Below are 461,373 nucleotides of genomic sequence, written 5' to 3' on the forward strand. Positions count from 1 at the left end.
ACGGTCCGGCGAGTTGCGCTGGCTGGCGAGGTTAAGCACCAAAGGTGTGGAGCCGAAGGGAAACCAAGTCTTAATAGGGCGAATGAGTCAGTCGGAGCAGACCCGAAACCGGGTGATCTATCCATGTCCAGGTTGAAGTTGCCGTAAAAGGCAATGGAGGACCGAACCCACATCCGTTGAAAAGGGTGGGGATGAGGTGTGGATAGGGGAGAAATTCCAATCGAACCCGGAGATAGCTGGTTCTCCTCGAAATAGCTTTAGGGCTAGCCTCATATAAGTCTTGCGGAGGTAGAGCACTGAATTTCCTAGGGGGCGTCAAAGCTTACCGAAGAATATCAAACTCCGAATGCCGTGTAGATGTTGTATGGGAGTCAGACTGTACGAGATAAGTTGGACAGTCAAAAGGGAAAGAGCCCAGACCTGCAGCTAAGGCCCCAAAATGTGTGTTAAGTGGAAAAGGATGTGGGATTTCAAAGACAACTAGGATGTTGGCTTAGAAGCAGCCATACATTCAAAGAGTGCGTAATAGCTCACTAGTCGAGAGGTCCTGCGCCGAAAATGTCCGGGGCTGAAACACACTGCCGAAGCTCAGGAATGTACCTAGTACATTGGTAGAGGAGCATTGTATACGGGACGAAGCAGTACCGATAAGGAGCTGTGGACTGTATAGAAGAGAGAATGCCGGAATGAGTAGCGAGAGGAAGGTGAGAATCCTTCCGGCCGAATATCTAAGGTTTCCAGAGTAAAGCTGATCTGCTCTGGGTAAGTCGGGGCCTAAGGCCAGGTCGAAAGACGTAACCGATGGACAACAGGTTGAAATTCCTGTACCTTAAGTAAACAGAACTGTGGGGACACGTGTGGAGAGCACAAGCCGGAAATGGAAAAGCCGGTGCAAGCGGGGTAGGAGTACAGTAGGCAAATCCGCTGTACAATCCGAAGACGTGATGCGGACCGAATTAAGAGTAGGGAAGTGTGTGAGCCATGCGTCAAGAAAAGCCGCTATTGTTTTACTTAAGCCCGTACCGTAAACCGACACAGGTGGATGAGGAGAGAATCCTAAGGCCGACGGGAGAAGCATTGTTAAGGAACTCGGCAAAATGACTCCGTAACTTCGGGAGAAGGAGTGCCAGCGAGAGCTGGCCGCAGAGAATTGGCCCAAGCAACTGTTTAGCAAAAACACAGGTCTATGCAAAACCGTAAGGTGAAGTATATGGGCTGACGCCTGCCCGGTGCTGGAAGGTTAAGAGGAGAGGTTAGCGGTAACGCGAAGCTTTGAATTTAAGCCCCAGTAAACGGCGGCCGTAACTATAACGGTCCTAAGGTAGCGAAATTCCTTGTCGGGTAAGTTCCGACCCGCACGAAAGGCGTAATGATTTGGGCACTGTCTCAACAATGCACCCGGTGAAATTGAAATACCAGTGAAGATGCTGGTTACCTGCGCCAGGACGGAAAGACCCCATGGAGCTTTACTCCAGCTTGATACTGGGATTCGGTATTGCATGTACAGGATAGGTGGGAGGCTAGGAAGTGATAACGCCAGTTGTCACGGAGCCGCTGTTGGGATACCACCCTTGCAGTATTGGATTTCTAACCAGCGACCATGAACTGGTCGGGGGACAATGTCAGGTGGGGAGTTTGACTGGGGCGGTCGCCTCCGAAAGGGTATCGGAGGCGCTCAAAGGTTCCCTCAGAATGGACGGAAACCATTCGAAGAGTGCAAAGGCAGAAGGGAGCTTGACTGCGACACCGACGGGTGGAGCAGGTACGAAAGTAGGACTTAGTGATCCGGTGGTATAAAGTGGGATTGCCATCGCTCAACGGATAAAAGCTACCCTGGGGATAACAGGCTTATCACTCCCAAGAGTTCACATCGACGGAGTGGTTTGGCACCTCGATGTCGGCTCATCGCATCCTGGGGCTGAAGTAGGTCCCAAGGGTTGGGCTGTTCGCCCATTAAAGCGGTACGCGAGCTGGGTTCAGAACGTCGTGAGACAGTTCGGTCCCTATCCGGCGTGGGCGTAGGATATTTGAGAGGAGCTGTCCTTAGTACGAGAGGACCGGGATGGACTGGCCGCTGGTGTATCTGTTGCATACCAAATGCATGGCAGAGTAGCCAAGCCGGGACGGGATAAACGCTGAAGGCATCTAAGCGTGAAGCCCCCCTCAAGATGAGATATCCCTACGTAAGTAGTAAGACCCCTTGAAGACGACGAGGTAGATAGGTCAGAGGTGGAAGTACAGTAATGTATGGAGCTGACTGATACTAATCGGTCGAGGGCATGACCAAGCAAGGTGATAGGTAGGATGAAAGAAAATATTTCTTGTATGCAGTTTTGAAGGTACATAGGTACAACAAAAGATGGCCCAGTGGCTCAGTTGGTTAGAGCGCCGCCCTGTCACGGCGGAGGTCGAGAGTTCGAGTCTCTTCTGGGTCGTTTGTATGGGATCATAGCTCAGCTGGGAGAGCATCTGCCTTACAAGCAGAGGGTCATAGGTTCGAGCCCTATTGGTCCCATCAAATAAAAAGAATATGGATGGATTCCCGAGTGGCCAAAGGGGACAGACTGTAAATCTGCTGCAAATTGCTTCGGTGGTTCGAATCCACCTCCATCCATTAGCCGTAAGGCACTCGCCGATGTGGCTCAATTGGCAGAGCAGCTGATTTGTAATCAGCAGGTTATCGGTTCGAGTCCGATCATCGGCTTTAAGTCACAAGACTTAATTTAATATCGCGGGGTGGAGCAGTCTGGAAGCTCGTCGGGCTCATAACCCGAAGGTCGTAGGTTCAAATCCTGCCCCCGCAACTCGCACAAAATATTGTGTGTATGCCCAGATAGCTCAGTCGGTAGAGCAGAGGATTGAAAATCCTCGTGTCACTGGTTCGATTCCGGTTCTGGGCATTTTCCTTGCGAAAGGAATAAGGGCGTGTAGCTCAGGTGGTAGAGCACTTGACTTTTAATCAAGTTGTCCGGGGTTCGAATCCCCGCACGCTCATGGAATGAGAGTGAAGTAGTATATAAGTACTACTTCTTTTTTTATTTAAAGAACTTGCCACCTACATGACCTGCCACTGGCAGCTCATTACGGATGCTTTGGCAACCGGTAGCTTTTCTTGCATACTTTGTTATTGAAATATATTGACATATTTTATTGAAGTGATTATATTATAATTAATAAGAGGGAGTAATCGGCATCTATATATTTCATAAAAGAGATATAAGAATGGAAGATATAGATGTTTACGATGACGTCAGTACGATGGCAAAAGAGCTATCCGTATCGTAATGAAATGATGAGACTTTTATTGCATAGTTTTTATGCAATAAAAGTCTCTTTTTTTATACCAAAGCAAAAGCATGTAATACAAGTTGACGGTGGCAGATTCTAGGTATACTTTCGATATATCAAAAATTAAAAAGGGTTATTGGCCAAAGAAAGAAAGGAGAACAAATATGCTGACAACAAAACAAGCAAGGGAGAATCAGGAAAAATATGGTTTCAATGAACTGGTAGAAGGGAAAAAGAAAAGTACCATGCAGATATTTCTGGAACAGTTTAAAGATTTTCTTGTTATCATATTGATCATATCTGCAGTGATTTCCGGTATCTTAGGAGATGCAGAAAGTGCGATTGTTATTTTTGTAGTAATTACGATGAATGCAATACTTGGAACGGTGCAGACCGTAAAGGCAGAACAATCGCTTAACAGTTTAAAACAGTTATCTGCTCCGGAAGCGAAAGTAGCAAGAGATGGAAATATTATTCAGATTCCGTCGAGAGAGGTGACGATTGGCGATGAAGTAATACTGGAGGCAGGGGATTGTATACCTGCAGATGGAAAACTTATAGAATGTGCAAGTCTGAAGGTAGATGAAAGTGCACTGACGGGAGAAAGCATAGCAGTTGAAAAGAATCTGGATGAAGTCGCAGTCGGAACAGCACTTGGCGATCAGACGAACAAAGTATTCTCCGGAAGTTTTGTTACGTATGGAAGAGGAAGATACGAAGTGACTGCAATCGGCATGAATACAGAAGTAGGAAAGATTGCAGATCTTATGAAGAATACATCAGAAAAGCGCACACCACTGCAGGTGAATCTTGATGACTTCGGAAAAAAATTGTCGATATTAATTCTGGTATTTTCAGGCATAATATTTGGGGTAAATGTATTTCAGGGAGAATCTATTGGTTCAGCGTTTATGTTTGCTGTTGCGCTGGCAGTTGCAGCGATACCGGAAGCTCTTAGTTCGATTGTGACGATTGTATTATCTTTTGGAACACAGAAGATGGCAAAAGAACATGCAATTATACGAAAACTGCAGGCGGTAGAAGGTCTTGGCAGTGTATCGATTGTCTGTTCGGATAAAACGGGGACACTGACGCAGAATAAGATGACAGTAGAGGATTATTATGTAAATGAAAAGAGAATACCGGCCGGAAAAATTAATCTGAAAAATGAAAATGAAAAACTGCTTTTGAGATTCAGTATCCTGTGTAATGATTCAACGAATACAGACGGACAGGAGATTGGTGATCCTACGGAAACGGCACTTATTAATCTCGGAAGTAATCTGGGAATCGAGATTATGCAGGTAAGGGAACGATATCCGAGATTGTCTGAGGTTCCATTTGACAGTGAGCGGAAATTGATGTCGACAGCTCATAGGATTCAGGATGATAAGATGTTAACGGCTGATCATATAATGATCGTAAAAGGTGCTGTAGATGTATTACTGGATCGTATGGACAGAATCAGAGTTGGAAATACTGTAAGAAGGATGACAGATTCTGACTGTAAGAATATTTCCATGCAGAATATGCAGTTTTCCAGAGAAGGGTTAAGAGTTCTTGCATTTGCATATAAACATCTGGAAGAGGAAAAAGAAATCGGTACAGAGGATGAAGAGCATCTGATATTTATCGGAATGATCGCAATGATGGATCCGCCGAGAGAAGAGTCGCAGGTTGCGGTAGCAGAGTGCCTGAATGCCGGAATCCGGCCGATTATGATTACGGGAGATCATAAAGTCACGGCTGCGGCAATTGCAAAGAGGATTGGAATATTAAAGGATGAGTCAGAAGCCTGTGAAGGTGCTGATATTGAAAATATGTCAGATGAAGATTTAAAAGACTTTGTAGAGGGAATCTCGGTCTACGCAAGAGTCTCTCCGGAGCACAAGATCAGGATTGTCCGTGCGTGGCAGGAAAAGGAAAATATTGTGGCAATGACAGGAGATGGTGTGAATGATGCGCCGGCTTTAAAACAGGCGGATATCGGTGTTGCAATGGGTGTGACCGGAAGCGAAGTTGCAAAGGATGCGGCGGCGATGGTTCTGACAGATGATAATTTTGCAACGATCGTGAAGGCAGTGGAAAATGGAAGAAATCTGTATCAGCATATTAAAAATGCAATTCAATTTCTATTATCCGGAAATTTCGGAGCAATTCTTGCGGTACTGTATGCAGCAACGGCCGGATTACCGGTGCCTTTTGCCCCGGTACATCTGTTGTTTATTAATCTTTTGACAGACAGCCTGCCGGCAATTGCGCTGGGTATGGAACCGCATTCTAAAGCGGTTATGGATCAGAAACCGAGACCTGTGAATGAGTCAATACTTACGAAAGCATATCTGGTGAATATCGGAACCGAAGGTCTGTGCATCGGGATTATGACAATGGCAGCATTCTTGATTGGATACAGAGGACAGGATGCAGTTCTGGCAAGTACGATGGCGTTTGGAACGTTGTGTATGAGCCGTCTGGTACATGGATTTAACTGCAAAGACGATAAGCCGGTAATATTCTCAAAGAGATTCTTTAATAATAAATATCTGATCGGAGCATTTGTCTTAGGTACTGTTCTGATCACGGGTGTTCTTACAATTCCGGGATTACATGCCATGTTTAAGGTTGTTACGTTAAATATGACGCAACTGATGACAGTATATGGTCTTGCATTTCTGAATCTTCCTGTGATTCAGGGATTGAAGTATTTGAAGGGAAAGACAAAATGGAATTAAAACAAGAGACAGTGAAGCAGATCAGGGGATTGATCATATTTACGGCAGTACTGATTGTCTGTCTGTGGAAATTTGATGTTGTGATAAGTGCGTTTCAATTTGTATTAAATATAGTATATCCGTTTTTGCTTGGCGGTGCGATTGCATTTGCCTTAAGTGTACCGATGAACTTTGTAGAACGGAAATTATTTACAGAGAGAAAAATTTCTGAAAAATATAAAAGAAAATATGCCAGGGGAATCAGTCTGATGCTTGTAATTGCCGGTGTAACCGGAATTCTGGCAATGATAATATTCGGGCTGCTTCCGCAATTGGCAGGAACATTTGCCAATCTGGGAAAGAGTATTCAGGAGTTTATCCCGCAGGTGCAGGGGTGGGCAGATCACTGGTTTCATAATAATAAAGAAATTATGAATGTCGTGAACAACCTGGAATTTGACTGGAATAAAATTATGGAAGCGGCGGCAGGCTTTCTGAAAAACGGAGCGGGAAGTGTGCTGGAGACTACCATTAATACGGCAAAAAATATTATTGGTGCAGTGGGAACGTTTTTTATTGCATTTGTATTCGCAGTTTATATTTTGCTGCAGAAAGAGAAACTGCGAATACAGGCGAAAAAAGTATTATTTGCGTTTGTCAGGAAGGGGAGAGCAGAAGCTGTATTGGAAGTGCTGGCTCTGACGTATAAGACATTTTCTGGTTTTTTGACGGGACAGTGCGTGGAGGCTTTGATCCTTGGAGCAATGTTTGTAATCACGATGACACTGTTTAGACTGCCATATGCACTGTTGACCGGAATTGTGATTGCATTTACGGCATTGGTACCGGTTTTTGGAGCATTTATCGGATGTGCGGTCGGGGCGTTTCTGATTTTTATGGTGAGTCCGTTTAAGGCGTTGATGTTCATTGTGTTGTTTCTGGTACTTCAGCAGATTGAGGGGAATCTGATTTATCCACATGTAGTGGGAAATTCGGTTGGACTTCCGTCAATCTGGGTGCTGGCAGCAGTGAGTGTTGGCGGAAGTCTGATGGGAATTGTCGGAATGCTGATATTTATTCCGTTGATGTCGGTGGTATATGCACTGTTCCGTGAAGTTGTCTACATTAAATTACGACAAAAGAATATTTATCCACAGGATATTTTATAAATGGGGATAACTTTGTGAATGTGATCATTTATTGTGGATGAAGAGGATATCAGTTTTGAAAACGTGATCGTTCTTTCAATTTACAGTAGATGACAGCAATGGCGGTACTGATCAGGGTTGATACAATACCGGCTCCGATAATAGAAGCAGGATTAACGCTTCCATACTGACTCCGATAAGCAATAACATTGATCGGAATAAGCTGAAGAGATGAAATGTTGATGATCAGGAATGTACACATTTCATTACTTGCTGTTCCGGCAGGGCGGGAGATACCGGGAGCCAGATGTTTGCGGCGCTGTTCTTCTAATTTCGATAATTCTTCCATTGCTTTTAATCCGGCAGGAGTGGCGGCCCAGCCAAGACCTAAGATATTGGCGATCATATTGGTGGTAATCGGTTCTTCGGCGGGGTGACCGGCGGGAAGATTTGGAAAAAGGAAACGAATGACCGGACGGATCTTTCTGGAAGCGGCCGGGATAGTTCCGGCTTTGGAAGCAATTTCCATCAGTCCTACCCAAAAAGACATGACACCGATCATGGTAATACAAAGTGAGATGGCTTCTTTGGATGAATCAAGTGCTGCATTGGTAATATCGGGCATCCGGCCTGTGAATGCGGCGTATACGATGCCTGTAAGAATCATAAAAGACCAGAGGTAGTTGAGCATAAGTGAGACTCCTGTATGTGGATATCTGAAGTATAATATGCAAACAGTGTGGAAAATATGACGGTATAAATCGCCATGCGTTTGTAAGGGGCTGCCGGAAATTGCACCAATCTCAGTTATATATTAATATATGACAAGCCAATAGAATAAACTGTAAGAGGATAATTTAAAGAAGGAATGTTAATATGCAAATATTGTTATATCTTACAGATTTCATAGTCCCGCTGGTAATCTTCGGGATTGTAGGTTATGGACTGTTAATGAAAGTTCCGGTATACGATACGTTTATTAAAGGTGCAAAGAAGGGGTTTCTGACAGTAATCAAGATTATGCCGACACTTGTCGGATTAATGGTGGCGGTGGGGATATTGAGAGCGTCCGGCTTCCTTGAACTGATTGCAAATGGAATCGGGAGATTTACGGACAGAATCGGTTTTCCGGGAGAGCTGGTTCCGCTTACAGTGGTAAAGATGTTCTCCTCATCGGCGGCGACGGGACTTTTGCTGGACATTTTTAAAGAATATGGAACAGATTCGTATATCGGACGGATTGCATCGATCAGTATGTCGTGTACAGAGACGATCTTTTATACCATGAGTGTATATTATATGACAGCCAGAGTCACGAAGACGCGCTATACATTGACGGGTGCGCTGCTTGCAACTCTGGCTGGTGTGACTGCCAGCGTAGTGCTGGCGGGTATGATGACATGATCGTGTGATGTGGTAAAATGTCACGGGAAAATGTAATTATTCCCAGGGTTTCTTATGATAATCTGAGGAATCTTTTTTGTCTCTGTGGTCTTTTCTGTTCTGGGATTTGCTCCATATGCGGAGAGCAGTGAGAATTCCGACCGTGTAAAGGATCGTGACTAATATTACCGGGTTATCCTTCAGAAAATAAATAACAAGGATAACGGATAACAGACAGATAAAGAGCTGGAATGTGGTCCAGAATCTTTTTTCGCGGACTTCTTTCGCCTGCTGAAGGAGTTCCATACGTTTCTGTTCCATACGGAGATATTCCATCAGATCTTCATCGCTGATGCGGGAAAGGATCTGCTCATCGCGGTTCATCTCAATCTTGCGTTTGGAACGGAAATTAGAGAAGAACTCACGGAACGGATGTTCATCTTTGGAGCGGGATTTTTCCTGTTGTTCGTAAAAGTCTTCTTCCAGGTCTTCGTCTTCTTCCGCATCTTTTTTCGAAAATTCTTTTGTATTCCGGGTGTCACTGAATTTGTCTGCGTTATCGGCAGCTTTACCGTCGGTAGTTTTGCTGTCGATAGTTGTTTGATTATCTGTGTTCTGGGGGTCGGTAATTTCCTTAGAAGCAGCCGTTTCAGTGTCTGTAGTTTCCTGCGCAGCAGATATATCAGCAACGGGATAAAGCACAACGTTGTCAGTGGCAGCAGGTGCGCTAGTTTCAGATTTCTTAGTCTTAGGTGATTCTTCTGTCGGTACTGCTTTTTCTATATTTTCGGACATGATTTTACCTCCGTATTCATTCTTATATTGTATGTTGTCTTTTATTTTATCTTTATTATCTTATCATATCAGCTATGAAGATAAAAAACAAATAAAGAGTGTATAAAACGGCGGAAAATAACTTGCAGTAGAAAAAAGCCCTTAAAAATGTTAAAATTGTAAGGAATCATTTGGAGGAAAACAAGATGCAGTTAATGAATGAAATCCCGGATACGTTCTGGAGTCTGTTCCGTTCGGTCAACCGGGATATTTATATTGAAGCACTTTTATGTATTAATGAAGAATACGAATATAATAACTATTTCCTGACGAAAGAGGTGTGCATCCAGATCTTAAGTGATATGAATGCGAAGAAACGGTTTGAGTTACAGCGGGAGGAAAATGATACGGATTTTGATATGCTGGAGACGCCGTCATCAAGGATATTAAACTGGCTTCTGCGGTCAGGATGGCTGAAGCGTATCGAGGATTATAATACACTGGTGACGAATATTGTCATTCCGGATTATGCGGCGGTGATGATCGATGCATTTGAAAAGCTGAATTCGGAAGATGCGTCGGAGACGGATATTTATATCCAGAATGTGTATGCGACGCTGTATGCATTTCGCAATGATCCGAGGGCGAGTATCGGGCTTTTGAGGACGGCACTGGTGAATACGAGGCGGCTGAATAAGGCACTGCAGGACATGCTTCATAACATGAACAAGTTTTTTGCAAAACTTTTACAGCAGGATTCGTACAGCGGGATTTTAAGAGAGCATCTGGACAGCTATGTGGAAGAGATCGTGTGGAAGAAGTATCATATTCTGAAGACGTCGGATAACTTTTACATTTATAAGATGGATATTAAGAAATGTCTGAGAGAGATCCGGGATGATGAGGCATTTATCATGAAGGTACAGGTGCGGTCGAAGATGCTTGGAGATAATCAGGATGATGTACTGGATCTGCTGGATCTAATCGAGCGGGGATTTGATGATATTGAGCACAGAATCGCTAATATGGATAAGGAACATACGAAGTACGTCCGTGCGACGGTAACGAGGATGAATTATCTGTTAAGCGGTGAGACTGATACGAAAGGTCTGGTGGTCCAGCTTCTGAATAAAATGTCGGAAGATCCGGATCAGATGGAAGAGATCATCACAGAGACCGGAAAGCGCATGAATCTGTCGCTGCTGGAAATTCTGTCGGAGAAATCTTTATATAAGAGAAGAAAATCCAGAAAAGACTTCATCAGCCAGCTTCTTCCGGATGAGACGACGGGAGATCTGGATAAGGATGATATCTTAAGACTGAACCGGATCCAGATGCGGTTCAGCAAGAAGCAGATTGAAGAATTCATCGAGAATAATATGGAAGATGAAGTGATGGATGCGTCGAAGATTAATATTGCTGACGAGGAAGAATTTGAAAAACTGATTCTTGCTTATGATTACAGTACGCGTAAGAACAGCAGATATATGGTGCTGGAAGAAGAACCGGAGATGGTGGAAAAGGACGGATACCGGTATCCGGCATTAAGATTCGTGAAGAGACGGGCGTAATAGTGTGTAATAATTTGTAATGCAAAACAGAAAGAAAAGTGATGAACAATAATATAAAGAAGTTCTGATAAAAGGAGTTCTAAGAATAATGATAGATTACTACGAACAGCTAACCCAGGAAGAAAAAGAAGAGGTCACAGAGGTCATCCAGACACTGTACCGTCAGACATTTCTCCTGGAAAGAAAATTTGATAAACGTGCGGGAAGGATGCAGTATACAAAAGAATACCGTACCTGTACGAAGCATCTGGAATTTTTTAAAGCATATTTTGAGGTGGCTGGGATCATACTGCGGGAAAATGTACATATGGGTGTGATCTATATCCAGGGAGAGCAGTTATGGGGTGAGAAGCTGCCGCGTCTGGCGACGATCTATTTACTGGTGCTGAAGCTTATCTATGACGAGCAGATGCAGACTGCATCGTCGAGCAGCCATGTGGTGACAACACTTGGTGCAGTAAACGGAAAAGCGGGAGAATTTCATGTATTGAAGAGTCTTCCGTCAATTACGGAAATGAGACGGACGATCGCACTTCTGAAGAAGTATCAGATCATCGAGCCGCTTGATGTTCTGGAAGAATTAAACGAGTCGACCCGCCTGGTCATCTACCCTTGTATCCATACGGTACTTTTAGGAGACGACATCAGGGAATTATTAGCGACATTCAGTGAGGAGGATCAAATTGGAGACGAAGCAGCCATTCAAAGCACTCTCGAAGATATGCCTGAATAACTGGCATTACATAGATAAAAAGATACTGACGCTCAATGAAGGAATCAACTTCTTCACCGGACATTCCGGAAGCGGTAAATCGACGGTTCTGGATGCGATCCAGATCGTGCTGTATGCTAATACGGACGGCCGTGGATTCTTCAACAAGGCGGCAGCAGATGATTCGGACCGTACACTGATCGAGTACTTAAGAGGTATGGTGAATATCAGTGAAAATAATGAATCACAGTATTTAAGAAATCGTAATTTTTCCAGTACGATCGTGCTGGAGCTGACACAGACGAATACCAGAGATAAACAGTGTGTCGGTGTTGTGTTTGACGTGGATACGTCGAATAATGACGTAAGCCGCCTGTTCTTCTGGCATACGGGAGAATTACTTCCGAATCATTACCGTTCGGAAGGCCGGTGCCTTACCACTGCGGAAATGCGTGAGTACCTGCAGCGTTCCTTTACGCCGGAACAGTTCTACTGCGGTCCGAGCAATGAAAGATTCCGGAGACAGCTATACGATATCTATCTTGGCGGTCTGGACATGGAAAAATTTCCAAAGCTATTCAAACGTGCGATCTCGTTCCGTATGAATATCAAACTGGAAGATTTCGTAAAGGAATATATCTGTATGGAGCAGGATATCCATATTGAGGATCTGCAGGAAAGTATCATGCAGTATGGACGCATGCGCAGTAAGATCGAGGAGACGATGGAGGAGATCAGAAGACTGAAGCTGATCTGCGGAAAATATGAGCAGTATGCAGAAAAATCCGATGAGGAGAAAGTGTGCTCTTATCAGATCGACCGTCTGGAGATTATGAACCATGAGGTGAAGAGTCAGGAAGCTAGAGACCGGATCAAGGTAAGGCAGGAAGCCATCGAAGATCTGAAGAAGCAGCAACAGGTGCTGGAGCAGGAAGAAAAGGACCTGCAGAAAGAGTATGAAGAGATCATTCTGCGGATCGCAGACAGTGGGTATGCAAGGCTGGAATCAGATCTGGATACATTAAATGAGACGCTGGAGCGTCTGAATAACGGAAAAGTCCGCTGGGAGCAGACTGCAGAGCATCTGAAGGCATGGACGGAGAAAGACATTACGCCAAATCAGGTGATCTGGGATATCGAAAAATTCGCAGACGGAAGCATTTCCGAAGAAGAGCTTGTGCGCCTGCAGGAAGGCTTAAAAGATCTGCAGGAGGAACTGGAAGACCAGAGACAGGAAGCGGATGCAGACCTTCGCCGGATCAAGAAAGAAGAGAAAGAGGCAAGAGCAGAATTAAAAGAACTGAAGCAGGGAAAGAAGGCTTATCCGAGAGAGCTGGAAGAGGCGAGATTCGAACTGCGTAACCGCCTGCATGAGCGCTGCGGCAAGTTCGTGAATGTGCATATTCTTGCGGATCTTCTGGATGTGAAGGACGAGAGATGGCACAATGCAGTGGAGGGTTATCTTGGAAATAATAAATTGCAGCTGATCGTGGAACCAAAGTATGCCAGGGCTGCGATGGACATTTACCAGGAGATGGATACAAAACGTTTCTTCCGGGCAGCAGTCCTGGATACGGAGAAGCTTACGAAGGATAAGCATCAGGTACAGCCGGGCGCGCTGGCAGAAGTAGTAAAAGCGAAAGAAGCGTATGTGCAGGAATACATTAATTTCTTCCTTGGAAATGTAAAGAAATGCGAATCACTGGATGAACTGCGTGAGTGCAGGATCGGTGTGACACCGGATTGTATGCTGTACCAGAGCTACAAACTGCAGCACATGAGTCCGGAGAATTACACCAGAAGAGCCTACATCGGTGAGACGAGTATGCGCCAGAGAATCCGCAAGCTGGAAGAAAAATGTGAGAAGTTAAATGGCGAGAGAATGCCGGTACAGGAGCTGTTAGAAGAGATCCGCCAGGCAATGCAGATGGAGATGTTGAAGCAGCCGGCAGAGGATTATCTCGGATGGCTGGCTGACAGCAAGGCAATCATTTCCAAAGAAAAGAAAAAGGCTCAGCTTCTGGAACAGATGCAGAAGTTAAAGGATGAATCCGTTGCTGCATGGGAAGGCAAGAAGAAAGAAGTGCAGGCGGCACAGGATGCGAAGAAAGAATCCGTATCCAAGGTGCAGGAAACAATCTGGGAGAACAAGAAAGAAATCGAACGTCTGAATGCAGAAGTTCTCGAATCGGAAGAACAGATGAAGGACGTGAAGAGAAAAGTAGCAGATAAGCGTTACGAGAAGGAGTTCCAGGAATATCTGGCGAGCAGAAAATCCGAGAATTATGAGTATCTGAGACGTCAGATGGTTTCGCGGGTATATACGCTCAGGGAAGAAGAGGAAGACGCTTACCGGAAGCTGGTGGAAGAGAGAAGCAGTTATATCAGAGAATATCCGAACCGTACATTCTCAACTTCTATCCGGGACAACGTGCCGTATGAGAAGCTTCTGAATTCACTGTCCTGCGATCATCTGGAGACTTACAGGGAGTCGGCGAAGACACAGGCGAAAGCGGCTGTGGAGCATTTCAAAGATGACTTCATCTTCAAGATCCGGAGTGCAATCCTGGAGGCTTATCAGAGAAGGGATGAGCTGAACCGGATCATCAGCAAACTGGACTTCGGTAAGGATAAGTATCAGTTCGTGATCACGAAGAACAAGGGTGCAGATGGAAAATATTATAAGATGTTCATGGATGATTCCCTGCAGATCCGTCCGTCTGACTTAGATGATACGATGGACAACCAGCTTGATATGTTCACGATGGAGCATGAGAACCAGTATGGGGAGATGATGAACGAGCTGATCAACATCTTCATCCCGCCGGAGAATGCGACGAAGGACGAGATGGATGAGGCGAAACGCAACATGGATAAGTATGCGGATTACCGAACCTATCTGTCATTCGATATGCAGCAGATCGTACATGGCGATAAGGAGATGACGATCGGACTGAGTAAGATGATCAAGAAGAACTCCGGCGGAGAGGGACAGAACCCGCTGTACGTGGCACTTCTGGCAAGCTTTGCGCAGCTTTATAAGATCAATCTGTCGCCGAAGATGCACCGGTCACCGACACTGCGTCTGGTTGTGTTGGACGAGGCGTTCTCCAAGATGGATGCCGAGAAGGTGGCAAGCTGTATCTCGCTGATCCGCGGACTTGGCTTCCAGGCGATCATCAGTGCGACGAACGATAAGATCCAGAACTATCTGGAGAATGTAGATAAGACTTTCGTGTATGCGAACCCGAATAAGAGACATATTTCCATTCAGGAATTTGAGAAGACGGAGTTTGGGGAGTTGGCGGAGGAATAAAGTCGAATGTTTGTGATGTAAATATTGTAAGAATCGATGAAGAGTGGTGATATGTGACTGGAAAAAGAAGATGTGCTTACGAAAGGATGTCAGTTTACCACTGACAGGTGATAATATGAATACAATAAAGAAAAGTCTGAAAGACAGGGTGTGGGATTATCTTATAAAAAATGAAAAATATATCGTGCCGGGAATCTTGATGATAGGTGGAAGCAGTTATTATCCAGCGAAAAGCAGAAGACGGTAGAGCTACATGCTATATCAGAGTTTGCGTTATATCTGGATGTTATGAATAGGTATTTTCTGCATAGCTATTGCGTGCCTGACGAGGTGTCATTCCGTAAATCTCTTTGAAAAGACGGTTAAAAATCGTCTGGTTAGTGAAACCACTCTCCTGCATTACCTCAGAAATGGACTTGTCTGTATTCATCAGAATACGTCCAGCATGAGAAATACGCACCTCATTCAAGTAACGAAGAAATGTGATACCCATATGCTGCTTGAAAAAACGGCAGAAATATTCTCGGCTGAATCCTACCTGATTAGCTACTTCTTCCAATGAGAGCTTTTCTGTATAATGTTCATTCACATAAGAGATGATCTTTCGCAGAATATCATTAGACTGACCTGTTCCAGTAGTCGTTCCCGGCAGGGAATATACGGAAAAATAACGAATCAAATCAGCAAGCATCAGCAATGCCGTGCCGTCTGAACGCATGGCGCTGGTGTTTTTATTTTCGACATTGGTTCGTGTCAGATCGTGTGCAAGCTGACAGAGGTGAATATACGGGGTGGATTTTGAATCATCCAGAGAAACCGGGCGGCATTTGATGTGATATAGTTCCAAATCCGGACAGTAAACAGAAAGCTGCTTTTTATCAACATGGATACATAAGAACATATATAGCTTAGAATCAGAATGAATAGAATGAACTTCTTTTGAATCAAAAACAATCAGTTGATTGCGCTGAAGGGTAAGATGTTCGTGCTCGATATGAATACGGACAGAACCATTCAGACAGAATAAAATCTCCATAGCCTCATGCCAGTGGGCCGGAATATGTGTGTTTTCAAGTGCTGCCATAGATACCTGTATTCCAAGATTGCCAAGTGGATGGAGTGCTTCGTGATATGCTTTTGCCATAATATCCTCCTTTATATGAATAGTAAATGTCAATATCGTTTTAAAATAAGATAATTATAGCACTGGTTTGAAATTGAAAACAAGGCTAAAATGCAAGATGTAAACGGAAAACAAAGAAAATAAATATATAGATAGTAAAAAAGGAGAGGTCAATATGAGTACAGTAGCAATTAAGAATACAATGGTAATGAATAACACAGAGAAAAAGGCTAGTTTAGTGGAGCGTTTCAAAAAATATGTCCTGGATAATGCAGAGTATTTTGCGGTGGCTTCTGCAGTGATGTCTGGAAATGGTTATGCAGCAGGACAGATCATGAGAGATGCAAGACGTGTTGCATCTGCTAACAGATAAGAAGGAATAAGAATGACTATTAAGGGTAAGACATCAGGTAAATAAGAAATGATAAATGATGGACTGCACCAGTTATAAACTGGAGGTAGTCCATTATTTTTTTAGGGCAAGGCCCTGTTTTCTATTGTGGAGTTTTGGGATGTTCCCCAAAACGAAACTTTAGGAAACAAATAAACCACCTGCTATGCGGGTGGTTGAAAGAGCTTTAGCGTTGTGTAGAAAACCTCCAATGATATAATAATAAAAGGTTCGCCAACCATATTATTAATCAAAGGAGGTCGTCCAAGATGGACAATAATAGTTTATCACATACAACGTGGAATTGTAAGTATCACATAGTTTTTGCACCGAAATATAGAAGGAAGATCTCTTTCCTTTCATTAGTACATTAAATATTTTACGAAAATAATCGAATTACAACCCAGACATATGTCTTACTACATATCTGATTTTCATATAATATGATAGACAGGAGATAGAGATATGAAGCAGATTAAAGACAAAGTTAAATGTGAAAGAGCAATTGAAAAGTTAGAGTTAGAGAAAGAGTTTGATACACAGAATCTGGAATTTCAGATATATCAGTACGAAAAAGGGGAATTGCTGTGTCAACCGTGCAATTCAGATGACAGGTTGCAGATTGTTATAGAAGGGACGGTAAATATTTATCATATACGGGACGATGGTTCTAAATATTTTATTGCTATGAATGAAGGAATTCATCTTCTGGGAGATATGGAATTTATGAATCCGGCACCATGTATTTATTTTGTAGAAGCAGTTAGCCCGGTAACTGTAGCGGTATTATCTCTGAAAAAATATCGCAATGTACTAAAACAGGATGTTAAATTTATGAATTTAATCGCATCTACTCTCGCTGCAAAACTTGGAATCGCTGCAAATGGCGAGTCGGTTAGTGCTTCTCTTAAAGATCGGATTCTCAATCATTTAGAGGATGAAAAAATTGTTGCTAAATGTGGGAAAGGGACTTATTGGTTAATGTGAGTTATGAAAGAACGTCAATATATCATTGACAGGTGATAATATGAATACAACAAAGAAAAGCTTAAAGGACAGAATCCGGGAGTATCTGATTAAAAACATAAATTATATTGTACCAGGAATCTTAATGCTGGGTGGAAGTATATATTATCCTGAAAATTATAGAAGACATTAATTTATAAAAGCATTACAAATCATTCCTCAACAGCCGTTTCCGGATCGGAGGCACTTCAATACGAATGCCTTCACAGTTTGGCAGCATAGCTTTACAAAGCCAAAGTTAATGGCAATATCAGAAACAGACAGTGAGCTGTCATCCATAAAGATGGCAGCTTTTTTGATGCAGTATCATGAAACAAAGAAGATCGGTGTGCATTGTGCATAAAAAACTGGTATAAGAAATAATAAAATTCCGACTTTAATATTCAGAATAATGTTACAAAATATAATAGAAAATATAAGAATAATGTTACAAAAATATTGAATAACACGAGAATAATGTTACAATACTAATATCAGGAGGGCGATTCAATGCTTAAAAGAGAGATTTCGGAAAAATTAAAATTATGGAGAACTCAGAAAAATAAAAAGGCACTTTGTATTATAGGCGCAAGACAGATTGGAAAAACAACAATTATCAGAGAGTTTGCAAAACAAGAATATGAAAATTTTATAGAAATCAATTTCATATTAGATAAAGGTGCCGAAAAAATTTTTGAAGATAAATTGGATGCAGATACTATTATTGAGAACCTGACTGCTTTCAAGATGCAGAAGATGGAGCCGGGAAAGACATTGGTATTCCTGGATGAGATACAGGAATGCCCCAATGCAAGATGTGCAATCAAGTTCCTGGTTGAAGATGGACGGTTTGATTATATTGAATCCGGTTCACTTCTTGGTGTCAGGTATAAAGAAGTTCCTTCTTATGCGGTTGGATTTGAAGAGATTGTTTCTATGTATCCTATGAATTTCAGGGAATTTCTCCGGGCGAATGGAGTGCAGGATACAACATTTACTACATTACAGTTCTGCTATGAAAATCATAACGAAGTTCCAACAGTAATGCATGAAACATTGTTGAAACTTTTTGCAACTTATATTGTTGTAGGTGGAATGCCGGATGTTGTCCAGACTTATGTAGATACGCATGATATCGGAAAGGTAGTTAGGCTTCAGAGAAATATTCTGGAATTATACAGACAGGATATATCGAAGTATTCCGAAGGTGCGGAAAAAGTGAGGATTAAAGCCATCTTTGATAGTATTGCATCTCAATTGGATGATAAGAACAGACGGTTTATTTTAAACAGGATTGATGAAAATGGAAGAATGAATCGTTATGAGAATTCATTTATGTGGCTAAGTGATGCAGGTGTTGCTTTGCCATCTTATAATGTTACAGAACCACAGGCTCCGTTACAGCTTAATGAAAAGAGAAATCTGTTCAAATTATTTATGGGAGACACAGGTCTGCTCTGTGCTTCCTGCATGGAGAACATTCAGTTTGAACTCTTACAGGGGAATATGGATGTGAATATGGGAAGTATATTGGAAAATGTATTTGCCCAGTCAATAAAAAGCGGTGGATTCTCATTGAATTATTTTGAGTCGAAAAAGTACGGAGAACTGGATTTTGTAATACAGAATGGATTGAAGATTGACCTTCTTGAGATAAAATCAGGAAATGATTATCAAAAGCATTCTGCTTTGAATAGAGTATCTGCAGTAGAAAACTGGAAGTTTGGAAGAAAAATTGTATTTTGCAAAGGGAATGTTGAGCAAAAAGAGGAAATTGAATATTTCCCGTGGTATATGGTGATGTTTTATCAGAGAGAAAAAGAGCCGGAACATTATATTTATGAGGTAGATCTGTCGGATTTATAGCCAATGGGGACGGGGAAAATGGAATTTTCCCCGTCCCTGCTGGCTCTTTTTTGTATCGCCATGCGTTCGTAAGGTGCTGCCAGTAACAAGTCTTGCAGATTATCGTGAAATTAGATTGCCAAAACTGCTGACAGCAGATGTTTTTATCCCAAACTGGTAATTCGCTGGAATATTTCAAATATACAAAATTTAGAGATAGAAGCTGCAATGGTTATGACGATCACCGAAATGAGAGAATTAAAAGAACAAAGCAGCAGAAGCGCTGGGAGCATATCAGGTAAAGAAGCAGGGGGAATATACATTAGAGGATTACTATGCCCTGCCCGATGACCAGAGATATGAATTGATCGATGGCGTTTTATATGACATGGCAGCACCTGCCGTTACACATCAGGAGGTTGCTTTCGAGATTGCGGATGTGAAAAATCAGAAGGTAATTGTGTATGATCTGGGAGATGATTTTGGAGAAAATATGCTATACTGCTGATAGAAGTACTACGAAAAAAGTGGTACAAAAACCAGAAATGAAATGGAGAAAAGCATATGAAATTAACAATATTAGGAACCGGAAATGCAACGGTAAGTGAATGTTATAATACTTGCTATGCAATCAGCGATGAAGGGAAACATTTCCTTGTAGATGCAGGCGGTGGCAACCGTATTCTGAAAGTATTAAAAGACACAGGAATCGACATGAATGATATCCACGATATCTTCGTTACACATGAGCATGTAGACCACGTGCTTGGAATTATCTGGCTGGTGCGTATGATCGGACAGAGAATGAACCAGGGAAAATATGAAGGTGATCTTCGCATTTACTGCCATGAGGAGCTGGCAGAGAAGATTCAGGCAATCGCAAATATGACGATCCAGCAGAAGGTCTGTAAGCATATGGGGGAGCGAATCCAGTTTGATGTCGTGAAAGACGGAGACAGCAGAACGATTCTCGGATGTCCTGTGACATTCTTCGACATTGGTTCGACAAAGGCGAAACAGTTCGGATTCACCATGCAGCTTAAGAGCGGTAAGAAATTCACCTGTGTTGGTGACGAGCCGTACAATGAGGTGGATTATAAATATGTGAAGGGCAGTGACTGGCTGCTTCATGAGGCATTCTGCCTGTTCGGTGAGGCGGATAAATTCAAGCCTTATGAGAAGCATCATAGTACAGTAAAAGAAGCATGCCAGCTTGCGGAAGAACTCGGTGTGCCGAATCTGTTGCTGTATCATACAGAAGAGACACATCTGGCGGAGAGAAAGAAGTTGTATACGGAGGAAGGACAGCAGTATTATCATGGCAATCTGTATGTGCCGGATGATCTGGAGACGTTTGAGATATAGAAAAGCAAAAGAAAATAAAAATAGATTAGAATGTAAGAAAACCTGCCGACGGGCAGGTTTTCTTGCGTTCATTTTTGATCCGGAAGGGACAATAAAAAAGTCAAAAACCCTGTCCCCATGGCTAAAAAAGATCGAGCATATTATCCAGATAAATCTCTTCCCTGACATGCAGTTGATATTCCGGCTTCGTCATATAATAAAGCAGAAATTCAAGAATCAGCGCACTTCCAAGCCCGCGTCCTTCAATCTTAAAATTAGAAAATCCCATTGGCATGTAAATATTCTGTATATCATCCACACTGATGAATCCGGGATTTTCCATTGCCTTGGAAAAGCGGTAACCGTTACCGCCATCCGGCGAAGCACAGTGAAACTCCGGGGCAGGATTTCCGAGATTCTTCCGGCTGACGGATTCATAACAAGTCTTTCTGTCCTTACAGCCGAACCAGCAGCATTCATTGCATAAGAATTCTACTTTATCTTTCTGGTGCTGCGACATCAGGTCTAATTTATCGAATACTTTGTTTAACCGGAAGTCCGGTACAATATAACGGAAATCTTCTCGGTTTATTTCAGTTAAAAAATCCTGAAAATCTGTCAGAACTTTTGTGGTTGAAGAGATAAGGTAGAGATCAGGATAATTTTTTTGTAAATAGTTTAATAAAAGCTCGGAGTGCACGATCACGCCATTCTGGAGTTGATCTGTATGTGGTGAATTATCAGCATCAGAGGCGTGTTCGAACATTTTACAAAGCTCGTTACATTTCTTATCTGTAAGATGTTCTTCCCGTAGCAACGAATTACTGAACGTCAGCCGGGCCGAGATGCCGTATTCCCGCACCAGATCAAGCACGTCTTCCGGATCAGAATATCCAAATGAAGTACGCCCGCCGCCCCAGATACAATCCGAAGGAGCGCCATAGATCGAGCCAATCTCACACCAGTCGTAAAAATATTCCCTGTGTTTCCGGAATAATGGAAGGAATATGCGGTACAATTCGTAAAATTCAAACAGGCCTGGGAGGTGGTAAAAGGCAGTAGGATTATTATTTTGAATATTTGCTGTAGTTGCTGTATTCATGTGGTTACCTCTGGAAAATTTTCTATGGTTAATGATAACACATTATCCCGGCAGTGAACACGTATATTTCCGCATATGATACACCACATATACTGCAATCACAAGTTCCGTAAGCGGCATTGCGGACCACAGACTTCCGGGCAGGCAATGTCCTTATAGCATATTTTTAATTTATGTCGAGGTTTTACATGCATTTCACTTGCATTATCCACATACACGTGTATAATGAATCTTGTTCGGTATTTTTGAAAAAAAAGTATAGTAATAGAAAACTTTTGAAAATGTGGAGGTGAAAGCGTGGATATCGGAAAGAAGCTGAGGGAGCTTAGAAAGCAGAACGATCTGACATTGGAAGATCTGGCTTCGCGCAGTGAGCTTACGAAAGGATTTCTGTCACAGGTGGAGCGTAACCTGACGGCACCGAGTATTGCGACACTGGAGGACATTCTGGAAGCACTTGGAAGTAACCTGTCGGAATTCTTTCATGAAGAGGAAGAAAAGCAGATCGTGTTCGGAACAGATGATTTCTTCGTTGATGAGAAAGAAGATTACCAGGTGGAATGGATCATTCCGAATGCGCAGAAGAACCAGATGGAGCCGATTCTTATGACACTCTATCCGCATAAAAAGAGCCATATCCAGACCTCGTATACGGGCGAGGAATTTGGCTATGTACTGAAGGGAAATATTACGATTATGCGCGGCGGTAAAAAATATAAAGTGAAGGCGCATGAGACGTTTTATATGGATGGTGCGAAGAGTCATTATCTTTATAATCACGGTAACAGCCCGGCAAAGATATTGTGGATCACGACACCGCCGATTTTTTAAAGAAAAGAGAAGTGCAGCTGCAAATGTAAGGAAGAATGAGGATTATGAAACGATACCTTGCGGCTTTAAAATCTGAGAAGGGAGAGGAAAAATGGAAGAGAAAAAACTAATTGAATTTCGCAACATTGTGAAAAGCTTTGACACCCAGGTTGTGTTAAAAGGAATCAATCTGGACATATATGAAAATGAATTCGTAACCCTGTTAGGACCAAGTGGATGTGGTAAGACTACACTGCTCCGAATCCTTGGAGGGTTCCTGGATGCGGACGAAGGAAAGGTGATCTTTGATAATGAAGATATCACCGACAAGCCGCCGTATGAACGAGAGCTGAATACCGTATTCCAGAAATATGCATTATTCCCGCATCTGAGCGTATATGAAAATATTGCATTTGGATTAAAGCTTAAGAAAATGAGTAAAGATATCATCGACCAGAAAGTAATGAAGATGCTGAAACTGATCGGTCTGGAAGGCTATGAGGATAAGAATACGACACTGCTTTCCGGCGGCCAGCAGCAGCGTGTGGCAATCGCGAGAGCGCTGGTCAATGAGCCGAAGGTACTGCTTCTGGATGAGCCGCTGGCGGCGCTGGATTTAAAGCTTCGTAAGGAAATGCAGTATGAGCTGAAGCGTATCCAGCAGGAGGTCGGTATTACATTTATCTTCGTAACGCATGATCAGGAAGAAGCACTTACGATGTCGGATAAGATCGTCGTCATGCAGAAAGGTGAGATCCTTCAGATCGGAACCCCACAGGAGATCTACAATGAGCCGACGAACCGTTTCGTAGCAAACTTTATCGGAGAGAGCAACATCATTTCCGGAAGGATGATTGAGGATTATAAGGTTCGTTTTGATGATATTACATTCGACTGCGTGGATCATGGATTCAAGGAGAATGAGCCGGTGGATGTCGTGATCCGTCCGGAGGATATTGATATCGTGGATGTAAAAGACGGAAAGATGACGGGAGAAGTCTTAAGTGTCCTGTTCAAGGGTGTGCACTATGAGATCATGGTAGAGACCGTTCCGGGAACGAGCGTTACGGTCAACATGCGTGTCATCCGCAATCATGACGTAACCAGTGAAGACGGAAGCGAGAAGATCAGTGCCAACAACTTCTATGTAGACGTAGAAGATGTAGAGAATCTGGATGATAAGGAAATCGTCGCACTGTCGAATGCACAGGCATGGGAGACAGAGACGGATGAGTACATTTCCATTGCAAATATTGAATATGAACTGGAAGCAAAAGAAGGACAGTATCCGGTTACATTCAGCACTTCAAACGGAACCAGCATCGAGAGAACCATTTTCGTAGTCAACCAGCCGTTCGTTAAGAATGAGAAGGCAAATGAAGGTGTTATGGCGTTCAACTTCTTCAAGACGGTAGACGAGATCACAGAATCTCAGGCACTGGATACAGATCTTAAGACCTGGGCAAATGCACAGGGATGGAAGCTGACGGATGAAGACCAGAGTGTGGACATCAGTGTAGACTATGATTTTGATCCGGAAGAAGTAACAGAAGGCGTGTATGAGATTACATTTTCCACTACGGGACGTGAGTTCAAGATCCATACAACGGATTATTCGGAGGAAGGACAGGAGGTCGGCCTGACATTCTTCCCGGAAGATATCCACGTTATGCCGAAGGTGGTATTCTAAGATGAAGAAATTTTCACAGTTAGCATTTCCGTATATCGTGTGGGCAATATTGATGTTAGTATTCCCGATGGTCCTGATCGCACTTTATTCCGTGACAGATCAGGGAAACAGCATCTTATCGTTCACATTTACACTGGAACATTATGCCAAATTTTTTACCGACCCGGATTTCTTATTGATCCTCTGGCGTTCCATTGTAATTGCGGTGAAGACAACGGTGATCTGTCTGTTGCTGGGCTATCCGATTGCATATTATATTGCGCGCAGTGAGCAGAAGAAGCAGAATGCGCTGATCCTTGTGATCACGATCCCGATGTGGATCAACATGCTGGTAAGAACGTATGCATGGATCGGACTCTTAAGCGACGGCGGTCTGATCCAGAGAATCCTACATATGGTGGGACTTGGAAAGGGATCACTTCTTTATACAGAAGGGGCAGTGCTTTTGGGAATGGTATATAACTTTCTGCCATTCATGATCCTGCAGATCCAGACGTCACTTAGTAAGATGGACAATTCCTTGCTGGAAGCGAGTGCAGACCTTGGGGCAAGCCCGGCGCAGACATTTAAGCGTGTGACACTGCCGCTTTCCGTGCCGGGAATCATCAACGGGATTACGCTGGTATTTCTTCCGGCAGTCAGTTCTTTCTTCATACCGAAGCTGCTCGGCGGCGGTCAGTATTTCCTCATCGGAAATATGATCGAGAACCAGTTCATTACGGTCGGCGAGTGGAACTTCGGAAGTGCCATTTCCATGATCATGGCGGTCATCATGATGGTACTTATGATGGTTGTCCGTAAGATCGAGATTCGTAACCAGGGCGGAAAGGGGGTATAATCGTTATGAATAAGGGAAAACGTCCAATTGGGAAGATCCTTATGATACTGTCGGTTGTATTCTTCTACCTTCCGATCCTGTACATGATTATATTCTCATTTAACGATGGAAAATCACTTACAAGCTTTACCGGATTTTCGCTGCGCTGGTATAAGCATATGCTGGAATCGGCAGATATGATGGATGCACTGTCGACGACATTCAGTATCGCGCTGCTTGCGACATTTATCTCAACAGTAGCGGGAACAATTGCAGCGATCGGAGTCAGCAAGTCGAAGAAACTGATACGTGACCTGATGGAGCAGGCGAATAACCTGCCGATCATGAACCCGGAGATCGTAACTGCGATCGGATTCATGTTATTATTCATCACATTCCATGTGGAAAAAGGATACGTTACCATGCTTCTGGCACATATTGCATTCTGTATACCGTATGTTATGTTATCGGTAATGCCGAAGATCAAGTCACTTGATCCGAACCTCGCAGATGCGGCGATGGACTTAGGTGCAACACCGTGGCAGGCACTGACAAAAGTTGTCGTGCCGCAGATCACGCCGGGAATCGTAGCCGGGGCGCTGATCGCATTTACCATGTCGGTGGATGATTTCATCATCTCTTACTTTGTAACCGGACGTGGTGTGAAGAACTTAAGTATCATGGTGTATACAATGAGTAAACGTGTCAACCCGAGTATCAATGCAATCTCGACACTGGTGGTTGTGATCATCACGATCGTACTTGTGATCATCAATGCTGCACCGGCACTTTTTGCAAAACGTGCGAAGAGAAACAGCATCGGCAGACGAAATGTACTGTTACCGGCAGTTGCGGTTGCGTGTGTACTGGCGATCGTAGCCGGAGTTGTGACATATAATAACAAGAAAGAGCCATTGCCATTCGAGGGGCAGACGCTTCGTATCTACAACTGGGGCGAGTATGTAGGTGAACATATTATCCAGGATTTCCAGAAAGAGACAGGGGCAACGGTACTTCTTGAAAATTTTGATTCGAATGAACAGATGTATATTAAGGTTGCAAATGGAGAAGCTTACGACATTCTTGTACCAAGTGATTATATGATCCAGAGACTCATTTCCGAAGGATATTTACAGAAATTGGATAAGTCGAAACTGAACTGTATGGATAAATTATATGATGCGGTCAAAGGACTTCCGTATGATCCGGAGAATGAATATTCTGTTCCGTATTTCTGGGGAACAGTCGGAATCGTGTACGATAAGACAAAAGTCGACATCAAAGACCTGGAAAAAGAAGGCTATAACATTTTCCTGGATCAGAAATATAAAGGGGACATCTATCTGTATGACTCAGAGAGAGATTCCTTTATGATGGCATTGAAGGCATTGGGATATTCGATGAATACGTCTGACGAAAGCCAGATCCAGGAAGCGTATAACTGGCTGGTTCAATGTGTACAGACCATGAAGCCGGAGATCGTTACCGATGAGATCATTGATAACATGGCACAGGGAAGGAAGGCACTTGGTCTGATCTATTCCGGAGATGCGACATATGTGATCAATGAGAATGAAAACATGGGATACTACCTACCGGAAGGCGGAACCAACCAGTGGTCCGACGCCATGGTCATTCCGAAGAATGCGAAGAATCCGGAACTTGCACATGCATTTATCAATTATGCAAGTGATTATGACGGAGCTTATGACAATTCAAGTTATGTAGGTTATACATCGGCGAATAAGAAGGTTATGAAAGATCTGTATGGCAAGGGCGGAGAGTTCGAAGGAATTGATGCATATATACCAAGAACAGATAATAAGAATGATGAAGTCTTTGAGTATAATGAGGAGACGAAGAAAGAGATCAGTAATCTTTGGAGTAAGGTGAAGATTGCGGCTAGTAATACGAATTAATAAAATGGGACGGGGGATTTTTAAAAATCCCCCGTCCCATTTTTAAAATAAATACGCTCGAATCACATCAAACGATGCCGGCCCAACATCCAGAACCGCTTTATGAAACTGCATCTGCGTAAAGTTATCTTCCCACTTATCCACAGCATCTTTCTTAAGTTCCAGAAATTCCAGATATCCAATATAGTATTTTAAGTAATTAGCCGGATCGGCAATGATCAGATCATAGATATCCTCAATGGTCGCGTCATCCGTTATCCCATAAGTGTGGAAAAATGCTGCCGCATCGGCAAGTTTCCAGCCGTCATAATGAATTCCCATATCGGCAAGTGCATATAGTCCCAGAATGACAGAAGAGTTGCGTTGAAATATTGTAGCCTGTTCTTTGGTCAGTGTGGAAAAGTAGTAACTCATCATCTCACTGTAAGTGGCCCATCCCTCTGTGTAGCCGCCGTAGTTCAGTACACAGCGGATTGGATTGGGATGAAGGCTTGCGTAATAGACATTCTGGTATAAATGTCCGGGGTAGCCTTCATGGGCGAAGGTGGTGAAGAGAGAAAGGTTGTCGGTGATGTGTCCCTTGTTAATGTAGATTACATTTTCGGAAGTATTGTCGATGGCCGGGATCATGTAGAAAGCCGGACTTAAGTATTCTTCCATGGATTTCTGGACGTATTTGATCTGTGTATGAATCTGTGGATATGGTGGAAAATCCTTTGTAATCTTGTTTGATAATGTGGATAAAATCTTTTCAGGATCAGATTCGGAGAGTAGAGTACCTTGTGAGCTGAAAATGTCGGAGGTTACGGAAGATGAGCCAGAGGAGGAGTCTTCTGTCAGCACTCGCTGCATAACTGTAAGATCCGAAAGAATCTGTGCATTCGTAAGGTTTTGCAGTTCTGCAATACTGCGTGGGGAACCAGTCTCACTTCTTACCAGATATTCGTAGTAAGTCCGGCCATTTGGAAGATAGCATAGTCCGTTATTATTCTTACCGGAATTGCGAAGCTCGGACAGGCCGGAGATAAGCTGTTCATAAGACGGGAAAATATATTTTTTTATGTAGGCGCTGTTCTGCCGGGTATAGGCTTTTCGTTGTTTTTCGGTGAGGCCGCTGTTTTTTGTGGAAGCAAGTTCATCCAGCCGTTCTACAAAAGAAGAATAGAGATAATTACTCTCTTTTAAATGAACGAAATCCCGGCATTCTTTGATGATGGAGTCGGCAGTATAGGATGCCATAAAAAGGCCGGATTCGGCTTTTGTGTGTTCAAAATTCAGGATAGATCGGAAATATTCCGGTGTTTTAGTAAGAAGTTGCAGATAGTTTTCAATATCGGAGATCTCATAAAAACGGTATTCTGATAAGATGACCGGAAGCTGTGACTGAGTTCCTGTGAGAGGTGCAAGTGGTTCGTCGTAGAGTGTATAAGGGGACAGATCGTAGGCAGAATTCAGATAGTCATTCAGCACATCATAAGTAAGACGGTTGTCTTTGGAAAGAGATGTTCTGTTATAGGAGCGAAGTCTGGTCCGTTCCGCATCGACACTAGACCGGACCAGTTCGGGATCGGTGGTACATTGTCCATAGGAAATGGGCGCATTTTTTATGCCATATTTTTCGGGATCTTTTAAGGTGTAGTGGAGAGTAATTGTATTTCCACTGATTTCCTGTCGGAAAAGTTCAGAAGTATATTTCGAAAATGCCTGATCCGCATCCTGTTGAGAATGAAAGAACAGAAGAAAAAGGAGTAGAAGTACGGATGCAGACGGAAGCAAAAAGAGTAATGGCTTCCGTTTAAATTTTTCGAGAAATTTTTGCATAAAAATCCCCATATAAATCATTTGTATCATTTATATGGGGATTTCCCGCAAATATGTATTCATTGTTTATAACCGGAAGCTAATATCATAAACTTCCGGTAACTTATATGACTTATAATCCGGTAATCAGCTCAACAATAAAGACGCCGAGACATGCGAACAAGGATACCTTCAGCAGGCTCTTGCCACGGTAGGCCAGAAATACGGCGATGATAAATCCGGCAAGTGCAGACCAGATATTCGCAGTGGCACTGAGAATTGCCGGGAATGTCATAGCAGCAAGCGTCACATAAGGGACATAGTATAAAAATGATTTGATATACGTGCTTTTAATCTCTTTGCGGATCAGCGTCAGCGGAAGCATACGGATCAGGTAAGTAACTGCCGCCATCACAAATATGTAAATGTAAATATTATGATTCATGGTGTGCCTCCTTTGTACTGTCACTCAATTCGCCAGATTCTTCCAGTTCATCGTACTCGTCCTCTTTCACCGGGAAGAAATAAGCCGCAATTCCTGCAATGATCAGAGTAATGATGATAATACGGAATCCGGATGAAATATTCCGAAGTCCCGGTGTCTTATCAAATAAAAAGCTGGCTGCCATGGAAATGACAACAACACCTGCGAGTACACGGTTGTTATGGGCCGGCGGAATGATGATCGCCAGAAACATACCATAAAGTGCGACACTTAATGCACTGACAACACGAGCCGGTAATATATTACCGGACAGGATTCCAAGAAATGTACCGAATACCCATCCGAATACAGAGATAAATATAACCCCGTAAGAATAAAACGGACTTAGTTTTCCACCCTTGCAAACTGTGACGCCGAAGATCTCATCGGTCACACCGTAAGCAATGAGAAAACGGTGGAACAGCGGCGCTTCCGGATCAATCTTCTGCGAAAGCGCACAGGACATCAGACAGTATCTTAAGTTGATGATAAGCTGTGTGATGGCCATCTCTATATAAGAAGCAGTCGATGCGATCAGCGACAGCCCTGCAAACTGCCCGGCGCTGGTCACATTGGTAAGAGAGATCAGAACCGCATCAAAGATCGAAATTCCGACTTTTTTTGCCATGATCCCAAATGTAAATGAAACCGCTATGTATCCAAGACAGATCGGTATTCCGTCCTTGAAACCGGCGGTGAAATATTGTCTTCTGGTCATAATAAATTCCCCAATCTTATGTATAGTTTCTGTAAATAACGAGAATATTATAAGCTTTCTGGGAAGAAGCGTCAATGATGTGAAAAGTGGAAGCATATATGAATGATGGGAAAATATAAGAAAAAATTAGAAGATGATATCCGGTGTCCGCTCGAATATGGCCTGGCTATATTTGGTGGAAAATAGAGCGGCACTTCAGATCTGTAATTGTGAAGAACACGAAATATAGGTGCCGTTAAAAAATATAAAATAATGTGATCAGTCTGACTTGCAGGACGAAAAACAGAGAAGTATACTAAACATGAAAATTTTAAATTCATTCATAGCACACCGGGGAATCATCTACGGTGCAAGGAGGGCAATATATGTATACACCTGCAAAAGAACGATACAACATCATGGAATATAACCGCTGTGGAAGAAGCGGATTACTGCTTCCCAAGATTTCGCTTGGCTTATGGCATAATTTCGGAGATGCTTCCGATTATGAAAATATGAGACAGCTTTGCTTCACAGCATTTGACAATGGCATCACGCAGTTTGATCTTGCCAATAATTACGGTCCGGCTTACGGAAGTGCGGAGAAAAATTTCGGCAGAATATTAAAAGAAGATCTGATGCCATATCGTGATGAACTGATCATTACGACAAAGGCCGGATTTGATATGTGGGAAGGCCCTTACGGCAACTGGGGCAGCCGCAAATATCTGCTGGCGAGCCTGGATCAGAGCCTGAAACGTATGGGTCTGGATTATGTGGATATTTTCTATCACCACAGAATAGATCCGGAGACACCGCTTGAGGAGACAATGGGAGCTCTGGCAACAGCTGTTTGTCAGGGAAAGGCACTCTATGTAGGACTTTCAAATTATGATGGAGAGACTTTGGAACAGGCAGCAGCGATCCTGAAAGATCTGAAATGCCCGTTTGTAATCAATCAGAACTGTTATTCTATATTTGACAGAACAGTAGAAAAGAATGGATTAAAGGATATGACCGGCAATCTGAAAAAAGGACTCATTACATTCAGTCCTCTGGCACAGGGACAGTTGACGGACCGTTATCTCAATGGGATCCCGGAAGACAGCCGTATTCGAAAGGACGGAAGATTTTTGAAAGAAAGTATTCTTACCGCAGAGCGTATGGAACAGATTCGTAAGTTAAATGAACTGGCGGCTCAGCGTGGTGAGAAGCTTGCGGATATGGCACTTGCCTGGCTTCTTCAGAAAAAAGAAGTTACCAGTGTCCTGATCGGTGCATCAAAAACGCAGCAGATCCTGGATAATATAAAAGCAATACACAGTGCGCCATTTACAGAGGAAGAATTGCAGAAGATTGATGAGTACAGTCTGTAGTCCTTGACATCCCGCCCGCTTATATGCTACGATTTAAATTACGAGTGGATATATGACAAACGCAGTGATGAAGAGAGTATGTAACAGGAAATCTTACAGAGAATCCCGTGAACTGCCGGTGAGGATGCCGCAGTGTGCTGCTGAGAGGGATAGGTGGAACGTTACAGAAGATGGCTTACTGAGCGGTGTGGATGAGCATTGATAAAGATAGATAAAGATGTAAGTTCACGAAGGGCTCCGCCCTTTACAGCGGTGAGGTGGAGTGAACAGCTTCACCCGCAGAGACTATCAGTTGCGAGACTGGCAGTGAATGGAAGTGGTAACACGGATTTTCGTCTTCCCTGAGATTTATGAATTGTAACAGAAGTTATGAGGAGTGAATTCAGGGAAGATTTTTTGTTTATATAGAAAAGAAATCTGTTGGCAGCCAAAGCTTGCAGGCAGCAGGTTATGTAGATATTCAGATTCTGCGAAGGAAATATATCCGGTAAACATAAAAGGAGAGAAAAAGACATGTGTGAAAAATGTAATAAAGGAAAATATTATATTACAACAGCAATCGCTTATGCATCAGGCAAACCGCACATCGGTAACACATACGAGATCGTGCTGGCAGATGCCATCGCAAGATATAAAAGAAGTCAGGGATACGATGTATTCTTCCAGACAGGAACAGACGAACATGGACAGAAGATTGAGCTGAAAGCAGACGAAGCAGGTGTTACACCAAAGGAATTCGTTGACAATGCATCAGGCGAGATCAAGAAGATCTGGGATCTGATGAACACTTCTTATGACAAATTCATCCGTACAACAGACGAAGATCATGAAGCACAGGTTAAGAAGATTTTCAAAAAATTGTACGATCAGGGAGATATTTACAAAGGAGCTTACGAAGGAATGTACTGTACTCCGTGTGAGTCTTTCTGGACAGAGTCTCAGTTAGTAGACGGCAAATGCCCGGACTGCGGACGTGAGTGTAAGCCTGCAAAAGAAGAAGCATATTTCTTCAAGATGAGCAAATACGCAGACAGACTGATCAACTACATCAATGAGCATCCAGAGTTCATTCAGCCTGTATCCCGTAAAAATGAGATGATGAACAACTTCCTGCTTCCGGGACTTCAGGATCTGTGTGTATCCAGAACATCCTTCAAGTGGGGAATCCCGGTAGACTTCGATCCAAAACACATCGTATACGTATGGCTTGATGCGCTGACCAACTATATCACAGGAATCGGATATGACTGTGACGGCAACAGCACAGAGCTGTTCAACAAGAACTGGCCTGCAGACCTTCATCTGATCGGAAAAGATATCATCCGTTTCCATACGATTTACTGGCCAATCTTCCTGATGGCACTGGATCTTCCACTTCCAAAACAGGTATTCGGACATCCATGGCTTCTGCAGGGCGACGGTAAGATGAGTAAGTCCAAAGGAAATGTACTTTACGCAGATGAGCTGGTTGATTTCTTCGGAGTAGATGCCGTACGTTACTTCGTACTTCACGAGATGCCATTTGAAAATGATGGCGTGATCTCATGGGAGCTGATGGTAGAGCGTATGAACTCTGACCTTGCAAATACACTTGGAAACCTGGTAAACAGAACTATTTCCATGACAAATAAATACTTCGGCGGTGTTGTAACAGATAAGGGTGTTGCCGAGACAGAAGAAGAAAAGGCTGTCGATGCAGATCTTAAGGCTGTCACAGAAGATACTCCGAAGAGAGTCGATGCGAAGATGGATGAACTGCGTGTCGCAGATGCAATCACAGAGATCTTCGTACTGTTCAAACGCTGCAACAAATACATCGACGAGACAATGCCGTGGGCACTTGCAAAAGATGAGGCAAAGAAAGATCGTCTGGAGACCGTTCTCTACAACCTGATCGAGAGCATCAAAGCAGGAGCAAAACTTCTGGAATCCTTCATGCCGGAGACTTCAGAGAAGATCCTTGCTCAGCTTGGAGACGGAAAAGTAACAGAAAAACCGGAGATCCTTTTCGCAAGACTGGATGTCAATGAAGTAATGAAAAAAGTAGAAGAACTTCACCCACATGTAGAAGAGAAGGAAGAGGCAAAAGAAGAAGCTGACGAAGAAGTGATCGACATCGAAGCAAAACCAGAGATCACATTCGATGACTTCGGAAAGATGCAGTTCCAGGTTGGTGAGATCATTGCCTGCGAAGAAGTGAAAAAATCTAAGAAACTTCTCTGTTCACAGGTTAAGATCGGAAGCGAAGTAAAACAGATCGTATCCGGAATTAAGAAACATTACTCTGCAGAAGAGATGGTAGGCAAGAAGGTTATGGCTCTTGTGAACTTAAAACCTGCAAAACTTGCCGGAGTATTATCTGAGGGTATGTTACTGTGCGCGGAAGACGCAGAAGGTAATCTGGCACTTATGACACCGGAGAAGAATATGCCGGCCGGTGCAGAGATCTGCTAATGTAAGTATAGTAAGTATAGAAAGAATAAAAATGAGGACGGAGGATTTGGAAAATCACCGTCCTTGTTTGATATAGAACTTCATTATCTTTCAATATCCGACATCTATATACAGTATCTGTCATGCAAGTTATCCACATGATGTGGATAAGTATGTGGAAAACCTTGGGATAAGGGTGGGATAACCGTGAAATTCCTTGGGATAACGTGTGGAAAAGATGGGATAAATATTGGGATACTAGGGACAGGACATTTTTGATTTGAAACGGAGGATATATGATATTTGATACACATGCACATTATGATGATGAGCAGTTTAATGAAGACAGAGTAGAATTACTGAATTCGATGGAAGAGCAGGGCGTTGGCACAATTGTAAATGTCAGTGCAGCATATAATTCCTGCAGGAAGGTTATTGCACTTGCAAAGGAATATCCATTTGTATATGCGGCAGTCGGGATTCATCCGGATGAGGTCGGAAGCCTGAATGAAGAGACCTTTGCACAGATGAAAGAGCTGTTTAAAGAGGAAAAAGTGGTTGCGGTAGGCGAGATCGGTCTGGATTATTACTGGGACAATGAGCCAAGAGAAGTGCAGAAAAAATGGTTCATACGGCAGCTGGAACTGGCAGGGGAGCTGGATCTTCCGGTTCTGATCCACAGCCGGGAGGCAGCGGCAGATACCATGGAGATTATGAAGGAGCATGCGAAAGGACTAAGCGGTGTGATCCATTGTTATTCGTATTCTAAAGAGATGGCACAGGAATATATCAAGATGGGATTCTATATCGGCGTTGGCGGAGTGGTAACGTTCAAGAATGCGAAGAAGCTGAAAGAAGTAGTGGAAAATATTCCACTGACGTCAATTGTACTCGAGACGGACTGCCCGTATATGGCACCGGAACCAAACCGTGGAAAACGCAATAATTCTGCTTATATCCGTTATGTGGCAGAGAAGATTGCGGAATTAAAAGGTATTACGTATGAAGAGGTAGTCGAACAGACGGAGAAAAATGCAAGAGAGATGTATCGGCTGTAGAATACAATGTTCTATTTATACATATTTCATTTTTTATCCCTGTCAATCCCGGTCAAATTATTGTATAATGAGAAATAATCAAGAAACCATATAACAGATACGGGAGGATCTATGAAGGAACCAACGTTAGGAAATCCGCAGAATACCATCGAGGTTTTGCAGAAATATAATTTTTCATTTCAGAAAAAATTCGGTCAGAATTTCCTGATCGATACACATGTATTAGATAAGATCATACAGTCGGCGAATATCACGGAGGATGATATGGTACTGGAGATCGGACCGGGAATCGGTACGATGACGCAATATCTGGCACAGGCGGCAGGAAAGGTGATCGCAGTTGAGATCGATAAGAATCTGATCCCGATCCTGGAGGATACATTAAGCGGATATGACAATGTACGTGTCATCAATGAAGATGTATTGAAGCTGGATCTTAAGAAGCTTGCAGACGAAGAGAACAACGGAAAGCCGGTCAAAGTGGTGGCGAACCTGCCATATTATATTACGACGCCGATCATCATGGGACTTTTTGAAAATGAGGTTCCGGTAGAGAGTATCACTGTCATGGTGCAGAAAGAAGTTGCGGACCGTATGCAGACCGGACCGGGTAATAAGGACTATGGCGCACTGTCATTAGCAGTACAGTATTATGCCGACCCGTATATTGTGGCAAATGTTCCGCCGAATTGTTTCATGCCGAGACCGAAGGTAGGATCAGCGGTTATACGCTTGACCTGTCATCAGGAGAAACCGGTACAGGTGCAGGATGAGAAGCTGATGTTCAACATCATCCGTGCATCTTTCAACCAGAGAAGGAAGACACTGGCGAACGGTCTGAAGAATGCGGCGACATTAGATTTTACAAAAGAAGAAGTGGAAGCAGCGATTGATGCACTTGGAAAGGGTGCAAGTGTGAGAGGTGAGACACTGACACTGGAAGAATTCGCAAGATTGAGTGATTTATTATCTCCATATAAGAAAGGATGATGACGATGGACAGAAAAGAAGGGCAGACACTATTTGAGGTAACACCGGAAATCAGCCATTTTGCAGAACTTTGCGAGAAGAACAATGCGATAGACAAAGAGCTGTATACGAAGTACGAAGTCAAACGGGGACTCCGTGACCTGAACGGAAAAGGTGTCCTTGCGGGACTTACGAATATTTCCGATGTATGTGCGAAGAAGATCGTGAACGGAGAGGAAGTGCCATGTGCAGGAAATCTTTACTATCGCGGCTACAATATCAAAGATCTGGTGCAGGGGTTTCTGAAAGATAAGCACTATGGATTTGAGGAAATCGCCTATCTGCTGTTATTCGGTGAACTTCCGGATAAGACGCAGCTGCAGACATTTCATGAGACACTGGTGGAAAGACGGACATTGCCGCCGACATTTGTCCGTGATGTGATCATGAAAGCGCCAAGCCGTGACATGATGAACAGCCTGTCGAGATCAATCTTAAGCCTGTACACGTATGATCCTCATGCAGACGATACGTCGATTCCAAATGTACTGCGTCAGTGTCTGAATCTGATCAGTCAGTTCCCGATGCTGATGATCTATGGCTATCATGCATATAATTACCGTATGGGAGAAGATCTCTTCATCTATGCACCGTCACCGGAATTATCAACAGCAGAGAATATACTGATGATGCTGCGTGAGAATAAGGAATATACGAAATTAGAGGCAAAGATCCTGGATATGGCACTTGTCCTTCATATGGATCACGGCGGCGGTAACAATTCTACATTTACAACGCATGTGGTAACATCATCCGGAACGGATACTTATTCGACGATCGTGGCTGCTATGGCATCCTTAAAAGGACCAAAGCACGGGGGAGCAAATGTCAAAGTAACCCAGATGTTTGACGATATGATGGAAAAAGTCAGTGACTGGGAAGATGATGATGAGGTACGCCGGTATCTGACCGATTTGTTGGATAAGAAGGCATTTGACCGGAAAGGACTGATCTACGGAATGGGGCATGCAATCTATTCCGTATCTGACCCGAGAGCCGATATTTTTAAGAAGTTCGTTAAGCAGCTTGCAAGAGAAAAGGGCTGTGAGAAGGAATATGCACTGTATGAAAAGGTAGAGCACATGGCACCGGAGGTCATCGCAGAAAAGCGTAAGATATACAAAGGTGTAAATGCGAATGTCGATTTCTACAGCGGACTTGTATATAGTATGCTGGATCTTCCACCGTCACTTTATACACCGATCTTTGCGGCAGCGCGTATCGTCGGATGGAGTGCACACCGTCTGGAAGAACTTAAGAATGTAGATAAGATCATTCGTCCGGCGTACAAACCGCTGGCCGAATATAAAGAGTATGTCAGAATGGATGATAGATGATGAAGCATGAATTTTATTATACATCCAGAGATTCCGTGACAAAGATCCATGCGATCGAATGGCTTCCGGATAGAGAGATAAAAGGTGTCTTACAGATATGTCATGGAATGGTGGAGTATATTGACCGTTATGATGAATTTGCCGAATTTATGTCGGAGCACGGATATTATGTAGTCGGACATGATCATCTGGGACATGGGAAATCCATACAGACAGAAGCTGATCTGGGATATTTTGATGAACGGAAAGGGAATCAGTATGTGATCGGAGATATTTATCAGCTGCAGGAGATGACACGGAAAAAATATCCGGATGTGCCGTATTTTATGCTGGGGCACAGTATGGGGTCATTCCTGTTGAGACAGTATCTGACGATGTATGCGGAAGGCCTTGCGGGAGTTGTCATTATGGGAACCGGTCATCAGGGAATGCTGACGCTTTGTGCGGGAAGGATGATCTGCAGGATCATCGCAGCGTTCAAAGGATGGAAATACAAAAGTACATTTGTGGATAGTCTGAGCTTTGGAGGTTTCAATAAGAAATTTGAACCTGGTGAGACATCGAAGGAATGGATCACATCCGATAAGAAAAAACGGGATGAATATGTGCGGGATCCGCTGTGTTCCTATACATTTACACTGGGAGCCTATTATCAGATGTTTACCGGTATGAAGGTTCTGGTACGGAAGGGAAGTATGAAACGGATTCCGAAGACGCTTCCGGTGCTCTTTACGGCAGGATCCGATGACCCGGTAGGGGCTTTCGGAAAGAATGTGATCAGAGTCTATGAGAAATATAAAGATGCCGGGATAAAAGATGTGTCGATCCATCTGTATAAGGGCGACCGTCATGAGATATTGAATGAAGTAGACCGTCAGAATGTGTATCAGGATATCCTGGCGTGGATCGAGGAAAAAAATCGCAGATAAAACTGTTAAATGAATAAAATGTGGAAGAAAAATCCGCACAAATTGAGGAAATGTTAAGATTTTCAGTGTCTGTGCGGATTTTTTATACCAAAGTATGCAAGATATGAAATCTGAAATTCCAATTTACCTCCAGCTCCGCAACCAGATCGTAAAGGGTATTGGAAAAGGAGAATTTGAAGAAGGCGAACTTCTTCCAACCGTCCGACAGATGGCAGCAGTTTTAAGATCACATCCGGTTACACCAATACGGAGAAAAAGAGGATATAAAATCCGTAAAATTATTAAAAAATGGGCTTCCGAAGGAACATTTTAGTAAAACCAATGGTTCGGCTGATGAAAAACAGTTGCTTGGAAAATTTGACGGAGCAGAATCGGGAAAATGCCGGATGTATGTGTGGCTGGAACAATCAGAAGTCATACAGATTAAGACAAAGAAATATACGGTATTCATGAATAATAAGGATAAAGACCAGACGACTGCCTGGTATGAACAATTAAAAAAAGCGGAGCCATAAAAGCATCCGCAGAAATTACCGGTAAAATGGACCGCCAGAAGTGACCTTCTGGTGGCCTTTACTTTATGAGGGGGGCGATAGTTGTTATCCAACTATCTTTTTCTATTATAATCAAAAAATGTGTACAAAGTATGTTCATTTTATAAAAATGTGATATTTGTTGTTAAAACCACATTTTAGAACGAAAAAAGTATTATAGTAAGAGACAAGGGAAAAATGTTATTGAGGAATACAATAACAAATAGGATAAAAGAAAGGACTAATAGATATGAGTATGATCAAAAATATCAGTAAAGCAGAAGTATTAGTATTAAAAGATCAGGTAGCTTACCAGGAAGGACAGGTAGTCAGCAAAACACTGGCGCAGAACGATGCATTAAGTGTTACATTATTCTCTTTTGACAAAGGAGAAGAGATCAGTACACATGAATCAGGCGGGGATGCATTTGTAACCTGTCTTGACGGAGTAGGTGAGATTACGATCAATGGCGAAAAATATGAGTTACATGAAGGGGAATCAATTATTATGCCGGCAAAGCATCCGCATGCAGTGCACGGAAAAGAGCAGTTTAAGATGTTGCTTGTCGTTGTATTTTAACAAGAATATGTTGTGATCTGTTTTATTAAAAAAGCGCAACAAAAAACTCTCCGGAACGGAGAGTTTTTTGTTGTTGTTATAATTACTAAAGGAATGAGAGTAAAGTGTACACCGAAGAGTGATTTCGGTGTGTTACTTTATGAGGGGGGTGATAGTTGTTGTTCATCAACTATCTGACATTTAGTATAAATGGAAAATATGTCTAAAATATGTTAAAAGCATAAAAGAATTCGAAAAAATCTTAAGTAAAAATGAAGCATATAAAAACAGAATCTAAACAGAAACAAGATCAGAGGCAGAAATGGCAGTTTTTCGTAAATGAGCAGTTATTATATCAAAAAATTCACTGGATGTCGGCTTAAGATGCAGTGGACGCAAAGCAATCTTTTCGAGGAGGGATTTATTGCCATGCTCCCAACAGACCTTTATAACGGTGCGGATATTCCGTTCAACGCTATAGCTGGTAGTATTATAATGACGTGCAATGTCTGGATAAAGATACTTACTGACGAAAAGGAGGTAATTTTCATCAGACAGACAAAGGCGTGTCCCATAAATTAAATATGCATATCCCCGATAAGTAGCGCCAATGCCAAGAGACCGGATAAGATATTCTATTTCTGGTTCATGCATAATACTTTCATCTTCTTTCTAAGTTAATTTTTAATATTTAAAATGTAACAGTTAAAAAAGAAATGTTTGCAGTATGAAAAAATATTAAAAAGATATCCATATCTATTATATAAAAAATCTGCTTAAGAAAAATATAGTTTATTATTTTTTGACGAAATATTAACACTCTGCATATCTCTGATAAAGTGGGCGGAAAGGAATAATTTCATAATATCTTAAGAAATTACAGAAACAGTACTTAAAAATTGGCTGGTATTCTTGTATATTATAAGGGAGGTGATGAATTATGTACAACATACTGGTATGTGATGATGATAAAGAAATCGTAGAGGCGATAGAAATCTATTTGTCGCAGGAAGGATATAAAGTATTAAAAGCTTACGACGGTGAGGAAGCATTGAAGCTTTTGGATAAGCATAAAGTGGATCTTCTGATCATTGATGTGATGATGCCAAGATTGGATGGAATCCGCGCAACGTTAAAAATCCGGGAAAAACAGAATATGCCGATCATTATTCTGTCTGCAAAGTCAGAGGATGCCGATAAGATCCTCGGACTGAATGTAGGAGCCGATGATTATATGACCAAGCCATTTAATCCACTGGAACTGACTGCAAGGGTAAAATCACAGCTTCGCAGATATACACAGCTTGGAAGTACAGTGGAAAAAGAGAATCAGGCAGTTTATACCGTGGGAGGACTTATGATCGATGACGATCAGAAAGAAATTACGGTTGACGGAGAGCCGGTGAAACTGACACCGATCGAATACAACATTTTATTGTTACTGGTAAAAAATCAGGGGAAAGTATTTTCTATTGACCAGATATACGAAAGTATCTGGAATGAAGATGCTATCGGAGTAGATAATACGGTAGCTGTACATATCCGTCATATCAGAGAGAAGATCGAGATTAATCCAAAGGAACCAAGGTATCTGAAGGTGGTCTGGGGTGTCGGATATAAGATAGAAAAGCTTTAGGAAGGGGTATATATGAAGAAATGGTACCGAATGCCCAAAGCAAAATTGTTTTTGATAGTGGGGGCACACGTACTGGCCGTTATCGGAGTATTATGTTTACTGTGGGTAACACGTTATCCGATACTGACACAGGAACTGTTCACTGTGGATGCGGCGAAGAGTTATGAAGAAAGCAATGCATTTGCCGATTCCGTGGCGAATGCAAATTATAATATACTGGATGAGATCCGGTATCAGACCTTATATGATACAGATGGCAAATATGATCCGGATAAGATCGTAGATGTGGCAAAATACGAAGATACCGGTGAGATAACAGGAAAAGATGAAACAGGCCTGTCGTTCCGTCTGGGAGATCTGTATTCCTGGGGAAAATTAATCTCGGAATCGATGACGGATTATGATGCGGCCAGGAGCAAATTAGATAAACAGGACGGTATTATCGTATGTAAACGTTCAGACGGAACTTATCATTATTTCCATTACAAAGATTTTAAACAGATGATCGATTACGGAGAGCTGTCATTTGTAATTACCGGAGACAGTTCTGCGGATGATATTTTGACAGAACTAAAGCAGGGAGAGTATCAGGAGAGCAACAGTGGGGAATCCAGATTCCGGGGACTTCAGGATATCGATGGAAAGATTGCCTATATCAATTGCTGGAATTATGATGGTGAAAGAGTTGTCGGGGATTATAAGACGGTAAATGGAGAGACGGTACTTCAGCTTGTGAACAATTCAAAAGAATGGAATGGCAAGCTGAATGAAGCGTACAGAATGATAAATAATTCAGCCGAAACGATCTATTCTGACGTTGATAATTATGCGGTAGCTCAGAATCAGTATCAGGAAGGCAATACGAACATAACGTATCTGTATGTTAATCTGGACAACAAGACGGTCATTACGAATAAGAAAAAATATCAGAACTTTGACAATTACAAAGAGAACCTGAAAAAAATGAAAAAATCAGGAAAATATGTAATCGTAAGACCAAAGCTTGCAGATTATGAAAGCAATATTGAAAAAGCCGGTAAAGGGGATTCGATGGCACAGAAGTGGCAGGAGACAGTGGCCGGTTATGTCGATGCGTCAGATTATATATATGCCTCTGTTGTAGATACGGATTATCCTGTAAAAGATAATTTTTATGAACAGGATGAGATCTTTACAAGGTACGGGGCCGGAGCCAAAGTGGCCGGAATACTGGGAATGGCGGCTGTAGCGGCATATCTTGTCATTCTTGTATTTCTTACAATCGGAGCCGGAAAAGTTAAAGAAGACGAAGAAGTGTATCTTATGAAATTTGATCACATTAAGACAGAACTGGCAGCTGCAAGTGTGCTGTTACTCTGGGCGGTGGTTGCGCTGGTAGGAGTAAAGGCCGGGGCATTTACATGGCAGAATGCAAGTGGAGAGACGATCTATATGGAGAATGTGGAGTCGTATCTGCCGGGAATAGTGGTTGGAAGTGTGGAGGCATTGTATACCTGCGCAATGTTTCTTTTCGGATATTTGAGTCTGGTGAGAAGAATCAAGGCGGGAACAGTATGGAAGAACAGTGTGCTCAGATGGCTTTTGATCTTCGTAAAAGAAATGTTCCAGAATATCCGTCATCTGTGGAAATCTATTATGGGATTTGCAATCTTCTTCATGATCCACTGGCTTACGTACGTATTTGGATCAGCGGGAAGTAGTATCTGGATCAGCAACCGGTTATGGGCGGTCATTCTGTTGATCATAGATGTTGCAGCATTTATCTGGATGGTACAGAAAGCGAAAGGAACCGGAAAGATCAAGACCGGGATCGAGAAGATCGCCGGCGGGGAAGTGGATTATCAGATCCCGGTAAATGGATTGCTGGCAGAGCATAAAGAAATTGCAGAAAAGGTGAATTCCATCGGCGAAGGTCTGGAAGCGGCGCTCGCAAAGAGCATGAAAAGTGAACGCCTGAAGACAGATCTTATCACGAATGTATCGCATGATATTAAGACGCCGCTTACATCTATCATTAATTATGTGGAATTGTTAAAGCAGGAGGACCTTAAGGATCCGAAGATCCAACGCTACATTGAAGTGCTGGAACAGAAATCACAGCGGCTTAAGACACTGACGGAAGATGTGGTGGAAGCTTCAAAAGTAAGCTCCGGCAATATCACACTGGAGTTCATGAATCTGAATCTGGTAGAAATGATCCAGCAGACGAGCGGAGAGTTTGAAGAAAAATTCAAGGCGCGTGATCTGGAGGAAGTGATGAACCTTCCGAATGAGGAGGTTGTAATCCGCGCAGACGGAAGACGGTTGTGGAGAGTGCTGTCTAATATATACAACAATGCGGCAAAATACGCAATGCAAGGAACAAGAGTCTATGCTGATCTTGAAAAGAAAGATGGTATGGCATATTTCAGCCTTAAGAATGTATCCGAGCAGCCGCTAAATATCTCAGCTGACGAACTGACGGAACGTTTCATACGCGGAGATGTATCAAGAAGTACGGAAGGCAGCGGACTTGGACTGTCTATCGCACAGTCGCTGACAGAAATGCAGGGCGGGACATTTGAATTGTATCTGGATGGAGATTTGTTTAAAGTAACGATAAAATTCCCGATTTCATAGTCTGGGCCGGAGGATTTTTTAAAATCCTCCGGCTCAAACTGTATTTACCGTTGTCCCTTTTTCGCAAATCCTACGGAACCATTAATAAAATTGCCATTTACGCTACTTGCGCTCCTGTCTAAAAAACAGTAGAATATAATATTATGAATGAATTAAGCAAATTATTACAGGAAAATTTAAATATAGAATTTATATCAGCAACGCTGAGTAACCCGAAGAATAAAGACAGTGTACAAAAAGTGAAAGTAAGACCGATCCTGAAAAAAGATGTCCTTTATTTTCAGCTCGAGTCATTCCGGAATAATCAGGCGTTTCACGAGAATGTGGAGGAGAAAAAAGCTTGTGAAATACTTCTTAAGTATATGGAAAATATGCGCCAGATGCAGATGGAGACACAAAGAGCAGCTTATACAATTCTTGTAAGCAAAAAGGGAAAAGTAACAATAAAAAGCAAGATGAAAAAAGGCGAAAAGAAGCAGATCAATATGAGCCACGACCGCAAGAAGAAGTATGTACTGGAAGAGGGAGTCCCGGTACCATTTCTTCAGGATCTTGGTGTTATGACACAGGATGGAAAGATCGTGCATGCGAAATTCGACAAATTCCGGCAGATCAACCGGTTCCTGGAATTTATCGAGGATATATTGCCGGAGCTTGATAAGGGAAGAGAACTTACAATCCTGGATTTTGGCTGTGGTAAATCTTATCTCACATTTGCCATGTATTATTATCTGCATGAATTGAAAGAATATGACATAAGAATCATAGGACTGGATCTGAAGAAAGATGTGATCCGTCATTGTAATGAATTAAGTGAAAAATATGGCTATGAAAAGCTGAGATTTCTGGAGGGTGACATTGCGGATTATACCGGTGTCAATAAGGTAGATATGGTGGTAACCCTGCATGCCTGCGATACCGCAACCGATTATGCGTTGGCAAAAGCCGTGGGATGGGATGCGAAAGTGATCTTATCGGTACCATGCTGCCAGCATGAACTGAACCGTCAGATAAAAAATGAGATATTAGAACCAATATTAAAATACGGGCTTCTGAAAGAACGTATGGCAGCACTTATCACAGATGGCTTAAGAGCACAGTATCTGGAGCGTGAGGGGTATGAAGCGCAGATACTGGAATTTATAGATATGGAGCATACACCAAAGAATATCCTGATACGTGCAGTAAAGAAGCGGCATGCCAAAGAAGACAATAATATAGAGGCTTCCATCAAGAGATGTGAAGCAGCACTCCGGGTATCACCGGCACTGGGACGTCTGTTGGACGGGTTCGCCACGGAGTTCGCAAATTCAGAGAAAGATCATCCGGAGAAAGAGGATAAAGAGGGAGTATAAATGACATTGACTTTAAAAAAAAGGTTAAAGAATGCAGGAATCCTGACTGCAGTATTTATCGTGGCTGTCATTATATTCAGCTACGTGACAAATAAGGGGAATGACAATATGACGGCCGATATGGGAGCCGCAACATTTCCACAGATATCATTTTCTTATGGAGAATATAAGATCAATACACTGACAGGTTATGCAAAACGCATGGATATATCCTCTATGCACAACACGATCACACCGGTAGCGAACCAGAGCCTGGATGTAAACGTAGAAGCATATGGGAATAAATTCACGGGAGCCAGCTACAAAGTCTATACGATGGACGGTACAAGCCAGCTGGAACATAAGAAGATTAAAAAGGTGGGAAAAGGATTTACCCTGGATCTGAGCGGGAAAAAAGTACTGGATGAAGAGCGGATCCTGGAAGTCCGCCTGAACAGAAATGGTGCGGATCCGGTATATTTCTATACCCGTATCGTCAGTGATGAAGATGCACATGTTACAGAATGCCTGAATTACATCAGCGATTATCATGAAAATGCACTTGGCAAGGTGGAAAATGCAGGCGTCGGAGCAGCGCTTGAACCGACTGATGATGCGGACAACACCACACTTCAGCACGTGACGATTAATTCGAATTATGAACAGGTCACATGGGGCAGTCTGAAACCACAGGTAGAACAGGGAGAACGCTGGAGCATCAAGGAACTGAACAGTACCTGTATGTCGGTACAGCTGCAATACCGGGTAAGCTGCAAAGGAGAAGAGAATGAGGCAGACCGCTATGCGGTCAAAGAGTTTTTCCGCGTAAGATATATTGCAGATGCCAAGAAAACCTATCTTCTGGATTACGATCGGACAATGGAACAGATCTTCGACGCGACACAGAAGGTTCTGAATGAGAAAGGAATCATCCTCGGCATCGCGCCTGCAAATCTGTCTTATAAGGTGAATAAAGATGGTACGATCGTATCATTTGTAGAGGCAAATGAACTCTGGAATTATAACAAAGATTCAGACGAGATTTCACTGGTATTTGGTTTCGCAGATGCGGAGAATACAGATGTGAGAAATATGGTGTCAGATCATAAGATCAAGCTTCTTAAGGTAGATGCCAAAGGCAATACAACCTTCCTGGTGTCCGGTTATATGGACCGCGGCGAGCACGAAGGAGAAGTGGGAGTAGCTGTCTATTATTATGATATAGAGAAGAATTCAGTGGAAGAGAAAGTATTTATTTCCACAAATAAATCATATGCACAGGCAGAAAGTGAACTCGGAGAGATGTCATATTACGATGCGAAAACGGATATGCTGTACACAATGGTAGACGGCACCCTTTATCAGTATAGCGTCGAAGATGCCGAGAAGAAAGCACTGGTCAAAGGACTGGATGCACAGCAGTATGTTGTGTCGGAAGACGGAAGTCTGATCGCATATCAGGCAAACGGAGATCTTGAGACCGCAACAAAAGTGACAATCCTGAATGTAGAGACAGGAAAGAAGCAGAAAGTAACCTGCGGAAAAGGAGAATGCATCCGCCCACTTGGATTTGTCAGAAGTGATTTTGTATATGGAGTTGCCAAGACAGAGGATATAGGAAATACCGTATCCGGAGAGGCAACCGTTCCAATGTACAAACTGGAGATCCGGAATCAAAAAGGAAAAGTGATCAAAAAATATCAGACAGACGGCATTTATATTCTGAGTGCATCATTCGATGAAGATATGATCACGCTGGAACGTGCATCGAAAGACGGAGATACTTATACAGCAACAGCACCGGATTATATTACGAATAATGAACAGAAGACCAAGAGCAATATTGCACTGGAAACTTATGCAACAGACCTGAAACAGACACAGGTAAGACTGACGTATAACGACGGAGTCGCAGACAAAGAACCAAAAGTGCTCAAGCCAAAACAGATTCTGTTCGAAAGACCACAGACAATCACATTTTCCGATAAAGACGCACCGGAGAAATATTATGTCTATGGACATGGTGATATACAGGGCGTATATACAAAGGCCGGAGACGCGATCAAGAAAGCAAATGATTACAATGGTGTGGTAGTCGATTCATCCCAGAATTATGTATGGGAGCGCGGTAACCGCAATCTGCAATATTCGATCACTGATAAAGATGATGTGTTAAATACAATCAAAGACCGCCTGAAGAATCAGGAAAAACCGATTGATATCTTAAAAGATGTCAATAACGGCGAGGCTTACGACCTGACAGGATGTACGACGGAAGAGATTCTGTACATCATCAACCAGGGCCGTCCGGTCATTGCAATGCTGGATTCGCAGAATGCCGTCATTCTGGTGGGATACAGCGATACGAATGTTGTGTATGAAGATCTGAATGACAGTACAAGACACAGCGTGAAGTATGAAGAGATGGATCAGATGACGTCCGGAAGCGGTAATACGTATATTGGATAATAGAGAATACAGAATGAATAATAAAAAAGGGCGTGTGAAAAAACTTTTGTTTTTTCACACGCCACTTTTTTAGGCTGTACGGAAAAGCGTACTCTTATATTTCTTCAATGCCCCATACACGATCAGACCAAGAACGGTGCAGGAAATCACCTCACCAATTCCGACTGTCAGCATCATAAACGGAATAGGAAGTGTTACACCATAACCGTAACGCAGTACGAACGGAACGATGATGATATTCGAAATGATTGGTGGAAATGTTGCGACAACTGGTTTCTGCTCACGCAGTTTCCATGTAAAAAATGCACCGATCAATGTTGCAATACTGCCAAATACAATATCCGGAAGGATCGCACCGCCCAGAATATTACCGATCAGACATCCGGCAAAGAGTCCCGGAATAGCAGCTGGTGTAAATATTGGTAAAATAGTGAGTGCCTCGGAGATACGAACCTGTACTTCTCCGAAAGAAAATGGTGCAAAAATGTAAGTCAACACCACGTAGATCGCAGCGATCATGGCTGCCTGGGTCATGAAACTAAGATTTTTGTTTTTCATTTTTCAATTCTCCTTTAGTTTTGTTTTACGTGTGGAAGGTCACGAACACACGCGCCGTAGCGGATCTTCATTTAACGCCGGAAAGCGGCGGTCAGCCCTGTTCGACCTTGGTTTTGTGGGCTTCGTGACGGGTGATAGTATAGCATGCGGAAGAGTAAAAATCAAGTGTGGGAATTTGCCGTGTAATTCATCATCGTGGCTTACCCCGCTCCATGATACTAAATTCAACAGCAACTTAATACAAATAAATATACTTCGGAATCCCATTCTCATACACCGTATTCATCTCTCCCTGAATCAACGGTGTCAGATAATCCACCATCTTTTCCGTTACATCATTTCCCGCATCATTAATATAATCTGCAGGCACACTCTTGATTGCATTCGCAATATCACATACCGGGAGTGCTTTAAATTCCGTAGCATAAGGCTTGTCAGAAGTGCGGATCACAGCAGCCATCATACCGCCTGCACCATCAAGTGCATACTGGCAGGCAGCCTTTCCGAGCATTCTGGATTCCTGAATGTCGGTTGCACTTGCAAGGTGTGCGGCGCAGCGCTGCATCAGGTTCAGCTCGATAGAACGTACCTTGCATCCGATCTTATTTCTTACAGCATCTTCCAGAACCTTTGCGGCACCGGCGATATAGCTGTGGCCGAAGGAATCGACAGCGGAGCTCTGTACTTCTTCGGAAATGTAGCGACCGTCTTTGTTCTTCACACCTTCGCTGACAGCGATGATCACGGCATCCTGTTCTTCCAGTTTTGCTTTCACATCTTTCAGGAATGTGTCAATGCTGAATGGTACTTCGCAGAGATAGATAAAGTCAGGTCCTTTCGCACCATTTGCACGGGCGAGGCAGGAAGCTGCAGTCAGCCATCCGGCGTCACGGCCCATCACTTCTACGATTGTTACGGCCTTGGTTGTGTATACGTGGCAGTCACGTTCCAGTTCGGCAAATGTGGTTCCGATATATTTTGCTGCAGATCCAAAACCTGGACAATGGTCCGTTCCGCAGAGGTCATTATCGATGGTTTTTGGTGCGCCGACCACGGTAATGTCTGTGATTCCTTTGTCGCTCAGATATTTGGAAAGCTTGTCTACTGTATCCATGGAATCATTTCCACCGATGTAGATGAAGCGGTCGATGCTGTATTTGCGCAGAACAGAGATGATTGTCTCGTATTCGTCTGCACATACGGCAGGATCTTTTAATTTCACACGGCAGGAGCCGAGTGCAGAAGCAGGGGTCTGACAAAGAAGGTTCAGTTCTGATACATTTGTGATCTTGGTTTTAAGATCTATCAGGTTCTCATTTAATACTCCCTGGATTCCATTGACTGATCCATAGATTTTGTCTACGGATGGGCTGGAAAGAGCGTTCTCAATTACTCCGGCAAGAGTTGCGTTGATCGCAGAAGTTGGTCCGCCGGACTGTGCAACTAGTAAGTTCTTCATATGATGATCTCCTAACTTTTGATATTTCTTCCATCTGACTTATTAACTGAAAAATTCGGATAAGTAAGATAGTAAATTCAGTAAATATAGTATAACATAAATCTGGCTGATATGGTATAATAGGAATATATGTGAGTTTTTAAAAAGGAGAATAATTGGCATGGAATTGACAACAATTAGAGAATTATATAAAAACAGTGATTCTTACATGGATCAGAAAGTAACCATCGGTGGATGGGTAAGAAGTATCCGCGGATCCAAAGCATTTGGATTCATCGTGGTAAATGACGGAACATTCTTTGAGCCTTTACAGGTTGTATATCACGACAAGATGGACAACTTTGCAGAGATCTCCAAGTTAAATGTAGGTGCAGCAGTAATCGTTACAGGTACACTGGTAGCAACACCTCAGGCAAAGCAGCCATTCGAGATCCAGGCAGATACTGTAGAAGTAGAAGGAGCATCCGCACCGGATTACCCACTTCAGAAGAAGCGTCACAGCTTTGAATATTTGAGAACAATTGCACATTTAAGACCTAGAACAAATACATTCCAGGCAGTATTCCGTGTACGTTCCCTGACAGCATATGCGATTCATAAGTTCTTCCAGGAGAGAGGTTTTGTATATGTGCATACACCACTGATCACAGGAAGTGATTGTGAGGGTGCAGGAGAGATGTTCCAGGTAACGACTATGGATCTGAATAACGTACCGAAGAATGAAGACGGAAGCGTAGATTATTCCAAAGATTTCTTCGGAAAAGAGACAAGCCTTACTGTAAGCGGACAGTTAAATGGTGAGACTTACGCACAGGCATTCCGCAATATTTATACATTCGGACCGACATTCCGTGCAGAGAACTCTAACACAACACGTCATGCGGCAGAGTTCTGGATGATCGAGCCTGAGATGGCATTTGCAGATCTGGATGACGATATGTTCGTTGCGGAAGCAATGTTAAAATACGTCATCAACTATGTGCTTGAGAATGCACCGGAAGAGATGAACTTCTTCAATTCATTCGTAGACAAGGGACTTCTGGAGAGATTGCACAACGTAGTATCTTCTGATTTCGCAAGAGTGACATATACAGAGGCTGTAGAACTTCTTGAGAAACACAATGATAAATTCGAATACAAAGTAACATGGGGAACAGACCTTCAGACAGAGCACGAAAGATACCTGACAGAAGAAGTCTTCAAACGTCCGGTATTCGTAACAGATTATCCGAAGGAGATCAAAGCATTCTACATGAAGCTGAACGACGATGGCAAGACCGTTGCGGCAGTAGACTGTCTGGTACCTGGAATCGGTGAGATCATCGGAGGAAGCCAGAGAGAGGATGACTACGATAAGCTGAAAGCAAGAATGGATGAACTGGGACTGAAAGAAGAAGACTACAAGTTCTACATGGATCTTCGTAAATATGGTTCTACAAGACATGCCGGATTCGGACTTGGATTCGAAAGATGCGTCATGTATCTGACAGGAATGGGCAATATCCGTGACGTAATTCCATTCCCAAGAACTGTCAACAACTGTGAACTGTAATAGAGGATCATGTGGATAACAACACGTGAAAAACGTATATAAAACGTATATGGGGACGGGGGATTTATAAAAATCCGCCGTCCCCATATAGAATGGAGGGCAGTATGAATATATTAGTAGTAGATGACGAGAAGGAAATCGCTGATGTAGTAGAGCTTTATCTCCAGAATGACCAATACAAAGTATTCAAATTTTACAACGGCCAGGATGCACTGGACTGTATTAACAGTACGAAGATCGATCTTGCGATCCTGGATATTATGCTTCCGGATATTGACGGATTCCAGATCCTCAAGCAGATTCGGCAGAAATATACATTTCCGGTGATCATGCTGACGGCGAAGACGGAATACATGGATAAGATCACCGGGCTTACGCTGGGAGCGGATGATTATATTCCGAAACCGTTCAACCCACTGGAGCTGGTGGCGAGAGTGAAAGCACAGCTTCGCCGGTGTACACAGTATAATGAAGGGACCAAAGAAGAAGGAGATGTCCTGGATTTTGGAGGGCTGCTTCTGAACCGGACTTCTCATGAGTGTGTATACAATGAAGTGCCGCTGACACTGACACCGATCGAATTCGACATCCTCTGGCTTCTGTGTGAGAACCGGGGAAAGGTCATAAGCTCAGAAGAATTGTTCGAGAAAGTATGGCATGAGAAATATTATAAGAACAGTAACAACACGGTGATGGTGCATATCCGTCATCTCCGCGAGAAGATGAGTGCACCGACAGGCAAGTCTGATTTTATCAAGACTGTGTGGGGAGTGGGCTATAAGGTTGAAGAATAATTATCGGAAATTAAAATTCAGTATCCTCTTGCAGACGGTGCTGGTCACAGCGCTTACCGTTCTGGTAGGGGGGGTACTGCTTAAATTTGTGATCGATGGAATTTATAATGACAGTTTTGCCAGAACTTTTGTAGATGTTCTGGTATTTCTGAATATAAATGAAAAGACGGCGGTCCATCTTTACTGGCAGCTGATCGGAGATAACAAGACATTTTTCATGATTGTTGGTTATCTGATTCTTTTTGCGCTGTTTTTTTATGTTGCGCTTTCTCAAATGACAAAATATCTGGATCAGATCGATCATGGAATTGAAAATATTATATCGGAATCTACAGATCCCATTCATCTGATCACAGAATTAAAACCAATAGAGATCCGTTTGAATGAGATTAAAGCAACATTAAAACGGCAGGAGCTGGAGGCATCGGAAGGCGAAAAGAAGAAAAACGACCTGGTGCTTTTTCTGGCGCATGATCTGAAGACGCCGCTGACTTCGATCGTGGCGTATCTTACGATGCTCGAAGATCATCCCGACATGCCGGAAGAAGAACGAAAAGCATATACTCACATCGCATTGGAAAAATCCATCCGATTAGGAGAGCTGATCAATGAATTTTTTGATATTACAAGATATAATCTTCAGAATATCGAACTGGAACCGGTAGAGATTGATCTTACGATGATGCTTGAACAGCTTGCAGATGAGCTGTACGGAGTCCTCCAGGAAAAGAAGCTGACCTGTGAAGTGGATGTAGAAGAAGATCTGATGATCTATGGAGATCCGGATAAGCTTGCAAGAGTATTCGATAATATCTTAAGAAATGCAATTGCTTACTGCTATGCAGATACGGAGATCCGGATTGAAGCGAAAATGAAGGATGGTGACATCGAGATCACATTTACCAATGCAGGTGATAAGATTCCGGGCGATATGCTTCAGACGATATTCGAGAAATTCTATCGCGTGGATGGTTCCAGATCGACAGGAACCGGCGGCGCAGGTCTGGGACTTGCAATCGCCAAACAGATCGTGGAGCTGCACGGAGGAAGAATCCTGGCAAAAAGTGATGACAACCGGACACAGTTTGTCGTAACACTGCCATCGAAAGAGAAGACAGAACAGAAAGAGGGAAGCGAGGATGAAGTTCATACACATCGCAGACTTGCATTTAGGGGCAAAGCCGGACGCGGGAAACGCGTACAGTCAAAATAGAGAACAGGAGCTCTGGGACAGCTTTCGTGATATTATAACAATCTGCAATCAGAAAAAGACAGATTTGTTGCTGATCGCGGGGGACCTGTTCCACAGGCAGCCACTTTTAAGAGAATTAAAAGAAATGAATTCCATACTGGAGATGCTGGAGCAGACAGAAGTTGTTATGATCGCCGGTAATCATGATCATATCAGGAAAAACTCTTATTACCGAACATTTACCTGGGCACCGCATGTGCACATGATCTGCTCGCAGGAAATGAGCTGTGTGGAACTTGACCGGATCCAGACGGCTGTCTATGGATGCAGTTATCATTCCAGAGAAATTCTGGAGCCGTTATATGATCATGCAGTTCCGGAAGGACGGCAGAAGTATGAGATTTTGCTTGCACACGGTGGGGATGAGAAACATATTCCGATCAAGAGTAATCAGATCATGACGCTTGGGTATGATTATGCTGCATTTGGACATATCCACAAGCCGCAGATGCTGGTGGAGAACCGGATGGCATATGCCGGATCGCTGGAGCCGACGGATGTAGGTGATACAGGAGCTCATGGTTATATCGAAGGAAAGATCACCGGAAATGGTTGTCAGATCCGTTTTGTGCCACATGCACTGCGTGAATACAGACACTGCGAGGTACAGGTGGATAAATCTGTGACCGGCCATGTACTGAGGCAAAAGATTGCAGATATGATCGAAGAGCAGGGAAAGCAGCACATGTATAAGATTACACTGACTGGTTATCGAGATCCAGATATCTGGTATGAGCTGGATCATATGGATCCATACGGTAATGTGGTGGAGATTACAGATCACACAAAGCCTGCATATGACTTTGAAAAATTAAAAAATGAAAATAAAGGAAACATTCTCGGACAATATATTGAAAGCCTGAGTGGCTATCCGGCCGACAGTCTGGAGTACCAGGCACTCTGTGAAGGAGTGCAGGCTTTGATGGAGACGAGAAGAGGATAGAACCGAAAGATGCAGATTAATGAATTATTGTTAAAAAACTTTGGAAAATTCCATGACCGGCAGATAGATCTGGATGAGGGGATCAACCTGATTCACGGGGAAAACGAATCAGGAAAGTCTACAATCCATACATTCATCAGGGGAATGCTTTTCGGAATAGAAAGAGGGAGAGGACGGGCCGCGCAAAATGATACTTTCAGTATATACGAACCGTGGGAAAATCCTAATTACTATTCTGGTATATTGAAGTTCAAAAGTGGAGAGAAACATTTCCGTATCGAAAGAAATTTTGATAAATATTCTAAAAAAGCGGAACTGATCTGTGAAGAGGACGGTGAAGTACTGTCTGTAGAAGACGGAGATCTTCAGATGCTGCTTGGGGAGATGGACGCAGAACGTTACGATAATACCGTTTCCATGAGCCAGAGGAATGCACAGATGGGGGAAAGTATTGTGGCAGAGCTGAAAAATTATGCGACAAACTATTACACCTCGGGAAACGGAGAAATCGACCTGGCCGGTGCATTGGAACAGTTAAGGGGCAGGAAGAAGATCCTGGAAAATGAGATCCGTATGGAAATGGCTCAAAAGCAGCAGAAACGTGAAAAACTTGAGCAGGAAGTATCTTTTGTCTGGCGTGATGTACATCATCTGGAAGAAGAACTGGAACGTGTAGAAGAAGAACTTACGTATCGGCTGGAAAAGGAAGAAGAAAAGAAAAAAGAGCGCCAGAGGGAAGAAGAACATGGAAAAGGTGTCATGGATGAGATTCGTCCGGAAAAATGGAGAATCCATCCAATGGAGCTTCTGGTGTTTGCACTGGTTATTGTGATTGCAGTCATCTTGTTCTCGAAACCGTGGAATTATCTGATCGCTATTGTGTTATTCCTTGCGTTCGGCTTATATATATGGAACCGGATGAAAGTTGGAAAAAAACAGGTAAAAACAGAGCCAGAGATTATCCTTGAAGAGATCACGCAGGAAGAGGAGAAAGTTCCGATAGAGAAGTTACGCTGGGAGAAATCGCATATTACAGCGGAATTAAAAGAGAAGAGAATTCAGTATGACAACCTGGGAGAACAGCTCGCGGAACTGGATGAAGTTAATGAGCGTTCCAGGGAATATGAGATGAAACGCCAGGCGGTCCAGATGGCGGCAGATCATCTGGAACAGTTGTCAGAGGAGATGCGGGGATATCTAAAAAGAGATCTGAATGAGAAAGCGTCATCATTCATCTGTGAGATCACAGGTGGAAAATATAAAAAGCTTGTGACAGATGAAAAACTTCATGTATCGCTTATGACAGATGAAAAGAGAGTAGAGATTGAACAGGTAAGTCGTGGAACGGTAGAACAGGTCTATCTGGCACTCCGTATGGCAGTGGGAGAGCTTTTATGTGAGGAAGAGATGCCGGTGATACTGGATGATGCATTTGCATATTATGATGAGGAGAGAATGCTTCAGACACTCAGATGGTTGAAAGAACATAAGAAACAAGTGATCATATTTACCTGTCAGACGAGAGAAGAACAGGTGATGAAAGAAGCCGGACTTGTTTATCACAAGATAGAACTTTAAAAAAATGCTGTCGGGAAATTCCCGGCAGCATTTTTTAATCACGTGCATTCGTAAGGAGCTGCCCGTGGCAGGTCCTGTAGATACTATTAAATCTCTTCACCATTTTTATACTTATTGACAACATTCTGAATTCTTTCGATAGGATTCAGGATACTGCTGATAGAACCATCGTGGTTAAGAGTGTCGATCACGAGGGCAATATATTTGCTCATATCACAGTTAATATAATATGGACGTTCCAGAAGTTCAGGTGTCTGGTAGATCAGGTTGGTAGTCAGAACAGCGTCTAAGATACCTTCTTCATATGCCTGGTCGAATTTCTCCAGACCGTTTGTGAACAGACCGAATGTAGCAGCGCAGAAGATACGTTTTGCTTTGCGCTGTTTTAACTGGCGGGCAACGTCTAACATACTGTCACCGGAAGAAATCATGTCATCAAGGATGATCACATCTTTTCCTTCTACGGAAGATCCAAGGAACTCATGAGCAACGATCGGGTTACGGCCGTCTACCACACGTGAGAAGTCACGGCGTTTGTAGAACATACCCATATCAAGGTTCAGTACGTTGGCAAGATAAATTGCACGTCCTGTAGCACCTTCATCCGGGCTGATTGCCATCATGTGATCACTGTCGATCTGAAGGTCTTTGAAGGTACGGAGAAGACCTTTGACGAACTGGTATGTCGGACGGATTGTTTCGAATCCGTTTAATGGAATCGCATTCTGTACACGAGGATCGTGAGCATCAAATGTGATGATATTGTCAACACCCATACGGACAAGCTCCTGAAGAGCGAGTGCGCAGTCCAGAGATTCACGACTGCTTCTCTTGTGCTGACGGCTTTCATATAAGAATGGCATAATGACGTTAATACGACGTCCTTTTCCACCTACTGCTGCAATAATACGTTTCAAGTTCTGATAATGATCGTCAGGGGACATATGGTTAATATTTCCTGTCAGGGAATATGTCAGGTTGTAGTTACATACATCGACCATAAGATAAAGATCTTTACCACGAACGGATTCATTAATAATACCTTTTGCTTCACCTGAACCAAAACGTGGAACTTTTGCATCGATTAAGTAAGTGTCTTTCTCATAGCCTATGAAAGCGACATCGTTCTTATGAATATGTCCATCTTCCTTTCTCCATTTTACGAGATAATCATTTACTTTTGCTCCCATCTCTGTACAACCGTCAAGAGCGATCAGTCCAAGTGCTCCTACCGGTATATTCTCAAGATTACGATCGTTACGGCGTAACATCATTAGTACCTCCCAGGTTTAATAATTTTTTTTGGATACGGATATCGTCACCGGTAATACGCAGAATTGTATAATTACTGCTGATTCGTGAGAATGTCCGTTCCGAGTAGATTGATTTTATATCCTCCAATGCAAGGTTGGTAGATATTATGGTTGATTTCTGCCTTAATATGCGTTCATTCAGACAAATGAACAACTGGGATACAGTAAATGAATTCGGCAGTTCTGTACCCAGATCATCAATGATCAGCAAGTCACAGTCATAGATGTGTTCAAATACATCAGAATCCTTGTCCTGTCTTTTACCAAATGTATTCTCTGCAAGGATATCAAAAAGTCCGGCTGCTGTAAAGTAAATAACGGAATAAGCGGAATCCATTAATTCTTTTGCGATGCAGTGAGAAAGAAAAGTCTTTCCGACACCGGTATCTCCATACAGTAGTATGTTATGAAATTCTTTAGAAAATGTATCTACGAAGTTGTGACAGACATTTAATGCAGTTTCCATTGATTCCAGAGAAGAACGTCCGGTAAGCGGATCGATATGATTCCTGGAATAATAGGACAGAGAACAGGTTGAAAAGTTCTCTTTGTCAAGGATATCTTTGAGATTAGATTGCGTATATAAATAATCCACAATCGCTTTTTTGAAACAGTGACATTTATGTGTGCCAATATAACCGGTATCTTTACAATCCGGACACTGATAGTGTAATTCAAGGTAATTGGCAGGAAGACCATGTGCTTTTAGTAAAGCCGGCTTTCTGGCGGAGAGTTCTTTGAGCTCTGATTTTAAAGAAGAAAGAGCAGTCTGATCTCCGTCCAGAAGCAGTCTTGCCTTTTTAACACTTAAAGAGGAGATGGAATGATCCACTTCCTCTAATTCGGGAATGAGGGCGTATGCCTTCTCATAGCGTTTTCTGAGTTGAAACTCATTATCCAGTTGTTTTTGTTCATAAGTACGCATTAAATGATCGTACTGAGAATTGGAAAGTGCCATGTTATGGAAAACTCCTCTGCATTCGCATAATAGAATCTAATATGTATACTTTATTGCTGAACCAGACGACGTTCCAGATCATTCATGTCATAAGAACGTCCGTCGAAATTGTTGAACTTATTGTTCTGGTTAATTGCAGGCTTCTGTGCCTGTTGCTGTCTTTTGCGTTCCTTTGCGAGCTCTTTCGCACGTTCCTTCTCTTTGCGATAATCAGCATCTACCGCATCGATATCTTTTAACTGACGGACATTCTTGTCCTTCCAGCGCTTCAGAATGGAATCGGTATAGTCAAAGCTTGGCTGATGAATGGCATTCATCGTACGGTCACATGCTTCAAGGATTACTTCCAGAGCAAAACCATATTCTTCTGACCATTTGCGGATATAGGCAATCTCAGAAGCGGCAGGACCGCGGCCCTTAATCCCATATGCATTCAGGACGCAATAACAGTTCTTATTATAAAGAAATGAACTTGTCTTGGCAAGATTCACAGTTGTTATGTTTTCTTCATGCCATGATAAGGCCACCTTATTAATATAATGCATACTCTTGTGACCATTTTCGACACAATATTCGATCAGATACTCAATAAGTTCAGCTGACATATTCAGTGTGTCATAAAAATAAGTAATCTGGTCAATATCAGTAGCGGAAAGTGTCTTGCCGAGATACTGTTCGGCAACAAAGAGTAATTCTTTGAATTCTGCACGTTCCTTACGGCTACGGTACTGCTGTATATTTGTTGTAGATGCCGGAACCGCAGAAACAGGGGCTTCGACAGAATCAACAGGGTAATCCATCTGATTTGTCATAGATGGAACGGACGCAGTCATATAGCCGGACTGTACATCGTGTAATTCGGAAGTTGGTACGGATGAACGGACCGTACTTTGCGGAGTCGGATCATCCGGAGTGTCATCCAGATAATCAAGGAGTCCTTCACTCTTCCAGTATCTTAATGCGCGGAGTACATCCTTCTCTGTGCACTCGAGCAGATCAGCCAGCTCGGAAACAGAAAGACATCCGGAGGACTGATTCATATGACGGAGAAGCAGGAGATATACTTTGACATATTCTCCATTGGCTCTGACCATATACTGGTCGATAAATTCATTGTCCAGTACAGTCGCGTTCGTCTGTACATACTTCGTAAGTTTTAATTCCTTCATAATAATTCCCCGTCCTCCCCAGAACTTTTTGTATCTTTCGTTTCATCGTAGACACATTATAGCACCGGGAAGACGGGGAAAAAAGAAATTTTTGAGTCAAAATCCGACTTTTTTGTGGATAAAATTGTGTGGATAATGTGGATAACTAGCGTTTAAGCAGGTTTTCCCCAATGTTTACAACGTTTCCGGCTCCCATAGTTATCAACACATCTCCCTTCTGGCACTTGTCCAGACAGAAGTTTTCAATCTCTTCAAAGCTTGGGAAATAGTAAGCATCGCATCCTTTTTTCTTTAATTCTTCTGCAATCATCTCAGAAGACATGCCCAGAGTATCTGTCTCACGGGCAGCGTAGATGTCTGCGAGGATCACATGATCGGCATGTGTCAGGGCATCTACAAATTCAGGGAATAATGCTTTGGTACGTGTATAAGTATGTGGCTGGAAGATGCACCATATTTCTTTGTGCGGGTATTCCTTGGCCGCTGTTAAAGTTGCATTGATCTCTGTTGGGTGATGAGCATAATCATCAATGACAGTAACTCCATTAACTTCACCTTTATATTCGAAACGACGGTCTGTGCCGTGGAACGATTTCAGTCCTTCTTTGATCTTGGTAAATGGAACTCCGAGAAGGTCTGCAACGGCAATGGCTGATAATGCATTGGATACATTATGATCTCCATTCACCGATAATGAGATACGGTCGATAAATTCACCGGATTTTACCAGATCGAAAGAGGCCTCTCCCTTCTTATCATGAAGGACATTGGTTGCACTGTAGTCAAGAGAGCTGTCATTACCGTAACGGATCACGCGGCAGTCAAGGTCAGCAGTGATCTCTTCAAGATTAGGAATGTTGTCGTTGATAACAAGTGTTCCATCCTTTGGAAGTAATTTCGCAAAGCGGTGGAAAGAATTACGGATATCAGCCAGGTCTTTGAAGAAATCCAGATGATCTTCGTCAATATTCAGGATTACGCCGATCTTCGGGAAGAAATGCAGGAAACTGTTCGTATATTCACAGGCTTCTGTGACAAAATATTCAGAATTACCTACACGGATGTTACCGCCGATAGCCTTTAAGATGCCGCCGACAGAGATGGTAGGATCCATTTCTCCGGCAAGTAAAATGTGTGACAGCATAGAAGTTGTCGTTGTCTTGCCGTGGGTACCGGAAATTGCGATCGGTACATCATAGTTGGTCATTAACTGTCCGAGCAGTTCTGCACGGGTCAGCATAGGAAGATTCTGTTTTACAGCTTCTGCGAATTCTTCGTTATCAGGATGAATTGCGGCAGTATATACAACAACATCGATGCCGGAAATAATATTAGAAGCTTTCTGTCCGTAGAATACTTTGGCCCCCAGCTTTTCCAGATGATCTGTGAGGGCGGATTCTTTATTATCAGATCCGGAAATAGTGAAACCTTCTTTTAAAAGTATCTCGGCAAGACCACTCATGCTGATACCGCCGATTCCGATAAAGTGTACGTGTACAGGTTTTTCAAAATTAATTTTATACATAATATACCATCCTTTTTAATAATATAGGTAAAAAGATCATCATAAAAACTACATGTTCTTCATATTATTATAAACATATATTAAAAAAAATCCAAGTCGTAAGTTTTTGTAATAATTTAACAAAAAGTTTGCGAAAATCGAAAAAAAACTGTAAAAATTGTTAGCTACGTAAGAAGAAGTATGGTATAATAGAAAAAGCAAGACTACTGAGAAGGGGTGATGACATGAGAAAGAAGGAAATGATAGCAATGCTGCTGGCAGGAGGACAGGGCAGCAGACTTGGAGTCCTCACAGCAAAAGTTGCAAAACCTGCCGTTGCATTTGGAGGTAAATATCGCATTATTGACTTTCCACTCAGCAACTGCATTAATTCAGGAATTGATACGGTGGGTGTATTGACCCAGTATCAGCCATTGAGATTGAATGCGCATATAGGAATCGGTATTCCTTGGGATCTTGACAGGAATTACGGAGGAGTAACGGTTCTTCCACCATATGAGAGAAGCGGAAGCAGTGAATGGTATTCCGGAACTGCGAACGCAATTTATCAGAATCTGGATTATATGGAGCAGTTTGATCCGGATTATGTACTGATCTTATCAGGGGATCACATTTATAAAATGGACTATGAAGTAATGCTGGATTATCATAAGGCGAATAACGCAGACGTGACGATTGCGGCAATGCCGGTGCCGATGGAAGAGGCAAGCCGTTTCGGTATTGTTATCGCAGATGAAGATGGAAGGATTCAGGAATTCCAGGAAAAACCTGCGGAACCAAAGAGTAATCTGGCATCTATGGGAATTTATATATTCTCATGGAAAGTCCTGAAGGAAGCGTTGGAGACATTGAAGGACGAGCCTGGTTGTGACTTCGGAAAGCATATCATTCCATATTGTCACAATAAAGGCGAGAGATTGTTCGCATATGAATATAACGGTTACTGGAAAGATGTCGGAACACTGGGATCTTACTGGGAAGCCAATATGGAACTGATCGATATCATACCGGAGTTCAATTTATATGAAGAATTCTGGAAGATATATACCAACAGTGAGATTCTGCCGCCACAGTATATTTCGGCACAGTCAGTGATTGAGAGAAGTATTATCTGTAACGGTGCGGAAGTATATGGTGAAGTACATAACAGTATTATCGGATCCGGAGTTGTTATAGGAGAAGGATCCGTGATCAGGGATTCTATTATCATGAAAGATACCAGGGTTGGTAAGAATTGTGTCATGGACAAGGCAATCATTGCAGAAAATTGCCTGGTTGGGGATAATACTACATTTGGCATCGGAAGTGATATACCGAACAAATTAAAACCGGCAATTTATTCATTTGGCCTGGTTGCCGTGGGTGAAAAATCTGTAATACCGGATGGGGTGCAGATTGGAAAGAACACTGCTATCAGTGGAGTAACATCCAAAGAAGATTACCCGAATGGAGTACTGGAAAGTGGAGAAACATTGATAAAGGCAGGTGAACGAGCATGAGAGCAGTAGGAATTATTTTAGCAGGTGGTAACAGCAATAAGATGCGTGAACTGACACATAAAAGAGCAGTGGCAGCAATGCCGATCGCCGGAAGTTACAGAGCGATTGACTTTGCACTCAGTAATATGTCAAACTCTCATATTCAGAAGGTGGCAGTTCTGACACAGTACAATGCCCGTTCGTTGAATGAACATCTGAATTCTTCAAAATGGTGGGATTTCGGAAGAAAGCAGGGGGGATTATATGTATTTACCCCGACGATCACCGCGGAGAACGGATACTGGTACCGCGGAACAGCAGACGCAATTTATCAGAATCTGGATTTCTTAAAGAGATGTCACGAACCTTATGTAATCATTACATCCGGTGATGCTGTATATAAGATGGATTATAACAAAGTACTGGAATATCACATTGCAAAGAAAGCGGATATTACAGTGGTATGCAAAGAACTTGGTCCGAACGAAGATGCAAGCCGTTTCGGAACGATCAAGATGAATGATTCGATGCGTATTGAAGAGTTCGAGGAAAAGCCGATGGTGGCACAGTCGCAGATTGTATCAACAGGTATCTATGTAATCAGAAGACGCCAGCTGATCGATCTGATCGAACATTGCGCAGAAGATGACAGACATGATTTTGTGACCGATATTCTTATCAGATATAAGAATCTGAAGAAAATCTACGGTTATAAAATAAAAGATTACTGGAGCAACATTTCAACAGTGGATGCATATTATCAGACGAATATGGATTTCCTGAAACCGGAAGTACGTGAGTATTTCTTCCGGACACAGCCGGGTATTTATTCCAAGGTCAGCGACTTGCCGCCGGCAAAATACAACCCGGGATCTATGGTTAAGAACAGCCTTGTGGCGAGTGGAAGTATCATTAATGGTACAGTCGAGAATTCGATTCTTTTCAAGAAGACATTCGTGGGGAACAACTGTGTCATTAAGAATTCCATTATTCTTAATGATGTCTATCTCGGAGACAATGCATATATTGAGAACTGTATTGTAGAAAGCAGGGATACGATCCGGGCAAACACACGCTATGTTGGTGAAAATGGTGTGAAGGTAGTCGTAGAAAAAAATGAGAGGTATGCACTTTAAGAAAAAGCAGTGCAAAGGCTAGAAGAAAGGGGCTAGAACAACATGCAGATTACAGATGTACGAGTACGTAAAGTAGCAAAGGAGGGCAAGCTGAAAGCTGTCGTTTCCATTACCATGGATGAGGAATTTGTGGTACACGATATTAAGGTGATTGAAGGAGAAAAAGGACTCTTTATCGCAATGCCAAGCAAGAAAGCATTGGATGGAGAGTATAGAGATATTGCGCATCCAATCAACTCAGGAACAAGAGAGCGCATTCAGAATATTATCCTTGAGAAATATGAAGAAGCTCTGACTGAGGATGTAGCAGAAGCATAGAGGGCATATGTATCGGCGAAAAAGAGGAGTGGGAATTTCCCGCTCCTCTTTTTAGGATAACTGAATTATGCCGGATCGGCCTCTAATTGAAAATGCATCGCCTTGTGTGTGACCGGATGTTTGAAATCGAGCTTATAAGCACACAATCGGATTGTCTGCCATCCTTTATTGCCGGTAAGCTCCGGGTTATATTTTGTATCTCCGACGATCGGGCATCCAATGGAGGCAAGCTGCACACGGATCTGGTGATGACGTCCGGTGTCCAGATGAATCTCAAGTTCGGTCTCGTGACATTCCTGACTTTGCGAAGACAGAGAGACATCAACAGAGGAAGAGCTGCCGGAAACAGTTGAAAACAACCGGCCATGGTCAGGAACCGTATCATAATGCAGCCGTGCAATCTTCGCTCCGTTTTCCTTTGCAGAACAGATTCGGGAAGTGTTCGTCCGGGCATCTTTGACCATATAATCCTCGAGTGTTCCTTCTTCCTCGGAAGGCGCATTGGTGACAAGCGCGCGGTAATATTTCCCGAATCCCTGATTCTGTAACTGCTTATTCAGATCTTTTGCAGCAGCCGGAGTCTTGGCAAAGACAAGGATTCCGGCAACGGGCTGGTCGAGTCTGTGGATGACGGCAAGGTAAGGCTCAGCAGAGCCAGGGGTTCTGGAACCAATGGATTTTGGTGCACCGGATTTTCCGGAAGTGCCGGAAGCTTTCGCCAGATGATTCTTGATCAGGCTGACCATGTCCGGGTAACGGATGCTTTTGCTCTGGGTTGCTATGCCATGTGGTTTGACACAGACGAGGATGTGTGGGTCTTCATATAATATATTTAAAGTAGCCATATACTTCTCCTTTGTTAAGACAAATGATATACTTATTAAATCATGGAGGGGAAAAAACTGCAAGCAGACATTGGCGGAAGCAGAGATAGAGATAATATCTTGACAAAACATATTTCATGGATTAAAATAATTGACAATTCAAAAAAAATTTTATGGCGATGAAGGGAATTAGTACATGAGAATCCAGCCGCAGAGAGGATATCATATGGTGTGAGATATCTGCTGTTCATCACATGGAACCGGTCCTGGAGCCACTGCATGAAAGTGCAGCGTGTCAGCCGGCGTTAACGGCCAATGAAGAGAGCTGCGAAAGGGTCGCAGTTAACTAGGGTGGTACCGCCGAGCTTTTCGGTCCCTTTTTCGGGGAGTCGAAAGGCCCGGCGTTTTTTGTGTCAGGTTGTGGAACTCCCGGCAAAAAAATAACGTGGAATAAGGATTTCACCAAAATTGAAAAGGAGAAGAGAAACATGGCAAAGGAAAAATTAGTCAAAAACATTACATCCCGTGACGAAGATTTCGCACAGTGGTACACAGACGTTGTACGTGAAGCAAATCTTTGTGATTATTCAAGCGTAAAAGGATGCATGAACTACTTACCGAACGGTTATGCGATCTGGGAACTGATCCAGGCAGATCTGGACAGACGTTTCAAAGAAACAGGAGTTGAGAATGTATACCTGCCAGTACTGATTCCGGAGTCACTTCTGGAAAAAGAAGCTGATCACGTAGAAGGATTCGCACCGGAAGTTGCATGGGTAACACACGGTGGAATGGAAAGACTGCAGGAAAGATTATGTGTACGCCCTACATCAGAGACACTGTTCTGTGACCTCTGGGCTAAAACAGTAAAATCATACAGAGATCTTCCAAAGGTATGGAACCAGTGGAACTCCGTTCTCCGTTGGGAGAAGACAACAAGACCATTCCTTCGTTCAAGAGAATTCTTATGGCAGGAAGGTCACACACTTCATGCAACATATGAAGAAGCAGAAGAAAGAACAATCCAGATGTGGGAAGTTTATAAGGATTGCTATAAAGAGACAATGGCTATCCCATTCGTAGCAGGAAGAAAGGCAGAACACGAGAAATTCGCCGGAGCAGAAGACACATACACGATCGAAGCACTGATGCATGACGGAAAAGCACTTCAGTCTGCGACAAGCCATTTCTTCGGAAACGGATTCCCGGATGCATTCGGAATCAAATATGTAGATAAGAACAACGAACTGCACAGTGCGTATGAGACATCATGGGGATGGTCAACAAGAAGTATCGGAGCCCTGATCATGGTTCACGGTGACGATGACGGACTGGTACTGCCACCACACGTAGCACCGGTTGAATGTAGAATCATCCCAATCGCTCAGCACAAAGAAGGTGTACTTGACAGATCTTATGCACTGCTTGACGAACTGAAAAAAGCAGGATACAGAGTGAAGATCGATGACTCTGATAAGAGTACAGGATGGAAATTCTCTGAGCAGGAGATCCTTGGTATTCCAACACGTATCGAGATCGGACCAAAGGATATCGAGAAGAACCAGGTTGTTGTTGTACGTCGTGATAACCGTGAAAAGATCGTTGTATCTCTCGATGAGATCGCAGTAAAACTGCGCGAGATCTTAGAGCAGGAGCAGCAGGATATGTACAACAGAGCAGAAGAATTCCTGAACAGCCACATTGATACAGCTACTACAATGGATGAAATGGTTGAGAAGTTCAAAGCCAACCGTGGATTTGTAAAAGCATGCTGGTGTGGAGATCCGGAATGTGAGGGCGAAGTAAAATATCAGACAGGCGGAGCTGCAACAAGATGTCTGATCGAAGATGAAGAGTTTATTTCCGATAAATGTATCTATTGCGGAAAACCTGCGAAACACATGGCTTACTGGGGAAAATCATACTAAGAATAAAGAGATTATAAGTACTGGACGGTGGATTTTAGGAATCTACCGTCCATTTTTTATCAACAGCCACCGGCAAAAATATGGTATGATATAGAATGTTGATAACGTGGATAAACGGAGGAAATATTTGTGAATAACTATAATATAAAATTACCGGATGATGTACAGTTTATCATTCATACCTTACAGTTGCATGGATTTGAAGCATACGCAGTCGGGGGATGTGTCAGAGATTCCATCCTTGGCAGAGAACCGGGCGACTGGGATATTACAACATCAGCAATGCCGGAAGAGACAAAGGCATTATTTGACAAAACATTTGATACGGGAATTGAGCATGGAACGATAACCGTACTTTTGAATCATGAGGGATACGAAGTTACGACGTACAGAATCGATGGAAAATACGAAGACAGCAGACATCCGAAAGAAGTCACATTTACAAGAAATCTGAAAGAAGACCTGCTCAGACGAGACTTTACGATCAATGCTATGGCATACAATGACAAGGATGGGATCGTAGATATCTTTGGAGGAATGCAGGATCTGGAAAAGCATATGATCCGCTGTGTGGGAAATGCCAGGGAACGTTTCTCGGAAGATGCGCTCCGGATTTTAAGAGGCGTCAGATTTGCGGCACAGCTTGGATTTGAGATTGATGAGGAGACGAAAGAAGGAATGAAGCTTCTTGCGCCGACACTGGAAAATATCAGTGCGGAGAGGATACAGGTAGAACTGGTGAAGATGCTGACATCTGACCGGCCGGAGCTTATAAGAACTGCTTATGAACTTGGGATTACGAAGGTATTTTTGCCGGAATTTGACCGTATGATGGAGACAAAGCAGGAAACACTGCATCATATGTACACAGTCGGGGAACATACCATTCATGCGATGATGAATGTCCGCAATGATAAGATCTTAAGATTAACAATGTTACTGCATGATACAGGTAAACCGGAATACAAGACGATGGATGAAGACGGTGTGGCGCATTTTAAAATGCATGCATTAGGAAGCGAGCGGATTGCCAAAGAAGTGCTTCGGAGATTAAAGTTCGATAATGATACGCTGCATAAGGTTACAAGACTTGTGCTGAATCATGATTACCGCATGCCGGCCGTGCCGAAAAATGTCAGAAGGGCAATGAATAAGATCGGCGAAGACATTTTCCCATACTATATGGAAGTAAGGAGAGCAGATGTTCTGGCACAAAGTGAGTACCAGAGAGCAGAAAAATTAAAAAACCTCGATGAAGTAGAACAGACATATGCAGAGATTATAGAAAAAGGCCAGTGTGTTTCATTAAAAGAATTAGCTGTGACAGGTAGAGATCTGATCCGGGCGGGAATGAAGCCGGGAAAAGAGATAGGGGAAAAGTTAAACGAATTATTGAACCTTGTGATCGAGAATCCGGAAATGAACACCAAAGAGATCCTGCTGAAATATAGTTTCCCGGATAAAGAAGTATAACAGCAGTGAATATTTTTTATATTTCCCACATACATTTAAAAAGAATATCAAGTGTAAAGCGCGGGGAATATAAATGCAGGAATTTGAACAAAAAATACTGGAACAATATGATATAGAAGTAAGCAGCACCCGCAAAGTCAGGGGTGCTGTTTTATGCGAAACAAATAAGGGATTATTCCTTTTAAAGGAGATTACAACATCTGAGAAGAGAATCCCTGCGTTATGTGAACTTTATACACGGCTTTATGAGCAGGGGTATCATAGGATCGATTATGTGGTCACGAACCGTAACGGCGAATATATATCTGCATTGGATAACGGAGACCGGTACATATTAAAGAAATGTTTTGCCGGACGTGAATGCGACATTAAGAAGACAAGGGAAATATTTGAAGCGGCGGGAAATCTGGCAAAACTACATATCATTATGCGTTATGAACTGGAACATGGGATACCGGAAGGAACCAAAACAGATGAAAAATACAGACGGCATAATCGTGAATTGAAAAAGGTCCGGCAGTTTACAAGAAAAGTTGTTCCCAAGGGTGAGTTTGAATTTGCCTTTTTGAAGCAGTTTGATCAGATGTATCAATGGGCAGAGGCAGCAGTGGAAGAACTGGAGCGGTCGGATTATGAGAAACTGTATGCCGAAGAGATGAAGAAGTCCGGTATGATACATGGAGAGTATAATTATCATAATATCATTATGACAAAAGAAGGAATCGCCACAACCAATTTTGAAAAATTCCGCAGGGACATTCAGGTGGAAGATCTGTATTATTTCCTCAGGAAGGTTCTGGAAAAAAGTGGATGGAAGATCCGCCTGGGTGATGGCATGCTGAATGCCTATTCGGCAATACATCCGCTTACGGAGGGCGAAATGGAATATCTGAAGATCCGTCTGATCTATCCGGAAAAATTCTGGAAAACGGCCAATTCGTATTATTGTACAAATAAAGCATGGATATCGGTAAAAAACATAGAAAAGCTTCAGACTGCGATAAGGCAGACAGAAGAGAAAAAAATGTTTTTAAAAGAAGTATTTGGATTTGAACTTTAAAGGTATGGTAAAATAGCGAAAAAGCTTGAAAATACAGGGGAAACGGGGGATTTACCTTGACATTCACAGTGAAAACAGGTATAACAGTACATAAAGGCATGCCATATGACGGGTATGGACGTTGACTTTGTATAAAAAGAATTGAAATCGTGAATTCTAAATGTAAATAAGAGGAGGAACAATCCATGAATAAGACAGAACTGATCGCAGCAATTGCTGACCAGGCAGAATTATCAAAGAAAGACTCTGAAAAAGCTTTAAAAGCTTTTATCGATGTTGTTACAGAAGAATTAAAGAAAGAACATAAAGTACAGGTTGTTGGATTTGGTACTTTCGAAGTAAGCATGAGAGCTGAAAGAGAAGGAAGAAATCCTCAGACAGGCGAGACTATGAAGATTGCTGCATGTAAAGCACCAAAATTCAAAGCTGGTAAAGCATTAAAGGATGCTATCAACGAGTAGTCTGAATTGTAATATTTATAAATGTATTTTATGCCGGAGAGTATCTTGATGCCCTCCGGTTTTTTCAATCGTTATGCGTTCGAAAGAAGCTGCAACCTACAGGCACTGTAGATACCAAAGTATGCAGGAGAATAAAGATATGAGATTAGATAAATTTTTAAAAGTTTCCAGACTGATCAAACGCCGGACCGTAGCTAACGAAGCCTGCGATGCCGGTCGTGTACTGGTGAATGACAAGCCGGCCAAGGCATCGGTAAAGGTAAAACCGGGAGATATCATAGAAATCCAGTTTGGAACAAGAACCGTAAAAGTAGAAGTACTTGATATCAAGGATACGACAAAAAAAGAAGAGGCAGGAGACCTGTTCAAATATTTATAAAATAAATAAAGAGCCTGCGAAAAATCAGCAGATCAGCACAACCTTTCTTAAGTGATCATATGAAAAGTCATAATTTGTGATTTCCGTTCATATGATTAGTAAGAAAGGTTGTGATAGGTTTGGAGACCACAGCAGTACAAAAAAGCCATAAACTGGTATTAAATAACCGGAAAACCGGACTGGTGACCGGAGTGTTGGATGTCCTGTCTTTTAATCTGAATGAGATATTGTTGGAGACGGAGCAGGGAATGCTCATGGTAAAGGGCACGGATCTGCATGTAAACCGGGTGAATCTGGAAAAGGGAGAGATTGATCTGTCCGGCAACATTGAAAGTATCTCTTATTCGGATATACAGTCTCCCGGAAAACAGGCGGAAAGTCTGTTTGGAAAATTGTTTCGCTGAAAAAGCGGAGAGAAATCCGGTGAAATTTATGAAACGGGATGGAAATATGAGATGGGAATAACAAAAGAATTATTTATATTTCTTTCTGCAATATTGTCCGGAGCAATTGTACGTCTTGTATACCGCTGCATAAGCTGTCTGCGAAATGTGATACATCATACGCACTGGATCATTGAGCTGGAAGACCTGGCATACTGGGTCGGAACCGCAATTTTTTTGTTTGTGCAGATTTACTACACAAGTAGTGGTAGTGTAAGGTGGTATTTTGTACTAGGTATTGGGCTTGGAGCATCAGCTATGTCGGTTTTTCTAGTGGCTGTCAGGAAGTGGTATCGAAAAATTGTATGTCCGGGGAGCGGGTTTTTGGATGAAACACTTGAAAAAGGCCGGAAAAAAAGATAGAATAAAGGCAATTAACAGGTGAGTGGAATGACAGAGATGTCAAACAAGGGTGAGTAAAATAAGATGAAAGATGTAAAACAGAGAAACCGCAGAAGACGGCAGTGCAGGCGTTCTCAGGATCATAAGAGAAGTGTGCTGGCGATTAGTGCTGTTGTTCTTTTGCTGACAGTTATGGTGTCTGCGAACAGTATGACGTTAAAGGCGAAGAACAGAGAATATCAGGCGCAGGAGACAGAACTGAAAGAGCAGATCCAGGCAGAAAAAGACCGGTCAAAAGAGATCAAAGAATTAGATAAATATGTCGGAACAGACAAATACGTAGAAGACGTGGCAAAAGAAAAGCTGGGTCTGGTACATAATAATGAGATAATTTTCAAAGCAAAATAAGAGTACTCGGAACAAATGATAAGCTTCAGGAAGAGATTCCTGAAGCTTTTTTCTGTTTATCGGGGAAATAAAAAGAAAAGGTCGAAAGGGGAGCAATAAAGTGGCACGGATAAAAGAACAGGAAATATTTGTGAATCCATATGTGGTGCAGATGGACAAATTTGCGGAGTCTCTGCAGCATCTATCAAAAACATTTTTAAATATGGAACATTATAAAGGAACATTGTCCAAAGAAGAAATTGATGAAATGTTTGACAAAGTAACGGGGAATGTCTGTGCCGGTTGTGAGCGAAAAGAAGTGTGTCTCGGCGAGAGGCGGGAGAAAACATATCAGATGATGTATGAAATCATGTGTGCAGCAGAAGAGTATGGTGCAGAACTGAATATGGAATTGAAAAAAAGACTGAAAAGGCAATGCATGCTTGCGCCGCGTTTCCTAAGGGAAAGTCTGGAAGTGTTTGAAAATGCCAAACAGATATTGATGTGGAATCACAGGATGCTGCAGACAAGAGAAGGATATGCCACACAGCTTACAAGCTTTGCAAAGATGATACAGTATACAACCAGAGAACTGGATGCGGGGATCTTTCAGGATGAATATCTGGAAAAACGTATAAAAACAGCCTTAAAAAAAGAGAATGTAAAGATGTTATCGATTGTATTTTATATGACCCAGCAGGGAAAATATGAGGTACATCTGACGGTAAAAGCGGTTAAGGGACGGGTAATCCTTGCAAAAGATATCGCATTTCTGGTGGGAAAATGTATAGGAAGAACCATGATCCCAAGACAGGGAGAACGACTTGTGATAGGAGGGGAATATGGCACCATTGCATGTGTGGAAGGTGCGAAATTCCAGACGCTTCAGGGGATTGCCCGGATCGGAAAAGGACTGGAGCAGATATCTGGGGATACTTTTCTTATGAAAGATCTGCCGGGAGGCCGCAAAGGAATCGCGCTTTCTGATGGAATGGGATCGGGAGAAGAAGCATTCCGGGACAGTACGATGGTGGTAGAAATGTTAGAAGAACTGTTAGAGGCAGGATTCCCGGTAGAGACGGCGGTGCAGATGATGAATACGGCGCTGGTGATCGGAAGGGAAGAAGTGAAATTCTGCACACTGGATGTATGTCTGTTTGATCTGTATCGTGGAAGCTGTGAATTTGTAAAGGCGGGCGCGGCCGCAACATTTATCAAAAAGAAGGATAAAGTTGAAAAAATTGTATCAACAACACTTCCGATCGGGGTTATACAGAATATTGAGATTGACCGGGAAGTGTGTGATCTGGAATCCGGGGATTATGTGGTCATGGTGACGGACGGAGTTCTGGATGCACTTCCGGCAAAAGAACAGGAAGAACAGATGATAGATATTATTCAAAACACGAATATTGTAAATCCGACAGAGTTTGCAAGAAGCATTCTAAGTGAGGTGTTGAAATATTCGGGAGAAATGCCACTGGATGATATGACGATCCTTGTGATCGGCCTGTGGGGCGTGAGCTGACTTTCCGATAAGTTGACTTTCTATAAGAAATTATATATATTTATCATGATATCGAAACAAATAAAAGAGTTATATATTTCGAAAAAACATGAAAACAAATCAGATAAAAAGGAAGACCGGAATGTATGAACGGGTGAGGGCATATGTGAAAAAATACCATATGCTGCAGGAAAAAGATCATGTAATTGCAGGCGTATCGGGAGGTGCAGACTCCGTATGCCTTCTTTTCATGCTTGTAAAACTTCAAAAGGAAATGCGGTTTGGGTTGACGGTAGTGCATATTCATCACGGACTTCGCGGAGAAAGTGCGGATGTAGATGAGAATTACGTCAGAGCCCTTTGTGAGAAGCTGGATGTTGAACTTCTGGCTTTTCATGAAGATGTCGGAAGATATGCGAAAGAACAGAAGCTGACGCTCGAAGAGGCAGGAAGGAATGTCAGAAGACATATATTCGAAGAAGTCTGTCACAGGAAAAACGGAACGAGGATCGCGCTGGCGCATCATCAGAATGACAATGCGGAGACACTTCTGTGGAATTTAAGCCGTGGATGTGGTCTTAAAGGGATCGGCGGGATCAGTCCGGTTGACGGAAAGTATATCCGGCCGCTTCTGGGGGTAAGAAGACAGGAAATCGAAGAATATTTAAAAGAAAATAATATAGACTATTGTACCGATGAGACGAATCTGGAAGACCATTATACAAGGAATCGTCTTAGAAATCATGTGATCCCATACCTGGAACGAGAGATTAATCCAAGAGCTGTTTCACATATGGCGGATACGATGGAGCAAATGCGGACAGTGTGGGCATTTATGGAAGAGGAAGTGGAAAAATGCAGAAAATACTGCGTAAAACCCAAACAAGATAAAGCAGATGGAGTAGTGATCCTGGAAGAGGGTTTCCGAAGTGTAAATGAGACTGTCCGGACGTTTCTGATCCATGAACTGTTGTGCGAAACGGCAGGACGCAAAAAAGATATTGAACAGATCCACGTAAAACTGGTGGAAGAACTGATGGAACATCAGACCGGACGGAAGATTATGCTGCCTTATGAGATGACCGGGGAAAGGTGTTACGAAGGAATCTGGCTTCATAAAGTGAAGGATAAAGAAAAATCCGGAGAAAATTCTAAGCCGCCGGTACAGATGCGCATACTGGAACGAACACCACAAACCAGTGTATTTCCTAAAAAAACCTACACGAAATGGTTTGACTATGATATAATTAAGAGCACTGTAAAAATAAGACATAAGCAGCCTGGAGACTATATTACGATTGACAAAAACGGCAGTACACAGAGCCTGAAAAAGTATTTTGTCAATGTGAAAGTCCCGAGAGAAGACAGGGAGAAGATCTGGCTGGCAGCAGACGGCAGCCACATCCTGTGGATCATCGGATACAGACAGAACCAGGCATATCAGGTTACAGATAAAACCAGAAGAATTCTGGAAATAGAATTTAACGGAGGAGAAGAAGATGGCAGAGAGAGTAAAAGTATTAGTTCCTGAAGAGGATGTTGCAAAGAGAATCAAAGAGCTTGGCGAACAGATCAGCAAAGATTATGCCGGAAAGCAGGTACATCTGATCTGTGTATTGAAGGGTGGCGTATTCTTCATGTGCGAACTGGCGAAGAGAATCACCGTTCCGGTATCAATGGACTTTATGAGTGTCAGCAGCTACGGTGACGGAACGAAGTCAAGCGGTGTTGTTAAGATCGCAAAAGACTTAGATGAGACACTGGAAGGAAAAAATGTACTGATCGTGGAGGATATTATTGACTCCGGAAGAACATTATATTATCTGATGGACATCTTATCTAAGAGAAATCCAAAGAGCATGAAGCTCTGTACGCTTCTGGATAAACCGGAAAGAAGAGTAAAAGATGTAAAAGTAGATTATGTCGGATTCAATATCCCGGACGAATTCGTTGTGGGATATGGACTGGATTACGCCCAGAGATACAGAAATCTTCCATTCATCGGAGTGGTAGAGGGCGTGGAATAAGGCGCGGCATAAGAAAGGAGCCTGAAAATTGAATAATAAGAAAGCGAGAGGGCTGAATGGTGTTGTATTCCTCGTGTTTGTCGTATTTTTGTTCGCAGCACTGTGGTTTACCAATCAGTTCGATCAACGAGAGAAAGAAATTTCCTGGAAGAAATTCCAACAGCTGGTTCAGAACGACAAGATCGAGTCTGTAGAAGTGAATCAGAACAAGAGCGTTCCGACGGGGCGCGTGGAGATTACGCTGAAGGGAGATGACAGTTCCGATAATGTCAGATATCTGTATGTCTCCGATGTAAATGAGATCCAGGATTACCTGAAAGAGCAGAATGTGGATTATACCATGCCGGATATTCCACAGGACAGCTGGGCAGCAACTACATTTCTGCCGGTTATCCTTACACTGGTCGGAGTGTTCCTGATCTTTGGTCTGATGAACCGTCAGGGCGGCGGGGCCAATTCGAAAGCAATGAATTTCGGAAAGAGCCGTGCAAAACTGAGCACAGACCGTGACAAGAAAGTGACATTTGCCCAGGTGGCAGGTCTGGAAGAAGAAAAAGAGGAACTGGAGGAGATCGTTGATTTCCTGAAGTCTCCGAAGAAATATATCCAGGTGGGAGCAAGAATCCCGAAAGGCGTGTTGCTGGTAGGCCCTCCGGGAACCGGTAAGACGCTGCTTGCCAAAGCAGTTGCCGGAGAAGCAGGAGTTCCGTTCTTTACGATCTCCGGTTCAGACTTTGTGGAAATGTTCGTTGGTGTCGGAGCTTCCCGTGTCAGAGACTTGTTCGAGGAAGCGAAGAAGAATGCACCGTGTATCATTTTCATCGATGAGATCGATGCAGTTGCAAGACGCCGTGGAACCGGAATGGGCGGCGGACACGATGAGCGTGAGCAGACACTGAACCAGTTGCTGGTAGAGATGGACGGATTCGGCGTCAATGAAGGCATCATTGTGATGGCGGCTACAAACCGTGTGGATATTCTTGACCCTGCAATCTTACGTCCGGGACGATTCGACCGTAAGGTTATGGTCGGAAGACCGGATATTAAGGGCCGTGAAGAGATCCTCAAGGTACATGCGAAGGGGAAACCGTTAAGCGAAGAGATCAATCTGCAGCAGATCGCGCAGACAACGGCAGGATTTACCGGAGCTGATCTGGAAAATCTCTTGAACGAAGCAGCAATTCTGGCTGCAAAGGATAACAGAGTATTCTTAAAACAGGAAGACATAAAAAAGGCATTTGTCAAAGTCGGAATCGGTGCGGAGAAGAAGAGCCGCGTTATTTCCGAAAAAGAGAAGAGAATCACAGCATTCCACGAAGCAGGGCATGCGATCTTGTTCCATGTGCTTCCGGATGTGGGACCTGTATACAGTGTTTCAATCATCCCGACGGGAAGTGCGGGCGGATATACGATGCCGCTTCCGGAAAAGGATGAGATGTTTAATACAAAAGGAAAGATGCTTCAGGATATTACGGTAGCACTTGGCGGACGTGTAGCCGAAGAAGAAGTATTTGATGATATTACAACCGGTGCATCTCAGGATATCAAGCAGGCAACGGGCCTGGCCAAATCCATGGTTACGAAGTTCGGTATGTCAGAGGCAGTCGGACTTATTAACTATGATGATGACAACAATGAGGTGTTCATCGGACGTGATCTGGCGCACACAGCAAGAGGCTACGGAGAGGGCGTGGCGACTGTGATCGACCAGGAAGTAAAGAGAATTATTGATGAATGTTATGACAGAGCAAGACATATCATTAGAAAATATGATGATGTTCTGCATGCATGCGCAGATCTTCTGTTGGAAAAAGAAAAGATTTCCCGGGAAGAATTTGAAGCGCTGTTCCCGGAAGATGTATCAGAAGACTAGAAGAAAGCGTGCTCCTTTCCGAGAGCAAAAAATGAGAGAGGTGTTAGTTATATGAATAAGACGGCTTTATTTTGTGATGGAACAGAAGGATATGTGTATCCCCCTGAACCGAAAGAAAGCGAACTGGTGACATTCCGGTTCCGTACGGCGAAGGATGATGTAGACAGAGTAGGGCTTGTGACATCGGCTGACACATATGTAATGGAAAAAGAATGCACACAGGGAGAGTTTGATTATTATACGTTCGAGACACGTCTGGGGGAAGAGCCGTTCAGATATTGTTTCGAAGTGCAGTCTGGGACAGAAAAATATTATTATGGACGATGTGGAATCTCTCGCGAGATCCTGGAGTACTATAATTTTGTTGTAGTACCCGGATTTTCCACACCGGACTGGGCAAAGGGAGCGGTTATGTATCAGATATTTACAGACCGCTTTTATAACGGAGATAAGTCAAATGATGTAGAGACGAATGAGTATTACTACATTGGGGATTATTCGCAGAGAGTAACGAACTGGGACAAATATCCGGCGAACATGGGTGTAAGAGAGTTCTACGGAGGAGACTTGCAGGGAGTCATGGATAAGCTTGATTATCTGCAGGACCTGGGCGTAGAAGTCGTATATTTTAATCCGTTATTTGTGTCACCGTCCAACCACAAATACGATATCCAGGATTATGATTATATCGATCCGCATTATGGAAAGATTGTAGATGACGGAGGCGAGGTGCTTCCGAATGGTGTGACGGACAATAGTCAGGCAACGAAGTATAAAAAACGCACGACAGGCCTTAAGAACCTGGAAGCAAGTAATGAGTTGTTCATTAAACTGGTGGAGGAATTACATCGCCGTGGAATGAAAGTGATTCTGGACGGCGTGTTCAACCACTGTGGTTCATTCAATAAATGGATGGACCGTGAGAGAATTTACGAAGGTGAAGAGGATTATGAACCGGGTGCTTATGTATCGGCAGACAGTCCGTACAGAAGCTACTTCCGTTTCTTCAAAGAAGGACCGGAGAATTGGCCGTATAATGGCAATTACGATGGCTGGTGGGGACATGATACTCTGCCGAAACTGAATTACGAAGATTCTGTAAAACTGGAAAATTATATCTTATATATCGGACGGAAATGGGTATCGCCGCCGTATAATGTAGATGGATGGCGTCTGGATGTGGCAGCAGACCTGGGACGCAGCAATGAATACAATCACGAGTTCTGGCAGAAATTCCGAAGAGCCGTGAAAGATGCAAATCCGAATGCACTGATCCTTGCCGAACATTACGGCGATCCGAGTGACTGGCTTAAGGGGGATGAGTGGGATACCGTTATGAACTATGATGCGTTCATGGAGCCGGTTACATGGTTCCTGACCGGACTGGAAAAGCATAGTGATGAGGCGAGAGAAGAGCTCCTTGGCAACATCGATAACTTTATCGGTTCGATGGCACATCACATGTCGAACATGCTGACTCCGTCACTTCAGGTGGCGATGAATGAGCTTTCCAACCATGATCATTCCAGATTCTTAACGAGAACGAATCACATGGTTGGCCGTGTGGAACATCTGGGACCGGAAGCTGCGAACGAGTATGTGAATAAAGCGGTTATGCGTGAAGCGGTTGTTATGCAGATGACCTGGGTCGGAGCTCCGACGGTATATTATGGTGATGAGGCTGGTGTCTGTGGATTTACAGATCCGGATAACAGAAGAACCTATCCGTGGGGACATGAAGATCAGGAACTGATCGCATTCCACAAAGAAGCGATCCGCATCCACAAAGAGCATCCGGCACTTAAGACCGGTTCGTTGAAGATCCTTGGCGGAGAGGAAAATATCCTGTCTTATGCGAGATTTAAAGGGCATGACCGGATCATTGTTGTAATCAACAACCGCAGCGAACGTGCAGAAGTAAAAGTTCCTGTATGGGAAGCAGAGATTCCGATAAAATGCCGCATGAAACGTCTGCTATATTCTTACAAAGATGGATATACAACAGAGTACGAAGAGTATCTGGTAGAAGACGGAGAAGTGGTTGCGAACATGGGACCACATTCGGCACTTGTACTGGGAATGAGAAATGAAGAGGATCATGACTGGCTGTATATTTTGTAGAATGGGTATGGACCGGCTAATAGTGAATTTTGTAAAGAAGATACAAACAGACTAATAGTGAAATAAAGAAAATAAAAAGATTACCGGAAAATGTAGTGCGTTTTCCGGTAATCTTTTTTTACGTTTTTATACAAACATAATAATGTGAGATCTGGTTTCGATAATGCAAAATTATATTATTTTGTAAGAACTTCTACACCATCTTCTTTAATAAGAACCATATATTCAATCTGAGCAGAAAGACCGTCGTCATCCGTATAAACGGTCCATCCGTTGTCTTCATCTACATAGAATTCCGGAGAACCCTGATTGATCATCGGCTCGATCGTGAACATCATACCAGGAACCAGAACCATCTCACTGCCCTTCGGAGTAACATAACTTACGAATGGCTCTTCGTGGAATTCCAGACCGATTCCATGGCCGCCGATCTCCTCTACGACAGAATATCCATTTTCCTGTGCATGTGAATTGATCGCATAAGCAATGTCTCCAAGATGTCCCCAAGGTTTTGCTGCTTTAAGTCCAAGCTCTACGCATTCTTTTGTAACACGGACAATACGTTCGGCTTCCGGTGATACGTCACCGATCGTGAACATACGGGATGCATCAGAGAAATATCCGTTTAAAATCGTAGACACATCTACGTTGATGATATCTCCATCGATTAGAATCTCATTTTCACTTGGGATACCGTGGCAGATGACGTTGTTGATGGAAGTACATACGCTCTTCGGGAATCCCTCATAATTCAGAGGCGCCGGGATTCCTCCGTGCTCTGTTGTGAAATCATATACAAGTTTGTCAATTTCGGCAGTGCTCATTCCTGCATGAATATGAGCTGCTACATGGTCGAGAACTGCGGTGTTCAGTTCTGCACTTTTTTTGATCATTTCAATCTGTTCCGGTGTCTTCAGTAATGAACGGTCAGGAACGATCTGGCCTTTGGACGCAAGTGTCCACAATTTTATATCTAACTTATCCACAATACTACCTGCTTTCTACACAAATTTTCCACATGTATTATAGCACGTTTTGGAAAAAGAGACAGGGGAATTTTTGTCAATAGGATTGCCGCAAATGAAAAATCCTTTGTCCCTTATTGTCTCCACCATAAAAATAAGTTATAATTTTACTGGTATTGTATACAGAATGTGGATAAACTATTATGGTTCATAGTAATGATAAAGTTATACACAGGCAACATAGAAAGGAGCAGACATATGTTAAGAATAGGAATGCTTACAAGCGGCGGCGACTGTCAGGCACTGAATGCAGCGATGAGAGGCGTCGTAAAGGGGCTTTTTTCAAAACGAGATGATGTAGAGATTTATGGATTTCAAGATGGATATAAAGGTTTGATCTATTCGAACTTTAAGATGCTTACGTCAAAAGACTTTTCGGGGATTCTGACACTTGGTGGAACGATTCTGGGAACATCCAGACAACCGTTCAAGTTAATGAGAGTACCGGATAAGGACGGAATTGACAAAGTAGAGGCAATGAAACATACTTACCACAAGCTGAATCTGGACTGCCTGGTAATCCTTGGGGGAAATGGAACACACAAATCAGCCAATATGCTGAGAGAAGAAGGACTTAATGTGGTAACACTTCCGAAGACGATTGATAACGATCTCTGGGGAACGGACATGACATTCGGATTCCAGAGTGCGGTAGACATTGCAACAGATACAATTGACAGGATCCATACAACAGCAACGTCTCACAGCCGTGTATTTATCGTGGAAGTAATGGGGCACAAAGTAGGATGGGTAACACTTCATGCAGGAATTGCCGGCGGTGCCGATATTATTCTGCTTCCGGAGATGCCATATGACATCAATTCAGTAGTTGAAGCAATTGAAAAGCGCGGCAAAGCAGGAAAGAGATTCACAATAATTGCTGTTGCAGAAGGTGCAATTTCAAAAGAAGATGCAGCACTTTCAAAGAAGGAATTAAAAGAGAAAAAAGCAAAGAAGAAATACCCTTCTGTTGCATATGAACTTGCTGAGAAGATTCAGGAAAAAACAGATAAAGAAGTAAGAATTACTGTGCCTGGACATACACAGCGAGGCGGCTCTCCGTGTGCATATGACCGTGTGCTTGCAACAAGACTTGGTGCAGAAGCTGCGAGAGCAATTCTGGAAGGTGATTTTGGATGTATGGTAGGAACAAAGAATCAGGAGATTATCCGTGTACCATTGTCAGAAGTTGCCGGAAAATTAAAATATGTAGATCCAAAGGCATCGATCATTAAAGAAGCAAAAACCATCGGTATCAGCTTCGGTGATGAATAAGATACACAGGTTAAGCAGGATCTGCATTTAGACAAGGAGTGTAAAGAATGTCATATACGGCATTATACCGTAAATTCCGTCCGGATGAATTCGAAGATGTAAAAGGACAGGATGCGATCGTCCGGACGCTTAAGAACCAGATCAATGCAGACCGTATCGGACATGCATATCTGTTCTGCGGGACAAGAGGAACCGGTAAGACGACGGTTGCAAAAATATTTGCGAAAGCAGTCAACTGCGAACATCCGGTAGACGGAAGTCCGTGCGGGGAGTGCGCAATGTGCAAGTCGATCGCAGCGGGTACATCGATGAACGTGATCGAGATCGATGCGGCATCGAATAATGGTGTGGATAATATCCGAGAGATCCGTGAAGAAGTCACATACCGTCCGACAGAAGGAAAATATAAAGTATATATCATCGACGAGGTGCATATGCTGTCGATCGGTGCGTTCAATGCATTGTTAAAAACATTGGAAGAACCGCCGGAATATGTTATATTTATTCTTGCGACAACGGAGGCACACAAGATCCCGATTACGATCTTAAGCCGTTGTCAGCGATATGATTTTAAGAGAATTTCCATTGAAACGATCGCAGCAAGACTGCGGGAACTGATTGATAAAGAAGGATGGGACGTAGAAGATAAGGCGGTTCGTTATATTGCGAAGATGGCGGACGGTTCCATGCGAGATTCATTAAGTCTTCTGGATCAGTGTGCCGCGTTCTATATGAATGAGACACTGACATATGATCATGTACTGGAAGTGCTGGGAGCGGTGGATACGGAAGTGTTCAGCCGGCTTTTAAGACAGCTGCTTGCGATGGATGTGCATCAGGTGATCGAAACGGTCGATGAGCTGGTGATGCAGGGAAGAGAACTGTCCCAGCTTGCGGCAGATTTCACATGGTATCTGCGAAATCTCCTTCTGGTGAAGAGTTCGGATAATATGGAAGATGTACTGGATGTGTCGTCTGAAAATCTTGCACTTTTAAAAGAAGAAGCACAGATGATCGACAGCGATACGCTGATCCGTTACATCCGAATTTTCTCAGATCTAACGAACCAGTTAAAATATGCGACCCAGAAGAGGGTACTTCTGGAAGTGACACTGATCAAATTGTGCCGTCCGGCGATGGATCAGAACAAAGATGCATTACTGGACCGCATCCGTGCGATCGAGAAGCAGCTCGAAGAGGGGGCGTGGGAAGCACCGGTCAGAGAACGCATCGTATATGCATCGGATGCAAAAGAGGCGGGAGAACCGAAGCCAAAGCCGGAACTTCCGCAGGCATTGAACGAAGATGTGAAAGCGGTGGCAAAAGATTTCCGGATGATCATCAATGAGGCTTCCCCGATGCTCAGAACCTATCTGAAAAAGGCAAGACTGAGTGCAGGAGAAGGCAACAGGCTTCTGATCGTACTGCCGGATGAACTGAGCGCAAGTGCGGTGGCAACACCGGAACATAAAGAAGAGATCCAGTCACTGATCGAGCAGAAGATTGGCAAAAAAGTAGAGATAGACGTCCGCCAGATGGAGGCGGGACGCAGATTCGAAGATAATTTTGTGGATCTGGAGAATCTGATTAATATGGAAATTACTGTAGAAGACGAATAGGAGGATATTATCATGGCAAAAAGAGGTGGATTCCCAGGCGGCGGAATGCCGGGAAATATGGCAAATCTGATGAAACAAGCACAGAAGATGCAGCGTCAGATGGAAGAACAGGCAAAGGAAATGGAGACAAAAGAATTCAGTGCAACTGCAGGCGGCGGTGCTGTTGAAGTTACTGTTTCCGGAAGCAAGAAGATCTTAAAAGTAAAACTGGATGAAGAAGTTGTAGATCCGGATGATGTAGAGATGCTGGAAGATCTGCTTGTGGCAGCAGTCAACGAAGCATTGGAGAAAGTAGACGCAGAGACAACTTCTGCAATGTCTAAGTTCACCGGCGGCATGGGCGGCGGAATGCCGGGATTATTCTAGGAGAAATTTAAGGAGAAGGTTCCGGGAGAATTATTCTTACAGGGAGTTAAAAACTATGGATTATTACAGTAATCAGATGAGCAAACTGATCGAGGAACTGTCATGTCTTCCGGGAATCGGAGCAAAATCTGCGGCAAGACTTGCATTTCATCTGATCCATATGCCGGTTGATGATGTAAAGAGACTGGCTTCTACAATGGTGGAAGCCAGAGAGAACATAAAATATTGCAAAGAATGTTATACACTGACGGATCAGGAACTGTGTCCGATCTGCAGCAACAGTAATCGTGATCACCAGACGATCATGGTAGTGGAGAATACGAGAGACCTTGCGGCATACGAAAAGACCGGAAAATATAACGGTGTATACCACGTGCTTCACGGAGCAATCTCTCCGATGCTTGGTATCGGTCCGGAAGATATTAAACTGAAGGAACTGATCGAACGTCTGCAGGGAGATGTGAAAGAAGTGATTATTGCCACGAACTCAAGCCTGGAAGGTGAGACGACAGCAATGTATATCAGTAAGCTGATCAAACCGACGGGAATTAAGGTGAGCAGGATTGCAAGTGGTGTTCCGGTTGGAGGAGATCTGGAGTATATCGATGAAGTGACACTTCTACGGGCACTTGAAGGAAGGACAGAGCTGTAGCCCTGTCCCCTTTTTTACTTATCATGCGTTTGAAAAAGCTGCCAGTTGCCAAAGCAATCGTAATGAGCTGTCAGGTTCAGCAGAGTTTTGACGGTCAGCATTGGAGGTGAGATAAATGAAGAAAAAGGTTACATCAACGGATATTGCACATGCTGCCGGGGTATCACAGTCCACAGTTTCCATGATCCTGAACAAAAAGTACGATGTATCATTTGCAAAAGATACTGTGGAAAGAGTGGAAAATGCGGCAAAAGAACTGGGATATGTCCCGCCGAAGCGGAAAACGAGAAAAGGAACAAAACGGGAGAAGCTTCTAGTTGTATTCTGCCCAAACCTGACGAATCCGTATTATGTTATGCTGCTTCAGGGGATTGAGGCACATGCGAAAGAAAAAGGTTTCGGCCTTTTTGTATGCAATACGCAGAGAGACCTCAGGATGGAAGAGCGCTATCTGAAAATGATGTGGCAGTTAAGACCGCTTGGAATTATCTATACCTGTAATCCGAGCCATTGCTTTATGGAACTTGTGGGAGAAATTGCAGAACAGATACCGGTTGCGATCGTCAATAACCAGAATGAAAAGATGAATGTAGATGCGGTGGAACTTGACAATTCCAAGCTTGGAAGAGTCATGGCGAAACATCTGCTGGAACTGGGACACAGGAAAGTTGCATATATAGCACCGCCGCTTACGGCAAGGCAGAAGCAGCGTTCGAAGCGGGTAGAGGGCTTCCTGAAAGAATATGAGAAAGTCGGACTGCGTGACCAGGTGATCATAAAAGCGGCAAAAGAAGAAATCGATCTGGATGTGGCGCATATTGATTCGGAGTACAAGATCGGGTATGAGCTGACGAAAGAATTGTTGAAGGAAACGACGGATGTGACAGCAATCGTCGGACTGAATGATATGATCGCATTTGGAATCATGGATGCACTTCATGAAGCAAAGATAAAGGTGCCGACCGATGTGTCCGTGATGGGGTGTGACAACACCTTGTTTGCAAGAATGCATAACATGAATCTGACGACCATCGAACATTTTGTGACTTTCAAAGGAAGAGATGCATGTGATATCATAATGAAGAAGATAGCCACACATCATTCGACGAATACAGGTGCGGTTCCGATCAGTACATATCATGTGGAGTATGAGCCGCAATTAATCGTCCGGGGGACGACAACGTATGCGAAAAATGCCCGAAAAAAGAAAAATTAATTCTTTTGTGAAAATTATTATTAATAAATTCGAGATTTTACAAAACAAAAATGCATGTTAAATTTAAATAATCCCATAAAATGCGTGAAAATCGTTAATGAAATGAAAAAATTAAAAAAATATCGTTAACATTTCTACAAAAAAATATGTGAAATTAATTAATAATTTTATAATATTAACAGAAAAAATTACTAATAAAAAATCAAAGCTATTGACCAGAGCTCCTTAAATAGAGTATAATTCAACCAAACGATAACAAGGGAATGGTGAACAGATTTCACCGGTTTTAAGGAGGAAGAATAACATGAAATTTTTCATTGACACAGCGAACGTAGAAGATATTAAGAAAGCAAATGACATGGGAGTTATCTGTGGAGTAACAACAAACCCATCTCTGATCGCAAAAGAAGGTAAAGTATTCGAAGAAGTTATTGCTGAGATCGCTTCTATCGTAGACGGACCAATCAGTGGAGAAGTAAAGGCAACAACAACAGATGCTGAAGGCATGATCGCTGAAGGAAGAGAGATCGCTAAGATCCATCCTAACATGGTAGTTAAGATCCCTATGACAGTAGAAGGATTAAAAGCAGTAAAAGTTCTTACAGCTGAGGGAATCAAGACAAACGTAACACTGATCTTCAATGCGAACCAGGCACTTCTTGCAGCAAGAGCCGGCGCTACATATGTATCACCATTCCTTGGACGTCTGGACGATATCTCTACAAGAGGAGTAGACTTAATCTCAGAGATCGCACAGATCTTCGAAGTTGCAGGAATCGATACAGAGATCATCGCAGCAAGCGTACGTAACCCAATCCACGTAACAGACTGTGCATTAGCAGGTGCTGATATCGCAACTGTACCTTACAAAGTAATCGAGCAGATGACACATCATCCATTAACAGATGCAGGAATCGAGAAATTCCAGGCTGATTACAAAGCAGTATTCGGAGAATAAGAATAAGTAAAGCTATCATATAAATGATTCAGGAGGAACAACATGAACAAATTAGAGCTTATGAAGACAGCCAACGAAGTCCGCAAGGGCATCGTTACTGCAGTTCACAGTGCAAAATCCGGACATCCGGGTGGATCACTGTCAGCAGCAGACATTTATACATATCTGTATTTTGAAGAGATGAATATTGATCCTAAGGATCCTAAGAAAGCAGACCGTGACCGTTTTGTATTATCAAAAGGACACACAGCACCAGGATATTATTCAACACTGGCACACAGAGGATTCTTCCCGGTTGAAGATCTGACAACTCTTCGTAAAGTTGGATCATACCTTCAGGGACATCCGGATATGAAACACATCCCAGGTGTTGATATGTCAAGTGGATCTCTTGGACAGGGCATCTCAGCTGCAGTAGGAATGGCTATTTCTGCTAAGCTTTCAAATGATGATTACAGAGTATACACACTTCTCGGAGACGGTGAGATCCAGGAAGGACAGGTATGGGAAGCTTCTATGTTAGCAGGACACAGAAAGCTGGACAACCTGGTAGTGATCGTTGACAATAACAACCTTCAGATCGATGGAAAGATTACAGACGTTAACTCTCCATATCCGATCGATAAGAAATTCGAGGCATTTAACTTCCATGTGATCAATATTGATGGAAATGACTTTGACCAGATCGAAGCAGCTTTCAAAGAGGCTCGCAAGACAAAGGGAATGCCAACTGCAATTATTGCAAAGACAATCAAAGGAAAAGGAGTTTCCTTCATGGAAGACCAGGCCGGATGGCATGGAAAAGCTCCTAACGATGAGCAGTATGCACAGGCAATGGAAGAATTAGAGAAAGCAGGTGAAGCATTATGTCAGAAGTAAAGAAAATCGCAACAAGAGAAAGCTACGGTAATGCTTTAGTAGAATTAGGAAAAGAACATGAAGATCTGGTAGTATTAGACGCTGACCTTGCAGAAGCTACCAAGACAGGAATGTTCAAGAAAGTTTTCCCGGAACGTCACATTGACTGTGGAATCGCTGAGTGTAACATGATTGGAGTTGCAGCAGGTATCGCTGCTACAGGAAAAGTTCCATTTGCAAGTTCATTTGCTATGTTTGCAGCAGGACGTGCATTTGAGCAGGTTCGTAACTCAGTTGGATATCCAAAATTAAATGTTAAGATCGGTGCTACACATGCCGGAATCTCTGTCGGAGAAGATGGAGCTACACATCAGTGTAACGAAGATATCGCTCTTATGAGAACAATCCCGGGAATGATCGTAATCAATCCTTCCGATGATGTAGAAGCAAAAGCAGCTGTAAAAGCAGCTTATGAGCATGTAGGACCTGTATATCTCCGTTTCGGAAGACTTGCAGTTCCGGTTATCAATGATAACGCAGATTACAAATTCGAGATTGGTAAAGCCATTACACTTCGTGAAGGTACAGATGTGACAATCATCGCAACAGGTCTTGAAGTATCTGAATCCCTCGCAGCAGCAGAGAAACTTGCAGCAGACGGAATCAGTGCAGAAGTAATCAACATGCACACAATCAAACCACTGGATGAAGCAGCAGTTGTTGCAGCAGCGGCTAAGACAGGAAAGATCGTAACAGTAGAAGAACATTCTGTTATCGGTGGACTTGGAAGTGCAGTATGCGACGTAGTTGCAGAGAAAGCACCAGCTAAGGTAATGAAGATTGGTGTAAATGACACATTTGGTGAGTCTGGTCCGGCTGTAGAACTGATTAAGAAATATGGTCTTGATGCAGACAGCATTTATGCAAAAGTAAAAGAATTCGTGAAATAATTAATAAAGAACGGATAGCCAGAGGCTGCCATTCTGACGAAAAAATTTCGTTGGATGGCAGCCTTTTTTGATTGCCATACGTTCGGAAGAAGCTGCCGGTGGCAGGTTCTGGAGATGACAAAATATACAGTAAAGCTGATATCTGCAAGGGGCAAACCCTGATTGATCGAGTTTGAATATATGATAGGAAAAAGTGAAAAAACATTTGAATCAGTCATAATTACACTTCTTTTGTGCATATTCAACCAAAAACAACCAGAATATTTGTGGAATAACATGATTGAAATTGACTGAGTTTGACGGTATAATGAATTCAACAAGTTGAAAGGGGTAAGAAATATGATTTATACAGTTACGTTTAATCCATCGCTGGATTACATCGTTTCGGTGGATGATTTTAAACTCGGACTTACAAACCGTACAAGCTCAGAACTCATGCTTCCAGGTGGAAAGGGAATCAACGTTTCTATCGTACTTAAGAATCTTGGAATTGAAAGTACAGCACTTGGGTTCATGGCAGGATTTACGGGAAAAGAAATAGCAAGAAGACTGGAAGAAGACGGAGTGACATCTGATTTCATCCAGATTGAAGAAGGAATATCAAGAATCAATTTAAAGCTGAAATCAATCGACGGAACAGAGATCAACGGAAGTGGTCCTGAGATTCCAAAAGACAAAGTAGAAGAACTGATGGACCGTCTGAATACGATGAAAGAAGGAGATATCTTATTCCTTGCGGGAAGTATCCCGGCGTCTATGCCGGATGACATCTACAGCCGGATCATGAAAGAGCTGAAAGATAAGGGAGTTATGATCGTCGTAGATGCGACAAGAGATCTCCTGATGAACGTTCTTAAGTATCATCCATTCCTGATCAAGCCAAATAATCACGAACTTGGTGAGATTTTCGGAGTGACTCTTAAGACAAGAGAAGAAGTCATTCCTTACGGAAGAAAGCTTCAGGAAAAAGGAGCGAGAAATGTACTGATCTCCATGGCGGGTGAAGGAGCGGTACTGATCGCAGAGAACGGAGAGGTCTACAGCTCACCGGCACCGAAAGGCACACTGGTCAATGGTGTAGGAGCCGGAGATTCCATGGTAGCAGGATTTATGGCAGGCTGGATGGAAAAGCAGGATTATGAGCATGCTTTCCATATGGGAGTCGCAACCGGAAGTGCGAGTGCATTTTCCGAATATCTGGCAACCAGACCGGAAGTAGAAGAAGTGTATAAGCAGCTGGTGTAAGGCATAAAAGAGAGAAGTGTTGCAAAGAAAATATATTTATCAACAGGAGGGAAAATCATATGAGAATCACAGATTTGCTGGATGCAAGAAGTATTCTTTTGGATGCATCGCCAAAGAGCAAGAGCGAAGCGCTCGACCAGATCGTTGATCTCATGGTAAAGAGCGAAAAGATCAATGACAAAGAAGCATATAGAAAGCAGGTATATGCAAGAGAAGAAGAAAGTACCACAGGAATCGGCGAGGGAATTGCAATTCCACACGGAAAATGCGATGCAGTAACCAAACCGGGACTGGCAGCAATGGTAGTAAAGGACGGTGTGGATTTTGATTCACTGGACGGCGAACCGGTAACATTAATGTTCCTGATCGCAGCACCGAATACAGAAGATAACATTCATCTGGACGTATTAAGTAAATTATCTGTTCTTCTGATGAATGAAGAATTTACAGAATCCTTAAGAAATGCAAAGACAGTTGAAGAGTTCATGAACATTATCAATGATGCGGATGAAAAAGAAGCAGGTATTGATGAGAGACTTGCAGGAGCAGATGAAGAAAGCACAGCAGAAGAGACAACCGGAAAAGTAAAGATTCTTGCAGTTACATCCTGCCCGACAGGAATTGCGCACACATATATGGCCGCAGAAGGAATTGAAAAAGCAGCCAAAGCAAAGGAATGTGCAGTCAAGGTAGAGACAAGAGGTTCCGGCGGAGCAAAAAATGTCCTGACGGCCAAAGAGATTGAAGAGGCAGACGGAATCATCGTAGCAGCCGATGCGCAGGTACCGTTGGACCGTTTTGATGGAAAGAAAGTAATTATCTGCCAGGTATCGGATGGTATCAGTAAAGCAGATGAACTGGTAGACCGTGTGATTAACGGAGATGTCCCTGTATATCATGCAGCAAACGGAGCAGAAGTAAAGGAAAGCAACAGCGGCAAATCAAGTGGAATCGGACATCGGATCTATACACAGCTTATGAATGGAGTATCACATATGCTTCCGTTCGTAGTAGGTGGAGGTATCCTGATCGCACTTGCATTCCTGATTGACGGACTCTGTGTAGATATGAATGCATTATCAGCAGCAGACAGAGGTAACTTCGGCACGATCACACCGGTAGCGGCACAGCTTAAGACAATTGGCAATCTTGCATTTGGACTGATGCTTCCGGTACTGGCTGGCTATATCGGCGAAGCGATCGGTGACAGACCGGCACTTGCAGTTGGTTTTGTAGGCGGACTTATGGCAGCAAATGGAAAATCAGGATTCCTTGGAGCACTGGTAGCAGGTTTTGTATCTGGATATCTGATTCTCCTTCTTAGAAAATTATGTGATAAACTTCCGGAAGCACTTGAGAAAATTGCACCGGTACTGATCTATCCGGTATTTGGAATCCTGGGAATCGGTCTCCTTATGAACTTTGCAGTAGAACCGATCATGGGTGCGATCAACACAGCACTGAACAATGGACTGACAGGAATGGGCGGCTCAAGTAAGATCGTGCTTGGACTGATCCTTGGCGGAATGATGGCAATCGATATGGGAGGCCCGTTCAACAAAGCAGCATATGTATTCGGTACAGCGGCAATCGCAGCAGGAAACTATGACATCATGGCAGCGGTTATGATCGGAGGAATGACGCCTCCATGTGCGATCGCCCTTGCAACATTATTATTTAAGAACAAATTTACAAAATCCGAAAGAGAAGCAGGACCGACCAACTTTGTTATGGGACTTGCATTTATCACAGAAGGAGCGATCCCATATGCGGCAGCTGATCCGCTTCATGTACTTCCATCCTGCATTGTAGGTTCTGCAGTAGCCGGAGCACTGTCTATGGCATTTGGATGTACACTGATGGCACCACACGGTGGAATCTTCGTGTTCCCTGTAGTAGGAAATGCGCTGATGTATCTGGTGGCACTGGTAGTAGGAACTGTAATCTCAGCAGTATTACTTGGAGTGCTGAAAAAGAAAGTCGCTTAGGAAATAAATGTTAAAGTACAGGTTTGCCAGTAGAAATATTGACAGACCTGTAAAAAATGAATAGAATGAAAATCACAAAATGTAATATTTATGGAGGTATGAAAATGAAAGAATTTAAGTATGTAATCACAGATAACGAAGGAATCCACGCTCGTCCGGCAGGAGAGTTAGTTAAACTTGCAAAATCTTTCGAAGCATCAGTAATGATCGAAAAAGAAGGAAAGAAAGCTGACTGCAAGAAGATCTTCGGTCTTATGGGTCTTGGAGCAAAGAAAGGTCATGAAGTAACATTCACATTTGAAGGTGCTGATGAAGAAGCAGCATGTGAAGCAGTAAGTAAATTCATGCAGGAGAACCTGTAGGAGGTCATATGCTTACAGAACAGCGTTATGAACAGATATTGAAGCTTCTTGAAAAAGAGGGCAGCATTACCGTAACGGAAGTAAAAGAACTTCTGAATATATCGGAATCGACCGTGCGAAGAGATATCACAGCGCTTCATAATGCAGGAAAACTGGTGAAAGTGTTTGGCGGTGCGGTTGCATCGGATCACGTAGTGACGCCACAGGAGCCTACAGTGGCACAGAAAATTACAGTTCATGTATCGGAAAAGCAGCGTATAGCAGAATATGCGGCTGGGTTGATTGGACAGGGAGAGTTCATATATCTGGATGCAGGAACGACAACCGGATATATGCTGGAGTTCTTCTGTGATAAGGATGTAACTGTTGTTACGAATGCTGTTGCGCACGCACAGCGGTTGGCCAAAGCAGGCGTAAAAGTCCGGCTGGTAGGAGGAGAACTGAAAAGTTCGACGGAAGCTGTTGTGGGAAGTGAAGCGATGCAGACGCTTAGAAAATACCATTTTACGAAAGGTTTCTTTGGAACCAATGGCGTGACTAAGAAAGCCGGATTTACGACACCGGATGCGAATGAAGCTATGGTGAAGAAAACCGCAATAGAACAATGCCAGAAAAAATATGTATTATGTGACCATTCTAAATTCGGAGAGGTCAGTTCAGTAACTTTCCTGGCATTTACAGGTGCAGATGTGATCACGGATCGTATCGCAGAAGGATATCAGGATTGCGGGAATATTGTGGTTATAGAATAAACGAATAAGACGATAGAGAGATAGGAATACTTTTGGGTATTTCTATCTTTTTTTACATTTATAACAGAGGTCTTTAGCTCCTTTTTACGAAGTATGTCGAGAAACAAAAAAGCGTATCGGATATTTTTTCGGACAAGTCCCATCAACTGATAAAATATGCATTCCCTATATGTTATCATATGCGAAAATAATTGCAGCATGGTTGTAAAACGCAGTGTTAATATAACCGGACCGCAATTTAAAATAGTTAAAATGAGGTGAATGTATCATGGAAAGACAACTTCCGAAAAATGTAAGACAGATAGGAAATGTAAGTGACAATCCAAAGATATACGTAGAAGATTACGTGGATACATATTTGAATCAGCTGCGGGAGAAAGCCAGAGAACAACCGGTCGGGGTGATACTTACGGGAGAACTGCTGAAACTTGAGGATGAAAATGCAGTATTTGTATCCGGTGCGGTTCAGATGAAAGAAGTAAAGACAAATGGAAATGATATAGAAATTACAGATGAGATAATGAAAGAGGCAAAAGAAGAAGCTGCCCGGTTTTTCCCGGAATGCCGGATCGTTGGATGGGGGATCATTGAAGATGGCAGCCCGATGAGTCGTAACAGAGAAGTTAAACGGATCCAGGAAAAAGAGTTCGCAGAAGAATGGAATCTGTTCTTGTGGAAAAATGCGAGGGAACAGGAAGAAGTCTTCTATGCATACAAATTCGGAGAAATTATGCAGATGGGCGGACATTATATTTATTATGAGAAAAATCCGGAGATGCAGAACTACATGATCAATACAAGAAGAGAGAACGGGGTGACTCCCAGTGAGGTGGTTGAGGATCGAGCTGCAAAGGATTTTCGTAGTGCAGTGAGAGAAAAAATGGAATATAAAGAACAGCATCAAAGTTCAAAATTTGCTTATATAACCAGTGCACTACTGGTGTTGATTGTGCTGGTGATCGGAATTACAACAGTAAATAATTTTGACAAAATGAAGTCGGTACAGACATCGCTGGAAAATCTTTCAAAAAGCATGGAAAACGGACAGACAGAAGAAGATACAAAAACAACAACAGCGGCCGAGGCTAAAGAGGGAGCAAAAGAAGTATCCGGTACAGTGAAAAAATCAGAAGAGGCAAAGGTCTCTAAGGAGGGAGAAAGCCAATTGACGGATAAGGATTATTATGTTGTGCAGAAAGGAGAAACACTGGCGGGGATCAGTAAGAAATTATATGGAGATACTTCGCATGTAAAGGCGATATGCAAAATGAATGGATTATCGGATGGCAACCTGATCTATATCGGACAAAAATTGTTACTCCCATAAATGGGAAATGTGTTATACTAAGGTACACAGTATCAGAAGAAACGTTGAAAGGATGACCGACGGATGAAACGCAGGAAGAATAGCAATCTCCATGTTGTGAGAGAGCCGGAAGATCCGACAGATAAGATTATCGAAGAGATTATGGATGAATTAAACAGCGAAGATGGAGTGACAGAAAAGGAGATTCAGGAAGAACTGGCCAGAAGGAAAAGAAAAAAACAAAAAAAAATAGGGATTGTGATTGCGGTCATAGCAATTGCTGCGATATTGGTGTATCTGCTGATTAATCTCCAGACATATACGAAAGTACGGGTCAGTGATACGTATGTAGGAGAAGGAGCAGCAGATAATAATTATGTTCAGTTCCTGGATGGTGTATTAAAATACAGTAAAGACGGAATCTCTTATCTGAATCAATCAGGGAAAGAAAAATGGAACCAGTCATATCAGATAAAGAATCCGATGATAGATGTCAGCGACAAGTCGGCAGCAGTAGCTGATAAAGAAGGAAATGACATTTTGATCCTGCAGGAGGATGGCCTGAAAGGTGAAGTGCATACGACAATGCCGATAGAAAAGGTAAGCGTATCAGAGCAGGGAATTGTCAGTGCCATATTGAAGAATGACACATCAATGAAAGTAATCTGCTATGACACTGCAGGAAATGTTCTGGTGGAACATAAGACATCTCTGGCTGGGACAGGTTATCCGGTGGACGTAGCATTATCTGCAAACGGTGAAGTGATGCAGGTTGTGTATCTTTACACGCAGAATGGACAGATGGTGTCAAGATTATATTATTATAACTTCGGGAAAGCCGGAAAGGATGAAGCCGATCATAAAGTATCCGGTAAGAATTATAAGAATACGATACTGGCCTCCGGATTTTTCATGGATGCAGATACATCCGTGGCAATCGGTGATGACTGTATGGCCATCTATAGCGGAAAAGAAGTTCCGAAACAGTCCGTAAAGATAAAGATGGACAAAGAGATCAAAAGTGTATTTCATAATGAAAAATATATTGGTATGATCTTGAAAAACCAGGGTAAAGGCGGATATGAACTGCGCCTTTATAATAAAAGCGGAAAAGTTGTTCTGTCAAAAGAATTTAAAGGCGATTACAGTCACGTAAAACTTTGTGGAAACCAGGTTATTATGTACGATGGAAAAAACTGCAGTATATTTATGAAGAATGGAATACAGAAATTTAAAGGCAGGATGGATAATAATATATTGGAAATGTTCCCGGTTGGCGGAGTGAATCAATATATTGTGTTAAGTGCAAATGGAATGGAAAAGGTCCGTCTTGTAAAATAAGGAGAAACTATGAATTGGTTAGAAATATCCATAGGGATTATTTTTCTTATATGTATCATAACGGGACTGATAAGAGGTGCAGTTCGTATCATAGTGTCGCTTGTAGCGACGATAGTGACACTTGTGATCGTATTCTTTGCGACGCCGTATGTATCGCAGACAATCGAAAAATATACCCCGCTGGATGATATGATAAGACAGAAAGTAGTAAGTACAATGGCAGATGCAGCGACATCGGCGGTCAGTGGTGGAGACTCTTATTCAGACAAGGGCGGTCTTACGGAAGAAGCAGTAAAAAAGGTACTTAAGGCAGCAGGAGTCAGTGAAGAAAAATTGGAAAGTTACGGTATCTCTATAGCAGATATTGTAAGTGGTAAAGTCAGCAGTGATGATCTTGCAAAGTATGGAATTTCGGCAAATGTACTGGATGGATTAAAAAATAGCGGGAATGAATCGGTGGAAAATGCAATTGAGAACGCAGATATACCGGAGAGTCTGCAGGAGACATTGATCAAGTCGGCTGATATACCGGCGGCATTTAAAAATCTGCTGTTAAAGAATAATAATGAAGCAACCTACCAGAAACTGGGGGTTACAACTTTTGCACAATATGTAGGTGCGTACATTGCAAAACAGGTGATCAATATTATTGCATTCATTTTAACATTTATAGTGGTCACGATTATTTTGAGAGCAGTTGTGTTTGCACTGGATATTGTAACAGAACTTCCGGGAGTCGGAGCGTTGAATCATCTGGCAGGAGGACTGTTCGGAATGGGGATTGCGTTAGTTATTGTCTGGATTATATTTATGGTGATCACATTAATGTATACAACAGATATCGGAAAAGAAATTTACAGAATGGTAGAGGATAATACATTGCTGAAATTAATATATGATGGAAATCCGATTATGAAACTGGCGACAGGAGTGAAATATTAAAAAATGTAAAAGGGTTCGGGAAGATTATTTCCGGACTCTTTTTTTAGTACCATACATTTGTAAGAAACTGCCAGTGACAGGTTCTTTTGTATGCTATGATATGTCATAAAGTATCATTTTGTGAAAATGTCCATAAGAGCACGATAAATTAAACTTGAATTGTCTAAATTGTCTGAATTGCAGAAAATATAAAAACAATGTTGACAATTCAAATCCTGTTGTGGTATATTAATCTAGCTGTCGCGTTAGACAAGGCCGTGAGGTAACAGAGTCGAAGCAAAAGATGGCACTAACTGATTAGAAAACAGAGATTGCTGTTGATTCATAATCAGAAATCTTCAGGAATTGCTCCTGAAAAAAAGAATAAAATAACAGTTGACAAACACAACTGATTATGATATTCTAAATAAGCTGTCGCTTGAGACAAACGAAAGTTTGGCGAAAGGATAGCGGTCGAACAGCTGAAAAGCTGGTCGAAAAAAGATTAAAAAAGTTCTTGACAAACGTCGATGAATGTGATAATCTAAATAAGCTGTTTCAAACAGCGAAGACAAAGAACCTTGATAATTAAACAATAGACAACAACCCTGAAAATTCTAAAGAGAATTATTCAGAACAGACATTTAATGTCGAACCTTAAAACAGTAAAGGGGATAAGAAAGCTAGTAGTTTTCTTGAACTGGAACGAACTTGATTTTAAGTCCGAGTCAAATCGGAATTAAAGATTTTTAACGAGAGTTTGATCCTGGCTCAGGATGAACGCTGGCGGCGTGCTTAACACATGCAAGTCGAGCGAAGCACTTAAGTTTGATTCTTCGGATGAAGATTTTTGTGACTGAGCGGCGGACGGGTGAGTAACGCGTGGGTAACCTGCCTCATACAGGGGGATAACAGTTAGAAATGACTGCTAATACCGCATAAGACCACGGTACCGCATGGTACAGTGGTAAAAACTCCGGTGGTATGAGATGGACCCGCGTCTGATTAGGTAGTTGGTGGGGTAACGGCCTACCAAGCCGACGATCAGTAGCCGACCTGAGAGGGTGACCGGCCACATTGGGACTGAGACACGGCCCAGACTCCTACGGGAGGCAGCAGTGGGGAATATTGCACAATGGAGGAAACTCTGATGCAGCGACGCCGCGTGAAGGATGAAGTATTTCGGTATGTAAACTTCTATCAGCAGGGAAGAAAATGACGGTACCTGACTAAGAAGCCCCGGCTAACTACGTGCCAGCAGCCGCGGTAATACGTAGGGGGCAAGCGTTATCCGGATTTACTGGGTGTAAAGGGAGCGTAGACGGCACGGCAAGCCAGATGTGAAAGCCCGGGGCTCAACCCCGGGACTGCATTTGGAACTGCTGAGCTAGAGTGTCGGAGAGGCAAGTGGAATTCCTAGTGTAGCGGTGAAATGCGTAGATATTAGGAGGAACACCAGTGGCGAAGGCGGCTTGCTGGACGATGACTGACGTTGAGGCTCGAAAGCGTGGGGAGCAAACAGGATTAGATACCCTGGTAGTCCACGCCGTAAACGATGACTGCTAGGTGTCGGGTGGCAAAGCCATTCGGTGCCGCAGCTAACGCAATAAGCAGTCCACCTGGGGAGTACGTTCGCAAGAATGAAACTCAAAGGAATTGACGGGGACCCGCACAAGCGGTGGAGCATGTGGTTTAATTCGAAGCAACGCGAAGAACCTTACCTGATCTTGACATCCCGATGACCGCTTCGTAATGGAAGTTTTTCTTCGGAACATCGGTGACAGGTGGTGCATGGTTGTCGTCAGCTCGTGTCGTGAGATGTTGGGTTAAGTCCCGCAACGAGCGCAACCCCTATCTTCAGTAGCCAGCAGGTTAAGCTGGGCACTCTGGAGAGACTGCCAGGGATAACCTGGAGGAAGGTGGGGATGACGTCAAATCATCATGCCCCTTATGACCAGGGCTACACACGTGCTACAATGGCGTAAACAAAGAGAAGCGAACTCGCGAGGGTAAGCAAATCTCAAAAATAACGTCTCAGTTCGGATTGTAGTCTGCAACTCGACTACATGAAGCTGGAATCGCTAGTAATCGCAGATCAGAATGCTGCGGTGAATACGTTCCCGGGTCTTGTACACACCGCCCGTCACACCATGGGAGTCAGTAACGCCCGAAGTCAGTGACCCAACCGTAAGGAGGGAGCTGCCGAAGGTGGGACCGATAACTGGGGTGAAGTCGTAACAAGGTAGCCGTATCGGAAGGTGCGGCTGGATCACCTCCTTTCTAAGGAATTGGAAAAGTAAGTCGTGAGAACGGCTGAATCAATCCAACTAAAACGGATAAAGTAAGGGTTGTGTCTATTGTTTAGTTATTAAGGCTGTCAAAAGCTTAATAATGATTACTGGTGGCGATGCGCCTGAGGGTAACACCCGTTCCCATCCCGAACACGATGGTTAAGACTCAAGCGGCCGATGGTACTTCACTGGAGACGGTGCGGGAGAGTAGGTGGCCGCCAGGCTATAAAAAATTGAAGAACACGAAGCAGATCCGCTGCAAATGTTCGGGAGATTCATATAGATACAGGCAAAAGATGAGCAACAACTTATCGGTGCCAACCTCATCAGCAAGGAAGTGCTGTTATGATAGCTGGTTTTACCAGTGATTAGAGAGTTGAAGTTGAGAATGAGATTTCAGTTTTCTAATGACTGATAAAGATTCAGTCAAAATTGAACAGATGTGGAAGCTCTAAGGAGTAAAAGCATCTCTATGTACCTTGAAAATTGCATATAAGAAATAGAAATGATAAGATTTTTAAATATCTTAATCAAGACATCCGAGGTAATTGTTATAAACAGAGTAATAATTACTGTCTGAAGAAAACAGACTTAAATAAAATTGACCTTAAGCCAACGCCGATAACGCTATATCGGTGTAGCGATCATTCATTCCCGTGAATGAAAGCAAGTTGGTCATGCTAGAAAGAGCGTATGGTGGATGCCTTGGCACTAAGAGCCGATGAAAGACGTGATAAGCTGCGAAAAGCTTCGGGGAGGAGCAAATATCCATTGATCCGGAGATCTCTGAATGGGGAAACCCACTTGAGCAAACCTCAAGTATCCTAACGCCAATACATAACGTTAGGAGGGGAACCCGGTGAACTGAAACATCTAAGTAGCCGGAGGAAGAGAAAACAACATGTGATTCTGTGAGTAGCGGCGAGCGAAAACGGAAGAGCCCAAACCGGGATGCGTGCATCCCGGGGTTCGGACCGCATAATTGATTCAACAAATTTAGCAGAACGGTTTTGGGAAAGCCGGCCAGAGAGGGTGAAAGCCCCGTAAGCGAAAGATGAGTTGACATGGCGGTATCCAGAGTAGGTCGAGACACGTGGAACCTTGACTGAACATGCGGGGACCACCCCGTAAGGCTAAATACTCCTTAGTGACCGATAGCGCATAGTACTGTGAAGGAACGGTGAAAAGGACCCCGGGAGGGGAGTGAAACAGAACCTGAAACCATATGTTTACAAGCTGTGGAACCACTTTATATGTGGAACCGCGTACTTTTTGTAGAACGGTCCGGCGAGTTGCGCTGGCTGGCGAGGTTAAGCACCAAAGGTGTGGAGCCGAAGGGAAACCAAGTCTTAATAGGGCGAATGAGTCAGTCGGAGCAGACCCGAAACCGGGTGATCTATCCATGTCCAGGTTGAAGTTGCCGTAAAAGGCAATGGAGGACCGAACCCACATCCGTTGAAAAGGGTGGGGATGAGGTGTGGATAGGGGAGAAATTCCAATCGAACCCGGAGATAGCTGGTTCTCCTCGAAATAGCTTTAGGGCTAGCCTCATATAAGTCTTGCGGAGGTAGAGCACTGAATTTCCTAGGGGGCGTCAAAGCTTACCGAAGAATATCAAACTCCGAATGCCGTGTAGATGTTGTATGGGAGTCAGACTGTACGAGATAAGTTGGACAGTCAAAAGGGAAAGAGCCCAGACCTGCAGCTAAGGCCCCAAAATGTGTGTTAAGTGGAAAAGGATGTGGGATTTCAAAGACAACTAGGATGTTGGCTTAGAAGCAGCCATACATTCAAAGAGTGCGTAATAGCTCACTAGTCGAGAGGTCCTGCGCCGAAAATGTCCGGGGCTGAAACACACTGCCGAAGCTCAGGAATGTACCTAGTACATTGGTAGAGGAGCATTGTATACGGGACGAAGCAGTACCGATAAGGAGCTGTGGACTGTATAGAAGAGAGAATGCCGGAATGAGTAGCGAGAGGAAGGTGAGAATCCTTCCGGCCGAATATCTAAGGTTTCCAGAGTAAAGCTGATCTGCTCTGGGTAAGTCGGGGCCTAAGGCCAGGTCGAAAGACGTAACCGATGGACAACAGGTTGAAATTCCTGTACCTTAAGTAAACAGAACTGTGGGGACACGTGTGGAGAGCACAAGCCGGAAATGGAAAAGCCGGTGCAAGCGGGGTAGGAGTACAGTAGGCAAATCCGCTGTACAATCCGAAGACGTGATGCGGACCGAATTAAGAGTAGGGAAGTGTGTGAGCCATGCGTCAAGAAAAGCCGCTATTGTTTTACTTAAGCCCGTACCGTAAACCGACACAGGTGGATGAGGAGAGAATCCTAAGGCCGACGGGAGAAGCATTGTTAAGGAACTCGGCAAAATGACTCCGTAACTTCGGGAGAAGGAGTGCCAGCGAGAGCTGGCCGCAGAGAATTGGCCCAAGCAACTGTTTAGCAAAAACACAGGTCTATGCAAAACCGTAAGGTGAAGTATATGGGCTGACGCCTGCCCGGTGCTGGAAGGTTAAGAGGAGAGGTTAGCGGTAACGCGAAGCTTTGAATTTAAGCCCCAGTAAACGGCGGCCGTAACTATAACGGTCCTAAGGTAGCGAAATTCCTTGTCGGGTAAGTTCCGACCCGCACGAAAGGCGTAATGATTTGGGCACTGTCTCAACAATGCACCCGGTGAAATTGAAATACCAGTGAAGATGCTGGTTACCTGCGCCAGGACGGAAAGACCCCATGGAGCTTTACTCCAGCTTGATACTGGGATTCGGTATTGCATGTACAGGATAGGTGGGAGGCTAGGAAGTGATAACGCCAGTTGTCACGGAGCCGCTGTTGGGATACCACCCTTGCAGTATTGGATTTCTAACCAGCGACCATGAACTGGTCGGGGGACAATGTCAGGTGGGGAGTTTGACTGGGGCGGTCGCCTCCGAAAGGGTATCGGAGGCGCTCAAAGGTTCCCTCAGAATGGACGGAAACCATTCGAAGAGTGCAAAGGCAGAAGGGAGCTTGACTGCGACACCGACGGGTGGAGCAGGTACGAAAGTAGGACTTAGTGATCCGGTGGTATAAAGTGGGATTGCCATCGCTCAACGGATAAAAGCTACCCTGGGGATAACAGGCTTATCACTCCCAAGAGTTCACATCGACGGAGTGGTTTGGCACCTCGATGTCGGCTCATCGCATCCTGGGGCTGAAGTAGGTCCCAAGGGTTGGGCTGTTCGCCCATTAAAGCGGTACGCGAGCTGGGTTCAGAACGTCGTGAGACAGTTCGGTCCCTATCCGGCGTGGGCGTAGGATATTTGAGAGGAGCTGTCCTTAGTACGAGAGGACCGGGATGGACTGGCCGCTGGTGTATCTGTTGCATACCAAATGCATGGCAGAGTAGCCAAGCCGGGACGGGATAAACGCTGAAGGCATCTAAGCGTGAAGCCCCCCTCAAGATGAGATATCCCTACGTAAGTAGTAAGACCCCTTGAAGACGACGAGGTAGATAGGTCAGAGGTGGAAGTACAGTAATGTATGGAGCTGACTGATACTAATCGGTCGAGGGCATGACCAAGCAAGGTGATAGGTAGGATGAAGAAAATATTTCTTGTATGCAGTTTTGAAGGTACATAAAATAAAAAAGCAAGTAAAAACCCTTGTCAAAAAAGACAAAAGGGTTTATACTATATAAGTATTCCTCGATAGCTCAGTGGTAGAGCATTCGGCTGTTAACCGAAGGGTCGTTGGTTCGAACCCAACTCGGGGAGTTAAAGACAGAAATCGATTTGGTTTCTGTCTTTTTTCAATATTTCAATATAAAAGCACAAGCCTTCTGCTTATTAAAAAGGAGGTTTGTGCTTTTTATAATACATTATTTCTGTAATTGAATCTTATCATTGTCAACCCGATATTCATATTCTGCGCAGGAATATCCTTTCTTAAAACACCATGAATTTGCAAACAGAACAATCTGATAAGTCGTATCAGCGGAAAGCTTGTTAATACGCCGGTGCTTCTGAATAATTTTTTTGCAATACTGATCCGGATGGATGACGAAGAAACGATTCGTTACTATATATAGCTCGATTTCTAGCGTATTATCATTAGTATAGACAGTAGAATGCCTGACAGAATAAGGTCTGGTTTGAATAAAGGAGAAAAAGAATGCAATGATCAATAATATAGCTAGGATTCGGATATTTCTTTTTTCCAAGGCAAACCTCCTAAACGGTAATTTCTTACAGTGTATATAAATACATCTATATAAATACAGTGTAAGTTATCACATCTATTTTTTCAACCGAAATCTTAGTATACTTCAGTTATAGGATGGTACGAAAGATGAGTAGAATTAAGATTGAACTGGAAAAGGTATTAAAAGAGAGGAAGATCAGCAAGAATCAGTTATGCTATGCATGTAAGCTGCAGCATACCCAGCTGAATAATTATTGTAAGAACAAAGTCGTGAGAGTTGATCTGGCCACGATCGCGAAGATCTGCGATTATGTGGGATGCAGTATTGCGGATATACTTGTGTTGGAGAAGGATGAAGAACCGGAGCAAGAGATAGCGGAAAAGTAAAAAAAGACTACAGATTTTAAACGTGCGATGATTAAAAAAGGAGATTATTATAACTTATTAATAAATGAGTGTAATAATCTCCTTTTTATTGACGAAAAATAGTATACATGATAGTATAAACTCACAGATGATGGTCTATCAGAGAGACTGTCATATATCTTCAAATTTTAAATGTTAATTTTCAATAATTTTTCAAAAATCAGAATCGACAATTCATGACAAATCAACCCTGAATAGGGGAACGTTTCTCATAGAAAAGAACTACAAAAAATAAGAAAATAAAAACGGAAAACCATTGTCTGTAGTATAAGTATTTGTTATTATGAAGTAAATAGAGGATATTTTACAAAGTAAAGCTTAATCTAGAGAATCTGCCAGTGGCAGGTCTCTGTAGATACCAAGGTATACAAAAGGAGAATGAAAAAATGAAAAAAGAAGACATGTCTTGTATCGACTGCGCAGTAAAAAACTGTAACAAAATGGATAAAACCTATCCGGATTTCTGTCTGACAACACACATGGATGAAGAAGTCTTAAATGAAGCAATGGAGTGCTACAACGAGGATGACAACCGTAAAGTAACGATCGCTGCAGCTGAAGTAGAGTATGAGAATTACTGCAAACATACCCGTGTTGAAGAAATCATGGATTTCGCAAAGAAGATTAATGCGAAAAAGATCGGGATCGCAACCTGTGTCGGATTGTTGAAAGAAAGCCGTATCCTGGCAGATATCCTGCGCAGACACGGCTTTGAGGTGTATGGTGTCGGCTGCAAGGCAGGGACACAGAAGAAAACATCGGTCGGCATCCCGGAATGCTGCGAAGGTATCGGTGTGAATATGTGTAATCCGATCCTGCAGGCAAAGCTTCTGAACAAGGCGAAGACGGACCTGAATGTTGTGGTCGGACTTTGTGTGGGGCATGACAGTCTGTTTTACAAATATTCCGAGGCACTGACTACGACAGCAGTGACGAAAGACCGTGTACTGGGGCATAATCCGGTGGCGGCGCTTTATACTGCGGATAGTTATTATTCGAAGTTGAAGAAGAGTGAAGAAGAGTAATATTTCTAATTTGGGCGTTTAAAGATACATGAAGATATAACAAAGCGAAAAATGAAACTAGAGCTTGTGTAAATGTTCTGTTATAATAAATTATTAAAATGAGAGGGGGTGTAAACATGGCAAGTATAAAAGATGTAGCACAAAAGGCAGGAGTCGGTGTTGGAACAGTATCAAGAGTACTGAATAACAGTGGATATGTATCGGATGAGACACGTGAAAAAATAGAAGAGGCTATGAAAAATCTTCAGTATACACCGAATGAACTTGCCAGAAATCTGTATCGTAAAAAGAGTGGGATCATTGCCGTTCTGGTGCCAACAGTAGAAATTCCTTTTTTTGCAGAACTTGTACATAATATTGAAGCAGAACTCTATAATGAAGGATTCAAGATCATGTTAGGTAATACAGATAAGGCACATAATGCAGAACTCGAATATCTGGATATGTTAAACAGGCATATCGTGGATGGTGTGATTACAGGTGTACATTCCTTAGATGTAGAAGAGTACAAAAAGATAAAAAAACCAATCGTTGCATTTGACCGTTATTTGGGAGAAAATATTCCTGTGGTTGCAGTCGATCATAAGGAGGGCGGACGACTGGCGGCGGAAATTCTGCTTAAGAATGGGTGTAAAAAAATAGTACATTTCAGAGGTTCAACTGCAGTAGAGTCGCCATATCACGAAAGACATTTTGAATTCGCAAGAATTATGAAGGAACAGGGAGTAGAGTGCTTTGATTATGAACTGGCATGGAATAAATTTGATCTGGAGTATTATAAGTATGCGGTAAAAGATTTGTTTGACAGACTGGATGAATGGGAATTTGATGGGATATTCGGAACAGATCTAGTTGCAATCGAGTGTATGAATGAGGTTATCCGAAGACATAAAAAGGTTCCGAAGGATGTAAAATGTGTGGCTTATGATGGAACATATATTACGCAGATAGTAGAACCAAGTGTGACTTCAATCGTTCAGCCGATAAAAGAACTGGCACAAGAGGCGGCCAGGTTAATTTGTGAATTGGTTAATGGGAAGACATATAAAAATGAAAAAGTAACATTAGGAGTATCTGTGAGAAAGGGGAGAACAACAATGAAATAGTAAAAATGCACAAAAACAGCACTCGAAATTTGATAAAATAAACGAAATGACGAAAAAATGTTGACATCTGAGCAGCTAAGAGTTATATATAGATTATACAAATCAGTCACGTGCACAGCTGAATTTATTTTTTTAACAAACATGGAACGGGTTCCATAAAAAAGAAAAGATGCGGAATTATTTTTTTTAGGAACATGGAACGGGTTCCACAAACAACCATCTACTCATTTAGGGAGGAAAAACTATGAAGAAAAAAAGCTTAAAAAAGGTTACATCTGCAGTATTAGTTGCAGCGATGTCGATGGGACTGCTTGCTGGATGCGGAGGAAGTAAGTCATCAGAAGAAGCAAAAACGGATGCGGACGGGGCAACCGTCATTAAATTTGGTATTCATGTGGCAAACCCAAAAAAACAGGAAACGGTTACTTACAATATTGTTCAGGGATTTAACAAAGAAAATAAAGGAAAATATAAAGTAGAATTCGTAGCAGCTGATACAGAAGCACATTCAAAAAATATGAAACTGGCAGCACAGGATGGAAGTCTTCCGGAAATTGTACATTTAGATTCAGCGGAGGCACCGGAATACAATGAGGCCGGATACTTATTAGATATGTCTGATTTTCTGAAAGAAAATAAAGACATTGATGATGCACTGGATGGTATGGAAGATGCATTCAATGATGGAAAAGTACAGTATGGACTTCCATATCAAAGTAATGTTCAGGGATTTTTCTATAATAAAGATTTGTTTGATAAAGCTGGGATTGCTTATCCAACAGATGATACAACTTATGACGAATTCCTTGATATGATCGCAAAACTGAAAGATTCAGGAGTTACACCAATCGCAATCGGAAGTAAGAACAGTGGATACTCAATGTGGGAGTTCAATGAATTCTTTTCAAGATATGGATGGGGAGATAATGAAAAATCCTATACTGGTGATAAGGCAAAATATTCAAACGATGATATGAATGCATGTTTTGAAAAAATAAAAGGACTTGCAGATGCCGGAGCATTTCCGGAAAATATGGCAACAATCGAATATTTTGACGCAAAACAGCTCTTTAATGAAGGAAAAGCAGCAATGTTCGGAACAGGTCAGTGGGACTGTGCAGAATTTGATAAAAATATCGGTGAACACATTGGATTCTGGTGGGGACCAAAATTTGAGGATTCTTCTTATGAACAGAATATTGCAATGAAAGTTCCGGCAGCTCCGCTGGTAGTAAGTTCAGCGGTAAAAGATAATGATAAAGCAAAAGAAGCTGTGTATGCATTTTTTAAATATTATTATGGAGAAGAAGCAGCAAAGATTTCTTATGAAGGATCTATTTTCCCGGCAACCAATTATGATGGTATTGCAGCAACAGATTCACAGTATGCAATGAATGCAATGATCACAGCACTTGGAAATGGATGGAAAACACCAAAAGCAGCTCCGGATCAGACAGTTACTCCGGCAGTTCAGGAAGCAATGTATGATGCAATATTTGGTGTTATGCAAGGAACATACAGTCCGAAAGATGCTTTAAAAAATATGGATTCGGCAGCAGCAAACTAGACAGACGTTAATATTGGCTGACACTGCATGGGACCGCCATGAAGATTTATCATGGTGGTCCCGGATATAAAGAGGATGAGCGTATGCATTGGTTAAGTAAAAAGAGATACAAGATAGGATTGGTAATTCCGACACTGGTTGTGTATATGGTATTTATTATTATTCCTATTGGAATGTCAATTGGATATAGTTTTTCAAAATATTCTGGAATTGGAAAGGCTACATTCAACGGATTGACAAATTATATGAGATTATTTAAAGACCGTTTGTTTTGGATATCCTTAAAGAACACAATGATTATGTTTATATTGGCATTTGTATTGTTATTGTCTTTATCTTTTCTCATTGCTTTGTTACTGAATAATAAATTAAAAGGAGTGGATTTTTCAAAGTCATTAATCTTTTCTCCTGCGATTATCGCACCGATCATTGTTGGAATTATCTGGGTTTATATATTAGATCCAAACATTGGTATTATCAATAATGTTTTGGATGCGATAGGGGCATCTGGTTTGAAACAAAAATGGATAGGCGGCAATACACTGTCTCCGTACAGTATCGCGATTATCTATTTCTGGCAGCAATTAGGATATCTGGTAACGGTATTTATTGCAGGTCTTAAAATGATACCGGGAGAGGTGTTGGAAGCAGTTGAAATAGATGGTGCAAGCTTTATACAGAAGACAATGTATGTCACAATTCCAATGATGAAATCAACGATTTCAACAGTAGCAGTTCTGATCATTACAGGAGTGTTTAAGATATTTGAAATTGTGCAGCAGACAACAGGAGGAGGTCCGAACCATCTGTCTGAGACGTTGGTTACATATAGTTACTCAATGACATTTAACAGTGGAGATTATGGTTATGGAATGTCTCTGGCTACATTTACATTCCTTCTTTCACTGGTGATCACAGGTATTTATTCAATACTTACAAGAGAAAGAGGTGAATAGGAATGGTACCGAAAAGAAAGAAAATTGCAATGTATGCTGCGATGATCATTATAACAGCGATTGTTGTATTTCCATTTTTATGGATGGTATTGCTTTCGTTCAAATCAAGTTCAGAGATCATGTCTAATCCATTGGCAATGCCGAAGGCATTTAATCTCGACAACTTCAAACATGCATTGGAAACATTAAACTTTCCACAATTATATGCGAACACTTTTGTTGTATGTATATTATCTGTTGTGTTGGAACTTATTATTACATTCTGCAGCTCTTTTGTAATTGCAAGAATGGAATTTAAGCATCCGAAGGCAAAGAGTTTATTGTATGGATTTTTGATTTTGGGATTATCTGTTTCACCATTTATTTTATTGTTCCCGGTATATAAGATTAATATCTTTTTCGGGTTGAAAGGAAAATGGGCATTGATTTTTCCATATGCAGCAAGTTCGATTTCATTCAATACGCTTCTTCTGACAGCATATTTGAAACAGCTTCCTACGGAAATTGACGAAGCGGCTGTAATAGATGGCTGTAACATCTGGCAGCTGATGGTGAAAGTTATTTTGCCAATGGCAAAGCCGGTTATTGCAACAATTGTCATTTTTAACGTGTTATACATATGGAATGAATATCCGTATGCATCTGTAATGCTGAAAGATGTATCTGATTATACACTTTCTATGGGAGCTTCATTCTTCAAAGGAAATTATACGGTAGATTATGGTGGAATTGTAGCATCCAGTCTTATGATTATTGTTCCGGAACTGATCTTCTATGGATTATTCCAGAAGAATATTGTAGAGGGTATGACAGCGGGAGCTGTGAAAGGATAATTATTAACAAAAAGAAAAGGAGACTTATATTATGAGCAATGTATCAGGATTATTTAAAGATTTGACAACTGTAAAAAAAGCCAGAAACGGAAGACTTGCCAGCTGGGATCAGAGAGGTAAGAATCAGGATTATTGGGAAATCCCGGCAGGTGAGACAATCTCTCTTGGAGAAGTGGAAGGACCTGGATGTATCACACATATCTGGATGACTTCTTCCTGCAGAAAAGTAGTAGCACCAAGTATTCTTGATCCGGTATTAAATGCTTCAGCAGCTCCGGTTATGGAGATTCATCCGGCACTTGGAGTTATCTGGGATGATTATGATCCATTCTATTATAGAAAAGTTCTGATCAAGATTACATGGGATGATCAGGATACACCAAGTGTACTTGCACCATTGGGAGATTTCTTCTGTATTGGTAACAGTTATCCGGGCAATTTTTCTTCGCTGCCATTTAATGTTTCGCTGAAACCAGAAGAAGCAGGAAGATATGGAGCTCCTTGTTCTGTGTCATGCTATTTCCCAATGCCTTTTAATAAAAAAGCAAAAATTGAGATTGTAAATGAAAACGAACTTCCATTTATTTTATATTTCAATATTGACTATGAAATGTATAAAGAGCCACTGGATGAGAATACAGCATATTTCCATGCAAGCTGGCACAGAGAAAATCCTTGTCAGGGCTGGGGACCAGACCTTCAGACAAACTGTCCGGAAGTTAATAATGTAACCAATTTTAAAGGTGAGAATAACTATACGGTGCTTGACGTAGAAGGAACGGGACATTATGTAGGATGTAACCTTACTGTAAAACACTACCAGGGAAGCTGGTGGGGAGAAGGAAATGATATGTTCTTCATTGATGGAGAGGAATACCCGTCATTAAATGGTACAGGAACAGAGGATTATTTCAACCATGCATGGGGAATGCAGAAAAATGCATATCCATTCTTTGGAACTATTGTACATGAAAGCGATACAGATGGATTCCAGGTATCTTACCGTTTTCACATTACAGATCCAGTAAGATTTGAGAAACATTTGAAAGTTACGATTGAACATGGACATGCGAACCATCTGTCAGATGACTGGAGTTCAACAGCATACTGGTATCAGACACTGCCAACAGCAAAACCAATTACGATTCTTCCTGTAGAAGAGAGAATTCCAAATGTACCGGTACTTCCAGAACGCAATCTTCAGATGCCGGAATTAACAGAAGAAATGAAAGCAGCGAGAGAATCATGGGCAAAACGCTGGGAAGAGTATAAGCCTGCAAGAGAAGAACAGTTCAGAATTAAAGAAAATAAGGCCCGCCGGGAATCAAAGCTTAATACTGAATTTGCAAAGAAGCTTCGTGAAGAATATAAGTAATAATATCGGAGGCACAATATGTCAAAAGAACTGATGATTGAAAGAATAGAAAAAGCCCAGAAAGAAATTGAAGCAAAAAGAGAAACCGTACAGCAGGGAAAATTTCGTCAGGACTATCATTTTATGGCAGAAACCGGATGGATCAATGACCCAAATGGGTTGATATATTTTAAAGGAAAGTATCACTTTTTCTATCAATATAATCCATATTCCGGATTTTGGGACTGTATGCACTGGGGACATGCTGTCAGTGAAGATATGATTCATTGGGAGTATCTGCCATTAGCGCTTGCACCAAGTGAAGTATATGATGATCATTTGAAGGGGGGATGCTTCTCCGGCAGTGCGATTGAACATGATGGAAAGTTATTCCTGATCTATACAGGAACCTGTAATAATGGAAAGGGGTTTGAACAGGCACAGTGTATCGCATATAGTGAAGACGGGATCCACTTTGAAAAATATGAAGGGAACCCGGTGATCACAGCACCGGAAGGTGTTCCAACAGATCTGTTCAGGGATCCGAAAGTATGGAAACATGATGATACCTATTATGTAGTCTGTGGAGCAAGCAAAAATGGATTTGCACAGGCAAGACTGTATAAATCGACAGATATGTTCCACTGGGAATTTGTCAATGTCCTTGCAGAGAGCAGAGGCGAATGGGGCTATATGTGGGAGTGCCCGGATTTTTATCCGGTAGGAGATAAATATGTGTTGATGTTCTCTCCGATGGGAGGAAAAGAGCGCACCAGTGTTTATCTGGTGGGAGATTTTGACTATGATACCGGAAAATTTTTCTATACAATTTCAGGGGAAATTGACTGGGGATTTGATTATTATGCACCACAGTCATTCCTGGCACCGGATGGCAGAAGGATTCTGGTAGGATGGGCGAATGCATGGGATTGGATGCCATTTTGGAAAGACTGGGGTCCGACATATCAAGAAGGCTGGTGCGGATTCTTTAACATTCCGAGAGAGGCGGTATTAGCAGAAGATAATACATTAAAGTTTATTCCTGTAAAAGAATTACAGGATCTCCGGAAGAATAAGCAGGAAGAAGCGGACATTCTGATAAAAGAAGACGAGAAAAAAGAACTTCGGAGTGGCTGTGTTTATGAAACGGAAATGCGGATAAATCTGAAAAAATCAACTGCAGACAAGATTAGGCTGAACTTAAGAATGTCTCAGGGAAAGAAGACAGAGATCCTATTTGATCTGAAGAGAGCGGAAGCATATTTTGACCGTAATAATTCCGATGGCTGGAGTAAAGGAGTCGCAAGATGTCCATTGAATTTAATGGGCAAAGAGCATCTGGATATTCATATTTATTCTGACAAAATTTCATTAGAAATATTCAGCAATGAGTATCAGAATAATTTTTCTTGTAATATATATAATGTGGATGATGATCAGAAAAATGAAATGAAAGCAATTGGTGGAGATCTGATGATTGAAAGCATTCGGTCATGGGAACTTGAAAAGACAATGAAATAATTATTCTCTCTCTGAAAAGGAATAACAAACCAGATTAGCAAAGGTTTGTTATTCCTTTTTGCATATTATTTATCTAACTTAAGTCCCGCCAGTGCCTGTGCAAATGCGTTATTCACCGGTTCGTCATTTTGCTGCTGCTGTTTCTTCAGATATTTCTGGACATCGCGCTTAGATACGCCGGCACCTTCTTTGGCACGACGGTTCTTGAATGCTTCCAGCTTCTCTTTGTAGCCGCAGGAGCATACAAATGTCTCACTGTCCCCCTTTTTGATCAGTTCCATCTTCTTGTGACAGTTCGGACATCTTGCATTGCTGGTGCGTGCGATCGTCTCGCGGTAGCCGCATTCACGGTCTTGGCAGACCAGCATACGGGAGTTCTTGCCTTTGACAGAGAGCATACGCTTGCCGCAGTGCGGGCATTTTGTATTAGTCAGGTTATCGTGACGGAAAGTTCCGTCGGAAGTCTTGATATCCTGAATTAATTCTTTGGTGTAGCTTTCGATATCTTTGATAAATACCTGTTCTTTGTGTGCTCCTTTGGCAATCTTGGCAAGTTCCATTTCCCAGGAAGCGGTAAGCTCCGGTTTTTTCAAATCTTCCGGGACTAATTCCAGAAGCTGTTTTCCTTTGGATGTCAGAAGAATCTCATTTCCCTTCTTTTCCAGCAGGAAAGAGTGGAACAATTTTTCAATGATATCGGCTCTTGTCGCTACGGTTCCGAGTCCGCCGGTTTCACCGAGAGTTTTTTTCATCTTATTATCATCAGAAGACATATAACGTACCGGATTCTCCATGGCGGACAGAAGTGTCGCTTCTGTAAAACGGGCGGGAGCTTTGGTCTTACCGCTTGTGATATTCGTGCGTGTGACAGTCAGGGTGTCGCCTTTGTGGAGAACAGGAAGTGCCTGCTCTGAAGCCTTTAAGTACATATCATTATTTTGGAAATCTTCTCCAAAATCTTCAGAATCTTCATAATCCCCGTAAGCATCATATTGTGAAGCAGAGGAACCGGAAGATGCAGCATCGGCATATACGGCCTTCCATCCGGCGGCTTTGATGACCTTTCCTTTTGCAGTAAATGTTTCACCTGCGGCTTCAGCTTTTAGTGTAGTCTGCTCATATTCAAATGCCGGATAGAGGACGCTGATAAAACGGCGTACGACCAGATCATAGATCTTGCGTTCATTGTTCGACATATGTTCCATCTGGACATATTCTTCCGTCGGGATGATCGCATGATGGTCGCTGACTTTTTTATCATCTACGAAGGCTTTGCTTGTCTTAAGCGGTTTCTTTAAGAGTTCCGGAATATATTTCTTATAAGGTCCGATATTGCAGGCTTTCAGGCGTTCTTTGATCGTTGGCACAATGTCCGTACCGATATAGCGGGAGTCTGTTCTTGGATAGGTGAGGACTTTGTGGTGTTCGTACAGACTCTGCATGATATTCAATGTCTCCTTTGCGGAGAAGCCAAAGCGCTTATTGGCATCGCGCTGTAATTCCGTCAGATCATAGAGGCCCGGGGAAGGTGTCCGCTTGGATGAGGTATGCACATCCGTCACGGTAAGTGTCTGGTTCTTTAATTTTTTATCAAGGCCGGTTATCAGGTCTTTGTTAAAGGAGCGCAGGGAACCGCTTTTCTTTTGCTGCCATGTCCATGTGACGATAGAAGCCATAGTGCCGACAGAACCACCGGTAACAGAAGTTGTACAACGCAGTCCATAATAATCTTCCGGTTTAAATGAACGGATCTGCTGTTCGCGGTGTGCGATCATGGCAAGTGTCGGTGTCTGTACACGTCCGCAGGAGAGCTGGGCGTTATACTTGCAGGTCAGTGCACGGGTGGCATTGATCCCGACCAGCCAGTCTGCCTCTGCGCGGCTTCTTGCGGCATGATATAAGTCGTTGTAGGCACGACCATCCTTCAAGTGGGCAAACCCTTCTTTGATCGCTTTATCGGTAACAGAGGAGATCCACAGACGGCGGATCGGCTTATGACAGCCGGATTTGTCCAGGATCCAGCGGGCAACCAGTTCTCCCTCACGTCCGGCATCGGTGGCAATGATGATCTCAGAGACATCTTTCCGGAAAAGCTGTGTCTTTACATTATGGTATTGTTTGGATGTCTGTTTGATCACGACGAGCTCCCATTTCTTTGGAACCATCGGGAGATAAGACATATCCCAGGCTTTGAACTTTTTATCATATTCTTCCGGGTCTGCTAAAGTGACCAGATGGCCGAGTGCCCAGGTGACGATATAATTGCTGCCTTCGATCGCACCGGAAATGTTCTTGTGACAGCCGAGAACACGGGCGATATCGCGGGCAACAGATGGCTTTTCAGCCAGTACGAGTGATTTCATATATATACTCCTTTCAGATATAGAAAAACCCCGAAAACATGATGTTTCCGAGGTTATATAAGAGGCGCCAACCAGATTTGAACTGGTGATAGAGGTGTTGCAGACCTTTGCCTTACCACTTGGCTATGGCGCCATGCCTTACGTACTGTTAAGTATAACAAATACGTAAGATGAAGTCAAGAAAATCTGTATGTTAAAATCCGAGATCTTCATTTACCAGAATGACTTTGATGCGCTGCGGTGTCTTGGAATATCTGGTGATCAGGATCTGACAGCAGATCGTATCCGGTGTTTTGCAGTCGAAACAGGCACCTGTTTTGCAACAAGGAGTGCTCAGGTTGAAACGCTGTGCGTTGATCGGAGCGGCTTCATTTCTTGCACGGGACATGGCAGAATCTACATCGCGTGTAACTTTATTCATTCCGATGATCATCAACACATTCCGTGGTCCGGCAGCGATAGAGGATACACGGTTGGAATGTCCGTCGATATTGATCATAATTCCATCTTCCGTGATCGCATTTGCACTGGTCAGGAAGTAATCACAATCATATGCCGCAAGCTCGATCTTGCGCTTATCTTCCGGTGTCGGTGCGGTATCGCGGTTGTATACATGATAATTTCCCTGACAGACAGCTTCTTTTAAGCCGATCTCATTGACAGACATGGAACCGCCCCAGGAGATGCTGCTTCCTTCCGGGATTAATTCCAATGCTTTCTTCAGAGCCTCTTCTTTGGAGTCTGTATAATAAGCTTCCATGTTGCGGGCTGTAAGTTCTTTTACAATCTTTGCGCCTAACATCTGGTTTCGTTTAATTCGATTCTGATCCATAATGAATTCCTCCCACGTTTATGTTGTTTAGATATTTCTACTTGAAATTATAACACAGATTCAGGTCTGCAGTCTTTGAAATAACGCAGAAGATGAGAAAATGAACATTTATATACTGCGCTTTTCCAGTCTTAAAATATAAAAAGAAAGCATGATGTTTGTCCGGTTCTCATTGGTCAGGATATCATAATCCAGAAGTTCTTTTATCTTATTCAGTTTATACGACAGCGTATTCTTATGACAATAAAGTGCATCTGCGGTATGGATGATACTACAGTCATGATCAAAGTAGACTTCCAGGATATGCAGATAATCGGTATGATGCACAGCGTCATAGTCAAGAATCGGGCCAAGTGTGGAGTTCAGGAAATCCGCTGTCAGCGATTGATTGTGGATATCGGCCAGAAGTTTGTATACACCAAGCTTATCGTACTCAAGGAAGTTCTTCGGGAGAGCAGTTTTGGTGAGCTGATAGGCGGTAAATGCGGTCTCGTAAGAGCGGTGAATGTCTGTAAGCTGCGAGACCGTAGTTCCGATCCCGACATAGACATCGGAGTTATTCTGACAGACATCGTAGAGCTTCTGAGATATATCGTTTACAGATTCACCGGCAAACAATACGATCAGATGCTTCCCTTCTTCATATACGATCCCTTTAGACATGAAATAACGGATCTTCTTTTCCAGCTGTTCCAGGTAAGAATTACCGGAATCACTGTCATAAGTGTGGCAGCTGATCATGAGGATGGTATAGTTCATGTCGCGGAAGAATCCATTGCTTTCCAGAGGATTCAGATAGGAGTCTTCATTCTCGGGGTAATAGATCGCATTTTTCAAAGCAGCGGCAAGACTGGTTTCACGGTGTTCGTTTTTTAACAGAATCTCAGAAAAGATCCGCATGATATCAATGAACGGAGTGTCCCAGGAAGTGGAGAACAGCGGAAGCTGTATTTCATTGCAATAGTCGATAATCTCCTGGGAAAATGCAGGACGCGATTTTACAGAGATGATCAGTCCGCTGGCGTGTGCATCTTTCAATGACTTTAAGAACTCTTTCAGCCAGTCCTGAGAGGTAAAATTCAGACCTGAGTTAAAGATCAGTTCATCACCGTGGAGCAGATGGGAGAATTCACCCTGTTCGACGGTATGGATCCAGGTTACTTCTTTATTGAAAAAACTATTGGTATGAAGGATGACATCGAATTGGTTGTTAATTGCTTCATACAGGGATTGTAATTTAATTGCCATAAGTGTGATCCTCCTGATATGTGTTGATCAGAATATAGATATATTTTATCATAATTGTGTGTGACGCACAATTTATAGAATAAAATCTGTCGATTAAAACTATATTCATAGTAAATTTTATGTGATATATTGTATGAGAAGTACAAAAGAATGAATATTCAACCCCGAAAAATGTGCTTCTAAAAAAATCCATTCTCTAGATTTTTAAAAGAAAAGGCTCTCTGGCAAATGCCAGAGAGCCTTTTCCTGTAATGCGTTTGATGATGTAGGTTCTAATGGATTAAAGTCCAAATCTACCAGGTAGTGAAAAAATCTGTACACATCAACTATTGATTGCTCATTTCACCAGAACGGTCTGGTGTTCACGTTTGTGACGGCTCTTTCGATATTCAGTAGGAGATATTCCATGATATTCTTTAAATATTTTTGAAAAGTAAGAAGGAGAATTGAATCCACAGATCTGACTGATATAGTCTACAGACCAGTCAGAGGTGAAAAGAAATTCTTCACTCTGGGTGATGCGAAAATCCAGTATATATTTTTTTAATGGAACACCCATCTGCTTTGAAAAAATCTCTGAGAGATAGGAGCGATTCAGGCCCAGTTTGTCTGCAATATATTGAACAGTCAGATCCCGTCCGTAGAAATCTTCTACAATGGAAATTGCCCGTTGGACATGACTTTCCGAATTTTGACGACTTTTTCTTTCTGGAAGTTCTTTGGAATCTTCGATAAATGTACCGACTTTTGAAAGAAGGAGAAGAAGGATTCCATTCGTATACAGATCATTTTTTGTATTGTTATTTTTTATGGAAATCAGAATATCGAGGAGATCTTTAATCTCTTCAAAGACTTCTGTAGAAAGTTCCTTGGTAAGTGAGGGGTAACCGAATCCAAGACGATGCATGAAATATGGTGCAAGTTTACCATTGAAACCGACCCACGAATATGTCCAGGGGTCTTCCTTATCGGCCTGATAGAAGACCATCTGATGTAGGACGGATTTTGCGGACATTCAAAATAAAAAAGAATGTGGAGGTAACAGACAATGGCAAAATCATTATTTGAGGAACTGGGCGGCAAATACGAAAGGCAAGGGGATTATTTGATACCGTGCTTAACTGTACCCGCCGAAGAAGAACAGGCAATAGGCATCTGGGGGCAACGGCATTTAGATTATCTAAAACAGTACCGTAAAGTTACATACACCAATCTTCTTACAAGCGGCAGGCTAAACGCCTACCTTGCCGACATCAACAGACAGGCACAGGAACGCTTTGAAAGGCTCATAGAGGGTATGAAACAGGCACAGGGCATAACGGAACAGCTAAAGGCAGAAAACGCCTTAGAATGGACAGGATGCCTCAATAACATAAGGGCTTGTGCGAGGGAGATTGTGGAAAAGGAAATTATTTTTGCATAAACAGATGATTAGTGGCAGGGGGAAATCCTGCCGCTTTTTCTGCTTTAGTTTGTCAGCTTGACAAATAAAGGGTTAAGGAATATAATTAGATTCAGTATTATACAAGGAGTTAATAAATATGCGGCAAGGTATTCTTAAATAAACTGTCAATTTGATAGTGGGAACAAAAAGTAGCAGTCCCGTTTCACTTTTATTTTAATATGGGGCTTAGTTTTTTGTACCCAGTTTAAGAATACTTTTATCATGTAATTTTATATGCCCGAAAACATATAAGTGTTTTGGGGCTATTGGAGTTATTTACCCAGTGATAGGAGTATTTATCACTGGGTATTTTTATGCCCTTTTTTGGGTGTTGATAGGAGGAAAATCACATGAAAATAATTAACTTAGGCATTCTGGCTCACGTTGACGCAGGAAAGACAACATTAACGGAAAGTTTATTGTATACCAGTGGTGCAATTGCAGAACTAGGGAGCGTAGATGAAGGCACAACAAGGACAGATACAATGAATTTGGAGCGTCAAAGGGGAATCACTATCCAGACAGCAGTGACATCTTTTCAGTGGGAGGATGTAAAAGTCAACATTATAGATACGCCAGGCCATATGGATTTTTTGGCGGAAGTATACCGTTCTTTATCCGTATTAGACGGAGCAGTATTATTAGTTTCTGCAAAGGATGGCATACAGGCACAGACCCGTATACTGTTTCATGCACTACAGATAATGAAGATTCCGACAATTTTTTTCATCAATAAAATTGACCAAGAGGGGATTGATTTGCCAATGGTATATCGGGAAATGAAAGCAAAGCTTTCTTCGGAAATTATAGTGAAGCAAAAGGTTGGGCAGCATCCCCATATAAATGTAACGGACAATGACGATATGGAACAGTGGGATGCGGTAATTATGGGAAACGATGAACTATTAGAGAAATATATGTCAGGGAAACCGTTTAAAATGTCAGAACTGGAACAGGAAGAAAACAGGAGATTCCAAAACGGAACGTTATTTCCCGTTTATCACGGAAGCGCTAAAAACAATCTGGGGATTCGGCAGCTTATAGAAGTAATTGCCAGTAAATTTTATTCATCAACGCCTGAAGGTCAATCTGAACTATGCGGGCAGGTTTTTAAGATTGAATATTCAGAGAAAAGGCGGCGTTTTGTTTATGTGCGTATATATAGCGGAACATTGCATTTGAGGGATGTTATTAGAATATCTGAAAAAGAGAAAATAAAAATCACAGAGATGTGTGTTCCGACAAACGGTGAAATCGTCCCGGCTGACCATGCCTGTCCGGGAGAAATTGTTATTTTAGCTGATGATACTTTGAAACTGAACGACATTCTGGGAAATGAAAAACTCCTGCCTCACAAAACATGGATTGATAATCCCATGCCATTACTTCGGACAACGGTAGAGCCGCAAAAGCCGGAGCAAAGGGAAGCCCTGTTAAATGCCCTCGCAGAGATTGCTGATACAGACCCTCTTTTGCATTTTGACATTGATACTGTTACACATGAGATTATGTTATCTTTTTTGGGGAATGTGCAGATGGAAGTCATTTGTGCCATCCTTGAGGAAAAATATCATGTGGAGGCAGAAATAAAAGAGCCTACTGTTATATATATGGAAAGACCGCTTAGAAAAGCAGAATATACCATCCACATAGAAGTCCCGCCAAATCCTTTCTGGGCTTCTGTCGGGTTGTCCATAGAGCCGCTCCCTATTGGAAGCGGAGTGCAGTATGAAAGCAGAGTTTCACTTGGATATTTAAATCAATCGTTCCAAAATGCGGTTATGGAGGGGGTTCTTTATGGCTGCGAGCAGGGGCTGTATGGATGGAAAGTGACAGACTGTAAAATCTGTTTTGAATATGGATTGTATTATAGTCCTGTAAGTACCCCCGCAGACTTTCGGCTGCTTTCCCCTATCGTATTGGAGCAGGCTTTAAAAAAAGCAGGGACAGAACTATTAGAGCCATATCTCCACTTTGAAATTTATGCACCGCAGGAATATCTCTCACGGGCGTATCATGATGCTCCAAGGTATTGTGCAGATATTGTAAGTACTCAGATAAAGAATGACGAGGTCATTCTGAAAGGAGAAATCCCTGCTAGATGTATTCAAGAATACAGGAACGATTTAACTTATTTCACAAATGGGCAGGGAGTCTGCTTGACAGAGTTAAAAGGATACCAGCCAGCTATTGGTAAATTTATTTGCCAACCCCGCCGCCCGAATAGCCGTATAGATAAGGTTCGGCATATGTTCCACAAGTTAGCTTAACAGCTTGCAAAAGTCATATAAAATGAGATTTGAAAGGATTAGAGACTAATTATGATGAAATGCGAATGGATATTGTGTCCTGTTTGTGGGAGCAAAACCCGTAATAAAATTAGGAAGGACACTGTTTTGGAGAATTATCCCCTTTATTGTCCAAAATGCAGACAAGAAAGATTGATTAAAGTTGACAACTTGAAGATAACTGTCATCAAAGAGCCAGACGCTTAAGACGCAGAGCCGATGAAATTGTGGAACAATTCACGAATCATCGGCTCTTTTTGTTTCGTATTTGAAAGAACAAACTCACCAAATAAAAAAACGATATTCGGGTGGGTTATTTTGTTATACCCTAAATTACCCTCTGAATTTGTTTTTAAATTTGGAGGGATTTTTTTATGTCCTTTTTTCGGGCAGTTATCTATCTGCTCATACGAAGCAAAATTTATCAATACATAGCATATCAGAGAACGGCAGGAAACCAGTTAAAAAAATTTCTGCCAGTGCAACGGTACTTCTCACCTTGAAAGTAGAAGTACAATCTCCATACAATAGAATTACTATTTCCTATAACCGTAAAGGTCACAGAGCCTTTGCGGTTTTTCTTTTGTCGATTTTTGTTGGAAAGTGCCGTAGGGCTGTTTCTGATATGCGGTGTCGTTCTCCGCCTCTCCATCTGGATTTTTTACATTTCAAAAATTCAGATGGGAGGTATTTATGGTGAAATATGCACCAAGAAAGGTATATATCAGAGAAAGTGGCGGCTATGTGGAATTATCCTACACGGAGTTCTGCCGTTGCAGGGAATCCGACCAGACCTATATGGACAAGCTGTTTATCCCCATTCAAGGCTGTCTGCTTGAAGTCGTGAGGGAGCAATACACAGACTTCTACCGTGACAAGGAACGGTGGCGTTATCTGCAAAAATTAGATACAAAGAATAGACTGCTATCTCTCGACGGATTTACGGACAGCGAGGGGAATCCTCTGGACTTTATCACTGATGAAGCGGTGGACATTGCAGAAACCGTTGTCAATGCGGTCATGGTGGACAGGCTGAAAGCCGCCCTGCCTTTGCTGTCGGATAGTGAACAGGAGCTGATACAGGCAATCTTTTTTGACGGACTTTCCGAGCGTGAAGTCGGGGCGAGGTTGGGCATAACCCAGAGCGTTGTAAACAAACGCAAAGCCAGAATCCTAATAAAACTAAGAAAGATAATAGAAAATTAAAATTTAAGGCGTTCAGCCCCCTTGTTTTTTCCTTTGGGAAGATGAGGGGGCTTTTCTCTGCCCTCTCAATCAATTCTGATTGGAGGAAGTAAGAATGGCATACAACCACGGACGGGAGGACAGGAAATGGCGTATCTGGAAAGAAGCGGAGGAAAAGCTGCTGCGTGAGTGCGGCGTTGATGAAGCGACCATTGAGCAGATACGCATGGCGGACAGGGCAGACTTCAATTCCAACAGGCGGTTTTACCGATGGACGAATGACGTTGCGGAATATCTTGAGGACATGGCAGGCAGGGAGCGGCAGGCGGAAGTGGGTACGGTTGCGGAGTTACTGGAAGAGATTGAGAGCGAAAATCTCTATCAAGTATTAGTCACGGTGGACGGGCGTACCTTGAAAATCGTCCTGCTGAAAATGCAGGGGTATTCCACAAAGGAGATTGCCCCGCTTGTGCATTTGACGACTGGTGCCATCTATGCGAGGTTAGACCATCTGCGGAAGAAGCTGCGGAAAATTTTATAGCTTCTAAAACAGCCTGCCATCCTGCGGGCTACTGGGTGAGGGATGGAAATCCCCTCACTCATTTTTTGCAGGAGGACAACAGGATGGCATACAGGGTTAAGGCATACACGCTTCGGGAGGAATCCACGGAAAGCGGCACAAGGTATTTTATCAGCTTTAAGGACGGGCAGGGCAAATCCCACGAGTTGGAAGTGTCGGAACAGTTCTTTATGGAGTTTCGGCAGATGGAGCGCAGGAACAGGAATCTTTTCTAATGGGACGAGCGGCACAGGGAGTTTAACGAGGTATGGGACGAAACCCTTTACAGACGGGCGTTGCGTGTGCCTAAGAGCCTTGATGAACGCATGGTTGAGGAAGAACGGAATGAAACGCTCTATAAGGCGGTTGGGAGCCTTCCAGAGATACAAAGGCGGCGTTTCCTGCTCTACTACGAGTATGAGTTCAATTTTTACCAAATCGCCGCTATGGAGCATTGCACCGCTTCGGCAATACAGAAATCTGTTGCGATTGCAAAGGAGAAAGTAAAGGCGGAAATTGAAGAAATATCTCCAACCGTGACCGACACCGCCCGAAAAAGAAATCTGTTTTTTATTTGTGTGGGATTGGCGGCATTACATACTCTCACTTTTTTCCGTGGGAGTAAATCTATTTTTAAGGAGGTCAACGCCTATGTGCAACGAAAACAAAGACACCGCCCGAAAGGAGGAAAGCCATGCAGAAGTTACAGACAGTCAACGCCGAAACGCTCCTTTATGAACCGCTTGAGAAACCATCCTTTGTGGTGGACAGCCTTATCCCGACAGGCTTATCGCTGTTCTGCGGCTCACAGAAGATAGGCAAAAGCTGGCTCATGCTGAAGCTATGCTTATGCGTGTCGCAGGGAATCCCTTTATGGGATATGCCGACAATGGAGGGCGATGTGCTTTACCTCTGCCTTGAGGACACGTTCTGCCGCATACAGGACAGGTTATTTCGTTTGACGGACGAAGCAAGCGGGCGGCTCCACTTTGCCGTGGCAAGCTGCAAGCTGTCAGACGGTCTTATCGTGCAGCTTGAAGATTATCTGAAAGATTACCCAGACAGCAGGCTCATTGTCATTGATACCTTGCAGAAAGTCCGTACAGCTTCAAAAGACAATGCCTATGCAAGCGACTATGGGGACATCTCCCTCATCAAAGACTTTGCCGACAGGCACTCTCTGGCGGTCATTGTCGTACACCACATCCGAAAGCAGAATGACAGCGACGTGTTCAACAAGGTGTCTGGGACGACAGGATTAACGGGGAGTGCGGACGCTACCTTTGTTCTGGAAAAGGAGAAACGTGCGTCTGACACCGCCAAGCTGTATGTGACGGGCAGGGACACGCCTTATCAGGAATACACGCTGCGTTTCCGTGATTGCCGTTGGGAGCTTGTGGAGCGGAAAACGCAGGAGCAGCTTGCGAAAGAAACGATACCAGATGTCCTTTTTCGGTTGGTGGATTTTATGAGGGATAAGGAAGAATGGATAGGCACGGCAACGGAACTGTTAGCCGCTATGGGGGAAACGGAAACCATACCCACGGTGATTACGAAATGGCTGAATGAATACCGCACCACATTTTTAAGCGAGAACCGTATCTGCTACCAGTACAGCCGCAGGAAAGACGGCAGGCGGATTGCCCTTGCAAGGAGGGCGGGTGACAGCGGTGATGGTGGTGACAGCGATATTAGGATACCCCCCTGTTACTGTCATTGACGCTTAAAGCCATGTAAAGCTGGCGGCTCTGCCCTGCGGGTGACAGCAGTGACGGTGGTGACAGTGATTTTAGGATACCCTGCCGCTGTCATCCCTACGGGAGAACACCCCGTAAACGCAAAATGCAGGCGTGAGATTTACTCGCCCTTTTCGGTCGTGTAAAACCACCCCTGCGGTCAGAAAAATCATTCCGATTTTTCCGACTGCGTTTACAGGGTGTAACACACTACACTTTGCCCTGCAAAGTCGTGTGCCAGACGTTCCCTCTGGACTCCCTTAAGGCAGGGCTGTGCCCTGCTATCCTACGCCTTACGGCTTCGGATAAAAGAATGGCGGCATGACGGTGACGGCTCTTGCGAGGGGGGTATCCCAAAAACACCGTCATCATCGACATGACCGTCATGCAGGGGGTGAGGGTGACAGTTGCGGCAGTCGGCAGGGGGTATCCCAAAACTGCTGTCACCACCGTCACCGCTGTCACCCCAAAGGACGGTCACCCGCCGAAAGAAAGGAGGAATCCGCCTATGCCTTATGCAATCCTGCGTTTCCAGAAACGAAAAGCGGGCGGCGTTGCGGCTTGTGAACGCCACAACGAGCGGAAGAAAGAAGCCTACAAAAGCAACCCAGATATAGATATGGAACGCTCTAAAAACAATTACCATCTCATAGCACCACCAAAGTACACCTACAAGAAAGAGATTAACCGCATGGTAGCCGAAGCGGGGTGCAGGACAAGGAAAGACAGCGTGATGATGGTGGAAACGCTCATCACAGCTTCACCAGAATTTATGAACCAGTTACCGCCCGAAGAACAAAAAGCGTATTTCCAGACGGCTCTTGACTTCATTTCGGAGCGTGTTGGAAAGCAGAATATCCTCTCCGCTGTCGTCCATATGGACGAGAGAACGCCCCATATGCACCTCTGCTTTGTGCCGATTACGCCAGACAATAAGCTGTCAGCGAAAGCTATCTTAGGCAACCAGAAATCATTATCCGAGTGGCAGACCGCCTACCATGAGCGGATGTCCTCACGGTGGAATCAGCTTGAACGGGGGCAGTCCTCAATGGAAACCAAGCGGAAACACGTCCCCACATGGCTCTATAAATTAGGCGGCAGGCTTGATAAACAGTATGAAGAAATCGTGTCTGCCCTATCCGACATCAACGCCTTTAACGCAGGGAAGAAAAGGGATAAAGCGTTAGATTTACTCTCTGCATGGCTGCCAGACGTGGAGAAATTCTCTAAGGAAATCGGGAAACAGCAGGCGTATATCGACAGTTTGAAAGAGAGAATTGGGCAGGAATCAGACTATGCGGGGCGTATGCGTGATGAAAAGTACGAGCAGGAACTAAAGGTGCAGAAAGCGAATCAGAAGATATTTGAATTGCAGAGAACCAACGAGCAGATGGGGCGGCTGCTGTCAAAAATACCGCCCGAAGTGTTGGAAGAATTGCAGAAAAATCATAGAAGCAGAGCGAAAGAAAGGTAGATATGTGAATGAAGAAACAGGATTTTAAGGTGTTAAAGACCAAAGACTTGTACCCGTTCCCCGACAATCCGTTTCATGTGGCAGAAGATGAAACACTGTCAGAGTTAGCGGAAAGCATCAAGGAATTTGGCATTGTCACGCCGATAATCACACGCCCGAAAGAGGACGGGGACGGTTATGAAGTGATTGCAGGACAGCGGCGTGTCCGTGCTTCTGAACTTGCAGGGATAAATACCGTGCCTGCGTTTGTCCTGCCCTTAGACCGTGACCGAGCCATCATCACCCTTGTAGACAGCAATTTGCAGCGTGAGAATATCCTGCCATCGGAGCGGGCGTTTGCTTACAAGATGAAATCCGAAGCCATGAAGCGGCAGGGTTTCCGCACAGACTTAACCTCGTCACAAGTTGTGACGAAGTTGCGGACGGACGACAAGGTGGCACAGGGCTTCGGCGTGGGCAGGATGACCGTGCAGCGTTTTATCCGCCTGACGGAACTGATACCGCCGATTTTGCAGATGGTGGACGAGGGGAAAATCGCCCTCACGCCTGCGGTGGAACTGTCCTTCTTGAAGAAAGACGAGCAGGAAAACCTCTTTGCCACGATGGAGAGCGAAGAAGCAACGCCCTCACTCTCACAGGCACAGCGGATGAAACAGTTAAGCCAGAGCGGGCGGCTTGACATGGATACGATATTTGCGATTATGACGGAGGAAAAGGGCAACCAGAAAGAAACCTTGAAAATCAACACAAGCAAGCTGAAAAAATACTTTCCGAAGAACACAACGCCGAAGCAGATGGAGGAAACCATCATCAAACTTTTGGAGCGTGAGTTGCAGAGGAAACGCAACCGTGACAGCCGCTAATCTTCTTTTTTCGGGAAGTAAATACAGAGAGTTGAGGTATGGAGAATGAGAGAAATCCAGTATGAAATCGTAAAGGAAATCGCAGTATTGTCTACGGGCGACAGTGGCTACACAAAGGAAATCAATCTCATTTCATGGAATGGGAAAGAGCCGAAGTATGACATCCGCAGCTTTTCCCCGAACCGTGAAAAGTGCGGCAAGGGAATCACGCTGAACGCTGATGAAGCGGCGGCACTCCTTAAAGCATTACAGAAAGAATTAAACAGCGAGGATTAATGGTATCTGATTGGCAGGGCGGGGACATTTCCAAACTCTTCCCTGCCCTGTCTGGAAAGGAAGATTTAAGTATGGGCGAGGATAAGAAAGCAGATAAAAAGAGAAAGCGTATCGTGCCAAAAGCACCAGTGCAGATGATAATCAGCCGTGAATATGTCGGCACACAGACCGTTACAGAAGCGTTTGTCCCGATTATCTCCGAGGATATTCGGAAGAAGATTGCCGAGGGCGACACCTTCGACAATGAGGGGCTGTCCGCTTAGAATGTACGCAATGGGACATGAAAACAGATAGGACAGATACGGAGGTTTTACAGTATGGCAGGAATCAAAGAAGAAAAGAAAATCTATTTAGTCGGCATTTATTGCCGCTTATCTAAAGACGATGGTACGGATAACGAGAGTGCGAGCATTGCGACACAGAAATCCATCCTCACGGATTATGTGAAAAAGCAGGGATGGCACATAGCAAAAACGTATGTGGACGATGGTTATTCTGGTACAAATTTCCAAAGACCAAGTTTCCAGAATATGATAAAAGACATTGAAAGCGGTCTGATAAACTGCGTGATTACGAAAGATTTATCCCGTCTGGGGAGAAACTATCTTGATTGTGGGTTATATCTGGAAGTTTTCTTCCCAGAGCATAACGTGAGGTATATAGCGGTCAATGACGGCGTAGATACCTTGAATAAATCTGCTATGGACATCACGCCTTTCCGCAACATTTTAAACGAAATGTATGCCGCTGACATATCTGTTAAGATAAAATCGGCATATCGGGCGAGGTTTCAACAGGGGAAATTCATGGGAACTACCGCCCCTTATGGCTATATCAAAGACCCTGCCGACCACAACCATCTGCTGATAGATGATAAAGTGGCACATGTTGTAAAAGAGATATTCGACCTTGCATTAAAAGGGAATGGAGTTGCCAAAATTTGCAGACATCTTAATAAACAGCATATCCTACGCCCTGCCGCTTATGCGGCGGAGCGTGGCGAAACAGGCTTTGAACGTCATTTTGAGGGGAACGAGGACAAACGCTATATTTGGAGTGGGAACAGCGTGAGGAGCATTTTAAGAAGCCCGATATATGCGGGAAATCTTGTAGGCTACAAACGGATTGCCGCCAATATGAAAAGCAAGAAACGCCCCTCTAAGCTGCCCGAAGAATGGGAAGTGATACCCAATACCCATGAGGGAATAGTCACGCAGGAGGAATTTGATATTGTCCAACAGCTTATTACAAGTCGTAGGCTTCCACAGAACAAGGGAGGATTTGTAAATATTTTTGCAGGCGTTATCAAGTGTGTGGACTGCGGATGTGCTCTGCGGGCAATGAACGTACACAGGAGGAAACGCCCAGAGATTATCGACTGTGTACAGTATTCATGTAATAATTATGCAAGAAACGGAAGAAGCGAGTGTAGTGCCCACAATATAGAAGCAAGGGATTTATTCAATGCCGTTCTTGCCGACATCAACTGTTTTGCGGATATGGCAGTGAATGATGAAAAGGCGGTCAGGGCCATAGAAAAGCGGCTCACGGAAACAGACCAGAGCAGGGCGAAAGCATTAGAGAAAGAACGTAAGAAGCTGAACAAACGCCTTGCGGAACTGGACAGGCTGTTTTCCTCTCTCTACGAGGATAAGGTCATGGAGCGTATTACCGAGCGGAATTTTGAGATGATGTCGGGGAAATACCAGAAAGAGCAGCTTGAAATTGAAGCAAGGCTGAAAGAGGTGACGGAAACTCTTAATGAAAGCTACGAGAAATCACGGGGAATCCGTGACTTCCTCGCCCTTATCCGAAATTATCAAGGCTTAAAAGAACTGGATGCAACAGTTATAAACGCACTCATAGACAAGATACTTGTTTCGGAGCGTGAGAAGATGGCAGACGGAACAGTGAAGCAGGAAATCAAGATTTACTATAAATTCATCGGCTTTGTCGATGAATTACATATCATACCTACAAAACGGTGGGCAGCAATGCCCGCTAAAAATTGTACGGTGTGCGGCGTTGAATATGTCCCGGGCTCTGGTGCATCAAGGTATTGTCCTGCTTGTGCCAAGAAGATACGGAGGGAGAAATCAAACGAGAGCAAACGCAGGAGCAGAGAACAGAAAAGGATAGCATGTATGAACTGTCCGCAAAAAATGACCGACTGATCTGGTTCGACCAAAAAGAGTTGATTTTCTGTAATCTGATATTCTGTTTTATTTACTACAAGGCGCCCTTTACCGGAAAGAACGAAATGCATAAGATAATAAGGTCTTGTTCCAGGGCCATAGGAATGAAGTGGAAGGCATTCTGAGTGACCACAGAAACGAAGTTTTATATCATTCCAGTTGGTGTCTCTGTATAGATTTAATTTTTCTATTTCCATATAAACTCCTTTCAGCGATGTGAATATCAGACAAAATTTATAAATTACCCAACAAAAGTGACTAACATGATAATAAGATTATAGTATATGATATCAATGTAGACAAGAGAAAGAAAAGACAAAAATAATCTAAAAAATCAGACACGAAACGAATCGATTCAAAATCACAGAAAAAGAAAAAGCTATAGTTATGAGAAAAAAAGTCAGTTTGCAAAAAGTGACCTGTATTTTGTGCACCCGAAAATAATATAGAAAGGTAAGGGAAAAGATATGTTAGAATTTGCAAAAACACCACCGAAAGGATGGAATAGTTGGGACGTGTATGGAGCGTCTGTCACAGAAGAGGAAGTAAAAAGAAATGCAGATATTATGGCAGAAAAGCTTAAAGTATATGGATGGGACTATGTTGTCGTAGATATTCAATGGTATGAGCCGGGGGCTGAGTCTGCAGCATATCGTAAATTCGCAGATTTGAAAATGGATGAATACAGTCGTGTACTTCCGGCCGAAAATCGCTTTCCAAGTTCGGCAGATGGGGCAGGATTTGCGCCACTTGCGGAGTATGTACATAAACTTGGCTTGAAATTCGGTATTCATATTTTGAGAGGAATACCAAGACAGGCTGTTCACGGAAGAATGCATATCAAAGGTACGGACAAAACAGCAGATCAGATTGCTGTTAACAGCATTTGTCCATGGAATTCAGATATGTATGGAGTGGATATGTCAATTCCGGAAGGACAGTTATATTATGATTCTCTTATGGAACTGTATGCTTCATGGGGAGTTGATTTCATTAAGGTAGATGACATTGCATATTCAACGATTTACAGAGATTCTCATAGAAAAGAGATTGAAGGTATTCGAAAGGCCATTGATAAAACGGGACGGGAGATTGTACTTTCCCTTTCACCGGGACCGGCAAGACTTCAGGATGGAAGCTTTCTCCAAAAGAATGCCAATATGTGGAGACTTACAGACGATTTCTGGGATGAGTGGGAATTGCTCTATGATATGTTCGATCGTTGTAATTATTGGTCGCCATTTATCCGTAAAGGAAACTGGCCTGATTGCGATATGCTTCCGCTTGGACATATTGGAATCCGTTCCGGTGAGCGTGGAAAGGCAGACCGTATGACTTGCTTTACGAAACCGGAACAAAAGACAATGATTACATTATGGTCTATCTTCCAGTCGCCACTAATGTATGGCGGGGAACTGGCTGATCTGGATGCCTGGACTCTTTCACTGCTGACGAATACAGAGGTAAATGAAATGCATCGCACGCTGGAAGGACAGAGACAGGAGTACAGAGATGATGAATGGATCGTCTGGTCCGGTGAAAATAAGGAAAGTACATATATTGCAATCTTTAACGTATCAGATGAAAAGAAAGAAATTCCAGGTAAATTGACAGAGCGATATCTTCGAAAAGATGCAAAAGAAATCTGGTCAGGAAAAAAGGTAACAGAAGGAACAGAAGAAGTAGAAAACCATGGCTGTGTACTGTATCAGATGAAAAGAATATGATGAACGTTAGATAGGAGGAATGAAGTGATGGACACAATAGGGAAGAAACTTGGTCTGAAAGAGAAGATGGCCTATGGCTGTGGTGATGCGGCAAGTAATATTATCTGGGCATCTACGGGAACATTCCTGATGTTCTATTATACAGACGTGGTAAATATCAATGCGGCAACGATTGGAGTCATTTTTCTCATTGCCAGGGTGATCAACGCAGTTGTTGCGTTACTTACAGGATGGTTGATTGACAATACACATTCTAAATATGGAAAGGCAAGGCCTTGGCTTTTATGGTTTGCAGTTCCATTTGGAATCGTAACATTTGCAATTTTTGCAGTTCCGGATGTAGCAAAGCTGTATCAGATTATCTATGTATTTATTGCATATAATGCGATGATGAGTGTTTATTCTCTGATTAATATTCCATATGGATCTATGGCTACAATGATGACCAAAGACCAGTATCAGAGAACATTGTTAAATATCTTTCGTCAGTTGTTTGCACAGATTGCAAGTCTCCTTGTTACAGCAGGAACACTCCCATTGATAAACTTTATGACAGAGTATGTGGGGGAAAAGAAAGCGTGGAGTATCGTATATGGAATATTTGGAGTTATTGCAGCAATTCTGTTCTTTTTATGTTTTGCAGGATGTAAAGAGAGAATTCATGAAAATGAAGAGACGAAGACAGAAAAGATTCGTGTTGTTGACGGAGTAAAAGCAGTGTTGAAAAACAAATACTGGCACATGCTGATGGTGATATCCATTTGTATCAATATCTTCTTTCAGGCCATCAGTACGGTAAACACATATTATAGTAAAGCGATTCTTCATAATAGCAGTATGATCAGCATATTGAATACGGCTTATATCGTTCCTGCAATTGCAACCTTTTTCTTTGTACATCTGGTTGTGAAGAAGTATGGAAAAGGAAAGACTACGATGTTTGGATGGATGATTATCTGTGTCAGCTATGTGATACTTTTACCATTTACAGAAAATACAACAGTACTGATAATCACAGCTGCTATGCGTGGCGTGGGATATTGCTTCCTGCTTGCAGTGTCTTCTGCAATGGTAAGTGATGCAGTTGAATATGGAGAATGGAAAACGAAAATTCGTGTCGAAGGTCTGACATTCAGTATGCAGGGATTTGTAGGAACAATTGCGGCAGGTATTGTTACGGCAGTCATCGGATGGGTACTCAACTTCAGTAAATATGATGGAACACTTTCATTTGCTGATACACAGGCAGGATCTGCAGTACTTGCAATTAAACTGTTGTTTATCGCAGTTCCGTTTGTTGTTGGAGTATTGAATATTATATTGTTAAAATTTTACAAACTTGATAAAATGTATCCGCAAATCATTGAGGATTTAAATAAGCGGAACGGAAAATAAGTGGGGAATGTATATGAAGACAAGCATATCAGAAAAAATAGCTTATGGTATGGGAGATGTTGCGTGTAATGTAGTATATGCACTCACATCTGGTCTTATCGTATATTTTTATACAAATGTAATCGGAGTATCAGCAGGAGTAGTAGGTACGATCCTGCTGGTATCTAGAGTGTTTGACGGTGTCTCAGATCTTTTGATTGCCCAATTGATGGATAAGATTAATTCCAGACATGGAAAAGCAAGAGCGTGGATTCTGTGGATGGCCGCGCCGTATGCGGTTTCAGCTACGGCACTATTTGCAGTCCCATCGCATGCGGGCAAAATGGTACAGGCAATCTATATCTTTGTTACTTATAATTTGTGTACGACAGTTGTCTACACGGCATTAAATCTTCCATATTCGGCAATGGCGCCGTTGATGACAAATGATGAAGAGGATCTGGCTAAATTAAATATTTTCAGAATGTCTATGTCGCCTGTCAGCAACATGATTGTAACCGCCTTATCACTGCCACTGATTAACTTTCTTGGTGGAGATCAGAGGGCATGGATTATAGTAACGGCGGTATATGGAATTATTGCGTTTGGAATGCTAATGTGGACCTTTTTAGGAACAAAGGAACGTTTTCACACGAAAGCGGCAGCAGAAGCGGAAAATCTTCCGTTCCTGGTTCGCCTGAAAGCAGCTTTACAGAATAAATATTTTATTATTATGTTCTTGATGGTAATGGCACTTGCTTTATATCAGAATGTCAATGGAACAGTATCTACTTATTATGCGCAGTATGTGCTTGGAAATGCGGAAATTATGGGAGTCATGCAGACGTGTGAGAAAATTCCGTGGATTCTTGGGATTATCTGTATGGCACCATTGATTAAGAAATTCGGAAAGCGTAATCTGGTCCTGGGAGGAGCTATCATATGTATTGCTGCTCAAGTTATTTTGATGATTAATCCGGAAAATATAAAATTAGTTTTAGTGGCTTCCATTCTGCGGGGACTCGGAGAAGCTCCGATTAACGGACTTACGTTCACCATGTTGGCGGATGTGATTAATTATGGCCATTGGAAAACAGGAATCCGTGTGCATGCGTTGATATTTTCAACCTTTACAGTCGGGCAAAAATTTGGTGGCGGTGTGGCCGGATGGGCAATCGGTCAACTGATGCAGCTATCCGGATTTACCGGAAGTGTTACAGAGACAGTGGAAGCTGTCGCAATGATTAAAAATTTGTATATTTACGGAGTGATATTGGCATGGGGATTAATTGCAATTTGTATGTTGGCATATCATCTGGACAAGGAATATGATCAGGTGCTGGCAGAATTGAAATGAAAAACCAGTTGGAATGGGGATTCGTCGAGAAAGCTGATCAGATGTAAAAAATCGTTAATATTTTAATTACTTTTGGACGTGTTGCATTTTATATCGTCCTATGTTACATTGACAACAGAGTACAAAAAGAATCAGAAAGAGCCAAAAAACAGTGCCCCTCTAACAACAGAGACCGGAACAGGATAACCGGCAGACAAGTATGTCTTATAGGAGGTAATTGTAACATGGCAATTTCAATCGGCATTAACGGATTTGGACGCATTGGACGTGTAGCACTCCGTATCGCCATTAATCAACCAGACACTTTTAAAGTATGCGGAATCAATGTACGGAATGCAGACCTGGGTTATATGAAGTATATGATCCGGTATGATTCTACATTTGGACGTTTTCAGGGAGAACTGGATACATATGAGAATGGACTGATCATTGAAGGACAGAAGATTCCTGTATTTTCAGAATCAGATGCGGCATTGATTCCATGGGGAGCATGTGGTGCAGAGTATATTATTGATGCAACAGGTGCATACTGTACAACGGAAAAGGCAAAAGCCCATTTAGAAGGCGGTGCGAAGAAAGTTATTATCTCAGCACCGGCAAAAGACGGGGATACACCGACATTTATCATGGGAATTAATCATGACAAATATACATCGGATATGCCGGTTGTATCGAATGCATCATGTACTACGAATTGTCTTGCACCAATCTGTAAAGTTCTGGAAGATAATTATGGAATCGAATATGGGTTGATGTCAACGATTCATGCTGCAACTGCAAAACAAAAGGTTGTGGACAGCCGTTCCCAGAAAGACTGGAGAACCGGACGTTCGGCATTTGGTAACCTGATTCCATCTACAACGGGAGCCGCAAAAGCAATCTCGCTTGTCATTCCGGCTTTAAAGGATAAGATGAGTGGTATTTCTTACAGGGTTCCAACTTCAGATGTATCAATTGTTGATCTGAATGTAGCGTTAAAGAAGCCGGCATCATATGATGAGATCTGCAAAAAGGTCCGGGAGGCCTCTGAGACATATTTGTCCGGTATCCTGGATTATGTAGAGGATGAAGTGGTATCTTCAGATTTTATCGGAGATTCACATGCATCGATCTTTGATGCAAGGCAGGGGATTCAAGTGAATTCTCACTTTTTCAAGGTCATCTGCTTCTATGACAATGAATGGGGATATACAAGTCAGATATTCCGGCTGATTGAGCATATGGACAGGATAGATCACAATCGCTAATAATTAAGATGACGACAGGGGCATATAAGATCTGATTCTGATGTAATACGTTTGATTTTATATCATACACTTCTGTAAGGGACATATGGATTCGTTATTACGATTATGAACCGGACGAGATGCGGACAGAAAAGCAGGTAAAGCTTTTGCTGTCCGCAAAAGATAAGAAAAAATCTGAAAAATAAAAATTTTTCAGAAAATTCAAAAAAACACTTGCCAAACAACCGAGTTTATGATATATTAAATCTCGGTCGTGTGAAAAACACAATGACAAATAAATATACGGCTCCATGGTCAAGCGGTTAAGACATCGCCCTTTCACGGCGGTAACACGGGTTCGATTCCCGTTGGAGTCATATGGCGCCATAGCCAAGTGGTAAGGCAAAGGTCTGCAACACCTCTATCACCAGTTCAAATCTGGTTGGCGCCTCTTATAAAAAACACCCGGAATATTTATTTCCGGGTGTTTTTATTAAAGAATACAAGAAAAGCTGCCGGTGGCAGCCTCTCGTATATTATTTCATTATAATTGAATCTTCTTTAACATATGATCGACGAATACTTTTGCATGCTCCACATCCAGATCATCCGGATGAGTAAGTGCAAGATCGAAATTCTGGATAAAACGGTCGATCTGGTCGTTATTCTCGTCAGTTCTCATGGATTCATACTTCATACGTACCTTCTGCGGCATCTTTCCCTGACAGATAAAATATCCAAGATAATCGTTGTCTGCTTCGATCCAGGCACTGACGCGTCCGGCAATATCCTTATAATATTCCGGGGAATCCCCCATTCCGCAAGTTCCGAATAAAGCGATCTGTTTGCCGCTTAAGTCACTTAAGAAGTCACTGACCTCCATACTGCAGCTTCCGCGGTGCACGCAGAATCCGATGAAGTAGACATTGGCTTCCGGAATTGTCTTATCTGTATCGATATCGATCAGATCTTTGGAATTGCCGGGAAGGCGCGAGAAGATAGATGCAGCAATTTTCTTTGTATTACCGGATTCACTCTGATATAAAACAAGATAATCTAACATAAGAATTCCTCCTTTTTGCGTTTGCTGATGGTCACAATTTATTGTACATCTGGATTACATTGAAATTTCATGAGTTACATATAATGGCCGCCGCTGTAACCGCCCGGGGCACCGCAGCACATTCCGCCGCTGCAGCATAAGTTGCAGACGATGTTAGCAATACACAATTTTACACACCAGTCGCTTCCGCCGCCGAAGGTGGTGGTATACGGATTCTGGCGTTGGCGGTACCAGCTTCCGCCGCTTTCAAACTGGTTAACTAACATCTGGTATTGATAGTTGGCTGGTTCCATGCGGAGCGCTTCTTTGGCATGCTGAATGGCCGTTGCATTGTTGCCGAGACCGGAATTGGCAATCGCACTGTAGTAATACCACTGGGCAGTATGCTCGTTGATTCCGTTTAATACGTTCATTGCTTCCTGATACCGGCCGTTGTTGATGAAGTTGGCAGCAGCTCTTAAGTGAAGATCCTGCTCACTTTCCTGACCTGCATTACCTGCATTACCGGCCTGTCGGTATTCTCCGTAGAAGCCGCGGAACGGACCATATCCGTTCTGGCTATATGGACCGTAATTCCCGGAAGAGCCGTATTCCCGCTCTTTCATGATCTGCTGATAGGCCTGCTGGACTTCTTTGAATTTCGCCTCTGCCTGATCCTTGTTCGGATTATTGATATTGGCATCCGGATGATATTTTCGGCTGAGGTTACGATATGCTTTTTTTATCTCGTCATCAGAAGCATCACGGGATACTCCTAAGACACTATATGGATCTGTCATTGTTCTTGATCTCCTGTTGTTGAATTATCTGTGTCAGGATGTGGATTATCATTCGTGGTTCTACCGGCAGTGGAATTGCCGTCAGCAGTATCTGCAGCGTTGTGTGTATTCTTGCCGGCGAGTCTTTCGGATGTTACGGCAGTGTATCTGTTCCATACTCCGGAATAGAGAACGTTCCGCAAGATCTCTGCATGCAGCAGTATCGGAAGCTGTTCGAATTCCCTGGAGCATTCCGACATCATAAGCGTCAGAAGGCTGCGGCAGTCATCTGCAAATGCAGGATCGTCCAGGTATGCCTTCTTGAATGGATTATAGCTGCCGGATTTGATGTCTTTTTCGACATCATCGTAGGCATCCATCAGATAGATGAATTTTCCGAGGAAGAATCCGATCTTACGAAGAGAGGATTCCCATTCATCGTGGCGGTATGCAAAAATCTCAGCCATGATATTGCCAAAAAGTCCGGACATAAGATCCAGATTCTGTTCATTTTCTGCCTCATATTTTGAGATTTGGGCGAGATTTTCTGAGATGACCTTACATTTTACGGGATATAATTTTTCAATCTTCTTTATCTTTGAATGCAAAAGTTTTGCGGCAACAAAAGCTTTCTTCCTGTGTTCGTCTGCCCAGTCATCTTCACACTTATAATAAGATAACAGCATGTTGATGGCTGCGGCATATTCAGTAAATTCATTGGTCTTTGCCGCATGCTTTTGCATGGGATGTGCAATACAACGGACCATCTCTGTCTTTGTGTCCGGTTCATAAAGACCGGTGAGCAGGATCATAAGAAATGTCATATCAAAGGATAAAGTCACCTGACCTCTTCTACCATAACATTCTTTTAAGACTTTGCATAGTCCACAGTAATAAGAATGATAGACATCATAATCTTTGAATTTCATCTCGGCTTTGTTGATAGAAATATAACCAAACATGGGAACTCCTTAGCTTCGTTTGATAAATCTGGTGTTACACTTCGGGCAGCGGATCTCAATCTTGCCTTTTCCTTTTGGAACACGGATCTTCTGTTTGCATGACGGACATTTGTAAATGTGGTGTGTCTTGCGCTGTGTTATCATGTTACGCTGCCTGTAGAAAAATGTCCGGATGCCGCGTGTCATCTGCAGATATTTCTGATTCTCGGCGGCTCGTTTGTAAGTATTTTTGGAAAACATCCGGAAATAAGAATAGATGATACCGGCCCATGCCAGCCAGGAAAGGATTCCCCGATGCGTCCATCCTGCGATCAGCATAAGGATCAGGGATCCCCAGATGGTAAATTTGCCAAAGGAATCAACACCATATCTTCCGTACATAAAACGTATAAATCTGTCTTTTAGTTTCAATTCATTCACCTCTTAAAATAGTACTTGCAATATACATTTAATCATACGCCGGGAATAGGAAAAATCAATAAACAGAGTATTAAAATTTCTAAAGATTTTAGATGAGAAAAGTGCAGAAACTGTGGTGGATGTGTTAAGATAAGAATGTTAATTTCGTAGAACAGGGTTGATAACGGGGAGGAGGCAGAATATGCAGAAACTGACGGAGCTGATCAGAGAAGATATGAAACCGGCACTTGGCGTGACCGAGCCGGGAGCTATCGCATTTGCCGTGGCAAGTGCGAAGAAATATACGGAAGGTAAGATTGTAAATGTACATGTGGCATTGAATTCCGGTATGTACAAGAATGCATTTACCTGTGGAATTCCTAATTCGGAGAGATTCGGCAACTATTATGCGGCGGCACTTGGGGCGGTAGCGGCAGATGCGGAAAAAGGACTGGAATCGCTGGCAGATATCACACCGGAAGATGATGAGAAAGCGGCGCAGATGGTGAGCGACGGTCTGGTGGAAGTGGTTATGGATCATGTCGGATCCGAGATCACGATCGATGCCGTGGTGACAACGGAGAATAACCGGTGTAAGGTGATGATCCGGGATGCACATACGAATATCGTAAAGATAGAAAAAGACGGCATTGTAATATTTGAGACAGAAGATAAGATGTACAGGGAGGAATCCCGGAAAAAGCAGGCACGTCCGGTAATTCACGGATATTCCCTGGCAGAGATCCTGCGGTATGTAAATACAGTTCCGCTTGAAGAGATTGCGTTTATAGAAAAAGCGTATACGATGAATCTGGAATTATTAAAAGAAGGACTGGCTTCGGACAGGGCAGTGTTCGCAAAGAAACTTTATCGTGAGAATGGCAACCGGATCATATCCCGGGATGCGCTTAAGACTGCGCAATTACTGTGTAACGGTGCGATAGAGGCCAGGGTTCTGGGCCTTTCCAGACCGGCTATGAGCATTACCGGGAGCGGTGCACACGGGATCATTGCGACGATGCCGTTGTATGCGTATCGGCATGCCAATGAAGATAAGACGGATGATGAGACCCTGTGGAGAGCAACTGCACTCAGCTATCTGATCACGATGTATATCAAAGAGTACTCAGGAAGATTATCGGCATTTTGCGGATGCGGGATTGCAGCCGGAACCGGGATGGCCTGTGGACTGGCATATCTGCAGGGAGCGGATGGAGAAAAACATACAAAAGTGATTCAGAATATGGCAAGCGGTCTGACCGGAATGATCTGTGACGGAGGCAATCACGGATGTACGATGAAAGGGATCGTGGCAGTAGATGCAGCATTCCGTGCAACAGATATGGCAATGGATGATATCTGCATAGAAAATATTCATGGAATCAACGGCAGGACCCCGGAAGCAACTATGAAGTACATGGGAATGATCGCATCCCCAGGAATGACAGGGACGGAAAAGACGATCGTAGAGATTATGGAATCGAAAAAGTAAAGAAAATAGAACAGCACAGGGAGGGATCGAATCCGGAATGAGAAATGAAAATGCAGACAATGAAAGAAAAAAACATCACCGCGGAAGAAAGCGGAAGAAAAAAGGGAATATAATCGCCAATGTGATTCTTGTGATCGCACTGATCGTATTCTGTGTGTCGGGCTTTCAACTGTTTAAGATCGGAAAAGGTTATCTGGATGGAAGAAGTGAGTATGATAAAGTGCGGAAACTTGCGGTGACGGATGATAAGAATAAAAATGATAAAGATAAAAATCATAGTGAAGACGGAGATGATACATTTTCTGTTGATTTTCAAAAACTGCTGGAGATCAATCCGGATACGATCGCATGGATCAGATTCCCGGATGAGCCGAGTCAGATCAATTATCCGGTTGTTCAGGGAACGGATAACAGTAAATATCTGAAGAAAACATTTTCGTCTAACGAAAATACGCTGGGAGCAATCTTCCTGAATGTTGACAATCAAAAGGATTTTTCGGATAAAAACTCTGTAATATATGGACATAGAATGCGGGACGGTTCGATGTTCCGTCACCTGCAGGATTATGATACCCTTGAATTCTGGAAGAATAATCCATATTTTTACATATATACCGTTGATGGAAGAATTCTGAAATATCATATTTATTCGGCAGGACAGGTAGTCGACACTTCGGAATCGTATCAGACAACATTTGAAACAGATGAAGAATATCAGGAATTTTTGAATATGACGCAGAGTACTTCTCTGTATAATACCGGTGTGGAAGTGACAACGGCAGATACGATCGTTACATTGTCGACCTGTACCAGTGCCAGTGATAATCACCGGTTTGTTGTAAGAGGGGTAAAAGAGGAGGAGACGAAACAGTGATGAAGAAAGAATATACCTATGAAATAGGAGATGTGGTAACAATGAAAAAGCCGCATCCATGTGGAAGTAAAGAATGGGAGATACTAAGGGTTGGAGCAGATTTCCGACTGAAATGTATGGGATGCGGACATCAGATCATGATCGCCCGTAAATTGGTAGAAAAAAATACAAAAGATTTGAAGAAAAAAGCTTGAAAAAATCGAGACTTTATGGTAACATAAGAACTCGTGATACAATAATTCTGTCCTAAAATAGAGACAGAAATCCTTGCTCCCACATAAGATGAGCGGGGGCCAAAAGACCAGAAGGAGGTGCAAGACGACATGAACAAATATGAATTAGCTGTTGTTGTCAGTGCAAAAATCGAAGACGACGAAAGAGCTCAGGTAATCGAAAAGGTGAAAGCATTAGTTGAACGTTTCGGTGGACAGATCTCTGACGTTGATGAATGGGGTAAGAAGAGATTAGCTTACGAGATTCAGAAGATGAAAGAAGCATACTACTATTTCATCCACTTCGAGTCTGATGCTGAGACTCCAAGCGAAATCGAGCAGAGAATTCGCATTATGGACAACGTTATCAGATTTTTATGCGTTAGACAGGATGCATAAGCAGGAAGTAGAGGTATAATATGAATAAAGTAATTTTGATGGGACGCTTGACAAGAGATCCTGAAGTAAGATATTCACAGGGTGAGAATTCTACAGCAATCGCAAGATATACATTAGCTGTAGACCGCAGATTCAGACGTAACAACGACGGAGAGCAGACAGCTGACTTTATCGGATGCGTTGCTTTCGGAAGAAGTGCAGAATTTGCTGAGAAATATTTCCGTCAGGGACTGAAGGTTATCGTAACCGGACGTATTCAGACAGGAAGCTATACCAATAAAGAAGGTCAGAAAGTTTACACAACAGATGTTGTTGTAGAGGATCAGGAATTTGCTGAAAGCAAGGCAGTAAGCGACGCCAATGCAGGAAGTTTCCGTGCGGCAGCTCCATCACCGGCTCCGGCACCAGCCACACCAGTATCTGATGCAGGTGACGGCTTCATGAACATTCCGGATGGAATTGATGAGGAATTACCTTTTAATTAGGCAATAGTACCGTGCTGTGGTACTTGCCGCATTTCATTTTGTTGAAAGGAGAAACCAAAATGGCTTACGATAAAGGAAATCGTCCAGAAGGCGGCTTCAAGAGAAGAGGCGGCGGACGCAGAAGAAAAAAAGTTTGCGTATTCTGTGGAAAAGAGAATAACGAGATCGATTACAAGGATACAGCAAAATTAAGAAAGTACATCTCTGAAAGAGGAAAAATTCTTCCTAGAAGAATTACTGGAAACTGCGCTAAGCACCAGAGAGCTCTTACAGTAGCAATCAAGAGAGCACGTCACATCGCTCTTATGCCATACGTACAGGACTAATATTGAATATTGAGAACCGTCAGTGCATTGCACTGGCGGTTTTTTGTCACCATTCACTTATTTTTTTGTACGTTTGTCTCTTTCGCTTTGCACAATCTTGCTTTTCGGATATATATTTGTTAGATTGAGAGAGCAAAGAATGACAGAGCAATGGGGAAAACATATGGAAGTTCAAGTGATAGAAAGTAAAGAATTATTAGAGACAGTAGAACCTTTTGAAATCAGACATCTGTTATGGGGAACGGAGAGGATTCCAAAAACATATGGCTATATTGGATTTGTAAAAGGAGAAGGATTTTATCTTAAACTGGTATGTCTAGAGAAAAATCCTCTCCGAATTTATATGGAAGATCAGGACCCGGTCTATAAAGACAGTGCGGTAGAAGCTTTTTTTAGATTTAACTTTGGAGATGGATCGCGGCAAGATATTTATCTGAATTTTGAGATGAATGCGAATGGTGCAATCCTGGCAGGTTATGGAAAGAATAAAACAGAGCGGACGCCGTTTGAGGCAGATATGCTTCAGAAGCTGAACTGCAAGGCAGAAGTTGAAGAAGAGCAGTGGAATGTAAGCTTGATGGTTCCAATAGAAATATTGGAATGTATATATGGAGAACTATATCTGAAAGAGGGAACAAAGTTCAACTGCAATTTTTATAAAATATGTGAGACAAAAGAAAATGAGCATTATGCATCATACGAATATGTAAAAAGTAAGAATCCGAATTTTCATCTGCCGGAATACTTTGCGGAGGCAGTTATTACAGCTGGGAATAAAAAGAAAATATAAAATGCTAATTCAAAAGATTATTGGGAGGTCAAAAGATTATGAAAATCTACAAAGCAAAAGATTACAAAGACATGAGCAGAAAGGCAGCTAACATCATCTCTGCACAGGTGATCATGAAACCAAATTGTGTACTGGGACTGGCAACAGGATCCACACCGATCGGAACCTATGATCAGCTGGTTGAGTGGTATAATAAAGGCGATCTGGACTTTTCGGAAGTAACTACGGTAAATCTGGACGAATACAAGGGACTGCCGTGTACAAATGATCAGAGTTATTATTACTTCATGCATCAGCATCTGTTCGATCGGGTTAATATTAATCCGGAGCAGACAAATGTACCAAATGGTATGGAACCAGATGCGGAAAAAGAATGTGGAAGATACGAAGGACTGATCCATTTACTTGGAGGAGTAGACCTTCAGTTACTCGGACTCGGACATAACGGCCATATCGGTTTCAATGAGCCGGGAGAAGCATTTGAAAAAGAAACACACTGCGTGGATCTGACAGAGAGCACGATCGAGGCAAATAAAAGATTCTTTGCATCGGCAGAAGATGTGCCAAAACAGGCATACACGATGGGAATCAAGACGATTATGCAGGCCAAGAAGATTCTGGTAGTTGTAAATGGAGAAGCCAAGGCCGACATTGTAGAACGAGCCTTCTTCGGCCCAGTTACACCGGAAGTTCCGGCATCTATCTTACAGATGCACAATGATGTGACGCTGGTAGGGGATGAAGCTGCATTGGCGAAGATTGTGGAATTACATGCGGAAGTATTAAAATAAATTGCTGTTTAATGCATGAAGCGGTCGTTACCCTTGTGATACCGAGAGGTTATAAAAAATAACCACAAAAACCTTGGAAAAGCAGTGGATTTACAATGCGTTTTGTTATTTTTTGTACAGTAGTGGATTTCGCTCTGTTACCGCCCCCGCTATTAAATTGATTAACTTCCGCAGCCAGTCACGACTTGAAGAACACAGTATAGGACACTTCTTCCTCATGGAATCTGAACAAGAAGTGTCCTATACTGTGTTCTTCAAGGACCGAAAGGCCAACTTCGTTAATCAATTAAACAGCAAAAATCTACTTAAATTCCCCCTCCGCCATCGCCTTAATCGAAGAAGCATATTCCGATGGTGTCATCCCCGCAACTTTCTTGAACTGTCTGGAGAAATAGTGAATGGAAGTATACCCCAGGTGCTCGGCAACCTGAGTGAAGTTCATCTGTTTGGTACGGATCAATTCCTTGGCTGCATTAATCTTTAACATGGAAAAATATTCGATAATCCCAAGATTACAATGCTCCTTGAAAATTTTCTGAAGCTGGGAGCGCCCGATGAGGTTGTCTTTACAGATCTGATCAATAGTCACATGTGTGGTCAGATGACTTTCCAGGTAGTCGGTAACACGGTTGAAAACCTCGGCATCGCTCTTGCTTTTGGTCGCTTTAGGTGCCTCGGTTTTCAAAAGCTTCTTTGGAAGAACGACAGGGTTGGAGTAACGGCGGATCAGATGGATCAGGAAATGCTGCAGATATAGTTTGATCATCTGCTGAGCGCCAAATACATCGGAGTCCTTTAAAGGCATATTCTGGAGATACGGATCATCAAGTCTGCAGTCAAAGCACCGTCTTGCTTCTATTATAATATCTGCGAGAAGATTCCGTTCTGTCTCATCAATGCGCAGTATTCTGTCGTTAAAAAAATACATGGCATCGTCATGACACTCAAAAGAAATGACGACCAGATTAGGTGCGATGTGTCCAGTCGCATTGACATTATGAAATTCATTTGGCTTGTGAAAAACAAGATCACCCTTTTTGAGAATTGTATGATTCTTTCCACGGGTCACATCGACCTCTCCTTTATCTACACAGACAAATTCCCAGAAATTATGAGATTCTCCCTCAAAACTGAAATCACTCATATATTCAAAATAGTGAATACTGAAGATTCTCCCTAATGTAATTGAATCGTGTAAGTTTACACCGTAGTATGCCATGTCTGTTCTCCTTTGTGCGAAATTAAAAATATGTTTTGTAAAATCTATACAATATCATACAATGAATTTGTTCAAAAATCAAAGAAAAAATGCAGATAGTACAAATTAAGAGACTTATAAGACAAAGATTTTTGTGCAAAATTGTATTAGAATAGATTTAACAACAAACGATACGAAATAGGAGGAAACGTGTTATGAAAAAGAAAATTGTGAGCGCACTTCTGTGCGTGGCAATGGCAGCTTCACTGGTTGTAGGATGTGGAAGCAAATCAGGTTCAGACAGTGGAAGCAGCAAAGGTGGGGACAAACTTGTATACTGGGCTATGTGGAGTGAGGATGAACCACAGGCAAAGGTTATCAAGGAAGCTATCAGTAAGTATGAAAAAGATACTGGTGTTAAGGTTGATGTACAGTTCAAGGGACGTACCGGACAGAGAGAGGGACTGGAGCCGGCTTTGAGCGCAAAACAGCAGATTGATTTGTTTGATGAAGATGTTAACCGTGTAAACGGAAGTTGGGGAAAATACTTATTAGATCTGGAAGATATGGCAAAAGATTATGAATCTGAGCATGGTAATGAGACACTGTTCAAGATCGCACGTAATGCATACGGACAGACACATGACGGAGACGATACTTTACACAGTATTCCTTATCAGCCATCTATCTTTGGATTCTTCTATAACAAGACATTATTTGCAAAAGCAGGAATCGAATCTACACCAACTACATGGGCAGAATTAGATGCAGCTTGTGCGAAGTTAAAAGATGCAGGAATCACACCTATCACAGCAGATGATGCTTACCTGACATCCTTCATCGGATATCACCTTGCAAGATATATCGGACAGGATGGAGTAAAATCTCTGGTAACAGGAGAAGAGTATAACGGCGAATCTGTAACATGGGATGATGAAAAAGTAAAAGCAGCAGCAGAAAGCTTTGCTGATTTCGCTAAGAAAGGTTACTTCTCAAAAAATATCGCAACAAACAAATATCCGGCAGGACAGAATCAGGAATTCGCTCCTGGTGATGCAGCAATCGTTATCTGTGGATCATGGCTTCCAAACGAAGCAAAAGATTCTGTAGCAGACGATCTTGAATGGGGTTACTTCAATTATCCATCAGTTCCAGACGGAAAGGATGATAACACAGCTAACAACATTGCAAACCAGGTACTTGCAATCAACAAAGATTCTAAGATGTCTGACGAGGCATTCAAACTTATCGAGTATATCACAACAGGCGAATTCGATAAGAAGATGACAGAAGAAGCTCTGTGTATCCCAACAGACAAAGCCAATGCAGATGCATGGCCGACAGAACTTTCAGGAGTAAAAGAAGCATTCGATGCAACAACAACATACTATGACTGGGCAGCAGGCGTAGAAAGCAACAACGATATTACACCTGTACTTCAGGAAAACACACAGAAACTTGCTTCTGGCAAACTTGATGCAGCAGGATTCATCAAAGCAATGAAAGAAGCAGCAGGACAGTAAAATCAGACAGTAATAAAAGAGACTAGTTAGTGATCAATATGGTGGCAGGGCGGTTACTACGCGGCCACCATATTTTAGTAAAAGGAGGCATATACGTGAAGAAGAATAAAAAAATGATCGTCGGTTTTCTTGCTCCGGCAGTAATTATCTTCCTCATAGTATTCCTGTATCCGATTATCAGAACTATTATGATGAGTATGTATAAGATCGAGTCAGTAACGGATACAATGGAATGGTGGACGTTTGTTGGATTAGGCAACTACCAGAAGTTGTTTACGACAGCGATCTTTAAAACAGCAATGATGAATATTTTGAAAATCTGGGCACTGGGCGGAATTATCGTATTATCCGTGTCTTTGCTATTCGGAGTAATTCTGACAAGCGGAATCCGTGGAAAGAAATTTTTCCGTGCGATCATTTATCTTCCGAATATTGTCAGTGCGGTAGCGCTTGCAACGATGTGGCTGCAGTATGTATACAGTTCCAAGTTCGGACTTTTGAAGTCGGTTTTGGATTCCCTGGGATTACATAAACTTGCAAAAACTCCGTGGCTGGACTCAGATCACAAATTCTGGGCATTGCTTTTTGCATATTGTTTTGGAATGATCGGATATCATATGCTGATCTGGATGAGCGGAATTGAAAGAATCAGCCCGGATCTGTTCGAGGCGGCAACGATCGACGGTGCAAACAAACCTCAGCAGTTCCGATATATGACAATGCCTCTTTTAAAAGGCGTATTTAAAACCAATATTACAATGTGGACGGTAAGTACGGCAGCATTCTTCGTATGGTCGCAGTTGTTCTCTACTGTTACTGCGGATAAAGCAACGATCGTTCCGGTACAGTATATGTACATGCATACATTTGGTGCAGGAAATGCGGTGACAGAGAGAAATGCAGGATATGGAGCCGCGATTGGCATCATCCTGTGTCTGTGCGTAGTAATCGTATTCTCAATCTGTAATAAACTGATCAAAGATGATGACCTTGAATTTTAGAAAGGAGGAGCAGTTATGGCCAAAGAAAAAGAGAAAAAAGTAAGACAGAAGATCAACTGGAAAAAAGAAATGAAACTGGCTCCCGGATACATTGTGATTATCTTGTGGGTTATCTTTACATTTATGCTGCTTGGATGGATTCTTGCGGCAAGTCTATCTACAACAACAGACATTTTTGCGGGAAAAGCATTGAAATTTCCAACCGGACTGCACTTTGAAAACTATGTGCAGGCATGGGGATCCGGTGGTGTGGCAACGTTCTTTATGAACTCTATGCTGTATTCACTGGTATCATGTTTCCTGCTGATCTTAATCTGCGCGCCGGCGGCATATGTACTGGCCAGATTTACATTTCTTGGTAACAAAATAATCCAGACAAGTTTTGTATCGGCAATGGGAATTCCTATCACAATGATTGTACTTCCACTGTTTAGTGTGGTTGCCAATCTCGGAATCCTGAACAGTGTATTTGCCAGCAAAGTAACTTTGATCTTCCTGTATATCGGAATCAATATTCCATATACCACGATCTTTCTGCTGACATTCTTCTCGAATCTGTCACGTACATATGAAGAGGCGGCAGCAATTGATGGGTGTCCTCCGACGAAGACATTCTGGAAGATTATGTTCCCGATGGCTCAGTCTGGAATTGTTACAGTTACGATTTTTAACTTTATCAACATCTGGAATGAATATTTCCTGTCGTTGATATTTGCAAACAATGATACATTACGACCGGTAGCGGTTGGACTGTATGGAATGCTTCAGTCAATGCAGTACACAGGCAACTGGGCAGGAATGTTTGCAGCGGTTGTCATTGTATTCCTTCCGACCTTTATTCTTTATCTGTTCTTATCAGAGAAGATTATCGGTGGAGTAACAGGAGGAATCAAGGGATAGAGGGATCCCGGGGACCGAACGTGATGAAGCTGCTATACCATGAATGGAGGTAGTCATGGTTGGCAGCTTTTTCTTGTATACTCAGAAAGGGGAAGAATATGTCAGAACTTCGATTTGAATATAAAAATATGCAGGCAGCTGATCTTGGCGAGGAATCCTGTGTGCCGGATCTTTTGGGAGAAAGGATTTTACAGAATTCACTGACATTTTATCTGGATGAAACAGATGAGATATATGAAAGATATGGACGCCTGGCGGATGCATATCCATACCGGCAGAGAAATAATTATTCGCGAATATTAAAAGAGAAGCAGATAAGAACGGCAGTATTGGAAAATGACCGGATCGAAGCAGTATTCCTGCCGGATTATGGTGGAAGATTATGGGAATTATGGGATAAGAAAGAGAACATGAACCTGCTTTATACAAATGATGTGCTGCAGTTCAGTAATCTTGCGGTCCGTAATGCATGGTTCTCCGGCGGAGTGGAATGGAATCTTGGAATAATCGGTCACCATCCATTTACAACAGAAAGCTTATATGTTGCAAGAACGCAGACAGAGCAGGGAGAGCCGGTGCTCCGTATGTATGAATATGAACGGATCAGGGGTGTTACCTGGCAGATGGACTTCTGGCTGGAAGAAGGATGTCCATATCTGAAATGCAGAATGCGTATCGTCAATGACAGCGCAGAAGTGATACCGATGTACTGGTGGAGTAATATGGCGGTACCCGAATATGATCAAGGGCATATTACCGTTCCGGCAGCAGAAGCATATTCTTCGGGAGGTGCCTATTGTTATAAGGTTCCGGTGCCGATGGTGGATGGCACGGATATCTCTGATTATCAGAAGATTCCAAGAAGTGTGGATTATTTCTTTCACATTCCGGAAGAGGAACCAAAATATATTGTAAATGTGAACAGAGATGGAAAGGGACTTCTTCAATTTTCAACGAAAAGATTGCAGGGAAGAAAATTATTCTCCTGGGGAAATAATACGGCATCTGATCATTGGCAGGAATTCCTGACGAAAGATGCGGGACGTTATGTAGAAATCCAGGCCGGACTTGGAAAGACACAGTATGGCTGTATTCCTATGGCACCGCATACCGCGTGGGAATGGATGGAATGTTACGGACCGGCACATTCGGAGGAATTATCGGCAGATGTTTTTGCACAGTCATTTGAAGAAAGAAGGGCATGTGTAACAGAATACCTGGCAGAACATGATCTGATCGGGAAGCTGGAAAAACAACTGAAAGAATCAAAAGCAATGGCACTTACAAAGGCAGAACTGGTGACACCGGGAAGTGAATATGGTGCATTTCGAAAAAGTTCCGAAAGAACAGCACATCTGGAATTCATAAGAAGAACACCGGCAATGGAACAGTGGGAACATTTCTTTACAACAGGGAATCTGCACTGTCCTGATCCAAAAGAGGAACCGGATGCATTCTGGACGGGGGAGGATTTCTTAACTTATCTGAAGAAGACAACACTTGGAACAGATGCGCCAAATCATAAGAACTGGTATGCATATTATCATATCGGAATCCTTGAATTCCGAAAAGGAAATGATACAGTTGCCAAAGAAATGTATGAGAGATCAGTAGCACTTTGTGAAAATCCATGGGCGTTGCACGGACTGGCATGTCTGTGTCTTGGAAAGGAGAATAAGAATCTGTCGGCGCTTTACATACAAAGAGGTATGGAGCTAAAAAAGAACAGTCTTTCTTATCAGAAAGAAGGACTTAAGATTTTAAGCCGCTGTGAAGCTTATCGTGCAATTCTAAAACAGTATGACGGACTGAATAAAGAACTGCAAAGAGTCGGACGGATAGAGTATTATCGTGTGCTGGCACTTGTGAAAACTGGACGGTTTGAAGAGGCAGACAGCTTATTGAACAGTGAGAAAGGTATAGTAGTGGATGATGTAAGAGAAGGAGAAGATAATCTGCAGGACCTGTGGATGATATTGAATCACGAACTGCATCAGGATAAAGAGAAGCTGCCGTATCGTTATGACTTTCATGCAAATTAATGGGGCATTAAGATTTACAGGGAAGGGATTGCCAGAAGAGAGAAAAAAGTACATAATAAGATGGCAAATGAACAACGTAAATCGTGCAAATTAAGGAAAATATAGGATAAAGATTTCTGGAAACAGTTGTAATACAATGAATCTGGAAACAAAAGATCCTAAAGACATGGAGGAAATTATAATGAATAAACCAGTATTAGTGATCATGGCAGCAGGAATGGGAAGCAGATATGGCGGACTGAAACAGTTAGATCCGGTCGATAACGACGGACATATCATCATGGACTTTTCTATGTATGATGCAAAGCGGGCAGGATTCGAAAAAGTTGTGTTTATTATCAAACACGAGATCGAAGACGAATTCAAAGAGCATGTAGGAAAGCGTATGGAGAAATACATGGATGTTGCATACGCATATCAAAATATTGATAATATTCCGGAAGGATATGAAGTACCGGAAGGACGTGTAAAACCTTGGGGAACGGCACATGCCGTATACAGCTGTATGGATGAGATCGATGGACCATTCGCAGTCATCAATGCAGATGACTATTATGGAGTAGAAGCATTCAAGCTGATCTACGATTATCTGTCTACACATGTAGATGATGACAAGTACAGATATACAATGGTGGGATATCATCTTGCCAATACTGTAACAGACAATGGCTATGTATCCAGAGGTATATGTGAGACAAATAAGAACGGAGAACTGGTATCTGTCACAGAGCGTACCAGAATTGAGAAATACAACGGCGGTGTTGCATACACAGAAGACGACGGTAACACATGGGTACAGGTACCGGATGATACAACAGTATCTATGAATATGTGGGGATTTACAAAGAGCATCTTAGAAGAGATCAAAGCAGGATTTCCGGCATTTCTTGACAAGGGACTGAAAGAGAATCCGATGAAATGCGAGTATTTCCTGCCGACTGTAGTCAGCAACCTTCTTGCAGAAGACAAGGCAACAGTATCTGTGCTGAAATCCGCAGACAAATGGTATGGAGTAACTTATAAAGAAGATAAACCGGTTGTGGTAGCAGCCATTCAGAGAATGAAGGACGAAGGACTGTATCCGCAGCATCTTTGGGAGGGAAAATAATGCATCCTGTAACACGGGAACAAAGAGATGAAGCAATTGCACATTTCAAATATGAAGGAACATTGATAAAAGACTGTCCATACGGAAGTGGGCATATTAATGATACGTATCTTCTGGTATTCGATATTGCGGATATGGGAAGAATCAAAGTTATTCTGCAGAGAATGAATTCAACAGCATTTCCAAAACCAGTAGAGGTGATGGAAAATATTATGGGAGTCACCTCATTTTTAAAAAAGAAAATTATTGAAAATGGTGGCGACCCGGAACGTGAAACATTGAATGTGATTCCGGCGGCCGACGGGAAACCGTATTATGTAGATTCTAAGGGTGACTATTGGAGATCTTATAAATTTATCACCGATGCGAGCAGTTATGATATCGTAGAAAAGCCGGAGCAGTTTTATGAAAGTGCAGTAGCATTCGGTAATTTTCAAAGTCTCCTGTCAGATTATCCTGCGGACACACTGCATGAGACGATCGAGAAATTCCATGATACCCGCAACAGATTCGCATTGTTTAAGAAAGCTGTGGAAGAAGACGTAATGAAAAGAGCTGCCGACGTTCAGAAAGAAATTCAGTTTGTTCTGGACAGAGAAGATGTGGCAGACTACTTCGCGGAAATGTTAGACAGACAAGAGCTTCCGCTTCGTGTTACACATAATGATACAAAACTTAACAATATAATGATAGATGATAAGACTGGTAAAGGAATCTGTGTGATCGATCTGGACACGGTTATGCCAGGGCTTGCCATGAATGATTTCGGGGATTCTATCCGTTTTGGTGCGAGTACTGCACTGGAAGATGAAAGGGATCTTTCGAAAGTATCCTGCAGTATGGAATTGTTTGAATTATATACGAAAGGATTCTTAAAAGGCTGTGACGGAAAACTTACGAAAAAAGAGATCGAGCTGATGCCGATGGGTGCTAAGGTTATGACATTTGAGTGTGGCATGCGTTTCCTGACGGATTATCTGCAGGGAGACAAATATTTTAAAATACACAGAGAAGGTCAGAATCTGGATCGCTGCCGTACCCAGTTCAAGCTTGTTGAAGACATGGAACAAAAGTGGTATACTATGAACGAAATCGTGAAAAAGTATAGTGACAACTAGGAGGTACTATTGTGGCCAAGAAAATATTAATTACCGGAGGAGCCGGTTATATCGGAAGTCATACGGCACTGGAACTTCTGAATGAAGGATATGAAGTGGTTGTATATGACAATCTTTGTAATTCATCTAAAGAATCTTTAAAAAGGGTAGAAGAGCTTACCGGAAAGACGATTACATTTTATGAAGGGGATGTAATGGATGAAGCTGCATTGAAGGCAATGCTGGAAAAAGAAGGCGTAGATGCGGTTATCCATTGTGCAGCACTGAAAGCAGTCGGAGAATCCGTACAGAAGCCATTAGAGTACTACCGTAATAATATAACAGGAACTCTGACGCTGATGGATGTTATGAAACAGACCGGTGTTAAGAATATTGTATTCAGCTCTTCTGCAACTGTATACGGAAGTCCGGAAGAGATGCCGATCACAGAGGAGTGCCCGAAGGGACAGTGTACGAATCCTTATGGATGGACAAAGTCTATGATGGAACAGATCATGACAGATGTACAGAAGGCAAATCCGGATATGAATGTCATCCTGCTTCGTTATTTCAACCCGGTCGGAGCGCATGAAAGCGGACGTATCGGAGAAGATCCAAAGGGAATCCCGAACAACCTGATGCCATATATTTCACAGGTGGCAGTAGGAAAGCTTGAAAAACTCGGCGTATTCGGAGATGACTATGACACACCGGACGGAACCGGAGTCCGTGACTACATTCATGTAGTAGATCTTGCAAAAGGACACGTAAAAGCAATTAACTATATCTTCAGCAATCCGGGACTTGATGTGATCAATCTTGGAACGGGTGTTGGATATTCCGTGCTTGATATGGTAAAAGCATTCGGCAAAGCATGTGGAAAAGAGATTCCATATGAGATCAAACCAAGAAGAGCCGGAGATATCGCGATGTGTTATGCAGATCCTGCCAAGGCAGCAAGAGTGCTTGGCTGGAAGGCTGAAAAAGGGCTGGATGAGATGTGTGCCGATACATGGAGATGGCAGTCACAGAATCCAAACGGATATGAATCATAAATCATAAAAATGAACACCGGATGATGGGAAATACTTAACAGAACGTTAAGGATTTCCCGTCTTTCTTTTTCAGGGGATAAATGGTATAATATCCACGTATGTAAAGAGCAGTGGATGATCAGATCACTGACAGGCACTGCAAAAGGAGTGAGAAATACTCACACACAGAGGCGAGAATCATGGAAAAGAAGAATGAAAAAGGAAAAGTGCAGCTCAAAGGACAACTCAAACTTTACATCCAGTGGCCGGCTATTATGTCCCTGCTTCTCATAGCAATGGATTTGTGGGTTTATAAGCTGGATCACAGAGCGGGAATCCTGATGGCCGTATTTGTAGTCGTATATATCATTATGGTGGGTGGACTGTATTTTTACAGTAAGAACATCATTATGAAAGACCTGGTAGAGTTTGCTGCACAGTATGGCATTGTTCAGAATACATTGCTGAGAGAACTGTCGATTCCTTATGCAATCCTGTTGGATGATGGAAAAGCGATCTGGATGAACGATGAATTTGAAGCAATCCTGGGAGGTAAACCCAAGGGAGAAGCTTATATCAGCAAATACATTCCTGAATTGAACCGGAGTATATTTCCAAAAGAGGACCAACAGACGGTCACAATGGAAGTGTATTATGATGACAAAGAGTATCAGGCAGAGATCCGGAGAGTATCAGTAGAAGGATTTAGTGATACAGAACAGCTTATGGAGCTGCCAAAGGAAAAAGAATATTTTATAGCTGTATATCTTCAGGATGTTACGGAATTTAACCGTATTATCCGAGAGAACGAAGAGCAGAGGATGGTTGCCGGGCTGGTTTACATTGATAACTATGATGAAGTGATCGACAGTGTGGAAGAAGTCAGACAGTCACTTCTGATGGCACTGGTAGACCGTAAGATCAACCAGTATATTGCGAAGGTTGACGGAATCGTTAAGAAACTGGAGAATGATAAATATTTTATCATCATCCGGAAATCTTACTTCAAACAGCTGGAAGAAGATAAGTTCTCCCTGCTGGACGATGTAAAATCCGTAAATATCGGAAATGGAATCCCGGCGACATTAAGTATCGGACTTGGACTGAGTTCTGATTCTTATGCGCAGAGTTACAACTATGCACGTGTTGCGATTGATCTTGCGCTTGCAAGAGGCGGCGATCAGGCAGTTATCAAGGACTGTAACGGTGTGACTTATTATGGTGGCAAACGTGAACAGACAGCAAAGAATACCCGTGTAAAGGCGCGTGTAAAAGCAGAGGCACTGCGTGAATTTATCACGGTCAAAGATAAGATCTTTGTTATGGGACATAAGCTGACAGACGTGGATGCGTTCGGTGCGGCAATGGGAATCTACCGTGCGGCACTGGCTTTGGAAAAACGTGCTTATATTGTAATTAATGAAGTATCTGCATCGCTCAGACCATTATATGAATTATTCGAACAGGATTCGAATTACCCGGACGATCTGTTCCTGACATCGTCACAGGCGATGAATATGGCGGATGAGAATTCGATGGTTGTAGTAGTAGATACGAACCGTCCGATGATGACAGAATGTGAGGAACTTCTGAAGACGACCAAGACGATCGTGGTTCTGGATCATCACAGACAGAGCAGTGATAATATCGACAATGCGCTGCTGTCTTATATTGAACCGTATGCATCATCGGCATGTGAGATGGTATCAGAAGTATTGCAGTATATCGTAGACGGAATCAAGATTCCAAAGATTGAGGCGAGCAGCCTGTATGCCGGTATCATGATCGATACCAACAACTTTGTGAATAGTACCGGAGTCCGTACTTTTGAAGCAGCGGCATTCTTAAGAAGATGCGGTGCAGATATCACATTGGTAAGAAAATTATTCCGTGATGACATGGAATCTTACAGAGCGAAAGCAGAGATCATCAGCAGCGCGGAGGTTTATCATAATAAATTTGCCATCGCAAGAGGTGTGGATCTTCACATCGAAAGCCCGACGATCATCGGGGCACAGGCAGCAAATGAACTGCTGGATATCAGTGAGATCAAGGCATCATTTGTATTAACCGAATATAATGGAAGAATATACGTCAGCGCACGTTCGATCGATGAGGTCAATGTACAGATCATCATGGAACGTCTGGGCGGAGGCGGTCACATGAACGCTTCGGGAGCGCAGTTCAACCATACGGATATGGATGAAGCGGTAGCTTGCTTAAAACAGGTGATTGACGAGATGATAGAAGGAGGAGACTTGTAATGAAAGTAATTTTGACAGAAGACGTAAAGTCACTTGGTAAAAAAGGAGAGATCGTAAACGTCAGCGACGGATACGCAAGAAACTTTATCTTAAAGAAAAATAAAGGTGTAGAAGCCAACGGAAAGAACTTAAATGACCTGAAGTTAAAGAAAGCCAACGACGATAAGATTGCACAGCAGCAGTATGAAGATGCGCAGGAACTTGGCAAGAAGATCGAAGCAGGTAAGATCGAAGTTGCGATCAAGATGGGAGAAGGCGGCAAAGCATTCGGTTCCGTATCTTCAAAAGAGATCGCAGAAGAGGTTAAAAAGCAGATGAATCTTACGATCGACAAGAAGAAAGTACAGTTAAAAGAAGCAATCAGAACACTGGGAACCCATAATGTACCGGTTAAGCTGCATCCAAAGGTAACAGCAGAGCTGAAAGTTGTTGTAAAAGAAGAAGCATAGGAGGAATTCAGGCGTGGAAGAAGCACTCATCAAACGAGTCATGCCACACAGCATCGAAGCAGAACAGTCTGTGGTCGGCGCCATGCTTATGGATAAAGATGCCATCACCACTGCAGGAGAAATCATCAGTGGTGATGATTTTTATCAGGCGTCATACGGAGTGATCTTTGATTCGATGATCGAACTGTTCAATGAAGGAAAACCGGTCGATCTGATCACCTTGCAGGAAAGACTGAAGGAAAAGGACGTACCGGCGGAGATTGCCAGTCTGGAATTTGTCAGAGACCTGGTGACAGCAGTGCCGACTTCTGCGAACGTGAAATATTACGCACAGATCGTGGCAGATAAGTCGTTAATGCGTAAGATGATTAAACTGAACGAATCAATTGAAAATATGTGCTATGCGGGAAAAGAGCCGGTAGAGTCGATTATGGAACAGACAGAGAAATCCATGTTTCAGTTATTACAGAGACGTACGACCGGTGATTACGTACCGATCAAACAGGTTGTTTTAAATGCATTAGATAAGATTGAGAAGGCGTCTAAGAGTAAAGGAACCGTTACGGGAATACCGACGGGATTCATTGATCTGGATTATAAACTTTCCGGATTTCAGCCGTCAGATTTTATTCTGATCGCAGCCCGTCCATCTATGGGAAAAACGGCGTTTGTATTAAACATTGCGCAGTATATGGCATTTAAGAAGAATAAAGCAGTAGCAATCTTCAGTCTGGAGATGTCAAAAGAACAGCTGGTGAATCGACTGTTTTCTCTGGAGTCCCAGGTAGATGCCCAGTCCCTGAGAACTGGTAATATGAAAGATTCCGACTGGGAGAAACTGATAGAAGGAGCTGGGATTATCGGTCAGTCGAAGCTGATCATTGATGATACTCCGGGTATCTCTATCTCAGAACTCAGATCGAAATGCAGAAAGTACAAACTGGAACACGGACTTGATATTATCATCATTGACTACCTGCAGTTGATGACCGGAAGTGTGGGAAGAAGTTCGGAGTCCAGACAGCAGGAAGTTTCAGACATTTCCCGACAGTTAAAGGGACTTGCCAGAGAGCTGAATGTGCCGGTAGTATCCCTGTCACAGTTAAGCCGTGCGGTAGAAAGCCGTCCGGATAAAAGACCGATGCTTTCGGACCTTCGTGAATCCGGAGCCATCGAGCAGGATGCGGACGTGGTAATGTTCATTTATCGAGACGAATACTACAATAAAGATTCAGAGTTCAAAAAACAGGCAGAAATAATTATCGCAAAACAAAGAAACGGCCCGGTAGGGACCGTTAATCTGGCTTGGCTTGGCGAATATACAAAGTTTGCCAACTTAAGCAGACAGGAAGATTCTTTTTAATTTCTTAACTGGACCGGTTTCGGCCGATGCTTTCCGGAAGGATTGCTGCTGGCGGATCAACTGATCCAGTTTTTTGAATTCTAATTCTTCATGGCGTTCTTTTGCATCCAGAAGAAAGGACATCTCCTGACTGAACATTGCCATGAGAACTTCGTTGTTATTCTGCAGCATGCGTTTTAACTGTAACTGTTCTCTGGTCCGTCTGATATCGGGAATCAGTGCTTTTAAATCAGAGAGAGAAACTCCCTGATCATAAAGATCCCGGATACAGGCATACAGTCTGGCATCATCTCTGGTCTCACGTTTTATCTGTTCTAAAGTATTCATATGATTTCCCATGTTAGATACCCCCTTATCTTATAATACTTGTCCCTTATGGGTAAATGTATCATAGCACAGGAAAGATCACCGAATTCGTCAGAATCCGTCGAGAGAAATAAATTTATTAAAAAAGAAATAATATACAAAATATCAAAACAAAAAAATGCACGATACAAAATGTACCGTGCATTCTTATCTTACTTATTCTGCGTTATTAACCTTCAGAAATTGCTCCTACTGGACACTGAGCAGCACAAGCGCCACAATCTACACAAGCGTCAGCATCGATCTCATAATGATCTGCTCCCTGAGCGATAGCTCCTACTGGACATTCAGCTTCGCAAGATCCGCAGCTTACACATTCATCACCAATTACGTGTGCCATAGTATGTACCCTCCTTTGAGATTAAATATTCTAGACATAATCCAATTCGTTGTCTCTGTTCTTATAATAATACAAAAAATAAAAATAAACAAGGGAATAGAATGTTTTTTTAGAAATACATAAAAGTTTAGTCATAGCTAACTTATGTTAGAAAAAGCTATCACAATAAAGGGGAAAAAAGTATTTCTACAGAAATATAAAAGTCATAGAGGAAAATTAAGAAAAATTTCAACAATTTTTCACTGTTTTGGTGTATAGTATATGGTGCTGAAAAAATATAAGAAAAAAATATAATCAAAAGTTAGAAGTATTAAGTATAAGTAGAAATGATACCAGATATAGGAGAGAGGAAAATGAAGAAAAAAAGAATCATTGCCATGCTGCTGGGTACAGCACTGCTTGTATGTGGATGTCAGCAGACATCAAAAGCAACCGATGAAGAGAAAAAGATTGAGTCAGAAAAGAATACAACTAAGACAGAAGAAAACGCATATCAGGGGAAATTAGATCTGATCACTCCGGCGGCATATAATAATACGGACGGATTAAAGCTGAAAAAAGGCGATTATATTTCCATTATCGGAAAAGCGAACGGAACACAGTACTGGGATGAAGTGAAAAAAGGTGTAGCGCAGGCTGCGGAAGATATTAATACAAATCTTGGGTATACAGGAAAAGATAAGGTGAAAGTAGCATTTAATGCACCGGATACAGCAGATAATGTCGATGACCAGGTAAATCTTCTGGATGAAGAACTGGACAGATATCCGGTCGCAGTGGGCATTTCGATCGTAGACCTGCAGGCATGCCAGGTGCAATTCGATCTTGCAACAGACAGTGAGATTCCGATCGTAACTTTTGATTCCGGATCAGATTATCAGGGTGTGGCTGCAGATGTATCCACAGACAATGTAGCTGCAGGAAAGGAAGCGGCACAGAGACTTGCGGAAGAGATGGGCGACAGCGGAGAAGCGGTGCTGTTCATTCAGGATTCCAAATCACAGGCAGCTCTTCAGAGAGAAAAAGCTGTAACAGAAGAATTGAAAGCAAATCATCCGAATATTTCAGTGGTCAATGTATACCACATGGATGAACTGAGCAATATGCAGAAGACAGTATCCGATGAGATCAATGCAGGAACCTACCGACCAAAAGACAGTGAACTTCCGGAGGGACAGCTCACAGGAGAAGATGTTGTAACAGCAGACAGTATCACTGAAGATCAGGTAGTTGATTATATCCTTGCAAAACATCCAAATATTACAGGCTGCTTTGCTGCAAACGGGGATTCCGTAAAACTTGCAGTCGATGGTCTGGAAAGAAATAAAATGGAGAAAAAAGTGAAAGTCATCGGCTTCGACGCCAACGATGATGAGATTCAGGGTCTGAAAGACGGTAAAGTTAACGGACTGATCGTACAGAACCCATTTGGCATGGGATATGCAACCGTTGTGGCTGCAGCAAGGGCTTCTCTGAATATGGGAAATGAGGCTGTGGTTAATACGGGATATACATGGGTGACGAAAAAGAATCTGAAGACGGATGAGGTGCAGAAGATTCTGTATAGTAAGTAGGAAAATTTAATGTATCATGGCGGCTTACCCCGGTCCTGAATAAAAGTATAGAAGGGATTGCTGTGCGGATTCAATCATGGGGAACATCTAAAGCAAAAAAATCGGCCTAAAAGCAGCCGGTCAAAAATCATAACTCGCTGATCGCTCAGACAAATGATTTTTAACCGGCTAACGGCCGATTTTTTTACTTAAGAAGTTCCAACTCTTTCTCATGGACTGAGAGGTCACAATGATAAATTAGCCAGCAACCTTCGGAAGTGAAAAGGAGAATTCGGTTCCGACTCCTTCCGTACTCACCACGGTAATATTCTCCCCATGTGCCTGAATTGCTTCTTTCACGATCGCAAGTCCAAGTCCGGTACCTTTCTTATCTTTTCCACGGGAGAGGTCACTCTTGTAAAAGCGTTCCCAGATTTTCCCAAGCGCTGATCTTGGAATACCCATACCGTTATCTTTTACAGAGGTATATACTTTTTCTCCGCGGTCTGTCGTCTCAATCGTGACGATGGAATTCGGATCACTGAATTTAATCGCATTGTCCAGCAGGTTGTATAAGACTTGCTGGATTTTTCGTTTGTCAGCGTTGACGTTCAGGTGTTTTGTTGCGAAGACCAATTCGATGGAAATCTTCTTCTGTGTGCAGACACCTTCGAAAGATGCCGCTACATGCTTGATCATCTCGTGAATATCGAATACTTCCCGGTTGAGAAGCAGGTGATTGGTGTCAAATTCATTTAACGTCAGAAGATCCTGTGTCAGATCTGTCAGGCGTTCTGTTTCGAATAAGATGATCTTCAGGTATTTTTCATGTAATTCTGGTGGGATGGTTCCGTCTGTCATGGCTTCCACATAACCTTTGATGGAGGTAAGTGGAGAACGAAAATCATGAGACACATTTGCCACAAATTTCTTCTGATAATCTTCCATATCCCTAAGCTGAGAGGACATGTAGTTCAGTGATGCGGACAGATAACCCATCTCATCTTCAGTTGTGACAGGAATCTCATATTCCAGGTTACCGGAAGCATATTGGGTTGCTGCTTCGGTAATCTTATGAAGCGGACGGTACACAAGGAAATGGAACGCCAGCAGGATAATGAACGAAAGCAGGAAGATTACGATGAATGTAATATATACACCACGCATCAGTGTGTCTGTCATGGTATCCACAACAGAGATATACTGGTGGATCATCAGATATCCTTTTGGAGAATACCCGTAAGTTACCGGTACAGTGACAGTGATCACATCATTGTCAAAATATCCGTGATAATCACCAGTCTGTGAACGATCGCTTCCGGATTCCGCCGGGTCGAAATCTTTAATGGAATCAGGCGCGGACGGGTAGTTCCCGGACTGTGCAGAAAGGATTACTTTTCCATCTTTTGAAACGAACCAGACTGCAGCGTCAAGCTGTGTCTCTATTCCGGATAAGATCATCTGTGCGTCAGATTCTGTTAATCCGCCGGAAAAATAACCGGGAAGATAGTCGTTGGCAACCATCGTAGCTTCCCGGTACATACTGTTACTTACGCGGTTAAAAATCGGCGTACTGACCAGGTTCTCTGTCAGTGTTGCGGCTGTAAAAAGGCTTAAGAATCCGAACACAATATAGATAAATATAAATTTTAAATATAATGTACTTTTCATGATATTAACCTGCTGTTATTTTACTTCAAATTTATAACCGATTCCCCATACAGTGCTGAGACTCCAGCCATTGTGATCCTTGATCTTCTCGCGGAGACGTTTGATGTGCACATCGACGGTACGGGTATCGCCGATATATTCATAGCCCCAGATCTGATCCAGTAACTGCTCTCTTGTGAATACCTGGTTCGGAGAGGATGCGAGGAAATAGAGAAGTTCCAGTTCCTTTGGCGGCATCTCGACCGTATGGCCGTCAACAATGACGGAGTAATTGGTAAGGTTGATCTCAATTCCCGGGTATTCGACACATTTTCCCTTATCTGCCTGAGGAGTCTCCGGTTTGGAGCCGACCTGATAGCGGCGTAAGACTGCTTTTACACGTGCAACCAGTTCTTTGGCATCAAATGGTTTCATAATGTAATCATCTGCACCGAGCTCCAGGCCAAGTACCTTGTCGAATACTTCACCCTTGGCGGACAGCATGATGATCGGAGTGTTAGATCTCGTACGGATCTCACGACAGACCTGATATCCGTCGATACCAGGCAGCATGAGATCTAAAAGAATCAGGTTCGGTTTGTAAGTGTCAAAGGCAACCAGTGCCCGTTCGCCATCGTGGACCATCATAGTGTCAAAGCATTCTTTTGTCAGATATAATGAGACCAGTTCAGCGATATTTTCATCGTCATCGACGATCAGTATTTTCTGTTTGTTCATAGATGTATACTCCTCCCGTATATAGATGCATTTATCTATACTGATTCACTTTAAAGTTTCCCCTTATACTATCCCTTATTTTAACTTTTATTTCAGCTCAGCGATCGTTACGCCGGCGTCACCTTCGCCAAATGCGCCAAGGCGGAATGATTTGACATGTTTCTGCCGTTTCAGATATTTATGGATACCGGCTCTTAAAGCTCCGGTTCCTTTACCGTGAACGATTCTTACAGAACTGAGGTGTGCAAGCGAGGCGTCGTCCAGATATTTATCCAGCTCGGCGATCGCTTCATCGACTGTTTTACCAAGAAGGTTGATCTCAGGACTGATCGCAAGAGATTTGCCCATCTTGACTTTGCCTTTACCGGTCTGACGGGTTCTTTTGGCAAATGAATATGCCGGCGCTTCATCGATGATCTCCAGATCGGAAATATTAACTGTGGAACGTAAGATTCCCATCTGTACGGTGACATTTCCCTTGGAATCCGGAAGTGAAGTGACAGATCCGGTCAGGTTCATACTCAGTACCTTGACAGATTCTCCAAGTTTGAAATCACTTGGTTTGTAAGCCTTTTTTGGTTTCTTGGTATCTGTCTTCATGGAATTCTGTGTCGCGTTCATCTTCTTGCGGAGACGCTCACGTTCCTTTTCCATCTCGGCAACGGAGATATTGGCTTTGCCGAATTTGTGGAAATTACGCATGGTCTCATCGGCTGTTTCCTTGGCATCGGCCAGGATCTCATGAGCCTTTTCATTGGCCTCGCGGATGATACGGTCACGCTGTTCTTCTAATTTATCACGTTTCTGACGGGTCTCTTCTTCGAGACGTGCCAGTTCACGTTTGTAGTGTTCGATCTCTTCCTGCTCTTTTCGGATGGTACGTTTACTTGTCTCCAGATCGGTTAACAGGTCTTCGAAGGATTCATCCTGTTCGGTCAGATGTGTCTTGGCATCTTCGATGATATAATCCGGAAGTCCGAGTTTTCCTGCGATGGCAAATGCATTACTCTTTCCCGGAATACCGATCAGAAGGCGGTAAGTCGGACTGAGCGTCTCTACATCGAATTCACAACAGGCATTTTCAACGCCCGGTGTGGAAAGTGCGAAGACTTTCAGTTCGCTGTAGTGTGTCGTTGCCATGGTACGGATGCCTCTCTGGTGCAGATAGCTTAAGATGGCGATCGCAAGAGCAGCACCTTCGGTAGGGTCGGTTCCTGCATTCAACTCATCGAACAGTACCAGAGAATGTTCGTCTACATGTTTTAAGAACGAAACGATATTCGTCATATGAGAAGAGAAGGTACTGAGGCTCTGCTCGATACTCTGCTCATCTCCGATATCGGCATATACATTTTCAAAAATTGCCAGTTCCGAACGGTCCAGCGCAGGAATATGAAGTCCTGCCTGACCCATCAGGGTAAATAATCCGACCGTCTTTAACGAAACGGTCTTACCGCCGGTGTTCGGTCCGGTTACGATCAGAAGGTCGAAGGTATCACCGAGTGTGACGGTGATCGGAACGACTTTCTTCTTATCTAACAGCGGATGGCGGCCCTCACGGATATGGATCCGGCCTTCCGTATTGAAGATTGGCTTGCTTGCGTTCATGTTGATTGCGAGATTTCCTCTTGCAAATATGAAATCCAGCTCCGTCATGACTTTGTAGTCGGTGCGGATGGAGTCGATATATTCTGCAACATCGGCGCTTAAGCGTGCAAGAATCACCTGGATCTCTTCCTGCTCTTTGCCGTAAAGCTCTTTTAAATCATTATTCAGTTTTACAACAGACATCGGTTCGATGAACAGGGTAGAACCTGTGGCAGACTGGTCATGGATCAGACCAGATACCTGGCTTCTGTATTCGGCTTTGACCGGGATACAGTAGCGGTCCCCGCGCATGGTGATGATCGCATCCTGCAGATAGGTACGGAGCGAACCGTTGACCAGAGAAGATAATGTAGAATGTACTTTATCATTGATCTGGTTCATGGAACGGCGGATCTGCTTTAATGTACTGCTGGCATCATCACTGATCTCATCTTCGTCAATAATGCATCGGCGGATCTCAGTGCTTACCAGTGTCAGTGGCTCGATCTGCTGGAAGAAAGCATCCAGACAGTCTTCTGCATCGTCCACAGCCTCGTGACGGCCGTAAGCTTTGATCTGCCCTGCATTTTCCAGAAGTTTACAGATACGCAAAAGCTCTCCGCTTCCGAGCGCGGCACCGACTTCCAGACGCTTTAAGGATTCCCCGACCGGATTACAGCTTCCGAAAGAAGGACGTCCCTTCTTAATGATACGGGTAAATGCGGCGGCAGTCTGTTCTTGTGCGGCTTCGATATCCGTGATGGATGTCATCGGTTTTAATCTCTTGCAGCGTTCCTTGCCGCCAAAAGAAGTTGCCTGTTCTATTAAGATGTCAATAATTTTATGATATTCTAATTTAGTTAATGTTTTTTTATTCATGTTTCTCACCTGAACTTATTCTATGTTACTGTTCATACAGTAGCTGTAGTCAGTACCTATTCTACCTTATTTGGACGATAAAGAAAAGGATAAATATTGAACATTCCCATTCCATACGGTATACTATAAAAAGGATTGCAAAGGAGACGAAAAAGCTGATGGATGAGCAGAAACCTCTGGAAAATAAGCAGGGAGAACCTGGGAAAAAAACAGAAAAATCAGAATATTCATTTATGCAGGAGACGATCAAAGACGAGAACAGCCGTGGAAAAAAGTGCCGTAAAGACCTGCTTCGTATGGCGGGGCTTGGAGTGGTATTCGGTGTGTGTGCCTGCATTAGTTTTTCTGCGCTCAAACCATGGCTTGATAAGAAGTTTCCCGGAGATTCACAAGAGGTAGTGATACCGAAAGAGAAAGAAGAAGATAATACAGAAGAAAAAAAAGCGGATACCAGTAACAATACGGAGCAGACGCTGGATATTGACAATTACAGAGAACTTCAGAAAGCAATGAACGACGTAGCCACAGAGGCCGGAAAATCCGTGGTAGAGATCATAGGTGTATCCGGAGAGCAGGACTGGACAGACGAGTCTTACGATAATAAAAACAGTGTGTCCGGACTGATCATCGCTGATAATGGGCAGGAGCTTCTGGTATACGGAAAGACTTCTATATTAAAAGATGCAAAAGAGATCCATATTAGATTCTCGGATGGCAATACAGAACAGGCATCTGTGAAGAAGAAAGATGAAAGTCTCGGATTTGCGATCTATGCTGTGTCGGGAAGCAGCATTGAACAGTCAACATGGACGCAGATCAGTAACGCCAAACTTGGCAGTTCCAATTCTGTACAGAAAGGGGACGCCGTGGCAGTGCTTGGAAAGCCATTTGGCTATGCTGGAGCGGTCGGATTTGGAACGATTGCGAACAGCAGAAATGAACTGGATGCAGATGACGGAAGTTATCAGCTCCTTTGCACTGATATTGGTGCGGCAGAAGACGGAACAGGCGTGATCGTTAATTTGTCGGGAGAAGTAGTCGGAATTATTGATCAGAGTATTTCTGATAATAGCAGTAAAAGGCTGGTAACCGGGTATGGAATTTCGGGCTTAAAATCAGAGATTGAATTGTTGTCTAACGGACAGGCGGTGCCGTATGTCGGTATTCGTGGACTGGATGTGACGGCAGAGATCGAAGCTCAGGGAATTCCAAATGGAGTATACGTCCAGACAGTAGAGCCGGATTCTCCGGCAATGGCAGCAGGAATCCAGAGCGGGGATATAATCACAGAGGCTGCAGGCAAGAAGATATCGTCGCTGGCGGTCTATCAGAGTGTGATGCGTGACCAGAAAAGCGGCAGCAAGATAAGACTCAAAGGACAGAGACAGGGATCCGGCGGTTATGTGGATATTTCATTTGACGTGACAGTCGGAAGCAAGGAGTAGGCTTGCCGGATGCTTCCGGGGAGATGTTTCGATCGTTGTAAAATATAGAATAATATTAATATAGAATATAGAAAGAGGAAATAAGATGAGATATATCAACACCCTTCACGAAGGAGAAACAATCAGAAATGTATATTTGTGCAAAGGAAAGCGTTCTGCGGAGACCAGAAACGGAAGACCATATGATAATCTGATCCTTCAGGATAAGACCGGGACACTTGACGGGAAAGTATGGGATCCGAATTCCGGCGGAATCGCAGATTATGATGAGATGGATTTTATTGAAGTATATGGTGAAATCATCAGCTATAATAACAATCTGCAGCTTAACATTAAGCAGATCCGTAAAGCACAGGAGGGTGAATATATCGCCGCCGATTATATGCCGACAACGGAGAAGAGTACAGATGGCATGTATGAGGAACTGCTTGGATATATTAAGAAAGTAGAGAACCAGTATCTGAGACAGGTGCTGGAGTATTATTTTGTAAAAGACGAGACATTTATCCGTAATTTCAAGGGACATTCCGCTGCGAAGACGGTTCATCATGGATTCGCCGGAGGACTTCTGGAACATACATTAAGTGTTGTGAAGTTCTGTGACTATATGGTGGGAGCATATCCGATCCTGAATAAGGACCTGCTTTTCACAGCAGCGATCTGCCACGATATCGGAAAGACGAAGGAATTATCTTCCTTCCCGGAAAATGATTACACAGATGAAGGACAGCTTCTGGGACATATTGTAATCGGTGTGGAGATGATCGGAGATGCAGCCCGCAATATCCCGGACTTCCCGGAGAAACTTGCGAATGAATTAAAACACTGTATTGTTGCACATCACGGAGAACTGGAATACGGTTCACCGAAGAAACCAGCACTTGCCGAGGCGATGGCACTGAATCTTGCAGACAATGCAGATGCCAAGATGCAGACACTGACAGAGTTATTCAAAGATAAAAAAGGAAATGACTGGCTGGGATATAACCGCCTGTTTGAATCAAATATCAGAAAGACAGTTATCTAATGATGCAGAAGAATGAAATAGTAAAGGTAAAAATAGAAGATATCGGAGTCGGAGGAGAAGGCATCGGCAAGGTGGATGGATACACGTTGTTTATCAAAGATGCCATCATCGGGGATGTTGTAGAGGCGAAAGTAATGAAAGCCAAGAAGAATTACGGCTATGCCCGCCTGATGAATGTCCTGACTCCATCAAAAGACCGTGTGGAAGAGCCGGTCTGTCCGATGGCAAGAAAATGCGGCGGCTGTCAGATCCAGGAGATGAAGTATCCGGCACAGCTTGCATTTAAAGAAGCAAAGGTACGCGGCAATCTGGAGCGGATCGGAGAAGTTCCGACAGAACTTCTGGATCAGATCATGCATCCGGCTGTCGGCATGGACGGAGAAGGAATGCAGCCGTTCCGCTACCGGAATAAGGCGCAGTTCCCGATCGGAACAGATAAAGACGGCAGAGTGATCGCCGGGTTCTATGCCGGAAGAACACACAGCATTATCGAGAATACAGACTGCGCGCTTGGTGTGGAAGTCAACGAAGAGATCCTGAACTGTATTCTGGACTTCATGGAAGAATTCAAAATTCCGGCATACGATGAAGTGAAGCATAAAGGGCTGGTACGCCATGTACTGCTCCGTTACGGATTCAAGACAGATGAAATCATGGTATGTCTGGTCATCAATGGAAAGACGATTCCGCACTGTCATGATCTGGTCGGACGGCTACGTCAGATTCCGGGTATGACAAGCATCACTCTCAGTACGAACACAGCGAAGACGAATGTGATCATGGGCGATACGATCCGCCTTCTGTGGGGACAGGAGTTCATCACAGACTATATCGGTGAGATCAAGTACCAGATATCTCCGCTGTCATTCTACCAGGTGAATCCGGTCCAGACAGAGAAATTATACGGACTGGCATTAGACTATGCAGGCCTGACCGGCAATGAGGCGGTGTGGGACCTGTACTGTGGAATCGGAACGATTTCCCTGTTCCTTGCAAAGAAAGCAAAGCAGGTATATGGCGTGGAGATCGTACCGCAGGCCATTGACGATGCGAAGAATAATGCAAAGATCAATGACATTACGAATGCGGAATTCTATGTAGGTAAGGCAGAAGAAGTCCTGCCGGAGTATTACAAAGAATATGAAAAGACACATAACGGAGAGACCGCACACGCAGATGTGATCGTGGTCGATCCGCCGAGAAAAGGCTGTGAGGAATCCCTGCTTCAGACGATCGTGGATATGCAGCCGGAGAAAGTTGTGTATGTAAGCTGCGACAGTGCGACACTTGCGCGGGATGTGAAGTTCTTAAGAGCGAATGGGTATGAGCTTAAGGATGTGACGCCTGTGGATCAGTTTCCGCATACGGTGCATGTGGAAGTCGTGTGTTGTCTACATCGGGTGAATTCGTAGAAGTCCTTAATTTCAGGCACTTTGCGAGGCATATGAGTTTCACACCAACAGGCAAACAGGGCAAGAAAAAGCAGATTATGAATGGCATCGAAGTGTCAGTAGTATTGCATCTGGTATGAGGAAATACATTCGGACAGAATTAACATTTTTTATTCAATAGCATAGAGAAAAGTCAAAAGGACGCTTGTTTTCAGAACTTCTGGAAGATGAGTGTCCTTTTCTTTTATCTCAAGGCAAAGGAGAAGATAAAAAATGGCAAGGAAGAAAGAAATTTGTGGTGGAAATCACGCCTTATTATTATGAACACGGCGTTTGCCTGGAAGACCATGATGGGACTTCTGCTCATCTTTATACAATCTTAATTTCAAAACAAACTTACTTACGCCCATTTAATACAAATAAAGATAGAATAAAGGCAATATAAAAAAGAAATTAAGATTATGGGGATATAGTTATGCAACAGACAAACAGATCAAGACATCGACATATAACATCATTTCAAGTGATTAGTTTAGGGTTTTTATCCGTGATTCTCTTAGGCAGTCTGCTTTTGATGCTGCCGATTGCTACAAAAAGCGGTCAGTGTACCTCCTTTTTGGATGCTTTGTTTACCGCAACTTCTGCGGTTTGTGTGACGGGACTGGTTGTTAATGATACGGCAACCTACTGGTCTTTATTTGGCCAAGGAGTTATTTTACTGCTGATTCAAATCGGAGGTATGGGAATTATTACGATTGCTATTGCGATTGCTGTTGTTTCCGGACGCAAAATCGGGTTGATGCAGCGAAGTACCATGCAAGAGGCAATTTCGGCTCCAACGGTGGGTGGTATTGTGCGGAGAACGCAATTTATTATTCGGACTACTATTCTTATCGAAATCATTGGTGCGGTTCTTTTAGCCCCTGTTTTTTGCAGGGACTTTGGGTTTTGGAAAGGAATATGGTATGCACTGTTCCATTCTATTTCTGCTTTTTGCAATGCAGGATTTGATCTAATCGGTATAAGAACCCCTTTTTCCTCGTTGACCTCTTATTCTGTACAGCCGATTGTAAATCTTGTAATTATGATGCTGATTATTGCAGGAGGTATTGGATTCCTTACCTGGGAGGATATAAAGAATCATAAATGGCATTTAAAAAAATACCGGATGCAAAGCAAGGTGATTTTTATGGTAACAGGAATATTGATATTCTTACCGGCTCTTTACTTTTTTTATTTTGAGTTTTCAAATGTGCCTCTTACAGAAAGAGTATGGGTTTCTTTGTTTCAATCCGTTACGCCGAGAACAGCAGGATTCAATACGGCAGATTTGACTTTACTCAGTGAAGTTGGGCAAATGCTTATCATTATGCTGATGCTCATCGGTGGCTCGCCTGGTTCCACTGCAGGTGGTATGAAAACGACAACTCTTGCAGTTCTCGTTTCATCGGCATTATCTGTATTTAGAAAAAAGGAACACACCAATTTTTTCGGCAGACAAATTCCGGATGACACTATCAGAAATGCAGCTACGATTTTTTTGATGTATATCGTTTTATTCCTTGTCGGAGGAATGGTAATTAGCAGAACAGAAGATATTCCACTTATGACCGCTTTGTTTGAGACGGCGTCGGCAATCGGGACGGTGGGGTTATCGTTGGGAATAACTCCTGACCTGGGGCTTGTTTCCCATATAATCTTGATTTGCCTGATGTTTTTTGGCAGAGTGGGAGGATTGACCTTGATTTTTGCTACCATTTCTGAAAAAAAGCCTAACGGTTCAAAATATCCTCAGGAAAAAATTACAGTAGGTTAAGGAGAATAAAAAAATGAAATCAATATTACTTATCGGTCTGGGAAGATTCGGACGGCACATTGCTATGAAATTAGATGAATTGCATCATCATGTGATGGCGGTAGATAAAGAAGATACTCGAGTTGATGCTGTACTTCCCTTTGTAACTAACGCTCAGATTGGGGATGCGACTAATGAGGATTTTTTAAGTTCGCTTGGTGTTGGGAACTTTGATGTTTGTATTGTGGCTATCGGAGATAACTTTCAGAATTCATTGGAAGTAACGTCCCTTTTGAAGGAACTCGGTGCAAAAATGGTGGTGTCTCGTGCCGCTCGTGATGTTCATGCAAAATTTCTTTTACGAAACGGCGCAGATGAAATTGTTTATCCCGAAAGGCAGCTTGCCGATTGGGTTGCGATCCGTTATAGTGCTGATCATATTTTCGATTACATAGAACTAGATGAAGAACATGCAATCTTTGAAATATCTATACCGGGAGAATGGATAGGAAAAACAATCGGTCAGTTGGATATACGAAAAAAATATAATGTCAATATTATGGCGCTGAAAACAAATGATATTATGAATTTGAAAATAAGTTCCGATACGCAGTTGTTAAAGGACAGTACCATGCTTGTTCTTGGGGAGACGAAACATATTCAAAAATGTTTTCATATTTAATTTTTGAAAGAAGTTGGTGATATGAAAGACTTTGTTTTACTTATAGTGGTATTGGCAGCATTTATTTATGGTTATTTTCTTATGGAAAAGCTGGATAAATTTCTCAAGGAAAATCAATCCCAAAAACTTATTTCAGATTCTAAGCTCAGGATTGGATTTGAAACACCTGCAATCATAGATTCTATTGCAGATCTATTAGAACAATTTTCAAGCGAATACCCAAACTATGAGCTGGACCTGTTCTACGGTTCTGTAAGTGAAATAATAAATGGGCTGGGAAATAATAAACTTGATTTTGGCTTTATCATAGAAAATTCTAACGATATTTTGAAAGATGAGTATTGTTCCTTATCCCTTCAAATAAAGCAAAGTGTCATTACTCCAGGCTCTATAGACATTGCGGTACATCCCATCAACACGATTGAGAAACCAGCGAGAGTGATATGGCAAAATGACATTAATTGTATGAAGGGTCTATTTGTCGAAAAATTGCGTGATTTTTCGGAGCGTTTTCTGCTTTCGGCTACACGCCCGAATGGAAAAAAAGAAGAAAAGGTGGTATAATCTTTATACGATTTTAATGTCAGTGCTAAAATGCTTTTCTGAAATTTACGTATTATTCTATATAATGTTTTTGTATAAGGAGATGACCGTATGAGTGAAAGCAGACACAATCCGGATCAGTTATTAAAGGAAATCCAAGCTGATGAAGAAAACCGTAATAAAGGACATTTGAAAATCTTTTTCGGATATGCAGCTGGTGTGGGTAAAACCTACGCCATGTTAGAAGCAGCTCATATGGAAAAACAGCAGGGAATTGACGTGGTAGCCGGTTATGTAGAACCCCACGCACGTCCCAAAACAGCAGCTCTTTTAAATGGCTTAGAAGTTCTTCCTACAAGAGAAGTTTTTTATAATGGTATGATACTGGACGAATTCGACATTGGCATGGCGTTGAAAAGAAAACCACAGCTTATCCTTGTAGATGAACTTGCGCATACGAATGCCGAAGGATGCCGTCATGCAAAACGGTATCAGGACATTAAGGAACTTTTGAATGCAGGGATTGACGTCTATACGACTGTCAATGTTCAGCATATTGAAAGCCTTTGTGATACAGTTGCATCCATTACGGAAATTGTTGTACGGGAACGCATCCCGGATTCTATTTTTGATAATGCAGATCAGGTTGAATTAATAGATATTGAACCACAGGATTTGATTAACCGTTTGAATACAGGAAATGTATACAGACAGACACAGGAAAAACAGGCAGTAGAAAATTTTTTTACAATAGAAAATTTGACAGCTCTCCGGGAGATTTCACTGCGGCGATGTGCGGACCGGGTGAATATCCTCACAGAAAATACCCGCATAAAAAATCATGGAGATTATCACACAGGCGAACATATTCTTGTATGTCTATCTTCTTCTCCATCCAATGCGAAAATTATCCGTACCGCCGCAAAAATGGCTTCTGCTTTTAAAGGGGAGTTTACGGCTCTATTTGTAGAAACCCCAGATTTTTCGGTGATGAGCGAGGAAAATGTAAAACGCCTGCGTTCAAATATTTGTCTTGCTGAGCAGCTTGGGGCAAAAATAGAAACAGTTTACGGAGAAGATGTTCCGTTTCAGATTGCGGAATTTACTCGTTTGTCCGGTGTGTCAAAGATTGTGATCGGACGTAGTTCTGCTACAAAACGGCATTTGCTCAGCAAACCGACCCTGACAGAAAAATTGATTGATTATGCCCCTAACCTGGATGTGCATATTATTCCGGATGCGGTTTCTAATGCGGCAGTGTATCAGTTAAGAGGGGGCAGGAAAAAGAATCATATCGTATTCTCTGTCACTGATACATTAAAATCTACTGCGATTCTGATTTTATCCAGTTTAGTCGGAATGATTTTCCGGAAATTTGGATTTGACGAAGCAAATATCATTACTGTTTTTGTTTTAGGTATTCTTGTCATCGCTGTCATCACGAAACATCAGATATACAGCCTAATTTTCTCGATTGTAAGTGTTTTGGTCTTTAATTTCCTGTTTACGGAACCTCAATTTACCTTGCAGGCGTATGATCAGGGTTATCCTGTTACCTTTATTATCATGTTTTTGGCGGCATTTTTAACCGGTTCTCTTGCTATACGGATTAAAAACCAAGCAAAACAGGCGGCACAATCTGCTTACCGTACCAAAGTGTTATTTGATACAAACCAGCTATTGCAACAGGCAAAAGATAAAAATGAAATTGTATCTGCAACTTCAAATCAGCTCATTAAACTCTTGGGAAAAGATATCGTTTTTTATTTAGCTGATGGAGAAGTGTTGGATACGCCGCATATTTTTTCTGTAACTGAAGAAAATTTGGAATCGTGTATTTCCGAAAATGAAAAGGCCGTTGCCGGCTGGGTATTGAAAAACAATAAACGTGCCGGAGCTACAACAGGAACGCTTTCCAATGCAAAATGCCTGTACCTTGCTGTTCGCAGCAGCAGTATGGTATATGGAGTTATTGGAATCGTGATGGGGGAAATACCTCTTGATCCATTTGAAAACAGTATTCTACTATCCATTCTCGGAGAATGTGCCCTGGCTTTGGAAAACGAGAAAAATGCCCGTGAGAAACAGGAGGCGGCCATTCTTGCAAAAAATGAACAGTTGCGAGCGAACCTGCTGCGTGCTATTTCACATGATTTGAGGACACCGCTGACATCCATTTCCGGTAATGCCAGCAATCTTTTGTCCAACAGCGATTCTTTTGATAATGATACAAAAAAGCAGCTGTACATGGATATTTATGATGATTCCATGTGGTTGATTAACCTTGTAGAAAACTTGCTGGCTGTAACCCGGATTGAAGAAGGACGGTTGAATCTCCGTATAACGGAAGATTTGATGGATGACGTGATCACAGAAGCGTTACATCATATTAATCGAAAGAGTGAAGAACATCATATTTCCGTTGAAAGCAAAGAAGAATTTCTTCTTGCAAAAATGGATGCAAAGCTTATTGTTCAGGTAATCATCAATATTGTTGATAATGCTATCAAATATACACCTAAAAACTCTCATATTGTTATTCGGACAGAAAAGCGGGGAAAACAAGCAATCGTATCTATATCGGATGACGGAAACGGAATTGCTGACGAAATAAAGCCACGGATATTCGACATGTTCTATAGCGGTGCAAATCAAATTGCAGACAGCCGCCGAAGTTTAGGACTCGGATTATCTTTGTGCAAGTCCATTATTAACGCCCACGGCGGAGAACTTACTGTTTCAGATAATCTGCCGCACGGAACAGTATTTACATTTACATTACCGGCAGGGGAGGTCAAAGTATATGAATAAGTCACTAATATTAGTTGTAGAAGATGACACATCTGTCAGAAATTTAATTACAACAACCTTAAAAGCACACGAATACCGATATCTGACGGCACCCGATGGTCAATCGGCAATTTTAGAAACATCTTCACACAATCCAGACATTGTTTTACTTGATTTAGGACTTCCTGATATAGATGGTGTTGAGATTATTAAAAAAATCCGTACTTGGTCAAACATGCCAATCATCGTAATCAGTGCTCGCAGTGAAGATACCGATAAAATTGATGCGTTGGATGCTGGCGCAGATGATTATTTAACAAAGCCATTTTCTGTTGAGGAACTGCTTGCCAGACTACGAGTCACGCAAAGAAGGTTATCGATGATGCAAAAAGTATCCCCTGCCGAAGCGGTTGTTTTTGTAAACGGAAAACTTCGTGTAGATTATGCTGCAGGTTGTGCTTATTTGAATGAAGAAGAATTGCATTTAACACCTATTGAATATAAGTTGCTTTGCCTGTTGACAAGAAATATAGGAAAAGTTCTGACCCATACTTTCCTTACGCAAAGCATTTGGGGAAGTAGTTGGGATAATGATATTGCCTCCCTTCGTGTGTTTATGGCAACACTTCGTAAAAAAATCGAGAAAGAACCGAACTCTCCACAATATATCCAAACACACATTGGTGTTGGGTATCGGATGCTGAAAGTTGATTGAACTTCACAACACCATAGTTAAAGTTGGAATATAAGCTGTAGATCTGTATAAGAGACCCGTACGCACGGTTCAATGGGAGGGATGAGAAAATATATTCTTCCTCTTCCTGTTAAATAACTAGACACAGACGGCAACTTTTAAATTTCCTCTAAGAGCGGGCTATTTAAGTATCGATAAGTCTCATTTATATAAGCTAATAGGTAAAATTTAATAGAATAACACGTAAAAAAGCACTGAAATCGTTTGCTGATCACGATTTATAGTGCTTTTTCTTTGACTACAAAGGAAAATACAACGAATTTAAGTTTCGCGCAGTTTTGCATTTGCAGATCGCCATTTCCTTTTAGGTTCATGTTTCCCACAATCGTCGCAGGTCTGTGGCCAGTTATCAGAATCATGGTAACGGACAGCGGTATCCTCGCTTGAATTACATTTCTCTCTTGGATATGAATGGAGAAATGCTTCTGACAATTTTAAGTTCACTGGCACAGGAAGAAGTGGAATCCCTTTCCAGTAATGTGAAAATGGGATTACAGATGAAAATGAAACGGGGAGAACTGGTTGGATTTAACGGTTGTTTTGGTTAAGATTATCATCAGGACACAAAGACAATCACTGTAAATGAAACAGAAGCAGAAACAGTCAGACTCATATGTGATATGTATTTGCAAGGAAATGGCTGTGGTACGATTGCCAAACGGCTGGTAGAACTTGGAATTAAAAATAAGCGTGGCATAGTGGAGTGGCATGATCATGGAGTTATGGGAATGATTAAAAATGAGAAGTATAAGGGGGACGTGCTTCTTGGAAAGACTTTTACAGTTGACTCGATTTCAAAGAGAAGACTTGCCAATATGGGAGAGGAAAATCAATATTATATCCGGGATCACCATGAAGCAATCGTATCAAGAGAAATCTGGGATAAAGCAGAAGAGATTCGATTGAAGCGTGCCAAACCCAAGCTGATGCAGACAACCGGAAACAGAGAACGTTATACAAGACAGTTCACATTCAGCAGTATGCTGGAATGTGGGTATTGTGGTCATAAATTATCCAGAAGGACAAGACATCAGACGACTACAACGAAAAAACCTGTCTGGCAGTGTATGAATGCTACAAAAAACGGAATTGATAATTGCCCGAACTGAAAAGAGTAAAACAGTTGGAGAAAGACATTTCCATTATTGAATCAAAAAAAAGCAGGTTAACAGATCTGCTGATTGATGGTAAAATAGAACAGAAAGATTATGATGAAAAGAAACTGAGTTTTCAGCGGAAACTTCATCAGATTACGGAAGAAAAGGCTTATCTGGAAGAGAATATCGGACAGCAGAAGAATATAAGCAAGCGCATGTCACAGCTTCGGCAGACACTGGAAAATGAAAATGCCTTGGATGAATTTGACAGAATCGTGTTTGAAAGCATTTCAGATGATTTAAAATCACAAAGAGGAGTGAATTACATGATGTATAATCCACAACTTGATACATTTATCTGCGTTGTAGAAGCTGGAAGTTTTAGTAAAGCGGCAGAAGAATTATATATAAGTGCACCTGCGGTTATTAAACAGATAAATTCTTTGGAAAACAGCTTAAATTTGCAATTATTTGAAAGAACACACAGAGGTCTTATTATTACGGAAGCTGGTAAATCGCTCTATCAGGATGCAAAATATCTGATTCAATATTCAAAAGAATCGTTGATACGGGCGCAGGAAGCAATGAATCATAATGAAGAAATTATTCGTGTTGGAATATCTCCGATGACACCACCGGAAGTTTTTGTGGAACTTTGGCCTAAGATACAGAAAATATATCCGGAGATGAAGTTTAAATTGATTACATTTGAAAATACACCAGAGAATGCAAGAGAGATACTGGCTAATATGGGAAAGAATATTGATGTGATAGCTGGAATCTTTGATGAAACAATGCTTGAACTCAGAGGCTGTGATGGCACTGAGATTTCAAGAGAACCATTTTGTGTGGCGGTATCAATTCATCACAGGCTGGCAAAAAAAGAAAAAATAACACTTGATGATCTGGCTGGAGAAAATCTTATGCTCATGCAAAGAGGATGGAGTTATTATGGCGATATGCTAAGGGATGATATGATGAAAAATCATCCTGAAATCAATATTGTAGACTTTAATCTGTACAATGTAGAAGCATTTAACCGATGCGAAAACAATAATGAGGTATTACTGGCATTCAAGAGCTGGGAAAGTGTTCATCCACTGATCAGAATCATTCCAGTAGAGTGGGATTATACTATGCCGTTTGGAATTCTTCATTCGAAAAAACCGTCCATTAAGGTTAAGCGGCTGATAAATGCTATTAACAAGGTAAAATAAAAATTGAATACATGCGAGTAGAAACCTAAAGGTTAATACTGAATAACAAAACGAGACTTCTAATGGAGTCTCGTTTTGTTATACTTTAGCTGAAGTGAAAATGGAGGATACTATATGCAGATAAAGAGGATAGCTCTTGGAGGAATCATCATGACTGTTATCCTGTTCAGTGGGTGTAGCACAACAGTCCAGAACCTGGAAATCGGGGAAGAAAAAACGCTGGAAACAGGAAAAACAGAGCAAGAGAGCGTGACAGAGAAGGATATCAATATGAATGAAAAAGAAAGTTTTAATGCAGAGAGTAATATAAAGAATGTTATTCACACCGGTCACTTATCAGCATGGCGGTGGCTATCTGTTTTGTCGTGACAAAGAAATTATGGGATGGCTGTTCAATCAGTAAGAACCAGAATAAACCGAAAGGTTAAGACTGAAAAACTTATCGAAACTTCTCAAAGGAATCTATCAGTATTATAGTATGAATGTAAGATGAATGAAAGAAAACAAGGAGGATACGACAATGGAATATATTTCATTAAATAATGGTGTAAAAATGCCAATACTGGGATATGGCGTATATCAGGTAACAAAAGAGGAATGTGAAAGATGTGTGCTTGATGCTTTAAAAGTTGGATACCGGGCGATTGATACAGCACAGAGTTATTTTAATGAGGAAGAGGTTGGGAATGCAATCCAAAAGTCAGGCATTCCAAGAGAAGAAATCTTCCTTACAACAAAGGTGTGGATTGAACATTATGGATATGAAGAAGCAAAGAAATCAGTTCTTGAATCCATGAAAAAGTTAAAGACAGATTATCTGGATCTGGTATTGCTTCACCAGCCATTTTCAGATGCTTACGGTGCTTACCATGCATTGGAAGATCTGTACGATGAGGGAAAAATCAGAGCAATCGGAATTTCCAACTTTTATGTAGACAGAATGGTTGATTTTGCATCCTTCAACCGCATTAAACCTATGGTAAATCAGGTGGAAACCCACATCTTCAATCAGCAGAAAGAGATGAAGGAATGGGCAGACAAATATGATATCCGGTTAGAAGCATGGGCACCATTCGGTGAGGGCAGAGGAGGCACCTTTGAGAATCCTGTCATCGCAGAGATTGCAGAAAAATATCAGAAGACTCCGGCACAGGTTATGCTTCGCTGGCATATTCAGAGAGGGGTAGTGGTTATTCCGAAATCAACACACATTGAGAGAATGGAAGAAAACTTTAATGTTTTTGATTTCACACTTTCTGATGAAGATATGAAGACTATTGCAGAACTGGACAAGAAGACAAGTTCCTTCTTCTCGCATCAGGATCCGAATATGGTGGAATGGTTCGTGAAGATGGTTGAGGAAAGAAAAAAGAATAATGACAGTTCAAAAGAAAAAAAGAACTGGTAAGCATAAGAGGAAAAATCAATGAAAGTATTACTTGTCAATGGCAGTCCACACAAAAATGGCTGTACTTATACAGCTCTTTGTGAAGTATCCAGTGCATTAAATGAAAATGGCATAAGTACAGATATTTTCTGGATTGGAAACAAGCCGATTTCAGGATGTATTGCCTGCAGAAAATGTCAGGAAAAAAATAAATGCATCCTGGATGATATCGTGAATGAATTTCTGGAAATAGCAGGGGATTATGACGGATTCGTATTTGGAACTCCGGTACACTGGGGTGGTGCAGGCGGTGCAATCACATCCTTTATGGACAGAGTCTTTTATGCCGATTTAAACGGTGGCGGCGATAGATTCCGCCTGAAACCTGCCGCTGTGGTAATTTCAGCAAGAAGGGCCGGAACAACGGCCACATGGGACCAGGTAAATAAATATTTTGGTCTGATGCAGATGCCGATCATTACATCGAGATATTGGAATATGGTACATGGGACGAATCCGGATGAAGTAAAACAGGATCTCGAAGGAATGCAGGTTATGCAGATCCTTGGAAACAATATGGCATATTTCATTAACTGTAAAAATGTTGCGACAAAAATGGGAATTGAAATGCCAAAGGCACCGGATTTTGTATTTACCAATTTCATCCGATAGAAATTAGCGTGACAAACATTTTATACGACAGGAGATAACCTTAGAATGAAAACAAAGAAAATAGCAGCAGTACTCTTAACATGCATCATGGCAATCGGTTTGATGGCAGGATGTGGAGCAAGCAATACAAACCAGTCTGCTTCTAATACAGAAAATACATCAACAGGAAATGGAAAAACATTGGTTGTATATTATTCAGCTTCAGGAAATACAAAAGATGTTGCTGAAAAGATAGCAAAAATTACAGAGGCAGATCTGTTTGAAATAGAGCCTGTGGAGCCATATACAGATGATGACCTTGACTGGACAGATGATGACAGCCGGGTGTCAAGAGAACATGATGATGAGAGCTTAAGAGATGTGGAACTGGTGTCTACAACAGTTGATAACTGGGATTCATATGATACGGTATACATTGGCTATCCTAAAATGGAGTACAGTTTATAGTAGTGTATAGCGTGTACCAAGTTATAATTATGGGGTTGAAAATAACAGTATACACAGATAATGTGGAAAAATGTGTATGACGTTTATATAGAAAATAACATTGAAAAAGAAATTCAAGAATGGGTAAATTCATTAAATTTAAAATAGAATAATAATTACATGAGTGACAGAAGATAAGAATCTGAATTCCCTGTCACTTTTATATTATTTGATAAGAAAAAAGAACTGGTTTATATCCGATAAGAATATAGACTGGTTCTTATTTTTAATATGCTATTATATACACAGGGAGTCGGGGAATGTCGAACTATAGCAAGCCGGAAAAGAAAGCATTGATATCGGTATGAAAGAGTTTTGCAAGTGCAACTAATTCAGATGCCTTAATGTTCATGCGATTTGTTTCCAGTTTGGCATAGGTACTTTTGGTGATGGAGATACCCATAAGATTTAATTTTGCAACTACTTGGTCTTGAGTCATATTGTTTTTATATCGAATTGCTTGGATATTTTTACCAATATCCATATCTGGTCTAATCTTTTGCATAATGATGAACTCCCCTTATAAAATAAAAAGTTTCGTAATACAGAAACATATATATTGATTCTAAAGAATTTAAATTTTATAATGTTTCGTAATAAGGAATTATTTTTAACAGGAAGAGGTAAAAGTATAATGGATGTGGAGATGGAAAAGAGAAAATTTTTAAATCTATGTGGCAAAAGAGATCGAGCATTATTGTCAGATGAAAAAAGAATGACATTGGGGGATATGGAACGATTGACATATCTGACAGAATTTTTTGAACTGGAGAACTATGGAATCGCCTTATGGAAAGAATTTGGTGATGATGTAAAAGAGCCATTTGAAGCGATGATGAAAATGTTAGATGAGCCGGAGTGCATAGAAGATCGATGGCTTGATGACGAAGCAAAAGGGGAAAAGTGGTTGTTAGAATTTCAGGAACTGGCATTAACGGAAGAATACAGGGAATGGATTCGAAATTATATCGATAAAAAATATGAAGAAAGAGGATTACCATATCCGACAGGAGCAGACTTCGATTAAGAGGTCTGCTTTTTTCTGGTCTTTTGGGAGGTGATAAGAGGTGGAAGTAAGTATTTATGAACTCTTGGCGGCAGCAAGAGAATCGGCTAAATCTGATTATATAAAAGGGGACAGCATTTTGTGTGAGAAGAGATTTCATCCAGATACCCATTACATGGTAGAAATAGAACTGCTGAAAAATGATAACAAGCTGGGAAAAAAGGGCAATTATATACGGAAGTTTTTGACAGAACCGGAGTATCTTCCCATTTTACAAAAGCAGGAAAAACATCTCATAAAAATAAAAAGACAGGCAATTGTTCAAAAAGGAAACTTGCGATATATCCCTCCCCCGGACAGGCTGGACCGCCGCCGGGAGAGGGATCTTTTATAACCGGCTGGGAAGGAACAGTAGTGTTCCTCTGGCGATAGTGGTATAAAAAAGCCAGATTTTCCGCAGGTTTTGGGACGCTGGAACATAGAAAAGTGTTCACGAATGGCACTTTTGCAACGATCCGTTGCAGCAGTGACAACATTTTTGACCTTACGTTAAACAGAAAAAATGAAAGGATGTGATTGCGATAATCATAGGAATTGATCATGGCTATTATGCCATTAAAACAAGACAAGTGTCTTTCCCAAGTGGAATTATTGGGTATGATTACGAGCCGTATACCATGCAGAATGTTCTGCAATATCAAGGAAAGTATTATGTCTGCGGTACGGGAAGACAGACGCTGGTAAAAAATAAAACGTCCAATGATAATTATTATCTGCTGACGTTGGCAGCCATTGCAGAAGAAATCAAGCATCGGAAAGCGGAACGAAAGACAGAGGTAATTCTGGCTGTTGGACTTCCGCTTTCAAGTTTTGGAAGAGAGAAACAGGGATTCAGGGAGTATCTGTTGCGGAAAGAGCAGCCAGTGCGATTTTTATATGAAAGTGAGTTATATGAGATAACAATAAAAGATGTGAAACTGTTCCCACAGGGATACTCTGCGCTTGCTCTGCATCCAGAGTATCTGAAGAATGAACCGTCTGTTCTGCTTGTTGATATTGGTGGCTGGACCGTTGACCTTATGAGGCTGGACAATGCTGTTCCGAATGCAGCAACGTGCAGAAGTCTGGAACTTGGAGTAATCCGATGTATTGATGAGACAGCAGAACAAGTGCGTAGAAATACCGGACTGTCTGTGACAGAAACTCAAATTGAGCGTGTGCTTCGGAGGGAATCTTGCAGTATGGCAGAGGAGGCCAGACGGATCATACAGGAAAACGGACGGAAATATATAGAAAGAATACTGTCTGCGGTGACAGAATCCGGGTTTGATCTCCGGGCAGTACCCACCGTATTTATGGGGGGAGGCTCCGCAATTTTAAAACGCCACGTGACCGCACAGGACGCGATTTGCCGCCCCGTTTTTATAGAGGACGTCCATGCCAACGCAACAGGGTATGAACGGATTGTAGAGCAGATGTGGACGAGATGACACGCCCGGTATATTCGTTCCGCCCGAACCTGAAAAATCCAGAACACCAGAGGGCATGGGAGAAATTTCAAAGTGTTCCAGAAGGGCAGAAAAGCCAGTATCTGGTTCAGGCAATTCTGGAAAAAGAGGATCGGAAATGGATGGAAGAAGTCATTCAAAAGACGATAAAAGAAAGTGTTCGGGAATTAGGAATATGTGGCACTACGGAACAATTGAAAACGAAACCATCATCGGAAGAAATACCAGATCAGATGATGGATTTTCTATCTCAAATGGAAAATTTGTAAAGGGGGTGAGGCCTATGATTGCACGATACATACATTGTTGGATCTGCTAGGGGTAAGGCAAGAAATGCATCGATATCTTTGGTGGGTATTGTGAATAGCTTTCCATGCGGCTTTGGAGTATGTTGTGTGTAGCAAAAGTGAAAGGAGAAAGGTTATGGCAGAGATGAAAAATATCTGCGGAAAGATCCCGATGGACTTACATGAGAAAGTAAGAGAAGAGATTGAACTCACAGAAAGCAGCACACAAAAATTTTTACAACAGGTCATTGAAGAACATTTCAACAGAGTGGAAGGAAAAGGAGAAATAAGCATGGGAGCAGTAAGAACAGTAGCAGTACAGGTATCAGAGGAATTATTCCAGAGATTAAAAGTAGTCATCGGAAAGAAACACATGAAACAGAAAGACTTCTTAATTCAGATTATAGAAGAAGCACTGGAAAAGGTAGAGGTCGAATGGCAAAGCAAAGAGCAGCCTGAAGAATCCGAACAGACAACTGGAGAATTGGGAACAGAAGAAACTCAACCGGAAGAAAGAACTGAGCCGGAAAGGGAAAGTGAACCAGAAGAGGAAGCCGAACCGGATGGAGAAAGTGAACCGAAAGAGGAAAACAAACCAGAAGGGGAAAGTGAACCGGAAGAGGAAACTGAACCAGAAGGAGAGACTGATCCGGAAGAATCCAAAGCAGAAGAACCAACAGAATGGTAACCAATTGATACAGAATAACGAAGGGCGGTATGAGAGATCATGCCGCCTGTTTTTATCAGCAAAAAGGAGGTTGATAGCCGCAACCATTCAATTTTTTGATCTCTTTAGCGGAATCGGGGGATTTCGTGAAGGCTTAAGACGGGCAGGAAACTTTGTCTGTGTCGGACATTGCGAGGTGGATACTTATGCGGATAAGAACTACCGATTGCTGTTTGATACGGAAGGGGAGTGGTATTGTAATGACACAAGAACAATCGAACCAGAACGAATGCCAGATTTTGATTTACTCTGTGCAGGATTTCCTTGCCAGGCATTCTCTATCGCCGGAAAGCGAGAAGGATTTGCAGATGCAAGAGGAACTCTCTTTTTTGAAATTGCCCGGATTCTTGAAGCTAAAAGACCCTCGTATTTTATCCTTGAAAATGTTCCCGGTTTGTTATCGCATGACAAAGGCCGGACGTTTTGCACCATCCTCAGTACGCTTTCTGAACTGGGGTACCATGTCGAATGGAAAGTGCTTAACAGCAAGGATTTCGGAGTCCCCCAAGCAAGAAAACGGGTGTATATTGTCGGATATTTTGATTTCCGATGTGCCGGAAAAGTATTACCTGAACCAGAAACAAATGGAGCAGCTCTTGTTCAAGTCCGGGCAGGAAGTCAGGGGAAAAGAGTCTACAGTCCCAAAGGACTAAGCTGTACCCTGACATCACAGGCAGGTGGAATGGGCGGCAAGACAGGATTATATGATGTAGGTGTTCCAATCAAAGAGAATACAAAGCTCGGCTACAAACTTGCAAGAGAAGGGGACAGCATCGATCTGGGTTATGCGAATCTCAACAGCAGGAGAGGAAGAGTCGGACACCAGATCGCACATACCCTGACAACAGGTGTTCAACAGGGAACGCTGCACTTTGTCGATCTTTCACCTCCGCCGGTGGTAACGGAAGAATGCAGAAGCCTGAATACCAGACAATGCGGTGTCCACAAATACAAAGGAGAATGTTCTGGTGTATTAGCAGAGGATGGAGCAAGAGCAGTCTTAACACCAGCAAAAGAGAATGTTCGTCAGAACGGCAGACGTATGAAAGAACCCGAAGAACCGATGTTTACAATTACTGCAACCGATCGTCATGGCATCTTGTATCACGGCAGAATAAGAAGGTTAGTTCCGAGGGAATGTCTGCGACTGCAGGGTTATTACGACTGGCAGATTGATAAGATCATAGACAGCACTTCTGACGCACAGCTTTATAAACAGGCTGGAAACGGAGTAACTGTCAATGTTATCGAGGCAATTGGCAGATTGTTACAAAAGGCAGACTCCGAACTTAACACACAGAAAGTGTCTGAGAAAGGAATCCATTAGGCATGATCGGAATAAAAGACCAATACTTTGGCACAGAAATCGAAATGACAGGGATTACCAGACAACGTGCTGCAGAAGTTGTTGCTGAAATGTTTGGAACAGAAGCATATTATGACGGCACTACTTATGGAGTCTGGTCAGTGATAGATCTGGAAGGAAAAAAGTGGAAATTTATGTCTGATGGGAGCATTTATACACAACGGAAAGTATACGGTCGAATTGTAGACGCAGGTGGAGAATATTCAACAGAAATGGTATCACCGAAATTATCCTATGATGAAATGGGAAAGTTACAGGAAGTAGTACGATGTCTGCGACAGCATGGAGGTTTTGTAAATGAGTCCTGTGGTCAGCATGTTCATGTAGATGCATCGAATCATACACCGCAGAGTCTGAAAAATGCACTGACAATTATGTATGCAAAGGAAGATATCCTGTTCAAAGCACTGAAAGTGCAGGAGAGAAGAGCAAATAGTTATTGTCAGAGGGTGCGACCGGAGGTATTGGAGAAAATCCGAAAAATACCAAATAAATCAATCACAATGGACCGAGTAAGAAATGTCTGGTATGGAGGCAGGGATGGAAGTCATACCCATTATGATCATACCCGTTATTATGCTCTGAATCTTCATGCTGTGTTTTCCAAGGGAACTTTGGAATGGCGTTGTTTTGAAAGCACACTACATGCAGGAAAGGTGAGAGCAAATATTACACTGGCATTAGCCATTTCCGCACAGGCAATCAATCAGAGATCGACACAGATGAAAAAGACACTGATATCAGAAAACCCGGCATTTACATTTCGTACATTTTTATTGAGACTTGGGTTAATTGGAGACGAATATAAAAATGTTCGAAAACATCTGCTGGCAAATCTGGATGGTGATCTTGCGTGGAGATATGATAAAAGCACGTATGAGTGTCTGAAGAAAAATCAAAGGACAGAAGGAGTCAGATAGAGGTGAGAAAAAATGAAAGATAGATATTACTTCGCTTATGGCAGCAACATGAATCTGGAGCAGATGAAGTACAGGTGTCCGGCTGCGGAAGTTGTGGAAAACGTCCGGCTTGAAAATTATCGGCTGGCATTTCGGGGAAGGGCTCCGGGCAATGGGGTAGCAACGGTTCTGCCGGAAAAAGGAAGCTATGTCGAAGGAGTCTTATGGAAAATCACAGAAGCGTGTGAGAAGAGTCTGGATTTTTATGAAGGATTCCCAAGTTTTTATGGGAAAGAATCGATTCGGGTAAAAAATCAGGATGGTGTGGAGAAAGAAGTGTTTGTATATATGATGAACGCTCCGCACAAAGATGTTCCGGCAAAGCCATCGAAATTTTATCTGGATGGAATTCTGGAAGGATGTAAGGATAACCAGATTCCAACGGAGTCTGTCATGGAAGCGGTAAAACGTACCAGACAGGAAGTAAAAAAAGAAAAAAATCGATATGCAAGATAAAACGTACCGCAGAGGAAACATCTTCTGCGGTATTTTACTGAAAAAATCTATTTATAATAGGAAGGAAAAGCACATGAAGGTTAGAAAATTAAAGACCAGAATTGCTGCTTTTGGACTGGCTGTCCTGATGGGCATCAGTACCTTGAGCAGTGCGAATGCGTTTGCGGCCGAACAGACAGGCTCGGAACAGCAGACGGAAGTACAGGCATCTGAACAGGCGGTAACAAGCCAGAAAGATACATCAGTTACAGCAGATGATATCACAAAAGCAGTTTCAGATGATACATTTGCAGTGGAAACCAGTATGGAAGGAATCCATTATGATGCAGAAAAAGAAGATGTTACGCTTGTAAGTATCAAAGATGAGAATGGTGGAGAGTATCATTCAGACAAAGCAGGAACATATATTGCCACTTATATGGTCGTTCCAAAAGATAAGAGTGACAGCTATACCATCACCCGTAAAGTGACTCTGACGGATACCGAAGGACAGGCACATTCCGAAGAAAATGGTGGAGAGAAACAGAAGTCAGATACAGAATCTGAAGATGATTCGGATTCGCCTGTGCAGAACTACACAGATGTAGAAATTGAAACATCCGAAGAAGATGCATCTGCACAGGCAATCAAAGAACTGAAAGAGGACATCGAAGAGGGAAATGTGATGGTATTGTCTGCGGCTGAAAGAGCTACAAGCAGCGGTTCCACAGTTACATTGACAAAGGGGAGAACTATTTATTATCCAAGTTATATTGGAAATTATCTTACTTGCCTGTTTACAGTCAATGGAAAAATTGCATACTGCCTTCAGTCCCAGAAAGCATCCCCACCGAGTGGAAGTTATGTAGCACAGGTACTGGACAGCAATAAAAATCTGCAGAAAGTCCTTTATTATGGTTATGGCGGGGCAGGAGATCTGACAGGAAGTTATCTGTCTGGAAAAACGGAAGATGAAAAGTATGTGTATACACACATTGCAGCCAGCTATGCTTATGCAGGAGAAGCCGGATTTACAGGGTGTAATTATAATGACCTTGTAAATGCAGGGGTTATCGCATATATCAATTATCTGTTTGGACAGGAAGAACCGCCAAAAGGTGAACTGAGCCTTTCAAGCACAAAGCTGAATGCAGTACGGGATGGAAACATCCAGAAAACACCAAATATCACACTGTCTGGAGATCACAGAAACTATGTGACACTGAGTGTACCAGAAAATGTGACAGCACATAATCTTTCCAAAGGAACAAGTGTTACAAATGGAAAAATCCAGATTTATGGTGGAGATACATTCTATCTGTCCGCAGATTTATTACTGACAGGCAGTTATGCTTCCGGCAACTTATATGGTTCTGTCGGAAAGACATGGAGAACACTGGTGTTGACAACCGGAGATTCCAAGCAGGATATCGGTGTATTTGAAAGCGAAACAGCAGCGCCGGTAAGCTTCAGTGTACAGTGGCTGAATATGACACGCATTGAGTTGACGAAGAAAGATGTCAATACACAGAATCCACTGTCAGGAGCAGTTTATGGTATTTATACTGATAAGAAGTGTGAAAATCTGCTGATGACAATGTCAGCAACCGGAACAGACGGAAAAGCAGTCAGCGATTATTTTGATTCTGCACTGAAAACAGTGTACGTGAAAGAGATCACTGCTCCGACAGGATACAAACTGAATACAGAAGTATATAAAGTGGCTGTTACTGCCGGAAAGACAATGACTGTAACAGCAACAGATGAGAGAGTCACCGGAAAGGTGAAAATCGCAAAGATCGATAAAGAAACACTTGCATTTAAAGCGCAGGGGGACAGTGTTCTTCGTGGTGCTGTGTATGGTCTGTATGCAAAAGAGGACATCGTGCATCCGGATGGCACAACAGGGGTTCTGTATAAACAGGACAGCCTGATTGCACAGGGAGTCATCGGAGATGACGGAACACTGGAATTTTCAGAATTATACCTTGGAGAAATGTATGTAAAAGAGATCACTCCACCGGAAGGATATACACTGGATACTACCAAATACGAGGTATCAGTAACTTATGAAGGTCAGGATGTTGCCGAAGTGACAAGAGACCTTACGGTAAAAGAGCAGGTAAAGAAACAGGCATTCCAGTTAATCAAAATCAGTGAAGATGGAGAGCAGACAGAAACAGACCTGGTTGCAGGAGCAGGATTTAAGGTATATCTGATCAGCGACCTGACACAGGTAAAAAATGGAAAACTGAAGCCAGCCAATGGAGAAAGCTATACAGCAAGCGATTTCAAAAATTATGACTTCAGCAAAGAGCAGGTTGCAGTTACTTACGAGAATGGAACAGCCGTACCAGTACCAGAACTGATCACTGATACAAAAGGATATGCAGTCAGCCCGGAACTGCCGTATGGAAGTTATGTTGTAGTGGAAAGTACTACCCCTGAGAATTTGAAAACCATTGATCCATTTGTTGTAAATGTGGAAAATGACAGCAGAGAGCCAATGCAGTGGAGAGTATTTGATGACCGCCCGTTTGAATTTTTGCTGAAAATTGTAAAGAAGGATGCACAGACTGGAAATACTGTTTTAAAGGCTGGTGCTTCTTATAAGATTTACGATGTGACAAATAAGAAATATGTGGAACAGGTTGTTCAGTATCCGAAGAAAGAAAAGATCAGTGTATTCGAAACAAACGAGGAAGGATATCTGATCACACCGCAGGAACTGAAGTGCTCTACCTACCGAATCGAAGAAGTGAAAGCACCGGAAGGATTTGTAAGACAGGGAAGCGAGGAGTCCCTGTATGATGGAACAACGATTATTTCACCATTAGAACAGACTACAAAAGGAACATATAAAGAAAATCCACAGAGTGGTATTGTAATTACAGTATCCTCAAACACTGCACATCAGATTGATCCAGATACAGGAGCTGCGATTGTAGAGGTAGAACAGAAAAACGATGAACAGGTAGGAAGCCTGCTCCTGACGAAAAAGGGAGAACAGCTTACCGAAGTAACCGGAGATTCTGTTCTGGCAAAAGTAAAAGCACTGGTTTCAAAAGTAAGAAATGCCGTATCTGGAAAAGAAGAAACAGGTATTTATAAAGGCTTTAAATATGAAGAAACCGGAGTAGAAGGCGCTGAATTCGAAATATATGCCAAAGATACCATCTATTCACCGGACGGAGCAAAGGACGAAGCAGGAAATCCAGTTGTCCGATATGAGAAAGATGACCTGGTAGCCAAACTGACTACAGATGAAAATGGAACAGCAGTTATCAACAATCTGCCACTGGGAACGTATTATCTGAAAGAAGTTGTAGCAGGAGAGAATTTTGTCCTAAATACAGAACAGAAAGAATTTACCCTGACAGCAGAGGATGATACACAGGCAGTTGTTTATGAAGGCGTTACCTATAAAAATGAAAGACAGAAAGTTTTCGTATCAGTAGAAAAGAAAGATTCTGTCACAGGCGAAAAGCTGGAAGGTGTTATTTTTGGACTGTATGCTGCAGAAGATATTCTTTCTAATCAGGGAGAGGTTCTCGTAGAGAAAGATACCTTGCTGGAAAAGAAAGCAACGGATGCAAAGGGAACACTTACTTTCGACAGTGATCTTCCACATGGAAAATACTATGTCAAAGAGGAAGTCAGAAAAGCTGGATATCTTCCAAATGAGGAAGTATGGAATGTAGATGCAACTTACGAAAATCAGAATCTTGCAAAGATTGAACTGAACAAAGAAGTTGAGAATCAGCCGACAGAAACACGCATTACAAAAACAGATGCAACTACCGGAAATGAGCTGGAAGGAGCCAAACTGCAGGTCATTGATAAAGACGGAAATGTTGTGGAAGAATGGGTAAGCAGTAAGGAAGAACATGTCATTTACGGACTGCCGGAAGGAAGTTATACCTTACATGAGGAACTGGCTCCTTATGAAGATGGCTATGTGTCTGCCAGCGATGTGATGTTTGAAGTCAAAGAAGATGGCAGTGTGACAAAGGTTGAGATGAAAGATGAATATTCCAAAGTGGAAATTTCAAAAACAGACCTTACAACCGGAAAAGAACTGGAAGGGGCAAAGCTTCAGATTATCCGCAAAGACGGAACTGTTCTGGAAGAGTGGATTACAGATGGAAAACCACATTCCGTTGAAAAACTCCCAGTCAATGAAGAACTTACTCTGCGTGAGATCACAGCACCGGATGGTTACGAGATTGCGGAAGATGTCACATTTACATTGAAAGATACAATGGAAGTCCAGAAAGTAGAAATGAAAGATGCCAGAACACCGGAGAAAACAACAGAAAAAACAAATGCACCAAAAACAGGTGATAACCAGAAAATATGGGCGTTTGTTCTGCTTGCACTGGCATCTGCTGGAACAGCTACAGGAGTGACTGTATACCGCAGAAAGAAGTCAAAAATGACAGACAACAAAAAAGAAACAGAAGAAAAATAAAATAAGAATTACAGGATAAACCAATCTGACAGGGCAGGAGATGTGCATAAAGCAGCTTCTGCCCTGTCTGTATATAAGGAGAAGAATGATGAGACGTTTTTATACAGCAGAATCAGTAACAGAAGGACACCCAGACAAAGTATGCGATCAGATAGCAGATGCAATCTTAGATGAATGTCTGCGTTACGATCCATCTTCGAGAGTGGCGTGTGAAGTCCTTGCTACAAGAGGAAATGTGTTTGTAGCAGGAGAAATCACCAGCGGATATGAACCACCAGTGTTTGATGTGATCCGAAAAGTTTTAGAAGAGTGTGGATATTGTACAGATGGGATAGAAATGGATACGTTTGTACACCAGCAGAGTCCAGATATTGCGAAAGCAGTGAGTGTGTCGAAAGAATTTCGGGATAATATCGGCGCAAAATTAAGAGATAGAAGCAGGGGAGCTGGAGATCAGGGTGTTATGGTCGGATATGCGTGTGATGATACTCCGCAGCTTATGCCAATGCCGACTGTTCTGGCACACCGGATCACACGTGAACTTTCGGCTTGCAGAAGAAGCGGATATATCAAAGATATCTTTTCGGATGGAAAAGCACAGGTAACCGTAGAATATGAAGATGGAAAGCCAGTGAGACTGGAAAGTGTTGTTGTTTCCTGCCAGCATGGTGCAGAAAAGAGCCTGAAGAAGTTAGATGCCGAAATCAGAGAGAAAGTGCTTCGCTCAGCACTCAGATTACTGCCGCCGGATGAGGATACGAAGATTCTGATCAATCCGTCAGGAAAATTTGTGTGTGGAGGGTTTGATGCAGATACCGGACTGACCGGAAGAAAGCTGATGGTGGATACTTATGGAAGTATGGTTCCGCATGGCGGCGGTGCATTTTCAGGAAAGGACTGTTCGAAAGTAGACCGTTCGGCAGCTTATATGGCAAGGTATATCGCAAAAAATATAGTAGCTGCTGAGTTTGCAAGCAAGTGTCAGGTGTCTCTGGCTTATGCAATCGGAGTAGCAGAGCCGGTTATGATTGAGGTGGATACCTTTGATACAGGGAAAGTGTGTGCGGATGATTGTCTGGCGGCAGCAATCCCACTGGTGTTTGGAGTGACACCTGTTCAGATCATGGAATCCCTTCGACTGAACCGTCCGATTTTCCGGCAGACGGCAGTTTTTGGTCATTTTGGAAGAAAGGAGTTTCCTTGGGAGCGGACGGATAAGGTACTGGATCTTCAGGATGCAATTCTGTAATGCCCTGGGTAACGGAAGAAGAGATTCAGGCAGCAAAAAATATGACTGCGTATGAGTATTTGCGGACGCATCAGGCACAGCGGTTGCAAAAGACAAGAACCAGAAATGAATGGCAGTTGACGGACCATGACAGTTTTAAAATCAATGAACTGTCCAGCAAATGGCATTGGAAATCCAGAGATATCGGTGGCGTGTCCGCACTGCGGTTCCTGATTGAAGTAGATGGAATGAAATTTACAGATGCCGTAAAACTGTTGTGCGAAGAGAGTCCGTCTTTTATTCCGACACAGTCTGCGAAAAAGGAAAAACCACCCTTTAAGCTGCCGGAGAGATATTGTAATTGCAGACGAATCAGGGCTTATTTAAACCACAGAGGAATCAGCGATGAAGTGATCACGTATTGCATTTCGCATGAAATCCTTTATGAAAGTGTCCCGTACCATAACGCTGTTTTTGTTGGAAAAGATGAATCCGGAAAAGCAAGATATGCATTCCTGCGAGGAATCTATGAAAAAAACGGGAAAGGATTCAAGATGGAGCAGACCGGGAGTGAAAAAAAGTACAGCTTTTGTATTCCACCTGAAAGAGAAACAAAACGAGTTGTCGTATATGAAGCGTGTATTGATGCACTGGCCCACATGACACTGGAAGAAGGAAAGAGGGATAAATATCGTCTTTCCCTTGGAGGAATCGCTGCTCCGAAAGAAAACACACAGATACAGAGTGAACGTTTTAAAAAGCTGCCGGATGCACTGGAAGAGTTTCTGAAGAACCATCCGGAAATCAAAGAAATTGAAATCTGCACCGATAATGACTTTGCCGGGAGATGGGCGAAAGAACAGATGAAAAAACATTACGAGGGAACGTATCAGATTATTTGCAATCTGCCGGAAAAAGAAGGGGCAGATTATGCAGACCTTGCGAAAGAAAAAAAGCAGACAAATAAATGCAGGGACAGACCATTAGAAAGAAGGTGATAGAGAATGGAAGAAAAAGGAACGATGCACGTACATCTGTTGACGGAGCTGACTGGAAATCTTTATTCAGAAGAATCCGAATGGGAAGAAGAGTGGTCGGAGAGTGATGAATATGGAATGCCGTTAGATGGAACAGAACTTGCCGATTATGAAGAAGTCATCCGAGAAGAACTGAAACGCTATGGGGAAGATGATCTCATGCAGTATTTTGATGGAAGTGAGTCCATTCAGGGAAAGATACAAAGTGCAGTTGTTACGATAGAAAACAAAGACGGAATCCTGTACGGATGTACCAAACTGGAATTAAATGAACTTTTAAGTCAGGAAGAACTACAGGAATTCACTGAATACATTACAGGACAGTACAGTGACGGTTGGGGTGAAGGATTTGAGCAGAGGGATATCAAGGTAGATGGAGGAACGCTGAATGTGCATTTTTGGCATCCTGATATAGAACAGCCGAAAATGTATGAGAAGAAAACAGAGCAGATTCCGACAAAGCCTGAGAAACAACGTCCCAAGTTACAGCTCCTTGGACATAATGGGAATATTTTTTCCATTATGGGCGATGCCTCAACTATTTTGAAAAAGAATAAACAGACAGCAGAAGCAAAAGAAATGTGTAAAAGGGTATTGGAAAGTGGGGACTATTACAAAGCACTTTTGATTATCAGTGAATATGTGGAAACCGAGTTGAGTCCACCACCAAAAGAAAATAAAAAGACAAAGAAGAAAAATCAGCCGGAACGCTGAGAAAAGAAAGGATGATGCCTATGACAAATGGCCTGAGTTTGGAAGAACTTATGAAAGAGGGAACATACCCAGAGGAATATGCCGAAGGGGAAAACTGGAGAATATTACATGGAGATACATTAAAACTGGTCAAAGCATTCCAGCCGGGAATCTTTGATGCAGTCATTACCGATCCACCGTATGCGTCCGGTGGAACAAAGCAGAATGAAAGAAATCGTACTACAAACCAGAAATACAGCAGTATGAGTGCTGCAAATGCACTTCCGGATTTTGATGGGGACAATAAAGATCAGAGATCATGGACTCACTGGATGGCCGAGTGGCTTTACGATGTGCGGAAAGCCTGCAAGAAAGGAGCTCCGATCTGTCTGTTCATTGACTGGCGTCAGTATCCATCGATTACCGATGCATTGCAGTGGGCAGGATGGATTTGGCGAGGAACAGCGGTGTGGGATAAGGGAAACTCCCGTCCACAGAAAGGCCGTTTCCGCCAGCAGGCTGAATACATTGTGTGGGGCAGTAACGGACCGATGCCAATCAACCGTCCAGTATCTTGTCTGCCGGGCGTCTTCCGATATGGAAATCCGCAGAACCGGATTCATGTGACAGAGAAGCCGTTGCAGCTTATGAAAGATGTCATCCAGATTTGCGAACCGGGAGGTTTGATCCTGGACCCGTTTGCCGGGGCAGGAACGACTGTCCTTGCAGCGGTTATGACAGGTTATCGTGCAGTGGGAATTGAGGTAACAGATGCCTACTACAAACTGGGAAGTGACAGAGTGAGAATTGCATTAGAAGCAGAGCAGAAAGAGGATGAAAAGTAGCCGGGATGTCCAATTGGACATCTTGTTTTTTATAGAGAAAATGCATGGCATCCAACTGGATGCAGGAAGGAGATGGAGCGTATGGAACAGGCGCTGGCTTATGTGTGCTGTTCAGCAGAAGAAAGCCGGGTAAAAGTGCAGAAATATTGCAGAAAAATCTATGAACTTGGGTATGTACCAATCTGTCCGAGATTTGTATTCTCACCATTCTTGGAAGAGTCCGATGCAGAAGATATGCAGGGATATGGAAGAATGTCCCATATTCTTTTGAGGAGATGCCGGATGGTAGTTGTATGTGGGAAAGAAGTGACAGGAACAATGAATACCGAAATCAGTATGGCAGACAGACTCCATATCATTTGTACAACACTTGATGGACTGGTGCAGATAAAAGAATCAAAATAAATCAGAATCGAGTTAATCCGGTGCTACAGAAACTGGTGGTACTCGTTTTGCAAGCATAGCGTTTGGATATCCAAACGCACTTTGGGGAGAACCCCAATCCCCCGAATATAAAATGAACATGGAAAGGAAGGATAAGCTATGTTAAGAGACGGAGTCATGATTATGATCGCATTGATGTGTGGAGGTTGTTTCGGAGTCGTGGTGACCTGCTGCATGGTAACTGCGAAACGGTCGGATCAGGAGCTTGGCGATATGATGAAAGAGAAAAGAGAAGGGACGGTGATGCAATGCGAAAACGAAACCATGTGATCCCGGTGCGGTTAAATGCAAGGGAACTCAGGGAATTGGAGGAACAGGTGGAAAAAAGCGGACTGAGTCGGGAAGAGTTTATGCGTTCGCTGATCTTAGGAGCACAGGTACACGCAAAACCCTGTGAGCATCACCCGGAACTGCTTAGGAAGATAGCGGGTCTGTGCAATAATGCGAACCAGCTTGCCCATGTTGCGAATGCTTCGGGAATGGCAAGTGAGCAGAGTGTGCAGGAAATGCTCCGGCTTACCAAAGAGATATGGCATCTGGTAAAGGAAGAGTGGTAATGACAGATGGCTTATACAAGTGTTATCCCCGTCCACCGCCTGGACCGTTCCATCGAATATGTGAAAGACAAAGAAAAAACCACACAGAAAGCAGACTCTCTGGAGGCTGCCATTGATTATGCCATGAACCGGACAAAGACGGAACAGGCGGTCTTCGAAGATACCATCGGATGTACCAATGAAAATGCGTATGCAGATATGGTGGCAACAAAAAAGAGATTCCATAAGATGGGCGGTGTGGAAGGATACCATCTGGTACAGAGTTTTGCAGAAGGTGAGGTGACACCGGAACTGGCACATCTCATCGGACAGGAACTGGCAGACCGGCTCTTAAAGGGACAGTATGAAGTCGTTATCACAACGCATCTGAATACCAGACATTATCATAATCATATTGTCTGGAATTCTGTAAGCATGGTGGACGGACATAAGTACCATAGTAATGCCAAGAGTTATTATACGGAGATCCGGAAGATCTCCGATGAGCTGTGCAGAAAATATGGTCTGTCTATCATTGAATCCGACCAGAAAAAATCAATCCCTTATGTACAGTGGAAAGCGGAACAGGAAGGGAAACCGACATGGAGAAGTGCGATCCGTCTGGATATCAGGGAGTCTGTACAGGAAAGCTACTCCTGGTCACAATTCTTAAAAGAAATGGAAAAGCGTGGATACACATGGAAACTGAACCGGAAATATGTCGCTTTAAAGGCTCCGGGGATGGAACGGTACATCCGGCTACGGTCTCTTGGAAAAAACTATTCCGAAGAGGAGATCCGTGGACAGATCTTACAGCCAAAAGTAAAACGCATCTATCAAAAGACGGTGCAGATTCCTCCAAAGAGGAAACTGACCGGGATACAGGCATTATATTATTCCTATCTATATCAGATGGGAGTACTGCCAAAAAGACCGAGAAGAAGTCCGTATGCCATCAGAGAGGATATTCGGAAACTGGATCAGAGGATTGAACAGATTGAGTTTTTAATGAAGCATGACATTACGACCAGAGAACAGCTTGCCACATACCGTGAGCCGTTACAAAAGCAGATTTCAGAACTGATGAAGGAACGCAGAAAGCTCTATCGGAATGGCAGGGAAGACAGCGGAAAAGTACGGTTGTCCGAAATCAATGAGGAATTAAAAAAACTCCGAAAAGAAGTCCGTATGACCGTCCGGATTGAAAAGCATTCACTGGAAATCGAAGAAAGACTTCGAAAGGCAGAAGAACAAAACCAGAATGAGAAACGTGTGGAACACAAAGAAAGTCAGGAGGTGAGATAAGTATGAATTACGGAGCAGAACCGGCAGATCAGGTAGTGCGGTACAGTCTAGAAGGGATGGAGTATTCGCTGAAGATCACCGGAAATGTGGCAAAGCATGTGGCAGTCTTTATTGCGGCCGCCTTAAAGGATCAGAAAAAGACAAGAGGGAAAACAAGGCTTACCAGAATGTTAAAGGAACAGCGCCCGATGAAATTTTTTACCGTTCCGGGTGACCGCTTAAAAGAATTTGCGAAAGAAGCCAAAGCGAGAGGTATCTTATATGTTGTCATCAAAGATAAGGTGAATCCGGATCAGACAGAGGTCATGGTATTTGCAGATGATGCAGCAAAGATGAACCGGGTATTAGACCGGATGAATCTGGATTTTGTAAAAGCAGAATCAGGCTCTATGGTTACAGAAGCAGTGGAAAAAGAGAATGCACCGGAAAAGGCAGAGAACCAGATGGAAAAAGAAACCGGGGAGAATGTACGGACAGAGACCGTTGTCCTGCCGGAAGGCAAGATAGAATTTGAACTGGATGATGCGGAAGAAATGTTCCAGATCGGGGATGAGGCTTTCCCGGAAGGAAATTTTACACATGCGCAGGAGGGGAAAGCAAAGAATCCGTCCGAACCTTTCTCGCGCAACAAAAATATTTCTTCCGGTCGGGAAACTAGCTGGGAAGAAAAGAATGAAAAACCATCTGTGCGGAAAGAACTCGGAGATATCCGTAAGGAACAGGAAGAGAAACGTAAGAGGCCGGACAGACGGAAAAATGCCAGAGAGAGCAGGAAGAAACGTAAGAATATGAAAACGAAAGGCAGGTAATGTATATGGATTTAACAGATATGATTTCAGGTGGAACGGAAGAACAGCAGGTTCCAGAACAGAAATTGACAAAGGAAGAATATGCAGCCAAGAAGCAGCAGGAAAGAGAAGAGGTATGGGCTGAAGTAGATTCACAGGCACAGGGAGTTTTTCAGGATGGAGAAAAACTGAAAGGCTTTCTGGATTTTATGGCAGAGTGTAATACACAGAGAACTCCGAATCTGCTTTTGATTTACGGACAGCATCCAGATTTTAAGGTAGTAAGGTCTTATGAACGCTGGAGAGAAGAACACCGTTCAGTAAAAGCAGGGGAGCATGGCATTACTTATATGATTTCCACTGAATACGAAAAAGACGGTGAAATGCGGAGAGGGTATACGATCGGAAAAGGATTTGACATCAGTCAGATGTCAGGAAAGCCATTGGAAGAACGCCCTCAGCGAAGTCTGACAGAACTGATAGGAACTGTCTTAAAAGACCAGTCGGTACGTGTGCAGATTGAGGATGATCTGCCAGACAAAGTGCAGGCCCAGTACAATCCGAGATACCGTACCATTTATATCCGCAACGGAATGAGTGAAGTAACGACATTCCATGCACTGAACAGAGAACTGGCGTGTGCAGCACTGGACCAGCATACCGGAACCTACAGCCGACAGAAAGTCAGTGCACAGGCTTATTGTGCAGCCTATGTGATTGCGAAACGTTATGGTGTGGATGTTACCGGATTCAATCTGGAGTATATTGCACAGAGGAATGAATGCGGAAAGAAAGATCCGCAGGAACTGAGAGACTTTTTAAATGATGTCCGTCAGGCTTCCTACAGTATACGAAACCATATCGAACGCAATTTTGGTGCAAAGGAACAGGAGTATATAACCGATGAGTTCGCAATCGGAGACCCTGTAAAAATACCGGAAACCAAGGATGAAAAACCATCTGAAAAAGCATCCGGAAAAGAGAAAAAAGCAAAGAGCCAGCCGGAACGATAAAAGTGAAAAAGTTGAACGGTTGGAGTAGCTATTACGGAGGTCTTGTGATATGGTTGGTGTAACAAAAAAAGGAGGTCAGCCAGATGACAAAATACTATTTGAAGATGGATAACATTATGAAAAACATGTTCGTGGTGGCACTGAATGATGAGCTGCAGGCACAGAGTGAGCAGGATGAATGTTTGGAAGAAACGAAAGCTCTTCTGAAAAAAGTAAGTGAATACGACCTCGCCCAGAAACGGCTGCAGATTACAGCCGGGGAACAAAGGCAGATCCGTAAGGCACTGAACAGGCTTAGAAGTAAATATCTTGCAGCCGGAAGATATAGTGATGGAATAGATAAAATCATTATTCAGGTTGCAAAACCGAATACCACCAGACACATGTTCTGGTAGAGAAAGGAGTGGTTGATTGGTCATTTATTCAAGAGAAAAAGTGGCAAGACTTAGAGAACAGTATCCGGCAGGAACAAGAATCTGTCTGAATTCGATGGACGGAGAAGCGGGTATGCCGCAGGGACTGGAAGGAACTGTGCAGTATGTGGATGATGCAGGCCAGCTCGGTGTTAAGTGGGACAACGGCAGAAGTCTCTCACTGATACCGGGAGTGGATTCCTTTCATAAGAAAGAAGGACAGGGACATCCAGAAGAAAAGCCACGCAAGAAAAGAGAATCTGACTTGCAGAGATAAGTACAAAAAAGCAGGACTGGGTTCTGTATCTTGTCTTTCTGCCATTTGTCTGGTGGGCGGCAGCGATTACCGCTTGTGCCATTACACCGGATAAGAATTTTATTCAAATCTTAGAAACGCTGAGCGAAAAACTCGAACAGCCGTTTTTTATCACGTATACACCGTATACGTTCAAATGTATTCTGATATTCACAGCAGCCTATTTCTTAGGCATTGGTATTTATGAATCCCAAAAAAGAAATTATAGAAGAGGCGTGGAACATGGTTCCGCAAAATGGGGCAACGTGTCCGAAATCTGCAGACGTTACTGCGAAAAGCAGTACACGAATAATCTGCTTCTGACACAGCATTTCCGCATGGGACTGGATGGATATAAGCATAAACGAAATTTAAATGTGCTGGTAGTCGGAGGTTCCGGGGCAGGAAAGAGCCGGACCTATGCGATTCCGAACATCATGCAGTGCAACTGCTCGATGGTGATCACAGATCCGAAAGCGGAACTTCTGCGCAAAACAGGAGGTGTTCTGGAACGGAATGGATATGAAGTCCGGGTTTTTGATTTGATCAATCCGGAGACTTCCTGGTGTTATAACCCGTTTGCGTATGTCCGGGATGATAAGGATGTACTGAAGCTGATTAATAACCTGATCCGCAACACAACACCGAAGGGAGCGCAGAGCTCAGACCCGTTTTGGGAGAAGTCTGAGACTGCACTCTTACAGGCACTTATGCTGTATTTGCTGCATGAAGCTCCACCAGAAGAACAGAACTTCCCGATGATCATGGAAATGCTTGGAAGCGCACAGGTCAAAGAAGATGATGAGGATTACCAGTCACCATTGGACATTTTGTTTGAAAGACTGGAAATGCGGGACCCAGAGAGTATTGCGGTCAAACAGTATGCCATTTATAAGCAGGCGGCCGGAAAGACCGCAAAGTCTATTTTGATCTCGGTTGGTGTCCGTCTGGCAGCTTTTAACCTGAAACAGATTGCCAACCTGACCTGTACAGACGAACTGGACTTATACAGCATCGGGGAGAAGAAAGTAGCACTGTTTTGCTGTATTCCGGATGCCGACACCAGTATGAATTATCTGGTCGGCATGATTTACAGTAATCTGTTTCAGACACTGTATTATGTGGCAGACCGGAAGTACGGAGGAAAGCTTCCAATTCCGGTACACTGCATTATGGATGAGTGGCCAAACGTAGCCTTGCCGGATGATTTTGACAAGATTCTGGCAACCATGCGTTCCAGAGGGATTTCCTGCAGTATCATCATCCAGAACATTGCACAGATGAAAGCCTTGTTTAAAGACTCGTATGAGAGCCTTATCGGTAACTGCGATGAATTTTTATATCTGGGTGGAAATGAAAAAGAAGGACATAAGTATGTCTCGGAATTATTGGGAAAAGAGACATTGGATACCAATACCTACGGACAGACAAAAGGGCGTAGCGGCAGCTATTCGGTGAATTATCAGCAGACTGGAAGGGAACTTTTAACACCGGATGAAATACGGCTTTTAGATAACCGCAAAGCGATTTTGTTTATTCGTGGGGAGCGTCCGATCATGGACGATAAATATGATTTAAAAAAGCATGTGAATTTCAGATACACAGAGGACGGTGGTGCATCGCCTTATGATTATGCGAAAACACCACTGGCTCACGACGACCTAAAGATTGACATTAACAGATTAGACGACTACGAACTGCTGTCTACCGAGGACATTCTTGGTGAATAGCAGTTTTTTGATGGATTGGAGTGATGTGTATTGAAGAAACTTCTCACAGGAGAAAAAAATAGAACAAAAAAGAATACAACTGAAAAAATGACAACCCCGATGCCGATGGGGAGAAAACAGAAAAAGTGGATGAGTCTTTATATGGCACTGGTACTGACCGTAACGGTCGGAGCAACGACCGCATTCGCAGCCGGAGATCCGTTGTCCGTTATCAATAACCTGTCTACATTCATCTTCTCGCTGATTCGTGCCATCGGCTTGATTCTGCTTGGATTTGGAGTGGTGCAGGTAGGACTGTCCTTGAAAAGCCATGATCCAAGCCAGAGGGCAAATGGATTTCTGACACTGGCCGGAGGCGTGATTATTACGTTCGCCAAAGAAATCCTGGATCTGATCATGGCGTAAGCCTCTGAAAAAAGATAGAAGGAAACCGCAGGAGTGCCGAAAGGCGCTCCTGTATTCAAAACCATTTTCTAGGAGGTGAGAATTTTTGAGTGATAACTGGATTGTACAGAATCTGAACTCGGCACTATCCACATGGAGTGAAAAGATGGCAGAACTTTGGACGCTGCTTACCGAAAATCCGGCAACTTTTAAAGGCGGCGGTATCTGGCGCATTATGATCAATATCAATGATGCACTGACAGCCATCGCTTATGGACTGCTGGTGCTGTTTTTCGCAGCCGGGATCATCAAAACCTGTGGGAGTTTTACGGACCTTAAGAAACCGGAACACGTATTAAAAGCATTTATCCGGTTTGCACTGGCGCAGGGGGCAATCACCTATGGGATGGAGCTGATGCAGGCACTGTTTTCCATTGTGCAGGGAATTGTGACCACGGTAATGAGTGGTTCAGGCATGGCAGGAAGCGTGACCGAACTGCCAACAGAGATCGTAGATAAGATCGAAAGTGTGGGAATGCTGGAATCTATCCCATTATGGATCGTGACACTGCTTGGAAGTCTGCTGATCACAGTACTGTCGTTTGTCATGATCCTGACGGTGTATGGTAGGATGTTCAAGATCTATATGTATACCGCAATCGCCCCGATCCCGATCTCCTCTTTTGCAGGAGAACCTACACAATCCATCGGAAAGAACTTTCTCCGTTCTTATGTGGGTGTGTGTCTGGAAGGGGCGATCATTGCACTGGCATGTATCATCTATTCTGCCTATGCCGCAAGCCCTCCGGCAGTAGGGGATACAGGGGTGAGTGCAGTTACAATCGTGTGGAACTATGTAGGAGAACTGGTATTCAATTTACTGGTGCTGGTTGGAGCAATTAAGGCATCTGACCGTATTGTCAGAGAAATGATGGGACTTGGAGGTTAAAAATATGGATACAAAGAAAACATTAAGATATAACTGGGAGTTCGGACGTGAGACAGTAGCGATACGAGTGAGCTCTTATCGGAACAATGGAAATTTATATGTAGGACTCTGCCATAAGGAAGGGAGAGAATGGGAAGATTTTGGAGATGTAACCATTAATCTGCCCTATCAGTTCTTAGAGCCAAATGAGGCTTTTATAACAGGAGATTTTACCAAGGATATGCTTCATTTTATCAAGGAACATAAACTTGGAAAAGTGTTGAATGAAACAGGAAGATCAGGATATGCAACCTATCAGAAGGTAGCGTTTGATCTAGCAAGACTTGCGGAATTTGATCCGGAAGGCGTTGCAGAACATTGTAGATTTGCCGGGATAGAAGTACCGAAAGAAAAACCACAGAAAACGAAGAAACAAAACAGGGGAGAGGAACGATAATTTATGGAAGTAAAGATGAACAAAGAAATCAGGGACTATCAGGAATCCATGTTTATGGGACTGGACCTGAGACAATGTGTGTGTTCTGTTCTTGCGATTCTTACAGCAGTCGGAATTTACTTTGGAATGCGTGATATTACCGGACAGGAAATAACCGGATGGCTGTGTGTGCTTGGTGCTGCTCCATTTGCTGCCTGTGGCTTTTTCGAATATCATGGTATGACAGCCGAACAGTTTTTACGGGCAGTGATCAAATCCGAATTGCTGTATCCGAAGAAACTGGTGTTTCAGTCGGAAGATATCTACTACTCCTGCATGCAGAAGACCATCTCGCTGGGAGAAAAGAATCAAAAGGATGGAGCAGAAATCATAAAAGAGCGGGAGCAAAAAGCAGAAGCAAAACAGAGAAAGAAACGCAAGGGAAGGAGTGATGCCTTTGATTAAAACCTTAAGTCAGGCACTTCGGATGGATAAGGAACGCTTCAAAGTTCCGAAATCCGTCCAACAGGCAATTCCCATCCAGCGAATCTGGCCGGATGGAATTTTTCAACAGGGAACGAAATTCTCAAAAACATATCGTTTTACAGATATCAACTATTATATTGCGAGTAAGGACAATAAGACAGAAATGTTTCTGGATTATTCTGAACTCTTAAATTCACTGGATTCCGGCATTTCTGCCAAAATTACCATCAATAACCGGAGAATCAATAAAGAAGAATTCGAAAAGTCTATTCTGCTTCCAATGAAGGAAGATGGACTGGACCACTATCGGGAAGAATACAACGAAATGCTCCTGTCTAAGATTACAGGAACAAACAACAGCATCTATCAGGAACGGTATCTGACCGTCAGTGTACATAAAAGATCGATTGATGATGCAAGAACCTATTTTGCACGTATCGGAACAGACATCGTAACACATCTGGCAAAGTTATCGTCCACAGCAGAAGGACTGGACGCAGAGAGCCGGCTACAGATTTTCAGGGATTTCTTCAAGGGAGATGTCCCACAGGCATTCCCATTTGATCTGAAACAATTTGCCAAGAAGGGAACAAGTTTCAAGGACTGGATGTGTCCGGATTCTATGGAATTTGAACGTGATCATTTTAAAATCGGTGACAGGTACGGAAGAGTCCTGTATATGCAGGATTATGCAAGTTATGTTAAAGATGACATGATTTCAGAACTGTGTGACTTCAGCCGGAATCTGATGTTGTCGATTGATATCCTGCCAGTCCCTACGGATGAAGCGGTAAGGGAAATCCAGAACCGACTGCTTGGTGTGGAAACTAACGTGACCAACTGGCAGAGAAGGCAGAACGCTAATAATAACTTCTCGGCAATCGTACCATACGATATGGAACTTCAGAGAAAAGAAACCAAGGAAATGCTCGATGATCTGACAACCAGAGACCAGCGTATGATGTTCGGGATTTTGACAATGGTACATCTGGCAGACAGCAAAAAGCAACTGGATTCCGATACGGAACTGATTCTGTCAATCGCAAGAAAGCATCTGTGTCAGATGGCAACATTAAAGTGGCAGCAAGTGGACGGACTCAATACAGTGCTTCCTTATGGACTGCGAAAGATCAATGCCCTGCGTACACTGACAACGGAATCAACGGCTGTTTTAATCCCGTTCCATACACAGGAAATCCTGCAGCCGGGAGGTATCTATTATGGGCAGAATGCAGTCAGCAAGAACCTTCTGGTAGCCGACCGGAAGAAACTGATGAATGGAAACAGTTTCCGGTTGGGTGTCAGTGGATCAGGAAAGAGCTTTTCAGCAAAAGAAGAGATTGTGCATCTGGCATTGAGTACCGATGACGATATCCTGATTCTTGATCCGGAGTCCGAATTCACAAAATTAGTAGAGGCCTTGGGTGGACAGGTTGTAAAAGTATCTGCGACATCAGACAATCACTTGAATGCAATGGATATGGACGCAGCCTACGGAAATGAAAAGAATCCACTGATTGAAAAATCGGAGTTTATTCTGTCTGTATTTGAACAGTTGGTTGGAGCAGGAAACCTGTCGGCAAAAGAAAAGTCGATTCTGGACCGCTGTGCTGCAGATGTGTACCGGGATTATATCCGAAGTGGTTATACAGGGGAAGTTCCGACACTGAAAGATATGTACCGACAGTTGATGTTGCAGCCGGAAGAAGAGGCAAGAGGACTGGCATTATCATCTGAACTTTTTATCAATGGAAGCCTGAACACCTTTGCACAGCCGACCAATGTGAATAAGAAGAACAGGATCATGGATTACGATATCCGGGAACTGGGGGAACAACTTATGCCTCTTGGAATGCTGGTTACCTTAGACAGTATTTTTAACAGGGTAATTCAGAACTGGAAAGAAGGAAAAACGACATGGATATTTGCCGATGAGTTCTATCTGTTATTCCGCTATGAATACAGTGCAAATTTCTTCTACCGACTGTACAAGAGAATCAGAAAATACAATGGATTCGTGACAGGTTTAACCCAAAATGTTGAGGAACTTCTGAAATCGGACACTGCAAGACTGATGTTGGCAAACAGTGAGTTTTTGATTCTTTTGAATCAGGCAAGTACAGACAGGGAAGAATTGGCAGCTCTTTTGAATATTTCCGAAAACCAACTGTCCTATATTACAAATGTATCGGTTGGCAGTGGTCTGATCCGTTGCTCTGGAAATATCGTACCATTTGAGAATACGTTCCCAAAGAATACAGACCTTTATAAACTAATGACAACAAAACCGGGAGAATCATAATGAAGAAAAAAGAAGAAGTAACGATAACTTTTTATGCTGCAGAGTGCGGTGAGTTCCATGATTTAGGAGAATATACAAAATGCAGAACGCTGGAAGAGGCATATAAAAAGTACCAGAAGTATTGTAGAACATCTGCCAATATGTGTCCGGCTATTGAGTTTTCTATCCATGATCCGGAATCAATTTATTCGGATATGGAATATCCATTGCCGTTGTCATCAAAAGACAGGGGTGATTTGGAGCTTGTGCCATATTACAACGAACATCCACTGGTAAATGAGGCAATCAGACAGGTGGAGCAGTTGCAGAAACAGCAGGAAAAAAAGAAACATCGGGATGTTGCCCGATGAGATAAGAGATACGGAAAGAGGGTGACCGGATGAAAGATATCAAGGAACGGGTAAGGGATAAGAATCCGAAGATTCGAAATCCGGCTGCCCGACTTCCGAAAGAACTGGTTCGCTCAGCGGTTCTGGAAGCAAAAGAAAAGCCAAGGGAACTACATGAAAAAAGCAGTGGGCAGTCAGAATCCCCAACACAGTATGGAACTGAAAAAATAGAATCCGTACAGTACAGAGCGGCGAGTGTGGCAGGAAAAAGTATAGGGAAAACCACATATCAAGGTGGAAAAAAACTTGCTGGAGTGACCTACAGGAAGATAAAGGAAAGAAAAAGCAGACAGGAAGAAGCGAAAGCTGCCGAAGAAGCAATGGAGCAGGGGGCAGAAAGCGGAAAGAAATTAATCAAGTTGAAACCGGAGCAGGCAGCACTTGCCAAGGAGAATGGTAAACGGCAGGTGAAAGCAGCACCGAGAGTGGTAAAAGTATCCGGTCTGTCTCAAGAAAAAATAAAGACACAGGCATCCATGCAGAAACAGCAGATGGAAAAAAGTCTTCAGGCGATGCAGAAAGCAAGAGCAGCCCAGATGGCAAGAAAGTCAGCACAGGCATCGGCAGAAAGTGGAAAAGCAGTCCTTCAGGTAACTGGAAAGGGTTCAAAGTTATCCGTACAGGGAATTACAGCAGCGATTCAAAAAGGGGTAGTAGCTCTTGAAAAAATGGGAAAATGGATTGCTGCCGGAGGTAGTGCATTTCTTCTGGTATTTATTCTGATTGTGGGAATCATTGCAGGAGCAGCTTTCAGCAGTAATTCGGAAAGCTCCGAATCCCTAAGTGAAGAAGTGCTTGCGTATACTTCTGTGATACAGCAGTATGCATCCCAATACGGCATTCCGGAATATGTGTCTGCGATACAGGCCATCATGATGCAGGAATCTGGAGGCAGGGGAACAGACCCGATGCAGTGTTCGGAAAGTCCATATAATACAAGATTCCCACACACTCCTGGTTCTATTACTGATCCGGATTATTCGATAGAGGTTGGAGTACAGACCTTTGCAGACTGTATCAGACAGGCAGGATGCAGCAGTCCACAGGATCTGGACAAGCTGAAACTTGCATGGCAGGGATATAACTATGGAAATGGCTACATAGGATGGGCATTGCAAAGAGGCGGTTATACAGAAGCCAATGCATTGCAGTTTTCACAGGAACAGGCAGCTTCGCATGGATGGAGCAGTTACGGAGATCCCCAATACGTTCCCCATGTGATGCGGTATTATTCCGGTGGCAGCCTGTTTGCTGGTTTGTTTGGTAATCAGCAGATTGTGTCGGTTGCAATGGGGCAGCTTGGAAACAGTGGCGGTCAGAAGTTCTGGAGCTGGTACGGATTTGACAGTCGGGTAGAATGGTGTGCCTGTTTTGTAAGCTGGTGTGCGGATCAGAGCGGTCTGATTGCAAGTGGGAATGTTCCTAAATTCTCATTGTGCAGTGATGGAGTGTCCTGGTTTCAGGGAAAGAATAAGTGGCAGAGTGGCGGAACAACTCCGACAGCTGGAATGATCATCTTTTTTGACTGGGATCATGATGGAACATCGGATCATGTAGGAATAGTAGAAAAGTGTGAAGGTGGAAGAGTTTACACGATTGAGGGAAATTCCAGTGATCAGGTACGGCAGAGAAATTATGCAGTAGATTACAGTTCTATAATGGGATATGGGGTGATAAATTGATGGTTTCTTTCATAATTTGTTAAGGATTTTATAAGGGAGTTAATGAATGCTTTGGAAAATAGTCACAAAATAGGCACAGTTGATTGATAAATTGTTATTGTAACTTTTAGTGATAGACATATAAAGAGTTAGAAATCTTTATAATTGACTTGAATTAGGAGGTAGTGAATATGAGTGATCAGAATGTAAAAGCAGCACAAAAATATTTAAATGCGATGTTTGGTGGACATAAGGATTGGGTAAAACTGGATGAAGATGGAAAGACCGGAACAGCCGTGATGCAGGGAATCATTCGTGCATTTCAGATTCAGAATGGAATCTCAACGATTACAGGAACGGTTGGACCACTTACTATTAATACCATGAAGAAGTTAGCCATTATTACAAAAATGGATCCGAATGATACTCCGCAGGTTAATATATGCTTGGTTCAGTGTGCTCTGTTTTGCAAAGGATATGCTGCTGGAGGAATTACTGGAATTTATTATACATCAGGAGTAAATGCAGTTAAAAAGATGCAGGAAAATGCAGGACTGGAAGTTACGGGCAAAATTGATTGGAAAGTTTGGTCTGGATTGTTATCCCTAAACTGGTTTACAAAGGTTTCTGGTGGGGATTCCAATATTGTTCTTATTCAACAGCAATTAAATAGTGACTGGTCAGATGTTATTGGTGTTGGACCTTGTGATGGAATTGCCTCAAGACAGACAATTTTGTCTTTAGTTGGTGCATTGCAGGCGGCTGAAGGAGTTACAACTGAATTAATTACAGATTTGAATTCAGTTAATTTTGGCGATGCAACAACAAATGCGTTTCCGGGTACATTACAGAACGGACAGAACTCGACGAAATATGTTCCATTTAATAAGATTGCTCAATACGGACTATATTTTAACGGATATAATCCGGGAAGATTCGATGGCGTGTTTGATTCGACTACAGAGTCAAAGGTGTCAGAATTTCAGGAGTTTTATGGTCTGACAGGAATTGGACTTGTAACAAAAGGAAAAGTAAATGTTTCTACTATGAAATCATTGCTTACGAGTAAAGGCGATACAAACAGGGCAGCAAAAGCGTGTGACTGTGCAACAGTATTAAATAAACAACAGGCATTAGATATAAAAAATGCAGGGTATACTCATGTAGGACGTTATCTGACAGGTTCTGTTGGAAAAGAACATACACCGAAATATTTGACATCAACAGAAGTGAAAAACATTGAAAATGCAGGATTATCGGTATTCCCGATATATCAGGATGGAGGATATGAATTAAACTATTTTAAGGATCCGTCCCAGGGAAGTGTTGATGCACAGACAGCAATTTTAGCAGCCGAGAGAATCGGTATACCAAGTGGAACGACTATATACTTTGCAGTGGATTTTGATTGTTATTCATATCAGATTGATACATTTATTATACCTTATTTTGAACAGATTCACATGATCTTTTTCAGTTCGACAAATGATAAAAATTATAAAGTCGGCATTTATGCACCAAGATATGTATGTACTAAAGTTTATGAAGCAGGATTGGCAAGTAAATCATTTGTGGCAGATATGTCAACTGGATTTAGCTGTAATTTGGGATATTCGATGCCGAAGAACTGGGCATTTGATCAATTTTGTGAGTTGAACTCATTTTCTTCATCACCTTCGTTCCCACTGGATAAAGATGCATATTCAGGGAGAGATACTGGATTTAAAAAGTTCGATGCCGTATCGACAAAAACAGATGAGGAAATAGCGCAAGAAAATCTTCGGGCAAAGGTAAAAATAGCACGAAATCAATATGTCTATAATGTAATGGAGCCGCTTGGTTATCTGAATAAAATTATGGATGTGGGTGTGGAGTATGATAAGGAAATTTCACTGGGAACAATGATGAGTCCTCAAGGAGCAATTGATATTTCTACTAAAATATCCACATCGCTTGAAAGTTCAACTGGTAAAATTTATAATATAAAAGTGGATATAGGAAATGATGGAGAATTGACACAAACTTGCAAAAATCAAATTATGGAGATTTCATCAAATTTATCAGATACAGGTATAGAGGGAGCAGATAACTTTGGAAATACGATAGAAAAAATTGCTTTATCGGTTAAATCTGGTAATATTGCTTTTGAAATAAATAATGTTTTTGCCAATAGTGTAGAGTTTTCCATTGTATTTAGTACATCAGATTTGCTGCCAGAAGAGGAAAAAGAGTGGACAATATCGGTTGCTTTGATTTTTACAATGACATTAAATTCTAATAGTGGTCTTGAATTTAATGTTGTAGAATTCACAAAAGAGCATAGTAATATACTGGCAGGAGCCGTAATATTAGTTCTTGCGGGTGCATTAGTTGTAAATGCAATTCCGTCAATTATTGCTTTATTTTCAGCTGGAGCAGGTACTGTTTTTGGTTTGTTGATTCAAGCGCTGTAAATTGTAAAAGAATAAAAGAGACAATGGCCAGAGGTTCGATTTTATAAAGAGGACCTCTGGCAAAAGGGGGATTAAGAAGAATGCATATTAAATCAATTGTGTCAGATGAGGATAGGGAAGAATTAGAAAGAATGCTTTCGCTTGGGTTTATAATTCCTAATCAATTATTTAAAACAAGACAGAAAAGTAGAATGATTATCTATATTTTTACACCTGTAGAATTTTTACTGTCGATTAATTGTTATCTGTCGGAAAGTTATTTGATGTTTGGAATAGGGATTGGAACTTGTGTGGCTTGTGTGGCTTGGATTATTTGGTATCAAATGATTGGTAAAAATTTTGAAAAAAATGTTCATGAATTTGTCTGGGGTAGATCAGGATATGAAACGGTGGATATCGATGAAAACGCAATTAAAATAGATGAAGATCAAATTTATGAATTTAAAAATATTGATAGAATGTTCTTATATAAAAACTTCTTTTTTTTCATAACAAATGAAAAGAAAATATTTATATTTAAAACGACAGATATGGAGTCGGATGAACTTATAAAAATTATTAAAACAACAGGGATTTTATTTGAAAAAAAAGAAAAACCATTTAATATTTATAAGTATTGTAAAAAAGGAAAAAGTTTTTAAAAATAAGCAGAGGATGGTGGATTTATCATCCTTTTAGAGAAGAGCATGTATTTTAAAGGGAATCTGGTTTTGCAGGTTCCCTTTTTGCCATCAAAAACGTTGATGTTTTATCAAATGACGCTAAAAATAAAAAGAATAATGCAGGGGGTGACATTATTAGTTATCGCTGTAATATTTGGATAAAATATAAATAAAACATAAAAAATATAAATAAATTATAAAATGGCGACAGTTTTTTCTTACTCAAGTGTTTATTATATAGAGGGCAAAATAAGACAGCAAAGGAAGTGGTGCTGTTGCACCAGAAAAATGACACAAAATTGTTAATGTCCATTCGGGAAAAGAATTGAAAGAGATTCTTTTCCTTATTTGTCGTGTTACGAAAGACTGAGGGTGAGAAAATATGCTAGAACTTGCAATCTGTGATGATGACATCATCCTATGTAATTGGTTAGAACAGAAGCTACTCCATTATGGGAAAGCGAATGACTGTCAGATATCTGTAGAAATATACTATTCTGCGGAGCAGCTTCTTAACAGGCTGGAAGAAGAATCCTACGATATGTTATTCCTTGATATTTGTCTGGGACATGAAAATGGAATTGATATTGGAACGGAGATACGAAAGAAAAATTATGGAAAAGAATTGCGGATTACCTATATTTCAACATATCAGGAATATGCTATGAAATTATTCCGCATTCATCCATTTGATTTTCTTGTAAAGCCAATCCGAGAGGAAGAACTTTTCCGGGTGATAGGTGAATTACGGGAACTGTTAAAAGAACGGAAGAAAATATTTGAATATACGGATACAAAAGGAATCCATAAAATTTCTTATGATAAGATCCTGTATTTTTATAGTCTGGGAAAAAGAGTACATATCGTGACATCGGAAAAAGAATATGAATATCGAGGAAAATTAAAAGATGTAGCAGATATAACAGAAGAATATTTCTTACTGATTCACAAGTCCTATCTCATCAATATGGAACACGTGGAGCATTACGAATATGACAACGTGGTTATGAAAGATAAGACACGTCTCAGTATCAGTAAAGCAAATCGCAAGAAGGTCAGAGAAAGACTATTACAAACGGAGAAGAAAAGATTATGAATATACATTTGATCACTTATCTGACAAGTAAATTATTCTGGATTTATACTGTGTTCCGTTACAATACCATCCTGTATCCAAAAGATGAGGATACACAAAAGCTATTTGCATATTTTTGTGCGTATCTGCTTTCCTGCTGGGGAAGTATGCAGTGGGGAACGATGTACGGAGATCTGCTCTTTGAGCTGATCGCTCTGTTAATTATAACAGTAGCATATCAGGCAGACTGGCAACATCATGTCTGGAATACACTTATGGTATATATTATGGGAATTTTATGTGATGGGATTCCAATCGTGTTTTTTCAACGGTATGCGGTAGCAAGAAATCCGGTACATCATCACATGGGACCGGGAACTATCGTAATGGGAAATTTTATATTCTTTTTACTGGAAGTCATTATTGAAAGAAAAGTGGATGTAAAGAGAAGCTATTATATAAAGAACAGTCATTGGCTGGCTATGCTTTCTGTCCCGGTAATCAGCATTATAGTCTGTATCAGGATATTGCTGCCAGACAGAAGAGGTGTGCGGTCTACGATTGTATTATTCTTACTGTTTATCAATGTATTTATTTTCTATCTGCACGATGAGGTTCAGAAAAGTTATGTTGAAACAGCAAAACAGGAAGAGATGAAGCTTCAGATGAGTCAATATGCAAAAGAACTGGAGATGATGATGAAATCACAGGACAGGCTGAATAAGATACATCATGATTACAAGCACCATCTTATAACGATAGGGGCGATGGCAAAAACGGGAGGAAATGAAGAGATTCTGTCTTATCTGAAACAAATGGAGAATATAGCCAGAACAGCCTTATGTCATCATTTATATACAGAAAACCGTAATATGAATAATCTGCTGAATTATATTTTGGAAGATGTGAAATCAGTAATTGAAAAGCCAGAGATTTCTGTGGAAATACCGAATCATATAGGGAAAGAATTATTTGATCTAAGTATAGTTGTAGGAAATCTTATGGATAATGCCATTCGTGGGGCGGCAGCTTCAGATGAACGGAGATTATCGTTTCAGATGTATTATGGAAAAGGAATCATGAATATCCAGATTGAGAATAGCATAAAAGATACACCAAAAGTGCAGAATGGAATTTATCTGACAACGAAAAGCAGGAAAGAAGGACATGGAATAGGATTACAGAATGTGAAACTCGTAGTAGAAAAGTATCATGGTCAGATGGAGATCTGCCATACGGAGAAATCCTTTCAAGTGAAAATATTATTATATATGAAATTAGATGAAAAATAGTAAGGCGATGGTGTCTTACTATTTTTTTTCAACCCATTTCGTCTATTTTTGCCACCTCAAGGGTCATTTTTACCATTTGTGAAAATTTTGTGATTTTTTAGATTATAGTAGTGCCAAAGTCAGAAAAAAGGAGGGTAGCGGTTATTTTGTAAAGGAATTATAGAAAAAGATTACAAGAGGGAGAAAGAGACTATGAAGAGATTTCGAAAGTCGGCTATAGCCTTAGTACTTGCACTCCTGATGGCACTACAGGGAACAGAACCTATCTTTGTACAGGCAAAAGAGGCCATTGAGGATGTACAGAAGAATGCAGATTTCTCCAGACCAGAGGCTTTGACTGAAGAGGAAGCCGGGATAACAGATTCCACATCTGGAGAACAAGACAAGAGTCAGCAGTCTGATGCGGACGTACAAAATGAAACGACACCATCGGAAAATACAGAGACTCAGGAAGAACAGACAACTCCAGCGGAAGAAACAGAAGAAAATCCGCAGGAAAAAGAAGTGGAGTTGAAAGAACCACAGGATTACTATCCGATTCCGGAAGAACCGGAAGGTGAACTGATTGATTATGATGCCATTTCCAAAACTTATAAGACCGGAGAGAAGCAGTATACAACCGTTTATGGTGGATATGTCGGAACTTATAAGAATGAAGATGGTGATACAGAACTGGTAGATAATACTCTTGTAAAGCCGGAAGAAGCAGACACTCCGGCATCCGAAGAAGCACAGGAGGCCAGCAGCGTATCGCCAGATGAAGAAAAGGAAGAGAAAACGGAGGTTTATCAGAACAAGGCTAATGATTATGCCATTCTTCTTCCAGAACAGATGTCAGAAGACAATGGTGTAACGATTGAAAATGGAAAGACCAGAATCGGGATCATTCCAGTAGATGGAGATTATACACATTCCGTTATTAAGGACAATGCGATCCTTTATAATGAAGTTTATGAAGGAGCAGATGTTCAGTATACGGTACTGGATTCCAGCATTAAGGAAGATATCGTACTTCAGCAGCCAACAGACAGAGAATCGTATGAATATGAACTTCAGATTCCGGGATATCAGGCTGAAGTAAAAGATAATCAGGTATACATTTATCCAGAAGGAAAAACAATCAAAGATGCAAAGTATCTTCTGGAAGCACCGTCTATGGAAGATGCTGCCGGAGAAATCAGTTTCCTGATTACTCTGGAACTTCGGGAAGAAGATGGGAAAACAATCCTGACCGTAAAACCAGATATGGACTGGCTTTCAGCAGAAGAACGTCAGTATCCGGTCAGAATCGATCCGACACCAGTGGAGATCCAGAAGAGTTCCTTTAACATGATTGGTGTGGAAGAGGGAAGTCCAACCAGTCAGATTGGAGATAACAATTATCCGTATGTCGGATTTGATGATGGTATTAAGTCTGGAAACCTTGCAGGATTTGGAACAGCACACCAGAACTGCCGTACTTATATCAAAGTAAATTCGAATTTTAGTCAGATTCCGAAAGATTCCAAAATTGACAGTGCAACATTTGCAGTCAGTCAGAAAACTGCATACAGTGGTGGTGCATCCCAGTTTGGACTTTATCGTGTGGATCAGTCGTGGAACACCTCCATCACATGGAAAACAAAACCAGTAAATCTTACGTTTCAGGATGTACAGAATGCAAGTACCAGCAGGAACAGCTATATCAATTATGATGTCAAAGATCTGGTCAATGACTGGGTACAGGGAACTCATGCGAATAACGGATTTGCACTGGTAGCCATTGCCGAGGCAAATAACCTTGGAGCTTCTATGCAGTGTGAGGTACTGAATAACAGGGCATCCGTTTATGGACCGAAACTCAGCATCCAGTGGTCACCGGCTGAAGATCCATATCTGCGTGATATGTCACTGGATGAAACAACGATCCTGCTTCGCCCGATGACAGAAAAGAATACAAATGGAAAGCTGAAGTTTGATGCCGTATTTGCAGACGGAATTGCAAAGAGCAAATCTACAGTAGAATATTATCTGCTTCCAGATGAGGAAAATGAAGAACATCACGAAACAGATGCAAAACCATTGTATTCCTATCCAGACAGCACGGAATATAATAAGCAGTTCCCGGAGGCGAATAAGTATTACAGCAAAGATTCCAACTGGCAGAGTGCTTTGTATTCAGGACTGACAAAAGATAAACTCTATAAAATAAAAGCAAAAGCATCGAAAGAAATTGATGGCAAACTGGAAACCGGAAAAGAAGTGACCAGTGACAGCTTTGTGATTTATGAAGTGAAGCAGTTTGATACATTCCCGAAGATTGCAAAATATTATGGTGTTCCGCTTAAGAACATTATGAAAGACAATCAGGTTATGGATGCACTGGTAGTCGCAAACAACACAATCTTTATCCGTAACCCACAGACAAATGTTCCATATAGTCCTGCACCGCTTACCGATCAGGATAAGATGCGGATTGACGGAGCATTGATGGGAAGAGGCCTGCACTGTGAATTTGGATTTGAACCAGTCAATTTAAATACTGGTAATTTCTACATGGATCAGTCCGATGCGACGATGAATGAGCTGAATGGGGAATTCTCCATTACAAGAAGCTACAATTCCAAAGGAACAGACCAGCATTCCATGTTCGGACGTGGATGGAGCTTTAACTATGACCAGTCACTTTCTCAGATGGAGGACGGAAGCCTTCTGTATATGAGAGGGGACGGAAGTTATCTGATCTTTGATAAGAATGAAGATGGAAGTTACACTGCTCCGGATGGTTATGTATACGACTTAAAAGCAGTCAGCTATAAAGATACAGACCATGACTACATCGGATGGGAACTGACAGATGCGGATCAGAGCATCTGGTCATTTGATAAATACGGAATTTTACGTTATGTAACGGATGTGAATGGATTTAAGACAGTGTTAGATTATGACGATGATTATAATCTAAGCAAGATTACCACACCATCCGGAAAAACATTCGGGGTAAAACAGGATAAATTCGGGCATATCAAGGAACTGTCTCTTCCAGATGGTGGAAAAGTTTCTTACAAATATGATGAGCAGGGAAATCTGATATCTGTAACAGATCCGAATGGAACAACAAAAGAGTACAAATATGATGATGACAGCCGTATGACAAGCTGGAAAGATGAGAATGGCAATACGGTTGTAAAGAATACTTACGATAAAGAAGGAAGAGTTGTAGAGCAGACTGATGCAGAAAAAGGAACGGCAACTTTCAAGTACGGAAAAAGTTCTACTACAACAACGGATAACGAAGGAAATAAGACCGTTTATCATTATGATGATCAGTACCGCACAACATCCATTGAATATCCGGATGGAACAACCTGTGAAAAGACTTATAATGCAGAAAATCAGCTTGCTTCCGAAACGACAGCAGCCGGAACAAAAACTTACACTTATGATGCATTTGGTAATGTAGCAACGGAGACAAGAGAGGATGGAAAGACAGCCTCCTATACTTATAATGAGCAGAATAAGCTGACCAGTGCAACCGGATATAACGGAGCAACGGTTACTTACAGTTATGACGGTAATGGAAATATGGTCACATCTACAAAACCGGATGGAACAGCCATTACCTATACTTACGATGACAAACATCGTATGGTATCCCAGACAGACGGCAGAGGTGTCACAACAACATATTCGTATGACGGACCGAACATGACCGGATATGTGGATGGAAACGGAGCAGCATGGGGATTCACGTATGACGCGATGAATCGTGCAGTTACCATGACAGATCCACTTGGAAATGTCACTTCGAACAGTTACGATGCGAATGGCAATTTAATTTCCAAGACAGCAGCCGATGGCGGTGTGACCGCTTATACACTCGATGGTGTGGGAAATATTACGGCAAGTACTGACGCACTGGGGAATACTACCACTTATACCTACGATAAGATGTACAACATGACCAGTGGTACGGATCCGAAAGGAAATCAGATCAGCTACGCCTATGATAAGAATTATCAGCAGGTCAAAGCAACCGATGCAAAAGGAAATACAATTACTTACAAGTATGACAGCATGGGACGTGTCATAGAAGAGAGTAATAAAGATTTTGGAACAAAGCTCTATGAATATGACAAAGCAGGAAATCTGAAAAAATATACCGACGGAAATGGAAATGCAACCGTATCCAAGTTTGATTCTCTTGGACAGGTGCTTCAGTCCAAAGATGCAGTTGGTAATATAACCAAATATGAATATGACGCATTAGGAAATGAAACCAAGATTACCTATGGAGATGGAAGCAGCCATTCCAAGGAATATGATAACTGCGGAAGGCTCGCTAAAGAGACAGATGAATTAGGTGCAGTTACCACTTATACTTATGATGCGGCAGACAATCTGGTATCAAAATCAGATGACAGTGGAAGAACCTGGACTTATACCTACGATAATACAGGAAACCGCTTAAGTGAAACCAACCCAGAAGGTGGAACTACCACATATACTTATGATAAAGCAGGCAATCTGGTATCTTCTACCGATGAAGAGGGAAGAACAGATACTTATGCTTACGACAAGGCAGGAAATCTGACTACATCCAAAGATGCCCTTGGATATACCGTATCCATGAAGTATGACTTAAATGGAAATCTGGTATCCTCTACCGATGAAAATGGAAATACCAGTACCATGACTTACGATGGTAATGGAAACATGACATCGGCAACCGATGCAAAGGGCAACATTACAGCAATGAAATATGATTCCACCGACAATCTGGAACAGACGGTGGACGCCCTGAAAGGAAAGACTACTTACGAATACGATTCACAGGGTAACAGCACAAAGATGACAGATGCCCTCGGCAATGCGTACAGCTATGTGTATGATAAAGAGGGAAATAACACATCCATAATACTGCCGACAGGAGACAAGGTGCTGATGGAGTACGATGCCATCGGACAGCTTGTAAAATGTACGGATGCACAGGGACTCGTAATTACCTATCAGTATGACGGAGCAGGCAACCTGATCCATTCCTCCGACAATGGTGGAAACAGCATGGATTATACTTATGATGGTGCCGGAAATGTACTGACACAGACCGATGAACTTGGCAGGACAGCAACATACAAGTACGATCAGTACGGCAGACTCCTGAAACTTACTGAAGCAGACGGAAGTACCACATCTTATGAATATGATGTTATGGACCGCATTACAGCGGTAACGGATGCGGAAGGTCATAAAACAACCTTTACCTACGATAAAGTCGGCAACCAGTTATCCATGACAGAAGAAGAGGAAGCTACATATAAATACGCTTACGATAAGAAAGACCGGGTTATCTCTCAGACAAATCCACTGGGAGCATCCAGCACCTTTAAGTATGACGGAAATGATAATGTGACGGAATCTGTCGATGAAAACGGTACGGTTACCAAGTATACTTACGATAAAAATGACAACCTCGTATCCCAGACAGATGGAAATGGAAATACGACAACCTACCAGTATGATGAACTGGACCGCAAGATCGGGGAGACTTCTCCGTTAAAAGAAACAAATGAATACCGTTATGATGCCATTGGAAATCTTACCAAATCAAAAGATCCGATGGGACTCATTACCGAATACAAATATGACAGCCTGAGTAACATGACGGAACAGATTTCTCCAAAGGGAGCAGTTACCAAATACGATTACGACAAGCATGGCAATGTCATTTCTGTAACGGATGCAAAGGGAAATGAGACACAGTACAGTGTTGACCTGAATGACAATGTCACAAAGATGACACAGGCGAATGGCGGAGAGTATACCTATAGTTATGATAAAGCCGGACGTCTGAAGAGTATGACCAGTCCGCTGGGTTATACCAAGAATTTCTCTTATGATAAAGTGGACAACGTGGTAAAAGAAAGCGACAGCTTAAAGAGTACCACCACTTATACTTACGATAAGCTCCACAACATGAAGTCTTCTACCAATGCACTGGATGGAACAACCAGCTTTTCTTATGATAAGTATGGCAATCTGGTGAAGGAGACAGATCCACTTGGACGGAGCAATACCTACAGTTATGACCTGGCAGGCCAGATGACTTCTGCAGCTGATCCGCTTGGTAAGATAACTGCTTATACTTACGACCCGGCAGGAAATATTACTGAGATCACCAAACCGGGTGGAAGAAAGACCAGTTATGGATATGACAAGAATTATAATGTGACATCTGTAACAGACCCGATGGGCTATGTTGCAAAGACAGTCTACGATAAAGACAATCGTGTAACAGAAGAGACCGATGCACTGGGTCAGAAGGAATCCTATACCTATGATAAGGACAGCAGGGTAACTTCTATTACAGACAAGCGTGGATTCACAACGGGATTTGATTACGATGCACATGGTAATATTCAGGTTGTTACAGATAAGACCGGATTAAAGAGCCGTCTGGAATATGACAAGAATGACAATCTGACCAAAGTAACCGATGCCCTTGGCGGTGTAACAACTTACGGTTACGACAACATGGATAACCTGGTGACCTTCACCAATGCAGCAAATAAGACAACGAATTATACTTATGATCTGGAAGGCAACCTGACATCCATCAAAGATCCGGCAGGAAGAACAGAGAAATTCGACTATGATGAAAAAGGCAGACTGACCGGACATACACAGGCAAGTGGCAAGAAAACCACGTATGATTACGATAAGCTGAATGACCTGTTGGAGAAATCTTATCAGGACGCAAAAGGCGAGACTTCCGAAAAGGACGTGACCTACGCATATAACAGTGCCGGGGAACGGGTATCCATGAAGGATCAGACAGGCAAGAGCAGTTACGAATACGATGCACTCGGAAGAATCACCAAAGTGACAAGCGGTTCGAAAAAGGATGTCAGCTACGTTTATGATGACGCAGATAATCTGCAGGCAATCGTGTATCCGGATGGTACAAAGGTCAGCTATGAATACGACTTAAATGATAACCTCGTAAAATTAACAGACCGTAACGGAAAGGTGACAACATACAAGTATGATGCACTGAATCGTGTGACAGAAGTTACTAGAAGTAATGGAACAAAGACGGAAGTATCTTACGATGCAGAAGATCATATCACAAAGATTGTGAATACCTGTGGTTCCTGCGGCAAAGTAATCAGTACTTATGAGTACAAGTACAATGATCAGGGATATGTAGTTGGAGAAACAGCTACGGAACTGGAAGCTGGAACAAGAAAGACGCCAAGCTGGGAAGACTGGTACAACTGGGGCGATACACAGAAAGAGACAGACAAAGCAGACTGTGAGCATCAGGAAAAAGAGATCCAGACGACACGTACCTATGAATACGATGACAACTGGGAACTGACACGCTGTACAGAAAAAGCAGAGGGCGGTAAAAAGACAGTTCATAATTATACTTATGACAAGATTGGAAACCGGACCTCTTACGAGAAGATCGAAGATGGTGTCAGCAAAGCAAAATATAACTATAAGTACAATGATTCCAACCAGCTCATCAAGCGGACCAATGCAAAGATCTGGGGCGATCCGGGAACAACCTACAGCTATGATAAAGATGGCAATCTGATCCAGGAATGTGATAAGACAAACAGTGCAGATCCGGTCACTTATGAATATACAGCAGAAAATCGTCTGGCAGTAGTAAAACAGGGTGGAACAGTCCTGATGGCAGCCATGTACGATGGAGATAACAACCGGGTATTCGAACTGGATAACACTTATAAATGGGAAGATTGCTATGGCGATGAAGTCCTGATTCCGGAGAACCAGCGTACCGAAGATGGAAACAGCCCGAAAGAACAGCTTGCATCTCTGGTAAAAGGCGGTTCAAATGCCAAAGGTTACACATTGACAGAGTATATCAACGATATCAATCGTGAAAATACAGAAGTCCTTGCAGAGTATGGAGCAGACGAGAAAGTCCGTCAGGCTTATACTTATGGAGAAAGTGGAATCGGAGAACGGGTAAGCGTTGATAAATCGGAAGAAAGCAGTTATTATTTATATGACGGAAGAAACAGCGTAACCGGAATCCTGACAGAAAATGCTAACCTGACGAACAGTTATCAGTACGATTCGTATGGAAACCTTACATCAGGAACAGCAGATGGAGTCAATTATTACGGTTACAATGGAGAGTCCACAAATGTAAAAACAGGACTTCAGTATCTGCGGGCAAGATACTATAACGCAGAGAACGGAACCTTTACAACTGAAGATAGTGACCTGGGAACGACAGAAAATCCATTAACCAGAAACCGCTACGATTATACAACCAATAATCCGTTGAATTACAGTGATCCGACAGGACATTCATTGTGGAGCAGGATTAAGAGTACAGCTAAAAAAGCAGCGAAAGCAGTCAAGAGTGTCGGCAAGAAAATCGTTAATACTGCGAAAAAGGTAGTCAAAACAGTAGTAAATACAGCTAAGAAAGCAGCAAAAACTATTGTTAACGCAGTGAAGGGTGCAGCAAAAACTGCCAAAAATGCAGCTAAACATGCAAAACAGACATATCAATCTGTGAAAAATCGTGTAACCAGTAGCAGTACATATCAAAAAATCACATCCAGAGGAAGTCAGTTTATTCGTTCTGTAAGCAATGGGGTACAGAAAATTGGAAAAACTTATACATCTTTCAAATCCTATGTTTCAGAAAGAACGGCAGAAATCCGCTCAGAAGTGGTACGACATATGTGTACGACAACAAATCGTATTACAGATCAGTTGGGTAAAGTAAACTGGAAGAATGTAGCGATTGGTGTGACGGCAATGGTGGTTTCAGGTGTTGTGGTTGCTGCAACAGGCGGTTTAGCAGCTGGAGCAGTTCTGGCAGCATTGCCAGCAATGGGCGGTTTAGGAACAGCAATGGTTTCAGGAGCTGTAGCTGGTGCAATTGGTGGTGCTTCCTATGGTGCAATAAGTTCTGGATTGTCAGGAAACAGCTTGAAACAGATTGCGAAAGATACCATAACAGGTGGATTGACAGGAGCAATCTCTGGTGGTATTTTAGGTGGGCTTACTTATGGTGCAGGAAAAGCAATTGGTGCAGTGAAAGATTTGGTAAAGGGAAGTTCAAGTGCGACTAAACCTGGGCATATTACTGAAATGGCAACCAAAGACTTATCACAAAATAACCAGTTGCTGGAAGATAACAAGGCATATAATAGTTTTTCGGAACTAATGGATGCTGATGAAGCTGCAAGATATAATAAACATTGGGATACAATAAAAGCTCAAGAAATGCAAAAACAAGAGATAACAAAATTTGAAAATGGAATAAAAGATGGTGTGCAGTATACAAATCAGCAAAAAGGGAATTATGCTGAAATGAAGATGGATCAGTATTATGATTCTATTGGGTTCGAAAGAATCAGTCAAGATAGAGTTACGGGTCTTAATGATGCTGGACATCAAGGATTGGATGGTGTATATCAGAATAAAGGAACAAACGAGTACATTGTGGGTGAAGCTAAATATAATACTAGTAAATTAAGTACCCTGAAAGATGGAACAAAACAGATGTCTAAGAAATGGATAGGTGGTAAGCGTCTTGAAGAGGCGGTAGGAACAGAAAAAGCTAATCTCATTGGTAATAATTATGAACGAAATTTGTATAATATTAAAAAGAATGGAAGTTTGAATTTTAAAGTATTAAATAATTAGAAAGTGTCTTACATACCCAGTGGGATATAACATCTCACTGGGGAGAAGAAAGGGGTACGTTATGATAAAAGGTGCAAAAAGTTTTCAACAAAAATATGAAAAGATAATGGGTGAATCTAGTGCAGATAAGCTTTGGAATGATGTTAAAAATGGAATAAATGAATTTACGAAAAAAATTGAATTGGGACAAGCAGACGGGTATTTTTGGAATATGTATTTTAATTTGTTGCGTGAAAACAGAATTTTATTTGAAGGAGTAAATAAAGCTATTGTAACTGGCGATATGAATTATATGTTGAAAGGAATTTATCAGGAAAATCGTTTTAATTGTATTTATCAAAACCGTTCGAATAGTGGTGGAGCACAGACAATTAATTTTATAGAAGTAGTAATCGCCTATTCATGTAATGATTATAGTTTGTTGGAAAAAATTATGCCGTTTAAGGAGGGACCTGCTACTTGCGGTTATTCGGCACCTTTTTATAATATGCTTTATGCTGTGACTTATCATGATAATGAAGTAGGAAATAAAGCACAAGCAGAATTAAGTGCATTTATGGGGAAAAAACGCACTCAATTTGATTTGAAATTAGCAAAATTTTTCTATGATTTATATCAAAAAGATGTAGATGGAATTAATTGCGGATTACAAGAATTATGTGAGTCAATGGGAAAATGTAATTGGATTAATGAACATATTTATGGAATGGATAAAAACATTCGGTCTTTAGGTAATACGGTGGCAATATTTATACATGGTTTGTATCATATAGTTATGAAATTTTTGAAAGATACCCCATTGAGTGAAAAGATTAAGACGCCAGAACACAAGAGTTTTATAAAAGAATATGAAGAATTTAATAAGGAGCATGATTTCCCAGAACCACAAATTTTAGTTGATTTTGATCAGCTTGCAAAATTTATAAATTTAAGTATAAGAACGGAATTTATACCAGAAGTGTCTTTTTATAAATCTGGAAGAAATTATGTAAATGACGGAAAAAAATTTGAGAAGATACTTTTTGATAATTTACAAAAAAGTGAAGTTTTACTGGTTGAAATGGAGGAAGAAAAATATGTTTTTAAGAGGATTAAATAAAAATTGGGAAAATGCATATAGAGCAGAAGCAAAATTTTATTCTGGTAATAATAATATATTTGGAGTATTTCCACTTACAGAAAATACAGATACGATTTTTCATAGTAAACCTAGAGCAAAGGTTGATGATCAAGAAGTAAAAGTATGGAGAATATTATTAGTACCCATTCAGGGAGAACCATTAGGAGATGTGGATTTTTATAAAGCATTGGAATATTTTAAGAAGATAAAATGCGATATGAAAGGCGAAGAAATATTAGTTAAAGGATTTTCAAAACAAGAATTGGAGAAAATACTGCAATTTTGCAATTAAATGAAAAAATATGTGGAATGTATAGAATGGAAAAATTCAGCTTTTAATGATAATTTATTAAATCCATATAATCAATTAGTTTTGGCAAACCAATAAAATACGAAGGAGAGAATATGCAAAAGAAGAATTGTGTTTTATGCATAAGTATAGGAATTATAGTATGTATATTGTTATCAGCTTGTTCAAAACAACCAGACTTCGATGCCAAATCTTACGTTCAAAGTTCTCTTGATGCATACTATCATGGAGAATATAAAGACTATGCGAATCTGTTAGAGATCTCGGAAAAAGATGCCAAGAAAGAAATCGAAGAGGATTTTAATGAGAGTATCCAACAGCAATTTGATGATTCCGATAACATTACAGATAAAGGAATTGCTGATTATGCGGAAAAACTGACAGAAGTAAAGAAACTGGCAAAATATAAAGTACAGGATGTGAAAGAAGAGGATGGAGTCTATACAGTAAGTGTACAAGTTGAACCATCCAATGTATTTCAGACATTGCAACAAAGCTCTACAGAGGTAAGCAATGAAAAAATAAAGCAGGGATTGGATGGAAATGATCCGGAAGTCTTTGCAGCTGTATTAACAGAAAGCGTCCAGAAGAGTCTTGAAAAGAACAGTTATGGGAAAGCTGTTACTGTAAACGTATCAGTGGAAAAAGATAATTCAGGAAAATATGGTCTTTTGAATACAGAGATGAATAAATTGGAAGCAGCGATGTTCCCAACAGAATAAGAATGAATGGAAAGCTATCAGAGGAAAAAAACTGGTAGCTTTCTTTTAAACTCCAAGACAAGAAAACTTGTTAAAAAAGCTATTATAATAGTAGAAAAAATTATAATAAATAATGGATGACAAGAGACTTTTATTCATTATGAGAAAAAGAAGGAATCTCCTATGAACCAACAAGAAATATTCACATAAGAGAGAAAAAAGTGCTGTAATCGAAGAGGTTGCAGCATTTTTTTCTTTGATATTTTTCAAATATTATAACGTACATATCCGGTCACCGCCATGCTCCGAATTGATTTCTATACGAAAAATCAGATCGGAGGAAAGATAAATGGCTTATAACAAGACAAGTGAAGAACGAAAGTGGAATTATTGGAAAAAACAGGAAGAAAAGGAACTGCGTGAACTGGGAATGGAAGAAGAGAAGATCCGAAAGTTGCGCCAGATGGACAGGGAAGATTTTCTGGAAGAGCGCAGATACCGGGAACATCTGGATGAAATGATGCAGGATATGGATTCCATAAAACAAAGGGACAGAGGACGGTTTGCACAGGACATCCGAGAACTTTTAGACAACATTGGAGACCGACGGATCTATGAATTATTAAAGGGCACAGAACATCAGATATTAGAGATACTTTTGCTTAGTACATGGGGATATTCAGGAAGAGAGATTGCCCAAATTATGGGAATGGCAGAACAGACCGTTTATACCAAAAGAAACCGTTTAAGAAAAAAATTAAATAATTTGTTGAAAATTGAATAATAACAGCATTTTTCGTCGGCTATTTAATAGGCAGGTAAATTTTGCCAGTGTACTTTGACAATCCTATACCAGCATTACAGGTACGTTCCCGTAAGTAGAAGCGTGTCAGGAAGGCGCGAGGACAGATGAAAATGACAGGAAAGAATATAAAAAAATTCTTTGCTGGTGTTTTTGTTTCGAGCGAATCACCTTTAACTGAAACAGGACCGTGGCGGTCTTTTGCGAGGATCACTTACGAGGGGATAATGATACATAGGAACTGCCAGTGAGCAGAGGATGGACTTTGGGTTGTAATCAGCAAGACCTTTAGAAAATCCATGAGCGGTGCAATGCCAAGCATCCGCCTGTAATGTTCCCGTAAGGCAATGGGGGAGTCGAGGACAAATACAACGCCAAAAAACAAAAGTATAAGAAATCAAGGAAGAATGTGTCGTTGATATCAGATACATACGGCTGTAGGGAGTAATCCTTTACAGCCGTATTGATGTGGTATCAGCACGCATATCAGGTAACAAATTATGTATTACACAAGAGAATATCTCAATAGAGCACATCGAGAAATTGATACTATCTTCCGAGTGCTGTTCCCGGAACATGGAATGGCAGTAAGGGAAGAACAGATTATGTTATGCCACGAAATGCTGGATAACCTGCTGGGAAGAAACATAGCACTGTGTGATGCGGGTGTCGGTATCGGCAAGACGTATGCCTATCTGGTGGCCTGTGTTCTGATGAGAAAATATTCCCTCCTTGCAGAAGGATGTTCCCCTTATGAACAGCGTCCGGTCGTGATATCCACTTCCAGCATTGCACTCCAGAAAGCAATTCTTACAGAATATATCCCTTTTCTCTCCCGGATTCTTCAGGAGAACGGGACGATTCAGTCTCCCATCAAAGCTGTGATACGAAAAGGAAAAGAGCATTTTGTCTGCGATGAGAGGTTGGCGCAACGAATCGTTGCAATCGAAGAGAAAAACAAAAATGCGTTGCAGAAAGAAGCTCTGCTGTCGCTGAAAGAACATTATGATATGGACGAAGTGTCCAACTTAAGTGGGTTTGACAGAAGGATGGTGAGTGTACCGAAGTTCTGTTCTGGAGACTGCCCGAAAAGAGGTTCGTGCAGGTATCAGCAGTATCTGGAGCGTTCCAGAGATAATGAAATGTTCATTCAGATCTGTAATCACAATTATCTGCTGGCTGATGGTTATCACAGACTGCAGGATTACCGCCCGTTATTGAAAGATTACCGGGCATTGATTATAGATGAAGCACACAAACTGCCGGATGCAGCAAAGCAGATGTTCGGGAAGAGCCTGTGTTATGACGATATCCGGGAAATCTGCTTTTATCTAGGGAAAGAGTACCAAGGACCGGAGATAAGGAAACTGTCCGGCACGATCCGGATGGTGCTGAACATCATAGGAGAAAACCACAGAACCAGATATGGAATCAAAGAAGAATTCCACATGACAGAAGAGTGTGCAATGTATTTATATGAGGGGATACAGACCATGAATAAGATCATAGAAAAATTAGAAAAGAAGATTCCAAAGTGGATCAGAAACAAGCTGGAAGAAACCAGAAGTGTGTTGGAATGCTTTTTCCATCAGGATAAGAAGTATGTGCTGCATCTGAAGCAGGACCATGACCACCGGATTATATTGTGTGCATCCAGCAGACGGATTCCACAGTATCTGGACCAGATGTTATGGAGCAGAGGAATGGGAGCGATTCTTACAAGCGGAACTTTAAAAACCGGACAGGGATTTTCACACATTCGGAAAATGACAGGATTACAGAGAGTGCGGAGAGTCCGGGAATATGTGGCAGACTCCCCGTTTGAATATCAGAAGAATTGTCTGTTATATCTGCCAAAGAATTTGAAAAAATGCAGAAGAGGAAGTCAGGAAGAGGCAGAGATGATAGCAGGCCATATCCATTCACTGATCTGTTCGACTTACGGGCATACGCTGGTGCTGTTCACATCTTATCATTTGATGGGAAACGTTTACCAGATGTTAAGGGATGAAATTCCGTTCCCGATGATAGAGGTGTGGAGACATTCACCGGAAGAGATTACAAGGTTTAAACAAATGGACAATGCTGTCCTTTTTGCAGCCGGCTCCTGTTGGGAAGGAGTAGACTTCCCCGGAGATATGGTATCTTCGCTAATTATAGTAAAACTGCCCTTTGCTGTTCCTGATCCCATCAGCGAAGCACAGAAGAAGGAATATGCTAATCTGAAAGATTATATTCAGGCAGTGATTGTTCCAGACATGCAGAAAAAACTAAGACAGGGATTCGGACGGGCTCTCCGCACCGAGACAGATACTTGTGTCGTGTCCATTTTAGACGAGCGTGCAGGAGAAGGCGGCAGGTATCACGAAGAAGTGATGTGTGCGCTTCCAAGTTGCAAGATGGCAAAAGATATCAAGGATGTCCAGCACTTTATCCGAAACCGGAAAGGCGTGGAATACTACCTGTAACCGTTCGTGGTTCTGCTACAGGAAAAGCAGATTTTGCACGAAAAGTTTGGTGGTATTTCAAGGGCGTTTTCGGTGGGATTGTTGGTATTGATGAATAGCTATTTCGGCATGAAGTGGGTATACTGTGTATAGCGTTAGAGGAAAGGAGGCAGCTTATGATATACAAGGTGGAAACGATAAAAGATGGAACAGAAAAATATTTTTTCATCAGAAATCTGGAAACAATGAGTATTGAAGAACTGCCAAGTAAATATCTAATGCATAAGATTAAATGTAAACGTTCACCAAATACAGTGAAACGCACAGCATTTTCAATCTGCTATTATATGAAATATATGGCAGAGAAAGAAATGGAACTCACAGAAGTCTATCAGTTAGATTATGAAAAACAGACAGAACACTTTGTGGAATTTTTATACTGGCTTAAAGCCGGAAACCATACAGAGCAAACGGCTGGAGAAAAGAAGTGTCCGAATGAAGGAACCTGCAACGCATACTTAAAAGATGTGTTCAGGTTCTATTTATTTATAGAGGCAGAATATGAACAGTACGGAAGTCTCAAAACCTTATCGTATAACCAGATTATAGCGGTTAATCAGGTGGGAGTAAAAAAGGTACTGCGGAATCATTCTTTTAAAGCCTATCTGAAGGAAGAGGAACATCGTGGGAGAACAGCAAAAGAAAATCAGATTATTACAATTTTACAGGCCTGTACGAACCGAAGAGATCAGCTTCTGTTACTTATGTTAGCAGAAACCGGATACAGAATTGGGGAACTACTGGGAGTAAAATATGTCAAAGATATTGATTATAGGAATCACATGATAAGGGTATGCTTCCGGGAAGATAATGAAAATGAAGCGAGAGCCAAAAATGCGGAATACAGAAGTGCCAAGATAAGTAATGATACGTTTGAATTTCTCATGGATTATCTGGCAAAATATCGGAAAATCCTGCAACATCAGGATTACCTGTTTGTGAATATCATGGGTGAGAACATTGGAAAGCCATTAAGAGTGGACAGTGTATATGATATGTTGGACCGAATGGAAAAGAAAACCGGAGTTAAAATCACACCCCACATGTTACGTCACTATTTTGCAAATATGCGAAAGCAGGCAGGATGGGAACTGGAAATGATCAGTCAGGCATTGGGGCATAAACATTTGGATACGACTATAAAGTATCTGGACTGGCTGGATGATGAACTGATAGAAGCAAGTAATGAGTTTTATGCACAACACACTGCTATTTATGGGGCGGAACGTCTGCTGGAGTAGGGAGGTGTGAGAAATACCTATATATTTATTGCAACAGGCAGAACACATAACAGAATCTGAAGTAGATATTGAGAAGAAAAAGCAGGAACTATATTCAGAAATTGATGCACTTGGAATAAAAAGCGATTCAAGAATTAACAAATTGAAAAAGTTCTTGGCAGATAGAAAAATCTGGCATCTGGAAGAAATGGATTATCCTTTGCGAAATTCGTATGAACAATATTTAAGAGGACAGATACGATCACAAATTGTATCTTTCTATTTGAAAATATATGATACGGTAAAACAACAACATATCTATCAACAAATGCAGACGCTAAATGGAAAGCGGATATATGAATGGAAATATCAAAATAAAATTTATTTTCTGAAGTATTATCCGGAAAAGGAAATAGCTGAGACCTTTGAAACTTCTTATAAAACAAACCTATTGGTGTGGGATTTTACACAAAATTGTTCAGAAGTTTTAAAGAAACAAATTTTTTATACGTTGAGTCGTATCATTGCCAATACTTCAATGTCTAAGGCTTATAGAAATGTCAGGTTAAAATCCTTAAAACTTCTTTATGATTCTTGTGTTCAGTTAAATATTACGGATATTGGATTGCTGGAAATGGAACAAGTGGAAACTATTTTAAAGAATTTTCCCGAAACGAGTCAACGAAGTATTTTAGGTGAATGCAGAAGAGATGCGTTTATGCAGCAGGAACAGATCCAATGGGAAGCAAATGTATGGTATCTGGAACGATTACATCTTGGAAAACATCGGATAGACGAAAGTAAATCCTTAATTAGCATTTCTTTTATGGAAGTCAAGGAAATACAGAATCGAGAAATTTTACAGGCATACATGAAATATGAACTGGGAATTACTGGACAGGCAGTCAGCACGATTGTACGAAGATTTGTATGTATTAGAAATTTTATTGAACTGCTGGAACAAGAAAAGATACTGGCGATTCATGCAACTGTCGCAGAAGTAAAAAAGTATGCAGACGGCTTGCGAGAACGGGGAATACAGGCAAAGGGATTTAATGAAAGAATTTTCGGTATCGGTCATTTTTATAAATTCATGGAAGTTAAACAGTATATTACAAGAATGCCATTCCGAATTGAATATTTCCAACAAAAAGAAGTAATAGTACATCATGATCGTAGCGTTGAGGAAACAGTATATATGGAAATTTTGAAAAAATTATATCTTTTTCCAGAGCGATTACGATGTATGTTCCTACATCTGTGGTGTCTAGGATTACGGGCGAGTGAAGTGTGTACATTGAAAGGAAATGCTTATTATCAGCAGGGCGAGGATTATTGGATTCAGGTGTATCAGGTCAAAATGAAGAATTATAAAAGGATTCCAATCCCACAGGCACTTTATCAGATTATGAAAGTATACTTGAAAAAACATGAAATTCAGCCTGAAGAATTCATTTTTAAAAACAGCAGAGGTGGTGCTTGTCTATATGGTACATTCCGAACTCAGATGATAGAAGCGTGCCGGGAAAATAAGATTGCAAATGGAGAATATTTATTTCAATCACACGATTATCGACATACAGTAGCAACTATGTTTTATGACAGTCATGTATCACTGCAAAGTATCAGGGATTATCTTGGACATACTTATGAAGAGATGACAAGACAGTATATTGATTATATGCCGCAAAGGATTGCAAAAGCAAATGATGAGTTCTTTGAAATGCAAGGAAGTAGTTTAGCATCATGGCTAAAGAAAGAGGAAAAAGATGGAAAATGATATTATATACTTCAGCGATTTCCCCAATTTACAAGAAACAGGGACACGTAAGGATAATGGAAAATTTGATTTAACGTTGCTTCCAACGCAAGAATTAAAGGAAGAGTTTCGAGGTTATATTATGTATCGCTGCAAAAACGGAACGTTTAGAGCATTGATTCAGGATCGAACAGCTTATAATCATATTGCAAAGTTTTTGAACAGCAGAATAAATCGGAGAATCAAAAGCCTTGGAGATAGAAATCCAGAAAAATGGATATCACTTTTAAAAGGCTGGATGTTAGAACAGGGAATAACTATTGTAAAAGAAAAGAAGAGTGTGTATGGTACAGTAAGCTATGGCGAAGCAGTGACGATATTATATTTCAGAAACGTACTGAAATTTTTAGGGCCAGAAGATTTACGGGATGAGATAGAAAAAGATGTTTGGGAACTAAAAAATCTGGATATTAAAATCAGATCCAATCCAATTTATAATGTAAAAACACTGGATTTCAGAAAAATATATCAGCCAGATATCAGGGAAGAATGTAAGAAAGCTGTTTATATGAATCTGCAGTATGAAGCAATAGGAACTGTACAGGGAGAATTGACAATAATGAGGATATTCTCAGAATATCTCCAAAAAGAGTATTCCAAAATAAAAAGCTGCAGTGAAATAGACAGAGAAGTGTTGGAAGAATTTTTGATACATCTGTCAACAAAAGATACTTCCCATAGTGCGAATAGTTCTTATGTAATTTCATTAAGACGACAGTTAGAGACAATCGGAAAAATTTACAGCTATGAAAGATTGGAGCATTTATTTATTAATACGGATATTCCACCGGAAGTAAATGCAGAATTTAGAGTGTATTCTGATGATGAAATGAAACGACTGAATGCGGAAATTACACAGATGGATGTACAGATTGCAAGATGTCTTCTGATACATCAGATGCTTGGAACTAGGATATCAGATACCCTTACACTGAGACCAGATTGTCTGACGAGAGAAAATGGCCAAGATATGATTGAAATATATCAAGTTAAAACTAAAAGATATAAAAAACCGATCAGTAAAGAACTTGCAAAACTGTTACAGAGTTCTATTGAATATACACAGGAAAAGTTCGGTGATACAGAATACATATTTGTTAATGAAAAAGAACCTGACCGCCCGATGCAGTATATGGCTATAAAAACAAAAGTCATGTCCATGATACAGGAAAAGCAGTTGAAAGATGATCATGGCGAATTATTCGGGTTTGGAACGCACATGTTCCGGCACTACTATGGCGTCAAACTTACAGAAATGCATCTGGATGACTGGACGATAGCGAGACTATTGGGGCATAAAAGACTGAATAATGTACAGCATTACCGGAAAATGAGCAATCAAAGAATGGCAGACGAAACCAGAGAAGTAAGACAGAGGATGAGTGACATCATATATATGAGTCTGGCAAGATGGGGTGAAGAATATGAGCAAATACGACAAGATGATTGAGGAAAATCAGAGAAAAAGTAAAGAGAAAATTGAACTGGCATTGCAAGCAATACAAGATATGCTGGCAAATAAAGAACGTATCAGCGTTCCAAAGCTGATGAAGAAAACTGGATTGTCGAGAGGATTCTTTTATAAAAATCCAACCGTCCGGGATACATTGAACCAAGCAGTAGAGCAACAGGCCGGAATGATAGATCCAAGAAGAGAAATTCTGAACATGGCGATGGAAAAACAGATTGAACTGTTGAACCAGAAGGTGGCAGCTCTGAGCAGAGAAAATAAGGAACTGAAGAGAAAGAACGAAAAGTTACAGAAGGCATTACGGAAACAGGATTTGAATTTTATTAAGAACTTATAACATTGAAAATAATAAGATGGAAGAGATGTGTGCAGACACATCTTTTCATCGTTGAGGATAAAATATATAGAATGAGAATGGGATTGTTTTATGGTATACTAAAAGTGAAATGCTAACTTTGATATGAGGTATAAAACAATATGACAGAAATACAAATTAAAAATTTAATTAAAGAATATGAAAAAGAATATATTGAGTTTATGGAAATTGAGAAATTACCACAGTATAAGATAGATTTTTTTGAAATTAATGTTGAGGAAAGCGATGCAGCAGGATTCGCTTCAGCCGCCCAAGCTTACTATAATACGAAAACAGATGAACATATATTAAGGATATGCAAAAGTTCGGAAATACCAAGGTATATTGTGTTTCATGAATTTACGCATATTTTAGATACGGAAATGTATGCAAAGCAAGATTCTTGGAAATATATGGCTTTGTCTGGTTATACAGAATATCATGCAGCACAAGTTGAATTGATGATAATGTTAGGAGCAGATAGTATACAAACTCAAGATTTTTCATTTACAGTTGATGTTGAAATAGGTAATAGTACAGTTAGGAATTACCTAAACTCAAGACATCAATTAGTAGTGAATATGATGAATAGAACAGATTTTCCAAGAGATATTGAAGCATTAAAAACAACGGTAGGTGTGCTATATAATTATTTTGGAGTGCGTTCTATATGTAAAATGTATGCGAAAGATTATACTGAAGAAGTGGATAACACAATTATTATTCAGAAACTTTCAAAAGTATTATTTGAAGAGATAAATAGCTTTATGGTTGGATGGTTTAATGAAGCACAAGTAGAGCTGAGCTTTGTGTCATATATGAAAATAATGTGGCCTATGCTTCAAAGCTATTTTGGAAAAGAATGAAAGATAGTAACAGTAAACACAGTTTTGTATACAGTTAAACCCAGTAAAATCAACGCATGAGGGGAACTGGCTACATTTTAATTCCCTATCTGGTGGGGAATTGCAGCATGGCCAGTAGATAACTTTGTAAAAGAGAATGACTTTACAGGAAAAACAGTCATCCCATTCTGTACAGCAGCGACCTCGGGAATCGGTGACAGCGGTAATCTTCTGGAAGAGATGACAGGAACAGGTGACTGGAAAGAAGGGGAACGATTCCATGGTGGAGCGTCTGAATCAGATATCAGTTCATGGATAGACAGTCTTGGATTATAAAAGAATATAAAAATATATGGAGGAATCGTATAAGTAAGACATAACCTTTAGGTTTAAACTGCCTAACAAAGAGAGACTTCTGTCCGGAGTCTCTTTTTCTTATACTTACAGTAAAGTTTGAAATATAGAAAAGGAAGATAAAGATGGAGATAAGAATTTTAGGAAGAGACTTAGAAGTATCAGAAATCGGATTTGGATGTATGGGAATGAGTCATGCATATGGAACTGTTTCAACACAGAAAGAAGCAGAAGAATTGATTGAAAAAGCGATCGATGAAGGCTGCACATTTTTTGATACGGCAGAGATATACGGAACAACAGAAGACCCTCATCACAATGAAAAATTGCTTGGGGAAGTGTTAAGGCCATATAGAAACAAAATTGTCCTTGCATCAAAGTGTGGGATACGTTTTGATGAAACTGCAACAACTGTAAATAAACCTTTGATTCCTGATGGACGACCGGAGACGATTAAAGCATCGATTGAGGGATCTTTAATGAGACTTAACACAGACCATCTTGATTTATATTATATTCATCGTATTGACATGACTGTACCGATTGAAGAGACGGCAGGAGCTATGAAGGAGTTAATGGAGCAGGGAAAAATCACACACTGGGGGTTATCAGAAGCCAGTGAAGAGATTATTCGACGTGCACATAAAGTATGCCCGGTTACAGCGATTCAGAACAGATATTCCATGATGTACAGGGATTATGAGAAATTATTCCCGGTGCTTGAAGAATTGAAAATAGGATTTGTTGCATTTTCGCCGCTTGCAAATGGATTACTGACAGCAGCATATCATTCCCATGGGGAATTTGAAAAGCCGGGAGATTATCGAAGCGCAATGCCACAGTTTACAGAAGAAGGATTAAAGGAAAATAATGAATTTATGTCCTGGATGAAAGTGATTGCAGAAGAAAAAAATGCCACGCCTGCACAGATTTCTCTTGCATGGATGCTTGCAAAGAAACCATATATCGTACCAATTCCGGGAACAAGAAAAGTAAATAGACTGGAAGAAAATATGGAATCGGCAGATATAAAGCTGACTCAGGATGAAGTAAAATCTATTGATGAGATGCTTGCCCATATGCCGATGTCGCAGGTGTTTGGAGGTTCAAAAATACAGAAGAAATAAAAGAGGTGAGCAATGAAAACAAGGAAAAAGATAACCATCGGGGTAATAGTGGCTTTCTTAGCGGTAGTCATGGTGGGTTATATCTATCTGTTTACAGGGGCTAAAATAAGTAAAGGAGAATAGAGATAATGAAGAAAATGTTAGTTGTATATTATTCCTGGTCAAATGGAAACACGAAAAGAATTGCAGAGCAGCTGACTAATGGGACAGGTGCAGATATTGCGAGAATCGAAACAGCAGAGCCATACAGCGGCAGTCATGAAGATGTGGTTGAACAGGGAAAAAGAGAGGTAGAGGCAGGCTTTATGCCTCAGATCAATCCGATATCTGTAAATCTTGCTGATTATGATGTGATTGCTATCGGAACTCCAACGTGGTGGTATACGATGGCACCTGCAGTGCTTACATTTTTGACAACAAATGATTTTACAGGAAAGACAGTGATTCCATTTATGACAAATGGTGGATGGCCGGGGCATGTTATAAAAGATATGAAGGAAAATTGTAAAGGAGCTGCCTTTGCACATGAAATGCAGATTCAGTTTGATTCCAAAGGAAAAGATCATCTGGAAACTTCAGAAGAGGTGATTACAGAATGGATTGGGCAGATAAATACTGATATAAACAAATAACCATAAGGAGAGATAAAACAATGAGAAAAAATTTTGGAGCAAAGCCATTTTTATATCCACAACCGGTTATGATTCTGGGAACCTATGATGAAAATGGAAAGGCAAATGCAATGAACGCTGCATGGGGCGGAATTGTAGGTGCAAATGAGATTATTGTAGATTTGTCTGCCCATAAGACAACAGACAATATTATAAAAAATAAGGCTTTTACAGTAGGGGTGGCAGATCTTGAACATCTGGTTGCCTGCGATTATGTGGGAATTGTTTCTGCAAATAAAGAAGCAGATAAGATGAAAAAAGCAGGCTTTACTACAACGAAAGGTGAATTTGTAAATGCACCAATCATCAATGAACTTCCATTGACTCTTGAGTGTGAACTTGTAAAAGTCATTGATGGCAGCAAGTATCTTGCGGAAATTAAAAATGTAAGTGCAGATGAGAAATATCTCGGTGATGACGGAGAAATTGATCTTAGTAAGTTTACACCAATTACATATGATCCGGTACATCACGGATATTACAGACTTGGAGAACGTGTGGGAAATGCTTTTAAGGATGGAGCAAAGTTAAAATAAGGACAGGTGATTAAAGTGAAAAAAATTGTACAGACAGCAGGAAGAAACGCACTGAATGAATTTGCACCACAGTTTGCACATTTTAATGATGATGTTTTGTTTGGAGAAAACTGGAATAATCAGGATATTGATGTAAAGACAAGATGTATTATAACAGTCACAGCACTTATCGCTTCAGGAATGATTAATACATCTTTAGTACATCATTTTGAAAATGCAAAAGCTCATGGAGTGACTCAGAAAGAAATTGCAGCCGTGATTACCCATATAGCATTTTATGCAGGGTGGCCAAAAGGATGGGCGGCATTCAATCTTGCAAAAGATGTCTGGAGTATAGACGAAGGTGATCTTTCATATGAAGATGAAGCAATGAGAGCTCATGCTAAAAAGATGATATTCCCGATTGGAGAGCCAAATGATAAATTTGCACAATATTTTACAGGGAAAAGTTTTTTGGCTCCTGTGTCTACGTCACAGGTTGGAATTTTCAATGTGACTTTTGAACCTGGTTGCAGGAATAACTGGCATATTCATCATGCAAAAAGCGGAGGCGGACAGATTCTTATCTGCATTGCAGGACGTGGATACTATCAGGAAGAAGGAAAAGAAGCAGTAGAAATGAAACCTGGAGATTGTGTCAATATTCCGGCAGAAGTAAAACACTGGCATGGAGCAGCACCAGATGAATGGTTTTCACATCTGGCAATTGAAGTACCGGGAGAAGAAACATCATCCGAATGGTGTGAAATAGTAACGGATGAGATATATGGAAAACTGAAATAAGTACTTAAGTCCAATGTGAAATTTACTTTTTTATTTAACGGAAGAATATAGATAAGAACTAAGACTTGACAAAATCAAACCAATACTCTATATTTAGCAGCGGAGATTCTATACCCAAAAACAGAAAACGTGAATGCGCAAATGAAGCTCAAACCCTTGTGGTTTGGGCTTTTTCTAATTTTGATAGAAACTTGAGAACAATAATTTTCAAAAAGTCAATTATCAATTTGTAATGTTTTTTGAAGGAAAAAGTTTACAAAAGCATTTAGGCAATATTTACAAATTTTTTGAAAAAGGAATAGCTTCGCAAGAGTAACAGAGTGGCAATCGAGTAATATCGGTTGCTTTTTTGTTGCCCAATTTTAGAAATTGTCGATTGCCCCAGGAAGAATGATTTCTAAAAATTACAAATTTGAAAAGAAATGGAGGAAAAGAAAAGTGAAAGAGTATTCAAAAGGAATTTATGTAAAATTCAAACCGGAAGAGGTGGAGATACTGCATAATCGAATGAAGGAAGCTGGAGTTCAAAACATGAGTGCATATATCAGAAAGATGGCATTGAACGGATATGTGATTATTCCTGAGTGGCCGGATTTGAATCAGGTAATATCCTTGCATTCAAGGATTAGTAATAATCTCAATCAGTATGCAAGGAAAGCAAATGAAACCGGAAAATTGTACGAAGAGGATATTGCAGAAATAAAGCAGATGCATAATGAACAAACAAAGTTTCTGAAAAAAACACTTGAGGCAGTAATGTATCTTTATGAGGAAGATTCAAAGAAGAAAAAGTGATTTTATGGTAAAGCGTCAGCTTGGCTCTGCGGCTTATCCGCAGTTCAAGTGGATTGGGGTGCAAGACGTCCGGTGGACGTCTGCTCTGCACGGACCGGAGTGGAACGGAGATCTTCCCCAACAAGCAAAAATGCGCCGGGTATATACCGGAGCACTGCTTGCCAATTTGTAAAAAGCGAAAAGAAAGGATCAAGTTTATGAGAGATTTAGAAAAGGTATAGGTGCCTGCGCAAACTGGAAATAGGAAACCATTGTCTTTCATAAATGATACGAGTTCCTTGGTAGGCTTATTTGCAAGAGACACCTTGGAATGCCTTAAGTACATCAGACAGCTTAAAGAAAAAAATGTGCCTGTATTTTTTGAAAAAGAGAATATATCAATACTTTAGATGCTAAAGGCGAGGTACACCTTGTAGCAATGCAGGGTGTTTTTGTCGTTTATAGAAAATTTACAAAATATCAACCAAATGGTTTATAATGTAATAAGTTGAGGTGCGTTTTAGACATGGAGGATTAAGATGAAAACATCCGATATGATTAAAGAATTATGTAATAAAAAGAATATAAGCGTTTCAGAACTTGCCAGACGGATAGGTCAGACTCCACAGAACTTTGGTAAGAAACTGAAACGAGATACAGTTACTCTTGTATTATGAAAATCCATTGTATATATTTACCTGCTATGAAGAAAATAAAATGATATAAGACAGAAAATAATTGCTCCCACTTGCAAAATCCCCCCACACCCTGTATCATTTCAAAAGGAACAAAACGAAATAACAAGGAGTGGGTTTCATTGACAAAAGTCAGGAAAAAACCAAAGAAGAATATAACGAAAAACATAAATAAAAAATCATTCATACAAAATACACTAAACATCGCAGAAAAACTGGACAACGAGATGGTAGCATTCTTAGACACAGAATTCCTGACATCTCAGGTAAAGGGTGGACCGCCGGCCAAGCTTGTGTCGGTTGGGTTTGTAGTCTGTGGGAAGAATTTTGAAGAAGTAACAAGATTTCATTCCTATATTTATGCAGAAGACAAACTGCATGACCGGTTCCAGGAGATGACCGGTATTGAGAGAAAAGATCTCTTAAGTGCCCCGGATTATGAACTTGTGATGGAAGAAGTCGCAGAGCAGTTGGAAGCGTGGGAGGTATCAAGGGTCTATGTATGGGGACCGGATAAGTACGTGATACAGAGAGATCTTCTGGAATACCGCAAGGATGCATCGAAACGGACCAAAAAGATCGTGAACCGTATCCTTCGTATGATCAAAGATATAGAAGATATCTATTCGGCGAAACTGGATCTGCAGAGTGCCGGGATCGGAAGTCTGAAGATCCTTTGTGGGCTGGGAACGGAAGTCAGTCATAATGCACTGGATGATGCGGTAGATCTGAAGAATATCATTAAGCACATTGATCTGGAAGGATGTTCGGAGCATATGTTGCAGATCATGAAAAAGTATACGGCTGAGAAGGAAGTGTACTACAGACAGCGCAGATTCCGTGAAAAATGGGAAGATGTATCAGAAGAAATTCAGGAAAAGACGCTTGGTCTGCTGAAAGAGCTTGGAAAGGTAGATACAGTAGAAGCAAGAGCACTCAGGGATGACCTTATGGTCATGTGTACCGGAGAAGCCATATCATTTCCGACATTGGAAGAATATATCCGGAAAGAAGAAAAAGAATAAAATAAAAAGAATATTTATCGGTTGACCTGTATATCATGGTAATAAAATAAAAAGAAGTATTACAAACTTTAATAGTGAAATAACACAAAATAATACTAAAACAAAGATTACATTTTAGAAATAGTGTAAAAAAGAAGAAACTAATTCGTGATAAAAACGATAAATCAACAAAATTAACAGACAATTTTAAGCAAAATTGCAGATTGACGGAAATCAGTAAAACAGTTAGAATAATCACAAGTTCATAAAGAACAAGACAGACAAAGGCGTCGCGGTTCACATACCTGCGTCGCCTTTTCGTATGCTAAAGCTTTTTTGTATTTCATTTATCTGAAATATAAGAAACTATTTTCTAATTCATCCCGGGTAGGTTAGAAGGTCTGTCGGACGGAAGTGCAAGGGCGCATTACAAAAATTATTTGTAATGTGCCCTTACATTTTCAGTTATTATAGGATCCAAAGAAAACTGTCTTATAGCAGATTTCAAAAATGGAACAGTAAGGAGGACCACAATTATGAAAAAGAAATTAGTAGCAGTTATGATGTGTGCAGCAATGGTGGCAATGCTTGGCGTAGGATGTGGAAGTAAATCAAGTGATGATTCTTCATCCAAATCCGAGACCAAGAAAACTCTGACAGAAGATGATATCAAAGACAGCATGAAAGGTGTAAAACTGAAAGTCGGAACAACCGGACTTTTCGGACCATTTTCTTATTATGATGAAGATGGAAAGACATTGATAGGATATGATCTGGATCTGATAAATGATTTGCAGGACCTGTTAGGATTTGAGATTGACGGAGGCATTCAGGCAATGGATTATTCGGCTCTCACAACCTCACTTGCAGAAAACAAACTGGATATGGGAGCTGCAGCACTTTGTGCAACAGATGAAAGAAAAGAAGTTATGAAGTTCTCAGATATCTATTGTGATTCCGGCCAGGTTGTTATGGTAAATAAATCAAATGACGAAGGAATCAAGAGTGTTGATGACCTGAAAGGCAAGAAAGTAGCCGTAGAAAAAGGAACAGCTTCTCATACGTATGCATCTAAGAACCTTTCCGATGCAGATCTGGAAGTACATGATACGATCACAACCGCATACGAATCTCTGGAACAGAAGAAAGTAGATGCAGTTATTCAGGACGGACCTGGAGCAAACTTCTATATAAAGACAACACCGGACAGCAATCTTGAAGTCGTAGGAGATGAATTCAATCAGGGCCAGGCACCATATTGTGTAGCAATTTCCAAAGAATGCAAATATTACGATGAGATCAATGCGGCTGTAAAAGTACTGATCAAAAATGGTACAACAGATGAATTGTATGCAAAATGGTGCGAATAGATCTTATGGATTATATTTGAAATGAACGAAAAAAACAACAGATAGGAAGAGATAGTATATGGATATGAAATTTTTGGATGTTTTACTCCCGATGATGTTTGAAGGATTAAAACTAACAGTATTGATCGCTGTAGTAGGTATCGGTATCGGATTCCTGATCGGAAGTCTCTGTGGATATTTATTACAGTCTAAGTATAAAGTAGGAAAAGCAATCGCTGAGGTTTACATTTGGATTATCAGAGCAACACCACTTATGGTGCAGGCACTTTACGGATATTTCGTAATTCCCAAATTGGTCGGCGTAGATATCAGCAGTACGATCGTCGGAATTGGGGTTATTGCATTGAACTCCGGAGCATTTATTTCTGAGATCGTCAAAGGAGCACTGATGGGAATTGATCCGGGACAGAAAGAAGCCGGAGCATCTCTTGGACTTACCAGTTCACAGACGATGCTCCACCTGATCATTCCTCCGGCATTCAAATCCGCCTTACCGGCCCTCTTTAACCAGTTTATTACATCCGTAAAGGATACGGCATTATTATCAGCCATTGCGGTAAATGAGATCACACATCAGGCACAGGCATATGCAGCTTTAAGCTTTAAAGCAATTCCTACATATACCGCATTGGCAGTGTTCTACTTGATAATACTTTCTATATTGATAATTGTTCAGAAACAGATTGAAAGAAAAATGAGGTGATTGATATGATTAAAATTAGCCATTTATCAAAGAAATTCGGAAACCTGGAAGTATTAAAAGATATCAACCTTGATATCGAGGAAGGAGAAGTTGTATGTATCATCGGACCATCCGGTTCCGGAAAAAGTACCTTCCTTCGATGCATCAACCAGTTGGAGAGTCCATCCGGAGGAATTGTAGAATACGAAGGAAAGAACCTGTTAGATAAGAAATGTGACATTCGTAAATTCCGTGAAGAGGTTGGTATGGTATTTCAGAGATTCAATCTGTTCCCATTAAAGACGGTTGCGGAGAATGTTATGATGGCACCGGTTCTTACCAAACATATGAACAAAGAAGAAGCGCATGAAAAAGCGCTGGAACTTTTGGATAAAGTCGGATTAAAAGATAAAGCAGATGTCTATCCAAGTACACTTTCCGGAGGACAGCAGCAGCGAGTTGCCATAGCAAGAGCACTTGCAATGGAACCGAAAGCACTTCTTTTTGATGAACCGACATCCGCACTGGATCCGGAACTGGTAGGTGATGTACTGGATGTTATGAAATCCCTGGCAAAAGAAGGAATGACGATGATCGTTGTGACACATGAGATGGGATTTGCCCGTGATGTGGCAGACAGAGTTATCTTCATGGCTGATGGATATGTAGTAGAAGAAGGAAAGCCAGAACGCATCTTTACAGCTCCGAAAGAGAGAAGAACACAGACCTTCCTGTCACGTATTCTTCCGGCAACTGCATAGAATACAGATTAGAAAATCAATAACAGAGACGCTTAACTAAATATTGATATACTATCCTTTTGAGGGGCAGGGTGACCTGCCCTTCTCGGTTTGTGTATAATAAAATTCTATATTGACAGAAAAAAATAGTTGTACTAACATCCAAGTAGTTGATGGTACAACTATTTTTGAGCGCGTTGTACTGGAGATCAAAGAATGAAAGACGTGCAGGATTTTCAGATTGAATGGAGGGTCTTGCTTGCCGTGACAATTTCGGGCCTGATCTATAATCTGGGACTTCTTGCGGGTCCCTGGTTTGAAGGAAAGATGACCGGATGTCTGGTAGATATTTTAAAAGGAACAAAGCAGTCTGGCGTTATGCTGTATCTGGTAACTGATTATGTGGCGGTGATAGCGGCGGTTGCAGGGCCGGCTATCTTACTGCTTGATGAAATTACGGCTAATCTGGATGCCGAGACAGAACAGAATGTATTAATGGCGTTAAAGAAAGTTTCGAAGGACAGGACGGTGATATCTATTTCACACAGAATGACTGCTTCGATGGGACGTACGATTTTTATATCATAGTATGCAATAGAACAGACAAACCAGATAAAAGAGAGGAATACAGGGGAAAATGACAAAGGGGAAACCACAGACAACAAAAAACAATACGGCACAGGAGAATCTGACAGAGCGGTTGGAACGAAAAGAGACAGTGAGGGGAACTGCACTTACCATTGCAGGAGGGTTCTTGTGGGGGATTGCCGGAGTATTTGGAAAATACACATTTGAGTACAAAGGAGTGACTGCAACGTGGATCGTGAATGTACGTCTGATCATTGCAGGGATCATATTATTGACCAGAGCGTATATGGTGCAGAAGGACGGAATATTCCGTATCTGGAAAAATAAGCGGCATGTGCTCAGGATGCTGGTATATGGAGTGATTGGTATCGCCGGATGTCAGATGACGTATTATCTGGCGGTGGAAGATTCCAATGCGGGAATTGCAACTGTTCTGCAGTATACGGCGCCGGTAATGATTATGGTACTTCTTGCACTTAAGAACTGGAAACTTCCGGGAAAAAATGAAATCCTTGCCCTGATCCTTGCATTTGGCGGAACGGTATTGCTGGCAACACATGGTAATCTGACTCAGTTAAGTGTATCGAAAACGACATTGATATTCGGTCTTTCATCGGCAGTCGCAACGATATTCTATAATCTGGTTCCGGGGAATCTGATGGATATCTATGGAACATTTCCGATGGTTGGCTGGGGTATGCTGATCAGTGGAATCGGTCTGACACCATTTGTGCGGCCATGGACGCTGGTGGAAGATATTACCTGGGACTGGCAATGTATTGGCTGTATTGTAGTTGTGATTATTTTCGGTACAGTGATGTCTTTTAGCTGTTATATGGAAGGCGTACGGCTGATCGGTGGTTCCAAGGCAAGTCTGCTCGCATCGGTAGAGCCGTTAACAGCGACAGCAATGTCCGTGATTTTTATGCATGTGGCATTTTCCGGAATGGATCTGGCAGGATTTGTCGGAATCATTGCCGGTGTGATCATATTGTCACTTCCAAAGAAGAAATAAGAGAAAGATTGTTTAACGCAGTACTATGATGAAAGAAACTGTCTTTTAATTAACAAATATAAATGATGCATAAATGCATAAAAATAGAATAAAATGTATAAAATTGGGAGGAAAAACAAAAAACATTCGTCTATAATTGCATCTATATATTGATTTTCATAAATAATTGTGATAAAATTAACGAATAATAAAGGAATACGGAGGGTATAATATGTTAAACGGTTTAAACAACATTGTAAACTTCCTGAATGGTTACATCTGGGGTGTAGGAATGTTGGTACTGATTGTAGGAAGCGGTTTATATTTTACAATCAGACTGCATGGTTTCCAGTTTGTACATTTTAAGGATATGTGGAGCAGAATTATTGACAAACAGGATTCTGACTCGGGAATTTCGGCATTCGGTTCGTTCTGTACGACTATGGCAATGCGTGTCGGTACAGGAAACGTAGCCGGAGTTGCGGTAGCAATTTACATGGGAGGTCCGGGAGCATTGTTCTGGATGATCCTTGCAGGTATGACGAACTCAGCAGTATGCTTCGCAGAGTGTACACTGGCAGTTCTGTATAAGACACGTATTGACGGCCAGTATCGTGGTGGTGGAGCTTATTGTGCAGAGAGAGGTCTTGGATGGAAGAAATATGGTACATTTATGGCCCTGATTCTTATGATCGGAACTTCTGTATTCATGCCGGCAGCAGCTACATATACAATCTGTGACGGATTCCATAATGCGATCAAGATTCCGATGTGGGTAAGTGCATTGATCATTGCATTGATTCTTGCAGTAGTAGTTATCGGTGGTGTAAAACGTATCAGTGCGATCGCATCTATGATCGTACCATTCATGGTAACGGTATATCTGATCGCAGCAGTTGTAATTATTGTTATGAACATTACAGCAGTACCGGCACTGATCAAAACAGTTGTAACAGCAGCATTTGCCAAGAATGCAGTATTTGGTGGAACAATCGGTGTGATCATCCAGCAGGGTGTTAAGAGAGGTACATTCTCAAGTGCATCTGGTATGGGTGAAGCATCTCCTACAGCAGCAGCGGCAGAGACAAGCCATCCGGTAAAACAGGGTATGGCCAATGCAGCAGGTGTATGGCTTGATACAGTTATCGTCTGTACTGCATCAGGACTTATGATTCTGTTAACAGACTGCTTTAATACAGCAGGCGGATATGTCGGAAGTGGCTCTACAGAACTTCCTGCACTCGCAGCAGCAGGAACGAACGGAGTTATCTTCGTACAGTTAGCATGTAAGACAGTTATGGGCAAGATCGCTCCTACATTTATTGCGATTATGTTAGCACTGTTCTCATTCACATGTCTGATCAGTTACTACTATGAAGCAGAGACAGCAGCTATGTATCTGTTCCAGGGTGAATCAAAAGCAAAAGTACGTAAAGTTGTTACATGGATCATGAGAATTGCAATGCCTGTTCTGATCTTCATCTGGGGTAACCTGGAATCAGATATCGCATGGAACTTATCAGACCTGGCACTTGGAAGTTGTACATGGGTAAATATGTTGATCGTGCTTCTGTTATCACCAAAGGTAATCGCACTTTATAAAGATTACGAAGAACAGATGAAAGCGAAGAAAGATCCATATTACAATCCGGATAAAATCTCATGGTCCGGAGTTGATAAAGAGATGTGGAAAGATATCAATAAGAAATATATTGAGAATGATAAATAAATCTTGAAAAAAAGGCCCCCGGGAGATGTTTTGGTATGCTCCCTGTCAAGAGGACAATAAAAAATAATAAATTTTTGTATCGTCAGCCATGCTATGGCTGGCGATATTTTATGCTGCTTTTGTATATTGCTCATGATATTTCATTGGTGTCATTACATGCAGTTTTCTTTGAAGTCGTTGGTTGTTGTAGTAATCTATGTAATTAGCTATCGCAGTAATCAAAGAGCTTCTGTCATTAAAACGCTGTTTATAATACATTTCTCGTTTTAGAATTCCCCAAAACCCTTCCATTGGTCCATTGTCAATACAGTGGGCAACTCTAGACATACTCTGCTTCATATGATGTTTTTTTAATCTAGTATAAAACTGTGCGCTTGTATATTGAAAGCCTCGATCAGAATGAACTAATGGGTGTGCATCTGGCTCCTGACGAACAGCCTCATCAAACGTGTCCATAACTAATGGATTATCATTATGATCGCTGATTTTAAAGGAAACAATCCTTCTATCATATAAATCTAAAATAGCACTCAGATAAACTTTATGAACTTCTATTCCGTTGTAGTATTTAAATTCAGAAACATCTGTAAGCCACTTTTCATTCGGTTTTTCGGCGTGAAATTCACGGTGTAAATAGTTTTTTGCTATGTGATCAGGATTTCTGTCTCCTCTGGTACAACTCTTAGGTTTCCATTTAATATTTGATTTTATATCGTATTTCCTACAAATACGAAGTACTCGTTTATCATTCACATGAATTCCTTTATGTCCATCTAATTCATCACGAATCCTTCGGTATCCCATATCTGGATGCTGGTGATGAATCCTTTGGATTTCAGTGGATAGTCTTTCGTTTCGAAGTTCATTATTACTTTTCGGATATTTTCCCCAGCGGTAATACGCAGAACGTGTAACATTAAGATATTTACAAAGTCTATCTATGGGATAATGCTTAGTAGACGATAGTTTTTGGATGGCTTCATATTCGGCTAACCGATGGATTAAAGATAGCGACCCCTCCTTTCCAGTTCTCTGACTTTTTTTAACAGATCATTCTCCATTTGTAAGTCTAGATTTCTTCTTTCCAGTTCAGCTATCTTGTCACGTAGCTCTTCTTCAGGTGTTCTGCTTGGAAGAGAAGCTATACGACGTCCACGTCTGTCTTCCAGACCCGCTTGACCCATCTTTTCGTATCGTATTACCCAATTGCGAACTTGTTGATAGGAACAATCATATTTGAGTGCCATTGCACCATAATTCTTATCATTTGCAAGACAATCTGTTACTATTTTTAATCTCTCATCAAGTGTAGTGTTCTTTGCCTTTTTCATGTAAGCACCTCCAGTGGATATTTTTAATATTCCACCAGAATTATACACCTTAATCCAATCGGAAAGCTGTCTGTGTGAACGAATTCCGTATTTTGTGCAAATATCCTGAAGAGATCCTTCTCCGTTAAGATAATCATTTATAGCAGATATTTTTAAATCTTTTGAATAAGATTTGTTTTTCGGTTGATTGAGTAATCCAGTTGGTCCATCATACTGATAAATAGAAATCCAATTTCGAATACTATGATGATCAACTCCCAATTCTTTTCCTGCTTGCTGTATGCCAATTTCTCCTGCAAGGTAGCGTTCGACTATTTTTACTTTTTCTACTGGTTCTATCTTACTCTTTCTGAACATGAAAATACCCCCATATAGGACTTTTATATTTCATTGTCCTATATGAGGGTAGCATACCATTTCCTGGGGGATTTTTTTGTTTAATACATGAAGCGGCTGACGCCCTTACAACTTCTTCATCGTAGAATCATAGTCCGAAACAGGATACCAAGTTTATCTTGTGGACCGGGGTAAGCCAAGATGATGAATTAAACAGCAAATTATTTATCATAATCTTTCGAACAAACACTAATCCCCATTCCATATCCCTTTGGTCCGATATGGCATCCTACACTGAATGAAAGTGGATCATAGTATACATAAGAATTCGGAAATGCTTCTACAAGCATCTGTTTCCATTCTGCGGCCTCTTCTTCCGTGAGGTTAGAGCCGGCAGCACCAACGAGAAGATGTTTGTCGTCAGCGTCTTTAAATCGTGTCTCACGGTCATTCTTTAATGCTTCAACCATTTTCTGCTTACATTTCTTCATGCCGCGTGTCTTGGCAAATGCGTCCAGCTTACCACCCTGGATAGTGAGAATCGGCTTGATGTTAAGAACACTTCCGAGTGCAGCACCGGCTGCGGTGACGCGTCCGCCTTTTTTCAGGAACTCAAGAGTGTCGACAGCAATATAGATACTGGAGTTATAGGCTTCGGCCTCTAATACTTCTTTGATCTCTTTTGCTGATTTTCCGGCTTCTGCAAGCTTCTTGGCATGCATGACAGATTCTCTCTGCGTAACGGAGATTCTGTGGTTGTCTGCAACCTGTACTTTGCCATCATAATCATCGGAAAGGCTGATAGCGGTTGAACAAGAAGCACTCAGTCCGCTGGACATTGGGATATGAATGATCTCATCATAACCCTGTTCTAATATATCATCCCAGAGATCCATCAGATCGCCTGGAGATGGCTGGGATGTAGATACATTCTGTCCGCCGGTCAGGCTTCCGTAGAAAGAATCTTCTGTAAGATCAATTCCCTCATAATGTGTCTCATCATCGATAATGACTGGCATAGGAATCAGGAAAATTCCCATGGAGTCGGCTTCTGCTTTCATAATTCCGCTGTTGGTATCTGTCATAACAGCTGTTTTCATATGTGAAAACCTCCTTTGTACTCTTTACTATCTATCAGTTATGGAATAAATATTCTTCATTATAATATGATTATTCGGTTCGTGTATCACCCCAGAAGAACAAAGCAACTGTGCCCGGTCCTGTATGACTTCCAATCGTCGTACCTACGTTATTGATCTCGACTTTTCCATTCAGATATGGGAAGCGGGATTCCACAAGATCGGCAACTGCTCTGGCATCTTCGTAGCATTCGGAGTGAGAAATGTAACATTTCCCATTATAGTCGGTCTGGTGATCGGCATATTCGGCCATCTTATCTACAATAGTGCGAATGACTTTACGCTTTGTACGAATCTTATATCTTGGAATCAGACGGCCCTGATTATCCATGTTAAGAAGAGGGCAGATATTTAAGACACCTCCGATAGCACCTGCTGTTTTGGAAATGCGTCCGCCCTTTACGTAAAATGTAAGATCGGTAGAAAAGAACCAGTGATGTACGTTGAGACGGTGCTTTTCAGCATAGCGGAAAACCTCGTCCAGAGATTTCCCCTCGTCGCGAAGATCGGCAAGTTTATCCATCAAAAGTCCATATCCGGAAGATGCGCCGAGAGAATCTACGATCAGGATCTTGCGGTCAGGATAACGTTCTTCAAGATTCTCTTTTGCAATCATTGCAGAATTAATTACTCCTGAAATTCCGGATGAAAGTGTGATATGCAGGATATCTTTTCCTGCTTTAAGGAAAGGTTCGAAATATTCTTCAAATTCTTCGGCATTGACCTGTGAAGTCTTCGTATCGGCTCCGGCCGCCATAGCTGCATAGAATTGATCGAATGGGATAGATTTTCCAAGATCGTCTGCGTATTCTTTGCCATTCAGCTCAAAGTGAAAACAGATGTAAGATATGTCGCGTGCTTTAAAATGTTCTTCAGTAAGATCTGCTGTTGAACAGCAGCTGATAATATAATCCCTCATAATGTTCAAGTCCTTCCTTAATATATCTGGAATACTAATCTATACTCCAAGTGATAAAAATTGTATCATTTTCTCAGATTAAATTCAATATTTACAAGGGAAAGAAGGAGAAAAAGGTGAAATTGTTGCGGAAATTCGTGGTACAATATTCATGCGTTAGAAGTACTGCATAAAGAATACAGTAGAAGCGTATAAGAAGTAATAGATATCTGTAATAGGATATCTGGAAAATAAAAAAGATACAGGGAAAGCATATGAGTAAAAAGAATGATACAGATAACCATATAGAAATAGAAAAAAGGAAAAGCATGTTAACAGATTGCGTACTGTGCCCAAGAAATTGTCACGCAGACCGTATAAACGGCCGGTGGGGAAGATGTCATGAGACCGCGGAAATCGTTGTGGCAAGGGCTGCGCTGCATATGTGGGAAGAACCTTGCATATCCGGAGATGCTGGCTCAGGAGCCGTATTTTTTTCCGGCTGCCCGATGGGCTGCGTTTTTTGTCAGAACCATAATATAGCCGAAGCAAAAGCAGGAAAGTCAATTACGGTAGAAAGACTGTCAGAAATATTCCTGGAACTGCAGGAAAAAGGGGCGGCCAATATCAATCTCGTAACGCCGACGCATTATGTTTTGCAGATCATAGAAGCGTTAGATCTGGCAAGAAAAGAAGGTCTGTCTCTTCCTATTGTCTACAATACGAGCGGCTATGAAAAGCCGGAGACGATACGGATGCTGGATGGATACGTAGACGTCTATCTTCCGGATTTTAAATACATGGAATCAGAACTTGCGGCAGCATATTCCGGGGCACCCGATTATCCGAAATATGCGAAAGCAGCCTTAAAAGAAATGCTGCATCAGACGGGAAACATTCAGATTGATAAAGACACCGGTATGATACAAAAAGGCGTGATTGTAAGACATCTGGTACTTCCGGGACATGTGAAAAACTCTAAAGCAGTCATAAAATATCTGCTCGAAACCTATCAAGACCAGATCCTGATCAGCATCATGAATCAATACACCCCAATGCCGCAAGTGTCAGGAGATCCACTACTCAGCCGTAAAGTTACAAAAAGAGAATACGAAAAAGTTATAGATTACGCACTGGAACTTGGAATGGAAGACGGCTTCATTCAGGAAGGAGAAGCCGCAAAAGAAAGCTTCATCCCGGAATTTGATTGTGAGGGGGTATAGATATTGGATTTATTATCGTGGCTTCTCATGTCGTGATTGGCATAATGCCGGACCTGTGCACTGGCCATAAACTAATAATCTAAAATATAAACTTCCGCCTTCACAAAACTCCATGATCTGTGCTTTCATCATTAAGGCATGAACTCACAAGCTACCGCATAAATTCATTAATCACATGCAGTACCCCATCCTCATCATTCGATTTCGTAATATAATCTGCCGTCTCCCGTACCGCAGGCTGAGCATTTGCCATAGCCACGCCAAGACCGGCAGTTTCAATCATCGTCAGATCATTATATCCGTCACCGCAACAGATCATCTGTTCAGTGGTCAGTCCGATACTCGTTAATAACTTAAGCAGGGAATGCGCCTTGTCGATTCCGGCTGGCATAACTTCTACGAAGAAAGGGTCGGAACAGTAGACCGAAAGATAAGAATGAAACTGTTTACTTAGTTCTTTGCGTATCTGATCTAATACAGCCGGATCTCCGGTTACAAGAAATTTATTCGGATCATCCGGAACGCAGTCCAGAAAGTTCTCACTTGCGTCAATGACAGGCATCTGATTGATGCGGGATTCGAGTTCTGTATATTGGTTGGATTTAATACCGGATAAGATATGTTCCGGGGTATAAGTCAGGACATCAATCCCCTGGCTGGCGTATTTTCGGACCGTTTTGTAGACTCCCTGAATACAATCAGCAGGAAGAATCTTGTTGTAGATTGCCTGCTTTGTCCGGCAGTCTGTAATGCGGCCACCGTTAAAAGAAAGGATATAACTTCCGTAATCTTCCAGATGAAGCTGTTCGGCCAGTGGCATAACGCCCTGTGTCGGGCGGCCGCTGGCGAGTACAACTTTTTTTCCGGCCTCCTGGATCTCGATCAGAGCTTCCAGGGTCGGCTGTGTAATTTCTTTTTTGGAGTTGGTAAGAGTTCCGTCCAGATCAAGGACGAGAATCTGATAATCCATAAATATGTTCTCCTTAAATCTATAATTCTTCCAGAGCGTGAACAATCTGTGGGAAATTCATTCCGTGAGAAGCTTTTACCAGAACATTGTCTCCATCTTTGATGATGTCAGGTATAGCCTGGATAAAGCTTTCATTATCTGCAAACCAGAGTGCCTCTGTATTCGCACCTTTGGACGCTTCTTCTACCAGAGAGCGTGTCAGATCACCGATTCCACAGACAAGGTCTACATTCTGTTCGGCTGCGTATGTACCGACTTCTGCATGAAGTGCCTCTGCAGTGTCACCGAGTTCTCCCATATTACCAAGAACTGCAACCTTACGTCCGATTGCCATGTTAAGGACATCAATGGAAGCCTTCATGGAGATTGGGTTGGCATTGTAACAGTCATCTAAGATGATCATATGATCGGTCTCGATGATGTGGTTACGTCCAGGGATGGAAGGCAGGGATTCGATGCCGGCCTTGATCTCATCAGCAGTCAGTCCCAGTGTGTATCCGACAGCAGCACCTGCAACAGCATTGCTTACCATGTGGATACCCGGTACAGGAACCAGACAGTCGAAAGAAGAGCCATCCTTTAATGTGATGGTGCAGGAAGTTCCGCGAAGTCCCTGTGGCTCGATATTGTCAGCACGAAATGCACAGTTGTCTCCCATTCCAAAGAAGACAGGAGTCACACCTTTGACAGGACTCATTTTGGACAGCAGGTCATCGTCACCATTCAGGATAATGGAACCACCGTTCTTCATATCCTGGATCATCTGCGATTTTTCCTGAAGGATTCCCTCTCTTGTCTTGAAGAATTCCAGATGTGCGATACCGATATTGGTGATCACACAGATGTCAGGACTGGCTACAGAAGAGAGACGGCGCATCTCACCGAAATGATTGACACCCATCTCAAGGACCGCAACTTCTGTGTCCTCCGGCATATCGAAGATGGTGATTGGAAGTCCCCATTCGTTATTGAAGTTGCCAAGTGTTTTGTGTACGTGATATTTCTGAGCCAGAACGGATGCGATCATCTCTTTGGTGCTGGTCTTTCCAACACTTCCGGTAATTCCGACAACCTTCATGTCGAAAGAATCACGGTAAAGCTTGGCAATGTCGAGCAGTGCCTGGCCTGTGGATTCTACCAGGATATAAGGGAAATCCGTCTCACCGAGATCTTCGTGTGATACGACACACATGGCACCGGCTTTTACAGTATCCGGGATGAATTTGTGTGCATTGACACGTTCTCCGTCAATGGCAACAAATAAGTAACCAGGCTGCACCTTCCGGCTGTCGATCACGACGCCGGATACTTCCTGGCTGAGGATACTTTCATCACCATGGAAGGTACCTCTGCAGGCCTTGGTTATATTTTCAATTGAAAGATTTTTCATGGATCTTCATCCTCCTTAATAGCGGGCTTTTATAGATTCCTGAATGATAGCCTCGCAAAGTTCACTGTATTCATATCCGGCAGCCTTGGCAGCTTTCGGAAGAAGGCTTGCTGCTGTCATTCCAGGAAGGGCGTTCATTTCCAGACAGTAGAATTCACCGTCTGCATCGGATACGATAAAGTCGGCACGGGAATATACATCCATGCGAAGTGCTTCGAATGCACGTTCTCCGGCACGCTGGATCAATTCTTGCGTCTCTTCATCGAGAGATACAGGAGGACAGATCTCGGAAGCGCCGCCTGCCTGATATTTGTTCGCATAGTCGAAGAGTCCGTCCTTTGGAACGATCTCAACAAGCGGAAGAGCTTTTCCGGCAAGGATACCGCAGGCGAATTCACGGCCCTTGATAAATGGTTCGATGACAACTTCGTCTGTGTTGTCAACATCGAAGGATTTGTGGATTGCATCGTAATATTCTTCTTCTGTGTGGCAGATGTATACACCGATACTAGATCCGTTAGAGCATGGTTTTACAACCAGTGGAAGATAGTAACCAAGCTCGTCCAGAGGGGTATCTTTTGTCTTAGATGTCAGGGAAGTTCCTCTTGGAGTCGGAACACCACTGGTCTTGAAGATCTGTTTTGTAACCAGTTTGTTCATGGACAGTGTACATCCAAGAGAGTTTGGTCCTGTATATTTGATTCCCAGGTTGTCGAATGTTGCCTGGAGTTTTCCGTTTTCACCGATGGAACCGTGAAGTGCCATGAATGTGATATCAGCCATCTGGCAGAGTTCAATGACATTTGGTCCGATCTCGGAAGGTGATTGGTCCGGACGTGACTTGCGCAGTGCATCAAGATCCGGTACAGAAGTAGAGATTCCTTTGGAAATCTCAAGTCCGCCGTCCGGGCGGTCGAATACTTCTTCTAATTTATCAGAATCGCATGGAAGGCCGAAGAACACATCCAGAAGGAATGCCTGATGTCCCATTTCACGGAGAGTTTTACAGATTCCGGCTCCTGAAAGTAAGGATACATCTCTTTCCGGACTGAGTCCGCCTGCTAATACTATAATTTTCATGATCGATAAGTCCTCCTTTAATCTGTCATAGTCATCTGATCAAGTAATGATTGTTTTACAGCGTAGAGTTTCTGGGAAAGATCCACGTAAACTCTGTGCGGGTAGAAGAGACGCTTGGTCTCGTCCCATAACGTATCTTTCTCCTCACGGCAGTATGCTGCGATCTCCTTTAATGTAGGAGATTTGTAGAGGCACTCGCCGTTCTTGAAGATTGGTAAGAGAATTTCACGTACGTTGTAAGTACCACCGGCAAGCTTAGTCTTCTTCCAGGTATCCATAGGATCGAAGAGAAGCAGATCCTGTTTTGGATCAATGACTTCATCGGCAAAGCAGATGAGATCAGCTTTGATCTTTCCGCTTGCTTTTTCGTAGATACGATAGATTGTCTTATTGCCAGGGTTGGTGATCTTCTCAGTATTTTCAGATATTTTTATCTTAGGAACAAATTCGCCTTCTTCATTCTGGATGGCTGCAAGCTTGTACACACCTCCGAATGAAGGACAGTCCTTGGAAGTGATCAGATTGGTACCGACACCCCAGGAATCAATGGCTGCCCCCTGCATCTTAAGATCGTGGAGAAGGAACTCGTCCAGATCGTTAGAAGCACAGATGGTAGCTTCCGGGAATCCGGCTTCATCTAACATCTTTCTGGCTTCTTTTGATAAATATGCAAGGTCACCGCTGTCCAGGCGGATTCCGTATTTGATCAGAGGTTTTCCGGCGTCTTTAAATTCCTGGAATACGCGGATGGCATTCGGAACACCGGATTTTAAAGTATCGTAAGTGTCAACTAAGAGTGTACAATTGTCCGGATACATCTCTGCATAAGTTTTGAATGCGGTGTACTCATCCGGGAAACTCATGATCCAGCTGTGCGCGTGGGTTCCCATAACAGGAACGTCGAACATCTGTCCGGCAAGTACATTGGAAGTACCGACACATCCGCCGATCATCGCTGCTCTTGCACCGTATAATCCTGCATCCGGTCCCTGGGCACGGCGAAGGCCGAATTCCATGATACCGTCGCCATTGGCTGCGAATACGATACGGGAAGTCTTGGTTGCAATCAGAGACTGATGATTGATGATATTCAGGATCGCCGTCTCAACAAGCTGTGCTTCCATGATCGGAGCAACCACTTTCAGAAGAGGTTCCTTCGGAAATACGACTGTTCCCTCCGGGATGGCATAGATGTCACCGCTGAAGTGGAAGCCGCTCAGATAATGAAGGAAATCTTCTTTGAAGATTCCAAGACCTCTTAAATAGTCTACATCATCATAAGTAAAATGCAAATTCTTTATATAATCGATTACCTGATCAAGACCTGCACATACAGAATATCCGTTGTTACAAGGGTTCTGGCGGAAAAATACATCGAAGATGACATTTTCGTTCTGCCCTTTTTCATAATATCCTTGCATCATAGTAAGTTCGTACAGATCTGTCAGCAAGGTAAGATTTCGTTTGCTCATTTTCAAACTCCTTTTTTCTGCTGTTTGCAGTACATTTCTTTTTTTAGTTATACCGTTTTATTATAGCACTTAAGGGAATAAATGTAAAAGAAAAAAACCAGGCACTATACAAGTGCCTGATTCTTATGAATGGTTTCACTGATGATATTACTGCAATATTCTCCGATACGCTTTTTCTCGTCTTTATCCAGTTCTTTCGGATAGATCGGTTTGCCATATTCTAAGATGACATGAGTCTTTTTGATGAACGGGAAATGTCCTTCGAAAATATCACAGGTGTTATTAAGACTCATCGGTATGATCGGACAGCCGGTCTTTTCTGCGATCTTAAAGGAACCGTTATGGAACGGAAGTAAGGATAATTCTTCCCCTTTATTCCGGGTGCCTTCCGGGAAGATGCAGATGGAAATACCGTGTTTTACATAATCGATTGCCTGCAGGATGGTCTTCAGTCCTTCTTTTGGATTCTCCCTGTCAAGGAAGAGGCAATAGAGGCGTTTCATCCATGTGCGAAGAAGCGGGATAGAAAGCATCTCCTTTTTGGCAATATAACCGGTCAGATTCTTACATCTGGCGTAAGTGATAACGATGTCAAAGAAGCTTCTGTGATTTCCGATATAAAGAACCGGTCCTTCCGATATATTCTCCTCTCCGATCACGGTAAGTTCGATACCGGCAAGCTTAATGATCATATTAAATGCCCACTGAACCAGCCGCAGACTGGAATAATCCATAGTTTTTTTGCTGACTTTGCCGATCAGCCATTCAATTCCAAGAACCGGAATACCGATGATCAGAAATAGAACTACGAATAAGGCGACAAAAATAAGTCTTATCATAATTAATCTCCTTTATTTTCATTTTGCTACCAAAGTATGCAAGAGAAACTGCCAGTTGTCAAAGATTCTGTAATGGCTGCCAGGTTCTCTGTGTATTTTCTATGATAGCATAAATCCGGCATTTTTTACACCCATAGTGTGTAAGATAGTAAAGAGAAAATAGAAGTGTCAGAAAGAAGGGCAGCATGAAAAAAAGAAGATGGACCGCGGCAGCCGTCGCAGTGATGTTGCTGTTTACCGGCTGTAGTTTTGGCACGTTAAAAGAACAGAAAACAGGAGAGATAGAATATGAGATCGTAAAGAAAGAAGAAATCCCCGAAAAATTAAAAGAAGAGATTGCAGAAGCCGAAAAGTCGGAGATGTGGATCAGTTATGCAGATACGGGGAATGAAGGCAGATACCTTTATATAGTAAAAGGATACGGACGGCAGGAAACGACAGGATACAGCATCGAAGTGAATGAGTGTTATGAGACGGAACATACAGTGGTCGTACGTACAACACTTCTCGGGCCACAGAAGAAAGAAAAGACGCATAAGAAAAAGACATATCCATATATTGTCATAAAGATACCATATACGGATAAACAGATCATATATGAATAAGAGGAGGCAGGAAGTGTCAATGGAGTATTTAAAAAAGGAGATCCGTACTTTTCAGAACGGAAAGACGGTAAATGACCAGTTCTATATTGATGATGATTATAATGTTCCGGATGCAAAGAAGGACGTAGGCAGGATTATAATAAGTGACGGGACATTACAGGTGGAAGAGATGAAACAGGTAGAAAATTATCTGAAAGTGACAGGCAAACTGGAATTCAGAGTTTTGTATACTGCAGATGAAACGATACCGGAGCCTGCAAGCCTGGAAGGAAGGATTCCATTTGAAGAAATGATCTATCTTGAGCAGGAGCCGGATGGAAATCTGGTACTAAAGACAGCAGATGTTGATCTTACGGTAACGGTAATCCATTCAAGAAAACTGAATATCAAGACACTTGCAGAGATTACGATCGGAATGGAAAAATGTGTGGGAGAAGAGCTCACAACAGATATAGAAGGAGAAAATCCTGTATTTAAAAAGACAAAAGAAGAAGAACTTCTGAAGGTATTTGCAACAGGAAAGGATACGTACCGGATTAAAGAAGAGGTGTCTCTTAGCGGGACAAAAGAGAATATCGGTACGATTCTTTGGACGGATGTGACAGGCGGAAAAGCAGATACACAGATTGGAACGGATGAACTCCTGATACAAGGAGAACTGAATATATTCTGCCTCTATGAAAGTGTGGAAGAAAAGACAGACTGGATAAACAGGACGGTTCCATATGAGGGAAGGATAGAATGTATGGGGACTGTGCCGGGAATGTATCATCAGGCCAGTCTGAATCTTACAGATGTGAATGTTGAAGCCCGCATGGATGAAAACGGGGAAATGCGTATTCTTGGTATAGAGGCGACACTGGAAGTACGTCTTGTTGTATATGAAGAAGAAAAAATCCAGATTCTTGAAGATATGTATATGCTGGATCATGTCTGCGTTCCGGATATAAAAGAAAAGAAGTGCTTCCGCTTAAAGCTTCAGAACCATTCAAAATGCAGGATCGCCGAAGAACTGACACTTCCGGAACTAAAAGACAATATTCTTCAGATCTGTTACTGTAAAGGAAAGATACAGCCGGAATCTACGAAAGCAGAAGAAGATGGAATCCATATCGAAGGTGTTCTTCATCTGATGTTTTTGTATGTCAGGGAAGATGATCAGATGCCGTTTGGTGTATGGCAGGGAATGGTGCCGTTTACATATCTTTTAGAGAATGGGGGCGGAGAACCTGAAGCAGAAGAACTGGACTGGACAGTTGAGCAGCTTTCCGTAGGACTTATGGGAAACGGAGAGGTGGAAGTAAAGGCTGTGCTGGCATTCAACTGTTTCCAGAAAGAGCCTGTTATGGTGCAAAATATTGAATCCGCAAAGTTCACCCCGATGAGTACCGAGGAGCTGGAAAACAGACCCGGCATTGTGGGATATTTTGTGAAAAACGGGGATACATTGTGGAATCTGGCGAAAAAATATAATACGACTGTGGAAAATATAAAAGAAGTGAATCATATGGAAAAAGAAGATGTAAATAAAGGCGATAAAATATTGATTTTTAAGCAAAATTTGAGTATACTATAAGCACATTGTATACAAAATGTAAGGAGATAAATAGAATGGATAAAATGGAATTGAAGGCACTTGGAAAGATCAATCTGGGTCTGGATGTTCTGGGGCGGAGAGAGAACGGATATCACGATGTACGTATGGTGATGCAGACAGTGTACCTGTACGACCAGATCCGGATAGAAAAGACGAAAAAGCCGGGAATAGAGTTGTCGACGAATCTTTTTTATCTGCCGGTGAATGAGAATAACCTGGCATATCAGGCAGCAGACCTTCTGATGAAAGAGTTCGACGTAAAAGAGGGTGTAAAGATCACCCTTGATAAACACATACCGGTGGCAGCAGGAATGGCAGGAGGAAGCTCGAATGCAGCGGCAGTTCTGTTCGGGATTAACCGTATGTTTTCACTTGGTCTTTCACAGAAAGAACTGATGGAAAGAGGAGTGACATTGGGAGCGGATGTTCCGTACTGCGTTATGCGGGGAACTGTTCTTGCGGAAGGAATCGGAGAGATACTGACACCACTTCCGGCCTGCCCGAAATGTCATGTGCTGATCGCAAAACCGCCGATCAGTGTATCGACGAAGCTGGTCTATGAAAAACTGGATTCGCATGAGATAGAGGATCATCCGGATATTGATGGTATTATAGACGGACTGAAGGCTCATGATATCGAAAAAGTTGCTTCGAGCATGGGAAATGTACTGGAAAAGGTAACGATCGAAGAATATCCGGTTATTGAACAGATCAAGAATGTAATGAAAGAACATGGAGCTCTGAATGCTATGATGAGTGGCAGTGGGCCGACCGTTTTTGGAATTTATGACAGCAAAGAGAAAGCAAGAAAAGCAGCAGCAAAGATAAGAGAAAAGCAATTGGCAAAGCAGGTGTATGTGACAGGCATACATAATGCAAGGAGGAAATAAGCATGGAATCGAATTTTAAAGTAAATATGAATGAATATCTGCCGCTTAGAGATGTCGTGTTCAATACTTTGAGACAGGCGATCTTGCGAGGAGAGTTAAAACCGGGAGAAAGACTGATGGAGATCCAGCTTGCAAATAAACTCGGAGTAAGCCGTACCCCGATCCGTGAAGCAATCCGCAAACTGGAACTGGAAGGCCTGGTACTGATGATTCCAAGAAAAGGAGCTGAGGTAGCAGAGATCACAGAAAAGAATATGCGGGACGTTCTGGAAGTAAGAAAAGCACTGGAAGAACTGGCTGTGCAGCTTGCATGTGATAAGATCACGAAAGAAGAGATCGAAGAGATGAAGAAAGCTGCGGAAGATTTTAAGAAGATCTTAAAGAGTAAAGATATTACAGAGATCGCTGAAGCAGATGTACGTTTCCATGACATTATCTATATGGCAACAGACAATCAGAAACTGATCCAGCTTCTGAATAATTTAAGAGAACAGATGTATCGTTATCGTGTGGAATATCTGAAACGTGAAGAAGCACATCCACAGCTGATCGCAGAGCATGCCGCAATCATAGAATACATCAGTAAAGGTGAGAAGAAGGCGGCAACAGATATTATGTGTAAACATATTGATAACCAGGTGACCACTGTGATTGATGTGATCCGCACAAAACAGAATTAAAAGACTGTAAAAGTGTATAGATAAGATAAGCTGTGTCAAGACTTCCTGTATCAGAAAAATGCAGTATACAGGAAGGAGATACATAGATGAAACGAGAAACGATCTGCCTGATCATAGCCTGTCTGATATCGTTCATACTGACATCGGGCATTATGAACTGGCGTATGGAAATTGTACATGCAGAACTTAGCGATACACAGCAGTCACTGGCCAAAGAAGTCTTCCGTTTTCATGTGATCGCAGAAAGTGACAGTGCAAATGATCAGAAAATCAAACTGAAAGTGCGGGATGCGGTTCTAAAGTATATGAAAGCACATATGACCAGAGCCGAAAGAAGGGATGCAAAGGCGACAAAAGCATGGACCCTGACCCACAAAAAAGAACTGACGGATACAGCAGATAAAATATTGAAAAAAGAGAAAGTATCATACCGGGCGAAAGCGGAGGTGACCACCTGCTATTTTCCGGACAAACGGTATGGAGATATCATTTTTCCCGAGGGAAATTACGAAGCACTGAGAATTGTACTTGGGAAGGGAAATGGACATAACTGGTGGTGTGTACTTTATCCAAATCTGTGTTTTACCAATGCAACCTGTGCAGTGGTAGATGAAGATGGAAAGAAAGAACTGAAAGAAGCATTAAGTGCAGAAGAATATGAAATGGTAACGGCCACTTCAGAATTTAAGATAAAGTGGTTTTTCTTCGGAAAAGATCATGCAAAGGAGTCAGACTAAAATGAGAGACAATCAATATACGATAGATGGAAGAATACGATTCAGTGAAGTGGATCATACCAGAAGAATTACCCTGCCGGGAATCGTAAATTATTTTCAGGACTGCAGTACATTCCAGTCAGAAGATCTGGGACTTGGAATCGAACACTGCAGCGAAAAAAAGCGGGCATGGATTCTGTCATCTTGGCAGGTAGTGGTAGAACGTTATCCGAAGATCGGTGAAAAGATACAGACAAGTACATGGGCGACGGACTTTAACGGTTTGTTTGGAGAACGTAATTTCTGTATGACAGACAGTGAAGGAAAAGATGTAGCATATGCAAATTCGCTGTGGGTATATATGGACATGGAAAAGGGACGTCCGTCAAGACCGGAAGAATCGGAGATTGCACCATACGGGGTAGGAGATCCGTATGAGATGGAATATGAATCAAGAAAAATCGCACTTCCGAAAGAGGCGAAAGAACTGGAAAGTTTTCCGGTACGCAGATATCATATTGATACGAATGAGCATGTCAACAACTGCCAATATGTACAGATGGCACTGGAATCATTGCCAAAAGATAAAGAAGTGCACCAGATGCGTGTGGAATATAAGAAATCAGCGGTATATGGTGATGTGATCTATCCAAGGATTGCCATAGAAGAGGACAGAACGGTTATAGAGCTTTGCAATGAAAAGGCCAGACCGTATGCAGTGATCGAATTTAAGTTTGCATAGACATTCTTATATGGATGCTGATACAATAAGAAAACATATACACTTTGGAAAAAGAGAAAAGGAAACAGAGAGGAAAAATATGGGATTAACAGATTATTTAGGAAAGAAAAGAAGATTGATGATCGTTAAAGAAGTAGAGTTCGGGGTATATCTTGGTAATAAAGATGACAAAGTCCTGCTTCCGAAAAAACAGGTACCAAAAGATGTAGAAGTCGGAGATCCTGTAGAAGTATTTTTGTATAAAGATTCGTCTGACCGTCTGATCGCAACAACGCAGGAGCCAAAGATCACGTTAGATGAACTGGCAGTATTGAAAGTTGCAGATACCGGAAGAATCGGGGCGTTCCTTGACTGGGGACTGGAAAAAGACCTTCTGCTTCCGTTCAAAGAACAGACTGCAAAAGTAAAAAAAGGTGATGAAGTGCTTGTCGCACTGTATGTGGACAAGTCCGGAAGACTTTGTGCGACAATGAAAGTATACGAAAAGCTTCGTACAGATTCTCCATATAAAAAGGATGATCATGTAGAAGGAATCATTTACGAGACGAGTGATAACTTCGGAGTGTTCGTGGCAGTAGATGACTGCTACAGTGCACTGATCCCGAAGAGAGAAGCATTTGGCAGGTTAAGAGTCGGAGACCGTGTATCCGCCAGAGTCCTGAAAGTAAGAGAAGACGGAAAGCTTGACTTAAGTGTCAGAGAGAAAGCATTTCTTCAGATGGATGCCGATGCGGCGATGATCATGAAACGTATGGAAGAATACGGTGGAAAGCTTCCATTTAACGATAAAGCAGATCCGGAAGTAATCAAACAGGAATTCGGATTAAGTAAAAATGCATTCAAACGTGCCGTTGGAAGACTTCTTAAAGAAGGACATATAAAAATTTCTGAAAAGAATATTGAAATGAAAAAGAAATAAGGTATAATAAAAGTGATAAGAATAAGATGATTAAAAAGGAGAATGAGAAATGAAAGTACAGAACATTACAGATATCGAAGGATTTTTCAAAGTAGTTGATTCTTGTGAAGGAAAAGTTGAACTTGTAACAGGCGAAGGTGACAGACTGAACTTAAAGTCAAAATTATCTCAGTATGTATCTATGGCAAACATTTTCTCTAACGGAGAGATTCCGGAACTGGAAATCGTTGCTCATGAGCCAGAGGATATCGATAAACTTGTAAAATTCATGCTTCTTGGAAGTGGAAAAGAAGATTAAGACGAACAGTGATGTTTGAAAGGGTGTTCCCTGAGGGGGCACCTTTTTTTATCATTGTGGATAGAATCAGGAAAGGAGAAAGCTATGAGCTTTGCACATCTCCACGTCCATACAGAGTACAGCCTGTTGGATGGCTCAAATAAAATCAAAGAGTGTGTAGCCAGGGTAAAAGAACTCGGGATGAACAGCGTGGCGATCACGGATCATGGTGTCATGTATGGTGTGATCGATTTTTACCGTGCGGCAAGAGCAGCAGGGATTAAGCCGATCCTCGGATGCGAAGTCTATGTTGCACCGGGATCGAGATTCGATAAAGAAGCTGTAGGAAGCGGGGATGACCGTTATTATCATCTGGTGCTTCTGGCGGAAAATGATCTGGGATACCATAATCTGATGAAGATCGTGTCCAGAGGATTTACGGAAGGCTATTATTATAAACCAAGAGTAGACCTGGAAGTGCTGCAGGAATTCCATGAAGGAATCATTGCGCTCAGTGCGTGTCTGGCCGGTGAGGTACAGAAGAATATCCTGCGCGGCATGTATGAAGAAGGAAAGGCAGCAGCACTAAGGTATCAGGACATTTTCGGAAAAGGAAATTTCTTCCTGGAATTACAGGATCACGGAATGCAGGAACAGCAGATCGTGAACCAGTCACTGCTTCGTATGTCACAGGAGACAGGGATCGAACTGGTTGCGACGAATGACGTGCATTATACTTACGCAGAAGACGTAAAACCGCATGACATTCTGTTATGCATCCAGACGGGTAAAAAGCTGGCAGATGAAGATCGTATGCGCTACGAAGGCGGCCAGTATTATATTAAGTCCGAAGAAGAGATGAAGCAGTTATTTCCATATGCACTGCAGGCGTTGGAGAACACGCAGAAGATTGCAGACCGCTGTAATGTAGAGATTGAATTCGGTGTCACCAAACTGCCGAAATATGATGTGCCGGAAGGATATACTTCCTGGGAATATCTGAATAAACTTTGTTTTGACGGATTGAAAGAACGGTATCCGGACGGGGATGATTCGTTGAAAGAACGTCTGGAATACGAATTGTCGGTCATCAAATCCATGGGATATGTAGATTACTTCCTGATCGTGTGGGATTTCATTAATTATGCAAGAACACAGGGGATCAAGGTCGGACCGGGGCGAGGTTCGGCGGCCGGAAGTATCGTATCGTACTGTCTGGGAATTACAAGTATCGACCCGATCAAATATCAGCTTCTGTTCGAACGTTTCCTGAATCCGGAACGTGTATCCATGCCCGATATCGACGTGGACTTCTGCTTTGAGAGACGCCAGGAAGTCATTGATTATGTAGGAAGAAAATACGGCGCAGACCGGGTAGTACAGATCGTAACTTTCGGTACGATGGCAGCACGTGGAGTCATCCGTGACGTAGGACGTGTCATGGACCTTCCGTATGCATTTGTAGACAGCATTGCAAAGATGGTGCCGACAGAGCTGAATATTACGCTTGATAAGGCACTGAAGATGAATCCGGAATTCAAGAAACTGTATCAGGAAGATGAACAGGTTAAGGAACTGATCGATATGTCGAGAAGACTGGAAGGTCTTCCGAGACATACGTCCATGCATGCAGCGGGAGTTGTGATCGGTCAGCGTGCGATCGAAGAATTCGTGCCATTGTCTCTTGGATCGGACGGCTCAGTGACAACACAGTTTACGATGACAACACTGGAAGAACTGGGGCTTCTGAAAATGGATTTCCTAGGTCTGCGTACCCTGACTGTTATACAGGATGCAGAGCGTCTGGCAAGCATCAGCAGCGGTAAGACAATAGACATTAATAAAATCGATTATGATGATAAAGCAGTTCTGGCGTCTATCGGAACAGGAAAGACCGATGGCGTATTCCAGCTTGAAAGTGCCGGAATGAAGAACTTCATGAAGGAACTGAAACCGCAGAATCTGGAGGATATCATTGCCGGTATCTCCTTATACCGTCCGGGACCGATGGATTTCATCCCGCAGTACATCAAGGGAAAGAACAATCCGGATAGCATCACTTATGACTGCCCGCAGTTAGAGCCGATCCTGGCACCGACTTATGGATGTATCGTATATCAGGAACAGGTTATGCAGATCGTGCGTGATCTGGCTGGATATACGCTTGGACGAAGCGATCTTCTGCGAAGAGCGATGTCGAAGAAAAAGGGCGATGTCATGCAGAAAGAGCGCCAGAATTTCGTATATGGTAATCCGGACGAAGGCGTGCCGGGCTGTATCGCCAACGGAATCGACGAGAAGACGGCGAATAAGATTTATGATGAAATGATCGATTTTGCCAAATATGCATTTAACAAATCACATGCGGCAGCCTATGCGGTGGTATCATATCAGACTGCCTGGTTAAAATATTACTATCCGGTGGAATTCATGGCAGCACTTATGACTTCCGTGATCGACAATCCGGGAAAAGTATCAGAGTACATTTACAGTTGCAGACAGATGGGAATTAAGATCCTTCCACCGGATATTAATAAAGGAGAAGGAAGCTTCTCCGTTGACGGCGGCAATATCCGTTATGGTCTGGCGGCGATCAAGAGTATCGGAAAGCCAGTGATCGAGTCGATTATCCAGGAACGAAAAAATGGAGGAGAATTCAGCAACCTGAAAGACTTTATCGAACGTCTGTCGGGAAAAGAAGTCAATAAGCGTACGATCGAAAGCTTTATCAAATCCGGAGCATTTGACAGTCTGGGTGGTACAAGAAAGCAGTTTATGGTAGTTTATGTACAGATCCTGGATCAGGTGAACCGTGAGCGGAAATACTCCATGACCGGACAGCTTTCATTATTTGACATCGTAAGTGATGACCAGAAATCGGAATTCGACATTCCACTTCCGGATGTAGGAGAGTACGAGAAAGAGACAAAGCTTGCATTTGAAAAAGAAGTGCTGGGTGTGTACTTAAGCGGTCATCCGCTGGAGGATTATGAGGAAAAATGGAAGAAGAACATTTCCAGAACGACATTAGATTTCCAGATAGATGATGAGACGGGAAGGACAAAGGTACATGACGGTGCAAAAGAGATCGTCGGCGGCATGATCACCAATAAGACGATCAAATATACCAAGACCAATAAAGTTATGGCATTTATTACACTGGAAGATCTGGTGGGATCAGTCGAAGTTGTGATCTTTCCGAGAGATTTTGAAAAAAATCAGATGTATCTGAATGAAGAAGCCAAAGTATTTATAAAGGGAAGGGTATCCGAAGAAGATGATGCACCAAGTAAACTGATCTGTGAGCAGGTGATCCCGTTTGAACAGACGAAGAAGGAACTATGGCTTCAATATCCGGATAAAGCGACTTATCTTCAGCAGGAAGGAATGCTTCAGGACATTCTGAAAGTATCTGAAGGAATGGATGAAGTTATCATCTATTGCAGGAAGGAAAAAGCGGTAAAACGCCTGGCAAAGGGCTGGAATGTGACCGCAGATGAGGTATTGTTGAGCAGATTGACGAATTATCTGGGTGAAAGTTGTGTAAAAGTTATAGAAAAACCCATTGAAAGCGTGCACTAATTCATGTACAATATCATCGGAGAGAAATGATAATGGTTAGAAGATAATTGGAACAAACTAATACAATGGAGGAATGAATCATGGCAGACAAAAAAGTAATTCGTACAATAGGTGTATTGACAAGTGGTGGAGATGCCCCTGGAATGAACGCAGCAATCCGTGCCGTTGTTCGTACAGCACTTGGTAAAGGACTGAAGGTAAGAGGCATCAGAAGAGGATATCAGGGACTTTTAAACGAGGAAATTATCGATCTGTCAGCCAGAGACGTATCCGATACAATTGAGCGCGGAGGTACAATTCTTCAGACAGCCCGTTGTGCAGAGATGCGTACAGAGGAAGGTCAGCAGAAAGCAGCAGCTATCTGCAAAAAATATGGTATTGATGGTCTGGTAGTCATCGGTGGTGACGGATCATTTGCCGGAGCTCAGAAACTTGCTAACTTCGGAATCAATACAATCGGACTTCCGGGAACGATCGATCTGGATATTGCCTGTACGGAATATACAATCGGATTCGATACAGCCGTTAATACAGCTATGCAGGCTATTGACAAAGTACGTGATACATCAACTTCTCATGAGAGATGCTCTATCATCGAGGTTATGGGTAGAGATGCAGGATACCTTGCACTGTGGTGCGGTATTGCTAACGGAGCTGAGAAGATCCTGATGCCTGAAGAGCATGATTATGACGAAGATAAGATCATTGCTGATATTCAGGAATCAAGAAAACGTGGAAAGAAGAACTACATCATCATCAATGCAGAGGGTGTTGGAGATTCTATAAACATGGCTAAGAGAATTGAAGAAGCAACCGGTATGGAGACAAGAGCAACGATTCTCGGACACATGCAGCGTGGTGGAAGCCCGACATGTAAAGACAGAGTATACGCTTCTATCATGGGAGCAAAAGCCGTAGATCTTCTGCTTGAAGGAAAGACAAACCGTGTTGTAGGTTACAAACATGGTGAGTATGTAGACTTCGATATTGATGAAGCACTTGGAATGACAAAAGGAATTCCTGCTTACCAGTATGAGATTGCAAAAGAGCTGGCTCTGTAATTAAAACCGGAATAAAGAATAAAAAGTTATCTGTTTTATGGCAGGTAACTTTTTTTATAGCAAAGTATACAAGGGAGGTTTCGACATAAAATCTCTTGAAAATGCACGTCCAAGACGGTACAATAGTAAAATATGGTGGAGTATTCATAAAAGGAGATTTAATATCGTGGAAAATAAAAATAGGAACACTGCAGCAATCGGTGTGTTTGATTCGGGAGTCGGCGGTTTGACCGTCACAAGAGAGATCATGCGTCAGCTGCCGAATGAAAATGTAGTATATTTTGGGGATACAGCAAGAGTTCCATACGGAAGTAAGTCGAAGAATAACATTATCCGTTTTTCCAGACAGATCATCCGTTTTTTAAAGACAAAGAATGTAAAGGCAATCGTGATCGCATGTAATACGGCCAGTGCGCTGGCGCTTGAGACAGTGCAGCAAGAGTTCGACATTCCGATCATCGGAGTGATCGTACCGGGAGCAAGAGCTGCCGTAAGGGAGACCAGGAATGGTCAGATTGGTGTACTTGGTACAGAAGCAACGATCAAGAGCGAGACCTATACCAAAGAAATCCGGAAACTTATGCCGGAGGCAGAAGTCATCGGAAAGCCATGTCCGTTATTCGTACCGTTGGTAGAAGAGGGATTTGCAAAGCATAAAATCACAGAAGAAGTGATCGATATCTATCTGTCAGATATGAGAAAGTCAGAGATCGATACACTGATCCTGGGATGTACCCACTATCCGCTTCTCAGATCAAGGATCATGGCATATTTTGGAGAAAAAGTACATATTGTAAATCCGGCGTACGAGACGGCGATGGATCTGAAGAAGATACTGGAAGAGCAGAAAATTGCTAATACATCGGGAGAACCGGCAGCATATGATTTTTATGTCAGTGATGCGGCAGAGAAGTTTAAGAAATTCGCCAATTCAATCCTGCCGTACGATGTAGATAAGACACAGGCAATTGATATTGAAGATTATTAGGAGAATATATGACAAAAGACGTATTATTAAGTATATCCGGTCTGCATCAGGATGTGACCGGGATTGAAGCACAGGGCGATGAGCCGGGAAGTGAACCAATCGAGGTAATCGTACCTGCGAGCTATTATGAGAAAAATGGAAAGCACTATGTGATCTATGATGAACTGGTGGAAGGAATCCCGGGAACCATCAAGAATAAAGTAAGGATCCTGGATGACCAGAAGGTCGAGATCATCAAGAGCGGAATTACGAATACCCATATGGTATTCGAGAAAGATAAGATCAATATGACACAGTATGAGACACCATACGGTGAGATGATGATTGGAGTCTTTACCAAGGATATCCAGTTCGAAGAACAGGATGAAAAGATCACGGTGCATGTGAATTATGCACTGGACATCAACGGAGATCCTGTTGCCGATTGCAATATAGACATAAAAATAACAGCACTGGAACGATAAGTTCCAATGCTGTTTTTAAGTACTCTTTACTCTTATTTGTTTCTTAATCTTGCGAAAAATCCCTTTTTCTTCTCCGGTACATCCAGAGGACCTCTTACACCTTTAACAGCTGTGATGTAAATACCACTGATCGTAGCTTTGACTTCCTTCTTAACAGGAATCAAAGGATAAACCTGCGCATCACACATAAGTGTCATGATCTTCGGTCCGACTTTGGCTTTTACAACCGGTACTTTTGAACGGCGAAGATACTTTGGTGTATTCTCGAGTACAATATCCGGCAAGCCGGCATCTTTTAATTTCATACGACCTTTATCGATAACCAGGATGGAAACAGTCTGTGCAACTGCATCAAGCTGTGCCTGCTGATCTGCCTGTTTCTTTTCTGCTTTTTTACCAACAAAATATAATGCAACACATGCAACGATCAAAATCACAAGGATTACCAATAATACAATTGTAAATGTCTTCACAATGAACCTCCTATATTCTATATTCCATAACAAGTATTCTAACATTGTTTCGGTAGGAGTGCAAGAAGTATACAGGAAAAGTAGGTGATTTCAAAACAAAAATTTTGATAAAAGAGTGAAATATATGTGAAAATGCTATGAAAGTTTTTCAAAATGTGATATAACAGAGTGGTATGCGTTAGCGTATACTTCGGAAAGCAGATGGGATAAAGTTCCCACCTTAGAATGAATGATAAAATGAGGTGCGATATGAAAAAGAAAGTGGCAATGTTATTAACAGGTGTTATGGCAGTCTCTCTTTTGATGACAGGTTGTCAGTCGACGAAAGGTCTTGAAAATGACAACATTAAGATTTCAGTCTACAAAGGTGTTGAAGTAGATAAAGTTGACAAACCGAGCGAAGTAACGGATGATGATGTGAATACACAGATTCAGTCAGTACTGGATGAAAATGCAACAACAAAAGAAGTAACAGACCGAGCAGTAAAAAAAGGCGATACAGCAACGATTGATTTCGTTGGAAAGATGAATGGCAAAGCATTTGACGGTGGATCTTCTACAGATTATCCACTGGAGATCGGTTCTAATTCTTTCATCGAAGGATTTGAAGACAGTATTATCGGACACAAGATCGGTGATACATTTGACTGGAACGGAAAGTTCCCGGAGAATTATGGAAGTTCTGATCTTGCAGGCAAAGATGTAACATTTACAATTACTGTAAAATCCATTTCCCAAAAGAATACACCAAAGCTTACAGACAAACTGGTAAAGAAAGTATCTAAGAAATCAAAGACAGTAAAAGAGTACAAAGAAGAAGTGAAGAAGTCTCTCGAGGAAGATAACGAAAAGACATACAATGATACTTTGCAGCAGGCAGCATGGCAGAAGGTTCTTGATAATACAAAAGTTAAGAAATATCCGGAGAAAGATGTAAAGAAGATTGAAGATTCTCTGATCTCTCAGTACAAGTCTGTTGCAAAAGCTTATAACATGTCATATGATGATCTGATCAAGCAGCAGATGGGAACAACTGTTGAAAAGTTCGAAAAGCAGGTAACAAAGGCTGCAAAATCCAGCGTAAAACAGACACTGGTAACAAAGGCAATTGCAGATAAAGAGAACATCAAGTTAGATGATGCAACTTATAAGACAGAGCTTAAGAAGATTGCAAAAGAGTATGGATACGACAGTGTAAAAGCTTTAAAGAAAGCTGCATCAAAGTCAGATCTGAAAGAGATTGCGCTGAATGATCTTGTAAAAGAATGGCTGGCTAATCAGTGCATTCAGGTTGAGTCAAGCTCAAGCAGTTCGTCAAGCTCAAGCAGTTCATCAAGTTCAGGTAACTAAGGTGGATAGAAACAGAATAGAATAAGAATAAAAATGCTCCGGGAATTTTGTCAGGTGACAGATTCCCGGAGCATTTTTGTATACCAAAGTATGCAAGAAAAGCTGCCACCTACAGGAACTGCCACTGGCAGTTCCTTACGGATGGTTTGGCAAGTGGCAGGTTCTCTGTATTGTTAAGTGTGAGGAAATATTTCTTTCCACTCTCCGGGGCAAAGCGCTTTGTCAAGTACAATGTCTCCGATGGAAATACGTTTTAATTCGATCACACAGCAGTGAACAGACTTCATCATGCGTCGGATCTGGCGTTTCTTCCCTTCGGAAATGGTAATTATCCCATAGGTGATGGGGTGATCCGGACGGTTTTTGTGGATATCTTTCTGGATTTCTTCCGGCAGTGTGGAAAGAATATCGGACATTACTGCATGTCCGGTTACGGTAATTTTTGCCGGGGCAGTCAGGGTATCGGCGCCCTTCAGAATGACACCTGTTTCCAGCTTATGTACCAGTTCCGGTGTCAGATCACCAAGAAGGGTGAATTCATAAGTTTTCTCTTTGTGATAGGAAGGATGAGTGAGCTTCTGATTGAAGATACCGTCATCCGTGATCAGGAGAAGTCCGGTCGTCTCACGGTCAAGGCGTCCGACCGGAGAAAGCCTGTCATTCTGTAATTCTTCAAAATAGTCCATAACCGTCGGATAGCGGTCATCGCGTCTGGCAGTGACACAGCCGAAAGGTTTGTGAAACATGTAGTAGTGAGGCATTGTTGTGACTCCTTTATTGGTTCTTTTCAGAGTTGTTCCGGGGAAAATCTCTGTGTAAAGCATACCACAGAAAAAGGAATAAATGATTGCTTATTGACAAAATTTATTAATTATGATATTTTCTTTTAGATGATAAATGACCGATGGGGGAGTAACAGGCGTATAACGCAACAAGTCAACATACTGATCGATGGATCTGGCTTGTTTTAATTTGTGAGACTCATGTGTAGCTGTAATATCTATGCGTGGACTCTCTCTATCCTATAAAGAAAGTATAGACCAGGTATGGCAGGCAGCTGCTGTATCTGTTTTTTTGTTGTCATGCGTTTGAACTTAATTTTGGAGGAAATGATAATGGAGTGGAATTTTTTATTCTTTATGAACAGTGCCTTACTTGGAGTAGGGTTGGCAATGGATGCATTTTCGGTCTCGCTGGCAAATGGAATGAATGAAAAAAATATGAAGAAATCAAGAATGGCTTATATTGCAGGAGTATATGCATTCTTTCAGTTCCTGATGCCTATGATAGGATGGATATGTGTGCATACGATCGTACAGGTCTTTGGACAGTTTCAGAAGTTCATTCCGTGGATCGCATTGATTTTGCTTTTGTATATCGGAGGAAGCATGATCAAAGAATCTATGCAGAGTGAAGAGGAAAAGGAAGAAGTGAAAAGATTAAGTTTTGCCGTGCTTATGATGCAGGGGATTGCAACATCGATTGATGCGTTGTCGGTAGGATTTACCACTGCCGGGTATGATTTGGTTATGGCTGTAGTCTGTTCACTGATTGTGGCAGTGGTAACGTTTGTGATATGTGAGACAGGGTTGTGCCTCGGTAAGACTCTGGGAACAAAGCTGTCAGGAAAGGCAGATGTTCTGGGAGGTGTAATCTTGATAGGAATCGGAATTGTGTCATGGGGACGGGGAATGTGACTTTTTCTGTCTCCGGTGGCAGGCTGCGTAAATACGCTGTGTAAAATAATTTTGACACGAAAATTGATGCAAAAAACGGTCATGTAAAGGAAGTTTGATAGACATTGGACACGCAATGTGGAAAGATGTTCCCGAAAGGAGAAACACAGATATGGAAATTGGGAAAAAATTAAAAGACGCTCGTATGAAATCCGGATTTACCCAGGAAACAGTTGCAGAAAGGATCAATGTGTCCAGACAGACCATTTCAAACTGGGAAAATGAAAAATCCTATCCGGATATTATAAGCGTCATTGAGTTGAGCAGCCTTTATTCCATAAGTCTTGATGATTTATTGAAAGGGGACGAAAGAATGATGGAACATCTGGAAGAAAGCACAAATGTAGTCAAAAGCAATCAAAAATTGATAGGAGCGATCATACTTAATATTATCACGGTTATTCTATTGATTACCTTAAGTATGTTCCTGCCGGATAAGATATATTATCTGATTATGGTATTTTGTCTGGCTATTGTGAGCTCAGCAGTATTGCTTTATCAGATTATCAGACGTATTTAAGGGAGAAATATGATGGACAAAAATATTGTATTGGCTGTGATATTTGGTGCGGCCGCAGTTGTCGGAGCTATGGAAACGGTATATCAGATCTATCGGTTAACGGTGATGGATGCAGCCGCCCGTGGATTAAAACATCCAAAATTATGGGGACTGCTTGCTGCGAACGGGAATAATTCGAGTGGGTTGTTACTATATCTAATAGGTCGAAGGAACTATTCGATGAATTCCATAGACAGCAGACAGTTAGTGGTTATGGAGAAAAGAAAAAAGGCAGCCGGTATCGGGTTAGTGTTTGTGGCTGTCGGAGCGATTGGATTGCTGGTGTGTCTGGGAAGAGTTGGTTTATAAGGCTTATATAAGGGAAACTCCGAAAGTACAAAAGGAAAATGCAGACATACATCAAAATGCCCTTGCATAGATTGTAAAAAACAATTTATGCAGGGGTTATTTTTATGAAAGATTACATTGAGGAGAGGGCAGTAGAAATCGCATATTATATCATCGAACATAAAGCCACTGTGCGTCAGACCGCGAAGGAATTTGGGGTTAGTAAGAGTACGATACATAAAGACTGCACCGACCGCCTGGAGCAGATCAACCCGACCCTGGCGCAGAGCGTCCGCAAAGTTCTTGACGTGAACAAACAGGAACGCCACATCCGCGGCGGACTTGCCACTCGGGAAAAATATCTACATCAGCATCGGCACGCAGGATAAAGAGAGTAACAGAACAAAAAGCTCTTATAATTTCGGACATCAACGAGTCGATTTCATGGGATAAAAGATAACAACAGAACAAAAAACTCCGCACAGATATTCTGGAGAAGCATCATATATAGACGATTCATTCGAATATCCTTGCGGAGTTTTTATACAACTAATTATTTCCAAGAATTATGATGTTTCGAATTGTAAAAACACAGCCTTCATAATCATAAGAACAACATCACCAGTTTAAAGATCCAGTTGGCGGCGACCCCGGCGCAGAGTCCACCGATCGTGTGGCTTAAAATTGCCTTTCCGGTTAGCTTGTTCACTTTAAGTGAAGACATCATAGCCACATGTGTGCTGAGGTATCCGCTCCAGCACATGCACATTGCAGTGAATACGGCTATGTCATTGGCGAGGACGGTTCCGGCTTCTGCCATGTGCGGTACCAGTCCGATTGCGGCACCGGCAGCACCGAGTGCCGTGATCGGAACGGAGATTCCGGATGCATCTGTGAATCCAAAAAGCGGTGATAAGATGAATTCAAGCTTCTTTCCAAGCCATGGAAGGAAAGCGATTCCTTCATAAGCGGCACCGGTGTAAGTTCCGTCTGCAGATGCGCCGTTGGTCAGCATCATGACCAGTGTACAGATGGTGATAACGCCCGGGATGATGGCAAGGCCGACATCCACACCGTTTTTACCACCCTCAAGAAGTGCCTCGATGGCACGTCCGCCGATGCCTCCGTCACGGATCTCGCGGGTATTCATGATGGCATCCATGTCTTCATGTTCTTCGAACTGTACGCAGTATTCTTCGGTTCCATATTCTTTCTTGGTGAAATGAAGCATGATGCGGACACTGATGATACTGCCGATTATGGCGGAAAAGTTACCGACCAGTACAGCAGTTCCGGCGTGTCCACCTTTTAACTTCAGACCGATCATGAATGTACTTACAATCAGTCCCATTCCGAAAGATGTTCCAAGGTTCGTTAAAGCCGGAAGCTGGAATTTCTTGAAATATTTACGGAAATTCTTATCTTCAGCAAGTCCCAGGATTGCCGGATTGTCGGACAGATAAGTAGTGATTACACCGAGTGCTGCGGCACCCGGCAGATTATAAAGTGGCTTCATCAGCGGTGACAGTAATTTATTCACCATCGAAATGACACCGAATTCTGAGAACAGTCCTGAAATGGCTCCGGCAAGAACCGCGATTGCCATAATATAGAAGACTGTCTCAAGAAGCAGCTGGTAGCCGGTGTTCATCAATGTGTTCAGCATATTGACACCGCCCATTTTCATACCCATACCACCGAAAATTCCTAAAAAGATTGCCAGAAAGACGAATCCTTCAAGACTGATGGATTTTTTTGTTCTTTTGTTTCCCATAAAAAACCTCCAATATTTTATACACGTATTTTATCCAAGTTTCCCAGCTTATATAAAACGCATAGTAATAAGATACTATATAATTAAATGGAAGTCAATCATTGTTTACAAATTGTGCATATAAGATAAAATGATAGTGCATAATAAAAATAAATTATGCATAATTATTATGAATTGAAAAAATTTTATTGAAATGCTAATATAAAAATGGATATATTAATAAAAGAGATAAATAAATCGGATATATGAAATGTTGTTAAAAATTGCAAAAAGTTAAAATTAAGGAAGAGAATGAAGGAGGACAGCAGACTGTGGCAACAGTTGGAGGAAACAGACAGGAAAAGAGAAAAAGGATTATGTCGTATTTCATCAATGCGACAATTGAATTAATGGAAAAAGAAGGAATTGAGAATCTGACGATCAGGAAGGTTGCAGAACAGGCAAAATACAACAGTGCAACGCTGTATCATTATTTCTCTAATCTGGATGAACTGGAATTATTTGCAAGTGTAAAATGTCTGGATGAATATATGCAGGAAACGTTGATACACAAGGCCGAGGGAAAGGATTTTCAGGAGTGGTATCTGGGACAGTGGCGCTGCTTTTGCAGACATTCGTTCCAGAGACCGAGAATCTATAACTTCTTATTCTTCAGTCCGGAAGGGACACAGAACCTGAATGAGGTTTTCCGGAGATATTATGAGATTTATCCAAATGAAAAGGAAGAAAAGACAGAAGATTACGAAGGGTTTTTGAAAGAAGGAGATTTCTTCAAACGCAACGAAGATCTGCTAAGAGATGTGATCAGAGAAAGAAATTATGTGATATCTGAGCAGGAGATCAAAGAACTGAATGAAATGAGTGTGCTGATCTATCGGGGAATGCTTGCAATCATGCGAAGTGACAGGGACAAGCCGACGGTAGACGAGGCGGTGGATAAGACAGTCAGATATCTGGCGAAGACACTGGATGCGTATCATCTGGGATAGAGTAAGATATAATCTGGAAGGAGGTATTCCACGTGAGAATAATTGTCATAGAAGATAATGAATTATATAAGAACGAACTGTTACAATGTCTGGAACAGGAAGAGTCGGATATAGAGATCGTGGGGAGTGCGTCCAACGGGGCAGAAGGTCTTGCGCTGACCGAAAAACTGATACGGGATAATCTCACACCGGATGTGATATTTACGGATGTCCGGATGCCGGAGGTGGATGGATTCGAGATGATCGAGGCATTGCAGAGAAGAGGGATATCCTGCAAAATTGTGGTTACAAGTTCCTGCCCGGAATTCCTTTATGCGAAACGCGCGATGGAACTTGGTGCTGTAGATTTTCTGGTCAAACCGTTGAAAGTCTACGAGGTGCGTAATGTACTGGGAAGGCTGAGAAGAGAGCTGGAAAGCGAGAAAAAGTGGAAACACATTCTGAATCTGGAATACATTTTCCTGAATGCGATGGCTGGGAAGATCAAAGATGATCAGCAGATAGGAGACCTTATAAAGGAAGGATACGGAATTGCACCGGAGGAACGGATTGGTGTTCTTGGTATCGGCATGAGTTCTAATTATGAGAAATATAAAGAACAAGTGCTGCAGATGCTGAAAGAATTGGAAATCTTCAATCAGCAACAGGATTTCTGTGCCTATACCATCGAGATGTACGGACGTCAGAGTTTTGTGGTCCTTTTTTATCATATGGGAAATGAACATGAGACCTATCAGTATCTGGAACAGACGATTGTTCCGATGATCTGCAATACGGTGCGCGGAAGGGTGATCTGTACATGGGCGGTCAGCAACGGATTCGGCAATATGTACGAAGCGGTCAGAGAACTAGATCATGCGGCAGAATGGAATCTGATATTGAAAAAGGGAACATTGATCTGTAAAGAAAAAATACAGAAAATTGCATTATATCCATATAAATATCCGGTGAACCTTGAAAAAGAAGCCAAGGAAGCATTACTGAATAAAGATGCGAAACGATTGAAAAAAATATTTTCCAGATACTGGGATTATTGCAGGGAACTTCCATGTACCCCGCAGGAGGCCAAGGAGGGCTGTATCCGTATTGCACTGGTTCTGATCCAGATGGCAGCGGAAACCGGGGCGGTACAGGCACAGAGAAAAGGACAGACATTTCTTCAGCGGATTTCCAGGGCAAATGGATGGACAGATGTGGAAGAAAAAGTGGATACTTTTTTTGAATATCTGACGAGCAAAGACGAAGCGGAAAACGATATGAGTCTTCTGATTCAAAAGGCACTGGAGAATATCCGAGAATATTATGATCAGGGTATTACATTGGAAGAGATTGCAGAAAAGCTACATGTGACGGAAGAATATCTGAGCACTCAGTTTCGAAAAGAGACGGGACGGACATTTACAGAGACGATCCGTGGGTACCGGATTGAACGTATAAAAGAACTTCTGACGGCAACGAACTGGAAGCTGACTAAAATTGCGGAACTGGCAGGTTATACCGATCCGAAATACATGAGCCGCGTGTTCAAGGAAGAGACTGGAATGTTGCCACTTGAATACCGGAAAAAGAACGGTTAGATAGTGAAAAACATTAAAAAAATGCATTTTCAGTCAAAAAAAGTCATCCTTTTTTAAATATTTCCCCCTTGTGGAAATGCATGAGAGTGTTAATATGGTTCCGATAAGAAAAAGGAGGGACCAATAATGAGTACGAAAAATGTTATTTTTTCGAATCCGGGTGATGTGATAGATTTTGTAAAGATCGTAGAAAAATATCCTTTTGATATGGATATGAAACGGGGTAGATATATTGTAGATGCAAAGTCCCTGTTAGGTCTTATGAATCTTGGATTTGACCAGAAGATCGAGCTGAAAGTATATGATGAAGAATGCGATGATCTCTGGAAAGAGCTGGATAAATTCGTAGCTGCGTAGGGTTGCAGTTATGTTGAAAAGGACGGACAATAAAGCGTCTGCAGTCTGACAAAAAAGATACCGTGGGAATTTTTAGTGAAAATTTTAGTAAAAATTTCTGCGGGGATGGGATATTGTGTGAGAAGAATCCTCAGCGTATAATAAGAGTATACGTTGGGGAACTTTTTTGTATACCAAAGTATGCAAGAAAAGCCGCCAGTGGCAGGATTTCTGTATTGTTATGCATTCGGAAGAAGCTGTCGGTGGCAGGTACTGTAGATATATAAATATTACGGGAGAGGAAAATGGGAAATGGGAAAAAGCAAAAAAGAAAAACGACAGGCATATTTCTTTGATAATAAAGCACTGTTGGCATTGATCCTGCCGTTAGTGGTCGAGCAGCTTCTGGCGGTACTGGTTGGAATGGCGGATTCCATCATGATCGCAAGCGTCGGCGAGGCGGCGGTGTCGGGAGTATCGTTGGTAGATCAGATTATGGTGCTGTTGATCAATGCATTTTCAGCACTGGCTACGGGAGGAGCAGTCGTTGCGGGGCAGTTCCTGGGACAGGACAGACGGGAAGAAGCCTGTAAGTCGGCAACGCAGATGGTATGGTTTATCACGATCTGTGCAATCGGCATTACAGTGCTTGTATATCTGGGAAAATCCTTTATTTTACATACAGTATTTGGAAAAATCGACCAGGATGTGATGCATCATGCAGACATTTACCTGCTGATCGTGGCGGCATCGATTCCATTCATGGCACTGTATAACGGAGGAGCGGCGATCTTCCGTACAATGGGCAATTCGAAGGTAACAATGCAAATATCGATCATCATGAACGTTATTAATATAGGAGGAAATGCGATCCTGATCTATGGTTTTCACCGTGGAACGGAAGGAGTTGCGATTCCGACACTGGTGTCAAGGATGACGGCGGCGATTATTATAATTGCGCTATTGTGTGATGAGAAACGGACACTTCACATAGAACGGACCTGGCGTTACCGAATTAACTGGGAAATGGTTAAGAAGATTCTAAGTATCGGTGTGCCGAATGGCCTGGAGAACAGTATGTTCCAGCTTGGAAAGATTATCGTGCTCAGCCTGGTATCGACATTCGGAACCTATGCGATTGCGGCAAATGCGGTGTCAAATGCAATCGCATTGTTCCAGATCCTTCCGGGAATGGCAATTACGCTGGCAATCACACCGGTTATTTCCAGATGTGTGGGTGCGGGTGATTATGAACAGGCGAAGTATTATAATAAGAAATTAATGCTCATTACTTATGTCAGTATGACTGCGATGGTATTATTTATATTCTCCTTACTGCCATTTATATTAAATGCATATAACCTGTCCGATCTTACAGCAAAGACGACGGCGGATATCATACATTTCCACGGAATCGGTGCGATATTTATCTGGCCGGTTGCGTTCAGCCTGCCTGCGACGTTCCGTGCAGCGGGTGATGCGAAGGCATGTATGTACATTTCGAGCATATCCATGTGGATCTTCCGAATCGGATTCAGTTACGTGCTTGGAAAATATATGGGAATGGGTGTATTCGGTATCTGGGTTGCGATGGTGATCGACTGGGTATTCCGGGCAATGTGTTTCGTGATCCGGTATTTCAAAGGAAGTTGGAAGAAAAATGCGATTGTATAGGATAGAAAACGTTTGTCAGCAGATAGTTGCTAGTTATGATAGAAAAAGTCTGGTTTATCGGAGAAAAGATAGAAGTCCCTTGTAAAAACGGGACTTCTATTTTATAATAAAGGTTAGCCATATAGAAAACAAATAGGAGGAAGTTCTTGTGAAAAAAGAATTAGTAATTGTCATTGACTTTGGTGGACAGTACAATCAGCTGGTAGCAAGACGTGTCAGAGAATGCAATGTATATTGCGAGATCTACTCATATAAGACAGATATTGAGAAGATCAAAGCTATGAATCCTAAGGGAATCATCCTGACAGGCGGACCAAACAGCTGTTATGAAGCAGATTCCCCGACATATAAAAAAGAATTGTTCGAACTTGGTATCCCGGTTCTTGGATTATGTTACGGTGCACAGCTTATGATGCATGTACTTGGAGGAAAGGTAGAATCCGCTCCGGTACGTGAGTATGGTAAGACAGAGGTGCTGGTAGATAAGAAAGATTCCAAGATTTTCGAAGGTGTATCTGAGAAGACCATCTGCTGGATGAGCCATTTTGACTATATCTCACAGGTTGCACCTGGATTCGAGATCACAGCACACACAGCAGACTGCCCGGTCGCAGCAGCTGAGAATACAGAAGCTGGATTATATGCGATCCAGTATCATCCGGAAGTACTTCACACAGCAGAAGGAACTAAGATGTTATCGAACTTCGTATTAGGTGTCTGCGGATGTGCAGGCGACTGGAAGATGGATGCATTCGTAGAGAATACAATCCGGGAGATCCGCGAAAAAGTCGGCGACGGAAGAGTACTTCTTGCACTGTCAGGCGGAGTAGATTCTTCAGTGGCAGCAGGATTGTTATCCAGAGCTATCGGAAAGCAGTTGACATGTGTATTTGTCGATCATGGTCTTCTCCGTAAAGACGAAGGTGATGAAGTAGAAGGTGTATTCGGACCAAATGGACAGTTCGACCTGAACTTTATCCGTGTAAATGCGCAGCAGAGATATTACGATAAATTAGCCGGAGTAACAGAACCAGAAGCAAAACGTAAGATCATCGGTGAAGAATTCATCCGTATCTTCGAAGAAGAAGCCAAGAAGATCGGTGCTGTAGACTTCCTCGCACAGGGAACCATTTATCCGGACGTTGTAGAAAGCGGACTCGGTGGAGAATCCGGAGTGATTAAATCTCACCACAATGTAGGTGGACTTCCGGAGCATGTAGATTTTAAAGATATCATTGAGCCTCTTCGTGATCTGTTCAAAGACGAAGTACGTAAGGCAGGATTGGAGCTTGGAATTCCGGAGAGACTGGTATTCCGTCAGCCATTCCCTGGACCTGGACTTGGAATCCGTATCATCGGTGAAGTCACAGAAGAAAAAGTTAAGATCGTTCAGGATGCAGATGCTATCTATAGAGAAGAGATTGCTAACGCGGGTCTTGATAAGAACATCAACCAGTACTTCGCAGCACTGACAAATATGAGAAGTGTCGGCGTTATGGGTGATGAGAGAACATACGATTATGCTGTTGCTTTAAGAGCAGTAACAACTGTAGATTTCATGACAGCTGAGGCTGCTGAAATTCCTTATGATGTACTGAATAAGGTGATGAGCAGGATTATTAATGAGGTTAAGGGAGTTAACAGAGTATTCTATGATCTGACTAGTAAACCGCCTGGAACGATTGAGTTTGAATAATGTAAATGTTTGTCCGCAAACCTTATTATTCAGTTTTTGTAAAAATGAATAGCCAGAATATGACTAAGGTTCAGAATCTACATAATAGTAGGTTCTGAGCCTTATAATTATATTTTGGAGAATTACGGGTAACATGTAAAAGATATAATATAACTAATATTAGAATATCAAAAAACATATAGCAGGTAGTCTATGAGATTACCTGCTGTTTTTTGTATATGTAATAATATTGATTGTAAAAAAATAAAAGTAAAACATTAAAAAAAATATTTACACACAAACAAAGCAGTGATATCATATAGACATATAAGGGAGGGAAAGCTGTATGTATACATTGGAGGATTTGTTTGATAGACGAAGTCCGGTAGGAACACGTCTGGAACAGATTTTAATGGAAAAGAAATGTACTAAAGCAGAGTTGTCAAAGAAGACAGGGGTTTCCAGACCGACAATAGATAAGGTTTTAAGTGGAACTATTACCAGCAAAAAAAATTATGAAACACATATGTCAAAAATAATGAATTATCTCCAAATAACACCAGATATTTTATTGGGAAATAATGCATGCAGTTCAAATAGAGTGCGTGAAATTCGAAGTATAATAAGAATATCTACAGAAAAAATGGCGAGTGCGACGGGAATTTCTCAGGAAAGATTACAACAGATAGAGGCCGGGGAGAAGGCAACAATCACAGAACTTAGGGAGATTGCGATGCAGCTTCGTACGAGCACTCATGTTATAACAAATCAATACTTTTTTGAACCACAATTTAGTGAAATGGAATATTATATGGATATGAAGGATGCACTTGATGAAATTAGTGGATTTTGGGGACATGTAGGAATCAAGTTATGTGGAATTGACAAATATATGTGGTATCCAATTAACAGTAATACACGAAAGATGATATATAAGGGCATTGATGAAGAGTTAATGGTGATTCCATGTATGAATAATAAGGTATTATTTTTGAACATGTCAAATATAGAAGATATCACCTTAAGTGACTTTGACGCGGATACACCTAGTGGGAAAAATTGGGATGAGCATGTAAGTTGCGGAGAAATTCCATTGGTAGTATATGAGGCACTTGAAGATTATGAAGAAAATAGTCAGGTGACTTTATATAATGATACTGAAAATTCCACCGAACTGTATAAATATCTTATGGAATATGTTCGGAAAAATGGATGGACAGAAGAAGATATTTTTCAGTTGTTAAATACGTCTGTATTTTATTACCTTGATGGAAGAAAGAAAAGTACAATTATTGATTTTTATCAAGACTCAGATGATATTATCGAAACGATAGAGATGGTTTATGGATATGATTTTACTGATATAGAACAAAATTTTATGTTTTATATTGATGCGCACGACGAAACAGAAAACTTTGTAAATTTAAAGGGCATTTCGATGATGGAATTGCCACTGTTGAAGGTGGAAGAAGAAATTTTCAGGAGGAATGATCAATGAATCCAAAAGATGAAGTAAAATTTGAAGATATAAAAAAGTTAGTAAATGCGTCATTGGAAAAATTCTACAAAAATGACAGGGATTTAATTGAAATGTCCAATGAAGAGGACATGATTTCTGAACAATGTATGGTTTTTCATATAGGAAGTTACATGAAAAATAAAATGAATACACTTACTAAGTTTCAATGGGCTGATTTAGATTGTGAATACAATCGGAATATGAATGATCCTAAAATGATGCGTAGTGACAGAAAGATTATTCCTGATCTGGTAATTCACAGAAGACGAAGCAATAGAAATAATCTCCTTGTGATTGAATTTAAAAAGAAAAATGCTGAAACTTATGATAAAGAGAATGACAGAAATAAATTGATGTATTTAACTGATCAAAAGGAAGATTTTAAATATAATTTTGGACTGTTTGTTGAATTGGGCAGTCATGAAGTGTATATGGAAGTTTATCAGGAAGGAAACCTGCAGACAAAGTTGAACTATAGTATCACATATTAGTACTGTACATGGGCAGATGGTTGAATGGAGACAATGGAGCAGAAATCAGAGACGGATGAGTTACTGAAATGTAAGTAAAGTAATCTGGCATAGATAAGGTGTTTCGAGCGGATAAAATAAGCTTCAAAAAAGAAATGAGAAAAAAGAAAAGAGGTCATACCGATGTCACAGAAAAACCATAAGATGACAGATGGTAAATTACTGCAGACGGATAAGAAATACGCTCAGTTAAAATTAAAACAAAAAGAAAAGATTGCAGAATGGATGTTTCAGGTAACCAGAGACTATTATACAAAAAATTACACATTTCCAAATGACAGACAGATAGAAAAAGTGGTGAATATAGTTTATGAAAAAATCGAAGAAGCAGAGATCTGGGTTCCTTATGGAGAAGTGCTCAGGCATTATAAATCTAAAAGGTCAGCTATTAACAGGCGTGTAAGAAAAGAACTGAATGAAAAGGAAGAGAACAGAAACGAGAAAGTCTGTTTTATGAATATGTGTATGGTACAGGATGATAAAGGAAATGTATTGGCGTTGGATAAGGTGAATGACAGTTATACCGGTACAACTTTTCCGGGCGGACATGTAGAACAGAATGAAATATTTCAGAAATCCATAATCCGGGAAGTGTGGGAAGAGACGGGACTTACGATTGAGTCGCCGAAGCTTTGTGGTTTGTATCACTGGCATGAGGACGGTGTACATAGCGTGATTATGTTATATAAAGCAGAAAAATTCATCGGAGAACTGAAAAGTTCTGAGGAAGGACAAGTATATTGGATCCCGTTAGAAGAACTGAAAACCAGAGAACTGGCTACAGGGATGAAATATGTGTTACAGATTTTAGGAGCGGATCAGGTGAATGAGTGTTATATGCATTTGGAATCGGAAGGGTATGTAGGAGATCTGTATTAAAAATAAAAATATAATTTTTCATGGGAAAATCAGACCTTGAAATATGAGCAAAACAACTTGTAGATCAAGGCCTTTCGTTGCCATGGCAAAAGTTTCGACTGTTATATATTGTAGAAGGATTTCCAATAGTATCTCTGGAAATTATTTTTCACTATCAGAAGTAACATTTGATAATGCCTTTGCATAAGCCGTGAGCCGCATTAGTTGAGCCGCGTTTAGAGTTTTGCATGTTTCAACGAGAGAAAATAGCGCTGGAGTGTCACTTTGTTCAACGACTAGTCTATTCGGACTTGAATCTGCAGATTTTCCAATAAGATAATCTGTAGATGTTGAAAAAACTTCAGCCATTTTAGAAATAATCTGTATAGAAGGGTTACGTGAACCGGCCTCGTATCGCAGATACGCAGGTTGAGAAATCTGAATTCTTTTGGCAGCCTCTTGTTTGGTTATCCCTAGTTTCAGTCGACATTCTTTTAATCGTTCTTTATCTAAAATATCCATTGCTTTTACTGATACTCCTACTATGATTGAAATTTTGATATTTATATTTTAGCATAATCAGCTTGACAATACCATTGGTATATGAAAAAAATAATATACCAATGGTATATATGCGGATTCATGAGCAAGATAGTCTGGAAGGTATATACGTAACTGATTGGCAAGGGGTGATAATCATGCCAACAATATTAGTTGATTATGAGAATGTAAAAGGTTCTAATGGATTAAAGGGAACGGATGTGTTATGTAGAGATGACACTTTAATAATCTTCTATAGCAAAAACTGCGGAAAAATACGATATGATTATACAGGAGATTAAAGAGAGTGGCTGTGAATTCCGGGTTATAAAATTAAAAGGTACAGGAAAGAATGCACTTGATTTTTATATTGCGGCAGAATGTGGAATCATTAGTGAAAGAGGAGAAAATGAGATTGCAATCATAAGCAATGATAAAGGATTTCAGGCCGTTATTGATTTCTTTGGAGCGGATCAGAATGCGAATCGGATTCAAATTGTCAAAGCAGGAAATATAGAAAATGCACTTACATTATTTCATGCACCGGAGGATGCAGAGAGAAGAAAGAAAATACAGAATCGAAAATTATTATTAGATTTGTCTGCAGAGAGTGCCCGGATTGAAGAAGGTAACAGAATAAAAAAAGAATTGAAAAATATTCTGACTGGAACAGAATATGAATGCAAATCAGCGGAAATTATTGATTTTGTGAGTGCAAAGAGACATCAGGGGAAGAAAGACTTGTATATGGGAGCACTTCATCAATTTGGCAGAAAAGATGGCAGGAAAATATATCAATTATTAAAGCGTAAAATGAGTGAATGACAGGAATCATAAAGTCATGATTTTTGGCTGTTCTCTATAAGGTCAAGAATAGAATTATCCGATAAATTATGATAGGATGAAGTAAAGACAGATTAGAATTCTGAAAGAGGAGAAATATATGACTAAGGAACAAATTATTGGTGCACTGAAAGCGGCGGCAAAACCATATGAAGAGTATTATATTGATGACGAAGTAGTGGATGCTATAAATACATATTCTAATCCTTACGAATTGGTGGCACCGATTTTAGAAATTATTGCGGACAATCCCTCGGTAGATTTTGGAATGCCGGGAGAACTGGTACATTTTGTTGAGCAGTTCTATAAAAATGGGTATGAAGAACTGTTAATTGCTTCAGTAAGTGAAAAACCAACCCCGCACAATATCTGGATGCTTCATCGGTGTTACAATGATATTAATAATCCACAGCGTGATAAGTTTGCAGAAGTTATTAGAGAATTAAAAAATGAGGAATCGATTTCTGTAGAAATCAAAGATGCTATTGATGAATTTGACTGGGAATAAAATCAATGTGATTGTCTGGCATATGGAGATGAACGGCAATGTAGAGAACTATATGAAAGAGCTTTGGGGTATTATGAAAAGATGTAAAATCCTGAGAGCAGTGGGGACGGATGGTGAAAAAAAGAATAACATTTATGCTGGTTGTAACATTGATATCTGGATGCGGGAAAACATTTCTGAGTAGATTATTCAGATCAGATCACGGAGAGTTTACAGAAATCCTTACAGATTTTCTGGATGCGGCAATCAGAATGATAAGAAGAAAATAGAAAAATTATTTGCAAAAAATGTATCAGGAGAAAAATTTGAAAAGCAACCGGACAAATTTCTTGAATTTTACAGCGAGACAATAAAAGACGGAACTCTTGATAAGGATAGTATTTTAATGAGAGTAACAGGAAGTCAGGACAGAAATTTTTATCGTATAATGGATTCAGGTGCAAAAATAACAAAAGGAAATCAGACTTATTATATTTATATGGAGGTTGTCACGGCGGATAAGGAACATCCGGAAAATAAAGGAATTCAGATTATTGATTTGGCCACAAAGAAGGCGTATAATGACAGATATTTTCTCTGGCATTCGAAAAAAGGAATCTTTACACAGGAGAAAGTCTGTGAAGATTATCGGACGATGCTTATATTCGGAAAATGATTAAAACGATAAGGAGGGATTCTCATGAAAGCAACAGGATGCAAAAAAATCTACAATGCAGAAAATATCATTGAGGCAGAGATGCTGGTAGAAATGCTAAAAGAAAATGGAATTGCTGCATTCACACAGGAACCAAGCTCAAGTGTAGCAGCATATGGAGTTGCCGGATTCGGAGTATACGGCGTTGATATCTGGGCAGAGGCGGATGAAGCAGAAAAAGCAGTGCAGATTATAGAGGAGATTGAAAAATCTCTGGATACAGAGAATGCGGAATAAAAGAATAGAGAGAAATACAGAGAGCCTGCCACTGGCAGCTTCTCCCGAAAACATGACGATGAAAATAAGGGCAGTGTTGATTACAATGATAATCAGCACTGCCCTTGGTAGTATCAGTTCACTTAAATTTCCATACGATAGATATGCAATAACTATACAATAATTATACATTATACCGAATCCAGATCGCATCACTGTCAAATCTCTGCACATTTGTAAGCTTCAGATGTGCCAGCGGATGATCCATGGCGAAGCCGTCGAAGACAGAAGGCATTTCCCGTCTGGCATCGATTCCAGCACCCATCAGGATGCTGATCTCGTCCAGAAGTCCGGCATCCAGGAAACCGGTATTGATTGCAGGACCGCCGACGATACCCATGCGTTCTACGCCGAATTCAGAAGCGAGGATCTCGCAGGCACGTACGAGATCGATCCGTTCTTTTCCGCAGGCAATCCATGAGATATGCTGTCCGTCCAGATATGCCAGATATTCTTTCGTTACCTGTTCACTTGTGATGATCAGGTAAGGCTTGTCCATATCAGAGGCATCCGGCCAGAGAAGCTTTCCCTTGGTATCAACGATAATTTCATAGCCTTTGGCATCAGCTTTTTTAGAAAATCCTTCCTGGGTATATGTTTCAGAATTTTTTGCTTCGAAGAATCCAGGTTCAGCCATCTCAAGTTCCGCAGTGACACGGCCGCTCACGGTAGTCGGAACATTCAGTTCGTCCAGTGTCTTATAATAGTCCTCGACACCCGGAAGCTGGGATGTCATGGCACAGTCGATTCTGCCATCAACAGAAGTCATCATGTGGCAGATAATATATGGTTTGTTCATCTTAGTAACCTCTCTATGATCAGAAAATATTTTGATTAAATATTTGATTTATAATATGTTTATCTCTTTTTTGAATAATTTACAGTTTTCCGCCGTATACCGGGAATCCGCTGCTTTCTCCATAGCTTTCGATATGTTTGAAATTCTTCAGAACTTCCATATCTTCGGCACTAATCTCAAAGTCTACATCGGCATTTGTCTTCATATGTTCTGGATTACCGGTTTTAGGAAGTGAAATCGCACCGAGCTGCAGTGTATAACGGATGCAAAGCTGTGGAACAGATACTCCGTATTTTTCAGCCATAGAGGCAATCTCCGGCTGGTGTAAAATCTCGCCATGAGCGATTGGGGAGTAAGCTTCTACAGCGATACCCTTCTTCTGGCAGTACTCAACAAGTTCCAGAGGAGTGTTGCTGATGTGAAGAAGAATCTGATTTACCATAGGTTTGCTTTGGCATCTTCATAAGTTTTATGCTCTGCAGCAACTTTGGATACAATGAATAATTCTTCTCTCGGAATACCACATGTACGGATTCCTTCGCCGACACCACGCTCATTTCCGTAAGCCTGTGCAGTGTCAAAATGTCTGTAGCCGAGATCGGCAGCAGCTTTGACTGCATCAGCGACTTTATCATCATCGATGAACTATGTTCCAAGTCCTAATTGAGGAATTTCCACACCGTTACTTAATGTTAATTTTTTATTGTACATTTCTAAGATCTCCTTTCAGTTTCTGAGTTCATACTAGCACTTGAAGCGGACTCCAAGTCAATAGATTTTCAGAAAAAGCTTTCAAAAAAAGCTTTCAAAAAAAGCTTGTAAAAAATTTTTTGAAAAATGCTCCGAAAAAATCCCGGTAAATTTACAGGAAGCTGCGGCTATGCCTTTTCCTTAAAAAGTATAAAATTTTAAGAAAGTATGAAGCATAGTTATATACACTTGAGATACCCTGTGTTATACTGTTCTACGTTTCCAAGAATGTAGTATTGAAAACTACATGTAAAATGTATGAGAAATTTATTTTTACAGAACATATAAGTAGAGAGGTAATGGATATGCAGAAGAAAGTGCAGATTGTCAGTGACGGATCGTTGGATCTTTCGCAGGAGATTACAAAAGAGCATGATATAGAGGTTGTGCCATTCTATGTGTCTTTTGACAGTGAGACATATCAGAAGGAAATGGTGGAATTAGGGGTCAGAGATTTTTATAACGAAATGGTGGAACACCCGGATGTATTTCCGAAGTCTTCCATGCCATCGGTGGATGACTTCTATCAGGTGTTCGAAAAAAGTGTGAAAGAGCAGATTCCGGTTATCTGCATCTGTATTACCCGCAAATTCAGCGGTTCACTGCAGTCGGCAACTGTCGCAAAGGAAATGATCGAAGAAGAGTACCCGGATGCAAAGATTACGCTGATCGACTCAACGGTGAATACAGTACTGCAGGGGCTTTTCGTGTTAGAAGCATGCAGACTGCGTGATATGGGATTGGGATATGAAGAAATTGTGGAGAAAATTCTTCCGATACGCGAGACGGGACGGATCTTCTTTACAATCGGAAGTATTGATTATCTGAGACATGGTGGACGAATCGGTAAACTGGCCGGGATAGCTGCCGGAGCACTGGGGATAAAACCGATGATTACATTAAAAGAAGGGGAAATCTTCAGTTCCGGACTGGCAAGAAACCGTATCAAGTCTATGAAAAAGGTTGTAGATATGACGAAAAATTATCTGGACGAGATCGATGCAAAACCTGGTGAATATAATTTTTGCATCGGATATGGTTATGACTATGACGAGGCAGTCAGATTCCGTGAGATGATAAAGGATCTGATAAAAGAACGGCTTGGAATCGATGAGATCGGAATCTACCAGATTGGAGCAACGATTGGTGTGCATACAGGACCGTATCCGCTTGGTGTCGGAATTATTAAGAAGGCAGAAGTTTAAGCAGCTGAAAAGGTTGAATGGGTAGATGGTGGAGAGAAACCGATGCCCATAATCAGCGAAAATAGAATAGGGATAGATAAAGATACCTGAGAAGAGAAATCTTTTCGGGTATTTTTTGTTACTGATGGTAATTTTATACCCCATCTGATGTTATAAACTATAGACATAAAAGGGAAAACAAATCAAAATCATTATTTTTCAAAGAAATGGAGGAACTGGCAATGAAAGGTTTTAACACAGGTGACGGTTACATGGGAATGGTAGATGGCGAATATATCTTATTTGCCAGCGAGGCGGATTATTATGATTATGTAAATGATTAGAAATCAAGGCAGAATTTTCAGAAAAACAAAGAACTATGGAATCTATTTCCAACGCATGTGCTATACTGAACTTAATTAACCAGAAGGAGAAGTTCTATGCAGGTATCAGATAAATTAATCAAGCCATTGACAGAAGCAAAATATTTAAATGCCGACAACGTAAGCAGATACCGCTGTATCATGCGTATCTTTTTCGAGCATTATGAGAAATTAAAATATTGGCTGTATCAGGAAGAGGTCTATGAAGAAATGATACAGGACCCGCTTTTTGCGGATTACAGACCGGAACAGTGCCAGTAGGATCTCACCATGCTGACAGGAAATTCGCATGCATTTGACAATGGAACTGCAGCAGGAAATTTCCTGTATCAGATGATACAGATGGATCTATTTGCAAAGTCGGGAATCCGGGTATATTATGCGGGTGACCTTGACCCGGAAGGAATACTGATCGCACAGAAATTATCACAGTATTATAAGGGAGAATTTCATTACTGGCATATGGAAACGGCGGATTATGAGAAGTGCAGGTCAGAGGAAGTGATATCGCCGAAGCGTATGAAGATACTGGAGCGGATTACGGATGGGAGATTGAAACCGGTGGTGGATAGGATCGAAGAGTATGGGACTGCCGTGTATCAGGAGATGTTGGTGGAGGAGATGTGATTATGCCAAAAGGAACAAATCAAAAGCTAAAATTATACCGTCTCGCACAGATCATGTTGGAAAATACAGATGATGAACACTATATTACCATGCCGGAAATCATGGAAGAACTGGGAAAATACGAAGTGACCGCAGATCGCAAAACAATCTATGCAGATCTGCGTGATCTGTCTGTACTCGGGATCGAGGTAGAGGGCGAACCCATCGGCAACCGCTATCATTACCGCGTAGTCAACCGCCCATTCGAACTGCCGGAATTAAAGCTTCTGGTAGATTCCATCCAGTCTTCCAAATTCATTACAGAGAAGAAGACCAACACACTGATAAAAAAGCTGGAAAAGCTGGTCAGCAAATACGATGCACAGAGGCTGCAGCGACAGGTGTATGTATCCGGAAGAATTAAGACGATGAATGAAAGCATCTATTATACTGTCGATGCAATCCACAATGCGATTTCTGAAAATAAGAAGATCAAGTTCCAGTATTTCCAGTGGAATGTGAAGAAAGAGATGGAACTGCGTCACGGAGGAGCATGGTATCATATCAGCCCGTGGGGATTGTCCTGGGATGATGAGAATTATTATATGATCGGATATGATACAGAGGCGCAGCTGATCAAGCATTACCGGGTGGATAAGATGCTGCATATCCGGATGTCGGATGAATCCCGCGAGGGAAGAGAACACTTCAAGAAGCTGGATATGGCGGATTATGCCAAGAAGAGTTTCGGAATGTTCAGGGGAAAGGAAACGTCTGTAAAGATGCTGGTAAATAACAGCCTTGCGGGCGTGATCATTGACCGGTTCGGTGATGATTCCGGAAGATGAGGATTATTTCCGGGTGAATGTGGACGTGCATGTGAGCAAACAGTTCCTGGGATGGGTATTCTCGCTGGGGGAAGCAGTTAAGATCATTGGACCGGATGAGGTTGTGGAGCAGATGCGGGGAGAGGCCCGGAGGCTTATGGAGCAGTATGGGGAGTAGGAAATGGATTCTAAAATAGCAAAACAAGAACACGATTGTAAACTTGCAAGAAAAATAAGTTGACAATCAAAGCGAAATACGATAAATTGTTAACCATAAACGGAAAGGAAGGTTAACAATTTAATGAACACAAAAACAAAAAAATTATCCACCGTAAGTATGGTATTATGCGGAATGTTCGCAGCGCTGGTTGCCATAGGAGCATTTATCCAGATCCCGGTTCCATATATGGATTATTTCACACTTCAGTTCTTTTTCGTACTGCTTGCAGGATTGATTCTGGGGGCTGATAAGGGAGCAATATCTGTAGGATGTTATGTATTACTGGGACTTGTCGGAGTACCAATCTTTGCAGCAGGCGGAGGAATCGGATACATATTCCGGCCAAGCTTTGGTTATCTGGTCGGATTCATTGTAAGCGCATATGTAACCGGAAAAGTATGCGAAAAGCTGAAAGCAAGTTACAAGAACTATCTGCTTGCCTGTCTGGCCGGATTTGTTGTGACATATGCAATCGGAATCGTGTATAAATTTATAATCTTAAACTTTTATGCACATACACCGGCAACGTTGGGCGTGATCTTTTTGTCCTGCTTCCCATTAGATATGCCTGGAGATTTTGTATTATGTCTGCTGGCAGCCGGTGTGGGACTTAGAATGCGGAAAAGCGGATTTTATCTGAGTTAATAAAAAAGGGGCATGAGATTATGGCAAAAGGAATATTTGTGACGGGCACAGGCACAGATGTAGGAAAGACGTATGTCACAGCATTAATCGTGAAAAAGCTGGCGGATGCAGGAATCCATGCAGGCTATTATAAGGCTGCATTATCAGGTGCAGAGTCCATAGAAGAAAGTGACGCAGGCTATGTAAAGAAGATTGCCGGTATCACACAGGAAGACAGCAGCTTACTGTCATATCTGTATCAAAATGCGGTGTCTCCGCATCTGGCTGCCAGAATAGAAGGGAATCCGGTTGATCCGGAAACGGTAAAAGCAGATTTTGACAGGGTAAAGAAAGCGTTCGATTATGTCACGGTAGAAGGAAGCGGCGGTATTGTATGTCCGATCCGCTGGGATGAAGAACATGAGATCCTGCTGGAAGATATTGTGAAAATGCTGCATCTGAATACTCTGGTGATCGCAGATGCCGGACTTGGCACGATCAATGCGGTTGTCCTGACGGTAGAATACATCCGGAATCACGGAATGGATGTAAAAGGAATCATTCTGAATCATTACTCGGGTGGGGCGATGCAGGAAGATAATGAGAAAATGATCGAGAGATTAACGGGGGTCCCGGTGATTGCCAGGGTAAGAGATGGTGACAGGGAGCTTGAGGTTGATCTGGAAGTGTTGAAAAGGGTGTATGATTGATGATGAGAAGAGGGAATTGACTGCGGTTGATTTCCTTTTTTGATGTATGGAAATAAAAAAGGTGAGAATATTATACCCCACCATCTGAATTATACTATACACATCAAAGGGAATAAAACAGAATTCCGGGAGATAAAAGTAATTATAAGACAACAAATTAAATTCAGATGAACACGTTTTCAAAGCGAAAGGAGCACACACAATGGCAAAAATATTTATCACCCTGACAGGAACAAAACACTACTTCGGAAATGATTTTCTGGAAAAAGGTATGAAGATCAGATTAGAAAAAGAACCGGATAATGAATATGACAAGGAAGCAATCAAAGTAACGTATGAAGGACTTGGGAAGATCGGTTATGTGGCAAATAGTTCGTATACAGTCATCGGTGAATCTATGAGTGCAGGCCGCCTGTATGACAAGATCGGTGACACGGCATATGCGAAGGTGGTATTAGTTACACCGGCAGGAACAATCTGCAAGATTTGTAAAAAGAGTCTGAAAAGTGAACAGGAGGAAACGGCCTGGATTATGCTGTAATAGATATGGAAGAAGTCGTAGAAATATGACTTCTTCTTGTGTGTTAATGGTCAGCGAAGTATAATTAATATTAGGAAATTCGAAACCATACAAATATAAATACACCGGAGAAATACCATGTTCAAAATAATTGAAGGAGATTTCAAAAATAATAAATACAGTAACGAAGAATATCTGGATAACTGGCCAATGTTATATATTCTGGAAAATGGAAAGAAAGCCTATATAGGTGAATCCAATCATGTAAAAACCAGAATGACACAGCATACGACAAATGAAGAAAAGCGAATATTTAATAAGGTCCACTTCATATATTCCAGATTGTTTAATCAATCGGTAACCTTTGATTATGAATCCAAGCTGATTCAGTATATTGTCGCAGACGAATTATTCCAGGTTACGAATAAGAATTCCGGAATAGCAGATAAGCAGTATTATGAGAAAGGAAAATATGATAAAAAATTCGAACTGCTTTGGCGTAAGCTGCAACAAGAAAAACTGGTCAAACATTCGCTGGAAGAAATTGAAAATTCAGATCTATTCAAATATTCTCCATATAAAGAATTGAACGACAGCCAGCGGAAAGCAGTAGAAGATATACTTGCGCAGATTGAGAGTGGAAATGTGAATCGTGTAGTGGTAAATGGAATGCCAGGAAGCGGTAAGACAATTGTGGCGGTATATCTTATGAAATACCTGGCAGACAGCGAAGAGTTTGCCGGGAAAAAGATTGGATTCGTTGTGCCGCAGACTTCGCTCAGAAAGACGATGAAATTCATCTTCCGAAGTATTTATGGATTGACGCCATCACAGGTACTGTCCCCTTCTGATATCACGAAGAAAAAATACGATATCTTACTGGTCGATGAAGCACATAGACTTCATCAATATAAAAATATTTCCTATAGGGGAGCTTTCAAGAAAAGCTGCGAGCGGCTGGGTATGACAACGGATGCAGACGAACTAGACTGGATATTGGAACAATCGAAGTGTGCAGTATTATTCTACGATTACAATCAGGTGGTTGGTCCGTCAGGCATTGATTATGAAAGATTCGAAGAAAAAATGAGAAATCCTTATAAGAAACATACAATATCGTATTTTACTCTTGCAACGCAGATGAGGGTGCAGGGCGGAAATGACTATATTGCATTCATAAAGGATCTATTGGCCGGATCCGCTGACCGGAAGTATCATTCGAAAAAATATGATTTGAAATTATACTCTGATTTTTCAAAATTTGAGAAAGATATGTATGCCAAAGAGGAGGAAGCAGGGCTTTCCCGAATGGTAGCAGGATATGCCTGGCCATGGATCAGCAAAAATGACCGAAGCAAAAAGGACATAGAGATACAAGGTGTAAAACGAATGTGGAATCATTGTACAGAAGGATGGGTTCATACAGGAGAAGCAATCGATGAGGTGGGATGTATTCATTCCATTCAAGGTTATGATCTGAACTATGCGTTTGTTATTCTCGGAAATGATATTGGATATGATAAAACAACAGGACAGATCATTATCCGGCCAGAATGTTATTTTGATAAAAATGGTAAAATAACGGCATCATATGAAGAACTGAAAGAATACATCACAAATGTGTATTATGTGCTGATGACCAGAGGAATCAAAGGAACATATTTGTATGTGTGCGATGATGAATTAAGAGAATATTTTAGTAAATATATCGAAGAGGAAAACTAAGATGACAGAAGAAACAATCAAAGAAATATTAAAATTCAGGGACGACAGAGATTGGAAACAATTCCACAATCCGAAAGATCTGGCAATCTCCATTTCGCTGGAGGCAGCAGAGCTACTGGAAGTATTCCAGTGGAGCGGTGCGGATATCTCAAATGAAGGAAAACAGGAAAAGATAAGAGAAGAACTGGCGGATGTTGTGAATTATTGTGTCTTGATGGCAGATGCCTGCGGACTGGATCTGGATGAGATCGTGCGGGAGAAGATCAAGGTGAATGCAAAGAAGTATCCGGTGGAGAAGGCTAAGGGGAAGAGTGCGAAGTATGATAAGCTGTGATTGAACCGGAGGTATAGAAAATAGTCATTGACAGACATTTATACATGAATTATTATTTTAATAACGCAATGCGTCTGGAAGGTGATTTAATGAGTCGAGGAAAAGAAGTAAAAGAATTACGGGAAAAAATGGGAATGAACAGGAGAGAGTTTAGTGATTATTATGGTATACCGTATCGCACTGTTCAAGATTGGGAAGCTGAGAAGAGAGAACTTCCGGAGTATCTTTTACGTTTGATGAAATATCGGGCGGAAGTGGAATATATGATGAAAAATAAGTCGTAAGACTTATTTTTTTACTGATAATATAACGCAACGCGTTAACTGCGAGGAGAGATAAAATATATATGAAGAAGGAAAATATTATTGACATAATTACAGATGAGGATGGAAGAAAAATAGTTGTAATTACAGATATACGATTTAAAGGGAAGAGAAATATCGATTGGGAAGATGTTGAAAATTATTTGAAGGAATATGTAGGAAAGTGTTATGAAGTTGTTGAAACAGCGGATCAAGTCTTTATTGGAAATGATTTTCCGGCAGAATTAAAAGGATCTGAAGATACAAAACGATTGTGTGGTGCTAATGCAAAAGCCAAAGCAAATGCGACACAGAAAATTCCTACGTTATTGAAATGTGCAACTAACAAACGATGGCAGGAAAATTTTAAGGGGAAGCATAAAGTTGATGCAAAATATGGCTAGTATCGTTTTACAACTAGGTTTGCATTACCTGTTTATAGTAGTGATTTAAAAGAGGTGGAACGATTTAATATATACAGGATAGAAATGTTAATTCGGCATGCAGCCGATGGAAATCTATATTTATATGATATGGTGAATATAAAAAAAGAAACGGAGAGTGTAAAATATTTTGTGTAAATCTCTTAGATTAATGAAAAAATCATAATGATTTACATTAAGTTAAAAAAAATGAATTAGGCTTGAATGGCATGATTGCTGTTTAAGCCTTATTTACTATTTAGCATGAATAAGCAGACATGTCAAGAACGCCCGCTGAAAACGGGCGTTTTTGACCCTTACTCATAGTTGCTTTTTATTCTATTCGAGATCTTCTGGTTGGATTCTGTCTCCAAAATATATGCAGAGCTGATCCAAGGTCTGTCCCCAATCCCATGTTTTTCCAGTCCATTTCTTTGTGATGTCGGTCATGGCAAGATACAGAATCTTAAAAAGCGAATCATCTGTCGGAAAGATGGTTTTTGATTTCGTCACTTTTCTTAATTGACGATTGAAATTCTCTATGGAATTCGTGGTATAAATTAGTTTCCTAATCTCTCCAGGGTATTTGAAATATGTAGAAAGTTGCGGCCAATTATTACGCCAGGACGCTATTGAAGATGGATATTTTCCACCCCAATTTTCTTCCAGCATATCTAACGCTTCTAATGCAAGCTGCTCTGTATCTGCCTTATAAACCAGTTTCAGGTCTTTCATGAAGGCTCTGATATCTTTGTAGGAAATAAACTTAGTGGAATAACGAATCTGATGTACAATACATCTTTGGATTTCCGCTAATGGGAAAACTGCATGAATTGCATCCACAAAACCAGTCAGTCCATCAACAGATACAATCATGATGTCTTCCACACCTCTATTTTTGATTTCATTCAGTACACCAAGCCAGTATTTTGCACTTTCATTACCGCCAATCCACATACCTAAAACTTCTTTTTGACCAGAAAGTCTGATACCTATAGCTACATATACAGCTTTCTTTACCGTTCTATTATCTTCTCGTACATAAAAATGAATGGCATCCATGAAAACGATGGCATATTTCTTCTCCAAAGGGCGATTCTGCCATTCTTTGGCAATTGGAAGAATGCGATCTGTCATGTGAGAAATCATCTCTGCAGATGCATCCACCCCATAGACATTAGAAAGGTGTGTTGATATGTCTCTGGTAGTCATTCCCTTTGCATACATGGACAGAACTTGATCTTCAATGTTAGAAATATCTGTTTGATGTTTTTTTACAATCTGTGGTTCAAATTCACCTCTGCGATCACGGGGAATATCAAGATCAATATCGCCCATCGAAGATGTAACCGTTTTATGGCTGTAACCGTTCCGGCTATCATCTGTCTCCTTATTTTGATAATCATACTTCGAATAGCCAAGTTTCTGATCCATTTCTGCTTCTAGCATTCCTTGCAGGGTATCTCCCAAAAGATCCTTCAACATTTCTTGAACATCTTGAGCATCGGTTGGTTGATAGTGTTCCAATAAGCCGTTAATAAACTCTCTTCTTTCTGGTGTCATTTTTCTTCTTCTTGCCATAAAAATATCCTCCTGAATTAATATTTATTTTAACATCAATCCAAGAGGATACATATCACGTATTTAGTTTACACAGAATTATTTACACACTCAAGAAACGAGCACCCCGCTTAGGCAATAGCCGTACGGTAACAAACCCATTTCTTATATATAATATTAACCTGCTTGTTAACAAAAGTCAACTATAAAAATCAAAAAGATGAAAGTTGTGAAGCTTAACTCAGTACAGTATAATTAATATATCATTTCAATTCAAAACATAATGTAAGGAGCACCCCTATGTCCACACCTCATAAAGAAAAATTAATCCGAGTCTTTCAACTTTTTCAGACTACTGATGAAAAAACACCGATGAATGCTGTGCAAGTAAGCCAGAAACTGGAAGAAGAATACGGAATGGAAAATGTACACCGTACATCCATTTATGACGATGTGCGTTTGTTGCAAAGCTGCGGTTATCCGATTAAGCAGGCAGAAAATTCACATAAAGGATGGTATATGGAGAAACATTTGCTGGAAGACTGGGAAATTAAGCTGATGTTAGATTCGGTGCAACAGGCAAGGTGTGTGTCCGTTCATGATGCGAATGAGATTCGAAATAAGCTGTTAAATCTGACGAGTCAGAGAGGACGAAGCAGATTGATATCATCGTCTCATTTCTGATGGAGTCAGGTGTGCGGATGCTCTTAAATGATATGAAGCGGGCGTTGGACCGGGGCGTGAAGATCCGTATCCTGACAGGAAATTATCTGGGGATCACACAGCCGTCGGCTTTATATCTGATCAAGAGCGAGCTCGGTGACCGTGTGGATCTGCGCCTGTATAATGAAACATCACGCTCATTTCATCCAAAATCTTATATCTTTCATTATGAATCTTCGAATGAAATATACATCGGATCATCGAACATTTCCAAAAGTGCGTTAACTTCAGGAATCGAATGGAATTACAGATTCAGTGATACACTGGACAAAAAGAATTATGAATTGTTCTATGCTACATTTGAAGATCTGTTTCTGAACCATTCGATCATTATAGATGATGAAGAATTAAAACGATATTCCAAGGCATGGAAGAAGCCGGCGGTGTCCAAGGATCTGGCGAAATATGACGCTACAGAAGATGGAGAGGACAGGAATGCTGAAAATGTCCGAATGTTGTACCGTCCGCGGGGAGCACAGATAGAGGCACTATATGCGTTACAGGAAAGCCGCATGGAAGGTGCGGCGAAAGGACTTGTATATGCGGCCACCGGAATCGGAAAGACATACCTTGCTGCATTTGATTCGGCAAAATATAAACGGGTGTTATTCGTTGCACACAGAGAAGAAATCCTTAAGCAGGCGGTGGTTTCTTTCAAAAATGTGCGGAACTCGGCGGATTATGGATTCTTTGACGGAAAAGAAAAGGATAGGGATAAATCCGTTATCTTCGCATCGGTAGCGACACTCGGAAGAACGGAATATTTGAATGAGACATATTTTCCGGCAGATTATTTTGAATATGTGATCATTGATGAATTCCATCATGCGGTTACAGATCAATACCGGAGAATCGTAGAATATTTTCAGCCGCAATTTTTACTGGGATTAACAGCAACACCGGAAAGAATGGACGGAAAAAATATCTACGAAATCTGTGATTATAACGTGCCATATCAGATTTCCTTAAAAGAAGCGATCAACAAAGGAATGCTTGTACCATTTCACTATTACGGCGTGTATGATGAGACGGATTATTCCGGATTGCGGATCGTGAAGGGGCGTTATGATGAGCAGGAGCTGAATCAGGCTTATATCGGAAATGAGAGAAGATATGATCTGATTTACAAATATTATCGAAAATATCGTTCTTTGCGTGCAATCGGATTCTGCTGTTCCAGACAGCATGCAGAAGACATGGCAAAAGAATTCTGTCAGAGAGGAATCGCATCCGCAGCAGTATACAGTGGTGAAAATGGAGCATATGCCGAGGAGCGTAACGAAGCTATCCGCAAATTGAAGAACGGAGAGATTCGGGTGATCTTCTCTGTGGATATGTTCAATGAAGGCATGGATATCGCTTCACTGGATATGGTAATGTTCCTGCGTCCGACGGAATCCCCGGTCGTATTCCTGCAGCAGTTGGGACGAGGACTTCGTCTATATAAAGGGAAAGAATATCTGAACGTATTGGATTTCATCGGAAATTACGAGAAAGCGGGGAAGGCACCGCTGTTGTTAAGCGGAGAGCAGTCATTTAACAAGAAAGGATCCTGTGAGTATCAGGATTTAGAATATCCGGATGACTGTATCGTTGATTTTGACATGCGTCTGATTGATCTGTTTAAGGAAATAGATAAGAAGAAATTAACGCTGAAAATGCAGATCCAAAAGGAATATTATCGTGTGAAAGGACTGTTGGACGGAAAGCGGCCGAGCAGAATGGACTTATTCACTTATATGGATGATGATATTTACCGGTGCTGCGTCAGCGGCAGTCATGCAAAAGAAAATCCATTCCAGCATTATCTTGATTTCCTGTATGAACTTGGTGAATTGTCAGAGAATGAGCAGGAGTTATATGCGGGAATCGGTCGAGAATTCATTCAGACCATCGAAACTACGGAGATGCAGAAAGTGTATAAGATGCCGATCCTTTACAGCTTTTATAATCATGGAAATATCCGGCTTGCAGTTACGGATGAAGAGGTAGTGGAGAGTTGGAAGGAATTCTTTGATACCGGGACGAACTGGAAGGATTTCCCGAATGTGAATACTTATGAGGATTATAAGAAAGTGACGGATAAGCAGCATTTGAGTAAGGCGAAAAGGATGCCGATCCGATTCTTGAAGGCGTCAGGGAAAGGGTTCTTTGTAGAGAAGGATGGATATGCGTTGGCGTTGAGGGATGAGATTGGAGACGTTGTTGGGAATATGGCGTTTGGCGAGCAGATGGGGGATGTGCTTGGGTATAGGAGTTTGGAGTATTATCGGCGGAGGTATGAGAAGAGTAGAATAACGAATGTTAAAATTATTTGTTAAAAAATGATAAAAAGACAAAATGTGACAGTTTTTTAATAGTTATGTGTATTTATATATGGAGGCATTTGATAATATAAGCGTAACTTTTATAGAATAAAATCTACATAAATAAGAACGAAAATGGAGGATGTTAATAATGGAGGATGATAAAACACCAAAAGTATTTATATCGTATTCTTGGAGCAGTGATGAACTTGTATTGGATTTAGCCAAAAGATTGGTTGCCCATGGTGTAGATGTAGTTCTTGACAAATGGGATTTAAAAGAAGGCAATGATAAATATGAATTTATGGAGAGATGTGTTAATGATTCAGAAATCACAAAAGTACTTATAATATGTGACAAGATATATGCACAAAAGGCAAATGACCGAACAGGAGGAGTAGGGGATGAAACAGTAATTATTTCTAGTGAAATATATGGGAATGCAAGACAGGAAAAGTTTATTCCTATTATTGCGGAACGAGATGAAGAAGGAAAAGAATATGTGCCGATTTATATAAAAACAAGAATATATATTGATCTTTCAGATCCAGCCAAATATGAGGAAGAATATGAAAAACTTCTTCGTAACATATATGAAAAGCCACAGTTTATAAAGCCTAAATTGGGGAAAAGGCCAGAATGGTTAGATGAAGAAAAAAGTGATTTTTTTCCCATAAAGGATTTGATTCGTCAAATTCGGGGGAGTAATACAGTTAATAAAAGAAAAAATTGTATATCAAGATTTTGGGAAGATTATGTTGAGGTTTTAAAACCATATTATGTATATAATGTGAATCCGGAAGAAGCATATAATAATTTTTTAAATACAAAACCAATACGAGATATATATTTGGATTTTATGGAATCAATTGTGGAAGTTGAAGATAATTATGCAGAGGTATTAGCAGAAACATTTGAATATTTATATAATAAACTGTCATGTGTAAGAACATTTAATTTGCAAGCAAGTTCAGCATATGAGACAGATTTTGATGTTTATAAGACCCTTTTGTGGGAAGTGTTTATATGTACCATTGCATATTTTCGTCATACAAAAGATTATATGGCAATAAATACATTGTTAACATATACGTATTTTTTAGAAACAAGTTCTTTTGGTGGAGCTATTAAACCAAATAATTATACAGCATTCAGACATTTTAATAAGATTATTGAAAATCAGTATAAGCCAACGTCTGAAATGAAAAACAAATATACATTGATAGGAGATGTAATTTGTAATCAGAGAGAAAAATTTCCAATATATACTTCAGAAGCAATTGCAGAGGCGGACTTATTTTTATATCAGGTTTGTAATGCGTATGACTTAGTTGAAGATAATCAAAATTGGATGGGTATATATTGGTTCCCTGGATGTTACGTTTATGTAAAAAATAAGGGGTTGGAATGGGAAAAAATGAAGTCTCGCAGATATTGTAAGAAAATGCAAATATTATTTGGGGTAGATAATATTGAGCAGTTGAAAGAAAAAATTGCAAAATGTGAATATGATTCAAATATGAAATATTCAGGAAGTTGGGAAGCAGCGCCAGCTATATTAAGTGTGATTAAGCTGGAGGATATTGGAAGTTTAAATTGATTTATAATGAAAATAACGAACATAACATGAAGGACATAAATTGGGGGGAGGAATAATGAGACAAGATTTGTTTAATTCATTAGATGAGTTTTATGAATTTACGGAATTATTGAAAAAATGAAAGAGATTATTTTATTATGTACACCATTGATAACATGTGTGATCAATAATTGCTATGATTAAAGAAAAGAGGAGAGCGTAAGGATGAGTATTATATTTGAAAGAAGTGAAGATGAATTATTACTGATATTAACTCCGGAACGTATCGATATTCAAGATATTCTTGAAATTTTGAGAAAAGACGAAGAATGGCATATTTCAAGGACATTTACAGTTAATATAACGCATTTACGTTTTGAGGATGATATGCTTAATGAACTCCATTTTTGTGTTGGTAAGGTTTTAGACGAATACACCGTTATTGATCGTGATGTGATTGGTGTTGATCATGATTTTTATTTTGCTAATAGCGTTAAGTTAAATAAACGTCATTTTGTTGCTTATCGTAATATTTCTGTTCTTGCTAAAATAGATCATATTGTAGAAAAAGATGTTTATATAGGTGGAAGTGATATTAAAGACCATATACCTATAGAGACTTTTGAATTATTAATAAAAAAATTTCCCAAAACAGCCGAATTAAATTATTATGCAAATGCTCGGATTGCAACAATTGTTAAAGAGTTTTTCCCGCATACAGAGTCGTGTGAAGAGAAATTTAATAAGTTTATAGAGAGACAAGAAAAAAGTCTTTCATCCGCTCTTCAAGATGATATACAGAACGCATTTAAGGAAAATGCAAAAATAGAGCTTTGTCAATTTCGAGAGGTCAGAGCAAATCTGTTAGAACTTTTAAACAGATCAGATAGTGTAAGAGAAGAAGTATGGCAAAAGCAAATACATGGGTTGTTGAGACTATTATATCCGAAGTACATAGCTGGAGTACGAGAAGTTGTAATCAAAGGAGTTGATCGACATGAGAAAAGACCAGATTTTCTCTTGGTAGATGCAAATGGATATATTGATATTCTTGAAATAAAAAAGCCGAATGTTCAAATTTTAACCAAGCAATCTTCATATCGTAATAATTATGTACCTGTGCGAGAACTGGCTGGAGCTATTCAACAGATTGAAAAATATATTTATTGTCTTAATGTTTGGGGAACGGAAGGAGAGAAAGTACTTCAAAAACAACTTTCAGAAAAATTACCCAATAATGTGATGCCAAAGGTTATTAATCCTCAAGGTATTTTACTTCTGGGACGAAGTGAGCAATTTAATCAACAACAAAAGAACGATTTTGAATTAATCAAACGACAATATAAACATATTGCAGATATTATGACGTACGATGATTTGATACAGCGTATTGATAATATTTTGGCAGCACTTAATATGGAAATCAGAGTAGAGTAAAGTAGGTATTGGAAATAAAAGAGAGTTATGTATTGATGATGAAGAGGCTAATGATAGGAATAAATTTTAGAAGGTGAGAAGATGGAAATTGTAAAGATTAGAGTTAAAAATTACAGAGCATTAAAGGACTTTTCAATGGACTGGCAGAAGACCCTTTCTCTGATTATCGGGAAAAATAATTGCGGAAAAACATCATTAATATCTATAATGCAAACGTTTTTTTCAGAGGGTAAAGGTCCGGGGATTCGATATGATGATTTTAATTTAGAGTTTAAATTAAGATTAACTGATTGTATAGCATGTAAGAAAAGTGAGTGGGATAATACAGATATACAGGGAATAGAATTATTTTTGTATATCGAATATAACGAGAGTGATAATATAGCAAATATTTCTCCATTGCTTATGGATTTAGATCCAGATAATCATATGGTCGTATTGAAGATAGAATATGTTTTGAATGATATTAATCAACTAAAAATGGACTATGATAAATATTTTGAAAAATTATCTTCTGGTAAGAAAAATGCTAGAAATAAACAACAATTATTTGAACGTTTTATGCGTGACAAATCGAAAAATTATTTCAAAACTGTTTATAAGGCCATTAAGTATGATTATACAATACACGAATGCAATCCGGACATATTTACGATACTTGATAAAAATATCCTTCATTTGTCTCGTATAGTTTCTATTAAATCCATTGGGGCAAAGAGAGAAACAGATAATAAAGAAAATGATACATCACTTTCATCATTATCAAACCAATATTACGAGCGTGTAAAAGGTGAAGCTGGTGATCCGGTACTTGAAGAATTTGAAGCACAATTATTGAAAACAGATCATGAATTGACTGGATTATATTCAAAAGTGTTTGAAGAAATTGTTGGAAAAGTAAAAAGATTTGGTGGAACAAAAGAAAATGAAACCATTATTCAAATTAATTCCACTTTAGGACGACAAGAATTAATTAAAGATAATACGGTTATGACTTACAAAAGTGGTGATCAAGAACTCCCTGAAAGTTATAATGGATTAGGATACTTGAATCTTATTAGCATCATTATTCAAATTGAAACCATCATGGCAGAATTTAGATGTGATAGTGATAAGGAAAAGATGCCTGCTGATATAAATATTCTGTTTATTGAAGAACCAGAAGCGCATACACATCCACAATTACAATATATTTTTATTAAAAATATAAAAGAATTACTGAGAGAAGGAAAAAAATGTAAGGATGGATCAGATATTGTTGTTCAGACATTGATTACTACCCATTCTTCTCATATTGTCGCGGAATGTGATTTTGATGATATAAAATATTTTTGCAGAGTATCTCCATATGCAGTTATTTCAAAAAATTTATGTTCTTTGGAAGCAGAATACAAAGATGAAACTGATCCAAATAATAAACGTTATAAGTTCCTTAAACAGTATCTTACTCTTAATTACGCAGAAGTATTTTTTGCAGATAAAGTGATTCTCTATGAAGGAGATACGGAGCGCATTTTATTACCGGCAATGATGCGTAAAATTGATCAGGAAGAGGAAGCATCAGGAATGCCGCTGTTGTCTCAAAATATATCTATTATTGCGGCGGGTGCTAACTCACAACTATTTAGTCCTTTATTAGCATTTTTAGATATTAAGACATTGATTATAACAGATATTGATGCAGTTAAAAAGAAAGAAATAAAAGGGAAAGGGACTTATTATGTTGCCTGTGAGGTTGAAAAAGGCGAAAAGACTAGTAATCATGCATTGAATTATTATTTTAAAGAAGCATTAGAGAATTGGGGAAGAAATGATTTAACCTTTTTTAAAAAACAAAATGCAAGACAAAAGGTATTAAGCTATATACAAAAAAACTGGCAACAAAATGAAGATGGCAAGCTCATGATTGCATATCAAACTAAAGAAGAAAACGGAAAAGAATATTATCCACGAAGTTTTGAGGATGCGTTTTTCTGTTGTAATAGACAGTTTATTATTGATAATATATCAAATTTCCATTGCTTAAAAAATAAAAAGTATTTTGATGAAAAAGATGAAAGTGGTATTTATCAATATTCCCCATATGAACTGGCTGAAAAGTGTGTGAAAAGTAAACCGGCATTTCCAATGGAAGTGCTTTTAAACAGTGAATCAGATGGAAAATGTGATTATTCGAATTGGAAAATACCATCGTATATTAAGGAAGGATTATTGTGGCTGAAGCAGGATTAGAAAGAGAAGTAATTGATATTTTATCGCTTATAGAGAAAAAACAAAATTTTTTACTGAGTGGAGGAGCTGGTAGCGGAAAAACTTATTCTTTGGTCAGTTTATTGAAGAAAGTATCTGAAAAGTATCCGAAAGTGAGAATTGCCTGCATAACATATACAAATGCTGCAGCATTGGAAATACGTGATAGATGTCATATTGGTAATTTATATGTGTCAACAATTCATGATTTTTTGTGGGATAATATTCGACAATTTCAAGTAGAATTGAGAAAAATTTTATGTGAAATAGTGAATGATCCAAATGGGAAAATTCAAAATCCATTATCGGATGATGAGGAGGAATTTCAATTACTTGATGATATTCAGATTACATATAAAGAATATACAAGGATCTTAAAAGGAGAAATTTCGCATGATGAGGTTTTGATTATTGCAAAGAAAATGTTTGAAACATATCCTAAATTGTGCAAAATTGTATGTAGCAAATATCCGTTTATTTTTGTTGACGAATATCAGGATACGTCTCCGTTAGTAATAGAAATATTGCTTGAATCATTACAAAAAGTTGTTGAACCTAGTATTGTTGGCTTTTTTGGAGACTCGATGCAGTCGATATATGATGAAGGCATTGGAGATATTGAAAATTATATAAAAACTGGAAGAGTGACAAAAATAGAAAAGAAACAAAATCGTCGTAATCCTCAAAAAGTTATTGAATTGGCTAATAAATTACGCACAGATGGGTTGATGCAACAGGCTTCAGATGATGCGAATGCACCAAATATGGAAAATGGTGTGATAAAAAAAGGAAGCGTAAAGTTTCTGTATGGAAATGATCTTAAAATGGCATATTCATCTGAATTTATGAAAGATTGGAATTTTGAAAATTCAAAACAAACGAAAGAATTACGTTTGACACATACCCTTATAGCGGGAGAGGCTCATTTTGAAGAACTTTATAATATTTACGATTCTGATCCAGTATTGAAATTAAAAAAAGATTTAAAAGCTTATGTTAAAAAGAAGCAAATAGAAATTGAGGAGGATAAAACTTTTGATGAAGTATTAAATGAGATAGAGTGGTTTTATCAAAAAGGTAAAAATACAGGGAAGAGTCATTTAGAGGTTTTTCTTGATGATCCAAGTAATGAAAAGTTATATTCTCATGTAAAAGATTTACCATATTCAGTGGTGAGTAAATTTTATTGGGAAAAAGATCAATTAATAGACGATAAGATTGAAAAAGACGGAAAAATAATCAGAGACGCTAAAAGGGATGCATTGATTGCACACTTGTTTAGAATTCAAGATATTATTGCATTATATATTTCTTCAAATTATAGAGATTTATTGAGAAAAATCGGAAGAAAAATTCAGAGGAATAGTGATAAGAGAGAACTTCATGATGAACTTGAAAGTTTGCGGCTAATAAGCCAAAAATCAATTGGAGAAGTAATTGATTTTGCAAATGAAAAAAGTCTTTGTGTTAAAAGTGATGCGTTTAATTCCTTTATTGAAAAAAATGAGTATTTATATTGGCGTGTTTCAGCGGTACCATATTCTGTATTTCAAAATTTATATTCATATATAGAAGGAAGACGTCCATTTTCAACACAGCATAAGGTGAAGGGATTAGAATATGAAAATGTTTTGGTGATTCTTGATTCATCGGGTTGGAATAAGTATAATTTTGATTATGTTTTAGATGATTCTATTTATGATAGTTTGCCGAAAGGGAAAAAAGAATCATATAAAAGAATAAAAAGAAGGACAGAAAAACTTTTATATGTTTGTTGTACAAGAGCGAAGGAAAATCTCGTTTTGTATTATCCAGAGCCTTCAAGCGGAGTTATTCAAGGAATGGAGCGTTTGATTGGAAAAGACAATTGTGTAAATTTAGGTTTAGTTTAATAGTGATATTATATTGAAATTATAGGCGCCGATTTTTTGATTGGCGTCTATTTGGTATATTAAAATATTGTAACGAGAAGTGTTTTTTTGATTATTGCATTGACTGAATTTGATTTTTGTAACAACCTGAACTGGATTGAATCATACAGAGGAATAACGATAGTGTTTCGAAATATATTGACAAATAGGAATGTTCAGTTAATTACTTTTATGTTATACTTTTAAAGTTAGGGCTACAGGATCCATCATTCGATGGTGCTAATAATTTACCCTAAAATACAAGTGTGATGGCACGTTGTGTCAAGGAGGACTTTAACAATGAAAAAAACTATTTGTGAGCTGTTTGCAGGCGTTGGTGGTTTCCGATTGGGATTCGATAAATTAGAATCTGGATGGGAAACTACATGGTTTTCACAATGGGAGCCAGGAAAGAAAAAGCAGTGGGCACACGATTGTTATGTTTATCATTATGGTGATTGTGCAGATTTAAAAGGAGAGTTTCATACTGGCGAAGATATTAGTCAAATGAATAAAAACAATATTCCTAATCATAATCTTCTTGTGGGGGGATTTCCTTGCCAAGATTATTCAGTTGCACACTCATTATCTTCATCGAAAGGAATTGAGGGGAAAAAGGGTGTTTTATGGTGGCAGATTAGAGATGTTTTAATTACTAAAAGACCACCTTTTGTTATGTTAGAAAATGTTGATAGACTTTTGAAATCACCAGCATCGCAAAGAGGGCGTGATTTTGGTATTATTTTAACATCATTTGCACAGTTAGGATATAGAGCAGAATGGAGAGTAGTAAATGCTGCTGAGTATGGAGCTGCTCAAAGACGTCGTAGAACATTTATTTTTGCATACAATAAAGATACCAAATATGCAGAAACAATGGATAACTATGAAGCAGATAATATTTTATCAATGAATGGTTTTATGGCAAAATCATTTCCGATTTCAAAGTGTGGTCCACTTGTAGAGACAACTGTACTTTGTTCTGATGTCTCAAATGTTGATAGAGTACACTTGCTTGAAGATGGTACAGAGGAATCAGATAATGATCTTTTGGAAATGACGAAGAAGTTTCAATTTTGTTTTCAGACTGCAGGTTATATGAAAGATGGAGACGTCTTTACAACAACTGTGACACCTGTGGAAATGAAGCCTGTATTATTGTCTGAAATAGTTCAGAAAGGTGTTGATGAGTCATATTATATTAGAGCAGATGATATGGCATCATGGACATATATGAAAGGTGCAAAAAAAATCCCTAGAGTTTCTGCATCTGGTCATGAATATATCTTTTCAGAAGGTCCAATTGCTTTTCCAGATCCGTTGAATAGGCCGGCAAGAACAATGCTCACTTCTGAGGGGACCAAGAATCGCTCTACACATGTTATTGCAGATCCTGAAACAGGAAGATTAAGACTTATCACTCCGGTAGAATCAGAAAGAATTCAAGGATTTGATGATGAGTGGACTAAAATCACATTGATGGATGGAAAAGAAACTCAGATGCCTGATAGAATGAGGCGCTTCTGCATGGGAAACGCATTGGTTGTTTCGATGGTTACTAGAATGGGAAAAATTTTGGACGAAATTATTGAAGAAGAGTAATTATTATTTAGTTGCTATAGAATAAAGGTATACAAAGGTTGGTGATAATGAATGTCGAATCATATTTACGATAAGAATGCTTTGATTCATAGATTGGAAGGTTATTTGGGGAAAACATTTGAAATGATTGATAACAAAGAAATGTTTAAGCATGTACAAGATTTTAATCTTCAAAAAGGAATTGCCGGATCCGTCGTTGAACAATGCATTTTTGAATATCCCCCAGATTCCAAACAGGAAGCCGACTTAATTATTGTTGATGGGATAGAAAATGTAAAAACAGAACTTAAGACAACAGGAATGCTTATTCGGGAAAAACCTAGAAAACATTATGTTGCAAAAGAGCCAATGTCAATTACTGCTGTTGGAGTATATGATATTGCGGAACAAGAATTTGAAACATCACACTTTTGGGAAAAACTAGAACATATGCTTATTATCTATTACTATTATGCAGCTACTCACGCAGTATCTGCGTATGAGTATAAAGATTTTCCGGTTGTCGGATATGAATTTCATGAGTTTTCAGATGATGAGATAGAAGTATTGAGAAATGATTGGGAACATGTGCGTACTCTTTGTGCAAAAGTAGTATCACATCATTCCGGACCACGTGATAAAAACTGGAAAGAAGCTGTGAAACAAGAATATATAGAAGTACATGGTGAATTAAGAAGAGTATTAAGTTATATTGATTTGGCCCCTAAGTTTCCACCAAGATTCCGATTGAAAAAACCAACCGTTTCTTCTATAATTGCAAAACATTTTGGTTATGATCTTGAGCAACTTCCGGGTAGATACGTATCGATATTAGATATAGATGCAAAGTGCCGAGAATTAATAAATATGTATGCAGGGAAAAATATTAGGCAGTTGATAAATCATTTTGATTTGAATCTTCCAACAGACGGTCGGTTGAGTATGAAGGCAATTGCAGAGAAAATTGTTATTGCGATGTTTGGAGGAACTGTAAAAAAATTAAATCAGATAGAGTTGTTTGAACAATTTGGATTAATTGCGAAAACTATTACGTTTACTTCAAAAGGTGGTCGTACTGAAGATATGAAATTGTATCATATTGATTTCGGTGAAATGATTAAAGAAACTGTAATTGATGATGATGGAACTAAACGAGCTATGACTTTTGAAGATTCAGATATGTATGCATATTTTGCAGATCACGCATTCTTATGTATTATGTTTCAAGAATCTTCAAGGGATTCAGAAACAGAATATAGACCGAATTCGTTATCATCGAATGTCTTTATTGGTTTTAAAAGAATTGTATTCAGTGATGAATTTATTGATACGAAAGTTCGTAAGCTATGGGAAGATACCAGAGATAAAATTATGCATCATAAACTTACGGATGTTGTTCAGAAACGTAGTGATGGATCAACTGTCACTTTAAAAAGTGGGAAAGTCAGTACTGCACCTAACTTCTTAAAAGGAAGTGAAAATGATGTTTTTGTACGTGGATCAGGAAAAGATTCGTCTATACAAAGTAAGACGGAGTGTGTGAACGGAATTCGTATGTTACCGCAGTATGTTTGGATAAAAGGTTTATCTGTAGTCGAAGAATTAAAGAAAACTCCAGAGATATAGAGGTATGAGATGAAGCATCCAAAACATTACGATACTGATGAAGCTACTTCAAAAAGAATGTCGAATGTAAAGCTGAAAAAGGGTACTGCAGAAATGCTCCTTGCAAAAGAATTATGGCATAAAGGCTTTCGGTATCAATTAAATGATAAAACTTTACCGGGATCTCCGGATATAGCCATTCGCCGTTATAATATAGCAATATTCGTTGATGGTGAGTTTTGGCATGGTTATGATTGGGATAATAAAAAGCCAAAATTAAAACGTAACAGAGAGTATTGGATTGAAAAAATAGAAGAAAATATGGCTAGAGATACAAGGGTGGACAAGGAATTACTTGTTAAAGGTTGGGTTCCAATTCACTTTTGGACAAAGGAAGTTTTAAAAGAAACTGCGTCCTGTGTACAAGTAGTTCAAGAAATTGCATTTGAAATTAAAATGCAAGATATAGATGATTTAATTAAATATGACTAAATCAAGGGCGATTAACTGTAATTATTCAGCTGGTCGCTTTTGTTTTGGTGAACTTATAAAAATTTTCGTGTCTTGTTCACAAATTTGGGTATCGATTGCGATGTCCGGCAATCACAGTTATAATAAGGATAATATTCGCCGTTATGTCACGGAAGGTGGCAGAGTAATTATGAGCGCGAGCAAGATTCAACTTGGCGAAATTTCTAGAAAGTGGATTTTGGGGTGATGGATAATACAAACTTTAGCGATATCAAATTAATTCGAGAGAATTATACGAATTTGAAGAATAAGTTGGATTATATCTCGGTGCTTGTAGATTTTGATAAGTATGGGGGAATGGATGTGCTGCGGATTTTTGATAATAACATTCTGGGTTGCAGTTATTAAAGTGTAGATTCAAAATAATAATTAATTAGAAATGATAAAAAAGCGCATAAAAATTATTTTGTACAAATGTGGTTGGTATGGATGAGAATATTTATTAGTAAATGTTTGGAAAAATAAAAAAGAAGGAAAAGCGATGAATTATTTTGATCATGAAGAAAATGTTAAATTTGTTGATGGAATCTTGGAATATTCACAAGAATGGCAATGGCTGTTTGATTATATTGATAAAAGATATGTTTTTGAAGAACCAAAATCGTGGCATGAATTTGTAGATAATTCATATTCAATAAGAGAATTAATTGTTAGATTTGAAAAAATAAGAAATGTGTGTGCTAAAGAATGGATAATTAATAATTCAATAATAAAAGAAGGATGGGAACTGGCAAAATTTTATAATGGAAGAATTGATATAGTGACTTGTCAAAAATCAATAAATTCATTAACAGGCAAGCTTATGTTGCTAGTATTGTGGATTACTAAATTACTTAATATTGATAATGGGACAGACTATGATTTTAATATAGGGATGCTACAAGAAAAAAATTATTTTCAATTAGTAAATATCGATGAAATAATTAAAAATCTGGATGAAATTAATGAATTTATAGATAATATTTCAATAACAGGAATAGATGAGATAAAGAAATGTTTAAATGATAATGTGCATTATATAAAATATGATATAGGAGCAGAAGCTGAAGAGAAAATTAGAAAAAGGGCGAATACTTATAATGCATTTAGATTTGACAGTATAAGAACTAATTTGGGGGCAACATGGCAAGAAGATACAATATTTATGCTTTTAAGTAGGGATTTGCGAGAAGCTGATTCGGATGGAAAAGTATTAGGCACAGATAAGAAAAATATTATAAGAATAAAAGATGATATAGACAATAAGGATGTTAAATTTATTGTAGAAACAATTTTATTTTATTCTTTTGGAGATATTCCTTCGGATGAATGCATTTTAGCCCATTGTGAGATGATACGTCGAGAAATCATCAATAAAACGGATTTGTTTAATTTAAGTATAAGTTCTTCATGTAAATTTATAGAAAAACTTTTTGAAAAAAAATTAACTGGAGACTGGAGAAAAGATACGAGATTTGTGGAAATGTTAAAAGCTTTTCAAGTATATATGACTCCAAATGACATCAGAAGAATTCAGCAAATGCATATACCATTGTCAAAAGTACAAATTGGAGTATATAAAAAATTTTGCGAATCCAAATATAAGGATATAGAAGAAATTAAAGAATTACGTGGAATTAGGGATTATTTTGAAGATAAAGATGTGATAACTGGAATAGATAAAACATATTTTGAAATGTTGAGTGTAAAGTTTGATGAACTCGTAGAAAACAGTGAAAGAGATATAATCTTGGCGGTATCCTTTTATTATTACATGATTTTTTTGATAAGAGTAAAAAAAGAAAATATGTATATAGATAACCAACGTATACAATCTGAGATGTTAAGAATAAAAAAATTATGGAGTACAAATTATTATGAGGATGTAGTTAAGAGTATGCAAGTCATTTCAAGTCAACAAAGAATTTCTGCTCAAAAATGCAATGAATTTAGCAAACGGATTATGATTAATCCTATTTTATTTTCAAATTTGACAATGTCATACGATCAAAATAAAATTTTAAAAGAAATGATGAAAGCTGCAGAGAATCCGCTTATAATGCTCGTTTCCAATATAGAAATATCAGAGGTTTTTCCGCGAGAAGGGGCAAAAGTAAATTATAAAAGACATGATATCGATGCCAAATTTTTAGAAATTATTTCAGAAATAGTAGAAAACAAAGGATATAAATTGTTGAATAAGATGTTGCCAGAGAAATTTGTCGCATATATTTACCAAAACTGTAAAATTGAGCTTCAATTAAATATTACATTGTTTAATGAAGAGGAAAAAATGTATAATTTAATTAAGGCAAAAGCGCCTATTGAATTGTTGGAATATGATAAGAAAATATCACTAGCGATGATAACTCAATTATTCCCTGTTTTGGAAATGCAAATTAGAAAGCTTGTATCTTATTTAGGAATATTTCCTTATAAAATAGATGAAGAGGAGTTTATGCAATGCAACGATCCGAGTTCTTTACTTAGAGAATTATTGTTACAAATATATAATGAACAAAAAAGTTTTGAAAATGTTTCGGATATAATGTTTGTTTATAATTCAATGTATAATAGTAATTTTTTGAATATAAGAAATGAATGTATTCATGGACGAGATTATTTAGCAGGAGGGAAACTTCGATATGCGTTTAGAGTTACGTTATTGTGCATATATATGGTGATGTTTCGAATTGATACTATTGAAGAAAAGGTTAGTGATTTAATTGATTAACAAAATCTTATATATTTTGTCTGTTGAAAATTTCTGAAGATAATATTTAGAAATAATTTTAAATAGGTAAATTTCGTTAATGATGAAAAGAATATATTATGAAATCAAAGAAATTATATTTGAAATAAAGAAACATGAAAAAGTTGGCAAAAACAGGTTTTGCAAAATTTAGAAGTGACTGAAATAAAGGGAGAACAATTTATATGAGAGAAATGATTGATTTTGATAATCCAAGTTCATTTCCGAAAGAATTGCAAATGTGGGATGCAAGATTTGAAGATTATATACGAAATAGGATATCACTAGAAGGCGTAACTGAATGGTGGCAGATAGAGCATCAATTACAGGATTTGTGTCTTAAAGAAAGTAATAGTGTAGTAGACTTTTTAAATAATAATTTAGAAACAGAGGTTGCAGTATGGCATTGTACACGAGTTTTAAATGAAGAAGATTTTTGGAGAAATGGAATAATTGTGAGTGGTGGACGTGGCTGTTTAGGAGAAAAACGTATTAGATTACTCTTGTCACAAATTGGAGTTGCACAAGATATGATAGAAAAAATTTTTAAACATATTTATGTGTATTGGGATAGAAATATAGAATCCCGAACGGAATCTGTACACTTTCAAGGAGATAAAAAAACTATTTATAACGATGTTAATGCAAGTATTTTTGCAACTAATTTGGGTGGAGAAATTGTGCGATGGTCTATTGAGAATATAGACAAGAATTTACATAAAAAAGAACCGTATAAACGGCTTTGGATTTTAGGAAAACCTTGTATAATAAAATTCAAATGTAAATTATCACAAATGCGAGAACGTTCTAGGACAGATGTAATTGTCGAAATTTTAAAATATTTTATTGTGACGAAGATGTATAAATATCCATATGAATTTGACTTTACAGGAATGACAATTGGAAGTGTTCCATCTGAAAATATTCTTAGCATAGAAGAAATTGAAAATTTTATTGAAATTCATGAGAAATATGAAGTAGGTTTCTATGACGAATTGAAAAATAATAAGTAAAGGGTATGTAAGGTGTTAAACACACTACAAAAAGGAAGAGTTGGTTGACAACCCTAAGATATAAAGTCGAAATAAGTAGTTTAAAAGAAGAGGGGAAAGGTATGATATTTTTAGATGCAAACGCTTTTTATTCATATATGGGGAGAAAGAATGTAGGATTGGGTGAATCTGCACATGTAAAAGAAAAAGAATTGAGAGGGTATTTAGATTCTATATTTGATAAGAGTCTTCCAACATCTGTTTTTATAGAAATAATGGTTCATTTTAGAGATGATAAAAAAAGATTAAAACAAATTTTGGATTTTAGAGGAGAAAAAAAATTATCATTATTCAATAATATTCCCGATTATTGTGTAAGTGATGTGGAGATGAATTGCATATATCATATGAGTGATAATGATTTAAAGAAATATGCGTATCAATTGTTGAATACAAAGATTGATATTGAAAGCAGATTTAGTTATTTATTCTATGAAATAACTAAGAATTTATATTTGGAATACAGATTATCTGAAATGAATAAGTTTACTGAAAATCAGGAAAAAGGCATTTGGGAATTCCTTGGAAGAAAAGAATTTCAAGAAAATCAGGAAGTAGTAACAAATGAATTTAAAAATGCATTGAAAGTTGGTTATGAACAAGGTAAAGATCAAAATATATTAAAAGAAAAATATATTGATGTGCTTAACGATGCATGCAAAGTTATAGATTTAACACTTGCAGGATGTGCTGCGTGTATAGAAAATCAAATTGATATTATAGAGGCTATTCAAAAAGCAAATGCTGAAAGTGATTCAAAAGGTTTTGATGGGTTGAATGGAACTATGCCAGGAATAGTTTCAGTGCTTCAAACCAATATTAAATTTTTAGAGTATGCAAAACAGAGAATATCAGATATGTTTTTAAAACATGGATATAATAGATATCAAACGGATTATCTTAAAGAGGTCATGTTTAATGCATGGTTTGATAGGGCACAAAAATTAAAGAAGAATGATATTTTTGATATGTTGTGTGCTGGTTGTTTGGGATATATAAGACCATTAAAACAAGGCGAAGTTATTTTGGCGAATACAAATTCCTATATTATTTCGTTTGATTCAACTATGGAAAAATATATTCATATTGTAAGACCTGATAATATAAAACTTATTCAAAAGTTCAAAAATAAAATATAAACAATGTAAAGTGTGATATCAACTATGCCGGGAACTAATTTTAGAAGTATTTTATTTACATGCTGACGAAAGCGCCGCCAACAGCTACAAAAAAGTCCTGGACTATTTCGAACCAAAGCTATGGCTTGGTATGACCGCAACGCCAGATAAACGAGACGACAATCTGGAAGGCAGGAACATTTACGAAATCTTCAATCATCAGATCGCATACGAGATTCGTCTGCAGGATGCGATGGAGGAGGATCTGTTGTGTCCGTTCCATTATTTTGGAATCACGGATCTGGATATTATTGCAGATGCGGGGAAATCATCCGAAGAAAAGGTGGAGAACTTCCGCTATCTGACATCCGAAGAGCGTGTGGAAAATGTCATGAAACAGGCGGAATATTTCGGATACAGTGGCGACCGCGTGAAGGGGTTGATTTTCTGTAGCCGGATTGATGAGGCGAAGGAATTATCGAAGAAATTCAACGCCAAGGGCTGGCGGACGCTGGTGCTGAGCGGTAGTGATTCGGAAGAAGCGAGAGCAGCAGCGATCGAACGGCTGGCAGGAGAAGAATCCGAAGATGCCTTGGACTACATCATTTCCGTAGACATATTTTCCGAGGGTGTGGACGTGCCGGAGATCAATCAGGTCATCATGCTTCGTCCGACAGAGTCACCGATCGTGTTCATCCAACAGCTTGGTCGTGGACTTCGTAAAGCTGAGAATAAAGAATATGTCGTTGTACTGGATTTCATCGGAAATTATCGGAATAACTTTATGATTCCGATTGCGCTGTCCGGCGACCGCAGTTATAACAAGGATAATATCCGCCGTTATGTCACGGAAGGCGGCAGAGTGATTCCGGGTGCGAGCACGATTCACTTCGATGAGATTTCCAGAAAGCGGATCTTCCAGGCGATTGATAATGCGAACTTCAGCGATATCAAATTAATCCGGGAGAATTATACGAATCTGAAGAATAAGCTGGGGCATATCCCAGCGCTTGCGGATTTTGATAAGTATGGGGAAATGGATGTGCTGCGGATCTTCGACAATAACAGCCTGGGTTCATATTACAAATTCCTTGTGAAATACGAAAAGGAATATACCATCCGGCTGTCAGAAGACGAAGAAAAAGCAATCGAATTCATTTCCAAAAAGCTGGCGAGTGGCAAGCGGATTCATGAGCTGGAATTATTGAAACGTACGTTGCAGTATCGCCATGGAATCATTGGGCGTCTGCGGAAGTATTTATCCGAGAAGTATCATTGTGAGATGAACGAGCACTGCATGGAAAATGTGATCAATATGATGACCAATGAATTTCCGACGAGCGCAGCAAAGAAGACTTACGCACAGTGTGTATTTCTGAAGAAGGAACAGGATGATTATGGCATTTCCGATGTGTATGGGAAAATGTTAGAGAATCCGGAATTCTGTGCGATTCTGGAGGAACTGGTGGACTTCGGAATCTCGAGATATAAGGTCAATTACAGTTACCATTATCAGAATACGAATCTGGTATTGTATCAGAAATATACATATGAGGATGCCTGCCGTCTGCTGAACTGGGAGAGAAATGAAGTGCCGCTGAACATCGGCGGTTACAAATATGATAAGAAGACTAAGACATTTCCGATATTCATTAACTACGATAAGCAGGACAATATCAGCGATACCACGAAATACGAAGATCATTTCGTAGCAGAGAACCGGCTGATCGCGATTTCCAAAAGTGGAAGAAGCATGGATTCGGAAGATGTGCAGAATTTCCTGAACGCAACAGAACGTGGCATAGATGTGCAACTGTTTGTGAGAAAGAATAAGGATGATAAGATATCCAAGGAATTCTATTATCTGGGGCGTGTGATCGCGACCGGGAATGCGAAGCAGTTCGTGATGCCGAATACGGATAAGACGGCGGTGGAGATCGAATGGGAGCTGGAGACTCCGGTGAGAGAAGATATTTATCAGTATATTGTGAATGAATAGGGACTGTTACAGGAAGATTTTTGACAGGAGATAAATGGTAAGATGAAGACGATTAGAGTTGTGGCAGCAGTGATAAAGGCAGTAAAGGAAGACGGAAGAACGATGATATTCGCAACACAGCGCGGATATGGCGAGTTCAAAGGCGGATGGGAATTCCCAGGCGGCAAGATCGAAGCCGGGGAGACACCGCAGGAAGCGTTGAAGCGTGAGATCATGGAAGAACTGGATACGGAAGTTGCGGTTGGTGAATGGATCGAGACGGTGGAGTATGATTATCCGGGATTTCATCTTTCGATGGATTGCTTTTGGTGTGAGATTGTGAAAGGGGATCTGGTGCTGAAGGAGCATGAGGCAGCCAGATGGCTGACCAGGGAGGAGCTTACGGATGTGGAGTGGCTGCCGGCGGATGTGGCGGTTGCGAAGAAGATTGCAGGAGATATGACGCCTGCTGAGTGATCGCATTTTATAATTAACAGCCTATAGGTCTATATGATGAGAAGGGGAAGAAGAGATGGACTATAAAATATAGAGAGGAATAAGTGGACATTGAAAATGAAAAAGAACTCAAATTTGAAGTATAAATTTGAGTTCTTTTTTAGTTCATAAGAATAATATTTGAGTTTCTTGCATAAACTTAAATATAATGCTAGAATCTAAAATATAAATGGAGGAACTAAAATGACAACAGAAGAATTATATGACAAACTAAAATTAATTCAAAAAATGAAATGCGAAACGCAGAATTTGGAATTGAAATCAGCGGAGCAAGGATATCCGAAACGATTATATGATTCTTTGTCAAGTTTTTCTAATCAGGATGATGGTGGCATTATTGTTTTTGGAATTGATGAGAAACAAGATTATAAAGAAGTTGGTGTTTATGATGCTCAGGACATTCAAAAGAAAATTAACGAGCAATGCTTGCAGATGAATCCGGTTGTACGGCCGCTTATTACAGTTGTGGAGAAGGAAAATAAAAAATTTGTTTCTGCTGAAATTCCCGGAATAGATTTGGCAGACAGACCTTGCTATTATCAAGGACGTGGAAGGTTGAAGGGGTCCTATACCCGTATTGGGGATAGTGATGAACCGATGACAGAATACGAAATATATAGTTATGAAGCATATAGAAGAAAATATCAAGACGATATCCGTGAGGTTCCGAGAGTAACATTAATGTCATTGGATCAGGAAGAACTGAATCGTTATGTTGAACTGTTAAAGAGAGGAAAACAAAGATTAGCAACACTTGATAATGAAAGTATTTATGAACTTATGAGCATAAAGCGAGGAGAGAAAGTAACGCTTAGTGCGACTTTGCTTTTTAGTCCATATCCACAGGCATATTTTCCACAATTGTGTATTACGGCAATTGTAATTCCTGGGAGAACAATAGGAAGTCTTGGCGACATGGGGGAAAGATTCTCAGATAATCAGAGAATAGAAGGAACAATTCCGGAAATGTTGGATGAGGCATTATTATTTGTGAAACGCAATATGCGGACAAAGACAATTATAAGTCCGACAACCGGACGAAGAACTGACAGAACAGACTATCCAATAACAGCGGTTAGAGAAGCTATTATAAATGCATTAGTACATCGTGATTATAGTATTCATACAGAAGGAATGCCGATTCAACTTATAATGTTTGAAGACAGGATTGAAATACATAATCCAGGTGGATTATATGGAAGAATCACTATCGACCAATTAGGAAAAATTCAACCGGATACAAGAAATCCGGTACTTGCATCGGCACTTGAAACATTGGGAATAATAGAAAACAGGTATTCGGGAATTCCAACAATCCGGATGGAAATGGAGAAATATAACTTAAGACAGCCAGAATTCTTGGATGAAAGAGGAAGTTTTATTGTAAAACTATATAAAGAATCAAAGAATGATTATGAAGATATGTCAAATGATGAAGAAACAAATAATTTAATAGTATTTTGTAAAACACCGCGTACAAGAAAGGAAATTTGTGATTATCTGGGGTTAAATTCTGTTACTTATGCTATACAGACGTATGTAAATCCATTAGTAGAAGCTGGCGTAATTAAGTTGAGTATTCCAGATAAGCCAAAGAGTCCAAAACAGTTATATTATAGCGTAGAAAGAGAAAAATGAGAGAAGACCAATTCCTGCGGCAGCGTCTGCAGAAAGAAATCCCGATTGAGATTTCACCTGTTTTAAGAGATTTAATAACTGTTATATTTTGTTATTAAATTCTCCGCAAACCCTTGAAAATCTTTGTGTGAATCCTCTATTTCGGACAGGAGATAATTTGACAGGAAATTTCAAAGAAGAGTATAATACATATTAAGACATTTTGAATCGGCATGTGTCCGGAAGAAGCTGTCACTGGCAGGTTCTCTGTATTATAAGCAGGTTCGAAATAGACGCTATGGGGGAAAATAATTTGGAAAAAAAACTGACAATAAATGATATAGCCCAGATGTCCGGTGTGGCAAAAAGTACTGTATCAAGATATCTGAACGGGGGAAGCGTTAAAGATGCAACGGCCCAGAAGATAAAAAAAATCATCGAAGAAAATAATTATGAGCCGAATCTGTTTGCAAGGCTGAATGCAAAAGAGAGCCGGATCATAGGACTTACGGTACCTGGATTTAACTCGGTAACAACACCGAGACTTGTAGAAGTAATCGTTGCCTATCTTAAGAAAAATGATTATACACCTCTTATCATGCATACGGAAAATGATATCGAAGAAGAAATACGCTGTATCGAACGGCTGAAGAATATGAATGTAGATGGAATTATGGTTCTTGCGACGGGAAGCACAAAAGAATACGAAGAAGCAGTAAAGAAGTTAAAAATTCCAATCCTGTTTCTTGGACAACGCTTCCCGGGAGAGAATTCTGTCATTAATGATGATTACAATGCAGGATATGCGGTGGGTAATTATATCGGACAACGTAAGTTCAAGGAGATTTATATGCTCTGGGTACCTGAAGATGACCCGGCAGTAGGAGGAGAACGACGCCATGGAGTGATCGATGGACTTATGTCCTGTGAGAAAAAGCCAAAAGAAGTCATAGAGACAACGTTCTTTTATGAAAATGCAATTGAAAATGTACAGAAATTTGTAGATCATATGAAGACACCGGCGGCAGTCGTATGCGCAACAGACCGTATCGCATTTGGCGTGTACAAAGTAATGTCAGAGAAAGGTATACGGATACCGGAAGAAGTATCCGTGGTAGGATTTGGCGATTACGAAGCAGGAGAACTGTTACAGCCGCCACTTACGACGGTAAAATTTGACTGGAAGAACTGGGGGGAGATCAGTGCTGAGTCGATGATCCAGATGATTTTAGGAAAGCCGGTAAGCCCGCTTCAGGTCAACCCGTATGAAATTATAGAAAGAAAAAGTGTAAAAGAGAACTGAGAATCAGGCGGATCTGTCAATTTGACAGACCTGCTTTTGTGCAATATAGACAAATTTAGATATCAATTTTTGGAACCGTTTCCAAAAATGAAAGTGCAGTGACGTTTTGTGTTGACATACAAAAGCTGATGTATATAATAAAAACATAGGAACGGAACCGGTTCCAAAACAAAACAATACAAGGAGAAGAGAAATGGGAAAGAACAATGAGTATCTGGAAATATCAAAACAGATCGTAGCCAATATTGGTGGAATGGATAATATCCAGGGAACAGCACACTGTGCAACCAGACTCAGGATCGTATTGAAAGATAATGATCTTGCAGATATTGAAAAACTGGAAGATATCGACAAAGTAAAAGGTGCGTTCATAGCAGGTAATCAGTTACAGCTGATCCTGGGAGCTGGAACAGTGAATGATGTATATGAGGTATTTGCCGAGTATACGAATACACAGAATATGTCACTGGGAGATCTGAAGGAAGAAAGTGCGAAGAGGCAGAATCCACTTCAGGCAGTGATCAAAGCGTTATCTGATGTATTTATCGGAATCATGCCGGCACTTCTTGCAGCAGCCCTTCTGATGGGAATTACAAGCGTCCTTGGCGGACTTGAAGTAGTAAAGACACATGATACCTTATATGCGATCAACCGGCTGGTAAGTCTTGCGTCTACAGGTATCTTTGCAATCCTTCCAATGGCAGTATGCTATTCAGCCGTAAAAAGATTTGGCGGGAATCCGGTTCTTGGTATGGTAATCGGAGCAATCATGTTAGACAGTTCTCTTGCCAATGCTTACCAGGCTGCACAGGGAACCGTTGATATAGAAGTTATCCGTCTGTTCGGACTGAAGATTGAGATGGTAGGATTCCAGGGAGGAATCATCATCGCGCTTATGATGGGATTTGTAGTTGCAAAACTGGATAAATTCTTCAATAAGGTAATTCCGGATGTAATCAAGCTTCTGGTTGCACCAATGCTGACAGTATTTATCTCTACGGTATTACTTTTTACACTTGTAGGTCCGGCAGGACGAATTCTTTCTAATGGAATCACAGACGGACTGATGTGGGGTACAGAACATCTGGGAGCATTCGGGTATGCGTTATTTGCCGGAGTTCAGCAGATCGTAGTTATCACAGGTCTTCATCACATTATCGGTGCGGTAGAAGCACAGCTTATTGCATCGACAGGAACAAACTTTTTAAATCCACTGATGTCTGTAGCTTTATTTGGACAAAGTGGTGCGGTACTTGGTTATCTTTCCCTGAACTGGAAGAACTTAAAAGCCAGAGAGCTTTGTATTCCAAGTTTCTGCTCGACATTATTTGGTATCAGTGAACCGGCAATCTTCGGAGTAAACTTACGTTACAAGTTTCCACTGATCGGTGGATGTATCGGTGGTGCAGTTGCAGGTGCATATGTATACTATTCAAAGCTTACTGCTCTTGGATTCGGTACAACTGCACTTCCTGGAATGGCAATTGCTAATCCGGCACATCACGGGTACATTAACTACATCATTGCACATGCAATCGCGATTATGATTGGATTTGTATGTACAGTCATCTTTGGAAAAATGTGGTCAGCACCGGATAAGAATAAAAATGACAAAAAGAACGATACAAAAGAAAATGATACAACAAAGGCAGTTATTACAGAAGAGCCTGGTGCAGTCTATGCAGCAGCAGAGGGAACAGTAAAAGATATCGAAGCATCGACAGATCCGACATTTGCAAACAAGGTACTTGGAGACGGTGTCGTTATCTTTCCGGAAGACGGAACCGTTATGGCACCATGTAAGGCAACCGTATCACTCGTATATCCAACCGGACATGCAATCGGACTTACAACTGCAGATGGAGCAGAGATCCTGATTCACTGCGGGGTAGATACCGTCAATATGAACGGTGAAGGATTTGAGACACTTGTAAAAGAAGGACAGGAAGTAACAGCAGAAGAAGCACTTATCAGATTTGACATCGACCTGGTGAAGAAGCATGGATACTCTCCGGAGATTCTTGTTATCTTCACAGAGCTTCCGGAAGGAAAGACCATCAAAACAGAAGAAAAACATATTGCAAAAAATGATAAGATGGCTGAAATCGTGTAAGGATAAGGTGGACAGGAACAGATGAACAAAGAGACATATTTAACAGAATATCCGAAGCATGAAAGTATGAGGGAGAATGTAAAAAAAGATAAAAACAGACTTCACTTTCATATGATGCCGCCGACAGGCTGGATGAATGATCCGAATGGTCTGTGTGAATTTCAGGGTGTGAATCATATTTATTTCCAATATACACCATTTCTTGCCGGATGGGGAACGAAGCTTTGGGGACATTACACAACAAAGGATTGGATTCATTATAAAGAAGAAGAGCCGTTCCTTTATCCGGACGAAGAATGGGACAGAGACGGTGTATATAGCGGATCAGCCTATACCTGTGAAGATGGAATTCACTATTTTTACACAGGAAATGTAAAACTCTGGGATAAAGATTATGATTATATCATGAATGGACGGGAACAGAATACGATTCACGTATTCAGTCCGGATGGAAAGAATATTGCATACAAGAAGCTTGTAATGACCAATGATGATTATCCGGTGAATATGTCCAAGCATGTCAGAGATCCAAAAATCTATAAAAAAGACGGCCGTTATTATATGATCCAGGGAGGCCGTGATGCGGAATCTTATGGCTGTGCACTTTTGTTTTGTTCCGACGATCTGGAACACTGGAAATGGTACGATACGGTGCGGACAGCAAAGCCATTTGGTTATATGTGGGAATGCCCGGATCTGTTCGAGATTGACGGCCAGCAGATTATGACATGCTGTCCACAGGGAGTAGATCAGAAGGGATATGATTACCAGAATGTGTACCAGTGTGGATATTTTCCGGTAGAGTTTGACCTGAAGAACAAATCATACAGCTTTGGAAAATTTCAGGAATTTGACAAAGGATTTGACATCTATGCGACACAGACATTTGCAGATGAAGCGGGTAGAAGAATCCTGATTGGCTGGATGGGGATTCCGGATGCAGATTATGATAATGATGCAACGGTTGCATATGACTGGATCCATGCACTTACCATGCCAAGAGAACTGGAATGGAAAGATGGAAAGATCTTACAGCATCCATTAAAGGAGATGAAAGATCTGCGTAAAAATGCATTTACCTGCGAGCTGGAAGCATTTACAAAGTGGGCGCCTGCGGACTGCTGTTTTGAACTGAGACTTGACGTGGAAGAAGCAAAAAATCTGGAGCTTAAGCTTCGTGAAGATGTTACAATAAGCTGGAAGGACGGGCTTTTTACCTTATCGATGGGAGAAAGCGGACGTGGAAGAAAGCAGCGCTTTGCTAAGGTGGAAGAGCTTTCGGATATTACCATCTTTTCGGATACATCAGCCATTGAGATATTCATTAATAACGGGGAAACGGTTCTGACAACAAGAGTATATAGTGAACATCTTGAACAGAAAGTAGAGCTTGTATCCAGAGAGGTAAAGGGAAGCGTTCATGGATATGAACTTGGATCATTCGAGGTTGAATATAAAAAATAGATTCCGGACTGCATAAGATATAACAGGTGAATATACGGAAAAGAAAATAAAAATGTGGACAGGTTCCTGAAAAAAGAGGTGCCAGTCCACATTTTTTATACCATAGTATGCAAGAGATGCTGTCAGTGGCAAGTTTTATGTATTGCCATGCATTTGTAAGAAGTAGCAGGTGGCAAGTTTTTTGTATCTGACTGCAAATTCCGCTTCATCGGATCACCGATTCCGCTAGCAACGGATCAGTTTTTCAGGTCGTAACGGAACACTTTTCCGCTTCGTCGGATCACGCATTCTTATAAAGTGTTATAGTTTTTTCGTAGTCATTATTTTTAGATTACGAAAGGAGGCATTTTTATGCAGGACTACAACACTATTATTGGTGCTATTCAGATGCGTCTGAATAAGTGCCCAACCAGATCTGTTATGGATCGTTTTCGAATCGGATCAAGCACTCTTATCTGCTTCAAGAATCCGCCCATGCGCATAGTGAAGATAATTACTATGAGTATTCAAACAAGATGGCCGGTTATGATCTTCTTGTTATAGATGATTTTGGATTGATGGACTTAAATCTTGACAAGTGCCGTGATCTCTTTGAAATCATCGAAGCTAGAGATTGCCGAAAATCAACAGTCATCATCTCGCAGATGCCAGTAGCGAACTGGTACCAATTGTTTGGTGATAACACATATGCAGATGCATGTCTCAGCCGCATGACCTCTAAAGCATATCGATTAGACTTTCCAGGTCGCGATAGACGTGTAGAAAGCAAGTAACTTTATTAACAAACAGGGCAATGATCCGTTCCTAGCGGAACAGCGCTCCGCTCATGCGGAGCGAGTGCTCTGTTTTTGCGGAATATGCAAGTTTCTTGCATAAACTTAAATATAGTGTTTCTGCTGAAATTCCCGGAATAGATTTGGCAGACAGACCTTGCTATTATCAAGGACGTGGAAGGTTGAAGGGGTCCTATACCCGTATTGGGGATAGTAATGAACCGATGACAGAATACGAAATATATAGTTATGAAGCATATAGAAGAAAATATCAAGACGATATCCGTGAGGTTCCGAGAGTAACAGTAATGTCATTGGATCAGGAAGAACTGAATCGTTATGTTGAACTGTTAAAGAGAGGAAAACAAAGATTAGCAACACTTGATAATGAAAGTATTTATGAACTTATGAGCATAAAGCGAGGAGAGAAAGTAACGCTTAGTGCGACTTTGCTTTTTAGTCCATATCCACAGGCATATTTTCCACAATTGTGTATTACGGCAATTGTAATTCCTGGGAGAACAATAGGAAGTCTTGGCGACATGGGGGAAAGATTCTCGGATAATCAGAGAATAGAAGGAACAATTCCGGAAATGTTGGATGAGGCATTATTATTTGTGAAACGCAATATGCGGACAAAGACAATTATAAGTCCGACAACCGGACGAAGAACTGACAGAACAGACTATCCAATAACAGCGGTTAGAGAAGCTATTATAAATGCATTAGTACATCGTGATTATAGTATTCATACAGAAGGAATGCCGATTCAACTTATAATGTTTGAAGACAGGATTGAAATACATAATCCAGGTGGATTATATGGAAGAATCACTATTGACCAATTAGGAAAAATTCAACCGGATACAAGAAATCCGGTACTTGCATCGGCACTTGAAACATTGGGAATAACAGAAAACAGGTATTCGGGAATTCCAACAATCCGGATGGAAATGGAGAAATATAACTTAAGACAGCCAGAATTCTTGGATGAAAGAGGAAGTTTTATTGTAAAACTATATAAAGAATCAAAGAATGATTATGAAGATATGTCAAATGATGAAGAAACAAATAATTTAATAGTATTTTGTAAAACACCGCGTACAAGAAAGGAAATTTGTGATTATCTGGGTTTAAATTCTGTTACTTATGCTATACAGACGTATGTAAATCCATTAGTAGAAGCTGGCGTAATTAAGTTGAGTATTCCAGATAAGCCAAAGAGTCCAAAACAGTTATATTATAGCGTAGAAAGAGAAGAATGAGAGAGGAACAAGGATGAACATACAAATATTCGGAATCAAGAAAAGCTTCGACAGCAAAAAAGCAGAACGCTTTTTCAAAGAGCGCGGAATTAAATACCAGTTCGTAGATATGAAAGAAAAAGGTCTGAGTAAAGGTGAATTCAATTCGGTATGCCAGGCTGTCGGAGGATATGAAAAACTGATCGATCAGGAGTGCAAGGATAAAGATCTGCTTGCGTTGATTACTTATCTTGCAGAGGAAGATAAAGCAGAAAAGATTTTGGAAAATCAAAAGATGATCAAGACACCGATTGTTCGTAATGGAAAGCAGGCAACGGTAGGATATCGGCCGGATGTGTGGAAGAATTGGAAATAGATGCATATGGAGAGTGCGAGAAGATGACATATTACAACCGAGAAGACCAATTCCTGCGACAACGCTTGCAGAAAGAAATCCCGATTTTACGGGCATTAATACAAAATCTATATGAAGAACTGGACAGAAAACTCCATTTGAATGGTGCAAAAGTGCCGATAACATTTGGATATGACACGGACACACTGGGATCTTACACTAGACGAAGTGCACATGAAAAAGAGCATTTTCATTTTTCGCTGTTGTTTATTGCATATGGTGTGAAGAATCCGCTGTCCAAAGAGGATCGCATAGATTTATTCAAACACGAATACGCCCATTACATGCAGTACAATATGCAGATTCCCGAAAAGTATAAATGGCAGGCGGGAACACACGGAAGTGCTTGGAAATACTGCTGTTCTCTAATCGGAGCGGCGCCGACGCCGTATTATAAGGCGGGCGAAGCGCTTATGAATCATGACTACGATAAAGTATTAAAGAACAGGATTCATGATAAGTCCGTGCCGGTCCGGGATACTTATCAGCAACTGAAGACTGCACAGAAGAAAAAAGATGAAGTGGTTCAGTATAAGCTTGGCGATGCAGTGACACATCCGAAATTCGGACATGGAATTGTGGAGAAGATTAATCAGAGATCTGGCGGGGTGCATTTACATATCCGGTTTGATGGGGAAGTGAAGTGTATCGATCAGAAATGGTTGTCACGGAAGAAGTATACGTAAAAAGATATACGTAAAGAGATATGTGTAAAGAGTATATGTGAAAAGATTCAGTAAAAACAAATAAGCAAGGTAGTGAAGTATCTGAAGAGGATAAACGTACACGAAGAACGTTAGAAGATGAGATGACATTTTTCGTGTGCGTAAATTTATATATTGACATACTATCAAAGCGATACTAACATAAAGATAATAATATAGGACGAAAAAAGAAAGAGGTAGTAATCATGCGGAAAAAATCAGAAATGCAAAAGGCTAACGAAGAATTTGTAAAGACTTACGATGATTCAAAATATCCAAAACCATCCGTAACTGCAGATATCGTCATTTTCGGAATGTTTGACAAAGAAGAAGATAATTACAGAAAAATAGCCGAGAAAGAGTTAAAGGTACTTTTAATCCAGAGAGGTGCGGCACCATATGAAGGCTGTTATGCCCTTCCGGGCGGATTCGTTGGTCCGAAGGAAACCATCGGCGAAGCCGCAGAACGTGAATTAAAAGAAGAGACAAACTGCAACTGTAATTTCCTGGAACAGTTCGGTACCTACAGCAATCCAGACCGTGATCCGAGAAGATGGGTGATCAGCAATGGATACATGGCACTTGTCAATGCTGGACAGGAAATAATCCAGGCAGGAGATGATGCTTCAGATGCAAAGTGGTTTGATGTGTCATTTCAGGAAGAAGCCGGTATATGGAATCTGTGTCTGACACATGGGGATGAGAAGCTTCATGCAAGATTAGAAGAGACAACTTCGAAGTGGGATGTAAAGAAGAAATTCAAGACGATAGAAAGTGATGACCTTGCATTTGACCACGAGCTGATTCTTGCAGATGCAATCGTACAGCTTCGCAAGTGGATTACGGAGACGCATATAGCGTTCCGGCTTTTACCGGAGAAGTTTACATTGAGAGAATTGCAGCAGATTCATGAGACGGTGCTGGATACGAAGCTTCTGGTTCCGGCGTTTCGAAGAAAAGTGGCTGATCTGGTAGAAGATACCGGGGAGATGACGGGGGATGCCGGGCATCGGCCGGCGAAGTTGTATCGGGAGAAAAGATAAACTTTAGTAAGAAGAAAGGGCTGTGCATACTAATGATGAAATTTTTATTCTTGATACTTTTCATAATTTTGGAAAAAAGAACATTTAGAGCAATTGTGGCATTGCCGGCAGGCATTGTTACAGCCGGGTATATGGAAGAGATTAATAAAGATGAATCTTTGTAATTTAGGAGAATTGCAGATGGAAGATAAAGAGAAAAAGCAAATGCTTACAACGGAGCTAACAAAAGAAAAGAGCGGCAGGAGTGCCGGGATGATTCAGGATATGTCAATAAACGGAATCAAACTACATCTCGCTCAGAACGGAACCGGCGGCCCGGTTATCTTCTGGGGTATGTATCCACATCAGCAGAACGAAGTAGAACATCTGTGGGAATCTCTACTGGAACTTGTGCCGGAACAAAATTTCCTGCTCGTCGCATTTCAGGTGGAAGACTGGAATCGGGATTTTTCGCCTTGGGAAGCAGCGGCGGTATTCGGGAAGGAAGGCTTCGCCGGACAAGGTCTGAAGACGCTGAGATGGCTGACAGAGGAATGTGTGCCACATATTGACCGGACTTTTGGTGTGAAAGACAGGGAACATTGGCTGATGGGATATTCGCTTGCCGGATTATTCGCGCTATGGGCAGCTTATGAAAGTGACGTGTTTTCTGGAATTGTATGCTGTTCGGGTTCGTTGTGGTTCCCGGACTGGGACCATTATGTGAGGAATCATGTGATTCAGAGTAAATGTAGCGTGTATCTGAGCCTTGGCGGAAAGGAAGAGAAGGCGAAGAACAAAGTAATGGCAGCGGTCGGTGACAGGACCAGGGCGCAGGAAGGGCTGTTACAGGAGGACTCGATGGTGGAATCCGTGGTTTTAGAGTGGAATGCGGGAGGGCATTTTGCAGATGCGGGGAAAAGGCTGGCTAAGGGCGTGAAATGGATGTTTGGAGTGAAAAGTGGCTTATAATATAAGTTGAGGGTGTTAAGGTTTCATGGTATCATAATCAGTATAGAAGAACAGTGTGACAGATTATGTTATTACAACCGGAGGTGAAAATCAATGAACAAAGCAGACAAAGCAGAATCCCTCTTCCGCACAGGCTACAACTGCAGCCAGTCGGTCTATGCAGCATTTGCGGAAGAACTGGGAATAACAGTGGAAGAGGCAGCAAAAAAAGCAAGCCCGTTCGGAGCGGGATTTGGCAAGCTGCGTGAGGTATGCGGAGCCGTGACAGGAATGGTCATGGTAATCGGTGATCTGTACGGATATGACGATCCGAAAGATGCGGCGGGGAAAAAGCAGCTTTATGTACTTGTGCAGAAGCTTTGTGGATCCTTTGAAGCTTCGGAAGGAAGCCTGATCTGCCGGGAACTTCTCGGGCTGGAGAAGGGCGAAGATCTGGAAGAGCCTGCGGTCAGAACGGAAGCGTATTATCAGAGCAGACCTTGTGTGAAAGCATGCAGAAGGGCAGCGGAGATTCTGGAAGAGTATGTGAAAGAGCAGAAAAGAAAATGAGTGAATACATTACGACCTACACAGGAAAACATTTTAAACCAACAGAACCGGATCCGGAGTTATTTGACATAGCAGACATTGCACATGCGCTGTCCCTGATATGCAGAGGAAATGGTCATGTGAAGATGTTCTGGTCGGTCGGGGAACATTGCATTTGCTGTGCAAAAGAGGCAAAGGCGAGAGGTCTGTCGGATAGGATGGTGCTTGCATGCCTGCTTCACGATGCAAGCGAGTGTTATATGTCGGATGTTCCGTCGCCTTTTAAGAAGGAACTGCCGGAATATAATGAACGCGAAGAACGTATGCTTTCTATGATTTATGAAAAATTTCTCGGTTCGGACCTGACACCGGAAGAGAAGATGCAGTTGAATGCGATTGATAAGGCAATGCTATGGTATGATCTGACGTTTCTTCTGGGAGAGAAACAGGAGAGCGAAGCGCCCGAATTGCATATTGATCTGAGGTATGAGGTCAGAGCATTTGGTGAGGTGGAAGAAGAATACCAGAGGATTTTTGAAGAACAGCTTATAACCGTACAGAATAAAAGAATCTAAAATCGTACGGATAAGATAGAAAAGGAGGAATACATTATGTTACACGAAGTATCTTTTGCGTCCTACAACGGACGTGACCAGGTCCAGGGATGGATCTATGTTCCGGCTTGCAAACCGAAGGGAATCGTCCAGGTGATCCACGGATTTGGGGAACATTCCAGACGTTATCTGCACATGATATCTGCCTTCATGGATGCGGGTTATATCGTGGCAGCAGACGATCATGTAGGACATGGGAAGACAGCAATGGTCAATAATGTGTGGGGCGACTGGGGAGACAAAGGACCGCATACAATGATGGAAGACGAGCATACATTGAAAGGAATCGTGTGTGAAAAATATCCGGATCTGCCATATTTCTTATTCGGACACAGCATGGGATCTTTTATCACAAGAGATTTCATTGCAAAATACGGGGACGAACTGGCCGGGGCAACTATCTGCGGAACAACGGGAATCTTCCGCGGGGCAGAAGAGACGGGAAAGAAATTAAAAGAAGCGATCGATGCAGGACATGGAGAAGAATCCGATCCGTCATATACCGGAGAACTGATGGGATGGATGTGTGAGCGCTGTGGAGAGGTCAGCATCGGAAATGAGTGGATCTGTGCCGATCCGTATGTACAGCGGGATCATGCCGATGATCCGTTTGATGCATTTACCAGACCGACCAGCAACCGTTCGGTATATGATTTCATCCAGATGATGTTACAGATCGAGGGAACAAAGTGGGCCGAAAAAGTGCCGACAGACATGCCAATCTATAATATTGCGGGAGATCAGGATCCGGTAGGTGAGTATGGTGTCGGTGTATATCAGGTAAGTAACTGGCTGGTACAGACCGGACATAACGTAACGACGAAGCTGTACTCGGGATACCGTCACGAGATACATAATTATGCTGAGATTAAGAACGAAGTCGAAGCGGGTATTATTGCATTCATGGACAAGGCATTATAAAAATGTATTAGGTGTCGGGAAGGATTATAATTCAAAAAACATAGAGATAAAGACATAAAAAGTACAATAGCATTTGTGATAGCGATTGTCGTGATCAGTGTAGATAAGAAAGACGTAAGGGAAATTTGATTTTCAGGGACTCCGGTTTTATGAAACCCGGAGTCCTTTTTGAAAAAAATTATTTTTTGATCTCTGATTGGAATGCATTGATATCTTTTGCTTTACAAATGATATATAAAGTATTATGATAAAAAAAACGAAATCTTCAGGGCAGGGTGCGATTCCCTACCGGCGGTAAAGCCCGCGGGCCGAGAGGCATGATCCGGTGTGATTCCGGAGCCGACAGTATAGTCTGGATGAAAGAAGATGATGGTACAGTTATTTTAATAGATGAATGTAGTGTCTGAGCTCTGAGATGGTGATCCATTTCAGAGCTTTTTTGGTTAACAGATCATTTGTCAGTTATATGTAACAGATCATTTCCCCTGTAGGTATCCTGCAGGGGTTTTTGTATAACTAAGAAAGAAGGAAGAGAAATGACGGATCAGGAATACATGCTCCGGGCAATCCAGCTTGCAAAAAAGGGAGAAGGATGGACAAATCCGAATCCGATGGTAGGTGCGGTGATCGTAAAAGACGGCCGGATCATCGGGGAAGGTTATCATAAAAAATGCGGAGAACTTCATGCAGAGCGCAATGCAATCGCATCGCTTACAGAATCGGCAGAGGGTGCGACAATCTATGTTACGCTGGAACCATGCTGTCATTATGGCAAGACACCGCCGTGTACGGAAGCGATCATAGAACAGAAGATTAAAAAAGTGGTGATTGGTTCCAGGGATCCGAATCCAAAGGTGGCAGGAAAAGGTGCACAGATATTGCGTGAATCGGGAATTACAGTAGTTCAGGATTTTATGCGGGAAGAATGTGACTGTCTGAACCCGGTATTCTTCCATTATATTACGACGAAGACACCGTATGTAGTGATGAAATATGCCATGACACTGGATGGGAAAATTGCGACAAAGACGGGTGCATCGAAGTGGATCACAGGAGAACCGGCCAGACAGGAAGTGCAGCATATGAGGCACCGGTATATGGGTATTATGGCCGGTATCGGGACTGTACTTGCGGATGATCCGATGTTGAATGTCCGGGTAGAAGGATGGAAAAGTCCGGTCAGAATAGTATGCGACAGCAGTCTTAGGATACCGCTTGACAGCCAGATCGTAAGAAGTGCAAAAGAGTACCGGACAATCGTGGCTTATGCAGGACGGGAAGAGAACGAAGAAATAACAGAAAAAATAGAACGGTTACATGCGAAAGGCGTGGATACTGTCTGCTGTCCGGATGAAAAAGGTCAGATAGACCTTAAAAAGCTGATGACATATCTTGGAAATGAGGGCATTGACAGCATTCTGCTGGAAGGCGGGGGCACGCTGAACGACAGTGCACTGCGGGCAGGAATTGTAAAAGAGGTACACTGTTTTATCGCACCAAAATTATTTGGCGGAAAGAACAGTAAGACACCGGTGCAAGGAATCGGCATCGGACTTCCATCAGAAGCATTGAAACTGAAATGTACGGATATCTGCCGGATCGGTGAAGACATCAGGATAATCTGTCAGGTATGTGAAAAAGAACAGGAGGGGCCATGTTTACAGGAATCGTAGAAGAGAAAGGATCGGTCCGCTATATGCAGCTGACCGGAGAGTCGGGAGTTCTGGCAGTCAAGGCGAAGAAGGTATTGGAAAGAACGAAGATCGGTGACAGTATCGCAGTCAATGGAGTGTGTCTGACAGTTACATCACTTCAGCCGGATGGATTTACTGCAGATGTGATGGCAGAGACCATCAGGAGAAGCAGTCTGGGAAGCTGTAAAGTCGGAAGTCAGGTGAATCTGGAACGGGCGATGGCTGCAGACGGAAGATTTGGAGGACATATCGTAAGCGGTCATATTGACGGAACCGGTGTGATCCGGTCTCTGACCCGGGAGGAGAATGCCATCTGGGTATCTATTGGAACATCGCCGCAGATATTACATCTGATCGTAGAAAAAGGCTCCATCTGTATAGATGGCATCAGCCTGACGGTGGCAAAAGTAGAGGAAGAGGGATTTCAGGTATCGGTTATCCCGCATACAGGAGAAGAAACAACGCTTTTGGAAAAAGTGCCGGGCGATTCGGTGAATCTTGAGAATGATGTGATCGGAAAATACGTAGAAAGGCTGTTAGGCCTTGGAAAGAGTGAAGAAGAGAAAAAAGAATCCGGAATTACGATGGAATTTTTGCAGGAATTCGGATTTTAGAACAGGAGGATAAATAGAATGTCACAAAACAATCAGTACAATACAATCGAAGAGGCACTAAGGGATCTGAGGGAAGGAAAGGTTATTCTGGTTACAGATGATCCGGACAGAGAGAACGAAGGGGATCTGGTATGTGCAGCAGAGTTTGCAACACAGGAGAATATCAATTTTATGGCGACTTATGCGAAAGGGCTTATCTGTACACCGATGAGTGCGGAAATTGCAGCAAGGCTTAACTTTCCACCGATGGTTGCGGAGAATACCGATAATCACAGCACAGCATTTACCGTTGCAGTGGACCATGTTGATACAACGACAGGTATTTCGGCAGCAGAACGTTCTTATACAATCATGAAATGTGTGGATGAAGATGCGAAGCCGGAAGATTTCAGAAGACCGGGACATGTATTTCCACTCATTGCCAGAAAAGGCGGAGTCCTGGTGCGGAACGGACACACAGAGGCAACGACTGATCTGGTGAGACTGGCTGGATTGAAAGAATGCGGCGTGTGTTGTGAGATTATGAAAGAAGATGGCACAATGATGCGTACACCACAGTTGTGGGAACTTGCAAAAGAGCATAATCTTACATTTATTACGATCCGTGATCTTCAGGATTACATGAGAATCCATGAAAAACATGTAAAAGAAGAGGCGGTTGCAGACCTTCCGACGCAGTATGGAGATTTCAGACTTCACGGATATATCAATGATATTACAGGAGAACATCACCTTGCACTGGTAAAAGGTGATATCGGAGACGGTGAAGATGTACTTTGCAGGGTACATTCGGAGTGCCTGACAGGTGATGCATTTGGCTCGCTCAGATGTGACTGTGGTCTGCAGCTTCAGACAGCGATGCGTCAGGTAGAAGCAGAAGGCAGAGGAATCATTCTTTACATGAGGCAGGAAGGCAGAGGAATCGGGCTGCTCAATAAGATCAAGGCATATGCACTGCAGGAGCAGGGATATGATACGGTAGAGGCCAATGTAAAGTTGGGATTTGCACCGGATCTCAGAGAGTACTGGATCGGAGCGCAGATATTATCGGATCTCGGAGTGAAGTCATTGAGACTTCTGACCAATAATCCGGACAAAGTCTATGGACTTGGTGGGTTTGGGCTGAAGATCAATGAAAGAGTACCGCTGGAGATCCCACCGCAGAAGTATGATCTGAAATATATGAAGACAAAACAGGAAAAGATGGGACACATTTTCAAAGAAATAGAATTATAAAAAGATTTAATGAATAACAGGAGGAAGAAATCATGAGACAGATCAATTTAGTAGAAGGAAAAGTAGTAGCACCTGAGGGAATGAAAGTCGGAATTGTGGCTGCCAGATTCAATGAGATCATTGTGAATAAGTTATTGGGCGGAGCCGTCGACGGGCTGGTAAGACATGGGGTAGAAGAAGAGAACATTACGGCTGCATGGGTACCGGGAGCATTTGAGATTCCGCTGACTGCACAGAAGATGGCACAGTCCGGAAAGTATGATGCAGTCATCTGCGTGGGAGCAGTTATCCGCGGGGATACTTCCCACTATGATCTGGTGTGTAATGAATCGGCCAAAGGAATCGCGCAGGTTGAACTTGCAACAGGAATTCCGGTATTATTCGGAGTAATCACAACAGAGAATATCGAACAGGCTATCGCACGTGCAGGAAGTAAAGCAGGAAATAAAGGATATGACTGTGCATTGTCCGCAATTGAGATGGTAAATCTGATGAAGCAGCTTTAATCAGGTGCAGCCGATGGTGAAAACAATCATTTTTGATTATGATGGAACGATACATAATACTCTTGGAATCTATGAGCCGGCGTTCAGGGAAGCTTATCAGTGGTTGGCAGAACAGAATGTTGTAGAGGAACAGAAGATAGAGACGGCGCAGATCGCAGGATGGCTGGGCTTAAACAGCAAAGAAATGTGGGATACATTTCTGCCGGAATTAGATCAGAGATACAAAGATCAGGCGAGTGCGATCGTGGGAGATTCCATGGTCAGGCAGATCAGGAAGCACCGGGCAGTGTGGTATCCGGGAGCGGAAGAGATGCTTACAGCTTTGAAGAACAGAGGATATCATCTTGTGATCTTAAGCAACTGTAAAGTGGCATACCGCAAAGCACATTGGGAAGAATTCCGAATGGAAAGATGGTTTGAACAGTTTTATGACTGTGAATCGTATGGTTTCTGCCCTAAGACGGAGATCGTGCAGGAAGTTATCCGGGACTATCCGGGACCTTATCTGGTGATCGGAGACAGAAGACAGGATTTGGAATGTGCCAGATCCTGTAAAAGTCCGTTTATCGGATGCCTGTATGGTTATGGTGAGAAGGGAGAACTGGATGGAGCAGATTATTTTGTGAAATCTGTAGAAGAGATAACCGGAATCGTATAATGTGAAAAAATGCACAAAAATAGAACTGTATTTTTGTAAATTATGTTTAATTCCACTCTTGCGCTTTACAAGAAAAAAGTGTAAAACATTAAGTAAGCTAAAAAAAGTAAATAAGAAATGCAATGAAAGGGATACGTCATAAAAGTTAACTGGAATTCAGAGAGCCGTTGGATGGTGTGAAACGGCAGAAAGTATTTTATGATATCACCCAGGAGCATCCCGCTGAAATATACAGGTTGGAAGAATCAACATAGTCAGGTATCAAGTAAGCCGGGACGTTGTCTTCACGTTACAGAAGAAACTGTTAGATATTTTGACAGTAACAAGTGGTTGTGGTTAGTGATGACTGCAGTAAAACGAAGTGGTACCACGGAAGAATATTCCGCCTTTGTTATCCGAAAGGATAGCGAAGGCGTTTTTTTATATATTTACTTTAAAGAGAAAGAAGAGGGATTGTTTTATGAGTGGAATATTAATGATGATCATTGCCATTGTTGTGCTTGGTGGAGCATATCTTCTTTATGGTCGTTATCTCCAGAACAAATGGGGCATTGACCCAAATGCCAAAACTCCGGCATATGAGATGGAAGACGGGGTTGACTATGTACCGGCCGATACGAACGTCGTATTCGGTCACCAGTTTGCATCAATCGCAGGTGCAGGTCCGATCAATGGACCGATCCAGGCAGCAATCTTCGGATGGCTTCCGGTACTTTTGTGGATCTTAATCGGAGGGGTATTCTTTGGAGCTGTTCAGGATTTCGCATCTATGTATGCATCTGTAAAGAATAAAGGACGTACAATCGGATATATCATTGAAGAATATATCGGAAAATTAGGTAAGAAATTATTCCTGTTATTCTGCTGGCTGTTTTGTATTCTGGTCGTTGCAGCTTTTGCTGATGTTGTAGCCGGAACTTTTAATGGATTCTCAGTAAGTGAAGCCGGAAAAGTAACAAAAATTGCAGCTAACGGTGCAGTCGCAACTACTTCTATGATATTTATCTTAGAAGCAGTCGGACTTGGAATGTTTTTGAAGTATACGAAATTCAACAAGTGGATTAATACAGCGGTTGCAATCGTATTATTGGTAGCAGCAATCGCACTGGGACTTCACTTCCCAATGTATGTAGGACTGGATGCATGGCATCTCATCATCTTCGTTTACATCCTGATTGCCAGTGTCGCTCCTGTATGGGCGCTTCTTCAGCCTCGTGACTATCTGAATAGTTACCTTTTGATTTTTATGATCGTTGGTGCGGTTATTGGTGTATTTGTAGCAAATCCATCTTGTAACCTTCAGGCATTCACAAGCTTTAACGTAGATGGACAGTATATGTTCCCAATCTTATTTGTAACGATCGCTTGTGGTGCGGTTTCCGGCTTCCATTCACTGGTATCTTCCGGTACAGCATCCAAACAGATTAAGAATGAGAAGAACATGCTTCCTGTATCATTCGGAGCAATGTTAATGGAAAGTATGCTTGCAGTTATTGCACTGATCGCAGTTGCATCTTTTGCCAAAGGTGAAGCAGCAGCACAGGGACTGACAACACAGCCTCAGATTTTCGCCGGAGCGATTGCGAACTTCCTGTCAGTTATTGGTCTGCCACATTCACTTGTATTCACACTGATTAACCTGGCAGTATCCGCATTTGCATTGACATCACTGGACTCTGTAGCCAGAGTCGGACGTCTGTCGTTCCAGGAATTCTTTATCGATGACGATACAGATATGGATCATCTGAATCCATTCATGAAAGTGGTAACAAATAAATACTTTGCAACAATCATTACACTGGTACTTGCATATTTCCTGACCAAAGTCGGATATGCAGAGATCTGGCCACTGTTCGGTTCAGCCAACCAGCTGTTATCTGTACTGGCACTGGTAGCCTGCGCAGTATTCCTTAAGAAGACAAAACGTCAGGGATGTATGCTCTGGATTCCAATGGTATTCATGATGGCAGTTACATTTACAGCACTTGGTATGACGATCGTGAAACTGACAAAAGCATTCCTGACAACAGGGCTGGATCTTGGAAATACATTACAGTTGATTTTTGCCGTATTGCTTCTGATCCTTGGTGTGTTGGTTGCAATCCAGGGTGTAAAGAAACTTCTTGAAAAAACAGATGATAAGAAAGCAACAGCTTAATCATTATTTTATTCGTAATAAGAACATATAAGAGAAACTGTGGTAATAGCGTGAAGGTTATTATCGCAGTTTTTTTGTTTTATATTATATATAGTAGAGACAGATTCTGCGCAATTGGATAAAATGTATAAAAAAACATAGGTCAATATAAAAATATTGATAATTAATCCAAAAATATTCTATGTCAAAAAAATAGTGTTGTTATTATAATGAGATTAGTCAATGAGTTAGACGCGATTAAAAACAAAACGCACAAAACAGGAGGAAAGAAAATGAAAAAGAAAAAAGTATTTGCACTCATGATGGCAGCAACACTTGCATTATCACTGGCAGGCTGCGGAGGATCTTCGTCAGGTGATTCAAAATCATCAGGATCTTCAGACAGCAGTTCTGTAGCCAATAAGGACAAACCGCTTTGCTGGTTTAACCGTCAACCTTCTAATAGTTCAACAGGGGAATTGGACAAAGAAGCGTTGAATTTCAACAAAGATACTTATTATGTAGGATTTGATGCTAATCAGGGAGCAGAACTTCAGGGAGAGATGGTTGTTGATTATATCAAAGCAAATGCTGATAAGATTGACAGAAATGGTGATGGAGTTATCGGATACGTACTTGCAATCGGTGACATCGGACATAATGATTCTATCGCACGTACACGTGGTGTTCGTGCGGCACTTGGAACAGGAGTTAAAGATGGTGACGAAGTTGCTTCCAAGCCGGCAGGAACAAACGTAGACGGAAAAGCAAAAGTTGTCCAGGATGCTAAGATTGATGTAGACGGAAAAGAATTTACAGTCCGTGAGCTTGCTTCTCAGGAAATGAAGAACTCAGCAGGGGCAACATGGGATGCGGCTACAGCAGGTAACGCAATCGGAACATGGGAAGCTTCTTTCGGAGATCAGATCGATATTGTTGTTTCTAACAATGATGGTATGGGAATGTCAATGTTTAATGCATGGGCAAAAGATAACAAAGTTCCTACATTCGGATATGATGCAAACAGTGACGCTGTTGCAGCAATCGCTGATGGATACGGCGGAACAATCTCTCAGCATGCAGATGTTCAGGCTTATCTGACATTAAGAGTACTCCGTAACGCACTTGACGGAGCAGACGTGGATACAGGTATTGGTACAGCAGATGATGCCGGTAACTGCCTGACAGAAGGTGAAGATTACAGATACAGCGAAGAAGAAAGATCTTACTACGCATTAAATGTTGCAGTAACAGCTGATAATTACAAAGACTTTACAGATTCAACAAAGATTTATGACAAAGTGTCAAAACAGCTTGATTCAAGCAAGAGTCCATCTAAGAAAGTATGGCTTGATATTTACAATGCATCAGACAACTTCCTGAGCTCAACATACCAGCCACTTCTTGAGAACTATGATGATCTCCTTAACCTGAAGGTTGATTACATCGGTGGAGATGGACAGACAGAGTCAAACATCACAAACCGTCTCGGAAATCCAAACGAATATGATGCATTTGCAATTAACATGGTTAAGACAGACAATGCATCAGCATACACATCACTTCTCTCAAAATAAGAGACTGGTTAAATGGTAAATGAATGAAACGCAGAGGGGTGTCAGAGATGATACCCTTCTTTCATCAAGAAAAGGAAGCAGAGTTATGACAGTAGATAAGAATAAATACATCTTATCGATCAATGGCATGAGTAAGTCGTTCGGTAGAAACAAAGTTCTGAAACATATAAACCTGAATGTCAAACCTGGGACCATTATGGGACTTATGGGTGAAAACGGTGCCGGAAAATCGACAATGATGAAATGTCTCTTTGGTACTTATCAGAAAGATGAGGGGACAATTATATTAGACGGCAGAGAAGTAAATTTCTCGGGACCAAAAGATGCACTGGAAAACGGAGTAGCGATGGTACACCAGGAATTGAACCAATGTCTTGAAAGAAGCGTTGTAGATAATATGTTTCTTGGACGATATCCAAAGAATTCTTTTGGAATTGTCGATGAAGGAAGAATGAAAAAGGAAACTGCAAATCTCTTCAGACAGCTTGGAATCACAGCAAATCTGACACAGCCAATGAAAAAAATGTCTGTGTCCCAGCGGCAGATGTGTGAGATTGCAAAAGCTATTTCCTATCATTCCAAAGTAATTGTACTGGATGAACCAACCTCATCCCTGACAGCACCGGAAGTTGAGAAACTTTTCAAGATGATGCGTCAGTTGAAAGCACAGGGAATTTCGCTGATTTATATATCACATAAGATGGATGAGATATTCAATATATGTGATGAGATATCTGTGCTCAGAGATGGTAGTCTGGTTATGACAAAAGAGTGCAAAGATACAGATATGAATGAACTGATATCGGCAATGGTTGGGCGCTCGCTGGATAACAGATTTCCACCTGTTGACAATGAGCCCGGAGAGAAGATTCTCTCTGTACAGAATCTTTCGTCAAAATATGCACCAAAGATTCAAAATGTATCCTTTGATATCAGAAAAGGAGAAATATTTGGATTTTACGGTCTGGTTGGTGCCGGACGTACGGAACTTTTAGAAACAATTTTCGGAATCCGCACAAGAGCAGAAGGAAATGTAATATACGATGGAAAGATTATGAACTTTTCATCGCCGAGAGATGCAATGGATCATGGATTTGCCCTGATCACAGAAGAAAGAAAAGCTAATGGTCTGTTCTTAAAAGGCGATATTACATTTAATACGACCATCGCTAACATGAACCATTATAAGAATGGTGCAGTGCTGTCACATGACAGAATGGTACGTGCAACTGCGGAAGAGATTAAAATCATGCATACAAAGTGTATGGGCCCGGATGATATGATCACAAGTCTTTCCGGAGGAAATCAGCAGAAGGTAATCTTCGGAAAATGGCTGGAGCGTTCACCGAGTGTATTCATGATGGATGATCCGACACGAGGAATTGATGTTGGTGCGAAATATGAGATTTACGAACTGATCATCAATATGGCAAAGCAGGGGAAAACAATTATTGTTGTATCTTCTGAGATGCCGGAGATTCTTGGTATTACGAACCGTATCGGTGTTATGTCAAACGGACGACTGGCCGGAATCGTAAATACAAAAGAGACGAACCAGGAAGAATTATTGAGACTCAGTGCAAAATATCTGTAACAGAGAGGGGTATGGAAGATGGCAGAAAAAAGCATTATCATTTCGGCAGAAGAAGAAGCAATACTTTTGAAACCGATTGACGAATATGTTGGAAAAATACAGGAGCAGATCGATGCACTGCGTGTGGAAGGATCTGACAAAGTCAACAGTTTAAAAAATCAGATTGCAATAGCAAAAGAGAATAAGAACTTAACAAAAGAAGAACAGAATAAGATTATCGGGGAATGTAAGAAGAATCTGGAGAAGGCAAAAGCAACAGAAGATGCAAATAAACAGCAGATTGCAAAACTGATCGCAGATGCTGAAAGTTTTCTTTCCAAACATTACAACAGTGAGTATTATAACATTGTTGCAAAGAGCTGCGAAGCAGAGAAAAAAGCGGAAAACAGTAATTTTGAAAAATTAAAAGCGGATCTGCAGGAAGAACATAAGAAGGCAGTCAGCAGCCTGAAAGATGCAGAAGAGATCAAAGCTGAAAAATACACATATAAGAATAAATTATATGATGCGCAGATGACACATGAATCCAGGATCCAGGAGATCAAGGATAGAAAACATGATGCATACATGCATAAGTTCCACCTAATCGATCTGCTCAGAATGTCAAAATATACATTTGCACAGAAGCAGGCACAGAATTTTGAAAATTACAAGTACACATTTAATATGACACAGTTCTTGTATAAGAACGGTCTGTATATTGTAATTATCATGATCTTTATCGCATTGTGTATTATTACACCATTCGTGAAAAATACACAGCTTTTTACAACCACAAACATCCTTAACATTTTGCAGCAGGCTTCACCGCGAATGTTCCTTGCACTTGGAGTTGCCGGTCTGATCCTTCTGACAGGTACAGACCTTTCTGTAGGACGTATGGTTGGTATGGGTATGGTTACAGCAACCATTATCATGCATAACGGAATTAACACAGGTACTGTGTTTGGACATGTTTTTGATTTTTCGGGTATGGCACCGGCATCAAGAGCTATATTAGCATTATGTGTGTGTATACTTTTCACAACTGTATTTGCAATGACAGCCGGATTTTTCATGGCAAGATTTAAGATGCATCCATTTATTTCAACGATGGCAAATATGTTGATCATCTTTGGTCTTGTTACATATGCTACAAAAGGAGTTTCTTTTGGTGCGATTGATCCGACAATCCCAAATATTTTTATTCCACAGGCAGGACGTTTTCCGATGATTATTTTATGGGCAGTAGTTGCGATTGCTGTTGTATGGTTTATCTGGAATAAGACAACATTTGGAAAAAATTTATATGCAGTTGGTGGAAATCCAGAGGCGGCAGCTGTATCAGGAATCTCGGTATTTAAAGTAACGATGGGAGCATTTATCCTTGCAGGTATCCTTTATGGATTCGGTTCATGGCTGGAGTGTGTACGAATGGTTGGATCCGGTAGTGCCGCTTACGGACAGGGATGGGATATGGACGCCATTGCAGCCTGCGTAGTTGGTGGAGTTTCCTTTACCGGTGGTATTGGTAAGATATCGGGAGTTGTGACAGGTGTACTGATCTTTACATCATTGACCTATTCTTTGACGGTTCTTGGTATTGATACAAACCTTCAGTTTATTTTTGAAGGTATCATTATTCTGGCAGCAGTAACACTTGACTGTCTGAAATATGTACAGAAGAAATAATAAATAAAAGACTGTTTATACAGGTTTATACAAAAAGAAGTAGACCGTCCTGCTCATCGGAAAGATGAAAGGGACGGTTTTTTTCAACATGATGCGTTCGAAAGGAATTTGTGAGTAAAAAAATTTTGAAGGCAGATTTTGTATTTGGATATGTTATAAGAGACGTAAATTTGTTATACTGGAATAAACGTATAGCGGCCATGAAGAAGGGGAAAAAGATGGAACGATATAAAGTGATTCTCGTAGATGATGAAGCCGAAGTCATCGATATGATAGAGAAAAAAATTCATTGGAATGATCTGGGGTTTGAGGTGGCAGGAAGTGCGACAAATGGGGTGAAAGCACTGGAATTAGTAGAAAAACTCCAGCCGGATGTGGTGCTGACGGATATTAAGATGCCTTATATGGACGGGTTAGAGTTATCCAGAAGGCTGAATCGGGAATATCCGAATATTTATATCATGCTCTGTACGGGATTTGATGAGTTTGAATATGCGAAAGAAGCAGTGCATCTGGAAATCAAGGAATATATGCTTAAACCGGTCAATGCAACAGAATTGTCAGAAAGCCTGACCAATCTGAAACATACGCTGGACAGAGAAAGAGAAGAAAAATTAAATGTAAAAAAATTAAATGATTATTTTCAGGAAGTACTTCCGAAATTACAGTCCAATTTTTTTATTTCATTAATTGAAGGAAGAGTAGAAAAAAAGGATTATGAAAGATTTTTACAGGCGTATCAGGTAGATATGAAAGGACCTCTCTTTGGCTGTGTAATCTTCCACACATCGGAGAACCATGTGCCCGAAGGCATGAACCCACTGCTTTTATCCATGTCGGTAGAAAGAGAGATCAAGCAGAGACTGATGAATCAGTGGAACTGTCGAGAATTTATATATATGGGAAATACACTGCTGATTCTGGAACTGGATGCGGAAGATAAGATTACCCAGATAACAGATGCCTGTGACAGATTCTGCCGGTGGGCGTACCGCATCATGGGTGCGGTTGTTACAGCGGGGATCGGAACCGTGTGTGACAGCCTGTATGAGATCAGTCTTTCCTATGAGAGGGCAAGAGAAGCAGTTTCTTACAGGGTTTTATACGGAACAAAACGGGCAATTAATATTGGAGAGATTGTTCCGAAGGAACAGATCAAACCGGTTCAGTCAGAAGAGTCAAGGATGCAGATGCTATTTCGTGCAATTCGTATAGGAGATTCGGCAGAGATAGAGCGGGCAGCACATGGAGAGATGGAAAAGCTTCATAAAAATACAGAAACCATGAGTCAGTATAATCTTGCTACAATGGAGATAGTCAGTGGATTTTTTAAGTTCTGTACAGATAATTCGCTGGATTTCAATAAAATATCCGGTAATATGCAGAATATTTACGAAAAAGTATCGCAGATGGATGAGAGTTCACTGACAGCATGGATTGTGCAGATGTCGGAAACAATCAGTGAAAAGCTGAAATGTGCAAGAAACAGTTCTGCCAGACGGCTCATTGTGGAAGCACAGAACATTGTGAAAGAAAGGTATATGGAGGCGGATATATCATTGGACGAGGTATGTGCGGTTCTCGGTGTATCGAATTCTTATTTTTCTTCTGTATTTAAAAAAGAAGCGGGAAAATCGTTTATCTCTTATTTAACAGATTACAGAATGGATATTGCGGCAGAGATGATATTAAATACAGATGAGAAAAGTTACACAATAGCAGAAAAAGTGGGGTATCTCGATGCCAATTATTTTAGTTATGTATTTAAAAAGAAGTTTGGAGTTTCTCCTTCGAAGTATAGAGCATCTGTAAAGTAGAACAGTAATCCGTATGAAGGGAACAGGAAAAAGCGTGAAAAAAAGAAAAAAAGATTCGGATTTCAAAAAAAATGTTGTATTTAATATACAGTCAATCATCATGTCTGTTCTTATGGCGATTACACTTGTCACGATTGTAACTATGGGACTCCTTTTGTATCAAAGATTTAAGCTTGCGATTGATAAGATGGCAGTATCAAATACAGAGGCGACGGTGGAAAGCACGGTAGACAGGGTGAATTCGGACCTGTTAGATATCAGGCAGATTTTTAATGCAGCGAATTATAATATCGTACAGGAATTTGATATATCCAGTGAAAAATTTGCTGAACAGTTCAGCTTATTATACGAGGTGAATTCGGATAAAATCGAGAGTCTGGCATTATATGGGAACGAAGGCCGGCTGATTGCTTCGGAACCGGTTGCTGTTGAAAAAGAAAATATAGATGTAACGGGACAGGACTGGTATAAGAATGCCGAGAGTGCAATTGAAAATGTACATTTTTCCGTTCCGCATATTCAGAATTTGTATGAAGATGGTCTGTATCGTTATCATTGGGTTGTTTCACTGAGTCGTTATGTGGATATAAACGATGGGGAGATTCCGGGAAGCGGAGTCCTTCTTGTAGATATGAAATATTCGGTGATCGAAGATGTCTTAAAGCAGATTAATGATTCTTCGGAAGGAATCTATTATTATATGATCAGCCGTGACGGACAGATGATCTATCATCCGAGAAAAACAGAGATGGCCAGGGGACTGTTTGAGGAGAATAGTCTGAAGGCTTCCGGGTATGAGGAGGGCACTTATGAGATCACAACAGACGGACACAAGGAAAGTGTAGTGGTTGGCAACATTGCCTATACAGGATGGAAACTGATCGGAGTTGTACCGGAGAGCGTGCAGACTGCAAGAATTAACAATTTCAGATATTATATCTTTACAACAATCATGGTTCTTATGATGATGCTTCTGGAAGGAAACAGGCTGATTTCCAGAAAAATATCCAAACCGATTCGGAAACTGGATGAATCGGTTAAAACATATGAAGCAGGAGGAAAAACGGATATTTACATAGGAGGTTCTTCAGAAATACGACATTTGGGTTATTCTGTTCAAAGATCATATGAACGGATTGAGACGCTTATGGAGGAAATTATCCGTCAGCAGAATGAACGGAGAAAAAGTGAACTGGATGCATTACAAAGTCAGATTAATCCACATTTTCTGTATAATACACTGGAATCTATTACTTGGATGATCGAAGCACAGAAAAATGAAGAAGCAGTTATTATGATCTCCGAACTGGCAAAGCTTTTAAGAGTCAGTTTATCCCGCGGAAAGACGATCATTCCGGTTAAAGATGAACTTCAGCACAGCAGAAGCTATATGAATATCCAGCTTGTGCGTTATAAAGAACGTTTTCAAATGGAATTTCAGACGGATAAAGAGATAGAAGATTATTGTATTGTAAAATTAGTCATTCAGCCGATTCTCGAAAATGCAATTTATTACGGCGTGGGAAATATGGATGAGGACGATGAAGGAAAAATCACAGTCCGGGGAGAAAAGAAAGAAGACGATATTTACATTATTATAGAAGATAATGGAATGGGAATGCGAAAAGAAGTTCTGGAAAATATCCTGAAAGATAACAATAAAGTTCCAAAACATGGTTCGGGTGTTGGCGTGATCAATGTGCATTCCAGAATTCAGCTGATGTTTGGTGAGCAATATGGCCTGGAGATATATAGTGAACCGGATGAGGGGACCAGGGTTGTTATCCATATACCGGCAATTCCATATACAAAGGAGAATGCAGAACAATTGGAGATGCAGAAATATATACAGGGGAGGGATGTAGATGAAAAAGAATAAAATTACATTCCTGATACTGGAGTGTATTTTCCTGATACTGACATTATTTTTTGCATGGAAGATTTTTGACCGGGATGTGCCGGAAAAACGAGTGGCGGTGATCTTACCGGAATCAGGAGATAACCGGTGGAATTCACTGATTAAAGGGATGAAGCAGTCGGCGAAAATAAACAATCTTCATATGATTATCTGTAATACAGATGAAATTGAAAATGCAGAGATGGAAAAAGAAATTATAAAAGAGCAGAAGCACAACAATATAGATGCATTTATCATATGTCCGGCACCGGGAAGTGATACGAAAGACATGTTAAAAAAACAGTGTGCCAAGACGCCATACACACTGATCATGGAGGATGTATATTCCAAAGAAGGCGGGAATTCCGGTAATCCGGTAATCGGACCGGATTATTATAAGATAGGTTCTGAACTTGGAAAGCAGCTGGGAAAGAAGCGGCAGAAAATCGGAGTTGTCGCAAACTGGAAAGAATCAAAGTCAGATCAGGATGCGATCCGGGGATTAAGGGATTCACTGAAAGATACCAAAAGTGAGATCGACTGGTATTGTTACCGGAAAAAAGATCAGAATATCTATGAAAAAGTAAGTAAAAAAGATAAAGTAGATGCAATAGTGGTTCTGGATCCACATGCATTGGAAGAACTAGGCGAGCAGTCTGATGAAGATTCATATCAGGGAGCGGACATATATGGCATTGGGAGCAGTGTAAAAGCGGTAGTGTTATTGGATAACGGAAATATCCAGGGACTGGTGGTTCCGGATGCCTATGAGATCGGATATAAAAGTGTCGGGGAAATGGCACAAAGGCTGGAACACAGATTCTACAGGCTAAAAGGCTATAAGACAGAGATAAAGGTGTTTGACAGAGATGAATTTTCATTAAATGATAATTTGGAAAGGTTCTTATATTCTTATGAGTAAAAAAAACAGAAAAAGAAGAAGTATGATAGCAGTTATCCTGCTGATTGCTTTTCTGATTACCGGATGTGAAGACAAGAGTGTAAAGAGAGATCATATCATTCGGATAGGAGTTGTAACCTATACGCAGGATGATCCATTTATCAATGCTATGACGGATCAGTTAAAAGAGAATCTGAAAAAAATGGAAACAGATCTTATGAAAATCATCACAACGGTAAAAAACGGCGATGATAATCAGCAGGATCAAAATGAGATCGTTGAGGAGATGATTGACGCCGGCTGTGATGTATTGTGTGTGAATCTGGTTGACAGAACGGCACCATCCCGTATTATCAGGATGGCAAAACAAGAAGATATCCCGGTTCTCTTTTTTAACAGGGAGCCGGTCAGGGAGGATCTGATGCAATGGGAGAAGCTGTATTATATAGGATGTAACGCAGAGCAGTCCGGGATCATGCAGGGAGAAATTGTGGCGGATTATATTAAGAATCATCCGGAGGTTGATAAGAATCAGGATGGGAAGATTCAGTATATACTTCTGGAAGGAGAGGCCGGACATCAGGATGCCATCAGCAGAACAGACTATTCGGTTAAGACCTTGCTTGAACAGGGGATTGATCTTGAAAAATTGAGTTATCAGTTTGCAGACTGGAACCGTGGACAGGCTGAAAACAGAATGAGTCGTCTTATTGAACAATATGGAGATGAGATAGAACTGGTTATTTCCAATAATGATGAGATGGCACTGGGAGCAGTGGCAGCCTGGCAGAAGGCCGGATATGACTGCCGGAACTGGCCTGTCATATTTGGAATTGACGGTCTGGACGATGCGCTGGAGGCAATCAAGACTGGAAAAATGAAGGGAACCGTCTATAATGATAAAGAGGATCAGGCAATGGAATTGGCGAAATTATCGGTAGAGATTGTCTGTGGAAAAGACACAAATCGGAAACATTTAAAGGAAGGCAGATATTATGTCTCCGAATATTGCCGTGTGGATAGCAGTAATGTAGATCATTTTTTGAAATAATAATGAGGAAATAGAAAATGGATAACGCATGGATAATTGCATTTTACAAAGAAACAGATCCGGTAAAAAGACTGGAGTTATTAAAAGCAAATACCGGCGACGGAGAGTCGGAGAAAGACAAATACCGGAAACAGTTATGGATTGCAAGATATGGAAAACGAACACCCGTAAAAGATGAATTTATGAGATGTCTTATGGAAATGAAATATCTGGCAGAGGGTACGACAGTGGATCTGGGAGGAAAACGGAGAAAGCAGGGAGCGAAGATAGCTGCCACTTTGGGGCTGTCAGAATCACTGCTTCAGGAAAATGTATATAAGGAAATTCTTTTGCAGGAGCTTCAGAATGTCTTTTTGAAATTCATTGAAGTCAGCAGGGGAGGAAGAGCATTTACGTCACTTGTATTTGGAATGGGACAGATGTCAGAAGAAGGAGTGACAAAAAAGATTGCGCAGCAGATTAGTATGATCGCTTTTCGTGCACCGCATCTGCTTCATATGGAGAAAGAGTTTGCGCTGTTACAGGAGGCGGCGCTTGAGGCTTTCAGGCAGGTATATCCGAACAGGGAACATTTCCTGAAAAAATAAAGATAAAAATAAAATAAATAAAGATAAAGATAGCAGGCATGTATAGCGGATAAAAAGAACGAATGTTCGAAAAGCACTTGAAAACAAGAACACTTGTTTGTATAATGGAACTATGAATATAGAAATCAAAAACAGTAATTATACAACACAGGAGAAATTACAGATTCTCGCTGATGCGGCAAAATATGATGTAGCATGTACGTCAAGTGGTTCAAGCCGCCGGGGAAAGAAAGGAGAACTCGGCAATACAGAGGCATGCGGCATCTGTCACAGTTTTGCAGCGGACGGAAGATGTATTTCTTTATTAAAGATTCTGATGACAAATCATTGTGCCTATGATTGTAAATATTGCATTAATCGTGCAAGCAACGATGTGAAACGGGCAACATTTACACCCGAAGAGATCTGTGAACTGACGATTGAGTTTTACAAGCGGAATTATATAGAAGGCCTTTTCTTAAGCTCCGGAGTTTTGAAAAATCCGACATACACGATGGAAAAGATGTGTGAGACTTTACTGCTGCTTCGCACAAAATATCATTTTAACGGTTATATCCATGTGAAGACGATTCCGGGAGCTTCGGATGAACTTCTTGCAGCGGCAGGATATCTGGCCGATCGTATCAGTGTCAATCTGGAACTTCCAACGGAAGAGGGGCTTCGGACTCTTGCACCGAATAAGACAATGAAGACAATCCTTAATCCTATGGGAAAGGTTCAGAATACAATTGCTGCACACCGGATGGCCATCGGAAAGACAGCATATATGGAAAGAAGCAGGGGAAATCAACTGTTAAATAACGGCATTTTTTCGGAAATATCCAAAAGGAATTATCGGGAAAGCCTGGAAGAAAAAAAGAAGACAGACAGACTGTCGGATGGAAAGGACGGAACTTTGCCTTCTCAAAAAGAAATGGGGAGAGTGGATGGACTCCTTACATGGGACAATGCATATCAGTTAGCACCCCATGATATGTCTGGTTTAAAGCGTCGTTTTGCACCTGCTGGGCAGAGTACACAGATGATCATCGGTGCGACGGGGGAAAGTGACTATACATTATTGCAGACGACCCAGCAGTTGTATCAGGGCTTTGATCTGAAACGAGTGTTTTACTCAGCATATATTCCGCTGAATGAGGATGATGCACTGCCGGGACTTGGAACACCGACACCGCTTTTGCGTGAACACCGCCTCTATCAGGCAGATTGGCTGCTTAGATTTTATGGATTCCAGGCAGGTGAATTATTGTCGGAAGAAAAGCCGGATTTCAATGAACTGATCGATCCAAAGTGTGACTGGGCATTACGCCATCTCGAACAATTTCCTGTGGAAATAGAGACTGCAAGTTATGCAAGATTGCTTCGGGTACCGGGAATCGGTCCCAAATCCGCCAGCCGGATCACACATGCAAGACGGTATGGAAGACTGGATTTTGCAAGCTTAAAGAAGATGGGTGTGGTACTTAAGCGGGCGCATTATTTTATTACCTGTGGGGGAAAACAGATGTATCATACACCGGTTGAAGCATCGTATATTATGAGACAACTGGTGAGTGTAGATAAGAAAGATGTGTGGAATATAGAACATTCCAATGAATCTTATGTGCAATTGTCGTTGGCAGACTTTGGGATTGGGTAGGAAATTATGAAGATATATACTTGTAAGGATCGTCTGGAGGACATTATGACCTGCATCTATGATGCCTGGTCGGAAGCTTTACGAATCGGTCATGATCAGATACAATTAAAGAAAGAACCGATATTACAGCAGACAATGTTTGATGAATATGTCCATGTAGACGGGGATAATGTGAAAGCAGAAAAAGTAATCCGTTCTGTTCGCAGAGATATTTCCGATGAAGCATATCTGGATGTATATTATGCAACCCTTTCTGCGGAGGAAGATGCGTTACAGGCAATCTATAATTTTCTGCGTGTCGGATTTGCAGTGGGAAGTAAGGTACTGGAACAGTATTCGAATCCTCATGTGATGCGCATGTTGGAACTTCGGCGGAAAGTCGGTAATGAAAGCCATCATTTTAATGAATTTGCACGATTCCAGTCGCTGGACAGAAAAGTCTATGTCAGTCATCTGGAACCCAAAAGTGATGTGATCATGCTGGTTGGCAGACATTTTGCGGACCGGATGCCATCAGAACATTGGATGATCATAGATGATAACCGGAAAACAGCATGCGTACATCCAAAAGACGGAACAAACTATCTGCGTTATCTGACGGATGACGAATTTGAGTCACTTCGTAAAACAGAACAGTATGAAGATGAATATACAGAGATGTGGAAGACGTTTTTTCAGGCGGTTGCGATCAAAGAGAGGGAGAATTATGTGTGTCAGCGGAATTTGTTCCCAATCTGGAAGAGGAAGCATGCGGTGGAATTCAGAACGCTAAGGATATGAGCATAAAAACTTACGAATCCTGAAAGAAATATCTGTCAGGAAGAGAATCATTGAAAGGGGAACAAATCAATGCAGCAAAATTTAAAAGTGTTAATGTTAAATGGAAGCCCACGGGCTAATGGCAATACATCTGTTGCATTAAAAGAAATGGAACAGGTATTTAAAGATAACGGAATCGAGACAGAGATCATACTGGTCGGCAATAAAGATATTCGAGGCTGTATCGCCTGTGGTTCCTGCTATGAGAAAGGCAAATGTGTATTCAACGATATGGTAAATGAACTGGCACTAAAGTTTGAAGAAGCCGATGGACTTGTCGTTGCAAGCCCGGTATATTATGCGTCAGCAAATGCGACACTGATTGCCTGTCTTGATCGTTTGTTCTACAGCAGTCATTTTGACAAGACGATGAAAGTCGGAGCAAGTGTTGTATGTGCGAGACGCGGTGGTTGTTCGGCAACATTTGATGAATTGAACAAGTATTTTACAATCTCCGGAATGCCGGTTGCATCAAGCCAGTATTGGAACAGCATTCATGGACGTATGCCGGGTGAGTCAGAGCAGGACGGAGAAGGAAAACAGACGATGCGTACACTTGCAAGAAATATGACATTCTTGATGAAGAGTATTGCGCTTGGAAAAGAACAGTTCGGATTACCGGAAAAGGAAGAACGAATTGCGACACATTTTATACGGTAATGGGATTGGAGAAAAGCAAATGACAGATACACATATTTCAGAAAGATATGAATTTAGAAACATAAAACAGAACGAAGCAGAAGAAGCAGCAGAGATCGAAAGGATCTGTTTTCCGCCGAATGAAGCCTGTTCTAAGAAGCATATGAAAGACCGTGTTGCCGGAATTGCGGATTTATTTCTGGTAGCGATTGATAAAGAAAATGGAAAGATGGCAGGTTTTTTAAATGGACTAGCGACGGATGATGAGATATTAAAAGACGAGTTCTTTACAGATGCCAGTCTGCATAACCCGGAAGGCAAGAATGTCATGCTTCTGGGATTGGATGTACTGCCGGAATACCGCAGTCAGGGACTTGCAAGAGAACTGGTACACCGGTATCTCGAAAGAGAATGGGGAAGGGGAAGAAAAGAGATTATCCTTACCTGCCTGGAATCGAAGGTAGCGATGTATGAGAAATTCGGATTTAAAGATAAAGGAATCGCGCAGTCAACCTGGGGCGGGGAAGAATGGCATGAGATGAGTGTAAAGAATCAGAATTAGAACACTGGAAAAAATGTATCAGCAAGAGAATAAATAGGCAAGAATACGGGAGGTACAATGTGAGCAAAATAGTAAATATAAATACCACATCAACAAAAGAAGAACAGTTAAAAGACCTGATAACATCCATCCAACAAGTAAAAGATTCTCTGGTAAATATACTGGATGAATATGAAGAAGCCGGTGAAGTGGATAAAGCAGACACTCTGACGGAAGCGTTGGATGCATTGGAAGATGCATACGATGTGGTTAATGATGTACTGTTAGATGACTGATAAAATAGTAAAAATAGTCTGGAAGAGAACCGGGAGATTCCGGTGGAGTATTATGAGGCGTATATCCTTACAGAGATACAGAATTATTATGTGGAGAAATTTACGGTATAAGGAGTGGGACATTGACGTTCCACTCTTTTTGATATAAACTATAGCCTATATGTGTATAGTAAAATATAGACGTTATATTATAGTTGAAAAGTAAGGAGAGTACATACAAATGAAGAGTTTTTATGAGTGGTACAGAAAGCATATCACCGGTGCGATTTTCGTCGGACTGATCCTCGGAATCCTGACCGGACTGTTTTTGGCGGGACGGTTTAACGTGGTTCTGACTGCAACAAGTGTACTGGGAAGTATCTATATGAGTGCATTGAATATGATGATCTTCCCACTGGTATTTTGTTCGATCGTAATGGGGATTGCGAGCATCGGAAGTGCCAAGACGACAGGTAAGATCACAGGAGCGGCAATGCTGTTCTTCCTGTGCACAACAGCAATCGCAAGTTTTGTTGGACTGATCATTCCGAGACTGATCTGTCTTGGAAAAGGCGTTAGCTTTAAGATGGCTACATCTGATATTCAGGCAACCAAGATGGACAGCATTCTTGATACGATCAAGGGACTGATCCCGTCTAACCCGGTATCCGCATTTGCAGAAGGTAATATGCTGCAGGTGCTGGTATTTGCGCTGATTATGGGATTCACACTGATTGCGATTGGAGAAAAAGGTGAGCCATTATTAAAGGTCATCGACTCCTGCAATGAAGCATGTCTGAAGATCATCAGTACGGTGATGTATTTCACACCGATCGGAGTCTTCTGTACGATCGTTCCGGTTGTAGAGGCGAATGGTACAAAGACGATCGTATCACTGGCTACGCAGCTGATTATCTTATATGTCGCATTCTTTGGATTTGCATTTATCGTATATGGCGGCACAGTGAGCATTCTCGGCAAGACAAGTCCGGTGAAGTTCTTCAAGGCGATCATGCCGGCGGCACTGAATGCATTTGGTACATGCTCAAGTTCAGCTACCATTCCGCTGAGTAAAAGCTGTGTCGAAGATAAACTTGGAGTTCCGAACCAGATCTCAAGTATCACGATCCCGCTTGGAGCAACGGTTAACATGGATGCTGTATCGATCCTGATGTCCTTTATGATCATGTTCTTTGCAAATGCATGCGGCGTGCATGTCAGCATTTCCATGATGATCATCATCCTTCTGGCGAACGTCCTTCTGTCAGTCGGAACACCGGGAATCCCGGGAGGTGCAATCGCATCATTCGCGGCACTTGCTACAATGGCCGGACTTCCTGCAGGAGTTATGGGTGTCTACATTAGTATCAATACTCTGTGCGATATGGGAGCAACCTGTGTTAATGTTATCGGTGATATGGCAGGATGTGTCGTGCTGAAAGAGAAGATTGAGATTGAAAAATAGAACCAGAATTCCAGAGAGTAAAGAAATGTCACAAATGCAAATTTCAGAAAAACAAAATATATTAACCAGAACATGGGTAGTCGCAGCTCTGGCGTGTGTCTGCTGCATCTTATGGGGCAGTGCAATTCCCGTGATCAAGACAGGCTACCAGATTCTTGCCGTTGATTCAGCGGACACCGCAAGTCAGATTGTTTTTGCCGGTATCCGGTTCGCACTGGCGGGAATTCTTGTATTACTGTTCGCATCCATCCGGGAAAAAAGAGTTGTCCTTCCGGACGGAAAGATATTCAAGTATGTTATCCCAGTTTGCTTTGCTCAGACCTTCGTCCAGTACTTTTTCTTTTACATCGGAGTGGCACATACATCCGGTGTAAAAGGCGGGATCATCACAGGTCTAGGCAATTTTATTGCAATTTTAATGGCATGTCTGTTAGTAAGAAATGAAAAGATGACAGGCAGAAAACTTGCTGGCTGCATCCTCGGATTTGCGGGAGTCGTGATCATCAACATGGCAGGCGGCTCTATGGACATGGGATTCAGGCTGACAGGAGAAGGCTTCGTGCTGATCGCGCAGCTTTCTTATGGAGCGTCAACCGTACTGATCAATATTTTCTCCAAAAAAGTATCACCGGTTATTTTAAGCGGTTGTCAGTTCTTCATGGGAGGTGTGTTGCTGTTCATAGTCGGAATCCTGATGGGCGGACACTTGGATCATATGTCGATTGCAGGAGTAGTATTGATTCTCTACCTGGCAATGGTATCGGCTGTGGCGTATACACTCTGGTCGGTTCTGCTGGCGCATAACGAAGTATCGAAAGTGGCGATTTTCGGATTTGTCAATCCACTTTGCAGCGTGGTGTTATCGGCGTTGGTTCTTGGAGAAGTCAGCCAGGCATTTAATGCAAGAAGTCTGAGTGCATTGATTTTGGTTTGTGTGGGAATTTATATTGTGAATTGTAAAAGGAAAAAATAAAAGAAGCGGAAAAAGTTGTGAATGTAAACTTTTTCCGCTTCTTATTTTATAATTTCCCTTCCGGAATCTTACTAATAATTGTCTTATAAATTTTGATCAAAAATGCCGTAGACACAATAAATGATATCACTTCCGCAATCGGGAAAGCCCACCACACTATATGTAAGCCACCAATCTTAGACAAGATATAAGCTGACGGGATCAGCACAACCAGCTGACGCATGATGGATACGATCATACTGAATACTGCTTTGCCAAGTGCCTGGAATACGGTACCGGCAATGATGCAGAACCATGCGATCAGATAATGGATACCGATGATACGAAGTGCCGGAACACCGATTTTCAGCATGGCGTCAGACGCATTGAACATTCCAAGTAATACCTGTGGGATACCTTCAAAGCAGAGGAATCCAATGAAAGTAAGGCAGAATGCAGTCGTCAGACTGATCCGGATCGTCTTGATCATACGATTTCTCTGCTGTGCACCATAGTTGTAAGCAATGATCGGCGTGATACCATTGTTCAGACCGAATACCGGCATGAAGAAGAAACTCTGAAGCTTGAAGTATACACCGAATACAGCAGTTGCAGTTGAAGAAAATTCAATCAGAATGCGGTTCATCGAATAAGTCATGATCGATCCGATAGACTGCATAATAATAGATGGAATACCTACTGCATAAATGTGTCCGATCAGACGGATATCCGGTCGGAAGCCTTTGCAACTTAATGATACGTCATGGTTATATTTGTGATTACAGGTTCCGGCAACGATTCCGGCAACACATTGTCCGATAACGGTCGCAACGGCGGCTCCGGTAACACCCATCTTCGGAAATCCCAGAAGACCGAAGATCATGATCGGGTCCAGGATAATGTTTGTAATCGCACCACATAACTGAGAAGTCATACTGAAGATAGTTCTTCCGGTAGAAGTCAGTAACCGTTCAAAGAAGATCTGTGTGAACAGACCAAAGGAAAAGATCATAACCGTACTCAGGTAATCAATTCCAAGTTCCATGATCTCGACATCTGCGTTTCCAATCTGACTTGCATAGAAAGGTCTTACGATCGTAAAGCCGAGGATTAAAAATACAATGTAACTGATGGCATAGATAAATGCCGCATTATCAGCAATTTTATTCGCCTTTTTAAAGTTATGTTCTCCCAGTGATTTTGACAGGAGGGCATTCATACCGACGCCGGTACCGGTAGCTACCGCGATCAGAAGTGTCTGAAGCGGGAAGGCTAACGATACAGCAGTCAGTGCATTTTCTGATAATTTTGCTACGAAGATACTGTCAACGATGTTATAAAGCGCCTGTACCAGCATAGAAACCATCATTGGCAGTGACATATTGAATACTAATTTTCCGACGGGCATTGTTCCCATCTTATTTTCTGCTGCAGGAGCAGATCCACGTTCACTCATAGTTCTCATTCCTCCACAGAGACGCCTGGGAATCAGGACGTCTATTCATATATTTTTTCACTCTTTTTCATTAGGTACAATGATATATGATAGCATGAATGTAGGGATGATTCAATAAATAATGTAAAATTGTTTCATATCAAACTTTAATGAGTAGTTAGTGTTCTACATATGGAAATATTCTTTCATCTGATCCAGGATGATCTGCATCAGTCTGGTACGTGCTTCTACGCTTGCCCAAGCAATATGCGGCGTAATGAAAAGCCGGCGGCTGTCCTGGATCTTGATAAGCGGATTTTTCTCACTCATTGGTTCGGCAGATAAGACATCCAGACCTGCGGCAGCAATTTCGCCATTTACAAGTGCGTCGTAGAGATCCTGTTCAACAACGATCGGACCACGGCCGAGATTCAGGAAGATACAGGTTTCTTTCATCTTTGCAAATGCGCATTTATCCAGAAGATTTTCGGTGTGTTCATTCAATGGTGCATGGACAGAGATAATATCCGAAGTGGTAAGCAAGGTATCGAAATCAACCTGCGTATATCCATCCTGTGCAGGGCGTCCGGAGGCTGAATAATAGATGACATTTGCACCAAATGCCCGGGCAATTTGGGCAACGCGGCGTCCGATCGCGCCAAGTCCGATGATTCCCCACGTCTTGCCATTGATCTCTGAAAAATGTTCTGCAAAGTGAGTAAAAGAAGTATCGTTAATATAATTTCCATCTTTTACATAATCATCGTAATAGCGCAGCTTTTCAAGCAGATAGAAAAGCATGGCAAATGTATGCTGAGTAACTGTTTCTGTGGAATAACCGGCAACGTTTCTCCAGGCAATTTTGTGGGAATCCAGATAGTCTTTATCCAGATTGTTGGTTCCGGTTGCAGTAACACAGACCAGTTTCAGATTCTTTGCTGTTCCGACCGTATTTTCATTGATCGGAACTTTGTTAATGATAAGAACATCTGCGTCTTTCACGCGTTCCGGAGCTTCTTCCGGAGTGGTAAAGTTATATTTGGTAACTTCACCAAGTGAATCAAATCCGGACAGGTCAATATCGTCCCCGATTGTTTTGGCATCTAAAAATACAATTTTCATAAAATGTCCGTCCTTTCATAATTACAAATATTAACGCATGCAGATATATACCATATAAGCGGCATATAATACCAGCATGATAATTCCTTCTTTACGGTTGATTTCCTTCGAAGTCCATGCAAAGACGAGAGTGATTGCACTGATTATGATAAGGAAAGCAATGTCGATTATATTTTCCAGAGCGAATCCCACCGGACTGATTGCTGCCGCGACACCGAGTACAAAAAGGATATTGAAGATATTAGAGCCGATGACATTACCAAGTGCCATATCGACTTCGTCCTTTCTGGCGGCAACGATGGAGGTGACAAGCTCCGGAAGACTGGTTCCCATGGCAATGATCGTAAGTCCAATCAGTGTCTGGCTAAGTCCCAGACTGGATGCAATTGTGGATGCCCCGTCAACGACGAAATCACCGCCATATTTGATCGCAATCATACCGCCCAGTATGAAAATGAGACATTTCCATAACGGAAGGAGGTTGATATGGGAGGCAACCTGCTCGATTTCTTCTTCGGAAAGTGAGCTTCTCACTTTTTGTGCAGAAGAAGAATCCGCAGAAGTTATATTGTGACGTGCTCTTTTGGCAGAGCGGATCATCCAGAGCAGATATCCGGCAAATATAATAAGGAAGATAATTCCGTCTATCCGTCCGAGTGTCATGCCAAGATATCCAAGCAAAAGCAAAAGTCCCGCACAGAAGATAGATAACGGGAATTCTTTCTGTAAAGTACTTTTCTGTACAGCAAGCGGAACGAATAAAGAACAGACACCGCAGACTACTAACAGGTTAAAAATGTTGGATCCGACAGCATTACTGATAGCGAGGGAATTATTGCCGGTGAGGGAGGCAGTCACGCTGACGGCGCATTCTGGAAGACTGGTTCCCATGGCTACGATGGTCATCCCGATGATCATAGAAGGAATCCGGAGACGTTTTGCTACAGCAGAACTTCCCTCTACAAAAAAATCTGCACCCTTGATCAGCAGGACAAATCCGATAATTAATATAGTGAATGATTTGAATAATAACATATGAATCTCCTTTTCTTATATAGACAATAATATAGAGGAAATAAGTGCCAGTGTCAATGTATGCAATTTATTCTTCCCAAACTCGCAGAATTACTGTATATTTATAGAGAAAAATAAAAGTATGTTAAGTATGATCATTGATAACATCAGCTCATTTATGTACAGTAAACTGTTAGTTATCATATTAATCGGAGCTGGTGTGTATTTTACAATCCGGACGAGCTTCCCGCAGGTGCGTCTGTTTCACAGTGCCTGTAAAGCAGTAATGGAGAAACCGGATGATGAAGATGTAGTCTCTTCTTTTCAGGCACTTATGGTCTCCACTGCATCAAGAGTTGGTACGGGAAATATTGTAGGTGTATCTTCCGCAATCTGTATCGGTGTTTATTGACACATTATTATTGTGTACGGCAACCGCAATGATGTGTATGTCATCCGGAGTTGCCCCGTCAGAAGCACTTCAGGGAGCACCATGGGTACAGGCCGCACTTCAGGAATCGCTTGGAACATTCGGGCCGGTATTCATCACCGTGTCTATGGTATTATTTGCATTTACGACACTGCTTGGTAACTGCTTTTACTGTGACAACCTGTTGACATTCTGTCTAATACGACAATGAAGGCATTGAAAGATTATGAAAGACAGCTTAAAATGGGAATGAATCCGGTGTTCAAGAGTAAGGATATCGGAATGAAAGAGAAGCTTGACTGCTGGAAGTAGCGAAAGTAGTAAGAAATATAAGGTGGTGAGTGATATGTATTATGTACCGGACGGGACAAAGGAATGCGGATATTATGAATGCAGGAAATGCGGAAACCGTTTCCTGTCATTACAAACGATGAAGTATATTCCATGCCCGGACTGCGAACAGGAGATAGATTACGAGATCGGACCGGACGAGTCATTAGAAGATGTGCTGGATACAGCGGAGCTCCTTCAGAAGATTGAAGGCGAGGAAGAGGTTGAAAAGATGGATGCGCTTTTGAGTCTTGCAATTACTGGTGGGGATTGTAATTGGATTTGATTTGCGCTTTAATTCTTAAAAATTAATCTATGCAGATTCTTTCTGTGCTTTAAAGTAAGCTTTCAGCGAATTGATGACAATAATAAGGCCAAGTGCCATCAGAAGAATTGCAATGATAAGCTGTAAGCCTTCTACCCGGAATGTGGCAGATCCGGCTGCGTAAGCTTTGACAAGTCCGATGGTTCTTTCTACCAGTGCGGACAGTAACTGGTTGGCAGATCCGAACAGTGGCCAGATATTGGCATATCCGATACGTGCAACGGCGTCCAGACTGGTAAGTGCCAGTGCAGATACACACATGGTCATAAAGCACTGTGCGATGTAAACCGGGATACCGAACATTTCAAAGAATCCGGCAACGCCGCTTGAGAATACCTGGAATGGTGTTCCTGCGGCCGGTGTTCCGTCAGCAGCGGCTGCAGCACCTGCGACGCAAAGTGCAAGTACGGCCAGAAGACTTTCCAGAACCATGGCTCCGTAACCAACTTTTAACATATCTTTTTCATTCGATACAGTCTTAGATGAAGTACCGGAAGATTCATAGCCGGATGTGCGACAAGAAGTCCAAGTGCGGTACCGGCGATCATTCCGATGAACATATAAATTGTCATTGTATCACGAGGCTGTTTGATCAGCCAGATTGGAAGTACTGCTGCAAAGAAGATGTAAACAAATGTAACATAAGTCCATGCATTTTGAGGAATTTCTGCAGGTTTTAAATATAATAACAGAGTGCACTCTGTTTTTGCGAAATCACAAGAAGAAATGAGCTTATATTCTACGGGTAGCGGTATCCTGGAAACAGAAATAGTCCGGATGGCAGACGGTTCATGTATTAAATAATGCTTTTCTTTAAAATATCCACGGTATGTGATCCGGCGCCCACAAGCTCCGGCCGTTCACACACCGAAAGATGATACCGGATAAAAGTCTCGAATGTCTCCTCATCCATCGCATTCAGCACCGGACGCATATAATCCGAAGGTCCGTCGGCAGAGATGACCTTGATTCGTTCCAGACCGGCAGCTTTATTATAAGCATCCATATCTTCCAGGCGGACATAATCATAAAGGTCTTCAGGTTTGGGTTGTACACGGAAGTTGTCGTCAATCTTTCCGTTCTCGATACATTCTAAGATATGATTCTGTTTGAATCCATAGGTCAGCACGCTGTACTCATTCATGCAATAAGCAACAAGAATTACACCATCATCTTTCAATACACGTCTGGCTTCGGTCAGTGCTTTGACTTTATCTTCCATAGAATATAGATGATACATTGGACCAAAGACCAGAACTAAATCAAATTCCTTATCCGGAAAGCGGGAAAGTTTCATTGCATTTCCCTGATAGGCTTTTACAGAACTGTTTTTCTTTTTTAAGATCCCAAGATTATATTTAACCAGTTCAACAGCGGTAACATCGTAACCTTCTTCGGCAAGGGCTACACTGTAACGGCCGGTACCGGCACCTACATCCAGAATTTTTGCTGATTTATCTTCCGGAAGATATTCATGTATATATTTCATAGAAGTGGTAAATTCTACTTGTCCATGTCGGCTTCCAAGGCGTTTTTCTTCGTTAAATTTATTATAATATTTCTCAAGTTCAGTCATCATAGTGAAAGATTCTCCTTACATCAAAATAAATATCTGCTCATACTTTATCCACTTTAACATAAAGTCCGGGCTTATGTGCATAAAATATTTATGGAATTGAGAAAATTTATTTCATTCTGTATAATGAGATAACAATAAGATCCAGATGATAATAAAAAAGAGGAAATGATCATGAACAATACAGAAAGCATAAATGAAAAAATAATACAGAATATGATAGAAATTACGGATTTTGACGCTCCGGAACTAGATGTATATGCAAGACTTACAGAAGCACAGCTCTTGAACAAGGATCATCCGGAGGATGGACTGTTTATTGCAGAAAGTCCGAAAGTTATTAGCCGGGCATTGGATGGAGGATATGAGCTTGTGTCTGTTCTGGTGGAAAAAAAGCAGGTTTTGGAAGATGCGGAAACGATAGCTGTACTTGGAAAATGTGGCAATGTACCGGTATATACGGCAGAATTTGAAGTACTTACGAAACTTACGGGATTTAAACTGACCAGGGGAATGCTATGTGCGATGAAAAGAAGGAGGTTGCCTGGCCTGCAGGAAATCTGTAGCGGATGTGACAGAATAGCAGTATTGGAGAATGTAATGAATCCTACAAATGTAGGAGCGATTTTCCGCTCTGCGGCAGCACTTCACATGGACGCGGTGATTCTGACAGGGGGATGCAGTAATCCACTTTACAGGCGGGCAAGCCGTGTAAGTATGGGGACAGTATTCCAGATTCCGTGGACATTTGTGGATAACTCTGTAATCTGGCCGGAAGAAGGAATGAAGATATTGCGTGAATTGGGATTTAAGACGGCGGCGATGGCTTTGAAAGAAGATTCTGCAAGCATTGATGATCCGGAACTTATGAAAGAAGATAAGCTGGCAGTGATACTGGGAACAGAAGGAGACGGACTGGCGCCGGAGACAATTGCAGACTGCGATTATACGGTAATGATTCCAATGTCGCATGGTGTAGATTCGCTGAATGTCGCGGCCGCCAGTGCAGTAGCATTCTGGCAGTTGGGAAAGAGATAAATAGGACAGATAAAATATTAGATATGCTGCAGTTGAAGAATTGCTTATAAAAAGAATGTAAAATAAACAGACTTGTGTTATGATAAAAAGCAAAAAGACAGAAAGTATAGGAGGAATCATAGAATGTATATTACATGCCTGGATGTTGAAGGAGTATTAGTACCGGAAATATGGATCGCATTTGCCGAGGAAAGTGGAATCCCGGAATTAAAAAGAACGACAAGAGATGAACCGGATTACAATAAACTGATGAGATGGAGACTGGACATTTTAAAGGAACACGGACTTGGAATCAAAGAGATTCAGGAGACGATCGCCAAGATTGACCCGCTTCCGGGAGCGAAAGAATTCTTAGACGAACTGCGCTCATTTAGTCAGGTAATCCTGATCAGTGATACATTTACAGAGTTCGCACAGCCTTTAATGGAAAAGCTTGGAAGACCGACACTGTTCTGCAACAGCCTTGAGATTGCAGATAACGGTGAGATCACAGACTTTAAGATGCGTGTGGAAAATTCCAAACTCAGCACCGTAAAAGCACTGCAGTCCATTGGATTTGACACGATCGCAAGCGGTGATTCATACAATGATCTGGGCATGATCCAGGCAGGAAAAGCAGGATTCTTATTCCGAACGACTGAGAAAATTAAGGAAGATTATCCGGAGATTCCGGCTTATGAGACGTATGAGGAACTGCTGGGAGCAATCAAATCGGTAATTTCTATTTAGTTCATCATCGTGGCTTACTCCGGTCCATGAGAAAGACTTGGTATTATGTTTGTTGCTGGATGTCACGATGCAGAAGTTCTAAGGCAGTCCGCCTTCCCTAAGAACGAAAGGGTCTCCGCTCAAAACTCACCCCTACGGGGTTCAAACAGTTCGCTCCGTCCCTTTAACGGGAAGTCAAACTGCCTAAGAACTTCTACACATCGCGCCAAAATACGCATCAAACACAATACCAAGTCTTTCTCATGTCGTGATTGGCCAATGATAATGAATTCAATAGAGGGATTGTAACCGTTGTGTAGCCGGAAAGTTGTGGTGAAACCATTGATTTTCCGGCTTTTTCGTACACTTCCGGTATCACAAAGGTTACGGTTCCTCTGTTTAATTATTTCGGTCGGTGACAGCCGCCATGATGCATTAAATAGAAATTTCCTCCGCATGCGCAAGCGCCGCCGATATATTCGGACAGAAATTCTCCCGTCCAACCAGCTCCACGAATCCGGCCTTCTCCATAACCTTCATCGGCTGTTCATTCACATGCGAGAATACCAGCGTAATTCCCTTATTTTCACATACTTTTGTCAGGTTAAATAATGCGTTCATCGCGGTACTGTCGATTGCCGGAACACTTCGCATACGAAGAACCAGGCAGGTCGTAAAGTCTTTGACAACAATGTGCTCGATCGCATCTGCAGCACCAAAGAACAATGGCCCGGTGATCTCATAGACACGGATCTGCAGTGGAAGCTTCTTCAGATGTGCATCCACATCCGGTGTATCATCGTCCACGTAAGTCCAGCCATCGACATGCGTTTCCTCACTCATACGCTTGATGAAGAGAAGACATGCAAGCACCATGCCGATCTCGATCGCAACCACAAGATCGAACAGGATCGTGAGAATGAAAGTTGCAAATAACACGATGATATCACTTTTCGGTGCAGTGCGGATTAAGTGTACGAATGTACGCCACTGGCACATATTATATGCTACGATAAACAGGATTGCTGCGATGGTCGGCATTGGGATCATTCCGGCGAATGGCATCAGTACGACGAGTACGATGACCAGTGTGATGGAGTGCACCATTCCGGCAACCGGTGTGCGTCCGCCATTTTTGATGTTGGCAGCGGTTCTTGCGATCGCTCCTGTGGCAGGGATACCTCCGAATAAAGCAGAGGCGATATTACCGGCACCCTGGGCAACCAGTTCCATGTCGGAACGGTGCTTTCCGTTGATCATTCCGTCTGCGACGACGCAGGAAAGAAGTGATTCGATCGCAGCAAGCACAGCAATGGTAAATGCATTTGGAAGCGCATTTTCTATAATATGCAGATTCACAGCCGGCAGATGAAATGCCGGAAGCGAATTACTGATCGTGTAAAGATTTCCAATTGTAGATACCTTAAGCGGCAGGAACTTTACCATCAGGATTCCGACGATAACGGCAATCAGGGAACCCGGAATCTTTTTGAAGATCACCGGTGAGATGATCAGGATCGCAAGGCTTACGATACCAACGATCAAAGCAGCGGTATTCATGGTAGAAATATTTTCAATAAATGCTTTGAATTTTTCTGTGGTTTCAATCGGCTTTACACCGTCCGGATAAGTGACTCCGAAGAAATCCTTTAACTGTCCGATGACGATCGTAACGGCGATTCCGGATGTGAAGCCGGTTGTGATCGTATACGGAATGAATTTGATCAGACTTCCGAAGTGACAAAGGCCCATCAGGATCAGGAAGATACCTGCAAGGATGGTTGAAATCACGAGCCCGTCCAGTCCGTCTTTGGCGACAATACCCGCAACGATGGTTGCAAATGCAGCGGTCGGTCCGGCAATCTGTACACTGCTTCCACCAAGTGCAGAGATAACAAATCCCGCAACGATGGCCGTGAAGATTCCGGCTTCCGGTCCGACACCGGAGGCCAGTGCAAGTGCAATGGACAGCGGAAGTGCGATGATCGCAACGATGATTCCGGCGGTCACATCTTTTACAAACTGGGTACGGTCGTAAGATTTCAGTGAAGTCAGTAACATTGGTTTCAATGAATTCATGTGTAAATTTTACCCTTTCTCTTTTGTTTTATTCCTCTAATCTATAAAAATAACTTTAAAAGTATATCATAGGAAGAAAGCCGAAGGGGGAGTGTTTGCATTTATATACAATTTTGTGGGAAATATATAGAGTAGTACGTGGAAAAAGGCTTGAAATTCATAGTACGAAAGTCTATAATATGTTGCGGGCAGTTATGATACTGCACACGATAGTTAGAAAATCAATGATAAAATTCAACAAAAAAGGCAGGTGAACAGAATGGACGGTTGCGATAGTCATGGGCGAAGTTGCAGCATAGGATGGAAATTAAAAAGTTTATTAAGCAACAGTCGATTCTGTTTGAGTTAATTGCTGTACATTTAAGAGAAGCTCTAAGCGGCAAGTTCTCGGTACAGGCATCATAGATTTCTTTTATTTCTTATCCTATTTCCCAATGAGTATTACAAGTGAATAATAGCAGTCGTTTCATGGAGGATATGATCGTTACATATCCTGCAGTGTGTTTATGGTGAAGAAAACTGGAAAATGTATATCCGGTTATAGTGCATTAGGAAAAGGACAGGAGGTAAAGGTATGGAAAACAAAGATTATACAGTCGAGATACTGGAAATCATCAGAAGTAATACATCACCAGGTATTATGAGAAACAGACTGGAAGATTATCATGCAAATGACCTTGCAGAAGTATTTCCACAGCTGAAAGTATCAGAGAGAAGAAAAATCTGCAGAATCCTGGATCTGGACATGCTTTCTGATATCTTCGAGCATATCGATGAACAGGAAGCGGCAGAATATCTGGATGAGATGGATATCAAAAAAGCGGCAGCGATCCTTTCGGCAATGGAGACGGACGCAGTTGTGGATGTTCTGCAGATGATTCCGAAAGAGAAGAAAAATCTGCTGATCGAATTAATGGATGACGATGCCAGAAAAGATATGGCAATCATCGCTTCCTTTGATGAGGAAGAGATCGGAAGCAGAATGACAACGAACTGCATCATGATCCGTGAGAATCTGACGGTGAAGCAGGCAATGAGCAGTCTGGTAGAACAGGCAGCAAAGAATGATAACATTTCTACGTTATTTATGGTAACGGAAGATAATACATTTTACGGAGCAATGGATCTGAAAGATCTGATCATCGCAAGAAGAGAGTCTCCGTTAGAAGATCTGATCGCGACATCGTACCCATATGTATATGGAAATGAGCTGATCGATGACTGTATCGAGAGATTGAAAGATTATTCCGAGGATTCCATCCCGGTACTGGATAATGACAACAAGCTTCTCGGAGTCATTACATCCCAGAGTATGGTAGACCTGGTTGATGATGAGATGGGTGAAGATTATGCGAAGTTCGCCGGTTTGACCGCGGAGGAAGATTTGAAAGAACCATTAAGAGAAAGTATCAAGAAGAGACTTCCGTGGCTTCTGGTACTGCTGGGACTTGGAATGGTCGTTTCATCCGTAGTCGGTCTGTTTGAAGAAGTGGTAAGTCAGCTTACGATCATCATGTGTTTCCAGTCACTGATCCTGGATATGGCAGGTAACGTAGGTACGCAGTCACTGGCCGTAACGATCCGTGTACTGATGGATGAGTCACTGACCGGAAAGCAGAAGGCAGAACTGGTATTTAAAGAAATGAAGATTGCATTTTCGAATGGATCGATCCTTGGAATACTGTCGTTTGTAGTGATCGGACTTTATATTGCATTATTTAAAGGGAAGACATTCGTATTTGCATATGCGGTATCCGGATGTATCGGAGTGTCACTGTTGTTGGCGATGGTAATCTCAGGAGCGGTTGGAACATTGATTCCGTTGTTCTTTAAGAAGATTCATGTAGACCCGGCGGTTGCTTCGGGACCACTTATCACAACGGTCAATGACCTTGTGGCAGTTGTATCTTATTACGGACTGAGCTGGATATTCCTGATCAATATGGTGCATCTGGTTGGCTAGTTTAAGTTACAGTTAGAATGATAGTTAGAATGAAGACAGATAGTCATGGACATTAAAGATTTAAAAGTATTTCATACAATAGCAAAAGAAGAAAGTATTGCAAAGGCATCCCGTATTCTCTATATGACGCCTCAGGGGATCAGTAAGATTGTAAAGAACCTGGAGGCAGAGATGGGATGCCGTCTCTTTACACGTAATAAATCCGGCATGCAGCTCACAGAAAGCGGAAGACGTTTTTTAGAATATACGGATAAGGATATCGAAGATTATTATCAGGTGAAGAAGGATATCCTGCATATAGAACAACGACAGCGCAAAGTAGTGGATCTTTTGTCGGCATATGGAATCATCCGTATGGTGACGCCGGACTGCATTGCGGAATTTTGTAAGAAATATCCGGATATAGAATTCCATTACAGGGAGTACCCGGATCTGCAGGCAGAGCGTCTGTTTGCTGAAAATGAAGGAAATGTTGCGTTTTCCATCGGAGAATTTGATGAGGAGTTATATCATGTAGTTCCGTTGGAAACATTTCCGATTAAGCTTCTGGTAAATGAACAGGATCCGTTAAGTGAACAGGAAAGTGTGACAATTGAAGATCTGAAAAACAGGCCGCTATATATTGAAAGCAGTCAGTTTGCAATTTATCATCTGATCATGAAGAAATGTGAAGAAGCCGGGTTCCAACCGGATATCGCATTTCAGACCAGTGGATTCAGTTTGTGCCATAAGATGGTGAAGGAAAATAAAGGCATATCCGTGACGGTGGATTTTGTCTTTGATGACATGAAAGAACAAGGGCTGAGACTGATCCCATTTTCGGATGATGTGTATGAGTGGAAAGCATGTATGATTACCAGAAAAGAAGAAGCGGAGAATGAAGCAGTACAGTGCTTCCTGCAGTTTATACAGGAATGGATCGGGAAAATTAAGAGTGGAGAGATTATCCGGTAGGAACCTGAAACAGAACAGGATGGAGATAACGCATAAGAAAAAAGTTGATATAAAGTAACAAAAAGTTGCGGATAAGCCATAAATTCTACATTGTCAACAAATTGACAGTGGAAGATTTATGGCTTTTTGTATAGAAATTTTCTAAAATAGACGGATTGAATAAGTCAAAGAATCTATAGATAATCTCACTTTAACAAATAAATTTTATATAGCTATAATATAAATATATGGGCATTGGGGAATGCCCGGAGAAGATTTATTTTTAATTTATTTTAGGAGGTATTAATTTATGAACATCGGAGTAACAGAAATCAGCCCAAGAGCGGTGCAGAGAGCAGCAGAGAAGAATTTTAAAAGCGGGTATTACTGTTGTGAGGCATTGATGTGCACCATCCGTGATGAATTTAAACTGGATGTACCAAAAGAAGTCATTGCAATGTCATCCGGTATGGCTGTCGGAGCAGGCAAATCGGGATGTGTCTGTGGCGCATTCAACGGAGGTCTGCTTGCACTTGGAATGTTCTTCGGAAGAACAGAGCAGGACGGGCCAACCAATCCAAAGAGCGTAAAATGTATGGAATTGGTTCACGAACTGCATGACTGGTTCAAGAAAGCTAATGGGAAGAATGCAATCTGCTGCAGAGTTCTGACAAAAGAATTCAACATGGGACAGGGTGAGCACAAAGAACAGTGTATTTTTTTCACAGGACTGTGCGCATGGAAAGTAGCACAGATTGTCTGTCGTGAACTGGGAATCAAGAATCTGGACGAAATTGATGAACCGGCAGAACGTCGTGCAATTGCAGATATCTAGAATGCATAGATCCAGACTAGAAAGGAAGACAAGATATTATGAAAGATGTAATCAAAAAAATACCGATTCCAATCTGCGGAGTCATGCTTGGAGCGGCATCTTTAGGTAACCTGCTTCAGAGCTATTCAGAAGGAATCCGTTATGTGTGTGGAGTGTTCGCAGCATTTCTGCTGATCCTGGCACTTCTGAAGCTAATTATGTTTCCGGGAGCTGTGAAGGAAGATATGAAGAATCCGATCATGGCAAGCGTATCAGGAACATTTCCGATGGCACTTATGATCTTAAGTACCTATGTAAAACCATTTATCGGACAGGCGGCTTATTATATCTGGCTGTTTGCGATCGCATTACATATCGTGCTGATCATTTATTTTACGGTGAAATTTGTATTTAAATTGCAGATGCCAAAGGTATTCGCAAGTTATTATATCGTATATGTTGGAATTGTCGTTGCATCAGTCACGGCACCTGCTTATGAGAAACTTGCAATCGGAAGTGCAGCATTTTGGTTTGGATTTGTGACACTGATCCTGTTACTGATCCTGGTTACATACCGCTATGTGACGGTGAAAGAAGTACCGGATCCGGCAAAACCACTGATCTGTATCTATGCGGCACCGACAAGCCTCTGTATCGCAGGATATGTACAGTCTGTCATGCCGAAATCTTACGGATTCCTGATGGGAATGTTTGTAGTTGCAACGGTGATCTACATCTTTGCACTTGTAAAAGCAATCGGCTATTTGAAGATGCCATTCTTCCCAAGCTATGCGGCATTCACCTTCCCATTTGTCATCAGTGCGATCGCTTCAAAACAGATGATGGCATGTGCAATGAATATGGGACATCCAATGCCGTTCCTGAAATATGTGGTATTGATCGAGACGATTATTGCGGTTGTTCTGGTTGTGTATACTTATATCCGATTTATGGCATTTATCTTTGGTGGAAAGAAATAAATAAAATAATAAAAAATAATAAAGAGTGGCTGCTTGTTGTAGGGCAGCCGCTTTTTATGTTACACTAAACAAAGACAATTTACAGAGACAGGGGTGAAAGGAGGAAAACGGCTATGAAATATAAATTTGATGAAATCATTGACAGAAGCAGGACAAATTCGTTTAAATGGAAAGCCAGAGAATTGAAAAATAATGGGCATGAGATGTATCCAATGTGGGTGGCGGATATGGAATTTGATGCCTCTCCGGCAATTCAAAAACGTTTGGCCGACAGAGTGAAAGAAGGCGTATTTGGCTATGAACTGTTGTCAGAAGATTATTATAAGGCAGTACAATATTGGTTGAAAAAAAGGCATGGCTGTGAAATTCCAGAAGGACAAATAGTATACTGTGCGAATATGATGAGCGGACTCAGTATCATCCTTCAGGAATATACAGAAGAGCAGGATGAAGTAATGATGAATGTTCCAACATATGGAAATTTCTATCATACGATTGAGGGGTGTGGACGTGCGGTCAACGGCAGCAAGCTGAGAGAAGTGAATGGAAGATTTACATTTGATCTTGAAGATATGGAGCGGAAAGTGACGAATAGAACAAAAGCATTTTTGTTGTGTAATCCGCATAATCCGACAGGAACTGTATGGACAGAACAGGAACTGGAAGGAATCTGTCGGTTTTGCAAGGCACATGAACTACTTATTATTTCGGATGAGGCGCATTATGATTTTGTGTTTCACGGACAGCATACAATGTTGAGAAAGATTGTTGAGAAATATGATGTATCATCAGTTACGATGATATCTCCGGGAAAGAGTTTTAATGTGGCAGGCGTACAGACAGCAGCATTGCTTGTAGACGGAGATACGATGAAGAAGCAAATTATGAGCCGGATGAATGCAATGGCTTATCCATTTGAACATGCATTTGCGGAAGGAGTAACAGTCGGAGCATATATGGAAAGTGAAGAATGGTTCGAGGAAGTCTACCGTTATATTAAAGAAAATAAAGAAATGACAGTTCAGTATATCAGGGAAAATATTCCGCATCTTAGAGTGCCGGAATCGGAAGCTACTTATCTGTTATGGGTGGACTGTAGCGCTATGAAGATGACAGATGAAGAGATTATTGAATTCTGGAAAAATGAATGTGGTATAATACCAAGTGGCGGTTTGGAATTTGGTGAGGCAGGAAGTCAGTATGTCAGATTGAATCTGGCCTGCCCGAAGAAAATACTGCTTAGGGTATTGGAGAATATGAAAAAAGGATTTGACGGATTGAAAAGCTAAATCCTATAAATAAAAAATAAGTGTATGAAGTATAGAAATGTTTATGCTTCATACACTTATTTTTGTTGTGGATTCTGTTGTAGTATTATTTTGTGGATGCAAGTTCAATGGCTTTGGGAAGATCAAATCTTTATTATAAGTATAATAGAATATCAGCTGAATGGCTTATAGATTAAAATGATACATCGGTTAAATTATAGAAATATCAAATTTGATAGAAGAAATTAGGTGATGGTATAATTAGTTAGAGTAGCAAAAAAGGAGGAACGGACATGACAAAATATTCATACACATTAGTTGTTGAAGATATAGAAAAATCAGTAGCATTTTACCAGCAGTATTTCAACTGGAATGCAGACAGAAAAGGGAAAGAGTCTGCGTGGATAAACACAAAATCTCCACTTGTATTCAGTATGGTTGAAAAGACTTATCTATATGCCGGTCTTGGAATTTCAGAAGAAGAATTACCGGAGCAGTCTTTCTGTACCTGGCTTTACGGATCAGAAGAAGAACTTTTGGCTGAAAAAACGGAGCTGCTGAGAAAAGGGCTGGTACAGATTGGGGCATTAGGTCACTTTCTGAGAGATGAAAATGGCAGAATCTGGGAGTTGAGAAAAGAAGGAGATTTAATTTAATGGGAAAACATACAGCACATGGATATTTGGTAGAAGATGTATATAAAGAAGCGGAAAAATTCACAAAACTGTTTGGTTTTAAACCAGCGAGGATTGATGAGACATTTGCCGGATTTCCGATGGAAGGAAAGGTGGAGTTTTTTCTGTGGCAGTGGAAACATCTAGAGGATAATCTTGGAAAGGAAGTAATGGCAAAGGTAAAATATCGGGATCAACAGGCAATTCGATGTGACACACCGGAAGAAGTGGACGAAGCATATGAACAGCTGAAAGCGGAGGGGATGGAATTTATTTCAGAACCAAAAGACTATGAGTGGAATGCCCGCTGTGTATATTTTTTGGATGCGTCAGGACATATGTGGGAAATATATTGCTGGACAGGTGCAGTGCCGTTAGGAGATCTGGACCCGGCCAAGGAAAAGAATGGATTATAGAAATGAAGACGAAATAGTTGGATGGTGCATAGAATGATTGCAATAAAAACATAGATGACATCTATGAATAATGCAACATATAAAAACAATCAATTTGAGTTATTTGATGGAAAATGAGACAATCAAATAAGTGATTAAGAATGGAGGATTAAACAAATGAAAAGAAAAATTATAAGCACATTGTTATGTGTATCTATGTGTGCTGCATTGATGATGGGGTGCGGTCAGTCAGACAAATCGGACACAAAAGAGAACAAGAAAACAGAAGAGTCAAAAGATGAAGCAAAAGACGACAAGTTGGACCTTGGTCTGGATGTTGATTCTGTAACAGTTGCAACATCACCGGGATATGAGCCGTTTGAGTTTGAAGAGGATGGTGAACTGAAGGGTTATGATGTGGATATCTGGAATGAATTTTCTGAGAGAACAGGGATTGAAGTAAAATGGGAGTATGCTGATTTTAGCGGGCTTCTTGGATTACTTTCTTCGGGAAAGGCAGATGCAGTATCTGCGCAGATGTCCCCAACAGAAGAAAGAAAGGATTCATATTTATTCTCTGATCCGGTTGATTATTATGGTTCTACAGTGGTAGTTGCGAAAGATAATGACGAGATTAAGAGTGTAAAAGATCTGTCTGGAAAAACAGTAGGTGTTGGTTCCGGAAACTCTATGCAGCAGGCTGTAGAAGACATGTATCCAAAGGGTGATGTTAAGTTTGAAGTATATACATCTGCAACTTTGGAAGCAATGTTTGATGATATTGCTTATGGACGTATCGATGCAGTACTTGCTCAGGACATTCAGACATACATGGCTATGAAATCAAATAAGAATCTTAAAATCAAAGTTTTGGAACCATTTGCATATGATACAGCAAATATTGTATTTGCAAAGGATAATACAGAGTTGTGTGATGCTATGAACAAATTTATCAAGATTATCAAAGAAGATGGTACTCTGCAGGAAATCTCTGAGAAATGGATTGGTGCAGATATTACTACTAAGAAGGAATAACTATGACTTATTTAACAGAAACGTTTATCCCATATACAAAAGTATTGACTCCGCTGCTTTTAGAAGGATTATGGATTACGATATATGTTTCGGCTTTAGCCTTTCTGCTTAGTATTATATTGGGAGCTATATTGGCAATTATCCAGCATTTTCGCGTAAAAATATTAAGTCAGCTTGCAAAAGTCTATGTATCATATTTCAGGGGTACACCGCTGTTGATTCAGTTGTTTCTGTTTTATTATGGATTACCAATGGTATTTGATGTAATGAAACGGTGCCCGAAAACATTTGCGTTGGTGCTGTGTTTGGGACTTAACAGCGCAGCATATATATCTGAGAGTATACGTGGAGCAATTGAAAGCGTAGATAAAGGACAGTATGAAGCGAGTATTGCATTTGGACTGACACATCCGCAGATGATGCTGAAGATTATACTTCCGCAGGCAGCTGTTGCAGCAATCCCTCCAATTGTGAATTCATGTCTGGATATTATCAAAATGTCTTCTCTTGGAATGACGATTGGTATTCAGGATATTATGGGTGAAGCTCAGTTGACAGCAGCTACATATTACAAGACATTTGAGACATATATACTGGCAGCAGTATTTTACTGGATACTGGCTATTGTATTGGGAGTAGTACAGAAAAAGGTTGAAAAGATAATAAGCTCTGCTTATCAGAAATAGTTATGAGGGGGTGTGGATAACATCCCCTTATACATATAGGAGAAACATATGCTTGAAATTAAGAATTTGTCAAAAAGTTTTGGGAATCAGCAGGTACTGGATCATATTAGTCTGAAAATTGAAAAAGGAAAAGTAATTGCGGTTATTGGTCCATCGGGAACTGGTAAATCAACACTTCTTCGCTGTATTAATGTACTGGAAAGACCGGAAGAAGGAACAATCCAGCTGGATGATCAAATATTCGATTATGAAAAACTTAGCAAGGCAGATATTCAGGTGTTGCGTACACGGACATCCATGGTTTTTCAGAATTCAAATTTATACCGGAATAAAACAGCACTTGAAAATATTACCACTCCACTGACATTGGTAAAGAAGATGCCGAAAGAAGAAGCAGATAAAATTGCATTAGATTTGTTGGAAAAAGTAGGGGTACTGGAAAAGAAAGATGCATATCCAGAGACACTTTCAGGAGGAGAAAAACAGCGTGTAGGAATTGCCAGAGCACTGGCGGTTAATCCGGATATTATTTTATTTGATGAACCAACATCTGCGCTTGATCCAGAATTAGTTGCCGGAGTGTTAGATGTTATCAAAGATCTGGCAAAGCAACATACAACGATGTTGATCGTGACACATGAAATGAAATTTGCAAAAAATGTTGCAGATGAAGTTGTTTTTATGGAAGGTGGACACATTGTAGAGATGGGATTGGCGCACGAAGTGTTTGAAAATCCGAAAGAAGAAAGAACCAGACAATTCCTTTCCAAAAATAATGAATAATTAAAAAAGCGAAAAAGGAACTTAAATTTAACATTCAAGTGTTGGAAGAAATTTGAGTTCTTTTTTTGTTTTTAAAAGATGGACCTATGTCAAGATTTCTTGCATAGCCTTGAAAAAAAGGTTATACTCATAAGTATCAGTAAGAGAGGATGCCTATATGTCAAAACGATTTTGCGTGACAGGAAAAAGAATATTCGAGGTAACAGTATAATGGTAAAGATAGATCTGATCACCGGATTTTTAGGTTCCGGAAAGACAACATTTATAAAAAAATATGCAAAGCATCTGATTGACAAGGGAGATAATATTGGAATCTTGGAAAATGATTATGGTGCGGTTAATGTAGATATGATGTTATTAAAGGACCTGGAAGGTGAAAAGTGCGAACTGGAGATGATTGCCGGAGGATGCGACGCAGACTGCCACAGAAGACGATTCCGCACGAAGCTGATTGCAATGGGAATGTGCGGTTATGACCGGGTAATTGTGGAACCGTCCGGTATCTATGATGTGGATGAGTTCTTTGATGTATTAAGGGATGATCCGATCGACAGATGGTATGAGATTGGCAATGTGATCACAGTTGTTGATGCGAAGCTGGAATCAGACTTGTCGGATGAGGCAGACTATCTGTTGGCTTCCGAGGCTGCAAATGCGGGATGTATCGTACTTAGCAGAAGCCAGGAAGCAACCGAAGAAGAGATAAAAAATACGATAGAACATCTGAATCATGCAATGGAAAAAGTACAGTGCAACAGAAGATTCCGTGATGAGATTTTTGTAAAAGACTGGGAGACATTTGAAAGTGCAGATTATGAAAAGCTGTTAGCCTGCGATTATGTGCCGGAGAATTACCGTAAGATGCATATCGAAGAAGGAGAGACGTTCAAATCTTTGTATTTTATGAATCTTGATAAGACAAAAAACGAGATAATAGAGACGGCAGAGAAGATATTTGCTGATAAAGAATGTGGAAAAGTATTCCGCATTAAGGGATTCTTAATGGATGACGATGATAAATGGATGGAACTGAATGCTACCCATCAGGAGATGCGGCTGGAGCCGATCACGGAAGGACAGAAAGTCGTAATTGTGATAGGGGAAAACTTAAATGAACAAAGAATAGGAACTTTCTTTGCATAAAGTGCAGAACCGGTGGTGTATTCCACCGATTCTGTAAAAATACGGACTGTATGAAATCGTTTCACGCCATTCTTATTGTGCTTCTTCGAGCTCTTTCATTCTTTTTCTGATCAGTTCTTCAATCCGTTCCAGTTCGGAAATATCTTCTTCCTGCTCAATGAATGTAGCGATCATAGCCGAAGTAGAACTATTTCCAATAATATTTTTATATTCCGCATTGAAATATACATCTCTGGAAATGAGCGGACGGTAACTGCGGCTTAATACCGTTCCACTGTATACAATATCGGCTATTTCTACCAGATTCTCTTTTAACAGGACACGAAGAGAAGCCTGTACTGTATTAATGTTCATGGAACTTTTGGCTTTTACAATGTCGGAAGCAACCAGAGGAGTGCCTGCATCCCAGAGTATTTTCATGACGTCTAATTGTTTTTGGGACAAATTTCGTATCATTATACATTCCTTCTTTCCAATGATATCCGGGGATAATTTTTTGTTGCTCTGATATTATTATAGAAGTAAATGTTTGTGAATTCAACAAGAATATATAATAAGGTATTGTTTGATTTAAAATAAATTGACAGATTGTATATGCGATGATAGATTAATTATATAATGAAAGAAAGATGATGAAATAATCATAATGAGAATGTTAATAAAATAACTAAATAATTTTGTTAAAACAACACAAAATTAATGCATATTAACGAAAGAAAATGAAAAAAGAATTGTATATAATAGATGAAAAGCTAAAAAATGACCAAATGTCATTGAAAAAAATTGTGCACTGTGATATAGTAAGCACAGTTGAACAAAAGAGCTGAGATAGGAGAGCGAATACAAGTAATCACACGATTACTTTTAGTCGCGCTCCTTTTTTTGAAAATTATTTCAGAATATAATAGAATAAATATATAGCATAGACGTTCAGCAAATAGGAATGAGGATGGAATAAGATGAATCAGATATTTTACGATGCGGTCGGCAATAATCCGATTATTGCAGCTGTGAAGAACATGAAGGATATAGAAGTAAGTTGCACGATAGAGGAGATACAGGTGATTTTCATATTGTTTGGAGATGTCTGTTCGATAGACCGGATCGTAAAGAGAGTAAAAGATGCAGGAAAGGTTGCGATGGTACATGTAGATCTGATCAGTGGCCTGAGTCCGAAAGAAGTTTCGGTAGAATATCTGAAAGAACATACGGAAGCAGATGGCATTATATCAACAAAGCCATCACTGATCAAGAAAGCAAAAGAACTTGGGATGTATACGATCCTCAGATATTTTCTGTTGGATTCCATGGCATTTGAGAATATCAGACAGCAACAGCATATAGTAAGACCGGATTTCATAGAAGTACTTCCGGGAGTGATGCCAAGAGTGATCAAAAGAATCTGCAGTTCGATAAAGACACCGATCATAGCAGGAGGACTGATCACAGACAAAGAAGATGTGATGGCTGCATTATCAGCCGGAGCAATTGCAGTATCATCGACCAATCATCAGGTATGGAAGATGTAATGGCTGCATATGATGAAACAGAATATTTAATTGCTTATGGGGAGCAATTCAAATAGAACGCATGCGAAAAAAAAGTAACCAGTAAAAGTAAGAGAGAAATCAGGAGGAAATGAATATGGCAAAATATGTAATGGCGTTAGATGCAGGAACTACCAGTAACAGATGTATTCTGTTTAACGAAAAAGGTGAGATGTGCAGTGTGGCACAGAGAGAATTCACACAGTATTTCCCAAAACCGGGCTGGGTAGAACATGATGCAGATGAGATCTGGGCAAGTATGCTTGGTGTTGCGGTAGAAGCAATGAATATGATCAATGCAGAAGCAGAAGATATCGCAGCAATCGGTATCACAAACCAGCGTGAGACAACAATCGTCTGGGACAAAGAGACAGGAGAACCGGTACATCATGCGATCGTATGGCAGTGCCGCAGAACATCAGAATATTGTGATTCCTTAAAAGAAAAAGGATTAACAGACAAATTCCGTGAAAAAACAGGACTGGTCATTGATGCATACTTCTCAGGAACAAAGGTAAAATGGATTCTGGATAATGTGCCAGGAGCAAGAGAAAGGGCAGAAAGAGGAGAATTGTTATTCGGTACAGTTGAAACATGGCTGATCTGGAAACTGACCAAGGGTGCAGCACATGTGACAGATTATTCGAATGCTTCTCGTACAATGTTATTTAACATCAATACACTGGAGTGGGATGATGAGATCCTTAAAGAACTGGATATTCCGAAATGTATGTTACCGGAACCAAAACCATCCAGCTGCATCTACGGAGAGGCTGATCCGTCTTATCTTGGAGGACCGATCCCAATTGCAGGAGCAGCAGGAGACCAGCAGTCAGCATTATTCGGCCAGACATGTTTTAACGCAGGAGAAGCAAAGAATACATACGGAACAGGATGTTTCCTTCTGATGAATACAGGAGAAAAACCGGTATTTTCTAAAAATGGCCTGGTTACAACCATTGCATGGGGATTAGATGGCAAAGTTAATTATGCACTGGAAGGTTCCATCTTCGTAGCAGGAGCTGCAATCCAGTGGTTAAGAGATGAACTTCGCATTATTGATTCTGCACCGGATTCTGAATATATGGCAAAGAAAGTAAAAGATACCAATGGATGTTATGTAGTACCTGCATTTACAGGACTTGGAGCACCACACTGGGATCAGTACGCAAGAGGAACTATCGTAGGAATCACACGTGGAGTAAACAAATACCACATTATCCGAGCAACGCTGGAATCACTGGCATATCAGGTAAATGATGTTCTGGTAGCAATGAAAGCGGATTCCGGAATTGATCTTGCAGCACTTAAGGTTGACGGCGGCGCAAGTGCTAATGATTTCCTGATGCAGACACAGGCAAATATCATCAACGCTCCGGTAAACCGTCCGCAGTGCGTAGAGACAACTGCAATGGGAGCTGCTTACCTTGCAGGTCTTGCAGTCGGATACTGGGAAAGCAAAGAAGATGTCATTAAGAACTGGGCAATCGACAAGACATTCGAGCCTAAGATCGATGAAGAGCAGAGAAGTAAGATGATCAAAGGCTGGAATAAAGCTGTAAAATACGCTTACGGATGGGCAAAAGAAGATTAAAAACTGAATAAAGATAGATAGAAAAAAGGGGGAAATTTCTATGTTACCTTATATAGCTGAATTCTTGGGAACGATGATACTGATTATTCTTGGAGACGGAGTGGTTGCGAATGTGAACCTGAATAAATCCGGAATGAAGGGCGGAGGAACGGTTCAAATCACCATTGCCTGGGGTCTTGCGGTTATGCTGCCGGCATGTATATTTGGAGCTGCATCCGGAGCATCCTTTAACCCGGCACTGACCTTGGCACTGGCGGTCGATGGAAGCTTTGCATGGTCTATGGTTCCTGGATATATTGTGGCACAATTCGCAGGTGCGTTCGTGGGTGCAGCAGTTGTATATCTTCTGTTCAAAGGACAGTTTGACGCAACAGAAGATCAGGCAACAAAACTTGGGGTATTCTGTACCGCACCATCCATTCCGAATCTTGGCCTGAATATTTTCAGTGAGGCAGTCGGAACATTTATACTTGTATTTGCAATCAAAGGAATGGCAAATGTGCCGGAACTTACAGACGGACTTGGCAAATTTATCGTATTCGGAATCATCGTTTCTATCGGTATGTCACTCGGTGGTCTGACAGGATATGCGATCAACCCGGCAAGAGATCTTGGACCACGACTGGCTCATGCAGTACTTCCAATCAAAGGAAAAGGAAGTTCAAACTGGGGATACGGTGTCGTAACTCTAGTAGGACCGGTAATTGGAGCTGTCGCTGCGGTATTGCTTTATGGTGCCATTCCGTGGTAGAATAATAAAAAAATAGAATAAGAGGCGTGAGAGAAGAGAGCCTGGCAGGATAACCGCATATTCGTGATGCGTTTACTTGTCAGGCTCTTTTTTCAAAAGCCTACGGGTATCAGAAGTGATGCCTGGAATATGGAAGACATATAGAAGGAGAGATGGAACATGTATGATGTGATGATAATCGGAAGTGGAGTATCCGGTTCAGCGGCTGCAAGAGAATTGTCCCGCTATAAAGCAAAAATCTGTGTATTGGAAAAAGAAGAAGATGTCTGCTGTGGAACGTCAAAAGCCAATAGTGGAATTGTGCACGCAGGATATGATGCAAAAGAGGGTTCACTGATGGCTAAATTAAACGTCCGCGGTAATGCAATGATGGAACAGTTATCTAAAGATCTTGACTTTCCATTCAAAAGAATCGGTTCACTTGTGATCTGTCTGCGTGAAGAGGATATGGACAAATTACAGGCATTATATGACAGAGGTGTGGCAAATGGTGTATCGGGACTTCAGATTCTTAATAGAGAAGAAGTACTTGAGATGGAGCCGAACATTGCAGACAATGTATATGCGGCACTCTATGCGCCGACAGCCGGAATTGTATGTCCATTCGGATTAAATATTGCGATGGCAGAAAATGCCTGTGAAAATGGTGTAGAATTTAAGTTTGATACAGAAGTAAAAGAACTGAAAAAGACGGAAGATATCTGGGAAGTCCATACGAATCAGGGCGTTTTCAAGACAAAATATGTGGTGAATGCAGCTGGTGTGTATGCAGATAAATTCCACAATATGGTCAGTGAAAAGAAAATCCACATAACACCGAGAAGAGGAGACTACTGTCTGCTGGATAAAACTGCAGGCGGACATGTAAAGAGAACAATCTTTGCACTTCCGAACGAATTCGGAAAGGGAATTCTTGTATCGCCGACAGCACATGGCAATCTGCTCCTTGGACCGACAGCAATCGATATTGAAGAAAAAGAAGGAACCAATACAACAAGAGAGGGACTTGATCAGGTACTTACAAAAGCAGGGCAGAATGTAAAAAATATTCCGATGCGTCAGGTCATTACATCATTTGCCGGACTTCGCGCACATGAAGACGGACATGAATTTATCATAGAAGAATTAGAAGATGCGAAGGGATTCATTGACTGTGCAGGTATTGAATCTCCAGGACTTACCAGCAGTCCGGCAATCGGAGAGATGGTTGCGGGAATTTTGAAAGAAAAGCTTCATCTGGAAGAAAAAGAAAATTTCATTGCTACAAGAAAAGGAATCCTGGATCCAAACACTCTAAGTAAAGAAGAAAGAGTGAAATTAATCAAAGAGAAACCGGCATACGGTAATATTATCTGTCGTTGTGAGATGATCACGGAAGGTGAAATTATCGATGCGATCCATAGACCACTCGGAGCAAAGTCGTTAGACGGTGTAAAACGCAGAACAAGAGCAGGTATGGGACGGTGCCAGGCCGGTTTCTGTTCCCCTAGAACGATGGAAATCCTTGCAAGAGAACTGGAAATCCCAATGTCAGAGATCACAAAGTCTGGCGGGAAATCAAGGATCATTGTAGGAGTGAATAAGGAGGACATCTGATTATGAAAACATACGATATAGTAATCATTGGCGGCGGTCCGGCCGGACTTGCGGCAGCCGTATCAGCAAGAGAAAATGGAATCCAGGATATCCTGATCCTGGAAAGGGATAAAGAACTTGGGGGAATCCTGAATCAGTGTATTCATAATGGTTTCGGCCTTCATACATTTAAAGAAGAACTTACCGGACCGGAATATGCCGGAAGATTCATCAAACAGGTGAAGGATCTTGGCATCGAATATAAATTGCATACGATGGTAATGGACATCAGTTCGGATAAAATCGTAACCGCAATGAATCGTGAAGAAGGATTATTTGAAATACAGGCAGGGGCAGTGATCCTGGCCATGGGATGCCGTGAGCGTTCCAGAGGAGCACTGAATATTCCGGGTTACCGTCCGGCGGGAATCTATTCTGCAGGAACAGCACAGCGTCTGGTCAATATGGAAGGATATATGCCGGGAAGAGAAGTCGTGATCTTAGGCTCCGGTGACATTGGACTGATCATGGCAAGACGTATGACACTGGAAGGTGCGAAGGTTAAAGTTGTAGCAGAACTGATGCCGTATTCCGGTGGATTAAAACGTAATATCGTGCAGTGTCTGGACGATTATGATATTCCATTGAAATTGAGCCACACGGTTGTGGATATCAAAGGAAAAGAAAGAGTTGAAGGGATCACGCTGGCAGAAGTAGACAGCAAAGGAAAACCGATCCCGGGAACAGAGGAAGAATACACCTGTGATACATTATTACTTTCCTGTGGGCTGATCCCGGAAAATGAGATTTCCAGAGGTATGGGCGTAGATATGAATCCGGTAACTTCAGGACCGAAGGTCAATGAAAGTCTCGAGACGAATATCGAAGGCGTATTCGCCTGTGGAAATGTACTGCATGTACATGATCTGGTGGATTTTGTATCAGAGGAAGCAAAGACTGCGGGACGAAATGCAGCAGAATATGTGAAGAACTTACAGTCAGATACAGACGATGGGGAAAAGAGCAGTAAGGAAGATGCAGCAGATATTACACTGAATCCGGTAGAAGGCGTACGCTATACAGTTCCAAGTACGATTAATCCGGCTCATATGGATGAAAACCTTACTGTGCGCTTCCGTGTAGGCGGTGTATATAAGAACTGCTATGTAAGCGCATATTTTGACGATGAACGGGTGATACATAAAAAACGTCCGGTTGTTGCGCCGGGAGAGATGGAACAGATTAAGCTTACAAAAGAACAGCTTATGAAGTATCCGGATCTGAAGACGATTACAGTAAAGATAGAGGAGGCGTAGAGGATGGAAACAGTAACAACAAGAGAACTGACATGTATCGGCTGTCCGATGGGCTGCCCTCTGACCGTGACAATGGAAGCCGGTGAAGTGATCAGTGTAACAGGAAATACCTGTAAACGTGGAGACATCTATGCAAGAAAAGAAGTAACCAATCCGACCAGAATTGTGACTTCGACGGTAAGAGTAACCGGAGGAGATGCAGATATGGTATCGGTGAAGACAAAAGAAGATATTCCGAAAGGGAAAATCTTTGAGTGCGTAAAAGCATTGAAGACAGTAGAAGTACCGGCACCGGTGCATATCGGAGATGTATTACTGGAAGATGTCGCAGGTACGGGTGTGGATATTGTTGCAACGAAGAATGTTGGAACAAAGAGTTAGTTATTAAAAGAGTTAGTTATTAGAAAGCTGGCGCAGAGACATTGCCAGTAGAAAGTTTTATGGTTATAATTCTATCTGTGAGAAAAATGAAATGGATCAGATATATAAAGGAACCGAGGAAGATAGAATGGAACCATACTACTATAGTAAAATGAACAAAGTACAGCAGGCAGCCTATCATGCCATCAGGCAGGGCTTGCTTGAAATCTCAGATTCAATACAGATACCGGGAATGGAGGCGGAGGAACTCTATAACGTGTTCTTCCGCCTGCGCCTGGATCATCCGGAAATCTTCTGGGCAACTGGATATAAGTACAAATATTATTCAGATTCGCCTAATTTCATATTCATCCCGGAATATTTATTTGATAAAAACAAAATAAAAGAACACCAGAAAGCACTGAAATCCAGAGTAGAAAAGCTCATAAGACCGGTGAAAGACAAATCCGAATGGGAAAAGGAAAAGTATGTACATGATTTTATCTGTGAAAATGTGCATTACGATAAATTAAAAAAGCCATATTCCCATGAGATCATCGGACCGCTTGGACAGGGTGTCGGCGTCTGTGAGGGAATTGCAAAATCTGTGAAAGTACTGTGCGATGCGCTCGGAATCTGGTGTATGATCGCAGTGTGCGGGAATAATCCGGAGAAAGGAATCAAATACCGTCATACCTGGAATATCGTAAAAATCGGTGGAAAATATTATCATCTGGATGCGACGTTTGACAATACTCTTGGGAACGGGGAGAAGATGAGTGACAGGCAGGCTTCAAAAGAGATCCGGTACGACTATTTCAACCTGAATGATAAAAGCATATTCAGAGACCATGAGCCGCTTATTGCTCCGGCACCAAAGTGTGAAGATGGCGAGCATTTTTATTATAAAGAAAAGAAACTGTCATTTACAAAGACAGAGGATGTATATAAAAGAGCACTGCAGACAGCGAAAAAGGGAAGAGTGTTTACATTCCACTGGCGCGGCGGTTATCTGACGAAAGCTGTTCTGGATGAACTTTTGGATCTGATCCAGAAAGCAGGAAAAGAGAAACAGAAGAATGCAAGAATCAGTCTGAACTGGCCGCAGGCGGTGATTCGTTTTGATTATGTAGAGGATCATGGTGAGGCAGAACCGGAAGTTGTGGTTGAAGAGGCGAATGAAGGAGAGAAAGAATAGTATTTGATATTAAAAATGGGCATCCACACCGGATGCCCGAAAGGAAAAAAGTTATGAAAAAGAAAAATGATATATATAAACTCGGTTGTTGTTTTTAGTGAATAACCGAAGGATTTTTTAGGCGAAGTCAGATCAGATAAAAGATGATTCATATTTCTGATACCTGAGTGACTTCTTTGTTGTTGATGATTATATCATACATGGTAAATGTTTCTAATTTGTGTTATAGGCCTAAAGAAAATATGAAAAATCTTAAGATAATCTGTAGGAAATCTAAAAATGGAGAAAGACGATGAAGAAAACCAGAAAATACATTTCTGTCTGCCTGTGTGTGGTAATGTTTGCCAGCATGTGTCTGTGTGTAGGCTGTCAGAAAAAGGCGGAAACAATAGAAAAAAAGAAAAAACAGATAGAACTGTGGCACTACTGGGATATTCCGGGTAACCAGCAGCATCTGGAAGAACTGGTAGATCAATTTAATCAGTCACAGGATGAAATAGAGGTTAAAGTGTCTTATATACCGGATGAAGACTTTAAGAAACAGCTGGCACTGTCCATGGCGGAAGAAAAGATGCCGGATATTGCACTGGTAGATTCCTCTGATTTTCAATTCCTTCATCAGATGAAACCATTTGCAGATCTGACGGATGAGATCCCGGAATTACGGGAGTATTCAGAAAAAGCGCTGGCACCATGTTCCGTGAATGGCAGAATCTATGGTCAGCCGTTTGGAGTGAACTGTACGGCAATGTTCTATAATAAGAAGATTCTGGAGAAAGCAGGATGCAAGGTTCCGGAGAATTGGGAAGAATTCAAAGAGGTTGCGGAGAAGGTCAGTGATAAAACGATAAAAGGCTTCGCGATCACGGCACTGCAGACAGAGGAAAGTATGTATGAGTTTCTTCCGATTCTGTGGTCCATGGGTGGAGATATCCATAGCATCAATACAGCAACCGGGCAGCAGGCATTTTTATTCTTAAAAGAGATGGAGCAGGAAGGAAGCTTAAGTCTGCAGAGTATTTCCCTTACGATGGGAGATCTGACGAATCAGTTTATAAAGGGAAAGATCGCAATGATGTTCAATTCCTCTATGGCAATCGACAGTATCCGTGAAGGCAATCCGGATCTTGAATTTGGTGTTGCGGCGATTCCATGCGGGAATCCACAGGTTACGGTGGCCGGAGGAGAGATTCTGGCGGTGGCAGATAATGAAAATAAGGAATATGCGATTCAGTTTTTGAAATTTCTTGCAGACAAAAAGCGGATGAAAGAGTACATAGATGAGTTCGGATTTCTTGCACCAAGGCAGGAGATTATGCAGCAACAGTTTGAAAATGATAAGGAAAAAGGGACATTTATAGATCTGTATCAGAATGCCAGGACAAGAGAGATCAGCAGAAACTGGCCGCAGATCTCACTGACACTTTCGGATACCTTAAGAGAAATCCTGGTAAATGAAAACGATTCACAGACTATACTGGACAAAAGTGCAGAAAAGATAGAGAGTATTGGAGCAGAAAACAGATGAAAAAGAGAAAGAAAAATCTCCGGCAGATATTAATACCGGCATTTATCATTACGGCATGTATTCCGCTTGCTATTTTTGCACTGATATCGCAGGAGAGATTAAAGACAAGTACATTAGAGAATATGAACAATCAGGCAGAGGCTGACCTGCAGAAAGCAAATCAGAGCCTGAATATGACGCTGGATAAATACGAAACGTTACTTTATGCTATTACAACAGATGAAGAATTTCTGAGCTTTGTAGTAAATGCAAATGATTCGGAAGAAATTCCGGAAGCGGATGCATATAATATGAGAAGAGATTTTTCCCATATCTGTAATAGAAATGAAGGAGTTGACGGAATCCAGCTTGTGCTTTCAGACAAGAGGCGGATATTTTACGACCGACTGTCGTCATCTTCGGTGAATAGTACATGGATGGAAAAGGTAAAAATTCCGGATGAGACAAAGCTGCTGTCCTATGATGTTGATAAAGATACGGACAATCCTGAGCGTATGTTTCATATCGGGAGAAAGGTGGTTAATTACTGGGATATCAGTGAGGATCTAGGATATGTAATCCTGTCTGTCAATCTGGATGAACTGGAATCGGTATTAAGCGCAGGAAAAGGGTCCAGAGTATATCTTGTGAAAGACGGAGTGATCGTAGGGGCAGAAGATACAAAGATGCTTGGCCGGCAAGAGAAGGCTTTGGATAGTGCAAAGGTTAATCAGAAGGCAATCAAAAATGCCAGAAGCGGCTGGTCGATCCTCTTATGTCAGTCGATCCGTGAATATCAGAAAGCAATTGAAGAACAGGTGATATTCTGGATCATGGTAGCGCTTGCTGTTCTGCTGATCTTTGTCCTTCTGATCTATCGTGTTACCAAACCGGTCATGATATCGGTAAATGACATTGTGGATGCAATGAAAAATCTCGAAAAAGATAATTTCCGGGAAAAGCTTGAAGTCAAAGAAAAAGACAGTACAGAGATTCAGGAAATATCTGAAGGATTTAATGAAATGTCGGAACGTATCCACAATTTGATCGGACAGGTAAAAGAATCGGCAATGGAGCAGAAGAATGCAGAAATCTCTGCATTAGAGGCTCAGATCGATCCACATTTCCTTTATAATATTCTGGATACGATCAACTGGAAAGCAATTGAGAATGAACAATATGAGATCAGCGAGATGTTGGTGGCACTTGCGGACATCCTGCGCTATGCGATCAATGATGCCGGTGAATTTACCACAATTGATGCGGAAAAAGGATGGCTGGAAAAATACATCCTTCTCCAGCAGGAAAAACTGGGGGAAGAGATTGAACTGGAATTTAAAATTCAAGATTCGTACGGGAAATGCAAGATTCACAAGATGCTGCTGCAGCCATTTGTGGAGAATGCGATCAAATATAGTTTCCGTGGTTATGAAGGAGCACATCGTCTGACGATCGAGGTATCCAAAGCGGAAGAACAGATGCATATTATTATCGCAAACAACGGCCGGCATATAGAAGAAGATCAGTTGAAAGACCTGAATATGGGAAAAGAGATCAAGAATCATTTTGGAATCTCGAATGTAAGAAAACGTCTGAAACTTTATTACGGAGAAGATGCAGTGATTTATTTTGAAAATGTATCTCCAAGTGGAGTGAAAGTACATTTGTTTGTGCCATTGCAGGAGGAACAAAAAGATGAAGATAGCAGTTATTGAAGATGAAAAACCGATCAGAGAAGGACTTGTACATATTTTAAATAAGATAAGTCCGGAATATCAGGTCGTAGGCAGTGCGAAGAATGGAGCAGAAGGACTGATACTTCTGGAAGAGGAAATGCCGGATCTGATCATGTTGGATATCCAGATGCCGGATATGGATGGATTGCAGATGCTGAAAGAAGCACGGGCAAGAGGAATCTATACAAAAGTGATTATTCTTACAGCTTACTCGGATTTCAGCTATGCGAAAAAAGCAATCGAACTGGGAATTGAAAATTATCTGCTAAAACCGGTGAATCTGACAGAACTAAAGAAAACGCTGGAAAAAATTAAAGAAGAGTTATTTGTAGAACAGAGGGGAAAGAATTCTCTTTCATTGGAAAAGATTCTGAAGGATATCCTGGATGGTGAATATGAGAAGAATGAAAGGCTGGACGCTGTGCTGGCAGATAATTATGGAATCATTCAGGGACACAGCCTGTATTGTATGTACATTTTCCTTGGAAAATATTATGAAAGTGAGAAGAAAGAAGTCGGATTATTTCTGGAGGAATTGAAAGAACACAATCCGGAACGGAAACTGTGCTGGCTGCCTCGTGAAAAACAACAGGCTGCATTGGTCTGCTTTTATGGTGAGGAAGATGTCAGTAAATTATTGAAATACGTAAAACATTCGGTAGTACCGGCATGTTCCGTAAGACTACATGACCGTGGCGTATTTACATGGAAGGAATGTAAGGGACTTAACAGACTGACTGAGACAGAGCTGGAATTAGAAAAGGCATGTGGCTGGCATCTGATACTCGGAGACAGGGTATTGATTGAATGCGAGAAAATTCTACAGATGAGAACGTATCAGTTCATTTATCCGGCAGAGCTGGAAAACAGGGCCAGAAGTGCAGTAATACATATGAATGCAGAAGAATTTACCGGTTGTTTTCAGAAATTCATGAAATATGGACGCATAGAAGTACACAGTCCACAGGAACTCAGAGAAGTGTGTATCCGTTTCGCATATGCGATAATCAATACAGCCAAGGAGTGTGGCACATTGCGGGATGAGGAATTGATGGTTCAGAGAGTGTTAAAGACAATCTTAGGTGCAGTTTCCTGGGAGGAGATAGAAGCAGTCATGATGGAATTATTCTCCAGGATCGAGATAAGTCAGATCAACCAGACATCTTCTGAATATCTGGTACAAAAAGCACTGACAATTATGAAAGAATGTTATAGTGACGGGATTACTTTGGAAGAAACAGCCAGAAGACTTCATGTTACAGAGCAATATCTGGGAACACAATTAAAGAAAGAAACGGGGACTTCCTTTACGGAGACGGTACGAAAATTTAAAATCATGCATGTGAAAGAATTACTTCTGGATACAGATCTGAAATTAAATCAGATAGCTGCAATGACTGGATTTTCCAATCCAAAGTATATGAGTAAAGTATTTAAACAGGAAGAAGGGATGCTTCCAAATGAATACAGGCGGATTAATGCATAACAGTTTATAAAATTACTCCTTTCCGAAAAAATTGCTCCTTTTTAAAATTTGGATTCTGATATAGTGGGTTCAGAACAAAAAAGAGGAGGAATTAAGATGGAAGCGGTTGATAAAATATCCGTCGGAGTGAGTAAAGAAAAAGCCGGACAGAATACACAGGAAGCCATCACAGAGAATGCGGATGGAATGAAAGTATCTCTGGGAGAGAAAATCTGTTATGGAGTAGGTGATATCGGAGCAAATCTGGTATGGACAACGGTAGCCTCTTTCCTGACGATATATTGTACTGATGTGGCAGGTATTGCTGCAGGAGTAGTAGGAACACTGATGCTGATCGCCAGATTATTCGATGGCGTATCGGATCTTTTTATGGGAATCATTATAGATAAGACGAACACCAGATGGGGAAAAGCCCGTCCGTGGGTACTCTGGAGTGCGCCACCGCTGGTCATCAGCCTGATCATGATCTTTACAGTACCGGACCTTGGTGCAAATGGAAAAGCAATTTACCTGTTACTTGTATACATATTCCTTGCAGCGGTATGCTTTACAGCATCTAACCTTTCTTATAATACAATGCTTTCACTGGTAACCACAGAGCAGCACGACAGAAATGTCATGAACACGATCCGTTTTGAATTTACCATGATCGCACAGCTTGTGATTAACGTGATCACGATTCCACTGGTACATTTCCTTGGAAACGGACAGCGTGGCTGGACATGCATGAGTATCGTGTATGCAATCGTAGCACTTGGAATGTTCATCACAACATTTGCCGGAACAAAAGAAAGATACAAACCAATCAAAAAAGAAACAACAGCGAAGAAGAAGACACATCCGCTGAAAACAATTAAGATCCTTTGCAGAAATAAATACTTTATCCTGATCACACTTGCATTTGCAGTGATCTATACATCGCTTGGATTAACCGGAGGATCCAGAATCTACTATGCAAAATACGTATTAGGGGATGAGATGCTGAACAGTACAATGACCATGTTCAACTATATCCCGACCATCCTTACGATTATGTTGATCCCGGTATTTACAAAAAGATTCGGAAAGATCAAAGCACTGTTTGTAGGATTCTTATTCTACGCAGCAGGACTGGTGCTTGAAATCGCAGGACCTGTTAATCTTCCAATGATTTACACTGGTCTGGTGTTACAGGGAATCGGACATGCGGCATTGTATTCATGCCTGTTCGCAATTGTCGGAGATGTCGTAGATTACAGTGAATGGAAAGACGGAATCCGTGAAGAAGGAATTACTTATAGTGTGACAAGCTTCGGACAGAAGATCGGAACCGGACTTGGAACAGCAGCACTTGGATGGATCCTGGCAGCCGGACATTATGACGGAACAGCAGCCGTTCAGTCAGCAAGTGCAATCTTCGCAATCAAAGGACTGTTCCTGTATCTGCCACTGGTGATTACAGTGATCGTTCTTATCATCTGGTACTTATTCATGGGAATTGATAAGATCTATCCGACAGTCAGAAAAGAACTGGATGAGCGTAGAGAAAAGGCTGAGTAAGAAAAAGCTGAGCAAGAGAAAGCCGAGTCAGAAAATATAGAATAGAAAATGTGAACTTGAATGGTAATTAGGAATAAGCCGGAAGATGTAATGTCTTCCGGCTTATTTTAATCGCCATGCGTTCGGAAGAAGCTGCCTGTGGCAGGTTCTGTAGATACAGAAAACTTTGGCACATAAAAAGGCAGGAAACGAAGTCCTGCCTTTAAAAAATAATATGTAAGATTTAAAATTAACCAACAATGCGGTATTTCTTATCTACAGCATTCAGAAGTTCATGTCCGTCTTCTGTTACGAGAACAAGGTCCTCAACACGAACACCGTATTTGCCTTCGATGTAGATACCAGGCTCGATAGAGAAGATCATACCAGGTTCAGCCACATTCTTGTTGATCGGGCTTACATCACCATATTCGTGGTCTTCCTGTCCGATGAAGTGTCCAAGACGGATTCTCCAGTACTCACTGTATCCAGCTTCGTCAATCAGATCTCTTGCCTGAGCGTCGATATCGCAGAAACGCATACCAGGTTTGATAACAGCTTCTGCTTTCTCAACTGCTGTACGAACCAGATCGTGGATAGCAGCCTGCTCATCATCTACGCTCTTGCAGTAGAATGTTCTTGTCATGTCTGAGCAGTAACCTTTCCATACACAACCCATATCGATCAGGACACATTCTCCGGCTTTCAGAGTTCTTGTCTCACTTGGTGTATGGTGCTGGTCAGCAGCGTTAGGTCCGAAGCATACGATTGTATCAAAGCTTACTCCGCTAGCTCCCTCTTTCAGGTACTCAGCGTCGATGAAGTCAGCAACTTCTTTCTCTGTCATACCTTCTTTGATGAAATTAGCAACTCTTTCCATAACCGTATCATTGATCACAGATGCATGTTTCATGATCTCGATCTCCTCAGCGTTTTTAACAGCACGAACACCGTCTACGCAGTCAGATCCCCATACAGTCTTCATCTCAGGGCAGCGCTCCTGAAGTGGAATGAGGAAACGTGCAGGCCATGTCTTGTCAATACCAAGAGTGCTCTTTGTATCGATGTGCTCCATCAGAACACCGATCTGGTCATCCATGTCACTGAACCATACTTCTTCGAATCCTGTATTTGATACATAATACAGATAGTTCAGGAATAATGTATGCTTTCCACTTGTTCTAAGTAACAGGGCATATAATCTTTCCCCAGGATTTACCATGATTCCTGTTAAAAAGCGGATGCTCAGTGGATCAGATACCAGTAACTGATCAATTCCTTTCTCTTTCATTTTTTCCAATACGCGGCTAATTCTTTCGTCCATTGTTAAAATGCTCCTTCCTGTGCGTTTTGTTAAAAATCCTATTTAAGATAATAACATGAATTGGCTAAAATGACTAGAATTTTAGTGAATTTAAAGGATTAATTTTTGAAATGTTCTGACAACAATTTCTAATGTTTATCATATTGACTTTAATAGAACAATGTGATAATATATTAAAGATAATGAATGGGCATTACACAGTATGGTAATGCCCATTTTTTTATTGCTATGCATTCGTAAGGAGCATGTTGATAGCAAGGTTTATAAATACGAAGGTATACGTATAAGAGTAATTTTTTGAGAATGCTCTTGTAAAAAGAGAGGAAGAGGGTAGGAAATATGAAAGAAAAGAAAAAATTATCACTGGCTGCACAGATATTCATTGCACTGGTTTTGGCGGTCATTGCAGGATTACTGATGCAGAAATACGCAAATTTTGCGGAAACTTATATCAAGCCATTTGGTACGATCTTTCTGAATTTACTGAAATTCATTGTCGTTCCGATTGTACTGTTTTCCATTATGTGTGGAATTATTTCCATGAAGGACATTAAAAAGGTCGGATCGATTGGAGCAAAGACAGTCGTTTACTATATGTGTACGACAGCATTTGCCATTACATTCGGACTTATTGGGGCAAATATGTTCAAAGGAGCATTTCCGAAGATTGCGACAACAGATCTTTCTTATAAAGCAGATCAGACGATCTCACTGATGGATACGATTGTAAATATCTTCCCATCAAATTTTGTATCACCGATGGTGGAGGCAAATATGCTCCAGGTGATCGTGACGGCACTGATTCTTGGATTTGGAATTATCCTTCTGGGGGAAGGTGAAAGAAATACAAGACTGGTAACAGCCTGTAATGATCTGAATGATGTATTTATGAAATGTATGGAGATGATCCTGAAGTTATCACCGATTGGTGTGTTCTGTCTGCTGAGTCCGGTCATTGCTTCAAACGGGCCGGCGATCATCGGTTCACTCGCGATGGTACTTCTGGCTGCTTATGTATGCTACATCATCCATGCAGTAGTTGTATATTCGTTTGCAGTAAAGACAATGGGTGGAATGAGCCCGTTAAAATTCTTTAAGGGAATGCTTCCGGCAATCATGTTCGCATTCTCAAGTTCTTCATCTGTCGGAACACTTCCGATTAATATGGAATGCGTAGAAAACATGGGAGCATCCAAAGAAGTATCTTCTTTCGTACTTCCGCTTGGAGCTACGATTAACATGGACGGAACTGCAATCTATCAGGGCGTGTGTGCGATCTTTATTGCATCATGCTATGGCATCCATCTGACGCTTCCGCAGATGCTGACGATGATCCTGACTGCAACGCTGGCTTCCATCGGTACTGCAGGAGTTCCGGGAGCAGGTATGGTTATGCTCGCAATGGTACTTGCCTCAGTCGGACTTCCGGTTGACGGAATCGCACTGGTTGCCGGCGTGGACCGTATCTTTGATATGGGACGTACGGTGGTTAATATTACAGGGGATGCGTCTTGTAGTATTATTGTTTCGAATATGGAACGGAAGAAAGATGCAAAGAGAGAAATCGCGAACGGTCTGTAGATCTGCAGAACCAGTCTGGATGGAGTTTTGTGGCTTTTTTAGTGTCCCTGGTGGCTCGTAATAAGAATGAAATAATAGGTGTTTCCAGTATGTGTGCTGGAAGCACCTATTATTTTTTGCTTTTTAAAGCTGTTTGGGTGTTACCCGGTAATTGGGCAAAAAAATAGGACTGCATTGTTTGGGAGGAGTGCAGTCCTGAGGAAAAAGTTATGAAAAAGATTTAAATGTTTTGTTCTCTTGAACAATTATTAGTATAGAGGCGAATTGTGATGAAAGTGTGATGGAAGTGGGGAGAAAATGTTAATAATTTGAGATTGGAAAATAACGGAAGAAGAAGTTTAAAAAATAATTATAATATATAAGGTGAGGAGACTATACCACACCTTATATATTATAATTAATGAAAGAACGGTAGTGATAAATTTATTGAAAAAGTAATAAAAAATAGCTTGGATAGTTAGTAAAGAAGATATATACTATAAATAAAAAAAGCCTGTATTACTACAGGCTCATCCACACACTGTGGGTCACATCAAGTGACGATTTGAATTAAATTCTTATTTGAACTTATGATGTAAATTTAGTATGGTACTAAACTTGTTTTTAGTATAAATCAGCAATATGAAAATGTCAACAAAATAGGAGGAAAATTTTATGGAACAGGAGTACTATTTAGGACTGGATATGGGAACCGGATCTGTAGGATGGGCTGTTACAGATTCGGAATATCATGTCTTGCGTAAACATGGAAAAGCACTATGGGGAGTCCGATTATTTGAAAGTGCATCGACAGCAGAAGAACGAAGAATGTTCCGAACATCAAGAAGAAGACTAGATCGAAGAAACTGGAGAATTGAAATTTTACAGGAAATTTTTGCAGAGGAAATAAGTAAGAAAGATCCAGGATTTTTCTTGCGAATGAAAGAAAGCAAATATTATCCAGAAGATAAGCGAGATATCAATGGAAATTGTCCGGAACTGCCATATGCATTATTTGTTGATGACGATTTTACAGATAAAGATTATCATAAAAAATTTCCGACAATTTATCATCTCAGGAAAATGTTGATGAATACAGAGGAGACACCGGATATCCGGTTGGTGTATCTGGCAATTCATCATATGATGAAGCATAGGGGCCATTTCTTGTTATCTGGTGACATTAATGAGATTAAGGAGTTCGGAACGACATTTTCAAAATTGTTGGAGAATATCAAAAATGAGGAATTGGATTGGAATCTTGAACTGGGAAAAGAAGAATATGCTGTTGTAGAAAGTATTTTAAAAGATAACATGTTAAACCGATCCACAAAGAAAACCAGATTAATAAAAGCATTAAAAGCAAAATCAATATGTGAAAAGGCTGTACTGAATTTATTGGCTGGTGGAACGGTGAAATTGAGTGATATATTTGGTCTTGAAGAATTAAATGAGACAGAAAGACCGAAGATTTCCTTTGCTGATAATGGATACGATGATTATATCGGAGAAGTTGAAAATGAGCTGGGAGAACAATTCTATATTATAGAGACGGCAAAAGCAGTGTATGACTGGGCGGTATTAGTTGAAATATTGGGAAAATATACGTCAATTTCAGAAGCGAAAGTAGCAACGTATGAAAAACATAAATCGGATTTACAATTTTTGAAAAAGATAGTTCGGAAATATCTGACAAAGGAGGAATATAAAGATATTTTTGTAAGTACGAGTGACAAATTGAAAAATTACTCTGCTTATATAGGAATGACGAAAATAAATGGAAAAAAGGTTGATTTGCAGAGCAAACGGTGCAGTAAAGAAGAATTCTATGATTTTATTAAGAAAAACGTACTTAAAAAGCTAGAAGGACAACCTGAATATGAATATTTGAAAGAAGAGCTAGAAAGAGAAACATTTCTACCAAAACAGGTGAACAGGGATAATGGTGTAATACCGTATCAGATTCATTTGTACGAGTTGAAAAAGATATTAGGAAATTTACGGGATAAAATAGACCTCATTAAAGAGAACGAAGATAAACTGGTTCAATTATTTGAATTCAGAATTCCGTATTATGTTGGTCCGCTGAATAAGATAGATGACGGAAAAGAGGGAAAATTTACATGGGCTGTACGGAAAAGTAATGAAAAGATATATCCATGGAATTTTGAAAATGTAGTTGATATAGAAGCAAGTGCAGAAAAATTTATCCGGAGAATGACAAATAAGTGTACATATCTGATGGGCGAAGATGTATTGCCGAAGGATTCATTGCTTTACAGTAAATATATGGTTTTAAATGAATTAAATAATGTAAAGTTGGATGGCGAAAAATTATCTGTAGAATTGAAACAACGGTTGTATACAGATGTATTTTGTAAGTATCGGAAAGTAACTGTAAAGAAGATAAAAAATTACTTGAAATGTGAAGGTATCATATCCGGCAATGTCGAAATAACTGGAATTGATGGTGATTTTAAGGCATCGTTAACGGCATATCATGATTTTAAAGAAATCTTGACAGGAACAGAATTGGCTAAAAAGGACAAAGAAAATATTATTACCAATATAGTATTGTTTGGAGATGATAAAAAGCTGCTGAAAAAGAGACTGAATCGATTATATCCTCAGATTACGCCGAATCAGTTGAAGAAAATATGTGCGCTATCCTATACAGGCTGGGGAAGATTTTCTAAAAAGTTCTTAGAAGAAATAACAGCTCCAGATCCGGAAACGGGAGAGGTATGGAATATCATTACGGCATTGTGGGAATCGAATAATAATCTGATGCAATTATTAAGTAATGAATATCGGTTTATGGAAGAAGTCGAAACATACAATATGGGAAAACAGACTAAAACATTGTCGTACGAAACAGTAGAGAATATGTATGTTTCTCCATCTGTGAAAAGACAGATATGGCAGACGCTGAAAATCGTGAAAGAATTAGAAAAAGTAATGAAAGAATCTCCGAAACGTGTATTTATTGAGATGGCGAGAGAAAAGCAAGAAAGTAAGAGAACCGAATCGCGTAAAAAACAACTAATAGATTTGTATAAGGCTTGTAAAAATGAAGAAAAAGATTGGGTAAAAGAACTGGGAGATCAGGAAGAACAGAAATTACGAAGCGATAAGTTGTACCTATATTATACGCAAAAGGGTCGTTGTATGTATTCTGGCGAGGTAATAGAACTGAAAGACTTATGGGATAATACAAAATATGATATTGATCATATATATCCACAATCTAAAACGATGGATGACAGTCTTAATAATCGCGTATTGGTAAAAAAGAAATATAATGCAACAAAATCAGATAAGTATCCATTAAATGAAAATATACGACATGAGAGAAAAGGCTTTTGGAAGTCACTGTTAGATGGAGGGTTTATAAGTAAAGAAAAATATGAACGCTTAATAAGAAATACAGAATTGAGTCCGGAAGAATTAGCAGGATTTATTGAAAGGCAGATTGTTGAAACGAGGCAGAGTACAAAAGCTGTAGCGGAAATATTAAAGCAAGTGTTTCCGGAAAGTGAAATTGTATATGTCAAAGCAGGTACGGTTTCAAGATTCAGAAAAGATTTTGAATTACTGAAAGTTCGAGAAGTGAATGATTTGCATCACGCAAAGGATGCGTATTTAAATATTGTAGTTGGTAATAGTTATTATGTGAAATTTACTAAGAATGCATCATGGTTTATAAAAGAAAATCCGGGACGTACTTACAACTTAAAAAAGATGTTTACATCAGGTTGGAATATTGAACGAAATGGAGAAGTTGCATGGGAAGTCGGGAAAAAAGGAACAATTGTAACGGTAAAACAAATAATGAATAAAAATAATATATTGGTGACAAGACAGGTTCATGAAGCGAAAGGTGGGCTGTTTGATCAGCAGATTATGAAAAAAGGAAAAGGTCAGATTGCTATAAAGGAAACTGATGAACGTCTTGCATCAATAGAAAAGTATGGAGGCTATAATAAAGCTGCCGGGGCATATTTTATGCTGGTAGAATCTAAAGATAAAAAAGGAAAAACAATTCGAACGATAGAATTTATACCATTATATTTAAAGAATAAAATCGAGTCGGATGAATCAATAGCATTGAACTTTTTAGAAAAAGGCAGAGGTTTGAAAGAACCAAAGATACTATTGAAAAAAATTAAGATTGATACATTATTTGATGTGGACGGATTCAAAATGTGGTTGTCTGGAAGAACAGGGGACAGACTACTATTTAAATGTGCAAATCAATTGATTTTGGATGAGAAAATAATTGTAACAATGAAAAAAATTGTAAAGTTTATTCAAAGGAGACAAGAAAATAGAGAATTAAAATTATCTGATAAAGATGGAATTGATAATGAAGTACTTATGGAAATATATAACACTTTTGTGGATAAGTTAGAAAACACAGTGTATAGAATACGATTATCCGAACAGGCAAAAACGCTTATAGATAAACAAAAAGAATTTGAAAGGTTATCACTAGAGGATAAAAGTAGTACTTTGTTTGAAATTTTACATATTTTTCAGTGTCAAAGTAGTGCGGCCAATTTAAAAATGATAGGCGGACCTGGAAAAGCAGGAATATTAGTTATGAATAATAATATAAGTAAGTGTAACAAAATTTCTATTATAAATCAGTCTCCAACAGGAATTTTCGAAAATGAGATTGATTTGTTAAAGATATGAGTTGGCGTATAGTTGTTATTTCTAAACGAGCAAAACTGGATTTACAATTAGGATATATGGTTGTGCGAAGTGAAGAAGTAACAAAGATAGTTTTAAGCGAGATTTCTACAATATTAATCGAATCTACAGCGGTTTCAATAACGACGAGTTTAATTGCAGAATTAGCAAAAAGAAAAATTAAAGTGATATTTTGTGATGAAAAAAAGAATCCGTCATGCGAACTGGTAAATTATTATGGAAGTCATGATACGAGCAACAAAGTCAGAAAACAGATTGCGTGGAAGCAGAATACAAAAGAAACAGTGTGGACTGAAATTGTTACAGAAAAAATAAGGAAACAAAAAGAATTATTGGAATTATTAGGAAAGGAAGAATCGGCACTACTTGATAGCTATTTAAAAGAGATTGAATGGAATGACAATACAAACAGGGAAGGACATGCTGCAAAGGTATATTTTAATGCGATGTTTGGATTAGATTTTACTCGTACAGAAGACAACTATATTAATGCTGCTTTGAATTATGGCTATTCCATTATTTTGTCTACATTTACACGTGAAGTCGTATCAAATGGGTATATTACACAACTGGGGATTTTTCATGATAATATGTTCAATCAGTTTAATCTTGCGTCTGATTTAATGGAACCATTTAGAGTTCTGGTTGATCAGGAAGTATATAATATGAGACTTGAACAGTTCGAGCATGAAGAAAAGATGTTGTTAGTAAATATACTAAACAAAGAAATTCAGATTGATGGAAGAATTCAATATGTAAATAATGCAATAAAGATTTATTGTAAAAGTATATTTGATGCGTTGAATGAAGATGATAGTGCGTTGATTCGATTTTATAAAATTGAGCTATAGATTTATGAGAGTATTGGTATTTTTTGATCTTCCGGTTCTTACGAGTGAGAACCGGAGGGCATATGCAAAATTTAGAAGATTTCTATTGAAGAACGGATTCCTTATGCTTCAGGAATCCGTATACTGTAAACTGGCATTAAATAGTTCTGCAGTCAATGCAATTGTTGACAATGTGCATAAAAATAAGCCGGAAGAAGGGTTAATACAGTTATTAACAGTAACAGAAAAGCAGTATGCAAAAATGGATATTATTTTAGGACAGGTGAAAAGTGAAGTCCTGGATACGGATGAAAGGTTGGTGATTCTATGAAACTTGTACATGGAGATTTGTCAGGTGAAATAGTTAATGAGCAAAAAGAATGTGTGGAGTGGATCATAGAATCACCGGAACTGTTTTCAAAATATGTAGGAGAATTATATAAGCAAGCCAATAAAGATGAAGGTGAATTTGTATTATCGGAAAATAATAAGGAAATTGACATTGCAAAATATTCAGAGATTGTAATAAATCCACTTTCTGTAGAAATAAATAATAGGAAAATTTTAAATAAATTATATGAAGAATTGCACAAGTTGTCTTCCAATGAAGTGTTATATATGAAAACACTTGAACTGACAAAATTAATACAGGAATATTTGTTAGATTTGGAACAAGAAACGAATTATATACTTGAATTTAATAATGAAGTTGAAATGAATGCTTTGTTTAAAGCAGTTGATTTAAAATGTGAAGACAGCGGAGAAGATTTTTTTGAAAGACTTGTAAAATATATAAAAGTACTTGTAGATTTATTATCTGTAAAATTAGTTGTATTTATTAATGCAAGATGTTTTTTGAATGATGAACGGATAAGGAGGTTATGTGAAGAAATAAAATATATGGAAATAAAAGGATTGTTTATAGAAAACAGCGAGAAAACTTGCGTGGAGGGGATGGAACGGTATATTATAGATAAAGATAAATGTGAAATTTATTAAAATATATGGTTTGAGTATCTGATTTTATGCAGGTGATGGCATTTCATTTTTGAATTTGAGGTTTGAGAATGATGTAAAAATGTATGGTACACAAGCGATAGAAATATTTGGTGCAGAAAGTGCAGGGTTTGAGAATGATGTAAAAATGTATGGTACACAAGCGAAAAAAAGAAAAGCACACCTGTCACAACAGTTTGAGAATGATGTAAAAATGTATGGTACACAAGCTGATAGCATCGGATGATAAATTCTGTTATAGTTTGAGAATGATGTAAAAATGTATGGTACACAAGCTGTACAGCATTTCCTTTGTTGTCTTTACCGGTTTGAGAATGATGTAAAAATGTATGGTACACAAGCCATGACAACGGCAGTGGACTTTTTGAAATCGTTTGAGAATGATGTAAAAATGTATGGTACACAAGCTCTGCAAGAAGCATTTTTCCAGTTGGGTCAGTTTGAGAATGATGTAAAAATGTATGGTACACAAGCAATCCTGAATTTAATATCTTTATCAAGTTTGTTTGAGAATGATGTAAAAATGTATGGTACACAAGCTTTTCATCCTCTGTAGTTTGGATTCCTGTGTTTGAGAATGATGTAAAAATGTATGGTACACAAGCATTGCTGGTGGTAATGCGTGGATGAATGCAGTTTGAGAATGATGTAAAAATGTATGGTACACAAGCCAGTTGCGCTTTCTGGTATGCATATTCCTCGTTTGAGAATGATGTAAAAATGTATGGTACACAAGCTCTGCTAATTCCGTATATGGAACAGGTTTAGTTTGAGAATGATGTAAAAATGTATGGTACACAAGCCATAGCCATATTCCAGTCCCTCTGGCTGTAGTTTGAGAATGATGTAAAAATGTATGGTACACAAGCTTATACTTTCCTTTTTCTTTCAGTCCTTAGTTTGAGAATGATGTAAAAATGTATGGTACACAAGCATAATTGCATTAGCGCAATTAATTGGCTAAGTTTGAGAATGATGTAAAAATGTATGGTACACAAGCAAGCCGTAGACAGGAAGTTATAGACCATGTGTTTGAGAATGATGTAAAAATGTATGGTACACAAGCACCAGAAGTAACAAGTGCAGACACAGTTGTGTTTGAGAATGATGTAAAAATGTATGGTACACAAGCAATGTAATCGGATGTATGTTAGCCTGCCTGGTTTGAGAATGATGTAAAAATGTATGGTACACAAGCTACAAGTGCTATGATTAAAATTAATACACCGTTTGAGAATGATGTAAAAATGTATGGTACACAAGCCGGAGATTTCAAAGAGCAACGGAATGCAGTGTTTGAGAATGATGTAATGGTATGATATATAATTTTTTTGTTGTACTCATAAAAAATAATACAAAAACGTGAAATTTAATCTGGATACGATAAACAGTAACAAGAGATGTATGTTTGAGAGTGATGTAAAAATATGGTATTAAAACAAAAAGTTGTGATGATGTCACAACTTTTTGTTAGATATTTCAAAATATACTAATAAAGATGATTTTAATTTAATTAACAATTTAGAACATTAAAAAAGGACTGCATTATTTGGGAGGAGTGCAGCCCTGAGGAAAAAGTTATGAAAAAGATTTAAAGTGTTTGTTCTCTTGAACAATTCCTAGTATAGAATTGAATTGTGATAAAACTGTGATGGAATTAGGAAGAAATTGTTAACAAATTTAGAACATAAAATAAAATACGATCAGATGCACCATAAACCGGGACAGTGTTGAAATCAAAAAGTCCGGGTGTTAGAATTACAACAGATGCTATAGCAGAAGATATATAACGGAAAGATATCAAAGAACACAAGAAAGAACACGGAATATACGAACATACACCAAGGAGGAATACACCATGCGGATCCTAATCTACGGCGCCGGAGTCATCGGAAGCTTCTACGCATCCAGATTCGCCAAAGCGGGACTGGATGTAACAGTCTTAGCAAGAGGGCAGCGGTTAAAAGAATTACAGGGACACGGTCTATGGTACAGAGGCAAGACAAGAACGCATAAAGTTGAGGTTAAGACGATCAGTGAGTTAAAGCCGAATGACCGTTACCAGTTTATTTTCCTGACCGTACGTGAGAATCAAGTAGAAGAAGCACTGGAAGATATTAGTAAGAATAAAAGTCCGAATGTTGTCACTATGATCAATACGATCAAACCATATGGCAGGTGGGAGAAAATCTGCGGAAAAGGAAGGATCCTTCCGGCATTTCCGGGAGCGGGCGGCTGTATCGAAGGTGGGATTCTTGATGCACAGCTTCTGCCAAGAGCAATCCAGCCGACAACATTCGGTGAGATCGGAGGAAGAAAGAGCAGCAGGGAAGAAGCACTGGCATATATATTTAGAAAAAGCCACATTCCATATCAGATCGTTCCGGAAATGCATCACTGGCAGATCTCACATCTTGGCGTGATCATTCCGCTGGCAGATGCTTATTACCAGAGCAGGCATCCGGAAAAAATCTGTGCAAATGAAAAATTGATGACGCTGACAGCTTATCGGATGAAAAAGAACCTGAAGTGGATCGCCCAAAAGGGAATGTTGTGCCCGGCAAAGCTTTATATGATCAAAGATATGCCGACAGGAATGCTGGCAGGGGTTCTAAGCAGAGTATATCAGAGTGAATTTGGCAACAGATTTCTTTACCGGCATGCGATGCATGCACCGGAAGAATTCCAGCGGCTGCATCAGGAATTCTATAATTATATGAAGACACATACGAAAGAGAGTAACAAAGCATGATAAGACCGATTATGAAAGATATATTTTTCCTAAACCAGAGATCCGAGCCGGCGACAGAGGCGGATAAGCAGGTTGCAGTGGATTTGTTAGATACATTGAAAGCGCACGAGGAAGGCTGTGTCGGCATGGCAGCGAATATGATTGGCGTGAAGAAATGTATCATAGCCGTCAATATGGGATTCATGAATGTGGCAATGTTCAATCCGAAGATTGTAAAACGTTCCGGAAAATATGAGACGGAGGAAGGCTGTCTTTCCCTTACTGGTGTGAGAAAATGCACCCGGTATCAGGAGATTGAAGTGGAATATCAGGATATGAATTTCAAAAAACAGAGACAGAAATATACCGGATGGACGGCGCAGATTATTCAACATGAAGTAGATCATTGTCACGGTATTGTGATATAGTCATGCGTTGGTGTTGTATCATTGACACAAAGATATATATTAGGATTAGTCATAATATTTTGCCATAATATTTCCCACTACCTTATTGACACAACTGTATCAAAAGCATACAATAAAACTAGATTGTTAATAAAATAACACATGAAACGTGAAGATTACAGGAGGGTAATATCATGGCAAAGATTTTATGTAGTCCAAGTAAATATGTACAGGGTGCAGGAGAGATGAAGAAGCTGGGTGAATATGCTCAGAAGTATGGCAAGAAGGCACTTGTACTGATCACGGAATCCGGATACAAACGTATCGGGGACGTTGTAAATACTGGATTTGAAGGATACGAGATCACACCTGTATATGAGTATTTCAACAGAGAATGCAGTAAGAATGAGATTAACCGTCTGGTAGACATTATGAATGAAACCTGCTAAGAAAAGTCAATAATTATTTTTATCTTTTTTATTTTCTGTCACAAAATATATTTGCGTACCACAAATAGACTGTCTGATTGGCAGTCTAAAAAATTATTTATTTTATATAAGATTATATATTTTTATATAGTTCGGTTACTCGAGCATAATAAATGCGTAAAAACTTATTTAATCCGGCTATCTTTGCTGATTTTTTACTTTTACCTTCTGATTCCTTTTTTACAACATATCGGTAAACCGGATCTTCTGGCCTGGAACGCATTTTTAAACTTCTCATTGTTTCGTATCCTACTTTGCGCAATGATGCTGAACCACGTTTCGAGATTTTCCTATTACAACCTACAAATTGGCCAGATTCATACGGTGGTGGATCAATTCCTGCGAATGCAACCAATGCCTTCCCGTTGCGAAATCTGCGAACATCTCCTATTTCTGCAATTAACTTTGGGGCTAATGTATTTCCCACTCCACCCATTTCTCTTACAACCGAATATTCTGGCAAAGTCTTGGCTATTTCCTGCATCCGTGATAAAATTAGACCAAGGGTTGCATCAACTTCCTTGAGCACCCGAACTGCTTCAGTCACCAGCATTTTGACCGATGAGGTTTCTGAAGGTAATGTGGGAATACTTTCCTGAGCCAGGGTGTATATAACTTTGGCTTTTTCCTGGCTTGGGACGTATTTCTTTTCTTTTGCCCAAAGTATATACTTTTCAGTAAATTCCTGTTCAGACATAGATGTTATTACATCATAATGCCAAAAACGTTCCACAAAATCACTTCTTTTATCTTTCCGATTTGTTTCATTCCAACTTGCAAGAAGATTCTTTATTCCAGGCATGGTCAAATCTAAAAGATGGGTCAATTCAGCGAGAGATAAAAGATGAAGCTTCATATAATGCCGATATTGCTGTCCAAGCAACTTCAACTCTTCATAAATCACTCCAGAAATTTGAAATTCTTTCATTTTAAACCAATGATCAATTCCATAATTAGCAATGATACGGGAATCAATCTTGTCGGTTTTGGCTTTTCGCAGACTTTCGTTACGATAACTTTTCATAAGATACGGATTAATTACAGAAACAAAAAATCCTTTTTCCTGTAAATATGTAAGAACTGGAAGATGATAAATTCCGGTTGCTTCCATAACGATTTTGACTTCATCATTTAGTCTGAAAAGCATGGAAGATAATTCGCTTAAATCCTTTTGGGTATGGGTAATATTGAAAGGCTTACTAACAATCTCTCCATATGGTTTCAAAATACATACTGTACTTTTCCCTTTTGATACATCAATTCCTACGCTGATCATAATATACTCCTTTTCTTTTTATAGAATTGCAGTTGTTTATCCCATCTACACTTATTATGATTCAGTTTAGTTCGTTACGCGAAAGCTCCTGCGAGTTTCAACCTGCTTAAATGAATGTTTATAATAAGGGGATGGCTGACGGTTTCATTCACGGATGTGAAAATCCTAATGGCAATATGTCATACCAACTACTTCCCTTATTATAATAAAATAAGTGTAGATGTTAGAGTTAATTCCTCTCTAACAACTACACTTTTATGGTACTAAAAAGGCTGTGATGTCGTGATCGGTATCGGTGGTGGTAAGATCCTGGATACAGCCAAAGCAGTTGCTTATTACAAAGAAGCTCCGGTTCTGATCTGCCCGACAATCGCATCGACAGACGCACCTTGCAGTGCACTGTCAGTTATTTATACAGATGATGGCGTATTCGAAGAGTACTTATTCCTTCCGGCTAACCCAAATATGGTTCTGATGGATACCGAGATTATTGCAAAATCACCGGTAAGACTTACGGTATCCGGAATGGGTGATGCACTGGCAACATATTTTGAAGCAAGAGCCTGTCAGGCAAGCGGGGCAACAACATGTGCCGGCGGACAGGTTACACAGGCAGCAATCGCACTTGCAAAACTTTGTTTTGACACTCTGATGGCAGAAGGTGTAAAGGCAAAACTTGCCCTGGAAGCAGGAGCAAGTACACCGGCTGTGGAAAAAGTCATCGAAGCCAACACATTACTGAGCGGTATTGGATTTGAGAGTGGCGGACTTGCAGGAGCACATGCAATTCATAATGGATTTACCGTACTGGATGAGTGCCACCACATGTATCACGGTGAGAAGGTTGCATTCGGAACGATTACGCAGCTGGTACTGGAGAATATTCCGGCAGAAGAACTGGAAGATATCATTGACTGGTGTATCGAACTGGGACTGCCTGTGACATTAAAAGAACTGGGAATCACAGAAGTGACGGACGAGAAACTGATGGCAGTTGCAACAGCAGCCTGTGCAGAGAACGATACGCTTCATAATATGCCATTCGAGGTAACACCGGAGACTGTATGTGCAGCAATCAAGGCAGCAGATGCATACGGAAAATATTTCCTCGGAGAATAGTCAAGAATCTGTGAAAATAAAAAATACATAATAAATACAGAGAATCTGCCATTGACAGGTTCTCTGTATTATTTTGCAGAATCATTCTGTATATGAATCTGAAAATTTCAGTAGATTTCAAGAATAACTTAACATCTTTTTTACAAAAATATCGAGTAAATTCAATATTTTCATACTATACCTGAAAATGTACAAAAAACAAAATCAGAAAGTGTGAGAAATATCTATGATCAAATCCTATGTTATTGATACCAATATTTTAATCCAGGCACCTTATGCATGTCAGTGTTTTGAAGAAAACAGGGTGATATTGCCATTGGTTGTATTAGAAGAACTGGACGGCCTGAAGAAAGCAGAAGGAGAAAAGGGAGCAAATGCAAGGCGGGCGATCCGTTTTCTGGAAAAGCTCAGACTGAAAGGAGACCTTTTAAAAGGTGTCCAGATGGAAAATGGAGGAATCCTCCGTGTAGAGGCCAATTGTGTAAATGTAGAACTGCCGGAAAGCCTTCCGGAAGATAAGCCGGATAATCGGATCTTAAAAGTATGTAAGGGAATCCGGGAAGAAGAAAAGCCGGTCGTTCTGGTGACAAAAGATCTGGTCCTTAGGTTAAAAGCACAGATTCTCGGAATTGAAGCCCAGGATTTCAGCACAGAGCAGGTCATCGAAGAAGAGGGACAGTACAGCGGCAGACAGATTTGCTATGTGGCGGAAGACAAGTTCAAAGAATTCAAGAAAAAAGGCGTTCATCTGAAGGAACTTTATTTGTCCGATGAAGATGGTAATAAGATCCAGCCGGAACTTACGGAGAATGAATTTATCATATTGAAGGCAGATCAGTCTGTGAAAAAGACACATCTTGGAAGAGTTGAAGGGAAGAAAGTAGTATCGTTAGAATTCCGAAAGAGCCAGCCTTATGGCATCAAACCAAGGAATGCCGGACAGTATTTTTTACAGGAAGCATTGATGAAATCCGCAGAGAAAGCACCGCTTGTAATTGTAAAAGGAATGGCAGGAACGGCGAAGACATTTTACTCACTGGCAGTCGGACTGGAGAAGGTGCTGAACAATCCGACCGGAGAATATAGAAGAATTCTGATCTGCAGACCGAATGCGCAGTTTGACCAGGATATCGGTTTCCTTCCGGGAGACGAGCAGGAAAAGATATCACCTTTGATGCGTCCGATCGTAGATAATCTAGAGCAGCTGATTGATTCGGATGAAGAAGAGCGTTATCAGGATGAACAGGAATTACAGGGTAAGATCGAAGAGATATTTGCAAGAGGACTGATCCAGACAGAAGCAATGAATTTCATCAGAGGCCGTTCATTTGTGAAGACCTATCTGATCATAGACGAGGCGCAGAACATGACTCCGAATCAGGTGAAAGGAATCATAACAAGAGCCGGAAAAGGAACGAAGATCATTCTGCTTGGTGATCCGAATCAGATAGACCGGCCATTTCTGGATGAGAGAACGAATGGACTTAGTTATGCGTCGGAATACATGAAGGGTAGTCCTTTATGTTATCAGATTACAATGTCTGCAGAAGAATGTGAGCGTTCCGAACTTGCGATGGATGCGATTCACAGATTATAGACATAGATTATAGAATTAGAAGGGAACGAAATAAAATTGAGCAAAGTAACATATAAAGCAATCAAAAATATGCCGGAGGTGAATGCCTATATTGAGCAGGGAAATAGGGTACTTGGAGCACTTGGGTTTACCGAACATTCCAGAGGACATGCAGTAAAAGTGGCGGAAACTGCCGGAAATATTCTGGAAAAATTAGGGTATAACCAGCATACGATCGAGCTTTCCAGGATAGCGGGCTATATGCATGACATGGGAAATTGTGTAAACCGTGTGGATCATGCACATAGTTCCGCGATCATGGCATTTCAGATACTGCGGGATCTGAAAGCACCGGATGAAGACATCGCAGTGATCGTCAGTGCAATCGGTCAGCATGATGAGGCAACCGGCATGGCCGTGGATGCGGTATCGGCAGCACTGATACTGGCGGATAAGACGGATGTAAGAAGAAACCGTGTGCGGAACACGATCAAGGAAAGCTTTGACAAACATGACCGGGTGAATTATGCTGCAGTGGCATCCAGTCTGCATGTAAATGTCGAAAAGCAGGTGATTCTGCTGGAGATTGAACTGGATGAAGGAATCTGTTCTATATTAGATTATTTTGAGATTTTCTTACAGCGTATGCTGATGTGCAAGCGTGCGGCAGAGATGCTGGGAATGAAATTCAAGATGAAAGCGAACGGGAATAAGATCTGTTAATCGGATGTGACAAATGAGGGAAAATTGGAAGATGATTTTATAGAACTAGTGATTGACATTCACTGAAAGACAGTGCTATAATACAACCCTAAAATGAATGTGGATTTTTCTGGAGCAATCTATTTTTCGCCACATGGTTACTGAGTAGAAGTAACCATGTGGTTTTTTGTTGTTACATATTCAGTTGAAACAATCTGTGACAAGATGGGAAAATAGAAAAAAGCATTGCAAAGATCCGCAATAGAATTAGAAGATTAATAGATAGTACATATGAGAGAAAGGGGATATATATGGATCAGACATATATGAAAGAACAACCGGTATTAAAATTGATCGTATCGATGGCACTGCCGATGGTCATTTCTATGATGGTGAGTTCACTTTATAATATTGTAGACAGCTTTTTCATCGCCAGGATCAGCGAAGATGCCATGACGGCGTTATCACTGGTGTATCCAGTGCAGAATCTGATCAATGCGGTGATGATCGGATTTGGAATCGGAATCAATGCGGTCATCTCATTTTATCTTGGAGCGCAGGATAAAAAGATGGCAGACAGGGCGGCAACACAGGGAATGCTGCTAGGGACGATTCACGGAGTCGGATTTATGATTCTGGGAATTGCCGTAATGAGACCGTTTTTACAGATGTTTACGGGAAATGCACAGATTGTGGACTATGGTGTGCGTTATTCGAGAATTGCATTTTTATTTGCTACGGCATTATCTTGGCAGCTGGTATTTGAGAAGACGTTTCAGGCGGTCGGACGTATGGTGGAGTCAATGACTTGTATGATGTCAGGTGCGATTATCAACATTATCCTGGATCCAGTCCTGATCTTCGGACTTGGACCATTTCCGAAGATGGGAATCGAAGGAGCCGCACTTGCAACAGGAATCGGACAGGCAGCAGGAGCAGTATTGTATCTGATCTTTTATATCGTGAATCCGCTTCCGGTGAAATACAGAAAGAAATATCTGAAGGCTGATTTGAAGCTGTGGAAAAAATTATATGTAATCGGAATTCCGGCAAGCCTGAACCTGGCACTTCCGTCGCTTTTAATCTCTGTATTGAACGTAATACTTACAGGCTATGGGGAAGTCTACGTATTCGTTCTCGGAGTCTACTATAAGCTGCAGACCTTCCTCTACCTTCCGGCAAATGGAATCGTGCAGGGAATGCGTCCGCTTCTCGGATATAATTACGGAGCGGGAGAGCATAAGCGTGTACATAAGATCTTCCAGGATGGCCTGATCCTGGTACTCGTGATGATGGCAGCCGGAATGGCAATCTGTCTGGCAGTTCCGGGACAGCTGATGGGATTATTTACAGCGAATCCGATAACGATGAAGGCCGGAAGTGTGGCACTCAGAGTCATCAGTCTTGGATTCCTTGCTTCATCGGTATCGGTTATCTGCAGCGGGGCACTGGAAGGTCTTGGAAAAGGTGTGCATTCACTGATCATTTCGTTATGCAGATATGTGGTTGTGATTATTCCGGTGGCATTCATTGTCAGCCGTTTTATGGGAGCGGTCGGAGTATGGCATGCGTTCTGGATCACGGAAGTGGTGACTGCGGTGATTGCGTATGTGGTGTATCGGAAAGGCGTGAAGGGATAGTAGAAGAGATAGCGAAAGAGATCATATAAGAGTAGAGAATATAAAGTAAGAAGTGGGAAGTTAAAAGTCAGAAAGAAAGTTTTTTCAGATTTGAATAATCTGAATGTGATTACTTCTACATCTCAGGAATATGAGACCAGCTTTGGATTTACGGAAGAAGAAGTATTTTATGTCCGATCGCATAGACCATTGCCGAGTCACTGGGAGCGGGTCCGAGAGCCGTCGTCATTGCAGTGTTCATTGTATTGCCGATCTTTTATCCATTTTATTAATTCCTCAATTTTTATAAATATGACAGGGCTGTCGTACGAAATGATGTGTGCGGCAGCCCTGTTCTTTTGCGCAAAAAGGGCAGGTAAAGACAGAGAAAATTGTAAAAGAAGAGACTACAGGTTTGCGTTGACTGACTAATTGAATAAAGAGTATAATAAACCTATTGATACAGACGGAGTGATCGATATCTATCCGAATGTAAAGAGAAGAAAATACAGGGAAGAAAATAAAAAAAGAATGACTCTGACTGCAAGGTAAGTCCCGAGCAGGAATAGTTATGAATTCGTTTCATTAAAAAGTAGTTAACAGCAGGTTATGTTACAGCACGGTATACAAAATCAGGCGATTTCTAACATGAAAGAGAGCCATTTGGGTATATCGTGCTTTATTATATCTAAGTATACAAGAAAAATTTTCAAAGGTAAGTTTTCAGCAATAAGAACATGCAGGAGGAACACACATGTTAAAAGTAGCAATCTACGGCAAAGGCGGCATCGGAAAATCTACCGTCACATCCAATCTGGCGGCAGCATTTGCCACGATGGGGAAGAAAGTAATCCAGATCGGCTGTGATCCGAAGGCAGATTCGACGATGAACCTGCTCGGTGGGGAACCGTTAAGACCGGTCATGAATTATATGAGAGAGGAAGATGAAGAACCGGAGAAACTGGAAGACATTGCAAGAGAAGGATTTGGAAATGTCTTATGTATCGAGACGGGCGGACCGACACCGGGACTGGGCTGTGCGGGAAGAGGAATCATTGCCACATTCCAGTTATTAGAAGATTTGAAATTATTCGAGACCTATAAGCCCGATGTGGTTCTGTACGATGTACTTGGCGACGTAGTCTGTGGCGGATTCGCAGCGCCGATCCGGGAAGACTATGCAGAGAAGGTCCTGATCGTGACATCCGGGGAGAAGATGGCACTTTATGCGGCGGACAACATTTCCAAAGCAGTGAAGAACTTCGAAGACAGAAGCTATGCAAGAGTATTCGGAATTGTACTGAATCACAGAAATGTGGAAAATGAGACTGAAAAAGTAGAGACATTTGCAAAAGAGCATGGATTTGACATCGTGGGAGAGATTCCAAGAAGTGATGAAATTAACCGTTGTGAAGACCAGGGGAAGACGGTGATCGAGGGAAATCCGGAGTCGGACATCAGTAAATGCTTCTATGATCTGGCGGAAATATTATGGAAAGATGAGGAACAGGTATGAGAGAGACTGCCTATTATTGTACGGTAGAAGAATTACAGAAGCGGGGAAGGGATGACATTCCGGAGCAGTTCCGTTCGAACACGCATCTGATCTACAGTTCTCCGGCGACGCTTGCGTTCAACTCGCCGGGAGCGGAAGGATTCGGTGTGAAAAGGGCCGGGCTTGCAATTCCGGATTCGATCATGCTGATCGTGGCACCGGGATGCTGTGGGCGGAATACATCCATGATCAGTTCCATGCCACAGTATGAGGACCGTTTCTTCTATTTGACGATGGACGAGACAGACATCGTAACGGGAAGACATTTGAAAAAAGTACCGAAGGCCGTGCAGGAGATCTGTGACAGTCTTGCGAAGAAGCCGTCGGTTGTGATGATCTGCATTACCTGTGTGGATGCACTTCTCGGAACAGATATGGAACGAATCTGCAGAAAGTCCGAAGAAAAGACAGGACTTCCAGTGAGACCATGCTATATGTATGCCCTGACAAGGGAAGGAAGAAAACCGCCGATGGTACATGTGCGTCAGTCGTTATATTCTTTACTGGAACCCAAGAAGAAAAAAGGAAATGTCGTGAATCTGCTGGGATTTTTCTCACCACTTATGGACGACTGTGAGTTATACGGTATGTTGGAAAAAGCAGGTGTAAAGACGGTGCATGAGATATCCAGATGCAAGAACTATGAAGAATATCAGACGATGGCGGAGGCGAATTTCAATCTGGTATTACATCCAGAAACGAGATTCGCAGCAGAAGATTTTCATGAGAAATTGCAGATTCCGTTTATCGAACTTCGGAGATTGTACCAGATTGATAAGATAACGAAGCAGTATCAGGCACTGGGGAAGGTTCTGGGGATTCCATTCGAAGATAAAGAGGCAGAAAGAACTGCACTTGATGCGGTAGAACGTTTGAAAGCCGCTAAGCCGGATGCCATATTTGCCATTGGAGAATGTATGAACGGTGATCCGTTTGAACTGGCACTGGCACTTGTGAAATACGGATTTCAAGTGGCAGAGATCTATGGGACACTGAATGCAGAGAACTTTGTGTATCTGAAGCATTTATCCGAATTAAGTCCGCAGACAAAAGTATTTTCCAACATGGAACCGACCATGATCTATTATGATCACAAAGAGAGCGGAGTAACCACTACCATTGGAAAAGATGCCTGCTACTATCATCCGGATGCGGAAAATGTGATGTGGAATGAAGAAGTACAGCCGTATGGATATGCAGGTGTGAAGCATTTGTGCGAAAAACTGTTGGAGGTGTAGGCGATGAAAGGATTAAGAAAATATCTGACACCATTTGCACCGGACCAGTCTGGAGCGGTGTCGGTGTTATACGAACTTGGCGGAATGCTGGTCATCTGTGATGCGGGCGGCTGTACGGGAAATGTATGTGGATTCGATGAGCCAAGATGGTTTGAAACAAGAAGTGCGGTATTCAGTGCGGGGCTTCGTGATATGGATGCGATACTCGGAAGAGACGACAGACTGGTTGCAAAACTTGCAGATGCGGCAGAAAAGCTGGATGTGACATTTGCAGCAGTGATCGGGACTCCGGTACCGGCAGTGATCGGGACTGATTACCGGGCGCTGGAGCGGATGCTGGCGAAGAAGACGGAACTGCCGGTCCTGACGGTGAATACGGATGGCATGGAATTGTATGACAGGGGAGAAGAGAAGGCATATCTTGCATTGTTCGAGAAATTCAGTGACAAGAACGAAGAGTCTGAGGATATGAATGATAAAGACAGACCACATATCGGGATTATCGGCATGACTCCGCAGGATGTCAGTGACCTGAAGGCAGCAGATAAGATCCGGAAAGTATATGCAGACCAGGGAATGCGTGCCATCTGCTATGGCATGGGAGACGGACTGGATGAAGTGAGAAATGCTTCTCTGGCAGCGAAGAATGTGGTCGTATCTCCGGCAGCATTAAAAGCAGCGCAGTATCTGCAAAAGAAGTTCGGAACACCATATGAGATTGCCTATCCACTGGTATCAGAACTTGTGCCGGAAGTGAATTATCAAGGAAAGAAGATCCTGATCGTACAGCAGCAGGTGATTGCAAATGCAGTGCGTAAGGAGATCGAAAAACGAACCGGGGAAAAAGAAGCAATCATAACAGCGACATGGTTCATGCGGAAAGAGGAGATTTTAACGGATCTGAATGTTGATGCCGTAGATGATATTAGTCTGAAAGAAGAGGATGATTTCATTTCGCTGGTGGAAAAAGAAGGATATGATGTGATCTTTGCAGATCCGTGTATGGAGCGGATGATTCCGGGATTTGAAGGGGTATTTATTCCGCTGACGCATTTTGCAGTGTCAGGAAAGCTTAACGTGTAAGCAGGATATATGGGAAACCTATATGTTTTAGACAGGGGGAAGAAACGGATGATAACAAAGAAAATCCGTGTCTACGGAATTGTGCAGGGTGTCGGCTTCAGACCGACTGTGAGCCGTCATGCAGCGGCTGCCGGAATCACCGGAAGTGTGTGTAACAAAGGTCCCTATGTGGAAATCTTTGCACAGGGAGAGGAAAAATGTGTAAAAGATTTTCTGGAGAGACTGGAAAAGCAGCCGCCGGAGAGAGCTGCCATATTGAAGATCAATACAGAAGATGTAAAAGAGGAAGAATACGGGAAATTCAATGATTTTCAGATCATAGAAAGTGAGAAGACAAAAGGGGAGATCTTCGTCTCGCCGGATATTGCAATCTGCGAAGAATGCAAGAAAGAAATGTACGATCCGAAAGACCGGCGTTATCTGCACCCATTTATCAACTGCACCTGCTGCGGTCCCAGACTTACGATCCTGGACGCGCTTCCATATGACCGGGAACGGACCAGCATGAAGGAATTCCCGATGTGCCCGGACTGTGCGGCGGAGTATGTGGATCCGGCGACCAGACGTTATGATGCACAGCCGGTATGTTGCAACGCATGCGGTCCTGAAGTATATCTGACCGGAAGGGAAGAACGGGGAAGAACTGCGATCATTGCCACAAGAAAAATGATCCATGACGGCGGAATCGTGGCAATCAAGGGAATCGGCGGATTCCATCTTTGCTGCGATGCGACGAATGAAGAAGCAGTACAGAGGTTACGGACATTAAAGAACCGGCCGGCGAAACCATTTGCTGTGATGGCAAGAGATGTAGAAGCAGTAAAGCGGGAATGTCTGGTAAATGAAGTACAGGAGGAGATTCTGGATGGACATCAGAAGCCGATTCTGTTACTTGAAAAACGGAAAAAATCTGCAGACAGTACAGGTCTTTGCAAGTCTGTCGCTCCTGGGAATCCGAAAGTCGGTGTCATGCTTCCATACGCTCCGGTACAGATGCTGTTATTCCAATATGACGACGGAATCCAGATGCCAGATTTTCTGGTGATGACAAGCGGCAATATATCCGGCGCACCGATCTGCCGGGATGATAAAGAAGCAGTGGAGGAACTGTCGCATCTGTGTGACCTGATCCTTTCGCATGACAGAAAGATCCGGATTCGGGCGGACGATTCGGTGATGGATTTTTATAAGGGAGAGCCTTATATGATCCGGCGCTCCAGAGGCTATGCGCCGCTTCCGACGATGGTGACGATGCCGTGGAAAGGACAGGTGCTGGCCGCAGGCGGAGAACTTAAGAATACATTCTGTATCGGAGTGGATGGACGTTTCTATCTGTCCCCATATGTAGGGGATCTGGAAGATCTCCGTACTGTAAAAGCGTTGCAAGAGACGATCCACAGATTTGAGACGCTTCTGGAGGTAGAACCGGAAGTTGCAGCGTGTGATCTGCATCCAAAATACAACTCGACAGTTGTTGCAGAAGAACTGGGACTTCCCGTCGTAAAGATCCAGCATCATTATGCACATATTTTATCCTGTATGGCAGAAAATGACCGGAAAGAGCAGGTGATTGGCGTGGCATTCGACGGAACCGGATATGGTACAGACGGAACCATCTGGGGAGGCGAACTTCTGCTTGCAGATTATCACGGATTTGAGCGGATGGGAAGTATCGAACCATTTCTTCAGATCGGAGGAGACATTTCTGCTAAAGAAGGATGGCGAATTGCAGTTTCACTGATCTATCAGCAGACACAGGATAAAGAGCAGACAATGGAGATTGTAAAGAAGCTTAACCTGTGCAGTGAACCGGAATGCAAAGTGCTTCTTGCCATGGCGGACCGGAAAATGAATGCTGTGACATCGACCAGTGCGGGACGTCTGTTCGATGCAGTCAGTGCAATCCTCGGAATCCGGACGAAGTCTACATTCGAAGGGGAGGCTTCGATGGCACTTGAATTTGCCGCAGAAGCTTATGAGAAAGAAATCTGGGAAATTGATGAGCCGGCAGATGGTGAAAGCGGTCCGGATGAAGAAAAGAAAGAGCCGGAAGACAGGCTGATTATGCAGACAGGAAGCCTTATAAAATATCTGACAGAGAAGAAAACAGAAGGCATTCAGGCAGAAAAATTAGCTTATATCTTTCATCAAAAGCTGGCAGACCTTATAATCTGTGGCTGTAGGAAGATCAGAAAGAAAACAAAATGTAATTGTGTGGCATTAAGCGGCGGTGTATTCCAAAATCGGCTGTTGTTGAGAATGGTGGAAGAAGGTCTGGAAAAAGAACATTTTACCGTACTCAGACATCACCTGATCCCGGCAAATGATGGCGGGATCGCACTGGGGCAGGCAGCATATGCCATGCAGTATATTCAGGAGGGAAAATAACATGTGTGTAGGATTATCAGCAAAAGTAGTCCGTATCAGTGACGGTACGGCGGTTGTAGATGCGGGGGGCGCAAAAAGAGAGGTCTCTTCAGAATTACTGGAAGATCTGGAACCGGGAGATTATGTAATGGTGCATGCAGGAATCGCCATTGCAAAAATTACCGGTGAAGATGACAGTGAGACAGATCAGTTGATGGAGGAACTTCTGTAATGAGTGAAGGAAAGAAAACGGCAAGAGAGATCATAGAAGGATATGACGGCCCTGCAGTCCGGATCATGGAAGTATGCGGGACACATACACATGAAATCTTCCGGCTAGGTATTCGCAAACTTCTTCCAAAGCAGGTAGAATTGATCTCTGGTCCCGGGTGTCCGGTCTGTGTCACACCGGTAAGTTATATCGATGAGGCAGTTTATCTGGCTCTGGAAAAGAGTGTGACAATCTGTACATTCGGAGATCTGGTGCGTGTGCCGGGAAGTAAGAAGAGTCTGGCAGATGCAAGAAGCGAAGGCGGGAAGATCCATATCGTCTATTCACCTGCCGATGCGGAAAAATATGCAAAAGAACATCCGGAAGAAGAGGTTGTATTCTTATCTGTAGGATTTGAGACGACGACTCCGGCGGGATGTCTGTCTGTCAAAAAAGCAAAAGAAGAAGGAATCACGAACTATTCCATGCTGATCGCAAATAAAACGATGCCGCAGGCATACGAAGCATTAAAAGGAAGCGCAGACATTTTCTTATATCCGGGACATGTCAATGCGATCACAGGAACAAAGCTCTGTGAAGAATTGGTGCAGGAAGGTGTAAGCGGTGTGGTGGCAGGCTTTACGGCAAAAGAACTTCTGACTGCACTGGCAGTTGCACTGACACATTTTCAGAAAGGGAAACCTTTCTTTGTAAATTGTTATCCGCGTGTAGTGACAGAAGAAGGCAGTAAGGAAGCGCAGAGACTGGTGGATACGCTGATGGAAGCATGTGACAGTGAATGGAGAGGACTCGGAATCATACCGGGATCCGGACTTAGGTTACGTGATGAATGGGACATGTATGATGCCAGAAAGAAATATCAGGTTCCGAAGATGGAAGGAAGGGCGAATCCGGCCTGTAGATGCGGGGATGTATTACAGGGAAAATGTAAACCATCCGACTGCAAAGTATTTGGAAAGGTCTGTACACCGCAGCATCCGGTAGGTGCATGTATGGTATCCGGAGAGGGAGCCTGTTCAGCATATTATATGTATGGAAGAGAATAAGAAAATAGACGGAAAATAACAAGGAAGTGGACAAGATGAATGAGTATGTGGATAATGAAGCAAGAAAAGCAAGATTAGTGGGGAAAACTGTGACGATGGCACATGGTGCAGGAGGACGCCAGACGTCAGAGCTGATCGATATGATCTTTAAAGCACATTTTGATAATCCGGATCTGACTGCGGATGATGCAGCCGTCCTGGCACCTCCGGCCGGTAAGATGGCAGTGTCTACCGATGGATTTATCGTATCACCGGCATTCTATCCGGGAGGAAATATCGGAAAGCTTTCCATCTGCGGTACGGTCAATGATCTTTCCTGTATGGGAGCAAAACCATTATACCTGACCAGCGCATTTGTGATCGAAGAAGGATTTCCTATGGAAAAACTGGAAGAGATCGCAGAGGCAATGGAAAAGACGGCGAAAGAAGCCGGAGTCCGGATTGTATCGGGGGATACCAAGGTTGCCGGAAAGGGCCAGGTGGACGGAGTCTTTATCACGACAACAGGTATCGGTGAGATCACGGATGGAGTTGAAGTTGCGGGAAATCTTGCAAAACCGGGCGATGCGATCATTGTGACAGGAGATATCGGAAGACACGGATGCACGATCCTTCTTGCGAGAGAAGATTTTGGAATTGAAGCAGATGTGACCAGTGACTGTGCACCTCTCTGGGGCAATGTAAAAGCAGTGATGGATGCAACACATGAACTGCATGTGATCCGTGATGCAACCAGAGGTGGAGTCGGAACTGTGCTGTATGAGATTGCAGGACAGAGTCAGGTAGGAATCCGTCTGGATGCTTCGAAGATTCCGGTTGCACCGGAGGTACGCGGCGTATGTGGAATGCTTGGCCTGGAGCCGCTCTATCTTGCGTGCGAAGGACGACTTGTGATCATGGCACCGAAAGAACAGGCACAGACAATCGTGGATGCATTGAAAGCATGTCCGTATTCTAAAAATGCGGCAATTATCGGTGAAGTGACCGAAGAACAGCCTGGAAAAGTTGTGATGTTGACGGAGATTGGAACGCAGGCATTACTTCCGCAGCCGGGAGGGGAATTACTGCCGCGTATCTGTTAAGCATGGAAGACAAAGCAGACATAAAGCATGAAAAAGTGAGGAAATCTATGGATACAAGAGTGGCAGTTATTTCGATTATTGTGGAGAATCCGGAAGCAATCGAGACGTTGAATCATCTGCTTCACGAGGCAGGGCAATTTATTATCGGAAGAATGGGAATTCCGTACCGGGAGAAAGGGATTAACATCATCAGCATTGCGATCGATGCACCGCAGGATATGATCAGTACATTATCCGGTAAGATCGGGCGCCTGAACGGGGTATCCACGAAGACGGCATATTCGAATATTATTACGAAAGCAGGAGAATAGAACATTCGGATATTATTTATGAGAGCAGGAGAGCAAGAATAATATGATTAAGATTGCAGTATATGGAAAAGGCGGGATCGGTAAATCAACGACGGTATCGAACGTTGCCGTGGCACTGGCAGAAAAAGGCCTGAAAGTGATGCAGATTGGCTGCGATCCGAAAGCCGATTCAACGATCGCATTAAGACACGGGGAAGCAGTACCGACGGTACTGGATCTTTTCCGGGAGAAAAAGCAGGATCTGAAATTGGAAGATATGGTGCGGACCGGATATCAGGGTGTGATCTGTGTAGAGGCAGGTGGTCCGACACCGGGACTCGGATGTGCAGGAAGAGGAATTATCACGGCATTGGAAAAATTAAAAGAGACGGGAGCATATGAAGTATATCAGCCGGATGTTGTACTTTATGATGTACTCGGAGATGTTGTATGCGGTGGATTTTCTATGCCGATGCGGAAAGGATATGCGGATAAAGTTTTTATTATTACTTCAGGAGAAAATATGGCGATCCATGCAGGAGCCAATATTGCGATGGCGGTAGAGAACTTTAAGAATCGTGGATATGCTTCCCTTGGCGGGATTATTCTGAACCGCAGGAATGTAGCGAGAGAAGAAGAAAAGGTAAATGAGCTGGCAGATGATTTTCAGACACAGGTAGTCGGAACATTGTCCCACAGCGGACTTGTGACAGAAGCAGAAGAAAAGAAAGAGACGGTTATGGAATGCTTTCCGGACAGTGAGATGGCTGAGGAATACAGAAAACTTGCGGAAGCAATCTATGAGTTGTCAAAACGACCAGAAGGATCAGCCTGTGAAAAAGCCGATGAAAAGTATACTGCCGATAAAAGACCTGGGGAGGGATTGAAATGTTAAAGAAAGCCGGAGAATCAACCGGACTGGAATTCAATTCCCCGGCACATGGAAACTGGAATATTGTCCATACAGGAATGCTTCTTCCGGAATCCATACAGATCTATGTCTGTGCAGATAACTGTATGCGGGGAGTCGTTCTGACAGCAGCCGAGATGAATGCGGCAGACAGATTTTCCTTTGTGATCGTGGAAGAAGAGGATCTTCTGAACGGCAATCTGGAAGATGTGACGATCGAAGGCGTTACAGATGTATTAAGAAAACGAAAAGATCATCCGAAAGCAGTACTGTTATTTACCGTGTGTCTGCATCATTTTCTGGGATGTGATCTGGAACGGGTGTATGAAGAACTGGAAGACAGATTCCCGGATATTTTCTTCGTCCGCTGTTATATGGATCCAATCATGCAAAAGCACGGGCTGACGCCGGATCAGAAACTTCGAAAGGCAATATATGACGGACTTAAGGTGAGAGAAGAAAATCCGAAAGCAGTGACGATTCTTGGCAGTGATTTTGCGCTGGATGAGACCAGTGATATCAGGCGTTTGTTAAAATGGAAGCATATAGAAGTAAAAGAATTGCCAGAGTGTAATTCATGGAAGTCCTATCAAGAGCTTGCAGACAGTAAAATATTCATAGCGTGCTATCCGCCTGGAAAATATGGTCTGGAATGTCAGGCAGAACGACTTAGGAAGAAAGCGTTATATCTTCCGGGAAGCTTTGATTATGATGAGATTATCAGGCAGTGGAAGACGTTGGAGCAGGCGGTTGGAGAAAATGTGGAAGAGGTTGAGGGTATAGAAGATACAGATATGTACATGGAGAAATCACTGGAAAGAATTACAAAAAGAGAGATTGCACTGTGTGAATCTGCTTTAGAACAAGCCAGAAAAGTGGTCGGAGATGTTCCCATTATGATCGATCACACCTTTCATCCAAGGCTGCTGGAACTGGCAAAGCTGTTACTGACACATGGTTTTTCTGTGACCAGAATCTATCTGGACGCGGTTAATCCGGAAGAAAAAGACACATTTGAGTGGCTAAAGGAACAATATCCTGAACTGGAATATGAACCAACGATTCGTCCGGAGATGCGTATGAAGCCAAGAAACGAATCAGATGTACTGGCAATCGGGCAGAAAGCAGCGTGGTTTACAGGAACCAGGCATTTTGTCAATCTAGTGGAAGGTGCAGGACTGTATGGATTTGACGGAATCCGCAGAACGGCAGAATTGATGACAGAAGCCTGGCAGGAAGAAAAAGATCCAGAAGATCTGATCATTCGGAAAGGATGGGGGTGCGAAAGCTGCATATGAGACAGAGTTACAGAATTATACCGATTTACACAGCTGACGTATCCGGTGTCTGCTCTGCCCTGTATGAATTGGGCGGGATGACAGTGATGCATGATCCGTCCGGTTGTAATTCCACTTATAATACACATGATGAGATAAGATGGTATGAGCAGGACAGTATGATCTATATCTCAGGGCTGACGGAGATCGATGCTGTCATGGGGAATGATGAGAAGATAATCTGTGATATTGAACTGGCTGCAGAAGAATTAAAGCCGAAATTCATCGCACTTGCAGGATCACCGATCCCATATATGAATGGAACGGATTTTCCGGCAATCGCCAGGATGCTGGAACAAGATCTCGGAATCCCGGCATTTTCGATTCCGACAAATGGAATGCATGATTATGTATATGGTGCCGGTCTGGCTCTTGCAGAGATTGCAAAACGTATCAAAGGAAAGAAAGAAGTGACGTCAAAAAGTGTGAATCTTCTGGGAGTAACACCTTTAGATTTCGGGCCGCAGGAGCATGTAGATGCTTTAAAAAGAAATGTAGAAGAGACGGGATGGAAGGTATTGTCGACCTGGGCTATGGGAGATACACTGGAAGATCTCGGACGTGCACCGGAAGCGGAGGTTAATCTGGTGGTATCTTCTGTGGGACTTTGGGCGGCCAAAGTATTACAGGAGAGGTTCGGGACACCTTATGTGATCGGGACACCGATCCGGGGATTTATGAAGAGTCTTTTGAATGCAATAGAAGAAAAAAAGCAGGTAGCATATCTCGAAAAGGGAAGGCGCATCAGCCTGACAGGAAACAAATCGGAAAAAAGTTCAGAAAACCAGATTATATTAATCGGAGAACCGGTGATCATGGAATCTCTGGCAGTAGCGATCGAGACGGAATATCAGATATCTGTAAGAGTAATCTGTCCGATAAGGGAGAAGAAAGGATTACTTGCGGATGGAGATATTGCAGTCCGTGGAGAAGAAGAACTGGAACAGGTACTTCAGAGATCAAAGAATGTAAAAGGCATTGTAGCGGATCCATTGTATCGCCCGGTCTGTCCGGAGAATGTGGCATTTTATGAGCTGCCGCATATTGCATTTTCGGGAAGAATTTATAAAAAGAAACTGCCGGTCCTGGCAGAACTTATATAGGTGACAGATAGGTAAAACATATGTTCGGATAAATGCTTGAAGGATTTATCTGTTCATGATAGAATGTGAAATATAAATTGCCGGATATTTCTGAGTAAATGTACAGTGCAGAGAAAGCGAGTAGAAAGGGAACAGAATGGGACATTTTTATTTTGCAAGACACGGACAGACAGTCTGGAATGTAGAGAATAAGATTTGCGGAGCAACGGATATTGAATTGACAGAACTTGGCCATCAGCAGGCAGAAGAGCTGGGGCAGGCAATTCTGGAGCAGGGAATTCAGATTGATGAGATATTGTATTCACCATTGATCAGGGCAAAGGAGACCGCCAGACATGTATCCGAGGTAACCGGGATCCCGATGCGTGAAGAAATGCGCCTAAAAGAACAAAACTTTGGAAAATACGAAGGTACGCCGAGAAATGGAGAGGAATTCCAGAAGGCTAAGGCTAATTTTATTAATTCTTATGAAGGCGGCGAATCGATGCTGAAGCTTTGCCACCGAATTTATGATCTGCTCGATGATATTAAGAAAGAATCAGATCAGAAGACATATCTTCTGGTTGCACATAACGGGATCTCAAGAGCGATACAGTCTTATTTTTGTGATATGACGAATGATGAATTTGCAAGGTTCGGTATCAAGAATTGTGAGATTCGTAAGTTTGAATACAAGGAGTAAGAATGAAGAAGGATGAAAAGATGTCAATCGAAGATATGACGGCATATATGCGCATTGTGCCGGAGAGGAAAGCTTCTTATGCAGAATTTCCGGATACTATGAATGATGAAATAAAGGAATATCTCGGAAAACAGGGGATTAATGCTCTTTATATGCATCAGACGGAAATGTTTGAAAAGGCCGGACGGGGAGAGAATACAGTGATCACGACATCGACTGCCAGCGGAAAAACGCTGGCATTTCTTATTCCTGTCCTGCAGAAGATATTGGAAGATCCACTCACAAGGGCGATTTTCGTCTATCCGACGAAAGCGCTGGCGAGTGATCAGTACCGTTCATTGCAGCCGGTACTGGAATATTTCGGAGAAGGGAAGATTCAGGCAGGAGTCTATGACGGAGATACGATGCCCGCAGAGCGCAGCCGCATCAGAAAGAGTGCGAATATTATATTAACGAATCCGGAAATGTTGAACTCTGCATTTCTTCCGAATCACAGTAAGTATGGGTTTGACTTTATCTTTGCAAATCTGAGATATATTGTGATCGATGAATTGCACAGTTACAGGGGCGCATTTGGTGCCCATCTTGCGAATATTTTCAGGCGGATGCACAGAATCTGCCAGTATTATCATTCAAGCCCCCAGTTTTTATGCAGTTCTGCGACAATCGCCAATCCGGTAGAACTTGCAAAAAAAGTATGTGGCACTGCATTTTCTCTGATTGAGAAGGATGGATCTCCATCACCGGTCAGGGAATATAGAATTATCCAGCCGCCGGAGATCAAAGGACATAATGACAAGGTTTATGGAAGGTATGCGGCGTCTACGGTCGCGGCAGATATGCTTCCGGATCTGGTAAAAGAGCAGAGGCATTTTATTGCATTTGGAAAATCCAGACGAACGGTAGAAGTTATTTTGAAAGAGGCAAGAGACAAGTTGGATGCGGCAGGTTTCTTAAGTCAGGCAGATAGCAGAAAAATTGCCGGATACAGAGGCGGGTACACACCTCTGGAACGAAAAGAAATTGAGCGGAAGATGATGTCCGGGGAACTGAACGGACTGGTGTCGACTAATGCACTGGAACTTGGAATTGATATCGGAAGCCTGGATACGACGGTGATCGTCGGATATCCTGGGACGCGGGCATCATTCTGGCAGCAGAGTGGCCGTGCAGGGAGAAACGGACAGACCTGTGTGAATTACCTGATTCTTGAAAATCAGCCATTTGACCAGTACATTGCAGTGGAACCGGGGTGGCTTTTTGAAGGAAAAAGTGAAAATGCGATCGTAGACCCGGATAATCTGCTGATTGAATTGGCACATATCCGTGCGGCAGCGGCGGAACTTCCACTGAGTCTGGATGATGCAGCATTGTTTCCGAGTCTTGGTGAGATCATTCCTGTTCTGATGAAAGCAGAAGAAGTAAAAAGTATGGCCGGGAGATTTGCCTGGTCGGGTCCTGCATTTCCCGCAGGGGATTACAGTCTGAGAAATATGGATAAGACGAGATTCAAATTAATTCTGGATAATGAGAATCGTGAGATTACAGAGATGGATGAGTCGCAGGCCTATCATGAATTACATCCGGGAGCAGTCTATATGCATGACGGTGCATTGTATGAGGTTCTGAAACTGGATCTGGTAAGCAGGACAGCAACAGCGAAGTCGTTTGAAGGAAATTATTATACAGTCCCGGCAGGAACCGAAGACATCCGGATCCTTCAGACTTTTCAGGAAAAAACAGTGGAAAGAACGAAGATACATTTCGGAGATATTAATGTAGACGAAGTGATCTCGATGTTCAAGAAATTACAATTTCATAATCATCAGAATCTTGGGTATGTATCACTGACACAGCCGCTTCAGAAAGATTATGATACAGAAAGTACATGGATTGATATTCCGGAGGATGTGGTGCGCGTATACAGAAGTCTGCTGTTACCGAATGGGGCAGGAGAACTTGTATTGAATAATCACTTCGAAGGCCTGCAAAATGCGATAAAGAACGCGGCGATGATGGTGACGATGACGGAACGTGATGATATCAATACAGGAATGTCTAATAATGCGACCGTGCAGGGATATATGGATTCTGGCAGCGGAGAATCAGAAGGACACGAAGTGGTGTCATTATTCATTTATGATAAGTATGAAGGTGGTCTTGGATATTCAGAGAAAATCTATGAATTGATCCCAGAGGTGATCGACCATGCGATTCAGATGGTGAAGGGATGTTCCTGTGAGGATGGCTGTCCGGCCTGTGTGGGAGACTATACATTAAGTAAGAAGATGGTGTTATGGGGACTTAGAAGCCTGAAGGAAAGGCTGGAAGCACCGGAATATGTAAAAAAGCAGGTAGAAGAAGAGCGTCCGGGTGTTCACAAACAGTATTCATTCTTTAAACTTCCGGAGAAATGGAACGAATTCTGTGAGACAGTGATTAAGAATGGAGAGAGTGGCGGCGCATTTCTGAAGACCGCAAAACGAGTAGAAATAGAGAAGCATAATCTGATATTGATCGTGGACAGTTACTTTTATGAGGACTGGCTGAAGATACCGGAGAATGCGAAAAGTATCAAAAACATATTAAAATTTCACGCAGTATGTCCACAGGATATGGAGATTGTTGTCCGTACAGAAGAGGACATGGGGCGAAAGAAAAAGACAGAAGGCAAGTTAAAACGACGATACGAAGATAAATTTTAGGTGACAGGAATGGATTTTAAGGAAGAATGGAATTGGTTGAATTCCTATCAGATGGAAGCAGTGACAGATGAAAATGATGCATGTATTGTAAATGCCAATGTAGGAAGTGGGAAGACGACCGTACTGATCGCGAAAATTTTATATTTGCATTATGAAAAGAAGATTCCGCTTGAGAAGATGGTGGTGCTGACATTTACGAATAAGGCAGCAGGAGAGATTATTGAACGTCTGAAGAAAAAAGAACCGGGACTTACGGAAGAACAGGTGCAGTTTTTTGGAACATTCCACAGTGTTGCCATGCGGATGCTGAAAAATACACTGTTACAGACAAAAGCAGAGAATGGAGAAATAGCTCATACAGTGGAAAATAGCAGCATGGCACCGGAAGAATGGACTTCGGAGTTTGAAATTATAGATCCGGACGAGGAACAGGAACTGGCGCTTTATCTGATTGCAGAATATAGTCTGAAAGTAAAGTATAAAAACCGTTTGAAAAAAAGACTGGAGCAGGAATATCCAAATTATAAGGCTGGAAAAGTAACCAGCCGCTATAAGGATGAACTGTTTCGGTTATATCCTCTTTTAAAGAAGGAAAAGAAGAAAGAGAATAAAATGAGCTTTTCCGATCTGCTGGAAGAGGGGACAAGACTTCTGAAAATGGGGAAAAATTCTCGGCCAGAATGGATTATTGTGGATGAAGTACAGGACAGTGACCGGTCACAGCTGGAATTTCTGGAAGCATTAAAAGGACCGGAGACGAAAATCTTTGCAGTAGGAGATCCAAATCAGGTGATCTATAGTTTCCGCGGGACAACTCAGAATATGTTTTTCCTGTTAAAGAACAGGTTTCAGGCAAAAGAACTTTCACTTCCGGTTAATTACCGATCGAATGCATCCATTCTGGAGGCGGCAAACCGTTTCCTTCAATTTGGCGGAAAGATTCAAGGCAGTAATGAATGCGGGGAGAAGATTCAGATAAGGAATCATTATGATCCGTTTCAGGAAGCAATGTATCTGGCAGACAAGATCTGGACACTTCATCAGGAAGGGAAGGAATACAGGGATATTGCAGTATTTTACAGGCTGCAAAAACAGGCAGAAATCCTGGAAAAGATGTTTGCAGAACAGAATATTCCATATGAAGTATCGGTGAAAAAGTCGTGGAAAGATATTCCTGTATTGAACTGGCTTATGTATGTCTTAAGATTTGCGACGCATCCGGACGATATACAGGCGGGAATGCAGGTATTGATGGATAAAAGGTTCGGAGACAAATGCACAAAAAAGAAAGCAGAAGACATTATAAAGAATCACAAGACAGAGAAATCTGATATATATAAGAATATGATGCTGTTTTATACAGAGAAAGAAGTATTGTCAGGAGAAGATATATTTGATTCGCTTGGATTGAAAGAAGCACTGCACCCTACCTCTGCAGATTATCAGCAAGATGCAAAGCAGGTATTGGATTTTCTGAATCAGATCTGTACATATAGCAGGGAAAAGAAGCTGAATATGTCAGACGGAATCCGGGAATTCCTAAATGGGATGGCACTCGGAACAATAGAAAGTCCAGAGGATACGCAAGAGTCTGCGGAGAAGGAAGAAGCAGGCGGCAGAGTAAAACTCATGACATTACATGCATCGAAGGGGCTGGAATTTGATACGGTATTCATTATCGGAGTAAATCCGGGACTGCTGCCGATCAGATGCAGTAGCTTTGATCAGGAAGAGGAAGAACGGAGATTATTCTTTGTAGGGATCACGCGTGCAAGAAATCACCTGGAACTTTCTTATTACACGAATCCGGGAGAACCGGGGGTATTGGGCAGTTACAGTAATTATCTGAAAATGATCCCGGAGGAATTACTTGAGTGGAAAGAAATACGCAGTGATGAAGAAAAGCGGACAAATCTTAAAGAACTAACGAGAAGGGCAAAAGAAGAAATCCGAAAAGCAGAAGCACAGAAAGCAGAAAATGTTCAGGAACAAAAAACGGAATCCGAGAAAACAGAAAATGTTCAGGAACAAAAAGCGATACATCCCAAATATGGAACCGGTATTGTGACATCGGAAGACGATATGATGGTAGAAGTAGAATTTCCAAATTACGGAAAGAAACAATTTATCAAGGCATTTCAGGAGGTCGAGATGATCAGGTAACCGAGTACATTAGTTAGAAATAAAAATAAACAGAAGCATAAAAAATCCACCGTACTTAATAATTTTTTAAATACGATGGATTTTTATGATATTTCATCCAATGGACTATACCTCTTTCTTTCTTCGATTTGTTTTTTTATCATTTTTTTAATGATGTTAAATTTACGTTCCTGGTGGTTTGTCCTCCTTTTTCTTTATTAGACTCTTTTCAGTTTAGATTGTCCTCTGCATTGGACTGTACCTCTTTCTTTAGATTTTAAATAAAGATTTAACTGATTGGTGGTCCGTCCTCCTTTTCTTTTGTTGATATTATAATATCGCACGAAAGTGAAAATGTCAATAGGTAATCTGAAAAAAATGTGAAAAATAATAAAAAGACAAAATATTCTGAAAATAATATCTGCATGATTGCCGGGAATGATGTAACTGGTGTCATCATCAAAGGTAGAACGCTCAGCCACGTAATGACGGATTTTAGAGAGATCTTCATCTGTAAAGTAAGGAGCAACATGTCCGCCTAATATAACGGTATGCTCCAGAACCATATGCAGGTTGTTGATCAGAATGGACAGATGTCTTAAATAATCCTCCCATCTTTCTATACAGCCGGTATCGCCGGCTGATTTTTTTTCAAAAAATTCTTCCAGGTTATCGGAATCTCCGAGAAGCGAGTTTAGGGAACAATAGCATTCCGCACATCCCTGACGTCCACAGTAGCAATCATGACCTCCGGGAACCAGTGTCATGTGTTCAAAAGTTTCGCTTTTTCCTGTAGTAGCGGTAAGAAGCTGACCGTCTACGATGATGGCACCGCCCAGATGGTAATTTAATGAAATGTAGGTTACGTCTTTGATATCCGGGCTTTTCTATCGGATATTCATGAGCGTGATATTCTTGTATCCACAAGAATGATCTGTGCGATGGCGGGAACAGCAATCGTTATGTCAATTACAGCACCATTGGTCAAATTCTTCGGACATGGCAACGAAGGAAGAGGATATCTGATCACAATGACAATTTATGGTATTGCAGCAATGTGCATTTTCTTCCTCATATTTGCAATGCAGCCAGATGTGATCGATTATTCTGAATATAAGAAAAATGCAAGTGTAGCGGGACTGATCGCTGCATTCCAGGGATTTTTCGTAGTGTGCTGATCGCAGTTCTGACATATTTTTATAAATTGGACAGTATCCGTGGTGAGATGACGGAGGAACTGGAAAAACGTAGATAAATTATGCATAAAAACCTGGACAAAAAAATCAACTTTTTGGTGAATCTTTATCTGCTGTAGGTGTTATAATACGACTGTAACAAAGGAAACCTACTTAACAAAACCTCTTTGTAGCGTTGAAACCGCAAAGCGAAGGCTGCTAAGCATCAGATTTTTGGAGGAAAAGATAAATGAATACTTTAAAAGCTGAAAAAAGAAGCATGGACATCAAAGCAAAGAAATTAAGAAGAGAAGGTTACGTTACTGGTAATGTCTTCGGAAGAGAGATGAAAGAGTCTGTTCCGGTTAAGATGGAAAAAGCAGCTGTTGACCGTTTACTTAAGGCTTGCCACAAAGGTAGTCAGGTAATGCTGGACATCGAAGGTGAGAAGATGAATGTTCTGATTAAAGATGTCGAGTTTAACCCATTAAAAGGTCAGGTAGATGAGATAGACTTCCAGGCACTTGTAAGTAATGAAAAAGTACATTCTGTAGCAGAGATCGTTCTGGTCGGACATGAGAAAGATGCAGGTGGTGTACTGGAGCAGTTACTGGAAGAAGTACAGTTCAAGGCATATCCGTCAGCATTGGTTGACAAGGTAGAAGTTGATGTAAGTAACATGAAAGTCGGAGATTCTATCAAGGTAAAAGATCTTACACTTTCAAGTGACAAAGATGTAGATGTCATGACTGATCCTGAGACTACAGTTGTTACATTGCAGTATGTACACAACAGTGAGGCGGATGATGATGCCGATGAGGAAGCCGCAGAAGCAACAGAATAAACAAAAGATAAAATTTATAAAAATACGGAAAAACCCGGATATCGAAGTATAGATGTCCGGGTTTTTTTGCTATACTACATCATATATAGAACCGCGGACAGAGTAGAATTGCGGATTGTGTATAGAAATAAGAGTAAGAAAACATGATGAAAATGAGGTGATCTTATGGCAAAAGAGCAGCTTGCAGTAATAGAGATGGTAACCAATATGATTCTGGGAAAGACAGAAGGAATCAGCAAGGTGGATTTTGTACCTCAGAAAACAAGGTGTCCGGAACCGGAAAATGGAATGCATATGCATGATAAAGTACCGGTAATACAGGATCAGGATATAGAAAAAACGAAAAATCAGCAACAGATATTTCCAAGAAAGACTCCGGAAAGCCAGGGGATAGGCTCAGATCATCTGAGATACCTGATACAGGAACTGGCAGATTCACCGAATACAGATATGCATCATTTTATGGTGCTGCGTCATGGAAATGTGATCTGTGAGGCAGACTTTGCGCCATACAGAAAAGGAATCTGGCATATCACACATTCCATGTGTAAGAGCATCACCGGAATGGCAACAGGACTTCTGATAGATGAGGGAAAACTGGATCTTTCAGAAAACATTTATAAAATTTTTCACGATAAAGGAAGTACCTGGGCGAAAATATTCCGGCCGGAGGTCACGGTAGAGAACCTGATGACGATGACAAGCGGCGTAACATTTAATGAATCAGGAATCGTATCCGGAAATGACTGGCTGGAAAGTTATCTGAATGCACCGATATCAGAAAAACCAGGCACAAAATTCCAGTACAACAGTCTGAATTCCTATGTGCTTTCTGCGATCATAACAGAACGGACCGGAATGCCGATGGATGAATATCTGAAGCCGAGACTGTTCGAGCCATTGGGAATTACAGATTATCTGTGGGAGAAATGTCCGAGAGGAATTACGAAAGGCGGCTGGGGACTTTTTATGCATACAGAGGATATGGCGAAGCTTGGACAGCTGTATCTGAATAAGGGGAAATGGAATGGAAAACAGATCATTCCGGAAAGCTGGGCAGAGGCGTCTGTTATGAAAAAAGTAGATAGTATAGAAGGTACTTACGGATACGGATATCAGCTCTGGATGGAAGAACGTCCGGGAAGCTTTGAATATAATGGAATGCTTGGGCAGAATGTGCTGATCTATCCGGACGTTGATATGGTGATCGTAACGAATGCGGGAAATGAAGAACTATTCCAGGACAATGTGATGCTGAATATTATAAGAAAATATTTCCCGGTAGATTGGATGCCAAAAGAGACACTTCCGGAGAATCCAATTGCGTATGCAAAGCTGCAGGAACTGACCGAAAGGCTGGCTGGAAAAAGACTAAAGAATGATCAATATTATAACAGTCCCCTTATAATCGGAAAAGGCGGTTGGAAGAAGAATTCCTCAAAATATAGAGTCCGCGAAAGACAGACCGAAATAGAAAAAGTACAAAATCAACAGATTCATTTACTGACAGATTTGTTGGATGGTACATGTTATGAGATGGAACAGGAAAGTGTCGGACTTTTTCCGCTGGTTATGCAGGTCATGCACAACAATATGACGGATGGTATATCGAAGATCAATTTCTATAAAAAGAGAACGAAAGAATTGCAGCAGACCCTGATCCTCTGCTTTCAGGAGGGCGAAGAGTCTATAGAACTGGAAATGGGTTGGAATCAATATATAGAAAATAAACTGAGCATTCATGGAGAAACATATCTGGTTGCGGTGAAGGGAGAACGCTCTTCTGATGTGGATGACAATCCGGTTCTGAAAGTGGAAATAGTGTATCTGGAAGAAGCGATGAGGCGGAAGTTATATGTGACATTTGTTAAGGATACATCGGCATCAAAATTAATAACACCGGAATATATAGAAATAAAATGGTATGAATCACCCGGTAAGGCTCTGATCATGGAAGGAATGGAATCCATCACGACAGAAGTTACTAAGCATCCGATCTATTCCCGTATCAGGGAGAATGGAGGTATTGATCTGCTCCATCGCCTGATGGAACAGACGATAGAGCCGGTGATTAAAGGTAGAATCATAGATTCGTCCGAAGAAGCACAGCAAGATACAGAAGTACAGCATCCTGAAATTTCCGGGGATTAAGGCCGGTTATTTTATGAATACGGTTTAACTTATATTGAAGTGTATTTTTATGAAGATACAGTTTGCCACAAGTTCTGATAAGTGACATATCTTCAGAAAAATACACTTTTATTATGTCCAGATCCTGCGTAGAAAGACCACTGATCGTCTTCTGAAGAAAATGATTCCGGGTGTCGTCGGTTACAGAAGACAGAATTAACTGCAATGTCAGATCATCAAAAAGTGCAAAATTTTCAGATGTATTTGTCAGAGTATTTATAGCGGTAAGTGCAGATTCATAAGAATGATGAACTTGAAAAACAGGAGTGGATTTTCCCACGGCAACCTGCAGAATGGAAGCATAATTTAAAAAAATATGTTATAAAGGACATATAAATGACTGGAAAAGTTTGTTATAGTATGAATAAATCCAAAAGACCTAGATGTAGGAAAAAGTCAGTGAATAACACAAAACAAATAACGAAAATTTGTGAAAATGAGGAGGAAGCAAACTATGAAAATTGTAACAGCAATCGATTCGTTTAAAGGAAGTATGACTTCGATGGAAGCAGGACTTGCAGTAACAGAAGGAGTACACAGAGTAGATTCAGATGTGGATGTGCAGATCAGACCGCTGGCAGACGGAGGCGAAGGAACGGTAGAAGCGCTTGTTGCCGGAATGAATGGCATGAAACAGGAGATTCAGGTGACGGGACCACTTGGAACACCGGTAGTCTGTGAATATGGAGTCATTGAAAGTAGCAAGACGGCAGTAATTGAGATGGCAGGAGCAGCGGGAATTACACTGGTGCCGGATGAAAAGAAGAATCCACTTTACACAACGACTTACGGTGTCGGGGAAGTAATCAAAGATGCGATTGGAAAAGGCTGTAGAAGATTTATCATCGGAATCGGAGGCAGTGCAACGAATGACGGAGGTATCGGGATGCTGCAGGCACTTGGATTCGGATTCATGAACAAGAATGGACAGCCGGTACCATTTGGTGCAAGAGGTCTGGAAGAACTGGAGACGATCACGGATACCTATGTGATACCAGAACTGAAAGAATGTGAGTTCCGGATTGCGTGTGATGTAACAAATACGCTGTGTGGAGAGCAGGGAGCAAGTGCTGTTTACGGACCGCAGAAAGGAGCAACGCCATCTATGATCATGCAGATGGACAAATGGCTGGCATATTATGCGGCACTGGCAAAAGAAAAATTCCCGAAAGCAAATGCAAAACAGGCCGGAACCGGAGCTGCCGGAGGACTGGGATTCGCATTTTTAACATTTACCAATGCAGTGCTGGAATCCGGGATCAAGATCGTACTGGAGGAGACACAGCTGGAAGAATATATCAAAGATGCGGATCTGGTAGTTACGGGAGAAGGAAGACTGGACAGACAGACGGCGATGGGAAAAGCACCGATCGGAGTAGCAAAGCTGGCTAAAAAATACGGAAAGACAGTGATCGCATTTGCAGGATCGGTAGAACGGGATGCAAGAGAATGTAACGAGCATGGAATTGACGCATTCTTCCCGGTTTTACGAGGCATTACCACGCTGGAAGAAGCTATGAAGAATGAAAATGCGAAGAGAAACCTGGCGGATACTGCGGAACAAGTATACCGTTTATGGAGATAAGGCAGAACAGGTAAAAATGAAAAGAAATAAAGTCTGAAATAGATTTTTATATTTTATAAAAGATAACATACAGGAGAAAAAAGAGCACTTGCGATTGGAAAGAAGTCCGGATATCACAAAGAGGCGCTGCTTCTTGCGATGATCGGAGGAGGAAAGGCCGGAAATATCATATCACCGAATCCAAATACGATTGCGGTATCCGAGGCATTTAAAGTAGACCTTACATCACTTATGATGAAGAACTTTATTCCGGCAATCTGTGCAGTAGTTGTGACAATCTTATTATCTACGATGCTTTCTAAGAAACAGGGAGTTCAGGTTACGGAAAATGATCTGGAACAGAAAGAAGATAAGAATTTACCATCATTTATCCAGGCAGTTGCAGGGCCGGTGGTTGCGGTTATGATGTATGTGATTTAGAAAGTAGATGGAAAATGATAATGCTGCAATTAGCTACATGCAGTAGATCAAGGTTAAAAAATAGTCGCTTAGTTTACCAGACTGTGGGCGGCTATTTTTGTGTCTTATGATTATCCTTACCAATTGTGTATCCGATGCTGAAGGACTAATCGCCTACCGTTTTGGTAGCACCCATGATATGATTATAGTAATTAATAATAGAAAACACAATATATATTTACTTACTAATGGATAATTTGAAAATGTGATTTTATTAGGGAAAATGACAAATTATAGATCCCTGTATCTTGCACGCCTTTATGATATAGACTTATAATAAAAGAAAAAGACCGAAAGGACTGATTCTATGAAACGTATTTTCTGGATTGTATTGGACAGTGCCGGCATCGGGGAAGCTCCGGATGCAGATAAGTTTGGTGATGTCGGAAGTAATACATGGAAGAGCTGCTATGACAGCGGGAAACTTCATATTCCGAATATGGAAAAGATAGGAATCTACCAGATTGATGGTATGGAATATGCAAAAAGTACAGAGAATCCGACCGGAAGTTTTGCAAAAATGCAGGAATTATCATGTGGAAAGGATACGACGACCGGACACTGGGAAATGGCGGGTATCGTAACGCCGGATCCGCTTCCGAAATTCCCGGACGGATTTCCGAAAGTATTCATAGAGGAATTTTCAAAAAGGACGGGAAGAAAGATTCTGTGTAATCTGCCGTATTCGGGTACACAGGTCATTTATGATTATGGCCGGGAGCAGGAAGAGACAGGAGCACTGATCGTGTATACATCTGCGGACAGTGTATGCCAGATTGCAGCGCACGAGGAGATAATTCCGGTAGAGCAGTTATATGAATATTGTAAGATTGCCAGAGAGATGCTGACTGGAGATCTCGGAGTCGGAAGAGTGATCGCAAGACCATTCATCGGAACATGGCCAAATTACGAACGGACAATCAGACGGCATGACTTTTCACTTGCACCGCCGAGACAGACGGTGTTGGATGCATTAAAAGCAGAAGGAAAAGATGTGATCGGTGTCGGAAAGATCTATGATATCTTTGAAGGGCAGGGAGTGACGGAGACCTACCCGAATCAGGGAAATGAAAAGAATATGGAAAAGACGATCGAGATACAGAAGAAAGAGTTCGACGGACTTTGCTATGTGAACTTAGTAGATGGGGATATGATCTATGGACACCGGCGTGATATTGCAGGATATGCAGGAGCACTGACGAGATTCGATGAACAGTTAGGGGAATTCCTCGCAAATATGCGGGACGACGATATGTTGATGATTACGGCAGACCATGGCTGTGATCCGGGATATACCGGAACGGATCATACAAGAGAATATGTGCCTTGTCTTATATACGGAAAAGAGATCAAAGCAGGGGTGAATCTGCATACCAGAAAAGGTTTTGCAGATATGGCGGCGACGATTGCGGAAGCTCTTGGAAGTAAATACCAGGGAGATGGGGAGTCATTCTGGGATGAAATAAGAAATTGACACATTCATTAGATGATGTTAGTATAGTTATAGAAAAAGGGTGTTGCCGATAGACGGTCAGTCCTGATAATTAATTTATGTATTAAAAATAGTCGCCTAGTTTACCAGACATGGGGCGGCTATTTTTGCGCGTTTTTTATATAAATTCGAAATAATATACAATAAGAGGTGACATTATGAGTCTTCCACCATATAGAAAAATCGACCAGTCAACCTGGTCGCGTCAGGATCACTATAAGTATTATACCGAAAAATTAAAAGTAAACTACAGTATGACAGCGCGCCTGGATGTAACAAGATTAAGAGCAGAATGCGACCGGTTCGGAGTGCATTTCTATGCGGCATTCATCTGGTGTACGTCAAATGTTGTGAACCGCCTGCCATTTATGAAGATGATGACGGACGAAGAAGGCAATCCGGGAGTGTGGGATGTTGTGCATCCAAATTATACAATCTTTCACAAAGAAGATCACACATTTTCTGACTGTTGGAGCGAATATGATGCAGACTTTGCGACTTTTTATAAGAGAATCGAAACGGATATAGAAGCTGCAAAGAAAGTCCGGGGAGTCAAAGCAAAAGCCGGACAGCCGGTGAATTTCTACTGCATCTCTTGTGTGCCGTGGCTGGATTATACCGGATATGCGACATCGATAGTGTCGGATCATGTAGCGCTGTTTCCGATTATTACATTTGGTAAATATACAGAAGATAACGGGAAACTGACACTTCCACTGACGCTTACGATTGCTCATGCGGCAATGGATGGGTGGCATACGTCGGAATTCTTCCGGGAGATGCAGGAGGAGTTAGAGGCATTTTCTATTTAATGCATCATGGCGGCTGTCACCGACCGGAATAAAACTACAAGGTCCCAGCCTGTGCTGACTCCAACATGGGGAAATCCTAAAGCAAAAAAGTTGACCTAAAAACGAGCTCACAAAAAATCCAAACTCGACATTCGTCTCAGACAGTGGATTTTTTGTGAGCAAACGGTCAACTTTTTTACTTAAGAATTTCCAACCATGAGTCCGTATGCACAGGCTGGGACCTTGTAGTTTTATTCCTGAGGTTTCGCATGCCATAATAATTAAACAGAGGAACCGTAACCTTTGTGATACCGGAAGTGTACGAAAAAGCCGGAAAATCAATGGTTTCACCACAACTTTCCGGCTACACAACGGTTACAATCCCTCTATTGAATTCATTATCATTGGCCAATCACGACATGAGAAAGACTTGGTATTGTGTTTGATGCGTATTTTGGCGCGATGTGTAGAAGTTCTTAGGCAGTTTGACTTCCCGTTAAAGGGACGGAGCGAATTGTTTGAACCCCGTAGGGGTGAGTTTTGAGCGGAGACCCTTTCGTTCTTAGGGAAGGCGGACTGCCTTAGAACTTCTGCATCGTGACATCCAGCAACAAACATAATACCAAGTCTTTCTCATGGACCGGGGTAAGCCACGATGATGAACTAAATAGAAAATTATTTTAAAAACATCCGCAGCATCTTCCTCTTAAACTTATTATACCTCTGATACCGCACCGGCAGATCCATCCACGTCTTCTTATCCACAATACTTCTGTAATGTGTAAACTCATCAAATCCGGCCTGTCCGTGATATCCGCCCATGCCGCTTTCGCCGACACCACCGAACGGCATGGCGCTGGTGGCAAGATGGATGATGGTATCGTTGATACAGCCACCGCCGAAGTGACAGCGGTCAAGGACTTTCTTCTGAGCAGCTTTGTCTTCACTGAAGAAATACAGTGCCAGCGGATGTGGATGGGATTCCACGGTCTGGATGGCTTCATCCAGTGATTCGTAAGTCAGAATTGGAAGAATCGGTCCGAAGATTTCTTCGCCCATAATGGCATCATCCCAGGTGACATTTTTCATAACGGTAGGTGCGATGCGTAAAATCTTGGCATCGGACTGCCCGCCGATTATTACTTTCGATGAATCGATCAGTCCCTGCAGACGCTGGAAATGCTTCCGGTTGATAATTTTACCGTAACTTGGATTTTCCAACGGGTGTTTGCCGAACTGACGGCGGATCTCGGATTTGATTGCATCGATCAACTGGTCACGAATGGCTTTGTCGCAGAGGATATAATCCGGAGCAACACAGGTCTGTCCGCAGTTTAAGTATTTTCCAAAAACGATACGTCTTGCGGCAAGTGGAATCTTGGCTGTGGAATCCACGATACATGGGCTTTTGCCACCAAGCTCCAGTGTGACCGGTGTTAGGTATTTGGCTGCATGTCTTAAGACTTCGCGTCCGACCGTCTTTCCGCCGGTGAAGAAGATTTTATCAAAACGCTGGTTCAAAAGAGCCTGATTTTCCGCACGTCCGCCGGTTACGACAGCAACATATTCTTCTGAGAAGCATTCTTCGATGATCTCCTGCATGACACGGCTGGTGGCTGGTGCATAAGCGCTTGGTTTAACAACAGCGGTATTGCCGGCTGCCAGTGCGTCAATCAGTGGTTCCAGTGTCAGAAGAACCGGGTAGTTCCACGGACTCATGATGAGAACTGTTCCGTAAGGCGAAGGCGAGCGGAAGCTTTTGGCGGCAAACTGTGCCAATGGCGTCGGAACCCATTTCTCCTTCGTCAGTTTCTTGATGTGCTTCAACATCCAGCTAAGTTCTGAAAGAGTGAGTCCTACCTCACACATATAGCTTTCAGTCTCGCTTTTTCCGAGGTCGGCTTTTAAGGCAAGGTTCAGATCCGGTTCATGCCGGATGATGGAATCTTTTAATTTTTTGAGTTGTTCTATACGATAATTTACAGGCAGTGTCTGGCCTGTCTGGAAAAATTTATGCTGCTTTTCCAGGATGTTCTGAATTTCTGTTTCTGTCATGTTCACTTACCTCCTGTACAAGATGATACATCTGTTCCAGTTTCTCAGGTCCCCATAACGCAGGTACCGGGTAGAGCGGGTTGGCTTCTTTGTCCGCATAACAGGCAAGCTTTGGAATATCTTCATTACGGATACCGTCCAGGGTCTCCGGGATATTCATGGAAATGTTCATGTTGCGGATGTGGTTGATGAACTCTTCGGCTGCAACTGCATCAAGTTTCGAATCAGAAATGCCGGTGATCCGTGCAAGTCTGGCCAGTTTCTTATGTGCAGCAGTTCCATACGCTTCCAGTACGATCGGAAGGAGTACGGAATTGGCAAGTCCGTGCGGGATACCGTAGCATCCGCCGAGACTGTGAGCTACAGCGTGTACATATCCGACATAACTCTTGGTAAATGCCGTTCCGGCGAGATAAGAGGCGCGGAGCATGTTACGTCTTGCAGTTTTATTATTTCCATTTTTATATGCAGTCTGCAGGTTATCGAAGATCAGCTGGATCGCTTCGATCGATGCGGCGCGGGTCTGCTTCGTAGTTGAACGACCAATATAAGCCTCGATCGCATGTGTCAGCGCATCCATTCCCGTAGTTGCCGTAAGCTGCGGCGGAAGTCCATACGTAACGGACGGCTCCAGAACCGCATAATCCGGAATCAGATTAAAATCGTTAATTGCATATTTGTGATGTGTATCTGCATCAGTGATGACAGCTGCAAGCGTGGTTTCACTTCCGGTTCCGGCAGTTGTCGGAACTGCAATCAGAAGTGGAAGCTTATGCCAGATCTTTAAGATACCTTCCATCTTAGCCAGCGGTTTGTTCGGGCGGGCAAGTCTTGCACCGACTGCTTTGGCACAGTCCATGGAAGAGCCGCCACCGAAAGCCAGAAGTGCCTGACATCCGTGTGCCAGATAAAGATTTTTGGCTTCTTCTATATTGGCAGAAGTCGGATTTGCAACTGTATCTTTATATATTGTACATGAAATTTCAGATTTTAAAAGCTGTTTTTCCAAAGGTTTTGTAAGCCCGAGTTTGTAGACCCCCGGATCGGTGACGAGCAGGATATGGGAAATGTGATGTTTTTTCAGGACTTCCGGGACGTGTTTGAATCCGTCGATCAGTTCCGGTTCTCTGTAAGGAAGAACAGGGAGTGCGATACGAAAACAAGTTTGAAAAATGCGGCAGTATATTTTCTTTAAAATATTCATGAGAGACCTCCATTGTGTATGCTGTATTTCCGAAATTTTAACGGTATTTGCGTTTCGTCTAAAATTCAAAAAATACTAAATAGTGATTAAGTTCAGTGAGTTGCGGAAAATGCAGTGTCATACCGCAAATCCTGTGATAGAATAAAACTGGGTGTAACCCCCATGTCAAGAGAACAAGAAAGAAATTGATTTATAAAAGAAAGTATTGCTGATTGCAGAAAGTTAAGAGAAGAAAGAAGTGAAAGCTATGCAGGCAAAAGGCGAATATTGTATCACCGCAGGCGAATTTGCAAAGATGTGCCAGACCACCAGAGATACCTTACGGTATTATGAACGACAGGGAATTCTTGTGCCGAAGAAGAACCCGGTCAATGGCTATCATTACTATAGTTATGCACAGATCAGTTCATATTATTTTATACGGACATTCCGGGGGTTGGATTGTTCGGTTGGAGATATCAAAGAATATCTGCTTGGCGGAGAAGAGATAAGATTCGATGAATTTGTAGAACAGCAGTATGACAAACTGCTTCTTATGCGGCAGGAACTGGACCGTAAGATTCGCACCATTGCAGGAACCAGACAGATTCTGGATCAGATCCGTATTGCAGATCAGGGACATCCAGTAATTCGTGAGATTGGGGTTTCGTGGTATTTTATATTTACCGAAGTAATATCAAAGCCGGCAACTTCATCCGGCGAGATTGAAAAAGATATCCGCAGACACCTGAAACGTTGTGATAATCCAGGTATTCAGGCATTTCCGATGGGTGCTTCTATCGATAAAGAACAATTTCTGAGAGAAAATTATACCTATAAAAATGTATTTAGTTTTACAGAAGAAGGATGCAGGAATAAAGAAGATATCGTGGAAATGGAACCAGGTGAATATCTGGCAGCAGTCTGCCGGGAGAGTGACGGCGATATCAGAGATACATACCGGGAAATCAAAGACCTTATGAAAAAAGAATCAAAACAATTCGATTCCGACATCTACAGCCTGAGTATTGTAAACGTCATTGATCCGAATGAAGAACACAAATACCTGAAATACATATTCGCAAAGGTAAAACAAATATAAAAAGAAATCTCACGCGAGCGTAGCGAGCTTAAGTATTTATGGCGGGATTCATAAGATCCCAGCTACGAATCCCCGCGCCCTTGCAATATCATCTTCATCTTATCCTTCTCCATCTGCATCCAGTAATCCTTCCGATTTTCGAATTCCTGGCTGATCCATTCCAGTGAATCATCCAGTCCCTCCTGGGTAAATGGAAAATCTTTTGCTGTCTTCATATCATCGGAAGTCTTCTCGAAACACCACGGTTCCGGATATACCCATACATGCAGTGTATCATCTTCTGCACGCATGAAGAAGCGCATCCCCTGATGAGAGCCGGAGAAAGGCTCCTTTTTTAATACTTTGATATTAAGACCAATGACCTTGATCATGTCAAATCCTCCTTATGTCAAATCCGTATCTTTATGATAAATGGTAATACAGAAAACCTACCACTGGCAGCTTTTCTTGCATATTGGGTATAAAAATTCTGTGCCAAAGTTCTTGTCACAAAAATTTTAGCACAGAAAGTCTGATTCATAAAGAAATTTATAAAGTTAGATTTGCAGATTCGTGTCTATTCATGTGATTCTTCCGCAAGTTTCTTATAATAAAGAATCAGATCCGCAGCCTGATCAAAAGTCAGATGTGTGGTATCAATAGACAGATTATAATATTTTGACTGTCCCCACTCTTGCCCTGTGAATTCTTTACGGAAAGCACTGCGCTTCTCGTCAATCTCTTCAATCTTGCGTTTGGCCTTTAATCGAGTATTGATATGATCGCGTGCCATAACGGTTGCGATACGTTTCTCCATATCCGCATGAACGAATACGCTGAATGCATTGTCCTGTCCGTGTGTCAGATAACCGGCACAACGTCCGATAATGATGCAGGGCTTTTCGGCAGCCAGTTCTTCTACCAATTCAAAAGGGAAAGGTTTTTTCTTCGGTCTGGAGTAGTTAAGAGCGATAGAATACAGTAAGCTGTTCATCGGCTGCTCTTCCAGATATTCTTCGACTTCACCTTCGAAGCCGCGTTCCTTTGCGATTGCGATGAAACGGTCTTTGTCATAGAATTCATATCCGGTGCGTTTTGCCAGAATCTTTCCGATGGCATGTCCACCGCTTCCATATTCACGTCCGATGCAGATAATTGTTTTTTCCATAATCATTTACCTCCATATGTCTGATTTATATTTTTAATATAATTGATAGAAAATAGTTGATCCGACAACCGTTATAAGTCCGGCAACCGCAATAGAAAGACTGCTCATGGCACCTTCGATCTCACCGATTTCCATAGCTTTTGCAGTTCCCATGGCATGCGTTGCGGTACCGATCGCAAGTCCCGTTGCGATAGGATGTCTGATTCCGCACAGTCTGCAGATTACATCACCAAACATATTTCCGATGATACCGGTGATAATGATGGCGGCTACTGTAATGGTAACGATTCCGCCAAGCTCTTCCGAAATACCCATTCCGATTGCTGTTGTAATCGACTTCGGAAGTAACGTTGCATAGATCTGCTTATCCAGATGAAATAATGTTGAGAAGACCCACACGCCGGCAAGACTTGTGAAGACTCCGGAGAGAATTCCGGCAAGAATTGCTTTCATGTTCTTCTTTAGCAGTCCCATCTGCTGATACAGAGGAATTGCAAGGCAGACCGTAGAAGGTGTCAGCAGATAGTTGAGTAACTGCGAGCCGTCCTCATACACTTCATATTTAATATTGGTAACTTTCAAAATAATAATAATAAATACAATGGAGATCAGCAGTGGATTACAAAGCGCAAGTTTCGTTTTTTGTCTGAGAATGATACCAATCTCATATCCGATCAGGCTGATCGCCAGACAGAAAAATGTGGAATCCTGTAATAATTTACTCATGTTTTTTGTCCTCTTTCTTTAAGATAAACTGTGCAATACGTCCGCTTACGGCCATAACAAGGATGGTTGTAACGACGATAATAATACTGATCGGAATGATGACTGGCTTTAAAGCACCCCAGGAAACCATAAGTCCGACTCCGGCAGGGATAAAAAGCATTGGCATGATTTCAATCAGAAATCCTCCGGCTTCATTTACTGCATTGAGTGGAAGTATACCGGTCTGTAAACCGATCAGCATAAGAACGAGGCCGTAGATGCTGGCCGGAACCGGGAGCGGCAGTAATGCGTGCAACAGTTCTCCGACGAATGAGATCGCCAGGATGATCATAAATTGTCTTACAAACTTCATGTGTTCCTCCCTATATCTTGTGAATCATAAGATATCCACTTTACTTTGGTGAAATTGTCCTACCAATTATACCACTTCTGAAATAATATGCACGGAAAATCTTAGCGAAAATTGTATAAAATATAATACGTGTGATATGGCGTAGGAATTTAAACGGCATAAATGAGAAATATTATCTGAACGGTCGGAGGTATTAAGAAAATCTTCATAATTTATAAGAGGAAGTCTTTATATTTTTATAGTAAAATGAATCCATATTCTGAAAAGTCTGAAAAACGACAGAGAGGAGGAGTATGAGGAAGGTAATTGAAGTCAGGAATCTATACAAGCTGTACCGTGTTGGTGATGAGTTTGTACGCGCACTGGATGGTGTGGATTTTGAGATATATGAAGGAGAGTTTTGTGCAATTGTCGGAACATCCGGTTCCGGTAAATCTACACTTCTGAATATGCTGGCGGGGCTGGAAAAACCGACAAAGGGAGAGGTCATCATTGCGGGAAAGCATATTGAAAAGTTAAATGAAGAACAATTGGTGACATTCCGGCGGGATCATGTGGGATTCATCTTTCAGTCATTTCATCTGATGGGAACGTTGAATGCGGTGGAAAATGTAGCATTGCCGCTTAGTTTCCGCGGCGTTCCAAGAGATGTAAGAGTACGAAAAGCCAATGAGATGTTAGATCTGGTAAAACTTGGAAAGCATAAGAAGCATCTGCCGAACCAGATGTCGGGCGGACAGCAGCAGAGAGTGGGAGTTGCCAGGGCACTGGTAGTAGATCCGGATATTATATTTGCCGATGAGCCGACAGGAAATTTGGATTCCCATACATCGGAAGAAGTCATGGAACTGATGCAGCGGGTGGTCAGAGAGCAGAAGAAGACACTGGTCATGGTCACACATGATGATCATCTGGCAACTTATGCGGACAGGGTATTTCATATCCGGGACGGCAGGATCATTAAGATAGAAGATAACCGATGGAAAAAAGGGAAAGAAGAGGGAGGAAGACATGCAGAAACGAATACAGAAAGAGACAGGAAATAATTGCTTGAAAAGAATCATTGTTGCCTTTCTGGCAGTGATCATGATGACAACTATGCTGCATCCGCAGATGGTACAGGCTGCAACAGGCACAGAGAAAGGAATTTTTATTGCATCGAAGAACAATGAAGCACCCGTATTTGAAGCAGGGAAAAAGAAAAACTGGAACTTTGTAATAACTAATAATTCTGGAAATGAGTTGAATAATGTTACAATAACGCCAGATTTGGGAGACAAGAATGAAGATTGGCCATTTAAAACCGAAAAACAAAGCTATCAGAAAAGTTTAGGAACGCTTAAAATGGGACAACAACAAGAAGTTTCTTTTGAATTTATTCAAAGAGATGATGTTCCAACAAAAAGATATAAATTGAAATTTACAATATCTGCGGATGGGCAGGAAGAGACAGCAAAATGGTTTTATATGAATACCACAGCAAAGCCGGTACAGAAAGACACACAGGATAATAAAGACAACAAAGATACAGATGAAGGCAAGGATACAGGAAAAGGCAATGGAGCAGGCAGTGGTTCTGACACATCTTACCAGACACCGGATGCCGGCGGTTACAGTAACGGAGAAGCAGCTTACAGCGGAGGAGCCGGTGGAAGTACGGATGGAGGTGAAACTTCGGGAAATGGTTCTGTTCCGCGTGTGATCGTAACCGGATTTACAACCGATCCGGCAGAAGTCCGTGCGGGCAGTAATTTCAAGTTAACGATCCATCTGAAAAATACATCCAAGATGAAAGTCAGCAATATGCTGTTCGATCTTTCAGCACCGACAGAAGGCAGCGATGAACAGACGACATCACCGGCATTCCTTCCATCATCCGGTGCAAGCTCCATCTATCTGGACAGCATTGCCCCGAATGGAACAGCCGATATCAGTATCGAACTGAATGCAAAATCAGATCTTCTTCAGAAGCCATACAACATGGAACTTTCCATGAAATATGAAGATCCGAATGCTACGCAGGTAGAAGGATCGTCAAGTATCTCTATTCCGGTGAAGCAGGATGCAAGATTTGAAATCAGCGATTTTGAGATCAGTCCGCAGAGCGTTGCTGTCGGTGAAGAAGCAAATGTGATGTGTAGTCTTTATAATCTGGGACGGATCAAGCTCTATAATGTAAAAGCTACATTTGAAGGAAAGAATATCAAAAAGTCGGAAGTATTTATCGGAAATATAGAATCCGGTGCAACCGGTTCGATTGATGTCATGCTGGAAGGAAAGAAAATATCGGATGGTCCGGCGAAGGTAACGATGACACTTAGTTATGAAGATGAATCGGGGAACATTTCAACAACCACGAAAGATCTGAATCTGGAAGTGACAGAAAAAGTGGATGATGATGAGGCGGCAGCTTCCGATATGCCGGAGGAGACACAGAAAAGTTTTCCTGTAATTCCGGTTGTAATCGCAGCAGTGGTCATTGCAGTGGTGGCAGCAGTCGTAATACTTAAGAAGCGCAAAAAGAAACAGCTGGCAGAGATTGAAGAGGAGGAGTTATTGGATGAACTGGAACGATCTTCTGAGGATGAGCATCAATAGTCTGCGGAGAAGGAAACTCCGTACATTTCTGACGGTCCTTGGTGTGTTGATCGGTACAGCTTCGATTGTAGTGATGATCTCACTCGGACTTGGTATGCAGCAGTCTCTTTATAAGGAAGTGGAACAGTCAGGAGGTCTGACCAGTATCACTGTGACCGGATCGGACAACAGTGACGGTATGACGACAGAAAGTATGGGATCAGGACAGGAGACAGAAAAAAGGATAGATGACCAGTTGGTTGAAAAGATCAGTAAAATGGATCATGTGAAATTAGCTGCACCAATCTATGAGACTTCGGTGATCCTGCTGAAAGGCTCCTATATGGCGTATGTCCAGCTGCAAGGAATGACACCGGAAGGCCTGAAATCCCTAAATATGGATCTTGGAGATGGAACGCTTCCAAAGACCGGAACAGGACATCTGGAGCTGATATTCGGAAATGGCGTGATCACTGATTTTTATGAAACAGGAAGCGGAAATGGATATTATGATACCGGGAAAGTCCCGAATATCAATCTGATGAAAGATTCTCTTTTCATGATCACGGATACAGAGAATTACAATAGTGACAGCAGCACAGCCTTTGGAGACAGTACAGACGGAACAGCAGGTGCAGGGAGCCAGTCAGATTCCGGAACCGGACAGACAAAACCTGTCCAAAAATATGTAGTAAGGGCAAGCGGTGTGATAAATGGTGGCCTGGATGACTATTCCAATAATTATGACAGTGTATTTTGTGACCTGGAGACTTTAAAGCAGTTATTGCGGAAAGAATATGCAGGCAAAGTCATTCCGGGACAGCCGAAGACCAAAGCTGGAAAGGCATTAAAAGGCTTCTATTATACGTCATTAAAAGTGAAAGCAGACGATATAGATCACGTGAATGAGGTCGCTGATGTAATCCGTAATATGGGATATAATGTTGAGACCAATGCGGAATATCTGGACAGTATGAAGAGTCAGTTCGCGATTGTACAGGCGGTGCTCGGAGGTATTGGTGCGGTGTCATTACTGGTAGCTGCAATCGGAATTGCAAATACGATGATGATGTCCATTTATGAACGGACAAAGGAAATCGGTGTGATGAAGGTACTTGGATGCAGTCTTAGGAATATCCGGGAAATGTTCCTGCTGGAAGCAGCGTTTATAGGTCTTCTCGGAGGAATTGCCGGAAATATTCTAAGCTTCGTAATGTCAGCAGCCATTAATATAATTGTTGGAAGCAGCGGCGCTATGTCGATGGGAACAGACAGCACGATATCTTATATTCCGTGGTGGCTTGTGCTGATGTCCATGGTATTTGCAGTGCTGGTCGGAGTGCTGGCGGGATATTTCCCGGCGAAACGGGCAATGAAGCTGAGTCCGCTTGCGGCGATCAGGAATGAATAAAACATAAGAAAGAAGTCAGGTAAGCCTGGTATGCTACCCTCATATAGGACAATGAAATATAAAAGTCCTATATGGGGGTATTTTCATGTTCAGAAAGAGTAAGATAGAACCAGTAGAAAAAGTAAAAATAGTCGAACGCTACCTTGCAGGAGAAATTGGCATACAGCAAGCAGGAAAAGAATTGGGAGTTGATCATCATAGTATTCGAAATTGGATTTCTATTTATCAGTATGATGGACCAACTGGATTACTCAATCAACCGAAAAACAAATCTTATTCAAAAGATTTAAAAATATCTGCTATAAATGATTATCTTAACGGAGAAGGATCTCTTCAGGATATTTGCACAAAATACGGAATTCGTTCACACAGACAGCTTTCCGATTGGATTAAGGTGTATAATTCTGGTGGAATATTAAAAACATCCACTGGAGGTGCTTACATGAAAAAGGCAAAGAACACTACACTTGATGAGAGATTAAAAATAGTAACAGATTGTCTTGCAAATGATAAGAATTATGGTGCAATGGCACTCAAATATGATTGTTCCTATCAACAAGTTCGCAATTGGGTAATACGATACGAAAAGATGGGTCAAGCGGGTCTGGAAGACAGACGTGGACGTCGTATAGCTTCTCTTCCAAGCAGAACACCTGAAGAAGAGCTACGTGACAAGATAGCTGAACTGGAAAGAAGAAATCTAGACTTACAAATGGAGAATGATCTGTTAAAAAAAGTCAGAGAACTGGAAAGGAGGGGTCGCTATCTTTAATCCATCGGTTAGCCGAATATGAAGCCATCCAAAAACTATCGTCTACTAAGCATTATCCCATAGATAGACTTTGTAAATATCTTAATGTTACACGTTCTGCGTATTACCGCTGGGGAAAATATCCGAAAAGTAATAATGAACTTCGAAACGAAAGACTATCCACTGAAATCCAAAGGATTCATCACCAGCATCCAGATATGGGATACCGAAGGATTCGTGATGAATTAGATGGACATAAAGGAATTCATGTGAATGATAAACGAGTACTTCGTATTTGTAGGAAATACGATATAAAATCAAATATTAAATGGAAACCTAAGAGTTGTACCAGAGGAGACAGAAATCCTGATCACATAGCAAAAAACTATTTACACCGTGAATTTCACGCCGAAAAACCGAATGAAAAGTGGCTTACAGATGTTTCTGAATTTAAATACTACAACGGAATAGAAGTTCATAAAGTTTATCTGAGTGCTATTTTAGATTTATATGATAGAAGGATTGTTTCCTTTAAAATCAGCGATCATAATGATAATCCATTAGTTATGGACACGTTTGATGAGGCTGTTCGTCAGGAGCCAGATGCACACCCATTAGTTCATTCTGATCGAGGCTTTCAATATACAAGCGCACAGTTTTATACTAGATTAAAAAAACATCATATGAAGCAGAGTATGTCTAGAGTTGCCCACTGTATTGACAATGGACCAATGGAAGGGTTTTGGGGAATTCTAAAACGAGAAATGTATTATAAACAGCGTTTTAATGACAGAAGCTCTTTGATTACTGCGATAGCTAATTACATAGATTACTACAACAACCAACGACTTCAAAGGAAACTGCATGTAATGACACCAATGAAATATCATGAGCAATATACAAAAGCAGCATAAAATATCGCCAGCCATAGCATGGCTGACGATACAAAAATTTATTATTTTTTATTGTCCTCTTGACGGGGAGCATACCAGCCCTCAGTAAACGGTGGCCGCCTGACTTCTTTTTTGTTATTTATGCATAGTTTATTCTTCAATAATATGAATCTCCAGATAATCAAAATCAATGGAATCCACAAAGTTATCCTGATAGAATCTTGTCTTGTCATGTCTTTTGAATTCATCAATATTATGATCCAGCCAGATCGGTTTGCTGAGGTCGAACTCATAACAGATCGAGTCCAGAGCATTGAAGATCTTATGCGTTCTGGTGTCATCCGTCTCATCGCAGATTACGGTGTCGCGCAGCATATGATTATCTTTAAATTCTTTTCCCCATAAACGGAACATATGAAGTCCTCCTGTTCGTGTATATATTTGGATTTTCAGATTGGAAAATCTAAAGAATATTACAATTTGATATTCCAAGTATACAGGGAATAAAACACAAAGTAAAGGCGGAAAATTGTCGTAAAAAAAACAATTCTTGTTTTCTGCTCAAGTGTATGATACACTCGTGACATGTGACAAGACACATGTAAATGCAAACGAAATATCTGTAAATCAGCATTGATCGACAAAAAATAGCAGATAAGGAAGGACGAGGAGAACGTTATATGGAAAAAGTAAAGAAAGTATTAGACCGCATCTTCATTGAAGGCTTAAGCGCCATGGCGCACGGTCTGTTCGCAACACTGATCATCGGCACGATCATCCAGCAGATTGGAACATTTATGGGTGGAAATATTGGAGAGATGATCTTCATCGCAGGTAAGCTTGCAGCAGCCCTTACCGGAGCCGGTATTGGTGTGGCAGTAGCCTATAAGTTTAAGGAAGCACCGCTGGTAGTGGTGTCGGCAGCAACGGCCGGAATGGCAGGTGCATTTGCAAGCAGTATCCTGGCCGGAAAGGTATTCGTAGACGGAGCTATGGTATTTGCCGGACCGGGAGAGCCGCTGGGAGCGTTCATTGCCGCTTATGTGGGAATCTTCTTCGGACATATGGTATCCGGAAAGACGAAGGTAGATATCCTGGTGACTCCGGTTGTGACGATTGGAAGTGGATGTCTGGTAGGATTCCTGATCGGACCACCGATCTCGGGATTCATGAGCTGGCTTGGTTCACTGATCAACTGGGGAACAGAACAGCAGCCGTTCCTGATGGGAATTATCGTATCTGTACTGATGGGAATGATCCTGACACTGCCGATCAGTTCAGCAGCACTTGGTGTAATCCTGAATCTGTCCGGTCTGGCAGCAGGTGCGGCAACGGTTGGATGCTGCTGTAATATGGTAGGATTTGCCGTGGCAAGTTACCGTGAAAATAAAGTCGGAGGACTTTTGGCACAGGGAATCGGAACTTCGATGCTGCAGGTTCCGAATATTGTGAAGAAGCCGGTGATCTGGCTTCCGGCGATTATATCGAGTGCAATCCTCGGACCGGTGGGAACACTGGTACTCCATATGACGAACAATGCGACCGGTTCCGGTATGGGAACGGCAGGATTAGTGGGACAGATCATGACATGGCAGACGATGATCCAGACAGAGTCTGCACAAATGGTGCTGATCAAGATCTTGCTGATCCAGATTGTGCTTCCGGCAGTTGTGACACTTGGTGTTTCAGAATTCATGAGAAAGAAAGACTGGATCAAGATGGGAGATATGAAGCTGGAATTTTAAAGTGTTATATTTAAATTATCGTGTGTAAAAAACATGTACGAAAAATGACAGGATAAAATAAAACTTCATAATATAATGTAAAGAGTGCCTGGAAAACTGCGGTTAGTAGATTTCCAGGCATTTACATTTCAGACTTAAACGATTATAATGTCCAATAGAATAAAAATGAGTTCAATTTTTACATAGATTTTTAGGAGAAAGCAGGTAGAATGTTATGATGGGCACAGGAAGAATTCATATGTATTACGGAGATGGCAAAGGAAAGACAACAGCAGCAGTCGGCCAGGCAGTCAGAGCCGCCGGATATGGACTTCAGGTGCTCTTCTTCCAGTTCCTGAAGGACAATTCATCGAATGAAAGAAAGATTCTGGAAGCAGTACCGGGGATCACCTGTCTTCCGGGGCGTGATCAGGTGAAATTCGTAAGCCGGATGAACGGGGATGAGAAAGCAGAGCTGCGTCATTATAACAACAAAGCACTGGATGAGATCGTGAAGTTCTGTACGAATTTTGATGTACTGGTGCTGGATGAAGCATTATGTGCGATCCATCTGAATGTCTTAAGTGAGGAGAAGATCAGAAGTTTTCTGGAGCATAAACCGCGTGGACTGGAGGTTATCTTAACAGGGCATGAAGTATCGCAGGATATGTTGGATCTTGCAGATTATGCAACGATGATGATGAAGGTGAAGCACCCATATGACCGTAAGGTAATGGCAAGAGAAGGAATTGAATTCTAAAAGTAGAAATTATAAAAGATATAGAGAAGCTGTCGGATGACGGCTTCTTTTGTAGTTTATAAATGTATAATCTTTCTTAAATAAATGTGAAAAATATGACATATTAGTACAGCTTATGGTATAATATTAACAGTGCTGGTTTAACTCTTCGCGAAGAGAGGAGAGAGAACATTTATATGGAAAATACGATGAAGAACTATGAGGATGTCGACAGTTGGAAGACGATCATGTTCCTGTATAATTCAGCGTTAAAAGAAGTGGGGACAAAGCTGGAGATACTGAACGATGAATTCCAACATGTGCATAAATACAACCCGATTGAACATATTAAGACTAGGATCAAGACACCGGAAAGTATTGTAAAGAAGTTACGCAGATACGGCTACGAGATATCAATCGAGAATATGGTAAAGTATATCAATGATATCGCAGGGGTCCGCCTGATCTGTTCCTTTACATCAGATATTTACCGGCTGGCGGAGATGATCGGTAATCAAAGCGATCTGAAAGTATTGTCGATCAAAGATTATATTAAGAATCCAAAAGAAAGTGGATATAAGAGCTACCATATGCTGGTATCCGTACCTATTTTTCTTTCTGACAGCGTTGTGGATACTAAGGTAGAGATTCAGATCCGTACGATCGCAATGGATTTCTGGGCAAGTCTGGAGCATAAGATTTATTACAAATTTGAAGGGGATGCTCCTGATTATATCAGCAGGGATCTGAGAGAATGTGCAGAGATGGTATCGACTCTGGATGAGAAGATGCTGTCACTGAATGAAGCAATTCAGGAATGTCTGGAGAAGCAGGAAGAGTTAAATATGAGTACAAAGACAAAAGAGAGCAACAGACAGGATCAGCGTGTCCTGCAGGGACTTGACTAAGATACGCAGGAGACACTGCCGTAGGCAGTGTCTTTAACGTTACTATAGATACGGTCTATATATAAGACGGCATATTAAGATTCCCTATTTGAAAGCCGGTGTGGTTATTTATATAATGAAAAGTAAGAGAAAAGTTTAATATGAATAAAAACAAAGGAGCCGGGAAAGTATGTTTGTAGATACGCATATGCACGAAATGACCTGTTCAAAAGACAGTTTCTTAAAATTAGAAGAGATGGTAGAAATTGCCAGAGAGAAAGGTCTCGGTGCAATCTGCATCACGGACCATGATGATATGGGACTGAAAGAATATGCAGCAGAATATTCGAAGAAGACAGGATTCCCAATCTTTGTAGGAATTGAATTCTTTTCTCTGCAGGGAGACATTATTGCATTTGGAATTGAAGAATATCCGGATGAGAGAATTTCCGCGCAGGACTTTATTGATCTGGTAAAAGCACAGGGAGGCTTCTGCTTTGCGGCACATCCGTTCCGCAATAATAACAGAGGTCTGGAAGAGAACTTAAGGACAGTCAAAGGTCTGGACGGCCTGGAAGTCTTAAATGGAAGCACTTCTGTAGAGGCGTGCCAGAAGGCGGCGAGATATGCACAGGAACTCGGACTGTGTACGATGGGATCCAGCGACTGTCATGTACCGGAGAAAGTCGGTGCGTGTGCGACCTGGTTTCCGGAAGAAGTAAAGACAATGGAAGAGTTTATGCAAGCTCTGAAAAAAGGTGGTATGAAACCGGCATATTATGAGGACGGTGCATATCACATACTGGAGGTACAAGAGTATGGGAATGGATACCCGAAGGTAGGATTCTAAGGATAGACGTTTTCAGACTTTTATATAATAATTCTATAAATTATATATTTACCTTTTCCATAAATGATGATAGAATGAATCTATATGTGTTGATTGTGGAAATGGTGATAGAAAGGTGGAATCATTATGATTACAGTTAATGCTATGGGAGACAATTGCCCAATCCCGGTTATTAAAACCAAAAAGGCAATGGCTGCACTGACAGGACCGGAGACGATTGAAGTTCTGGTTGATAATGAGATCGCAGTGCAGAATGTAACAAAGATGGCATCTAGCTCAGGAGGAAAAGTAACTTCTGAAAAATTGGGGGATGCCGAATATAAAGTTACGATTGAAATGGAAGGAGCACCGGCAGCAGATGGAGCTGAAGCAGTATGTGCGCCGGATGCAAGAGACAATACAGTTGTTGTCGTTTCTTCTGACCGTATGGGATCTGGAAATGATGAATTAGGAAAAGTTCTGATCAAAGGATTTATTTTTGCAGTGACACAGCTTGATACACTGCCAAAGACAATGCTTTTCTATAATGGAGGAGCAACTTTGACTACAGAAGGTTCTGATTCTCTGGAAGATTTGAAATCTCTGGAAGCACAGGGAGTAGAGATCATGACATGTGGAACCTGTCTGGATTATTATGGTCTGAAAGACAAGCTTGCAGTTGGTACAGTAACGAACATGTACAGCATTGTTGAAACGATGGCAAAAGCAGGAAGAATCGTCAGACCATCATAAATTAGTTACATACCTGGATAAAAAGCCGGATTCCTGAAGTAAGATACAGGGGTTCCGGCTTTCTTGTACTACGGCGTATGTATAATGAATACAAAAGAGTCTGCATGACAGTTCATCGACTGTACTGCCTCTGAAGAAAGGTATGAAAAACAGGAGGAGTAAAAAGAATGAAATCAGATGTAAAATTAACGAGTTTAAGCAAAACAGCAGGTTGAGCGGCCAAGATTGGTCCGGAGACCCTTGCTCAGGTTCTGAGTAAGCTGCCAAAATTTGAGGATGACAATTTAATAGTAGGAATCGAGACTTCCGATGATGCTGCCATCTACAAAGTGACAGATGATATTGCGATGATTCAGACGGTTGATTTCTTTACTCCGATTGTGGATGATCCATATATGTTCGGACAGATCGCCGCTGCCAACTCGCTCAGTGATGTATGGGCGATGGGAGGAGAACCGGCGGTAGCCCTGAACATCGTAGGTTTCCCGAATTGCCTGGATCCGGCGATTCTCGGCGATATCCTTGCGGGAGGCGCAGACAAAGTAAAAGAAGCAGGTGCAGTATTAGTCGGAGGACATTCGGTACAGGATGATGAACCGAAATACGGTCTCTGCGTATCCGGATTCGTTCACCCGGATAAGATCTTTAAGAACTACGGCTGCAGACCGGGAGATATATTGATTCTTACAAAACAGATCGGAAGTGGTATCGTGAATACTGCGATCAAAGCAGAGATGGCATCGCCATCGGCAATCCGCGAGGCACAGACGGTCATGGCATCCTTGAATAAGATAGGCAAGCAGGTTGTGGAAAAGTATGATGTTTCCGCATGTACGGATATCACTGGATTTGGACTGCTTGGACATTGTGTTGAGATGGCATCGGCAAGTGATGTGACATTTGAACTCAGTGTGCATGACATTGCGTATCTTCAGGATGCATACGATTATGCGAAGATGGGTCTTGTTCCGGCAGGAGCTTATAAGAATAAGAGATATTCGATCAATCAGGTGGAAGTTGGTTCGGTAGAAGAGACATACTTAGATCTTCTCTATGATCCACAGACTTCCGGCGGACTTCTCATCAGTGTTTCGCCTAAAGAATACGAGAATATGATGAGAGACTTCAGAGCATCAGGACTGGATACAACCGTTTCCGTAATCGGAACAGTTGCACCAAAGAGTGATAAGCTGATCCGGTTATTCTAGATATGAAGTCATAAAAGAATGACAGAATGGAGAAACATAATGAATAAGAATGTATTATACCGGAGTATCCCAAAAGTAGATATTCTTCTGGCGGATGAAGGAATCAAAGTATTGATAGAGGCCTACAGCCGTGAAAGTGTAATGGAAGCGATCCACAGTGAGATGGAAAAGCTCCGTGCATATATCGGAACATGCGATGATGAAGAAAAAGCAAAACACCAGATCGCATTACTGAATGAAAATATAGCAAAAGCCGTTGCGGCAATGCATACACCGAATATGAAAAAGGTGATCAACGGAACCGGAACGATCCTGCATACGAATCTCGGACGTGCACCGATCAGTTACGAACACATGATGAAAGCAGCAGAGATCGTCAGTGGGTATTCCAATCTGGAATACAATCTGGAAGCAGGAAGAAGAGGAGAGCGTTATTCGCATTTTGAAAAGCTTCTGTGTAAATTAACCGGCGCAGAGGCTGCCATGGCGGTCAATAATAATGCGTCTTCGGTACTTCTGATCTTAAGTTCTCTGGCAAAAGGCGGAGAAGTAATCGTTTCCCGCGGGGAGCTGATCGAGATTGGTGGTAAATTCCGCATTCCGGATGTGATGGAACAGAGCGGTGCAAGCCTCGTGGAAGTCGGAACGACGAACAAGACACATTATGAGGATTATGAAGAAGCAATCACAGAAGAGACGAAAGCTCTTCTGAAGGTACACACCAGTAACTACCGTATTGTTGGATTTACAGAAAGTGTGGGAATTGATGAACTGGTACCGATTGCGAAGGAACATGAGATTCCGGTTGTGGAAGATCTCGGAAGCGGTGTGCTGATCGACCTGGAGAAATACGGTCTGACACATGAGCCGACCGTACAGGAATCCATCGCACATGGTGCGGATGTGGTATGTTTCAGCGGTGACAAGCTTCTTGGAGGACCACAGGCGGGAATTATCATCGGTAAGAAGAAGTACATCGATATGATGAAGAAGAACCAGCTTACCCGTGCACTTCGTATTGATAAATTTACGGCGGCAGCACTGGAAATGGTTCTGATGGAATACCTGTCAGAAGAGACAGCTGTTCAGAACATCCCGGTATTGCGTATGATTGCAACGCCTTTAGAAGAGATTGAAAAAGAAGCCAGAAGCTTTGTGCGTATCTTGCGTCACACTGGAATGGATGCAAAGATTCAGATGGTATCCTGTGAATCACAGATCGGCGGCGGATCCCTTCCACTTGAGCGGATGGAAAGCCGTGCAGTTGCAATCCAGCCAAATGGCATGAGTGTTGCAGAGATGGAAGAGAAGATGCGTCATCTGGAGATCCCGATCATTCCGAGAACGATCAATGACAGTATCTGTCTGGATGTCAGAACGATCGAACGCAAGGATTATAAAATGATTGCAGCAGAGCTTGCAGAATTATTAGGAAAGAAAGAAGAACGGTAGGTGCAAAAGAAGGCTATGAAGAATATTATTATCGGAACGGCCGGACACATTGATCATGGTAAGACAACACTGATCAAAGCACTGACCGGAAGAAATACAGACCGCTGGGAAGAAGAACAGCGAAGAGGAATTACGATTGACTTAGGGTTTACGTATTTTGACTTGCCGGGAGGAGACCGTGCGGGAATCGTCGATGTACCGGGACATGAGAAATTCATCAATAACATGGTTGCCGGAGTTGTCGGAATGGATCTGGTACTCCTGGTGATCGCGGCGGATGAGGGAATCATGCCGCAGACAAGAGAGCACATGGATATTCTGAACCTTCTCGGAATCGAGAAGAGTATCATTGTGCTGAATAAATGTGATCTCGTAGATGAAGAGTGGCTGGAGATGATGGAAGAGGATGTAAGGGAAGAACTTTCCGGAACATTCCTGGAACATGCGCCGCTTGTCAAAGTATCGGCAGCGACAGGTGCCGGCCTTGATGATCTGGTAAAAGAGATCGAACATCAGACCAGAGACGAAGTGGTACAGAAAGATATTCATACTATTCCGCGTCTCCCGATCGACAGAGTATTTACACTTTCCGGATTTGGAACAATCATCACCGGAACACTGGTGTCCGGAACGATCACGAAAGAAGACACACTTCAGATGTATCCGGTCGGAAAAGAATGTAAGATCCGAAGCATTCAGGTTCACGGAGAAGATAAGAAAGAGTGTTACGCCGGACAACGTGTGGCGATCAACCTTTCAAATGTGAAGAAAAAAGAAATCAAGAGAGGCTGCGTACTGGCGCCTCCGAACAGTATGAAAAATACCGACCTTCTGGATGTAAAGTTAAATGTACTGGATTCTTCTGTGAGAATCCTGACGAATCATACACGTCTGCATTTCTTTACAGGAACCAGTGAAGTGCTCTGCCGTGCGGTACTTCTGGATAAGGAAGAAATCGGACCTGGAGAAAGCGGTTATGTACAGCTTCGTATGGAAGAAGAAGTTGCGGTAAGAAGAGGAGACAAATTCGTAGTACGTTTCTATTCACCAATGGAGACGATCGGCGGAGGTGTTGTTCTTGAGCCGAATCCGAAGATCAAGAGAAGATTCCAGCCGGAAGTGATCGAAGAACTGAAGCGCAAGGAAGAAGGATCGTCCGCAGATGTTATAGAAATGCATGTGAAGAGTCATGCAGAGACCCTGATCACAGTCACGGAACTGGCCAAGCTTACGGCACTTTCGCCGGAAGAGGTGGAGCAGGATGTGAAAGAACTGGAAGAGCAGGGCAGTATCTATGCATTTCCAATGCGGAAAGATACGTATGTATGGCACAGCGATTCTGCAAGAGAGGCAGAACGTATCCTGCTGAAAGCTTTGAAGGAATATGAAGAAACGTATCCGTACCGCTACGGAATTAAGAAGGCACAGGTACAGACCACATATTTCAAAAAGGTAAAACCAAATGTATACGACAAGATTCTGACGCTTTTTGAAGAACAGGGAGTATTGAAACGAGTCGATGAATTTTTATGTACTCCGGAGTACGAAGTACGGAAAGACAAGATTTATGATAAAGTGTCAAAGATCATGCTGGATACATTTGAAAAAGCAGGATTTGACTTTGCAAGATATTCCGAGGTTACATGCAAGGATGTACCACAGGATATCATGGATGACATCCTGAACATCTTATTAGAAGAAAAACAGATTGTAAAAATAAATGATGAAATGTATACGCTGACCTCTTATATGGAGACTGCGAAAGAGAAGATCAAAGAGCATTTGAAAGAAGATCCGCTGATCACGATCGCACAGGTCAGAGACATGTTTGAGACAAGCAGAAAAAGTGCAAAACCGATCCTGGAATATATGGACAGTATCAAGGTAACCAAGAAAACGGGAGCAGAGAGCGAAAGGGTGGCATACTAATGAATTTAAAACAATTAGAAGCTTTCGTTCAGGTAGCAGAGGGAGGCAGTTTTTCAAAGGCAGCAAAACAGCTGTTTCTGACACAGCCAACCATCAGTGCACACATTTCGTCACTGGAGAAAGAACTGAATGCAAGGTTTTTTGTAAGAAATACAAAAGAAGTAAAATTATCGGATGACGGGAAAGAATTGTACCGTTACGCAAGACAGATGATCGATCTTCAGAAAAAGATCGAGGAAAGATTTGAAACAGGAAAAAGTGAGAGCAAACATCTGATCACAATTGCGGCATCTACAATTCCGGCACAGTATCTGCTTCCGGAGATTCTGATGAAGTTCAATGAACGGTATCCGAAAGAACAGGTAAAGCTTCTTGAAACGGACAGCAGTCAGGTTGTGACCAAGATCATTGATCATATGGTAGATGTAGGATTTACCGGAACGGTTCTGGAGAAAAAACACTGTAAATATATTCCGTTTTATAAGGATGAACTGATAGTGATCACTCCGAATACGGAGAAATATCAGGTGTTACATCAGAATATTGAAGATATAAGCTGGATCAGTGGGGAATGTCTGATCATGCGGGAAGAAGGATCCGGCACAAGAAAAGAAGCCGGAAAACAGCTCCGTAATGCCGGAATCAATCTGGATAAGCTTAAGATCATTGCAAGTATTGAAAATCAGGAGACGATCAAGAAGTCGGTAAAACAAGGAATGGGAATTTCGATCATATCCAGACTTGCGGCGGAAGAAGAAGCAAAATCAGGAGATCTTCTGACATTTCCTATTCCAAAGGCAGATCAGGGACGTGACATTAACCTGGTGTATAATAAGAATTATCAGATGTCAAAAAGTGCAGAGCGCTTTATTAAAGTGGTAAAAGAAGTATACGGAATAGAAGAATAGATTACAGTTTATGATCTGTAGATCTAAATAATAGAATAAACCCACAACATTTATAGATAATTACTATGAATGCTGTGGGTTTATGTAATGTTTCGATTAGACGGAAAGAAGAAAATAGACTATACTAAAAGCATATGAAAGAGGTATGAATTTACTTAGAAATTAAATAGTATTGAATGAGCGGAATAATATTTTTATAATAAAACTTGAATCATGTGCGGTCATTAGGAGGAGACAAGTATGATATATATGGACAATGCAGCTACAACAATGCACAAACCACAGGAAGTGATCGATGCGGTAGTAAGTGCGATGAGTTCGATGGGGAATGCAGGACGCGGGGCCAGTGAAGCTGCACTCAGTGCATCCAGGATTATTTATGATACCAGGGAGGGACTGGCAAAATTATTCGGTGCAGAGAATGCAAGGCAGATTGCATTTACATCGAATTCTACGGAAAGTCTGAATATTGCTATAAAAGGAATACTGGATCCGGGAGATCATGTGATCACAACGGTTCTGGAACATAATTCGGTGTTAAGACCGTTATATGAGATGGAGAAGAAAGGCACAGAACTTTCAGTTATAGGATGTAACGAGAAAGGAATGCCGGATATAGCTGCGATGGAGGCAGCGATAAAAGAGAATACGAAGATGATTATCTGTACCAATGGATCGAATCTTACCGGCAATTATGTAGATGTGGCAGTAATTGGGAAGATGGCGCATAAGCACGGACTGATCTTTGTGGTGGATGCATCACAGACGGCCGGAGTATTTCCAATTGACGTACAGAAGATGGATATAGATATATTATGTTTTACAGGACACAAAGGACTTCTTGGACCTCAGGGGACAGGCGGAATATATGTAAAAGAAGGAATACAGATCAGACCGTTAAAGACCGGAGGAAGTGGAATACAGACATATAGCAAAGAACATCCGGTGCAGATGCCGACGGCTTTGGAGGCAGGTACTTTGAACGGACATGGAATTGCCGGACTTCATGCGGCACTTGGATATCTGGAAAAAACAGGAATTGATAATATCCGCAAAAAAGAAGAAAATCTGATGTGGCGGTTCTATAACGGGGTAAAAGATGTTCCGGGCGTTAAGATTTATGGGGATTACAGTCAGAAAGAACGCTGTGCGATCGTGACGCTGAACATCGGTGATTATGATTCTTCAGAAGTGAGTGATGAGCTTCTTATGGAATATGATATTTCTACCAGATCGGGAGGGCATTGTGCACCGCTTATGCACGAGGCGCTTGGAACGGTAGAACAGGGGGCTGTGAGATTCAGTTTCTCACATTACAACACGGAGGAAGAAGTGGATACGGCTATAAGGGCGATCCGCGAACTGGCAGAAGAACCGTAAAATATGTGATATGTGACAAGGCGTCATAAAAAAGTATGCCAGGCATATAGTTATGGGGAAATGCAAGAAAATGAGAGTATAGGAGGAAACACATATGAATTTATCAGATTCAAAGAAAAAACTGGTACTGGCCGGTGTTGTGTGTGGTATTGTAGCGGCATGCCTTGCAACACTTGGAAATCCAGCGAACATGGCATTCTGTATTGCATGTTTTATCCGTGATACGGCGGGAGCAATGGGAATGCATCAGGCAGAAGTGGTACAGTATGCAAGACCGGAGATTATTGGTCTTGTACTTGGGGCATTTATCATTTCAATAGCAACAAAAGAATATCGCTCAACGGCGGGATCATCGCCGATGATCCGTTTTATTCTTGGTGTGATCATTATGATCGGTGCACTTGTATTCCTGGGATGCCCTCTGCGTATGGTAATCCGTATGTCGGCAGGTGATCTGAATGCATGGGTAGCTTTCGTTGGTTTCATCCTTGGAGTGGCAACGGGAGTATTTGCATTAAAGAAGGGATTCAGTCTTGGAAGAGCACATGTAACTAACAAAGTTAACGGAGCGGTTCTTCCGGCAATCGTGGTTGCGATTTTGATCCTTGCTACATGTACAACACTTCTGAAAGCGAGCCAGGCAGGACCGGGAAGCATGCATGCACCGATTATTGCATCTTTGATCGGAGGTCTTGTATTTGGAGCATTTGCACAGAAATCAAGAATGTGCTTTGCAGGAAGTATCCGGGATATTATCCTGATGAAAAACTTTGATCTTATCAGTGTCATTGCGGGACTTTTTGTAGTGATGCTTGTATTTAATCTTGCAACAGGACGTTTCGTGCTTGGATTTGATACACCTGGAATTATTGCGCATTCTGAACATCTGTGGAATATTCTTGGAATGTACACAGTTGGATTCGCAGCTGTACTTGCAGGAGGATGCCCATTAAGACAGCTGATCCTTGCGGGACAGGGATCTTCTGATTCGGCGGTAACCGTAGTCGGAATGTTTGTGGGAGCTGCAATGTGCCATAACTTCGGACTTGCGGCAAGTGGAACTGCACTTAATCCTGAGACGAAAGAAGTAGTGGCAGGTGCAGTACCATTGAATGGTAAGATTGCATGTATTATCTGTATTGTGATTTGCTTTATTATCGCATTTACGAATAAGAGAGAAGAAACAAAATAAGATTGAAATATGCTTAAATACATAGTATTCTAGGAAAGAAGGAATTAAATATGAAAGAAGTAGATGCAAGAGGTCTTTCTTGTCCGGAACCATTAATGCTGACAGCAGAAGCGTTAAAAGGAGAAACAGGACCTGTGAAAATTCTTGTCACAGAGCCTCATCAGAAGATGAATGTTGAAAAATTTGCCAAAAGTAAGGGGAAAAAGTCAACAGCTGTGGAGAAAGACGGTTACTA

The 461,373-nt window shown here is 41.4% G+C and carries 412 protein-coding genes, 11 tRNA genes, 4 rRNA genes, 11 pseudogenes, 1 CRISPR repeat array, 1 riboswitch and 2 other annotated features (2 of these 442 cut by a window edge); of the genes and pseudogenes, 368 read left to right on the forward strand and 70 right to left on the reverse strand.

Annotation, left to right across the window (positions count from 1 at the left end):
• The 10 genes from NQ508_RS00080 to NQ508_RS00125 form a co-directional block, all read left to right on the forward strand.
• Nucleotides 1-2,287 (forward strand): 23S ribosomal RNA (locus NQ508_RS00080) (it extends 606 nt beyond the left edge of the window).
• 74 nt (nucleotides 2,288-2,361) lie between these two features.
• Nucleotides 2,362-2,435 (forward strand) — tRNA-Asp (locus NQ508_RS00085).
• Nucleotides 2,436-2,442: 7 nt separating this feature from the next.
• Nucleotides 2,443-2,515: transfer RNA gene (locus NQ508_RS00090), tRNA-Val, on the forward strand.
• Nucleotides 2,516-2,532: 17 nt separating this feature from the next.
• Nucleotides 2,533-2,614, forward strand: a tRNA-Tyr gene (locus NQ508_RS00095).
• A 17-nt stretch (nucleotides 2,615-2,631) separates the two neighbouring features.
• Nucleotides 2,632-2,704 (forward strand) — tRNA-Thr (locus NQ508_RS00100).
• A 26-nt stretch (nucleotides 2,705-2,730) separates the two neighbouring features.
• Nucleotides 2,731-2,804: transfer RNA gene (locus NQ508_RS00105), tRNA-Met, on the forward strand.
• A gap of 23 nt (nucleotides 2,805-2,827) precedes the next feature.
• Nucleotides 2,828-2,900: transfer RNA gene (locus NQ508_RS00110), tRNA-Phe, on the forward strand.
• Between the two features lie 21 nt (nucleotides 2,901-2,921).
• Nucleotides 2,922-2,994, forward strand: a tRNA-Lys gene (locus NQ508_RS00115).
• Between the two features lie 458 nt (nucleotides 2,995-3,452).
• Entirely contained in the window at nucleotides 3,453-6,020 is a 2,568-nt protein-coding gene (locus NQ508_RS00120) for a cation-translocating P-type ATPase (RefSeq protein ID WP_006427555.1), read from the forward strand.
• Nucleotides 6,011-7,168 carry an AI-2E family transporter gene (locus NQ508_RS00125; protein WP_006427554.1) on the forward strand — a complete coding sequence of 386 codons (1,158 nt, stop codon included), beginning with the start codon at nucleotides 6,011-6,013 and terminating at the stop codon, nucleotides 7,166-7,168. Before NQ508_RS00120 ends, NQ508_RS00125 begins: the two co-directional genes overlap by 10 nt.
• A 49-nt stretch (nucleotides 7,169-7,217) precedes the next feature.
• Here NQ508_RS00125 and NQ508_RS00130 read toward each other — a convergent pair whose 3' ends face one another.
• A complete protein-coding gene (locus tag NQ508_RS00130) occupies nucleotides 7,218-7,838 on the reverse strand; it encodes a nucleoside recognition protein (RefSeq protein ID WP_044920006.1) in 621 nt (206 codons plus the stop codon).
• A gap of 185 nt (nucleotides 7,839-8,023) precedes the next feature.
• Between NQ508_RS00130 and NQ508_RS00135 the strand changes: the two genes are divergently transcribed.
• Nucleotides 8,024-8,551 (forward strand): spore maturation protein, encoded by a 528-nt coding sequence (locus NQ508_RS00135; protein WP_006427552.1) that lies wholly within the window; start codon nucleotides 8,024-8,026, stop codon nucleotides 8,549-8,551.
• 36 nt (nucleotides 8,552-8,587) lie between these two features.
• On the opposite strand, the gene NQ508_RS00140 is transcribed toward NQ508_RS00135, so the two are convergent.
• Nucleotides 8,588-9,325 carry a hypothetical protein gene (locus tag NQ508_RS00140; protein ID WP_006427551.1) on the reverse strand — a complete coding sequence of 246 codons (738 nt, stop codon included), beginning with the start codon at nucleotides 9,323-9,325 and terminating at the stop codon, nucleotides 8,588-8,590.
• A gap of 185 nt (nucleotides 9,326-9,510) precedes the next feature.
• On the opposite strand from NQ508_RS00140, the gene NQ508_RS00145 reads away from it, so the two are divergent.
• The 4 genes from NQ508_RS00145 (at nucleotide 9,511) to NQ508_RS00160 (ending at nucleotide 15,150) form a co-directional block, all read left to right on the forward strand.
• Nucleotides 9,511-10,875, forward strand: a complete 1,365-nt coding sequence (locus tag NQ508_RS00145) for a Wadjet anti-phage system protein JetA family protein (RefSeq protein WP_006427550.1) — start codon at nucleotides 9,511-9,513, stop codon at nucleotides 10,873-10,875.
• An 88-nt stretch (nucleotides 10,876-10,963) separates the two neighbouring features.
• The gene (locus tag NQ508_RS00150) at nucleotides 10,964-11,608 is read left to right on the forward strand and encodes a DUF4194 domain-containing protein (protein WP_006427549.1); all 645 of its coding nucleotides are present in this window, start codon (nucleotides 10,964-10,966) and stop codon (nucleotides 11,606-11,608) included.
• A complete protein-coding gene (locus NQ508_RS00155; RefSeq protein ID WP_044920004.1) occupies nucleotides 11,559-14,903 on the forward strand; it encodes an ATP-binding protein in 3,345 nt (1,114 codons plus the stop codon). The genes NQ508_RS00150 and NQ508_RS00155 overlap by 50 nt, the downstream gene beginning before the upstream one ends.
• Before the next feature lie 115 nt (nucleotides 14,904-15,018).
• Nucleotides 15,019-15,150, forward strand: a complete 132-nt coding sequence (locus NQ508_RS00160; protein WP_259828818.1) for a hypothetical protein — start codon at nucleotides 15,019-15,021, stop codon at nucleotides 15,148-15,150.
• A 39-nt stretch (nucleotides 15,151-15,189) separates the two neighbouring features.
• Here NQ508_RS00160 and NQ508_RS00165 read toward each other — a convergent pair whose 3' ends face one another.
• Entirely contained in the window at nucleotides 15,190-16,047 is an 858-nt protein-coding gene (locus NQ508_RS00165; protein ID WP_006427546.1) for an AraC family transcriptional regulator, read from the reverse strand.
• A 154-nt stretch (nucleotides 16,048-16,201) separates the two neighbouring features.
• Here NQ508_RS00165 and NQ508_RS00170 point away from each other — a divergent pair, with 154 nt between their 5' ends.
• The 6 genes and pseudogenes from NQ508_RS00170 to NQ508_RS00195 all read left to right on the forward strand — a co-directional run bounded on the left by NQ508_RS00170 (nucleotide 16,202) and on the right by NQ508_RS00195 (nucleotide 20,632).
• A complete protein-coding gene (locus NQ508_RS00170; RefSeq protein ID WP_006427545.1) occupies nucleotides 16,202-16,399 on the forward strand; it encodes a hypothetical protein in 198 nt (65 codons plus the stop codon).
• 287 nt (nucleotides 16,400-16,686) lie between these two features.
• Nucleotides 16,687-16,773 (forward strand): annotated as a pseudogene (locus tag NQ508_RS00175) (IS200/IS605 family transposase); the annotation flags it as partial.
• A 109-nt stretch (nucleotides 16,774-16,882) separates the two neighbouring features.
• On the forward strand, nucleotides 16,883-17,404 hold the full coding sequence (locus tag NQ508_RS00180) for a Crp/Fnr family transcriptional regulator (protein WP_006427544.1): 522 nt from the start codon (nucleotides 16,883-16,885) through the stop codon (nucleotides 17,402-17,404).
• Nucleotides 17,405-17,932: 528 nt separating this feature from the next.
• Entirely contained in the window at nucleotides 17,933-19,288 is a 1,356-nt protein-coding gene (locus tag NQ508_RS00185; RefSeq protein WP_006427541.1) for an ATP-binding protein, read from the forward strand.
• A 343-nt stretch (nucleotides 19,289-19,631) separates the two neighbouring features.
• Nucleotides 19,632-19,775 (forward strand): hypothetical protein, encoded by a 144-nt coding sequence (locus tag NQ508_RS14035; RefSeq protein ID WP_155115983.1) that lies wholly within the window; start codon nucleotides 19,632-19,634, stop codon nucleotides 19,773-19,775.
• A gap of 56 nt (nucleotides 19,776-19,831) precedes the next feature.
• Nucleotides 19,832-20,632, forward strand: coding sequence for an MBL fold metallo-hydrolase (locus tag NQ508_RS00195; protein WP_006427539.1), 801 nt, complete (start codon nucleotides 19,832-19,834; stop codon nucleotides 20,630-20,632).
• Nucleotides 20,633-20,753: 121 nt separating this feature from the next.
• Here NQ508_RS00195 and NQ508_RS00200 read toward each other — a convergent pair whose 3' ends face one another.
• The gene (locus tag NQ508_RS00200) at nucleotides 20,754-21,713 is read right to left on the reverse strand and encodes a hypothetical protein (RefSeq protein ID WP_055213071.1); all 960 of its coding nucleotides are present in this window, start codon (nucleotides 21,711-21,713) and stop codon (nucleotides 20,754-20,756) included.
• Nucleotides 21,714-22,010: 297 nt separating this feature from the next.
• On the opposite strand from NQ508_RS00200, the gene NQ508_RS00205 reads away from it, so the two are divergent.
• From NQ508_RS00205 to NQ508_RS00220, 4 genes and pseudogenes are all read left to right on the forward strand, one after another.
• A complete protein-coding gene (locus NQ508_RS00205) occupies nucleotides 22,011-22,544 on the forward strand; it encodes a helix-turn-helix domain-containing protein (protein WP_028088385.1) in 534 nt (177 codons plus the stop codon).
• 91 nt (nucleotides 22,545-22,635) lie between these two features.
• Nucleotides 22,636-23,715 (forward strand): annotated as a pseudogene (locus tag NQ508_RS00210) (ABC transporter ATP-binding protein); the annotation flags it as partial.
• A gap of 499 nt (nucleotides 23,716-24,214) precedes the next feature.
• The gene (locus NQ508_RS00215; RefSeq protein ID WP_006427534.1) at nucleotides 24,215-25,051 is read left to right on the forward strand and encodes an ABC transporter permease; all 837 of its coding nucleotides are present in this window, start codon (nucleotides 24,215-24,217) and stop codon (nucleotides 25,049-25,051) included.
• Between the two features lie 5 nt (nucleotides 25,052-25,056).
• Nucleotides 25,057-26,949 (forward strand): extracellular solute-binding protein, encoded by a 1,893-nt coding sequence (locus NQ508_RS00220; RefSeq protein ID WP_006427533.1) that lies wholly within the window; start codon nucleotides 25,057-25,059, stop codon nucleotides 26,947-26,949.
• Nucleotides 26,950-26,991: 42 nt separating this feature from the next.
• Here NQ508_RS00220 and NQ508_RS00225 read toward each other — a convergent pair whose 3' ends face one another.
• From NQ508_RS00225 to NQ508_RS00235, 3 genes are all read right to left on the reverse strand, one after another.
• Nucleotides 26,992-28,770: a DUF885 domain-containing protein gene (locus NQ508_RS00225; RefSeq protein ID WP_044920001.1), complete on the reverse strand. Its 1,779-nt coding sequence runs from the start codon at nucleotides 28,768-28,770 to the stop codon at nucleotides 26,992-26,994.
• A gap of 112 nt (nucleotides 28,771-28,882) precedes the next feature.
• Complete coding sequence (locus NQ508_RS00230; RefSeq protein WP_006427531.1) at nucleotides 28,883-29,194, reverse strand: AzlD domain-containing protein; 312 nt, start codon at nucleotides 29,192-29,194, stop codon at nucleotides 28,883-28,885.
• Nucleotides 29,184-29,951: an AzlC family ABC transporter permease gene (locus NQ508_RS00235; RefSeq protein ID WP_044919999.1), complete on the reverse strand. Its 768-nt coding sequence runs from the start codon at nucleotides 29,949-29,951 to the stop codon at nucleotides 29,184-29,186. The genes NQ508_RS00230 and NQ508_RS00235 overlap by 11 nt, the downstream gene beginning before the upstream one ends.
• 365 nt (nucleotides 29,952-30,316) lie before the next feature.
• Between NQ508_RS00235 and NQ508_RS00240 the strand changes: the two genes are divergently transcribed.
• The 10 genes and pseudogenes from NQ508_RS00240 (at nucleotide 30,317) to NQ508_RS00285 (ending at nucleotide 39,205) form a co-directional block, all read left to right on the forward strand.
• Complete coding sequence (locus NQ508_RS00240; protein WP_006427529.1) at nucleotides 30,317-31,306, forward strand: aldo/keto reductase; 990 nt, start codon at nucleotides 30,317-30,319, stop codon at nucleotides 31,304-31,306.
• A gap of 52 nt (nucleotides 31,307-31,358) precedes the next feature.
• On the forward strand, nucleotides 31,359-31,508 hold the full coding sequence (locus NQ508_RS00245) for a hypothetical protein (protein ID WP_006427528.1): 150 nt from the start codon (nucleotides 31,359-31,361) through the stop codon (nucleotides 31,506-31,508).
• 311 nt (nucleotides 31,509-31,819) lie between these two features.
• On the forward strand, nucleotides 31,820-33,760 hold the full coding sequence (gene metG / locus NQ508_RS00250; protein ID WP_006427526.1) for a methionine--tRNA ligase: 1,941 nt from the start codon (nucleotides 31,820-31,822) through the stop codon (nucleotides 33,758-33,760).
• Between the two features lie 275 nt (nucleotides 33,761-34,035).
• Entirely contained in the window at nucleotides 34,036-34,797 is a 762-nt protein-coding gene (locus tag NQ508_RS00255; protein WP_006427525.1) for a TatD family hydrolase, read from the forward strand.
• A 111-nt stretch (nucleotides 34,798-34,908) separates the two neighbouring features.
• Complete coding sequence (gene rsmA, locus NQ508_RS00260; protein WP_006427524.1) at nucleotides 34,909-35,787, forward strand: 16S rRNA (adenine(1518)-N(6)/adenine(1519)-N(6))-dimethyltransferase RsmA; 879 nt, start codon at nucleotides 34,909-34,911, stop codon at nucleotides 35,785-35,787.
• Entirely contained in the window at nucleotides 35,784-37,163 is a 1,380-nt protein-coding gene (locus tag NQ508_RS00265) for a citrate/2-methylcitrate synthase (protein WP_006427523.1), read from the forward strand. The genes rsmA and NQ508_RS00265 overlap by 4 nt, the downstream gene beginning before the upstream one ends.
• Complete coding sequence (locus tag NQ508_RS00270; protein WP_006427522.1) at nucleotides 37,160-38,092, forward strand: alpha/beta fold hydrolase; 933 nt, start codon at nucleotides 37,160-37,162, stop codon at nucleotides 38,090-38,092. Before NQ508_RS00265 ends, NQ508_RS00270 begins: the two co-directional genes overlap by 4 nt.
• Nucleotides 38,093-38,186: 94 nt before the next feature.
• Nucleotides 38,187-38,309 (forward strand): annotated as a pseudogene (locus tag NQ508_RS14190) (GntR family transcriptional regulator); the annotation flags it as partial.
• Between the two features lie 127 nt (nucleotides 38,310-38,436).
• Nucleotides 38,437-38,607, forward strand: coding sequence for a hypothetical protein (locus tag NQ508_RS00280; RefSeq protein ID WP_155115982.1), 171 nt, complete (start codon nucleotides 38,437-38,439; stop codon nucleotides 38,605-38,607).
• A 268-nt stretch (nucleotides 38,608-38,875) separates the two neighbouring features.
• Nucleotides 38,876-39,205, forward strand: a complete 330-nt coding sequence (locus NQ508_RS00285; protein WP_006426067.1) for a cupin domain-containing protein — start codon at nucleotides 38,876-38,878, stop codon at nucleotides 39,203-39,205.
• A 273-nt stretch (nucleotides 39,206-39,478) separates the two neighbouring features.
• On the opposite strand, the gene NQ508_RS00290 is transcribed toward NQ508_RS00285, so the two are convergent.
• The gene (locus NQ508_RS00290; protein WP_080543138.1) at nucleotides 39,479-39,838 is read right to left on the reverse strand and encodes a sporulation initiation factor Spo0A C-terminal domain-containing protein; all 360 of its coding nucleotides are present in this window, start codon (nucleotides 39,836-39,838) and stop codon (nucleotides 39,479-39,481) included.
• Between the two features lie 283 nt (nucleotides 39,839-40,121).
• Between NQ508_RS00290 and NQ508_RS00295 the strand changes: the two genes are divergently transcribed.
• From NQ508_RS00295 to NQ508_RS00310, 4 genes are all read left to right on the forward strand, one after another.
• Nucleotides 40,122-40,820, forward strand: a complete 699-nt coding sequence (locus NQ508_RS00295) for a response regulator transcription factor (protein ID WP_330371007.1) — start codon at nucleotides 40,122-40,124, stop codon at nucleotides 40,818-40,820.
• 12 nt (nucleotides 40,821-40,832) lie between these two features.
• Nucleotides 40,833-43,439 carry a sensor histidine kinase gene (locus NQ508_RS00300; RefSeq protein WP_006427516.1) on the forward strand — a complete coding sequence of 869 codons (2,607 nt, stop codon included), beginning with the start codon at nucleotides 40,833-40,835 and terminating at the stop codon, nucleotides 43,437-43,439.
• Between the two features lie 143 nt (nucleotides 43,440-43,582).
• Entirely contained in the window at nucleotides 43,583-44,794 is a 1,212-nt protein-coding gene (locus NQ508_RS00305; RefSeq protein WP_006427515.1) for a class I SAM-dependent methyltransferase, read from the forward strand.
• Nucleotides 44,795-47,242, forward strand: coding sequence for a hypothetical protein (locus NQ508_RS00310; protein WP_006427514.1), 2,448 nt, complete (start codon nucleotides 44,795-44,797; stop codon nucleotides 47,240-47,242).
• A 69-nt stretch (nucleotides 47,243-47,311) separates the two neighbouring features.
• Here NQ508_RS00310 and NQ508_RS00315 read toward each other — a convergent pair whose 3' ends face one another.
• Entirely contained in the window at nucleotides 47,312-47,800 is a 489-nt protein-coding gene (locus NQ508_RS00315; protein ID WP_006427513.1) for a QueT transporter family protein, read from the reverse strand.
• A 235-nt stretch (nucleotides 47,801-48,035) separates the two neighbouring features.
• On the reverse strand, nucleotides 48,036-49,259 hold the full coding sequence (locus tag NQ508_RS00320; RefSeq protein ID WP_006427512.1) for a 6-phosphofructokinase: 1,224 nt from the start codon (nucleotides 49,257-49,259) through the stop codon (nucleotides 48,036-48,038).
• A 160-nt stretch (nucleotides 49,260-49,419) separates the two neighbouring features.
• Here NQ508_RS00320 and asnS point away from each other — a divergent pair, with 160 nt between their 5' ends.
• The 5 genes from asnS to NQ508_RS00345 all read left to right on the forward strand — a co-directional run bounded on the left by asnS (nucleotide 49,420) and on the right by NQ508_RS00345 (nucleotide 55,378).
• Nucleotides 49,420-50,811, forward strand: a complete 1,392-nt coding sequence (gene asnS, locus NQ508_RS00325; protein ID WP_006427511.1) for an asparagine--tRNA ligase — start codon at nucleotides 49,420-49,422, stop codon at nucleotides 50,809-50,811.
• A 104-nt stretch (nucleotides 50,812-50,915) separates the two neighbouring features.
• The gene (gene vanR, locus NQ508_RS00330) at nucleotides 50,916-51,605 is read left to right on the forward strand and encodes a VanR-ABDEGLN family response regulator transcription factor (RefSeq protein WP_044919994.1); all 690 of its coding nucleotides are present in this window, start codon (nucleotides 50,916-50,918) and stop codon (nucleotides 51,603-51,605) included.
• Complete coding sequence (locus NQ508_RS00335; RefSeq protein WP_022415293.1) at nucleotides 51,595-52,818, forward strand: sensor histidine kinase; 1,224 nt, start codon at nucleotides 51,595-51,597, stop codon at nucleotides 52,816-52,818. The genes vanR and NQ508_RS00335 overlap by 11 nt, the downstream gene beginning before the upstream one ends.
• Entirely contained in the window at nucleotides 52,745-53,800 is a 1,056-nt protein-coding gene (locus NQ508_RS00340; RefSeq protein ID WP_006427507.1) for a metallophosphoesterase family protein, read from the forward strand. Before NQ508_RS00335 ends, NQ508_RS00340 begins: the two co-directional genes overlap by 74 nt.
• Before the next feature lie 9 nt (nucleotides 53,801-53,809).
• Nucleotides 53,810-55,378 (forward strand): ATP-binding protein, encoded by a 1,569-nt coding sequence (locus NQ508_RS00345; RefSeq protein WP_006427506.1) that lies wholly within the window; start codon nucleotides 53,810-53,812, stop codon nucleotides 55,376-55,378.
• Nucleotides 55,379-55,464: 86 nt separating this feature from the next.
• Here NQ508_RS00345 and NQ508_RS00350 read toward each other — a convergent pair whose 3' ends face one another.
• The 4 genes from NQ508_RS00350 to murC form a co-directional block, all read right to left on the reverse strand.
• Nucleotides 55,465-56,649, reverse strand: coding sequence for a ribose-phosphate pyrophosphokinase (locus NQ508_RS00350; protein ID WP_044919991.1), 1,185 nt, complete (start codon nucleotides 56,647-56,649; stop codon nucleotides 55,465-55,467).
• Nucleotides 56,636-57,649, reverse strand: coding sequence for an ATP-binding protein (locus tag NQ508_RS00355; RefSeq protein WP_006427504.1), 1,014 nt, complete (start codon nucleotides 57,647-57,649; stop codon nucleotides 56,636-56,638). Before NQ508_RS00355 ends, NQ508_RS00350 begins: the two co-directional genes overlap by 14 nt.
• A gap of 50 nt (nucleotides 57,650-57,699) precedes the next feature.
• The gene (locus tag NQ508_RS00360) at nucleotides 57,700-58,818 is read right to left on the reverse strand and encodes a DnaD domain protein (protein WP_006427503.1); all 1,119 of its coding nucleotides are present in this window, start codon (nucleotides 58,816-58,818) and stop codon (nucleotides 57,700-57,702) included.
• A 145-nt stretch (nucleotides 58,819-58,963) separates the two neighbouring features.
• A complete protein-coding gene (murC, locus tag NQ508_RS00365) occupies nucleotides 58,964-60,343 on the reverse strand; it encodes a UDP-N-acetylmuramate--L-alanine ligase (RefSeq protein ID WP_006427502.1) in 1,380 nt (459 codons plus the stop codon).
• A 224-nt stretch (nucleotides 60,344-60,567) separates the two neighbouring features.
• Between murC and NQ508_RS00370 the strand changes: the two genes are divergently transcribed.
• Genes NQ508_RS00370 through spoVG form a run of 3 tightly spaced genes read left to right on the forward strand, consistent with a single transcriptional unit; the run spans nucleotide 60,568 to nucleotide 63,275 of the window.
• A complete protein-coding gene (locus NQ508_RS00370) occupies nucleotides 60,568-61,842 on the forward strand; it encodes a glucose-1-phosphate adenylyltransferase (protein ID WP_006427501.1) in 1,275 nt (424 codons plus the stop codon).
• Nucleotides 61,839-62,957: a glucose-1-phosphate adenylyltransferase subunit GlgD gene (glgD, locus tag NQ508_RS00375; protein WP_006427500.1), complete on the forward strand. Its 1,119-nt coding sequence runs from the start codon at nucleotides 61,839-61,841 to the stop codon at nucleotides 62,955-62,957. Before NQ508_RS00370 ends, glgD begins: the two co-directional genes overlap by 4 nt.
• A 42-nt stretch (nucleotides 62,958-62,999) precedes the next feature.
• Nucleotides 63,000-63,275: a septation regulator SpoVG gene (gene spoVG, locus NQ508_RS00380; RefSeq protein WP_006427499.1), complete on the forward strand. Its 276-nt coding sequence runs from the start codon at nucleotides 63,000-63,002 to the stop codon at nucleotides 63,273-63,275.
• 65 nt (nucleotides 63,276-63,340) lie between these two features.
• Here spoVG and NQ508_RS00385 read toward each other — a convergent pair whose 3' ends face one another.
• On the reverse strand, nucleotides 63,341-64,120 hold the full coding sequence (locus NQ508_RS00385; RefSeq protein WP_044919989.1) for an RluA family pseudouridine synthase: 780 nt from the start codon (nucleotides 64,118-64,120) through the stop codon (nucleotides 63,341-63,343).
• A 149-nt stretch (nucleotides 64,121-64,269) separates the two neighbouring features.
• Nucleotides 64,270-64,480: a binding site (T-box leader), on the forward strand.
• A gap of 107 nt (nucleotides 64,481-64,587) precedes the next feature.
• Here NQ508_RS00385 and proS point away from each other — a divergent pair.
• From proS to NQ508_RS00450, 13 genes are all read left to right on the forward strand, one after another.
• The gene (gene proS, locus NQ508_RS00390) at nucleotides 64,588-66,027 is read left to right on the forward strand and encodes a proline--tRNA ligase (RefSeq protein WP_006427496.1); all 1,440 of its coding nucleotides are present in this window, start codon (nucleotides 64,588-64,590) and stop codon (nucleotides 66,025-66,027) included.
• 129 nt (nucleotides 66,028-66,156) lie between these two features.
• Nucleotides 66,157-67,500: a CCA tRNA nucleotidyltransferase gene (locus NQ508_RS00395; protein ID WP_022415301.1), complete on the forward strand. Its 1,344-nt coding sequence runs from the start codon at nucleotides 66,157-66,159 to the stop codon at nucleotides 67,498-67,500.
• A gap of 73 nt (nucleotides 67,501-67,573) precedes the next feature.
• Nucleotides 67,574-68,560: a CotS family spore coat protein gene (locus tag NQ508_RS00400; protein WP_006427494.1), complete on the forward strand. Its 987-nt coding sequence runs from the start codon at nucleotides 67,574-67,576 to the stop codon at nucleotides 68,558-68,560.
• Between the two features lie 185 nt (nucleotides 68,561-68,745).
• A complete protein-coding gene (locus NQ508_RS00405) occupies nucleotides 68,746-69,021 on the forward strand; it encodes an HU family DNA-binding protein (protein ID WP_006427493.1) in 276 nt (91 codons plus the stop codon).
• 139 nt (nucleotides 69,022-69,160) lie between these two features.
• Nucleotides 69,161-69,400, forward strand: a complete 240-nt coding sequence (locus NQ508_RS00410) for an RNA-binding S4 domain-containing protein (protein ID WP_044919987.1) — start codon at nucleotides 69,161-69,163, stop codon at nucleotides 69,398-69,400.
• A 119-nt stretch (nucleotides 69,401-69,519) separates the two neighbouring features.
• The gene (yabP, locus tag NQ508_RS00415; protein ID WP_022415303.1) at nucleotides 69,520-69,804 is read left to right on the forward strand and encodes a sporulation protein YabP; all 285 of its coding nucleotides are present in this window, start codon (nucleotides 69,520-69,522) and stop codon (nucleotides 69,802-69,804) included.
• Between the two features lie 51 nt (nucleotides 69,805-69,855).
• The gene (yabQ, locus tag NQ508_RS00420) at nucleotides 69,856-70,206 is read left to right on the forward strand and encodes a spore cortex biosynthesis protein YabQ (RefSeq protein WP_006427490.1); all 351 of its coding nucleotides are present in this window, start codon (nucleotides 69,856-69,858) and stop codon (nucleotides 70,204-70,206) included.
• Between the two features lie 63 nt (nucleotides 70,207-70,269).
• The gene (locus NQ508_RS00425; protein ID WP_006427488.1) at nucleotides 70,270-70,593 is read left to right on the forward strand and encodes a septum formation initiator family protein; all 324 of its coding nucleotides are present in this window, start codon (nucleotides 70,270-70,272) and stop codon (nucleotides 70,591-70,593) included.
• Nucleotides 70,594-70,693: 100 nt separating this feature from the next.
• Complete coding sequence (locus tag NQ508_RS00430) at nucleotides 70,694-72,100, forward strand: SpoIIE family protein phosphatase (RefSeq protein ID WP_022415305.1); 1,407 nt, start codon at nucleotides 70,694-70,696, stop codon at nucleotides 72,098-72,100.
• 121 nt (nucleotides 72,101-72,221) lie between these two features.
• Complete coding sequence (tilS, locus tag NQ508_RS00435) at nucleotides 72,222-73,610, forward strand: tRNA lysidine(34) synthetase TilS (protein WP_044919985.1); 1,389 nt, start codon at nucleotides 72,222-72,224, stop codon at nucleotides 73,608-73,610.
• Complete coding sequence (gene hpt, locus NQ508_RS00440; protein ID WP_006427484.1) at nucleotides 73,579-74,106, forward strand: hypoxanthine phosphoribosyltransferase; 528 nt, start codon at nucleotides 73,579-73,581, stop codon at nucleotides 74,104-74,106. Before tilS ends, hpt begins: the two co-directional genes overlap by 32 nt.
• A 28-nt stretch (nucleotides 74,107-74,134) precedes the next feature.
• Nucleotides 74,135-75,979 (forward strand): ATP-dependent zinc metalloprotease FtsH, encoded by a 1,845-nt coding sequence (gene ftsH / locus NQ508_RS00445; RefSeq protein WP_044919983.1) that lies wholly within the window; start codon nucleotides 74,135-74,137, stop codon nucleotides 75,977-75,979.
• A 51-nt stretch (nucleotides 75,980-76,030) separates the two neighbouring features.
• On the forward strand, nucleotides 76,031-78,100 hold the full coding sequence (locus NQ508_RS00450) for a glycoside hydrolase family 13 protein (protein WP_006427482.1): 2,070 nt from the start codon (nucleotides 76,031-76,033) through the stop codon (nucleotides 78,098-78,100).
• 176 nt (nucleotides 78,101-78,276) lie between these two features.
• Here NQ508_RS00450 and map read toward each other — a convergent pair whose 3' ends face one another.
• Nucleotides 78,277-79,086 (reverse strand): type I methionyl aminopeptidase, encoded by an 810-nt coding sequence (gene map / locus NQ508_RS00455; protein ID WP_022415310.1) that lies wholly within the window; start codon nucleotides 79,084-79,086, stop codon nucleotides 78,277-78,279.
• 237 nt (nucleotides 79,087-79,323) lie between these two features.
• Here map and NQ508_RS00460 point away from each other — a divergent pair, with 237 nt between their 5' ends.
• The 19 genes from NQ508_RS00460 to NQ508_RS00550 all read left to right on the forward strand — a co-directional run bounded on the left by NQ508_RS00460 (nucleotide 79,324) and on the right by NQ508_RS00550 (nucleotide 100,984).
• The gene (locus NQ508_RS00460; protein ID WP_022415311.1) at nucleotides 79,324-80,400 is read left to right on the forward strand and encodes a 6-phosphofructokinase; all 1,077 of its coding nucleotides are present in this window, start codon (nucleotides 79,324-79,326) and stop codon (nucleotides 80,398-80,400) included.
• A 47-nt stretch (nucleotides 80,401-80,447) separates the two neighbouring features.
• Complete coding sequence (gene dnaX, locus NQ508_RS00465; protein ID WP_006427478.1) at nucleotides 80,448-82,019, forward strand: DNA polymerase III subunit gamma/tau; 1,572 nt, start codon at nucleotides 80,448-80,450, stop codon at nucleotides 82,017-82,019.
• A 12-nt stretch (nucleotides 82,020-82,031) separates the two neighbouring features.
• The gene (locus tag NQ508_RS00470; RefSeq protein ID WP_006427477.1) at nucleotides 82,032-82,385 is read left to right on the forward strand and encodes a YbaB/EbfC family nucleoid-associated protein; all 354 of its coding nucleotides are present in this window, start codon (nucleotides 82,032-82,034) and stop codon (nucleotides 82,383-82,385) included.
• A gap of 55 nt (nucleotides 82,386-82,440) precedes the next feature.
• Nucleotides 82,441-83,037, forward strand: a complete 597-nt coding sequence (recR, locus tag NQ508_RS00475) for a recombination mediator RecR (RefSeq protein WP_006427476.1) — start codon at nucleotides 82,441-82,443, stop codon at nucleotides 83,035-83,037.
• 115 nt (nucleotides 83,038-83,152) lie between these two features.
• Nucleotides 83,153-84,253, forward strand: coding sequence for a LacI family DNA-binding transcriptional regulator (locus NQ508_RS00480; protein ID WP_006427475.1), 1,101 nt, complete (start codon nucleotides 83,153-83,155; stop codon nucleotides 84,251-84,253).
• Nucleotides 84,254-84,557: 304 nt separating this feature from the next.
• Nucleotides 84,558-85,211, forward strand: a complete 654-nt coding sequence (fsa, locus tag NQ508_RS00485) for a fructose-6-phosphate aldolase (protein ID WP_006427473.1) — start codon at nucleotides 84,558-84,560, stop codon at nucleotides 85,209-85,211.
• Between the two features lie 42 nt (nucleotides 85,212-85,253).
• Complete coding sequence (locus NQ508_RS00490) at nucleotides 85,254-86,090, forward strand: transketolase (RefSeq protein ID WP_006427472.1); 837 nt, start codon at nucleotides 85,254-85,256, stop codon at nucleotides 86,088-86,090.
• Nucleotides 86,078-87,019: a transketolase family protein gene (locus NQ508_RS00495; protein WP_006427471.1), complete on the forward strand. Its 942-nt coding sequence runs from the start codon at nucleotides 86,078-86,080 to the stop codon at nucleotides 87,017-87,019. The genes NQ508_RS00490 and NQ508_RS00495 overlap by 13 nt, the downstream gene beginning before the upstream one ends.
• Before the next feature lie 339 nt (nucleotides 87,020-87,358).
• The gene (pfkB, locus tag NQ508_RS00500; protein ID WP_006427469.1) at nucleotides 87,359-88,264 is read left to right on the forward strand and encodes a 1-phosphofructokinase; all 906 of its coding nucleotides are present in this window, start codon (nucleotides 87,359-87,361) and stop codon (nucleotides 88,262-88,264) included.
• Between the two features lie 59 nt (nucleotides 88,265-88,323).
• Entirely contained in the window at nucleotides 88,324-90,252 is a 1,929-nt protein-coding gene (locus tag NQ508_RS00505) for a PTS fructose transporter subunit IIABC (protein WP_006427468.1), read from the forward strand.
• 104 nt (nucleotides 90,253-90,356) lie between these two features.
• The gene (locus NQ508_RS00510; RefSeq protein WP_022415314.1) at nucleotides 90,357-90,614 is read left to right on the forward strand and encodes an HPr family phosphocarrier protein; all 258 of its coding nucleotides are present in this window, start codon (nucleotides 90,357-90,359) and stop codon (nucleotides 90,612-90,614) included.
• 8 nt (nucleotides 90,615-90,622) lie between these two features.
• On the forward strand, nucleotides 90,623-91,366 hold the full coding sequence (locus tag NQ508_RS00515; protein ID WP_006427466.1) for a DeoR/GlpR family DNA-binding transcription regulator: 744 nt from the start codon (nucleotides 90,623-90,625) through the stop codon (nucleotides 91,364-91,366).
• A 268-nt stretch (nucleotides 91,367-91,634) separates the two neighbouring features.
• Nucleotides 91,635-92,693: a LysM peptidoglycan-binding domain-containing protein gene (locus NQ508_RS00520; RefSeq protein WP_006427465.1), complete on the forward strand. Its 1,059-nt coding sequence runs from the start codon at nucleotides 91,635-91,637 to the stop codon at nucleotides 92,691-92,693.
• Between the two features lie 63 nt (nucleotides 92,694-92,756).
• Complete coding sequence (locus tag NQ508_RS00525) at nucleotides 92,757-94,013, forward strand: DUF5711 family protein (RefSeq protein WP_022415316.1); 1,257 nt, start codon at nucleotides 92,757-92,759, stop codon at nucleotides 94,011-94,013.
• Nucleotides 94,014-94,022: 9 nt separating this feature from the next.
• On the forward strand, nucleotides 94,023-94,955 hold the full coding sequence (locus NQ508_RS00530) for a CvpA family protein (RefSeq protein ID WP_006427463.1): 933 nt from the start codon (nucleotides 94,023-94,025) through the stop codon (nucleotides 94,953-94,955).
• 727 nt (nucleotides 94,956-95,682) lie between these two features.
• A 16S ribosomal RNA gene (locus NQ508_RS00535) occupies nucleotides 95,683-97,214 on the forward strand.
• Between the two features lie 117 nt (nucleotides 97,215-97,331).
• A 5S ribosomal RNA gene (gene rrf, locus NQ508_RS00540) occupies nucleotides 97,332-97,449 on the forward strand.
• 449 nt (nucleotides 97,450-97,898) lie between these two features.
• Nucleotides 97,899-100,791 (forward strand): 23S ribosomal RNA (locus NQ508_RS00545).
• The 16S, 23S and 5S rRNA genes sit together here with 1 tRNA gene alongside, the layout of an rRNA operon.
• 121 nt (nucleotides 100,792-100,912) lie before the next feature.
• Nucleotides 100,913-100,984: transfer RNA gene (locus NQ508_RS00550), tRNA-Asn, on the forward strand.
• 104 nt (nucleotides 100,985-101,088) lie between these two features.
• On the opposite strand, the gene NQ508_RS00555 is transcribed toward NQ508_RS00550, so the two are convergent.
• Complete coding sequence (locus tag NQ508_RS00555) at nucleotides 101,089-101,430, reverse strand: hypothetical protein (protein ID WP_044920102.1); 342 nt, start codon at nucleotides 101,428-101,430, stop codon at nucleotides 101,089-101,091.
• Between the two features lie 128 nt (nucleotides 101,431-101,558).
• On the opposite strand from NQ508_RS00555, the gene NQ508_RS00560 reads away from it, so the two are divergent.
• The 8 genes from NQ508_RS00560 (at nucleotide 101,559) to NQ508_RS00595 (ending at nucleotide 110,199) form a co-directional block, all read left to right on the forward strand.
• On the forward strand, nucleotides 101,559-101,798 hold the full coding sequence (locus tag NQ508_RS00560) for a helix-turn-helix domain-containing protein (protein WP_022416468.1): 240 nt from the start codon (nucleotides 101,559-101,561) through the stop codon (nucleotides 101,796-101,798).
• Nucleotides 101,799-102,223: 425 nt separating this feature from the next.
• Nucleotides 102,224-102,862, forward strand: coding sequence for a DUF1847 domain-containing protein (locus NQ508_RS00565; protein WP_006427732.1), 639 nt, complete (start codon nucleotides 102,224-102,226; stop codon nucleotides 102,860-102,862).
• A 116-nt stretch (nucleotides 102,863-102,978) separates the two neighbouring features.
• Nucleotides 102,979-103,968 carry a LacI family DNA-binding transcriptional regulator gene (locus NQ508_RS00570; RefSeq protein WP_044920101.1) on the forward strand — a complete coding sequence of 330 codons (990 nt, stop codon included), beginning with the start codon at nucleotides 102,979-102,981 and terminating at the stop codon, nucleotides 103,966-103,968.
• Between the two features lie 244 nt (nucleotides 103,969-104,212).
• A complete protein-coding gene (locus NQ508_RS00575) occupies nucleotides 104,213-105,535 on the forward strand; it encodes an ABC transporter substrate-binding protein (RefSeq protein ID WP_006427730.1) in 1,323 nt (440 codons plus the stop codon).
• 83 nt (nucleotides 105,536-105,618) lie between these two features.
• Nucleotides 105,619-106,491: a carbohydrate ABC transporter permease gene (locus NQ508_RS00580; RefSeq protein WP_044920100.1), complete on the forward strand. Its 873-nt coding sequence runs from the start codon at nucleotides 105,619-105,621 to the stop codon at nucleotides 106,489-106,491.
• Nucleotides 106,492-106,493: 2 nt separating this feature from the next.
• On the forward strand, nucleotides 106,494-107,324 hold the full coding sequence (locus NQ508_RS00585) for a carbohydrate ABC transporter permease (RefSeq protein ID WP_006427728.1): 831 nt from the start codon (nucleotides 106,494-106,496) through the stop codon (nucleotides 107,322-107,324).
• A gap of 31 nt (nucleotides 107,325-107,355) precedes the next feature.
• Nucleotides 107,356-108,699 (forward strand): glycoside hydrolase family 172 protein, encoded by a 1,344-nt coding sequence (locus NQ508_RS00590; RefSeq protein WP_006427727.1) that lies wholly within the window; start codon nucleotides 107,356-107,358, stop codon nucleotides 108,697-108,699.
• An 18-nt stretch (nucleotides 108,700-108,717) separates the two neighbouring features.
• The gene (locus tag NQ508_RS00595) at nucleotides 108,718-110,199 is read left to right on the forward strand and encodes a glycoside hydrolase family 32 protein (protein ID WP_006427726.1); all 1,482 of its coding nucleotides are present in this window, start codon (nucleotides 108,718-108,720) and stop codon (nucleotides 110,197-110,199) included.
• A gap of 65 nt (nucleotides 110,200-110,264) precedes the next feature.
• Here NQ508_RS00595 and NQ508_RS00600 read toward each other — a convergent pair whose 3' ends face one another.
• The 5 genes from NQ508_RS00600 to NQ508_RS00620 all read right to left on the reverse strand — a co-directional run bounded on the left by NQ508_RS00600 (nucleotide 110,265) and on the right by NQ508_RS00620 (nucleotide 115,657).
• On the reverse strand, nucleotides 110,265-112,562 hold the full coding sequence (locus tag NQ508_RS00600; RefSeq protein WP_006427725.1) for a DNA topoisomerase III: 2,298 nt from the start codon (nucleotides 112,560-112,562) through the stop codon (nucleotides 110,265-110,267).
• Between the two features lie 62 nt (nucleotides 112,563-112,624).
• Nucleotides 112,625-112,695: transfer RNA gene (locus NQ508_RS00605), tRNA-Cys, on the reverse strand.
• A gap of 60 nt (nucleotides 112,696-112,755) precedes the next feature.
• The gene (locus NQ508_RS00610; RefSeq protein ID WP_006427724.1) at nucleotides 112,756-113,394 is read right to left on the reverse strand and encodes a lactate utilization protein; all 639 of its coding nucleotides are present in this window, start codon (nucleotides 113,392-113,394) and stop codon (nucleotides 112,756-112,758) included.
• A gap of 108 nt (nucleotides 113,395-113,502) precedes the next feature.
• Nucleotides 113,503-114,642: a PucR family transcriptional regulator gene (locus NQ508_RS00615; protein WP_006427723.1), complete on the reverse strand. Its 1,140-nt coding sequence runs from the start codon at nucleotides 114,640-114,642 to the stop codon at nucleotides 113,503-113,505.
• 337 nt (nucleotides 114,643-114,979) lie between these two features.
• Nucleotides 114,980-115,657, reverse strand: coding sequence for an AraC family transcriptional regulator (locus NQ508_RS00620; RefSeq protein ID WP_006427720.1), 678 nt, complete (start codon nucleotides 115,655-115,657; stop codon nucleotides 114,980-114,982).
• A 33-nt stretch (nucleotides 115,658-115,690) separates the two neighbouring features.
• Between NQ508_RS00620 and NQ508_RS00625 the strand changes: the two genes are divergently transcribed.
• From NQ508_RS00625 to NQ508_RS00680, 12 genes and pseudogenes are all read left to right on the forward strand, one after another.
• Nucleotides 115,691-116,065: a TnpV protein gene (locus tag NQ508_RS00625; protein WP_001129922.1), complete on the forward strand. Its 375-nt coding sequence runs from the start codon at nucleotides 115,691-115,693 to the stop codon at nucleotides 116,063-116,065.
• Between the two features lie 371 nt (nucleotides 116,066-116,436).
• Complete coding sequence (gene tet(O), locus NQ508_RS00630) at nucleotides 116,437-118,356, forward strand: tetracycline resistance ribosomal protection protein Tet(O) (RefSeq protein WP_006427719.1); 1,920 nt, start codon at nucleotides 116,437-116,439, stop codon at nucleotides 118,354-118,356.
• Between the two features lie 54 nt (nucleotides 118,357-118,410).
• Nucleotides 118,411-118,581: a cysteine-rich KTR domain-containing protein gene (locus NQ508_RS00635; protein ID WP_004614788.1), complete on the forward strand. Its 171-nt coding sequence runs from the start codon at nucleotides 118,411-118,413 to the stop codon at nucleotides 118,579-118,581.
• Nucleotides 118,582-119,070: 489 nt separating this feature from the next.
• Nucleotides 119,071-119,580 (forward strand): sigma-70 family RNA polymerase sigma factor, encoded by a 510-nt coding sequence (locus tag NQ508_RS00640; protein WP_105116765.1) that lies wholly within the window; start codon nucleotides 119,071-119,073, stop codon nucleotides 119,578-119,580.
• Between the two features lie 94 nt (nucleotides 119,581-119,674).
• Entirely contained in the window at nucleotides 119,675-120,100 is a 426-nt protein-coding gene (locus tag NQ508_RS00645) for an RNA polymerase sigma factor (RefSeq protein ID WP_000323895.1), read from the forward strand.
• 83 nt (nucleotides 120,101-120,183) lie between these two features.
• A pseudogene (locus tag NQ508_RS00650) lies at nucleotides 120,184-120,658 on the forward strand (RNA polymerase sigma factor).
• 154 nt (nucleotides 120,659-120,812) lie between these two features.
• A pseudogene (locus NQ508_RS00655) lies at nucleotides 120,813-121,845 on the forward strand (AAA family ATPase).
• 517 nt (nucleotides 121,846-122,362) lie between these two features.
• The gene (gene mobV, locus NQ508_RS00660; protein WP_001820668.1) at nucleotides 122,363-123,328 is read left to right on the forward strand and encodes a MobV family relaxase; all 966 of its coding nucleotides are present in this window, start codon (nucleotides 122,363-122,365) and stop codon (nucleotides 123,326-123,328) included.
• Nucleotides 123,329-123,336: 8 nt separating this feature from the next.
• Nucleotides 123,337-124,191: a ParB/RepB/Spo0J family partition protein gene (locus tag NQ508_RS00665; RefSeq protein ID WP_000743700.1), complete on the forward strand. Its 855-nt coding sequence runs from the start codon at nucleotides 123,337-123,339 to the stop codon at nucleotides 124,189-124,191.
• Between the two features lie 45 nt (nucleotides 124,192-124,236).
• On the forward strand, nucleotides 124,237-124,467 hold the full coding sequence (locus NQ508_RS00670) for a YdbC family protein (RefSeq protein WP_001206986.1): 231 nt from the start codon (nucleotides 124,237-124,239) through the stop codon (nucleotides 124,465-124,467).
• Nucleotides 124,468-124,538: 71 nt separating this feature from the next.
• A complete protein-coding gene (locus NQ508_RS00675; RefSeq protein ID WP_001820669.1) occupies nucleotides 124,539-124,730 on the forward strand; it encodes a hypothetical protein in 192 nt (63 codons plus the stop codon).
• 54 nt (nucleotides 124,731-124,784) lie between these two features.
• On the forward strand, nucleotides 124,785-126,641 hold the full coding sequence (locus NQ508_RS00680; protein ID WP_001820670.1) for a recombinase family protein: 1,857 nt from the start codon (nucleotides 124,785-124,787) through the stop codon (nucleotides 126,639-126,641).
• Between the two features lie 53 nt (nucleotides 126,642-126,694).
• Here the strand turns inward: NQ508_RS00680 and NQ508_RS14335 are convergent.
• Nucleotides 126,695-126,859, reverse strand: a pseudogene (locus NQ508_RS14335) (AraC family ligand binding domain-containing protein); the annotation flags it as partial.
• A gap of 270 nt (nucleotides 126,860-127,129) precedes the next feature.
• Between NQ508_RS14335 and NQ508_RS00685 the strand changes: the two are divergent.
• The 6 genes from NQ508_RS00685 to NQ508_RS00710 all read left to right on the forward strand — a co-directional run bounded on the left by NQ508_RS00685 (nucleotide 127,130) and on the right by NQ508_RS00710 (nucleotide 132,797).
• A complete protein-coding gene (locus NQ508_RS00685) occupies nucleotides 127,130-128,389 on the forward strand; it encodes a glycoside hydrolase family 27 protein (protein WP_006427715.1) in 1,260 nt (419 codons plus the stop codon).
• A gap of 27 nt (nucleotides 128,390-128,416) precedes the next feature.
• Complete coding sequence (locus NQ508_RS00690; protein WP_006427714.1) at nucleotides 128,417-129,784, forward strand: MFS transporter; 1,368 nt, start codon at nucleotides 128,417-128,419, stop codon at nucleotides 129,782-129,784.
• A 13-nt stretch (nucleotides 129,785-129,797) separates the two neighbouring features.
• On the forward strand, nucleotides 129,798-131,120 hold the full coding sequence (locus tag NQ508_RS00695; RefSeq protein WP_161159515.1) for an MFS transporter: 1,323 nt from the start codon (nucleotides 129,798-129,800) through the stop codon (nucleotides 131,118-131,120).
• A 224-nt stretch (nucleotides 131,121-131,344) separates the two neighbouring features.
• Nucleotides 131,345-132,367 (forward strand): type I glyceraldehyde-3-phosphate dehydrogenase, encoded by a 1,023-nt coding sequence (gap, locus tag NQ508_RS00700; protein ID WP_006427712.1) that lies wholly within the window; start codon nucleotides 131,345-131,347, stop codon nucleotides 132,365-132,367.
• Nucleotides 132,368-132,651: 284 nt separating this feature from the next.
• Nucleotides 132,652-132,723, forward strand: a tRNA-Glu gene (locus NQ508_RS00705).
• Nucleotides 132,724-132,726: 3 nt separating this feature from the next.
• Nucleotides 132,727-132,797: transfer RNA gene (locus NQ508_RS00710), tRNA-Cys, on the forward strand.
• 93 nt (nucleotides 132,798-132,890) lie between these two features.
• On the opposite strand, the gene bilS is transcribed toward NQ508_RS00710, so the two are convergent.
• The 4 genes from bilS to NQ508_RS00730 all read right to left on the reverse strand — a co-directional run bounded on the left by bilS (nucleotide 132,891) and on the right by NQ508_RS00730 (nucleotide 135,510).
• Nucleotides 132,891-133,409: a flavodoxin family protein BilS gene (gene bilS / locus NQ508_RS00715; protein ID WP_006427711.1), complete on the reverse strand. Its 519-nt coding sequence runs from the start codon at nucleotides 133,407-133,409 to the stop codon at nucleotides 132,891-132,893.
• A 74-nt stretch (nucleotides 133,410-133,483) separates the two neighbouring features.
• Nucleotides 133,484-134,188: a DnaJ domain-containing protein gene (locus NQ508_RS00720; RefSeq protein WP_006427710.1), complete on the reverse strand. Its 705-nt coding sequence runs from the start codon at nucleotides 134,186-134,188 to the stop codon at nucleotides 133,484-133,486.
• A complete protein-coding gene (locus tag NQ508_RS00725) occupies nucleotides 134,185-135,129 on the reverse strand; it encodes a DUF5685 family protein (protein WP_006427709.1) in 945 nt (314 codons plus the stop codon). The genes NQ508_RS00720 and NQ508_RS00725 overlap by 4 nt, the downstream gene beginning before the upstream one ends.
• A gap of 9 nt (nucleotides 135,130-135,138) precedes the next feature.
• Nucleotides 135,139-135,510, reverse strand: a complete 372-nt coding sequence (locus NQ508_RS00730) for a TFIIB-type zinc ribbon-containing protein (protein WP_006427708.1) — start codon at nucleotides 135,508-135,510, stop codon at nucleotides 135,139-135,141.
• 220 nt (nucleotides 135,511-135,730) lie between these two features.
• Here NQ508_RS00730 and NQ508_RS00735 point away from each other — a divergent pair, with 220 nt between their 5' ends.
• The 8 genes from NQ508_RS00735 to nagB all read left to right on the forward strand — a co-directional run bounded on the left by NQ508_RS00735 (nucleotide 135,731) and on the right by nagB (nucleotide 140,897).
• Complete coding sequence (locus tag NQ508_RS00735) at nucleotides 135,731-137,020, forward strand: L-cysteine desulfidase family protein (RefSeq protein WP_006427707.1); 1,290 nt, start codon at nucleotides 135,731-135,733, stop codon at nucleotides 137,018-137,020.
• Between the two features lie 37 nt (nucleotides 137,021-137,057).
• Entirely contained in the window at nucleotides 137,058-137,894 is an 837-nt protein-coding gene (gene srtB, locus NQ508_RS00740) for a class B sortase (RefSeq protein WP_006427706.1), read from the forward strand.
• Nucleotides 137,894-138,088, forward strand: coding sequence for a DUF951 domain-containing protein (locus NQ508_RS00745; RefSeq protein ID WP_006427705.1), 195 nt, complete (start codon nucleotides 137,894-137,896; stop codon nucleotides 138,086-138,088). The genes srtB and NQ508_RS00745 overlap by 1 nt, the downstream gene beginning before the upstream one ends.
• Nucleotides 138,089-138,217: 129 nt before the next feature.
• On the forward strand, nucleotides 138,218-138,505 hold the full coding sequence (gene rpsF, locus NQ508_RS00750) for a 30S ribosomal protein S6 (RefSeq protein ID WP_006427704.1): 288 nt from the start codon (nucleotides 138,218-138,220) through the stop codon (nucleotides 138,503-138,505).
• A 20-nt stretch (nucleotides 138,506-138,525) separates the two neighbouring features.
• Nucleotides 138,526-138,990, forward strand: a complete 465-nt coding sequence (locus NQ508_RS00755) for a single-stranded DNA-binding protein (protein WP_006427703.1) — start codon at nucleotides 138,526-138,528, stop codon at nucleotides 138,988-138,990.
• Between the two features lie 59 nt (nucleotides 138,991-139,049).
• Entirely contained in the window at nucleotides 139,050-139,316 is a 267-nt protein-coding gene (gene rpsR / locus NQ508_RS00760; protein ID WP_006427702.1) for a 30S ribosomal protein S18, read from the forward strand.
• Between the two features lie 139 nt (nucleotides 139,317-139,455).
• The gene (locus tag NQ508_RS00765) at nucleotides 139,456-140,106 is read left to right on the forward strand and encodes a carbohydrate-binding family 9-like protein (protein WP_006427701.1); all 651 of its coding nucleotides are present in this window, start codon (nucleotides 139,456-139,458) and stop codon (nucleotides 140,104-140,106) included.
• A 38-nt stretch (nucleotides 140,107-140,144) separates the two neighbouring features.
• On the forward strand, nucleotides 140,145-140,897 hold the full coding sequence (gene nagB / locus NQ508_RS00770) for a glucosamine-6-phosphate deaminase (protein WP_006427700.1): 753 nt from the start codon (nucleotides 140,145-140,147) through the stop codon (nucleotides 140,895-140,897).
• A 301-nt stretch (nucleotides 140,898-141,198) separates the two neighbouring features.
• On the opposite strand, the gene NQ508_RS00775 is transcribed toward nagB, so the two are convergent.
• Nucleotides 141,199-142,116 (reverse strand): AraC family transcriptional regulator, encoded by a 918-nt coding sequence (locus tag NQ508_RS00775; RefSeq protein WP_044920096.1) that lies wholly within the window; start codon nucleotides 142,114-142,116, stop codon nucleotides 141,199-141,201.
• A 194-nt stretch (nucleotides 142,117-142,310) separates the two neighbouring features.
• Between NQ508_RS00775 and NQ508_RS00780 the strand changes: the two genes are divergently transcribed.
• From NQ508_RS00780 to dnaB, 10 genes are all read left to right on the forward strand, one after another.
• Entirely contained in the window at nucleotides 142,311-143,618 is a 1,308-nt protein-coding gene (locus NQ508_RS00780) for an ABC transporter substrate-binding protein (protein WP_006427698.1), read from the forward strand.
• Nucleotides 143,619-143,713: 95 nt separating this feature from the next.
• Nucleotides 143,714-144,619 carry a carbohydrate ABC transporter permease gene (locus tag NQ508_RS00785; RefSeq protein ID WP_044920094.1) on the forward strand — a complete coding sequence of 302 codons (906 nt, stop codon included), beginning with the start codon at nucleotides 143,714-143,716 and terminating at the stop codon, nucleotides 144,617-144,619.
• A gap of 15 nt (nucleotides 144,620-144,634) precedes the next feature.
• A complete protein-coding gene (locus NQ508_RS00790) occupies nucleotides 144,635-145,519 on the forward strand; it encodes a carbohydrate ABC transporter permease (protein ID WP_006427696.1) in 885 nt (294 codons plus the stop codon).
• Between the two features lie 98 nt (nucleotides 145,520-145,617).
• Complete coding sequence (locus NQ508_RS00795; RefSeq protein ID WP_006427695.1) at nucleotides 145,618-147,561, forward strand: DUF5107 domain-containing protein; 1,944 nt, start codon at nucleotides 145,618-145,620, stop codon at nucleotides 147,559-147,561.
• 181 nt (nucleotides 147,562-147,742) lie between these two features.
• Nucleotides 147,743-148,669 (forward strand): nucleotidyltransferase family protein, encoded by a 927-nt coding sequence (locus tag NQ508_RS00800; RefSeq protein WP_044920103.1) that lies wholly within the window; start codon nucleotides 147,743-147,745, stop codon nucleotides 148,667-148,669.
• Nucleotides 148,669-149,787, forward strand: coding sequence for a phosphotransferase enzyme family protein (locus NQ508_RS00805; RefSeq protein WP_006427692.1), 1,119 nt, complete (start codon nucleotides 148,669-148,671; stop codon nucleotides 149,785-149,787). The genes NQ508_RS00800 and NQ508_RS00805 overlap by 1 nt, the downstream gene beginning before the upstream one ends.
• Nucleotides 149,788-149,798: 11 nt before the next feature.
• Nucleotides 149,799-150,821 carry a UDP-glucose 4-epimerase GalE gene (gene galE / locus NQ508_RS00810; protein ID WP_055304092.1) on the forward strand — a complete coding sequence of 341 codons (1,023 nt, stop codon included), beginning with the start codon at nucleotides 149,799-149,801 and terminating at the stop codon, nucleotides 150,819-150,821.
• A gap of 179 nt (nucleotides 150,822-151,000) precedes the next feature.
• Nucleotides 151,001-153,064, forward strand: a complete 2,064-nt coding sequence (locus NQ508_RS00815; RefSeq protein WP_006427026.1) for a DHH family phosphoesterase — start codon at nucleotides 151,001-151,003, stop codon at nucleotides 153,062-153,064.
• The gene (rplI, locus tag NQ508_RS00820; RefSeq protein WP_006427025.1) at nucleotides 153,064-153,513 is read left to right on the forward strand and encodes a 50S ribosomal protein L9; all 450 of its coding nucleotides are present in this window, start codon (nucleotides 153,064-153,066) and stop codon (nucleotides 153,511-153,513) included. Before NQ508_RS00815 ends, rplI begins: the two co-directional genes overlap by 1 nt.
• Nucleotides 153,514-153,526: 13 nt before the next feature.
• The gene (gene dnaB, locus NQ508_RS00825; RefSeq protein WP_022416342.1) at nucleotides 153,527-154,876 is read left to right on the forward strand and encodes a replicative DNA helicase; all 1,350 of its coding nucleotides are present in this window, start codon (nucleotides 153,527-153,529) and stop codon (nucleotides 154,874-154,876) included.
• On the opposite strand, the gene NQ508_RS00830 is transcribed toward dnaB, so the two are convergent.
• A complete protein-coding gene (locus NQ508_RS00830; RefSeq protein WP_006427023.1) occupies nucleotides 154,850-155,215 on the reverse strand; it encodes a hypothetical protein in 366 nt (121 codons plus the stop codon). The two genes, dnaB and NQ508_RS00830, sit on opposite strands and share 27 nt — an antisense overlap.
• Before the next feature lie 196 nt (nucleotides 155,216-155,411).
• Nucleotides 155,412-155,582, reverse strand: coding sequence for a DUF362 domain-containing protein (locus NQ508_RS00835; protein WP_006427022.1), 171 nt, complete (start codon nucleotides 155,580-155,582; stop codon nucleotides 155,412-155,414).
• A gap of 353 nt (nucleotides 155,583-155,935) precedes the next feature.
• Between NQ508_RS00835 and NQ508_RS00840 the strand changes: the two genes are divergently transcribed.
• Nucleotides 155,936-157,156: a substrate-binding domain-containing protein gene (locus NQ508_RS00840; protein WP_044919688.1), complete on the forward strand. Its 1,221-nt coding sequence runs from the start codon at nucleotides 155,936-155,938 to the stop codon at nucleotides 157,154-157,156.
• A 237-nt stretch (nucleotides 157,157-157,393) separates the two neighbouring features.
• Here the strand turns inward: NQ508_RS00840 and NQ508_RS00845 are convergent, their stop codons facing one another.
• The 3 genes from NQ508_RS00845 to NQ508_RS00855 all read right to left on the reverse strand — a co-directional run bounded on the left by NQ508_RS00845 (nucleotide 157,394) and on the right by NQ508_RS00855 (nucleotide 161,989).
• A complete protein-coding gene (locus tag NQ508_RS00845; RefSeq protein ID WP_006427020.1) occupies nucleotides 157,394-158,806 on the reverse strand; it encodes a sensor histidine kinase in 1,413 nt (470 codons plus the stop codon).
• 15 nt (nucleotides 158,807-158,821) lie between these two features.
• Nucleotides 158,822-159,523, reverse strand: coding sequence for a response regulator transcription factor (locus NQ508_RS00850; RefSeq protein WP_006427019.1), 702 nt, complete (start codon nucleotides 159,521-159,523; stop codon nucleotides 158,822-158,824).
• Between the two features lie 87 nt (nucleotides 159,524-159,610).
• On the reverse strand, nucleotides 159,611-161,989 hold the full coding sequence (locus NQ508_RS00855) for an endonuclease MutS2 (RefSeq protein WP_006427018.1): 2,379 nt from the start codon (nucleotides 161,987-161,989) through the stop codon (nucleotides 159,611-159,613).
• Nucleotides 161,990-162,147: 158 nt separating this feature from the next.
• Between NQ508_RS00855 and NQ508_RS00860 the strand changes: the two genes are divergently transcribed.
• The 9 genes from NQ508_RS00860 to NQ508_RS00900 all read left to right on the forward strand — a co-directional run bounded on the left by NQ508_RS00860 (nucleotide 162,148) and on the right by NQ508_RS00900 (nucleotide 172,377).
• Nucleotides 162,148-163,434, forward strand: coding sequence for a S1C family serine protease (locus tag NQ508_RS00860; protein ID WP_022416346.1), 1,287 nt, complete (start codon nucleotides 162,148-162,150; stop codon nucleotides 163,432-163,434).
• Nucleotides 163,435-163,519: 85 nt separating this feature from the next.
• Entirely contained in the window at nucleotides 163,520-164,461 is a 942-nt protein-coding gene (locus NQ508_RS00865; RefSeq protein ID WP_006427015.1) for a 3'-5' exoribonuclease YhaM family protein, read from the forward strand.
• Nucleotides 164,462-164,463: 2 nt separating this feature from the next.
• Complete coding sequence (gene rlmD, locus NQ508_RS00870; protein WP_044919774.1) at nucleotides 164,464-165,873, forward strand: 23S rRNA (uracil(1939)-C(5))-methyltransferase RlmD; 1,410 nt, start codon at nucleotides 164,464-164,466, stop codon at nucleotides 165,871-165,873.
• A gap of 184 nt (nucleotides 165,874-166,057) precedes the next feature.
• Nucleotides 166,058-166,297, forward strand: coding sequence for a hypothetical protein (locus NQ508_RS00875; RefSeq protein WP_147578442.1), 240 nt, complete (start codon nucleotides 166,058-166,060; stop codon nucleotides 166,295-166,297).
• Between the two features lie 30 nt (nucleotides 166,298-166,327).
• Nucleotides 166,328-167,668: a TrkH family potassium uptake protein gene (locus tag NQ508_RS00880; protein WP_080543127.1), complete on the forward strand. Its 1,341-nt coding sequence runs from the start codon at nucleotides 166,328-166,330 to the stop codon at nucleotides 167,666-167,668.
• 13 nt (nucleotides 167,669-167,681) lie between these two features.
• Complete coding sequence (locus NQ508_RS00885) at nucleotides 167,682-168,329, forward strand: potassium channel family protein (RefSeq protein WP_006427010.1); 648 nt, start codon at nucleotides 167,682-167,684, stop codon at nucleotides 168,327-168,329.
• A gap of 21 nt (nucleotides 168,330-168,350) precedes the next feature.
• Nucleotides 168,351-168,893 carry a LysR substrate-binding domain-containing protein gene (locus NQ508_RS00890; RefSeq protein WP_006427009.1) on the forward strand — a complete coding sequence of 181 codons (543 nt, stop codon included), beginning with the start codon at nucleotides 168,351-168,353 and terminating at the stop codon, nucleotides 168,891-168,893.
• Between the two features lie 90 nt (nucleotides 168,894-168,983).
• Nucleotides 168,984-171,683: a sensor histidine kinase gene (locus NQ508_RS00895; protein ID WP_006427008.1), complete on the forward strand. Its 2,700-nt coding sequence runs from the start codon at nucleotides 168,984-168,986 to the stop codon at nucleotides 171,681-171,683.
• Nucleotides 171,676-172,377: a response regulator gene (locus NQ508_RS00900; protein ID WP_006427007.1), complete on the forward strand. Its 702-nt coding sequence runs from the start codon at nucleotides 171,676-171,678 to the stop codon at nucleotides 172,375-172,377. Before NQ508_RS00895 ends, NQ508_RS00900 begins: the two co-directional genes overlap by 8 nt.
• A 300-nt stretch (nucleotides 172,378-172,677) precedes the next feature.
• Here the strand turns inward: NQ508_RS00900 and NQ508_RS14195 are convergent.
• Nucleotides 172,678-172,833: pseudogene (locus NQ508_RS14195) on the reverse strand (helix-turn-helix domain-containing protein); the annotation flags it as partial.
• 2 nt (nucleotides 172,834-172,835) lie between these two features.
• On the opposite strand from NQ508_RS14195, the gene NQ508_RS00910 reads away from it, so the two are divergent.
• The 7 genes from NQ508_RS00910 to NQ508_RS00940 all read left to right on the forward strand — a co-directional run bounded on the left by NQ508_RS00910 (nucleotide 172,836) and on the right by NQ508_RS00940 (nucleotide 177,236).
• The gene (locus tag NQ508_RS00910; RefSeq protein WP_259828848.1) at nucleotides 172,836-172,964 is read left to right on the forward strand and encodes a hypothetical protein; all 129 of its coding nucleotides are present in this window, start codon (nucleotides 172,836-172,838) and stop codon (nucleotides 172,962-172,964) included.
• Between the two features lie 72 nt (nucleotides 172,965-173,036).
• Nucleotides 173,037-173,525, forward strand: coding sequence for a recombinase family protein (locus NQ508_RS00915; protein ID WP_006427004.1), 489 nt, complete (start codon nucleotides 173,037-173,039; stop codon nucleotides 173,523-173,525).
• Between the two features lie 14 nt (nucleotides 173,526-173,539).
• Nucleotides 173,540-174,730, forward strand: coding sequence for a LysR family transcriptional regulator (locus NQ508_RS00920; RefSeq protein ID WP_330370985.1), 1,191 nt, complete (start codon nucleotides 173,540-173,542; stop codon nucleotides 174,728-174,730).
• 114 nt (nucleotides 174,731-174,844) lie between these two features.
• Nucleotides 174,845-175,099: a hypothetical protein gene (locus NQ508_RS00925; protein WP_006427002.1), complete on the forward strand. Its 255-nt coding sequence runs from the start codon at nucleotides 174,845-174,847 to the stop codon at nucleotides 175,097-175,099.
• A 151-nt stretch (nucleotides 175,100-175,250) separates the two neighbouring features.
• The gene (locus NQ508_RS00930) at nucleotides 175,251-176,138 is read left to right on the forward strand and encodes an aldo/keto reductase (RefSeq protein ID WP_173761166.1); all 888 of its coding nucleotides are present in this window, start codon (nucleotides 175,251-175,253) and stop codon (nucleotides 176,136-176,138) included.
• An 18-nt stretch (nucleotides 176,139-176,156) separates the two neighbouring features.
• A complete protein-coding gene (locus NQ508_RS00935; RefSeq protein WP_006427000.1) occupies nucleotides 176,157-176,789 on the forward strand; it encodes a flavodoxin family protein in 633 nt (210 codons plus the stop codon).
• Between the two features lie 45 nt (nucleotides 176,790-176,834).
• Nucleotides 176,835-177,236, forward strand: coding sequence for a flavodoxin (locus tag NQ508_RS00940; protein ID WP_006426999.1), 402 nt, complete (start codon nucleotides 176,835-176,837; stop codon nucleotides 177,234-177,236).
• A gap of 307 nt (nucleotides 177,237-177,543) precedes the next feature.
• Here the strand turns inward: NQ508_RS00940 and NQ508_RS00945 are convergent, their stop codons facing one another.
• A complete protein-coding gene (locus tag NQ508_RS00945) occupies nucleotides 177,544-177,780 on the reverse strand; it encodes a helix-turn-helix domain-containing protein (RefSeq protein ID WP_005341369.1) in 237 nt (78 codons plus the stop codon).
• Nucleotides 177,781-177,972: 192 nt separating this feature from the next.
• Here NQ508_RS00945 and NQ508_RS00950 point away from each other — a divergent pair, with 192 nt between their 5' ends.
• From NQ508_RS00950 to NQ508_RS01240, 58 genes are all read left to right on the forward strand, one after another.
• The gene (locus NQ508_RS00950) at nucleotides 177,973-178,302 is read left to right on the forward strand and encodes a hypothetical protein (protein ID WP_227080228.1); all 330 of its coding nucleotides are present in this window, start codon (nucleotides 177,973-177,975) and stop codon (nucleotides 178,300-178,302) included.
• A 40-nt stretch (nucleotides 178,303-178,342) separates the two neighbouring features.
• Complete coding sequence (locus NQ508_RS00955; RefSeq protein ID WP_005341391.1) at nucleotides 178,343-178,675, forward strand: DUF5720 family protein; 333 nt, start codon at nucleotides 178,343-178,345, stop codon at nucleotides 178,673-178,675.
• 187 nt (nucleotides 178,676-178,862) lie between these two features.
• Nucleotides 178,863-179,771, forward strand: a complete 909-nt coding sequence (locus NQ508_RS00960; protein WP_044912250.1) for a ParM/StbA family protein — start codon at nucleotides 178,863-178,865, stop codon at nucleotides 179,769-179,771.
• Nucleotides 179,768-180,058: a hypothetical protein gene (locus NQ508_RS00965; RefSeq protein ID WP_006426993.1), complete on the forward strand. Its 291-nt coding sequence runs from the start codon at nucleotides 179,768-179,770 to the stop codon at nucleotides 180,056-180,058. The genes NQ508_RS00960 and NQ508_RS00965 overlap by 4 nt, the downstream gene beginning before the upstream one ends.
• A 154-nt stretch (nucleotides 180,059-180,212) precedes the next feature.
• Nucleotides 180,213-180,764: a hypothetical protein gene (locus tag NQ508_RS00970; RefSeq protein ID WP_007884604.1), complete on the forward strand. Its 552-nt coding sequence runs from the start codon at nucleotides 180,213-180,215 to the stop codon at nucleotides 180,762-180,764.
• Between the two features lie 70 nt (nucleotides 180,765-180,834).
• Nucleotides 180,835-182,130, forward strand: a complete 1,296-nt coding sequence (gene dcm / locus NQ508_RS00975) for a DNA (cytosine-5-)-methyltransferase (protein ID WP_044919685.1) — start codon at nucleotides 180,835-180,837, stop codon at nucleotides 182,128-182,130.
• 2 nt (nucleotides 182,131-182,132) lie between these two features.
• Nucleotides 182,133-183,089: an amidoligase family protein gene (locus tag NQ508_RS00980; protein WP_006426990.1), complete on the forward strand. Its 957-nt coding sequence runs from the start codon at nucleotides 182,133-182,135 to the stop codon at nucleotides 183,087-183,089.
• 12 nt (nucleotides 183,090-183,101) lie between these two features.
• The gene (locus tag NQ508_RS00985) at nucleotides 183,102-183,584 is read left to right on the forward strand and encodes a gamma-glutamylcyclotransferase family protein (protein ID WP_006426989.1); all 483 of its coding nucleotides are present in this window, start codon (nucleotides 183,102-183,104) and stop codon (nucleotides 183,582-183,584) included.
• A gap of 73 nt (nucleotides 183,585-183,657) precedes the next feature.
• Complete coding sequence (locus NQ508_RS00990; protein ID WP_044919772.1) at nucleotides 183,658-188,034, forward strand: SpaA isopeptide-forming pilin-related protein; 4,377 nt, start codon at nucleotides 183,658-183,660, stop codon at nucleotides 188,032-188,034.
• An 88-nt stretch (nucleotides 188,035-188,122) separates the two neighbouring features.
• Entirely contained in the window at nucleotides 188,123-189,283 is a 1,161-nt protein-coding gene (metK, locus tag NQ508_RS00995; RefSeq protein WP_167528845.1) for a methionine adenosyltransferase, read from the forward strand.
• On the forward strand, nucleotides 189,283-190,260 hold the full coding sequence (locus tag NQ508_RS01000; protein ID WP_006426986.1) for a DUF3991 and TOPRIM domain-containing protein: 978 nt from the start codon (nucleotides 189,283-189,285) through the stop codon (nucleotides 190,258-190,260). The genes metK and NQ508_RS01000 overlap by 1 nt, the downstream gene beginning before the upstream one ends.
• Nucleotides 190,261-190,266: 6 nt before the next feature.
• A complete protein-coding gene (locus NQ508_RS01005) occupies nucleotides 190,267-191,013 on the forward strand; it encodes a hypothetical protein (RefSeq protein ID WP_006426984.1) in 747 nt (248 codons plus the stop codon).
• Between the two features lie 20 nt (nucleotides 191,014-191,033).
• Nucleotides 191,034-191,837 carry a DNA-methyltransferase gene (locus tag NQ508_RS01010; protein WP_023923433.1) on the forward strand — a complete coding sequence of 268 codons (804 nt, stop codon included), beginning with the start codon at nucleotides 191,034-191,036 and terminating at the stop codon, nucleotides 191,835-191,837.
• An 81-nt stretch (nucleotides 191,838-191,918) separates the two neighbouring features.
• Nucleotides 191,919-192,242, forward strand: coding sequence for a DUF7768 domain-containing protein (locus NQ508_RS01015; RefSeq protein WP_015513330.1), 324 nt, complete (start codon nucleotides 191,919-191,921; stop codon nucleotides 192,240-192,242).
• A 138-nt stretch (nucleotides 192,243-192,380) separates the two neighbouring features.
• The gene (locus NQ508_RS01020) at nucleotides 192,381-192,551 is read left to right on the forward strand and encodes a hypothetical protein (protein WP_004614514.1); all 171 of its coding nucleotides are present in this window, start codon (nucleotides 192,381-192,383) and stop codon (nucleotides 192,549-192,551) included.
• The gene (locus NQ508_RS01025) at nucleotides 192,530-192,838 is read left to right on the forward strand and encodes a plasmid mobilization protein (RefSeq protein ID WP_006426981.1); all 309 of its coding nucleotides are present in this window, start codon (nucleotides 192,530-192,532) and stop codon (nucleotides 192,836-192,838) included. The genes NQ508_RS01020 and NQ508_RS01025 overlap by 22 nt, the downstream gene beginning before the upstream one ends.
• A 6-nt stretch (nucleotides 192,839-192,844) precedes the next feature.
• A complete protein-coding gene (locus tag NQ508_RS01030; protein WP_006426980.1) occupies nucleotides 192,845-194,122 on the forward strand; it encodes a relaxase/mobilization nuclease domain-containing protein in 1,278 nt (425 codons plus the stop codon).
• Between the two features lie 2 nt (nucleotides 194,123-194,124).
• Nucleotides 194,125-194,931: a PcfB family protein gene (locus NQ508_RS01035; RefSeq protein WP_006426979.1), complete on the forward strand. Its 807-nt coding sequence runs from the start codon at nucleotides 194,125-194,127 to the stop codon at nucleotides 194,929-194,931.
• A gap of 5 nt (nucleotides 194,932-194,936) precedes the next feature.
• The gene (locus NQ508_RS01040; protein ID WP_044919771.1) at nucleotides 194,937-195,923 is read left to right on the forward strand and encodes an ArdC family protein; all 987 of its coding nucleotides are present in this window, start codon (nucleotides 194,937-194,939) and stop codon (nucleotides 195,921-195,923) included.
• 83 nt (nucleotides 195,924-196,006) lie between these two features.
• Nucleotides 196,007-196,318, forward strand: coding sequence for a hypothetical protein (locus tag NQ508_RS01045; RefSeq protein WP_004614509.1), 312 nt, complete (start codon nucleotides 196,007-196,009; stop codon nucleotides 196,316-196,318).
• A gap of 16 nt (nucleotides 196,319-196,334) precedes the next feature.
• Complete coding sequence (locus NQ508_RS01050; protein WP_024852684.1) at nucleotides 196,335-196,613, forward strand: DUF4314 domain-containing protein; 279 nt, start codon at nucleotides 196,335-196,337, stop codon at nucleotides 196,611-196,613.
• A gap of 23 nt (nucleotides 196,614-196,636) precedes the next feature.
• Entirely contained in the window at nucleotides 196,637-198,361 is a 1,725-nt protein-coding gene (locus NQ508_RS01055; RefSeq protein WP_242654695.1) for a VirD4-like conjugal transfer protein, CD1115 family, read from the forward strand.
• Between the two features lie 87 nt (nucleotides 198,362-198,448).
• Nucleotides 198,449-198,766 carry a hypothetical protein gene (locus NQ508_RS01060; protein ID WP_006426976.1) on the forward strand — a complete coding sequence of 106 codons (318 nt, stop codon included), beginning with the start codon at nucleotides 198,449-198,451 and terminating at the stop codon, nucleotides 198,764-198,766.
• 85 nt (nucleotides 198,767-198,851) lie between these two features.
• On the forward strand, nucleotides 198,852-199,694 hold the full coding sequence (locus NQ508_RS01065; RefSeq protein WP_207635650.1) for a VirB6/TrbL-like conjugal transfer protein, CD1112 family: 843 nt from the start codon (nucleotides 198,852-198,854) through the stop codon (nucleotides 199,692-199,694).
• 4 nt (nucleotides 199,695-199,698) lie between these two features.
• On the forward strand, nucleotides 199,699-200,130 hold the full coding sequence (locus tag NQ508_RS01070; protein WP_006426973.1) for a DUF4313 domain-containing protein: 432 nt from the start codon (nucleotides 199,699-199,701) through the stop codon (nucleotides 200,128-200,130).
• Nucleotides 200,131-200,133: 3 nt separating this feature from the next.
• Nucleotides 200,134-200,574, forward strand: coding sequence for a PrgI family protein (locus NQ508_RS01075; protein ID WP_006426972.1), 441 nt, complete (start codon nucleotides 200,134-200,136; stop codon nucleotides 200,572-200,574).
• Nucleotides 200,567-202,897, forward strand: a complete 2,331-nt coding sequence (locus tag NQ508_RS01080) for a VirB4-like conjugal transfer ATPase, CD1110 family (RefSeq protein WP_229027113.1) — start codon at nucleotides 200,567-200,569, stop codon at nucleotides 202,895-202,897. The genes NQ508_RS01075 and NQ508_RS01080 overlap by 8 nt, the downstream gene beginning before the upstream one ends.
• Nucleotides 202,897-203,247 (forward strand): hypothetical protein, encoded by a 351-nt coding sequence (locus tag NQ508_RS01085; protein ID WP_006426970.1) that lies wholly within the window; start codon nucleotides 202,897-202,899, stop codon nucleotides 203,245-203,247. Before NQ508_RS01080 ends, NQ508_RS01085 begins: the two co-directional genes overlap by 1 nt.
• A gap of 29 nt (nucleotides 203,248-203,276) precedes the next feature.
• Nucleotides 203,277-204,968: a lysozyme family protein gene (locus NQ508_RS01090; protein WP_006426969.1), complete on the forward strand. Its 1,692-nt coding sequence runs from the start codon at nucleotides 203,277-203,279 to the stop codon at nucleotides 204,966-204,968.
• 170 nt (nucleotides 204,969-205,138) lie between these two features.
• Nucleotides 205,139-207,400 carry a glycoside hydrolase domain-containing protein gene (locus NQ508_RS01095; protein ID WP_006426968.1) on the forward strand — a complete coding sequence of 754 codons (2,262 nt, stop codon included), beginning with the start codon at nucleotides 205,139-205,141 and terminating at the stop codon, nucleotides 207,398-207,400.
• A gap of 80 nt (nucleotides 207,401-207,480) precedes the next feature.
• Nucleotides 207,481-208,041, forward strand: coding sequence for a hypothetical protein (locus NQ508_RS01100; protein ID WP_006426967.1), 561 nt, complete (start codon nucleotides 207,481-207,483; stop codon nucleotides 208,039-208,041).
• Between the two features lie 403 nt (nucleotides 208,042-208,444).
• Nucleotides 208,445-209,158 (forward strand): LytR/AlgR family response regulator transcription factor, encoded by a 714-nt coding sequence (locus NQ508_RS01105; RefSeq protein WP_006426966.1) that lies wholly within the window; start codon nucleotides 208,445-208,447, stop codon nucleotides 209,156-209,158.
• Nucleotides 209,155-210,429, forward strand: a complete 1,275-nt coding sequence (locus NQ508_RS01110; protein WP_006426965.1) for a sensor histidine kinase — start codon at nucleotides 209,155-209,157, stop codon at nucleotides 210,427-210,429. The genes NQ508_RS01105 and NQ508_RS01110 overlap by 4 nt, the downstream gene beginning before the upstream one ends.
• Before the next feature lie 192 nt (nucleotides 210,430-210,621).
• Nucleotides 210,622-220,110: a DUF6531 domain-containing protein gene (locus tag NQ508_RS01115; protein WP_006426964.1), complete on the forward strand. Its 9,489-nt coding sequence runs from the start codon at nucleotides 210,622-210,624 to the stop codon at nucleotides 220,108-220,110.
• Between the two features lie 61 nt (nucleotides 220,111-220,171).
• On the forward strand, nucleotides 220,172-221,209 hold the full coding sequence (locus NQ508_RS01120) for a hypothetical protein (protein ID WP_006426963.1): 1,038 nt from the start codon (nucleotides 220,172-220,174) through the stop codon (nucleotides 221,207-221,209).
• Nucleotides 221,187-221,522 (forward strand): DUF4299 family protein, encoded by a 336-nt coding sequence (locus tag NQ508_RS01125; protein ID WP_006426962.1) that lies wholly within the window; start codon nucleotides 221,187-221,189, stop codon nucleotides 221,520-221,522. Before NQ508_RS01120 ends, NQ508_RS01125 begins: the two co-directional genes overlap by 23 nt.
• Nucleotides 221,523-221,635: 113 nt before the next feature.
• Nucleotides 221,636-222,262: a hypothetical protein gene (locus tag NQ508_RS01130; protein ID WP_006426961.1), complete on the forward strand. Its 627-nt coding sequence runs from the start codon at nucleotides 221,636-221,638 to the stop codon at nucleotides 222,260-222,262.
• Nucleotides 222,263-222,590: 328 nt separating this feature from the next.
• A complete protein-coding gene (locus NQ508_RS01135; protein ID WP_006426959.1) occupies nucleotides 222,591-223,025 on the forward strand; it encodes a helix-turn-helix transcriptional regulator in 435 nt (144 codons plus the stop codon).
• A 518-nt stretch (nucleotides 223,026-223,543) separates the two neighbouring features.
• On the forward strand, nucleotides 223,544-225,511 hold the full coding sequence (locus NQ508_RS01140) for an ATP-dependent DNA helicase (protein WP_006426958.1): 1,968 nt from the start codon (nucleotides 223,544-223,546) through the stop codon (nucleotides 225,509-225,511).
• Between the two features lie 155 nt (nucleotides 225,512-225,666).
• Complete coding sequence (locus NQ508_RS01145) at nucleotides 225,667-226,791, forward strand: tyrosine-type recombinase/integrase (protein WP_006426957.1); 1,125 nt, start codon at nucleotides 225,667-225,669, stop codon at nucleotides 226,789-226,791.
• A 28-nt stretch (nucleotides 226,792-226,819) separates the two neighbouring features.
• The gene (locus NQ508_RS01150) at nucleotides 226,820-228,550 is read left to right on the forward strand and encodes a tyrosine-type recombinase/integrase (RefSeq protein ID WP_007886448.1); all 1,731 of its coding nucleotides are present in this window, start codon (nucleotides 226,820-226,822) and stop codon (nucleotides 228,548-228,550) included.
• Nucleotides 228,551-228,827: 277 nt separating this feature from the next.
• Nucleotides 228,828-230,039 (forward strand): tyrosine-type recombinase/integrase, encoded by a 1,212-nt coding sequence (locus tag NQ508_RS01155; RefSeq protein WP_242654673.1) that lies wholly within the window; start codon nucleotides 228,828-228,830, stop codon nucleotides 230,037-230,039.
• Nucleotides 230,014-230,397 carry a DUF6262 family protein gene (locus tag NQ508_RS01160; RefSeq protein ID WP_015513361.1) on the forward strand — a complete coding sequence of 128 codons (384 nt, stop codon included), beginning with the start codon at nucleotides 230,014-230,016 and terminating at the stop codon, nucleotides 230,395-230,397. Before NQ508_RS01155 ends, NQ508_RS01160 begins: the two co-directional genes overlap by 26 nt.
• Before the next feature lie 140 nt (nucleotides 230,398-230,537).
• A complete protein-coding gene (locus NQ508_RS01165; RefSeq protein ID WP_006426953.1) occupies nucleotides 230,538-231,281 on the forward strand; it encodes a hypothetical protein in 744 nt (247 codons plus the stop codon).
• Nucleotides 231,282-231,368: 87 nt separating this feature from the next.
• The gene (locus NQ508_RS14200; RefSeq protein WP_080543125.1) at nucleotides 231,369-231,596 is read left to right on the forward strand and encodes a flavodoxin; all 228 of its coding nucleotides are present in this window, start codon (nucleotides 231,369-231,371) and stop codon (nucleotides 231,594-231,596) included.
• A gap of 143 nt (nucleotides 231,597-231,739) precedes the next feature.
• Nucleotides 231,740-232,741, forward strand: a complete 1,002-nt coding sequence (locus NQ508_RS01175) for an aldo/keto reductase (protein WP_006426951.1) — start codon at nucleotides 231,740-231,742, stop codon at nucleotides 232,739-232,741.
• 128 nt (nucleotides 232,742-232,869) lie between these two features.
• Nucleotides 232,870-233,373 carry a flavodoxin gene (locus NQ508_RS01180; protein WP_006426949.1) on the forward strand — a complete coding sequence of 168 codons (504 nt, stop codon included), beginning with the start codon at nucleotides 232,870-232,872 and terminating at the stop codon, nucleotides 233,371-233,373.
• Nucleotides 233,374-233,393: 20 nt separating this feature from the next.
• Nucleotides 233,394-233,948: a flavin reductase family protein gene (locus NQ508_RS01185; RefSeq protein ID WP_006426948.1), complete on the forward strand. Its 555-nt coding sequence runs from the start codon at nucleotides 233,394-233,396 to the stop codon at nucleotides 233,946-233,948.
• Nucleotides 233,949-233,963: 15 nt separating this feature from the next.
• Nucleotides 233,964-234,731, forward strand: a complete 768-nt coding sequence (locus NQ508_RS01190) for a carboxymuconolactone decarboxylase family protein (RefSeq protein WP_080543124.1) — start codon at nucleotides 233,964-233,966, stop codon at nucleotides 234,729-234,731.
• A 390-nt stretch (nucleotides 234,732-235,121) separates the two neighbouring features.
• The gene (locus tag NQ508_RS01195; protein ID WP_006426944.1) at nucleotides 235,122-235,526 is read left to right on the forward strand and encodes a plasmid mobilization protein; all 405 of its coding nucleotides are present in this window, start codon (nucleotides 235,122-235,124) and stop codon (nucleotides 235,524-235,526) included.
• A gap of 518 nt (nucleotides 235,527-236,044) precedes the next feature.
• Nucleotides 236,045-236,182, forward strand: coding sequence for a helix-turn-helix domain-containing protein (locus NQ508_RS01205; RefSeq protein WP_006426942.1), 138 nt, complete (start codon nucleotides 236,045-236,047; stop codon nucleotides 236,180-236,182).
• Between the two features lie 140 nt (nucleotides 236,183-236,322).
• The gene (locus NQ508_RS01210) at nucleotides 236,323-237,225 is read left to right on the forward strand and encodes an exonuclease domain-containing protein (RefSeq protein ID WP_044919674.1); all 903 of its coding nucleotides are present in this window, start codon (nucleotides 236,323-236,325) and stop codon (nucleotides 237,223-237,225) included.
• Between the two features lie 515 nt (nucleotides 237,226-237,740).
• Nucleotides 237,741-238,574, forward strand: a complete 834-nt coding sequence (locus NQ508_RS01215) for a transporter substrate-binding domain-containing protein (RefSeq protein ID WP_006426939.1) — start codon at nucleotides 237,741-237,743, stop codon at nucleotides 238,572-238,574.
• A 58-nt stretch (nucleotides 238,575-238,632) separates the two neighbouring features.
• Complete coding sequence (locus NQ508_RS01220) at nucleotides 238,633-239,277, forward strand: amino acid ABC transporter permease (RefSeq protein WP_006426938.1); 645 nt, start codon at nucleotides 238,633-238,635, stop codon at nucleotides 239,275-239,277.
• Nucleotides 239,274-240,017, forward strand: coding sequence for an amino acid ABC transporter ATP-binding protein (locus NQ508_RS01225; protein WP_334290489.1), 744 nt, complete (start codon nucleotides 239,274-239,276; stop codon nucleotides 240,015-240,017). The genes NQ508_RS01220 and NQ508_RS01225 overlap by 4 nt, the downstream gene beginning before the upstream one ends.
• Nucleotides 240,018-240,212: 195 nt before the next feature.
• Nucleotides 240,213-240,584: a P-loop NTPase family protein gene (locus tag NQ508_RS14045; RefSeq protein ID WP_006426936.1), complete on the forward strand. Its 372-nt coding sequence runs from the start codon at nucleotides 240,213-240,215 to the stop codon at nucleotides 240,582-240,584.
• A gap of 49 nt (nucleotides 240,585-240,633) precedes the next feature.
• Nucleotides 240,634-241,599 (forward strand): DMT family transporter, encoded by a 966-nt coding sequence (locus tag NQ508_RS01235; protein WP_006426935.1) that lies wholly within the window; start codon nucleotides 240,634-240,636, stop codon nucleotides 241,597-241,599.
• 211 nt (nucleotides 241,600-241,810) lie between these two features.
• Complete coding sequence (locus tag NQ508_RS01240) at nucleotides 241,811-243,307, forward strand: alanine/glycine:cation symporter family protein (protein ID WP_006426934.1); 1,497 nt, start codon at nucleotides 241,811-241,813, stop codon at nucleotides 243,305-243,307.
• A 108-nt stretch (nucleotides 243,308-243,415) separates the two neighbouring features.
• Here NQ508_RS01240 and NQ508_RS01245 read toward each other — a convergent pair whose 3' ends face one another.
• The 4 genes from NQ508_RS01245 to NQ508_RS01260 all read right to left on the reverse strand — a co-directional run bounded on the left by NQ508_RS01245 (nucleotide 243,416) and on the right by NQ508_RS01260 (nucleotide 247,032).
• Nucleotides 243,416-244,309, reverse strand: coding sequence for an IS3 family transposase (locus NQ508_RS01245; protein ID WP_226851847.1), 894 nt, complete (start codon nucleotides 244,307-244,309; stop codon nucleotides 243,416-243,418).
• A complete protein-coding gene (locus NQ508_RS01250) occupies nucleotides 244,309-244,995 on the reverse strand; it encodes a helix-turn-helix domain-containing protein (RefSeq protein ID WP_006426932.1) in 687 nt (228 codons plus the stop codon). The genes NQ508_RS01245 and NQ508_RS01250 overlap by 1 nt, the downstream gene beginning before the upstream one ends.
• Nucleotides 244,996-245,195: 200 nt before the next feature.
• Nucleotides 245,196-246,074 carry a DegV family protein gene (locus NQ508_RS01255; RefSeq protein ID WP_006426931.1) on the reverse strand — a complete coding sequence of 293 codons (879 nt, stop codon included), beginning with the start codon at nucleotides 246,072-246,074 and terminating at the stop codon, nucleotides 245,196-245,198.
• Between the two features lie 70 nt (nucleotides 246,075-246,144).
• Entirely contained in the window at nucleotides 246,145-247,032 is an 888-nt protein-coding gene (locus NQ508_RS01260) for a DegV family protein (protein WP_006426930.1), read from the reverse strand.
• Between the two features lie 254 nt (nucleotides 247,033-247,286).
• Here NQ508_RS01260 and NQ508_RS01265 point away from each other — a divergent pair, with 254 nt between their 5' ends.
• The gene (locus tag NQ508_RS01265; RefSeq protein ID WP_006426069.1) at nucleotides 247,287-248,234 is read left to right on the forward strand and encodes a radical SAM protein; all 948 of its coding nucleotides are present in this window, start codon (nucleotides 247,287-247,289) and stop codon (nucleotides 248,232-248,234) included.
• Nucleotides 248,235-248,385: 151 nt separating this feature from the next.
• On the opposite strand, the gene NQ508_RS01270 is transcribed toward NQ508_RS01265, so the two are convergent.
• From NQ508_RS01270 to NQ508_RS01290, 5 genes are all read right to left on the reverse strand, one after another.
• On the reverse strand, nucleotides 248,386-249,204 hold the full coding sequence (locus tag NQ508_RS01270) for a Cof-type HAD-IIB family hydrolase (RefSeq protein ID WP_006426929.1): 819 nt from the start codon (nucleotides 249,202-249,204) through the stop codon (nucleotides 248,386-248,388).
• Between the two features lie 19 nt (nucleotides 249,205-249,223).
• Complete coding sequence (locus NQ508_RS01275; RefSeq protein WP_006426928.1) at nucleotides 249,224-250,594, reverse strand: UDP-N-acetylmuramoyl-tripeptide--D-alanyl-D-alanine ligase; 1,371 nt, start codon at nucleotides 250,592-250,594, stop codon at nucleotides 249,224-249,226.
• 15 nt (nucleotides 250,595-250,609) lie between these two features.
• On the reverse strand, nucleotides 250,610-251,674 hold the full coding sequence (locus NQ508_RS01280; protein ID WP_006426927.1) for a D-alanine--D-alanine ligase family protein: 1,065 nt from the start codon (nucleotides 251,672-251,674) through the stop codon (nucleotides 250,610-250,612).
• A gap of 17 nt (nucleotides 251,675-251,691) precedes the next feature.
• Nucleotides 251,692-253,146, reverse strand: coding sequence for a nicotinate phosphoribosyltransferase (locus tag NQ508_RS01285; protein WP_006426926.1), 1,455 nt, complete (start codon nucleotides 253,144-253,146; stop codon nucleotides 251,692-251,694).
• 104 nt (nucleotides 253,147-253,250) lie between these two features.
• On the reverse strand, nucleotides 253,251-253,985 hold the full coding sequence (locus tag NQ508_RS01290; protein WP_006426925.1) for a lysophospholipid acyltransferase family protein: 735 nt from the start codon (nucleotides 253,983-253,985) through the stop codon (nucleotides 253,251-253,253).
• 185 nt (nucleotides 253,986-254,170) lie between these two features.
• Between NQ508_RS01290 and NQ508_RS01295 the strand changes: the two genes are divergently transcribed.
• The 12 genes from NQ508_RS01295 (at nucleotide 254,171) to NQ508_RS01350 (ending at nucleotide 266,506) form a co-directional block, all read left to right on the forward strand.
• The gene (locus NQ508_RS01295; RefSeq protein ID WP_006426924.1) at nucleotides 254,171-254,590 is read left to right on the forward strand and encodes a protease complex subunit PrcB family protein; all 420 of its coding nucleotides are present in this window, start codon (nucleotides 254,171-254,173) and stop codon (nucleotides 254,588-254,590) included.
• A 19-nt stretch (nucleotides 254,591-254,609) separates the two neighbouring features.
• Nucleotides 254,610-256,166, forward strand: a complete 1,557-nt coding sequence (locus tag NQ508_RS01300) for a DUF3794 and LysM peptidoglycan-binding domain-containing protein (protein ID WP_044919671.1) — start codon at nucleotides 254,610-254,612, stop codon at nucleotides 256,164-256,166.
• Between the two features lie 35 nt (nucleotides 256,167-256,201).
• Nucleotides 256,202-257,077 (forward strand): 4-(cytidine 5'-diphospho)-2-C-methyl-D-erythritol kinase, encoded by an 876-nt coding sequence (gene ispE / locus NQ508_RS01305; RefSeq protein ID WP_006426922.1) that lies wholly within the window; start codon nucleotides 256,202-256,204, stop codon nucleotides 257,075-257,077.
• 2 nt (nucleotides 257,078-257,079) lie between these two features.
• Complete coding sequence (locus NQ508_RS01310) at nucleotides 257,080-257,757, forward strand: GntR family transcriptional regulator (protein ID WP_006426921.1); 678 nt, start codon at nucleotides 257,080-257,082, stop codon at nucleotides 257,755-257,757.
• A gap of 86 nt (nucleotides 257,758-257,843) precedes the next feature.
• The gene (spoIIR, locus tag NQ508_RS01315) at nucleotides 257,844-258,494 is read left to right on the forward strand and encodes a stage II sporulation protein R (protein WP_022415440.1); all 651 of its coding nucleotides are present in this window, start codon (nucleotides 257,844-257,846) and stop codon (nucleotides 258,492-258,494) included.
• Between the two features lies 1 nt (nucleotide 258,495).
• A complete protein-coding gene (locus NQ508_RS01320; RefSeq protein ID WP_044919669.1) occupies nucleotides 258,496-259,215 on the forward strand; it encodes an acyl-[acyl-carrier-protein] thioesterase in 720 nt (239 codons plus the stop codon).
• A 79-nt stretch (nucleotides 259,216-259,294) separates the two neighbouring features.
• Entirely contained in the window at nucleotides 259,295-260,134 is an 840-nt protein-coding gene (locus NQ508_RS01325; RefSeq protein ID WP_044919764.1) for a CvfB family protein, read from the forward strand.
• A 49-nt stretch (nucleotides 260,135-260,183) separates the two neighbouring features.
• Nucleotides 260,184-260,432, forward strand: coding sequence for a hypothetical protein (locus tag NQ508_RS01330; protein ID WP_006426917.1), 249 nt, complete (start codon nucleotides 260,184-260,186; stop codon nucleotides 260,430-260,432).
• 84 nt (nucleotides 260,433-260,516) lie between these two features.
• Entirely contained in the window at nucleotides 260,517-263,993 is a 3,477-nt protein-coding gene (locus tag NQ508_RS01335) for a DNA polymerase III subunit alpha (RefSeq protein ID WP_006426916.1), read from the forward strand.
• An 80-nt stretch (nucleotides 263,994-264,073) separates the two neighbouring features.
• The gene (gene pfkA, locus NQ508_RS01340; RefSeq protein WP_006426915.1) at nucleotides 264,074-265,054 is read left to right on the forward strand and encodes a 6-phosphofructokinase; all 981 of its coding nucleotides are present in this window, start codon (nucleotides 264,074-264,076) and stop codon (nucleotides 265,052-265,054) included.
• Nucleotides 265,055-265,220: 166 nt separating this feature from the next.
• The gene (gene murI / locus NQ508_RS01345; RefSeq protein ID WP_044919667.1) at nucleotides 265,221-266,042 is read left to right on the forward strand and encodes a glutamate racemase; all 822 of its coding nucleotides are present in this window, start codon (nucleotides 265,221-265,223) and stop codon (nucleotides 266,040-266,042) included.
• An 8-nt stretch (nucleotides 266,043-266,050) separates the two neighbouring features.
• Nucleotides 266,051-266,506 (forward strand): YwiB family protein, encoded by a 456-nt coding sequence (locus tag NQ508_RS01350; RefSeq protein ID WP_006426913.1) that lies wholly within the window; start codon nucleotides 266,051-266,053, stop codon nucleotides 266,504-266,506.
• A gap of 32 nt (nucleotides 266,507-266,538) precedes the next feature.
• On the opposite strand, the gene NQ508_RS01355 is transcribed toward NQ508_RS01350, so the two are convergent.
• Nucleotides 266,539-266,979, reverse strand: a complete 441-nt coding sequence (locus NQ508_RS01355) for a hypothetical protein (protein ID WP_022415447.1) — start codon at nucleotides 266,977-266,979, stop codon at nucleotides 266,539-266,541.
• A gap of 249 nt (nucleotides 266,980-267,228) precedes the next feature.
• Here NQ508_RS01355 and tig point away from each other — a divergent pair, with 249 nt between their 5' ends.
• On the forward strand, nucleotides 267,229-268,329 hold the full coding sequence (gene tig / locus NQ508_RS01360; protein WP_044919665.1) for a trigger factor: 1,101 nt from the start codon (nucleotides 267,229-267,231) through the stop codon (nucleotides 268,327-268,329).
• Nucleotides 268,330-268,502: 173 nt separating this feature from the next.
• Here the strand turns inward: tig and NQ508_RS01365 are convergent, their stop codons facing one another.
• Nucleotides 268,503-269,090 carry a pseudouridine synthase gene (locus NQ508_RS01365; protein WP_044919663.1) on the reverse strand — a complete coding sequence of 196 codons (588 nt, stop codon included), beginning with the start codon at nucleotides 269,088-269,090 and terminating at the stop codon, nucleotides 268,503-268,505.
• A 354-nt stretch (nucleotides 269,091-269,444) separates the two neighbouring features.
• Between NQ508_RS01365 and NQ508_RS01370 the strand changes: the two genes are divergently transcribed.
• The 4 genes from NQ508_RS01370 (at nucleotide 269,445) to spoIIID (ending at nucleotide 271,301) form a co-directional block, all read left to right on the forward strand.
• Nucleotides 269,445-270,026: a manganese efflux pump MntP gene (locus tag NQ508_RS01370; RefSeq protein WP_044919661.1), complete on the forward strand. Its 582-nt coding sequence runs from the start codon at nucleotides 269,445-269,447 to the stop codon at nucleotides 270,024-270,026.
• A 151-nt stretch (nucleotides 270,027-270,177) separates the two neighbouring features.
• On the forward strand, nucleotides 270,178-270,585 hold the full coding sequence (locus NQ508_RS01375; RefSeq protein ID WP_028086515.1) for a helix-turn-helix domain-containing protein: 408 nt from the start codon (nucleotides 270,178-270,180) through the stop codon (nucleotides 270,583-270,585).
• 12 nt (nucleotides 270,586-270,597) lie between these two features.
• Nucleotides 270,598-270,933 (forward strand): hypothetical protein, encoded by a 336-nt coding sequence (locus NQ508_RS01380; RefSeq protein WP_207635649.1) that lies wholly within the window; start codon nucleotides 270,598-270,600, stop codon nucleotides 270,931-270,933.
• A gap of 104 nt (nucleotides 270,934-271,037) precedes the next feature.
• Nucleotides 271,038-271,301 (forward strand): sporulation transcriptional regulator SpoIIID, encoded by a 264-nt coding sequence (gene spoIIID / locus NQ508_RS01385; protein WP_006426906.1) that lies wholly within the window; start codon nucleotides 271,038-271,040, stop codon nucleotides 271,299-271,301.
• Nucleotides 271,302-271,516: 215 nt separating this feature from the next.
• On the opposite strand, the gene NQ508_RS01390 is transcribed toward spoIIID, so the two are convergent.
• A complete protein-coding gene (locus NQ508_RS01390) occupies nucleotides 271,517-272,686 on the reverse strand; it encodes a CD0519/CD1768 family membrane protein (protein WP_006426905.1) in 1,170 nt (389 codons plus the stop codon).
• A 311-nt stretch (nucleotides 272,687-272,997) separates the two neighbouring features.
• Between NQ508_RS01390 and NQ508_RS01395 the strand changes: the two genes are divergently transcribed.
• From NQ508_RS01395 to NQ508_RS01430, 8 genes are all read left to right on the forward strand, one after another.
• Nucleotides 272,998-273,675: a TetR/AcrR family transcriptional regulator gene (locus tag NQ508_RS01395; RefSeq protein ID WP_242856329.1), complete on the forward strand. Its 678-nt coding sequence runs from the start codon at nucleotides 272,998-273,000 to the stop codon at nucleotides 273,673-273,675.
• Nucleotides 273,676-273,707: 32 nt separating this feature from the next.
• The gene (locus tag NQ508_RS01400; RefSeq protein ID WP_044919657.1) at nucleotides 273,708-275,252 is read left to right on the forward strand and encodes a response regulator transcription factor; all 1,545 of its coding nucleotides are present in this window, start codon (nucleotides 273,708-273,710) and stop codon (nucleotides 275,250-275,252) included.
• A 126-nt stretch (nucleotides 275,253-275,378) separates the two neighbouring features.
• A complete protein-coding gene (locus tag NQ508_RS01405) occupies nucleotides 275,379-275,609 on the forward strand; it encodes an HPr family phosphocarrier protein (RefSeq protein ID WP_006426898.1) in 231 nt (76 codons plus the stop codon).
• Between the two features lie 291 nt (nucleotides 275,610-275,900).
• A complete protein-coding gene (locus tag NQ508_RS01410) occupies nucleotides 275,901-277,262 on the forward strand; it encodes an MATE family efflux transporter (protein ID WP_006426895.1) in 1,362 nt (453 codons plus the stop codon).
• Nucleotides 277,263-277,410: 148 nt separating this feature from the next.
• Nucleotides 277,411-278,958, forward strand: coding sequence for a glutamine-hydrolyzing GMP synthase (guaA, locus tag NQ508_RS01415; protein WP_044919655.1), 1,548 nt, complete (start codon nucleotides 277,411-277,413; stop codon nucleotides 278,956-278,958).
• 325 nt (nucleotides 278,959-279,283) lie between these two features.
• Complete coding sequence (locus NQ508_RS01420) at nucleotides 279,284-280,435, forward strand: helix-turn-helix domain-containing protein (protein ID WP_006426893.1); 1,152 nt, start codon at nucleotides 279,284-279,286, stop codon at nucleotides 280,433-280,435.
• Complete coding sequence (locus NQ508_RS01425) at nucleotides 280,432-280,947, forward strand: hypothetical protein (protein WP_006426892.1); 516 nt, start codon at nucleotides 280,432-280,434, stop codon at nucleotides 280,945-280,947. Before NQ508_RS01420 ends, NQ508_RS01425 begins: the two co-directional genes overlap by 4 nt.
• A 162-nt stretch (nucleotides 280,948-281,109) precedes the next feature.
• The gene (locus NQ508_RS01430) at nucleotides 281,110-281,865 is read left to right on the forward strand and encodes an 8-oxo-dGTP diphosphatase (protein WP_006426891.1); all 756 of its coding nucleotides are present in this window, start codon (nucleotides 281,110-281,112) and stop codon (nucleotides 281,863-281,865) included.
• Between the two features lie 141 nt (nucleotides 281,866-282,006).
• On the opposite strand, the gene NQ508_RS01435 is transcribed toward NQ508_RS01430, so the two are convergent.
• Nucleotides 282,007-282,366, reverse strand: a complete 360-nt coding sequence (locus NQ508_RS01435; RefSeq protein ID WP_006426890.1) for a helix-turn-helix domain-containing protein — start codon at nucleotides 282,364-282,366, stop codon at nucleotides 282,007-282,009.
• 176 nt (nucleotides 282,367-282,542) lie between these two features.
• On the opposite strand from NQ508_RS01435, the gene NQ508_RS01440 reads away from it, so the two are divergent.
• From NQ508_RS01440 to NQ508_RS01465, 6 genes are all read left to right on the forward strand, one after another.
• On the forward strand, nucleotides 282,543-282,686 hold the full coding sequence (locus tag NQ508_RS01440; RefSeq protein WP_155515154.1) for a hypothetical protein: 144 nt from the start codon (nucleotides 282,543-282,545) through the stop codon (nucleotides 282,684-282,686).
• Nucleotides 282,667-283,209 carry a PIN domain-containing protein gene (locus tag NQ508_RS01445; protein WP_006426888.1) on the forward strand — a complete coding sequence of 181 codons (543 nt, stop codon included), beginning with the start codon at nucleotides 282,667-282,669 and terminating at the stop codon, nucleotides 283,207-283,209. The genes NQ508_RS01440 and NQ508_RS01445 overlap by 20 nt, the downstream gene beginning before the upstream one ends.
• 118 nt (nucleotides 283,210-283,327) lie before the next feature.
• A complete protein-coding gene (locus tag NQ508_RS01450; protein WP_006426887.1) occupies nucleotides 283,328-283,735 on the forward strand; it encodes a hypothetical protein in 408 nt (135 codons plus the stop codon).
• Nucleotides 283,736-283,845: 110 nt separating this feature from the next.
• Complete coding sequence (locus NQ508_RS01455; RefSeq protein ID WP_179961024.1) at nucleotides 283,846-284,004, forward strand: hypothetical protein; 159 nt, start codon at nucleotides 283,846-283,848, stop codon at nucleotides 284,002-284,004.
• Nucleotides 284,005-284,120: 116 nt separating this feature from the next.
• The gene (locus NQ508_RS01460; RefSeq protein ID WP_006426885.1) at nucleotides 284,121-284,390 is read left to right on the forward strand and encodes a hypothetical protein; all 270 of its coding nucleotides are present in this window, start codon (nucleotides 284,121-284,123) and stop codon (nucleotides 284,388-284,390) included.
• A gap of 24 nt (nucleotides 284,391-284,414) precedes the next feature.
• Nucleotides 284,415-284,666, forward strand: a complete 252-nt coding sequence (locus NQ508_RS01465) for a putative signal transducing protein (RefSeq protein WP_006426884.1) — start codon at nucleotides 284,415-284,417, stop codon at nucleotides 284,664-284,666.
• Between the two features lie 163 nt (nucleotides 284,667-284,829).
• On the opposite strand, the gene NQ508_RS01470 is transcribed toward NQ508_RS01465, so the two are convergent.
• The 3 genes from NQ508_RS01470 to NQ508_RS14205 all read right to left on the reverse strand — a co-directional run bounded on the left by NQ508_RS01470 (nucleotide 284,830) and on the right by NQ508_RS14205 (nucleotide 286,146).
• On the reverse strand, nucleotides 284,830-285,504 hold the full coding sequence (locus NQ508_RS01470; RefSeq protein WP_044919652.1) for a dihydrofolate reductase family protein: 675 nt from the start codon (nucleotides 285,502-285,504) through the stop codon (nucleotides 284,830-284,832).
• Nucleotides 285,505-285,583: 79 nt separating this feature from the next.
• Nucleotides 285,584-285,946: an aldo/keto reductase gene (locus NQ508_RS14050; protein WP_006426881.1), complete on the reverse strand. Its 363-nt coding sequence runs from the start codon at nucleotides 285,944-285,946 to the stop codon at nucleotides 285,584-285,586.
• Nucleotides 285,940-286,146: an aldo/keto reductase gene (locus tag NQ508_RS14205; RefSeq protein WP_334290490.1), complete on the reverse strand. Its 207-nt coding sequence runs from the start codon at nucleotides 286,144-286,146 to the stop codon at nucleotides 285,940-285,942. The genes NQ508_RS14050 and NQ508_RS14205 overlap by 7 nt, the downstream gene beginning before the upstream one ends.
• A gap of 413 nt (nucleotides 286,147-286,559) precedes the next feature.
• Here NQ508_RS14205 and NQ508_RS01480 point away from each other — a divergent pair, with 413 nt between their 5' ends.
• The 11 genes and pseudogenes from NQ508_RS01480 (at nucleotide 286,560) to NQ508_RS01530 (ending at nucleotide 294,093) form a co-directional block, all read left to right on the forward strand.
• Nucleotides 286,560-287,459 (forward strand): DegV family protein, encoded by a 900-nt coding sequence (locus tag NQ508_RS01480; protein ID WP_022415625.1) that lies wholly within the window; start codon nucleotides 286,560-286,562, stop codon nucleotides 287,457-287,459.
• Nucleotides 287,460-287,878: 419 nt separating this feature from the next.
• The gene (locus NQ508_RS01485; protein WP_006426878.1) at nucleotides 287,879-288,082 is read left to right on the forward strand and encodes a DUF2397 family protein; all 204 of its coding nucleotides are present in this window, start codon (nucleotides 287,879-287,881) and stop codon (nucleotides 288,080-288,082) included.
• A 9-nt stretch (nucleotides 288,083-288,091) separates the two neighbouring features.
• On the forward strand, nucleotides 288,092-288,448 hold the full coding sequence (locus NQ508_RS01490) for a DUF2399 domain-containing protein (RefSeq protein WP_006426877.1): 357 nt from the start codon (nucleotides 288,092-288,094) through the stop codon (nucleotides 288,446-288,448).
• Nucleotides 288,449-288,450: 2 nt separating this feature from the next.
• Nucleotides 288,451-289,432: pseudogene (locus NQ508_RS01495) on the forward strand (helix-turn-helix transcriptional regulator).
• A 123-nt stretch (nucleotides 289,433-289,555) separates the two neighbouring features.
• Nucleotides 289,556-290,119 carry a biotin transporter BioY gene (locus tag NQ508_RS01500; RefSeq protein ID WP_006426874.1) on the forward strand — a complete coding sequence of 188 codons (564 nt, stop codon included), beginning with the start codon at nucleotides 289,556-289,558 and terminating at the stop codon, nucleotides 290,117-290,119.
• Between the two features lie 20 nt (nucleotides 290,120-290,139).
• Nucleotides 290,140-290,808 (forward strand): dethiobiotin synthase, encoded by a 669-nt coding sequence (bioD, locus tag NQ508_RS01505; RefSeq protein ID WP_006426873.1) that lies wholly within the window; start codon nucleotides 290,140-290,142, stop codon nucleotides 290,806-290,808.
• Nucleotides 290,809-291,010: 202 nt separating this feature from the next.
• Complete coding sequence (locus tag NQ508_RS01510; protein WP_006426871.1) at nucleotides 291,011-291,349, forward strand: HIRAN domain-containing protein; 339 nt, start codon at nucleotides 291,011-291,013, stop codon at nucleotides 291,347-291,349.
• A gap of 117 nt (nucleotides 291,350-291,466) precedes the next feature.
• Nucleotides 291,467-293,053 carry a DNA/RNA helicase domain-containing protein gene (locus NQ508_RS01515; RefSeq protein ID WP_006426870.1) on the forward strand — a complete coding sequence of 529 codons (1,587 nt, stop codon included), beginning with the start codon at nucleotides 291,467-291,469 and terminating at the stop codon, nucleotides 293,051-293,053.
• 1 nt (nucleotide 293,054) lies between these two features.
• Nucleotides 293,055-293,387 (forward strand): nucleotide pyrophosphohydrolase, encoded by a 333-nt coding sequence (locus tag NQ508_RS01520; RefSeq protein ID WP_006426869.1) that lies wholly within the window; start codon nucleotides 293,055-293,057, stop codon nucleotides 293,385-293,387.
• Between the two features lie 44 nt (nucleotides 293,388-293,431).
• Nucleotides 293,432-293,671: a helix-turn-helix domain-containing protein gene (locus NQ508_RS01525; protein WP_006426868.1), complete on the forward strand. Its 240-nt coding sequence runs from the start codon at nucleotides 293,432-293,434 to the stop codon at nucleotides 293,669-293,671.
• A gap of 62 nt (nucleotides 293,672-293,733) precedes the next feature.
• Nucleotides 293,734-294,093 (forward strand): hypothetical protein, encoded by a 360-nt coding sequence (locus NQ508_RS01530; RefSeq protein WP_006426867.1) that lies wholly within the window; start codon nucleotides 293,734-293,736, stop codon nucleotides 294,091-294,093.
• Nucleotides 294,094-294,450: 357 nt separating this feature from the next.
• On the opposite strand, the gene NQ508_RS01535 is transcribed toward NQ508_RS01530, so the two are convergent.
• Nucleotides 294,451-295,692, reverse strand: a complete 1,242-nt coding sequence (locus NQ508_RS01535; protein ID WP_006426866.1) for an IS256 family transposase — start codon at nucleotides 295,690-295,692, stop codon at nucleotides 294,451-294,453.
• A 351-nt stretch (nucleotides 295,693-296,043) separates the two neighbouring features.
• Between NQ508_RS01535 and NQ508_RS01540 the strand changes: the two genes are divergently transcribed.
• The 49 genes and pseudogenes from NQ508_RS01540 (at nucleotide 296,044) to NQ508_RS01780 (ending at nucleotide 354,969) form a co-directional block, all read left to right on the forward strand.
• Nucleotides 296,044-296,355: a hypothetical protein gene (locus NQ508_RS01540; RefSeq protein WP_155115981.1), complete on the forward strand. Its 312-nt coding sequence runs from the start codon at nucleotides 296,044-296,046 to the stop codon at nucleotides 296,353-296,355.
• A pseudogene (locus NQ508_RS01545) lies at nucleotides 296,319-298,715 on the forward strand (DEAD/DEAH box helicase family protein); the annotation flags it as partial. The gene NQ508_RS01540 and the pseudogene NQ508_RS01545, both read left to right, overlap by 37 nt.
• A gap of 136 nt (nucleotides 298,716-298,851) precedes the next feature.
• The gene (locus NQ508_RS01550; protein ID WP_155115980.1) at nucleotides 298,852-300,300 is read left to right on the forward strand and encodes a toll/interleukin-1 receptor domain-containing protein; all 1,449 of its coding nucleotides are present in this window, start codon (nucleotides 298,852-298,854) and stop codon (nucleotides 300,298-300,300) included.
• Between the two features lie 204 nt (nucleotides 300,301-300,504).
• Nucleotides 300,505-301,716: a Shedu immune nuclease family protein gene (locus NQ508_RS01555; RefSeq protein WP_006427458.1), complete on the forward strand. Its 1,212-nt coding sequence runs from the start codon at nucleotides 300,505-300,507 to the stop codon at nucleotides 301,714-301,716.
• Between the two features lie 81 nt (nucleotides 301,717-301,797).
• Nucleotides 301,798-303,948 carry an ATP-dependent nuclease gene (locus NQ508_RS01560; RefSeq protein WP_006427457.1) on the forward strand — a complete coding sequence of 717 codons (2,151 nt, stop codon included), beginning with the start codon at nucleotides 301,798-301,800 and terminating at the stop codon, nucleotides 303,946-303,948.
• A complete protein-coding gene (locus NQ508_RS01565) occupies nucleotides 303,930-305,858 on the forward strand; it encodes a UvrD-helicase domain-containing protein (RefSeq protein WP_044919969.1) in 1,929 nt (642 codons plus the stop codon). The genes NQ508_RS01560 and NQ508_RS01565 overlap by 19 nt, the downstream gene beginning before the upstream one ends.
• 318 nt (nucleotides 305,859-306,176) lie before the next feature.
• The gene (gene dcm / locus NQ508_RS01570) at nucleotides 306,177-307,478 is read left to right on the forward strand and encodes a DNA (cytosine-5-)-methyltransferase (protein WP_006427455.1); all 1,302 of its coding nucleotides are present in this window, start codon (nucleotides 306,177-306,179) and stop codon (nucleotides 307,476-307,478) included.
• A gap of 51 nt (nucleotides 307,479-307,529) precedes the next feature.
• Nucleotides 307,530-309,083, forward strand: a complete 1,554-nt coding sequence (locus NQ508_RS01575; protein WP_006427454.1) for a MutH/Sau3AI family endonuclease — start codon at nucleotides 307,530-307,532, stop codon at nucleotides 309,081-309,083.
• Nucleotides 309,084-309,092: 9 nt separating this feature from the next.
• Complete coding sequence (locus tag NQ508_RS01580) at nucleotides 309,093-309,554, forward strand: very short patch repair endonuclease (RefSeq protein ID WP_006427453.1); 462 nt, start codon at nucleotides 309,093-309,095, stop codon at nucleotides 309,552-309,554.
• A gap of 225 nt (nucleotides 309,555-309,779) precedes the next feature.
• Nucleotides 309,780-309,941: a DUF8090 domain-containing protein gene (locus NQ508_RS14415; RefSeq protein WP_006427451.1), complete on the forward strand. Its 162-nt coding sequence runs from the start codon at nucleotides 309,780-309,782 to the stop codon at nucleotides 309,939-309,941.
• A 133-nt stretch (nucleotides 309,942-310,074) separates the two neighbouring features.
• The gene (locus NQ508_RS01590) at nucleotides 310,075-312,306 is read left to right on the forward strand and encodes a hypothetical protein (RefSeq protein WP_006427450.1); all 2,232 of its coding nucleotides are present in this window, start codon (nucleotides 310,075-310,077) and stop codon (nucleotides 312,304-312,306) included.
• Between the two features lie 203 nt (nucleotides 312,307-312,509).
• Nucleotides 312,510-313,337 carry a hypothetical protein gene (locus NQ508_RS01595; protein ID WP_006427449.1) on the forward strand — a complete coding sequence of 276 codons (828 nt, stop codon included), beginning with the start codon at nucleotides 312,510-312,512 and terminating at the stop codon, nucleotides 313,335-313,337.
• Nucleotides 313,338-313,438: 101 nt separating this feature from the next.
• Nucleotides 313,439-314,515: a hypothetical protein gene (locus NQ508_RS01600; protein WP_006427448.1), complete on the forward strand. Its 1,077-nt coding sequence runs from the start codon at nucleotides 313,439-313,441 to the stop codon at nucleotides 314,513-314,515.
• Between the two features lie 130 nt (nucleotides 314,516-314,645).
• Nucleotides 314,646-316,493, forward strand: a complete 1,848-nt coding sequence (locus NQ508_RS01605) for a DUF3427 domain-containing protein (protein ID WP_006427447.1) — start codon at nucleotides 314,646-314,648, stop codon at nucleotides 316,491-316,493.
• A gap of 42 nt (nucleotides 316,494-316,535) precedes the next feature.
• Nucleotides 316,536-316,949: a (deoxy)nucleoside triphosphate pyrophosphohydrolase gene (locus NQ508_RS01610; protein WP_006427446.1), complete on the forward strand. Its 414-nt coding sequence runs from the start codon at nucleotides 316,536-316,538 to the stop codon at nucleotides 316,947-316,949.
• Nucleotides 316,950-317,171: 222 nt separating this feature from the next.
• The gene (locus tag NQ508_RS01615) at nucleotides 317,172-318,626 is read left to right on the forward strand and encodes an ATP-binding protein (protein ID WP_259828876.1); all 1,455 of its coding nucleotides are present in this window, start codon (nucleotides 317,172-317,174) and stop codon (nucleotides 318,624-318,626) included.
• Between the two features lie 292 nt (nucleotides 318,627-318,918).
• Nucleotides 318,919-319,908 (forward strand): LacI family DNA-binding transcriptional regulator, encoded by a 990-nt coding sequence (locus tag NQ508_RS01620; protein WP_028087351.1) that lies wholly within the window; start codon nucleotides 318,919-318,921, stop codon nucleotides 319,906-319,908.
• 193 nt (nucleotides 319,909-320,101) lie between these two features.
• On the forward strand, nucleotides 320,102-322,021 hold the full coding sequence (locus tag NQ508_RS01625) for a PTS sucrose transporter subunit IIABC (RefSeq protein ID WP_006427689.1): 1,920 nt from the start codon (nucleotides 320,102-320,104) through the stop codon (nucleotides 322,019-322,021).
• A gap of 21 nt (nucleotides 322,022-322,042) precedes the next feature.
• Nucleotides 322,043-323,485 (forward strand): glycoside hydrolase family 32 protein, encoded by a 1,443-nt coding sequence (locus tag NQ508_RS01630; protein ID WP_006427688.1) that lies wholly within the window; start codon nucleotides 322,043-322,045, stop codon nucleotides 323,483-323,485.
• 401 nt (nucleotides 323,486-323,886) lie between these two features.
• The gene (locus tag NQ508_RS01635; RefSeq protein WP_330371016.1) at nucleotides 323,887-324,258 is read left to right on the forward strand and encodes an ATP-binding protein; all 372 of its coding nucleotides are present in this window, start codon (nucleotides 323,887-323,889) and stop codon (nucleotides 324,256-324,258) included.
• A gap of 224 nt (nucleotides 324,259-324,482) precedes the next feature.
• Complete coding sequence (locus NQ508_RS01640) at nucleotides 324,483-325,523, forward strand: ATP-binding protein (RefSeq protein WP_044920075.1); 1,041 nt, start codon at nucleotides 324,483-324,485, stop codon at nucleotides 325,521-325,523.
• Nucleotides 325,524-325,536: 13 nt separating this feature from the next.
• The gene (locus tag NQ508_RS01645) at nucleotides 325,537-325,878 is read left to right on the forward strand and encodes an arsenate reductase family protein (protein WP_006427685.1); all 342 of its coding nucleotides are present in this window, start codon (nucleotides 325,537-325,539) and stop codon (nucleotides 325,876-325,878) included.
• A gap of 23 nt (nucleotides 325,879-325,901) precedes the next feature.
• Complete coding sequence (locus NQ508_RS01650; RefSeq protein ID WP_006427684.1) at nucleotides 325,902-326,603, forward strand: hypothetical protein; 702 nt, start codon at nucleotides 325,902-325,904, stop codon at nucleotides 326,601-326,603.
• A 224-nt stretch (nucleotides 326,604-326,827) separates the two neighbouring features.
• On the forward strand, nucleotides 326,828-327,664 hold the full coding sequence (locus NQ508_RS01655; protein ID WP_006427683.1) for an NUDIX hydrolase: 837 nt from the start codon (nucleotides 326,828-326,830) through the stop codon (nucleotides 327,662-327,664).
• A 150-nt stretch (nucleotides 327,665-327,814) separates the two neighbouring features.
• Entirely contained in the window at nucleotides 327,815-328,615 is an 801-nt protein-coding gene (locus NQ508_RS01660; protein WP_006427681.1) for an alpha/beta hydrolase, read from the forward strand.
• Between the two features lie 93 nt (nucleotides 328,616-328,708).
• Nucleotides 328,709-329,164 carry a C-GCAxxG-C-C family protein gene (locus tag NQ508_RS01665; RefSeq protein WP_006427680.1) on the forward strand — a complete coding sequence of 152 codons (456 nt, stop codon included), beginning with the start codon at nucleotides 328,709-328,711 and terminating at the stop codon, nucleotides 329,162-329,164.
• Nucleotides 329,161-329,718, forward strand: a complete 558-nt coding sequence (locus NQ508_RS01670) for an HD domain-containing protein (RefSeq protein ID WP_006427679.1) — start codon at nucleotides 329,161-329,163, stop codon at nucleotides 329,716-329,718. The genes NQ508_RS01665 and NQ508_RS01670 overlap by 4 nt, the downstream gene beginning before the upstream one ends.
• Before the next feature lie 36 nt (nucleotides 329,719-329,754).
• Nucleotides 329,755-330,678, forward strand: a complete 924-nt coding sequence (locus tag NQ508_RS01675) for an alpha/beta fold hydrolase (protein WP_006427678.1) — start codon at nucleotides 329,755-329,757, stop codon at nucleotides 330,676-330,678.
• 257 nt (nucleotides 330,679-330,935) lie between these two features.
• Nucleotides 330,936-331,050: riboswitch (FMN riboswitch) on the forward strand.
• A gap of 164 nt (nucleotides 331,051-331,214) precedes the next feature.
• The gene (gene ribD / locus NQ508_RS01680) at nucleotides 331,215-332,351 is read left to right on the forward strand and encodes a bifunctional diaminohydroxyphosphoribosylaminopyrimidine deaminase/5-amino-6-(5-phosphoribosylamino)uracil reductase RibD (protein ID WP_006427676.1); all 1,137 of its coding nucleotides are present in this window, start codon (nucleotides 331,215-331,217) and stop codon (nucleotides 332,349-332,351) included.
• Nucleotides 332,333-332,986 carry a riboflavin synthase gene (gene ribE / locus NQ508_RS01685; protein ID WP_006427675.1) on the forward strand — a complete coding sequence of 218 codons (654 nt, stop codon included), beginning with the start codon at nucleotides 332,333-332,335 and terminating at the stop codon, nucleotides 332,984-332,986. The genes ribD and ribE overlap by 19 nt, the downstream gene beginning before the upstream one ends.
• Before the next feature lie 18 nt (nucleotides 332,987-333,004).
• Complete coding sequence (locus NQ508_RS01690) at nucleotides 333,005-334,222, forward strand: bifunctional 3,4-dihydroxy-2-butanone-4-phosphate synthase/GTP cyclohydrolase II (protein ID WP_006427674.1); 1,218 nt, start codon at nucleotides 333,005-333,007, stop codon at nucleotides 334,220-334,222.
• A 32-nt stretch (nucleotides 334,223-334,254) separates the two neighbouring features.
• The gene (gene ribH / locus NQ508_RS01695) at nucleotides 334,255-334,728 is read left to right on the forward strand and encodes a 6,7-dimethyl-8-ribityllumazine synthase (RefSeq protein ID WP_006427673.1); all 474 of its coding nucleotides are present in this window, start codon (nucleotides 334,255-334,257) and stop codon (nucleotides 334,726-334,728) included.
• Nucleotides 334,729-334,741: 13 nt separating this feature from the next.
• Nucleotides 334,742-335,386, forward strand: a complete 645-nt coding sequence (locus NQ508_RS01700; protein WP_006427672.1) for an HAD family hydrolase — start codon at nucleotides 334,742-334,744, stop codon at nucleotides 335,384-335,386.
• Nucleotides 335,387-335,499: 113 nt separating this feature from the next.
• Nucleotides 335,500-335,779 (forward strand) — a binding site (T-box leader).
• A gap of 67 nt (nucleotides 335,780-335,846) precedes the next feature.
• Nucleotides 335,847-337,544 (forward strand): carbon starvation CstA family protein, encoded by a 1,698-nt coding sequence (locus tag NQ508_RS01705; protein WP_006427671.1) that lies wholly within the window; start codon nucleotides 335,847-335,849, stop codon nucleotides 337,542-337,544.
• Nucleotides 337,545-337,816: 272 nt separating this feature from the next.
• Nucleotides 337,817-339,100 carry a substrate-binding domain-containing protein gene (locus NQ508_RS01710; RefSeq protein WP_044920073.1) on the forward strand — a complete coding sequence of 428 codons (1,284 nt, stop codon included), beginning with the start codon at nucleotides 337,817-337,819 and terminating at the stop codon, nucleotides 339,098-339,100.
• 85 nt (nucleotides 339,101-339,185) lie between these two features.
• On the forward strand, nucleotides 339,186-340,694 hold the full coding sequence (locus NQ508_RS01715) for a sugar ABC transporter ATP-binding protein (protein ID WP_022416308.1): 1,509 nt from the start codon (nucleotides 339,186-339,188) through the stop codon (nucleotides 340,692-340,694).
• Between the two features lie 18 nt (nucleotides 340,695-340,712).
• Nucleotides 340,713-342,365 carry an ABC transporter permease subunit gene (locus NQ508_RS01720; RefSeq protein WP_006427668.1) on the forward strand — a complete coding sequence of 551 codons (1,653 nt, stop codon included), beginning with the start codon at nucleotides 340,713-340,715 and terminating at the stop codon, nucleotides 342,363-342,365.
• Between the two features lie 218 nt (nucleotides 342,366-342,583).
• Nucleotides 342,584-344,182, forward strand: coding sequence for a response regulator transcription factor (locus tag NQ508_RS01725; RefSeq protein WP_044920085.1), 1,599 nt, complete (start codon nucleotides 342,584-342,586; stop codon nucleotides 344,180-344,182).
• Between the two features lie 13 nt (nucleotides 344,183-344,195).
• Nucleotides 344,196-346,061 carry a sensor histidine kinase gene (locus NQ508_RS01730; protein ID WP_006427666.1) on the forward strand — a complete coding sequence of 622 codons (1,866 nt, stop codon included), beginning with the start codon at nucleotides 344,196-344,198 and terminating at the stop codon, nucleotides 346,059-346,061.
• Complete coding sequence (locus NQ508_RS01735; protein WP_006427665.1) at nucleotides 346,048-347,001, forward strand: substrate-binding domain-containing protein; 954 nt, start codon at nucleotides 346,048-346,050, stop codon at nucleotides 346,999-347,001. The genes NQ508_RS01730 and NQ508_RS01735 overlap by 14 nt, the downstream gene beginning before the upstream one ends.
• Nucleotides 346,994-348,031: a galactose ABC transporter substrate-binding protein gene (locus NQ508_RS01740; protein WP_044920071.1), complete on the forward strand. Its 1,038-nt coding sequence runs from the start codon at nucleotides 346,994-346,996 to the stop codon at nucleotides 348,029-348,031. Before NQ508_RS01735 ends, NQ508_RS01740 begins: the two co-directional genes overlap by 8 nt.
• 17 nt (nucleotides 348,032-348,048) lie before the next feature.
• On the forward strand, nucleotides 348,049-348,618 hold the full coding sequence (locus NQ508_RS01745; protein ID WP_006427663.1) for a DUF6553 family protein: 570 nt from the start codon (nucleotides 348,049-348,051) through the stop codon (nucleotides 348,616-348,618).
• Between the two features lie 112 nt (nucleotides 348,619-348,730).
• Nucleotides 348,731-350,257 carry a putative DNA modification/repair radical SAM protein gene (locus NQ508_RS01750; RefSeq protein ID WP_006427662.1) on the forward strand — a complete coding sequence of 509 codons (1,527 nt, stop codon included), beginning with the start codon at nucleotides 348,731-348,733 and terminating at the stop codon, nucleotides 350,255-350,257.
• A gap of 6 nt (nucleotides 350,258-350,263) precedes the next feature.
• Complete coding sequence (locus NQ508_RS01755) at nucleotides 350,264-351,037, forward strand: TIGR03915 family putative DNA repair protein (protein WP_006427661.1); 774 nt, start codon at nucleotides 350,264-350,266, stop codon at nucleotides 351,035-351,037.
• Between the two features lie 69 nt (nucleotides 351,038-351,106).
• Complete coding sequence (locus NQ508_RS01760) at nucleotides 351,107-351,736, forward strand: flavodoxin family protein (RefSeq protein WP_006427660.1); 630 nt, start codon at nucleotides 351,107-351,109, stop codon at nucleotides 351,734-351,736.
• A gap of 19 nt (nucleotides 351,737-351,755) precedes the next feature.
• Nucleotides 351,756-352,277 carry a GNAT family N-acetyltransferase gene (locus NQ508_RS01765; protein ID WP_006427659.1) on the forward strand — a complete coding sequence of 174 codons (522 nt, stop codon included), beginning with the start codon at nucleotides 351,756-351,758 and terminating at the stop codon, nucleotides 352,275-352,277.
• Between the two features lie 59 nt (nucleotides 352,278-352,336).
• The gene (locus NQ508_RS01770; RefSeq protein ID WP_006427658.1) at nucleotides 352,337-352,552 is read left to right on the forward strand and encodes a hypothetical protein; all 216 of its coding nucleotides are present in this window, start codon (nucleotides 352,337-352,339) and stop codon (nucleotides 352,550-352,552) included.
• 220 nt (nucleotides 352,553-352,772) lie between these two features.
• On the forward strand, nucleotides 352,773-353,996 hold the full coding sequence (locus NQ508_RS01775; RefSeq protein ID WP_006427657.1) for a dicarboxylate/amino acid:cation symporter: 1,224 nt from the start codon (nucleotides 352,773-352,775) through the stop codon (nucleotides 353,994-353,996).
• A 25-nt stretch (nucleotides 353,997-354,021) separates the two neighbouring features.
• Nucleotides 354,022-354,969, forward strand: a complete 948-nt coding sequence (locus NQ508_RS01780) for a DMT family transporter (protein ID WP_006427656.1) — start codon at nucleotides 354,022-354,024, stop codon at nucleotides 354,967-354,969.
• A gap of 46 nt (nucleotides 354,970-355,015) precedes the next feature.
• Here NQ508_RS01780 and NQ508_RS01785 read toward each other — a convergent pair whose 3' ends face one another.
• The 3 genes from NQ508_RS01785 to NQ508_RS01795 form a co-directional block, all read right to left on the reverse strand.
• A complete protein-coding gene (locus NQ508_RS01785) occupies nucleotides 355,016-356,404 on the reverse strand; it encodes an MATE family efflux transporter (protein WP_006427655.1) in 1,389 nt (462 codons plus the stop codon).
• Between the two features lie 165 nt (nucleotides 356,405-356,569).
• Nucleotides 356,570-357,505, reverse strand: a complete 936-nt coding sequence (locus NQ508_RS01790; protein ID WP_006427654.1) for a D-2-hydroxyacid dehydrogenase — start codon at nucleotides 357,503-357,505, stop codon at nucleotides 356,570-356,572.
• A gap of 30 nt (nucleotides 357,506-357,535) precedes the next feature.
• Nucleotides 357,536-358,540, reverse strand: a complete 1,005-nt coding sequence (locus NQ508_RS01795; RefSeq protein WP_006427653.1) for a calcium/sodium antiporter — start codon at nucleotides 358,538-358,540, stop codon at nucleotides 357,536-357,538.
• 121 nt (nucleotides 358,541-358,661) lie between these two features.
• Here NQ508_RS01795 and NQ508_RS14345 point away from each other — a divergent pair, with 121 nt between their 5' ends.
• The 3 genes from NQ508_RS14345 (at nucleotide 358,662) to NQ508_RS01805 (ending at nucleotide 359,565) form a co-directional block, all read left to right on the forward strand.
• A complete protein-coding gene (locus tag NQ508_RS14345) occupies nucleotides 358,662-358,931 on the forward strand; it encodes an alanine:cation symporter family protein (RefSeq protein ID WP_006427652.1) in 270 nt (89 codons plus the stop codon).
• On the forward strand, nucleotides 358,897-359,160 hold the full coding sequence (locus NQ508_RS14350) for an alanine:cation symporter family protein (protein ID WP_330371013.1): 264 nt from the start codon (nucleotides 358,897-358,899) through the stop codon (nucleotides 359,158-359,160). The genes NQ508_RS14345 and NQ508_RS14350 overlap by 35 nt, the downstream gene beginning before the upstream one ends.
• A gap of 135 nt (nucleotides 359,161-359,295) precedes the next feature.
• Nucleotides 359,296-359,565 (forward strand): hypothetical protein, encoded by a 270-nt coding sequence (locus tag NQ508_RS01805; RefSeq protein ID WP_022416323.1) that lies wholly within the window; start codon nucleotides 359,296-359,298, stop codon nucleotides 359,563-359,565.
• 27 nt (nucleotides 359,566-359,592) lie between these two features.
• On the opposite strand, the pseudogene NQ508_RS14355 reads toward NQ508_RS01805, so the two are convergent.
• Nucleotides 359,593-360,440: pseudogene (locus NQ508_RS14355) on the reverse strand (carbon starvation CstA family protein).
• Nucleotides 360,401-361,183, reverse strand: coding sequence for a class I SAM-dependent methyltransferase (locus tag NQ508_RS01815; protein WP_006427646.1), 783 nt, complete (start codon nucleotides 361,181-361,183; stop codon nucleotides 360,401-360,403). Before NQ508_RS01815 ends, NQ508_RS14355 begins: the two are co-directional and overlap by 40 nt.
• A gap of 204 nt (nucleotides 361,184-361,387) precedes the next feature.
• Between NQ508_RS01815 and NQ508_RS01820 the strand changes: the two genes are divergently transcribed.
• On the forward strand, nucleotides 361,388-362,218 hold the full coding sequence (locus tag NQ508_RS01820; protein WP_044920079.1) for a TrmH family RNA methyltransferase: 831 nt from the start codon (nucleotides 361,388-361,390) through the stop codon (nucleotides 362,216-362,218).
• A 123-nt stretch (nucleotides 362,219-362,341) separates the two neighbouring features.
• Nucleotides 362,342-362,947, forward strand: a complete 606-nt coding sequence (thrH, locus tag NQ508_RS01825) for a bifunctional phosphoserine phosphatase/homoserine phosphotransferase ThrH (RefSeq protein WP_006427644.1) — start codon at nucleotides 362,342-362,344, stop codon at nucleotides 362,945-362,947.
• Between the two features lie 414 nt (nucleotides 362,948-363,361).
• Here the strand turns inward: thrH and NQ508_RS01830 are convergent, their stop codons facing one another.
• A complete protein-coding gene (locus NQ508_RS01830; RefSeq protein WP_006426147.1) occupies nucleotides 363,362-365,005 on the reverse strand; it encodes a SulP family inorganic anion transporter in 1,644 nt (547 codons plus the stop codon).
• A gap of 574 nt (nucleotides 365,006-365,579) precedes the next feature.
• Between NQ508_RS01830 and mgtE the strand changes: the two genes are divergently transcribed.
• The 11 genes from mgtE (at nucleotide 365,580) to NQ508_RS01885 (ending at nucleotide 375,679) form a co-directional block, all read left to right on the forward strand.
• A complete protein-coding gene (gene mgtE, locus NQ508_RS01835; protein ID WP_006426144.1) occupies nucleotides 365,580-366,968 on the forward strand; it encodes a magnesium transporter in 1,389 nt (462 codons plus the stop codon).
• Between the two features lie 45 nt (nucleotides 366,969-367,013).
• The gene (locus NQ508_RS01840; RefSeq protein ID WP_006426143.1) at nucleotides 367,014-367,922 is read left to right on the forward strand and encodes a LysR family transcriptional regulator; all 909 of its coding nucleotides are present in this window, start codon (nucleotides 367,014-367,016) and stop codon (nucleotides 367,920-367,922) included.
• Nucleotides 367,923-368,211: 289 nt separating this feature from the next.
• Complete coding sequence (locus NQ508_RS01845) at nucleotides 368,212-368,736, forward strand: C-GCAxxG-C-C family protein (protein ID WP_006426142.1); 525 nt, start codon at nucleotides 368,212-368,214, stop codon at nucleotides 368,734-368,736.
• Between the two features lie 38 nt (nucleotides 368,737-368,774).
• The gene (locus NQ508_RS01850) at nucleotides 368,775-369,695 is read left to right on the forward strand and encodes a TDT family transporter (protein WP_006426141.1); all 921 of its coding nucleotides are present in this window, start codon (nucleotides 368,775-368,777) and stop codon (nucleotides 369,693-369,695) included.
• Nucleotides 369,696-369,808: 113 nt separating this feature from the next.
• Nucleotides 369,809-370,984, forward strand: a complete 1,176-nt coding sequence (locus NQ508_RS01855; protein ID WP_006426140.1) for a MalY/PatB family protein — start codon at nucleotides 369,809-369,811, stop codon at nucleotides 370,982-370,984.
• Between the two features lie 272 nt (nucleotides 370,985-371,256).
• Nucleotides 371,257-371,619, forward strand: a complete 363-nt coding sequence (locus NQ508_RS01860; protein ID WP_006426139.1) for a VOC family protein — start codon at nucleotides 371,257-371,259, stop codon at nucleotides 371,617-371,619.
• Nucleotides 371,619-372,053: a VOC family protein gene (locus NQ508_RS01865; RefSeq protein WP_006426138.1), complete on the forward strand. Its 435-nt coding sequence runs from the start codon at nucleotides 371,619-371,621 to the stop codon at nucleotides 372,051-372,053. The genes NQ508_RS01860 and NQ508_RS01865 overlap by 1 nt, the downstream gene beginning before the upstream one ends.
• A gap of 156 nt (nucleotides 372,054-372,209) precedes the next feature.
• The gene (locus tag NQ508_RS01870) at nucleotides 372,210-373,067 is read left to right on the forward strand and encodes a substrate-binding periplasmic protein (protein WP_049940493.1); all 858 of its coding nucleotides are present in this window, start codon (nucleotides 372,210-372,212) and stop codon (nucleotides 373,065-373,067) included.
• A gap of 2 nt (nucleotides 373,068-373,069) precedes the next feature.
• On the forward strand, nucleotides 373,070-373,753 hold the full coding sequence (locus tag NQ508_RS01875) for an amino acid ABC transporter permease (RefSeq protein WP_006426136.1): 684 nt from the start codon (nucleotides 373,070-373,072) through the stop codon (nucleotides 373,751-373,753).
• 48 nt (nucleotides 373,754-373,801) lie between these two features.
• Complete coding sequence (locus NQ508_RS01880) at nucleotides 373,802-374,536, forward strand: amino acid ABC transporter ATP-binding protein (RefSeq protein WP_006426135.1); 735 nt, start codon at nucleotides 373,802-373,804, stop codon at nucleotides 374,534-374,536.
• A 210-nt stretch (nucleotides 374,537-374,746) separates the two neighbouring features.
• Nucleotides 374,747-375,679: a GTP-binding protein gene (locus tag NQ508_RS01885; protein WP_044919317.1), complete on the forward strand. Its 933-nt coding sequence runs from the start codon at nucleotides 374,747-374,749 to the stop codon at nucleotides 375,677-375,679.
• 72 nt (nucleotides 375,680-375,751) lie between these two features.
• On the opposite strand, the gene NQ508_RS01890 is transcribed toward NQ508_RS01885, so the two are convergent.
• Nucleotides 375,752-376,135, reverse strand: coding sequence for a BlaI/MecI/CopY family transcriptional regulator (locus NQ508_RS01890; RefSeq protein WP_006426133.1), 384 nt, complete (start codon nucleotides 376,133-376,135; stop codon nucleotides 375,752-375,754).
• A gap of 503 nt (nucleotides 376,136-376,638) precedes the next feature.
• Between NQ508_RS01890 and NQ508_RS01895 the strand changes: the two genes are divergently transcribed.
• From NQ508_RS01895 to NQ508_RS01945, 11 genes are all read left to right on the forward strand, one after another.
• On the forward strand, nucleotides 376,639-377,208 hold the full coding sequence (locus NQ508_RS01895; RefSeq protein WP_006426131.1) for a glycerol-3-phosphate responsive antiterminator: 570 nt from the start codon (nucleotides 376,639-376,641) through the stop codon (nucleotides 377,206-377,208).
• A gap of 115 nt (nucleotides 377,209-377,323) precedes the next feature.
• A complete protein-coding gene (gene glpK, locus NQ508_RS01900; protein WP_022415168.1) occupies nucleotides 377,324-378,820 on the forward strand; it encodes a glycerol kinase GlpK in 1,497 nt (498 codons plus the stop codon).
• A gap of 40 nt (nucleotides 378,821-378,860) precedes the next feature.
• The gene (locus NQ508_RS01905) at nucleotides 378,861-379,571 is read left to right on the forward strand and encodes an MIP/aquaporin family protein (protein ID WP_006426129.1); all 711 of its coding nucleotides are present in this window, start codon (nucleotides 378,861-378,863) and stop codon (nucleotides 379,569-379,571) included.
• Nucleotides 379,572-379,730: 159 nt separating this feature from the next.
• Nucleotides 379,731-381,167, forward strand: coding sequence for an NAD(P)/FAD-dependent oxidoreductase (locus NQ508_RS01910; protein ID WP_006426128.1), 1,437 nt, complete (start codon nucleotides 379,731-379,733; stop codon nucleotides 381,165-381,167).
• A gap of 2 nt (nucleotides 381,168-381,169) precedes the next feature.
• Entirely contained in the window at nucleotides 381,170-382,462 is a 1,293-nt protein-coding gene (locus NQ508_RS01915; RefSeq protein WP_006426127.1) for an NAD(P)/FAD-dependent oxidoreductase, read from the forward strand.
• 3 nt (nucleotides 382,463-382,465) lie between these two features.
• Nucleotides 382,466-382,843, forward strand: coding sequence for a DUF1667 domain-containing protein (locus NQ508_RS01920; protein WP_006426126.1), 378 nt, complete (start codon nucleotides 382,466-382,468; stop codon nucleotides 382,841-382,843).
• 127 nt (nucleotides 382,844-382,970) lie between these two features.
• On the forward strand, nucleotides 382,971-384,020 hold the full coding sequence (locus NQ508_RS01925; protein ID WP_044919335.1) for a transglutaminase domain-containing protein: 1,050 nt from the start codon (nucleotides 382,971-382,973) through the stop codon (nucleotides 384,018-384,020).
• Nucleotides 384,021-384,312: 292 nt separating this feature from the next.
• Nucleotides 384,313-385,548 carry an ABC transporter substrate-binding protein gene (locus tag NQ508_RS01930; RefSeq protein ID WP_155115951.1) on the forward strand — a complete coding sequence of 412 codons (1,236 nt, stop codon included), beginning with the start codon at nucleotides 384,313-384,315 and terminating at the stop codon, nucleotides 385,546-385,548.
• Nucleotides 385,545-387,242: a sensor histidine kinase gene (locus NQ508_RS01935; RefSeq protein WP_006426123.1), complete on the forward strand. Its 1,698-nt coding sequence runs from the start codon at nucleotides 385,545-385,547 to the stop codon at nucleotides 387,240-387,242. The genes NQ508_RS01930 and NQ508_RS01935 overlap by 4 nt, the downstream gene beginning before the upstream one ends.
• On the forward strand, nucleotides 387,223-388,749 hold the full coding sequence (locus tag NQ508_RS01940) for a response regulator (RefSeq protein ID WP_006426122.1): 1,527 nt from the start codon (nucleotides 387,223-387,225) through the stop codon (nucleotides 388,747-388,749). The genes NQ508_RS01935 and NQ508_RS01940 overlap by 20 nt, the downstream gene beginning before the upstream one ends.
• 96 nt (nucleotides 388,750-388,845) lie before the next feature.
• Complete coding sequence (locus NQ508_RS01945; protein ID WP_006426121.1) at nucleotides 388,846-390,288, forward strand: MFS transporter; 1,443 nt, start codon at nucleotides 388,846-388,848, stop codon at nucleotides 390,286-390,288.
• A 229-nt stretch (nucleotides 390,289-390,517) separates the two neighbouring features.
• Here the strand turns inward: NQ508_RS01945 and NQ508_RS01950 are convergent, their stop codons facing one another.
• Nucleotides 390,518-391,591 (reverse strand): M24 family metallopeptidase, encoded by a 1,074-nt coding sequence (locus tag NQ508_RS01950; RefSeq protein WP_006426120.1) that lies wholly within the window; start codon nucleotides 391,589-391,591, stop codon nucleotides 390,518-390,520.
• Nucleotides 391,592-391,930: 339 nt separating this feature from the next.
• On the opposite strand from NQ508_RS01950, the gene NQ508_RS01955 reads away from it, so the two are divergent.
• The 8 genes from NQ508_RS01955 to NQ508_RS01990 all read left to right on the forward strand — a co-directional run bounded on the left by NQ508_RS01955 (nucleotide 391,931) and on the right by NQ508_RS01990 (nucleotide 403,301).
• Nucleotides 391,931-393,172 (forward strand): dicarboxylate/amino acid:cation symporter, encoded by a 1,242-nt coding sequence (locus NQ508_RS01955; protein WP_006426119.1) that lies wholly within the window; start codon nucleotides 391,931-391,933, stop codon nucleotides 393,170-393,172.
• A gap of 654 nt (nucleotides 393,173-393,826) precedes the next feature.
• A complete protein-coding gene (gene cas9, locus NQ508_RS01960; RefSeq protein WP_006426118.1) occupies nucleotides 393,827-397,849 on the forward strand; it encodes a type II CRISPR RNA-guided endonuclease Cas9 in 4,023 nt (1,340 codons plus the stop codon).
• A complete protein-coding gene (gene cas1 / locus NQ508_RS01965; protein ID WP_006426117.1) occupies nucleotides 397,846-398,718 on the forward strand; it encodes a type II CRISPR-associated endonuclease Cas1 in 873 nt (290 codons plus the stop codon). The genes cas9 and cas1 overlap by 4 nt, the downstream gene beginning before the upstream one ends.
• Before the next feature lie 4 nt (nucleotides 398,719-398,722).
• Complete coding sequence (gene cas2, locus NQ508_RS01970) at nucleotides 398,723-399,028, forward strand: CRISPR-associated endonuclease Cas2 (protein WP_006426116.1); 306 nt, start codon at nucleotides 398,723-398,725, stop codon at nucleotides 399,026-399,028.
• Entirely contained in the window at nucleotides 399,025-399,696 is a 672-nt protein-coding gene (csn2, locus tag NQ508_RS01975; RefSeq protein WP_006426115.1) for a type II-A CRISPR-associated protein Csn2, read from the forward strand. Before cas2 ends, csn2 begins: the two co-directional genes overlap by 4 nt.
• Before the next feature lie 60 nt (nucleotides 399,697-399,756).
• A CRISPR array of direct repeats spans nucleotides 399,757-400,978; the repeat unit is 36 nt; unit sequence GTTTGAGAATGATGTAAAAATGTATGGTACACAAGC.
• A gap of 522 nt (nucleotides 400,979-401,500) precedes the next feature.
• Nucleotides 401,501-402,466 (forward strand): ketopantoate reductase family protein, encoded by a 966-nt coding sequence (locus NQ508_RS01980; protein WP_155115950.1) that lies wholly within the window; start codon nucleotides 401,501-401,503, stop codon nucleotides 402,464-402,466.
• On the forward strand, nucleotides 402,463-402,873 hold the full coding sequence (locus NQ508_RS01985) for a peptide deformylase (protein ID WP_006426111.1): 411 nt from the start codon (nucleotides 402,463-402,465) through the stop codon (nucleotides 402,871-402,873). The genes NQ508_RS01980 and NQ508_RS01985 overlap by 4 nt, the downstream gene beginning before the upstream one ends.
• Nucleotides 402,874-403,046: 173 nt before the next feature.
• A complete protein-coding gene (locus NQ508_RS01990; RefSeq protein WP_006426110.1) occupies nucleotides 403,047-403,301 on the forward strand; it encodes an iron-containing alcohol dehydrogenase in 255 nt (84 codons plus the stop codon).
• A gap of 112 nt (nucleotides 403,302-403,413) precedes the next feature.
• On the opposite strand, the gene NQ508_RS01995 is transcribed toward NQ508_RS01990, so the two are convergent.
• Entirely contained in the window at nucleotides 403,414-404,616 is a 1,203-nt protein-coding gene (locus NQ508_RS01995) for an IS110 family RNA-guided transposase (protein WP_006426109.1), read from the reverse strand.
• 267 nt (nucleotides 404,617-404,883) lie between these two features.
• On the opposite strand from NQ508_RS01995, the pseudogene NQ508_RS02000 reads away from it, so the two are divergent.
• The 18 genes and pseudogenes from NQ508_RS02000 to NQ508_RS02085 form a co-directional block, all read left to right on the forward strand.
• Nucleotides 404,884-405,735: pseudogene (locus tag NQ508_RS02000) on the forward strand (glycerol dehydrogenase); the annotation flags it as partial.
• Between the two features lie 226 nt (nucleotides 405,736-405,961).
• On the forward strand, nucleotides 405,962-407,332 hold the full coding sequence (locus NQ508_RS02005; protein ID WP_006426107.1) for a PhoH family protein: 1,371 nt from the start codon (nucleotides 405,962-405,964) through the stop codon (nucleotides 407,330-407,332).
• Between the two features lie 69 nt (nucleotides 407,333-407,401).
• Nucleotides 407,402-408,034, forward strand: a complete 633-nt coding sequence (locus NQ508_RS02010) for an HD domain-containing protein (RefSeq protein ID WP_006426106.1) — start codon at nucleotides 407,402-407,404, stop codon at nucleotides 408,032-408,034.
• Between the two features lie 290 nt (nucleotides 408,035-408,324).
• The gene (locus NQ508_RS02015; protein ID WP_006426105.1) at nucleotides 408,325-409,653 is read left to right on the forward strand and encodes an MATE family efflux transporter; all 1,329 of its coding nucleotides are present in this window, start codon (nucleotides 408,325-408,327) and stop codon (nucleotides 409,651-409,653) included.
• Nucleotides 409,654-410,386: 733 nt separating this feature from the next.
• Nucleotides 410,387-411,148, forward strand: coding sequence for a nucleotide-binding protein (locus tag NQ508_RS02020; RefSeq protein WP_006426102.1), 762 nt, complete (start codon nucleotides 410,387-410,389; stop codon nucleotides 411,146-411,148).
• Complete coding sequence (locus NQ508_RS02025; protein ID WP_006426100.1) at nucleotides 411,145-412,425, forward strand: nitrogenase component 1; 1,281 nt, start codon at nucleotides 411,145-411,147, stop codon at nucleotides 412,423-412,425. Before NQ508_RS02020 ends, NQ508_RS02025 begins: the two co-directional genes overlap by 4 nt.
• Before the next feature lie 3 nt (nucleotides 412,426-412,428).
• Nucleotides 412,429-413,508 (forward strand): nitrogenase component 1, encoded by a 1,080-nt coding sequence (locus tag NQ508_RS02030; RefSeq protein ID WP_006426099.1) that lies wholly within the window; start codon nucleotides 412,429-412,431, stop codon nucleotides 413,506-413,508.
• A gap of 48 nt (nucleotides 413,509-413,556) precedes the next feature.
• Nucleotides 413,557-415,896: a carbamoyltransferase HypF gene (gene hypF, locus NQ508_RS02035; RefSeq protein WP_044919313.1), complete on the forward strand. Its 2,340-nt coding sequence runs from the start codon at nucleotides 413,557-413,559 to the stop codon at nucleotides 415,894-415,896.
• 1 nt (nucleotide 415,897) lies between these two features.
• Complete coding sequence (locus tag NQ508_RS02040; RefSeq protein WP_006426097.1) at nucleotides 415,898-416,107, forward strand: HypC/HybG/HupF family hydrogenase formation chaperone; 210 nt, start codon at nucleotides 415,898-415,900, stop codon at nucleotides 416,105-416,107.
• Complete coding sequence (gene hypD / locus NQ508_RS02045) at nucleotides 416,107-417,153, forward strand: hydrogenase formation protein HypD (RefSeq protein ID WP_006426096.1); 1,047 nt, start codon at nucleotides 416,107-416,109, stop codon at nucleotides 417,151-417,153. Before NQ508_RS02040 ends, hypD begins: the two co-directional genes overlap by 1 nt.
• 35 nt (nucleotides 417,154-417,188) lie before the next feature.
• Complete coding sequence (hypE, locus tag NQ508_RS02050; RefSeq protein WP_006426095.1) at nucleotides 417,189-418,235, forward strand: hydrogenase expression/formation protein HypE; 1,047 nt, start codon at nucleotides 417,189-417,191, stop codon at nucleotides 418,233-418,235.
• Nucleotides 418,236-418,282: 47 nt separating this feature from the next.
• Complete coding sequence (locus NQ508_RS02055) at nucleotides 418,283-418,546, forward strand: TM1266 family iron-only hydrogenase system putative regulator (RefSeq protein ID WP_022415754.1); 264 nt, start codon at nucleotides 418,283-418,285, stop codon at nucleotides 418,544-418,546.
• Between the two features lie 43 nt (nucleotides 418,547-418,589).
• A complete protein-coding gene (locus NQ508_RS02060) occupies nucleotides 418,590-419,420 on the forward strand; it encodes a nitrogenase iron protein NifH (RefSeq protein WP_006426093.1) in 831 nt (276 codons plus the stop codon).
• Nucleotides 419,414-420,733 (forward strand): nitrogenase component 1, encoded by a 1,320-nt coding sequence (locus NQ508_RS02065; RefSeq protein WP_006426092.1) that lies wholly within the window; start codon nucleotides 419,414-419,416, stop codon nucleotides 420,731-420,733. The genes NQ508_RS02060 and NQ508_RS02065 overlap by 7 nt, the downstream gene beginning before the upstream one ends.
• Nucleotides 420,730-421,875, forward strand: coding sequence for a nitrogenase component 1 (locus NQ508_RS02070; protein WP_006426091.1), 1,146 nt, complete (start codon nucleotides 420,730-420,732; stop codon nucleotides 421,873-421,875). Before NQ508_RS02065 ends, NQ508_RS02070 begins: the two co-directional genes overlap by 4 nt.
• Nucleotides 421,876-422,011: 136 nt before the next feature.
• Entirely contained in the window at nucleotides 422,012-422,557 is a 546-nt protein-coding gene (locus NQ508_RS02075) for a histidine phosphatase family protein (protein WP_006426090.1), read from the forward strand.
• Nucleotides 422,558-422,559: 2 nt separating this feature from the next.
• Nucleotides 422,560-425,262 (forward strand): DEAD/DEAH box helicase, encoded by a 2,703-nt coding sequence (locus NQ508_RS02080; protein WP_006426089.1) that lies wholly within the window; start codon nucleotides 422,560-422,562, stop codon nucleotides 425,260-425,262.
• A 9-nt stretch (nucleotides 425,263-425,271) separates the two neighbouring features.
• Complete coding sequence (locus NQ508_RS02085) at nucleotides 425,272-427,425, forward strand: ATP-dependent helicase (protein ID WP_006426088.1); 2,154 nt, start codon at nucleotides 425,272-425,274, stop codon at nucleotides 427,423-427,425.
• Nucleotides 427,426-427,622: 197 nt separating this feature from the next.
• Here the strand turns inward: NQ508_RS02085 and NQ508_RS14360 are convergent, their stop codons facing one another.
• Nucleotides 427,623-428,279 carry an ROK family protein gene (locus NQ508_RS14360; protein ID WP_080543111.1) on the reverse strand — a complete coding sequence of 219 codons (657 nt, stop codon included), beginning with the start codon at nucleotides 428,277-428,279 and terminating at the stop codon, nucleotides 427,623-427,625.
• A gap of 66 nt (nucleotides 428,280-428,345) precedes the next feature.
• Between NQ508_RS14360 and NQ508_RS02090 the strand changes: the two genes are divergently transcribed.
• From NQ508_RS02090 to NQ508_RS02100, 3 genes are all read left to right on the forward strand, one after another.
• On the forward strand, nucleotides 428,346-428,582 hold the full coding sequence (locus tag NQ508_RS02090) for a hypothetical protein (RefSeq protein WP_242654643.1): 237 nt from the start codon (nucleotides 428,346-428,348) through the stop codon (nucleotides 428,580-428,582).
• Nucleotides 428,583-428,829: 247 nt separating this feature from the next.
• Entirely contained in the window at nucleotides 428,830-429,423 is a 594-nt protein-coding gene (locus tag NQ508_RS02095) for a 50S ribosomal protein L25 (protein ID WP_006426084.1), read from the forward strand.
• Between the two features lie 165 nt (nucleotides 429,424-429,588).
• Nucleotides 429,589-431,574, forward strand: a complete 1,986-nt coding sequence (locus NQ508_RS02100) for a serine hydrolase domain-containing protein (protein WP_006426083.1) — start codon at nucleotides 429,589-429,591, stop codon at nucleotides 431,572-431,574.
• Here NQ508_RS02100 and NQ508_RS14220 read toward each other — a convergent pair.
• A complete protein-coding gene (locus NQ508_RS14220) occupies nucleotides 431,507-431,662 on the reverse strand; it encodes a helix-turn-helix domain-containing protein (RefSeq protein WP_173784871.1) in 156 nt (51 codons plus the stop codon). The two genes, NQ508_RS02100 and NQ508_RS14220, sit on opposite strands and share 68 nt — an antisense overlap.
• 405 nt (nucleotides 431,663-432,067) lie before the next feature.
• Here NQ508_RS14220 and NQ508_RS02110 point away from each other — a divergent pair, with 405 nt between their 5' ends.
• From NQ508_RS02110 to NQ508_RS02125, 4 genes are all read left to right on the forward strand, one after another.
• Entirely contained in the window at nucleotides 432,068-433,198 is a 1,131-nt protein-coding gene (locus NQ508_RS02110) for a glycerate kinase family protein (RefSeq protein WP_044919309.1), read from the forward strand.
• A gap of 93 nt (nucleotides 433,199-433,291) precedes the next feature.
• The gene (locus NQ508_RS02115) at nucleotides 433,292-433,618 is read left to right on the forward strand and encodes a GntT/GntP/DsdX family permease (protein WP_155115949.1); all 327 of its coding nucleotides are present in this window, start codon (nucleotides 433,292-433,294) and stop codon (nucleotides 433,616-433,618) included.
• A 346-nt stretch (nucleotides 433,619-433,964) separates the two neighbouring features.
• Entirely contained in the window at nucleotides 433,965-435,131 is a 1,167-nt protein-coding gene (locus tag NQ508_RS02120; RefSeq protein WP_006426078.1) for a phosphopentomutase, read from the forward strand.
• Nucleotides 435,132-435,307: 176 nt separating this feature from the next.
• Entirely contained in the window at nucleotides 435,308-435,961 is a 654-nt protein-coding gene (locus NQ508_RS02125) for a chloramphenicol acetyltransferase (protein WP_006426077.1), read from the forward strand.
• Between the two features lie 654 nt (nucleotides 435,962-436,615).
• Here NQ508_RS02125 and NQ508_RS02130 read toward each other — a convergent pair.
• Entirely contained in the window at nucleotides 436,616-437,995 is a 1,380-nt protein-coding gene (locus tag NQ508_RS02130) for an aldehyde dehydrogenase (protein WP_006426158.1), read from the reverse strand.
• The gene (locus NQ508_RS02135; protein WP_006426157.1) at nucleotides 437,952-439,199 is read right to left on the reverse strand and encodes an iron-containing alcohol dehydrogenase; all 1,248 of its coding nucleotides are present in this window, start codon (nucleotides 439,197-439,199) and stop codon (nucleotides 437,952-437,954) included. Before NQ508_RS02135 ends, NQ508_RS02130 begins: the two co-directional genes overlap by 44 nt.
• Nucleotides 439,200-439,446: 247 nt before the next feature.
• Between NQ508_RS02135 and NQ508_RS02140 the strand changes: the two genes are divergently transcribed.
• Complete coding sequence (locus NQ508_RS02140) at nucleotides 439,447-440,280, forward strand: MerR family transcriptional regulator (RefSeq protein WP_006426156.1); 834 nt, start codon at nucleotides 439,447-439,449, stop codon at nucleotides 440,278-440,280.
• A gap of 62 nt (nucleotides 440,281-440,342) precedes the next feature.
• Here NQ508_RS02140 and NQ508_RS02145 read toward each other — a convergent pair whose 3' ends face one another.
• The 4 genes from NQ508_RS02145 to NQ508_RS02160 form a co-directional block, all read right to left on the reverse strand.
• Nucleotides 440,343-440,651 carry a hypothetical protein gene (locus tag NQ508_RS02145; RefSeq protein WP_006426155.1) on the reverse strand — a complete coding sequence of 103 codons (309 nt, stop codon included), beginning with the start codon at nucleotides 440,649-440,651 and terminating at the stop codon, nucleotides 440,343-440,345.
• Between the two features lie 185 nt (nucleotides 440,652-440,836).
• A complete protein-coding gene (locus tag NQ508_RS02150) occupies nucleotides 440,837-441,427 on the reverse strand; it encodes a cytidylate kinase-like family protein (RefSeq protein ID WP_022415985.1) in 591 nt (196 codons plus the stop codon).
• A gap of 33 nt (nucleotides 441,428-441,460) precedes the next feature.
• Nucleotides 441,461-442,153: an LrgB family protein gene (locus tag NQ508_RS02155; RefSeq protein ID WP_006426153.1), complete on the reverse strand. Its 693-nt coding sequence runs from the start codon at nucleotides 442,151-442,153 to the stop codon at nucleotides 441,461-441,463.
• The gene (locus NQ508_RS02160; protein ID WP_006426152.1) at nucleotides 442,146-442,505 is read right to left on the reverse strand and encodes a CidA/LrgA family protein; all 360 of its coding nucleotides are present in this window, start codon (nucleotides 442,503-442,505) and stop codon (nucleotides 442,146-442,148) included. Before NQ508_RS02160 ends, NQ508_RS02155 begins: the two co-directional genes overlap by 8 nt.
• A 293-nt stretch (nucleotides 442,506-442,798) precedes the next feature.
• On the opposite strand from NQ508_RS02160, the gene NQ508_RS02165 reads away from it, so the two are divergent.
• The 5 genes from NQ508_RS02165 to NQ508_RS02185 all read left to right on the forward strand — a co-directional run bounded on the left by NQ508_RS02165 (nucleotide 442,799) and on the right by NQ508_RS02185 (nucleotide 448,158).
• Nucleotides 442,799-443,551, forward strand: coding sequence for an ABC transporter ATP-binding protein (locus tag NQ508_RS02165; RefSeq protein ID WP_006426151.1), 753 nt, complete (start codon nucleotides 442,799-442,801; stop codon nucleotides 443,549-443,551).
• Nucleotides 443,517-445,103 (forward strand): COG1361 S-layer family protein, encoded by a 1,587-nt coding sequence (locus tag NQ508_RS02170; protein WP_006426150.1) that lies wholly within the window; start codon nucleotides 443,517-443,519, stop codon nucleotides 445,101-445,103. The genes NQ508_RS02165 and NQ508_RS02170 overlap by 35 nt, the downstream gene beginning before the upstream one ends.
• A complete protein-coding gene (locus NQ508_RS02175) occupies nucleotides 445,066-446,493 on the forward strand; it encodes an ABC transporter permease (RefSeq protein ID WP_044919306.1) in 1,428 nt (475 codons plus the stop codon). The genes NQ508_RS02170 and NQ508_RS02175 overlap by 38 nt, the downstream gene beginning before the upstream one ends.
• 85 nt (nucleotides 446,494-446,578) lie before the next feature.
• A complete protein-coding gene (locus NQ508_RS02180; RefSeq protein ID WP_006426148.1) occupies nucleotides 446,579-447,265 on the forward strand; it encodes a helix-turn-helix domain-containing protein in 687 nt (228 codons plus the stop codon).
• Complete coding sequence (locus tag NQ508_RS02185; protein ID WP_226851847.1) at nucleotides 447,265-448,158, forward strand: IS3 family transposase; 894 nt, start codon at nucleotides 447,265-447,267, stop codon at nucleotides 448,156-448,158. Before NQ508_RS02180 ends, NQ508_RS02185 begins: the two co-directional genes overlap by 1 nt.
• Nucleotides 448,159-448,287: 129 nt before the next feature.
• On the opposite strand, the gene NQ508_RS02190 is transcribed toward NQ508_RS02185, so the two are convergent.
• Entirely contained in the window at nucleotides 448,288-448,551 is a 264-nt protein-coding gene (locus NQ508_RS02190; RefSeq protein ID WP_006427348.1) for a hypothetical protein, read from the reverse strand.
• A gap of 266 nt (nucleotides 448,552-448,817) precedes the next feature.
• Between NQ508_RS02190 and NQ508_RS02195 the strand changes: the two genes are divergently transcribed.
• The 12 genes from NQ508_RS02195 to NQ508_RS02250 all read left to right on the forward strand — a co-directional run.
• A complete protein-coding gene (locus NQ508_RS02195) occupies nucleotides 448,818-449,882 on the forward strand; it encodes a PTS sugar transporter subunit IIC (RefSeq protein WP_006427349.1) in 1,065 nt (354 codons plus the stop codon).
• Nucleotides 449,883-450,120: 238 nt separating this feature from the next.
• Complete coding sequence (locus NQ508_RS02200) at nucleotides 450,121-450,621, forward strand: cob(I)yrinic acid a,c-diamide adenosyltransferase (protein WP_237999023.1); 501 nt, start codon at nucleotides 450,121-450,123, stop codon at nucleotides 450,619-450,621.
• Between the two features lie 176 nt (nucleotides 450,622-450,797).
• A complete protein-coding gene (locus NQ508_RS02205; RefSeq protein ID WP_006427351.1) occupies nucleotides 450,798-451,508 on the forward strand; it encodes a GTP pyrophosphokinase in 711 nt (236 codons plus the stop codon).
• 169 nt (nucleotides 451,509-451,677) lie between these two features.
• Nucleotides 451,678-452,337 carry a PHP domain-containing protein gene (locus tag NQ508_RS02210; protein ID WP_006427352.1) on the forward strand — a complete coding sequence of 220 codons (660 nt, stop codon included), beginning with the start codon at nucleotides 451,678-451,680 and terminating at the stop codon, nucleotides 452,335-452,337.
• Between the two features lie 126 nt (nucleotides 452,338-452,463).
• The gene (gene yedF / locus NQ508_RS02215; protein WP_006427353.1) at nucleotides 452,464-453,069 is read left to right on the forward strand and encodes a sulfurtransferase-like selenium metabolism protein YedF; all 606 of its coding nucleotides are present in this window, start codon (nucleotides 452,464-452,466) and stop codon (nucleotides 453,067-453,069) included.
• A gap of 167 nt (nucleotides 453,070-453,236) precedes the next feature.
• A complete protein-coding gene (gene selD / locus NQ508_RS02220) occupies nucleotides 453,237-454,277 on the forward strand; it encodes a selenide, water dikinase SelD (protein WP_080543136.1) in 1,041 nt (346 codons plus the stop codon).
• Between the two features lie 39 nt (nucleotides 454,278-454,316).
• Nucleotides 454,317-455,729, forward strand: coding sequence for an L-seryl-tRNA(Sec) selenium transferase (selA, locus tag NQ508_RS02225; RefSeq protein WP_022416473.1), 1,413 nt, complete (start codon nucleotides 454,317-454,319; stop codon nucleotides 455,727-455,729).
• A gap of 15 nt (nucleotides 455,730-455,744) precedes the next feature.
• Nucleotides 455,745-457,658 carry a selenocysteine-specific translation elongation factor gene (gene selB / locus NQ508_RS02230; protein WP_006427356.1) on the forward strand — a complete coding sequence of 638 codons (1,914 nt, stop codon included), beginning with the start codon at nucleotides 455,745-455,747 and terminating at the stop codon, nucleotides 457,656-457,658.
• Nucleotides 457,658-458,566 (forward strand): selenium metabolism-associated LysR family transcriptional regulator, encoded by a 909-nt coding sequence (locus NQ508_RS02235; protein ID WP_006427357.1) that lies wholly within the window; start codon nucleotides 457,658-457,660, stop codon nucleotides 458,564-458,566. Before selB ends, NQ508_RS02235 begins: the two co-directional genes overlap by 1 nt.
• A gap of 240 nt (nucleotides 458,567-458,806) precedes the next feature.
• The gene (locus tag NQ508_RS02240) at nucleotides 458,807-459,946 is read left to right on the forward strand and encodes an aminotransferase class V-fold PLP-dependent enzyme (protein WP_006427358.1); all 1,140 of its coding nucleotides are present in this window, start codon (nucleotides 458,807-458,809) and stop codon (nucleotides 459,944-459,946) included.
• Nucleotides 459,947-460,040: 94 nt separating this feature from the next.
• Complete coding sequence (yedE, locus tag NQ508_RS02245) at nucleotides 460,041-461,138, forward strand: YedE family putative selenium transporter (protein WP_006427359.1); 1,098 nt, start codon at nucleotides 460,041-460,043, stop codon at nucleotides 461,136-461,138.
• Between the two features lie 50 nt (nucleotides 461,139-461,188).
• Nucleotides 461,189-461,373, forward strand: the 5' portion of a protein-coding gene (locus NQ508_RS02250) for a sulfurtransferase TusA family protein (RefSeq protein ID WP_006427360.1). The gene runs 19 nt beyond the window's last position; 185 of the gene's 204 nt are visible here — the first part of the coding sequence; it begins with the start codon at nucleotides 461,189-461,191; its stop codon lies beyond the right edge, outside the window.

The sequence above is a fragment of the Dorea longicatena genome, from assembly GCF_025150085.1.
Classification (GTDB): domain Bacteria; phylum Bacillota; class Clostridia; order Lachnospirales; family Lachnospiraceae; genus Dorea_A; species Dorea_A longicatena.

Coding starts and splice junctions, on each gene's coding strand:
- NQ508_RS00120 (WP_006427555.1), top strand. CDS start 3,453: ATGCTGACAACAAAACAAGCAAGGGAGAATCAGGAAAAATATGGTTTC.
- NQ508_RS00125 (WP_006427554.1), top strand. CDS start 6,011: ATGGAATTAAAACAAGAGACAGTGAAGCAGATCAGGGGATTGATCATA.
- NQ508_RS00130 (WP_044920006.1), bottom strand. CDS start 7,838: ATGCTCAACTACCTCTGGTCTTTTATGATTCTTACAGGCATCGTATAC.
- NQ508_RS00135 (WP_006427552.1), top strand. CDS start 8,024: ATGCAAATATTGTTATATCTTACAGATTTCATAGTCCCGCTGGTAATC.
- NQ508_RS00140 (WP_006427551.1), bottom strand. CDS start 9,325: ATGTCCGAAAATATAGAAAAAGCAGTACCGACAGAAGAATCACCTAAG.
- NQ508_RS00145 (WP_006427550.1), top strand. CDS start 9,511: ATGCAGTTAATGAATGAAATCCCGGATACGTTCTGGAGTCTGTTCCGT.
- NQ508_RS00150 (WP_006427549.1), top strand. CDS start 10,964: ATGATAGATTACTACGAACAGCTAACCCAGGAAGAAAAAGAAGAGGTC.
- NQ508_RS00160 (WP_259828818.1), top strand. CDS start 15,019: ATGAATACAATAAAGAAAAGTCTGAAAGACAGGGTGTGGGATTATCTT.
- NQ508_RS00165 (WP_006427546.1), bottom strand. CDS start 16,047: ATGGCAAAAGCATATCACGAAGCACTCCATCCACTTGGCAATCTTGGA.
- NQ508_RS00170 (WP_006427545.1), top strand. CDS start 16,202: ATGAGTACAGTAGCAATTAAGAATACAATGGTAATGAATAACACAGAG.
- NQ508_RS00180 (WP_006427544.1), top strand. CDS start 16,883: ATGAAGCAGATTAAAGACAAAGTTAAATGTGAAAGAGCAATTGAAAAG.
- NQ508_RS00185 (WP_006427541.1), top strand. CDS start 17,933: ATGCTTAAAAGAGAGATTTCGGAAAAATTAAAATTATGGAGAACTCAG.
- NQ508_RS00195 (WP_006427539.1), top strand. CDS start 19,832: ATGAAATTAACAATATTAGGAACCGGAAATGCAACGGTAAGTGAATGT.
- NQ508_RS00200 (WP_055213071.1), bottom strand. CDS start 21,713: ATGAATACAGCAACTACAGCAAATATTCAAAATAATAATCCTACTGCC.
- NQ508_RS00215 (WP_006427534.1), top strand. CDS start 24,215: ATGAAGAAATTTTCACAGTTAGCATTTCCGTATATCGTGTGGGCAATA.
- NQ508_RS00220 (WP_006427533.1), top strand. CDS start 25,057: ATGAATAAGGGAAAACGTCCAATTGGGAAGATCCTTATGATACTGTCG.
- NQ508_RS00225 (WP_044920001.1), bottom strand. CDS start 28,770: ATGCAAAAATTTCTCGAAAAATTTAAACGGAAGCCATTACTCTTTTTG.
- NQ508_RS00230 (WP_006427531.1), bottom strand. CDS start 29,194: ATGAATCATAATATTTACATTTACATATTTGTGATGGCGGCAGTTACT.
- NQ508_RS00235 (WP_044919999.1), bottom strand. CDS start 29,951: ATGACCAGAAGACAATATTTCACCGCCGGTTTCAAGGACGGAATACCG.
- NQ508_RS00240 (WP_006427529.1), top strand. CDS start 30,317: ATGTATACACCTGCAAAAGAACGATACAACATCATGGAATATAACCGC.
- NQ508_RS00245 (WP_006427528.1), top strand. CDS start 31,359: ATGACAAACGCAGTGATGAAGAGAGTATGTAACAGGAAATCTTACAGA.
- metG (WP_006427526.1), top strand. CDS start 31,820: ATGTGTGAAAAATGTAATAAAGGAAAATATTATATTACAACAGCAATC.
- NQ508_RS00255 (WP_006427525.1), top strand. CDS start 34,036: ATGATATTTGATACACATGCACATTATGATGATGAGCAGTTTAATGAA.
- rsmA (WP_006427524.1), top strand. CDS start 34,909: ATGAAGGAACCAACGTTAGGAAATCCGCAGAATACCATCGAGGTTTTG.
- NQ508_RS00265 (WP_006427523.1), top strand. CDS start 35,784: ATGATGACGATGGACAGAAAAGAAGGGCAGACACTATTTGAGGTAACA.
- NQ508_RS00270 (WP_006427522.1), top strand. CDS start 37,160: ATGATGAAGCATGAATTTTATTATACATCCAGAGATTCCGTGACAAAG.
- NQ508_RS00285 (WP_006426067.1), top strand. CDS start 38,876: ATGAGTATGATCAAAAATATCAGTAAAGCAGAAGTATTAGTATTAAAA.
- NQ508_RS00290 (WP_080543138.1), bottom strand. CDS start 39,838: ATGCATGAACCAGAAATAGAATATCTTATCCGGTCTCTTGGCATTGGC.
- NQ508_RS00300 (WP_006427516.1), top strand. CDS start 40,833: ATGAAGAAATGGTACCGAATGCCCAAAGCAAAATTGTTTTTGATAGTG.
- NQ508_RS00305 (WP_006427515.1), top strand. CDS start 43,583: ATGAATGAATTAAGCAAATTATTACAGGAAAATTTAAATATAGAATTT.
- NQ508_RS00310 (WP_006427514.1), top strand. CDS start 44,795: ATGACATTGACTTTAAAAAAAAGGTTAAAGAATGCAGGAATCCTGACT.
- NQ508_RS00315 (WP_006427513.1), bottom strand. CDS start 47,800: ATGAAAAACAAAAATCTTAGTTTCATGACCCAGGCAGCCATGATCGCT.
- NQ508_RS00320 (WP_006427512.1), bottom strand. CDS start 49,259: ATGAAGAACTTACTAGTTGCACAGTCCGGCGGACCAACTTCTGCGATC.
- asnS (WP_006427511.1), top strand. CDS start 49,420: ATGGAATTGACAACAATTAGAGAATTATATAAAAACAGTGATTCTTAC.
- vanR (WP_044919994.1), top strand. CDS start 50,916: ATGAATATATTAGTAGTAGATGACGAGAAGGAAATCGCTGATGTAGTA.
- NQ508_RS00340 (WP_006427507.1), top strand. CDS start 52,745: ATGAAGTTCATACACATCGCAGACTTGCATTTAGGGGCAAAGCCGGAC.
- NQ508_RS00345 (WP_006427506.1), top strand. CDS start 53,810: ATGCAGATTAATGAATTATTGTTAAAAAACTTTGGAAAATTCCATGAC.
- NQ508_RS00350 (WP_044919991.1), bottom strand. CDS start 56,649: ATGTTACGCCGTAACGATCGTAATCTTGAGAATATACCGGTAGGAGCA.
- NQ508_RS00355 (WP_006427504.1), bottom strand. CDS start 57,649: ATGGCACTTTCCAATTCTCAGTACGATCATTTAATGCGTACTTATGAA.
- NQ508_RS00360 (WP_006427503.1), bottom strand. CDS start 58,818: ATGAAGGAATTAAAACTTACGAAGTATGTACAGACGAACGCGACTGTA.
- murC (WP_006427502.1), bottom strand. CDS start 60,343: ATGTATAAAATTAATTTTGAAAAACCTGTACACGTACACTTTATCGGA.
- NQ508_RS00370 (WP_006427501.1), top strand. CDS start 60,568: ATGAGAAAGAAGGAAATGATAGCAATGCTGCTGGCAGGAGGACAGGGC.
- glgD (WP_006427500.1), top strand. CDS start 61,839: ATGAGAGCAGTAGGAATTATTTTAGCAGGTGGTAACAGCAATAAGATG.
- spoVG (WP_006427499.1), top strand. CDS start 63,000: ATGCAGATTACAGATGTACGAGTACGTAAAGTAGCAAAGGAGGGCAAG.
- NQ508_RS00385 (WP_044919989.1), bottom strand. CDS start 64,120: ATGGCTACTTTAAATATATTATATGAAGACCCACACATCCTCGTCTGT.
- proS (WP_006427496.1), top strand. CDS start 64,588: ATGGCAAAGGAAAAATTAGTCAAAAACATTACATCCCGTGACGAAGAT.
- NQ508_RS00400 (WP_006427494.1), top strand. CDS start 67,574: ATGCAGGAATTTGAACAAAAAATACTGGAACAATATGATATAGAAGTA.
- NQ508_RS00405 (WP_006427493.1), top strand. CDS start 68,746: ATGAATAAGACAGAACTGATCGCAGCAATTGCTGACCAGGCAGAATTA.
- NQ508_RS00410 (WP_044919987.1), top strand. CDS start 69,161: ATGAGATTAGATAAATTTTTAAAAGTTTCCAGACTGATCAAACGCCGG.
- yabQ (WP_006427490.1), top strand. CDS start 69,856: ATGGGAATAACAAAAGAATTATTTATATTTCTTTCTGCAATATTGTCC.
- NQ508_RS00425 (WP_006427488.1), top strand. CDS start 70,270: ATGAAAGATGTAAAACAGAGAAACCGCAGAAGACGGCAGTGCAGGCGT.
- tilS (WP_044919985.1), top strand. CDS start 72,222: ATGTATGAACGGGTGAGGGCATATGTGAAAAAATACCATATGCTGCAG.
- hpt (WP_006427484.1), top strand. CDS start 73,579: ATGGCAGAGAGAGTAAAAGTATTAGTTCCTGAAGAGGATGTTGCAAAG.
- NQ508_RS00450 (WP_006427482.1), top strand. CDS start 76,031: ATGAATAAGACGGCTTTATTTTGTGATGGAACAGAAGGATATGTGTAT.
- NQ508_RS00460 (WP_022415311.1), top strand. CDS start 79,324: ATGTTAAGAATAGGAATGCTTACAAGCGGCGGCGACTGTCAGGCACTG.
- dnaX (WP_006427478.1), top strand. CDS start 80,448: ATGTCATATACGGCATTATACCGTAAATTCCGTCCGGATGAATTCGAA.
- NQ508_RS00470 (WP_006427477.1), top strand. CDS start 82,032: ATGGCAAAAAGAGGTGGATTCCCAGGCGGCGGAATGCCGGGAAATATG.
- recR (WP_006427476.1), top strand. CDS start 82,441: ATGGATTATTACAGTAATCAGATGAGCAAACTGATCGAGGAACTGTCA.
- NQ508_RS00480 (WP_006427475.1), top strand. CDS start 83,153: ATGAAGAAAAAGGTTACATCAACGGATATTGCACATGCTGCCGGGGTA.
- fsa (WP_006427473.1), top strand. CDS start 84,558: ATGAAATTTTTCATTGACACAGCGAACGTAGAAGATATTAAGAAAGCA.
- NQ508_RS00490 (WP_006427472.1), top strand. CDS start 85,254: ATGAACAAATTAGAGCTTATGAAGACAGCCAACGAAGTCCGCAAGGGC.
- NQ508_RS00495 (WP_006427471.1), top strand. CDS start 86,078: ATGTCAGAAGTAAAGAAAATCGCAACAAGAGAAAGCTACGGTAATGCT.
- pfkB (WP_006427469.1), top strand. CDS start 87,359: ATGATTTATACAGTTACGTTTAATCCATCGCTGGATTACATCGTTTCG.
- NQ508_RS00505 (WP_006427468.1), top strand. CDS start 88,324: ATGAGAATCACAGATTTGCTGGATGCAAGAAGTATTCTTTTGGATGCA.
- NQ508_RS00510 (WP_022415314.1), top strand. CDS start 90,357: ATGAAAGAATTTAAGTATGTAATCACAGATAACGAAGGAATCCACGCT.
- NQ508_RS00515 (WP_006427466.1), top strand. CDS start 90,623: ATGCTTACAGAACAGCGTTATGAACAGATATTGAAGCTTCTTGAAAAA.
- NQ508_RS00520 (WP_006427465.1), top strand. CDS start 91,635: ATGGAAAGACAACTTCCGAAAAATGTAAGACAGATAGGAAATGTAAGT.
- NQ508_RS00525 (WP_022415316.1), top strand. CDS start 92,757: ATGAAACGCAGGAAGAATAGCAATCTCCATGTTGTGAGAGAGCCGGAA.
- NQ508_RS00530 (WP_006427463.1), top strand. CDS start 94,023: ATGAATTGGTTAGAAATATCCATAGGGATTATTTTTCTTATATGTATC.
- NQ508_RS00560 (WP_022416468.1), top strand. CDS start 101,559: ATGAGTAGAATTAAGATTGAACTGGAAAAGGTATTAAAAGAGAGGAAG.
- NQ508_RS00565 (WP_006427732.1), top strand. CDS start 102,224: ATGAAAAAAGAAGACATGTCTTGTATCGACTGCGCAGTAAAAAACTGT.
- NQ508_RS00570 (WP_044920101.1), top strand. CDS start 102,979: ATGGCAAGTATAAAAGATGTAGCACAAAAGGCAGGAGTCGGTGTTGGA.
- NQ508_RS00575 (WP_006427730.1), top strand. CDS start 104,213: ATGAAGAAAAAAAGCTTAAAAAAGGTTACATCTGCAGTATTAGTTGCA.
- NQ508_RS00580 (WP_044920100.1), top strand. CDS start 105,619: ATGCATTGGTTAAGTAAAAAGAGATACAAGATAGGATTGGTAATTCCG.
- NQ508_RS00585 (WP_006427728.1), top strand. CDS start 106,494: ATGGTACCGAAAAGAAAGAAAATTGCAATGTATGCTGCGATGATCATT.
- NQ508_RS00590 (WP_006427727.1), top strand. CDS start 107,356: ATGAGCAATGTATCAGGATTATTTAAAGATTTGACAACTGTAAAAAAA.
- NQ508_RS00595 (WP_006427726.1), top strand. CDS start 108,718: ATGTCAAAAGAACTGATGATTGAAAGAATAGAAAAAGCCCAGAAAGAA.
- NQ508_RS00600 (WP_006427725.1), bottom strand. CDS start 112,562: ATGAAATCACTCGTACTGGCTGAAAAGCCATCTGTTGCCCGCGATATC.
- NQ508_RS00610 (WP_006427724.1), bottom strand. CDS start 113,394: ATGGATCAGAATCGAATTAAACGAAACCAGATGTTAGGCGCAAAGATT.
- NQ508_RS00615 (WP_006427723.1), bottom strand. CDS start 114,642: ATGGCAATTAAATTACAATCCCTGTATGAAGCAATTAACAACCAATTC.
- NQ508_RS00620 (WP_006427720.1), bottom strand. CDS start 115,657: ATGTCCGCAAAATCCGTCCTACATCAGATGGTCTTCTATCAGGCCGAT.
- NQ508_RS00625 (WP_001129922.1), top strand. CDS start 115,691: ATGGCAAAATCATTATTTGAGGAACTGGGCGGCAAATACGAAAGGCAA.
- NQ508_RS00635 (WP_004614788.1), top strand. CDS start 118,411: ATGAAATGCGAATGGATATTGTGTCCTGTTTGTGGGAGCAAAACCCGT.
- NQ508_RS00645 (WP_000323895.1), top strand. CDS start 119,675: ATGGCATACAACCACGGACGGGAGGACAGGAAATGGCGTATCTGGAAA.
- mobV (WP_001820668.1), top strand. CDS start 122,363: ATGCCTTATGCAATCCTGCGTTTCCAGAAACGAAAAGCGGGCGGCGTT.
- NQ508_RS00665 (WP_000743700.1), top strand. CDS start 123,337: ATGAAGAAACAGGATTTTAAGGTGTTAAAGACCAAAGACTTGTACCCG.
- NQ508_RS00670 (WP_001206986.1), top strand. CDS start 124,237: ATGAGAGAAATCCAGTATGAAATCGTAAAGGAAATCGCAGTATTGTCT.
- NQ508_RS00675 (WP_001820669.1), top strand. CDS start 124,539: ATGGGCGAGGATAAGAAAGCAGATAAAAAGAGAAAGCGTATCGTGCCA.
- NQ508_RS00680 (WP_001820670.1), top strand. CDS start 124,785: ATGGCAGGAATCAAAGAAGAAAAGAAAATCTATTTAGTCGGCATTTAT.
- NQ508_RS00685 (WP_006427715.1), top strand. CDS start 127,130: ATGTTAGAATTTGCAAAAACACCACCGAAAGGATGGAATAGTTGGGAC.
- NQ508_RS00690 (WP_006427714.1), top strand. CDS start 128,417: ATGGACACAATAGGGAAGAAACTTGGTCTGAAAGAGAAGATGGCCTAT.
- NQ508_RS00695 (WP_161159515.1), top strand. CDS start 129,798: ATGAAGACAAGCATATCAGAAAAAATAGCTTATGGTATGGGAGATGTT.
- gap (WP_006427712.1), top strand. CDS start 131,345: ATGGCAATTTCAATCGGCATTAACGGATTTGGACGCATTGGACGTGTA.
- bilS (WP_006427711.1), bottom strand. CDS start 133,409: ATGTTAGATTATCTTGTTTTATATCAGAGTGAATCCGGTAATACAAAG.
- NQ508_RS00720 (WP_006427710.1), bottom strand. CDS start 134,188: ATGACAGATCCATATAGTGTCTTAGGAGTATCCCGTGATGCTTCTGAT.
- NQ508_RS00725 (WP_006427709.1), bottom strand. CDS start 135,129: ATGTTTGGTTATATTTCTATCAACAAAGCCGAGATGAAATTCAAAGAT.
- NQ508_RS00730 (WP_006427708.1), bottom strand. CDS start 135,510: ATGTACGGAAGATATGGTGTTGATTCCTTTGGCAAATTTACCATCTGG.
- NQ508_RS00735 (WP_006427707.1), top strand. CDS start 135,731: ATGCAGAAACTGACGGAGCTGATCAGAGAAGATATGAAACCGGCACTT.
- srtB (WP_006427706.1), top strand. CDS start 137,058: ATGAGAAATGAAAATGCAGACAATGAAAGAAAAAAACATCACCGCGGA.
- NQ508_RS00745 (WP_006427705.1), top strand. CDS start 137,894: ATGAAGAAAGAATATACCTATGAAATAGGAGATGTGGTAACAATGAAA.
- rpsF (WP_006427704.1), top strand. CDS start 138,218: ATGAACAAATATGAATTAGCTGTTGTTGTCAGTGCAAAAATCGAAGAC.
- NQ508_RS00755 (WP_006427703.1), top strand. CDS start 138,526: ATGAATAAAGTAATTTTGATGGGACGCTTGACAAGAGATCCTGAAGTA.
- rpsR (WP_006427702.1), top strand. CDS start 139,050: ATGGCTTACGATAAAGGAAATCGTCCAGAAGGCGGCTTCAAGAGAAGA.
- NQ508_RS00765 (WP_006427701.1), top strand. CDS start 139,456: ATGACAGAGCAATGGGGAAAACATATGGAAGTTCAAGTGATAGAAAGT.
- nagB (WP_006427700.1), top strand. CDS start 140,145: ATGAAAATCTACAAAGCAAAAGATTACAAAGACATGAGCAGAAAGGCA.
- NQ508_RS00775 (WP_044920096.1), bottom strand. CDS start 142,116: ATGGCATACTACGGTGTAAACTTACACGATTCAATTACATTAGGGAGA.
- NQ508_RS00780 (WP_006427698.1), top strand. CDS start 142,311: ATGAAAAAGAAAATTGTGAGCGCACTTCTGTGCGTGGCAATGGCAGCT.
- NQ508_RS00790 (WP_006427696.1), top strand. CDS start 144,635: ATGGCCAAAGAAAAAGAGAAAAAAGTAAGACAGAAGATCAACTGGAAA.
- NQ508_RS00795 (WP_006427695.1), top strand. CDS start 145,618: ATGTCAGAACTTCGATTTGAATATAAAAATATGCAGGCAGCTGATCTT.
- NQ508_RS00800 (WP_044920103.1), top strand. CDS start 147,743: ATGAATAAACCAGTATTAGTGATCATGGCAGCAGGAATGGGAAGCAGA.
- NQ508_RS00805 (WP_006427692.1), top strand. CDS start 148,669: ATGCATCCTGTAACACGGGAACAAAGAGATGAAGCAATTGCACATTTC.
- NQ508_RS00815 (WP_006427026.1), top strand. CDS start 151,001: ATGGAAAAGAAGAATGAAAAAGGAAAAGTGCAGCTCAAAGGACAACTC.
- rplI (WP_006427025.1), top strand. CDS start 153,064: ATGAAAGTAATTTTGACAGAAGACGTAAAGTCACTTGGTAAAAAAGGA.
- NQ508_RS00830 (WP_006427023.1), bottom strand. CDS start 155,215: ATGGGAAATCATATGAATACTTTAGAACAGATAAAACGTGAGACCAGA.
- NQ508_RS00835 (WP_006427022.1), bottom strand. CDS start 155,582: ATGGCACACGTAATTGGTGATGAATGTGTAAGCTGCGGATCTTGCGAA.
- NQ508_RS00840 (WP_044919688.1), top strand. CDS start 155,936: ATGAAGAAAAAAAGAATCATTGCCATGCTGCTGGGTACAGCACTGCTT.
- NQ508_RS00845 (WP_006427020.1), bottom strand. CDS start 158,806: ATGAAAAGTACATTATATTTAAAATTTATATTTATCTATATTGTGTTC.
- NQ508_RS00850 (WP_006427019.1), bottom strand. CDS start 159,523: ATGAACAAACAGAAAATACTGATCGTCGATGACGATGAAAATATCGCT.
- NQ508_RS00855 (WP_006427018.1), bottom strand. CDS start 161,989: ATGAATAAAAAAACATTAACTAAATTAGAATATCATAAAATTATTGAC.
- NQ508_RS00860 (WP_022416346.1), top strand. CDS start 162,148: ATGGATGAGCAGAAACCTCTGGAAAATAAGCAGGGAGAACCTGGGAAA.
- NQ508_RS00865 (WP_006427015.1), top strand. CDS start 163,520: ATGAGATATATCAACACCCTTCACGAAGGAGAAACAATCAGAAATGTA.
- rlmD (WP_044919774.1), top strand. CDS start 164,464: ATGCAGAAGAATGAAATAGTAAAGGTAAAAATAGAAGATATCGGAGTC.
- NQ508_RS00880 (WP_080543127.1), top strand. CDS start 166,328: ATGCAACAGACAAACAGATCAAGACATCGACATATAACATCATTTCAA.
- NQ508_RS00885 (WP_006427010.1), top strand. CDS start 167,682: ATGAAATCAATATTACTTATCGGTCTGGGAAGATTCGGACGGCACATT.
- NQ508_RS00890 (WP_006427009.1), top strand. CDS start 168,351: ATGAAAGACTTTGTTTTACTTATAGTGGTATTGGCAGCATTTATTTAT.
- NQ508_RS00895 (WP_006427008.1), top strand. CDS start 168,984: ATGAGTGAAAGCAGACACAATCCGGATCAGTTATTAAAGGAAATCCAA.
- NQ508_RS00900 (WP_006427007.1), top strand. CDS start 171,676: ATGAATAAGTCACTAATATTAGTTGTAGAAGATGACACATCTGTCAGA.
- NQ508_RS00910 (WP_259828848.1), top strand. CDS start 172,836: ATGCTTCTGACAATTTTAAGTTCACTGGCACAGGAAGAAGTGGAATCC.
- NQ508_RS00915 (WP_006427004.1), top strand. CDS start 173,037: ATGTATTTGCAAGGAAATGGCTGTGGTACGATTGCCAAACGGCTGGTA.
- NQ508_RS00925 (WP_006427002.1), top strand. CDS start 174,845: ATGCAGATAAAGAGGATAGCTCTTGGAGGAATCATCATGACTGTTATC.
- NQ508_RS00930 (WP_173761166.1), top strand. CDS start 175,251: ATGGAATATATTTCATTAAATAATGGTGTAAAAATGCCAATACTGGGA.
- NQ508_RS00935 (WP_006427000.1), top strand. CDS start 176,157: ATGAAAGTATTACTTGTCAATGGCAGTCCACACAAAAATGGCTGTACT.
- NQ508_RS00940 (WP_006426999.1), top strand. CDS start 176,835: ATGAAAACAAAGAAAATAGCAGCAGTACTCTTAACATGCATCATGGCA.
- NQ508_RS00945 (WP_005341369.1), bottom strand. CDS start 177,780: ATGCAAAAGATTAGACCAGATATGGATATTGGTAAAAATATCCAAGCA.
- NQ508_RS00965 (WP_006426993.1), top strand. CDS start 179,768: ATGACACGCCCGGTATATTCGTTCCGCCCGAACCTGAAAAATCCAGAA.
- NQ508_RS00970 (WP_007884604.1), top strand. CDS start 180,213: ATGGCAGAGATGAAAAATATCTGCGGAAAGATCCCGATGGACTTACAT.
- NQ508_RS00980 (WP_006426990.1), top strand. CDS start 182,133: ATGATCGGAATAAAAGACCAATACTTTGGCACAGAAATCGAAATGACA.
- NQ508_RS00985 (WP_006426989.1), top strand. CDS start 183,102: ATGAAAGATAGATATTACTTCGCTTATGGCAGCAACATGAATCTGGAG.
- NQ508_RS00990 (WP_044919772.1), top strand. CDS start 183,658: ATGAAGGTTAGAAAATTAAAGACCAGAATTGCTGCTTTTGGACTGGCT.
- metK (WP_167528845.1), top strand. CDS start 188,123: ATGAGACGTTTTTATACAGCAGAATCAGTAACAGAAGGACACCCAGAC.
- NQ508_RS01000 (WP_006426986.1), top strand. CDS start 189,283: ATGCCCTGGGTAACGGAAGAAGAGATTCAGGCAGCAAAAAATATGACT.
- NQ508_RS01005 (WP_006426984.1), top strand. CDS start 190,267: ATGGAAGAAAAAGGAACGATGCACGTACATCTGTTGACGGAGCTGACT.
- NQ508_RS01010 (WP_023923433.1), top strand. CDS start 191,034: ATGACAAATGGCCTGAGTTTGGAAGAACTTATGAAAGAGGGAACATAC.
- NQ508_RS01015 (WP_015513330.1), top strand. CDS start 191,919: ATGGAACAGGCGCTGGCTTATGTGTGCTGTTCAGCAGAAGAAAGCCGG.
- NQ508_RS01020 (WP_004614514.1), top strand. CDS start 192,381: ATGTTAAGAGACGGAGTCATGATTATGATCGCATTGATGTGTGGAGGT.
- NQ508_RS01025 (WP_006426981.1), top strand. CDS start 192,530: ATGCGAAAACGAAACCATGTGATCCCGGTGCGGTTAAATGCAAGGGAA.
- NQ508_RS01030 (WP_006426980.1), top strand. CDS start 192,845: ATGGCTTATACAAGTGTTATCCCCGTCCACCGCCTGGACCGTTCCATC.
- NQ508_RS01035 (WP_006426979.1), top strand. CDS start 194,125: ATGAATTACGGAGCAGAACCGGCAGATCAGGTAGTGCGGTACAGTCTA.
- NQ508_RS01040 (WP_044919771.1), top strand. CDS start 194,937: ATGGATTTAACAGATATGATTTCAGGTGGAACGGAAGAACAGCAGGTT.
- NQ508_RS01045 (WP_004614509.1), top strand. CDS start 196,007: ATGACAAAATACTATTTGAAGATGGATAACATTATGAAAAACATGTTC.
- NQ508_RS01060 (WP_006426976.1), top strand. CDS start 198,449: ATGACAACCCCGATGCCGATGGGGAGAAAACAGAAAAAGTGGATGAGT.
- NQ508_RS01070 (WP_006426973.1), top strand. CDS start 199,699: ATGGATACAAAGAAAACATTAAGATATAACTGGGAGTTCGGACGTGAG.
- NQ508_RS01075 (WP_006426972.1), top strand. CDS start 200,134: ATGGAAGTAAAGATGAACAAAGAAATCAGGGACTATCAGGAATCCATG.
- NQ508_RS01085 (WP_006426970.1), top strand. CDS start 202,897: ATGAAGAAAAAAGAAGAAGTAACGATAACTTTTTATGCTGCAGAGTGC.
- NQ508_RS01090 (WP_006426969.1), top strand. CDS start 203,277: ATGAAAGATATCAAGGAACGGGTAAGGGATAAGAATCCGAAGATTCGA.
- NQ508_RS01095 (WP_006426968.1), top strand. CDS start 205,139: ATGAGTGATCAGAATGTAAAAGCAGCACAAAAATATTTAAATGCGATG.
- NQ508_RS01100 (WP_006426967.1), top strand. CDS start 207,481: ATGCATATTAAATCAATTGTGTCAGATGAGGATAGGGAAGAATTAGAA.
- NQ508_RS01105 (WP_006426966.1), top strand. CDS start 208,445: ATGCTAGAACTTGCAATCTGTGATGATGACATCATCCTATGTAATTGG.
- NQ508_RS01110 (WP_006426965.1), top strand. CDS start 209,155: ATGAATATACATTTGATCACTTATCTGACAAGTAAATTATTCTGGATT.
- NQ508_RS01115 (WP_006426964.1), top strand. CDS start 210,622: ATGAAGAGATTTCGAAAGTCGGCTATAGCCTTAGTACTTGCACTCCTG.
- NQ508_RS01120 (WP_006426963.1), top strand. CDS start 220,172: ATGATAAAAGGTGCAAAAAGTTTTCAACAAAAATATGAAAAGATAATG.
- NQ508_RS01125 (WP_006426962.1), top strand. CDS start 221,187: ATGTTTTTAAGAGGATTAAATAAAAATTGGGAAAATGCATATAGAGCA.
- NQ508_RS01130 (WP_006426961.1), top strand. CDS start 221,636: ATGCAAAAGAAGAATTGTGTTTTATGCATAAGTATAGGAATTATAGTA.
- NQ508_RS01135 (WP_006426959.1), top strand. CDS start 222,591: ATGGCTTATAACAAGACAAGTGAAGAACGAAAGTGGAATTATTGGAAA.
- NQ508_RS01140 (WP_006426958.1), top strand. CDS start 223,544: ATGTATTACACAAGAGAATATCTCAATAGAGCACATCGAGAAATTGAT.
- NQ508_RS01145 (WP_006426957.1), top strand. CDS start 225,667: ATGATATACAAGGTGGAAACGATAAAAGATGGAACAGAAAAATATTTT.
- NQ508_RS01155 (WP_242654673.1), top strand. CDS start 228,828: ATGTTAGAACAGGGAATAACTATTGTAAAAGAAAAGAAGAGTGTGTAT.
- NQ508_RS01160 (WP_015513361.1), top strand. CDS start 230,014: ATGAGCAAATACGACAAGATGATTGAGGAAAATCAGAGAAAAAGTAAA.
- NQ508_RS01165 (WP_006426953.1), top strand. CDS start 230,538: ATGACAGAAATACAAATTAAAAATTTAATTAAAGAATATGAAAAAGAA.
- NQ508_RS01175 (WP_006426951.1), top strand. CDS start 231,740: ATGGAGATAAGAATTTTAGGAAGAGACTTAGAAGTATCAGAAATCGGA.
- NQ508_RS01180 (WP_006426949.1), top strand. CDS start 232,870: ATGAAGAAAATGTTAGTTGTATATTATTCCTGGTCAAATGGAAACACG.
- NQ508_RS01185 (WP_006426948.1), top strand. CDS start 233,394: ATGAGAAAAAATTTTGGAGCAAAGCCATTTTTATATCCACAACCGGTT.
- NQ508_RS01195 (WP_006426944.1), top strand. CDS start 235,122: ATGATTTCTAAAAATTACAAATTTGAAAAGAAATGGAGGAAAAGAAAA.
- NQ508_RS01205 (WP_006426942.1), top strand. CDS start 236,045: ATGAAAACATCCGATATGATTAAAGAATTATGTAATAAAAAGAATATA.
- NQ508_RS01215 (WP_006426939.1), top strand. CDS start 237,741: ATGAAAAAGAAATTAGTAGCAGTTATGATGTGTGCAGCAATGGTGGCA.
- NQ508_RS01220 (WP_006426938.1), top strand. CDS start 238,633: ATGGATATGAAATTTTTGGATGTTTTACTCCCGATGATGTTTGAAGGA.
- NQ508_RS14045 (WP_006426936.1), top strand. CDS start 240,213: ATGAAAGACGTGCAGGATTTTCAGATTGAATGGAGGGTCTTGCTTGCC.
- NQ508_RS01235 (WP_006426935.1), top strand. CDS start 240,634: ATGACAAAGGGGAAACCACAGACAACAAAAAACAATACGGCACAGGAG.
- NQ508_RS01240 (WP_006426934.1), top strand. CDS start 241,811: ATGTTAAACGGTTTAAACAACATTGTAAACTTCCTGAATGGTTACATC.
- NQ508_RS01250 (WP_006426932.1), bottom strand. CDS start 244,995: ATGTTCAGAAAGAGTAAGATAGAACCAGTAGAAAAAGTAAAAATAGTC.
- NQ508_RS01255 (WP_006426931.1), bottom strand. CDS start 246,074: ATGAAAACAGCTGTTATGACAGATACCAACAGCGGAATTATGAAAGCA.
- NQ508_RS01260 (WP_006426930.1), bottom strand. CDS start 247,032: ATGAGGGATTATATTATCAGCTGCTGTTCAACAGCAGATCTTACTGAA.
- NQ508_RS01265 (WP_006426069.1), top strand. CDS start 247,287: ATGAGTAAAAAGAATGATACAGATAACCATATAGAAATAGAAAAAAGG.
- NQ508_RS01270 (WP_006426929.1), bottom strand. CDS start 249,204: ATGGATTATCAGATTCTCGTCCTTGATCTGGACGGAACTCTTACCAAC.
- NQ508_RS01275 (WP_006426928.1), bottom strand. CDS start 250,594: ATGAAAAATCTTTCAATTGAAAATATAACCAAGGCCTGCAGAGGTACC.
- NQ508_RS01280 (WP_006426927.1), bottom strand. CDS start 251,674: ATGAAAATTATAGTATTAGCAGGCGGACTCAGTCCGGAAAGAGATGTA.
- NQ508_RS01285 (WP_006426926.1), bottom strand. CDS start 253,146: ATGAGCAAACGAAATCTTACCTTGCTGACAGATCTGTACGAACTTACT.
- NQ508_RS01290 (WP_006426925.1), bottom strand. CDS start 253,985: ATGATAAGACTTATTTTTGTCGCCTTATTCGTAGTTCTATTTCTGATC.
- NQ508_RS01295 (WP_006426924.1), top strand. CDS start 254,171: ATGAAAAAAAGAAGATGGACCGCGGCAGCCGTCGCAGTGATGTTGCTG.
- NQ508_RS01300 (WP_044919671.1), top strand. CDS start 254,610: ATGGAGTATTTAAAAAAGGAGATCCGTACTTTTCAGAACGGAAAGACG.
- ispE (WP_006426922.1), top strand. CDS start 256,202: ATGGATAAAATGGAATTGAAGGCACTTGGAAAGATCAATCTGGGTCTG.
- NQ508_RS01310 (WP_006426921.1), top strand. CDS start 257,080: ATGGAATCGAATTTTAAAGTAAATATGAATGAATATCTGCCGCTTAGA.
- spoIIR (WP_022415440.1), top strand. CDS start 257,844: ATGAAACGAGAAACGATCTGCCTGATCATAGCCTGTCTGATATCGTTC.
- NQ508_RS01320 (WP_044919669.1), top strand. CDS start 258,496: ATGAGAGACAATCAATATACGATAGATGGAAGAATACGATTCAGTGAA.
- NQ508_RS01325 (WP_044919764.1), top strand. CDS start 259,295: ATGGGATTAACAGATTATTTAGGAAAGAAAAGAAGATTGATGATCGTT.
- NQ508_RS01330 (WP_006426917.1), top strand. CDS start 260,184: ATGAAAGTACAGAACATTACAGATATCGAAGGATTTTTCAAAGTAGTT.
- NQ508_RS01335 (WP_006426916.1), top strand. CDS start 260,517: ATGAGCTTTGCACATCTCCACGTCCATACAGAGTACAGCCTGTTGGAT.
- pfkA (WP_006426915.1), top strand. CDS start 264,074: ATGGCAGACAAAAAAGTAATTCGTACAATAGGTGTATTGACAAGTGGT.
- NQ508_RS01350 (WP_006426913.1), top strand. CDS start 266,051: ATGACAAAAGACGTATTATTAAGTATATCCGGTCTGCATCAGGATGTG.
- tig (WP_044919665.1), top strand. CDS start 267,229: ATGAAAAAGAAAGTGGCAATGTTATTAACAGGTGTTATGGCAGTCTCT.
- NQ508_RS01365 (WP_044919663.1), bottom strand. CDS start 269,090: ATGCCTCACTACTACATGTTTCACAAACCTTTCGGCTGTGTCACTGCC.
- NQ508_RS01370 (WP_044919661.1), top strand. CDS start 269,445: ATGGAGTGGAATTTTTTATTCTTTATGAACAGTGCCTTACTTGGAGTA.
- NQ508_RS01375 (WP_028086515.1), top strand. CDS start 270,178: ATGGAAATTGGGAAAAAATTAAAAGACGCTCGTATGAAATCCGGATTT.
- NQ508_RS01380 (WP_207635649.1), top strand. CDS start 270,598: ATGGACAAAAATATTGTATTGGCTGTGATATTTGGTGCGGCCGCAGTT.
- spoIIID (WP_006426906.1), top strand. CDS start 271,038: ATGAAAGATTACATTGAGGAGAGGGCAGTAGAAATCGCATATTATATC.
- NQ508_RS01390 (WP_006426905.1), bottom strand. CDS start 272,686: ATGGGAAACAAAAGAACAAAAAAATCCATCAGTCTTGAAGGATTCGTC.
- NQ508_RS01405 (WP_006426898.1), top strand. CDS start 275,379: ATGAGTACGAAAAATGTTATTTTTTCGAATCCGGGTGATGTGATAGAT.
- NQ508_RS01410 (WP_006426895.1), top strand. CDS start 275,901: ATGGGAAAAAGCAAAAAAGAAAAACGACAGGCATATTTCTTTGATAAT.
- NQ508_RS01420 (WP_006426893.1), top strand. CDS start 279,284: ATGTATACATTGGAGGATTTGTTTGATAGACGAAGTCCGGTAGGAACA.
- NQ508_RS01425 (WP_006426892.1), top strand. CDS start 280,432: ATGAATCCAAAAGATGAAGTAAAATTTGAAGATATAAAAAAGTTAGTA.
- NQ508_RS01430 (WP_006426891.1), top strand. CDS start 281,110: ATGTCACAGAAAAACCATAAGATGACAGATGGTAAATTACTGCAGACG.
- NQ508_RS01435 (WP_006426890.1), bottom strand. CDS start 282,366: ATGGATATTTTAGATAAAGAACGATTAAAAGAATGTCGACTGAAACTA.
- NQ508_RS01440 (WP_155515154.1), top strand. CDS start 282,543: ATGCCAACAATATTAGTTGATTATGAGAATGTAAAAGGTTCTAATGGA.
- NQ508_RS01445 (WP_006426888.1), top strand. CDS start 282,667: ATGATTATACAGGAGATTAAAGAGAGTGGCTGTGAATTCCGGGTTATA.
- NQ508_RS01450 (WP_006426887.1), top strand. CDS start 283,328: ATGACTAAGGAACAAATTATTGGTGCACTGAAAGCGGCGGCAAAACCA.
- NQ508_RS01455 (WP_179961024.1), top strand. CDS start 283,846: ATGGTGAAAAAAAGAATAACATTTATGCTGGTTGTAACATTGATATCT.
- NQ508_RS01460 (WP_006426885.1), top strand. CDS start 284,121: ATGAGAGTAACAGGAAGTCAGGACAGAAATTTTTATCGTATAATGGAT.
- NQ508_RS01465 (WP_006426884.1), top strand. CDS start 284,415: ATGAAAGCAACAGGATGCAAAAAAATCTACAATGCAGAAAATATCATT.
- NQ508_RS01470 (WP_044919652.1), bottom strand. CDS start 285,504: ATGAACAAACCATATATTATCTGCCACATGATGACTTCTGTTGATGGC.
- NQ508_RS14050 (WP_006426881.1), bottom strand. CDS start 285,946: ATGGTAAATCAGATTCTTCTTCACATCAGCAACACTCCTCTGGAACTT.
- NQ508_RS01480 (WP_022415625.1), top strand. CDS start 286,560: ATGCAGAAGAAAGTGCAGATTGTCAGTGACGGATCGTTGGATCTTTCG.
- NQ508_RS01485 (WP_006426878.1), top strand. CDS start 287,879: ATGCAGGTATCAGATAAATTAATCAAGCCATTGACAGAAGCAAAATAT.
- NQ508_RS01490 (WP_006426877.1), top strand. CDS start 288,092: ATGCTGACAGGAAATTCGCATGCATTTGACAATGGAACTGCAGCAGGA.
- NQ508_RS01500 (WP_006426874.1), top strand. CDS start 289,556: ATGAACACAAAAACAAAAAAATTATCCACCGTAAGTATGGTATTATGC.
- bioD (WP_006426873.1), top strand. CDS start 290,140: ATGGCAAAAGGAATATTTGTGACGGGCACAGGCACAGATGTAGGAAAG.
- NQ508_RS01510 (WP_006426871.1), top strand. CDS start 291,011: ATGGCAAAAATATTTATCACCCTGACAGGAACAAAACACTACTTCGGA.
- NQ508_RS01515 (WP_006426870.1), top strand. CDS start 291,467: ATGTTCAAAATAATTGAAGGAGATTTCAAAAATAATAAATACAGTAAC.
- NQ508_RS01520 (WP_006426869.1), top strand. CDS start 293,055: ATGACAGAAGAAACAATCAAAGAAATATTAAAATTCAGGGACGACAGA.
- NQ508_RS01525 (WP_006426868.1), top strand. CDS start 293,432: ATGAATTATTATTTTAATAACGCAATGCGTCTGGAAGGTGATTTAATG.
- NQ508_RS01530 (WP_006426867.1), top strand. CDS start 293,734: ATGAAGAAGGAAAATATTATTGACATAATTACAGATGAGGATGGAAGA.
- NQ508_RS01535 (WP_006426866.1), bottom strand. CDS start 295,692: ATGGCAAGAAGAAGAAAAATGACACCAGAAAGAAGAGAGTTTATTAAC.
- NQ508_RS01540 (WP_155115981.1), top strand. CDS start 296,044: ATGAATGCTGTGCAAGTAAGCCAGAAACTGGAAGAAGAATACGGAATG.
- NQ508_RS01550 (WP_155115980.1), top strand. CDS start 298,852: ATGGAGGATGATAAAACACCAAAAGTATTTATATCGTATTCTTGGAGC.
- NQ508_RS01555 (WP_006427458.1), top strand. CDS start 300,505: ATGAGTATTATATTTGAAAGAAGTGAAGATGAATTATTACTGATATTA.
- NQ508_RS01560 (WP_006427457.1), top strand. CDS start 301,798: ATGGAAATTGTAAAGATTAGAGTTAAAAATTACAGAGCATTAAAGGAC.
- dcm (WP_006427455.1), top strand. CDS start 306,177: ATGAAAAAAACTATTTGTGAGCTGTTTGCAGGCGTTGGTGGTTTCCGA.
- NQ508_RS01575 (WP_006427454.1), top strand. CDS start 307,530: ATGTCGAATCATATTTACGATAAGAATGCTTTGATTCATAGATTGGAA.
- NQ508_RS01580 (WP_006427453.1), top strand. CDS start 309,093: ATGAAGCATCCAAAACATTACGATACTGATGAAGCTACTTCAAAAAGA.
- NQ508_RS14415 (WP_006427451.1), top strand. CDS start 309,780: ATGGATAATACAAACTTTAGCGATATCAAATTAATTCGAGAGAATTAT.
- NQ508_RS01590 (WP_006427450.1), top strand. CDS start 310,075: ATGAATTATTTTGATCATGAAGAAAATGTTAAATTTGTTGATGGAATC.
- NQ508_RS01595 (WP_006427449.1), top strand. CDS start 312,510: ATGAGAGAAATGATTGATTTTGATAATCCAAGTTCATTTCCGAAAGAA.
- NQ508_RS01600 (WP_006427448.1), top strand. CDS start 313,439: ATGATATTTTTAGATGCAAACGCTTTTTATTCATATATGGGGAGAAAG.
- NQ508_RS01605 (WP_006427447.1), top strand. CDS start 314,646: ATGACCGCAACGCCAGATAAACGAGACGACAATCTGGAAGGCAGGAAC.
- NQ508_RS01610 (WP_006427446.1), top strand. CDS start 316,536: ATGAAGACGATTAGAGTTGTGGCAGCAGTGATAAAGGCAGTAAAGGAA.
- NQ508_RS01615 (WP_259828876.1), top strand. CDS start 317,172: ATGACAACAGAAGAATTATATGACAAACTAAAATTAATTCAAAAAATG.
- NQ508_RS01625 (WP_006427689.1), top strand. CDS start 320,102: ATGGGAAAGAACAATGAGTATCTGGAAATATCAAAACAGATCGTAGCC.
- NQ508_RS01630 (WP_006427688.1), top strand. CDS start 322,043: ATGAACAAAGAGACATATTTAACAGAATATCCGAAGCATGAAAGTATG.
- NQ508_RS01640 (WP_044920075.1), top strand. CDS start 324,483: ATGACAGAATACGAAATATATAGTTATGAAGCATATAGAAGAAAATAT.
- NQ508_RS01645 (WP_006427685.1), top strand. CDS start 325,537: ATGAACATACAAATATTCGGAATCAAGAAAAGCTTCGACAGCAAAAAA.
- NQ508_RS01650 (WP_006427684.1), top strand. CDS start 325,902: ATGACATATTACAACCGAGAAGACCAATTCCTGCGACAACGCTTGCAG.
- NQ508_RS01655 (WP_006427683.1), top strand. CDS start 326,828: ATGCGGAAAAAATCAGAAATGCAAAAGGCTAACGAAGAATTTGTAAAG.
- NQ508_RS01660 (WP_006427681.1), top strand. CDS start 327,815: ATGAATCTTTGTAATTTAGGAGAATTGCAGATGGAAGATAAAGAGAAA.
- NQ508_RS01665 (WP_006427680.1), top strand. CDS start 328,709: ATGAACAAAGCAGACAAAGCAGAATCCCTCTTCCGCACAGGCTACAAC.
- NQ508_RS01670 (WP_006427679.1), top strand. CDS start 329,161: ATGAGTGAATACATTACGACCTACACAGGAAAACATTTTAAACCAACA.
- NQ508_RS01675 (WP_006427678.1), top strand. CDS start 329,755: ATGTTACACGAAGTATCTTTTGCGTCCTACAACGGACGTGACCAGGTC.
- ribD (WP_006427676.1), top strand. CDS start 331,215: ATGACGGATCAGGAATACATGCTCCGGGCAATCCAGCTTGCAAAAAAG.
- ribE (WP_006427675.1), top strand. CDS start 332,333: ATGTTTACAGGAATCGTAGAAGAGAAAGGATCGGTCCGCTATATGCAG.
- NQ508_RS01690 (WP_006427674.1), top strand. CDS start 333,005: ATGTCACAAAACAATCAGTACAATACAATCGAAGAGGCACTAAGGGAT.
- ribH (WP_006427673.1), top strand. CDS start 334,255: ATGAGACAGATCAATTTAGTAGAAGGAAAAGTAGTAGCACCTGAGGGA.
- NQ508_RS01700 (WP_006427672.1), top strand. CDS start 334,742: ATGGTGAAAACAATCATTTTTGATTATGATGGAACGATACATAATACT.
- NQ508_RS01705 (WP_006427671.1), top strand. CDS start 335,847: ATGAGTGGAATATTAATGATGATCATTGCCATTGTTGTGCTTGGTGGA.
- NQ508_RS01710 (WP_044920073.1), top strand. CDS start 337,817: ATGAAAAAGAAAAAAGTATTTGCACTCATGATGGCAGCAACACTTGCA.
- NQ508_RS01715 (WP_022416308.1), top strand. CDS start 339,186: ATGACAGTAGATAAGAATAAATACATCTTATCGATCAATGGCATGAGT.
- NQ508_RS01720 (WP_006427668.1), top strand. CDS start 340,713: ATGGCAGAAAAAAGCATTATCATTTCGGCAGAAGAAGAAGCAATACTT.
- NQ508_RS01725 (WP_044920085.1), top strand. CDS start 342,584: ATGGAACGATATAAAGTGATTCTCGTAGATGATGAAGCCGAAGTCATC.
- NQ508_RS01730 (WP_006427666.1), top strand. CDS start 344,196: ATGAAGGGAACAGGAAAAAGCGTGAAAAAAAGAAAAAAAGATTCGGAT.
- NQ508_RS01735 (WP_006427665.1), top strand. CDS start 346,048: ATGAAAAAGAATAAAATTACATTCCTGATACTGGAGTGTATTTTCCTG.
- NQ508_RS01740 (WP_044920071.1), top strand. CDS start 346,994: ATGAGTAAAAAAAACAGAAAAAGAAGAAGTATGATAGCAGTTATCCTG.
- NQ508_RS01745 (WP_006427663.1), top strand. CDS start 348,049: ATGGATAACGCATGGATAATTGCATTTTACAAAGAAACAGATCCGGTA.
- NQ508_RS01750 (WP_006427662.1), top strand. CDS start 348,731: ATGAATATAGAAATCAAAAACAGTAATTATACAACACAGGAGAAATTA.
- NQ508_RS01755 (WP_006427661.1), top strand. CDS start 350,264: ATGAAGATATATACTTGTAAGGATCGTCTGGAGGACATTATGACCTGC.
- NQ508_RS01760 (WP_006427660.1), top strand. CDS start 351,107: ATGCAGCAAAATTTAAAAGTGTTAATGTTAAATGGAAGCCCACGGGCT.
- NQ508_RS01765 (WP_006427659.1), top strand. CDS start 351,756: ATGACAGATACACATATTTCAGAAAGATATGAATTTAGAAACATAAAA.
- NQ508_RS01775 (WP_006427657.1), top strand. CDS start 352,773: ATGAAGAGTTTTTATGAGTGGTACAGAAAGCATATCACCGGTGCGATT.
- NQ508_RS01780 (WP_006427656.1), top strand. CDS start 354,022: ATGTCACAAATGCAAATTTCAGAAAAACAAAATATATTAACCAGAACA.
- NQ508_RS01785 (WP_006427655.1), bottom strand. CDS start 356,404: ATGAGTGAACGTGGATCTGCTCCTGCAGCAGAAAATAAGATGGGAACA.
- NQ508_RS01790 (WP_006427654.1), bottom strand. CDS start 357,505: ATGAAAATTGTATTTTTAGATGCCAAAACAATCGGGGACGATATTGAC.
- NQ508_RS01795 (WP_006427653.1), bottom strand. CDS start 358,540: ATGTTATTATTCAAATCATTCACTATATTAATTATCGGATTTGTCCTG.
- NQ508_RS14345 (WP_006427652.1), top strand. CDS start 358,662: ATGTTAAGTATGATCATTGATAACATCAGCTCATTTATGTACAGTAAA.
- NQ508_RS01805 (WP_022416323.1), top strand. CDS start 359,296: ATGTATTATGTACCGGACGGGACAAAGGAATGCGGATATTATGAATGC.
- NQ508_RS01815 (WP_006427646.1), bottom strand. CDS start 361,183: ATGATGACTGAACTTGAGAAATATTATAATAAATTTAACGAAGAAAAA.
- thrH (WP_006427644.1), top strand. CDS start 362,342: ATGTATATTACATGCCTGGATGTTGAAGGAGTATTAGTACCGGAAATA.
- NQ508_RS01830 (WP_006426147.1), bottom strand. CDS start 365,005: ATGAATTCATTGAAACCAATGTTACTGACTTCACTGAAATCTTACGAC.
- mgtE (WP_006426144.1), top strand. CDS start 365,580: ATGGAAAACAAAGATTATACAGTCGAGATACTGGAAATCATCAGAAGT.
- NQ508_RS01840 (WP_006426143.1), top strand. CDS start 367,014: ATGGACATTAAAGATTTAAAAGTATTTCATACAATAGCAAAAGAAGAA.
- NQ508_RS01845 (WP_006426142.1), top strand. CDS start 368,212: ATGAACATCGGAGTAACAGAAATCAGCCCAAGAGCGGTGCAGAGAGCA.
- NQ508_RS01850 (WP_006426141.1), top strand. CDS start 368,775: ATGAAAGATGTAATCAAAAAAATACCGATTCCAATCTGCGGAGTCATG.
- NQ508_RS01855 (WP_006426140.1), top strand. CDS start 369,809: ATGAAATATAAATTTGATGAAATCATTGACAGAAGCAGGACAAATTCG.
- NQ508_RS01860 (WP_006426139.1), top strand. CDS start 371,257: ATGACAAAATATTCATACACATTAGTTGTTGAAGATATAGAAAAATCA.
- NQ508_RS01865 (WP_006426138.1), top strand. CDS start 371,619: ATGGGAAAACATACAGCACATGGATATTTGGTAGAAGATGTATATAAA.
- NQ508_RS01870 (WP_049940493.1), top strand. CDS start 372,210: ATGAAAAGAAAAATTATAAGCACATTGTTATGTGTATCTATGTGTGCT.
- NQ508_RS01875 (WP_006426136.1), top strand. CDS start 373,070: ATGACTTATTTAACAGAAACGTTTATCCCATATACAAAAGTATTGACT.
- NQ508_RS01880 (WP_006426135.1), top strand. CDS start 373,802: ATGCTTGAAATTAAGAATTTGTCAAAAAGTTTTGGGAATCAGCAGGTA.
- NQ508_RS01885 (WP_044919317.1), top strand. CDS start 374,747: ATGGTAAAGATAGATCTGATCACCGGATTTTTAGGTTCCGGAAAGACA.
- NQ508_RS01890 (WP_006426133.1), bottom strand. CDS start 376,135: ATGATACGAAATTTGTCCCAAAAACAATTAGACGTCATGAAAATACTC.
- NQ508_RS01895 (WP_006426131.1), top strand. CDS start 376,639: ATGAATCAGATATTTTACGATGCGGTCGGCAATAATCCGATTATTGCA.
- glpK (WP_022415168.1), top strand. CDS start 377,324: ATGGCAAAATATGTAATGGCGTTAGATGCAGGAACTACCAGTAACAGA.
- NQ508_RS01905 (WP_006426129.1), top strand. CDS start 378,861: ATGTTACCTTATATAGCTGAATTCTTGGGAACGATGATACTGATTATT.
- NQ508_RS01910 (WP_006426128.1), top strand. CDS start 379,731: ATGTATGATGTGATGATAATCGGAAGTGGAGTATCCGGTTCAGCGGCT.
- NQ508_RS01915 (WP_006426127.1), top strand. CDS start 381,170: ATGAAAACATACGATATAGTAATCATTGGCGGCGGTCCGGCCGGACTT.
- NQ508_RS01920 (WP_006426126.1), top strand. CDS start 382,466: ATGGAAACAGTAACAACAAGAGAACTGACATGTATCGGCTGTCCGATG.
- NQ508_RS01925 (WP_044919335.1), top strand. CDS start 382,971: ATGGAACCATACTACTATAGTAAAATGAACAAAGTACAGCAGGCAGCC.
- NQ508_RS01930 (WP_155115951.1), top strand. CDS start 384,313: ATGAAGAAAACCAGAAAATACATTTCTGTCTGCCTGTGTGTGGTAATG.
- NQ508_RS01935 (WP_006426123.1), top strand. CDS start 385,545: ATGAAAAAGAGAAAGAAAAATCTCCGGCAGATATTAATACCGGCATTT.
- NQ508_RS01940 (WP_006426122.1), top strand. CDS start 387,223: ATGAAGATAGCAGTTATTGAAGATGAAAAACCGATCAGAGAAGGACTT.
- NQ508_RS01945 (WP_006426121.1), top strand. CDS start 388,846: ATGGAAGCGGTTGATAAAATATCCGTCGGAGTGAGTAAAGAAAAAGCC.
- NQ508_RS01950 (WP_006426120.1), bottom strand. CDS start 391,591: ATGGACGAAAGAATTAGCCGCGTATTGGAAAAAATGAAAGAGAAAGGA.
- NQ508_RS01955 (WP_006426119.1), top strand. CDS start 391,931: ATGAAAGAAAAGAAAAAATTATCACTGGCTGCACAGATATTCATTGCA.
- cas9 (WP_006426118.1), top strand. CDS start 393,827: ATGGAACAGGAGTACTATTTAGGACTGGATATGGGAACCGGATCTGTA.
- cas1 (WP_006426117.1), top strand. CDS start 397,846: ATGAGTTGGCGTATAGTTGTTATTTCTAAACGAGCAAAACTGGATTTA.
- cas2 (WP_006426116.1), top strand. CDS start 398,723: ATGAGAGTATTGGTATTTTTTGATCTTCCGGTTCTTACGAGTGAGAAC.
- csn2 (WP_006426115.1), top strand. CDS start 399,025: ATGAAACTTGTACATGGAGATTTGTCAGGTGAAATAGTTAATGAGCAA.
- NQ508_RS01985 (WP_006426111.1), top strand. CDS start 402,463: ATGATAAGACCGATTATGAAAGATATATTTTTCCTAAACCAGAGATCC.
- NQ508_RS01990 (WP_006426110.1), top strand. CDS start 403,047: ATGGCAAAGATTTTATGTAGTCCAAGTAAATATGTACAGGGTGCAGGA.
- NQ508_RS01995 (WP_006426109.1), bottom strand. CDS start 404,616: ATGATCAGCGTAGGAATTGATGTATCAAAAGGGAAAAGTACAGTATGT.
- NQ508_RS02005 (WP_006426107.1), top strand. CDS start 405,962: ATGATCAAATCCTATGTTATTGATACCAATATTTTAATCCAGGCACCT.
- NQ508_RS02010 (WP_006426106.1), top strand. CDS start 407,402: ATGCCGGAGGTGAATGCCTATATTGAGCAGGGAAATAGGGTACTTGGA.
- NQ508_RS02015 (WP_006426105.1), top strand. CDS start 408,325: ATGGATCAGACATATATGAAAGAACAACCGGTATTAAAATTGATCGTA.
- NQ508_RS02020 (WP_006426102.1), top strand. CDS start 410,387: ATGTTAAAAGTAGCAATCTACGGCAAAGGCGGCATCGGAAAATCTACC.
- NQ508_RS02025 (WP_006426100.1), top strand. CDS start 411,145: ATGAGAGAGACTGCCTATTATTGTACGGTAGAAGAATTACAGAAGCGG.
- NQ508_RS02030 (WP_006426099.1), top strand. CDS start 412,429: ATGAAAGGATTAAGAAAATATCTGACACCATTTGCACCGGACCAGTCT.
- hypF (WP_044919313.1), top strand. CDS start 413,557: ATGATAACAAAGAAAATCCGTGTCTACGGAATTGTGCAGGGTGTCGGC.
- NQ508_RS02040 (WP_006426097.1), top strand. CDS start 415,898: ATGTGTGTAGGATTATCAGCAAAAGTAGTCCGTATCAGTGACGGTACG.
- hypD (WP_006426096.1), top strand. CDS start 416,107: ATGAGTGAAGGAAAGAAAACGGCAAGAGAGATCATAGAAGGATATGAC.
- hypE (WP_006426095.1), top strand. CDS start 417,189: ATGAATGAGTATGTGGATAATGAAGCAAGAAAAGCAAGATTAGTGGGG.
- NQ508_RS02055 (WP_022415754.1), top strand. CDS start 418,283: ATGGATACAAGAGTGGCAGTTATTTCGATTATTGTGGAGAATCCGGAA.
- NQ508_RS02060 (WP_006426093.1), top strand. CDS start 418,590: ATGATTAAGATTGCAGTATATGGAAAAGGCGGGATCGGTAAATCAACG.
- NQ508_RS02065 (WP_006426092.1), top strand. CDS start 419,414: ATGTTAAAGAAAGCCGGAGAATCAACCGGACTGGAATTCAATTCCCCG.
- NQ508_RS02070 (WP_006426091.1), top strand. CDS start 420,730: ATGAGACAGAGTTACAGAATTATACCGATTTACACAGCTGACGTATCC.
- NQ508_RS02075 (WP_006426090.1), top strand. CDS start 422,012: ATGGGACATTTTTATTTTGCAAGACACGGACAGACAGTCTGGAATGTA.
- NQ508_RS02080 (WP_006426089.1), top strand. CDS start 422,560: ATGAAGAAGGATGAAAAGATGTCAATCGAAGATATGACGGCATATATG.
- NQ508_RS02085 (WP_006426088.1), top strand. CDS start 425,272: ATGGATTTTAAGGAAGAATGGAATTGGTTGAATTCCTATCAGATGGAA.
- NQ508_RS02090 (WP_242654643.1), top strand. CDS start 428,346: ATGGCGGGAACAGCAATCGTTATGTCAATTACAGCACCATTGGTCAAA.
- NQ508_RS02095 (WP_006426084.1), top strand. CDS start 428,830: ATGAATACTTTAAAAGCTGAAAAAAGAAGCATGGACATCAAAGCAAAG.
- NQ508_RS02100 (WP_006426083.1), top strand. CDS start 429,589: ATGGCAAAAGAGCAGCTTGCAGTAATAGAGATGGTAACCAATATGATT.
- NQ508_RS14220 (WP_173784871.1), bottom strand. CDS start 431,662: ATGTCACTTATCAGAACTTGTGGCAAACTGTATCTTCATAAAAATACA.
- NQ508_RS02110 (WP_044919309.1), top strand. CDS start 432,068: ATGAAAATTGTAACAGCAATCGATTCGTTTAAAGGAAGTATGACTTCG.
- NQ508_RS02120 (WP_006426078.1), top strand. CDS start 433,965: ATGAAACGTATTTTCTGGATTGTATTGGACAGTGCCGGCATCGGGGAA.
- NQ508_RS02125 (WP_006426077.1), top strand. CDS start 435,308: ATGAGTCTTCCACCATATAGAAAAATCGACCAGTCAACCTGGTCGCGT.
- NQ508_RS02130 (WP_006426158.1), bottom strand. CDS start 437,995: ATGACAGAAACAGAAATTCAGAACATCCTGGAAAAGCAGCATAAATTT.
- NQ508_RS02135 (WP_006426157.1), bottom strand. CDS start 439,199: ATGAATATTTTAAAGAAAATATACTGCCGCATTTTTCAAACTTGTTTT.
- NQ508_RS02140 (WP_006426156.1), top strand. CDS start 439,447: ATGCAGGCAAAAGGCGAATATTGTATCACCGCAGGCGAATTTGCAAAG.
- NQ508_RS02145 (WP_006426155.1), bottom strand. CDS start 440,651: ATGATCAAGGTCATTGGTCTTAATATCAAAGTATTAAAAAAGGAGCCT.
- NQ508_RS02150 (WP_022415985.1), bottom strand. CDS start 441,427: ATGGAAAAAACAATTATCTGCATCGGACGTGAATATGGAAGCGGTGGA.
- NQ508_RS02155 (WP_006426153.1), bottom strand. CDS start 442,153: ATGAGTAAATTATTACAGGATTCCACATTTTTCTGTCTGGCGATCAGC.
- NQ508_RS02160 (WP_006426152.1), bottom strand. CDS start 442,505: ATGAAGTTTGTAAGACAATTTATGATCATCCTGGCGATCTCATTCGTC.
- NQ508_RS02165 (WP_006426151.1), top strand. CDS start 442,799: ATGAGGAAGGTAATTGAAGTCAGGAATCTATACAAGCTGTACCGTGTT.
- NQ508_RS02170 (WP_006426150.1), top strand. CDS start 443,517: ATGCAGAAACGAATACAGAAAGAGACAGGAAATAATTGCTTGAAAAGA.
- NQ508_RS02175 (WP_044919306.1), top strand. CDS start 445,066: ATGAACTGGAACGATCTTCTGAGGATGAGCATCAATAGTCTGCGGAGA.
- NQ508_RS02180 (WP_006426148.1), top strand. CDS start 446,579: ATGTTCAGAAAGAGTAAGATAGAACCAGTAGAAAAAGTAAAAATAGTC.
- NQ508_RS02190 (WP_006427348.1), bottom strand. CDS start 448,551: ATGTTCCGTTTATGGGGAAAAGAATTTAAAGATAATCATATGCTGCGC.
- NQ508_RS02195 (WP_006427349.1), top strand. CDS start 448,818: ATGGAAAAAGTAAAGAAAGTATTAGACCGCATCTTCATTGAAGGCTTA.
- NQ508_RS02200 (WP_237999023.1), top strand. CDS start 450,121: ATGTATTACGGAGATGGCAAAGGAAAGACAACAGCAGCAGTCGGCCAG.
- NQ508_RS02205 (WP_006427351.1), top strand. CDS start 450,798: ATGGAAAATACGATGAAGAACTATGAGGATGTCGACAGTTGGAAGACG.
- NQ508_RS02210 (WP_006427352.1), top strand. CDS start 451,678: ATGTTTGTAGATACGCATATGCACGAAATGACCTGTTCAAAAGACAGT.
- yedF (WP_006427353.1), top strand. CDS start 452,464: ATGATTACAGTTAATGCTATGGGAGACAATTGCCCAATCCCGGTTATT.
- selA (WP_022416473.1), top strand. CDS start 454,317: ATGAATAAGAATGTATTATACCGGAGTATCCCAAAAGTAGATATTCTT.
- selB (WP_006427356.1), top strand. CDS start 455,745: ATGAAGAATATTATTATCGGAACGGCCGGACACATTGATCATGGTAAG.
- NQ508_RS02235 (WP_006427357.1), top strand. CDS start 457,658: ATGAATTTAAAACAATTAGAAGCTTTCGTTCAGGTAGCAGAGGGAGGC.
- NQ508_RS02240 (WP_006427358.1), top strand. CDS start 458,807: ATGATATATATGGACAATGCAGCTACAACAATGCACAAACCACAGGAA.
- yedE (WP_006427359.1), top strand. CDS start 460,041: ATGAATTTATCAGATTCAAAGAAAAAACTGGTACTGGCCGGTGTTGTG.